This is a genomic window from Aromatoleum buckelii, from assembly GCF_012910785.2.
In the GTDB taxonomy this organism is placed as follows: Bacteria; Pseudomonadota; Gammaproteobacteria; order Burkholderiales; family Rhodocyclaceae; genus Aromatoleum; species Aromatoleum buckelii.
Genome location: NZ_WTVH02000010.1, coordinates 1,364,591 through 1,819,530, shown reverse-complemented (window position 1 = coordinate 1,819,530; position 454,940 = coordinate 1,364,591). Strand labels below are relative to the sequence as shown.

At 64.1% G+C, this 454,940-nt stretch carries 429 protein-coding genes, 9 pseudogenes and 1 riboswitch (2 of these 439 running past the window's edge); of the genes and pseudogenes, 256 read left to right on the top strand and 182 right to left on the bottom strand.

Going from position 1 to position 454,940, the window contains the following annotated elements; genetic code table 11:
- The 5 genes from traD to pilL2 form a co-directional block, all read right to left on the bottom strand.
- On the bottom strand, positions 1–841 hold the start of the coding sequence (traD, locus tag GO608_RS19260; RefSeq protein WP_169200439.1) for a type IV conjugative transfer system coupling protein TraD. It extends 1,289 nt beyond the left edge of the window; 841 of the gene's 2,130 nt are visible here — the first part of the coding sequence; its start codon is at positions 839–841; the stop codon falls past the left edge of the window.
- A 270-nt stretch (positions 842–1,111) separates the two neighbouring features.
- Positions 1,112–1,687 carry a transglycosylase SLT domain-containing protein gene (locus GO608_RS19255; RefSeq protein ID WP_169200438.1) on the bottom strand — a complete coding sequence of 192 codons (576 nt, stop codon included), beginning with the start codon at positions 1,685–1,687 and terminating at the stop codon, positions 1,112–1,114.
- On the bottom strand, positions 1,684–2,169 hold the full coding sequence (locus GO608_RS19250; RefSeq protein WP_169200437.1) for a hypothetical protein: 486 nt from the start codon (positions 2,167–2,169) through the stop codon (positions 1,684–1,686). The genes GO608_RS19255 and GO608_RS19250 overlap by 4 nt, the downstream gene beginning before the upstream one ends.
- Before the next feature lie 10 nt (positions 2,170–2,179).
- Positions 2,180–2,839: a hypothetical protein gene (locus GO608_RS19245; RefSeq protein WP_169200436.1), complete on the bottom strand. Its 660-nt coding sequence runs from the start codon at positions 2,837–2,839 to the stop codon at positions 2,180–2,182.
- Positions 2,836–3,327, bottom strand: a complete 492-nt coding sequence (gene pilL2, locus GO608_RS19240) for a PFGI-1 class ICE element type IV pilus protein PilL2 (protein ID WP_169200435.1) — start codon at positions 3,325–3,327, stop codon at positions 2,836–2,838. Before pilL2 ends, GO608_RS19245 begins: the two co-directional genes overlap by 4 nt.
- Positions 3,328–3,906: 579 nt before the next feature.
- Between pilL2 and GO608_RS19235 the strand changes: the two genes are divergently transcribed.
- The 10 genes and pseudogenes from GO608_RS19235 (at position 3,907) to GO608_RS19195 (ending at position 12,362) form a co-directional block, all read left to right on the top strand.
- A complete protein-coding gene (locus tag GO608_RS19235; RefSeq protein ID WP_247003339.1) occupies positions 3,907–4,407 on the top strand; it encodes a hypothetical protein in 501 nt (166 codons plus the stop codon).
- 5 nt (positions 4,408–4,412) lie between these two features.
- A pseudogene (gene mobH, locus GO608_RS19755) lies at positions 4,413–5,627 on the top strand (MobH family relaxase); the annotation flags it as partial.
- 515 nt (positions 5,628–6,142) lie between these two features.
- Positions 6,143–6,559 (top strand): conjugal transfer nickase/helicase domain-containing protein, encoded by a 417-nt coding sequence (locus GO608_RS19750; protein WP_425532313.1) that lies wholly within the window; start codon positions 6,143–6,145, stop codon positions 6,557–6,559.
- Positions 6,560–6,806: 247 nt separating this feature from the next.
- Positions 6,807–7,712, top strand: coding sequence for a ParA family protein (locus tag GO608_RS19225; RefSeq protein WP_169198920.1), 906 nt, complete (start codon positions 6,807–6,809; stop codon positions 7,710–7,712).
- On the top strand, positions 7,681–9,147 hold the full coding sequence (locus GO608_RS19220; protein WP_247003335.1) for a hypothetical protein: 1,467 nt from the start codon (positions 7,681–7,683) through the stop codon (positions 9,145–9,147). The genes GO608_RS19225 and GO608_RS19220 overlap by 32 nt, the downstream gene beginning before the upstream one ends.
- 10 nt (positions 9,148–9,157) lie before the next feature.
- Positions 9,158–9,751, top strand: coding sequence for an STY4526/YPO1902 family pathogenicity island replication protein (locus tag GO608_RS19215; RefSeq protein WP_169198921.1), 594 nt, complete (start codon positions 9,158–9,160; stop codon positions 9,749–9,751).
- Positions 9,752–9,856: 105 nt separating this feature from the next.
- The gene (locus tag GO608_RS19210) at positions 9,857–10,255 is read left to right on the top strand and encodes a hypothetical protein (protein WP_169198922.1); all 399 of its coding nucleotides are present in this window, start codon (positions 9,857–9,859) and stop codon (positions 10,253–10,255) included.
- A gap of 11 nt (positions 10,256–10,266) precedes the next feature.
- Positions 10,267–11,412, top strand: coding sequence for a PFL_4669 family integrating conjugative element protein (locus GO608_RS19205; protein ID WP_169198923.1), 1,146 nt, complete (start codon positions 10,267–10,269; stop codon positions 11,410–11,412).
- A 9-nt stretch (positions 11,413–11,421) separates the two neighbouring features.
- The gene (locus GO608_RS19200) at positions 11,422–11,877 is read left to right on the top strand and encodes a hypothetical protein (RefSeq protein ID WP_169198924.1); all 456 of its coding nucleotides are present in this window, start codon (positions 11,422–11,424) and stop codon (positions 11,875–11,877) included.
- A 68-nt stretch (positions 11,878–11,945) separates the two neighbouring features.
- Positions 11,946–12,362 carry a single-stranded DNA-binding protein gene (locus GO608_RS19195; RefSeq protein WP_169198925.1) on the top strand — a complete coding sequence of 139 codons (417 nt, stop codon included), beginning with the start codon at positions 11,946–11,948 and terminating at the stop codon, positions 12,360–12,362.
- A 258-nt stretch (positions 12,363–12,620) separates the two neighbouring features.
- Here GO608_RS19195 and GO608_RS19190 read toward each other — a convergent pair.
- From GO608_RS19190 to GO608_RS19175, 4 genes and pseudogenes are all read right to left on the bottom strand, one after another.
- A pseudogene (locus GO608_RS19190) lies at positions 12,621–12,961 on the bottom strand (transposase); the annotation flags it as partial.
- A 256-nt stretch (positions 12,962–13,217) separates the two neighbouring features.
- Positions 13,218–14,294: an XdhC family protein gene (locus GO608_RS19185; protein ID WP_169198926.1), complete on the bottom strand. Its 1,077-nt coding sequence runs from the start codon at positions 14,292–14,294 to the stop codon at positions 13,218–13,220.
- A gap of 266 nt (positions 14,295–14,560) precedes the next feature.
- On the bottom strand, positions 14,561–15,223 hold the full coding sequence (locus tag GO608_RS19180) for a TetR/AcrR family transcriptional regulator (protein WP_169198927.1): 663 nt from the start codon (positions 15,221–15,223) through the stop codon (positions 14,561–14,563).
- Between the two features lie 291 nt (positions 15,224–15,514).
- Positions 15,515–16,117 (bottom strand): (Fe-S)-binding protein, encoded by a 603-nt coding sequence (locus tag GO608_RS19175; protein ID WP_247003333.1) that lies wholly within the window; start codon positions 16,115–16,117, stop codon positions 15,515–15,517.
- 599 nt (positions 16,118–16,716) lie between these two features.
- Here GO608_RS19175 and GO608_RS19170 point away from each other — a divergent pair.
- The 24 genes and pseudogenes from GO608_RS19170 to GO608_RS19055 form a co-directional block, all read left to right on the top strand.
- Positions 16,717–18,054 carry a 2-hydroxyacyl-CoA dehydratase subunit D gene (locus GO608_RS19170; protein ID WP_169198928.1) on the top strand — a complete coding sequence of 446 codons (1,338 nt, stop codon included), beginning with the start codon at positions 16,717–16,719 and terminating at the stop codon, positions 18,052–18,054.
- Positions 18,055–18,074: 20 nt separating this feature from the next.
- A complete protein-coding gene (locus GO608_RS19165) occupies positions 18,075–19,241 on the top strand; it encodes a 2-hydroxyacyl-CoA dehydratase subunit D (protein WP_169198929.1) in 1,167 nt (388 codons plus the stop codon).
- 21 nt (positions 19,242–19,262) lie between these two features.
- A complete protein-coding gene (locus GO608_RS19160; RefSeq protein WP_169198930.1) occupies positions 19,263–20,072 on the top strand; it encodes an acyl-CoA dehydratase activase in 810 nt (269 codons plus the stop codon).
- Between the two features lie 3 nt (positions 20,073–20,075).
- The gene (locus GO608_RS19155; protein WP_169198931.1) at positions 20,076–20,897 is read left to right on the top strand and encodes an acyl-CoA dehydratase activase; all 822 of its coding nucleotides are present in this window, start codon (positions 20,076–20,078) and stop codon (positions 20,895–20,897) included.
- Between the two features lie 758 nt (positions 20,898–21,655).
- Positions 21,656–22,498, top strand: a complete 843-nt coding sequence (locus GO608_RS19150) for an amidohydrolase family protein (protein WP_169198932.1) — start codon at positions 21,656–21,658, stop codon at positions 22,496–22,498.
- Between the two features lie 13 nt (positions 22,499–22,511).
- The gene (locus GO608_RS19145; RefSeq protein WP_169198933.1) at positions 22,512–23,708 is read left to right on the top strand and encodes a thiolase family protein; all 1,197 of its coding nucleotides are present in this window, start codon (positions 22,512–22,514) and stop codon (positions 23,706–23,708) included.
- A 10-nt stretch (positions 23,709–23,718) separates the two neighbouring features.
- Positions 23,719–24,489, top strand: coding sequence for an enoyl-CoA hydratase/isomerase family protein (locus GO608_RS19140; protein WP_169198934.1), 771 nt, complete (start codon positions 23,719–23,721; stop codon positions 24,487–24,489).
- Between the two features lie 12 nt (positions 24,490–24,501).
- Positions 24,502–25,365: a 3-hydroxyacyl-CoA dehydrogenase family protein gene (locus GO608_RS19135; RefSeq protein WP_211159431.1), complete on the top strand. Its 864-nt coding sequence runs from the start codon at positions 24,502–24,504 to the stop codon at positions 25,363–25,365.
- A gap of 84 nt (positions 25,366–25,449) precedes the next feature.
- The gene (had, locus tag GO608_RS19130) at positions 25,450–26,517 is read left to right on the top strand and encodes a 6-hydroxycyclohex-1-ene-1-carbonyl-CoA dehydrogenase (RefSeq protein ID WP_169198936.1); all 1,068 of its coding nucleotides are present in this window, start codon (positions 25,450–25,452) and stop codon (positions 26,515–26,517) included.
- A gap of 24 nt (positions 26,518–26,541) precedes the next feature.
- Positions 26,542–27,678: a 6-oxocyclohex-1-ene-1-carbonyl-CoA hydratase gene (gene oah / locus GO608_RS19125; RefSeq protein ID WP_169198937.1), complete on the top strand. Its 1,137-nt coding sequence runs from the start codon at positions 26,542–26,544 to the stop codon at positions 27,676–27,678.
- 13 nt (positions 27,679–27,691) lie between these two features.
- Positions 27,692–28,462 (top strand): cyclohexa-1,5-dienecarbonyl-CoA hydratase, encoded by a 771-nt coding sequence (locus GO608_RS19120; protein ID WP_169198938.1) that lies wholly within the window; start codon positions 27,692–27,694, stop codon positions 28,460–28,462.
- A gap of 257 nt (positions 28,463–28,719) precedes the next feature.
- Positions 28,720–28,959, top strand: coding sequence for a YfhL family 4Fe-4S dicluster ferredoxin (locus GO608_RS19115; RefSeq protein WP_169198939.1), 240 nt, complete (start codon positions 28,720–28,722; stop codon positions 28,957–28,959).
- 1,117 nt (positions 28,960–30,076) lie between these two features.
- On the top strand, positions 30,077–31,165 hold the full coding sequence (locus GO608_RS19110) for a PEP/pyruvate-binding domain-containing protein (protein WP_169198940.1): 1,089 nt from the start codon (positions 30,077–30,079) through the stop codon (positions 31,163–31,165).
- Between the two features lie 34 nt (positions 31,166–31,199).
- Positions 31,200–31,886 carry a CBS domain-containing protein gene (locus GO608_RS19105; RefSeq protein ID WP_169198941.1) on the top strand — a complete coding sequence of 229 codons (687 nt, stop codon included), beginning with the start codon at positions 31,200–31,202 and terminating at the stop codon, positions 31,884–31,886.
- Positions 31,887–31,918: 32 nt separating this feature from the next.
- Positions 31,919–33,337 carry a phenylphosphate carboxylase subunit beta gene (gene ppcB, locus GO608_RS19100; RefSeq protein WP_169198942.1) on the top strand — a complete coding sequence of 473 codons (1,419 nt, stop codon included), beginning with the start codon at positions 31,919–31,921 and terminating at the stop codon, positions 33,335–33,337.
- Between the two features lie 90 nt (positions 33,338–33,427).
- A complete protein-coding gene (gene ppcA, locus GO608_RS19095) occupies positions 33,428–34,888 on the top strand; it encodes a phenylphosphate carboxylase subunit alpha (RefSeq protein WP_247003331.1) in 1,461 nt (486 codons plus the stop codon).
- 158 nt (positions 34,889–35,046) lie between these two features.
- Positions 35,047–35,301, top strand: a complete 255-nt coding sequence (gene ppcG, locus GO608_RS19090) for a phenylphosphate carboxylase subunit gamma (RefSeq protein WP_169198944.1) — start codon at positions 35,047–35,049, stop codon at positions 35,299–35,301.
- A 187-nt stretch (positions 35,302–35,488) separates the two neighbouring features.
- Positions 35,489–35,896 carry a DUF120 domain-containing protein gene (locus GO608_RS19085; protein WP_169198945.1) on the top strand — a complete coding sequence of 136 codons (408 nt, stop codon included), beginning with the start codon at positions 35,489–35,491 and terminating at the stop codon, positions 35,894–35,896.
- A gap of 221 nt (positions 35,897–36,117) precedes the next feature.
- Positions 36,118–37,425 carry a phenylacetate--CoA ligase family protein gene (locus GO608_RS19080; RefSeq protein WP_169198946.1) on the top strand — a complete coding sequence of 436 codons (1,308 nt, stop codon included), beginning with the start codon at positions 36,118–36,120 and terminating at the stop codon, positions 37,423–37,425.
- A 45-nt stretch (positions 37,426–37,470) separates the two neighbouring features.
- Positions 37,471–38,169: a CBS domain-containing protein gene (locus tag GO608_RS19075; protein ID WP_169198947.1), complete on the top strand. Its 699-nt coding sequence runs from the start codon at positions 37,471–37,473 to the stop codon at positions 38,167–38,169.
- A gap of 305 nt (positions 38,170–38,474) precedes the next feature.
- Positions 38,475–40,382 (top strand): 2-oxoacid:acceptor oxidoreductase subunit alpha, encoded by a 1,908-nt coding sequence (locus GO608_RS19070; protein WP_247003329.1) that lies wholly within the window; start codon positions 38,475–38,477, stop codon positions 40,380–40,382.
- 50 nt (positions 40,383–40,432) lie between these two features.
- Complete coding sequence (locus GO608_RS19065; RefSeq protein ID WP_169198948.1) at positions 40,433–41,458, top strand: 2-oxoacid:ferredoxin oxidoreductase subunit beta; 1,026 nt, start codon at positions 40,433–40,435, stop codon at positions 41,456–41,458.
- A gap of 544 nt (positions 41,459–42,002) precedes the next feature.
- A complete protein-coding gene (locus tag GO608_RS19060) occupies positions 42,003–42,512 on the top strand; it encodes an IS5 family transposase (RefSeq protein WP_169198986.1) in 510 nt (169 codons plus the stop codon).
- Positions 42,467–42,637 (top strand): annotated as a pseudogene (locus GO608_RS19055) (integrase core domain-containing protein); the annotation flags it as partial. The gene GO608_RS19060 and the pseudogene GO608_RS19055, both read left to right, overlap by 46 nt.
- Before the next feature lie 391 nt (positions 42,638–43,028).
- On the opposite strand, the gene GO608_RS19050 reads toward GO608_RS19055, so the two are convergent.
- The 5 genes from GO608_RS19050 to GO608_RS19030 form a co-directional block, all read right to left on the bottom strand.
- On the bottom strand, positions 43,029–43,958 hold the full coding sequence (locus tag GO608_RS19050) for a SphA family protein (RefSeq protein WP_169198949.1): 930 nt from the start codon (positions 43,956–43,958) through the stop codon (positions 43,029–43,031).
- 278 nt (positions 43,959–44,236) lie between these two features.
- A complete protein-coding gene (locus tag GO608_RS19045; RefSeq protein ID WP_169198950.1) occupies positions 44,237–44,785 on the bottom strand; it encodes an NUDIX hydrolase in 549 nt (182 codons plus the stop codon).
- Positions 44,782–45,354 carry a CTP-dependent riboflavin kinase gene (locus tag GO608_RS19040; protein ID WP_247003327.1) on the bottom strand — a complete coding sequence of 191 codons (573 nt, stop codon included), beginning with the start codon at positions 45,352–45,354 and terminating at the stop codon, positions 44,782–44,784. Before GO608_RS19040 ends, GO608_RS19045 begins: the two co-directional genes overlap by 4 nt.
- Positions 45,355–45,359: 5 nt before the next feature.
- Positions 45,360–45,944, bottom strand: a complete 585-nt coding sequence (locus tag GO608_RS19035; protein ID WP_169198951.1) for a UbiX family flavin prenyltransferase — start codon at positions 45,942–45,944, stop codon at positions 45,360–45,362.
- Positions 45,945–45,958: 14 nt separating this feature from the next.
- On the bottom strand, positions 45,959–47,308 hold the full coding sequence (locus tag GO608_RS19030) for a UbiD family decarboxylase (protein WP_169198952.1): 1,350 nt from the start codon (positions 47,306–47,308) through the stop codon (positions 45,959–45,961).
- A 395-nt stretch (positions 47,309–47,703) separates the two neighbouring features.
- On the opposite strand from GO608_RS19030, the gene GO608_RS19025 reads away from it, so the two are divergent.
- The 4 genes from GO608_RS19025 (at position 47,704) to hcrB (ending at position 51,816) form a co-directional block, all read left to right on the top strand.
- Positions 47,704–47,847, top strand: coding sequence for a hypothetical protein (locus GO608_RS19025; RefSeq protein ID WP_169198953.1), 144 nt, complete (start codon positions 47,704–47,706; stop codon positions 47,845–47,847).
- Positions 47,848–48,052: 205 nt separating this feature from the next.
- Positions 48,053–48,523, top strand: a complete 471-nt coding sequence (hcrC, locus tag GO608_RS19020; RefSeq protein WP_169198954.1) for a 4-hydroxybenzoyl-CoA reductase subunit gamma — start codon at positions 48,053–48,055, stop codon at positions 48,521–48,523.
- On the top strand, positions 48,520–50,817 hold the full coding sequence (gene hcrA, locus GO608_RS19015) for a 4-hydroxybenzoyl-CoA reductase subunit alpha (RefSeq protein WP_169198955.1): 2,298 nt from the start codon (positions 48,520–48,522) through the stop codon (positions 50,815–50,817). Before hcrC ends, hcrA begins: the two co-directional genes overlap by 4 nt.
- 3 nt (positions 50,818–50,820) lie before the next feature.
- Positions 50,821–51,816 (top strand): 4-hydroxybenzoyl-CoA reductase subunit beta, encoded by a 996-nt coding sequence (gene hcrB / locus GO608_RS19010; protein ID WP_169198956.1) that lies wholly within the window; start codon positions 50,821–50,823, stop codon positions 51,814–51,816.
- Between the two features lie 120 nt (positions 51,817–51,936).
- On the opposite strand, the gene GO608_RS19005 is transcribed toward hcrB, so the two are convergent.
- A complete protein-coding gene (locus GO608_RS19005) occupies positions 51,937–52,257 on the bottom strand; it encodes a hypothetical protein (protein ID WP_169198957.1) in 321 nt (106 codons plus the stop codon).
- A gap of 454 nt (positions 52,258–52,711) precedes the next feature.
- On the opposite strand from GO608_RS19005, the pseudogene GO608_RS19000 reads away from it, so the two are divergent.
- The 24 genes and pseudogenes from GO608_RS19000 to GO608_RS18890 all read left to right on the top strand — a co-directional run.
- Positions 52,712–53,833: pseudogene (locus tag GO608_RS19000) on the top strand (sigma 54-interacting transcriptional regulator); the annotation flags it as partial.
- Positions 53,834–53,890: 57 nt separating this feature from the next.
- On the top strand, positions 53,891–54,388 hold the full coding sequence (locus GO608_RS19745) for an AAA-type ATPase lid domain-containing protein (RefSeq protein WP_486187843.1): 498 nt from the start codon (positions 53,891–53,893) through the stop codon (positions 54,386–54,388).
- Between the two features lie 99 nt (positions 54,389–54,487).
- Positions 54,488–54,646 (top strand): hypothetical protein, encoded by a 159-nt coding sequence (locus GO608_RS18995; protein WP_169198958.1) that lies wholly within the window; start codon positions 54,488–54,490, stop codon positions 54,644–54,646.
- A gap of 814 nt (positions 54,647–55,460) precedes the next feature.
- Positions 55,461–55,778, top strand: a complete 318-nt coding sequence (locus GO608_RS18990; protein ID WP_169198989.1) for a hypothetical protein — start codon at positions 55,461–55,463, stop codon at positions 55,776–55,778.
- A gap of 878 nt (positions 55,779–56,656) precedes the next feature.
- Entirely contained in the window at positions 56,657–58,501 is a 1,845-nt protein-coding gene (locus GO608_RS18985) for a PEP-utilizing enzyme (RefSeq protein ID WP_343316874.1), read from the top strand.
- Positions 58,502–58,539: 38 nt separating this feature from the next.
- Positions 58,540–59,049 carry a KdsC family phosphatase gene (locus GO608_RS18980; RefSeq protein ID WP_169198960.1) on the top strand — a complete coding sequence of 170 codons (510 nt, stop codon included), beginning with the start codon at positions 58,540–58,542 and terminating at the stop codon, positions 59,047–59,049.
- 273 nt (positions 59,050–59,322) lie between these two features.
- Entirely contained in the window at positions 59,323–60,036 is a 714-nt protein-coding gene (locus GO608_RS18975; protein WP_169198961.1) for a metallophosphoesterase, read from the top strand.
- Positions 60,037–61,003: 967 nt separating this feature from the next.
- Positions 61,004–62,140, top strand: coding sequence for an acyl-CoA dehydrogenase family protein (locus GO608_RS18970; protein WP_169198962.1), 1,137 nt, complete (start codon positions 61,004–61,006; stop codon positions 62,138–62,140).
- Positions 62,141–62,184: 44 nt separating this feature from the next.
- Entirely contained in the window at positions 62,185–62,589 is a 405-nt protein-coding gene (locus tag GO608_RS18965; RefSeq protein ID WP_083945270.1) for a 3-hydroxyacyl-CoA dehydrogenase family protein, read from the top strand.
- A gap of 33 nt (positions 62,590–62,622) precedes the next feature.
- The gene (locus GO608_RS18960; RefSeq protein ID WP_281505763.1) at positions 62,623–63,927 is read left to right on the top strand and encodes an acetyl-CoA hydrolase/transferase family protein; all 1,305 of its coding nucleotides are present in this window, start codon (positions 62,623–62,625) and stop codon (positions 63,925–63,927) included.
- Entirely contained in the window at positions 63,924–65,075 is a 1,152-nt protein-coding gene (locus GO608_RS18955; RefSeq protein ID WP_169198964.1) for an acyl-CoA dehydrogenase family protein, read from the top strand. The genes GO608_RS18960 and GO608_RS18955 overlap by 4 nt, the downstream gene beginning before the upstream one ends.
- Positions 65,076–65,087: 12 nt before the next feature.
- Positions 65,088–66,098: an acyl-CoA dehydrogenase family protein gene (locus tag GO608_RS18950; RefSeq protein ID WP_211159432.1), complete on the top strand. Its 1,011-nt coding sequence runs from the start codon at positions 65,088–65,090 to the stop codon at positions 66,096–66,098.
- A 35-nt stretch (positions 66,099–66,133) separates the two neighbouring features.
- Positions 66,134–66,925 (top strand): crotonase/enoyl-CoA hydratase family protein, encoded by a 792-nt coding sequence (locus tag GO608_RS18945; protein WP_169198965.1) that lies wholly within the window; start codon positions 66,134–66,136, stop codon positions 66,923–66,925.
- A gap of 118 nt (positions 66,926–67,043) precedes the next feature.
- On the top strand, positions 67,044–67,793 hold the full coding sequence (locus GO608_RS18940) for an electron transfer flavoprotein subunit beta/FixA family protein (RefSeq protein WP_169198992.1): 750 nt from the start codon (positions 67,044–67,046) through the stop codon (positions 67,791–67,793).
- A gap of 1 nt (position 67,794) precedes the next feature.
- The gene (locus tag GO608_RS18935) at positions 67,795–68,730 is read left to right on the top strand and encodes an electron transfer flavoprotein subunit alpha/FixB family protein (protein WP_169198966.1); all 936 of its coding nucleotides are present in this window, start codon (positions 67,795–67,797) and stop codon (positions 68,728–68,730) included.
- Positions 68,731–69,174: 444 nt separating this feature from the next.
- Complete coding sequence (locus GO608_RS18930; RefSeq protein ID WP_343316871.1) at positions 69,175–69,732, top strand: SoxR reducing system RseC family protein; 558 nt, start codon at positions 69,175–69,177, stop codon at positions 69,730–69,732.
- A 10-nt stretch (positions 69,733–69,742) separates the two neighbouring features.
- Positions 69,743–70,324, top strand: a complete 582-nt coding sequence (gene rsxA, locus GO608_RS18925) for an electron transport complex subunit RsxA (protein ID WP_169198967.1) — start codon at positions 69,743–69,745, stop codon at positions 70,322–70,324.
- Positions 70,325–70,340: 16 nt separating this feature from the next.
- Complete coding sequence (locus tag GO608_RS18920; RefSeq protein WP_169198968.1) at positions 70,341–70,871, top strand: RnfABCDGE type electron transport complex subunit B; 531 nt, start codon at positions 70,341–70,343, stop codon at positions 70,869–70,871.
- A gap of 15 nt (positions 70,872–70,886) precedes the next feature.
- Positions 70,887–72,350: an electron transport complex subunit RsxC gene (gene rsxC / locus GO608_RS18915; RefSeq protein ID WP_169198969.1), complete on the top strand. Its 1,464-nt coding sequence runs from the start codon at positions 70,887–70,889 to the stop codon at positions 72,348–72,350.
- Complete coding sequence (locus GO608_RS18910; protein WP_169198970.1) at positions 72,347–73,423, top strand: RnfABCDGE type electron transport complex subunit D; 1,077 nt, start codon at positions 72,347–72,349, stop codon at positions 73,421–73,423. The genes rsxC and GO608_RS18910 overlap by 4 nt, the downstream gene beginning before the upstream one ends.
- Positions 73,420–74,019: an electron transport complex subunit RsxG gene (gene rsxG / locus GO608_RS18905; RefSeq protein ID WP_169198971.1), complete on the top strand. Its 600-nt coding sequence runs from the start codon at positions 73,420–73,422 to the stop codon at positions 74,017–74,019. The genes GO608_RS18910 and rsxG overlap by 4 nt, the downstream gene beginning before the upstream one ends.
- Positions 74,019–74,693, top strand: coding sequence for an electron transport complex subunit E (locus GO608_RS18900; protein ID WP_169198972.1), 675 nt, complete (start codon positions 74,019–74,021; stop codon positions 74,691–74,693). Before rsxG ends, GO608_RS18900 begins: the two co-directional genes overlap by 1 nt.
- 11 nt (positions 74,694–74,704) lie before the next feature.
- Complete coding sequence (locus GO608_RS18895; RefSeq protein WP_169198973.1) at positions 74,705–74,983, top strand: RnfH family protein; 279 nt, start codon at positions 74,705–74,707, stop codon at positions 74,981–74,983.
- 218 nt (positions 74,984–75,201) lie between these two features.
- The gene (locus GO608_RS18890; RefSeq protein WP_169198994.1) at positions 75,202–75,507 is read left to right on the top strand and encodes an addiction module antidote protein; all 306 of its coding nucleotides are present in this window, start codon (positions 75,202–75,204) and stop codon (positions 75,505–75,507) included.
- A gap of 223 nt (positions 75,508–75,730) precedes the next feature.
- Here the strand turns inward: GO608_RS18890 and GO608_RS18885 are convergent, their stop codons facing one another.
- The 8 genes from GO608_RS18885 to had (GO608_RS18850) all read right to left on the bottom strand — a co-directional run bounded on the left by GO608_RS18885 (position 75,731) and on the right by had (GO608_RS18850) (position 82,539).
- On the bottom strand, positions 75,731–76,078 hold the full coding sequence (locus GO608_RS18885) for a hypothetical protein (RefSeq protein WP_247003320.1): 348 nt from the start codon (positions 76,076–76,078) through the stop codon (positions 75,731–75,733).
- 74 nt (positions 76,079–76,152) lie between these two features.
- Positions 76,153–76,545, bottom strand: coding sequence for a RidA family protein (locus GO608_RS18880; protein WP_169198974.1), 393 nt, complete (start codon positions 76,543–76,545; stop codon positions 76,153–76,155).
- 93 nt (positions 76,546–76,638) lie between these two features.
- A complete protein-coding gene (gene had / locus GO608_RS18875; protein WP_169198975.1) occupies positions 76,639–77,706 on the bottom strand; it encodes a 6-hydroxycyclohex-1-ene-1-carbonyl-CoA dehydrogenase in 1,068 nt (355 codons plus the stop codon).
- 26 nt (positions 77,707–77,732) lie between these two features.
- Positions 77,733–78,863: a 6-oxocyclohex-1-ene-1-carbonyl-CoA hydratase gene (oah, locus tag GO608_RS18870; RefSeq protein ID WP_169198976.1), complete on the bottom strand. Its 1,131-nt coding sequence runs from the start codon at positions 78,861–78,863 to the stop codon at positions 77,733–77,735.
- A gap of 41 nt (positions 78,864–78,904) precedes the next feature.
- On the bottom strand, positions 78,905–79,093 hold the full coding sequence (locus GO608_RS18865) for a cysteine protease (RefSeq protein WP_169198977.1): 189 nt from the start codon (positions 79,091–79,093) through the stop codon (positions 78,905–78,907).
- Positions 79,090–79,497: a hypothetical protein gene (locus GO608_RS18860; RefSeq protein WP_169198978.1), complete on the bottom strand. Its 408-nt coding sequence runs from the start codon at positions 79,495–79,497 to the stop codon at positions 79,090–79,092. The genes GO608_RS18865 and GO608_RS18860 overlap by 4 nt, the downstream gene beginning before the upstream one ends.
- The gene (locus tag GO608_RS18855) at positions 79,494–81,461 is read right to left on the bottom strand and encodes an oxidoreductase (RefSeq protein ID WP_169198979.1); all 1,968 of its coding nucleotides are present in this window, start codon (positions 81,459–81,461) and stop codon (positions 79,494–79,496) included. Before GO608_RS18855 ends, GO608_RS18860 begins: the two co-directional genes overlap by 4 nt.
- Before the next feature lie 10 nt (positions 81,462–81,471).
- The gene (gene had / locus GO608_RS18850; protein WP_169198980.1) at positions 81,472–82,539 is read right to left on the bottom strand and encodes a 6-hydroxycyclohex-1-ene-1-carbonyl-CoA dehydrogenase; all 1,068 of its coding nucleotides are present in this window, start codon (positions 82,537–82,539) and stop codon (positions 81,472–81,474) included.
- Positions 82,540–82,761: 222 nt separating this feature from the next.
- On the opposite strand from had (GO608_RS18850), the gene GO608_RS18845 reads away from it, so the two are divergent.
- From GO608_RS18845 to GO608_RS18835, 3 genes are all read left to right on the top strand, one after another.
- Positions 82,762–83,673 carry a LysR family transcriptional regulator gene (locus GO608_RS18845; protein WP_211159433.1) on the top strand — a complete coding sequence of 304 codons (912 nt, stop codon included), beginning with the start codon at positions 82,762–82,764 and terminating at the stop codon, positions 83,671–83,673.
- Between the two features lie 141 nt (positions 83,674–83,814).
- A complete protein-coding gene (locus tag GO608_RS18840) occupies positions 83,815–85,473 on the top strand; it encodes a (2,3-dihydroxybenzoyl)adenylate synthase (protein WP_169198981.1) in 1,659 nt (552 codons plus the stop codon).
- Positions 85,474–85,664: 191 nt separating this feature from the next.
- Positions 85,665–87,041, top strand: a complete 1,377-nt coding sequence (locus tag GO608_RS18835) for an MFS transporter (RefSeq protein WP_169198982.1) — start codon at positions 85,665–85,667, stop codon at positions 87,039–87,041.
- 142 nt (positions 87,042–87,183) lie between these two features.
- Here GO608_RS18835 and GO608_RS18830 read toward each other — a convergent pair whose 3' ends face one another.
- Both GO608_RS18830 and GO608_RS19740 read right to left on the bottom strand, forming a co-directional pair.
- Positions 87,184–88,215: an IS630-like element ISAzo33 family transposase gene (locus GO608_RS18830; protein ID WP_247002968.1), complete on the bottom strand. Its 1,032-nt coding sequence runs from the start codon at positions 88,213–88,215 to the stop codon at positions 87,184–87,186.
- Positions 88,216–88,223: 8 nt separating this feature from the next.
- Positions 88,224–88,772 (bottom strand): antibiotic biosynthesis monooxygenase, encoded by a 549-nt coding sequence (locus tag GO608_RS19740; protein ID WP_425532312.1) that lies wholly within the window; start codon positions 88,770–88,772, stop codon positions 88,224–88,226.
- A 125-nt stretch (positions 88,773–88,897) separates the two neighbouring features.
- Here GO608_RS19740 and GO608_RS18825 point away from each other — a divergent pair, with 125 nt between their 5' ends.
- Complete coding sequence (locus GO608_RS18825; RefSeq protein ID WP_169200617.1) at positions 88,898–89,848, top strand: LysR substrate-binding domain-containing protein; 951 nt, start codon at positions 88,898–88,900, stop codon at positions 89,846–89,848.
- Between the two features lie 307 nt (positions 89,849–90,155).
- Here the strand turns inward: GO608_RS18825 and GO608_RS18820 are convergent, their stop codons facing one another.
- Together GO608_RS18820 and GO608_RS18815 are read right to left on the bottom strand one after the other, a co-directional pair.
- A complete protein-coding gene (locus GO608_RS18820) occupies positions 90,156–91,139 on the bottom strand; it encodes an MBL fold metallo-hydrolase (protein WP_169200616.1) in 984 nt (327 codons plus the stop codon).
- Between the two features lie 313 nt (positions 91,140–91,452).
- Positions 91,453–91,713, bottom strand: a complete 261-nt coding sequence (locus GO608_RS18815) for a glutathione S-transferase C-terminal domain-containing protein (protein ID WP_247003318.1) — start codon at positions 91,711–91,713, stop codon at positions 91,453–91,455.
- Between the two features lie 117 nt (positions 91,714–91,830).
- Between GO608_RS18815 and tnpA the strand changes: the two genes are divergently transcribed.
- The 3 genes from tnpA (at position 91,831) to tnpC (ending at position 94,232) form a co-directional block, all read left to right on the top strand.
- A complete protein-coding gene (gene tnpA / locus GO608_RS18810) occupies positions 91,831–92,253 on the top strand; it encodes an IS66 family insertion sequence element accessory protein TnpA (RefSeq protein WP_169200637.1) in 423 nt (140 codons plus the stop codon).
- On the top strand, positions 92,250–92,597 hold the full coding sequence (gene tnpB / locus GO608_RS18805; RefSeq protein ID WP_011236007.1) for an IS66 family insertion sequence element accessory protein TnpB: 348 nt from the start codon (positions 92,250–92,252) through the stop codon (positions 92,595–92,597). Before tnpA ends, tnpB begins: the two co-directional genes overlap by 4 nt.
- Before the next feature lie 78 nt (positions 92,598–92,675).
- A complete protein-coding gene (gene tnpC / locus GO608_RS18800) occupies positions 92,676–94,232 on the top strand; it encodes an IS66 family transposase (protein ID WP_211159654.1) in 1,557 nt (518 codons plus the stop codon).
- On the opposite strand, the gene GO608_RS18795 is transcribed toward tnpC, so the two are convergent.
- The 14 genes and pseudogenes from GO608_RS18795 to GO608_RS18735 all read right to left on the bottom strand — a co-directional run bounded on the left by GO608_RS18795 (position 94,133) and on the right by GO608_RS18735 (position 105,437).
- Entirely contained in the window at positions 94,133–95,113 is a 981-nt protein-coding gene (locus tag GO608_RS18795; RefSeq protein ID WP_247003316.1) for a glutathione S-transferase N-terminal domain-containing protein, read from the bottom strand. The genes tnpC and GO608_RS18795 overlap by 100 nt on opposite strands.
- Positions 95,114–95,183: 70 nt before the next feature.
- The gene (locus GO608_RS18790; RefSeq protein WP_169198428.1) at positions 95,184–95,894 is read right to left on the bottom strand and encodes a fumarylacetoacetate hydrolase family protein; all 711 of its coding nucleotides are present in this window, start codon (positions 95,892–95,894) and stop codon (positions 95,184–95,186) included.
- A 41-nt stretch (positions 95,895–95,935) separates the two neighbouring features.
- Positions 95,936–96,985, bottom strand: a complete 1,050-nt coding sequence (locus tag GO608_RS18785) for a cupin domain-containing protein (RefSeq protein ID WP_247003313.1) — start codon at positions 96,983–96,985, stop codon at positions 95,936–95,938.
- A 49-nt stretch (positions 96,986–97,034) separates the two neighbouring features.
- Positions 97,035–97,634 (bottom strand): hemerythrin domain-containing protein, encoded by a 600-nt coding sequence (locus tag GO608_RS18780; protein WP_169198429.1) that lies wholly within the window; start codon positions 97,632–97,634, stop codon positions 97,035–97,037.
- A 45-nt stretch (positions 97,635–97,679) separates the two neighbouring features.
- On the bottom strand, positions 97,680–98,273 hold the full coding sequence (locus GO608_RS18775) for an ABC transporter ATP-binding protein (protein ID WP_247003311.1): 594 nt from the start codon (positions 98,271–98,273) through the stop codon (positions 97,680–97,682).
- A gap of 115 nt (positions 98,274–98,388) precedes the next feature.
- Positions 98,389–98,532 carry an ABC transporter ATP-binding protein C-terminal domain-containing protein gene (locus tag GO608_RS19735; RefSeq protein WP_425532316.1) on the bottom strand — a complete coding sequence of 48 codons (144 nt, stop codon included), beginning with the start codon at positions 98,530–98,532 and terminating at the stop codon, positions 98,389–98,391.
- A gap of 99 nt (positions 98,533–98,631) precedes the next feature.
- Positions 98,632–99,078 (bottom strand): annotated as a pseudogene (locus GO608_RS19730) (ATP-binding cassette domain-containing protein); the annotation flags it as partial.
- A 65-nt stretch (positions 99,079–99,143) separates the two neighbouring features.
- On the bottom strand, positions 99,144–100,148 hold the full coding sequence (locus GO608_RS18765) for a branched-chain amino acid ABC transporter permease (protein WP_169198431.1): 1,005 nt from the start codon (positions 100,146–100,148) through the stop codon (positions 99,144–99,146).
- A gap of 3 nt (positions 100,149–100,151) precedes the next feature.
- Positions 100,152–101,072, bottom strand: a complete 921-nt coding sequence (locus tag GO608_RS18760; RefSeq protein ID WP_169198432.1) for a branched-chain amino acid ABC transporter permease — start codon at positions 101,070–101,072, stop codon at positions 100,152–100,154.
- A 5-nt stretch (positions 101,073–101,077) separates the two neighbouring features.
- Positions 101,078–102,247, bottom strand: a complete 1,170-nt coding sequence (locus GO608_RS18755; protein ID WP_169198433.1) for an ABC transporter substrate-binding protein — start codon at positions 102,245–102,247, stop codon at positions 101,078–101,080.
- Between the two features lie 51 nt (positions 102,248–102,298).
- Entirely contained in the window at positions 102,299–102,613 is a 315-nt protein-coding gene (locus GO608_RS18750) for a non-heme iron oxygenase ferredoxin subunit (RefSeq protein ID WP_169198434.1), read from the bottom strand.
- Between the two features lie 11 nt (positions 102,614–102,624).
- Positions 102,625–103,119 (bottom strand): aromatic-ring-hydroxylating dioxygenase subunit beta, encoded by a 495-nt coding sequence (locus GO608_RS18745; RefSeq protein ID WP_211159370.1) that lies wholly within the window; start codon positions 103,117–103,119, stop codon positions 102,625–102,627.
- Entirely contained in the window at positions 103,116–104,378 is a 1,263-nt protein-coding gene (locus GO608_RS18740) for an aromatic ring-hydroxylating dioxygenase subunit alpha (protein WP_169198436.1), read from the bottom strand. The genes GO608_RS18745 and GO608_RS18740 overlap by 4 nt, the downstream gene beginning before the upstream one ends.
- Before the next feature lie 72 nt (positions 104,379–104,450).
- The gene (locus GO608_RS18735) at positions 104,451–105,437 is read right to left on the bottom strand and encodes a 2Fe-2S iron-sulfur cluster-binding protein (RefSeq protein WP_169198437.1); all 987 of its coding nucleotides are present in this window, start codon (positions 105,435–105,437) and stop codon (positions 104,451–104,453) included.
- A gap of 114 nt (positions 105,438–105,551) precedes the next feature.
- Here GO608_RS18735 and GO608_RS18730 point away from each other — a divergent pair, with 114 nt between their 5' ends.
- From GO608_RS18730 to GO608_RS18715, 4 genes are all read left to right on the top strand, one after another.
- Positions 105,552–106,487 carry a LysR family transcriptional regulator gene (locus GO608_RS18730; protein WP_169198438.1) on the top strand — a complete coding sequence of 312 codons (936 nt, stop codon included), beginning with the start codon at positions 105,552–105,554 and terminating at the stop codon, positions 106,485–106,487.
- A 93-nt stretch (positions 106,488–106,580) separates the two neighbouring features.
- Positions 106,581–107,618 carry an IS5 family transposase gene (locus GO608_RS18725; protein WP_169198439.1) on the top strand — a complete coding sequence of 346 codons (1,038 nt, stop codon included), beginning with the start codon at positions 106,581–106,583 and terminating at the stop codon, positions 107,616–107,618.
- Positions 107,619–108,298: 680 nt separating this feature from the next.
- A complete protein-coding gene (gene vapB, locus GO608_RS18720; RefSeq protein ID WP_053421869.1) occupies positions 108,299–108,535 on the top strand; it encodes a type II toxin-antitoxin system VapB family antitoxin in 237 nt (78 codons plus the stop codon).
- Positions 108,535–108,951, top strand: a complete 417-nt coding sequence (locus tag GO608_RS18715) for a type II toxin-antitoxin system VapC family toxin (RefSeq protein WP_169198440.1) — start codon at positions 108,535–108,537, stop codon at positions 108,949–108,951. Before vapB ends, GO608_RS18715 begins: the two co-directional genes overlap by 1 nt.
- Before the next feature lie 291 nt (positions 108,952–109,242).
- Here GO608_RS18715 and GO608_RS18710 read toward each other — a convergent pair whose 3' ends face one another.
- Complete coding sequence (locus tag GO608_RS18710) at positions 109,243–109,815, bottom strand: YIP1 family protein (RefSeq protein WP_169198441.1); 573 nt, start codon at positions 109,813–109,815, stop codon at positions 109,243–109,245.
- A 322-nt stretch (positions 109,816–110,137) separates the two neighbouring features.
- On the opposite strand from GO608_RS18710, the gene GO608_RS18705 reads away from it, so the two are divergent.
- The 3 genes from GO608_RS18705 (at position 110,138) to GO608_RS18695 (ending at position 113,031) form a co-directional block, all read left to right on the top strand.
- Complete coding sequence (locus tag GO608_RS18705; protein ID WP_169198442.1) at positions 110,138–111,289, top strand: glycosyltransferase family 9 protein; 1,152 nt, start codon at positions 110,138–110,140, stop codon at positions 111,287–111,289.
- Positions 111,290–111,379: 90 nt separating this feature from the next.
- Positions 111,380–112,282, top strand: coding sequence for a fructosamine kinase family protein (locus GO608_RS18700; protein WP_169198443.1), 903 nt, complete (start codon positions 111,380–111,382; stop codon positions 112,280–112,282).
- 113 nt (positions 112,283–112,395) lie between these two features.
- Positions 112,396–113,031, top strand: a complete 636-nt coding sequence (locus GO608_RS18695) for a LysE family translocator (protein WP_169198444.1) — start codon at positions 112,396–112,398, stop codon at positions 113,029–113,031.
- Between the two features lie 131 nt (positions 113,032–113,162).
- Here the strand turns inward: GO608_RS18695 and GO608_RS18690 are convergent, their stop codons facing one another.
- From GO608_RS18690 to GO608_RS18650, 9 genes and pseudogenes are all read right to left on the bottom strand, one after another.
- Entirely contained in the window at positions 113,163–113,516 is a 354-nt protein-coding gene (locus tag GO608_RS18690; protein WP_169198445.1) for a DUF3147 family protein, read from the bottom strand.
- 96 nt (positions 113,517–113,612) lie between these two features.
- Complete coding sequence (locus GO608_RS18685; RefSeq protein WP_169198446.1) at positions 113,613–114,068, bottom strand: pyrimidine dimer DNA glycosylase/endonuclease V; 456 nt, start codon at positions 114,066–114,068, stop codon at positions 113,613–113,615.
- Between the two features lie 40 nt (positions 114,069–114,108).
- Positions 114,109–114,567, bottom strand: a complete 459-nt coding sequence (locus GO608_RS18680) for a nuclear transport factor 2 family protein (protein WP_169198447.1) — start codon at positions 114,565–114,567, stop codon at positions 114,109–114,111.
- Between the two features lie 188 nt (positions 114,568–114,755).
- Complete coding sequence (gene mfd / locus GO608_RS18675; protein ID WP_169198448.1) at positions 114,756–118,217, bottom strand: transcription-repair coupling factor; 3,462 nt, start codon at positions 118,215–118,217, stop codon at positions 114,756–114,758.
- 45 nt (positions 118,218–118,262) lie between these two features.
- The gene (locus tag GO608_RS18670) at positions 118,263–118,994 is read right to left on the bottom strand and encodes a dienelactone hydrolase family protein (protein ID WP_169198449.1); all 732 of its coding nucleotides are present in this window, start codon (positions 118,992–118,994) and stop codon (positions 118,263–118,265) included.
- Between the two features lie 83 nt (positions 118,995–119,077).
- The gene (gene amrS / locus GO608_RS18665) at positions 119,078–120,151 is read right to left on the bottom strand and encodes an AmmeMemoRadiSam system radical SAM enzyme (RefSeq protein ID WP_169198450.1); all 1,074 of its coding nucleotides are present in this window, start codon (positions 120,149–120,151) and stop codon (positions 119,078–119,080) included.
- 98 nt (positions 120,152–120,249) lie between these two features.
- On the bottom strand, positions 120,250–120,804 hold the full coding sequence (gene amrA, locus GO608_RS18660) for an AmmeMemoRadiSam system protein A (protein ID WP_211159371.1): 555 nt from the start codon (positions 120,802–120,804) through the stop codon (positions 120,250–120,252).
- A complete protein-coding gene (gene amrB, locus GO608_RS18655; protein WP_169198451.1) occupies positions 120,782–121,609 on the bottom strand; it encodes an AmmeMemoRadiSam system protein B in 828 nt (275 codons plus the stop codon). The genes amrA and amrB overlap by 23 nt, the downstream gene beginning before the upstream one ends.
- Positions 121,610–121,648: 39 nt before the next feature.
- Positions 121,649–122,919 (bottom strand): annotated as a pseudogene (locus tag GO608_RS18650) (MgtC/SapB family protein).
- Positions 122,920–123,160: 241 nt separating this feature from the next.
- Here GO608_RS18650 and GO608_RS18645 point away from each other — a divergent pair.
- The 5 genes from GO608_RS18645 to thpR all read left to right on the top strand — a co-directional run bounded on the left by GO608_RS18645 (position 123,161) and on the right by thpR (position 127,783).
- Entirely contained in the window at positions 123,161–124,189 is a 1,029-nt protein-coding gene (locus GO608_RS18645; protein ID WP_169198452.1) for a type I glyceraldehyde-3-phosphate dehydrogenase, read from the top strand.
- A gap of 112 nt (positions 124,190–124,301) precedes the next feature.
- Positions 124,302–125,924: an indolepyruvate/phenylpyruvate decarboxylase gene (gene ipdC, locus GO608_RS18640; protein WP_169198453.1), complete on the top strand. Its 1,623-nt coding sequence runs from the start codon at positions 124,302–124,304 to the stop codon at positions 125,922–125,924.
- A gap of 66 nt (positions 125,925–125,990) precedes the next feature.
- Entirely contained in the window at positions 125,991–126,692 is a 702-nt protein-coding gene (gene ispD / locus GO608_RS18635) for a 2-C-methyl-D-erythritol 4-phosphate cytidylyltransferase (RefSeq protein WP_211159372.1), read from the top strand.
- A 1-nt stretch (position 126,693) separates the two neighbouring features.
- Positions 126,694–127,191 (top strand): 2-C-methyl-D-erythritol 2,4-cyclodiphosphate synthase, encoded by a 498-nt coding sequence (gene ispF / locus GO608_RS18630; RefSeq protein ID WP_169198454.1) that lies wholly within the window; start codon positions 126,694–126,696, stop codon positions 127,189–127,191.
- The gene (thpR, locus tag GO608_RS18625) at positions 127,181–127,783 is read left to right on the top strand and encodes an RNA 2',3'-cyclic phosphodiesterase (RefSeq protein ID WP_169198455.1); all 603 of its coding nucleotides are present in this window, start codon (positions 127,181–127,183) and stop codon (positions 127,781–127,783) included. Before ispF ends, thpR begins: the two co-directional genes overlap by 11 nt.
- Before the next feature lie 19 nt (positions 127,784–127,802).
- On the opposite strand, the gene GO608_RS18620 is transcribed toward thpR, so the two are convergent.
- Positions 127,803–128,444, bottom strand: a complete 642-nt coding sequence (locus GO608_RS18620) for a glutathione S-transferase family protein (protein ID WP_169198456.1) — start codon at positions 128,442–128,444, stop codon at positions 127,803–127,805.
- A 197-nt stretch (positions 128,445–128,641) separates the two neighbouring features.
- On the opposite strand from GO608_RS18620, the gene GO608_RS18615 reads away from it, so the two are divergent.
- Complete coding sequence (locus GO608_RS18615; protein WP_169198457.1) at positions 128,642–129,121, top strand: aminoacyl-tRNA deacylase; 480 nt, start codon at positions 128,642–128,644, stop codon at positions 129,119–129,121.
- Positions 129,122–129,253: 132 nt separating this feature from the next.
- Here GO608_RS18615 and GO608_RS18610 read toward each other — a convergent pair whose 3' ends face one another.
- The 3 genes from GO608_RS18610 to GO608_RS18600 form a co-directional block, all read right to left on the bottom strand.
- The gene (locus GO608_RS18610; protein WP_169198458.1) at positions 129,254–129,694 is read right to left on the bottom strand and encodes a host attachment protein; all 441 of its coding nucleotides are present in this window, start codon (positions 129,692–129,694) and stop codon (positions 129,254–129,256) included.
- Between the two features lie 275 nt (positions 129,695–129,969).
- Positions 129,970–130,788 carry a M90 family metallopeptidase gene (locus GO608_RS18605; RefSeq protein WP_169198459.1) on the bottom strand — a complete coding sequence of 273 codons (819 nt, stop codon included), beginning with the start codon at positions 130,786–130,788 and terminating at the stop codon, positions 129,970–129,972.
- 5 nt (positions 130,789–130,793) lie between these two features.
- Positions 130,794–131,687 carry a DMT family transporter gene (locus GO608_RS18600; protein WP_169198460.1) on the bottom strand — a complete coding sequence of 298 codons (894 nt, stop codon included), beginning with the start codon at positions 131,685–131,687 and terminating at the stop codon, positions 130,794–130,796.
- A gap of 95 nt (positions 131,688–131,782) precedes the next feature.
- On the opposite strand from GO608_RS18600, the gene GO608_RS18595 reads away from it, so the two are divergent.
- A complete protein-coding gene (locus GO608_RS18595) occupies positions 131,783–133,984 on the top strand; it encodes a RelA/SpoT family protein (protein WP_169198461.1) in 2,202 nt (733 codons plus the stop codon).
- 72 nt (positions 133,985–134,056) lie between these two features.
- Here the strand turns inward: GO608_RS18595 and ppk1 are convergent, their stop codons facing one another.
- Positions 134,057–136,138, bottom strand: coding sequence for a polyphosphate kinase 1 (gene ppk1 / locus GO608_RS18590; RefSeq protein ID WP_169198462.1), 2,082 nt, complete (start codon positions 136,136–136,138; stop codon positions 134,057–134,059).
- Positions 136,139–136,331: 193 nt separating this feature from the next.
- Here ppk1 and ppx point away from each other — a divergent pair, with 193 nt between their 5' ends.
- The 8 genes from ppx to GO608_RS18550 are packed head-to-tail and all read left to right on the top strand — an operon-like array spanning position 136,332 to position 144,659.
- Entirely contained in the window at positions 136,332–137,834 is a 1,503-nt protein-coding gene (gene ppx, locus GO608_RS18585; RefSeq protein ID WP_169198463.1) for an exopolyphosphatase, read from the top strand.
- A gap of 9 nt (positions 137,835–137,843) precedes the next feature.
- Positions 137,844–138,968 (top strand): MlaE family ABC transporter permease, encoded by a 1,125-nt coding sequence (locus GO608_RS18580; RefSeq protein ID WP_169198464.1) that lies wholly within the window; start codon positions 137,844–137,846, stop codon positions 138,966–138,968.
- Positions 138,965–139,744: an ABC transporter ATP-binding protein gene (locus GO608_RS18575; protein WP_169198465.1), complete on the top strand. Its 780-nt coding sequence runs from the start codon at positions 138,965–138,967 to the stop codon at positions 139,742–139,744. The genes GO608_RS18580 and GO608_RS18575 overlap by 4 nt, the downstream gene beginning before the upstream one ends.
- Complete coding sequence (locus GO608_RS18570) at positions 139,744–140,679, top strand: MlaD family protein (protein WP_169198466.1); 936 nt, start codon at positions 139,744–139,746, stop codon at positions 140,677–140,679. Before GO608_RS18575 ends, GO608_RS18570 begins: the two co-directional genes overlap by 1 nt.
- 19 nt (positions 140,680–140,698) lie before the next feature.
- A complete protein-coding gene (locus GO608_RS18565; protein ID WP_169198467.1) occupies positions 140,699–141,331 on the top strand; it encodes an ABC-type transport auxiliary lipoprotein family protein in 633 nt (210 codons plus the stop codon).
- A 46-nt stretch (positions 141,332–141,377) separates the two neighbouring features.
- A complete protein-coding gene (locus GO608_RS18560; protein ID WP_169198468.1) occupies positions 141,378–143,030 on the top strand; it encodes an acyl-CoA synthetase in 1,653 nt (550 codons plus the stop codon).
- A gap of 17 nt (positions 143,031–143,047) precedes the next feature.
- Positions 143,048–143,848 carry an enoyl-CoA hydratase gene (locus GO608_RS18555; RefSeq protein ID WP_169198469.1) on the top strand — a complete coding sequence of 267 codons (801 nt, stop codon included), beginning with the start codon at positions 143,048–143,050 and terminating at the stop codon, positions 143,846–143,848.
- Positions 143,849–143,891: 43 nt separating this feature from the next.
- Positions 143,892–144,659: a TatD family hydrolase gene (locus GO608_RS18550; protein ID WP_169198470.1), complete on the top strand. Its 768-nt coding sequence runs from the start codon at positions 143,892–143,894 to the stop codon at positions 144,657–144,659.
- On the opposite strand, the gene GO608_RS18545 is transcribed toward GO608_RS18550, so the two are convergent.
- Complete coding sequence (locus GO608_RS18545; RefSeq protein WP_169198471.1) at positions 144,656–145,258, bottom strand: TetR/AcrR family transcriptional regulator; 603 nt, start codon at positions 145,256–145,258, stop codon at positions 144,656–144,658. The two genes, GO608_RS18550 and GO608_RS18545, sit on opposite strands and share 4 nt — an antisense overlap.
- 167 nt (positions 145,259–145,425) lie before the next feature.
- On the opposite strand from GO608_RS18545, the gene GO608_RS18540 reads away from it, so the two are divergent.
- Genes GO608_RS18540 through GO608_RS18525 form a run of 4 tightly spaced genes read left to right on the top strand, consistent with a single transcriptional unit; the run spans position 145,426 to position 149,695 of the window.
- Positions 145,426–146,175 carry an electron transfer flavoprotein subunit beta/FixA family protein gene (locus GO608_RS18540; protein ID WP_169198472.1) on the top strand — a complete coding sequence of 250 codons (750 nt, stop codon included), beginning with the start codon at positions 145,426–145,428 and terminating at the stop codon, positions 146,173–146,175.
- Positions 146,176–146,177: 2 nt separating this feature from the next.
- The gene (locus GO608_RS18535) at positions 146,178–147,128 is read left to right on the top strand and encodes an electron transfer flavoprotein subunit alpha/FixB family protein (RefSeq protein ID WP_169198473.1); all 951 of its coding nucleotides are present in this window, start codon (positions 146,178–146,180) and stop codon (positions 147,126–147,128) included.
- Positions 147,129–147,177: 49 nt separating this feature from the next.
- Positions 147,178–147,843 carry an energy-coupling factor ABC transporter permease gene (locus GO608_RS18530; protein WP_169198474.1) on the top strand — a complete coding sequence of 222 codons (666 nt, stop codon included), beginning with the start codon at positions 147,178–147,180 and terminating at the stop codon, positions 147,841–147,843.
- A gap of 58 nt (positions 147,844–147,901) precedes the next feature.
- The gene (locus GO608_RS18525) at positions 147,902–149,695 is read left to right on the top strand and encodes an acyl-CoA dehydrogenase (protein WP_169198475.1); all 1,794 of its coding nucleotides are present in this window, start codon (positions 147,902–147,904) and stop codon (positions 149,693–149,695) included.
- A gap of 99 nt (positions 149,696–149,794) precedes the next feature.
- Here GO608_RS18525 and GO608_RS18520 read toward each other — a convergent pair whose 3' ends face one another.
- The 6 genes from GO608_RS18520 to ompR form a co-directional block, all read right to left on the bottom strand.
- Positions 149,795–150,577: a peptidylprolyl isomerase gene (locus GO608_RS18520; protein ID WP_169198476.1), complete on the bottom strand. Its 783-nt coding sequence runs from the start codon at positions 150,575–150,577 to the stop codon at positions 149,795–149,797.
- Between the two features lie 26 nt (positions 150,578–150,603).
- Positions 150,604–150,867, bottom strand: coding sequence for a BolA family protein (locus GO608_RS18515; protein ID WP_169198477.1), 264 nt, complete (start codon positions 150,865–150,867; stop codon positions 150,604–150,606).
- On the bottom strand, positions 150,864–151,163 hold the full coding sequence (locus GO608_RS18510) for a YciI family protein (protein ID WP_169198478.1): 300 nt from the start codon (positions 151,161–151,163) through the stop codon (positions 150,864–150,866). Before GO608_RS18510 ends, GO608_RS18515 begins: the two co-directional genes overlap by 4 nt.
- Positions 151,163–151,771, bottom strand: coding sequence for a septation protein A (locus GO608_RS18505; RefSeq protein ID WP_169198479.1), 609 nt, complete (start codon positions 151,769–151,771; stop codon positions 151,163–151,165). Before GO608_RS18505 ends, GO608_RS18510 begins: the two co-directional genes overlap by 1 nt.
- 147 nt (positions 151,772–151,918) lie before the next feature.
- Positions 151,919–153,388 (bottom strand): ATP-binding protein, encoded by a 1,470-nt coding sequence (locus GO608_RS18500; RefSeq protein WP_247003309.1) that lies wholly within the window; start codon positions 153,386–153,388, stop codon positions 151,919–151,921.
- Complete coding sequence (gene ompR / locus GO608_RS18495; RefSeq protein WP_281503920.1) at positions 153,345–154,058, bottom strand: osmolarity response regulator transcription factor OmpR; 714 nt, start codon at positions 154,056–154,058, stop codon at positions 153,345–153,347. Before ompR ends, GO608_RS18500 begins: the two co-directional genes overlap by 44 nt.
- Before the next feature lie 748 nt (positions 154,059–154,806).
- Between ompR and tsaB the strand changes: the two genes are divergently transcribed.
- The 3 genes from tsaB to GO608_RS18480 are packed head-to-tail and all read left to right on the top strand — an operon-like array spanning position 154,807 to position 156,784.
- A complete protein-coding gene (gene tsaB / locus GO608_RS18490) occupies positions 154,807–155,499 on the top strand; it encodes a tRNA (adenosine(37)-N6)-threonylcarbamoyltransferase complex dimerization subunit type 1 TsaB (protein ID WP_169198480.1) in 693 nt (230 codons plus the stop codon).
- The gene (rimI, locus tag GO608_RS18485; RefSeq protein ID WP_247003307.1) at positions 155,496–155,951 is read left to right on the top strand and encodes a ribosomal protein S18-alanine N-acetyltransferase; all 456 of its coding nucleotides are present in this window, start codon (positions 155,496–155,498) and stop codon (positions 155,949–155,951) included. The genes tsaB and rimI overlap by 4 nt, the downstream gene beginning before the upstream one ends.
- Positions 155,948–156,784 (top strand): uracil-DNA glycosylase, encoded by an 837-nt coding sequence (locus GO608_RS18480; RefSeq protein ID WP_169198481.1) that lies wholly within the window; start codon positions 155,948–155,950, stop codon positions 156,782–156,784. Before rimI ends, GO608_RS18480 begins: the two co-directional genes overlap by 4 nt.
- A gap of 36 nt (positions 156,785–156,820) precedes the next feature.
- Here GO608_RS18480 and lplT read toward each other — a convergent pair whose 3' ends face one another.
- Positions 156,821–158,071 carry a lysophospholipid transporter LplT gene (lplT, locus tag GO608_RS18475; protein ID WP_169198482.1) on the bottom strand — a complete coding sequence of 417 codons (1,251 nt, stop codon included), beginning with the start codon at positions 158,069–158,071 and terminating at the stop codon, positions 156,821–156,823.
- Positions 158,072–158,249: 178 nt separating this feature from the next.
- Between lplT and GO608_RS18470 the strand changes: the two genes are divergently transcribed.
- The 5 genes from GO608_RS18470 to GO608_RS18450 all read left to right on the top strand — a co-directional run bounded on the left by GO608_RS18470 (position 158,250) and on the right by GO608_RS18450 (position 165,966).
- Positions 158,250–159,170, top strand: a complete 921-nt coding sequence (locus tag GO608_RS18470; protein ID WP_169198483.1) for a LysR family transcriptional regulator — start codon at positions 158,250–158,252, stop codon at positions 159,168–159,170.
- On the top strand, positions 159,170–160,537 hold the full coding sequence (gene radA, locus GO608_RS18465; protein WP_169198484.1) for a DNA repair protein RadA: 1,368 nt from the start codon (positions 159,170–159,172) through the stop codon (positions 160,535–160,537). The genes GO608_RS18470 and radA overlap by 1 nt, the downstream gene beginning before the upstream one ends.
- Before the next feature lie 156 nt (positions 160,538–160,693).
- A complete protein-coding gene (locus tag GO608_RS18460) occupies positions 160,694–162,172 on the top strand; it encodes a PAS domain-containing sensor histidine kinase (protein ID WP_169198485.1) in 1,479 nt (492 codons plus the stop codon).
- A gap of 3 nt (positions 162,173–162,175) precedes the next feature.
- Positions 162,176–162,571 (top strand): response regulator, encoded by a 396-nt coding sequence (locus GO608_RS18455; RefSeq protein WP_169198486.1) that lies wholly within the window; start codon positions 162,176–162,178, stop codon positions 162,569–162,571.
- 20 nt (positions 162,572–162,591) lie between these two features.
- Positions 162,592–165,966 carry an EAL domain-containing protein gene (locus tag GO608_RS18450; RefSeq protein WP_169198487.1) on the top strand — a complete coding sequence of 1,125 codons (3,375 nt, stop codon included), beginning with the start codon at positions 162,592–162,594 and terminating at the stop codon, positions 165,964–165,966.
- Positions 165,967–166,110: 144 nt separating this feature from the next.
- Here the strand turns inward: GO608_RS18450 and GO608_RS18445 are convergent, their stop codons facing one another.
- Positions 166,111–166,968 (bottom strand): class I SAM-dependent methyltransferase, encoded by an 858-nt coding sequence (locus GO608_RS18445; RefSeq protein WP_169198488.1) that lies wholly within the window; start codon positions 166,966–166,968, stop codon positions 166,111–166,113.
- Positions 166,969–167,174: 206 nt separating this feature from the next.
- Between GO608_RS18445 and GO608_RS18440 the strand changes: the two genes are divergently transcribed.
- The 4 genes from GO608_RS18440 to GO608_RS18425 all read left to right on the top strand — a co-directional run bounded on the left by GO608_RS18440 (position 167,175) and on the right by GO608_RS18425 (position 171,357).
- Positions 167,175–168,170 (top strand): AraC family transcriptional regulator, encoded by a 996-nt coding sequence (locus GO608_RS18440; protein ID WP_169198489.1) that lies wholly within the window; start codon positions 167,175–167,177, stop codon positions 168,168–168,170.
- A gap of 90 nt (positions 168,171–168,260) precedes the next feature.
- The gene (locus GO608_RS18435) at positions 168,261–168,770 is read left to right on the top strand and encodes a peroxiredoxin (RefSeq protein WP_169198490.1); all 510 of its coding nucleotides are present in this window, start codon (positions 168,261–168,263) and stop codon (positions 168,768–168,770) included.
- On the top strand, positions 168,730–169,215 hold the full coding sequence (locus tag GO608_RS18430; RefSeq protein ID WP_169198491.1) for an FKBP-type peptidyl-prolyl cis-trans isomerase: 486 nt from the start codon (positions 168,730–168,732) through the stop codon (positions 169,213–169,215). The genes GO608_RS18435 and GO608_RS18430 overlap by 41 nt, the downstream gene beginning before the upstream one ends.
- A gap of 72 nt (positions 169,216–169,287) precedes the next feature.
- Positions 169,288–171,357 carry an ABC transporter ATP-binding protein gene (locus tag GO608_RS18425; RefSeq protein ID WP_169198492.1) on the top strand — a complete coding sequence of 690 codons (2,070 nt, stop codon included), beginning with the start codon at positions 169,288–169,290 and terminating at the stop codon, positions 171,355–171,357.
- A 98-nt stretch (positions 171,358–171,455) separates the two neighbouring features.
- Here the strand turns inward: GO608_RS18425 and GO608_RS18420 are convergent, their stop codons facing one another.
- A complete protein-coding gene (locus tag GO608_RS18420; RefSeq protein ID WP_169198493.1) occupies positions 171,456–172,940 on the bottom strand; it encodes a transglycosylase SLT domain-containing protein in 1,485 nt (494 codons plus the stop codon).
- 105 nt (positions 172,941–173,045) lie between these two features.
- Positions 173,046–173,837 carry a hydroxyacylglutathione hydrolase gene (gloB, locus tag GO608_RS18415; RefSeq protein WP_211159373.1) on the bottom strand — a complete coding sequence of 264 codons (792 nt, stop codon included), beginning with the start codon at positions 173,835–173,837 and terminating at the stop codon, positions 173,046–173,048.
- On the opposite strand from gloB, the gene GO608_RS18410 reads away from it, so the two are divergent.
- From GO608_RS18410 to dnaQ, 3 genes are read left to right on the top strand one after another with little or no spacing between them, the layout of a single operon-like run.
- The gene (locus GO608_RS18410; protein WP_169198494.1) at positions 173,836–174,576 is read left to right on the top strand and encodes a class I SAM-dependent methyltransferase; all 741 of its coding nucleotides are present in this window, start codon (positions 173,836–173,838) and stop codon (positions 174,574–174,576) included. The genes gloB and GO608_RS18410 overlap by 2 nt on opposite strands.
- Positions 174,573–175,034, top strand: coding sequence for a ribonuclease HI (gene rnhA, locus GO608_RS18405; protein ID WP_169198495.1), 462 nt, complete (start codon positions 174,573–174,575; stop codon positions 175,032–175,034). The genes GO608_RS18410 and rnhA overlap by 4 nt, the downstream gene beginning before the upstream one ends.
- Positions 175,035–175,072: 38 nt before the next feature.
- Positions 175,073–175,792 carry a DNA polymerase III subunit epsilon gene (dnaQ, locus tag GO608_RS18400; protein ID WP_169198496.1) on the top strand — a complete coding sequence of 240 codons (720 nt, stop codon included), beginning with the start codon at positions 175,073–175,075 and terminating at the stop codon, positions 175,790–175,792.
- A gap of 42 nt (positions 175,793–175,834) precedes the next feature.
- Here dnaQ and GO608_RS18395 read toward each other — a convergent pair whose 3' ends face one another.
- Positions 175,835–176,590 carry a fused MFS/spermidine synthase gene (locus tag GO608_RS18395; RefSeq protein WP_169198497.1) on the bottom strand — a complete coding sequence of 252 codons (756 nt, stop codon included), beginning with the start codon at positions 176,588–176,590 and terminating at the stop codon, positions 175,835–175,837.
- Between the two features lie 73 nt (positions 176,591–176,663).
- Positions 176,664–179,276: a DNA mismatch repair protein MutS gene (gene mutS / locus GO608_RS18390; protein WP_169198498.1), complete on the bottom strand. Its 2,613-nt coding sequence runs from the start codon at positions 179,274–179,276 to the stop codon at positions 176,664–176,666.
- Between the two features lie 456 nt (positions 179,277–179,732).
- Here mutS and GO608_RS18385 point away from each other — a divergent pair, with 456 nt between their 5' ends.
- The 17 genes from GO608_RS18385 (at position 179,733) to GO608_RS18300 (ending at position 196,365) form a co-directional block, all read left to right on the top strand.
- Positions 179,733–179,966 (top strand): hypothetical protein, encoded by a 234-nt coding sequence (locus GO608_RS18385; protein ID WP_169198499.1) that lies wholly within the window; start codon positions 179,733–179,735, stop codon positions 179,964–179,966.
- A gap of 165 nt (positions 179,967–180,131) precedes the next feature.
- The gene (locus tag GO608_RS18380; RefSeq protein ID WP_247003305.1) at positions 180,132–181,208 is read left to right on the top strand and encodes a PAS domain-containing sensor histidine kinase; all 1,077 of its coding nucleotides are present in this window, start codon (positions 180,132–180,134) and stop codon (positions 181,206–181,208) included.
- Positions 181,186–181,818 carry a response regulator gene (locus tag GO608_RS18375; protein WP_169198501.1) on the top strand — a complete coding sequence of 211 codons (633 nt, stop codon included), beginning with the start codon at positions 181,186–181,188 and terminating at the stop codon, positions 181,816–181,818. The genes GO608_RS18380 and GO608_RS18375 overlap by 23 nt, the downstream gene beginning before the upstream one ends.
- Before the next feature lie 361 nt (positions 181,819–182,179).
- Complete coding sequence (gene paaA, locus GO608_RS18370; RefSeq protein WP_169198502.1) at positions 182,180–183,181, top strand: 1,2-phenylacetyl-CoA epoxidase subunit PaaA; 1,002 nt, start codon at positions 182,180–182,182, stop codon at positions 183,179–183,181.
- 25 nt (positions 183,182–183,206) lie between these two features.
- The gene (gene paaB / locus GO608_RS18365) at positions 183,207–183,488 is read left to right on the top strand and encodes a 1,2-phenylacetyl-CoA epoxidase subunit PaaB (RefSeq protein ID WP_011239038.1); all 282 of its coding nucleotides are present in this window, start codon (positions 183,207–183,209) and stop codon (positions 183,486–183,488) included.
- 21 nt (positions 183,489–183,509) lie between these two features.
- Positions 183,510–184,265 (top strand): 1,2-phenylacetyl-CoA epoxidase subunit PaaC, encoded by a 756-nt coding sequence (gene paaC, locus GO608_RS18360; protein WP_169198503.1) that lies wholly within the window; start codon positions 183,510–183,512, stop codon positions 184,263–184,265.
- A 22-nt stretch (positions 184,266–184,287) separates the two neighbouring features.
- On the top strand, positions 184,288–184,821 hold the full coding sequence (gene paaD / locus GO608_RS18355; RefSeq protein ID WP_169198504.1) for a 1,2-phenylacetyl-CoA epoxidase subunit PaaD: 534 nt from the start codon (positions 184,288–184,290) through the stop codon (positions 184,819–184,821).
- Positions 184,822–184,849: 28 nt separating this feature from the next.
- On the top strand, positions 184,850–185,926 hold the full coding sequence (paaE, locus tag GO608_RS18350) for a 1,2-phenylacetyl-CoA epoxidase subunit PaaE (RefSeq protein ID WP_169198505.1): 1,077 nt from the start codon (positions 184,850–184,852) through the stop codon (positions 185,924–185,926).
- An 82-nt stretch (positions 185,927–186,008) separates the two neighbouring features.
- A complete protein-coding gene (gene paaN / locus GO608_RS18345) occupies positions 186,009–187,670 on the top strand; it encodes a phenylacetic acid degradation protein PaaN (RefSeq protein WP_169198506.1) in 1,662 nt (553 codons plus the stop codon).
- A gap of 107 nt (positions 187,671–187,777) precedes the next feature.
- A complete protein-coding gene (gene paaK / locus GO608_RS18340) occupies positions 187,778–189,097 on the top strand; it encodes a phenylacetate--CoA ligase PaaK (RefSeq protein ID WP_169198507.1) in 1,320 nt (439 codons plus the stop codon).
- Positions 189,098–189,110: 13 nt separating this feature from the next.
- Positions 189,111–190,316, top strand: a complete 1,206-nt coding sequence (pcaF, locus tag GO608_RS18335) for a 3-oxoadipyl-CoA thiolase (protein WP_169198508.1) — start codon at positions 189,111–189,113, stop codon at positions 190,314–190,316.
- A gap of 55 nt (positions 190,317–190,371) precedes the next feature.
- Positions 190,372–191,520 (top strand): ABC transporter substrate-binding protein, encoded by a 1,149-nt coding sequence (locus GO608_RS18330; protein WP_169198509.1) that lies wholly within the window; start codon positions 190,372–190,374, stop codon positions 191,518–191,520.
- 86 nt (positions 191,521–191,606) lie between these two features.
- Positions 191,607–192,482 (top strand): branched-chain amino acid ABC transporter permease, encoded by an 876-nt coding sequence (locus GO608_RS18325; protein ID WP_169198510.1) that lies wholly within the window; start codon positions 191,607–191,609, stop codon positions 192,480–192,482.
- A 2-nt stretch (positions 192,483–192,484) separates the two neighbouring features.
- Entirely contained in the window at positions 192,485–193,417 is a 933-nt protein-coding gene (locus tag GO608_RS18320) for a branched-chain amino acid ABC transporter permease (protein WP_169198511.1), read from the top strand.
- Positions 193,417–194,172, top strand: a complete 756-nt coding sequence (locus GO608_RS18315; protein WP_169198520.1) for an ABC transporter ATP-binding protein — start codon at positions 193,417–193,419, stop codon at positions 194,170–194,172. The genes GO608_RS18320 and GO608_RS18315 overlap by 1 nt, the downstream gene beginning before the upstream one ends.
- Before the next feature lie 11 nt (positions 194,173–194,183).
- Positions 194,184–195,530 (top strand): ATP-binding cassette domain-containing protein, encoded by a 1,347-nt coding sequence (locus tag GO608_RS19725; protein WP_425532311.1) that lies wholly within the window; start codon positions 194,184–194,186, stop codon positions 195,528–195,530.
- A gap of 28 nt (positions 195,531–195,558) precedes the next feature.
- Positions 195,559–196,365 carry an enoyl-CoA hydratase gene (locus tag GO608_RS18300; protein ID WP_281505762.1) on the top strand — a complete coding sequence of 269 codons (807 nt, stop codon included), beginning with the start codon at positions 195,559–195,561 and terminating at the stop codon, positions 196,363–196,365.
- Positions 196,366–196,821: 456 nt separating this feature from the next.
- On the opposite strand, the pseudogene GO608_RS18295 reads toward GO608_RS18300, so the two are convergent.
- Positions 196,822–198,270 (bottom strand): annotated as a pseudogene (locus GO608_RS18295) (IS1182 family transposase).
- 305 nt (positions 198,271–198,575) lie between these two features.
- Complete coding sequence (locus GO608_RS18290; protein WP_169198606.1) at positions 198,576–199,397, bottom strand: IclR family transcriptional regulator; 822 nt, start codon at positions 199,395–199,397, stop codon at positions 198,576–198,578.
- Between the two features lie 341 nt (positions 199,398–199,738).
- Here GO608_RS18290 and pta point away from each other — a divergent pair, with 341 nt between their 5' ends.
- Positions 199,739–200,803 carry a phosphate acetyltransferase gene (pta, locus tag GO608_RS18285; protein ID WP_169198605.1) on the top strand — a complete coding sequence of 355 codons (1,065 nt, stop codon included), beginning with the start codon at positions 199,739–199,741 and terminating at the stop codon, positions 200,801–200,803.
- Positions 200,804–200,897: 94 nt separating this feature from the next.
- On the top strand, positions 200,898–201,659 hold the full coding sequence (locus tag GO608_RS18280) for a sulfite exporter TauE/SafE family protein (RefSeq protein WP_169198604.1): 762 nt from the start codon (positions 200,898–200,900) through the stop codon (positions 201,657–201,659).
- A 10-nt stretch (positions 201,660–201,669) separates the two neighbouring features.
- On the opposite strand, the gene GO608_RS18275 is transcribed toward GO608_RS18280, so the two are convergent.
- Complete coding sequence (locus GO608_RS18275) at positions 201,670–202,524, bottom strand: IclR family transcriptional regulator (protein ID WP_169198603.1); 855 nt, start codon at positions 202,522–202,524, stop codon at positions 201,670–201,672.
- A 154-nt stretch (positions 202,525–202,678) separates the two neighbouring features.
- On the opposite strand from GO608_RS18275, the gene GO608_RS18270 reads away from it, so the two are divergent.
- The 3 genes from GO608_RS18270 (at position 202,679) to GO608_RS18260 (ending at position 206,394) form a co-directional block, all read left to right on the top strand.
- The gene (locus tag GO608_RS18270) at positions 202,679–204,319 is read left to right on the top strand and encodes a GMC family oxidoreductase (protein ID WP_169198602.1); all 1,641 of its coding nucleotides are present in this window, start codon (positions 202,679–202,681) and stop codon (positions 204,317–204,319) included.
- 48 nt (positions 204,320–204,367) lie between these two features.
- The gene (locus GO608_RS18265; RefSeq protein WP_169198601.1) at positions 204,368–205,693 is read left to right on the top strand and encodes an MFS transporter; all 1,326 of its coding nucleotides are present in this window, start codon (positions 204,368–204,370) and stop codon (positions 205,691–205,693) included.
- 326 nt (positions 205,694–206,019) lie between these two features.
- Positions 206,020–206,394 carry a hypothetical protein gene (locus GO608_RS18260; RefSeq protein WP_169198600.1) on the top strand — a complete coding sequence of 125 codons (375 nt, stop codon included), beginning with the start codon at positions 206,020–206,022 and terminating at the stop codon, positions 206,392–206,394.
- A gap of 81 nt (positions 206,395–206,475) precedes the next feature.
- Here GO608_RS18260 and GO608_RS18255 read toward each other — a convergent pair whose 3' ends face one another.
- Both GO608_RS18255 and GO608_RS18250 read right to left on the bottom strand, forming a co-directional pair.
- Positions 206,476–208,233, bottom strand: coding sequence for a cobaltochelatase CobT-related protein (locus GO608_RS18255; protein ID WP_247003301.1), 1,758 nt, complete (start codon positions 208,231–208,233; stop codon positions 206,476–206,478).
- Positions 208,206–209,183: an AAA family ATPase gene (locus GO608_RS18250; RefSeq protein ID WP_169198599.1), complete on the bottom strand. Its 978-nt coding sequence runs from the start codon at positions 209,181–209,183 to the stop codon at positions 208,206–208,208. Before GO608_RS18250 ends, GO608_RS18255 begins: the two co-directional genes overlap by 28 nt.
- Before the next feature lie 257 nt (positions 209,184–209,440).
- On the opposite strand from GO608_RS18250, the gene GO608_RS18245 reads away from it, so the two are divergent.
- The 11 genes from GO608_RS18245 to GO608_RS18195 all read left to right on the top strand — a co-directional run bounded on the left by GO608_RS18245 (position 209,441) and on the right by GO608_RS18195 (position 221,533).
- Positions 209,441–210,868 (top strand): amino acid permease, encoded by a 1,428-nt coding sequence (locus tag GO608_RS18245; protein ID WP_169198598.1) that lies wholly within the window; start codon positions 209,441–209,443, stop codon positions 210,866–210,868.
- Between the two features lie 336 nt (positions 210,869–211,204).
- Entirely contained in the window at positions 211,205–213,016 is a 1,812-nt protein-coding gene (gene xsc, locus GO608_RS18240; protein WP_169198597.1) for a sulfoacetaldehyde acetyltransferase, read from the top strand.
- A 113-nt stretch (positions 213,017–213,129) separates the two neighbouring features.
- A complete protein-coding gene (locus GO608_RS18235; RefSeq protein ID WP_169198611.1) occupies positions 213,130–214,134 on the top strand; it encodes a YeiH family protein in 1,005 nt (334 codons plus the stop codon).
- Positions 214,135–214,245: 111 nt separating this feature from the next.
- Entirely contained in the window at positions 214,246–214,455 is a 210-nt protein-coding gene (gene thiS, locus GO608_RS18230; RefSeq protein WP_281505761.1) for a sulfur carrier protein ThiS, read from the top strand.
- 26 nt (positions 214,456–214,481) lie between these two features.
- A complete protein-coding gene (locus tag GO608_RS18225) occupies positions 214,482–215,309 on the top strand; it encodes a thiazole synthase (RefSeq protein ID WP_169198596.1) in 828 nt (275 codons plus the stop codon).
- Between the two features lie 167 nt (positions 215,310–215,476).
- The gene (locus tag GO608_RS18220; protein WP_169198595.1) at positions 215,477–215,893 is read left to right on the top strand and encodes a nuclear transport factor 2 family protein; all 417 of its coding nucleotides are present in this window, start codon (positions 215,477–215,479) and stop codon (positions 215,891–215,893) included.
- 29 nt (positions 215,894–215,922) lie between these two features.
- On the top strand, positions 215,923–217,359 hold the full coding sequence (locus tag GO608_RS18215) for an NAD(P)/FAD-dependent oxidoreductase (protein WP_169198594.1): 1,437 nt from the start codon (positions 215,923–215,925) through the stop codon (positions 217,357–217,359).
- Between the two features lie 169 nt (positions 217,360–217,528).
- Positions 217,529–218,527 carry a TRAP transporter substrate-binding protein gene (locus tag GO608_RS18210; RefSeq protein WP_169198593.1) on the top strand — a complete coding sequence of 333 codons (999 nt, stop codon included), beginning with the start codon at positions 217,529–217,531 and terminating at the stop codon, positions 218,525–218,527.
- Positions 218,528–218,715: 188 nt separating this feature from the next.
- Positions 218,716–219,261, top strand: a complete 546-nt coding sequence (locus GO608_RS18205) for a TRAP transporter small permease (RefSeq protein WP_169198592.1) — start codon at positions 218,716–218,718, stop codon at positions 219,259–219,261.
- Positions 219,262–219,276: 15 nt separating this feature from the next.
- On the top strand, positions 219,277–220,617 hold the full coding sequence (locus GO608_RS18200) for a TRAP transporter large permease (protein WP_169198591.1): 1,341 nt from the start codon (positions 219,277–219,279) through the stop codon (positions 220,615–220,617).
- 31 nt (positions 220,618–220,648) lie between these two features.
- Positions 220,649–221,533, top strand: coding sequence for a cache domain-containing protein (locus GO608_RS18195; protein WP_169198590.1), 885 nt, complete (start codon positions 220,649–220,651; stop codon positions 221,531–221,533).
- Between the two features lie 355 nt (positions 221,534–221,888).
- Here the strand turns inward: GO608_RS18195 and senA are convergent, their stop codons facing one another.
- Positions 221,889–223,043, bottom strand: coding sequence for a selenoneine synthase SenA (gene senA / locus GO608_RS18190; protein ID WP_169198589.1), 1,155 nt, complete (start codon positions 223,041–223,043; stop codon positions 221,889–221,891).
- A gap of 17 nt (positions 223,044–223,060) precedes the next feature.
- Here senA and senB point away from each other — a divergent pair, with 17 nt between their 5' ends.
- From senB to phnE, 5 genes are all read left to right on the top strand, one after another.
- The gene (gene senB / locus GO608_RS18185) at positions 223,061–224,071 is read left to right on the top strand and encodes a selenoneine biosynthesis selenosugar synthase SenB (RefSeq protein WP_169198588.1); all 1,011 of its coding nucleotides are present in this window, start codon (positions 223,061–223,063) and stop codon (positions 224,069–224,071) included.
- Between the two features lie 170 nt (positions 224,072–224,241).
- Entirely contained in the window at positions 224,242–225,105 is an 864-nt protein-coding gene (locus GO608_RS18180) for a putative selenate ABC transporter substrate-binding protein (protein WP_169198587.1), read from the top strand.
- A 19-nt stretch (positions 225,106–225,124) separates the two neighbouring features.
- Positions 225,125–225,967: a phosphonate ABC transporter ATP-binding protein gene (locus GO608_RS18175; protein WP_169198586.1), complete on the top strand. Its 843-nt coding sequence runs from the start codon at positions 225,125–225,127 to the stop codon at positions 225,965–225,967.
- A gap of 2 nt (positions 225,968–225,969) precedes the next feature.
- On the top strand, positions 225,970–226,812 hold the full coding sequence (locus GO608_RS18170; protein ID WP_169198585.1) for a PhnE/PtxC family ABC transporter permease: 843 nt from the start codon (positions 225,970–225,972) through the stop codon (positions 226,810–226,812).
- Entirely contained in the window at positions 226,809–227,618 is an 810-nt protein-coding gene (phnE, locus tag GO608_RS18165) for a phosphonate ABC transporter, permease protein PhnE (RefSeq protein ID WP_169198584.1), read from the top strand. The genes GO608_RS18170 and phnE overlap by 4 nt, the downstream gene beginning before the upstream one ends.
- Positions 227,619–227,705: 87 nt before the next feature.
- Here phnE and GO608_RS18160 read toward each other — a convergent pair whose 3' ends face one another.
- The 4 genes from GO608_RS18160 to GO608_RS18145 form a co-directional block, all read right to left on the bottom strand.
- Positions 227,706–229,655 (bottom strand): multicopper oxidase family protein, encoded by a 1,950-nt coding sequence (locus GO608_RS18160; protein WP_169198583.1) that lies wholly within the window; start codon positions 229,653–229,655, stop codon positions 227,706–227,708.
- Between the two features lie 463 nt (positions 229,656–230,118).
- Entirely contained in the window at positions 230,119–231,471 is a 1,353-nt protein-coding gene (locus GO608_RS18155; RefSeq protein WP_169198582.1) for a sigma-54-dependent transcriptional regulator, read from the bottom strand.
- Positions 231,458–232,903: a sensor histidine kinase gene (locus GO608_RS18150; protein ID WP_169198581.1), complete on the bottom strand. Its 1,446-nt coding sequence runs from the start codon at positions 232,901–232,903 to the stop codon at positions 231,458–231,460. Before GO608_RS18150 ends, GO608_RS18155 begins: the two co-directional genes overlap by 14 nt.
- Complete coding sequence (locus tag GO608_RS18145) at positions 232,900–233,772, bottom strand: substrate-binding domain-containing protein (RefSeq protein WP_169198580.1); 873 nt, start codon at positions 233,770–233,772, stop codon at positions 232,900–232,902. Before GO608_RS18145 ends, GO608_RS18150 begins: the two co-directional genes overlap by 4 nt.
- 320 nt (positions 233,773–234,092) lie before the next feature.
- Here GO608_RS18145 and GO608_RS18140 point away from each other — a divergent pair, with 320 nt between their 5' ends.
- From GO608_RS18140 to GO608_RS18100, 9 genes are read left to right on the top strand one after another with little or no spacing between them, the layout of a single operon-like run.
- Positions 234,093–234,803, top strand: coding sequence for a 4Fe-4S dicluster domain-containing protein (locus tag GO608_RS18140; RefSeq protein ID WP_169198579.1), 711 nt, complete (start codon positions 234,093–234,095; stop codon positions 234,801–234,803).
- Positions 234,804–234,813: 10 nt separating this feature from the next.
- The gene (gene nrfD / locus GO608_RS18135; RefSeq protein WP_169198578.1) at positions 234,814–235,668 is read left to right on the top strand and encodes an NrfD/PsrC family molybdoenzyme membrane anchor subunit; all 855 of its coding nucleotides are present in this window, start codon (positions 234,814–234,816) and stop codon (positions 235,666–235,668) included.
- 24 nt (positions 235,669–235,692) lie between these two features.
- Entirely contained in the window at positions 235,693–238,326 is a 2,634-nt protein-coding gene (locus tag GO608_RS18130; RefSeq protein WP_169198577.1) for a molybdopterin-dependent oxidoreductase, read from the top strand.
- Between the two features lie 12 nt (positions 238,327–238,338).
- Positions 238,339–239,175: a TorD/DmsD family molecular chaperone gene (locus tag GO608_RS18125; protein ID WP_169198576.1), complete on the top strand. Its 837-nt coding sequence runs from the start codon at positions 238,339–238,341 to the stop codon at positions 239,173–239,175.
- Positions 239,176–239,192: 17 nt separating this feature from the next.
- Positions 239,193–239,645 (top strand): DUF309 domain-containing protein, encoded by a 453-nt coding sequence (locus GO608_RS18120; protein WP_169198575.1) that lies wholly within the window; start codon positions 239,193–239,195, stop codon positions 239,643–239,645.
- Positions 239,642–240,331 (top strand): HisA/HisF-related TIM barrel protein, encoded by a 690-nt coding sequence (locus GO608_RS18115; RefSeq protein WP_169198574.1) that lies wholly within the window; start codon positions 239,642–239,644, stop codon positions 240,329–240,331. Before GO608_RS18120 ends, GO608_RS18115 begins: the two co-directional genes overlap by 4 nt.
- A 2-nt stretch (positions 240,332–240,333) precedes the next feature.
- The gene (locus GO608_RS18110; RefSeq protein ID WP_169198573.1) at positions 240,334–240,798 is read left to right on the top strand and encodes a hypothetical protein; all 465 of its coding nucleotides are present in this window, start codon (positions 240,334–240,336) and stop codon (positions 240,796–240,798) included.
- Positions 240,795–241,910 (top strand): NADH-quinone oxidoreductase subunit I, encoded by a 1,116-nt coding sequence (locus GO608_RS18105; RefSeq protein WP_169198572.1) that lies wholly within the window; start codon positions 240,795–240,797, stop codon positions 241,908–241,910. The genes GO608_RS18110 and GO608_RS18105 overlap by 4 nt, the downstream gene beginning before the upstream one ends.
- 23 nt (positions 241,911–241,933) lie before the next feature.
- The gene (locus GO608_RS18100; RefSeq protein WP_169198571.1) at positions 241,934–242,326 is read left to right on the top strand and encodes a hypothetical protein; all 393 of its coding nucleotides are present in this window, start codon (positions 241,934–241,936) and stop codon (positions 242,324–242,326) included.
- 38 nt (positions 242,327–242,364) lie between these two features.
- Here the strand turns inward: GO608_RS18100 and GO608_RS18095 are convergent, their stop codons facing one another.
- The 3 genes and pseudogenes from GO608_RS18095 to GO608_RS18085 form a co-directional block, all read right to left on the bottom strand.
- The gene (locus tag GO608_RS18095; RefSeq protein ID WP_169198570.1) at positions 242,365–243,351 is read right to left on the bottom strand and encodes a tyrosine-type recombinase/integrase; all 987 of its coding nucleotides are present in this window, start codon (positions 243,349–243,351) and stop codon (positions 242,365–242,367) included.
- Between the two features lie 386 nt (positions 243,352–243,737).
- Positions 243,738–244,020 (bottom strand): annotated as a pseudogene (locus GO608_RS18090) (STAS domain-containing protein); the annotation flags it as partial.
- 297 nt (positions 244,021–244,317) lie between these two features.
- Positions 244,318–245,124 carry an inositol monophosphatase family protein gene (locus GO608_RS18085; RefSeq protein ID WP_169198568.1) on the bottom strand — a complete coding sequence of 269 codons (807 nt, stop codon included), beginning with the start codon at positions 245,122–245,124 and terminating at the stop codon, positions 244,318–244,320.
- 78 nt (positions 245,125–245,202) lie between these two features.
- Here GO608_RS18085 and GO608_RS18080 point away from each other — a divergent pair, with 78 nt between their 5' ends.
- From GO608_RS18080 to GO608_RS18025, 12 genes are all read left to right on the top strand, one after another.
- On the top strand, positions 245,203–245,931 hold the full coding sequence (locus GO608_RS18080; protein ID WP_169198567.1) for an RNA methyltransferase: 729 nt from the start codon (positions 245,203–245,205) through the stop codon (positions 245,929–245,931).
- Between the two features lie 50 nt (positions 245,932–245,981).
- The gene (gene cysE / locus GO608_RS18075; protein WP_169198566.1) at positions 245,982–246,749 is read left to right on the top strand and encodes a serine O-acetyltransferase; all 768 of its coding nucleotides are present in this window, start codon (positions 245,982–245,984) and stop codon (positions 246,747–246,749) included.
- A 114-nt stretch (positions 246,750–246,863) separates the two neighbouring features.
- On the top strand, positions 246,864–247,346 hold the full coding sequence (gene iscR / locus GO608_RS18070; protein WP_169198565.1) for a Fe-S cluster assembly transcriptional regulator IscR: 483 nt from the start codon (positions 246,864–246,866) through the stop codon (positions 247,344–247,346).
- Between the two features lie 16 nt (positions 247,347–247,362).
- On the top strand, positions 247,363–248,517 hold the full coding sequence (locus GO608_RS18065; protein WP_169198564.1) for a cysteine desulfurase family protein: 1,155 nt from the start codon (positions 247,363–247,365) through the stop codon (positions 248,515–248,517).
- A 23-nt stretch (positions 248,518–248,540) separates the two neighbouring features.
- Positions 248,541–249,752 (top strand): IscS subfamily cysteine desulfurase, encoded by a 1,212-nt coding sequence (locus tag GO608_RS18060; RefSeq protein ID WP_169198563.1) that lies wholly within the window; start codon positions 248,541–248,543, stop codon positions 249,750–249,752.
- A 25-nt stretch (positions 249,753–249,777) separates the two neighbouring features.
- Positions 249,778–250,158, top strand: coding sequence for a Fe-S cluster assembly scaffold IscU (iscU, locus tag GO608_RS18055; protein WP_053421769.1), 381 nt, complete (start codon positions 249,778–249,780; stop codon positions 250,156–250,158).
- A gap of 16 nt (positions 250,159–250,174) precedes the next feature.
- Positions 250,175–250,498 (top strand): iron-sulfur cluster assembly protein IscA, encoded by a 324-nt coding sequence (gene iscA, locus GO608_RS18050; RefSeq protein ID WP_169117149.1) that lies wholly within the window; start codon positions 250,175–250,177, stop codon positions 250,496–250,498.
- A gap of 16 nt (positions 250,499–250,514) precedes the next feature.
- Positions 250,515–251,048, top strand: coding sequence for a Fe-S protein assembly co-chaperone HscB (hscB, locus tag GO608_RS18045; RefSeq protein ID WP_169198562.1), 534 nt, complete (start codon positions 250,515–250,517; stop codon positions 251,046–251,048).
- Positions 251,048–252,916: a Fe-S protein assembly chaperone HscA gene (hscA, locus tag GO608_RS18040; RefSeq protein ID WP_169198561.1), complete on the top strand. Its 1,869-nt coding sequence runs from the start codon at positions 251,048–251,050 to the stop codon at positions 252,914–252,916. Before hscB ends, hscA begins: the two co-directional genes overlap by 1 nt.
- On the top strand, positions 252,913–253,254 hold the full coding sequence (gene fdx, locus GO608_RS18035; RefSeq protein WP_169198560.1) for an ISC system 2Fe-2S type ferredoxin: 342 nt from the start codon (positions 252,913–252,915) through the stop codon (positions 253,252–253,254). Before hscA ends, fdx begins: the two co-directional genes overlap by 4 nt.
- Positions 253,254–253,448 carry a Fe-S cluster assembly protein IscX gene (iscX, locus tag GO608_RS18030; protein ID WP_053421764.1) on the top strand — a complete coding sequence of 65 codons (195 nt, stop codon included), beginning with the start codon at positions 253,254–253,256 and terminating at the stop codon, positions 253,446–253,448. Before fdx ends, iscX begins: the two co-directional genes overlap by 1 nt.
- A 1-nt stretch (position 253,449) precedes the next feature.
- Positions 253,450–253,938 (top strand): glutathione peroxidase, encoded by a 489-nt coding sequence (locus GO608_RS18025; RefSeq protein WP_169198559.1) that lies wholly within the window; start codon positions 253,450–253,452, stop codon positions 253,936–253,938.
- 93 nt (positions 253,939–254,031) lie between these two features.
- On the opposite strand, the gene GO608_RS18020 is transcribed toward GO608_RS18025, so the two are convergent.
- The 6 genes from GO608_RS18020 to dapC all read right to left on the bottom strand — a co-directional run bounded on the left by GO608_RS18020 (position 254,032) and on the right by dapC (position 259,925).
- Entirely contained in the window at positions 254,032–254,490 is a 459-nt protein-coding gene (locus GO608_RS18020) for a response regulator (protein WP_169198558.1), read from the bottom strand.
- A gap of 3 nt (positions 254,491–254,493) precedes the next feature.
- Positions 254,494–255,429: a 50S ribosomal protein L3 N(5)-glutamine methyltransferase gene (gene prmB / locus GO608_RS18015; RefSeq protein ID WP_169198557.1), complete on the bottom strand. Its 936-nt coding sequence runs from the start codon at positions 255,427–255,429 to the stop codon at positions 254,494–254,496.
- A gap of 2 nt (positions 255,430–255,431) precedes the next feature.
- Positions 255,432–256,586, bottom strand: coding sequence for a succinyl-diaminopimelate desuccinylase (dapE, locus tag GO608_RS18010; RefSeq protein ID WP_169198556.1), 1,155 nt, complete (start codon positions 256,584–256,586; stop codon positions 255,432–255,434).
- Between the two features lie 25 nt (positions 256,587–256,611).
- On the bottom strand, positions 256,612–257,796 hold the full coding sequence (locus tag GO608_RS18005) for a PilT/PilU family type 4a pilus ATPase (protein ID WP_169198555.1): 1,185 nt from the start codon (positions 257,794–257,796) through the stop codon (positions 256,612–256,614).
- Positions 257,797–257,893: 97 nt separating this feature from the next.
- Positions 257,894–258,715 carry a 2,3,4,5-tetrahydropyridine-2,6-dicarboxylate N-succinyltransferase gene (dapD, locus tag GO608_RS18000; RefSeq protein ID WP_169198554.1) on the bottom strand — a complete coding sequence of 274 codons (822 nt, stop codon included), beginning with the start codon at positions 258,713–258,715 and terminating at the stop codon, positions 257,894–257,896.
- Positions 258,716–258,728: 13 nt separating this feature from the next.
- Entirely contained in the window at positions 258,729–259,925 is a 1,197-nt protein-coding gene (gene dapC, locus GO608_RS17995; RefSeq protein ID WP_169198553.1) for a succinyldiaminopimelate transaminase, read from the bottom strand.
- Positions 259,926–260,037: 112 nt separating this feature from the next.
- Here dapC and smc point away from each other — a divergent pair, with 112 nt between their 5' ends.
- The 4 genes from smc (at position 260,038) to galU (ending at position 267,769) form a co-directional block, all read left to right on the top strand.
- Positions 260,038–263,565 (top strand): chromosome segregation protein SMC, encoded by a 3,528-nt coding sequence (gene smc, locus GO608_RS17990; RefSeq protein ID WP_169198552.1) that lies wholly within the window; start codon positions 260,038–260,040, stop codon positions 263,563–263,565.
- Between the two features lie 115 nt (positions 263,566–263,680).
- The gene (locus GO608_RS17985; RefSeq protein WP_169198551.1) at positions 263,681–264,793 is read left to right on the top strand and encodes a cell division protein ZipA; all 1,113 of its coding nucleotides are present in this window, start codon (positions 263,681–263,683) and stop codon (positions 264,791–264,793) included.
- Entirely contained in the window at positions 264,793–266,850 is a 2,058-nt protein-coding gene (gene ligA, locus GO608_RS17980) for an NAD-dependent DNA ligase LigA (RefSeq protein ID WP_169198550.1), read from the top strand. Before GO608_RS17985 ends, ligA begins: the two co-directional genes overlap by 1 nt.
- Positions 266,851–266,896: 46 nt before the next feature.
- Entirely contained in the window at positions 266,897–267,769 is an 873-nt protein-coding gene (galU, locus tag GO608_RS17975) for a UTP--glucose-1-phosphate uridylyltransferase GalU (RefSeq protein ID WP_169198549.1), read from the top strand.
- Positions 267,770–267,822: 53 nt separating this feature from the next.
- On the opposite strand, the gene GO608_RS17970 is transcribed toward galU, so the two are convergent.
- The 16 genes from GO608_RS17970 to epsL form a co-directional block, all read right to left on the bottom strand.
- The gene (locus GO608_RS17970) at positions 267,823–268,893 is read right to left on the bottom strand and encodes a polysaccharide pyruvyl transferase family protein (protein ID WP_169198548.1); all 1,071 of its coding nucleotides are present in this window, start codon (positions 268,891–268,893) and stop codon (positions 267,823–267,825) included.
- Positions 268,890–270,350, bottom strand: coding sequence for a lipopolysaccharide biosynthesis protein (locus GO608_RS17965; RefSeq protein WP_169198547.1), 1,461 nt, complete (start codon positions 270,348–270,350; stop codon positions 268,890–268,892). Before GO608_RS17965 ends, GO608_RS17970 begins: the two co-directional genes overlap by 4 nt.
- Entirely contained in the window at positions 270,347–271,357 is a 1,011-nt protein-coding gene (locus GO608_RS17960) for a glycosyltransferase family 2 protein (protein WP_281505766.1), read from the bottom strand. The genes GO608_RS17965 and GO608_RS17960 overlap by 4 nt, the downstream gene beginning before the upstream one ends.
- Before the next feature lie 142 nt (positions 271,358–271,499).
- The gene (locus GO608_RS17955; RefSeq protein WP_169198545.1) at positions 271,500–272,288 is read right to left on the bottom strand and encodes a WecB/TagA/CpsF family glycosyltransferase; all 789 of its coding nucleotides are present in this window, start codon (positions 272,286–272,288) and stop codon (positions 271,500–271,502) included.
- On the bottom strand, positions 272,285–273,430 hold the full coding sequence (locus GO608_RS17950) for a GumK N-terminal domain-containing glycosyltransferase (RefSeq protein ID WP_169198544.1): 1,146 nt from the start codon (positions 273,428–273,430) through the stop codon (positions 272,285–272,287). Before GO608_RS17950 ends, GO608_RS17955 begins: the two co-directional genes overlap by 4 nt.
- Before the next feature lie 11 nt (positions 273,431–273,441).
- Positions 273,442–274,701, bottom strand: a complete 1,260-nt coding sequence (locus GO608_RS17945) for a glycosyltransferase (RefSeq protein ID WP_169198543.1) — start codon at positions 274,699–274,701, stop codon at positions 273,442–273,444.
- A complete protein-coding gene (locus GO608_RS17940) occupies positions 274,698–274,835 on the bottom strand; it encodes a hypothetical protein (RefSeq protein WP_169198542.1) in 138 nt (45 codons plus the stop codon). The genes GO608_RS17945 and GO608_RS17940 overlap by 4 nt, the downstream gene beginning before the upstream one ends.
- Before the next feature lie 9 nt (positions 274,836–274,844).
- Complete coding sequence (locus GO608_RS17935; protein ID WP_247003294.1) at positions 274,845–275,786, bottom strand: glycoside hydrolase family 5 protein; 942 nt, start codon at positions 275,784–275,786, stop codon at positions 274,845–274,847.
- Between the two features lie 71 nt (positions 275,787–275,857).
- Positions 275,858–276,976, bottom strand: a complete 1,119-nt coding sequence (locus tag GO608_RS17930; RefSeq protein WP_169198540.1) for a glycosyltransferase family 4 protein — start codon at positions 276,974–276,976, stop codon at positions 275,858–275,860.
- Positions 276,977–276,978: 2 nt separating this feature from the next.
- Positions 276,979–278,280: a polysaccharide polymerase gene (locus tag GO608_RS17925; protein ID WP_169198539.1), complete on the bottom strand. Its 1,302-nt coding sequence runs from the start codon at positions 278,278–278,280 to the stop codon at positions 276,979–276,981.
- Positions 278,281–278,323: 43 nt separating this feature from the next.
- Positions 278,324–279,196 carry a chain length determinant protein tyrosine kinase EpsG gene (gene epsG, locus GO608_RS17920; protein ID WP_169198538.1) on the bottom strand — a complete coding sequence of 291 codons (873 nt, stop codon included), beginning with the start codon at positions 279,194–279,196 and terminating at the stop codon, positions 278,324–278,326.
- Between the two features lie 41 nt (positions 279,197–279,237).
- Positions 279,238–280,599 (bottom strand): chain length determinant protein EpsF, encoded by a 1,362-nt coding sequence (gene epsF, locus GO608_RS17915; RefSeq protein WP_169198537.1) that lies wholly within the window; start codon positions 280,597–280,599, stop codon positions 279,238–279,240.
- An 11-nt stretch (positions 280,600–280,610) separates the two neighbouring features.
- Positions 280,611–281,402, bottom strand: coding sequence for a polysaccharide export protein EpsE (epsE, locus tag GO608_RS17910; protein WP_169198536.1), 792 nt, complete (start codon positions 281,400–281,402; stop codon positions 280,611–280,613).
- Between the two features lie 46 nt (positions 281,403–281,448).
- Positions 281,449–282,309, bottom strand: coding sequence for an EpsD family peptidyl-prolyl cis-trans isomerase (locus GO608_RS17905; RefSeq protein ID WP_169198535.1), 861 nt, complete (start codon positions 282,307–282,309; stop codon positions 281,449–281,451).
- Between the two features lie 38 nt (positions 282,310–282,347).
- The gene (locus GO608_RS17900) at positions 282,348–282,779 is read right to left on the bottom strand and encodes a hypothetical protein (RefSeq protein WP_169198534.1); all 432 of its coding nucleotides are present in this window, start codon (positions 282,777–282,779) and stop codon (positions 282,348–282,350) included.
- A gap of 187 nt (positions 282,780–282,966) precedes the next feature.
- Complete coding sequence (gene epsL / locus GO608_RS17895) at positions 282,967–284,133, bottom strand: XrtB/PEP-CTERM-associated polysaccharide biosynthesis outer membrane protein EpsL (RefSeq protein ID WP_247003292.1); 1,167 nt, start codon at positions 284,131–284,133, stop codon at positions 282,967–282,969.
- 179 nt (positions 284,134–284,312) lie between these two features.
- Between epsL and GO608_RS17890 the strand changes: the two genes are divergently transcribed.
- On the top strand, positions 284,313–285,743 hold the full coding sequence (locus GO608_RS17890; protein WP_247003290.1) for an undecaprenyl-phosphate glucose phosphotransferase: 1,431 nt from the start codon (positions 284,313–284,315) through the stop codon (positions 285,741–285,743).
- 108 nt (positions 285,744–285,851) lie between these two features.
- Here the strand turns inward: GO608_RS17890 and typA are convergent, their stop codons facing one another.
- Positions 285,852–287,669, bottom strand: coding sequence for a translational GTPase TypA (gene typA / locus GO608_RS17885; protein WP_169198532.1), 1,818 nt, complete (start codon positions 287,667–287,669; stop codon positions 285,852–285,854).
- A 150-nt stretch (positions 287,670–287,819) separates the two neighbouring features.
- Between typA and GO608_RS17880 the strand changes: the two genes are divergently transcribed.
- Positions 287,820–288,557, top strand: coding sequence for an S-methyl-5'-thioinosine phosphorylase (locus tag GO608_RS17880; protein ID WP_169198531.1), 738 nt, complete (start codon positions 287,820–287,822; stop codon positions 288,555–288,557).
- 41 nt (positions 288,558–288,598) lie between these two features.
- Here the strand turns inward: GO608_RS17880 and GO608_RS17875 are convergent, their stop codons facing one another.
- Both GO608_RS17875 and GO608_RS17870 read right to left on the bottom strand, forming a co-directional pair.
- Positions 288,599–289,015 carry a carboxypeptidase regulatory-like domain-containing protein gene (locus GO608_RS17875; protein ID WP_169198530.1) on the bottom strand — a complete coding sequence of 139 codons (417 nt, stop codon included), beginning with the start codon at positions 289,013–289,015 and terminating at the stop codon, positions 288,599–288,601.
- A gap of 114 nt (positions 289,016–289,129) precedes the next feature.
- Complete coding sequence (locus GO608_RS17870; RefSeq protein ID WP_169198529.1) at positions 289,130–289,603, bottom strand: YbhB/YbcL family Raf kinase inhibitor-like protein; 474 nt, start codon at positions 289,601–289,603, stop codon at positions 289,130–289,132.
- Positions 289,604–289,976: 373 nt separating this feature from the next.
- Between GO608_RS17870 and GO608_RS17865 the strand changes: the two genes are divergently transcribed.
- On the top strand, positions 289,977–291,263 hold the full coding sequence (locus GO608_RS17865) for a cysteine desulfurase (protein WP_247003288.1): 1,287 nt from the start codon (positions 289,977–289,979) through the stop codon (positions 291,261–291,263).
- Between the two features lie 273 nt (positions 291,264–291,536).
- Entirely contained in the window at positions 291,537–292,664 is a 1,128-nt protein-coding gene (locus tag GO608_RS17860) for an aminotransferase class V-fold PLP-dependent enzyme (protein WP_169198528.1), read from the top strand.
- Between the two features lie 53 nt (positions 292,665–292,717).
- On the opposite strand, the gene GO608_RS17855 is transcribed toward GO608_RS17860, so the two are convergent.
- Both GO608_RS17855 and GO608_RS17850 read right to left on the bottom strand, forming a co-directional pair.
- The gene (locus GO608_RS17855; protein WP_169198527.1) at positions 292,718–293,008 is read right to left on the bottom strand and encodes a cytochrome C oxidase subunit IV family protein; all 291 of its coding nucleotides are present in this window, start codon (positions 293,006–293,008) and stop codon (positions 292,718–292,720) included.
- Between the two features lie 15 nt (positions 293,009–293,023).
- Positions 293,024–293,551, bottom strand: a complete 528-nt coding sequence (locus GO608_RS17850) for a cytochrome c oxidase subunit 3 family protein (protein WP_169198607.1) — start codon at positions 293,549–293,551, stop codon at positions 293,024–293,026.
- Between the two features lie 332 nt (positions 293,552–293,883).
- Between GO608_RS17850 and nosR the strand changes: the two genes are divergently transcribed.
- From nosR to GO608_RS17835, 3 genes are all read left to right on the top strand, one after another.
- Positions 293,884–295,194 carry a response regulator c-di-GMP phosphodiesterase, NosR family gene (gene nosR / locus GO608_RS17845; RefSeq protein WP_169198526.1) on the top strand — a complete coding sequence of 437 codons (1,311 nt, stop codon included), beginning with the start codon at positions 293,884–293,886 and terminating at the stop codon, positions 295,192–295,194.
- Positions 295,195–295,282: 88 nt separating this feature from the next.
- Positions 295,283–296,416, top strand: coding sequence for an ATP-binding protein (locus tag GO608_RS17840; RefSeq protein ID WP_169198525.1), 1,134 nt, complete (start codon positions 295,283–295,285; stop codon positions 296,414–296,416).
- 133 nt (positions 296,417–296,549) lie between these two features.
- Complete coding sequence (locus tag GO608_RS17835; protein WP_169198524.1) at positions 296,550–296,996, top strand: oxidoreductase; 447 nt, start codon at positions 296,550–296,552, stop codon at positions 296,994–296,996.
- Between the two features lie 26 nt (positions 296,997–297,022).
- Here the strand turns inward: GO608_RS17835 and GO608_RS17830 are convergent, their stop codons facing one another.
- Positions 297,023–300,757, bottom strand: coding sequence for an EAL domain-containing protein (locus tag GO608_RS17830; protein WP_169198523.1), 3,735 nt, complete (start codon positions 300,755–300,757; stop codon positions 297,023–297,025).
- 193 nt (positions 300,758–300,950) lie between these two features.
- On the opposite strand from GO608_RS17830, the gene GO608_RS17825 reads away from it, so the two are divergent.
- The 3 genes from GO608_RS17825 to GO608_RS17815 all read left to right on the top strand — a co-directional run bounded on the left by GO608_RS17825 (position 300,951) and on the right by GO608_RS17815 (position 306,409).
- Positions 300,951–302,216, top strand: a complete 1,266-nt coding sequence (locus tag GO608_RS17825) for an IS256-like element ISAzo34 family transposase (RefSeq protein ID WP_169200659.1) — start codon at positions 300,951–300,953, stop codon at positions 302,214–302,216.
- A 511-nt stretch (positions 302,217–302,727) separates the two neighbouring features.
- Complete coding sequence (locus GO608_RS17820) at positions 302,728–303,681, top strand: ABC transporter substrate-binding protein (RefSeq protein WP_247003286.1); 954 nt, start codon at positions 302,728–302,730, stop codon at positions 303,679–303,681.
- Between the two features lie 4 nt (positions 303,682–303,685).
- Entirely contained in the window at positions 303,686–306,409 is a 2,724-nt protein-coding gene (locus tag GO608_RS17815) for a PhnD/SsuA/transferrin family substrate-binding protein (RefSeq protein ID WP_169197533.1), read from the top strand.
- Here GO608_RS17815 and GO608_RS17810 read toward each other — a convergent pair.
- Positions 306,358–307,557, bottom strand: coding sequence for an HD-GYP domain-containing protein (locus tag GO608_RS17810; RefSeq protein ID WP_169197534.1), 1,200 nt, complete (start codon positions 307,555–307,557; stop codon positions 306,358–306,360). The genes GO608_RS17815 and GO608_RS17810 overlap by 52 nt on opposite strands.
- A 243-nt stretch (positions 307,558–307,800) precedes the next feature.
- Positions 307,801–308,679, bottom strand: a complete 879-nt coding sequence (locus tag GO608_RS17805) for a site-specific integrase (RefSeq protein WP_247003284.1) — start codon at positions 308,677–308,679, stop codon at positions 307,801–307,803.
- A gap of 336 nt (positions 308,680–309,015) precedes the next feature.
- On the opposite strand from GO608_RS17805, the gene GO608_RS17800 reads away from it, so the two are divergent.
- On the top strand, positions 309,016–310,107 hold the full coding sequence (locus tag GO608_RS17800) for a DNA-binding protein (RefSeq protein ID WP_169197536.1): 1,092 nt from the start codon (positions 309,016–309,018) through the stop codon (positions 310,105–310,107).
- Positions 310,108–310,248: 141 nt separating this feature from the next.
- Positions 310,249–311,652 (top strand): MATE family efflux transporter, encoded by a 1,404-nt coding sequence (locus tag GO608_RS17795; protein ID WP_169197537.1) that lies wholly within the window; start codon positions 310,249–310,251, stop codon positions 311,650–311,652.
- 4 nt (positions 311,653–311,656) lie between these two features.
- Here GO608_RS17795 and GO608_RS17790 read toward each other — a convergent pair whose 3' ends face one another.
- From GO608_RS17790 to GO608_RS17780, 3 genes are all read right to left on the bottom strand, one after another.
- Positions 311,657–313,468, bottom strand: coding sequence for a M61 family metallopeptidase (locus GO608_RS17790; protein WP_169197538.1), 1,812 nt, complete (start codon positions 313,466–313,468; stop codon positions 311,657–311,659).
- A gap of 228 nt (positions 313,469–313,696) precedes the next feature.
- The gene (locus GO608_RS17785; protein ID WP_169197539.1) at positions 313,697–314,149 is read right to left on the bottom strand and encodes a YaiI/YqxD family protein; all 453 of its coding nucleotides are present in this window, start codon (positions 314,147–314,149) and stop codon (positions 313,697–313,699) included.
- 122 nt (positions 314,150–314,271) lie between these two features.
- Positions 314,272–314,640, bottom strand: coding sequence for a hypothetical protein (locus GO608_RS17780; protein WP_169197540.1), 369 nt, complete (start codon positions 314,638–314,640; stop codon positions 314,272–314,274).
- 290 nt (positions 314,641–314,930) lie between these two features.
- Between GO608_RS17780 and GO608_RS17775 the strand changes: the two genes are divergently transcribed.
- The gene (locus GO608_RS17775; protein WP_169197541.1) at positions 314,931–316,145 is read left to right on the top strand and encodes an MFS transporter; all 1,215 of its coding nucleotides are present in this window, start codon (positions 314,931–314,933) and stop codon (positions 316,143–316,145) included.
- 67 nt (positions 316,146–316,212) lie between these two features.
- On the top strand, positions 316,213–317,484 hold the full coding sequence (locus tag GO608_RS17770) for an O-acetylhomoserine aminocarboxypropyltransferase/cysteine synthase family protein (protein ID WP_169197542.1): 1,272 nt from the start codon (positions 316,213–316,215) through the stop codon (positions 317,482–317,484).
- A gap of 80 nt (positions 317,485–317,564) precedes the next feature.
- Here the strand turns inward: GO608_RS17770 and GO608_RS17765 are convergent, their stop codons facing one another.
- Positions 317,565–321,251 carry a DUF748 domain-containing protein gene (locus tag GO608_RS17765; protein ID WP_169197543.1) on the bottom strand — a complete coding sequence of 1,229 codons (3,687 nt, stop codon included), beginning with the start codon at positions 321,249–321,251 and terminating at the stop codon, positions 317,565–317,567.
- A 153-nt stretch (positions 321,252–321,404) separates the two neighbouring features.
- On the opposite strand from GO608_RS17765, the gene GO608_RS17760 reads away from it, so the two are divergent.
- The 22 genes from GO608_RS17760 to GO608_RS17655 all read left to right on the top strand — a co-directional run bounded on the left by GO608_RS17760 (position 321,405) and on the right by GO608_RS17655 (position 347,326).
- Positions 321,405–322,613: a BaiN/RdsA family NAD(P)/FAD-dependent oxidoreductase gene (locus GO608_RS17760; protein WP_169197544.1), complete on the top strand. Its 1,209-nt coding sequence runs from the start codon at positions 321,405–321,407 to the stop codon at positions 322,611–322,613.
- A 151-nt stretch (positions 322,614–322,764) separates the two neighbouring features.
- Positions 322,765–323,214, top strand: coding sequence for a hemerythrin domain-containing protein (locus GO608_RS17755; protein WP_169197545.1), 450 nt, complete (start codon positions 322,765–322,767; stop codon positions 323,212–323,214).
- On the top strand, positions 323,211–323,426 hold the full coding sequence (locus tag GO608_RS17750; RefSeq protein WP_011239382.1) for a DUF2249 domain-containing protein: 216 nt from the start codon (positions 323,211–323,213) through the stop codon (positions 323,424–323,426). Before GO608_RS17755 ends, GO608_RS17750 begins: the two co-directional genes overlap by 4 nt.
- Complete coding sequence (locus GO608_RS17745) at positions 323,423–324,688, top strand: hypothetical protein (protein ID WP_169197546.1); 1,266 nt, start codon at positions 323,423–323,425, stop codon at positions 324,686–324,688. Before GO608_RS17750 ends, GO608_RS17745 begins: the two co-directional genes overlap by 4 nt.
- A gap of 274 nt (positions 324,689–324,962) precedes the next feature.
- Entirely contained in the window at positions 324,963–326,246 is a 1,284-nt protein-coding gene (locus tag GO608_RS17740; protein ID WP_169197547.1) for an MFS transporter, read from the top strand.
- 27 nt (positions 326,247–326,273) lie between these two features.
- Positions 326,274–327,965, top strand: coding sequence for an MFS transporter (locus tag GO608_RS17735; protein ID WP_169197548.1), 1,692 nt, complete (start codon positions 326,274–326,276; stop codon positions 327,963–327,965).
- Between the two features lie 57 nt (positions 327,966–328,022).
- On the top strand, positions 328,023–331,778 hold the full coding sequence (locus GO608_RS17730; protein WP_169197549.1) for a nitrate reductase subunit alpha: 3,756 nt from the start codon (positions 328,023–328,025) through the stop codon (positions 331,776–331,778).
- Positions 331,779–331,948: 170 nt separating this feature from the next.
- Positions 331,949–333,499 (top strand): nitrate reductase subunit beta, encoded by a 1,551-nt coding sequence (gene narH, locus GO608_RS17725; RefSeq protein WP_169197550.1) that lies wholly within the window; start codon positions 331,949–331,951, stop codon positions 333,497–333,499.
- An 8-nt stretch (positions 333,500–333,507) separates the two neighbouring features.
- The gene (gene narJ, locus GO608_RS17720; RefSeq protein ID WP_247003282.1) at positions 333,508–334,053 is read left to right on the top strand and encodes a nitrate reductase molybdenum cofactor assembly chaperone; all 546 of its coding nucleotides are present in this window, start codon (positions 333,508–333,510) and stop codon (positions 334,051–334,053) included.
- A 9-nt stretch (positions 334,054–334,062) separates the two neighbouring features.
- Entirely contained in the window at positions 334,063–334,761 is a 699-nt protein-coding gene (narI, locus tag GO608_RS17715) for a respiratory nitrate reductase subunit gamma (protein ID WP_169197552.1), read from the top strand.
- A gap of 106 nt (positions 334,762–334,867) precedes the next feature.
- Positions 334,868–336,823: a type IV pili methyl-accepting chemotaxis transducer N-terminal domain-containing protein gene (locus GO608_RS17710; protein ID WP_169197553.1), complete on the top strand. Its 1,956-nt coding sequence runs from the start codon at positions 334,868–334,870 to the stop codon at positions 336,821–336,823.
- Complete coding sequence (locus GO608_RS17705) at positions 336,816–337,496, top strand: response regulator (protein ID WP_169197554.1); 681 nt, start codon at positions 336,816–336,818, stop codon at positions 337,494–337,496. Before GO608_RS17710 ends, GO608_RS17705 begins: the two co-directional genes overlap by 8 nt.
- 22 nt (positions 337,497–337,518) lie before the next feature.
- Entirely contained in the window at positions 337,519–338,034 is a 516-nt protein-coding gene (locus GO608_RS17700; RefSeq protein WP_169197555.1) for a hypothetical protein, read from the top strand.
- 246 nt (positions 338,035–338,280) lie between these two features.
- Positions 338,281–340,242 (top strand): TAT-dependent nitrous-oxide reductase, encoded by a 1,962-nt coding sequence (gene nosZ, locus GO608_RS17695; RefSeq protein ID WP_169197556.1) that lies wholly within the window; start codon positions 338,281–338,283, stop codon positions 340,240–340,242.
- 219 nt (positions 340,243–340,461) lie between these two features.
- Positions 340,462–342,636, top strand: a complete 2,175-nt coding sequence (locus GO608_RS17690; protein WP_169197557.1) for a NosR/NirI family protein — start codon at positions 340,462–340,464, stop codon at positions 342,634–342,636.
- A 25-nt stretch (positions 342,637–342,661) separates the two neighbouring features.
- Positions 342,662–343,090 carry a transcription regulator gene (locus GO608_RS17685; RefSeq protein WP_169197558.1) on the top strand — a complete coding sequence of 143 codons (429 nt, stop codon included), beginning with the start codon at positions 342,662–342,664 and terminating at the stop codon, positions 343,088–343,090.
- A gap of 16 nt (positions 343,091–343,106) precedes the next feature.
- Positions 343,107–344,393 carry a nitrous oxide reductase family maturation protein NosD gene (locus GO608_RS17680; protein WP_169197559.1) on the top strand — a complete coding sequence of 429 codons (1,287 nt, stop codon included), beginning with the start codon at positions 343,107–343,109 and terminating at the stop codon, positions 344,391–344,393.
- Positions 344,365–345,315 carry an ABC transporter ATP-binding protein gene (locus GO608_RS17675; RefSeq protein WP_425532310.1) on the top strand — a complete coding sequence of 317 codons (951 nt, stop codon included), beginning with the start codon at positions 344,365–344,367 and terminating at the stop codon, positions 345,313–345,315. Before GO608_RS17680 ends, GO608_RS17675 begins: the two co-directional genes overlap by 29 nt.
- Positions 345,316–345,319: 4 nt before the next feature.
- Complete coding sequence (locus GO608_RS17670) at positions 345,320–346,135, top strand: ABC transporter permease (protein WP_169197560.1); 816 nt, start codon at positions 345,320–345,322, stop codon at positions 346,133–346,135.
- Positions 346,132–346,689: a nitrous oxide reductase accessory protein NosL gene (locus tag GO608_RS17665; RefSeq protein ID WP_211159262.1), complete on the top strand. Its 558-nt coding sequence runs from the start codon at positions 346,132–346,134 to the stop codon at positions 346,687–346,689. The genes GO608_RS17670 and GO608_RS17665 overlap by 4 nt, the downstream gene beginning before the upstream one ends.
- A 2-nt stretch (positions 346,690–346,691) precedes the next feature.
- Complete coding sequence (locus tag GO608_RS17660) at positions 346,692–346,964, top strand: hypothetical protein (RefSeq protein ID WP_169197561.1); 273 nt, start codon at positions 346,692–346,694, stop codon at positions 346,962–346,964.
- Positions 346,961–347,326: a toxin-antitoxin system TumE family protein gene (locus GO608_RS17655; RefSeq protein WP_169197562.1), complete on the top strand. Its 366-nt coding sequence runs from the start codon at positions 346,961–346,963 to the stop codon at positions 347,324–347,326. The genes GO608_RS17660 and GO608_RS17655 overlap by 4 nt, the downstream gene beginning before the upstream one ends.
- 127 nt (positions 347,327–347,453) lie before the next feature.
- Here GO608_RS17655 and GO608_RS17650 read toward each other — a convergent pair whose 3' ends face one another.
- Positions 347,454–347,933, bottom strand: coding sequence for a c-type cytochrome (locus tag GO608_RS17650; protein ID WP_169197563.1), 480 nt, complete (start codon positions 347,931–347,933; stop codon positions 347,454–347,456).
- Between the two features lie 279 nt (positions 347,934–348,212).
- On the opposite strand from GO608_RS17650, the gene GO608_RS17645 reads away from it, so the two are divergent.
- Entirely contained in the window at positions 348,213–348,929 is a 717-nt protein-coding gene (locus GO608_RS17645) for a DUF2189 domain-containing protein (RefSeq protein WP_247003279.1), read from the top strand.
- An 87-nt stretch (positions 348,930–349,016) separates the two neighbouring features.
- Here the strand turns inward: GO608_RS17645 and GO608_RS17640 are convergent, their stop codons facing one another.
- The 7 genes from GO608_RS17640 to GO608_RS17610 all read right to left on the bottom strand — a co-directional run bounded on the left by GO608_RS17640 (position 349,017) and on the right by GO608_RS17610 (position 354,796).
- The gene (locus GO608_RS17640) at positions 349,017–350,102 is read right to left on the bottom strand and encodes a hypothetical protein (protein ID WP_169197655.1); all 1,086 of its coding nucleotides are present in this window, start codon (positions 350,100–350,102) and stop codon (positions 349,017–349,019) included.
- Positions 350,103–350,231: 129 nt separating this feature from the next.
- On the bottom strand, positions 350,232–350,555 hold the full coding sequence (locus GO608_RS17635; RefSeq protein ID WP_169197565.1) for a metal-sulfur cluster assembly factor: 324 nt from the start codon (positions 350,553–350,555) through the stop codon (positions 350,232–350,234).
- A 123-nt stretch (positions 350,556–350,678) separates the two neighbouring features.
- On the bottom strand, positions 350,679–351,389 hold the full coding sequence (locus GO608_RS17630) for an ABC transporter ATP-binding protein (RefSeq protein WP_169197566.1): 711 nt from the start codon (positions 351,387–351,389) through the stop codon (positions 350,679–350,681).
- Between the two features lies 1 nt (position 351,390).
- Complete coding sequence (locus GO608_RS17625; protein ID WP_169197567.1) at positions 351,391–352,593, bottom strand: ABC transporter permease; 1,203 nt, start codon at positions 352,591–352,593, stop codon at positions 351,391–351,393.
- Positions 352,590–353,741 (bottom strand): efflux RND transporter periplasmic adaptor subunit, encoded by a 1,152-nt coding sequence (locus GO608_RS17620; protein ID WP_169197568.1) that lies wholly within the window; start codon positions 353,739–353,741, stop codon positions 352,590–352,592. The genes GO608_RS17625 and GO608_RS17620 overlap by 4 nt, the downstream gene beginning before the upstream one ends.
- Positions 353,738–354,346 (bottom strand): TetR/AcrR family transcriptional regulator, encoded by a 609-nt coding sequence (locus GO608_RS17615; protein WP_169197569.1) that lies wholly within the window; start codon positions 354,344–354,346, stop codon positions 353,738–353,740. Before GO608_RS17615 ends, GO608_RS17620 begins: the two co-directional genes overlap by 4 nt.
- 165 nt (positions 354,347–354,511) lie before the next feature.
- Positions 354,512–354,796, bottom strand: coding sequence for a PepSY domain-containing protein (locus tag GO608_RS17610; protein WP_169197570.1), 285 nt, complete (start codon positions 354,794–354,796; stop codon positions 354,512–354,514).
- Between the two features lie 230 nt (positions 354,797–355,026).
- Here GO608_RS17610 and GO608_RS17605 point away from each other — a divergent pair, with 230 nt between their 5' ends.
- The 8 genes from GO608_RS17605 to glgP all read left to right on the top strand — a co-directional run bounded on the left by GO608_RS17605 (position 355,027) and on the right by glgP (position 363,258).
- Positions 355,027–355,719: a thermostable hemolysin gene (locus tag GO608_RS17605; RefSeq protein WP_169197571.1), complete on the top strand. Its 693-nt coding sequence runs from the start codon at positions 355,027–355,029 to the stop codon at positions 355,717–355,719.
- Complete coding sequence (locus tag GO608_RS17600; RefSeq protein WP_247003275.1) at positions 355,685–357,163, top strand: AMP-binding protein; 1,479 nt, start codon at positions 355,685–355,687, stop codon at positions 357,161–357,163. The genes GO608_RS17605 and GO608_RS17600 overlap by 35 nt, the downstream gene beginning before the upstream one ends.
- Positions 357,164–357,174: 11 nt before the next feature.
- The gene (locus GO608_RS17595; protein ID WP_169197572.1) at positions 357,175–357,828 is read left to right on the top strand and encodes an iron-containing redox enzyme family protein; all 654 of its coding nucleotides are present in this window, start codon (positions 357,175–357,177) and stop codon (positions 357,826–357,828) included.
- A gap of 9 nt (positions 357,829–357,837) precedes the next feature.
- Positions 357,838–358,629, top strand: coding sequence for an SDR family oxidoreductase (locus GO608_RS17590; protein WP_169197573.1), 792 nt, complete (start codon positions 357,838–357,840; stop codon positions 358,627–358,629).
- Between the two features lie 15 nt (positions 358,630–358,644).
- Positions 358,645–359,310 carry a tetratricopeptide repeat protein gene (locus tag GO608_RS17585; RefSeq protein ID WP_169197574.1) on the top strand — a complete coding sequence of 222 codons (666 nt, stop codon included), beginning with the start codon at positions 358,645–358,647 and terminating at the stop codon, positions 359,308–359,310.
- A 35-nt stretch (positions 359,311–359,345) separates the two neighbouring features.
- Positions 359,346–360,005: a response regulator gene (locus GO608_RS17580; RefSeq protein WP_169197575.1), complete on the top strand. Its 660-nt coding sequence runs from the start codon at positions 359,346–359,348 to the stop codon at positions 360,003–360,005.
- The gene (locus GO608_RS17575) at positions 360,005–361,465 is read left to right on the top strand and encodes an ATP-binding protein (protein ID WP_169197576.1); all 1,461 of its coding nucleotides are present in this window, start codon (positions 360,005–360,007) and stop codon (positions 361,463–361,465) included. The genes GO608_RS17580 and GO608_RS17575 overlap by 1 nt, the downstream gene beginning before the upstream one ends.
- Before the next feature lie 98 nt (positions 361,466–361,563).
- Complete coding sequence (gene glgP, locus GO608_RS17570) at positions 361,564–363,258, top strand: alpha-glucan family phosphorylase (protein WP_169197577.1); 1,695 nt, start codon at positions 361,564–361,566, stop codon at positions 363,256–363,258.
- Between the two features lie 5 nt (positions 363,259–363,263).
- Here glgP and GO608_RS17565 read toward each other — a convergent pair whose 3' ends face one another.
- The 9 genes from GO608_RS17565 to GO608_RS19595 all read right to left on the bottom strand — a co-directional run bounded on the left by GO608_RS17565 (position 363,264) and on the right by GO608_RS19595 (position 370,349).
- Entirely contained in the window at positions 363,264–364,025 is a 762-nt protein-coding gene (locus GO608_RS17565) for an ABC transporter permease (RefSeq protein ID WP_169197578.1), read from the bottom strand.
- The gene (locus GO608_RS17560) at positions 364,022–364,957 is read right to left on the bottom strand and encodes an ABC transporter ATP-binding protein (protein ID WP_169197579.1); all 936 of its coding nucleotides are present in this window, start codon (positions 364,955–364,957) and stop codon (positions 364,022–364,024) included. The genes GO608_RS17565 and GO608_RS17560 overlap by 4 nt, the downstream gene beginning before the upstream one ends.
- 104 nt (positions 364,958–365,061) lie before the next feature.
- Positions 365,062–366,288 (bottom strand): hypothetical protein, encoded by a 1,227-nt coding sequence (locus GO608_RS17555; protein ID WP_169197580.1) that lies wholly within the window; start codon positions 366,286–366,288, stop codon positions 365,062–365,064.
- A gap of 39 nt (positions 366,289–366,327) precedes the next feature.
- On the bottom strand, positions 366,328–367,098 hold the full coding sequence (locus tag GO608_RS17550) for a hypothetical protein (RefSeq protein WP_169197581.1): 771 nt from the start codon (positions 367,096–367,098) through the stop codon (positions 366,328–366,330).
- A gap of 10 nt (positions 367,099–367,108) precedes the next feature.
- On the bottom strand, positions 367,109–367,618 hold the full coding sequence (locus tag GO608_RS17545; RefSeq protein ID WP_169197582.1) for a hypothetical protein: 510 nt from the start codon (positions 367,616–367,618) through the stop codon (positions 367,109–367,111).
- Positions 367,615–367,893, bottom strand: a complete 279-nt coding sequence (locus tag GO608_RS17540) for a DnaJ domain-containing protein (protein ID WP_169197583.1) — start codon at positions 367,891–367,893, stop codon at positions 367,615–367,617. Before GO608_RS17540 ends, GO608_RS17545 begins: the two co-directional genes overlap by 4 nt.
- A 91-nt stretch (positions 367,894–367,984) precedes the next feature.
- The gene (locus GO608_RS17535) at positions 367,985–369,061 is read right to left on the bottom strand and encodes a putative Na+/H+ antiporter (protein ID WP_169197584.1); all 1,077 of its coding nucleotides are present in this window, start codon (positions 369,059–369,061) and stop codon (positions 367,985–367,987) included.
- Between the two features lie 6 nt (positions 369,062–369,067).
- Positions 369,068–370,141, bottom strand: coding sequence for an IS630-like element ISAzo30 family transposase (locus GO608_RS17530; protein ID WP_169197585.1), 1,074 nt, complete (start codon positions 370,139–370,141; stop codon positions 369,068–369,070).
- Positions 370,050–370,349, bottom strand: a complete 300-nt coding sequence (locus tag GO608_RS19595) for a putative Na+/H+ antiporter (protein WP_211159264.1) — start codon at positions 370,347–370,349, stop codon at positions 370,050–370,052. Before GO608_RS19595 ends, GO608_RS17530 begins: the two co-directional genes overlap by 92 nt.
- Before the next feature lie 269 nt (positions 370,350–370,618).
- Here GO608_RS19595 and GO608_RS17520 point away from each other — a divergent pair, with 269 nt between their 5' ends.
- From GO608_RS17520 to GO608_RS17510, 3 genes are all read left to right on the top strand, one after another.
- Positions 370,619–370,912, top strand: coding sequence for a hypothetical protein (locus tag GO608_RS17520; protein WP_169197586.1), 294 nt, complete (start codon positions 370,619–370,621; stop codon positions 370,910–370,912).
- Positions 370,913–371,136: 224 nt separating this feature from the next.
- On the top strand, positions 371,137–372,249 hold the full coding sequence (locus GO608_RS17515; protein ID WP_169197587.1) for an alpha/beta fold hydrolase: 1,113 nt from the start codon (positions 371,137–371,139) through the stop codon (positions 372,247–372,249).
- A 54-nt stretch (positions 372,250–372,303) separates the two neighbouring features.
- Positions 372,304–372,528 carry a hypothetical protein gene (locus GO608_RS17510; RefSeq protein ID WP_169197588.1) on the top strand — a complete coding sequence of 75 codons (225 nt, stop codon included), beginning with the start codon at positions 372,304–372,306 and terminating at the stop codon, positions 372,526–372,528.
- Positions 372,529–372,676: 148 nt separating this feature from the next.
- Here the strand turns inward: GO608_RS17510 and GO608_RS17505 are convergent, their stop codons facing one another.
- Positions 372,677–374,788, bottom strand: coding sequence for a catalase (locus GO608_RS17505; protein WP_169197589.1), 2,112 nt, complete (start codon positions 374,786–374,788; stop codon positions 372,677–372,679).
- 177 nt (positions 374,789–374,965) lie between these two features.
- Here GO608_RS17505 and GO608_RS17500 point away from each other — a divergent pair, with 177 nt between their 5' ends.
- The gene (locus GO608_RS17500; RefSeq protein WP_247003273.1) at positions 374,966–375,526 is read left to right on the top strand and encodes a GNAT family N-acetyltransferase; all 561 of its coding nucleotides are present in this window, start codon (positions 374,966–374,968) and stop codon (positions 375,524–375,526) included.
- A gap of 100 nt (positions 375,527–375,626) precedes the next feature.
- Here GO608_RS17500 and GO608_RS17495 read toward each other — a convergent pair whose 3' ends face one another.
- The 4 genes from GO608_RS17495 to GO608_RS17480 form a co-directional block, all read right to left on the bottom strand.
- Positions 375,627–376,697, bottom strand: a complete 1,071-nt coding sequence (locus tag GO608_RS17495) for a sulfate/molybdate ABC transporter ATP-binding protein (RefSeq protein ID WP_169197590.1) — start codon at positions 376,695–376,697, stop codon at positions 375,627–375,629.
- Complete coding sequence (cysW, locus tag GO608_RS17490) at positions 376,694–377,590, bottom strand: sulfate ABC transporter permease subunit CysW (protein WP_169197591.1); 897 nt, start codon at positions 377,588–377,590, stop codon at positions 376,694–376,696. Before cysW ends, GO608_RS17495 begins: the two co-directional genes overlap by 4 nt.
- On the bottom strand, positions 377,587–378,486 hold the full coding sequence (gene cysT / locus GO608_RS17485; RefSeq protein WP_169197592.1) for a sulfate ABC transporter permease subunit CysT: 900 nt from the start codon (positions 378,484–378,486) through the stop codon (positions 377,587–377,589). The genes cysW and cysT overlap by 4 nt, the downstream gene beginning before the upstream one ends.
- 73 nt (positions 378,487–378,559) lie before the next feature.
- On the bottom strand, positions 378,560–379,558 hold the full coding sequence (locus GO608_RS17480; protein WP_169197593.1) for a sulfate ABC transporter substrate-binding protein: 999 nt from the start codon (positions 379,556–379,558) through the stop codon (positions 378,560–378,562).
- 387 nt (positions 379,559–379,945) lie between these two features.
- On the opposite strand from GO608_RS17480, the gene GO608_RS17475 reads away from it, so the two are divergent.
- Positions 379,946–380,653, top strand: coding sequence for a tetratricopeptide repeat protein (locus GO608_RS17475; protein WP_247003271.1), 708 nt, complete (start codon positions 379,946–379,948; stop codon positions 380,651–380,653).
- A gap of 9 nt (positions 380,654–380,662) precedes the next feature.
- Here GO608_RS17475 and ylqF read toward each other — a convergent pair whose 3' ends face one another.
- Positions 380,663–381,577 (bottom strand): ribosome biogenesis GTPase YlqF, encoded by a 915-nt coding sequence (gene ylqF / locus GO608_RS17470; RefSeq protein ID WP_169197595.1) that lies wholly within the window; start codon positions 381,575–381,577, stop codon positions 380,663–380,665.
- Between the two features lie 88 nt (positions 381,578–381,665).
- Here ylqF and GO608_RS17465 point away from each other — a divergent pair, with 88 nt between their 5' ends.
- From GO608_RS17465 to amaB, 4 genes are all read left to right on the top strand, one after another.
- Entirely contained in the window at positions 381,666–382,229 is a 564-nt protein-coding gene (locus GO608_RS17465) for a DUF1415 domain-containing protein (protein ID WP_169197596.1), read from the top strand.
- Positions 382,230–382,345: 116 nt separating this feature from the next.
- Positions 382,346–383,149 (top strand): class I SAM-dependent methyltransferase, encoded by an 804-nt coding sequence (locus GO608_RS17460; protein ID WP_169197658.1) that lies wholly within the window; start codon positions 382,346–382,348, stop codon positions 383,147–383,149.
- A gap of 113 nt (positions 383,150–383,262) precedes the next feature.
- Positions 383,263–383,544 (top strand): hypothetical protein, encoded by a 282-nt coding sequence (locus GO608_RS17455; protein ID WP_169197597.1) that lies wholly within the window; start codon positions 383,263–383,265, stop codon positions 383,542–383,544.
- Between the two features lie 72 nt (positions 383,545–383,616).
- Positions 383,617–385,125, top strand: coding sequence for an L-piperidine-6-carboxylate dehydrogenase (gene amaB / locus GO608_RS17450; protein ID WP_169197598.1), 1,509 nt, complete (start codon positions 383,617–383,619; stop codon positions 385,123–385,125).
- Positions 385,126–385,151: 26 nt separating this feature from the next.
- Here amaB and paeA read toward each other — a convergent pair whose 3' ends face one another.
- The 4 genes from paeA to GO608_RS17430 all read right to left on the bottom strand — a co-directional run bounded on the left by paeA (position 385,152) and on the right by GO608_RS17430 (position 389,130).
- Positions 385,152–386,450: a polyamine export protein PaeA gene (gene paeA / locus GO608_RS17445; RefSeq protein ID WP_169197599.1), complete on the bottom strand. Its 1,299-nt coding sequence runs from the start codon at positions 386,448–386,450 to the stop codon at positions 385,152–385,154.
- A gap of 183 nt (positions 386,451–386,633) precedes the next feature.
- Positions 386,634–387,650, bottom strand: coding sequence for a hypothetical protein (locus GO608_RS17440; protein WP_169197600.1), 1,017 nt, complete (start codon positions 387,648–387,650; stop codon positions 386,634–386,636).
- Between the two features lie 137 nt (positions 387,651–387,787).
- A complete protein-coding gene (locus tag GO608_RS17435) occupies positions 387,788–388,327 on the bottom strand; it encodes a YaeQ family protein (RefSeq protein WP_169197601.1) in 540 nt (179 codons plus the stop codon).
- A gap of 14 nt (positions 388,328–388,341) precedes the next feature.
- On the bottom strand, positions 388,342–389,130 hold the full coding sequence (locus tag GO608_RS17430) for a hypothetical protein (RefSeq protein WP_169197602.1): 789 nt from the start codon (positions 389,128–389,130) through the stop codon (positions 388,342–388,344).
- A gap of 169 nt (positions 389,131–389,299) precedes the next feature.
- On the opposite strand from GO608_RS17430, the gene GO608_RS17425 reads away from it, so the two are divergent.
- Positions 389,300–390,292 (top strand): serine/threonine protein kinase, encoded by a 993-nt coding sequence (locus tag GO608_RS17425; protein ID WP_169197603.1) that lies wholly within the window; start codon positions 389,300–389,302, stop codon positions 390,290–390,292.
- Between the two features lie 37 nt (positions 390,293–390,329).
- Here the strand turns inward: GO608_RS17425 and GO608_RS17420 are convergent, their stop codons facing one another.
- A complete protein-coding gene (locus tag GO608_RS17420) occupies positions 390,330–390,830 on the bottom strand; it encodes an HAD domain-containing protein (protein ID WP_169197604.1) in 501 nt (166 codons plus the stop codon).
- Between the two features lie 152 nt (positions 390,831–390,982).
- Between GO608_RS17420 and fabI the strand changes: the two genes are divergently transcribed.
- The 3 genes from fabI (at position 390,983) to folE (ending at position 393,074) form a co-directional block, all read left to right on the top strand.
- Positions 390,983–391,762 carry an enoyl-ACP reductase FabI gene (gene fabI, locus GO608_RS17415; RefSeq protein ID WP_169197605.1) on the top strand — a complete coding sequence of 260 codons (780 nt, stop codon included), beginning with the start codon at positions 390,983–390,985 and terminating at the stop codon, positions 391,760–391,762.
- Between the two features lie 16 nt (positions 391,763–391,778).
- Positions 391,779–392,354, top strand: a complete 576-nt coding sequence (locus GO608_RS17410; protein ID WP_169197606.1) for a hypothetical protein — start codon at positions 391,779–391,781, stop codon at positions 392,352–392,354.
- A 69-nt stretch (positions 392,355–392,423) separates the two neighbouring features.
- Entirely contained in the window at positions 392,424–393,074 is a 651-nt protein-coding gene (gene folE, locus GO608_RS17405) for a GTP cyclohydrolase I FolE (RefSeq protein WP_169197607.1), read from the top strand.
- 24 nt (positions 393,075–393,098) lie between these two features.
- Here folE and GO608_RS17400 read toward each other — a convergent pair whose 3' ends face one another.
- The 4 genes from GO608_RS17400 to GO608_RS17385 all read right to left on the bottom strand — a co-directional run bounded on the left by GO608_RS17400 (position 393,099) and on the right by GO608_RS17385 (position 396,342).
- Complete coding sequence (locus GO608_RS17400) at positions 393,099–393,428, bottom strand: DUF3301 domain-containing protein (RefSeq protein WP_169197608.1); 330 nt, start codon at positions 393,426–393,428, stop codon at positions 393,099–393,101.
- 42 nt (positions 393,429–393,470) lie between these two features.
- The gene (locus tag GO608_RS17395; protein ID WP_169197609.1) at positions 393,471–395,054 is read right to left on the bottom strand and encodes an inorganic phosphate transporter; all 1,584 of its coding nucleotides are present in this window, start codon (positions 395,052–395,054) and stop codon (positions 393,471–393,473) included.
- Between the two features lie 89 nt (positions 395,055–395,143).
- Positions 395,144–395,500, bottom strand: coding sequence for a nucleotide pyrophosphohydrolase (locus GO608_RS17390; protein WP_169197610.1), 357 nt, complete (start codon positions 395,498–395,500; stop codon positions 395,144–395,146).
- Positions 395,497–396,342 carry a 23S rRNA (adenine(2030)-N(6))-methyltransferase RlmJ gene (locus GO608_RS17385; protein ID WP_169197611.1) on the bottom strand — a complete coding sequence of 282 codons (846 nt, stop codon included), beginning with the start codon at positions 396,340–396,342 and terminating at the stop codon, positions 395,497–395,499. The genes GO608_RS17390 and GO608_RS17385 overlap by 4 nt, the downstream gene beginning before the upstream one ends.
- Before the next feature lie 99 nt (positions 396,343–396,441).
- Here GO608_RS17385 and GO608_RS17380 point away from each other — a divergent pair, with 99 nt between their 5' ends.
- The 4 genes from GO608_RS17380 (at position 396,442) to GO608_RS17365 (ending at position 398,956) form a co-directional block, all read left to right on the top strand.
- The gene (locus tag GO608_RS17380) at positions 396,442–396,984 is read left to right on the top strand and encodes a gamma carbonic anhydrase family protein (RefSeq protein ID WP_169197612.1); all 543 of its coding nucleotides are present in this window, start codon (positions 396,442–396,444) and stop codon (positions 396,982–396,984) included.
- A 260-nt stretch (positions 396,985–397,244) separates the two neighbouring features.
- Entirely contained in the window at positions 397,245–397,952 is a 708-nt protein-coding gene (locus tag GO608_RS17375) for an SIMPL domain-containing protein (protein WP_169197613.1), read from the top strand.
- 10 nt (positions 397,953–397,962) lie between these two features.
- Positions 397,963–398,316 (top strand): MliC family protein, encoded by a 354-nt coding sequence (locus tag GO608_RS17370; protein ID WP_169197614.1) that lies wholly within the window; start codon positions 397,963–397,965, stop codon positions 398,314–398,316.
- Positions 398,317–398,416: 100 nt separating this feature from the next.
- On the top strand, positions 398,417–398,956 hold the full coding sequence (locus GO608_RS17365; RefSeq protein ID WP_169197615.1) for a C40 family peptidase: 540 nt from the start codon (positions 398,417–398,419) through the stop codon (positions 398,954–398,956).
- Positions 398,957–399,058: 102 nt separating this feature from the next.
- Here the strand turns inward: GO608_RS17365 and ftsB are convergent, their stop codons facing one another.
- The 6 genes from ftsB to GO608_RS17335 all read right to left on the bottom strand — a co-directional run bounded on the left by ftsB (position 399,059) and on the right by GO608_RS17335 (position 404,454).
- Positions 399,059–399,334, bottom strand: a complete 276-nt coding sequence (ftsB, locus tag GO608_RS17360; RefSeq protein WP_169197616.1) for a cell division protein FtsB — start codon at positions 399,332–399,334, stop codon at positions 399,059–399,061.
- Positions 399,335–399,489: 155 nt separating this feature from the next.
- Complete coding sequence (gene eno / locus GO608_RS17355; RefSeq protein WP_169197617.1) at positions 399,490–400,779, bottom strand: phosphopyruvate hydratase; 1,290 nt, start codon at positions 400,777–400,779, stop codon at positions 399,490–399,492.
- Positions 400,780–400,844: 65 nt separating this feature from the next.
- Entirely contained in the window at positions 400,845–401,684 is an 840-nt protein-coding gene (gene kdsA / locus GO608_RS17350; protein WP_169197618.1) for a 3-deoxy-8-phosphooctulonate synthase, read from the bottom strand.
- 10 nt (positions 401,685–401,694) lie between these two features.
- The gene (pyrG, locus tag GO608_RS17345) at positions 401,695–403,332 is read right to left on the bottom strand and encodes a CTP synthase (protein ID WP_169197619.1); all 1,638 of its coding nucleotides are present in this window, start codon (positions 403,330–403,332) and stop codon (positions 401,695–401,697) included.
- 105 nt (positions 403,333–403,437) lie between these two features.
- Positions 403,438–403,980, bottom strand: a complete 543-nt coding sequence (locus tag GO608_RS17340; protein WP_169197620.1) for an isochorismatase family protein — start codon at positions 403,978–403,980, stop codon at positions 403,438–403,440.
- 69 nt (positions 403,981–404,049) lie between these two features.
- Positions 404,050–404,454: an acyl-CoA thioesterase gene (locus GO608_RS17335; RefSeq protein WP_169197621.1), complete on the bottom strand. Its 405-nt coding sequence runs from the start codon at positions 404,452–404,454 to the stop codon at positions 404,050–404,052.
- Between the two features lie 167 nt (positions 404,455–404,621).
- Here GO608_RS17335 and GO608_RS17330 point away from each other — a divergent pair, with 167 nt between their 5' ends.
- A complete protein-coding gene (locus GO608_RS17330; RefSeq protein ID WP_169197622.1) occupies positions 404,622–406,265 on the top strand; it encodes an electron transfer flavoprotein-ubiquinone oxidoreductase in 1,644 nt (547 codons plus the stop codon).
- 137 nt (positions 406,266–406,402) lie between these two features.
- On the opposite strand, the gene GO608_RS17325 is transcribed toward GO608_RS17330, so the two are convergent.
- The 16 genes from GO608_RS17325 to GO608_RS17250 all read right to left on the bottom strand — a co-directional run bounded on the left by GO608_RS17325 (position 406,403) and on the right by GO608_RS17250 (position 423,637).
- The gene (locus GO608_RS17325; RefSeq protein ID WP_169197623.1) at positions 406,403–406,873 is read right to left on the bottom strand and encodes a TlpA family protein disulfide reductase; all 471 of its coding nucleotides are present in this window, start codon (positions 406,871–406,873) and stop codon (positions 406,403–406,405) included.
- Entirely contained in the window at positions 406,870–408,078 is a 1,209-nt protein-coding gene (locus GO608_RS17320; protein ID WP_247003269.1) for a sialidase family protein, read from the bottom strand. The genes GO608_RS17325 and GO608_RS17320 overlap by 4 nt, the downstream gene beginning before the upstream one ends.
- A gap of 65 nt (positions 408,079–408,143) precedes the next feature.
- Positions 408,144–410,255 (bottom strand): TonB-dependent receptor, encoded by a 2,112-nt coding sequence (locus GO608_RS17315; protein ID WP_169197625.1) that lies wholly within the window; start codon positions 410,253–410,255, stop codon positions 408,144–408,146.
- Positions 410,245–410,703, bottom strand: a complete 459-nt coding sequence (locus GO608_RS17310) for a copper chaperone PCu(A)C (RefSeq protein ID WP_425532309.1) — start codon at positions 410,701–410,703, stop codon at positions 410,245–410,247. Before GO608_RS17310 ends, GO608_RS17315 begins: the two co-directional genes overlap by 11 nt.
- 191 nt (positions 410,704–410,894) lie before the next feature.
- A complete protein-coding gene (locus GO608_RS17305; RefSeq protein WP_169197626.1) occupies positions 410,895–411,281 on the bottom strand; it encodes a DUF2946 domain-containing protein in 387 nt (128 codons plus the stop codon).
- 121 nt (positions 411,282–411,402) lie between these two features.
- Positions 411,403–415,335, bottom strand: a complete 3,933-nt coding sequence (gene purL / locus GO608_RS17300; RefSeq protein WP_169197627.1) for a phosphoribosylformylglycinamidine synthase — start codon at positions 415,333–415,335, stop codon at positions 411,403–411,405.
- 196 nt (positions 415,336–415,531) lie between these two features.
- On the bottom strand, positions 415,532–415,969 hold the full coding sequence (locus GO608_RS17295) for a bactofilin family protein (RefSeq protein WP_169197628.1): 438 nt from the start codon (positions 415,967–415,969) through the stop codon (positions 415,532–415,534).
- A gap of 44 nt (positions 415,970–416,013) precedes the next feature.
- The gene (locus tag GO608_RS17290; protein ID WP_169197629.1) at positions 416,014–416,388 is read right to left on the bottom strand and encodes a hypothetical protein; all 375 of its coding nucleotides are present in this window, start codon (positions 416,386–416,388) and stop codon (positions 416,014–416,016) included.
- 12 nt (positions 416,389–416,400) lie between these two features.
- A complete protein-coding gene (locus GO608_RS17285) occupies positions 416,401–417,393 on the bottom strand; it encodes a M23 family metallopeptidase (protein WP_169197630.1) in 993 nt (330 codons plus the stop codon).
- A 285-nt stretch (positions 417,394–417,678) separates the two neighbouring features.
- The gene (gene rluB, locus GO608_RS17280) at positions 417,679–418,692 is read right to left on the bottom strand and encodes a 23S rRNA pseudouridine(2605) synthase RluB (protein WP_169197631.1); all 1,014 of its coding nucleotides are present in this window, start codon (positions 418,690–418,692) and stop codon (positions 417,679–417,681) included.
- Positions 418,634–419,227, bottom strand: a complete 594-nt coding sequence (scpB, locus tag GO608_RS17275) for an SMC-Scp complex subunit ScpB (protein WP_169197632.1) — start codon at positions 419,225–419,227, stop codon at positions 418,634–418,636. Before scpB ends, rluB begins: the two co-directional genes overlap by 59 nt.
- The gene (locus GO608_RS17270) at positions 419,208–420,038 is read right to left on the bottom strand and encodes a segregation and condensation protein A (RefSeq protein WP_169197633.1); all 831 of its coding nucleotides are present in this window, start codon (positions 420,036–420,038) and stop codon (positions 419,208–419,210) included. Before GO608_RS17270 ends, scpB begins: the two co-directional genes overlap by 20 nt.
- Before the next feature lie 74 nt (positions 420,039–420,112).
- Positions 420,113–421,315 (bottom strand): tryptophan--tRNA ligase, encoded by a 1,203-nt coding sequence (locus GO608_RS17265; protein WP_169197634.1) that lies wholly within the window; start codon positions 421,313–421,315, stop codon positions 420,113–420,115.
- Between the two features lie 9 nt (positions 421,316–421,324).
- Positions 421,325–421,984 (bottom strand): site-2 protease family protein, encoded by a 660-nt coding sequence (locus GO608_RS17260; RefSeq protein WP_169197635.1) that lies wholly within the window; start codon positions 421,982–421,984, stop codon positions 421,325–421,327.
- Between the two features lie 107 nt (positions 421,985–422,091).
- A complete protein-coding gene (locus tag GO608_RS17255; protein ID WP_169197636.1) occupies positions 422,092–422,721 on the bottom strand; it encodes an L-threonylcarbamoyladenylate synthase in 630 nt (209 codons plus the stop codon).
- A gap of 73 nt (positions 422,722–422,794) precedes the next feature.
- Positions 422,795–423,637 carry a 3',5'-nucleoside bisphosphate phosphatase gene (locus tag GO608_RS17250; RefSeq protein WP_211159265.1) on the bottom strand — a complete coding sequence of 281 codons (843 nt, stop codon included), beginning with the start codon at positions 423,635–423,637 and terminating at the stop codon, positions 422,795–422,797.
- Between the two features lie 117 nt (positions 423,638–423,754).
- Positions 423,755–423,843, top strand: a riboswitch (glycine riboswitch).
- A gap of 197 nt (positions 423,844–424,040) precedes the next feature.
- Between GO608_RS17250 and gcvT the strand changes: the two genes are divergently transcribed.
- From gcvT to GO608_RS17230, 4 genes are all read left to right on the top strand, one after another.
- Complete coding sequence (gene gcvT / locus GO608_RS17245) at positions 424,041–425,123, top strand: glycine cleavage system aminomethyltransferase GcvT (RefSeq protein WP_169197638.1); 1,083 nt, start codon at positions 424,041–424,043, stop codon at positions 425,121–425,123.
- A gap of 94 nt (positions 425,124–425,217) precedes the next feature.
- The gene (gene gcvH, locus GO608_RS17240; RefSeq protein WP_169197639.1) at positions 425,218–425,604 is read left to right on the top strand and encodes a glycine cleavage system protein GcvH; all 387 of its coding nucleotides are present in this window, start codon (positions 425,218–425,220) and stop codon (positions 425,602–425,604) included.
- A gap of 68 nt (positions 425,605–425,672) precedes the next feature.
- The gene (gene gcvP / locus GO608_RS17235; RefSeq protein ID WP_169197640.1) at positions 425,673–428,591 is read left to right on the top strand and encodes an aminomethyl-transferring glycine dehydrogenase; all 2,919 of its coding nucleotides are present in this window, start codon (positions 425,673–425,675) and stop codon (positions 428,589–428,591) included.
- An 80-nt stretch (positions 428,592–428,671) separates the two neighbouring features.
- Positions 428,672–430,297 carry a glycoside hydrolase family 17 protein gene (locus GO608_RS17230; RefSeq protein ID WP_169197641.1) on the top strand — a complete coding sequence of 542 codons (1,626 nt, stop codon included), beginning with the start codon at positions 428,672–428,674 and terminating at the stop codon, positions 430,295–430,297.
- Here GO608_RS17230 and GO608_RS17225 read toward each other — a convergent pair.
- Positions 430,199–430,633: a hypothetical protein gene (locus tag GO608_RS17225; RefSeq protein WP_247003267.1), complete on the bottom strand. Its 435-nt coding sequence runs from the start codon at positions 430,631–430,633 to the stop codon at positions 430,199–430,201. The two genes, GO608_RS17230 and GO608_RS17225, sit on opposite strands and share 99 nt — an antisense overlap.
- 270 nt (positions 430,634–430,903) lie before the next feature.
- On the opposite strand from GO608_RS17225, the gene GO608_RS17220 reads away from it, so the two are divergent.
- Positions 430,904–433,621: a glycosyltransferase gene (locus GO608_RS17220; protein ID WP_169197642.1), complete on the top strand. Its 2,718-nt coding sequence runs from the start codon at positions 430,904–430,906 to the stop codon at positions 433,619–433,621.
- A gap of 94 nt (positions 433,622–433,715) precedes the next feature.
- Here GO608_RS17220 and GO608_RS17215 read toward each other — a convergent pair whose 3' ends face one another.
- Both GO608_RS17215 and GO608_RS17210 read right to left on the bottom strand, forming a co-directional pair.
- On the bottom strand, positions 433,716–434,585 hold the full coding sequence (locus tag GO608_RS17215; protein ID WP_247003265.1) for a ChaN family lipoprotein: 870 nt from the start codon (positions 434,583–434,585) through the stop codon (positions 433,716–433,718).
- A gap of 284 nt (positions 434,586–434,869) precedes the next feature.
- A complete protein-coding gene (locus GO608_RS17210) occupies positions 434,870–435,796 on the bottom strand; it encodes a LysR family transcriptional regulator (RefSeq protein ID WP_169197644.1) in 927 nt (308 codons plus the stop codon).
- 113 nt (positions 435,797–435,909) lie between these two features.
- On the opposite strand from GO608_RS17210, the gene GO608_RS17205 reads away from it, so the two are divergent.
- The 3 genes from GO608_RS17205 to GO608_RS17195 all read left to right on the top strand — a co-directional run bounded on the left by GO608_RS17205 (position 435,910) and on the right by GO608_RS17195 (position 437,816).
- Positions 435,910–436,686: a ferredoxin--NADP reductase gene (locus tag GO608_RS17205; RefSeq protein WP_169197645.1), complete on the top strand. Its 777-nt coding sequence runs from the start codon at positions 435,910–435,912 to the stop codon at positions 436,684–436,686.
- A gap of 207 nt (positions 436,687–436,893) precedes the next feature.
- Entirely contained in the window at positions 436,894–437,139 is a 246-nt protein-coding gene (locus tag GO608_RS17200; RefSeq protein WP_247003263.1) for a biotin/lipoyl-containing protein, read from the top strand.
- A 149-nt stretch (positions 437,140–437,288) separates the two neighbouring features.
- Positions 437,289–437,816, top strand: coding sequence for a glycine cleavage system transcriptional repressor (locus GO608_RS17195; RefSeq protein WP_169197647.1), 528 nt, complete (start codon positions 437,289–437,291; stop codon positions 437,814–437,816).
- 11 nt (positions 437,817–437,827) lie between these two features.
- Here the strand turns inward: GO608_RS17195 and GO608_RS17190 are convergent, their stop codons facing one another.
- Entirely contained in the window at positions 437,828–439,768 is a 1,941-nt protein-coding gene (locus GO608_RS17190) for a CHASE domain-containing protein (protein WP_169197648.1), read from the bottom strand.
- Positions 439,769–439,939: 171 nt separating this feature from the next.
- Here GO608_RS17190 and ettA point away from each other — a divergent pair, with 171 nt between their 5' ends.
- From ettA to GO608_RS17170, 4 genes are read left to right on the top strand one after another with little or no spacing between them, the layout of a single operon-like run.
- Positions 439,940–441,604 (top strand): energy-dependent translational throttle protein EttA, encoded by a 1,665-nt coding sequence (gene ettA / locus GO608_RS17185; RefSeq protein ID WP_169197649.1) that lies wholly within the window; start codon positions 439,940–439,942, stop codon positions 441,602–441,604.
- Between the two features lie 27 nt (positions 441,605–441,631).
- Positions 441,632–442,612: an MBL fold metallo-hydrolase gene (locus tag GO608_RS17180; protein ID WP_169197650.1), complete on the top strand. Its 981-nt coding sequence runs from the start codon at positions 441,632–441,634 to the stop codon at positions 442,610–442,612.
- A gap of 25 nt (positions 442,613–442,637) precedes the next feature.
- Positions 442,638–442,835 carry a hypothetical protein gene (locus GO608_RS17175; RefSeq protein ID WP_169197651.1) on the top strand — a complete coding sequence of 66 codons (198 nt, stop codon included), beginning with the start codon at positions 442,638–442,640 and terminating at the stop codon, positions 442,833–442,835.
- Positions 442,836–442,851: 16 nt separating this feature from the next.
- Positions 442,852–443,496 carry a class I SAM-dependent methyltransferase gene (locus GO608_RS17170; RefSeq protein WP_169197652.1) on the top strand — a complete coding sequence of 215 codons (645 nt, stop codon included), beginning with the start codon at positions 442,852–442,854 and terminating at the stop codon, positions 443,494–443,496.
- Positions 443,497–443,520: 24 nt separating this feature from the next.
- On the opposite strand, the gene GO608_RS17165 is transcribed toward GO608_RS17170, so the two are convergent.
- The gene (locus GO608_RS17165; RefSeq protein ID WP_211159266.1) at positions 443,521–444,864 is read right to left on the bottom strand and encodes a cation:proton antiporter; all 1,344 of its coding nucleotides are present in this window, start codon (positions 444,862–444,864) and stop codon (positions 443,521–443,523) included.
- 221 nt (positions 444,865–445,085) lie between these two features.
- Here GO608_RS17165 and GO608_RS17160 point away from each other — a divergent pair, with 221 nt between their 5' ends.
- The 3 genes from GO608_RS17160 to GO608_RS17150 all read left to right on the top strand — a co-directional run bounded on the left by GO608_RS17160 (position 445,086) and on the right by GO608_RS17150 (position 448,815).
- Positions 445,086–447,230: a TonB-dependent receptor family protein gene (locus GO608_RS17160; RefSeq protein WP_247003261.1), complete on the top strand. Its 2,145-nt coding sequence runs from the start codon at positions 445,086–445,088 to the stop codon at positions 447,228–447,230.
- A gap of 186 nt (positions 447,231–447,416) precedes the next feature.
- Positions 447,417–447,686: a MoaD/ThiS family protein gene (locus GO608_RS17155; RefSeq protein WP_169200582.1), complete on the top strand. Its 270-nt coding sequence runs from the start codon at positions 447,417–447,419 to the stop codon at positions 447,684–447,686.
- 22 nt (positions 447,687–447,708) lie between these two features.
- Positions 447,709–448,815 (top strand): WD40/YVTN/BNR-like repeat-containing protein, encoded by a 1,107-nt coding sequence (locus tag GO608_RS17150; RefSeq protein WP_169200583.1) that lies wholly within the window; start codon positions 447,709–447,711, stop codon positions 448,813–448,815.
- Between the two features lie 86 nt (positions 448,816–448,901).
- Here GO608_RS17150 and GO608_RS19555 read toward each other — a convergent pair whose 3' ends face one another.
- The 4 genes from GO608_RS19555 to GO608_RS19720 form a co-directional block, all read right to left on the bottom strand.
- On the bottom strand, positions 448,902–449,024 hold the full coding sequence (locus GO608_RS19555; protein WP_280516166.1) for a hypothetical protein: 123 nt from the start codon (positions 449,022–449,024) through the stop codon (positions 448,902–448,904).
- A gap of 143 nt (positions 449,025–449,167) precedes the next feature.
- Entirely contained in the window at positions 449,168–449,398 is a 231-nt protein-coding gene (locus GO608_RS17145; protein ID WP_169200584.1) for a VF530 family protein, read from the bottom strand.
- On the bottom strand, positions 449,395–449,880 hold the full coding sequence (locus GO608_RS17140; RefSeq protein WP_169200585.1) for an acyl-CoA thioesterase: 486 nt from the start codon (positions 449,878–449,880) through the stop codon (positions 449,395–449,397). Before GO608_RS17140 ends, GO608_RS17145 begins: the two co-directional genes overlap by 4 nt.
- A gap of 242 nt (positions 449,881–450,122) precedes the next feature.
- A complete protein-coding gene (locus GO608_RS19720) occupies positions 450,123–450,341 on the bottom strand; it encodes a site-specific integrase (protein WP_425532315.1) in 219 nt (72 codons plus the stop codon).
- Between GO608_RS19720 and GO608_RS17135 the strand changes: the two genes are divergently transcribed.
- The 3 genes from GO608_RS17135 to GO608_RS19715 all read left to right on the top strand — a co-directional run bounded on the left by GO608_RS17135 (position 450,285) and on the right by GO608_RS19715 (position 450,868).
- On the top strand, positions 450,285–450,458 hold the full coding sequence (locus GO608_RS17135; protein ID WP_247003259.1) for a hypothetical protein: 174 nt from the start codon (positions 450,285–450,287) through the stop codon (positions 450,456–450,458). The two genes, GO608_RS19720 and GO608_RS17135, sit on opposite strands and share 57 nt — an antisense overlap.
- A gap of 136 nt (positions 450,459–450,594) precedes the next feature.
- Positions 450,595–450,723, top strand: coding sequence for a DUF2158 domain-containing protein (locus GO608_RS17130; RefSeq protein WP_169200587.1), 129 nt, complete (start codon positions 450,595–450,597; stop codon positions 450,721–450,723).
- A 28-nt stretch (positions 450,724–450,751) separates the two neighbouring features.
- Positions 450,752–450,868: a DUF6953 family protein gene (locus tag GO608_RS19715; RefSeq protein WP_425532308.1), complete on the top strand. Its 117-nt coding sequence runs from the start codon at positions 450,752–450,754 to the stop codon at positions 450,866–450,868.
- A 133-nt stretch (positions 450,869–451,001) separates the two neighbouring features.
- Here GO608_RS19715 and GO608_RS17125 read toward each other — a convergent pair whose 3' ends face one another.
- Entirely contained in the window at positions 451,002–452,039 is a 1,038-nt protein-coding gene (locus tag GO608_RS17125) for an IS5 family transposase (protein ID WP_247002679.1), read from the bottom strand.
- Positions 452,040–452,113: 74 nt separating this feature from the next.
- A pseudogene (locus GO608_RS17120) lies at positions 452,114–452,974 on the bottom strand (IS5 family transposase); the annotation flags it as partial.
- Between GO608_RS17120 and GO608_RS17115 the strand changes: the two are divergent.
- Both GO608_RS17115 and GO608_RS17110 read left to right on the top strand, forming a co-directional pair.
- Entirely contained in the window at positions 452,955–454,139 is a 1,185-nt protein-coding gene (locus GO608_RS17115) for a DarT ssDNA thymidine ADP-ribosyltransferase family protein (protein ID WP_247003257.1), read from the top strand. The pseudogene GO608_RS17120 and the gene GO608_RS17115 overlap by 20 nt on opposite strands.
- On the top strand, positions 454,093–454,833 hold the full coding sequence (locus tag GO608_RS17110) for a DarT1-associated NADAR antitoxin family protein (protein ID WP_425532307.1): 741 nt from the start codon (positions 454,093–454,095) through the stop codon (positions 454,831–454,833). The genes GO608_RS17115 and GO608_RS17110 overlap by 47 nt, the downstream gene beginning before the upstream one ends.
- A gap of 69 nt (positions 454,834–454,902) precedes the next feature.
- Here GO608_RS17110 and GO608_RS19550 read toward each other — a convergent pair whose 3' ends face one another.
- Positions 454,903–454,940, bottom strand: the end of a protein-coding gene (locus GO608_RS19550) for a hypothetical protein (RefSeq protein ID WP_281505759.1). The gene runs 91 nt beyond the window's last position; the window shows 38 of its 129 coding nt (coding positions 92–129); the start codon falls outside the window, past its right edge — the gene reads right to left on this strand; the stop codon is at positions 454,903–454,905.

The window sequence follows — 454,940 nt, the reverse complement described above, 5'->3', positions numbered from 1 at the left end:
AGGGCAGCGGATTCGTCGTGCGGTTCGCGACCTCGGTGATGCGGGCGAAGTTGCCGATGCCGTTGTAACGGGCGGAGATGTCGGGGTAGCCCAGGTGGAAGAGGTAGAGCTGGTCCAGGCGCCCGGCGCGAGCGGCCTCGGCATGGACGCGCAGCATGAGGTCTGCGTCGCCCTTCGGGTCGATGACGATGACGACCTTCCCATCGCGGATGTCCTGAGTGACGAAGAGTTCCATCGCACGAGTCTTGCCGACGCGGGTCGTGCCGAGGACGGCGAGGTGACCGGGACGATGCTTCTGCCCGAGCGCGACGTGGACCTCGTCCGGCTCGACCCCATGCAGTACCGGCGTCCCGCCGAGATCGGGAGGTTCGGAGAGCGGGTTCCACCAACGCGGGAGGAGGAGCGCCGCGGACAGCGGCTTGAGCGGGGTCGGACCCATCGCGCGGAGTAGCGCGCGCATCGCGCGAAAGCTTGCGCCCTCGACCAGATAGGGGTGGGCCTGTGGCCGCGTGGCGTCGATGCGGCGCTGGGTGTGTTGTTGCCCCCACGCGAAGCCTTCGCCCAGGTACAGCTTTCCCGGAACGCGCGGCAGTTTGTGCGGCGCGATGGTCGTCACCTTGTACCGGGTGAGCCCGTACTGATAACGGCCTACGCGCCATGCCTGGCGGGCGCGCAGGCCGGAGAAGCCGAAGGCGAGGCCGGCGGTGCCAAGGCCAAGGTCAGGCGGCATCATCAGTGCCCACGGGGCGACGAGTGCGACGAGCCCGCAACTCGCCGCGGTCAGGGCACTCCAGATTTCGATTGGGGGGCGCAGCCACGCCTCGATGGTGCCCTGGCTCATGTGCGATTCCGCAAGAAGAGCGCACAACCATGATCCATAGCCCGAGAGGAGGCCATTGAAGCGGACCATGGTTGTGCTAAAACCGCCGTTGCAGCGGTGGAGGAGTCGAAAAAACCGCGGCGGTAAGGAGAAAGATCGAAGCGAATGGGATAGGGCGCCCGAGTCGTCCCGGCGCGATCATCTCCGACAAGAGCAGTGGAAAACGCAGCGGAGAGCCGCGCGCAATCGGCTCCGATGGGGGATGCAGCGAGAGCTGTCCAATGCAGCAGCTCAGGCATGATCGGGAATCCTCTCCAATCGGGCGAAGACGGAATGCGCGTAACGGTTGCCTCGCGCGAGGTCGGCGGGGTTGTGATAGGCGCCGGTGGCGTCGAACCAATTGGATGCGGAGCGACGGCGGTCGAGAAGGATCGCGCCGGCCACCCGCAGGTTGTGCCAGGGGTCGAGCGCGAGCTCGGGGGTACGCAATTTGTCGGCGTGGTAGTGCCAGTTCACCTGCATCGGGCCGCAATCCACATTGCGTACGCCCTGCGCGAGCACGCGCTTGAGCTCGCTGACGGCTTCCGGATAACGTTGGTAGCGACGGGGGCTACGGCGGACGTTGAGCGTCCATGGCCAGGGCAACGCCAGCGCCCCCCACTGCATGACGGATTCCTGGATCGCGATCGCAAAAAGGAGTTTGGGCGGAAGCGTGAGCGACCGGGCCACGCTGAGGTAGGCGGGCGGGACCGGCGGATAGACCGTCTGTCGGCGCTCGCTGCCGAAGGCGAGCGCCGGCGCTGCCACGAGCAGCCCGCCCTGACAGAGGCGGGCGAGGAAGGCGCGACGTGCGCCGGACACGCTCATGGCGCCGCCCCTCCCGGCGCGAAGTACCAGTTGGGGAGGGAGGGAGTGTTCGGGGCGCGTCCAAAGTCGATCGCCTTGTCGTGCGGGAAGAGACGTCGCATCGCCGCATCACCGGCTCGCTGCCACGCGAGGACACGCTGAGCATCGTCGTGCAACAGCTTGGTGAAGAGCTCCGCATACCGATCCCGCTCCGCGTCGGAGCGGGCGTGGATGCCAAGCACTTCGACCGGGCTGATGTTGGATACGCTGAAGGCGCCACGTGGGCCGTGCATCAGGTGTCGCGCGCGTTGCAGCTCCTCGACGGTGATGGCCCAGTAGCCAGCCTCGACGCGATCGACGGCGGCAACTTCGGTGGCCTCGGCGGCGGAGGGGTTGGTGGCGGTGGTACCGGGTTGGACGCCGCGCAGCCGCGTGTGGCCGGTTTCAACTGCCGCGGCCGGGTGCAGCGCGGCGACGAGGAGGAAGAGGACGGTCTTGCGCATGCGCAGCCCCTCAGTGCTGTACACCGATGGCGGTCAGGGTGCCATCGGACGATCGGAGGTGGACCCGACGGGCCTGTGGGTCGATGCGCTCGATGCGTGCAACGCCCACGACATCGCCCTCGCGATAGAACGTCATCTCGCCGTGCAGGCCGCGAATCGCGACAGAGGGCTCACTGCCCCAGGTGTCGATCGACAGGACCGTGGGCATTTGCGGCTTGGGTGGCTTGGTGGCCACGGTCCGACGCGCCGGGACCGGCGCCGGCCGGGGCGGATTGGCGAGCGCTTCCAGCTGCGCACGGAGGTCGTCGTTGTGCTCGTCAGACGCGACAAGGCGGGTTTCGATGGTGGAAAACCGGGCCTCGAGAGCGTCGAAGGAGCGGGAGAGTTCGACGATGCGCTCGTCAAGCCGGTCAATACGCGGCGACTCAGGAGGTGCCGGCGGGGGCTCGGGCGCCGCGATCGGCGGGAGTGGCTGCCGCTCCGGCTCGGTACGCTCCGGTTCCGGAACCGGTTCCGACGATCGTGAGCCGAGGAGAAGGAAGACTGTGCCAGCGACGAGCAGGGCAGTGATCAGGTACAGCACGAGCGTGCGGTGGCCCGGCGAGCGCAGCGAAAATCGCGGAGTGGGGCGGGAGGATGCACCGACGGGCGGGGTTTGCGGCGCGTTCATTGGATCGCCTCCAGTGGCGTGGCGGGGGCGACGGGACGGATGACGACCTCTTCAACCGTCGCCACCGCGCCGGGGGGCGCGGAGCCAGGATCACGCAAGGCGATCGCCAGAGTGCGATCGACGGGCGACGCCTTCACGTCGTAGGCGTTTCCGAGGAGAACCTGAAGAATGGCGCGGGCAGGGTAGGGCCCCAGGACGCGATGCGATTCGGGCAAGGGCAAGGCCAGGAGGGTTGTGGCAGCGGGGTCGGCGGATGCCACGCGGTAGCCGGTCCGCAGGAGGAGATAGTCGACCGCATCGCCTACGGTTCGCACCTGCTCGCGAGGGAAGTGGACGGTCGCGACGACGGTGAGAGGATCGACGACGGCTGCAGCAGGGACAGGCTCGGCGTCGGTGTAACGGGCAAGGCGGACGTGGTCGGGCGGGGGCGGGGTAGCCGACGCACCGGTGACAACCAGCAGTAGCGCAAGCGCAAGAAGGCGAGACATGGCGGTCTGCTCCGTGATGGAAGGCGTCCCCACCGGGAGGCGGTGAGGACGCCGGGCTGCTGGGGTCAGCGGCCAGTCACGGGGCGCAGTGTGGCGAGCGCGTCGCCGGCTTGCAGCCCGAAATTCAAAAAAGATTTTTTGAGTTTCGCCTTGCAACGAGATGAAGAAAATGGCGGGCGAAAGGATTGAAGGGTGGGCGGCCCGCGGCGGTCCGCCTTCTACCGGGCTACGGGCCCAACCCGAAAGGGCGCCCAGCGCAAATTCCGCTGGGCGAAGGATTTACTGGTACGGGGTGCCTTGCGGCAAAGGCCGACGGGAGACGGGGCCTTCAGGCCGCCTGGAGCAGCCTGAAGGCAAATGCGCCAAAGGGGCCGGCACTGCCGCTGCGGCATGTCAAGCGGAAAGTCGAAAAACCTGGCGCGAATTTGGTGCTGACGGAAAGGGCGAAATGCGGCACGCTCTCGTCGCGATCCGGCAATCGTGGGTGCCATCGACTCCTCACCAAGTCCTCTGTCCTATGCCGAAAGTAAGACGGGCCATGCGCGGCCGCGGGCGGCCGTCCAAGGCTCGGGCCACGATGTGAAGAAGAACAACTCGCACCTTTCCGGACGTGTCTTCGTGATGAACGACCTACCCCCGCCGATTTCCCCCCTCCAGCAGGAGGCCCGTACCCAGGCCGTTGTGACCATCGGTCATTTCCTCGAGGGCCTCGGCGAGCCGGGATGGCGCAGCGTGCTGCTGGGCTGGCTCGGGCGATACGACGGCCTGGAGGTGTACCTCTACCCGGAGGACGATCCGGTGCTGACGGTCCGGGGTCTGCTGGCGCGCTACGTGGAGGCGCTGCGACCGGCCGATCCGGTCCGGCTGGCCACGGATCTGGCCGCGTTGCCGTTCTGTCGGTACCGCGCCCAACGTGGCGATGAGAAGTGGAGGCCTCTGGCGGAGACCTTCTCCTCGTTCTGTAGAGGTACGACCGTCGAAGTGTGGGAGTCCGAGCGGCCGGCGCCACCACCGCAAGTCCTGGAGAACTGGCTGCTGGCGCAGTTCTGTGCAGCCCAGATCTACAATCGCCGGAGCTGATCCACATGATCGAGCTGGCTGGCGCATGTTTCCTGGCTGCGGCAGCGCTGGGCGGCTGGCTCGGCTGGTCTATCCGCCGCGAACGGGTCGTGCAGCAACGTCGGGCCGATATCGACGCAAAGCCGGCGAACGCGGGGACTCCGGCCACCGGTGCCGCCCCTGGACTGGCGGCAAACCGAACGGGCTGGCTCAGGGTCCTCGACGCGCCGGTGCTGGTCCATGTGTGCAAGCTTTCGAACGCGCTGCAACAAATCCATCGTGAATCGAAACTGAGCCAAGCCATGTGGGATCGCGACGTCGGGCCCGCGATCCTCGGCTACCTGCAGTTCGTCCAGCTTCTGCCGGCGAGCGAGGCGCACCACCACGCGCACGTTGGCGGCCTGGCCGCCCACACGATCGAAGTCATCCGTGCGGCGGTCGCCTTGCGCAATGGATACCTGCTGCCGAAAGGCGGCGCTGCCGAGGCGATCGACGCCCAGCGCGATCACTGGACTTACGCAGTCATCCTCGCCGCGCTGCTCCACGACATCGGCAAGACGATGACCGACTTGCGGGTAAGCATCGCCGAACGGCCAGATGGTCCGGGACGCCCCTGGCTGCCGGTATGCGGCGACATGCCGACCGCCGACGCGGTCGAATATGAGGTGCGATTCGCGCCGAAAGCCGAACGCAACTACGGTGCGCACCGTCGCCTGCCGCTGGTGCTGGCACCAAGGATCGTCCCTGCAACAGCCCTGGCCTTTGTGGCGCGCGAACCGTCAGTCATGCGCGAGCTCGAGGCGGCTTGGTCGGGGGATGATGCGACCGGGGTGCTGGCCGAGATCGTGCGCCAAGCGGATCGCCACTCGGCCGCGAGCAACTTGCAGCTGGGGCCACGCAACCAGTTCGCGACTGCGACAGCCATCCCGCTGGTCGATCAGCTGATGAATGCCATGCGCCGGCTGCTGCGCCAAGGTGCATTGCCGCTCAACCGGGATGGTGCGGCAGGCTGGATCGGTGCTGGCGCAGCCTGGTTCGTGGCGAAGCGGCTCGCGGACACCGTACGGGAAGAGATCGCGCGCGCCGATCCAACCGACGGCGCGAGCATCCCGGGGCCGGCGAAGAACGACCGGCTATTCGACAGCTGGCAGGACTACGGCCTACTTGAGCGCAACCCCGATACCGGACAGGCGATCTGGTACGTGGAGGTCCGCGGCGAGGGGTATACGCACGAGTTCGCGATGCTGAAGTTCCCCTTGGCGAAGCTTTTTGACTCGGTGGACGATTACCCCTCCGACTTCGACGGCGAGCTCTTCGTCATACCACCCCGCAAGACACGGGGCACGCGACCCGACGAGCCGCCGGGCGATCGCTTGGGCGGCGCACCAAAGACGTGTGATGCCCACCCCGAGCGGCAACGCGCCTCGGGTCTCCTGACCCCGCCATCCCCCGTTCCTCCCCGAAACCCGCCCATGCAGCCGTCAAGCGATCCTCGAGTGATGAGCAGCCGACGAGCGGGGCGAAGAACAGTGAGGCCGAGGAATATGAGGTGCCAGGCGCGACCGCAGGGCTCGGCCGAAACCACGAATTCCTCTCGAATGACGATTCGGCGACGGCTGCCAGTGCCGCGTCCGGAACACGCGGCCGCCTGCCTCCGGCTACCCGGCCCGTCACCCCGTTCGTGTCCGTGCCTAAGACGGACGCCGACGGCGGCAAGTCGGATCATGAGGCGCCCGGCGAGGCAGCCTGCCGCTTCATGGCGTGGCTGCAACAGGGCATCGCAGATGGTTCCATCCCCTACAACGAAGCGGGCGCGCCGGTCCATTTCGTACCCGAGGGGATGGCGCTGGTCTCCCCGCGGACTTTCCGCGAGTTTGCAGCGCTCTACGGCGACGACGGCAATGGGTTGGACCCTGGCACAAGCCCATCCGACAAGCAGGGTATCGGCATCCAGCGCCAGGTCATCAAGGCGCACTGGCACCTGGTCGGCCCCGGAAACTCGAACGTTCATCACTTCGGCGTAATCGGCCGCGGCGGCAAACGCGTAGGAAAGCTCGCCGCGGTCGTGATCCAGCACCCCGAGCGCTGGTTCAATCCTGTTCCGCCGTCGAATCCGAGCGTGGTGCCGTTCGTCGATCCCAAGTCGTCCGAGCCGCCTGGAGCGTGCTCGTGATCCACCCGCCCGCGGTCGCGAGACCGACTCAACCGGGCATCCAGTCCCCATGCAGGTGGCGTGTTTCAGTATGTTTCCGCGTTGACAAGCTGCGAATGATGTTCGATTCTGGATACGAACAAGCTCCATTCTATCAGGGACGCCCTCGTCGCTTCATGCGCCTGTGTCGCAGCCTCACCTCGCCGACACTCAAGCTTTCCCCTCGCTTTCGTCCCCCGCTCGCCGTTAATTCACCGGAGGAGATCGGATGATCGTCTACAGCACCGTATCGACCAAAGGAGGTGTCGGGAAGTCCACCCTGACCGCTAACCTCGGCGCGCTGCTCGCCGACATCGGCATGCGTGTCCTGCTCATCGATGCCGATGTGCAGCCGAGCCTCAGTCGCTATTACCCCATTGCCAAGCGGGCGCGGCATGGATTGACGCAAATGATCAAGCAGGGTGCGCTCACCGACGACTGCATTTCAACCATCGACTTCGCGCTCGCGCCCGTGCCATTGCGTCGACAGCCGCAGCTCAACCCGAACGGCTGCCTGGACATCGTCATTTCCGATGCGCCGCAGGGGACGCTCCAGGACTGGCTGGCGCCGCGCATGGACAGCGCGTTGCGCATCAAACTAGCCTTGCGCAGTCCGCTGCTGCATGAGCACTACGATGTCGTGCTCATCGATACCCAGGGTGCGGTGGGCCACCTTCAGGATGCCGCAGTTCTGGCAGCCGATGTGCTCCTTTCGCCGATCTCGCCCGATATCCTCTCGGCGCGCGAGTTCCTGTCGGGCACACAGGAACTGCTGAACCGTGTGGAAACGGCTGTTGCATTCGGCATCTCCGTGCCGCAAATGCTGGCGATCATCTACCGCCACGAAAACACCCGCGACGCACGCGAGATCGGCCTGGCGATTCGCGAGAGCTATCAGCAACTCAAGTGCAAGGTCCTGCTCCTGAAAACGGTCATACCGCACGCCGTTGCGTACCGCAATGCCGCCACCGCTCAGGTCCCGGTGCACTGGATCGACCCGGTCAAGGCGAGTCCTGCAATGCACGCGCTCCTGTGGGAGCTCATTCCGAGCCTCGATGGCACCCACGCTGGTGTGCCGCCGGAAGCTTTCAGCGAGGTCGTCGATGGCCATGATGTCCAGAACGCGATTGCCTGACTCCCTCTCCATTAAGGAACTGGCACAGCACATGGAAAAGCGAGGAAAGCTCCAGGCGTCCCCGGCCAATGCCACAACCGGCGAGCGTCGTGCGCGGCTCGTTCAACACAGCTTGGCCGTCAAGGAAGCGGCTAACGCCGCGGCTGACCTCCAGCCCGGCGAGGACGTCGATGGCTGGATGCTCGTGCGGTGCATGGACATCGATTGCTACGACCGTAACCCCCGCGTGCGAACCAACAAGCGGTATGCCGATATCCGCGCCTCCATCGAAGCTCGGGGTGGTCTGAAGGATGCGCTGAGCGTGACTCGCAGGCCGGGCGCCAACCGCTACATGTGCTATTTCGGCGGCAATACGCGCCTGCAAATCGTCCAGGAGCTATGGCTCGAGACGCACGACGCCCGTTATGAGTGGATTCGCGTCGTCGTGCATCGGTGGCTGAGCGAGGCCGATGTCATCGCGGCCCACTTGGCCGAGAATGAGAATCGCGCGGAGACCCTCTTCTGGGAGAAGGCCCGCGGCACCGCACTGCTCAAGAGCGAGCTCGAATCCGAGCTCCAGCGACCACTGAGCCTACGCGAATTGTCCGAGCACGCCCAACGCTGCGGCCTGAAGCTCCACAGCGTTACCGCCTCCAACTACCTCTTCGCCATCGATTACTTGGCCCCGATCGGGTTGCACCTCACACACGAGAGCACGGCCGCCATTCGCTCCCGCTTCGGGTGCCTCGACAAGCTCGCAAACGCACTCAATTTGGATCCCCTGGTGCGTCAGACCGCATTCGAGGAACTCGTGGCCGACCTCGCCACGGAGATCAACGCGGTCCGAGAGATAGACGATCCGCCACGACTCGGCAAGGACGAGGTGGAGATGATCCTCTCCCGCATGACCTCGCAGTTCGCGACCCTCGCAAAATGCACGCCGTCGGCCGCGGAGCGCGCCGCACAAGCGGTCGCCGGTGCCGACCGGCAGTTGCCTGATTCGGAGATCCGCCGTCTCCTGTGCGAGCCGCAGCCATGGGACGCGGCGTCGGATGCGACAGACGCGGTGGGGCATAGGGCGGCAGCGGCCCCGCTGCCGACGCGAAAGGGCTGGCACGCGCGGACAGGGGCACGGTTTTCGAAGCGGATCGCGGACTTCGTCCGTGTGTTCCGGTTGTCCGACTGCGTCCGCCTGGACCCCGGTCGACCACAAGGATTCAGTGTTGAGCCTTTGCCGGCGGCGCCCGGCGACCCGGAAGAGACGGGGCAGCTCGGGCGCGCGGCCGCTCACCGGCTCCTGGCGCAGCTGTCGATCCGCGCCGGTGGGCGCGAGACGGAGGCCGACCCCATCATGGCCTTGCTGCGTGACCCATCCTCCTGGGCGGCAACACGATCGCTCCTCGACGCGTACCACGGCGCATGTGCGGCGAAGCCGCCCAGCGTCGAGAAGGAGTAGGAGGCGCGAGATGATCCCCATAAGAAGCGAGCAACTGCGGTACGCCCTGCTGTCGCATCTCATTCATCTGCTCGACACCGGCGAGCTGCAGACGCTGCTCGAGGCCGGGCTCACCCCCGACATCCTCGACACCTTGCGTGCCGCGTCCGCCCGCGACCTCGCATCCATCGCCGGCATGCCTCAGCTCGATGTCCGCATTCATTTCGATCCCGCAACCCTCGAGGCCGCCTATCGACGGCATTGCGCGATCGCCGAAATGCGGCAGCTGATGGAATATCACGTCATGCACGGCGCCCAGCCCCCGCTGCTGGTTCACCTCTTCAAGATGACCTTGGCGGAGATTCAGCAGCAACGCGCACTACTTTGCCCCGATCCGCCGCCGCGTGGCCGGCCGGCTCTTCCCGATCCGAGTGTTCGCGAGGCGGTCCATAACGCCTGGTCCACCATTCGATGCATGTGCCCGCCGCAGCGTCAGTTCGTGGAACTGCATCGCGCATTCCCTGACCATTCGATCGCCACGCTGTGGCACGTCGTGCACGAGTTCGATGCGGACGCCGAGGGCATCGAGCATCTGGATTCTTCCAACCCAACGTCCACGCCGTAAACGCTGGATTCATTCAACCCAGCGCACACGCAATAGCCGCTGGATTCAATCGACCCAGTGCAATGCGCTTCTGGCGGGGACTTCCTCAACCAGCCGTGCTTCCCTATGTCCGTACACAGCCCTTCCGAACCGCAGATCACCATTGAGGTGCTCGTTCGCCTGAACGGTGATTACGCTGCGACTGCGGTGCTCCTCGCCCTGCTGTGGCGGGGCGCAGACCGTGCCCCGGTCCGCGTATCCAGCCGCGCGTTGGCCGGCTACATGCTGCTGGGCCATCAGGTTGTCCAGCGCGCCTTGCTGCGCTTGGAAGAGCGCCGCCTGATCCGTAGTCGCAAGGTCAGCCGCGCGACCGGCGCTTATACCGTCGACATGACGGCGCTGCGGCAGCTCTTGAGGAGCCCGCTTCCCGAATGCGACTTCCTGCCCGGCTTCACGCCCATCCCGGCGCTGGTCCAATTGCAGCCGGTCGAGCCGCCCGCCGAAGACCTCTCCCACGCCACCTAGAGGAAGAACCGATGTCATCCCACCCGATCGCCCCACCGCTTCCTCGATCCTCTCCGGCTCCTGCCGACGATCAGCCCGGGCTCCTCGATCCCGTCTTTTCGGGTGGTACCCCGGTCGCCTTCGAGACTGACGATCGCTCCCCGTTTCCCGATCGCTACAGCATTGCCAGGGAGCGTGAGAAGCTTGCCGATCTCATCGAGGCTGACGACCCCGATCCCCACGATCCGCGCTGGGCGCGCTACGAGCTCTACCTCCAGCGCAGCGACGCGCTGAAGCAGATGGAGGCGGAATACCGCGTCACCGCGGGCGCCGACGCCACGGTCGAACCTGCGGTCGCGACTCAGCTGCGCGATCTTGGCTCGCTGGTCGACGAGGGTGCGGACACCATGACGCTGCATACCAAAGAGGGCTTTCGGATGTTCATGGGCCGCCGACGCGACCCGGCCGGGCACTACAACGCGATTCCCGGCGGCAAGCGGGTTGCGTCGAGTCTGAAAGCGCTGTGGGCGCTCACGCGTAACAACAACCCGTACGCCGACTGGGCGCTTCTTCGCGCCGATCACCGCATCCCGGAGCTCAGGCGCGCGCTCGACCGCCAGGCACAGCTGTTCAGTGCTGAGCTCAAGAAGCGCGCCGACAAGGGACTCGGTTTCGGCATCCTCAAGTCGCGCGACCCGAAGGTTCTGGAGCTCGGCTTCCGCAGCCCCTACGGCTATGTCATCGCTGAGCTGATCGTGGAATTCGACTACTACGTCCGGGTAGTCAAGACGCTCGGCCGCAAGGCCTTGTTCTCCGACAAGGAGGCGCATGACGCCATCCGCCAATTCACTCGGCCAATGCGTGCCGCATTCGAGGAGTTCATCCGTTTCGAGACCTGGCTCACCAAGCCGGACCTGCTGGCGCTCAGCCGCGCCGACTTCCTGCCCGGCGCGGACGCCAATGCGCAAAAACGTGTCGCAGCCGTTTCCGGGATCTTCGGTGCTGTGCCAGCCGGCATCTATGCAGGCCACCCGATCTCGCGCCACTCCCAGCGCCGCATCGCGATTTCGGACACCGAGAAGGCCATGCTCGAGCGCGTGGCCGCCGACATCGCGGCCATCGATTCGGAGCGTGGCGCAGCTCGGGATGAGGCAACGGACGATGGGCTGGTCGACTGAGGTGCGCTGGTGAGCGAGCTGGCGCAACCCGAACCGCCGGGTGCTGCCGACGTCGTCGACCCGCGCTGCGGCAGTAGGCCTTGTCAACAGGATGCTGACACAAAGGCCTTTACGGGTAGGGGAGGGGCTCCGGCTGATGTGCGACAGGCGCAGGTCCGTGTTGCAAGCATTCACCGCCAACAGGAGGAGCTGTCGCGGCTGACTCGGCGGGTGCGGGGGCGGACCTTCTATCTTGCGGTGCATCGGCGCAAGGACACAGGCCAGGTCCACCTGCGCTGGCGGGCGGCAGGCGCCGGGGTCCGCGCCGGCCACATCCCATGGGGCGCGATCCACGCCCAGTTCGCCCAGCTCCCCGGGGCGCTGCGAGAGTGGTACGAGCGGATCCATCGGCACGCGATCGAGCTTAACCGGCGCGAGATCGAGGCGCGGCTCGCGCAGCGGCACGCCTGCGAGCGCAATCCATAGAGTTTCACGCGGTCGCGGCACCGGCGTCGGCCGCCGCCGTGTTCGTCCCCGACGCCATGGAGAGCATCATGCCGAACGTATTTCGCGGGAAAGGCAATCTTGGCGATACACCGATCCTCAAGCACGTGCCCGTCAACGGCGCAGACGAGGTGGTCGCCGAGATGCGCGTGTTTTTCGACGACTACGCCTACGACCAGGCCAATGACGAGTACCAGCAGGTCGGCGGATTCTGGATGAGCGTGTCGCTGTGGGGCCAGCGCGGCGAGGACGCGGCGCGCGTGTTGCGGCGGGGCGCGCGGGTCCAGGTCGAAGGTGTCCTCAAGCAGTTCCTGTACTCGCCCGACGGCGCCTCCGATAAGGTGCCGGGCTTCCAAGTCACTGCCGACGACGTTACGCTTTGCCTGGGCCGGGTTGCGGGTGTCGAGTACAAGCCCAAGCGGGAGCTTGCGGGATCCTCGAGCGAGGCGGTTGCCGACGCCACCTAGACTATTCCCGCTGTCTCCCCTTTGCGCTGAGGTCGGCCAGTCACAGCCAACAGCACGCAAGCTCAGTCGTGCCCCATTGTTGGTACCGATGGCATATGCGTTCCGTGAGCACCCCTTTGTATGTGTAGCGCCAAGGAAGGGAATTGGACCTTTCTTCCCTTGAACCGTCGCCCCGCTACCCACCAACTCCCCGACTGCGAATCTTGTTCGACGTCATGCTACTCATGGTGACGCAGCGAGGGATCCACCGCGAGGCTTGCCTTTCTTCGTCTGATGCATCTCCGGATCGCGCTTCTTGTCCTCGTTCTTCGTCGAGGGCGGGGCGTGGATAATGGTCGCATCGACTCGATCTCGTAGAGCGCGGCTTCCGTCGCCGGATCCGACAGCGCGTACCACTACTGCATGAAGTAGATCCGCAGCATCGTCGCCAGCGGCATCGGCGGGCGGCCACGGCGCCCCGTCGTCGGGTAGTGCGGCTCTATCACCGCCAGCAGCGCTGCCCAAGGCACCACCGTCTCCATCTCTGCGAGGAAACGCTCCCGGCGAGTCTGTTTCTTCTTCCTGTCGAAGGCCAGCGAGGCGAAGGTTGTTTGCTTCATGGCGGCAGTGCGATTTATGACTTGAGGATTTTACCGGTTCTGAATAGATCAGAGCTTCCTTAAGGAGACGGTGATGCGTGCCAGCGATGTGGTCCCCATCGGCGAGGCTCGTGCTCGGCTGACAGAGCTTGCCGAAGAGGTGGTTGGCGGCGGGGCGGAAAAGGTCTTGGCAGCGTGGTGGCCATCGATGGCAAGACGTTGGAAGACGAAATTCGTGGGGCAGCTCACAGGACGCCGTCCACTGAGGTTGCGGTGGTCAGCCCGCTCCACGCTGCGCGGACACCCCGCACACGATGCCGTCCGGATCGTTCGCGCGCAGTGCGAGTTGGTTTTTCGCCTCGGCCACTTCCATGTCGCGCGGCAAGGCCACCCCGTTCTTTACGGCCAGGATTTCGGCCATGATGCTCACCGCGATCTCCGGGAGCGTCTTGCTGCCAATGTAAACGCCTATGGGGCCGCGTAAGCGCTCCAGGTCGGCCGGCTTCAGGTCAAAGTACTCGCGCATGCGTTGGTGACGAGCCTCGTTGTTGCGGCGGCTGCCGATGGCGCCGACGTAAAAGGCCTTCGTGTTCACCGCCTCCAGCAGCGCCAAGTCGTCTAGTTTGGGATCATGCGTGAGGGCCACCACACAGCTGCGCCCGTCGGGCTTGAAGACCAGTACCACATCGTCGGGCATATCGCTCACCACCGTGGCCCCGGCTACGCTCCAAGCGCCGCGATACTCCTCGCGCGGGTCACACACCGTCACGGAAAAACCACTGAACAGCGCCATGGTCGCGAGGCATTCCGCGAGTTGGCCCGCGCCAATTAGCAGCATGCGGTATTCGGGTCCGAAGGTGTTAACCAGTTCGGTGGCATCGACCGTCAATGCCTCGGGTGCTTCCGCCTCGGCCTGCGTGACCGCGCCATCGCTCAAGCGCACTGAGCGCCGCATCAGCCGCCCGGTCTCGAGTGCTTCTACCAGCTGCGCCAAACTGCCAGCGTCGGGGTCGTACTCCAACAGAAGTTCCAGCGTGCCGCCGCAGGGCAGGCCAAAACGATGCGCCTCATCGGCTGTCATGCCGTATTTTACGAAGCCGGGCGGACCAATGGGAATCTCATGCCCCGGCTGCTTGCCGGAATAGGCCCGGGTGAAGCGGTAAATCAGGTCGTCCTCAATGCAGCCGCTCGACACCGAGCCGACCACAGCACCGTCCTCGCACAACGTCATGATCGAGCCGGCGGGCCGCGGCGACGAGCCCCAAGTACGTACCACCGTCGCGAGCAGCGCACGCTTGCCCGCCGTGCGCCAGTTGCGCAGCGCACGCAGCACCAGAATATCGAGGTTCTCCATCGCAGACTCCTTCCGTTCCGTAGCTGTCGCTGACCAGGCTGGGGGACTTCAGCACCTCGGTGTCGTTGCGCATAGTCCAAGCCCGCTGCCGGCACACCGACCTGGCGATCCGGGCGCTGTTGCCTTGCATGGAGCTTCGCAATAGTCTCTTATTAGGGAAGCGCTGATTTATTCCGTTCGCCCTGAGCTTGTCGAAGGGCATTCCCTGCAACAACAAGGGCTTCGACAGGCTCAGCCCGAACGGTTTTGATTTAATCAGCGCTTCCTTAGAGCGCTTTCTCGCGAGCCGTTTCGATCGTGAGGATATCTTTATTCTCCACAATCAAGCCATTGAGAAGTACCGATCTCAATGCTTTAGTGAGGGTCTTTCCCGTTAGTTCGTTCGGTCTCCGATACCATTCAATGAGCACTCCGTCGTGGGCCGCCATCACGATTGACGCCAGTTCATCGCTACCGGAATCGGACCGAAATACCCCTTCGGTTTGGCCTTGTGCGATCAACTGTTCGACGTGCCCATACATCCGACGGTAGATCGCCTTAGCCATTTTCTCAATGTCATCTCCGGCGCCGGAAAAATCGATGGACACAAGAATAAGCAATAGGACATGCTGCGGCTTAGTCACCCCAAGGAGTGCTTGCGTGTTGATGAATTTCACCAGCTTGGCGTCGGCGCGCGGACCCGCGTTCGCCATGTACTCCTCGATCGGATCGACAATATATTTTTCTGCTTCCTCAAGGAGCGTCAGTATGATTGCCTCTTTGGTCTTGAAATAGAAATAGATCGCGCCCTTGGTCAATCCTGCTCTTGCCGCGATCATATCAATCGTGGTCGCACGGTAACCATTTTTGACGAAAAGATCGAGTGCGCAGGCCAGTATATTCTCGGTACTGGCCTTCCTCTGCTCTTCCTTCTTGTTCAGCTTTCTCATGATGTCTGGAGATGTTCCAATGGAGTTGCCCCTCGTCACTGCGGAGACGGTTGGCAATCTTAAGTGAGAACGCCGCATTCTGAAAATTTTCGACGGGAGCATTTTAAGGGAGCAATACGAATTCACATCGTCGTGATGGGTGGGCTATGTCGTTATACCTAACTCAGGCTGCTTCACGGTGGAGAGCCTGCAAGGTCGCGGCGGCCTCCATTTGTGCCGGCTCGGTCGGCTATCGGCGCGCCGTGATGCAGATGGCCGACACGATGCGCCAGCAGGTGTGCGTCCAACGGGTCAGTCTCCCACGGGCGCGAAGGCTCGTCCCTCTTCTTGTCTCCACGTTGCGGGCATCGGCGCAGGCTTGCGCTCCAGTCGATCCGGCCAACCTCCGACCCTGCAGCAACCTCTGATGCAGGGCTTTTCAATATCACTAGAATGCCAAGTGCGTAGACGTCGGTAGCAGGCAATGCCCGTACCGTAGCCAAGTCCGGCCCGGCTGCAATCGAAAACGAGTCGAAGTCGCGCGGCGATCGCTGCGGCAACAGCCTTCCCGCCATGCGAGCAACGGGTCAGAAATGCACTGCCATCGACGAGCGCGGCCGCTGCGCCGGCGCAGCCTAGGAAGCCGCATTGCCCGAAGTTCGAGCCGGGCATCATCGCCTCCATCGCGGCGACGACCACACTGACATCGATGCGGAAAGAAGGGTGCGCGAAGCCAAGTACCGCATCGAGCGCGGCTCGACGCTCGAGTTTCCACGCCAAGCGGCGTACGAGTGCGAGGCCGATCACGCTGGCGGCCGGCGTTGCAACACTTACACCGTCCGCGGCCTCCGCTGTGCAACCGGCCCAGAGCATTGTCTCGAGCAGCAGCGCATAAGCGCTGAGCGCCGTTTTCACGACTGCGTCCCGCGCCGTCCGACGACGATCCGCTCGCCGGAGTGGAGCCGCGCTGCGTCGGGCCCCAGGACAATGGGAAAGCGCTGGGTTTGGAGCCGGCTCGTGATGGCACCGATGCCGCCGCCCGACAGCGTCGTCACCGCCACAGCGCGACGCGGCGAAGTAAGTGACGATTCCTGGCGCGGGCTCCGGGTCGAGCCGCGCAGTCGCCCCTTCGGTGGCGACTGCGCGTGCCGTGCGCTCAAGCAGAAGGGACTTACGGTGGCCGACGCGGCCTTGCCGACGTTTGCATGATGTCGAAGGTCCTGATTGCGATGACTAACCAACTCATTTTCCTTGTCGGCAGTGCGGCCCAATACACATACTAGCTGACTAGTAATCACTGGTCAACAGCGAGCCGATGCAGGCAATGCACCCGCAAGAAACGGTTGACAACAGCAAGATCATGCTGTCTGATACTAGTCAGCCAGTATGTTAAACGGAGTTGAAGAGTCGCGGGAACATGCGGCTCTCGACGCTCTGACGGTATCAGAGCGGAAGTGAGCGCGAATAGCTGTCGCAGCGCGTTTCCATTAAACAAGTGAGGAGGAGAACGTCAAATGACTTTAGCGACCCAGACGACCGGCGAAGGAAAAGTCCTTGTCGGACGAGGAGTGTACGACGGTGCGCGTTTGTTCCGAGAATGGTTCGACAGTTTGACCGAGGTTGCCAAGCGAGGAGAGGGAGCTGCCTACTGCTTTATCGCGGGCAATGTGATCGAAATTCTTCGGACATTCGATATTCCCGCGACTTTTCCGGAAATCAATTCGTTGCAGACCGCGTTTCGGAATGTTTCCCGCGACTATATCGATGACGCGGAAGATTACGGCTATTCGCCTGATATCTGCGGCTACGTGAAAATCGGTGTTGCACTTCAGCGCAGAAATGGCGAGCATCCGATGGGAAAAATCCCGAAACCAAAACTCGGGATGATCAATAATTACTGCAATACATTTATAAAATGGGGTGAGATCTGGGAGCGGACCTATGACTGCCCGACGATTAACCTCGATTATCCAATGACGCGCTCAGCCGGAGAAAAACCGAAACGCGGAACGCAGAAATTCGAGTACGAAAAAGCCTATCTTAAGGGGCAGATCGAGGAAGCTATTAGCGTTTGCGAGAGGATTACAGGTAAGAAATTCGACATCGACAAGTTTAGGCAAATTCTTGCGTTCTCGAATGATGTAAACGCTGGATTGAAGCGGGTTCTCGAACTCAACAGAAATAAACCTGCGGTATTCAATGCGTTGACGGATGGGAATATTTACATGGGTGTTGCCAACGCTTTGCGTGGAACCGAGGTTGCCAGTAAGTACTTCAAGGATCTTGTCGAAGAACTCGAATATCGCGTCGCGCATGGTATTGGCGCGCTGGATAAGGGCACCGAAGGTACCGTGCCTATGAAGCAGACCTTCCGTCTCGCTCTCGTCGGCACACCTTGTTATCCAATCTATCGGCAATTCAATGAGATGTTCTCCAGGTGGGGAGGCATATTCGTATATTCGTCGTACCTCGATTTTGCCTCGACAGGTGCCTTGACCGGTTATCAGTACGACCTCAACGACCCGATCGACAGCTACGCGGAAGGGCAACTGATCATGCATGCATCCGGTTCCGATAGCGTGTTTCACGAGTCCGATAACCTAAAGAAACTGGCTCCGGAGCTCGGGCTTGACGGCGTTGTCTTTCATCCGGTCAAGAGTTGTCGCACCGTCTCCACCGGGCAGGCCGACATGCGCCGCGTTGTTGCGAACGAAATGGGACTGCCGACGCTATTTATCGAGTCGGATCTGGTTGATCCCGATGTCGTGGCGGAAGCGCCGATGAGAAATCGCGTTGATGCCTTTTTCGAAGGTCTCATTTCCCGTCGCCAGCAACAGGCAGCGTCCGCCTAACCAGAGAAATGGAGTAGTCAATGGCCAAGAAATACTTCACCGGTTGGGAGGGTAAGCCTCTCAAAGAAATCTTCGACCTCTGCCGTGAGTTGCTCGAGGATCCCGCATATCCCACGGTCAAAGCTTGGCGTGCAGACGGCGGCCGTGTCATCGGTCACTTTCAAGTGTATTTCCCGGAAGAGATCGCGCACGCTGCTGGATTATTACCCGTACGTATCCGCGGTGCGCAGACAGACGGTAATGAATCCGAGTCTCATTTTGGTTCATATCTCTGCTCTATCATCAAGACTTCCCTCGATATTGCCCTTACAAAGGACATCGAGCTCGATCTGTTTGTTACCCACCCGATCTGCGATGCGGCACGCAACCTCGCACCGATTTGGGGGCGAAATTTCGACTACAAATGCCAGATTTTGTACTTGCCGCAGAACCCGAACTCAAAGCATTCAAAGAGCTATCTCGCGAATGAATACCGACGGTTGCTTGGAGATATCGAGTCGGTCGCTGGGCGCAAGGTTACGGAACAGGAACTGCGCACATCGATCAATCTCTATAACCATTCGCGCCGTCTCATGCGCGACCTCTACGTCATTCGCAAGAATCAACCCTGGCTCTTGGGGGCGGATGAGTCGATGGCGCTGGTCGGCCTGGCAGGTGTTCTGCCGCGGTCTGAATTTGTCGAATTTTTGGAAGTGGTTATTCCGATGATTCAAGATCGGCCGGCGAGTCGGCAGGACAAAATGCGGGTCGTGCTTGAGGGGGGATTTTGCGAAACCCCGCCGTTCGATCTGCTTCAAACAATCACGCGCTCATGCTATGTCGTGGACGACGACGTCTTTATCGGGCTTCGTTTCATTGTCGAAGATGTGGTCGACTCTGGCGATGCTCTTGCCGACTTGGCCGATGCATATATCGATCGCTCGTCCTATAGTCCGGTACAGCACGACCAGCGCAAGCCGAAGGAGCACATGCTTCTAGAACGCGTGCGCAACGCTGATGCTGAAACGGTGATCCTTGCTTCGGCCAAGATGTGCGAGCCGGGTCTAGAGGAGCAGGTCGCCTATTCGAAGGCGTTGGAGGAGGCCAAGATCCCTTATTTTATTTCAGAATTCGAGGAGAATCAGAATACCTTCGACCAGTTGGCGATCCAACTAGAGACCTTCGTTGAAAACATCATGTTCGATTGATCGCAGACGGGAGAAACAAGCATGAAATACACAGGTGGCGTGGACGTCGGTTCCACCCAGACCAAGGCGGTTATCCTAAACGAGAATCAGGAAATTGTTGGCCGGGCCCTGATCTTTACAGGTGCCGATGTCATCCAGGCTGCACATAACGCCTTTGATCAGGCGCTTGCCAGTGCGAAGCTCAAGCGGTCGCACGTGGGGTATGTGATCGGGACCGGGTATGGCCGCTACAAGGTAACCTTCGGTGATCGCCAGGTGACCGAAATCTCGTGCCACGGACGCGGTGCGTCCCACATGTTCCCGGGTACGCAGACGGTGATTGACATGGGGGGGCAGGACACCAAGGCGATCCGGGTGGCCCCCAATGGCGAGATTACTGATTTCTGCATGAACGACAAATGTGCGGCTGGTACCGGGCGATTTCTGGGTGCCGCGGCCGATGCGTTGCGCATTCCGCTTGGAGAACTGGGGGAGGTTTCGCTCAAGTCCGAGAAGCCTGTCCGCATCTCCACCACGTGTACCGTTTTTGCCGAAGCCGAGGTCTTGTCATGGCTCGGAAAAGGCAAGAAGGTGGAAGACATTCTGTGGGGTGTGCATCAGTCAATCGCCGCACGTGCCATCGGCTTGCTGCGCCGCGTAGGCATTGCCTCCGAGATCACCTTCACTGGTGGGGTGGCCAAGAACGTCGGCATGATCAAAGCGCTGGAGGAAAAGCTCGACATGAAACTTAATGTCAGCGACGACAGCCATTTCATGGGGGCACTGGGGGCCGCGCTCTTTGCCCTCGGCAGTTTGCAGGCCGGCGAGATGTCGGCGACACAGGAGGCTTGAACTATGGTCTATACAATTGGTGTGGATATCGGATCCACGTATATAAAAGGGCTCGTGCTGGACAAAGACTCTAATGTTGTAGCCCATCATATGCGGCCGACAGGCGCCGATCTGCAGGGAACTGCGGAACTGGTGGTCAACGAGACGGCCGAGCAAGCAAAGATCAATAAGCGCGATCTGGCCTATTGCATTACCACTGGTTATGGTCGCTACCAGTACTCCGGTCGGGACTTACAGGTTACAGATTTGACCGCCACGGCCCGGGGCGCGGTTTTTCTGTTTCCTGAGACGCGTACAGTGCTTGACATTGGTGGCCAGACCATGAAGGCGAGTCGCCTTGACGGTTTTCACAAGGTTAGAACCTTTCGCCTTAACGACAAGTGCGCGTCGGGTACCGGCATGTTTCTTGAAAAGACCGTGCGTTACATGGGCTATGACACGGCCGGCATCGACGGACTATTGAACAGCGCCAAGGAAGCTGCCTCCATTTCCGGGGTTTGTACCGTGTTTGCCGAGTCGGAGGTTATCAATCACTTGAGCAACAGCGTGCCGCCCGAAGACATCATGTACGGCGCAGGCATGTCGCTGACCAAGCGGAGTGTGCAGTTGCTCAAGCGTATCAATGTTGAGCCTCAAATTACCTTGGTCGGTGGAATTATGCGCTGGGGCGTGATGGCCAAGGCGATTCGCGATGAACTCAATTTGGATGCGAACGTCGCGACAGGTGACATGCCGCAGTTCACCGCCGCACTGGGTTGCGCCATCCTTGGTCACATTCGTGTGAAGAAGCTGAGAGGTTCCGGTGGCGATCGCAGAGCGGCGTAAAAACGTGCTGGTTGTCCGTCACGCGGACGACGGGAGCCGGCTTGCTGGGTGCCGCGCACCCACAGGCAATGTTCTCGGCTGTCGCTTGCCTGTAGACGTTGGGCTCAAGGAGCAGGGCTGGGAATGGCGTTGTAACGCTAATGGACCCAAGCTGCGTCAGATCACCGAAACTTACCTGGAACTGGGTTTCGAGGTTCGAACGGAACCGCTCGATCTTCGCTCATTAAGCGAAAACTGTGCGGGATGCAAAGAAGTGCTCGGAGATTCTGTTGCTGTGTTCGTTAAGCAGTCGAGGTGACGCGCAGCTTCGTTGTCCCTGGGTTCGTTCATGGCGGTCTGAAGTCGACGAATCCGACCTTAGTCGGCCGCCGTAGCGGGCTCGAGCCCGCTACGGCGAGCAGTTCCGACGGGTAACGACACGAGGTTGAGCGCAGGGTTATGTGTTGCAATAGAAGCGGTACCGTACGTTGACAAAACAAACCGACTGTATAGTATACAAAAAAGACATTTGCGGCGTGCGCGTTATCACTGTGCATGCGCGGGATGAGATTGGCCTGCCGCTGCCGCTGGCAGATAAGCACGTCCACTAGGTGCCTGAGGGTGGGGACCGGAGTACGAGTGAAGTCAAGAGTTCATGGAGTGTGCGTGCGTGCGTTCGTCGTCCTCGAGGCGAACTGATGCATGAAGACAGTGACCCGCCGAGCGGACGGGCGTGTCCTCCGATAACGAAATTGTTGGTGGTTACCAAGGGAGGAAACATGGCAATCGATTTTCACTGCAATCTGTTCACGCCGGAAGCCATCGACAAGTGGTGGTATGGACAGCCGGAAATGCTACGGCTTATTAAGTGGTGGAAGATGGAAGAGCGCATCCAGGGCGAGTCCGTCGGTGAGTTCATTGCCATGATGGATGAGGCAGGTCTCGACAAGGCGTTCATACCCGCGATCCGCATGATGTCTTATCAGAAAAAGACCATGGTCTGGGACATCACTGAGGAGGAAGTGCATGCCGTCGTCAGTCAATATCCGGATCGCCTGGTAGGCCTGTGTGGGTTCAATCCTCTGCAGAAAATGGAAAGCGTACGCAGGGTAGAGCAGGCCGTGAAGGAGTTCGGGTTCAAGGGCGTTTACATTCATACGTACGGCTTTGGCATTCCTCTAAACGATCGCCTCTACTACCCCTTGTACGCCAAATGCGTTGAGCTGGGTATTCCGGTGTCTATGCAGGTAGGCCATTCGGCGGAGCATATGCCTAATGAACTGGGTCGTCCGATCCACTTGGACGTCGTCGCGCTTGACTTTCCCGAGCTGAAGCTGATCGGCGCCCATACGGGATGGCCCTGGACGGAGGAGATGATTTCGCTCGCTTGGAAGCACGAGAACGTCTATCTGGGCATCGATGCACACCATCCCAAATATCTCGAGCCCACCCTGATCCAGTTCATGAAGACCCGCGGCCAGAACAAGGTCATCTACGGGACGAATTACCCGGCCGTCCTGCATGGCGAGTCCATTGCATGCATCAAGAACGAACTCGGCCTGAGCGAAAAGGTGGCGCAGAAGATCCTGCACGGGAACGCTGCGGCCGTGTATGGGCTGTAGCGGGAAACCAGAAATGACGACCAGCGAAAACGATATTGTTGCAATCAGCGCCGCTCGCACGCCGCTTGGCAGTTTTGGCGGCAGCTTGCGCGAAGTTCCTGTATGGGAGCTGGGTGCGATCGCTATTAGGGCGGCTCTCGAGCGTGCCGCACTGCCCGGCGATCAGATCGACCAGATGATCTTTGCCAACTGTCGGCAGGCGGGAAATGGTCCCAACCCTGCGCGCACTGCGGCGGTGAAGGGTGGCATCCGGGTTGAAGCGCCTTCCTTCACAGTTAATATGGCCTGCCCCTCGGGCATGAAATCCGTGATGCTCGCCGCCCAGGAGCTTGCCGGCGGTAATGCTCGATTCATTGTTGCCGGGGGCATGGAGTCGATGAGTACCATGCCGTACCTGCTGAAGAACGTGCGCTGGGAAGGGTTCAAGCTCGGTGACAAGACCCTGCTTGACGGCTGGGCGGATACGTTCGATCCATTGTGCGGCTTTGGCATGGGCATGACGGCGGAGAATCTTGTGGCCAAGTACGGCATCACCCGCGAGGAAATGGACGAGTTTGCGCTCGCCTCGCACGATGGAGCGGCCAAGGCGCAGCGCGGCGGGTTCACCGCGAGCGAGATCGTTCCTGTGACGTTGCCGGCGACACGAACCCAGGACGAAGTGACCCTTTCGCTTGACGAGGCGATTCGGCCAGACACCCGCTTGGAGAGCTTGGCGAAGCTCAAACCGGTCTTCAAGAAGGATGGCAGCGTGACGGCAGGCAACGCCTGCAGCATGGGCGATGGCGCTTGCGCAATCGTGCTGACCACGCGCGCTATCGCCAAATCCCTGGGACGCCCGCCCATGTTTTCCCTGGTGGCGTCGGCGCAGACTGCAGTAGAGCCTGCCTACATGGGCGAAGGGCCCGGTCGTGCGATTCCCATGGCATTGAAGAAGGCAGGCGTGACGCTGAGCGACATTGACTTCATTGAAGTCAACGAGGCATTCGCTGCACAGGTGCTGGCGAACGAGCGCGCGCTCCGCTGGGACCGAGCCAAGGTCAACGTGTACGGGGGGGCGATTGCACTCAGCCACCCGACTGGTATGTCCGGTGCACGGTTGTTAATGACGCTCGGCAACATATTGCAGCGCGAGAACGGCGAACTGGGCATAGCGTCGATCTGCGGTGGCGGCGGGGTCACCACCGCCATCGTGATCCGCCGCGAATCTTGATGGGACGGCCATGGCAAACGAAATCGTGCTGGAAAAGCGGAGCGACGGAATCGCGATCCTGACGCTCAATCGCCCTGAGGCCATGAACGCCATCAATCGCGCGATGGTGCGCAAGCTGCGCGTTGCGATTCGGGACGTGGAGAGCGACGAGGCAGTCGATGTGGTCATCGTCGCTGGCTCGGGCGGCAAGGCTTTTTGTGTCGGCATCGACCTCAAGGAGCGCCAGACCCTGAGCGACGAGGATGCCGCCGTCTTGCGCCTTGAAGAGATGTTTCCGATGTACAGCGAGCTTGAGGCCAGGCGCAAACCGTCCATCGCCGCAGTCGACGGCCATTGCTTGGCCGGGGGCTTCGAAATCGCACTGGCCTGCGACCTAATATTCGCCACGCCGCGCTCGACCTTCGGCCTGCCTGAGGTGAAATGGGGTTTGATCCCGGCGGCGGGGGGGTGCCGCAAGCTGCCCAAGTTAATCGGCGCTGCACGAGCCAAGGAATTTATTCTGGGTGCATCCACCTTCGACGCGGTCGCGGCGGAGCGAATGGGGGTGATTAACCGTATCGTCTCCGGCGAGGAACTGATGCCGCAGGCGCTGGAAATGGCGCAACGCATCCGGGGTAACGTCCAAGTGGCCGTCCGGGGTGCCAAGCGCTGCATGGATCATGCGCTCGATATGGAGCATTCCGAATCGTTCGATATCGACATATCCAATGGTTGCTACGCAGCGAAGGAACGCAAGGAAGGCGTCTCCCAATTTGCCGGGCGTAAGCCGGCGCACTCTTGAGAGAATATGGTCATGGAAAAGATCGCGGTCATCGGGGCAGGGGCCATGGGGCGGCAGATCGCGCTCCAGTGCGCACTCAACGGCCTGAAAACGGTACTCAACGACAGCCGCAAGGAAGGTCTGGAGCAGGCGGCGGACTTCGTTCGAGAGCATTTGGACAAGCGCGTCGCCAAGGGGCGCATCAGCAGCGAGCAGAGGGCTACGGCGCTCGGCAATATCGAGTTGGCGCCGGACTTGGCCGCTGCCGCCGATGCTGATCTGATCATTGAAGCCATCGTCGAAAAATTCGAACCGAAGGCTGAACTGTTCCGCACACTCGATCGACTTTGTCCGCCGCAGACGATTTTCGGCACCAACAGCTCGAATATCCGGGGCTCACGCTTGGCCGAAGTCACTGCGCGACCGCAGCGAGTGCTAAACATACATTTCTTCAACCCGGCACTCGTGATGGAACTGGTGGAGGTCGTAGTGCATCCCGCCGTGCCGGCAGAGATCATTGAAGAGGTGCAAGCGTTTTGCCGCAGCATCGGCAAAACCCCGGTGGTGCTGCGCAAGGAAATCCCGGGATTCATCGTCAACCGCATCTTCCGGGCGCTGACACGTGAGGCGGTTAGCCTCTACGAGGAGGGTTACGCCTCGGCCGAGGACATCGATCTTGCCGTGACCAAGGGGCTTGGGCACCCGATGGGGCCCCTGCGCCTGCTCGATACGACTGGAATCGACGTGTCGTATCTTGCACGTGTGGATGAATATGAAGAGACCAGCGTCGAATCGGCCAAACCTAACCGCCTTCTGAAGGACATGTACGAGCGTGGCGAGTGGGGGAAGAAGTCCGGGAAGGGTTTCTACATCTACGGGGACGACAAAGCCAAGTAATCGCGGCGTGCCCGGCAGGGGAAGCGGGCTGTGTTTTTTTGGGCAGTTAACATCCTATACAACTAGTATCTCTGGAGGTCTTTCATGTCGATTCAAGCATATCGCTGGGTGATGAAGGCGGTCGGCCAGCCTATGGAAAGGGAAATGTTCGATCCGGGCGCTCCAGGACCGGGCGAGGTCGTTGTCGAAGTGGCGGGCTGCGGCGTCTGTCACACCGATCTCGGTTTCTACTACGACGGGGTACGCACAAATCATCCGCTGCCGTTGACTCTTGGCCATGAAATCAGCGGCCATGTGGTGGCGGCCGGCAAGGGCGCCGGCGAGTGGATGCGTCGCGCGGTCATCGTGCCGGCGATGTTTCAATGCGGCGAGTGCGATCCTTGCAAACGTGGCAAGGGCACTCTCTGTAGCAACGAAAGGATGCCTGGCAACGATATCGATGGAGGCTTCGCCACGCATATCCGGGTGCCAGCTCGAGGTCTCGTGGCGGTCGACGAGTCGCGATTGCGCGATGTCGGGCTGTCGCTGGCATCGGTGGCCGTGGTCGCGGATGCCGTGACTACGCCGTACCAGGCAGTGCTGCAATCTGGCCTGGGGCCGGGCGACATTGCGATCGTCAACGGCGTCGGTGGGGTAGGGGGTTATTGTGTGCAGATTGCCCGCGCGATGGGTGCGACAGTCGTCGCGATCGATGTCGATCCGGCCAAGCTGAAAATGATTGCCGATTACGGTGCCGCCCTAACCCTGAACGCGCGGGAAGTGGACAGCCGCGAACAGAAGAAGCGCATCGCGGCGTTTGCGCGGGAGCGCGGATTGCGCCCCATCGAATGGACCATCTTCGAGTGCTCGGGCACCCGCGTCGGCCAGGAAAGCGCCTTCAGCCTGCTGGTGCGCGGCGGCACCCTCTGCGTGGTTGGCTTCACCTTGGACAAGGTCGAAGTGCGGCTTTCCAATTTCATGGCACTGCACGCCCGCGCGCTCGGCAACTGGGGATGCCTGCTCAAGAACTACGTGCCTGCCCTCGACCTTGTGCTGGAGGGTAAGGTGAAGATCGCGCCGTTCGTGGAAGAGTTGCCCCTGGACCAGATCAACGAGGTCTTCCAGGCGGCACACGACCGCCGCTTGGTGCGCCGGGCAGTGCTGGTTCCCTAGATGAATGCTATTCGAGAATCGACCATGAGAAGCGTTACTGACCAGATTGCGCGCCACACGGCACCCAGGCAGTTGACCGATCACGGCGTGGCTCCCGACGTCGTAGTGCCGGGCGTCGTCTATGAAAAGCGCCCCGCGAGAACGCCGCGCGGCGACCTGGCCCCCGGTATCTACCACGCCTGGATCACCATCGACAATCAGGCGCAGTTCAACTCCTACAGCGTCGACATGCTCAAGGGCATCCAGTGGGCGCTGAAGACAGCTAGCAACGCTCGGGATGTCGTCAGCGTCGTCCTGACAGGCGCCGGCAGCAAAGCGTTCTGCACCGGCGGCAACGCGACGGATTTTGCCCGCTACTACGCCCGCAACCCGCAGGAATTCCGCCAATTCATGCGCCTGTTCAATGATACGGTGTCGGCGGTCATGGTGTGCGAGAAACCTGTGATTTGCCGGGTGAACGGCATGCGCACCGGCGGCGCTCAGGAACTGGGATTGGCCTGCGACTTCACCATCGCCCAGGACTTGGCCTTGTTCGGGCTCGCCGGTCCGAAGCACGGGGGAGCGATGATCGGCGGGGCGACGGACTTCCTGCCGGTGATGATCGGTGCGGAAGCCGCACTCGCGGTAGGCACGCTATGCGAGTCCCTCTCGGCCCACAAGGCGCGCCGCCTCGGCATGATCACTGCCGTGGTGCCGGCCCTCAAGGTGGACGGCAAGTTCGTACCCAATCCGTTGGTGGTCACCGACCGTTGCGTCGACGAGTTCGGCGAACTGGTTCTGGGCGAGCCCAAGACTGGCGAAACGCTCCTGCAGGGAAAGGCGCTTCTCGCTCGCGGCGAGGTCGACCTGAGCCTGCTCGATGCCAAGGTCGAAGAACTGTGCGCCAAGTTCGTAACCATGTTCCCGGATAGCCTGACCAAGAGCCTCGAAGCCCTGCGCAAACCCAAGATCGAGGCCTGGAACCGCAACAAGGAAGACAACCGCGCCTGGCTTGCTTTGAACATGATGACCGAAGCCTGCGCCGGTTTTCGCGCTTTTGCCGAAGGTAGCAAGGAAGCGGGGCGCGAAATCGATTTCGTGGCTCTGCGGCAGGCCCTTGCCAAGGGCGCCCCGTGGACGCCTGATCTGATCGACAACTTGATGCCCCACGCTAGAAACTGAGGAGACCCCAGAGATGACCGACACACCGCTTGAAGTCCGGCTCGACCGCGGCGCGAAGCTGCTGCGGCTTCGGCTCAACCGTCCTAAAGCCAATATTGTCGATGCTCAAATGATCGCAGCGCTCAGTCAGGGGCTCGACGCGCATGCCGAGGACCGCAATCTGTCGGCGGTGCTGCTCGAGCATGCTGGACCGCACTTCAGCTTCGGCGCGAGCATCGAGGAGCATTTCCCCGATCAAATGACAGGAATGCTGGCGGTACTTCACGGCCTAATCAAGCGAATGCTCGATTTCCCGCGCCCGATACTGGTCGCGGTGCGCGGCCAGTGTCTGGGTGGGGGAATGGAGGTCGCCCTTGCGGGCAGTCTGATCTTCGCGGCAGAGGATGCAAGATTCGGTCAGCCCGAAATCAAGTTGGGTTTCTTTGCACCTGCCGCCAGTTGTCTTCTCCCCGAGCGCATCGGCCAGGGTGCTGCCGACGACTTGCTGTTCTCCGGGCGCAGCGTTTCAGCGCCAGAGGCGATGCGGCTCGGCCTTGTCAACAGCGTGGCAGAAGACCCAGTGGCCGCCGCGCTCGCCTATTTCGATGAACACCTGGCCACGCACAGCACCAACGCACTTCGTTTCGCCGTCAAGGCGGCGCGCGGGGCTATGACCCGGCGTGTGATGGAACGCCTCGACGAACTTGAAAAGGTATGTGGGCAAGACCTCATCAATAGCGATGATGCGCTCGAAGGTTTGCTCGCCTTTCAGGAAAAGCGGCCTCCGCGCTGGAAGAACCGCTAACACCTGTTACACGAAAACGACGACCCGCGCAGCGCGGAAATTGGGCTCGACTTTATCACGGAAATATGACGGGTGGCAGTACCAGATCTGAGTATCTATTTCGTGTACGACAAAAGTCGAATTACTCATTCACCCATTAATGCAATCGGCTTTAAGGGATGCTAGGCGGAAGAAGTCGATCTAAACCGCTACGCCCCCGAGTCGGTTGTTTTTTGCAAGAAGCCGCAACACGCGGCACCTTTTTGAGAGAGGGACACATGGCCTTGTTGATTACGGAAGAGTGCACTAGTTGCGGTGCCTGCCAGACGGAATGCCCAAACGAGGCGATTACTCAAGGAAATGATATCTATGTGATCGCCCCAAATTTGTGCACCGAATGTGTAGGTCATTTTGACGAGTCGCAATGCGTCCAGGTCTGTCCGGTAGAGTCGATTGTTGCGGACCCCGATCACGTCGAAACGCAGGCTGAACTGCGTGCGAAAGCGGCTCGATTGTAAGCAATGGGATCGACGCTCCCATCGACAACGGCATCAAGTGCCGGAGTGGCAGTGTCGTCCACCACTCGAATCGGAAGGAGTGTCCCCCATGACCATCAGGTCGAAGTGTCGCAACTCCCGCCTTACCGAAGTTCTCCGATGACGCACCGGTCGCGCCCGCCGCGGCGGCCTGCAGGGCCGCCACGGCGAACCATCATCCCCTTAAGTTCTTACACCGCTTCCCGTGGCACGCCCTGACCGTGCCTCGGCGTTTCCCTCAATGCGACGATTTCTGCGCAACTCACCGCAGCGCTACTTGAACACCTAGGCGCTGGCTCGGCAAGTCGCGCATTACAGCCATATGCAACGCGTACGCACGCGCAGGCGGCGATTCGCGAAAACGTCGCAATCTTCGACGACCCCCAACGGCATCACTCGCGCCGTCGCTACCTGGTGCCGGCCGTGTTTGCTCAACATCAGCAGACTGTCCACCCCGCCTGGGTTGAGTTCCATTACTGGTCGAATCGCTAGGCTTGGCGGTCAGGCTGCCTCAACCGGCAGGTAATGCTGACTTCCTCTTTTCACCCGCCGCATTCCCACTCAGGGCTGTCGCAGCTACACACATGGCATGAATTGCTGTTCTGCCGCCTACCCAAGGCAATACCGGTTTGCACAAAACTTGCGCAGCCTGCGGCAGCTTTTCAGCGGGGAAACGGCTTCCATAGCCCGCGTCACTGACAATCGTGGAATACGGAATGGGTAGCTGCGGTAGCCCTGCATTCCCACTCGGCGAGTTTACCAAGGGGGCGCGCTTTCGTCAGGCTACCCCGAGAGGGTCAACTGCAGCTTCACAGAGCAAATGCATCACTTCCGGCTGCACCGCGGGCGAGTGAATCAAATGATCTAGTTTTCATGCTTCGGACGTTACTTGCTCCAGTGGATATAGAAGACGGTGTGGATGTATTTTGTTTCAATCATTCAATGGCTTGCATGCGTTATTGCTTGTTTTGCGTGCTTTCGAAAGTCTCTGGCACGCCTCTCGCTATTCCCCTTGTTGTCGTGCCCGGTAATTGCGCCGGGAAGATCGGTGAAACCACAAGGCAAGGCCGCCCGTACTGAGCGGCGAGAGGAGAGACACATGACAAGTCGAAAACCCCTGGTGTGCTGGTTTCAGGAGTGCAACAAGGATTCGGTCGAAGAGGTGGGTGGCAAGTGCTCGTCGCTGGGCGAGTTGATTAATGCCGGTCTGCGGGTGCCGCCAGGCTTCGCAATTACGACTTCGGGCTACCGACAGTTCATGCAGGAAGGGGGGATTACCCGCTCCGTGCATTCGTTGCTGGAAGGCTTGGACGAGAGGGACTTGGAAGCCCTGGAGACTGCGAGCAAGCGCATTCGCGAGCTGATCGAGAACACGCCGTTTTCAGTCCAATTGGAAGACGCCATTGCCGAGTACTACAGGCGCCTGTCAGTGCAGTGCTGTGTACCCGCGGTGCCGGTGGCGGTGCGCTCCAGTGCTACTGCCGAGGACCTGCCCGGGGCGAGCTTCGCGGGGCAGCAGGACACGTATCTCTGGATCCGTGGCGTGGATAGTTTGCTTACCCATGTGCGCAAGTGCATCTCCAGCCTCTTTACGGCCAGGGCCATCGCCTATCGCGTGAAGATGGGGTTTGATCACGACAAGGTGGCCATCAGCATGGGCGTGCAGAAGATGGCGAACGCTTTCACGGCGGGAGTCATGTTCACCCTGAATCCTACAAACGGCGACCGCTCTGTGATCATGATCGATGCGAGCTTCGGCTTCGGTGAGTCGGTCGTTTCGGGCGAGGTGACCCCGGATCAGTTCCTGGTCAACAAGGTCGCCCTGGAGATCCTGAAGCGGACCATCTCCACCAAGGAGATCTGCTACACGGTCGACCCTATTACCCAGACCTCCCAACGTTACGAAGTCCCGCCAGAACGTCAGAACGTTCAATGCGTGACAGACAAGGAAGTGGCTGACCTCTCGCAGATGGGCAAGCTCATCGAGAAGCATTATGGCCGGCCGATGGACATCGAATGGGCAATCGACAAGGACATGCCTCCGGGTGGCAACGTCTTCATTCTCCAGGCGCGGCCTGAGACGGTGTGGAGCAGTAAGAAGGTCCAGGCGATCACTGAGGCATCCCCGAACAAGTCGGCAATGGATTTCATTCTGGCTAGCATGATGGAAGGCAGGACAATGTCATGAAAGCCGCGATCGCATACCACCAGGAGGAACGGCAATGAAAGTGCGCAACTGGATGCAGGAAAACCCGGTGGTGGTCACCGGGGACACGTTGCTCTCCGAAGCCAAGCGCCTGCTTGCCGACCACAACGCGCAAGCGCTCCCCGTTGTGGACGACGGTCGCCTGCGGGGTCTCATTACCCGTTCGGCTTGCCTGCGGGCGTCCCACTTCGTCTCGCGGACCGATAATCCGAGCGAATTCGCATTCTTCGCTAACCGCCTCAAGGTGAAGGATCTCATGGTGCGCAACCCAGCCACCGTGGATGCAGCCGATACCATGGAACACTGCCTGGAAAAGGGGCGCGAGCTCAAGGTCGGGCAATTTCCGGTGATGGAGAACGGGCAGGTCATCGGAATCGTCTCCGCCAACGAGGTCCTCTCACTCGCGGCCCACTTCCTTGCCGCATGGGAGCGCCGCAGCGGCGTCACCCTTGCCCCCATCAAGCTGAATCCCGGGGTGATCGGCAAGATCGCCGAACTCGTGGAAGCCGCCGGTGCGGAAGTTCGGGCGATTTATCCCATCGGCCGCGCGGAGCCGCCGGAATACAAAGAAGGCCCGGAAAAGAAGGTAATCGTGCGTTTCCACGCGCAGGACGCGTCGGCCGTGGTTGCTGCACTGGAAGGGGGCGGATTCCGCGTTCTGGAATCCGTCGAAGGGCATGCGCAAGCACCGACTCAACACTGACGACCAAAATCACTACCGCGAGGAGCATCGGGATGGACCTCAGATATTTCATCAATTCCTGCGCCGAAGCTAACGAGTTGAAGCGCATCACGACCGAAGTCGACTGGAATCTGGAGATCTCGCATGTCTCCAAGTTGGCCGAGGAGAAAAAGGGCCCGGCACTGCTGTTCGAGAGCGTCAAGGGCTACGACACGCCGGTATTCACCGGCGCCTTCGCGACGACCAAGCGTCTCGCGATCATGCTGGGCCTGCCGCACGACCTGACGCTGTGCCAGTCGGCGCAGCAGTGGATGAAGAAGACGATCACTTCCGAAGGCCTGATCAAGGCGAAGGAAGTGAAGGACGGCCCCGTGCTGGAAAACGTGCTGACCGGCAACAAGGTCGATCTGAACATGTTCCCGGTGCCGAAGTTCTTCCCGCTCGACGGCGGGCGCTACATCGGCACGATGGTGTCGGTGGTACTGCGTGACCCCGAGACCGGCGAAGTTAACCTCGGCACCTACCGCATGCAGATGCTCGACGACAAGCGCTGCGGCGTGCAGATCCTGCCCGGAAAGCGCGGTGAACGGATCATGAAGAAGTACGCCAAGATGGGCAAGAAGATGCCTGCGGCGGCGATCATCGGCTGCGATCCGCTGATCTTCATGGCCGGCACGCTGATGCACAAGGGCGCGTCCGACTATGACATCACCGGCACGGTGCGCGGTCAGCAGTCCGAGTTCTTGATGGCGCCGCTGACCGGCCTGCCGGTGCCGGCGGGCGCCGAGATCGTCCTCGAAGGCGAGATCGACCCGAACGCCTTCCTGCCGGAAGGCCCGTTCGCCGAATACACCGGGTACTACTCCGACGAGTTGCACAAGCAGATCCCGAAGCCGGTGCTGGAAGTGCAGCAGATCCTGCATCGCAACAATCCGATTCTGTGGGCAACCGGCCAGGGCCGCCCGGTGACCGACGTGCATATGCTGCTCGCCTTCACTCGCACCGCAACGCTGTGGTCCGAGCTTGAGCAGATGCGCATCCCCGGCATCCAGTCGGTATGCGTGCCGCCGGAATCGGCGGGCCGCTTCTGGGCCGTGGTGTCGGTCAAGCAAGCCTATGCGGGGCACTCGCGCCAGATCGCCGACGCAGTGATCGCGAGCAATACCGGCTCCTACGGTATCAAGGGCGTCATCACGGTGGACGAGGACATCATGGCCGACGACCTGCAGCGCGTGTTCTGGGCACTGTCGTGCCGCTACGACCCGATGCGTGGCACTGAACTAATCAAACGGGGCCGTTCGACGGTGCTCGACCCGGCGCTCGATCCCCGGTCCGACAAGCTCACCACCTCGCGCATCCTGATGGATGCCTGTATTCCCTACGAGTGGAAAGAAAAGCCGGTCGAGGCGCGCTTCGATGAAGCAATGCTCGCCAAGGTCAAGTCTCGCTGGGGCGAGTACGGCATTGATTGAAGGTTTACTGATGCTGGAGCTCGTGGCGGTAAAAGGAGCGCCAGCTTTTTCGACAGCTGTCTGAACGCAACTACGATGGGGAGACCGAACATGGCTTCGATTCCGAAGGACAACCGCGAATACATCGCGGCGTTGGAAAAATCTGGCGATTGCGTCCGCATTAAGCAGGAAGTGGACTGGGACAACGAGGCGGGCGCGATCGTGCGGCGCGTTTGCGAACTGGGCGCACCGGCGCCGTTCATGGAAAAGATCAAGGACTATCCGGGTTTTTCATTCTTCGGCGCGCCGCTGGCGACCTATCGGCGAATGGCCATCTCGCTTGGCATGGACCCGAACTCGACTTTGCCGGAGATAGGCAAGGAATATCTCGCGCGTACCAACGGAGAAGTCGTCCAACCGATCACTGTGGATCGGCGAGACGCGCCGTGCAAGGAGAACATCTTGCTCGGCAGCGATGTGGATCTGTGCAAGCTGCCCGTGCCGCTCGTGCACGACGGCGACGGGGGCCGTTACGTCGGGACCTGGCACGCGGTCGTCACGAAGCACCCGGTGCGCGGCGACGTGAACTGGGGCATGTACCGGCAGATGATGTATGACTCGCGGACCATGGCGGGAGCGGTATTCCCCTTCTCCGACCTGGGCAAGACGCTGACCGAGTACTACCTGCCGCGAGGTGAGGCTTGCCCGTTCGCCACTGCCATCGGTCTGTCGCCGCTTGCCGCGATGGCCGCTTGTGCGCCCTCGCCGATCCCCGAGCCCGAGCTCACGGGCATGCTGATGAAATCGCCCGTGCGCCTCGTGAAGTGCGAGACCAACGATCTGGAAGTGCCCGCGGACGCTGAGATCATCATCGAAGGCGTAATCCTGCCCGACTACAAGGTCGAGGAAGGCCCGTTCGGCGAATACACCGGTTACCGGACCTCCGGCCGCGATTTCCGCGTGACCTTCCGCGTCGATGCGATCACGTACCGCAACAACGCGACCATGACCATCTCCAACATGGGCGTACCCACGGACGAGGGGCAGCTGCTGCGCTCGTTCTCTCTGGGTCTCGAGCTGGAGAAGCTGCTGCGCAGTCAGGGCATTCCCGTGACTGGCGTGTACATGCATCCGGGCTCCACCCACCACATGATGATCGTGGGAGTGAAACCGACGTACTCCGGCGTGGCAATGCAGATCGCGCAGCTCGCGTTCGGCTCCAAGCTCGGCCCCTGGTTCCACATGGTGATGGTCGTCGACGACCAAACCGACATCTACAACTGGAACGAGGTCTATCACGCATTCTGCACCCGCTGCAATCCGGAGCGCGGTATCCATGTGTTCAAGAACACAACCGGCACGGCGCTGTACCCGCACGCCACCCCGCACGACCGCAAGTACTCGATCGGCTCGCAGGTGCTGTTCGACTGCCTGTGGCCGGTCGATTGGGACAAGACGAACGACGTGCCGACGCTCGTCAGCTTCAAGAACGTCTATCCCAAGGACGTCCAGGAGAAGGTCGTCAACAACTGGGCCGATTACGGCTTTCCTTCGGGGAAAGCAACTGATTAGGACAGGCCTTCAGACCTGTCGCATCAGCAAATTTGGAAGGGTTTGCATCCCTCCCCAATTGCTACGGCTGAAACCTCATGGGATGTTCAACGTCCGCACCGCACCGAGGTGCGGGGTTTGAAAGCGGAGTCATTTTTGCGAATAGAGAGGAACGGAAAATGAACCAATGGGAAGTTTTCGTCAACGACTTGGGCGAGCTGAGTGAAGGCAAGGACTTGGAGCTGACGGTGCGCACGCTCAACCCCGGCATGCACATGTACACATACAAACGCGTGAAGTGCAAGGTGTCCTCCGAGCTGGAGCAGTTTGAAGACCGGCTGCAGGTGCGCTTGGGGCGAGGGCAGCTCTCGGATAAGAAGTTCTCGATCCGGGTGGTGGAGGAAATTCAGCGGATGCCGCAGAAGTACCTGTGACATAAATCAGGAGGGTAAGGGGTTCCTCTGGGAACTCCTCACCAAGGGTACATGCATACAGCGATTGGCTGAGCTTCCTGGCCGAACTGAAGGGCTCTACTCACGGCACCCGCTTCCGGTTCGACGAGATTTGGCCGCCATCGGCGGCGGAAGCAAATGCCCGCGCGGTGTCGATGGAGTTGCTTGGATGAGCGCAGAGATTCTGGAACTGAAAGGTCTGGTTTGCTCAGGACTCGATAAGGCAGCCGGCTTTACGCAGATGGAGTGGGTGATGCGAGAGTTTCGCGACAAGCTTGGTTTCGCTCCCTATCCGGGCACCCTCAATCTGCAGATGCAAGGCGCCAGTTGGGAGCGGGCGCGTCGGCGCCTGCTCGCCGGGAAGGGCATCGTCATCACGCCTGAATCGGGGGCCTGCGGAGCCAAATGTTTTCTGCTCTCGCTCGGGGACGAAGTGCGGGGGGCTGCAGTATTTCCCGAGATCGACACTTACCCAGTCGACAAACTCGAGGTGGTCGCGCCTGCGCACTTGCGCAGTGCGCTTCGAATATATGACGGCGACCAGATCAGCGTACGGATTGATGTTAGCGATTATTAGGGAAACTGAACCATGACGCCGATATTTTTCCCCGAGGAGATACCGGTAAATGGCTCCGCTGTGGATTATTGGTTTTACAACGTCATCCAGGAGTTTACGGCGGTATAGCGCCGAGGTGCAGCGATATCTGTCGGTGCGCACTGCTTGGCCCCGCAGATCCGTCCGAGGTGCGCGTCAAAGTCGAGTAGGGGTTTTTCAGAACTTTTGGGAGGAGTGAGTCAATGGCGTACTTTAATCAAGAATTGGAAACCATGCCGCGCGAAAAGCTCGAGGCGCTGCAGCTGCAAAAATTGCAGGCCATGATGGGTGAGCTTTGGGGCAAGAATGCGTTTTACACGAAAAAGTGGAAAGCGGCTGGCGTGCACCCTGGAGATATCAAGTCCCTAGCCGATTTGGCCCGCTTGCCGATGACCAAGAAAAGCGAACTCATGGAGGATCAGGCCCGAAACCGCCCCTTCGGCACCAACTGTACCTATCCCCTCGAAGCCTACGTGCGAGTACACCAGACTTCCGGGACGACCGGGCTGCCGCTCAAGGTGCTCGACACCAATGAGAGCTGGGACTGGATGGGTACCTGTTGGGGCTATGTGTTGTCCGGTGCGGGAGTGACCGCCGCAGATCGGCTGTTCGTAGCGTTTACTTTCGGTCCCTTCATCGGTTTTTGGGGGGCAGTGGAAGGGGCTCGCAAGATCGGCGCGACGCTTATCCCTGGCGGTGGGCGGGACTCGCAGCAGCGGCTGGAACTGATGCGCGACATGGGTGCGACCGTGCTTGCCTGCACCCCGACTTACGCATTGCGTCTTGCCGAAGTGGGCCGTGAGATCAACTTCGATCCGCGCTCCATTCCCTTGCGCACGACCGTTCACGCGGGCGAGCCGGGCGCCAGCATTCCGTCCACCAAGATGCGCATCGAGGAAGCTTGGAACGCCAAGTGTTTCGACCACGCAGGAGCTTCGGAAGTGGGCCCGCACTCTTTTGAATGCGAGTGCCAGCCCGGGGGCACGCACCTGATCGAAAGCGAGTACATCGCTGAAGTGCTCGACCCGAAGACGGGTCAATCCGTGCCTCCGGGCAACCGCGGTGAACTAGTCATTACCAACCTAGGCCGCTGGGGGTTCCCGATCGTTCGCTATCGTACCGGCGACGTGGTGCAGGTAAACCTTGATCAATGCGAATGCGGTCGGACTTTTCTGCGCTTCGAGGGCGGCATCGTCGGGCGCGCTGACGACATGATTACGGTTCGGGGCGTCAACGTCTTTCCGGCCGGGGTGGAGAACATCATCCGAAAGTTCACAGAGGTGGACGAGTTTCGCATCGTGGTGCGCACGGTGAAGTTCATGGATGAGATGGAAGTGGAGGTGGAGCTCGCGAACGGTGCTGATGCCAGCTTGGCTCAAGCCATCGCCGAGAAATTGGACACGCTGCTTTCATTCCGACCCCGGGTGCGCGTCGTGCCGCGCGACACGCTGCCGCGTTTCGAGATGAAGTCCAAGCGCTTCTTTGTCGAGCGGGATGCCTTGACCGCGTGATAGGGCGAGGGAGCGAAAACGCCGCTGGGAAGATGAGGAGGGGATATGCTGGTTCGTAACTGGATGCAGAAGAACCCCATTACCGTCACCAGCGGTACGCTCGTGTCGGAGGCGAAGCGCATTCTTGCGGAGAAGAACTTGCATGCGTTGCCGGTCGTGGACAACGGTCGGCTGCGGGGGCTTGTTACCCGTGCGAGCTGTTTGCGGGCGTCGGATCACGTCGCACGTACCCAGGATCCGAATGAGTTCGACTATTTTGTTAACCGGCTGCGCGTGCGTGACGTGATGGTGCGAAACCCCGTGACGGTGTCGCCTGACGACACCATCGAGCACTGCTTACTCATCGGACAAGAGCTGGGCCATGCCCAGCTACCTGTGGTCGATGAGGAAGAGGTGGTCGGGCGCGTGGTCGGCGTAATCAGCGCGAATGAGGTTTTTAAACTCTCGGCTCAGTTCCTCGGAGCATTCGAGCGCTGGGCGGGAGTTACCTTGGCGCCGATCGAAATCGGGCACGGAACGCTTGGAAGGATTACAGCGGTCGCCGAACAGGCCGGAGCGGTGGTCTATGCCGTCTATCCTATCGCCGACATTTGCCTGACACAGGGGAATTCCGACCGTGAAAAGCGTGTGGTTCTTCGATTCCAGCACGACGACATGGTTCAGGTGGTTCTTGCTCTCCGGTCCGCCGGATATCGCGTCTCCGAAGAGAGCCAAGAGGTCCAGTCGAAGAAAAGGAAGAAATGAATTGGAGAACTCCTGGAGACCGCTGAACAAATTTGTTTCAGTGCGCGCTGGCTCGATCTTCCGAACGGGTGTTTCGAGGAGCGCGCGGCTCTTGGCGCTGCGCTGGTTCAACTGGGACCCGATTCTCCGTACGCAACGGTCGCTGCGCGACAGAGGCGCCGGCGTCGCCGGCGCGGCGTTTTTCGCTTCGCTTGGTCAAGATCAAGACAGGTGTACTTCAAACAGTTGATAGGCAATCACAGTGGCCGACGGGACGCCGCGAGTGCGCGGTGACACAGGCCGTCGGTTTGCCCGAGGAGGAATGTATGTCCGAGCTGGAGCTAGTATTCGTAAGAGAACGGGAAAATAAGGCGGTGCGCGGCGACGCCATGTCGGGGACGGAACGACTGCGCGAGCGTGTCGTCGAGGCGCTCGACAGCGTCGTGATCCGTTTCGTCGGCGACTCCGGCGACGGCATGCAGCTCACCGGTTCAGAATTCTCGAAAGCCGTCGCGAAGGCCGGGCACGGTTTCGCGACTCACCCCGACTACCCCTCTGAAATTCGCGCGCCGACCGGCACGCTGTTCGGCGTGTCCGGCTACCAGATCCAGTACGGGTCGCGTCAGGTATTCACGTCCGGCGACGCGCCCGACGCGCTCGTCGCGATGAACCCGGCGGCGCTGAAGACGAACCTCGCCGACGTCAAGCACGGCGGCATCATCATCGCGAACACCGGCGCGTTCGCCGACACGAACCTGGCGAAAGCCGGCTACACGAGCAATCCGCTCGAGGACGGCAGCCTCGACGGCTACCGGCTCTTCAAGATCGACATCTCGGCGCTGACCGCGGCGGCGCTGCGCGAGTCCGGCCTGTCGAAGAAGGAAGTCGGCCGCTGCAAGAACTACTTCGCGCTCGGCCTGATGCTGTGCCTGTACGGCCGGCCGATCGAGGACGAGATCGCCGACATTTACGAGAAATTCTCGAAGAAGCCTGAATTCGCCGACGCCAACGTCAATGCGCTGCGCGCCGGCTTCGCGTATGCCGACGCCGCCGAGATCTTCGCCGCGACCTACCAGGTGCGCGAAGCGGCGGCGAAACCCGGCGTCTATCGCAGCATCACCGGCAACCATGCCGCGGCGCTCGGCTTCGTCGCCGCGTCCGAGTCGTCCGGCGTCGGGCTTTTCCTCGGTTCGTACCCGATCACGCCGGCGACCGACATCCTGCACGAGCTGTCCGCGCTGAAGCATTTCGACGTCACGACCTATCAGGCCGAGGACGAGATCGCCGGCATCTGCTCGACGATCGGCGCGGCCTACGGCGGCGCGCTCGGGCTGACGACGACGTCCGGCCCCGGCATGGCGCTGAAGACCGAAGCGATGGGCCTCGCGGTGATGCTGGAGCTGCCGCTGGTGATCGTGAACGTGCAGCGCGGCGGCCCGTCGACCGGCCTGCCGACGAAGATCGAGCAGTCCGACCTGCTGCAGGCGATCTACGGGCGCAACGGCGAATGCCCGATCCCGGTCATCGCCGCGCGCTCGCCCTCCGACTGCTTCGACTGCGCGATCGAGGCGTTTCGCATCGCGGTCAAGTACATGACGCCGGTGATCCTCCTGACCGACGGGGGCATCGCGAACGCTGCCGAGCCGTGGCGGATTCCCGACGTCGCGAGCCTGCCGAAAGTCGAGGTGAGCTACCGCACCGATCCTGAAGGCTTCCAGCCGTATGCGCGCGACGAAAACCTCGCGCGCCCTTGGGTGCGCCCCGGCACGCCGGGCATGGAGCACCGCGTCGGCGGCCTGGAAAAGGACTTCCTCAGCGGCAACATCTCGCACGATCCGCTGAACCACCAGCGCATGGTCGAAGTGCGCGCCGCGAAAGTGGCTGGCACCGCGCAGGACATCCCGCCGACGACGATCGAGGGGCCGGCGTCCGGCGACCTGCTCGTCATCGGCTGGGGCAGCACCTACGGCACGATCGCGCAGGCGCGCGAAAAGGCGGAGGCTGACGGTCGCTCGGTCGCGCACGTGCATCTGCGTCACCTGAATCCGCTGCCGCCGGACCTCGGCGAGCTGCTCGGGCGCTACAAGACCGTGCTGGTGCCGGAACTCAACATGGGGCAACTCTCGAAGCTGCTGTGCGAACGCTACCTGCGCGAGGTCGTGCCGATGAACAAGGTGCAGGGCAAGCCCTTCAAGGTCAGCGAAGTCCATGACCGCATCCTCGAACTGAGCTGACGCGCGCGCTGCACCGCGTCCACGAGCCCCACCGTTACAGGAAGATCATCATGAACGACATGTCCGCACCCGTCGCGCTGACGAAAAAAGACTTCGAATCGAACCAGGACGTGCGCTGGTGTCCCGGTTGCGGCGACTACGCCGTCCTCGCGCAGATCCAGAAGCTCCTGCCCACGCTCGGCATCCCGCGCGAGAACTTCGCCTTCATCTCCGGCATCGGCTGTTCGAGCCGATTCCCGTACTACATGGACACGTACGGGATGCACAGCATCCACGGGCGGGCGCCGGCGATCGCGAGCGGGCTGAAGCTCGCTCGGCCCGAGCTGTCGGTGTGGGTCGTCACCGGGGACGGCGATGCGCTGGCGATCGGCGGCAACCACTTCATCCACGCGATGCGCCGCAACGTCGACCTGAAGGTGATCCTGCTCAACAACCGCATCTACGGCCTGACGAAAGGCCAGTATTCGCCGACTTCAGAAATGGGCAAGAAGACCAAGAGCACGCCGCTCGGCAGCATCGACCGGCCGTTCTCGCCGGTCGCGCTCGCGCTCGGCGCCGGTGCGACTTTCGTCGCCCGCTCGGTCGACACCGACCTGCCGCATCTCGCGTCCGTGCTCGCACGCGCGGCAGCGCACAAGGGCACGGCGTTCGTCGAGATCCTGCAGAACTGCATCGTGTTCAACGACGGTGCGCACAACGCGCTGACCGAGAAGGCCACGCGCGACGACGCGCGGCTCATGCTTGAGCACGGCAAGCCGCTCGTGTTCGGGAAAAACCCCGACCAGGGTATCCGGCTCGCCGGCATGGAGCCGGAGGTCGTTACGCTCGGCGACGGCGTGGCGAGCGAAGCGGAGCTCGTCGTGCATGACGAGCATGCGATGCACAGCGGGCTCGCGTTCTTCCTGTCGCAGTTCGAGTCTCCGGAGCTCCCAGTGCCGCTCGGCGTGTTCCGCGCGGTGCGCCAACCGACCTGCGACGAGCTGAACGCGCAGCTGCATGAAAATACGCGCGAAGCGAAGGGGCGCGGGCGGCTCGCGGATCTGCTGCACGGCGGCGACATATGGACGATCGGCTGATCGAGTTCCAGCAAGTAGGGGTAGCCGTGATGAAGCGTAGGTCGGATTGAGAGCAGCGATGCTCGACGTCCGCCGCTTCGATGCCTAGCGGTGCGGGTTGCTCGCCTGCATCTGCGCCAAACCGTGGGGCCGACGCGCGTCCGATCGATGTCAATCGCATCGACCGCTTCGCGCTGGCGGCCCCGGGTAGGGAGGATGAAAGAGAGCGCGGCAAAGAATGCTGAGCAGATCCCCCCCGCGGCCCACACGTCCCCTGCGCGCACGTATGGGGCAAGCCGGAATGCTGGGCGTCCGCGCTCTGATGTCGGTGGCGGGAGGTGGCCCCGGTTTTCGACAAAAGAACCGGCTGCTTAGGGGCTGTTCAGGGCTGTTCACATTCACTGATTTGTGCTTACATCCTGATCTCTGGGCGGAGATCAGGATGCGTCGGATGGTGCTGACGGATGAACGACGGAAGAAGATCGAGCAACTGTTGCCAGGCAAGGCAAGCGATCCTGGTCGCACCGCCAAGGACAACCGCTTATTCGTCGAGGCGGTCCTTTGAATCGCACGGACCGGTAGTCCGTGGCGCGATCTGCCGCGCGAGTTCTGCGACTGGCATTCCACGTACGTCCGATTTGCGCGCTGGCGCGATGCCGGCGTATGGGATCGAGTGTCACAAGCGCTGGTTGGCGATTTCGAGCTGGAGCGGGTCTTCATCGACGCCACCATCGTTCGCGCACCCGCACGCCGCAGGCGCCCAAAAAAAGTAGATCCGCAAGCATTCGGACGTTCGCGAGGCGGACTGAGCACCAAACTGCATTTCGCCGTCGACGCGCTTGGCAACCCGCTGCGCCTGATGCTTACCGCAGGGCAGATCGCCGACATCGATTGCGCTCAGGATCTGGTCGCCAATTCGCGCTGCGGTGCTCTGATTGCCGACAAGGGCTACGATGCAAATGCACTGGTCGAAGCGATCGAAGCAAGCGCGCAGACGGCCATCCCGCTGCGCTCCAACCGCATTACGCCTTGTCGATGGAATGGTTTCGGAACCGCTTCGAGGCCAAGGTCGTGATTGAGGAATGGCGCCGACATTACAATGACCTTCGACCGCACTCGAACCTCGGCCGGAGAACTCCCACAGAGTTCAAGCGCTTGTGTATTCCAACCACCAACCCGGAAGCCGTTCTCCAGGAATGAGTGGTCCGAAGAAATCAGGCAGCTCAAGGGCGTGTTCCGGGAAGCGGTGTAAGAACTTGAGGGGGGATGTGTTCGCCGTGGCGGCCCTGCGGGCCGCCACGGCGCGCGCGACCGGTGCGTGATCGGAGAACGTCGGTAAGGTGAGAGTTGCGACACTTCGACCTGACCATGAGGAAGTGCCGATGACCGCGCCGTCGCGTGCATTTCAGGCGCAACCGCCTCGTGCATGCCCCGGCCGGCCAACGGCGCGTCGTCGCCGACCAGCGGCACGCCTACACCGCTGGTGCCGGGGCCGGAGCCTGACCCGGTAACGGAGCCCGGCCCGTACCGGAGCCGAGCAAGGACCAGGATCCGGAAACGGACGGCGATACCGCGCAAGTGAGCCGCGGATTCAGAAGGGCGTCACGAGCTTGAACCAGGCCTTGTCGCCGCGGAAGCGGTTCTCGGCTTCGGTTTCGTGCTGCCACTGCGCGACCAGCAGCGTGCCGCCTTTCGTCGTGTAGCTGACGCTCGGGCCGATCGCGAACACCTCGCCGCGGCGCCCCGCGGACCACGGGCCGATCGCCGCCGGGATCTTGCGGCCGTCGAGCTCGTCGTCGGTCGTCTGCTTCACGTAGTAGCCCGACAGGCCCGCCCCCCAGGGCCCGAAGCGCTTGCCGACGAGGTAGTCGATGTGGAGTTCGTCGCCGGACTCGTAGTCCATCTTCGGCGCGCCCGGCGCGGGGCGGAAATCCTTGTTCTTCGCCTTGATGTTGTACATGAACTTGGCCGACACTTCCCAGCCGCTCTCCGACAGCCAGGTCGCCGCGAACACCGGTTCTACGCTCCAGTAGTGCGCGCCGATGCTCTTTCGCGGCTCGCCCGACTTGTACTTGCCGGTCGGCGCGTAGAAGTCGAGCGCAGCGACCCAGTGCCAGTTGCCGGAATGCCACGCGACGACGAACGGTGAAAACACGAGGTCGCCGAGCCCGCTGACCGTCTTGCCGCCGGCGCCAAGCTCCAGTTCCTGGTGCACGACCGGCAGGATCGCGTGCATCGCCCAGTTGCCGCCGAGGATCTGCTGGTTCGTGACCTTGACCCAGCGCAGCGCGTCGAACCACGCGGTGACGGAAGCGCCAGGCACCTTGTCGCCGTCGCCGTCGCGCAGGTCGCCGTCGTAATAGCCGAAGTAGTTCAGAAAATAATCGCCCGGCGGCGGCAGTGCGCCAGCGAGCCAGTTCTCGCTGCCGTTCGGATATTGGTCGCCGCCTTCCTTCGCGACTGCTCCGCTTATCGTCAACCCCGACAGCGCTACCGCCAGGCAGATCCGATTGAGTTTCATGTCTCCTCCTTGATGTTTTCTGTAGTGGTGATGCGTTGCTTTGCTGCTTGAAAATCGGGGCTGACGTCACCCCGCGGTGATGCAGGCCCGTCCGGAACAGGCGCAGTGAATCGATCTTCTCGGTTTCAGTGGCTTCTTCGAAAAATGACGGAACCGTATTCAAGATGGCTGTATAGAACAATATCAGGGCCGGCGTGGCGCTTTGCCGATCACTCAGGGGGTGACGGATGAGGGCTGCAGCGCCTAAGCTGGTGGGCCTGCGATGAGAGCGTTTTTGACTATCTCCCAGTCATCGTTCTGGTACTGGGACGGCGCCCCCACTGCCACGGGGTCGTTACGTCGCGGATGACGGCGAAGAACCAGTGGTCGAGCGGCTCGCCACCCGTGGGCGGGCGCTGCATTGGCAACTGGCCCGGCGCGACCAAACACAGTTCGCCGGCGTCGTCGCCAGGAGCCGGCTCGCCGCCGGTCGAGTGGGCGCGGTAGGCGAGGATCATCGCCCGCACGCCGGCCTGCGAATACACCCCGAGCAGCCCATCGACCGCGACTTCGAGCGCGGTTTCCTCGCGCGCCTCGCGCACCACCGCGTCCTCGAGCGACTCGCCGAGTTCGACGTAGCCGCCCGGCGGCGCCCAGTAGCCGGCGAGGGGGGCCAGCTTGCGGCGGATCAGAACCAGGCGCTCGGCATGTTCGATGATCGCGAGCACAACCGGCGCCGGCTTGTGGAACGCGACATAGTCACAGGCGGGACAGCTTTCACGGTCCCGGCCATGCACCGGGGCGATGACGAGCGGCGTGCTGCATTGCGGACAGAACTGCAGGGTCATGACCGTTCTCCTCGTGTGAGCCACGCGATTTCACGCTGCGGCGCTGTGCGGGCGTCCAGGCCGGCGCCGATTCGCAGCGCGGCGCCCTGCGGGCCGATATCGATCTGCAACGCGACGCTGTCGCCGTTCGCGACGGCGAGTACCCGGCGCACCGGCACCGGCGCGACGATCTCGAACTTGTCGGCCGGATAGTCGTGCACATACGGCAGCACGAGTGCCCCGGTGATCCGCCCGGCGACCCGCACCGGGAAGCATTTCGCGGCGCAGAAGCCCGCCGCCGGCGTGATCGCGATGCCGGTCGCCGCAGCCAACTTCTTGCGCGCGGCGTGCCAGCGTTCTCCGCCGACGTCCAGGTTGAACGTCCCCGGGTGCGGCACGAAGCCGAGCTTGCGGCGGAATTCGTCGGCGACCCAGTCGAGCGACGTGAAGAAACTGCCTTCGCCTAGGCCGGAGGCGACGACGCCTCCAAGTTCGATTCTCGTGTCGGTTCGGTGCATCGTCGTCGTCCTGTCGTGAAGCGCGCTGATCCGGATCAGGCGGCCGGCTCGCGTGGCGGTGGCGATGATCATGGCCGTCACCGCGACTTCGCGAGTTCGCGTTCTTCGTTGCCGGTCCAGCGACTGAACAGATCGGCGTCGATGTCGAACTGGTCGAGCACTTTCGTCACCGACTGGTTGATGATCTCGTCGATCGTCTTCGGGCGGTGATAGAAGGCCGGTAGCGGCGGCACCAGCACTGCGCCGGTCTCGGTGACTTGTGTCATCAGCCGCAGGTGGCCGAGGTGCAGCGGCGTCTCGCGCAGCATCAGCACGAGGCGGCGGCGCTCCTTCAGCGTCACGTCGGCGGCGCGGATCAAGAGGTTCGTGTTGAACGAGTTAGCGACCGCCGACAGCGTCTTGATCGAGCACGGCGCGATGATCATGCCGGCATGCTTGAACGACCCGCTCGCGATCGACGCGCCGACGTCGTTGTTGTCGTGGACGCAGGCGGCGAGGCGCTTGACGTCGTTGATCGAGTAATCGGTCTCGTAGACGATCGTGCGCTTGGCCGAATCCGACATCACGAGATCGGCTTCGATGCCGATCTTCTTCAGCACCGCGAGGATGCGGATGCCGTAGATCGCGCCGCTGGCGCCGGAAATGCCGACGACAATTCTCATTTTGCGTTTCTCCGTTAGCGCAGGATTTCTGCGATAAGCTGTCGCGCGCGGGCCTGCGCCGCCGCCGGCAGCGTGACCTTGTCGAATTGCGGCCCCGGCCCGCGGGTCGCGACGAAGCCCGCCTTGGAGCCGGCGCTGCTGCCGGCCGAGCTCGGGTCGATGACGTAACCTTCGGCGCCACCGATGATCACGGTGTCGCGCTCGGGTAGGTAGCGTGTCGCTATCGCCCAAGCGACTTCGCGCGGGTCGCGGATATCGATGTCGTCGTCGACAACGGTGACAGTCTTCAGCCGCCGGTCGAGGTTCAGCGCGAGCATCACGAGCCGCCGCACTTCGTGGCGCGGGCAGGCTTTTACCGCGACCACCGCCGAGAACCCCGCCGTGCCGCCGGTCATCTCCAGATCGACGACGCCGGCGACCATGTCCTGCAGCTGGCCGAGGAGTTCCGTGCCGGCTGCAAGCGACAGCAGCATGTCGACGTCGGCCGACCACGGGCACAGGCCGGGGTAGATGAAGTTGTCGCGGTGCGTGACGGCCGTGACTTCGATGACCGGGCTGAGGTTCGAGAAGTAGTAGCCGGTGTTCTCGCCGAACGGACCTTCGGTTTCGCGCACGCCCGGCAGCACGCGGCCCTCGATGACGATCTCGGCGCGGGCCGGGACTTCGACATCCACCGTTAGCGCGCGCGCGAGCTCGACTGGGGCGCCCCGTAGCCCGCCTGCGACGGCCATCTTGTCCGGGCCCTGGGGGCCGCTGCGCACCACCGACGCCAACAGTGTTGCCGGCTCCAGCCCGAGCGCGATCGCGACGTCGAGCGGCCGCCCGGCGGCTTCCGAATTCGCGTGGAACTGCGACAGCGGCGGGTTCGCGAGCAGGATTCCGAGCCGCCCGCCGCCCTTGACCATCATGCGGTGGATGCCCATGCCGCGCCGCCCGGTCGCGGGGTCGGTGCACAGCACCATGCCGATCGTGATGAACGGCGCAGCATCCTTCTCGTGATGGGTCAGGATCGGCAGCAGCGACAGCAGATCGTCGGGTGCGCGATGCACGACTTCCTGCGCCGGGGCGGCCCCTTGCGCGGCGACCGGGGCGATCACGTGCGCCTTGTTGTCGAGATACGTCTGCGCGAGCCGTTCTTCGCTCGTGCCGAAGGCTTTTGCCATGCGGCGGCGGCTCGCGATCAGGTTGCCGGCGACGCGTGCGCCGGGGTAGCCGGTGACCTTGTCGAACATCACCGCCGGCGCTTCCGCCGGCAACCCGCGCAGTACTGCGGCCATCTCGAAGCGCGGGTCGAACGTCTCGCCCACGTGCTTGAGGTCGTCGCCGAGGTCGGCGAGAAAGCCGCGCAAATCGGAATACGCCATCGTCTTGGAAGTCCCAGTGTGGTTTGACTGCCGGCCGCGAGGAGTCTCGACAGCCCCGCCCGAAAGAAACGGGTAATCCTTAATCTACTTGTATTCCATGAACGGCCCTGGCTTCGCCGCGCTCGCAGATGCGCGCATACTCGCGGTGGCCTCGTGGTTCCAGTTCACTTCGTGCTCCATCACGCACCTTGTCCAGTCAGTCCTTTTTGCACTTCTGAAACAGGTACACCAGGGTTTTAGACTTGTCGTGTGTTTCTCGTCTCGCCGCTCAGTTCAGTCGGCCTTGCCTTGTGGTTTCTCCGATCCTCCCGGCGCAATTACCGGGCACGACAACAAGGGGAATAGCGAGAGGCGTGCCAGAGACTTTCGAAAGCACGAAAAACAAGCAATAAAGCATGCAAGCCATTGAGTCCTTGGACAACCCGCCCGTATATGCTTCTTCTTTGTCTGCCGAGGCGCGTAAATTCGGAAGCATGAAACTAGATCATTTGATTCACCCGACCGCCCTTCAGGCGGGCGGTGAAGCATTTGCTCTGTGACCTGAAGTTGGGTACTCGTCCAACCGTTCCCCCTTGGCGAGGTTGGATGAGCGAGCTTGGTGCCCAGATATGAGCACGCACACATTGACATGGACAAACCGACTGCCTAGTATTTGTGCGGGAGCATGCGAAGGAGGCCGCGTTCGTCCGCAACGGGATGGTCCGATTCGACATGAAACGAACTTATAGCTGGGAGGGAAGAACGTTGAAGACCATCTTGTCCCTGACTTTAAACCGCCGTGTCCGGGATGATCTCGTTCCGGACAACATGTTGCTAGTGGACTATCTACGCGAGGTCGCGGGTCTGACAGGCACGAAGAAAGGTTGCGACGGAGGCGAATGCGGTGCCTGTACCGTACTCGTGGACAACCGACCCCGCCTGGCTTGCGTAACGCTTGCGCACCAGGTTGCTGGCCGCCACGTCGAAACCATAGAGGGACTTGCCAATAACGGCGGGATGAGTCGCCTACAAAAGGCCTTTCATGAAAAGCTGGGCACGCAGTGCGGCTTTTGCACTCCTGGCATGATCATGGCTGCAGAAGCGCTGCTGCGCAGCAATCCGGATCCCTCTCGCGAGGAGATCAAGGCCGCCTTGGCGGGAAATCTCTGCCGCTGCACTGGCTACGTGAAAATCATCGAGTCGGTTGAGGATGCTTCGCGGGAGTTGGCGCAATGACAGCGCATGTGCCCAAGAACGGGAAGATTGGCATCCCGACGCCACTGATCGATGGTATCGAAAAGGTGACGGGAAAGGCCAAATACGTTGCCGATTTGCCGGCTGCCGGCGCGTTAGTCGGAAGAATCTTGCGAAGCCCGGTAGCGCACGGCCGAATTATATCAATTGATGTTGCTGCGGCGGCTGCCCTGGACGGCGTTATCGCCATTGCGACGGGCGAGGACTGTCCAGTCCCCTCTGGCGTTTTGCCGATCTGCGAGGATGAATATCCTCTTGCCCGGGAAAAGGTCCGCTATCGCGGCGAACCCGTGGCGGCAGTGGCGGCGATCGACGAGGAGACGGCCGAGCGGGCCTTGAGGCTGATTCACATCGAGTACGAAATACTGCCGGCATACTTTGATGCGCGCAAAGCGATGATGCCTGGCGCCGTGGCGATTCATGACTACAAGCCGAACAATGTGCTCCGCGAGTGTCACAGCGAATTCGGCGATACGGCCGCAGGGTTCTCGAGGGCAGACCTGGTCCGCGAGAAGACATTTCGGTTCGCCGAGATCCATCACGCTCAAATCGAGCCGAATGTGACGCTTGCAGAGTACGACGCGGTGCGAGATGCACTCACGCTCTACGCTGCAACACAAACGCCTTATTACCTGCATCTCGCAGTCGCGCAATGCTTGCAGATCGATACCTCGCGCGTGCGTGTAGTAAAGCCGTTCTTGGGCGGTGGCTTCGGGGCGCGCACGGAAGCTTTGCCCCACGATCTCATTGCCGCCCTATTGGCGCGCAAAGCGAAACACAGCGTGCGGCTTTGCCAAACGCGCGAGGAAACATTTATCTCGCACCGCGGACGCCCGGAAACCGAAATTACGTTGAAGCTTGGCATGACTCGCGAGGGAAAACTGACGGCCTGCCACGCCGAGGTGATTATGCGGGGCGGCGCCTACGCCAGCTACGGCATCATTACCATTCTCTACACGGGCGCGTTATTGCACGGTATCTATCATATTCCGGCTATCAAGCACGATGGTTGGCGCGTATTCACCAATACTGCCCCGTCCGGTCCCCAGCGGGGACACGGCACGGTAGATCCTCGCGCCGCATTTGAAGCCCTGATGAATGAGATGGCGGCGGAACTGAGACTGGACGAATTCGAAGTCCGACGGGCGAATCTGCTCTCGGCCCCGTGCACTACGATGTACGCCCAGAAAGTTCTGAGTTACGGCTTGCCCGAGTGCCTGGATAAGGTGATGAAGGCTTCGGGATGGGCAGAACGGCGTGGCCGCATGCCCAAGGGACGGGGACTGGGTTTAGGCTGCTCGCATTTCGTCTCAGGCACCTCCACCCCCAAGCATTGGACCGGTGAACCGCATGCCACAGTCAATCTCAAGCTCGATTTCGATGGCGGGATCACTATCCTTACCGGCGCTGCCGACTGCGGCCAAGGTTCCAATACGATGGTGGCCCAGGTGGTGGGCGAGGTGCTGGGAATCGAGGAGAAGCGGATGCGCGTTGTTTCCGCCGACAGCGCATTGACGCCGAAGGATAACGGCAGCTACTCCTCGCGGGTTACATTCATGGTCGGCAATGCCGCTTTGCAGGCGGCTCAACTGTTGAAGAAAATGCTGGTGGAGGCGGCTGCGAAGAAACTGGAGGCGCCTGTCGAGGAATTCGAACTGAGCCATGAATGCTTGTGGCTGCCGGACGGGCGCAGTATGCCGTTCAACGAAGCGGTACAGCTGGCCCTGGTGGATACCGGAACGATCACCGTTCGGGGCACTTTTACTTGCCCGCCCGAATTCAGGGGGGACAAGAATATCAGGGGGAGCGCCATCGGCGCCAGCATGGGTTTCTCGTATGCGGCGCAGGTGGTGGAGGCCTCTGTGGACGAGATCACCGGGAAGGTCACCCCGCACAAGGTGTGGGTAGCGGTCGACGTCGGGCGGGCTTTGAATCCGCTTGCCGTCGAGGGGCAGATTCAAGGCGGGGTCTGGATGGGGATGGGGCAGGCGATGACCGAGGAGACTGCGTACGACGAAGGTCGGATGCTGCACGCAAACCTTCTCGAGTATCGCGTGCCGACAATGCTCGACAGCCCCGATATAGAGGTATTCATCGTGGAGAGCATCGATCCGAACGGTCCGTTCGGCGCCAAGGAGGCGAGCGAATGCATGCTCGCAGGATTCCTTCCAGCGCTGATGAGCGCTGTCCACGAAGCGGTTGGCGTCCGTCCCGATGAACTTCCTCTTACCCCCGACCGCCTGGTGCAGTTGCTTGCCGCTCGAACTGGAGCCTGAAACATGGAATTGATGCCTTCGTTTCGCTTCCATCGGCCCACCTCGCTCGCCGAGGCCGTTGGCGCACTGACCCTCGACCCACACGCACGTCTAATGGCCGGGGGCACCGATTTGCTTCCCAATCTCAGGCGTTTTCTGGCTCGTCCAGGCCTCCTAGTCGATCTGACCGCTGTGGAGGGATTCGGCTCGATTCAGAAGATGGCGGATGGTGGTATGCGTATAGGCGCAGGACTTACCTTGGATGCGTTGATTGAGAACGATTATGTGGCCGCCGATTGGCCGGTGCTGCGGGAGGCTGCTCTGACCGTCGCCGGCCCGACGCATCGGGTTGCGGCCACGGTTGGAGGAAACCTGTGCCAGGACACGCGGTGCATGTTTTTCAATCAAAGCGAATGGTGGCGTGCGAGCAATGGCTACTGCCTCAAACATGATGGCGATCGTTGCCACGTGGTGGTAAAAAGCGATCGCTGTTTCGCAACATACCGCGGCGACCTCGCGCCTGCGCTGATGGTGCTCGACGCCGAGGCCGAGGTTATCGGGCCAGAAGGTGTGCGCAGATTGAAGGTCGCGGAGTTGTTCTGCGACAGCGGTGCAAATCATCTCAATCTGCATGCCGGGGAAATACTGGTCGCGGTAATCGTGCCCGCAGCCGAAGGCTGGTGCGCGGGCTACGACAAGGTTCGTGTACGCGCCGCCATAGATTTTCCCATTGCTGGCGTGGCGGCGGCTATTTGCCGCCGCGGATCAAGATTGTGTGCACTTCGCGTCGCCATAACCGGATGCAATTCGGCTCCGGTTCAGATTTCCACCGCCGAGTTCGATAAAACCGACTGGGATACTGCAACGGCGGAGGCTGTGGCGACAGCGGTGCGCAAATCGGCGGAATTCCGCCGAACGTCGAATGTTAGCGCAAAGTATCGTCGCCACGTCCTTCACGCTATTACGGTACGGCTAGTTGAGCGTTTATGGATGCAGGGGAGCTCGTTGACTGTACGCTAGCGGATTGTGCAAACTTGAGCCGCTGCTCAGTCGGGCGAGTGGCTGGTTTATTTTTCATCGCGACTCGCTCCCGGGAATTGGACTATCTGTGCATTTCAGGTTGCTAAAGAGGGGGCGGATTCAGTGTTCGCGCAGGTGGGAGAGGAAATCTTCAACGTTGCCGCCCTTTTCGGTCACGAGCGCGTTGGAATGAATGCGCCGCGTGCCCGGGCGAGCGTCGATTGCGCGGTACCGTCGCCCGATCCGCGCCGACGCGGCAACGATCCCTTCCAGCACAGGACGGAAGGCGCCCGTGAAGGTTCGCAGATCGACAATGCGGAATACCAAGTTAAAGGTATGCTGCGCCGAGATGCCGCCTTCGAGCTTCAGAAGACGTTGAGCCAGGCCGTCTCCTTGTGCTCTGCCATAAATGTCGTTTTTCCGAAGCGTTTCATGGCACATTACACCTCCGGCCGTGATCCCCAGGACCTGCTGAAGTTCATGGCGAGGTGCGTAGCCCGCTCTGGGAGGGTCTTCGTTTTTGAGTAAGACAACTGTCAAACTCATCGGCGAACGCGGCTCCATCCTCGTTGTCAAATTTAAAATATAAAGGCGTTTTGGGCGAAGACCACGGGGGCGCTGCAAATACTTTAGCGAGCTTTGCGTCGAGTGAATACTAGGACAGTCTAGATAATTAAATGTGGGCAGTCCGCGGCCTCTGCCCGCCGTGAGAACGGTGCCTGTATGCTATTTTCTCGGGCTCCAAATAAGGCTATAGGTACGTCGAGTCTACAGAGCAAGACAACTCAGGGATCCAGTGACGAAAGAAGATCCCGCGCTATTTGGGCGCTTTAGTCTGTTGAAGGACGGAGGCGCACGAGGAGGAGGGCATTTGAAAGCAACCTCGTTAATCCCAATGAGGGACGATCTGCGTTCTAGGTTTAGGTTTTGTGAAGAGACGGGCGAGATCTGGCTTGATGAGCACCGAATGCTGTTGGTGCATGCCGCGGTTCAGGGGGCTCTGCGCAAAGATTTGATCGATACGCTCGGTGTGGGACGTGCACGCGGGCTCCTGACCCGTATGGGGTACGCGGCGGGGGCACGGGATGCGGAGTCGGTCAAGACAAAGCGGAAGCACCTCGGCGACGTCGACGCTTTCATGACGGGGCCGAAGCTCCACACGCTCGAGGGCATCGGTGTGGTTCGTCCAATCGCGCTGGAAATCGACGTCGCCAAGGGCAAGTTCGCCGGCGAATTCGTCTGGGAAAATTCATGGGAAGGGCAGACTCACCGTCACGAGTTCGGCATCCAAGATTCGCCTGCGTGCTGGACGCAGTTAGGGTATGCCTGCGGCTATACGAGCACCTATATGGGACGCTTCATACTCTACAAAGAGGTCGAATGCGTCGCCTGCGGCGCCCCCCACTGTAGAGTGGTCGGCAAGCCAGTCGAAGAGTGGGATAATTCGGAAGAGGACCTGCGCTACTTCCAGCCTGATTCGGTGGTCCACGAGTTGCTTGACCTGCGATCCCAGGTGGAGGACCTGAGATCGCAGATCAGCAAGGACCGAATCCCTAATGACATGGTCGGCAGGTCGAGTGGCTTCTTGGCCGCTTACGATCTGGTCCGAACAGCAGCAAAGTGCAATATTGCGGTTCTGCTGTTAGGTGAAACAGGTGTCGGTAAAGAGATGTTCGCGCGGTGCTTGCATAAATTGAGTTCGCGCTCCGATGGACCTTTTGTCGCTGTCAACTGTGCGGCTATACCCCATGATCTGATCGAATCGGAGCTGTTTGGGGTGGAGAAAGGAGCCTACACCGGGGCAAACCAATCACGGCCCGGACGGTTCGAACGGGCAAATGGGGGAGTCCTTTTTCTCGACGAGTTGGGTGACTTGTGTGCCTCGGCTCAGGCAAAACTTCTGCGAGTATTGCAGGAGGGGGAGGTTGAACGGCTGGGTGACGATCGGCCCCGCAAGGTGGATGTCCGGCTAGTGGCTGCAACGAATGTTAATCTGAAATTAGCGGTGAAAGAAGGTCGTTTTCGCGTAGACCTGTATTACCGTCTTAGCGCATTCCCTGTTCTCATACCGCCGTTGCGAGAGCGCCAAACCGACATCCCGATACTTGTGGAGCGTTTTATAGAGAAAACGTCCCTAATTCTCGGAAAACGGGTAAAAGGCGTTACGGACAAGGCGATGGCTGCGCTTCAGAATTACGCTTGGCCGGGGAATATTCGCGAGATGGAAAACATGATCGAGCGGGGCATTCTGTTGGCGCCAGTAGACGGGTACATCGAAGTCGAGCACCTGTTCGCCCTGATCGACGAGGATGAGTTGTCCTCCATCAGTTCGCGCGGAGAACCTTGCTTCCCCGCGGTATCGGAGAGAGACGCCGATGATATCTACATGTCGGTGTTGGCAAGTGGAATCGGCTTGGATGAGCTTGAGGAACGACTGATTGATATTGCACTGAGAGAGGCCGGCGGGATTGTTGCACAGGCTGCGCGCATTCTGAAGCTCACGCGGCCTCAATTGGTATATCGGCTAAAGCGGCGAAATGCTGAGGCAGGATTGGAAGATGCGATTGAATAGGCTGCACGTATTGTCTGCTCGCGGCCTCAATTGGAGTCGCATAGCTCACGCCATGAGTTGTGGTAGACCGGGCTTCTCAACTTCGTGAAGGCACGCCGAGTGGCGCAGAGCATGAGCCGGAGCGGCGACGGTCAGGACAGCGCGGTGGTCGAGAGCGTCTTTCAGCTGCTCAAGCGCGAGGGGATCAAGCGAAAGGCTCCTTCGGTCCGGGCGCGGCGCGACCGGATGCGTTCGATCGATTACAGCGATCTTTTCTAAGCCCCCCGGCGACGTTACGGTTTCAGCAATCAGCCGTGGCAAAGGCGGTTCGACCGGCAGAATCGCTTGAAGGGCGGCGCGATCTAGAAGGCGCGGGTCGATTTAGGCCCGCCGCCGACACCGACCGCATCGTGCGAAAACCCCGCTCTACGTCAATATGACGGTCTCGGCCCGTAATTCGGCATCTAATGCCGACACCTTCTTTTCATCTGCTTGCCACAGACTCGCGGCTCGCGGCTCGCCGCACGCCTGAACGACCGCCTGCCTGAACTGCGCGCTGTGCTGCCGCTTCTGGCGTTGCGGTTTTGCAAATCTCCATGATGGTGTCAACGATCGTTGATGGTGGACACCATCCTCCTCACTCAATCGCGGTGTTCCATCACAGACGACTTCGCCGGGTGCTTACTGACGATCATCCATCGTGACACCCCAAAGTGGATCAAATGGTTGATTCACCGGTGGCACGCCAACCAAGTAAACCAAATCATCCATTATCTCGCCGCTATTTTCTTGACTGAGTGGCGAATAAGTTGGGATGCCGCTATTGTCAGGTCCGGTCAAACAATAAAAAACCGGGGTTGTCGTAACCTTTCGCTGCTTTTTTGCTGAATGTTCTTTCTGGCACGCCGCTCGCTAGTAGTTCGTTACGTTGAGTCCTCCCATGTGAGAACGGCCAACAGGCGAAGGAGGCGAGACGCTGGGTAGGCATGTCTCCACCAGCGAATTGCCTCCCCCGAACAGCATTAGGGAAAACTTAACTAGTGCCAGTGGCAATTGCATAACCGTGCTTGGGGGTGAGCAAGTGGATCAGGTCATGACGGAGCGGGCTCTGGAGCGCGAAAATGTGCGCTTCCTCGGAACTGGGGGCATCAGTGCGGAGAATCGTTGCAGGGGTTTTCGCCCGGCATTCCGGGATGCGCAGACCAACATCGTTTACCCCTCCTGTTTTGCGGACGGGCGGCGGGCTCCCTGTCACCTCCTGGACGGTCTGCCCGACGAAGTCGTCGTGGCGCGAGATGCCGCGGGGCGGGTGGCCGCTGTGAAGGCCAGTGTCACGTCGGGTTTCGTGTGCGACGGACGCTTCTATACCCGCGAAGAGGCAGCGCAGCAACTCAGGCAGGAATCTGCATGAGCCGGATGCGTGTGATACCGGTGGAACATCCGACCGTCGATCGTGCGCGATGCACTACCGCAGCTCTTCGAAGCAGAGCCCGAGATGGAGGTGGTGGGAGAGGCGCCGAAGACGTGCAGCACTGCGCACGTGGATGGATCGGCCAGATCTGGGGGAAGGCTTATGGCGGCGCGTTCGCCGCGCGCGCGAATTGTACGTCGTGATGGACGAGATGATTTCCGCTGCTGGGCGATGTGGTCGCGGCCAGATGCAAGAACGCGGGCGGCAAATTCGGTCGCTCGTCAGACTCGATCTTGCGTAAGGGCGGCTGCCTCGTGCGACAGTCCTCGCTCCAATATCAATTGGACCGGGTCGGTCGGAAATTGCGGCGTGTAATGACGCCCTCTTCTCTTCATCTGCTTGGCGCTTCTTCCGATTGACGACAGTCGTCCGTCGTGACGCTCCGCGGTGGACCAAATGGTTGATTCACCAGTAGCACGCTACTCAAGTGAACCAAATCATCCATTATCTCGCCCTTAATTTTTTACGACCGACTGCCGCCGAATTTCGGTACTTGTTAATGTCAGGACCAGTTAAACAGGAAACCCACGGTGTTATTGAGACATGTCGCCCCCTTCTTCCTGTTTTTATCTTCTGGCACGCATCTCGCTAATAGTGCTTCACGTTAAGTCCTCCTCTGTGGTTTTCAGGCGCGGGGACGAGGCGAACTTGCAGGCGAGCATCAAGGAGAAGGGGGCGAAACAATGGGCAGCAAAGTGTCCGCTCAAGAGAGGGGCTCCCCGGAGTCGGCCTCCGTTGAAACGAAGTTGTTCAGCAGTGCATTAGTGCAAGTACGAGCATCATAAGAAGACGTTGTAAGACTATCCAGAAAAGGAGGAATGATGGCGATACCAGCTAAGTTTCAGAGTCCTCACGCGGTCGGGACGATTCCGGGGACTGAAGGATGGGAACGGATGTATCCCGACTACTATCAATTTACGACCGATGATCCGACTCGCCGCGACTACGAGGATGGGATGTTCTGGTTCTACGACGGGCTGCATTATCCAGAACCCGTGTACCCGTTTGATCTGATTACTGACGAGGGGTGGTATCTAGCTTTATCTCAGTACAATACCCGTATCTTCTCATTGCCTCCTGTTTACGGTGTCGATCACAGAATCATCAATGGTTACGTTTACATCTCACCAGTGTCGGTGAAAAACCTAGAAGAAGTTCAGGAACGCGCGAAACACTTTATGGAGCGGGCCGGTTATTACTATGACAATTGGTCCGAGCTGCAACCGCAGTGGGTGGCCAAAATGGAGAACCTCATCGCCAGACTCGAGGCGGTGAAGGTCCCGAAGCTTCCGGCGCTGGAGGATATCTCGATAGTGAAGTCTGCGATCGGTGAATCAACGGGTTACCGACTGCTCCAAGCCTATGACGAAATAATCGATCTCTGCATTCGTTCGTGGCAGTACCATTTCGAGTTTTTGAATTTGGGATACGCAGCATATGTGACCTTTCTCGACTTCTGCCAAAAGCTATTCCCCACTATTCCAATGCAGAGCGTGTCGCAGATGGTCTCTGGGCTTGATTCCATCATGTATCGACCCGACGAAGAATTAAAAAAACTCGCGCGGAAAGCGATCGATCTCGAGGTACACAGTTCGCTTCGGGCGAGCATTGATTTCGATACTGTAAAATCGGATCTAGAGAAATCTAGCAACGGCAGAAAATGGCTCGAAGAGCTGGAGACGGCTCGTCATCCGTGGTTCAATATCACGACTGGCAATGGTTTGCGCCACCAGGATCGATCCTGGAATGACAACTTGAACGTACCTCTTGCAGGGATCGTCACCTACGTCAATAAACTTTTGCAGGGCGAGTCGATTGAGCGGCCGCACGAGGCTATCCGTGCGGAACGCGACCGAGTGACCGAGGAATATCGCAGTCTAATCGAGACTGACACGGACCGCGAAACGTTTGATCGCCTGCTCGATACGGCAAAAATGGTTTTCCCATATGTGGAAGATCATCAGTTCTACGTCGAAAACTGGTTCCACTCGGTATTCTGGAACAAGATTCGGGACGTGGCAGCTGTATTGCAAGAACATGGCATGATCTATGTGGGAGAAGATATTTGGTATCTGAAGCGGGGTGAGGTCAAGGATGCGATCTGGGACCTCGTTACCGCTTGGGCAACAGGCACGCGGCCTCGCGGTTGCTTCACGCTGCCCAAGGAAATCGAGTGGCGCAAGAGCGTCCGGAACAAATTTCTGGAATGGAGTCCACCGGCGGCCGTTGGCAAGGCACCCGAAGTGATCCAGGAGCCATTCACGATCATGCTTTGGGGCGTGACCAGTGAGTCGCTCTCAGACTGGTCGAAGATCCAGGGCACCGAGGATCTGGACAGTATTACGGAAATCAAAGGATTCGCAGGCAGCCCGGGAATTGTGGAGGGGCGCGTCAGAGTATGCCGCAATGTAGAAGAGGTCAATGAGTTGCAGGACGGGGAGATCCTCGTCGCGCCAACTACCTCGCCCTCCTGGGCACCTGTTTTTACCAAAATCAAGGCATGCGTGACGGACGTCGGGGGCGTGATGTGCCATGCCGCAATTGTGTGTCGTGAATATGGTATGCCCGCCGTGGTTGGAACGGGTCTAGGTACCAAAATTCTAAAAAACGGCATGCATATCAAGGTAAACGGCAGCACTGGTGAAATCAGTATCGTCCGATAGCTTGCCCGGATATATCGGTAAACAAAGGAGATTATAAAATGGAAGCGGCCAACAATGTAAGGCTGGTAATTTTGGACATCGATGGAGTAATGACCGATGGACGGGTTATTCATCACGATGATGGCAGCGAATCTCGTAACTTTGACATAAAGGACGGCTTGGGGGTGGTAGCTTTGCAGATGACTGGAATTGAAGTTGGAGTCATTACGAAGGGGAAATCCGCCGCCGTCCGGAATCGCGCGGAGGAGCTGAAAATCAAGCACTATTACGAGGGAGCCAAGAAGAAAACAGACGTTTACGACACGCTGCTCGAGAAGCTGAATATCGACGACTCACAAGTGGCTTACGTGGGCGACGACCTCGTGGACCTTGGTATGATGAAACGAGTGGGCTTTTCCTGTGCAGTGGCCGATGCGGTTGAGGAGGTCAAACAGGTTGCAGGTTATGTCACCAAAGCGCGCGGCGGATACGGCGCCGTGCGCGAAGTGGCGGAACTGATCCTAAAGGCGCAGGGCAAGTGGGATCTTCTCTTGGAGAAGATCGGGTAACGAGCAGGACTCTCCGCTTAACCGGCATCAGAGGCTATAGCGCGTACTGTGTCAAACAGCGCTTCGAACGTATCCGTTACCCGCCCGACGTCCTTGCATTTTTTTACCTGATTGCATGAAAATTGGAGCGTAGCGCAATATCGGAGAAGCGCTGTTTCCAAAATGACCTGGAAATAGAAATGGCGGTTTTCGTTCACCTTTTCTCTGTATTAGAAAGAGTTCGCGGCTCTGCTTTTTGATTTCATGTTAGCCTGTGTCCCATCCAATACGGTTGTGTATGCCATTGGCGACATTCATGGTCGTCTTGACCTACTGATTCTCCTTCAGGAGAGAATTGTCGCTGACGCATGCTTGCGCGCGGCGAAACGCCGCGTTCTTGTTTATCTCGGCGATTATCTCTGTCGCGGCGAGCACTCATGCGGCGTGATCGAGCGCGTACGCACCTGGCGCCCTGAGGGTTTCGAGATCGTTGCCCTGCGGGGCAACCACGAGGACCTCATGCTCGCCTACCTCGCCGGAGCGCTTGACTGCGGCGCCTACTGGTTCGACTACGACGGCATGGATGCGCTCGCCAGTTATGGCGTAATCATTCCAGATCGCGACGCGCGCGACGCCGCGTCGCTGGAGGCTCTACGTCGGGATTTTGCTGCACGCTTGCCGGACGACCAGCTCGCCTTCATCCGCAGCCTGAAACCTTATCACGACGAGGGCGGCTATCGCTTCGTCCATGCTGGCGTCCGACCGGGCGTGCCACTCGCCGCTCAAACCGACCACGATCATCTCTGGATTCGTCAGACCTTTCTCGATTCCTGCGCGGAGCATGGCGCTGTCATCGTTCACGGGCATTCAATTTCCCCGGAGCCTGTGGTCCAACCCAACCGTATAGGCATTGACACTGGTGCATATCGCAGCGGCGTCCTTACCGCGGTGGCCCTTGAAAACGAAGATGTCGTGGTGATTCAGGCGCACGGAGCTCGCAGGGCTTAAGGACGGCCAACAGGGCCAAAAGCTACGACCGCAGTACCAAGTACGGACGCTTTTCTTGACGCATACCGGCTGGCTAGTATACAGTGAATATTGCCGTTGCAGAGAAAGGAAACCGTGAGCGATAACACGATGCGTTGCACTGCGCGGAAATTTTTGAAGGACTTTATGCTGACTGCTTCTACCCAGCACACACGAAAGCGTTCAGGGAGACAGTGATGAGGAACATAGAACTTATCGAGACAGAAAATCGTCCGGAATTGCAGTTCCCGCCCGCCCTCAACGTGGCAACCGCGCTGGGCGACCGTCACCTTGACGAAGACCGAGGCAACAAGGCTGCAATCCTGACAGTTGATGAGATTGTCGATTACAAAACCATCGTGGCGAAGGTCAGCCGCTATGGGAATGCATTCACGATGCGTGGCCTGAAGCGAGGGAGACCCTCGCCCCCGAAAAGTATCCCCGCTAGGTCCGTTTCGTGGAAACGCTGCCAAAAACCGCCACGGGTTAGATTCAGTGCTTAAAGCTCAGGAGCGCAGTGCCTGGCAATTACCTAAACGACGCAGGAGACGCCCGATGCAGTTTAGCTTTGACCCAATGGCCTGCCGCCGGACGCTGAATTTCTGCGCCAGTCGGTACGCGAGTTTTTCGATGAGGCGCTATTCGATTTCAGTACGGAGCGGCGCTTGGTCACGTGGGACGGCTTCGATGCGGATCTCAGCCGCCGTGTCGGTGCTCGCGGATTGATCGGTATGACATCGCCTAAATTTTGTTGCGGCGGGAGCGGAGCGCCCTGGAACGACGTCGGGGTCGGTGAAATGTTTGCTGCCGGTGCCCCAGCTGAGGCGGACCGGTTCTCCGACCGGCAAGACGGACCGCTTGCGGCCCTTGGACAATATGTATTTCGGCGAGCGGTGACTTCGCTTTGTATCCGGGGCGAACCGACGGCCACAGCAGTGGAGGTGTTGAAATGATTCTCAACGAGGAGCAATCGTTCATCCGTGAAACAGCTCGAAAAGTTGCGCGCGAACGCCTGGCGCCCACTGCGGCTATGCGCGACCGTGATTGCCGTTTCCCTGCTGAGGAACTCGCCGAGCTAGGTACATTGGGCTTCATGGGCATGGTGGTGCCACGGGAATGGGACGGTGCGGAAACCGATTATGTCTCTTATGTGGCGGCAATCATGGAAATTGCTGCCGGCGACGGTCCGATTTCGACCATCATGGGCGAACACACATCGGTGTGCTGCCTGCCGGTGCTCACCTATGGTACGGAGGAGCAGAAGAACCGCTTCCTTCGTCCTATGGCGCGTGGGGAGATGATTGGCTGTTTCTGCCTGACGGAGCCGGAAGCAGGATCCGACCCGGCCTCCATAAAGACGATAGCGCGCAAGGATGGCCGTTCGGGGTATGTCATCTCGGGTACTAAGCAATTCATCACGTCGGGGCGGAATGGGAGCGTGGGCATTGTCTTCGCCGTTACCGATCCAAACGCCGGCAAGAAGGGAATTTCAGCCTTCGTTGTGCCCACCAATACCCCGGGGTGGACCGTGACCCGCGTTGAGGAAAAGATGGGCCAGCGCTCGTCCGATACCTGCGCCCTTTCATTCGATGACATGTGGGTCCCCGCCGATAGCCTCTTGGGCAGAGAAGGCGAGGGGCTGCGAGTTGCGCTCTCCCACCTTGACGGCGGGCGCCTTGGCATCGCGGCCCAGTCGGTGGGTATGGGACGCGCCGCCTTTGAGCACGCATTGGGTTACGCCAAGGAACGTCGGCAGTTCGGCAAACTCCTCATCGAGCATCAGGCAGTCGCATTCCGCCTCGCCGATATGGCCACGCGGCTTGAAGCGGCCGAGCAGTTGGTGCTACACGTCGCGGCCATGCGTGATGCCGGATTACCCTGCTTCAAAGAAGCATCCATGGCGAAGGTGCTCGCGAGCGAAACGGCGGAGCGGGTCTGCTCGGATGCGATCCAGACTCTGGGAGGATACGGCTACCTGGCTGATTTTCCACTGGAGCGGATCTACCGGGATGTACGGGTCTGTCAGATATACGAGGGCACTGGAGACATGCAGCGATTGGTCATCGCACGTGCACTAACGGGATAAAGAGCGAGGATGCAACTGTGGTCCGTCTCCCGGGATAAAGCAATTTGCGTTTCTCATGCCCGGCATCGGTTATCGAATTGGTGGAGGTTGTCTTTCATTCGACAGTTTCTGATGCCGTTGAACGCGTAGTGGAGTTCTGCAATGCGATCGGGAAAGCACCGGTGATCCTGCGCAAGGAAATATTAGGTTTCATTGTGAATCGCATCTTTCGTGCTCCGATCCGCGAGTCCGTGACTCTCTATGAGGATGCGTACGCATCGGCCGAGGATGTCGATCTCGACGTGGTCAAGAGACTAGGTTGTCCGATATGCGCGCAGGATACAACAGAAATTGACGTTTTCTACCTGGCGCGAACGGATGAATACAACGAAACCGGTCTGGCTTCGGCCAAGCCCAACCGCATCGGCAAGGAGATGTACGCGGGGCAGCTGGGGCAAGAAGGCTGGTAAAGGATTCTGTACGTAAGAGGGAGGCAAGAAGTAATGATTACTCCGCGCGGCAAGAGACTCCAACTGTCGCATCTCCGAGACCTACGTTCGGCTTTGCCCGATGCGCCATGCATAGTACTCCACTCCGCGTGTGCCGAGCCTCCGCGCTTGGCTCAGCAACTGAGTGAAGCAGCCGAGGTGTTCCGCGGGGCGACCGTGTATGGGCTCATGCCGATGGGCGAAGCGCCCTATGCTGGCGTAGAGGCAACCGAGCATCTTTCGGTCCAGGCGCTGTTTCCGGGAAAGGGATTGCGTGAGCCGATCAATTCAGGCCGCGCTTCTTTTCGACGCTGCACGCTGTCGGAAATTCCGGCCCTTTTCGTAAGCGGTGAGATCAGGGCCGATCTCCTGCTACTACAGGTCTCTGCGCCAGACGAAAATGGGAGGATGTCTCTCGGGGTATCGGTCGACTATATGCGGGCGGTCCTCGCTCAGGATCCAATCGTCGTTGCGGAAGTGAACCCGCAGATGCCTTTTACCTGCGGAGACACGGCCTTGCTGCCCGAGGAGGTCGACTTCGTCATTAATGCGAATCGCGGCCCGCAGGTCGTGTGCCCAGCCGACACTGACGACATTGACCTGACAATCGCAGGACATATAGCAGGTCTCATCTCTTCTGGAGCTGTGTTGCAGACTGGCATCGGAGCCTTGCCGGACCTGGTGTTCACGGAACTGGGCCACCTATACGATTTGGGGATCCATAGCGGTGTCATCAGCGATGGCGTTCGGCCGCTGATCGAGCGCGGTGTTGTGACTAACGCAACGAAAAAGGTGTTGCCGGGTAAGACGGTTACAACGATGGCTGCAGGTACCCGATCCTTCTATGACTTCCTTGACCGTAACCCGTTGGTCGAATTTCATCCCTGCTCGTTTACACACGCACTTGATGTCCTCGCGGCCATCGATGGGCTCGTTGCGATCAACAGCGTTCTGCAGGTCGACATAAATGGCAGTGCCAATGCCGAGCAGGTCGGCGATCGCGTGATCTCAACGCCCGGAGGATTGCCGGACTTTGCAAGGGGCGCATCAGCAGCGAAGGGCGGTATGAGCGTCATCGCACTCCGCGCCGCAACCAAAGGGGACGCGTTCAGCAACATTGTCACTGCGTTCGGCCGGGGAGTGCCTAGGACAGTAGGTGCGCAAGACATCGATTACGTGGTGACCGAGTATGGGGTTGCTCGACTGCGAAATAAATCGCCAGCACAGCGGGCACTGGAACTCAGTGCCGTGGCACATCCGGATTTCCGAGCCGCGCTGCGGCGCGGCGAGACATTCAATAGAACGATGGAGCATTCATGATCGAGTCGCTTGAGCTTACATCCATCCCCGCCGAGGACGAGGCTCTGCGAGCCTCTGTGCGTGCATTTCTTGACGAAGCGCTGGACGGGGTGCCGGCCGATGTCCGTGCCCGGTCCTGGATGGGCTACGACGCCGACTTTAGTCGCCGGCTTGCCGCGAAAGGGTGGCTCGGTTTGACCCTGCCGAAGGAATACGGCGGCGGCGGGCGAAGTTCGTTCGCGCGCTTTGTCGTCGTGGAGGAACTGCTCTCTGCCGGGGCTCCCGTCACCGCTCACTGGATTGCCGACCGCCAGAGCGGGCCCTTGATCCACAAATATGGGTCCGAAGTGCAGAAGAAATTCTATCTGCCCCGGATCTGCCGAGGGGAAGCTTTTTTTTGCATCGGCATGAGTGAGCCTAACTCAGGTTCGGATCTCGCCAGCGTGACAACTCGGGCGGTCAGGACGGATAGCGGCTGGAAGCTGAACGGACGCAAGATCTGGACGACGAACGCCTACCGTTCCCACTACATGATTGCACTTGTGCGCACATCAGGGGAGCCCGCGGATCGGTACAAGGGCTTGTCCCAGATGATCGTAGATCTCTCCTTTCAGGGCGTGACTGTGCGGCCGATCCATGACATCACGGGGGACGCTCATTTCTGTGAAGTCTTTTTCGACGACGTGATGCTCGGTGACGATGCGCTGATCGGCGCAGAGGGGTCCGGTTGGGAACAAGTGACGGCGGAACTTGCGTTCGAACGCAGTGGGCCGGAGCGCATATATTCCACGCTGGTTCTCCTTGACGAGTGGCTTGTTTTCCTCGGTCGTGATATGCCTGTCGATGATGGGCGCGTCGCGTTACTCGGGCGCATGGCCAGCCAGCTATGCGTGCTGCGTGCGATGGCCATTTCGGTCACGGAAAAGCTGGCGCGGGGTGAGAGTCCAGTGGTTGAGGCCGCGCTGGTCAAGGACTTGGGGACGGAATTCGAGCAGCAGATGCCGCTCCTGATTGCTGACAGTCTGGGGGACGATCCGGATCGTCCGGCGCCATCCGTCCTGTTGAAAACCCTGGCATACGTGACACAAATTTCTCCTTCATTTTCTCTGCGAGGCGGCACGCGGGAAATCCTGCGCGGGATGATCGCCCGTGGGCTCGGACTTCGGTAGAGGACAGCGGTCATGCGAGAGATCATATTCGACGCGATGGAGCAACTGCTCGGTGATTGCTGTTCGCCGAATCATGTGCGCCGTATCGAGAGGGGGGAGGGAGGCCCGAAGGAACGTGCCGTACTTTGGCGGGCATTACAGGAGTCCGGCTTTACCGACGCCCTGGTGGCTGAAGCGAGAGGGGGGTCAGGATTGAGTCTGTCCGATGCATATCCGATCGCGTTTGTTGCTGGTCGCCATGCCTTGCCGCTACCGTTGATGCAGACCATATTGGTTCGAGGAATCATGTCCGAGACCAATGCCGAACTTCCAGAAGGGTCGATAACGATTGCTGGAGACGTCTCGGTGACTCCGGACGGAACAGTCGTATCGAATTACGTACCGTTTGGTGAAGTGGCTGACTGGGTCTTGGTGGATTTCGGCGATCGGGCGCAGCTATTGCCTGCGACCGGTGCCCAAAGGCACATTGCCGGGGGGTACGGGAGCGTCAATGCCCGAATGCGATGGACCAACCCGTCGATTTCTGGCAACGAACTTCCCGGATCTCACTGGCGCGCCTATGGAGCGTGTCTGATTTCGGCAATGCTCGCCGGAGCCATGGAGCGGACGTTGAATATGACATTGGGCTATGCCAATGATCGAGTGCAATTCGGGAGGCCGATTGCAAAACTGCAAATCATCCAGCAGCAGGTCAGTGTCATGGCAGAGCAGGTTTTCGCGGCCAGAATGGCGGCCCAGGTCGGTTTTAGTACCGCGGGGACACGTCCCAAATTGATGGCTGCCGCTGTGGCAAAGCAACGCACCAGCGAGGCGGTCGGTACGGTGTCGTCAATTGCGCATTCCGTTCACGGCGCAATGGGGTTTACCGAGGAATATGATTTGCAACTTTTCACACGCCGGATGCACGAGTGGCGCCTCGCGTATGGAACCGAAGTCTATTGGTCAAAGATCATCGGGCGCGAACTGCTTGCCGCCGGTGAGTCACGAACTCTGGATTTCGTACGTCAGAGTCTTGCCGGTTGAGCTGTCCCATCCAACTTGATATTGAGAGACGAATAATGGGTAGTTTCCTGCTGTTCGAAAAGAGCGGGCCTGTGGTCACGCTGACCATGAATCAGCCCGAACTCCGGAATGTGCTGACAGGCAATTTGGCTGTCGAAGACTTCGTCGATGCATGTTCCCGTATCGCCCGTGATCCGACCGTTCGTGCCGTCATCCTCACTGCTGCGGGAACGGTGTTTTGCGCGGGCGGAAATTTGAAGGATATGCGGCGCTATTCGGAGGAGAAAGTGGATCCGATTACGATCAGCGACGAATATCGACGGGGAATTCAGCGGCTCACGCTGGCACTCTACAATCTTGAGGTGCCCGTGATCGCGGCAGTAAATGGGGGGGCGATCGGCGCAGGATGCGACCTGGCGTGCATGTGCGATATCCGGATCGCCGCTTCGTCGGCATATTTCGCGGAGTCCTTTGTAAAGGTCGGGATTGTTCCGGGCGATGGGGGGGCTTGGTTACTGCCGCGTGTGGTAGGTCAATCGCGGGCGGCGGAAATGTCCTTCACGGGCGATCCAATTTCCGCGCAAGAGGCTCTCGACTGCGGTCTGGTGTCCCGTGTAGTGCCTGGCGAGGAGTTGCTGGAGGTGGCTAACAAGTTGGCACAGCGCATTGTTTCCAACCCTGGCCCTGCACTGCGTATGACGAAACGACTTCTTCGGGAGGGGCAATACTTGCGCTTGGAGTCCCTGTTGGAGCTTTCTGCAACCTACCAGGCGCTAGCGCACAAGACTTCCGAGCATGAGGAGGCTGTCGCGGCATTCCTGGAAAAACGCTCGCCGCGTTTCGAGTAGGGAACCCTTCGATAAAGAAGCGGCGGCGCAGCTCAATGAAGCGCGCAAGCCCAAAACGGACCACGAGCGCTTGAAGCTGGAGTTCGATTTGTTTCTACCGGACAGCGGAGCTAACGCTATGAAGATCCTGGTACCCGTGAAACGTGTCGTCGATTTTAACGTCAAGGTGCGCGTCAAGAGTGATGGCACGGGCGTGGATATCGCGAACTTGAAGATGTCGATGAACCCGTTCGACGAGATCGCTATCGAGGAGGCCGTGCGCCTAAAGGAAGCCGACGGGGCGAGCGAGGTGGTGGCGGTTAGCTGCGGGAGCGCGGCATGTCAGGAGACGCTGCGCGCGGCGCTGGCAATCGGGGCGGACCGCGGCATCCTCATCGAGACTGACGGCGAGCTGCAGCCGCTGGCGGTGGCGAAGCTCCTCAAGGCCTTGTGTGTCAAGGAAACCCCGCAGCTCGTGATCTGCGGCAAGCAGGCGGTCGACGACGACGCGAACCAGACCGGCCAGATGCTGGCGGCGCTGATGGGCTGGTCGCAGGCGACGTTCGCATCGAAGCTCGTCGTCGGCGACGGCCGGGCGACGGTCACGCGCGAAATCGACGGCGGCCTCGAGACCCTCGACATCAATCTGCCCGGGGTCGTGACGACCGACCTGCGTCTGAACGAGCCGCGGTACGCGACGCTCCCGAACATCATGAAGGCGAAGAAGAAGCCGCTCGAGATCGTGAAACCCTCTGACCTCGGGGTGGACGTAGCACCGCGTCTAACGACGCTGAAGGTCGCCGAGCCAATCAAGAGAAGCGCCGGCGTGCGTGTTGCCGACGTCGCGCAGCTCGTCGACAAGCTCAAAAACGAAGCGAAGGTGATCTGACATGGCGATTCTGGTTATTGCTGAACACAACAATCAGTCGATCAAGGCTGCCACGCTGAACGCCGTGACGGCGGCTACGAAGCTCGGCGGCGACGTACATGTGCTGGTCGCGGGCGCAGGCTGCGACTCGGCAGCCGAAGCTGCCGCGAAAGTCGCCGGCGTGGCGAAAGTGTGCGTGGCGGATGCAGCGCACTACGACGCGCAGACCGCCGAGAACGTCGCCGCGCTTGTCATGCAGGTCGCCACCGACTACTCGCACATCGTCGCGTCGGGCACCACGTTTGGCACGAACGTGCTGCCGCGCCTCGCCGCGCTGCTCGACGTCGCGCAGATCTCGGACGTCGTCGCGGTCGAGTCGGCCGATACCTTCGTGCGCCCGATCTACGCGGGCAATGCGATCGCGACCGTCAAGAGCGCCGACAAGGTGAAAGTGCTGACGATCCGCATGACGGCGTTCGAAGCGGCGGGGCAGGGCGGTAATGCGGCTGTCGAAGCGCTCGCCCCCGGCCCCGACCTGGGCCTCACCGCGTTGGTCGGCCGCGAACTTACAAAGAGCGCGCGCCCCGAACTCGGCGCGGCGAAGATCATCGTGTCGGGCGGTCGGGGGCTGGGTAGCCGCGAGAATTACCGTGGTCTTCTCGAGCCCCTCGCCGACAAGCTTGGGGCGGCGCTCGGCGCCTCGCGCGCCGCGGTCGATGCGGGCTTCGCGCCGAATGACTACCAAGTCGGCCAGACTGGCAAGATCGTCGCGCCGCAGCTCTACATTGCGGTCGGAGTATCGGGCGCAATTCAGCATCTTGCTGGCATGAAGGACTCGAAGGTCATCGTCGCGATCAACAAGGACCCTGAGGCGCCGATTTTCCAGATCGCCGACTACGGGCTTGTCGGCGATCTCATCGACGCGGTTCCGGATCTCACCGGCGTGCTCGCCGTCTGACGGCGCGCGTTCCTGTCGACTGGCTTCAGCGGCGCCAACTCCCTCTCTCCCTCCGTGCCATCGGAGTTGGTCCGGCTCGCCACCCACAATCGCGAGCCGGACTTTTTTCCTCGTTTCCGCCGAGCACCGCAACGACGGGTAGCCCAAGTTCCGCAGTACACGAGCGAGTATTCTGCGCAGTGCCGGCAAACTCGTGTTGCCGAGATGTGCATAGGATGTGTTCTCGTCTTTCGACAACAGCTGCCATTTTCTCTAACGCATCCCGTCGCCGCGACAGTGACGGCGGAGTAAATCAGTGGTTCATTAAGTGGGGCAGAAGGTTGCTCTTGAAGTTGTAGGCCTGATTGTTGACACGAAAGAAACCGGACGTATAGTATGTAAAAAGAGTGCTACGGCGTAAGATTTGCCGCCGTACCTCAAACAAACCCTAAGCGACCAACTTCGATGATGAATACAGCTAGGTATGCCCGCGGATGTTGCTCTGGCGGTGGACGTCTGAGCACTACGGACATCGCTATCCACTGCCCGCAAGACGACGCTACGCTGATCGAAGGTATCGCGCACGTAGTCGCTCTAGAACGGGGCGTCGCTTGGCTGGAGCCCGAACAGACCGACAGTTGTGGCGGCTGCGCAGGGACTGCGAAATGTGGCACTAAGGGGATCGGGACGCTGGCAAGCCGCCTCGAGGCGCGCCGTTTCCCTCTGGCGGACGGTGGTGAACTTCGCATCGGCGAACGCGTGGTCGTCGGTGTGCGTGAGGATGCACTCGTAAAGGCGAGTATGACCGCCTATGCGATGCCATTGGTAACGACATTCGCCGCTGGGGCTGCTGCCCAAGCGAGTGCGCAAAACGACGGCATCACCGTCGCTGCCTGTGCGCTCGGCCTTGCGATTGGTCTTGGCATTGCCCGCCTCATCGCCCAGCGCCTCAATGCTCACGGGGAAATCGCCCCGCGCCTGCTGCGCCGTGCCGGCCCCCCGCCGGACTTTCGTCCCGAGTGAGGTAGAAACCATGCAGGAATACGCTCTTCTGTTTGTCAGCGCAGCACTTGTTAATAACGTCATTCTCGCCCGATTCCTCGGTTTGTGCTCGTTCATGGGCGTCACGACCCGCGTCGATACGGCGGTCGGCATGGGAATGGCAACGACTTTCGTCATCACTGTGTCGTCGATGATCGACTGGGCGGTGGAGGTCTGGCTGCTGCAGCCCTACGGCCTCGGCTACTTGCGCACCGTGACCTTTATCCTTGTCATTGCGGCTGCGGTGCAATTCACCGAGATGACGGTGCGCAAGGTGTCGCCCCCGCTGTTCCAGATGCTGGGCATCTACCTGCCGCTGATCACGACGAACTGCGCGGTCCTCGGCGTCGCGTTGCTACTGGTCGAAGGGCGCATGAATTTCCTGTCCAGTGCCCTATTCGCCTTTGCGTCGTCACTTGGCTACAGCCTTGTCATGGTCATCTTCGCGGGGCTACGCGAACGTCTTGCGCTGGCGGAGGTGCCGCGCCTGTTCGCAGGCCCGCCGGTAGGCTTCATCGCCGCGAGCCTGCTGGCGCTGGCCTTCATGGGCTTCTCTGGCATGAGCACGAACTAAGGAATGGAGAACGACCATGTTGATCGACGTCGGCAGTCTCACGATTATGGGAGTCGCCCTCGGCGGCCTGCTTGGAACGGCTGCGCGTTTTCTCGCTGTCGAAGAAGACCCGCTCGAAGAGGAGCTCAAAGCCATGCTTCCCGGCTCACAGTGCGGCCAATGCGGACACGTCGGCTGTGCCCAAGCAGCTGCGGCACTGGCCCGCGGCGAAGCGCCAGTAACCCTGTGCCCGCCGGGCGGCAAGGCAGTCGCCGAGGCGCTGGCGAAAAAGCTCGGCATCAGTGCCGACCTTTCGGAGCATACGGAAAAAGCAGCCGAGTTTGCCTACATTGACGAAGACTTGTGCATCGGCTGCACACGTTGCTTGAAGGAATGCTCGGTAGACGCAATCCTCGGCGCCAACAAGCTGATGCATACCGTGATCGCTGAGGCCTGCCATGGCTGCGGCAAATGTGCGCTGGTCTGCCCCACAGAAGGCATCGTGATGCGCCCGCTGCCGCAAACGATCGCCCTCTGGCACTGGCCGAAACCCGACATCTCCCACTAGCCGGAGCCCTCAGCCATGAAATTCTACTCAATCCGCGGCGGCGTCCACCCAAATTACCGCAAGGACCTCACGAGCGAGCGTCCGATCGTCGCCATGCCCTTGCCGGAGCGGCTCTTCATTCCACTCCAACAGCACATCGGTGCCCCGGCCGAAGCGCTCGTTGAGGCCGGCGACCGGGTCAGGAAAGGCCAATTGATCGCCCGCAGCCAAGGCGTAGTCTCGGCGCCAAAGCACGCCCCGACTTCAGGCGTCATCGAAGCGGTGAGTCCGCTCACGGCGCCGCATCCATCAGGCCTCGCCCAAGCGACGATTATCCTCGTCCCCGACGGCAAGGACGAATGGGCGAGCCTGCCCGATCCGATCGCCGAGCCCTTCGACGCCCTACCGGCGGCAATCTGCGAGCGCGTCGCGCAAGCCGGAATCGTCGGTTTGGGCGGCGCAGCCTTTCCCTCAGCGGTCAAGCTCGGCCTCGGTCGCCAGCACCGGCTCGAGATCCTGCTGATCAACGGCGCTGAATGCGAGCCCTACCTGACTTGCGACGACCGGCTGATGCGCGAGCGTGCCAAAGAGATCATCGACGGCGCACGCCTGATGGCTCATGCGCTTGGCGTGCCGCGAGTCATCGTCGCCGTCGAGGCCAACAAGCCGCAAGCCATAGAAAGCATGACCCGCGCCGCCGAGCACTTTGCTGAAGTTTCTGTCATCGCCGTTCCGGTGCAATACCCGACAGGCTCAGCGCATCACTTGGTGCTGGCGCTCACCGGCCGCGAGACACCTGCGGCGAAGCGCACCGCCGACGTAGGCGTCGTTGTCCATAACGTCGCTACCGCCCGCGCCGTGCAGCAGGCGATCCGCCATGGCCGACCACTCACCCATCGGGTGGTGACGGTGAGTGGTGGTGCTATGCGTGCGCCGAATAATATCGAGGCACCGATCGGCGCCCCGGTTGGCTCGCTAGTCGACTTTTGCGGCGGTTTTTCCACCCCGCCGCGGCGCCTGGTCAATGGCGGACCGATGATGGGCGAACCGCTGGCGAGCCTCGACGTGCCAGTCGTAAAGGGCACCACCGGAATCCTCGCACTCACTGCCGAGGAGGTCGGCGAACAGCCGGCAAGTCCCTGCATCCGCTGCGGCAGCTGCATCAGCGTTTGCCCCTGCGGGCTTTCACCGGTCGAGTTAGCCGCCCTTATACGGAGGGACCGGATCGATGTCGCTGGCAAGCTCGGCGTCATGGACTGCATGGCTTGCGGCAGCTGCGCTTGGGCCTGCCCATCGCACCTGCCACTGGTCCAGTATTTCAACTACGCCAAAGGCCGACTCAATGCCGAAGCGCTCGCCCAGCGCAAGATCGAGCGTACGCGTACTCTGGTCGAGGCGCACAACCTCCGCCAGGAAAAGGCCGTAGCAGCCAGTCAGGCAGTAGCAGCTGCACGCAAGACATCGCAGCCCCGACTTCAGGCCACGGAGGTCGTCGAATGAATCCGCCGCTCCCTGACAAAAGTGGGCCGTTCACCCACGCGCCGAACAGCGTCCAGCAGACGATGCTGACAGTGTTGCTGGCGCTCTCGCCGGCCACACTGTTCAATGCGTATCTCTTCGGTTGGCCGGCGATCCTGCTGTTCGTCGTCACCGTCGCCAGCTGCATTACCATCGAGGCGGTCTGCCTCGTGCTCGCCGGGCGCAAGGTTCAGGCTGGACTCGCCGACGGCTCGGGAGTGCTTACCGGATGGTTACTGGCAATGAGCCTGCCACCCTGGGCGCCATGGTGGATCGGCGTACTCGGCGCGGTCTTCGCAATCGCGCTGGCCAAGCACGCCTTTGGCGGCCTCGGCCAGAACGTGTTCAACCCGGCAATGGTTGCTCGCGTCGCGCTGCTGGTATCCTTCCCTGTTGTGATGACGGCATGGGTCAGCCCACAGCCGCTGTTCTCCGCCGGCGCGCCGGGCTTGGCCGAGGCAGCGGCGATTACTTTCGGCGAATACAGCGTAGACGCAGTTAGCGCTGCCACGGCGTTGGGCCACGTCAAGACCGAATTGTCGCGGGGCATCTCGGTGACGCAGTCGATGCCCCAAGTGCCGGGCCTCATTGACATGGCCTTGGGCCTGCGCGCCGGCAGCTTCGGCGAAACCTCGGCCGTCCTGATTCTGCTGGGTGGCATGTATCTGATGGCGCGACGCGTCATCTCCTGGCATATCCCGGCCACCGTGCTCGGCAGCTTGTTCCTGCTGGGAACGCTATTCCACGCCGTGAACCCGGCGCGCTTCGCCGACGGCAGTTTCCACATGTTCTCGGGCGCGAGCTTTCTCGGCGCCTTCTTCATCGCCACCGATTACGTCACCTCCCCCGTCTCTAAGACCGGCCAGCTCATCTTCGGCATTGGTTGCGGCGTCCTCGCCTGGGTCATTCGGACCTTCGCCGGCTATCCCGAAGGTATGGCTTTCGCCGTATTGCTAATGAATGCACTGGCCCCGATCATCGACCAGTACACCCGGCCGCGCCTGTTCGGCCGCGGCCGCGATGGCCAGCCGCTACCGCTGAAGGAGGATGCATGAAACCGCGCACCTACGTTCATGCGCTGATCCTCGGCACATTCTGCCTCGGCTTCGGGTTTGTCCTCGCGGTCACCGACCGCGTCACCACCGAACCGATTGCCGATCGCGCCCTGGAAGACAAACTGAATTCGCTCGCGCAGGTGCTGCCCGAAGGCCTCCATGACAATAATCCGATCGAGGACGCAGTAACCCTGCCGGGCCCGCACGACAAGGAGATCACCGTCTATCGCGCACTCCGGGACGGCCAGGTGACTGGCGTCGCCTACGAGATTCGCGGCTCGGGCTACGCGGGTGAAATCCGCCTGATGCTGGGCGTCGACGCGAACGGCCAGATCCTTGGCGTGCGCGCCATCGCTCACAAGGAAACGCCAGGCCTCGGAGACAAGATCGAGGTCAAGAAGGGCGACTGGATCCTGCATTTCGCCGGCCGTGCGCTGGGTAACCCCGCAGCGGACGGGTGGAAGGTGAAGAAGGATGGCGGCAGCTTCGACCAGTTTGCCGGCGCAACCATCACCCCGCGCGGCGTTGTCGCTGCGGTGCGGGGGGGACTGGAGTTCTTTGCCACCCACAAGACGCGGCTCATGGAGGTGAACTGATGGCCCACTCGTACCGACAAATCGCCCGCGACGGCCTGTGGGACAACAACGGCGTGCTGTGCATGCTGCTCGGCATGTGCCCCGCCATGGCCATGACAACCAGCGCCACCAATGGCCTCGGCATGGGCCTAGCGACAGCGGCGGTGATGGCGGCGTCCAACCTGCTCGTCGCACTCTTTCGCGAGCGTATCACCCAGGAGGTGCGCATCCCGGTTTACATCCTGATCGTCGCCGCCATGGTGACCATCGTTGATCTCACAATGAACGCTTGGCTGCACGAGCTCTACAAGGTGCTCGGCCTGTTCATCCCCTTGATCGTCTCCAACTGCCTGCCGCTTGCCCGGCTCGAAGCCTTCGCCGCCAAAGAGCCAATTCTCCCCTCGCTACTTGACGGCATCTTTATGGGTTTAGGCTTCACCCTCGCGCTTACCGCCATCGGCGCCGTGCGCGAGATCATCGGCTCGGGCACGCTGTTTGCTGACGCATCGCTGCTGCTCGGACCGGCCTTTCACTTCATGGAACTGCGACTGCTGCCCGCCAACACCGGCGTCCTGATGATGATCCTGCCCCCGGGGGGATTTCTTACTGCCGGATTGATGGTGGTCGTCAAACGCATGCTCGACGTTCGCGCCGGCAAGGGCATTCAGATGACCGGCGCACACAGCGTTGCTTGAGGAGACTACCAATGAAAATCGGTATCGCCTACGCCATCCCCGTTCGCCAAGTCTGGCTGACGCTCGACCTGCCCGAAGGCATCACCGTCGGCGAGGCAATCCTGAGCTCTGGAATCACCGGCCAGTTCCCCGAAATCGACCTCGCGCGGCAGAAAGTTGGAATCTTCGGCAAGCTCGTTGCCCTCGACAGGGTGCTAGAAGACGGTGACCGCGTCGAAATCTACCGCCCAGTCACCCGCGACCCGAAAACAGTGCGCAAGCGCGCCAAACCCGCGGTTCTCACGAGCTGAGCCGTTAGCATTTAAGGTGAAGCTGTCGGCGCGCATCCGAGAATCTCCACTCGACAGCGCGGCGGGTCAGTCGGACGCCCTCGGCCATTTCCCGCGGGCGATCGGTCATCCAGCCGTTGAATTTCCGCCAGCAGTGGGACCACGCTGCCATCGCGTAGGCCGACGCGAATTCGGGATCGCACTCGATGGCCCTGTGAAAGAGCGGCAGCGCCAGGTCGATTGTTGCACTCAAACTGCGCAAATGGGACACAGCCGAGCACCTCAATACCGAGGAGGAAATGGCGCTCTACCTCGAGGCTTGCCTGGAAGAGGCCGGAGACGATGCGGCTTTCATCGCCAATGCGCTGGGCGATATTGCTCGTTCCAAAGGCATGACCCAGCTGGCCAAGGACACCGGCCTGGGGCGGGAGAGCTTGTACAAGGCCCTTTCCGGCGAGGGCAATCCGAGTTTTGCCACCATCCTCAAGGTGACACGCGCGTTGGGCCTGCAAGTGCACGTGGCACGGCGGCACGCGCCGGTGTGATCGCCCGGCGCGCGATGCCGCGAACTGCTCGCAACGTTTCGCGCGGCGCTGGAGTGCCTGTTGGGGCCGGTTGGACTAGGCCCCTGGCATCGGTCGGGTTACGCCCAATGAACTTTCAAAAGTCCGGCGTAGTCCCGCGCCGTTAGTGGGTTTGGCGAGACTGCTCGGTGACGCACCGCATTTGCCTGGCGGGCACCGCAAGTCACGGTGCGCGGGTAACTTTTTAGTGCCGAGGAAACACTAACCCCAAAGCCTCGACTAGATCGGACAGGCCTGCATCCTCGAGGTTGTCGAGTGACATCAACATGTATGGATGCAGCCGTCCGCTGCGCGCCAACTGGGGAGCCCGTGCAAGCCCGGCTGCGACAAGTTCGTGCAGCGCTTCGAGTTCGACGACGAGCAATATCGCAAGGTCTGGATCGAACGTTCCAGAATAGGCGCGCAGCGAAACGCTTGTACCGTCGTCGGCGCCGCGCCAAACGAGCAAGATGCCGTCACGTGCAGCGAAATCCTCCTTCGTCAGCACGCCGACCGATGCGTTGGCCGTGCGCAGCCTCTCGCGGTCGAGCATCTCCTTTCATGCAGTGCAGTCGAGAATGCGATCGTTCATCGGCCTGCCATCCTCCTCTGCTTCACACTGCGAAGTCACGCGGGCAGAACCGCAGTAACTTCGATCTCGACCTTCGCGCCTTTTTCCACGAACCCGGCGACCTGCACTGCGGTCATCGCGGGGAAGTGTCGCCCGATCAGCTCACGATAGACCGCACCAATCTCGGTTTGCCGTGCGTTGTACTCCGCGCCGTCGGCGAGGTACCAGTTTATCCGAACGATGTTGGTCGGGTGCGCCTCGGCCTCGGCTAGAACCGCTACAACGTTGGTGAGCGCCTGGCGCACTTGGCCGACGAGGTCATCGGTTCGGAACTGTTCCTGTTCATCCCACCCGACTTGCCCCGCCACGAAAATTATCCGGCCGTTGGCGACGATCCCGTTCGAATAGCCCTTGGGGCGTCGCCAGCCGGGCGGCTGCAGAAATTGCATGACTCTCTCCTTAGCTTGTGCCGTGGCCATCTGCCGTCAAGGGCAAGAACGAGTGCGGTGCGGGACTTCTGGCCACCGAGCGCGACCCCAGTCCTAGAAGTCTGGAACAAGGATGACGCGCCTTCTAAGGTCTCCGCGATGCGCCTGCTCGAAGACTTGAGCGATTTCGCTCATCGGTCGTTCTTCGACGAAGGGTTCTAGCGAAACCCGTCCGTCGATGCACATTTCGAGTACTTCCGGGTACTTTTCCGGAGGGCAGCCCCACGTGCCGATGATTTCGGCATCGAACGCCATCAGGCGGGACAGCATGTAGGTCGTCTTGTCCGTGCCGTAGCCGAGCACCACCAGCGTGCCCGTATAGGAAAGCAGCGATAGGGCCAGATCCTGTCCGTCCTTCGTGCCAGTGGCTTCGAAGATCTTCCACCCGTGCGTCGAGCTCAGTCCGTTGTCGTTGCAGAATTGTCTGAGCTGGTCTTTGACATCCTTGGGGCTCAAACCACTGAGATTGATCGTGAAATCCGCACCGTACTTTCGGATCTTCGCCAACTTCTCTTCGTTGCGGCCGATGGCGATTACCGCACGACACCCCATCGCTTTGGCGACCTGTGTCATGAAAGATCCGATTCCGCCCGTTGCACCGATGACGATGGCCAGGTCGCCTGGCGCCAATCCGGCGCGCAGGGCTGCCTGATACGGGGTGGTCACGGCATCCGCCACGGCGCAAAGGTGTGACAGGGGGATATCTCCCCGGTTATCGGCAGGGCACAGGAACTTTGCCGGGACTACGATGTGACTCGAGAATCCGCCGTAGATCCCCATCGAGTAGCCGGGCATCTGCTGCGACAGGCAACGGTTGCTGCGGCCGCTCGAACAAAGCTCGCATTCACCACAAGGAATCACGGCTGGAACGATCACTTCCTTGCCGATCATGGATGGTTCGCCACCAATCACGATACCGCTGACCTCATGGCCCAACGAGAGGGGCGGCTCCTGGATGGTCGGCACACCCAGGTAGAAGTAGGACAGATCAGTGTGGCAGACTCCGCAGCCGCTGATCTTGACCACGGCGTCGCCCGATCGAAGCTCGGGCATCGGAATTTGAGTGCGAAGCAGTTCCCCGGGGCGGGTCATCTGCCATGTATCGATGTGCGTCGGGATCATTCGGCGGGTCCTGTCGATGAAAGCTTTCAAGCTTTAGGGGGCCTCAACACCTGTGCTGCAAAGGCGTCGTCGAACACTGCGCCCTGAGCGATGAGCTGGCGGTACTTGATGAAGTCGATGGTGTCGGTGCCGGTGATCTTCTTGGAGTCCATGGCGCTGAACCCTAACCAGGCGTCGCTGTTCATGTTCGCCGCCAGCCAGTGGCGGTTGACTGATTTCATCTGGTCCCAGAAAAATTTCTTCTTGCCGCGGATGCCATCGATCGACTTCATCAGGCAATGCGGAAACAGATTGGTGAACTTCCAGAGCAATTCATCGACCGCGGCGTCGAGCCTGGAGAAGTCGGTCGTGCATTGGGCGAGCAGTTCCTTTGCTGACTTCAATTCATCAGGTGGCACCGATTCACCGTACACAATTTCGCCGTTGTCGATGTAGGTGTCGGTGCGAATCAAGGGATTCCTCACCCATTGCCCGTCGTTCCTGAGCACCGGTACGACCTTGGTGACCAGGTTCTTCGCCTTCATTTTGTAGGCGCTCCATGTCTCACACGAAACGCAGTTGTAGGTGGCGTCTTCGATCGACAGGAACCATGGCAAGAAATCGGTCGTTCCGCCCAGCGGGGCGGATCCGTGGCGCGGGCTCGCCTGTCCGAAGACGGCAAGATCGGACGTGACGGTGAGATCGCAGGCGAGACCGACCTCCTGGCCACCGGCCACACGGGCCCCATTCACGCGGCAAATCACCGGCTTCTGGCAATTGAGCACGTTGTCGACCATGGCGTTGAAGAGGTCCATGTAGGCGCCGAACTCCTGCGGGCGGCGAGAGTAGTAGGCGGCGAAATCCCCGACATTGCCGCCGGTGAAGAAGGCCTTTTCGCCAACTCCCGTGAACACGACTGCCACCACCGAGCGGTCTGCGGAGGCCTGCTGAAAGCCAGCAATCACCCCCTTGAGCATGTCCGTCGTGCAGGCGTTGAAGCGCTCGGGATTGTTGATGGATACCCACGCCGAGTACAGTCCATCGACCGGTCTGCCGGCCGCGTCCTTGATCGGCTTTTTCTCGTAAAGCACGGAAGGGGCGGAGCTGCCGAAATATCGGTCATCCGACAGACGGTGGTCCTTGAGTTCGTTGTCCCTGCGAAGGTATTGGAGGGGCATGTTCTATGACCCCATGGGTTCGCCTGCGCGGCTTCGGGTGCTCATGTGTTCTCCTGCGCCAGCTTCCGCCTGGCGTTAAATGCGGCCAAGGCACGCACAAATTCGGCCTGCGCCTCGGCAGGCACCGGCGCGCCGCACTCGTAGCAAGTGCCCTTGACGCGGTCGACCCAGCGGCAGCCGCAGTGGTCGCACGCGAGTTCGGGGGCGCCTCTCGGATTGGTGAAGATCATCGACAGGCCCCCATGAACGCAAACCCGAGGGCTTCGAGCAATTCGTCGTAACCTCGGGCTTCGAGGTCGCAGCGCCGGCGCAGGATGTAACAGACAACGGCGCCGGACCGGATCCCGGCCCGCAACACTTCGAACAGCGGGCCCTCAGTAGCTTCGACGATCTCAGGCATCGCCTCGTCGTTGGCCGTCAGCAGGATGTCGACGCCCGAGTTGCCATAGCCGGGAAACGGCGCGAGCTGCACGTCGGTACCGCTTGCGCCGGCTTCCCACACCAGCATCTGAGCCGGTGCCGAGCGCGCAATGAGGCCGATGCGGGAACCGGGGTCGAGCGCCTGGAAGAGCTCGACCCGATTCGCCGCAGCCGCCCGCCACGCCAGCTGATCGGGAAGCGCGGCGCCGTTCATATCCGCACGCCCAGCCGGAACCCTTCCTGGATCGCCTGTTCCAGTCCCCGCGGGATCACCGCGTCACCGACGCCGTGCAATTCGTCGATCATCCACTCGAACTCGTGGAACAGCTCATGGGCGGGCTTGCGCGGCGCCGCCAGCAGCACCGTGTCGGCCGGTACGAACGTCTCCTCGCCCTTGTCGTTGACCACCGTCACGCCCTCGGCAGTAATACGCTTGGGTCGGCTGCTCGTCAGGCAGCGGATGCCGAGTTCTTCCACCCAGGACGCGTGGCGCCACTTGAACGACGGCTTGATGTCGCCGGCGATGCGCTTTTCCCGCTCGACGACCGTGACCTCGGCGCCGTTCTTGCGGAGGAACTCGCCCACGGTCAGTCCGACCTTGCCGCCACCGATCACCACGACTTGTTTCCCGGTCGCCACGCGACCATGGGCGACGTCGAGCGCATCGACCATCAGTTCGTGCCCTTCGATTGCGCGGAAGGCGTCCCGATCCATCTTCGCCCCGGCAGCGACGACACAGGCGTCGTACTGGTGCAAGACGCTGCGCATGAACTTGGCGTGCACTTCGGTGTTGAGGCGGATTTCGATGCCGAGCCGCTTCGCCACCGCCCCATAGTGGCCGATGATCGAGTGCAGGTCGTCCGGTCGCGCGAGATCGTTATTGGCGTAGGCGTAGAGATTGCCACCGATGCGATCGGACTTCTCGAACACCGTGACCTCGTGCCCTCGCTTGGCCGCGGTGATCGCGCACTCCATGCCGGCCGGCCCGGACCCGATCACCATGATCTTCTTCTTCACCGTGGCCGGCGTAACGTGGTACTCCGGCTCGACTTCGTGCCCCAGCGCCGGGTTCATGGTGCAGGTGTAGGGCAGGTCGCGGAAAAGGCGCGACAGGCAGTTGAGCGAGCCGACACAGCGGCGCACCTCGTCCAGCCGGTCTTCCGCAGCCTTGTGGATCATCTCCGGGTCGGCAAGGAGCGGGCGGCAGACTTCCCAGAAGTCGAAAATGCCGTCGCGGATGCAGTCGTTGGCCATGCGCGGGTCGGGCAGGCGGTTGCCGAACGTGATCAGCGTGTCCGGGAATAACTTTTTCGCCCGCTCCGAGAGGTAGTTCCAGTACCCCGGAGGAATATCACGACCGATGGAGGATTCTGGCGCTTCCTGCCAGCCGACAGTGACGCTGATCATGTCGACGCCGCAGTCGACCGCCTGCTGCATCAGTTCGAAGCATTCGTCCTCGGTGTTGCCGCCCCACTTGTCCATGAGCTCGGCGCCGTTGAGGCGCACGATCAGCGGATTGTCGGGAGTCGCCTGCTTGATCCCGTCGATTAGCTCGCGCATGAAACGGCCGCGGTTCTCGATCGAGCCGCCGTATTCGTCGGTGCGCTGGTTCGTGAAGCGCGAGTTGAAGTTCGCCAGCAGGTATCCCATGAAACTGGTGATCTCGGTGCCGTCGAAGCCCGCGCGGATGCAGCGTTTTGCTGCGTCGGCATGCTGGCGCACGCAGTCGCGGATCTCCTCTTTGGTCATGATCTTGGGCGGCCGGAAGTGCGGCAGCGTCTGCGGCACATCCGACGGTTGGACGCAGTAACCCAGGTCGATGCCGCCGTAGCGCCCAGCATGCAGAATCTGCTGGATCGCCATCGCGCCCTGCTCCTTGATGTAGCCGGCGATCTTCTCGAACTGCGGCAGGAACTTATCGTCGTAAATCGCGACCTGCCGGAAGTACGCCTTGCCCTCGCCGAGGGGATCGGGATAGGCGCCCTGGTTGGTGATGATGCCGCAGCCGGTGTTCGCGATCACTTTGACGCGAGCCAACTCCCGCTCCGTGATGAAGCCGTCGCGCGTGTTGTAGTTCGATACGCAGCACGCGCCGTACTTGATGCGATTCTTGATCTTGAATCGACCGAACTGGCCGGGCTGGAAAAGGTACGGAAGTTTTTGTTCGCCGGGTTTCATATCTCTTCTCCTAAAAATCGGGTGTCAGAATGACGCGCTTGCTGAGTTCGCCGTGATGCGCCTGTTCGAATACATGGGCGATTTCACTCATCGGCCGCTCTTCGACGAAGGGGGCGAGCGAAATGCGTCCATCGAGACACATCTTGAGCACGTCGGGATATCTCTCCGGCGGACAGCCCCAAGTGCCGATGATCTCGGCGTCGAAAGCCATGAGGCGGGAGAGCATGTACGTCGTCTGATCGGTGCCGTAGCCGACCACGACCAGCGTGCCGGTGAAGGAGAGGAGTGCTAACGCTAGTTCCTGGCCTGCCTTGGTCCCCGTTACTTCGAAGATCTTCCAGCCATGTGCTGACGGTAGGCCCTGCTTCTTGCAATAGTCGTGGAGCAATCCCTTTACGTCTTTGGGGCTGAGGCCTCTTGGATTGATGGTGAAGTCCGCACCGTAGCCCTTCATCATCTCCAGCTTTTCGTCATTGATGTCGATCCCTACGACAGCCGCGCAGCCCATGCCCTTGGCGACCTGCGTCATAAAGGACCCGACTCCTCCGGCCGCGCCGATCACGATTACCCGGTCGCCCGGCTGCAATCGGGCGCGCAGCGCCGCTTGATAGGGTGTGGTGACGGCATCCGCAACGACCGCCAAGTGCTCCAGGGGAATATCGCCGCGGTTATCGACTGCGCAGAGGTACCGGGCGGGGATCACGATGTGGCTCGAGAACCCGCCGTAAATCCCCATCGAGTAGCCCGGCATGCGTTGCGACAGACAGCGATTTCCTCTGCCACTTCGGCAAAGTTCGCATTCGCCGCAGGGAATCACCGCCGGGACAACCACTTCCCGGCCGATCATGGATGGCTCCCCGGCAATGACGACCCCGCTGATCTCGTGCCCGAGCGACAGGGGCGGTTCCTGGATGGTAGGCACGCCCATGTAGAAGTACGACAGGTCCGTATGGCAGACCCCGCAGCCCGCAATCTTTACGACCGCATCACCGGGATTGAGCTCGGGGATGGGAACTTGTGTGCGTTTGAGATGGCCGGGCGTGGTCATCTGCCAGGTGTCAATGTGCGTCGGGAACAACGGTAGTCTCCTTATCAAAATGCGTGAGTACTGTAGGCGCCAGACGCCTTGGTACTTGATGCGCTCAACGGCTTTCTGTCCCTTTGTGTACGATTAGTTATTGTTTTTTAAAACTTATTTTTTGTTTACGGTGGACCTGTACGTTTCTGTGACGCATCATTGCATTGCCAGCAAAATTACAAAATATAGAGCTGTTAATAAGCCATATTACTGGAGGCAATAATGCGAGGAATCGAACTGAAAGATCTCGATCTCAATCTGCTTGTAGTCTTTCTGCAGCTGTTGCGAGATCGACGCGTCACCACAGCCGCTGAAGCTCTGGACCTTTCGCAGCCTGGTGTCAGCAGTGCGCTCAATCGCTTGCGGAAACTCTTGGGGGATGATCTGTTCTACCGCACTGGCGGGGGAATGAAGCCCACGCCTTATGCTGAGGAACTGGCCGAGCCGATAGGGGAAGCGCTGGCGCTGATCCAGCAGACTGTGAACCAGCGTTCCAGTTTCGATCCCCTCGCCAGTTCCCGACGATTTGTCATCGCCATGACTGATGTGGGCGAGATCTACTTCCTCCCGTCCCTCATGCGGATCCTTCGCAGGGTGGCACCTGGAGTGACAATCAGTACTGTGCGAAACAACAGGGTGACGCTCAAGGAAGACATGGAGGAGGGGAAGGTGGATCTTGCGATCGGTTTGCTGCCTGACCTCAAAACCGACTTCTATCAACGTCGCCTTTTTCGCCAGGGACATTGCTGTCTGTTTCGTATCGGGCACCCGCTTGACGATGCTCCATTCGGCGTCGAGGAATTTGCCGCGGCTGAGCACGTAGTGGTGGTTTCCGCCGGCACAGGACATGGCAAGACGGACGACCTGATCGAGCGTTCCGCTATCCGGCACAACGTGCGATTGCGGGTACCGCACTTCGTGGCACTTCCGTACATCCTGGAGGAGACTGATCTCGTGGCTACCGTCGCGGAACGGATCGGGACGCGGCTGGCTTCGTCATTTCCGCTGCGCTCAGTGCCTCATCCGCTCAACCTGCCCGAGATCCAGATCAATCTCTTCTGGCACGCCAAGTTCCATCGGGAGGCGGGAAATCAGTGGCTGCGCACGCTGATGTGCGAGACATTCAGCGAATAATTCTCCATGAATCCTCACGAGATATTCACCGCAGTAATACGAGGAATAGGCCTGACGCGTTGAGTCACACCGGAGAGCGCCTTACGGTACGAGCCGGAGGAAACCAACCGGTTCCTCCGTACCGAGAGGAGACAAACAACTATGCTTTCCGGTTATACGCCGTGGCCTGAGGATGTCGCGCAAAAATATCGCGCCAAGGGCTACTGGGAAAACATCGGGATTGCCGACATGGTCAAGCGCACCATGGGGCAGCACCCAGAGAAGCTGGCGTTGGTGGCAGGTACCCAGCGCATCACGTATCGGCAGTTGGTAGAAACGGTCGAGCGTCTGGCCTGTCGCCTGATCGAGGCAGGGTTAAGGCAGCACGATCGGGTAGTTCTCCAATTGCCCAATATCCCGGAGTTCGTTTACACCTATCTTGCACTCACCCGCATCGGCGCAGTTCCCGTGATGGCCTTGCGTGCGCACCGCGAGACCGAAGTGCATCACTTTGTCGACGCGTCCGGCGCGGTGGCTTACGTGATTCAGGATGTGGTCAATCGATTTGACTATCGGCCGATGGCAGAGACCCTTCGCGCCGAATGTTCCAGCCTGAAGTCGGTGCTGGTCGTTGGAGAACCCGCGGAAGGACAGCACTCGCTCAGTCATATGATCGAGGAGGACCTCGATCCGGAGCGAATTTCTGCCACCCTTCAAGAGATTCGGATTAACCCGGCCGACGTGGCGACCATGCTCCTTTCCGGAGGAACTACGTCTCTCTCAAAACTGATTCCGCGATCTCACGATGACTACATCCTGAATGCACGTCTGTGTGGACGGGCTGCTGGGTTCGATGAGAAGACCGTTTTCATGGCGATATTGCCTCTCGGCCACAACTACAACCTCGCCTCCCCGGGCATCCTCGGCGTCTTCTACCATGGAGGCACGGTAGTGCTTGCATCTTCAGGCGATGCAGACGAGGTGTTCGGGTTGGTTGAACGAGAGCGCGTAAGTGTGATTGCGTCCGTTGTGCCTCTGATTACCAACTGGCTGAATTCAGATGCTCCGGAGAAATACGACCTGTCGTCGCTCAAGGTGGTGCAGAACGGCGGCGCTCGCTTGGCACCCGAACTGCGCAAGCGGATCTTGCAGCGACTGAAATGCTTTCCGCAGGAAATCTATGGGACGGCCGAGGGTCTCATCAACATGACGCGTATGGATGATCCGGAACGCGCAGCACTGGAAAGTTCGGGAGCGCCTGTATGCGAGGACGACGAAATCAAGGTGCTCGATGAATTCGGGGAAGAGGTGCCTGATGGGGTGCCTGGTGAACTCGCGACACGCGGGCCCTACACCATCCGAAGCTACTTCAACGCGCCGGAAGTCGACCGTACCGCATTTACGGCGGATGGCTTCTATCTCATGGGCGATATCGTACGGAAGGAGGGGCGATATGTCTTTGCGGAAGGGCGCAAGAAGGATTTCATTAACCGCGGTGGCGAAAAGATCAGCTGTGAGGAGGTTGAAAATATGATCCTGCAGCACCCCAAGGTGTTTCAGGTGTCGCTGGTGGCTATGCCGGACGAGACCTTTGGAGAGAAGGCCTGCGCCTTTGTGCGTACCAAGTCCAGAGTTCCTCTAACCTTCGACGAACTGATTGATTTTCTGCGTGCCAAGAAAATCGCAAGCTTCAAGTTACCCGAGCGACTTGAAGTTATTGCCGCATTTCCGGTAAGCCCGGTCGGGAAGATATTGAAGCGCGAACTCCGCGAGACGATAGCGGCAAAGCTTGCTGCGGAAAGCGCGAGTTTGGTCGACTGACACCCAACGGGATCGGCGGAGTGCAGCGGAAATTGTCTGGCTCGCATGCCGAGACCGCCGGAAGCGTTCTATCGATTTCGTGCGTTTTACCTATCCAGCATGAGTTAACTAGAGGGCTTAACCCGCGGGCGGGTTGCATTGGCTCGCCCCACTCTAGCCCTGCAGCACATCCATTGATGGAGGAGACATAAATGCGTCAGCTCAACGCTCACGTAATAGCCGACCAGGCCAAGTTCAATCGCTTTCACGGCCTGATACTTTTTTGGTGTGCACTTATTATCGTGTTCGACGGCTACGACCTGGCGGTGGCCGGTGTCACGATGCCCTCGATCATGAAGGACTTGGGCGTCAATCCGACGCAGGCCGGCTTCATGGCAAGCTCTGCATTGTTCGGCATGATGTTTGGTGCAATCTTGCTGGGGACGCTTGCTGACCGAATCGGTCGCCGGTGGGCGATTTCGATCAGCATTGTCTTGTTCAGCGTCTTCACGGCGGCAGCCGGCCTGGCTTCTGATCCGATGACGTTCAGTGTCATGCGCTTTATTGCTGGGCTCGGGATCGGGGGCGTGATGCCCAACGTGGTTGCCCAAATGACCGAATACGCGCCACGCCGCATACGTTCCACGCTGGTTACGCTGATGTTCAGCGGCTATGCGGTTGGCGGGATGCTCGCCGCGCTGCTAGGCAAGAGCATCATGGAGAGCTGGGGCTGGCAGTCGGTTTACTTTGTGGCCGCAGCGCCGTTATTGCTCATCCCCTTTATTTTCCGGTCGCTCCCGGAGTCGATGCCTTTCCTCTTGAAGCAGGGCAGGTATGAGGAACTGAAGTCCATCGTAGCGCGATTGGATCCGGGCTATCTTCCGACGAGTACCGACCGCTTTACGCTGCCCGATGTGGATAAATCGGACAATGCCCCGATTCATCATCTATTCTCCGAAGGACGCGGCCGCAGCACGGTTATGTTTTGGGTGGCCATGTTCATGTCCCTATTCATGGTCTACGCGCTGAGCACCTGGCTGACCAAACTAATGGCGAATGCAGGCTATAGCCTCGGCTCTGCCTTGACCTTCGTTTTGGTACTAAACTTTGGCGCGATGATCGGGGCAGTGGGCGGCGGCTGGCTTGCCGACCGCTTCAATATCAAGCACGTCTTGATCGCCATGTACCTGCTTGCAGCTGTCTCGATTGTCCTGCTCGGGCAGAGGTTGCCGACGGAGGTTCTATTCTTGACCGTCGGTTTGGCTGGCGCCTCGACGATCGGTACCCAGATTGTAACCAATGCGTACGCAGGCCAATTCTATCCGATGGCGGTTCGCTCCACCGGCCTCGGTTGGGCGCTCGCAGTTGGTCGTGGTGGCGCGATTCTGGCGCCGATTCTTATCGGAGTCCTGGTAAGTATGGCGCTGCCGCTGGAGATGAACTTCACTGCAATTGCCATTCCTGCCGTCATTGCAGCGGTTGCTATCTCAATGATCAATCACGAGCGTTCTGCGTCTGAGCATCCCCATGTTGTGATACCGGAAGAGGCAATTGGGCCGCAAATCAAGGAGTTCCCTGTACGGGCGTGAGCCGTCGTCTGCTGCAAATAGCATCTGACGATCCAGCAGAAAGCCGGCTTGCCGCCGGCTTTCATTTCTCCGTTGCACGCGTGGCGAAGGCGAGGAATCTTTGGGGATTACCTTCTTACTAACTTTTCAATAAGTAGTGTCACTATAGAGTGTATTGACACTCTGGTTGCCGGAAGAATGACTTCACGAGCTCGGGGAGTTTCTGAATGCTGCGCAGGGCCCCGAGTGCGAGGCGCTTCATGTCCTCCTTGCTCTCGACCACCTGGCGCGAAACCTTGCGCTTCACATGCGCCCAGACCGTTTCGTCCGGGTTCAGGTGCGGCGAATACGGCGGCAGGTAGAACAGCTTCAGCCGGCCGCCGAGGCTGTCGACATAGGTCTTGATCAACTTTGCCTTGTGGATCGGATGACCATCGACGATGACGAACACCGGCTTCTGAGCGCCGATCATCAAGCGCTTGAGGAACTCCAGAAAGACCTTCGCACCGACCGAGCCTTCATGCAGCATGAACCGAAACTCGCCCTGCGCGCTCACCGCCGAGATCATGTTCAGCGAAAAGCGCCGGCCGGTGGCCGTCACCACCGGCGTCTGGCCCTGCGGCGCCCAGGTGGTGCCGGTGTGGTAGTCGGAACGGATTCCCGACTCGTCGGCGAAGTAGATCGTCGCGCCCGTCGCACGCGCTTCGGCGCGAATGGCGGGATAGGTCTCGGTCTCCCAGGTCCGCACCAGCACGGGATCCTGCTGCCAGGCCTGATAGAGCGGTTTCTGGGCGCTGAAGCCCAGGATCTTCATGAGCCGGTGGACCGAGGAAACCGACAGTTCCTTCTTGAGCTGACGATTGATCAGGTGACGGATCAGCGTCAGCGTCCACAGCCCGAACTCGAACTTGAACTGCTGCGGGGTGTGGTCGCGGACCGCGCGGGCGAGCCAGGCCATCTCCTCGGCGCTGAGCCTGGGCGGACGTCCCGGGATCGGCTTGGCGAGCAGGGCGTTCTGGCCGCCGTTGGCGAAGTCGGCCAGCCAGCGGAAGACGCTGCGAGGATTCACGCCGAACGAGGCGGCGACGCTCTGCACGGTCTGCCCCTCACGCACCGCTTTGATGGCCTGCTGCCGCATCACCTGCAAGGTGTGATGATCGTGGGCGCGACCGTCGGAAGTTCGCTTGCATTTCATGCCGCATATTATCGCCTATATGGCATTACTTTCGGGAAAGTTAGTAGCCACCAAGCCATCCATAGAGAAAGGCGTGGCATGATCGCATACGACATTAATGCCGCGACGACCGCAGTAATCAGAGCCGTCCTTGCAAGAAATGGCCATGTCGCGAGGAGTGGTGAAATGAATCCAAGGCAAATAGCTACGGTCGGGAAAATTCCCAGCCAGCTGACCGTGGTCATTTTCCAGCGGGGTGGAGCAGTCGTTGCAGGGGGCAATTGCGACGAGAACCAGACCTTCAGACCGGGAACTAGAAGATAGGCTGGGGGGCTCTCTGCTACGTGCCGTATGCGCTCGTGCCACGTTGCGCGTTCCTGGGACTCGTCCCAGCGCGTAAGATCTTTCTGCGTCGCGAAGCGCTGGACGATCTGGTACTCGCCTTGATCTGCAGGGGCGTGCGGCGGGATAACCGTCGTAGACAGATAGCCCGGAAAGTGGCTCGACGCTTCCACCATGCTCCTGAGGAAGGCCTCGTAATCCTTCTCGTACCCAAGCTTTGCCTTTTGACGGACCATTCGCGATACAGGCCCATTTTTTTCCGTCACGCTGACCCCCGAAATACTTGTTGATTGATTGTAAGCGTGATGGCAATCAATCGTAAGATGGCAAAATTGCTTATCACTAGTGCACTGGTGCAACAATGTATGCCCACGATCTGAACGATTTGTTCTACTTCGTCGCGGTGGTTCGCAATCGCGGCTTTTCTGCAGCGTCACGTGAGACGGGTATCGAGAAGACACGACTGAGCCGGCGCGTTGCAGGCCTGGAGAAGAGGCTTGGGGTCAGGCTGTTGCAGCGATCAACTCGAAGCATCGGTCTAACTGAAGCTGGTGAGCGGTTCTACGAGCGGTGCCAAGCAACAGTCGAGGAAGCAGAGGCTGCCTATGAGAGCGTTGCCAACCTGCGCGGAGAGCCGGTCGGTAACGTCAGGATGAGCTGTCCCCTGATTCTGGCGCAGACCTACCTTGCGCCGATCTTGCCGGGATACCTCGCGTCCCACCCCAAGGTGAATCTTGTCATTGAGCCGACGGACCGCGAGGTAGATCTGATCGAGGAGCGATTCGACCTTGCGCTTCTCGCCCGTCCTGACGCAAGTGGAATGTCGGGAGTAGTGCTGAAGAACCTTGGCAGCGCCCAGAGAATACTTGTCGCCAGTCCGTATTTTCTCGATCACGCTGGAAGGCCTGCCAGCCTTGAGGAACTACCTCGGTTCGCTACCTTGGGACGGTCGGCCGACGTTCGGGATGGCCGGGTGCGATGGGATTTGACCGGCCCAAGCGGTGAGGCGTGCGTATTGAATCACCTCCCGAGGTTGCAGACGAACGACCTCCGGTTGCAGTTCGAAACGGCCATCAGCGGACTAGGCATCGCCTTGTTGCCAGAACCCATTGTGGCTGCGAGCATAGCGTCCGGTTCGCTTGAGCATGTCCTGCCCGGATGGTCCGCTACGCCCAATGCGCTTTGTCTTGCCTATCCGAGCCCACGCGGGGTCTTGCCCTCGGTCAGGAGTGTTCTGGACTATTTTTCAGAGCACCTACCGGCGGTTATTCGTGATCGCAGCGTCGTCGCTGACGCGCTACGAAGTGCATGATCAATCATGCTTCAGCCCCCGTGCCAATATGACCTGCGTCACCTACCCCTGATAATTTAGTGAGTAACGAGGTAGGCATGACGATCAACCATCAATCCTAGGCATCGATACACGTCCTGAATACGCCTGCCGATCCGGACGTCTTGCAACGAGCCCGTAGGGCGACTGAAGAGACGCCCGGACCAGCGGCGCGGACTACGCGGCCAAGAGCCGAAACGGAGGTCGTGGCGCGTGCCCGGTGGCGGAAATTTTCCAACGCCGACAAACGCCGCATGGCAGACGTATTCCTGAGCGCTGTGTAAACTCATCACTTTTCGCTACTTTGTGATGTGTCTGCTCCTCGCAGCGGCAATTTGATGCGGTACAAAGGATTGCCGATCGCCGTGCGTCCAGCGAATGCCTTGACCGCCTTTAACCATTCCTCGTCCGAAATTGTGGGCGGGGCCAGATGTGACAGGACCAGGAGTTTCACTCCGGCCTCATGGGCTATTGGGCCGACTTCTGAGATCGGGGTGTGCGACTTGATAAGGTGATCGAGTTTTGCCTCCTGCGCAGCCGTCCGTGGCGTCGGGAACAGGTTCTCCGCCCAGTGTGTGCTGATTACCTCATGCACTAGCACGTCGGCCCCCTTAGCTAGTTCGATGAGATTCTCGCTTCTGTTCGTGTCCCCCGAGAAAACGACCGAGCCGTCAGATGTGTCGAACCTGAAGGCAAAGCTCGGATACATTGGCGGATGGCTGACTAGCGTCGCGGTCACCTTCACGTTTTCGTCCTGATACACGTTGATGGGTGCCATGCGAGGGGACGTGTTTGTCTTGCTGGCACCGATAGCCGGCGGTATCTGAATGTCGTGGACCTTGATGTACGCGTTCGGATTAGGCATGCCACTGTCGTGAATGTTATCATTCAGGTCGGTAGCGAATGCCCGATACAGGTACTCGGTCAGTTCGGCGGTACCAGGTGTCGGATTCTCTGGGTTAATCGTATCTACGGATTCGGTCAGCTTTCCCGACGTAGGCGGTAAGCCGCCCCTGTTGCCGGGGCCAAAGATCTGGATTGGCGCCTTTCTTTTTCGCAGCCCCTCGGTAGCACCGAAGAGCAACAGTCGTGGATAGTCGATCACGTGGTCCGCGTGGAGGTGTGTAATGAAGCCCGCTCGCAGATTCTCCAATCCACCGAAACCGGTCGGCGCGGCCGGTGTGCCTAGCCCCGCCTCGTAGTAGCGCTCATGCCAGCCGCGGCCGAAGTCGACGATATAACGATCTTTTCCGACGGCAATGGCCGCGGACATCCCGCCGGCACTGTATCCTCCCCAGGAGGTCCTACCGGCAGCCGAGCCCAATATAACGAGTTCGGTGCCGCTTCCGGGTGAGGTGGGGGCTCTTTGAGCTTCAGCAGTAGCTGCGGCATTTGCGGAGACTGCTAAGCAGATGGCGCCCGTGGCAAGGACGGCTGAGTATATTTTTTTTAGGGTCACTGTTGCTCTCCTTCATAGGTCGTTGAAGCGCCCGTAGTGTTGTATTGGTGGATTACGCTAGTAGTCCATGCGCCGTTTCGAGTCGGGGGTGAGTCCTTCACCGGAAAACACCTTTTCCAGACGCAGTTCAAGCGTCAGGCTGCAATGACGGTGCCGCATCGTGGAAGGCATCCAGCTCGCCACAGGCGCGGTCGATCGCGACGATGTGGGGATAGGGCGTCAGATCCACGTTGAAGCGGCGTGCGCTCTCGACCTGCGGGATCAGGTACACGTCGGCGAGCGTCGGCGCATTGCCGAAGCAGAACGGCCCGCGCGACTTGTCGGCCGCGAGCAGCGCTTCCAGCGCGTCGAAACCAGTCTCGATCCAGGTGCAGCACCACACAAGCACCGCCGCTTCGTCACAGCCCAGCGTCTTCCGCAGGTATCCGTCCGGTAACCCCCGTTCTTCCGTTCCTGCCCGCGTTGTTGGATCGTTGTCGCTCCTTGAATAGCGGAGCAGGCGACGATGGAAGGACAGTTGGGTTCGGATGGCGACAGCGGTATGGGTGCGGCGGGCGGTCGGATCGACTGGCGCACGGGCAAGCGGATGATGGCCCGCGGCGACGCGTTCTGGCAGCAGCATGAAGCGCTGCGTCGCGAGCAGGGGCTGAGCATCCCGCAGTACTGCGAGGCGAACGGGTTGGCGCTGTCGACGTTTCGGCGTCGGGTCGGGCGTCTGGTGCGCGCCGAGACCGACGTCGAGCCCGCGTCGCGGGCAAAGTCGAAGTCGGCCGATGCGCGGGGCCAGTTCATCGCACTCCCTCATGGTGCGGATGCGTCCTCCCGCAGCGCGGAAATCGAAGTGCGCCTGCCCGGCACGATGACGCTGCGTCTGCAAGGGGCGGCCGCGCAGCAGGTGCTCGATCGCATCCTGGCGCAGTTGCTGTGATCCTGTCCTCGGCGGTCAGGGCCTATGTGTATAGCGAGGCGGTCGACATGAGGAAATCGATCGACGCGCTGGCGCAGCTGGTCGCCTCCTGCATGGGCATGGATCCGCTGTCGGGGCAGGTGTTCGTGTTCATCGGCCGGCGCCGCGACAAGGTGAAGCTCCTGGTGTGGGACCGCCACGGCTTCTGGGTGCTGTACAAGCGCCTGGAACGGGGCCGCTTCGCCGATCCGGCACGCCTTGCGGCCGGCGCTCTGGCGATGAGCGAACTGGTGGCGTGGCTCGAGGGTATCGATCTGGCCCGCGTGCGGCGCCTCCCGGCGGTGGCCGCGTCCCGCGTGAGCTGAGTGCGAGGCCGCGCTCTGCCATGCAATTGGGGTTTGACCGACTGCCCCGAGGCGGCGCCCGCTGGCAAGATGGGCGCCATGAATCGCCCTGCCGTCATCGATCGCGCGACCCTGCCCACCGCCGTGGAGCCGCTCCAGGATATGGTGCTGGAGATGGCCGCGCAGCTCGACGGGTTGCGGACGCAGTTCGACGCACAGATGGAGAGCCTGCGCCACCAACTGGCCGAACTGCGCCGGCGGCTGTTCGGTCCGCGCAGCGAAGCGATCCACGCGGGGCAAGGCGAATTGTGGAGCGAGACGGTCGAAGTACCGGTGCCGCCGGAAGCGTTTCGCGAGGTCGAGGCGCACCGCCGGCGCCAACCGGGGCGTGCCGCGATCGGTGAACACTTGCCGCGGCGACGCGTCGAGCACGATCTGTCCGCGGACGAGAAAGCCGCCTTCGCCGTGGTCGAGCGCATCGGCGAGGAAGTCTCCGAGATGCTCGAGTACATCCCGGCGCGCCTCGAAGTCATCCAGAACGTGCGTCTGAAGTACCGCTGCGAGCGCGCCGACGGCAGCAGCACGATCCGCACCGCCACCGCCCAGGGTTCGCCGCTCGCCAAGAGCAACGCCGGGCCGGGGCTGCTCGCGCACGTGATGGTGTCGAAATACCTCGATCATTGCCCGCTCGCCCGTCAGCAGCGCATCCTCGCCCGCGACGGCGTCGTGATCGCGCGCCAGACGCTGTGCGACTGGGTACTCGACGGGGCCGAGCTCTTGAGCGTGCTGATGCCGGCGCTGCATCGGCACGTGCTCGCGAGCCCGGTGATCTTCACCGACGACACGACGCTCGCGCTGCAGGCGCCGGGCAAGACCGTCACGGCGCGGATGTGGGCATATCTGGCCGGAGGCCATCACAAGGACGAGCACGGCCGCTGGCAGGCGGTGGCGCCGGCGGCACTGTACGACTTCACGCTGGATCGCAGCGGCACGCACCCACGCCGTATCCTCGGGGACTGGCGCGGCTATCTGCAAGCCGACGACTACAGTGGTTACCACGCAAGCTTCCGTGAAGGGGTGACTCACGTTGCGTGCTGGGCCCATGCAAGGAGGAAGTACTTCGACGTGGTCAAGGCCATGCCCAAGGGGGCCCGGCCGGGACTTGCGCATCATGCGCTGCGCTTCATCGGGCTGATCTACCGCATCGAAAGCCAAATTGCCCAGGCCGATCCCGACGTCCGACGGCAACAGCGACAACGACGCACGACACGCGTGCTCGCCTGGTTCCATCGCTGGCTCACCGCACACGCCCCGACCCTGCTGCCGAAGTCGCCGCTGGCGAAAGCCTTCGCCTATACGCTGTCGAACTGGACGGCGCTCACCGTGTTCGTCAATGACGGCAGTCTCGCCGCGGACAACAATCTGAGCGAACGCGCCATGCGCCCGGTGGCCCTGTCGCGCAAGAATTGGCTCTTCGCCGGCAGCCCACGCGGCGGGCGGGCCGCTGCGGTACTCTTCAGCCTGATCGAGACGGCGCGCCTGAACGGTGTCGAGCCCTATGCCTGGCTGAAGGACGTGCTCGCACGGATCAACACCCACCGCGTCGATCGCCTCGAAGAACTGCTGCCGATGAACTGGACGCCCGCCGCCGCATGAACGCTGCCCTGATCGAAGCCCTCAACCGCGCCACCAGCCTCGAACTCTTCCACCTCTCGACGATTCTCGAACGCCTGATGTCGGAGCCGGCCCGGATCATCGAAATCCGTCGCCATCTGCATCTTGGGCAGTCGGTGCGTTTCCTCGACGGGCAACAGGCCGGCGCCCAGATGTCGCTGCGCACGGGACAGATCATCGCGATGAAGGACACGCAACTCACCGTGCAGGACGAGCGCTCCCGGCGCGAATGGAAGTTGCCCTATGCGGCCATCGAAATCCCGGACACCGGCTCGATCCCGGCACAATCGGCGCCCGAGCCGCCGTCTCCGACCCGCGCAGACTTCCGAGTCGGCGACCAAGTGAGCTTCGAAGACCGTCACCTGCAGACCCGCATCGGAACCATCATGCGCATCAATCAGCGCACCGCCACCCTCGACTGCGACGGTCAAAGCTGGCGCGTCTCCTTCCCGCTGTTGCGGCACCTCGTCGATCTCTGATCCGTGCCCCTGACGGGGATTGCCGGACAGATACTTCCGCAGGTATTCGAGGATGCGGCCGTTGTTGATCGGGTGGATGTCGCAGCCAACGATCGCCGCCAGTGCGCGCACGCGGGCGCGGTCTTCGGCGTTCGCGGGCAGCAGCGCCGGGGTCGGGTAGCGGTCTTCGAGCCACTCGATGATCGCCGGTGACTGGATCAGCGTCAGGTCGCCTTCGGTCAACGCCGGCACCAGCGCCTGCGGATTGACCGCCTTGAAGGCGGCACCGAGGTGCTCCTCGGTGCGCAGGTCGACGGGCACGTATTCGTACTCGATGCCCTTCAGGTTCAGCGCGATGCGCAGGCGATGCGATGTGCCGCTGCGAAAAAAGTTGTAGAGCTTCAAGGTATGGGCTCCGGGTTGAATACGATGGCCAGCGCCCGACTGGGTCGGGCGCTGGCTGCGACGTGACGGACTATTCCGCTGCGCCGATGGTCAGCGCGACTTCGCCGACGCGATCGATGTGGCCGGAGATCCTGTCGCCGGACTTCACCGCACCGACGCCTTCGGGCGTGCCTGTGTAGATGAGGTCGCCGGGTTCAAGGTGATAGAACTGGGACAGGTCAGCGATGATTTCCCTGATGTTCCAGATGAGTAGTTGCAGGTCGGAACTCTGCTTGATCTGACCATTGACTTCGAGCTGGATAGCACCGGCGTCGAGCACGCCCAACGCGTCTGCGGGCACGATCTCCGAGCAAACCGCTGACTTCTCAAAGTTCTTGCCCAGGTCCCACGGGCGGCCCTGCTCGCGTGCGACGAGTTGAAGGTCGCGACGGGTCATGTCGAGGCCTGCGGCATAGCCGTAGATCAGGGTGTGCGCTTCATCGGCCGGCACACGGAAACCGGGAATGCCGATTGCCACCACCAGCTCCATCTCATAGTGATAGTTCGTGGTGCCGGTGGGGTAGGGCACGGAGGCTCCTGACTCCACCAGGGTGGAGGGATCCTTCAGGAAGTAGAAGGGGCGCATCGTCGCCTTGTCGACGGGGCGATCCATCTCGATCGCGTGGGCGTGGTAGTTGCGGCCGACGCAGAAGATGCGCTTGACGGGAAGGCGGGCGTCGCTGCCGCGCACCGGAAGCGAGTACACCGGTGCCGGGTTCCACAGATATTCTTTCTGGCTCATGTTCAGTCTCTCAGGAAGGGGAGGTCGATGGCGGTTCCGACTCAGGCGCGGGTTTCGTAGACGCCAAGCTTCTTGTGTAGCGGTGTCTCATCCGCAATGAAGAGGAAGGCGGGCGTGCTGGCGGAGCGGTTCGTCAGCGTCACCGGGGTGTAACCAGGTGCGCAGCACGTGTCGGCCTGTGTGAGGGCGAAGGGGGTTTCGCCAACAACGATCTCCGCGCCGCCCTCAATCAGATGGAACACCATCGCGGGCGAGCGTGCAGGCAAGCGCAGCGTTTCGCCCGGACGCAGCATCAGGGCTGAGTAGCCCAGAATGTTCTGGCAGTCGGCGCCTGTCTCGGGATTGACGTAGGCGACCTGCACGGCCTCGATCTGCGGTTCGGCAGCGGCTAGACTCAGCAAGGCCGCATGGGTATCCGACCAGGCATAGCGCAGCATCGGATTGCGTCGAGCGGCGTCGCGGGCGAACACCGGCGAGGGTACGACGCCGCCGCGCGCGTACCGACGTTCGCGCTCGGTGGCAGTAACGTGCTGCTCCTTGCCTTCGATTGCGTAGGAGGTCTCGGTGTAATAGACGAGCGGCAGATCGAGCACGTCGAGCCAGATCACCGGGGCCGTGCCGTCGTGCCCGTGCTCGTGCCACAGGCCGGTCGGGGTGAGGATCAGGTCGCCGCGGCTCATCGGGCATTTCTCGCCCTCGACCGTGGTATACGCCCCTTCGCCCTCGACGATCATGCGTACGGCGTTGGGGGTGTGGCGGTGCGCCGGGGCCCACTCGCCGGGCAGCAGAAGCTGCATGCCGAGATAGATGCTCGAGCTCGCTTGCATCTTTTCCAACCCGTGGCCAGGATTGGCCAGCACCAGTACGCGGCGCTCCGCCTTTTCGACCGGGGTGAGTTCACCGGCCTGCAGCAGCAGGGGGCGCAGTGAGGAGTAGGGCCAGTGTGTCGGTCGTGTGCGCAATGCTGGCTTGCCCGGCGGTAGCACCGAACGCAGACTGGGCCACAAGGGGACGAGGTTTTGTGCGCTGAGGGCTTCGCGATAGCTGAGGGGGAGGTCCTCAAGAGTTCCGAGTGCGTGCATGTCATTCATTCCTGTTCGGGAGTGTCTCGACTGGGTGTAGGGATGTTCGCGGCGGTGGTCAGGACGCCTGTCGTGTGCCCAGCCCCATCGGTGCGGGGGTTCGTTCGACGATCTGTCGGAAGAGCGCCAGGAATTGCGCGCCCTCCTGCTGCCCGGTCAGGGGGTCGCAGTTCTCTTGGAAGGCGTGGGCGATCTCCTCCCAATCCGCTGCAGTCAGGCAGGCTTCGCCGATCGGCAGGATCTCTCGCTCTTCGGTCGCCATGTGGTGCCAAGTGAACTCCGCATAGCGCTGCATGGCCGCTTCCAGACTTTCGAGCGCACCAGCGACACCGGCCTCGCAGTTCCCTAGCGCCTTTCGCAGGTGGTGCAACTCGGCTTCGCACGCTGCGTGCTGACTGGACAACTCTTCAATCAGGCCATCCGCCGCCTGGGTCCGTTGCCGGATGCGTGCGAACAGCCAGTCGTCCTCTTTCGGATGGTGAAGTTGGTCGGGAAATGCATCGATGTAGTGGATCATCGACCAGAACAGCCGATAGTCCGCAGTGAGTCGGCCGGCGCGAATCTCCGCCACCAGGGACTTCATGCTGTTGATGACGGCTGCCAGCGCCCGGTGCTCGGCGCGGATGATTCCCGTCGCAATGGATTTCGGGTCGTTCATGGATTCACCTCGTGGATGTCTCATCTTCGTGGTCGGTAGGTGGGGTCACACGCCGAGGTACTCGTGCACAACTCTCGGCTCGGAGCGCAATGCCGACGAATCTCCGGACCAAACGACCTGACCCTTCTCGATGACGAAGTGGCGATCGGCCAGATCGAGGAGTGGACCAAGGTTCTTGTCGATGACGATGAGGGACAGCCCCTCCGCCTTGAGTTCGCCTAGCGCGTGCCAGATTTCGGCGCGGATGAGCGGGGCGAGGCCTTCGGTGGCCTCGTCGAGCACCATGAGTCGCGGGTTGGTGAGGAGCGCCCGGCCGATCGCGAGCATCTGTTGTTCTCCGCCCGAGAGTTGCGAGCCGAGATTGCTCCGGCGTTCGCGCAGGCGGGGAAAGAAGCCGTAGACCCGGTCGAGCGTCCATGGCTGCAAGTCGTGATTGGTCCGTGCCCGGGCGGTCGCGACAAGGTTTTCCTCCACCGTCAGGTTGGGGAAGATCTGCCGACCTTCTGGAACCAGGCCGAGCCCGCGTTTTGCGATCTGATAGGACGGCAGGCCTCCGATCTGTTCGCCCGCAAACTCGATCGACCCGTCTGACGCGGTCAGCAGGCCGAATAGACACTTGATGGCCGTCGAGCGCCCCATTCCGTTCCGGCCGAGGAGTGTAACGACCTCGCCTTCAGCGACCGAAAAGTCGACCCCGAAAAGGACCTGGGCTGTCCATAGCCGGCACGAAGGCCGGCGACCTTGAGCAGTGAGTTCATGAATGGCCCACCTCTTCTTCGCCAAGATAGATCGCCCGAACTTCGGCGTTATTGCGGATTTCGTCGGGGGTGCCTGACACCAGGAGCTTTCCGTACACGAGCACGCTGATTCGGTCGGCGAGGGCGAACACAGCGTTCATGTCGTGCTCCACCAGCAGAATCGTGTACTTGCGCTTGAGTGACTGAAGGAGCGCCACGACCGCAGCCGATTCCTGCACGCTCATGCCAGCCATCGGCTCATCGAGAAGGAGGAAGCGCGGACGGGCAGCCAGAGCCATTGCCAGCTCCAGTTGGCGTCGCTCGCCATATCCGAGATCCGACGCATGGACGTCCGCGAGCGCGGCAAGGCCGGCGGCCGCGATGCCCTCGTCGGCGGCTTCGAGCGCCTTCTGGTCGTTGAGCAGGCTCGTCCAGAACGAAAAGGCGTGCCGTTGCGTCCCGAGGGCTGCGAGCGTTGCGTTCTCGCGAACGGTAAATTCGTCGAACACCGATGTGATCTGGTACGAACGCAGCAGACCTTGGCGCGCGCGTCTGTCGATACCCGCGGCGGTGACGTTCTTGCCAGCAAAGCGCACGGCGCCGCCATTCGGAGCCAACTCCCCGGAGAGCTGATTGATCAGGGTTGTCTTGCCCGCCCCGTTGGGGCCGATGATCGCGTGGAGCTCACCCTCTTCAACAGTCAGGGATACGTCGTCCGTTACCACCAGCGCGCCGTAACGCTTGGTAAGGTTTTCCGTTTGCAGCAGGGCGCTCATGGCTGTACTCCCGATTCTGCGAGCAGCGGACCCTTGGCACCCTTGCGCGCGGGGCTGTTGGAGCGGCCGGAGCGGGCGAGGAGACCAGCGATGCCCGCCTTGCCCAGCAGGGCGACGGCGAGGATCAGGATTCCGAATACGGCCATCCAGTGTTCCGTGACGGCCTTCAACATTTCTTCGATACCAAGGAAGGCGACTGTTCCAAGGAAGGGGCCGAACACCGAGCCCATGCCGCCGAGGACCACCATCACGATGAGTTCGCCCGAGACCATCCAGGACATGCTGCTCGGTGAAGCGTACGCATTGAGGTTTGCCAGCAGCATCCCTGCGAGCCCGCACAGGATTGCAGACAGAACGTATGCGGTGAGCTGATAGCGCGAGAGTGAGAGGCCTACCGATGCGACCCGGCGGGCGTTCTGGCGTCCAGCCCGCAGCGTCATCCCGAACGGCGCCGAGCGCAATCGAGCGATCCATACCGTGAGTGCCACGAGGAGACAGAACGCTACCCCATATACGGAATCGGGCGAGCCGAGGCTGAAACCGAAGAACTCGCTCGCGACCGGGATCGCCATCCCGTCGTCACCCCCGAACTGCTTCAGGCTCACGATGAGGAAATATCCCATCTGTGCAAACGCGAGCGTGATCATGATGAAGGCGATACCGGAGGTTCGCAGGCTCACATAGCCGGTCAGGATCCCAACCACCCCGCACGAGGCGACGCATGCGGCGACATGGATCCAGCCGTTCGCGATACCGAAGTGCGCAGGCAGGGCCACGCTGTACATGCCAAGTCCAAGGAACAGTGCGTGACCGAGGCTCACCAATCCGCCAAGACCGAGTGCCACATTGAGCGCGGTAGCCGCGATCGCGTAGATCAGCACGCGGGCGAAAAATGCGGTGAAGAAGGGCTCATCGGCGGCGGCTGCGGCAAAGGGCAGCAGCGCGAGACCGGCGAGCAGGGCCACCGGCAGTGCGTTGCCGGTACTTAAGGACATTCTCATGATTTACCCCTTGTGCGCGGGAAAGAGTCCCTGCGGGCGAACGGCAAGAACCACCGCCATGAGCAGATACACCAGCATCGAGGCGAGCGCCGGGCCGGCCGCATTAGCAACGTCGCGGCTCGCGAACTCACGCATCAGAAGTGGCAGGTAGGTTCGTCCTAGCGTGTCGGTCAGACCGACGATGAGTGCTGCATAGAACGCGCCGCTTACCGAACCGATGCCGCCGATGACGATGACAACCAGGGTTGTGATCAGCACCGGCTCACCCATGCCGCTCTGCACCGACAGGATGGGGGCTGCCATCGCGCCGGCGAGTGCCGCCAAGGCGGCGCCGAGGGCGAACAGCATCGCGTTGAGGAGCCGGATGTTCACCCCGAGGGCACCCACCATCTGCGGATTAACGGAACCTGCGCGTACCAGCATGCCGACCCGGGCCTTGTGGATCAGCCAGCTGCTACCAATGGCGACCGCCAGGCCCACGGCGATGATAAGGAAGCGGTATGCGGGATAGCTGAACCCGAAGATATCGATCGTCCCCGACAGGGATTCAGGCAATGCCACGAAGAGTGGTTGCGGCCCCCAGATCATGCGTGTCATCTCGTTGAAGAACAGCACCAAGCCGAAGGTCGCGAGCACGTGGTCGAGGTGGTCACGTCGATACAGGCGCGAGACGGCCGCCGATTCGAGCAGCATGCCCACTACAGTTCCGGTTGCGAGCGCGGCGAAAACGCCCAGCGCGAAGGAGTCAGTTGCGCCGGTCACCACCGCTGCTGCGTACGCCCCCAGCATGTAGAGCGAACCATGAGCGAGGTTTACGAAGCTCATGATGCCGAACACCAGGGTGAGTCCCGCCGCAAGCAGGAACAGCAGCACACCGTATTGCAGTCCATTGAGAAGCTGCGCGAGCAAGAGCGAGAACGTCATGACGATTACCTCTGCTTGCACTCTACGGCGTAGGTGTCCTGATGTTCAGGGAGTGGTGTCCCCACCATCTTCGCGGTGACGCGGCCGCCCTCGCTCACGGTTTGGAAAGCGTAGTAGTTTTGAATGGGCAGATTGTTGTGATTGAAACGGAACGGCCCTCGCAATGATTTCAGTTCCGCACCGGCCGATTTGACCGCTGCCGTGAACGCGGCCTTGTCGCTTGTGTTCCCGCCCACCTTGCGGACGGCGATGTCCAGCAGGTTCGCCGCGTCGTAGCCGACTGCTGCATAGGCACTCGGCGTGCGCCCGTACTTCTTCGTGAAGCTGTCGATGAACTCACGGTTTCCTTGAGTGCTGAGCGCGACGTCCCACACGGCCCCCGACACGGTGCCGACGGCGGCGTCGCGCAAGGAAGGAAGCGTCGTGCCGTCGACAGTAAAGGCGGACAGGAGCGGCAGTTTCTTCGTCAGCCCGGCCTGGCTGAACTGTTTGACGAAATTCACCCCCATCCCGCCGGGGTAGAACACGAACACTGCATCCGGCGCCGCGGCCTGCAACTGGGCGATCTCCGCCGAATAATCCGGCTGGTTGACCTGGGTGTACACCTCGTCGACGATCTCGCCCTTGTAGAAGCGCTTGAAGCCGCCGATGAAATCCTTGCCTGCCTGGTAGTTGGGCGCCATCAAGTAGACGCGCTTGTAGCCCTTGTCCTGAGCGTACTTGCCCATCGCCTCGGCCGAGCCGTCGTTCTGCCAGGCGACCGAGAAGACGTTGGGGACGCAGCCCTTGCCTGCGAGCACTGACGGCCCGGCGTTGGTGGCGATCGCGACCGTGCCGGATTCGACGATGCGCGGCAGGCTGGCCATCAGGACGTTGGAGAAGCCCAGACCGACGATGGCGTCCACCTTGTCGCGGTCGACAAACTTGCGCGCGATCTGGTTGCCCAGCTCCGGCTTCAACTGGTCATCCTCGCGCAGCACATTCACCGTCTGCCCGCCCAGCTTGCCGCCGCGCGCCTCCAGTGCCAGCATGAAACCGTCGTACTGGTCTTGGCCCACTGCGGCAACGGGGCCGGAGAGGGGGGCGGAAAAGCCGATCTTGATGTCCGCGTGCGCCATGCCGGTCACAGCAACCAGGGCCAGCGCCGACAAGGTTCCTTTGTTGCGCGTGTTCATGTCTCTCTCACTCTCTAATGCTTGGGGATGGGGGTGGCCGGGGACCATTTATTAGTCGAGCGCGACGTAGATGCGCCCGTTTTCGATCTTCACCGGATGGGTTGGTATGTCTTCAGTCAGGGGAGCGCAGAGGGCCTTGCCGGTGCACACGTCGAACTTCCCCTGGTGCAGCGGGCATTCGATCTCGCGACCGTCCAGGAAGCCGTCGCTCATCCTCGCGCGGCCGTGGGTGCAGATGTTCGAGGTGGCGAAGATTTGGCCCTCCACCTCATAGAGGGCGATGTCCTTGCCGGCCACCGCGACGCCGATTACGTCGCCGGCGGGCACCGCATCGCGTGCGGCCGCATCAATCCAGTTCAGCTGCATTTCGGGGTTCCTCAGATGGGGTAGATGATCGAGTTCGGGATCATCTCCGTGTCATAGATACAGAGGCGCGACTTGAGGCGGAGCCCATCGGGCGTGCGCACGATGACGTCACGGTAGTGGCCGCTGTTGAAAACGGTGGATTCGCCGTCGTATTTCGTGCGCACCACGAGGTAGTTGGCCTCGCTGTGGATCGTGTCCGCATCGCGACCGCCTTCGACCGAGATCACCCGGGGCGTGCCCACGATGTGACGCTGGTAGTAGGGGTCGTGGTACATCGTCTCCTTCACCCCATAGACGCGGTCCTTGATCATGGCGCGGCTCTCCAGCGCCAGCAGGCACAGCGGCAGGCCCTGCTCGAAGTTCTCACGCGGCTGCAGGCGATAGGTGCCGTCCTCGACGAAGAAGTCGGGCCACTTCTCCCATTCGGCGGAATCCACTGCCATGGCGTAATCGCTATATAGGTTCAGCAGTTCGAAGTAGGTCTGAAAGTCGATTGTCATTTTCATTGCCCCATCACTTTGCGCCAGTAGGCGTACATGCCCCGGATCAGGGTTTCGGTCACCATGTGCTCGGAGTCGGCGATGTCGTAACCACCCATCTCAACAACGGTGCGGTGAGCCGGGTTCTGCTCGAACCCCTCTTGCGACCACTCGATGACTTCACCGTCGTCAGCGGAGACGAAACCGGCAGGCCCAAAGAGGTTGGCCTGGATAAGGCGCCGTTGCGTCATCTCCTCGGAGTCGTCCTCGAAGCCGAAATGCGTCCACACGAAGTCGAAGGAGCCGTGTCCGTTGGGCTGGATATGCCGTGTCGAGACACTGTTCACCTGCTGCTGAATGATCACGCTGGGAAACACGGTGGTCATGACGGCCGTCGGCCCGTTCCACCAGGGTTCCGGAACGATGTCGAGCAGGCGCGGATCGTTAACCTTCATCTGATCCTTGAAGCTGTCGACGCCGCTCACGACCTCGTCGTTTTTTCCACCTTGACCGCGGGTCGAGATCATTGCGGCGTGGCGGAAGTGCTCGTCCATCCGCAACTGGGACTTGTTATCGGCGCGCCACAGGCCGAAGGTGGAGAACCAGGTGTGGAGCAGTCCCGGGTGATACGGATCCTTGATGTTCTCCTGCATCAGCTTCCAGTTGCCCGGGATGCGCTGCCTGCGATAGCCGAGCACCTTGAGCTTGCGGCCGTTGAACACTCGGTCGAAGTACTGCAGGATGGTCGGGCCAAGGAATTCCTCCAGGGGCTCGACGTCGTGGTCGAAGGATGCAAAGACAACGCCGCCACGCGTGGCCACCTTCAGCTTTGTCAGGCCGTGCTCTTCCAGTTTGAATTCGGGCGGCATGCCGCCATTGATCTTGCCGTCCTGCTTGACCCCCCGCCGGAACGGCACGCCCTGCAGATTGCCCTCAAGGCTGTAGTTCCACTGGTGGTACGGGCAGAAGAAGTCCTTGCGGTTGCCGTGGCGCTCGCGGCAGAAGCGCATGCCGCGATGGGCACAGACGTTTTCCACGACGTTGATCGCGCCGTTCGTGTCGCGAACCATGATCACCGAGCGCTCGCCGATGACGGTACGACGGAAGTCACCGGGATTGGGGATCTCGGCCTCGAGGCCGACGTAGCACCAGTGGCCCGAGTAGAAGAAGCGCTCGAGTTCCTGCTTGTACAGATCGTCGCGGGTATAGGCCCAGAATGGGATTCGGCTCGAGCCTTCGCCTGGCCAGACGGGGTCTTTGGGAAATACCGTGGGATTGCCGCTCATGTTGGTGTCTCCGTGGTGTTATGGGTTGGGTGAAGCGTCCCCGGCGCAGTCCGGTCGGGGCAGGGGAAGCTGTCAGGTTCCGCTGGGATAGAAGGCGTCGGCATGCACGTGGGCCGGATTCATGCCGAGGCGCGCGACCAGCAGACTGAGCGCCTCGACCATCGCCGGTGCGCCGCACAGGTAGGCGCGCCAGCCGGCGAGGTTTGGCAGATCGCTCTCGATCGCATCGGTCACGAGGCCAGCGCGCTGCCCAGGGACTGGATGGCCGGTGGCGATCACGACATGTACGATCAGGTTCGGGTGGCGCTCGGCGAGCGCCTGGAGGCGTTCGGCGTCGTAGAGATCCTGCGGGCTGCGCACGCCGAAATAGAGATGGATGGGGTTCGACATGCCCGCCGCGAGCGCGCCCCGAACAATCGACAGCACTGGTGCGAGTCCGGTCCCTCCACCCACGCACAGCATCGGTCCGGTGTGGGCCTGGCGCAGATAGGCTGTGCCAAGGGGACCGCTCAACTTGATGCTTGCCCCTTCGCGGACGTGCTCGAAGACATACTCCGTGACGCGTCCACCCGGCACCTTGCGTATGTGGAACTCCATCTCGTCGTCTTGTGGCAGCCCTGCCATCGAATAGGGACGTACGTGCTCGGGGCTGAACTGCAGTGTCGCGTACTGTCCGGGCGAGAACTCGAGGGGCTTAGCGAGGCGGACGCGGAGGCGACGGATGTCGTGAGTGGGCGACTCGACGGCGACCACCGTTCCCTTGATGATGCGCGCCGGGTGAGTGACGATTTCGTCGGCTTCCAGAATTTCGATCGCGCAATTGCCGGAGAGCACCGACTGGCAGGCGAGCACATGACGCTCGCCGATGAGGTTCGGGCGTCCGGCTTCTGGCCCTGAATCAACGACGTCACCGTCGATGACCCGGCAGCGACAGGTTCCGCAACGCCCGGACATGCAGCTGTATGAAACGGGAACGCCGTTCTCGCGAAGTACCTCGAGAAGGTTGGCGCCGCTGTTGAAGGACAGGCGGCGATTGGTCGGTTGTACAAGGAGTTCCATGGTCTGCGTCCGATGCAAGATGATGCGTTGAGCGGATCATGGAGAAGGTGGTCTTATAAGTCGATAAAGCAGTTATGATTGTCGCCATCACTGATGTGAATATTGCGAGGAGCCATGCAGCTGCGTGACATCGATCTGAACCTCCTGGTCGTCTTCAATCAGCTACTCATAGACGGACGGGTTTCGACCGTTGCGGAAACCTTGGGCATCACGCAGCCGGCCGTGAGCAATGCATTGAAGCGTCTGCGCACGCTCCTGAAGGACGAACTCTTTCTGCGTACGGCGCGTGGCATGGAGCCCACGCCCTTCGCGCTGCAACTTGCGGAGCCGGTCGCATACGCGCTGGGGACACTTCACAGCGCCTTGAACCAGAACGTGATCTACGATCCCGCTACCAGCGCAAGAACCTTCACGCTGGCGATTACCGATATTGGTGAGATCTACTTTCTGCCCGAGCTGATGGAAGTCGTCACACGGCTTGCCCCTAAGGTCCGGATCAGTACTGTCCGCAATACCGCGGCCAGTCTCAAGGAGGACATGGAGGCAGGGAAGGTGGATCTGGCGATCGGATTAATCCCACAACTACAGGCAGGATTCTTTCAGCGGCGACTGTTCAAGCAGCGCTACGTGTGCATGTTCCGCCGCGGTCATCCCGCAGCCGATCGACCGATGAGGCTGGAGCTATTTCAGTCGCTAGAGCACGTCCTGGTCGTGTCGGCCGGTACAGGGCACGGTGAGGTCGACACCATGCTTGATCGTGCAGGAGTGCGTCGCAACGTCCGCTTGGTAGTGCCGCACTTTGTCGCGGTCGGACACATCCTGCACTCGACCAACCTTATTGCAACTGTCCCCGAGCGCTTGGCCATGCGTTGCGTGGAGCCGTTTGATCTCGTCGCCGTCCCGCATCCGGCCAACCTACCCGAGATTGCCATCAAACTCTTCTGGCACGCGCGGTATCACCGCGATCCGGCAAACAGATGGCTTCGACAGTTAATTTTTGATCACTTTAGCGAAGTAGTCTCCGACCCGGCGCTACGCGATCAAGGTTAGATTGCGGCGGTACTGACGGGCGCCTCGAAAAACCTCGACTCGCCCGCCCTTGGTAAAATTACAGCGCCCTCAATCTCGCCATAGCCGACATCGATGAAACCGCGTAGCGCCCTCAAGACCGACCTGTTCGCTGACGAACGGCACCGCAAGAAAATCGACTCGCTGGGCGATCCGCTGGCCGAGATCGAGTCGCACATCGACTTTGCGGCGCTGGCGGCCGAGGTCGATCGGGTCGCGCCGCGACCGGTCAGCGCGCAGGGCGGGCGTCCGCCGTACCCGACCGAGACGATGGTTCGGATTCTGGTGTTGAAGCGCCTGTACAACCTCTCGGATGAGCAGATGGAATACCCGTTGCTCGACCGCATGAGCTATAAACGCTTCTGCAGCCTGGCGAACGCGACGAACGTCCCCGACCGCACCACGGTGTGGACCTTCGAGAACCGCATCGGCGCAGCGGGCGCGCAGGCGCTGTTCGACGGCGTCTCTGCACAACTGCTCAAGAAAGGCTTCATCGCCCGCGGCGGCCAGATCATCGACGCCACCCTGGTACCGGCGCCCAAGCAGCACAACAACCGAGGCGAGAAAGAGCTGATCGAGCAAGGTGCGATGCCCGCCTCGTGGCGCCCGGCGAAGCGGCGCCAGAAGGATCTGGATGCGACCTGGACCAAGAAGCACGGCAAGAGCCACTTCGGCTACAAGCTGTCGATCAACGTCGACAAGAAGTACAAGATCATCCGCCGGATCGAGACCGATACTGCCAGCACGCACGACAGCCAGCACTTCGACAACGTCTTCGACACGAGCAACACGAGCCGCGACGTCTATGCCGATCGGGGCTACCCGTCCGAGGGGCGTGAAGCCAGGCTGAAGGAGAACGGCTTTCGCAACCAGATCCAGCGGAAGGGCAAGCGCAACAAGCCGCTGTCCGAGTGCCAGCAGCGACGCAACAAACGCATCGCCAAGACACGCGCGCGGGTCGAGCATCCGTTTGCCGCCATCGCGCAGATGGGCGGCAAGCTGATCCGCACGATCGGCCAGGCGCGGGCGAGCTTTGCGATGACGACGATGGCCGCCTGCTACAACCTGAAGCGGTTGGTCTATTTCCAGGAAGCCGGAATCGAGGCCTTCTGACGCCCGAAATGGGCCGAATCGCCGGTTCCCGAGGCGATTCGAGGCAAAAACGGGGCGACATCGCGGGAAGAAGCGATGATTTGCCGAAGGAACTGAACCGAACTCGGTCGCGATCATGGTTGCGCGGCGGGATTTACAGAAAACCTCGGGTTATTCGAGGTGCCCTATTGATATTAAAGATTTGTAAGCCGGATCGTGGCTCCAGGTGTCACCGGTTCGATCCCGGACGCGCTGTGTGATGGGTACCTGAACGGCGAGATGGCGGTCCAGATCGCTTGGCAGTTCGGCAGCCGGCAGAAGAATTGCACCGGGGAGAACGTGGGGGCGCCTGACCACAGTCCTCGATGTATGGTCCAGAGAAGCGCCCTGGCCGCCTAACATTGGCGCTTGAAGGGGGCGGCGACGGTATTGCCAGTGCGCGGGAGCGCGGCTGGCGACGAGGCGGCACCGGAGCGGCCGCGACAGGCGCGGCGGGGGCTCAACGAAGAGCAAGGGAGTGAGCGCAGGACAAGGCGGTCGGGGATGCGGCCCGAGGCCGGCTGGTGAACTCGAATCGGTTCGGTAGGGGATCAGGGCGACACCAGCGATCTTTCGTTCCACGCATGTACATCCATGTATTTACAAAAATGGCTCGCTTGTTCTAGTGTACACACACCGTACATCCACTGCAGGAGCTCGCCATGCACACCACGCGTGCATTCAAAAACGGCAATTCACAAGCCGTGCGCATTCCATCGGACCTGGCTTTCGAACGCACCGACATCGAGCTGGAAATCGAACGCGTTGGCGACGAGTTACGCATTCGTCCCGCTCGTCGGTCTCTCGCGGGTGTAATGGCCAAGTTCGCGAGGTTCTCCCCGGACTTCATGGCTGAAGGTCGCGGCGATCAGGAGCAAGCCGAAAGGGATTCACTGTGATGGCGCGCTACATGCTCGACACCAACATGTGCATCTACCTGATGAAGAACCATCCGGAGGAGGTCGCTCGACGATTTGCTCAGTGCTATGTGGGTGATGTCGTGATGTCCGCTATCACCTTTGCCGAACTTCAATACGGCGTAGCGGTATCGGCCGATCCGGGGTGCGAGCGGGCGAATCTTGACGACCTCATTCAGGATATTCCGGTCATGCCGTTCGATGCCGAAGCGGCAATCGCGTATGGTCCGATCCGACTGGCCTCGCGCGAGAGCAGGAAGGATCATCTGGACAAGTTGATTGCAGCCCATGCGGCGGCGCTCGGCGTTACGGTCGTCACCAACAACACGAAGGACTTCGCAAGATACCCTGACGTCATGACAGAGAACTGGCTGACTACAATTGAGCCGGAGCATTGACTGCCGCCAGTAGAGGTTCAACGAAGGAGGCTCCCCGTGCGCGGTGCGGTCAGGATGAGCGGCTGCGACTTGACGGTAAACGTGACGGTAAACTCGATGGATGGACTGGAAGAGCCGATGTTTTACGCGGGCTGCAGGCCGTAGGAAATAATCGAGTGGGAATGATTCGCTCCGGGTTTGAGGGGAGCTCCCGCTCCTGAAAGGGGGAGTTCCTCACCCGTGTTTTCCCGCAAGCCGGCTTTGCGGTCGGATGCGACGCAACGACTCGGCCGGCACCGAGGCCGGATTCCACTACGACAGCAGCAGCGGCGCAGCTGCGACCAGCACCAGCGCGCCCCACGCGAGCACGCCGAGGCTGATGACCTGGACCGCGACGTCGCTCGCATTCACTTCCTCCTCGACGCCGAGCAGCCGTTCGACGCCGTGGTGGATCAGGACACCTGACGCGAGAAGCGCTGCGAATGCAAGCAGCACGACAACCCAGATTTGACCGGCGAGCAGCGCGAGCGATGAAAGCCACAGCGGCACCGGTGCGATCCCCGCGACCGCATATGCACCGGCCAGATCCCCGCTTGCCCCCTTGGCGACGCACCCCCTGCGGATCACTCCGGCCATCAGCGGAACGCTGATCTGCTCGGCGATGAAGAACAGCAGCGCACCCAGCATCCAGGCGCCGTACGGCGCGCCTGGAAAGACCTGAGCGCCCACGCCTGACGCCGCCTGCAAAATCATCACCGGCGGAAGGATCGACAACGGCAACACGAGCATCAGGAACAGCTTCCTCTGGCTCGGGTGCCTGCGCTGCACGTCGTCCCAGCCGCCGTGAGTCGAAAAAAGCATCATCGGATATTGCATCAGGTTCATGGTTCTCCACTCCTTATGCCGTTCGGATCATCCAGCGCGCGGCTCTCCCAGTGATGCGTATTCCAGCAGGTGCAATTGGAATACTACTCGGCGCTTGCGGAATCGCAAGGAACGCACGCGGGACAAACGCGGAGTCGAATTTTTCCACCGCATGCGGAACATGCGGCCCGGCGTTTGCTTAAGTGGCGCCACAGGTCTGCAGCATCGTTCTCCCCGAATGGGCCAGCTCCGGGCGGCGATCGTGCCCGAAACGGTGCGGGCTCGGCCCTCGTGATGCCAGCAGGAGAAGAATCGACAACGCATCGGAAAAAGGGATGAATCCATGACGAATTTCGGCAAGGTTCGCAAGATCGCCGTGCTTCGTGCCAACGGCATCGGCGACTACATCTTCTGTCTTCCGGCTCTCGACGCGCTTCGCGCGACCTTTCCTGGCGCTGAAATCGTGCTGCTGGGAAAAGCCTGGCACCGGACTTATCTGACCGGGCGACCAGGGGCCATCGACCGGGTCGTCGAGTTGCCCGCAGCCCGGGGAGTTGGTGCCCCGGAAGACACTCGGGAAGATACGGCGGCGCTCGATTCGTTCTTCCACGCCATGCGCGCAGAACGCTTCGACCTGGCGTTCCAGTTGCACGGCGGGGGGCGATGGTCCAACCCGTTCATCAAGCAGCTGGGAGCACGACACACTTTCGGTTTGTGCGCCGCCGACGCGGAGCCCCTGGAATTTTCAGTCCCCTATATCTATTACCAGCCCGAAGTTTTCCGCTATCTCGAGGTCGTGGCGTTGGCCGGTGCGCGTCCTGCCGGCTGGGAGCCGCGGATGAGCGTCACGGATGAGGATCTCGCCGCCGCCCGTGCCGTCCTGCCGGCTGGCAAGACTATTGCCGTGCTTCACCTCGGAGCTTCCGATCCGCGGCGTCGCTGGCCAGCCGCCAGTTTCGCGGCGGTCGGCGATGCGCTCGGGGACGCTGGTGCGATGATCGTTGTGAACGCCACGGGCGACGAACGGCCGCAACTGGACGAGTTGGCTGAAAACATGCGTCACCCGTTCATCGACCTGGGCCCCGACTCAACGCTCTCCCTCCTCACCGGGGTTCTCGCCCAGGCTGCACTCATCGTCGCGAACGACTCGGGCCCCCTGCACCTTGCCCGTGCCGTCGGGACTGCATCGGTCGGCATCTACTGGTGCGGCAATCTCATAAACGCCGGCCCCACCAGCCGCACCCAACACCGCCCCTTGCTCTCCTGGCGCCTCGCATGCCCGGAGTGCGGCGCCAACACGATCGAGCAGCGCTGCGAACATACGGCGTCCTTCGTCGCGGACATCCCTCCCGAAGACGCGATCGGGCAGGCGCTCGATCTGCTTGCCGCTGAGACGCAGCCGGCTGCGGCCAGCCTGCCTCGCGTCACGACGCAACAACCGCTCCATCCTGCGCTCACTGCCTTGCCTATTCCGTTCGTGCGAGCGGATTATTAGGCCGACCAGTCGAACTTCACTGTCGCATCCGGGATTCATTGTGCTTGCCGATTTCAGAGAGCCTTGCGTCCACAAACCGGGAGTTCTGCGGTGGAAGACCATCAAAACCTGAGCGCCGAACTCGAGCAAGCCCTCAAGGCTGCCACCGGCATCAACTTTTCCGGCGCCGAAGTGCAGACAACAGGCAGCGGCTCCATCAGTCGTGCGTTCGAGGTCCGTGCCGGCGGGCAGCGTTATTTTCTCAAGCTGAACGACGCGTCCGCGCTGCCGATGTTCGAGGCAGAAGTCGACGGTCTGGCCGCACTGGCTGCCTGCGGGGCTTTCCGGGTCCCGCGCGTCCTGGCGAGCGGCGCGACCACCGGCGAAGCTTTCCTGCTACTGGAATGGCTGCAGTTGCGCCCGCTCGCGAGCGCCGAAGACGGCCAGCGCTTCGCCGAAGCCCTGGCGAAGCTGCACCACGATACCGGCGAGCGCTTTGGCTGGACAAGCGACAACTTCATCGGCACCAATCCCCAGATCAATATGCAACACGACGGATGGGCGCGATTTTTCGTGCGATGTCGACTGACCCCGCAACTGCAGCTGGCGCGCTCGAGGGGTCATGGGGACGTTCTTGGGCGCGAAGCCGAACAGCTGCTCGAGCGCGTGCCGGCGTTGTTCCTCGATTACCGCCCGCGGCCAAGCCTGCTTCATGGCGACCTTTGGAGCGGCAATGCAGCAATCGATGACGACGGCAGGCCGGTGATTTTCGATCCCGCGGTATATCGCGGAGACCGCGAGGCGGACCTCGCGATGAGCGAGCTATTCGGCGGGTTTCCGACGGCCTTTTACGCTGCCTACCGCACTGTGTGGCCGCTGAACGAAGGCTACGAGCAAAGAAAGACCCTCTACAACCTGTATCACGTCCTGAACCACCTCAACCTCTTCGGCCGCTCCTACCTCGGCCAAGCCGAACGCATGATTCGCGCGCTGGTGTTCGAATTGCGCCGCTGACGGTGCCCGCTGACCGCTGCTGCGCCACTTTTCGCTTTGGCGCCCGCGGCTCGCACGGTTGCAGCCGCAGGAAGGGCTCCTGCGGTATCCTCCGCGCGACGCGGAGAAAACTGATGAATGAAATCCTCTCACTTGCCGGCATCGTCGGCGTCCTGATCGTTGGAACCGTAAGTCCCGGGCCGAGCTTCGTCATGGTCGCGCGGACGGCAGTTTCTTCCGGTCGAGGCAATGGGCTGGCCGCTGCGGTGGGCATGGGCATCGGCGGCGTCCTTTTCACGGTTGCGGCCCTCGTCGGGCTGCAGGCTTTGCTGCTCTCCGTGCCCGCTCTGTACCTTGCTTTCAAGCTTGCCGGCGGAATCTACCTCGCGTACCTCGGCATCATGATCTGGCGCGCATCTCGACAGCCGTTGCCGGGGCAAGCCGTGGCACCGGGGGCGAACAGTGACAGCGTGGCCCGATCGCTCCTTTTCGGCCTCGGTACCCAGCTCAGCAACCCCAAAGCGGCCATTGTGTACGCGAGTATCTTTGCTGCGTTCCTGCCGAACGGCGCAGGGCTCGCCGTCGGCAGCGTGATCGCGGGACTGGTGTTCATCATCGAGACCGCCTGGTACGCCTTGGTTGCGGTGACCCTTTCGGCCGAAAAGCCTCGCCGCACGTACCTGCGCTTCAAGTCGTCGATCGATCGGGTGGCGGGAGCGGTAATGGTGGCCCTGGGCCTGAAGCTTGCGTCCTCGGCACCTTCTCTGTGACGCATCCGCACCGTCGTCCCGCTTGCGCGCAGCGGACCGTCTTTTCGGCCCTCGTTTCCACGATTTCCTTCCGGGCGGGCTAATACAGCCACTGGAAAGAGGGCCGGCCGCAACGGAAGGCAGAAACCCCTTCACGGCAGCAACTGAATGCCGAACGGACGGAGCACCACCGCGAACAAGCCAAAGCACAGCACCGTGATGCCGACACTGGCGAGCATGGTCAGCCAGAACCCGAGGCGGGGTAACAGCAAGGGGAACGCGAGGAACATCGGCAACGTAGGCAGCACGTACCAGAACGTGTACCACGCATGGTTGGAAATCCTGGCCTGAGGCTGCTTCTCGACGTAGAGCCAGATGAGCGCGAGGAATGTGACCAAGGGAAGGGCGGCGATGAACCCTCCGAGCTTGTCACTGCGCTTCGCCGCCTCGGAAACGATGACCACGACAGTTGCGGTGAGCAGGTACTTGGTGATGAGCCAGGCCATGGGGATCTCCCGAACGGGCACAACGACGGAGGCGAGCGGCAGGCGAGCAGCGCAGCTCGCTGCTTGACGGCTGAACCGGATCGTCAAGCGCATGTTTCATCTAGCATTCGTTCCCACAGACCCGGACTGCCGTTCCCAAGGCTCGATCTGCCCCTGACGAACGACAAAGATAGGGTGACATTCCGGCTTATCGCAACTGCGCCACTGTTCGTGGAGTGCGGGACTGCGGCTGGACAGCTTCTGCAGCAGGTGCCGCCACTCGTACGAGATCTGCCCATCCGTGACGGGCAGCTGCGCGCATGTTTGCACGCTGTCGATCTTCCCGCTATCGAACGAGTAGCCGCGAGCGACAGCCTCACCATACACCCCGACGAGATACGTGTTGATCGCAGAGACGGGAGCCGCATGACTGCGGAAGCGATCGAGCTGGGGGTGATTGCGGTAGCCCTTCGTCTCGCCCCGCAGCACGGCACGAGCGAGAAGCGCTTCCCGCCACAGCGCGACCAGACCTTGCGGGTCGAGATACCTTGGATGCAATGACCAGAGTCGCATTCTTGCTTTCAGATTCCATCAAGCCGGCATCTATTCTGACTCAGCGCGACACCGTGAAGGGCGTGTTGTGATGTTCGCCGTCCATCGGCATGCTATGCCACCAGATCCGGCAGCAGCTGCAGTGCGCGCCGTCGAACTCCGCCTGCAGGACGCCGTCGAGGACCATGCGCGGCAGCGGATCGCCCGGGCGTCGCGCGACAAGATTGGTGCCGGTCGACTTCGCCCAGATCTCGAACAACTCCTCGGACGCCACCTGATACGTGACGTGCCAATGCGCGAAACCGCCGCGCGCGGTCGAGGCGAGCACCTCGTAGGCGACCTGCACATCCTGCTGAAGCTTCACACGGCGCCAGTATTCGGCGAGCTGCGCGTGGCCCCGCTGCACCGCGAAAGGCGTGTTGTGGTATTCGCCGTCGGGAGCGAAGAGCGCGCAGAACTTCGCTTCGTCACGCTGCTCCCACGCGGTCTTGTAGCCCTGCATGAATCGGTTGATGTCCATCCGTCCGTCCCTACTCGTCGATGACAGCCGAAAATCTCAGGAAAGCTCGGTGGCGTCAAGTCGGCAGCTGATCGGTTTCCGCTCGGTGGTGCTCACGCGGGGAGCAGCGCCCGCGGGGTGGTCAGTCCGCTCGATCCGGCGGGATGAAGGGCAGGCGAATAAGCGCGAATACCGGGCAGGTTCTGCGATCAGGCCTTCACCGCCTCCAGCAATTCCTTCACCCCCTGCACGCGCTGCTTCAAATTCGGCAGGCTCGCCTTGCGGATCAGGCGGTCGGGGCCGGACATCTTCGTGTTGCGGTCCTTCTGAATCAGGAAGATGACTTTTGCCGGGTCGATCGGCGCGTCGGAGTCGAACTGGACGCTGATCTGCGCCTCAGACGCGTCGAGCTTCGCAACGCCGAACGGTTTGACGAGCAGGCGCAGGCGGTGGGTTTCGATCAGTGCCTGGGTCTGCAGCGGCAGCTCGCCGAAGCGGTCGATGAGTTCTTCCTGAAGATTGCGCAGGTCGTCGTCTGATTCGCAGTTCGCGAGGCGCTTGTAGAGCGTCAGGCGTTCCTGCACGTCGGGGCAGTAGTCGTTCGGCAACAGCGCCGGGGTGTGCAGGTTGATCTCGGAGACGACGTCGAGCGGCTGCGTCAGGTCCGGCTCCTTGCCGGCCTGCAGGTCGCGCACCGCGCGCTTGAGCATTTCGGTGTACAGGCTGAAGCCGACCTGCTGAATTTCGCCGGACTGGTTCTCGCCGAGCACTTCGCCGGCGCCGCGGATTTCGAGATCGTGCATCGCGAGATAGAAGCCGGAGCCGAGATCTTCCATCATCGTGATCGCTTCGAGGCGCTTCTGCGCGAGCGCGCTCGGTTTCGCGTGCGCGTCGGTCAGCAGATACGCGTAGGCCTGGTGGTGGCTGCGGCCGACACGCCCGCGCAGCTGGTGCAGCTGGGCGAGGCCGAAGCGGTCGGCGCGGTTGATGATGATCGTGTTGGCGGTCGGGATGTCGATGCCGGTCTCGATGATCGTCGTGCACAGCAGCAGGTTCGCGCGCTGTTGCGTGAAGGTGCGCATCACGCGTTCGAGCTCGCGTTCCGGCAGCTGGCCGTGGCCGATGACGATGCGCGCTTCGGGCAGCAGCTCGGCGAGCTCGTTGCGCACGTTGTCGATCGTGTCGACCTCGTTGTGCAGGAAATACACCTGCCCGCCGCGCTTGAATTCGCGCAGCACCGCTTCACGGATGATTCCCTTGCTGTGACGGTGGACGAAAGTCTTGATCGCGAGGCGCCTCGAAGGCGCGGTCGCGATCACCGAGAACTCCCGCAGGCCTTCGAGCGCGAGGCCGAGCGTGCGTGGGATCGGCGTCGCAGTCAGCGTCAGGATGTCGATTTCGCTGCGCAATGTTTTCAGCATTTCTTTCTGACGCACGCCGAAGCGGTGTTCCTCGTCGATGATGACGAGCCCGAGGCGCTTGAACTTGACGTCCTTCTGCAGCAGGCGATGCGTGCCGATGATGATGTCGACCTTGCCTTCGGCGAGCTGTTTCAGTGCCTCGGCCTGTTCCTTGGCGCTCTTGAAGCGCGACAGTTCGGCGATGCGGATCGCAAAGTCGGCGAAGCGGTCGGCGAAAGTCTGGTAGTGCTGTTCGGCGAGCAGTGTCGTCGGCGTCAGCACGACGACCTGCTTGCCGTCGGCGACCGCGACAAACGCGGCGCGCAGCGCGACTTCGGTCTTGCCGAAGCCGACGTCGCCGCACACCAGCCGGTCCATCGGCTGGCCGGATTTCATGTCGGCGACGACGGCGTCGATCGCCGCCTGCTGGTCGGGCGTCGTCTCGAAACCAAAGCCTTCGGCGAACGCGTCGAGGTCGTGCTGCTTGAAGTCGAAGCGGTGGCCGGGGCGGGCGGCGCGCTGCGCGTACAGCGCGAGGAGTTCGGCCGCGGTGTCGCGCACCTGCAGCGCGGCTTTCTTCTTCGCCTTTTCCCATTGGCCGGAGCCGAGGCGGTGCAGGTCGACGGCTTCGGGGTCGGCGCCGGCGTAGCGGGTGATGACGTGCAGCTGCGACACCGGCACGTAGAGCTTGTCGCCGTTGGCGTATTCGAGATGCAGGAACTCCGTTTCGCCTTCGCCCAGATCCATGTGGATCAGCCCGAGGTAGCGGCCGATGCCGTGCGACACGTGCACCACCGGGTCGCCCGGCTTCAGTTCGGACAGGTCGCGCAGCCACCCTTCCATCGTCGCGGCCTTGCGCGCATCGCGTCGCACGCGGGTGCGGGCGGTAGTCGCATAAAGCTCGGACTCGGTGACAATCGCGATCTTCGCGCCCGGCAGCAGGAAGCCGTTCGCAAGCGGCCCGACGCCGAGCGCGAGCGGTTCGCCGGAGACGAGGAAGCCGGCGAAATCCGCGCTGGCTGCCGGCCTGAGGCCGTATTCGCCGAAAAACTCGGAAATCGTCTCGCGCCGTCCCGGGGCGTCGGCGAGCACGAGGACGCGGCCGCCGTTGCGCGCCCAGTCGCCCGCAAGGAGCTCCTTCAGGCGATGCAGCGGGTCAGTCGCCTTGCGTTCGACGGAAACGTCGGGGAGGGGAATGGCGGGCGGCGGCACTTCGCCGACGGCGTCGCCGGCTGAAACCTGGATTCGCGGGCGATCCTTCAGTGCGGCGAAGAAGCTTTCCTGGCCGAGGAACAACGCTTCGGGCGGCAGCACCGGGCGGGTGCGGTCGCCTTTGAGGAAATCGTGGCGCGAGCGGGTGTCACGCCAGAATTCGTCGATTGCAGTCGGCACGTCGCGGTGCAGCACGACTGCCGCGTCGGCCGGCAGGTAGTCGAACAGCGTCGCCGTCTGGTCGAAGAACAGCGGCAGGTAGTACTCGATGCCGGCCGGCGCGATGCCGTTCGACACGTCCTTGTACAGCGACACGCGCGACGGATCGCCTTCGAACGCTTCGCGAAAGCGGCTGCGAAAGCGCGTGCGCCCGGCGTCGTCCATCGGGAACTCCCGCGCCGGGAGCATGCGGATCTCCGGCACCGGGTAGACGGTGCGCTGCGTGTCCGGGTCGAAGGTCTTGATGCTCTCGACTTCGTCGTCGAAGAGGTCGATGCGAAACGGCAGCGGCGCGCCCATCGGGAACAGGTCGATCAGGCCGCCGCGCACCGAGAACTCGCCCGGGCTGACGACCTGCGTCACGTGCGTGTACCCGGCGACCGCCATCTGGTTGCGCAGGCCGTCGACGTCGAGCTTCGCGCCCTGCTTCAGGAAGAACGTGTAGGCGGCGAGAAAGGCCGGCGGGGCCATGCGGTACAGCGCGGTCGAAGCGGGCACGAGCACGACGTCGGCCTCGCCGCCGCTCACCGCGTAGAGCGTCGACAGTCGTTCCGAGATCAGGTCCTGGTGCGGCGAGAAGCTGTCGTAAGGCAGCGTTTCCCAGTCGGGCAACAGGTGCGTGCGCAGGGCGGGGGCGAACCACGCGATCTCGTCCTGCAGGCGCTGCGCGTCGAGCGGGTTCGCGGTCACCAGCAGCAGGCACGGGCCGCGCGCCGCGAGCTGGGCGATCGCCAGCGCGTCGGACGAACCGGCGAGCGCGGGCAGGTCGAGCCGCATGCCGGGCTTCGGAAGGGAAAGCGCCGTGAGCTGGGGCAGCAGGGGGTCGAGCGGTCGGGACATCGGACGGGCGCGGCGAGACCGCGGAAGAGAGGGGTGAGGACAGAATTATAGGGGATGGGACGAAGGGGGCTTGTCAGACTGGCCGGATCGCTCGACCCCGTCGGCAACGGGCAGCGGCAACTGCGCGCGCAGCCACTCCGCCGCGAGCAGCGCGAAGCGGTCGAGCGCCCCGGGTTCGACAAAATCTTCGCCGGCCCCGTCGACGAGTTTCCAGTCGCGCGGGGCGCGCAGGTGCTCCCAGGCGCGCAGGATCATGGCGAGGTGGGGGTCTTCGCTGCCGATAATCATGCGCACAGGCACCGTCAGCGTGCCGAGCGGCGTCGCGCCGGCGAGGTCCGGACGGCCGGCGCGACACACGATCGCCGCGAAGCGTCCGGGTGTTTTCCATGCCGCCCGGATCGCCGCGCCGCTGCCCGTGCCGGAGGCGACCAGCCCGATCGCGAGGCCGGTGAGCGGCGGCTGGTGGCTGATCCAGTCGGCCACGGCGAGGATGCGGTTTGCGAGCTTCGGGACATTGAAGCGCGTATCGGCGTCCCGCGTTTCTTCGTAGCGCGTCAGCAGGTTGATGATCAGCGTCGCGAAACCGGCGTCCTGCAGCGCAGCGGCGACTTTCGTTTCGCACGACTGGGTCGGCATGCTCCCCGACGGACGAAGAATCACCGCCAGACTCCGCACGGTCGGCGCATGCGACAGCTCGCCGTCGAGCCAGACACGCTCGGCGGGAATGCTGATGGTGGTGTGGCGCAGCTTCACTTCGGGCCTGGGAAATACCGTCAATAAGACTGTCAATACGGCTGTCGATACGTCGGAGCGCAGGCGACGAGCATGGCACGGTGCGGGTATCGCGGCAACATCGGCTATCAGGCCACGCGGTGGATCGGGACCGGAATCCGGCGCGAGCCGAACGGTTGCTCGAACCGGGCGAAGCGGCCGGCCAGCGGCGTCCCACAGGCCAGGCAGGCGCCGCTGTCGTCGAGCGCATAGCCGAGAATTTCGTACCAGTCGCGTTCGATGACCGCTTTGCCGCATCCGGTGCAGCGTGTCGTGCCGCCCTCGGTGTCATGCACGTTCCCGGTATAGACGTGCCGCAGGCCCTCACTGAGCGCAATGCGGCGCGCGCGCGTCAGCGTCGCGGGCGGGGTCGGCGGCGTGTCGGTGAGCTTGAAATCCGGGTGGAAGGCGGTGAAATGCAGTGGCACTTCGGTCCCGAGTTCCTTCGCCACCCAGCTCGAGAGCGCCTGCAATTCGGCGTCCGAATCGTTCTCGCCGGGGATCAGCAGCGTCGTGATCTCGACCCACACGTCGGTTTCATGGACGAGCCATTTCAACGTGTCGAGCACCGGCTGCAAGTGTGCGCCGCACAGCTTGACGTAGAACTCGTCAGTGAAACCCTTGAGGTCGACGTTGGCCGCGTCCATGTGCGAGAAAAGGTCGCCACGCGCGACTTCGGTGACGTAACCGGCCGTGACGGCGACGGTCTTGAGGCCGAGCGCGTGCGCCGCATTGGCGACGTCCACCGCGTACTCGGCGAAGATCACCGGGTCGTTGTACGTGAAGGCGATGCTGCGGCAGCCCCACTCGGCTGCAGTCCGTGCGATCTCGTCGGGGGAGGCCTGGTCCATCAGCCGGTCCATGTCGCGCGACTTCGAGATGTCCCAGTTCTGGCAGAACTTGCACGCGAGATTGCAGCCCGCGGTGCCGAACGAAAACACGCTGGTGCCGGGATAGAAGTGATTGAGCGGCTTCTTCTCGATCGGGTCGATGCAGAAGCCGGAGCTGCGGCCGTAAGTGGTCAATACGATCGCGTCGGACTCGCGCATGCGCACGAAGCACGCGCCGCGCTGGCCTTCATGGAGCTTGCAGTAGCGCGGGCATACGTCGCACTGGATGCGGTCGTCATCGAGCTTGTGCCAATGGCGTCCTGGGTGGTTCATCGCTGTCCTCACCGCCGCGACCGGCCAAGGCCGCCGAGCGCGACATCAAGGGGTGAAAGTTTGCCGCCGAGCCTCGAGTTGCGGCCGGACCGAACGGCTCACTCACGCCACTTGCATACAGTGTAGGTCGCGGCCAGAAGGGTGCCGATGGGGTGATCCGGCGTCAATCCCGCCTTGCGTTTGAGCGCCGCGACGAACTCGCGCGGTTCCGGCAGCTGTTCCCAGACCTGCGGCAGGAAAGTCGCGCTGCGGCAGCTACCGGAAAGAATCAGGCCGTCGATGCCCGGGCGCAACTGGCGCAGCAGATCGACTTCGTCGGCGAACTCGAGGAACTGCGGTTCCGATAGCAGAGACACTTCGATCCGGATCGCGTTCAATTCGTCCGCGGCAACCGGCAGGAAGCGCGTGTCTCGCGTCGCGGCGGCAACTGCGTTGAGGGCGACATCTTCGCCGAGGGCGCGTTGCGGACGCAGGCTGCCGATGCAGCCGCGCAACTCGTCGTAGAGCTTGAGAGTAACGAACGTGGCGGCGCGTTGCGCGAGGCGCTCGTCATCCGCGAAGGGCTCGTCGGTGAGCCGGAGGTGGCGTTCGAGCGCGCGGCGCGCGTGGGCGAGCAGCGTCAGGCCAAGCTCAGTGTCGGGCAGTGTGGGCATGGGTGCGAGACTCCGAGAATGCAATGCTGGCGTAGCCGACGACGCGGGAACGGTCGCCTGCGGTATCGCCCGAGTTGCGCAGGTCGAGCAGGTGCGGCTCCAGACCGTGGTGTACCGCGGCGCGCAGCAATCCGTTGACGGGCGTCGCGCCGCACGCCTCATCGTGGTCGATGCCGCTGCGAAGCCTCAGGATCCGACCCACCGTCGCGCGGTCGCAGCTCTGTGCCTGGCCGTACGGCTGGTAATGCGACAGGTCGGAGCTGATCACGATCAGCGTCTCCGGGCCGCCCCACAGCGTTTCGAGGATGTCCGCGACCGCTTCGGCGTCGGCGTTCCCGACGAGCAGTGGAACCAGTTCGAAAGTATCGAGCACCGTCTGCAGGAAAGGCAGCTGGACTTCGAGACTGTGTTCGGCCGCATGCGGGCGATCGTCGACGACGACGTCGGGCCGGGCCTGAAGCGTTTCCCAGTCGCTGCGACTCACGGGAATGTGTCCGAGCGGCGTCGAGAAGAATTGCGCGGCCGGCAGCGCGAACGCCCGGACCGCCATGCGATGCGCCGGGCCGAGGAGCACGACGCGCCGCACTACGTCGCGCAACCCGGCCAGATTCGCGTATGCGGACGCCGCGACAGGGCCGGAATAGACGTAGCCCGCGTGCGGCACGATGAGGGCTTTCGGTGCGGACACCGTTTCGAGCGGTACTGCAGCCGCCAGCATTTCTCCGATCTGCGCGCGCAGCGCGTGCGGATCCTCGGGATAAAAGTAGCCGGCAACCGCGGCCGGCCGAATCGAAGCAGTGGCCATGGAATTCCTCGTTGGAGTGCGAGCAGGAGCCTGTTCCAATTATAGGCCGGTGCCGGATAGCGCGAGCCAGGCGGTGCCGGCGGCGAGGCCGAAGCCGATTGCACTCATGCCGCGGAAAATCCTCTTGCCGAGCTCCCGTCCGCCGAGGACGACGGCGAGTACCGTCTTGAAGCCCAGATTGGCGATCATCGCCACGCCGATCGCGATCACTGCCGCGTCGGCGGCGAGTCTCTCGAGGGAAAACAGGCGCATGCTCGACAACGCGATCGCGTCCATGTCGGCGAGGCCCGACACGGCGGCAAGCGCATACAAGCCGTGGGTGCCGACGATGTCGGACAGCCACGCCGAAACGAACAGGATGACCGCGTACAGCACGCCGAACCCGAGCGCCGCGCGCAACTCGGTGGGGTTGCGCGTCTGCGGGAGCACTGCCTCGCTGCCGGCCGGAATCCGCCAATACCAGATCAGCGTTCCCAGGCCGAGCACCAGCGCCGGCAGGACCACGATCGCGAGCTTGGCAAGGAGCCCGGGCGCGACGACGGCGGCGATCACCGCGATCCGGATCATCATGACGACGTTCGCGAGGATGATCACCAGCGCCGCCACCGGAGTCGAGGCCGGCGTGACGCGGCTGTCGCGGGCATGGATCAGCGTTGTCGCGGTGCTCGACGCGAGGCCGCCGGCGATGCCGACCAGCGCTGCGCCATAGCGCGCGCCGACAAGCCGCAGGACCGCGTAGCCGGCGAAGCTGAGTCCCGATATCAGCACGACCATCCACCACACCTGCGAGGGCTGACCGCGCCCTGGGGATCGATCGGGCGGTCCGGGAGGATCGGCAGGATCACGAGCGAGAGCACGCTGAACTGGATGATCGAGATCCAGTCCTTCGATTCGAGCCGGGTCGCGATGCCGCGCAGCTCGGTCTTGAAATACAGCAGGATGGTCGTCGCCACCGCGAGCATCACCGCGATCGTCGCGTGGCCGAGCCACACCGCCGTGCCGAGGCAGTAGCACAGCAGCAGGGCCGCGACCGACGTGGTGCCCGGATCGGTCGCGTCCGGATGGCGAAGATAGGCGGCAATGATCATGACGCCGAGGATCGCGAGGCCGAACACGAAAGGCGCGACGCTGTCGAAATGCTCGCCGAGCAGGCCGATCAGTGCGCCGAGCAGGCCGACCAGCCCGAACGTGCGCAGGCCGGCGCGAGCCGACGCGACACGCTCGCGCTCCAGGCCGATCAGCAACCCGATCCCGATCGCGATCAGGAAAGCCTGAATCTGTCCCGCGTCGAAAGGCTTCGAGAAAGGCATGCCGTCACTCCCGGTTCTTCGTGCAGGTCTTCGTCGTATTGCATGCCGACTGGTTCGTTACTCTATTCGATTCGTGCGCACGGTGAAACGGCGCGCCGTGCGGCACCGTCGGCGGCGTGTCGTGGCCGAATCGTTCCGTGTATTCTCGCGGTTTGCGCACCGGCCTCGTCGGTTCGCCGTAATTCAGCAGACATAATGGAGCAGCGGTGGATTCATTTTCTTGGCAGGCGAGAGACGCCAGATGAGCAGTTCGCTGCGGATCGCCATCAACGGTTATGGCCGCATCGGCCGTTGCTTCCTGCGCGCGCTGTACGAGTCGCCGCTGAAGGACACGCTGCAGATCGTGTCGATCAACGAGCCGGCCGACCTCGCGACCATTGCCTACCTGTCGCGCTTCGATTCCACCCACGGCGTTTTCCCCGGAAAAATCGGGACCGGCGCCGAATGCCTGATCGTCGATGGGCGCGAAATCGGCGTCACGCATGCGTGCGTGCCCGAGGAGGTCGACTGGAAGGGGCTCGGCGTCGATCTGCTGATCGAATGCTCCGGGTGCTACACGCAACGCCATGATTTCGATCGCTTCCTCGAAGCGGGGTGCGAACGGCTCCTGATCTCGCAGCCCGGACGCAGCGCCCAGGACGTCGATCTCACCGTCGTCTATGGCATCAACCACGGCGAGCTCGGCAGAGATCAGCGCATCGTGTCGAACGCCTCGTGCACGACGAACGCGGTCGTACCCGTCCTCGACCAGCTGCACCGCGCGTTCGGCATCGGCCATGTTTTCCTGACGACGCTGCATTCGGTGATGAACGACCAGCCGCTCATCGACGGTTATCACCATTCGGATCTGCGGCGCACGCGTTCGGCGATGCAGTCGATGATCCCGGTCGGGACGGGACTCGCGCAAGGCGTCGAGCGCTTCCTGCCGCAACTGGCAGGACGCGTGCAGGCCAAGGCGATCCGCGTGCCGATCCTCAACGTTTCGGCGATCGACGTCGTCGTCGAACTCGGCTGCGACGCGTCAGCGCGGGAAATCAACCTGCTTCTTTTGGAAGCCGCAGCGGCGCAGCCAGGCCTTATCGCGTATTCCGTCGACCCGCACGCCTCGATCGACTTCAGCCACAACCCGCACTCGGTCATCGTCGACGGCAGCCAGACGCGCATCAACGGTCCGCGCCTCGCGAACCTGCTGCTGTGGTTCGACAACGAATGGGGCTACGCGAACCGGATGCTGGACGTCGCGAACTACTGGAGCAAGCGGTTCAGCTGACGAGCGTTGCGTAATGCTCCGCACGAAGTTGCGCAAAAGCCGAGAAAAACGAAATTTCCTGCTTGGCAAGCACGCGTATTCTGGCGTCTCCAACCCGATATGGATGACTGCCATGAACCTGTCCCAGGCCCTGCTCACCGCGCTGCGCGATCATGGCGCACGCGAGATATTCGGCATTCCCGGCGATTTCGCGCTGCCGTTCTTCAAGGTAATCGAAGAGTCGGGCATCCTGCCGCTGCATACGCTCAGTCATGAGCCGGGCGTGGGATTCGCCGCGGATGCGACGGCGCGTTATCGTTGTTGCCTCGGCGTCGCGGCGGTGACCTACGGCGCGGGTGCGCTGAACATGGTGAACCCGGTCGCCGGTGCGTACGCGGAAAAGTCCCCGGTCGTCGTCATCTCCGGCGCGCCCGGCGCGGGCGAGTCGCGTTCCGGGCTGCTGCTTCATCATCAGGCGAAGACGCTGGATTCGCAGTTCGAGATCTATCGCGAGATCACCTGCGACCAGGCGCGACTCACCGATGCGCGCAGCGCTCCGCGCGAAATCGCACGCGTGCTGGCGAGCTGCCTGCGCGAATCGCGGCCGGTCTATATCGAGCTGCCCCGCGACATGGTCGGCGTGCCGTGCGAACCGGTGGTCCCGCTCGTGCCTCCCGCGCCCGACCGTGAAGTGCTGTCGGCATGCGTGGACGAGATTCTCGTGCGCCTGCGCAGCGCCGCGTCGCCGGTGCTGATGGTGGGGGTCGAAGTGCGTCGCTTCGGCCTCGAAGCGAAGGCGGCGGAGCTCGCCCGACGACTCGGAGTGCCGGTCGTGACCAGCATCCTCGGCCGCGGGCTGCTCGCCGGCACGGATGCGCCGCTCGTCGGCACCTACCTCGGCGTTGCCGGACAGCAGCAAGTGACCGATCTCGTCGAGCAGTCGGACGCGCTGCTGCTGCTCGGCGTCATCATCTCGGACACGAACTTCGGCGTGTCGTCGAAGCAGATCGACCTGCGCAAGACGATCCAGGCGCTCGATCGTCGAGTCACGCTCGGATACCACACCTATCCGGAGGTGCCGCTCGCGGCGCTCGTCGACGCGCTGCTCGAGCGCCTCGACGAGAAGATTGCCCCCGCGATGCGTTTCGATCCGCCGCACTACCCGCGCGGGCTGCAGGCCGACGACGCGTCGATCACGCCGAACGACATCGCGCTGGCGATCAACGACCTGATGGACACCCACGGCCGGATGCCGATTGCAGCGGACGTCGGAGACTGCCTGTTCACGGCGATGGACATCGAGCCGACCGCGCTCGTCGCGCCGGGCTATTACGCGACGATGGGATTCGGTGTGCCCGCCGGCCTCGGGCTGCAGACGGCCTCCGGTGAGCGGCCGCTGATCCTCGTCGGCGACGGCGCGTTCCAGATGACCGGCTGGGAGCTCGGCAACTGCCGCCGCTACGGCTGGGATCCGATCGTGATCGTGTTCAACAATTCGTCCTGGGAAATGCTGCGCACTTTCCAGCCGGAATCGGCGTTCAACAATCTCGACGACTGGGGCTTCGCTGCGATGGCCGAGGGGCTCGGCGGCGACGGGGTGCGAGTCGGCACGCGCGCCGAACTGAAGGCGGCGCTCGACCATGCGCTGGCGACGCGCGGACGTTTCCAGTTGATCGAGGCGATCATCCCGCGCGGCGTGCTTTCGGATACGTTGTCGCGCTTTGTCGCTGGCGTGAAGCGGCTGTCGCAGAAATGAAGACGGCGGTGTCGGGCGAGCGGTTGCCTTGGCGGGAGTCGGTGTCGCGCGGGTAGAATCCGCGCCATGCAGACTTTTCAGCCTCGTCATTTCGCAATCGTCCCGGCGGCCGGCAGCGGCAGCCGCATGGCCGCGTCCCGACCGAAGCAGTATCTTCCGCTGCTCGGTAAGCCGTTGATCTTCCATTCGCTCGCCGTGCTGTGCGCGGCGCCCGAAGTCGACAAGGTGTTCGTCGTGCTTTCGGTCGACGACGCCGAGTGGCGTCGTCACGACTGGTCCTTGCTCGGCCCGAAGCTGGTGCCGCTTTTTTGCGGCGGCGCGACGCGGGCCGACAGCGTGCTCGCAGGGCTGCGCGCGGTCGCCAACGAGGTCGAACCTGCGGATTGGGTGCTGGTGCACGACGCCGCGCGCCCGTGCCTTGCCCCGTGGCACATTGAGAAGCTGATCCGGGAGCTCGCGCGCGATGAAGTCGGCGGCCTGCTCGCCGTGCCGGTTGCCGATACGCTGAAGCGCGCCGGCGAGCAGCGGCAGGTGCTCGCCACCGTGCCGCGCGAAAACCTGTGGCAGGCGCAGACGCCGCAGATGTTCCGCCATGTGATGCTGCGCCGCGCGCTGGAAGCCGCGGCGCACGTCACCGACGAGGCCAGCGCGATCGAGGCGGCAGGCTTGCATCCGCGACTCGTCGAAGGCGACGCGACGAACCTCAAAGTCACTTATCCGCTCGACCTGCACCTCGCCGAGTGGATCCTCACGAACCGGGAAAACTGAAGTGAACGCTCCATTCCGTATCGGCCAGGGGTTCGACGTGCATGCGCTGGTGCCGGGGCGGGCGTTGATCGTCGGCGGCGTGCACATCCCGTTCGAGCGCGGCCTGCTCGGGCATTCGGACGCCGACGTCCTGCTGCACGCGCTGACCGACGCGCTGCTTGGCGCCGCCGGCCTCGGCGACATCGGGCGACTCTTTCCCGACACCGACGCAGCCCACGCGGGCGCCGACAGCCGCGTACTGCTGCGCGAAGCATTTGCGGCCGTGCGGGCGGCGGGCTTCGGCGTCGTGAACATCGATGCGACGGTGATCTGCCGGGCGCCCCGGATCCTCCCGCATGCGCCGGCGATGGTCGCGAACATCGCTGCCGACTTGGGCATCGACCCGGCGGCGGTCAATATCAAGGGTAAGACGACCGAAAAGCTCGGTTTCACTGGCCGTGGCGAGGGCATCGCGGCCCAGGTCGTCGCGCTGCTGATGCGACATGGCAATGAAACCTGATCCCGCGGCGCCGGGCAAACCTTCGCGCGTGTTCTTCGCGCTGTGGCCGGACGCCCGCGTCGCGAAGCGCCTGGATGAACTCGGCGCCGAAGCGCACGCGGAATGCGCCGGACGGCCGACGCGACGCGAGACGCTGCACCTGACGCTCGCGTTCATCGGCGACGTGTCGCCGCAGCGGCTCGCCGAGCTGATCGCGGTCGGGAACGAGGTCGGGAACGACGTCGAGGCGACCTCGTTCACGCTGCGCCTGGACCTCCTCGGGAGCTGGCGCCACAACCGCATCGTCTGGGCGGGCGCGCAGAGTTGTCCCGCGCCGCTGGCCGGACTCGTCGAGCGACTCAACGGCGCGCTCGAAGCCGCCGGTTTTGCCGTCGAGCGGCGCCCGTTCGCACCGCACGTGACGCTGTTGCGCAAGGCGCAGATGCAGGTTTCGACACGCTGCGTGGACCCGATCGACTGGCCTGTCGACGGCTTCGCGCTCGTCGAGTCCGTGCAGAGCAGCGCCGGGGCGCATTATCGGACGCTCAGGGAATGGCGAGCAGGGAAGGGCGGCGAAGGCGCAGACCGCCGGTACGCCGGGAAAAGCGGCTGACGCCGCTCCCGCGACCGCTTCAGGTCCAGTGGGCCGGCCAAGTGCGAGCGAAGTAGGGCAGCGCTTCGATCCGCTTCATCCACGCTGCCAGGCGGGGGCCGATGCGTGCGCCAATTTCCACGTCGTGCTTCCTCTTCTCGATGCGCAGCGCCAGTGCAATCAACGGGTAGAGCGTGAAGTCGGCCGCGGAGAGTTCGCCTGCCAGCGTGTCGCCCGCGATCAACGTTTCCCACAGGCCGAGTTCGCGCGTGAAGGCGTCGCGCGAGCGCGCGATCGTTTCCTGCTGCCATTCCGTTTTCGGCGTGTAGAGCACGTTTGCGACGAGTTCTTCCAGCGGGCTCGCCAGATACTGGTCGGCCTCGCGGACCATGCGGCGGATCAGCGCGCGTTGCCGGATGTCGCCCGGGAACAACAGCGGCGTTTCGTCGTAGCGTTCGTCGAGGTATTCGAGGATCGCCGCCGATTCATAGAGAGCGAGCCCGTCATCGACGATTGCCGGCACTTTCTGGCGCGGGTTGATCGCCGTGTACTCCGGTTTTTTCAGGTCTCCCGCATCGAATGACAGCGCCTTGAGTTCGTACCGCAGGTGCTTGTGTTCGAGTGCCAGCCAGACGCGCCAGGCATAAGGCGAACCGGCGCCGTAGTAGAAACAAAGAGCCATTTCCGAACCTCCCACGCGTTGAAAACCTGCAAACGTCCTGAATCCCGACTCTGCCGCGGGCGACGCCGCCGGGCCACTGCACGGGGCGGCTTGGCTGGAGTGCAGGATGCCGTGTTGCGTCCTAAAATGAAATGTCGGAATGAAAGGTCGAGGGGCGGGTGGACCGGCTGCCCGGATCCCGATCGAGGAGGACCATCATGGCAATCGCATCAAAACTCCAGGAGTACATGAGCGAACACGGCTTGCGGTACGACGTCCTGACGCATCCGCATTCCCACAACAGCATGGAGACCGCGCAGCTGGCGCGGGTGCCCGGCAATTGTCTGGCCAAATCGGTCGTGCTTGAAGACGATGACGGCTTCCTGATGGCGGTGTTGCCCTCCACCCAGCACGTCCAACTCGGCTGGCTCAGCAAGGCGATGCAGCGCAACTTGCGCCTCGCGTCCGAGGACGAGCTGTCCGCCCTGTTTGCCGATTGCGAGCCCGGCGCAGTCCCGCCTGTCGGCAGCGCGTACGGCATGCGGATGGTCGTCGACGACACCCTGGCCGAGCAGCCGGAGATCTACTTCGAGGGCGGCGACCACGAGAAGCTGATACAGATGAGCAGCGAGGATTTCATGACGATGATGGAAGAGGCGAAGCACATCCGGTTCGGCGAGCATTACTGGCGGCATTGAGCGTTCTGCCGTCGATCCGAATGAATGCGGGGCGCCTGGCGCCCCGCGGCCCTTCGAGGTCATGCGTGCTGCGACCTCATCGTCTCCTGGACAGAGACGTTCGAAAAATCAGGTTTTCGAGAAGTCACGAATTCAAAGGAACAGGCATGAGCCTAGTCGCTCGCGCAGCACGGGCTCGGGTTCCTTCGTGTAATCCTTTTCGAAACGATCGGTGATCAGTTGCGCTGTCGGCGTATCCAGCACCGCGTTGAGCATGCCCATGAATGCAGGTGGGGCGAATACGATTGCGCGGCTGAATTCGTTCTTGGCCCGTCCAAGATAGAGTTCCTGCGCGATCTGTTGCGCGAACACCTTTGCTTCGTGGGTTTTGGGGAGAGTCTGAGGCTGCGCTGAACCTTGCCCGTTGCCTACCGACGCCATGGTGCCGGGCCGGTCGGTTACAAGTTCGGAATTTTTCCGTCTGCTTTCCGGATGGATCAGTTCCTTCACCAGTGTGAGTCCCTTGTTCGGACCGAGGTTTGCATAGAGCTTCGCCAGGCTGGCATTGGCAACCAGTATCCAGGTTATAACCATGAATCGTCCTCCGAGAGATAGATCGGGTGGTCTGCCGGTTGTGGCTCTTGCAGCTTAGACGGACGCCCCATACGTGGCAAACTCATTTTGCCGTGAACGTCAACCGATCCCTCCCGGCCCCCCAATGAACTCCGCTCCGGACGAGCATTATTCCATGCGAGTTATTTATTCAGCATCCTGCGTGTTTCCGGAACCCGGTAGGTCGGAATGTTCCCGTCGCCCCGCCGGCCGCCCGACCGGGGGACGATAGACGACGAGCATGGGCTTGCCGGCTTTCACGATCCGAAGGGGCGTGGTGGGACGCCGCAACGGCGCTGCCGTTCATCGCGGATGCGGCGTTCGCCGGCCGCGAGGTCCAGCCCGTAGAAGCACGACAGCTGCTCGTACACTTGGGGAAGTTCCTGTTCGAGCAGGCAGGGCGTCTCGAAGAACGCTTCGGAAGCGACCGCGAAAAACTCGCCCGGACTCTCGGCGCCGTACGGGTCGAGCAGCGTTTCCTCGCCCGCGTCGACCTGCTCGCAAAAACGCCGGTAGGCGTCGGTGAACACCTTCGCCCAGGCCGCTCTGCTCATGCCCTGCGGCAGCCGCGGCAAGCCATCGACGTCGCCGTTCTGCATGTCCAGTTTGTGTGCGAACTCGTGGATGACGACATTTACGCCTTCCGGCCCTTCGCCCTCGCGATGCCACGACACCAGCACCGGGCCACCTTCCCACGCTTCTCCGAGGACTTCGTCGTCGTATTCGTGCACGACGCCGGTGTCGTCCGTTTCGTGTCGCGGAACCACGAAGTCTCCGGGGTAGACGACGACACCGACCCAGCCGCGATAGGCGTCCAGCCCGACGCGCAGGATCGGCAAGCAGGCCTGGAGGGCGATCGCGAGCATCACCTGGTCGGTGAGGGCCATGCCGTGCGCGCCGTGGAACTCTTTTTCGGCGAGAAACTCGCGCGCGAATTCCCGCAGGCGCTCGCGGTCGGGCGGTTCGAGATAGTCGAGAAACGGCAGCTTCTGCTCGACGCTGGTCCACAGCGCGTCCGGCACCCGTATCGCGGCCAGCCGGCGTGCCTTTCGCCATTTGCGCAGGAAATTCAGCATCGCGTTCAGCCGGCAGGTTTGCGCGTCGTCAGGAAAATGCCGGCGAAAACCAGCGCGATTCCGGCGAAGTGGAACGGCTGCGGGCGTTCGCCGAGAAAGATCGCCGCGAGCAGCGCGGTGAACACCGGCATCAGGTGGATGAACAGGGACGCGCGGCTCGGCCCGACCGCCGCAACGCCGGCGTTGAAGAACACGTAGCCGAGAAAGCCGGGGAAGATGCCGATGTAGAGGATGCCCGCGAACGTCGCCGGTGACGGATCGATGAGCCTCTCACTGGCGATCTCCCACGCGTACAGCGGCGCGAGCCCGACGACACCGACGGCGGTGAAGGCAGCGAGCAACAGCATCGGGTCGATGCCGGCCGGTCGCCATTGCAGGCCGACCGTGTAGATGCCCCAAGTCAGCACCGCGAGCAGCATCCACAGGTCGCCGGTGTTGAGGCTGAAGCCGAGCAGTGTCGCCAGGCTGCCGCGCGCGACGATGATCATCACGCCGACGAGCGACACGACGACGCCGGCCGTTTCGAGACTCGTCAGCCGCTTGCCGAGCAGCAGGAACGCGAGCGCGATCGTCGCCACCGGCGTGAAGGAATTGAGCAGCGTCGCGCTGGTTGCGGTCGTGTATTGCAGCGCGATGTACGCGAAGGTGTTGTAGCAGCCAACGCCGATGAAACCGAGCACGACGACCGCGCGCCAGTGTGCCCTGATGCGGGGCCACTGCACGCGCAGATGGGGCAGCGCGAACGGCAGCGTCAGCGCGAATGCGATGGCCCACCGCCAGAATGCGAGCGTCATCGGCGGCACGGCTTCGCGCAGCCCGCGACCGATCACCATGTTGCCTGCCCAGAACAGCGAGGTCAGCGTCAACAGCACGTAGGGATTGGCGAAGCGCTTTTTCATTGGTCTTGTTTTGGTGGCAGGCCGGTGATGATGGCACAGCGCGGAATCGTCTGCAGCGCGGGGAGATGACAGCCCGGGTATGGGATAATCCGCCCATGGTCTCCGTCACGCATGCCATTTCACAGAACGACGCCGTTCCGCCGGTCGAGCTGCTCGCCGACGGACTGGGCGTCGACGATCGCGCACTGATCGAAAAAGCCCTCGAACTGGCCCGGGGCGCCTACGAAAATCACCTCCTCGGCACTGGGGAGTCGGTGTGGACCCACGCGATGGGAACGGCGCTGATCGCCGCGTCGCTGCGGCTCGACGCCGAAACGCGCGTGGCTGCATTGCTGTTCGCGGTCGGCGACTACATCGAGGACCCGATCGAGACGGTGACGGCGCGCTTCGGCGACGGGGTCGCGCGCTTGGTCGAGGGCCTGCGCAGGCTCAACGGCCTGCGCCTGCTCACGCGCATGACGGCGACCGCGACGGCGCCGGAAATCCGCGCCCAGACCGAAGTGCTGCGCAAGATGCTGCTGGCGATGGTCGAGGACATCCGCGTCGTGTTGCTGCGGCTCGCATCGCGCACGCAGACGCTGCGTTATTTCACCGAACAGAAAGGCGAAATCCGCACCGACGTCGCGCGCGAGAGCCTCGACATCTATGCTCCGCTGGCGAACCGGCTCGGCGTGTGGCAGTTGAAGTGGGAACTCGAAGACCTGTCGTTCCGTTTCCTCGAGCCGGAGACTTACAAACGCATCGCGAAGATGCTCGACGAGCGCCGCGTCGAGCGCGAGAGCTTCATCGAGGAGGCGATCGAACGGCTCAAGCGCGAGATTGCCGCGGTCGGCATCAAGGCCGAAGTGTATGGCCGGCCCAAGCACATCTACAGCATCTACAACAAGATGCGCGCGAAGCGGCTCGACTTCTCGCAGGTGTATGACATCCGCGCGCTGCGCGTGCTCGTCGACAGCGTGCGCGATTGCTACACGGTGCTGGGGATCGTGAACCAGATCTGGCAGCCGATCGGCCAGGAGTTCGACGACTACATCACGAAGCCGAAGGGCAACAACTACCAGTCGCTGCACACTGCGGTGCTCGCCGGCGATGGCCGCGCGGTCGAAGTGCAGATCCGCACGCACGACATGCACAAGCACGCCGAACTCGGGGTTGCGGCGCACTGGCGCTACAAGGAAGGCAAGGGGCACGGCGGCGATTACGACGAGAAGATCGCGCTGCTGCGCAGCCTGCTGTCGTGGCGCGACGAGATCGCCGATTCGGCCGACTGGGTCGAGAAGTTCAAGCGCGCGTCGCTCGACGACGCGATCTACGTGCTGACGCCGCAGGGCAAAGTGGTCGATCTGCCGCGCGGGGCGACGCCGATCGATTTCGCGTACCGCCTGCACACCGACCTCGGCCATCACTGTCGCGGCGCGAAGATCGACGGGCACCTGGTGCCGCTCAACACGCAGCTGCAGAACGGCCAGACGGTCGAGATCACCGCGGCGAAGGAGGGCGGGCCGTCGCGCGACTGGCTCAACTCCGCGCAGGGCTATGTCGCGACGGGCCGGGCGCGCACCAAGATCAAGCAGTACTTCAATCAGCTCGAAGAGAACGAACTGCTCGCGCGCGGGCGCGCCGTCATCACGAAGGAGATGCAGCGCGAAGGGCAATCCCAGGCCAACATCGACGAGATCGCCGGCAAGCTCGGCTTCAAGAACGCCGAGTCGATGTTCGTCGCGGCCGGCCGGGGCGAAGTCGGGCCGCGCGCGGTCCATGTCGCGCTGCGCGACACCGGGGAACCTGCGCCGGAGGCGGCCGATTCCGGAATGGTGATCGGTCAGAGCCGCGCCGGCGATTCGAGCGACAAGATCCTGATCGTCGGTGTCGGCAAACTCCTGACGTCGCTCGGACGCTGCTGCAAGCCGGCGCCGCCGGACGCGATCGAAGGGTTCGTCACGCGCGGCCGTGGCATTTCGATCCATCGCGTCGATTGCCGCGATTTCCAGCGCCTCGCGAAGAGCCACCCGGAGCGGGTGATCAAGGCGGACTGGGGCGAGCAGGCGTACAACAACCGCCAGTCGGTGTTTCCGGTCGACATCGCCGTGCAGGCGGCGGACCGCCAGGGCTTGCTGCGCGACATCTCCGAAGTGCTGTCGCGCGAAAAGCTCAACGTCATCGCGGTCAATACGCTGACGAAGAAGGGGACCGCGTACATGCGCTTCACGATGGAGGTCGGGGGCGTCGCGCAGGTACAGCGCGCGATCACACTGATCCGCGAAGTGCCCGACGTCATCGACGCGCAGCGCAAGTAGGCCCGGGGGCTTCGGGGCAGCCCGCCGAAGGCAGGCAGGACTTTCGAGCGCCGCCGGGCTGCCGCCAGCCTTTCAGCGGCTCGCCGACAGTTCCGTGAGCAGGACCATCTGCGCGGCCCGGCGCACGCCGCGCGGCGTCTTGCGGCGATAACGCCCGTCTTCGAGCATCTCCCAGGCCTGGCAGTTGTCGCCGAGGTAGGCGCGCAGGCCTTCCTTGATCACGCGCCGTTTCAGGCGCTGGTCGAGCACCGGAAACGCGATCTCGATGCGGCCGAAGAAATTGCGGTCCATCCAGTCGGCGCTCGACAGGTAAACCTGGTCGTCGCCGTCGGCGCGGAAATAGAAGATCCGATGGTGTTCGAGGAAGCGGCCGATGACCGAGCGCACGCGGATGTTGTCCGACAGCCCGGCGACACCCGGGCGCAGCGCGCACGGCCCGCGCACGATCAGGTCGATATCGACGCCGGCCTGCGAGGCGGCATAGAGCGCTTCGATCGTTTCCGGTTCGAGCAGCGCGTTCATCTTCGCGATGATATGGGCGCGCCGACCGGCACGCGCGAACTCTGCCTCGGCGTTGATCGCCGCGACGACGTTCGACTGCAGCGCGAACGGCGCCTGCCACAGATGCTTCAGCGTGCTCGCCTTGCCCAGCCCGGTGAGCTGCTTGAAGACTTCCGCGACGTCCTGGCCGATTTCCTCGTTGCACGTGAGCAGGCCGAAGTCGGTGTAGAAGCGTGTCGTGCGCGGATGGTAATTGCCGGTGCCCATGTGCACGTAGCGGCGCAGCCCGTCTTCTTCCCGGCGCACCAGCATCAGCAGTTTCGCGTGGGTCTTGTAGCCGAAAACCCCATAGACGACATGTGCGCCGACTTCCTCGAGACGGTTTGCCCAGTTGATGTTCGCCTCTTCGTCGAAGCGTGCCATCAGTTCGAGCACGACGGTCACTTCCTTGCCTTTCTGCGCGGCGCGCACGAGATGTTCCATCAGCACCGAATCGGTCCCGGTGCGATACACCGTCATCTTGATCGCCAGCACCTGTGGATCATCGGCCGCTGCCCGCAGCAGGTCGATGACCGGCGTGAAGCTCTGGAACGGGTGGTGCAGCAGTACGTCCTGCTTGCGGATCGCGTCGAAGATCTCGCGGCCTTTTTCGAGCGTTTTCGGCAGGCCCGGGAGGAAAGGCGGGTAATTCAGGTCGGGACGGTTCACCCAGTCCGTCACCTGCATCAGGCGCACCAGGTTGACGATGCCCGGCATGCTGTAGAGATCCTTGGGGCCGAGCCGGAAGTGCTGCAGCAGGAACGCCGCCATTTTTTCCGAGCAGTTGTCGGCAACCTCGAGTCGCACCGCGTCGCCGAAGTGACGTTGCTGCAGTTCGCCTTTCAGCGATACGCGCAAATCCTTGACTTCTTCTTCGTCGACGAAGAGGTCCGAGTTGCGCGTCACGCGGAACTGGTAACAGCCCAGCACACGCATCCCGGAGAACAGCTCGCCAACGTGTGCGTGCAGCACCGACGACAGAAAGACGAAGCTGTATTCGTGCTCGCAGATTTCGCGCGGCAGCCGGATCACGCGTGGCAACGCGCGTGGCGCCTGGACGATCGCCGCGCCCGAATCGCGGCCGAAGGCGTCGAGCCCTTCGAGCTCGACGGCGAAATTCAGGCTCTTGTTGAGCACGCGCGGAAACGGATGCGCCGGATCGAGGCCGATCGGAGTGAGGACCGGGATCACTTCGCGCAGGAAATAATCGCGCACCCATGCACGCTGGGCGTCGGTCCACAGGGGCCGGCGCGGAAACACGATGCTTTCGGCTGCGAGCGCCGGCAGGATGTCATCGTTGAGCAGTTCGTACTGCTGGGCGATGATGCTGTGGACTTCGAGGCTGACGCGGTCGAGCAACTCGGTCGGCAGCAGGCCGTCATAGCCTGCGGTACGGCTGCCGAGACGGATCTGTTCCTTGATGCCCGACACCCGGATTTCGAAGAATTCGTCGAGATTGCTCGAGACGATGCACAGGAAGCGCAAGCGCTCGAGCAGCGGAACGGTGCGGTCGGCCGCCTGGGCCAGCACCCGGCGCTGGAACTGGAGAAGAGACAGCTCCCGATTGATGAAATGCTCGGTGGGGAAAACCTGGCTTAGCGGGGGCCTGTGCATGGGTCTCATTATGGCTGCGGGTGTGCCTGCGGGGATTATGTGACAAATGTGTTGCAAATGCATGAACGTGCGCCGACAGCGATGACAAGCGTGAATCCGGGGCGGAACCCGTCCGCATCCGGCGCAGCTTGTGTCGTAGGGCCGGGTGGTAGAATGTCGGCCACTTCGACCTGCGCGATTGCGTGCCTACACGATGATGCAAGAACTGATCGCAGCGATCGACCTCGGTTCCAACAGTTTCCGGCTCCAGGTGGGGCGGATCGTCAATGATCAGATCTATCCGCTCGACGGACTCAAGGAAGCGGTCCGCCTTGCCGCCGGCCTGTCGGCCGACAAGCTGCTCGATGTCGCGGCGCAGCAGCGCGCGCTGATCGCGCTGCAACGCTTCAACGAACGCTTGCGCGGCTTTCCGCCCGATTCAGTACGGGCGGTGGCCACGAACACGCTGCGAGTGGCGAAGAACTCCCCCCAGTTCCTCGCTCGTGCCGAAGCGGCGCTTGGCGTGCCGATCGAGGTGATCGCGGGGCGGGAGGAAGCACGCCTGATCTATGTCGGCGTCGCGCATACGCTGCCCGATCCGCACCGCCAGCAGCTCGTCGTCGATATCGGCGGCGGGTCGACCGAATTCATCATCGGCAAGAGCTTCGAGCCGATCCAGCTCGAGTCCCTCTACATGGGCTGCGTGAGCTTCAGCCTGCAGTATTTTCCGGGGGGGAGGATCGACAAGCGCGGCTTGCGCGAAGCCGAACTGGCGGCGCGGCGCGAGCTCCAGGCGATCGCCCATTCGTACCGCGAAACCGGCTGGGAAGTGGCGGTCGGGTCGAGCGGATCAGCCAAGGCGCTCGTCGAGATTCTCGTGCAGAACGGGTTCTCGGAAAGCGGCATCACGCGCGACGGGCTGGAACGCCTGAAAGCGGCGATGCTGCGAGCCGGCAGCATCGATCGCGCCGATCTCGCGGGCCTCAAGGGCGACCGCCTGCCGGTGCTGCTCGGCGGGCTGTCGATCATGTCGGCAGTGTTCAAGGAGTTCGACCTCGAGCACATGGTGTTTTCGGAAGGGGCGTTGCGACTGGGCGTGCTCTACGATCTGCTCGGCCGCTACCACCACCATGACTTGCGCGATGCAACCGTCAACGCGTTCATCGCGCGTTATGCAACGGATCGCAAGCAGGGCGCCAGCGTTGCCGACACCGCTTCCCACCTGCTGGCGCGCCTGGTTCCCGAAGCTGCCGAAAGCGACCACCCGGACCGCCGCTTCCTGCGCTGGGCGGCGATGCTCCACGAAGTCGGCGTTTCGGTCGCACACTCGAGCTACCACAAGCACAGCGCCTACATCCTCGCCAATGCCGACATGCCGGGCTTCTCGCGCATGGACCAGGGGCGCCTGGCGCGCATCGTGCTGGCGCATCGCGGAAAGCTGGAACGGGTCGCGGCGATCGATCCGGAAAGCCGCGACTGGCTGCTGATCGTGTGCCTGCGCCTCGCCGTGATCGTCCATCGCGCCCGCGACGGACGCGGCATCCCGCCGATCGACATCGAACGCGACGGGCGCGGCTTCGTCGTCACCGCCCTCGACGGCTGGCTGCAGAAGCTGCCGCTGACTGCGGCTGCGATCGAGGAAGAGCAGCGACAGTGGCTGTCGGTCGGACGCAGCCTCGTGCTGCGCACGCCGCCCGGCCGGGCGCTGGTCGCCTGACGCCGGATCGTGGGCGCGCCCACCGCAAGCTGCGGGCCGTCGGCCGGAAAGGGTGCGAGGCCCGAATGCCGGCTCGAAGGTGACTGGACGCTGCGTGCGCTCGCGCCGCGCGCCGACGAATACCGGCGCCTGCTTGCGCGTGCCGGGCATGACGCGAGCTGGAAACTCGACGGCATAACGCGGCTCGACAGTTTCGGTGCGACGCTGTTGTGGCACGCGTGGCGCGAACAGTGGCCGCAGGACCTGAGTGCGGACGACGAACTGCGGACGGTGATCGGCCGCATCGAGGCGACGGCCGCCGAACCGTTGCCCGAACGCGGGTCTTTCACGCTGGCTGACGCCGTCGTCGTGCTCGGCGCGGGGCTCCTCGGCTTCGCCAATCATCTCGCCGGTTTCGTGCGGCTGGCAGGACAGCTGTGCCTGGACATCGCATATCTGCTGCACCACCCGCGCGACTGGCCGCTGCGCGAGATTTCCGCCAATCTCTACAAGGTCGGCGCCAAGGCCACTCCGGTCGCGGCCCTCGTCGGCTTCCTGATCGGCGTGGTCTTGTCCTATCTTTCGGCGCTGCAACTGCAGGCTTTCGGCGCGGACATTTACATCGTCAATATTCTCGGCCTCGGAATCGTTCGGGAGCTCGGACCGGTCCTCGTTTCGGTGCTGGTGGCCGGGCGATCGGGTTCGGCGATGACTGCCCAGCTCGGTGTGATGCGCGTGACCGAGGAACTCGATGCACTGTCGGCGATGGGCATTTCGCGCACGCTGCGCCTGGTCCTGCCGAAAGTGGTCGCCCTGACGGTCGCAATGCCTTTGCTCGTGCTGTGGACTTCGGCCGTCGCGCTGTTCGGCGGCATGGTGTCCGCATGGGTGCAACTCGATCTCGGATTCGGTTTTTTCCTCGACACGCTGCCGCGCGTCGTGCCGGTTGCGAACCTCTACATCGGAATCGCGAAGGGCGCGGTGTTCGGCTTGTCCATCGCGCTCGTCGCCTGTCATTTCGGCCTGCGCGTGCGACCGAATACCGAGAGCCTGTCGGCCAACACGACTGCGTCGGTGGTCTCGGCGATCACCGTCGTGATCCTCATCGACGCGGTGTTCGCGATTGCGACGCGTTCGATCGGAGTGCCCGGATGAGCGACGCATCGATCATCGAGCTGCGTGGCATCGTCACCCGCTTCGGCAGCAATCTCGTGCACGACGGAATCGACCTGTCAGTGGCCCGCGGTGAAGTCGTGGCTCTCGTCGGCGGGTCCGGCAGCGGCAAGACGACGCTCTTGCGGCACATGATCGGGCTGACGCGCCCGGCGCACGGCGAGGTTTCGCTGTTCGGCGAGCAGCTGTTCTCGGGCAGCCTTCGCGAGCAGCGGGCACGGCGGCGGCGCTTCGGCGTGCTGTTCCAGCATGGGGCGCTGTTCTCGGCGTTGAACGTCGCCGAGAACATCGGGTTTCCGCTGCGCGAACTCCGTGTCGTGACGCCCAAGGAGATCCGCGATCTGGTTGCGTTGAAGCTGGCGATGGTCGAGCTCGAGCCATCGACCGCGCTATTGATGCCCGCCGAGCTGTCGGGCGGCATGGTGAAGCGCGTCGCGCTCGCACGGGCGCTGGCGCTGGAACCCGAATTGCTGTTGCTTGACGAGCCGACGGCCGGGCTCGATCCCGACCGCAGCGCAGCGTTCGTCGAACTCGTGCGCTCGCTGCAGGCCCAACTCGGGCTGACGGTGGTGCTGGTGACGCACGACATCGACACTCTGGCGGCACTGTCGTCGAAAGTGGCGATCCTCGCGGAACGGCGGATTATCAGCTACGCCCCACTGGAGGAAACAATGAAACTCGATCATCCTTTCGTCACGAGCTTTTTCCGCGGCGAGCTCGGCAGGCGGGCAATCGCACGGAGCAGGGAGAAAAGCTGATGGAAAACCGCGCTCACGCGCTCGCCGCCGGATTGTTCGCGCTGCTGCTCGGTGCTGCACTGGTCCTCGCGCTGTGGTGGTTCTCGGATGAACGGCAGCCGACGCGGGATTACGTCCTCGAATCGCACGGCAGCGTCACCGGCCTGAACGTCGAAGGGCAGGTGCGCTATCGCGGCATGTCGGCAGGCAAGGTGACCGATATCCGGCTCGATCCTCAGGACCCGTCAAAGATCCTCGTCGACATCCGCATCCGCGAAGACCTGCCGATCACGCGCAGCACGCGTGCGCGCCTGGGCTACCAGGGTGTCACCGGGATCGCATACGTGCAGCTCGACGACAGCGAGGAGAACCCTGTGCCGTTGACCGGCGATCCACCCCGGCTGGTGCTCGAGCCGGGTCTGATGGAACAGCTGACCGACAGCACGCTCGATGCGATGAAGCGGGTGACGATGATCGCGGACCAACTCGCACAATTTCTCAGCGACGACAACCTCGAGAGGCTGCGCAACACCTTGCAGCATCTGGATGCGGCTGCGGCCGGGATCGACCGCACTTTTGCCGACGCGCCCGCGACGCTCGAGGCGATCCGGTCCGCGCTGAACCAGGACAATCTGAAGAAATTCGCCACGACGCTCGCGAACCTCGAGCAGGCAAGCGGCGACGTCGTGCCGGCGGTCGCCGAAATGCGCGCGCTGATGGCGCGCCTGCAGTCGACGGCGGAGAATCTCGACGCGGCGACGGCCGCGACCGGCGAAGGGCTGCTCGACAACACGCTCCCCCAGCTCAATGCATTGCTGAAAGAGCTGACCGGAACCTCGCGCCGGCTCGGAAGCCTGATCGAAGAGGTTCAGGCGTCGCCGCAGATGCTGTTGAGCGGCCGCTCGCGCCGCCCTCCGGGCCCGGGCGAGGACGGGTTCGAAGCGGACCGGAAATGATCGGACAGGAAACTGCGCAATGTTGATGTCGGTGAAGGCAGGGCGAGCGGGACTCCTCGTGCTGGCGCTCGCGGCGGCCGTGGGAGGATGCGGCAACCTCGGGGTGCCAGCCGAACGCTTCACTTTTTTCGACCTGGGGCTCGTGGAGCCGGTCGAGCCGGCGCTGGAATTCCCGCCGGAGCGCGTTGAAGTGCGGGCGCCGTCATGGTTGTCGACCGGCGCGATGCAGTACCGGCTCGATTATCGACAGCCGGCGCAGCGGGAAGCGTATTCCGAGACGCGCTGGGTTGCGGAGCCAGGTGAAATGCTGCGCGTGGCGCTCGACCGCGCGCTGACAGGGAACCGGACTGCCGACGGAGAATGCCGCCTGCGTGTCGAGCTGGACGAATTCGTGCAGGTGTTCGACAGTCGACAAAGCAGCCATGCGAAGATCGTCGCCCGCGCTGCGCTCCTCGCCCCGCGCAGCGACGCCGAACTGTCGCATCGCACGCTCGTCGTCAGCGAGCCGGCGCCGACCCCGGACGCGGCCGGCGGCGTGATCGCTTTCCGGCGGGCCGTGCAGCGGCTAGCGCATGATGTTTCGCTGTGGCTGGCGAGCCTTGACCCGGCAGCGGTCGAGGGATTGAATACTTCGGGACGCTGCGAACGTTAGCGCCCAGCGTCCTCCTCACTGCAATAATCATGACAGCGGAGCAGAAATGACCGAACGCGAATCGTCACCCTACGAGATTGGCCTGGAGAAGAATGCCGCCAATTACGTCCCGCTCACGCCGCTGACGTTCATCGAGCGCAGTGCCTACGTTTATCCGGACCGGATCGCCGTCATTCACGGGACACGCCGGTACACGTGGCTGGAAAGCTATATGCGCAGCCGTCGTCTGGCATCGGCGCTGAAGCAGTTGGGCGTCGGGAAGAACGATACTGTCGCGGTCGTCCTCAACAACACGCCGGAAATGTTCGAGTGCCATTTCGGTGTCCCGGCGACGGGTGCGGTGCTCAACACGATCAACACGCGCCTCGAGCCCGAAACCGTTGCGTTCATGCTCAACCATGCCGAAGCGAAGGTGCTGATCACGGACCGCGAGTTCGCGCGGGTCGTGGCCAAGGCGATCGAACTCGCGAACCGCCCGGACCTGATCGTCATCGATGTCGATGACCCGGAATACAGCGGGCCAGGGGACCGCGTCGGCACGCTCGAATACGAGGCGCTGCTCGAGACGGGCAGCCCGGACTTCGCCTTCGAACAGCCCGCCGACGAATGGGATGCGATTTCGCTGAACTATACGTCCGGCACGACCGGCAATCCGAAAGGCGTCGTCTATCATCACCGCGGTGCGTACCTCAACGCGATGAGCAACATCGTCAGCTGGGGCATGCCGCCGCATTCGGTGTATCTGTGGACGTTGCCGATGTTCCACTGCAACGGCTGGTGCTTCGCGTGGACGATGGCGGCCAACGCCGGCACCAACGTCTGCCTGCGCCGCGTCGATCCGCGCCTGATCTTCGAGGCGATCCGCGAGCATGGCGTCACGCACTATTGCGGCGCGCCGATCGTCCATTCGCTGCTCGCGAACGCGCCCGAATCCTGGCGAGAAGGCATCGACCACGAGGTGTACGGCCTCGTCGCGGCCGCGCCGCCGCCTGCTGCGGTCATCGAAGGGATGGCGAAGATCGGCATCGACCTGACTCACGTGTACGGCCTCACCGAAACCTACGGTCCCGCAGCCGTCTGCGCGAAGCACAACGAGTGGAAGGATCTCCCGCTTGCCGAGCAGGTCGCGCTGAACGGGCGCCAGGGCGTGCGCTACCACGCGCAGGAGGGCATCACGGTGCTCGACCCGCAGACGATGGAGCCGGTGCCCTGGGACAACCAGACAATGGGCGAGATCATGTTCCGCGGCAATCTCGTGATGAAGGGGTACCTGAAGAACCCCGACGCGACCGAAGAGTCGTTCCGTGGCGGGTGGTACCACACCGGTGACCTGGCGGTGATGCAGGCCGACGGCTACGTCAAAATCAAGGACCGCTCGAAGGACGTGATCATCTCCGGTGGCGAGAACATCTCGTCGATCGAAGTCGAGGACGCGCTGTACAAGCACCCGGCCGTGATGGCGGCGGCAGTCGTCGCGCTGCCCGATCCGAAGTGGGGCGAAGTGCCGGCAGCTTTCGTCGAACTGCGCGACGGGGCGACGGTGACCGAAGCGGAGCTGATCGCGCACTGCCGAGAGCATCTCGCCGGCTTCAAGTCGCCGAAGAAAATCATCTTCGGGCCGTTGCCGAAAACGTCGACCGGCAAGATCCAGAAGTTCGTGCTGCGCGAGCAGGTGAAATCGACCCAATCCTTCGAATAACCCCGGGAGGAACAGAAATGAGCGCAGTCCCGCAATCCGATGCCGAAACCCTGCTGCTGCGCCGCGACGAAGGCGGCGTGGCGTACCTTGCACTGAACCGGCCCGGCCAGTTCAATTCACTGTCGCAGGCGATGCTCGAAGCGCTGATCGCCGAGATCGACGCCATTGCAGCAGACGCCAGCGTGCGCGTGGTCGTGCTGTCCGGCGAAGGTAAGGCGTTTTGCGCCGGCCATGACCTCAAGGAGATGCGCGGCAACCCTGCGCTCGAGTTCCAGCAGGCGCTGTTTCGCCTGTGTGGCCGGTTCATGGTGAAGCTGACCGAGATGCCGCAGCCGGTGATCGCGCGGGTGCACGGCATCGCGACCGCAGCCGGCTGCCAGCTGGTGTCGATGTGCGACCTCGCGGTCGCGGCCGACGTCGCCCGGTTCGCCGTGTCGGGCATCAACGTCGGCCTGTTCTGCGCGACCCCCAGCGTGGGTTTGTCGCGCAACATGGGGCGCAAGGAGGCGTTCGAGATGCTCGTCACCGGCGACTTCATCGATGCGCATGAAGCGCAGCGCCGCGGGCTGGTCAATCGCGTCGTGCCGCTCGAGCAACTCGATGACGAGGTCGCGAAACTCACCGCGTCGATCTGCGCGAAGTCACCGATCGCCGTGCAGATGGGCAAGCAGATGTTCTACCGCCAGCTCGAGATGGGAATGGAGGCGGCTTACCAGATGGCCGCCGAGACAATGGCTTGCAACATGATGACCGAGGACGCCGCGGAGGGCATCGACGCCTTCGTCGCCAAGCGCAAGCCGCAGTGGCGAGGCCGCTGAGCCCCCCTTGACGGGGGCTGTGCGCGTGTCTGTCGACACCCCAATGCTTGTCGACACCCATATTCACCTCGACGCGGACGAGTTCGAGCACGACCGCGAAGCCGTGCTCGCGTCGGCCCGCTCGGCCGGCATAGCGCGTTTCGTCGTCCCGGGCGTCGAAGTTGCAAACTTCGATCGCGTCGCGGCGCTCGCCGCGGCGCATTCCGACATCCGCCACGCCTACGGCATTCATCCGCTATACGTGGACGCTGCGGGGCCTGACGATCTGGCGATTCTCGAGGATCACCTGAGCAACGGCGACGCCATCGCCGTGGGTGAGATCGGTCTCGATTTCTTCGTTGATGGCGGGCGCAACAGGGACCGGCAGGAGCAGTTCTACGTCGCGCAGCTGAAGCTCGCGCGCCGCTTCGATCTGCCGGTGATCCTGCATGTGCGACGCGCGGTCGACGCGATCCTCAAGCATTTGCGACGCGTGCGGGTGCGCGGCGGCATCGCCCATGCGTTCAACGGCAGCCGGCAGCAGGCCGACGTGTTCATCGCGATGGGCTTCAAGCTCGGTTTCGGCGGGGCGATGAGTTTTGACGGATCGCGTCGCATCCGTGCACTCGCCGCGACCCTGCCGCTGGATGCGGTCGTTCTCGAGACGGACGCGCCGGACATGCCTCCCGCGTGGGCGCAGGGGAGGCGCAACGAGCCGTGCAACTTGTCGCACTATGCCCGGATTCTCGCGGACCTGAGGGGGATTTCGGTCGATGAGGCGAGCGCGGCGACGGGCCGCAACGCGATTTCCGTATTCGCCGGAAAGCTTTAGGCCGACTGCCTTTTCTTCATGTTCGCGGACTGGGCGATGAGATCGGCGATGTCGCGCTTGACGCGTCCCACGTCGCTGTCGAACTTGTCATAGATCATCAGCGAAATCCCGAATACGTATGCATAGAGCAGCATGCAGCGGCTCGATGCTTCTTCCATCGGCACGCCGCACGCGAGAAACAGGTCGCGTGCGCAGCGCAAGCGGATGTCGTCGACTTCGGCGACGATCGCCGCAGCTTCCGGGTCGCGTCGCGCCCAGTCCCGCACCGCCAGTTCGATCATCGCCCCGCGGCGGCTGCGGCTCGTGCTGTAGATGTCGATGACGTGGTAGATCTGCTCCAGCTCGTGCCCCGGGTTCGCCCGGGTCTGCTTGACGATGTCGCGGATCCGGCCGTCGCGCCAGGTTTGCAACACGGCCATCAGCAGGTCGCGCCGATCCTGGAAATGCCAGTAGAAGCTTCCTTTCGTGACTTTCAGTCGCTTGGCCAGCACCTCGACGCGCAGGCCGGCGAGACCTTCGTCGGCGAGCACGTCGGTAGCGGCGACGATCCATGCATCGCGGTCAAGTTGAACCCGGGGTTTGTTCACGACGTTTTCCATACGGGATAGTATTGACGAATCCTGGACCATACGCTACCGTACGCATCCATACCGATGCGTATGGAACGATTTTTTTGGGCGGCGGTCAAGGTGTCATTCGATTTCGGGCAGTGACATAATGCCCGGACCCATAAAAACACTGACCAGACTGATTAAGGAGCGCGGCATTGAAGATCCTGGTACCCGTTAAGCGCGTGGTCGATTACAACGTCAAGGTGCGTGTCAAGAGCGACGGCACCGGCGTGGATATCGCCAACGTGAAGATGTCGATGAATCCGTTCGACGAGATTGCAATCGAAGAAGCGGTGCGGCTGAAGGAAGCCGGCATTGCGACCGAAGTGGTGGCGGTGAGCTGCGGCCTCGCTGCGTGCCAGGAGACGCTGCGTGCGGCGATGGCGATCGGCGCGGACCGCGGCATTCTCGTCGAAACCGACGTCGAACTGCAGCCGCTCGCCGTCGCGAAGCTCCTGAAGGCGCTGTGCGGCAAGGAAGCTCCGCAAGTGGTGATCTGCGGCAAGCAGGCGATCGACGACGACTCGAACCAGACCGGCCAGATGCTGGCCGCGTTGATGGGCTGGCCGCAAGCCACTTTCGCGTCGAAGCTCGTCATTGCCGACGGTGCTGCGACCGTCACGCGCGAGATCGACGGCGGCCTCGAAACCCTCGAAATCAAGCTGCCGGCAGTCGTCACGACCGACCTGCGCCTGAACGAGCCGCGCTACGCGACGCTGCCGAACATCATGAAAGCGAAGAAGAAGCCGCTCGAGACGGTCAAGCCCGCCGACCTCGGCGTCGATGTCGCACCGCGCCTGGCGACGCTGAAAGTCGTCGAACCGGCGAAGCGCAGCGCCGGCGTGCGCGTTGCCGACGTCGCGCAGCTCGTCGACAAGCTCAAGAACGAAGCGAAGGTGATCTGACCATGGCGATTCTGGTTATTGCTGAACACGACAACGCGAGCCTGAAGGCCGCGACCCTGAACGCCGTGGCTGCAGCCGCCGAGCTCGGCAAGGCGGGCGGAGGCGAAGTGCATATCCTCGTCGCGGGCGCGAACTGCGCCGCGGCCGCGGCAGAAGCCGCGAAGCTCGCTGGCGTGGCCAAGGTGCGCGTCGCCGATGCCGCGCACTACGAGGCGCAGACCGCCGAGAACGTCGCGGCGCTCGTCGTCGCCGCGGCCGGCGACTACTCGCACGTCGTCGCACCGGGCACTTCGTACGGCAAGAACGTGACCCCGCGCGTGGCGGCACTCCTCGATGTGGCACAAATCTCCGACGTCGTCGCGATCGAATCGGCCGACACTTTCCAGCGTCCGATTTACGCCGGCAACGCGCTCGCGACTGTCAAGAGCGCCGATCGCGTGAAGGTGCTGACGGTGCGCACGACCGCGTTCGAAGCGGCCGCAGTGGCCAATGAAGGCGGGGCCGCCGTCGAAGCGCTCGCCGCGGGGCCCGACCTCGGCGTGGCGAAGCTCGTCGGGCGCGAACTCACGAAGAGCGCGCGCCCCGAACTCGGCGCGGCGAAGATCATCGTCTCTGGGGGCCGCGGGCTCGGCAGCGGCGAGAACTACCACAAGCTGCTCGAGCCGCTCGCCGACAAGCTCGGTGCCGCGCTCGGCGCTTCGCGCGCCGCGGTCGACGCCGGTTTCGCCCCGAACGACTACCAGGTCGGCCAGACCGGCAAGATCGTCGCGCCGCAGCTCTACATCGCGGTCGGCGTCTCGGGCGCGATCCAGCACTTGGCGGGCATGAAGGACTCGAAGGTCATCGTCGCGATCAACAAGGATCCGGAAGCGCCGATCTTCCAGGTCGCGGACTACGGGCTCGTCGGCGATCTGTTCGAGCTCGTCCCCGAGCTGACGAACGCGGTAGGCTGACGCCGCGCGAGCGAAACCGGAACCCGGACCGGCACGGGGAGCAGCGAGATTGGACCTCCCTGTCTCGCTGTTCCCCGCCTCCTGGCACTGGATTTCGCTCATCCTTTCGCTGTTCGTGTTCCATCACCTCGCAATGACAATCCGATGGAAGCACGTTGCAGCGCCGGCGCAGCTGAACCTGCTGCTCGGCTTCGTCGTAAGCCTGATCCTGTTGTGGAGCCTGAGGGCCGGCGTCAAGCCCGGCCTGAACCTCCATTTGCTCGGCGCGATGGTCGCCACCCTCGCGCTGGGTCCCCGGCTGGCGATCGTCGCGCTGGGGTTGGCGCTCGCCGGGATCACGCTGAACGGGGCGCTCGAGTGGCAGGCCTGGCCGCTCAATTTCCTGCTGATGGGTGTCCTTCCGGTGCTCGCTGCGCAACTGTGGCTGCGCACGGTGGAACGTCGCCTGCCGGCGCATTTGTTCGTGTTCATCTTCGTCGTGGCATTCATCGGCTCCGCAGTCACGGCGATGCTGCAGGGTGCTCTTGCCGCCGCGGCGATGGTGGCGGGCAGTGCCTACTCGTTTGCGTTTCTGGCCAGCGATTATCTTCCTTACCTCCTGTTGCTCGGTTTTGCCGAGGCATGGATGAGCGGGGCGGCGATCACGCTGATGGTGGTGTACCGGCCCGACTGGGTGGTGGCGTTCGATGATCGCCGCTACCTGATCAACAAGTAACCCGATGCGGCAGCAAGAGCCGCAAATTACAACAAAGTACTACTGGAGAGGTTAGAAAATGAGCCAATACACTGCACCCGTTCGCGACATGCAGTTCGTCATGCACGAACTGGCCGGCCTGGAGGAAGTTGCAAAGCTTCCCGGCTGCGAAGAGGTGTCGAGCGACCTGGTCGATGCGATCCTCGACGAAGCGAACAAGTTCGCCAGCGGCGTTCTGGCGCCCCTGAACCGGGTCGGGGACGAGGAGGGTGCGAAGTGGGAGCATGGCAAGGTGACGACGGCCCCCGGCTGGAAGGAGGCCTATCGCCAGTTCTCCGAGGCCGGATGGACTGCGGTGGCAGGCGATCCGGAATACGGCGGACAGGGGTTGCCGAAGCTGCTCTCGACGGCGGTCATGGAAATGTGGAAGGCGGCGAACATGGCCTTCTCGCTGTGCCCGATGCTGACGAACGGTGCGATCGAGGCGATCGCGCTGCGCGGCAGCGACGAGCAGAAGGCCGCTTACCTGCCGAAGATGATCAGCGGCGAGTGGACCGGTACGATGAACCTCACCGAGCCGCAGGCGGGTTCCGACCTGGCGGCGGTGCGCACGCGCGCCGAACCCCAGGGCGACGGCACGTACCGCGTCTTCGGACAGAAGATCTTCATCACCTATGGTGAGCACGACTTGACCGACAACATCGTTCACCTGGTGCTTGCACGCCTTCCGGATGCTCCGGAAGGCGTGAAGGGGATTTCGCTTTTCGTCGTGCCGAAGTTCCTGCTCAATGCCGACGGCACGCCCGGCGCGCGCAACGACGTGCAGTGCGTCTCGATCGAGCACAAGCTCGGCATCCACGCGAGCCCGACCTGCGTGCTCGCGTTCGGCGACAACGGCGGTGCCATCGGCACGCTGGTCGGCGAAGCGAACCGCGGTCTCGAATACATGTTCATCATGATGAACGAGGCGCGCTTTGCAGTCGGCCTGGAAGGCCTGGCGTTGTCCGAGCGCGCCTACCAGCATGCCCTGGGCTATGCGAAGGATCGTGTCCAGGGCACCGAAGCCGGGGTGCGCGGCGGACCGAAAGTATCGATCATCCATCACCCCGACGTGCGCCGCATGCTGATGTCGATGAAGTCGCAGACCGAGGCGATGCGGGCGCTGGCGTATGTTGTCGGTGCGGCGACCGACCAGGCACATCGGCACCCGGACGCCGAAGTGCGGGCGCGCCAGCAGGCTTTCGTCGACCTGATGATTCCGGTCGTCAAGGGATGGTGCACCGAGAATTCGATCGACATCGCCTCGACAGGTGTGCAGGTGCATGGCGGCATGGGCTTCATCGAAGAAGCCGGAGCGGCGCAGCATCTGCGCGACGCTCGGATCACGACGATCTACGAAGGCACGACGGCGATCCAGGCGAACGACCTGATCGGGCGGAAGATCGCACGTGAGGACGGCGTCACGGTCAGAGCGCTGATCGGCGAGATGCGCGTCGTCCAGGCGCAACTTGCCGAGCAGCAGGGTGACGCGTTTGCGGCGATCCGCAAATCGCTCGATGCCGGCATCGCGGCGGTCGAAGCGGCGGTGGACTACATCGTCGCGACGTACAACAACGACATCAAGGCGGCCTCGGTCGGCTCGGTGCCGTTCCTGAAGCTGCTCGGCATCGTCGGCGGCGGATGGCAAATGGCGCGCGCGGCGCTGGCCTCGCAGGCTCGCATCACGGCGGGGTCCGACGACGTGTTCTACCCGACGAAGATCGTGACGGCGCGTTTCTACGCCGATCACGTCCTGTCGCTCGCTCCGGCGCTGGCCTACGCGGTGGTGAACGGAGCGGCCGGTGCGCTGGCGCTCGACGAGGCGCAATTCTGAATGTGACTTGATGGCGGCGCCGGCGGTGCCGCGCCCGCCTTGAAACGAAAGGGCCGGCCTGCCTGCGCAGAAACCGGCCCTTGTCGCGCTGGATCGCAGTTACTCGACTTTCGCCTTGGCCCTCAGGTCGGCGACGTGCTTCTCGATTTTCTTCTGCTGCAGCCGCTGTTCGAGTTGCGGCTTGACCTCTTCGAAAGCAGGCGCTTTCAGGTCGCGGACGTCGTCGAGCTGGATCACGTGGTAGCCGAAATCGCTCTTGACCGGCGTCGCGCTGTATTGACCCTTCTCGAGTTTGACCATCGCTTCCGAGAACGGCTTGACGAACATCCCGGGGTTGCTCCAGCCCAGTTCGCCGCCCTTGTCCTTCGAGCCCGGGTCCTTGGACGCGGTGGCAAGCGCCTCGAACTTCTCGCCGGCACGCAGCTTGCCGATGATCGCTTTTGCTTCCTCTTCGGTTTCGACGAGGATGTGGCGCGGCTTGTATTCTTTCGAACCCATCTGGCCCTTGATGCTTTCGTATTCTTTCCGCAGATCGGCATCGGTGGCGGGATTGGTCTTGATGAAGTCCTGCATGTACGCGCGGATCAGCACGCCTTGGCGGGCGAGGTCCATCTGGGCCTGGATTTCCGGCTTCTTGTCGAGGCCTTTCTTTGCTGCTTCCTGTGCCAGCACTTCGAGGCGCACGAGTTGCTCGCGAGCGGCCTCGCGCAGTTCGGCGCCATCGGGGGCACCTTGCGCACGCTGCTCATTGACCATGACGTCCATGCGGGACGAAGGAATCGGGGCGCCGTTTACGGTCGCGACCGGGGTAGCCGCGCCCGCTGCGTGGACCAGCAGGGCGGCCGTGAGACCGAGGGCGAGGCGGCTGGGAAAACGTTTCATCAAGGTTCCTTCCGGGTGGGTTGAATTCATGCTTCATCGGCCGTCAGGGCGCGGACGGCGAGCGCGTGCACGCGCGTGCGCATCAGATCGCCGAGCGCGTCATAGACAAGGCGGTGACGGGCGACAGTGTTCTTGCCCTTGAAACAGTCGGCGACGATGGTCAGACGATAATGGCCGCCGCCACTTCTCGCTCCCGCGTGGCCGGCGTGCAATGCACTGTCATCGTCGATCTCGATCGATACGGGATCGAGCACGGCGAGGCGTTCGCGGATTTCGTCGATCGTCGTCAAGGCAGCACCTTCTTGAAGGGTTTCACGGTGATGCGCGCGAACACGCCCTGTTTAACATAGGGATCTTCGGCCAGCCAGCGCTCGGCGTCCCCTTGGGACGCGAACTCGGCAACGACGAGGCTGCCGAAGAAAGCCGCCGGGCCGGGGTCCGGAGAGTCTATTGCCGGCATCGGGCCTGCCATCAGCAGGCGTCCTTCATCGCGCAATCCCTCCAGTCGGGAGAGATGGGCTGGACGCGCGCTGATGCGCGCCTCAAGCGAACCCGGCGCATCTTCGCCGAGCAGTACGTAAAGCATCAGGTGGTTTCCTCCTGCATGTGTCGGGACAGATAGAAGCCCTGGCCAAGTACGAACAGCAACATCAGGCCCATGCCGCCGAAAAGTTTGAAATTGACCCAGGTCTCTTCAGAAAAGTTGTATGCAACGTACAGGTTCAGAAAACCCATGAGGATGAAAAACCCGGCCCAGGCGAAGTTGAGGCGTCCCCAGATGGGGTCCGGCAACCGCACCTGAGCTTCGAGCATCTTCCGGATGAGATTGCGGCGGAATATCACGGCCGATACCGTCAAGGTCGCGCCGAACAGCCAGTACAGCGCGGTCGGCTTCCACTTGATGAACGTCGGATTGTGAAAAAACAGGGTCGCGCCCCCGAACACCACGATGATGCCTAGGCTGATCCAAAGCATCGTGTCGACCTTGCGATGCCGCATCCATACCCAGGCGATCTGGGCTACCGTGGCCAGGATCGCCACCGCGGTCGCCAGCAGGATCGGGGCCTGCGTGACGGCAATGCCCTCGCCGAGCCAGCGCGACGCGAGCTCGTGTGCGAAAGCCTGGTTTCCGCCGGCGATCTTGTAGGCGACGAAGAAGAGGATGACCGGCAGCAGATCGAAGAGAATTTTCATGCGACAGAATTATAGCGACTTGTCCGTTGTACCCGGCTGAGCTTTGAGGTGACGGAATCTGGCCGAATCAGCGCTGATCGCCGGACAGGACGATGGTGCCGTGGCGACAGCCGGTATCGTGGGCGCCTGCCGGACGCGGGACCAGCTTCAAGCGGGGGGGTCATCCTGCTCCGGCCCGCGCATTCTCGTGCCGAGACGGCGCTTTTCCAGCGGCAGACGCACCACCGCGAGCAGTCCGCCTCCCATGCGGCGCCCCAGGTCCAGTCGCCCGTTGTGCGAACGGATGATGCGTTCGACGATCGCGAGGCCGAGGCCGGCGCCCTTGGTGTTCGAGCGCGCGTTCTCGAGCCGCGTGAAGGGATGGCGCATCCTCTCGATTTCGCTTTCCGGAATGCCCGGCCCGCGGTCCGCGACTTCGATCGTCGCCTCTTCTTCGGTGCTGTTCACTTTGATATCTATGGGATGGTTCTCGCCCGCATAGCGGATGGCGTTGTCGATGAGGTTGGCAAGCGCCCGCCGCAGGGACAGGCTGCGGGCGGGCAGCACCAGCTTCTCGGGCAGGTCTGCGCGTATATCGATGCCGCGTAGCCGGTAAGGTTCCACGAGATCGCGCACGAGGCCCGGCAAGTTGAGCGCCTCCATCGGCTCCTGCGGTTCTCCGCGCCCGAAATCGAGGAACTGGCCGATGATCCGGTCCATCTCCTCGACGTCGCTTACCATCGCGGCGACCTCGGTTTCCGGTGCCCCCGACATTTCCACGCCAAGGCGCAAGCGCGCCAGCGGCGTACGCAGATCGTGGGAGACGCCGGCGAGAATCAGCGCGCGATCCGCGTCGGTGCGGGCCAGATCTCCTGCCATCTGGTTGAAGGCTTTCGCCACCGCTGCAATTTCCTGCGGGCCGGTTTCGGGCAGGTGCGGCGGGGTGCGACCGCTGCCGACGACCCGCGCGGAGCGGGCGAGGTTGCGCAGCGGCACGCTGATCCGGGACACGATCAGATAGGCGCCGAGCAGCGCGACGAGGAGCGCGCCGCCTCCCCACGTCAGCCACTCGATCGCCTCGGTCTGTTGCAGCCGCTCGGACGGCAGCATGACCCAGAAATCTTCCTTGTCTTCCGGGTGGAGCCTGAAGCTGATCCAGAAACCGTCGAGCGTTTTCCAGCGCGAGGCAAACCGCGTGTGAGCGCCGAGCTGACGGCGAATCTCTTCGGTCAGCAGACGCATGGCGCGACTGTCCGGCAGCGGAAGAAGTTCGTCGGAAGGTTCGGCCGGATAGATCCGGATCCCCTCGAGCGCTGCCAAGTCGATGAGCAATTCGGTTCGGCGCTCGACGTCCGCGTTGATCAGCGCGGTGCGCGTCAGGTTCACGACGCTCGTCGCCATCTGCGCCAGATCGCGTGCGCGCACCGGGTCCTCGAAATGGCGAAAAATCTGCGACCAGGCCACCAGCGCGAGCGTCAGCAGGAGGGCAATGAGCAGAAAGGTCTGCCACAGCAGCGTGCGCGGCGGAAGATCGTTCACTGCCTGGCTGATGGTCTCACGAATGCCGGTCCACCCGGCGGGACGCGGAGGATGGTCAGCTCTCGCTTGCAGCTTTTGTATCATCGGGAACGAATACATAGCCGAAACCCCAGACCGTCTGGATGTAACGAGGTTTCGCCGGATCGTCCTCGACGAGCTTGCGCAGCCGGCTCACCTGGACGTCGATCGCCCGATCGAAAACACCGTATTCCCGCCCACGCGCGAGTTCCATCAGCTTGTCGCGCGACAGGGGTTGCCGCGGATGCTGGAGGAGTACCTTCAGCAGCGAGAATTCGCCCGTCGTGAGTGCGATCTCGTCATCGTCGCGCGTCAACGAGCGCACGCCGAGATTGACGCGCACGCGCCCGAAGCTGACGATTTCATCCTCGCTCGTCGGCGCCCCGGGCAGGCTCGGAGGCTGACGGCGCATGACGGCGTGGATCCGGGCCACCAACTCGCGCGGATTGAAAGGCTTGGCGAGGTAGTCGTCGGCGCCCATTTCGAGCCCGATGATGCGATCGACATCGTCTCCCTTTGCCGTGAGCATGATGATCGGCATCGCGTTTTCGTCGGCTCGCAGGCGCCGGCAGATCGCCAGGCCATCCTCGCCGGGAAGCATCAGGTCGAGCACCATCAGGTCGAAATGCTCGCGATGCAGTGCCCGATCCATCGACGGCGCGTCGACCACCGCCTTGACCGTAAAACCCTGCTCCTGCAGGTATCTCGACAACAAGTCGCGCAGCCGCGCGTCGTCGTCGACGAGTAACACTCTATATCGGATTTTAGCGTTCATAAGTCGCATCCTATCCTTTGAACATTTGGCATGCTAGCGCTTCAGCAGCCCATGCCGGGTACCCGAGTAACGCTTCGTAAGGTGGTGTGGAATAGGCAACACCCCGTTACAGCATGGTCCGAAACGCGCACGGACATCTCCCACGGCACGGGTAATTCCTAGTATTTTTCGGGTATGCGAAATTCGCCCCCGTGAAGAGGCTGGAGATCATCATCATGACACATTCGAGATTGACATCAGATCCCCCGACGTCCGCTTGTCGAACTGGTGCTCCGGTTCACGTGCACGCGTGGGGGCGTGGACAAGGACTGCTGGTCCTGGCCCTGGTCGTGGCGTTCGCCACGTGGAGTCCCGTATTTGCGCAGGCGGTGCCCGGGGTTCTCGCGGAGGAGCCGTTGACTACGCTGCAAAGCCCCCAGGATCTGCGTCGCGCCGAACTCAGGCGTGCGTTGATCAGCGGGGCCGATCTCCCGGTCGCAGCGAACGAACGGTCGTCCTTGTCCCGGAATGAGCGCGAGGCGTTGAACCGCGAATTGCGCGAGGCGATGCGCGGTGTCTATGAGAGCCGGAGGGCTGCTGCCCGCTAGACACGGAGGTCCGCTGCCCGCCACAGACTTTCCGGCGCCGTTTTTCCGCGGACGCGTGCCGCGGGCTGATCGGAGCGCCGTTTCCGTTCCACGCGCATTTCACTTGTCGGGCGCCGCTGCCGGTAAAATGGCGGCCTATGAAAATCCTCGCCATCGAGACCTCGTGTGAACACGCGAGCGTCGCCTTGCTGGTCGACGACGTCGTCGTCGACCGTCGCCTTGAAGGGCATGCCAATCATTCCGAGCACCTGCTGGCGACGCTTCGGACACTGCTCCGGGACGCCGAGTTGTCGATCGCCACACTCGATGCGATCGCGTTCGGCGCGGGACCCGGTGCGTTCACGGGGCTGAGGCTGGCGTGCGGGGTCGCTCAGGGTCTCGGGATGGGCGCCGGGATCGGGGTGGTGCCGATATGCAGCCTCGCCGCGCTGGCGTTGCAGGGCGAAGGGAGCACGGTTTTCGCCGCTACCGATGCCCGCATGGGCGAAGTGTATTCGGCGGCATATCGCGTAGAGGGCGAACGGGCGATCCAAGTGCAGGTTCCCGCCTGCTCGCCGCCGCAGCATCTGGCTTTGCCTGCCGGCGAACGGTGGTTCGGCGTCGGCTCGGCGTTCCGCGTTCATGAAGCCGGGATCCCGGCGTCTGTCGTCGCGCGCTTGTCGGGCCGCAATTCGACGGCCGTTCCCCGCGCTGCCGATGTTGCCCGGCTGGCGGCTGGCGAGGTCCGCGAAGGGCGGATGCTGGCGCCCGAATACGCCGTCCCCCTGTATGTGCGCGACAAGGTCGCGCTGACGACGGCGGAACGTCTCGCCCGGGGAGGGCGCGCTTGAACGCCGCAGCACCCGATTTCTCCCCGATGAGCGATGGCGACCTCGACTGGGTCGTCCACCAAGAAGGGGTACTTCATGCTTTCCCGTGGTCCCGGGGAAACTTCGCAGACTCGCTGGCGGCCGGCCACAGCGCATGGGTGATGCGTGTCGGCGGATCCCTTGTTGCATATGCCGTCATGTTGATGGTGCTGGACGAAGCGCATCTGCTCAACATCAGCGTGGCGCGCGAGTCCCAGCGCGCGAAGCTCGGCACGGCTCTCCTGCGCCATCTTTTGGCCGAAGCGCGGCGATGCGGTGCGTCGCAGTTCTTTCTCGAAGTCCGTCCCTCGAATTCCGCGGCTCTGGCGCTGTATCGCTCGCACGGCCTCCAGCCGATCGGACGGCGCAAGGGCTACTACGCGCTGCGCGAAGGCGGTCGCGAGGACGCGATCGTGATGCGGGTCGAATTATGAACCAGCGTCGGGATGCGGTTCTGCGCGAAATGGGCCTCGCCCCGCTGTGGCGGTTGCGTGGAACACCGCAGGCGCTGCAGGCGGACGCGCCGGAGGCAGTGCCGGAAGAACCGGCTGCCGTGGCCCCGTCCGCGAGGGAAGCCGGCATCGTCTCTGCCCAAGAACGGCAAGCCTCCCACCGGTCGCAGTCCGTCCCTGCGCCACAGCCGGGGCCCGTTGCACTCGCCCCTGCGGCCGACTACCCTGACGAGCGCGCGGGGCGGATCGAAACCCTCGACTGGGACGCACTCGACGCCGATATTCGTGCCTGCACAGCATGCCGCCTGTGCGAGCGGCGTCGCCAGGCAGTGCCGGGGGTCGGCGATCGGCAGGCGCGCTGGATGTTCGTCGGCGAGGGGCCCGGAGCGGAAGAAGACCAGCGCGGCGAACCGTTCGTCGGCGTCGCCGGCAAGCTCCTCGACGCGATGCTGGCAGCGATCGGGTTGAAGCGGGACGAAGGGGTATATATCGCGAATGCGGTCAAGTGCCGACCGCCGCACAACCGCACGCCGGAAAACGACGAGATCGAGGCCTGCCAACCCTATCTCGCCCGGCAGATCGCGCTGGTGCAGCCGCGCCTGCTGGTTGCGCTCGGCCGTCCGGCAGCGCGCGCGCTGCTCGGCGTCGATGTGGCGATCGGCGCTGCGCGCGGACAGGTGTTCAGGTATCGCGGAACGCCGGTCATCGTGACCTACCATCCGGCCTACCTGCTGCGTAATCAGCGGGACAAGGCGAAAGTCTGGGAAGACCTGTGTTTTGCCCGGCAACTCATGGAAAAATCGACCCCGGGATGACGCAAGACAGGCGCGGCGGCCTCGCTGAGGACCTGCTCAGTGCTTGTGTTCATCGAGCAGCGCGACTGAATCGAATTCGCGCTGGTTCCGTTCGTGGTGGCACTTGACCATCAGCATCATTCCCGCGACGAACAGCCCGAACATCACGATGACGATGTGGATCGACAGGCCCGACATGATCAGCAGCGCGTAAAGGCCGGTCATCACCAGGATCGACAGGTTCTCGTTGAAGTTCTGCACCGCGATCGAGTGCCCGGCGCCCATCAGGATATGGCCGCGGTGCTGCAGCAGCGCATTCATCGGCACGACGAAAAATCCGGCGAGAGCGCCGACGAGCACCATCAGCAGCATCGCGAGCGTCGCGTGGGTGACGGTGACCATCGCCGTCACCACGAGTCCCATCGCGATTCCGAGCGGAATCACGTGGACGGAACGACGCAGGCTGATCATCTTCGCCGCCATCACCGCCCCCAGCGCCACGCCGATCGCGACCACACCCTGCAGCATCGACGCCTGCGAGAGATTGAATCCCAGATTGTGTTCGGCCCACTTGATGACAATGAATTGAAGCGTCGCCCCGGCGCCCCAGAACAGCGTCGTGACGGCGAGCGAGATCTGGCCGAGCTTGTCGCGCCACAGGAGCTTCAGGCAATGGTTGAAATCATGGATCAGGTAGACCGGGTTGTTCTTGAGCGGCTTGTGATCGACGCCGGTGTCGGGAATGTAGAAATTGAAGATTCCGCCGATCACGTAAAACAGGCCGATCACCGCGATCGTGGCGCTGAAGGTGCCGTCGACCAGCGGCAGCCCCAAGCTCGTGAGCCAGGCCGATGCATCGGGGCGAATGAGGAGACCGCCGAGCACGGTGCCGAGGATGATCGCGCCGACGGTCAGGCCTTCGATCCAGCCGTTGGCAACGACCAGCAGCCGGTGCGGGAGATATTCGGTAAGAATGCCGTATTTCGCCGGCGAGTAGGCGGCTGCGCCGAGACCGATCACCGCGTACGCGAGCAGCGGATGCGCGCCCAGGAACAGCATCAGGCACCCGCCGATCTTGATCGTGTTGCTGATCAGCATCACACGCCACTTCGGCATCGAATCCGCAAAGGCGCCGACGAACGCGGCGAGGGCGACGTAGGAAACCGTGAAGAACAGTTTCAGCAGCGGCTCGAATTGTTCCGGGGCCGCCATTTCACGGAGAAGCGCGATTGCAACGATCAGCAAGGCATTGTCGGCCAGCGCGGAAAAAAACTGCGCTGCCATGATGATGTAGAAGCCGAGCGGCATCGGAGGGAAGCGCCGTCACGTGAGTAAAGGGCGGTTTATATCACGCCAGGGCTGAAATGTTTTGATTCGAAACAAGGCTCCGCCTGTTCCGGGATCGGACCGTACCAATCAGGTGGCGACCGCAGCGACGGCATGTGGTTTAATACAGCGTATAAACACGATTTATGGAGAGGTGGGGATGGCAGATCGCAGGCTGCAGGTATTCAGCGCGGTGGCCAAGCACGGTTCCTTTACCCGCGCCGCCGAACATCTTTTCATGACCCAGCCGGCGGTCACGTTCCAGATCAAGCAGCTCGAGGAACACTTCAACACGCGACTGCTCGAGCGCGGGCACGGCAAGGTCACCCTTACGACGGCCGGCGAAGTCGTGCTCGCCTATGCCGACCGGATCCTGGACCTCTCGGAGGAGCTCGAGTCGCGCGTGTCGGAACTGACCGACGAGCTGGGCGGAACGCTGAGCATCGGCACCAGCACGACGATCGCCGCGTACTGGCTGCCGAAACTGCTCGAGCGCTTCAAGCATAAATATCCGCGGGTGATTCCACGAGTCGTGGTGGGCAATTCGCAGCTCACCGAGGACCGGGTCGCGGCGCGGGAGCTCGATCTAGGGCTGATCGAGATCGTGTCCGAACAGCCGGCGATCGAACGCTTCACCGCCGCGCGCGACGAATTGTTCGTGATCTGCCGCCCGGGCCACCCGCTCGCGTCGAAGACGCGGCTCACCGCGCACGATCTGCTCGAACACGCTTTCATTACGCGCGATCCGGGCAACGCGATCCGCGAACTGGCCGAGCAGTTCTTTGCCGCGGCCGGAATCGGCATCGACGAAGTGAACGTCTGCGCCGAGCTCGGCAGCCTCGCGACCGTCAAATATCTGGCTGGCGAAGGCATCGGCTTTGCGATCGCGTCGTCCGCCGCGATCCAGCGCGACATCCGGGAGGGACGCCTGGTTTCGGTGCCGCTTGAACCGAAGCAGTACACGCCGCTCGAAGTGATCATCCCGAAGGACAAGTTCCGCTCGGCCCTCATCACGACGTTTGCGGAACACGCCGTCGCGGAGCTCTCCGCGATGGCCGCAGCCTTGCCCGGACGCGAGTGATGGCGAAAGCGAAGACGGTCTTCAGCTGCACTGAATGCGGCGCGCAGGCGCCGCGTTGGCAGGGGCAGTGCCCGCAGTGCAAGGCGTGGAACACGCTCGTCGAAGCCGTGGCCGAAGCTGGCGGCGGCAGCCGGTTCGCGGCGCTGGCAGGCAGCACTGCGCAACTGCAGACGCTGGCCGAACTCGAGCCGCGCGAAGAGCCCCGCACCCCGACCGGGATCGACGAGTTCGACCGGGTGCTGGGCGGCGGGCTGGTGGCGGGCGGCGTCGTGCTGATCGGCGGCGACCCTGGCATCGGCAAATCGACGCTGCTGCTGCAGGCACTGTCGGTGCTGGCTGCGCGGCACAAGGCGATCTACGTCAGCGGCGAGGAGTCGGGCGAACAGGTGGCGCTGCGGGCGCAGCGCCTGCAGCTCGATCCCGCCGGCCTGCAACTGCTCGCGGAGATCAACCTGGAGCGGATCCTCGCGATGCTCCGCGACGAACGCCCGCGCATCGTCGTGATCGACTCGATCCAGACGGTGTATTCTGAAGTGCTGCAGTCGGCGCCCGGCTCGGTCGCGCAAGTGCGCGAATGCGCCGCGCAGCTGACACGCCACGCGAAGCAGAGCGGCACCTGCATGATCATGGTCGGCCACGTGACGAAGGACGGCACGCTGGCCGGCCCGCGCGTGCTCGAGCACATGGTCGACACCGTCCTGTACTTCGAAGGCGACACCCATTCGAGCTTCCGCCTGGTGCGTGCGTTCAAGAACCGCTTCGGCGCGGTCAATGAACTGGGCGTGTTCGCGATGACCGAGCGCGGTCTGCGCGGCGTCAGCAATCCGTCGGCGCTTTTCCTGTCGCAGCACAGCCAGCAGGTGTCGGGCAGCTGCGTGCTGGTCACGCAGGAAGGCACGCGTCCGCTGCTCGTCGAGATCCAGGCGCTCGTCGACGGTGCGCACAGCCCGAATCCGCGACGGCTGTCGGTGGGACTCGAACAGAACCGACTGGCGATGCTCCTGGCCGTGCTGCACCGGCACGCCGGAGTCGTGTGCTTCGACCAGGACGTGTTCGTCAATGCCGTCGGGGGGGTGAAAATCGCCGAGCCCGCCGCCGACCTCGCAGTGTTGCTGGCGATCGTGTCGTCGCTGCGCAACCGCCCGCTGCCACGTGAGCTGGTGGTGTTTGGTGAAGTCGGGCTGGCGGGCGAAATCCGCCCGGCGCCGCGCGGCCAGGAGCGGCTTCGGGAAGCGGCGAAGCTCGGCTTTACCACTGCGATCATCCCCAAGGCGAACGCTCCCCGACAGGCGGTCGGCGAGATGCGGGTGATCGCGGTCGATCGCATCGAGGAGGCGATCGACCGCGCTCGCGAGCTCGAAGGCTGAGGGGCGCGCGCGCATCGGCTCGTTCGCCGGGCGCGATTTGTTACGGTCCGGCGTCCCGTTTCTAGCGGTTATTGAATAAGCTGTGCACCGTAGCCGCGGTTCGCTTTCGAGCAGGGGATCCCCGCGCGGCCGGCGTGCCACCTTCCGGAGCGAGCGATGCCCGACCAGGTCGATTACAGATGGATCGCGGATGACCCCGATGCGTTGATGATGCTCGATCACGCGGGCAAGGTGCTGGAGTGGAACGACGGCGCCGAGCGGATGTTCGGCTACTCGCGCACGGAGGCCGTCGGCACGAGGATCCACGAGCTCGTGACGGTGCCGGGCAGCGAAGCGGAGCAGGACCATTTCATCGCCGAAACGATCGAACTCGGGCGCGGCACTTTCGAGGCCTTGCGCCGGCGCAGCGACGGCACGCTGATTTACGTCGTCATTTCAGGCAAGGTCGGGCAGGGCGGGCCGGGGGAGCTGTTTCTGCTGTTTTCGGAAAAGGACGTCACGCAGCTGAAAGTGCAGCGCGACAGCAAGTCGCTCGAATCGAAGTTCCGGGAACTGCTCGATTCGATGCCGGACGGCATCGTCATCGTCAATCCCACGGGTCACATCCTGATCGCGAACAGGCAGGCCGAGTGGCTGTTCGGCTACGAGCGCGACGAACTGCGCGCCCGCCCGATCGAGGACCTGCTGCCGCAGCGTTTCCGCGGCGCGCACAAGGGGCATCGGTCGCATTACTTCTCGGCTCCCCGTACTCGGGCGATGGGTGCCGGGCTCGAACTGTACGGCTTGCGCAAGGACGGAACGGAGTTTCCCGTCGAGATCAGCCTGAGTCCGTTGAAGACCGAGGAAACGCCGGTCGTCATGAGCGCGATCCGGGACGTCAGCGAGCGCCGGGGTTTCGAGCAGACGTTGCAGGAAAAGAATCTCGAACTGCTCGCCGCCAACCGCGCGAAAGACCACTTCCTTGCCAGCATGAGCCATGAGCTGCGCACGCCGCTCAACGCAGTCATCGGCTTCACCGGCACGCTGCTGATGAAGCTGCCGGGCGAGCTCAATCCCGAGCAGACCCGCCAGCTGGAGATCGTCCGCAACAACGCGCGCCATCTGCTCGCGCTGATCAACGACCTGTTGAATCTCGCCAAGATCGAGGCCGGCAAGATCGAACTCAATTTCGAGCTGATCGACTGCGGCGCGCTGGTCGGTGAAATCGCTGCCTCGCTGCGTCCGCAGGCGCTGTCGAAGGGGCTCGAACTGATCGTGGCTATGCGCTCGGACCCGATCGTCGTCGAAACCGATCGGCGCGCCCTGAGTCAGATCATCATCAACCTCGTCGGCAACGCCATAAAGTTCACCGTGCACGGCAGCGTCCGGATCGACCTGGCACTCGACAAGGCGGGCAAAAAGCGCGAACTCGTGCTGTCGGTCAGCGACACCGGACCGGGAATCGGGGAACAGGAGCTTTCCTCGTTGTTCGAAGCTTTCGTCCAGGGACAGGCGTCGCGGACGAAGGGAGTGGAAGGCACCGGTCTCGGGCTGCATCTGAGCCGCAAGCTCGCCGTGTTGCTAGGAGGCGAGCTGAGTTGTACGAGCACGCTGGGTACAGGCAGCGTCTTCACCCTGACTTTGCCGGAGCCCTGAAAAGTGGCCGCACGAATACTCATCGCGGAAGATCATCCTGCCAGCCTCGAACTGCTGCGCTACCTTCTCTCGGCAAACGGTTACGACATTCTTTCGGCCGAAGACGGGGAGGCAGCGCTCGAGCTGGCGCGCCGCCACCCGCCGGATCTGATTATCTGCGACCTACAGATGCCCAAGAAGAACGGCTACGAAGTGGTGGGGGAGCTCAAGAGCGACCCCGCCCTGGCGCAGATCCCGGTTGTCGCAGTCACCGCGTTTTCGATGATCGGAGACCGGGAGCAGGTGCTCGCCGCAGGGTTCGACGGTTATCTGTCGAAACCGATCGAACCGGAAGAGTTTGTCTCACTGATCGAACAGTATCTGCCGCTGTCGCTGCGCCAGCAGCACGGCGGCCGGTGATTGGGGGACGGTACCCGAGCATGGCTACTATCGCCGTCGTCGATGACATGCCTGACAACCGCGAGTTGCTGGCGACGATTCTCAAGGCCTTGAATCATCGCGTCATCGAGGCGGCCGATGGTGCCGAGGCGCTTCGGCTGGTGCGCGAGGAAAAGCCGGCGCTGGTGATTTGCGACATCCTGATGCCGCAGGTCGATGGCTACGAATTCGTGCGGCAGCTGCGTGCCGATGCGGCGATCAGCGAGACGCCGGTGATCTTCTACACCGCCTACTATCTAGAGGACGACGCGCAACGGCTCGCCAACGCATGCGGAGTTGTCGATATTCTGATCAAGCCGTCCGATCCCGAAGAGATCATCCGGGTGGTGACGAAGGCGCTCGAGCAATCGGCGAGCGCGCCGGTCGCGACCCTCCCGGAGCCCGAGTTCGACCGCCGGCACCTGCAACTGATGACCGGCAAGCTCGCCGAGAAAGTCGCGGAACTGCAGGCGGCAAGCGACAAGCTCGAGGCGCTGATCGAGCTCAATCTGCAACTTGCGTCGCAGCGTGATCTGGCCCAACTGCTCGACCACGTCTGCAAGCGGGCGCGGCAGCTCATCGGCGCGGACTATGGCAGCCTCGTCGCACGCTGTACGGACAGCGAGGCGCTGGCATACACCGTCCATTGCGGCATTCCACCGGAAGTTGTCGCGACGATGGGAGCGGTGCAACTTGAGGAGGGCCTGCTCGGCAGGGTCTATCGCGAGCAACAGGCGGAGCGTTACGAGTTTCCCGGCGAGCGCGGCGTCGAAACCGGCTTGCCGGCAGGGTATCCGCCACTGCGTTCCATCGTCGCCGCACCGCTCACGTCCCTGACCAAGGTTTATGGCTGGCTGTGCCTCGGCAACAAGCAGGGGGAGGGCGGTTTTACCGCGGACGACGAGAAATTGCTGCGCATCCTCGCGGCGCAGGTCGGACGGATCTACGAGAACGGCAGCCTGTACCGGCAGGTAAGCGGGCACGCCCTCGAACTCGAAGTCGAGATCGTCGCCCGCGAACGGGCACAGCGGCATTTGAGCTCGCAATACGAGGTGGCGCGCATCCTCGGGGAAGCAGTGAGCTTTGACGAAGTCGCGCTGAAGGTATTGCAGGCGATCTGCGCAAAGCTCGATTTCGCGGCGGGGGCGTTGTGGAAGGTGGATGAGCCCGGAGGGGTGCTGCGCTGCCTCGGAGCGTGGTGCCAGCCGACGGAACTGTGCGGCGAATGGGTGGCGAAGACATGCCGGATGGTGCTCGAACCCGACCGAGGGGCTCCCGGCAACGTCTGGTCGTCGCGCCGGCCGCTGTGGCGTTCGCGAATCGAACCGAATCCGGGTTGCTCCTGGACCCTAGAGGCACTCGACGCAGGGCTGCACTCTGGAGGCGCGTTTCCAATCGTCGTGCGCGGGGAGGTCGCGGGCGTGCTCGAGGTCTTCAGTCGCGAATATCAGGATGAAGATTCGCGACTGACCGATACCCTGGCTTCGCTGGGCGGCCAGATCGGGCAGTTTCTCGAACGCAGCGAGCAGCAACAGCGCATTCGCCGCCTCACGCGCGTGTATGCCGTTCTGAGCGGCATCAACTCCGCGATCGTGCGCATTCACAGTCGTGACGCGCTGTTCGACGAGGCTTGCCGCATCGCGGTCGAGGAGGGGGAGTTCGGCATCGCGTGGATCGGCGAACTCGATCCGGCGACGATGCAGGTTGCGGCGGTGGCGTGGGCCGGAACCGACGATGCGGTTGCGGCCCGGGAACTCGCCGCTTCCACCGCGGGAGAAACCGGCGATCCGGTCGGAGAGGCGGTGCGCAGCGGAGTTCCGGTGTTCATCAACGACATACCGGCATCAGGGGCGAGCATGGCAGGATTGTCCGAAGCGCAGCGCTACGGATACCGCTCGAAAATCGCGCTGCCGCTTTTCTCCGAAGGGAAGGTCGCGGCGGTACTGGTGCTCTATGCCGCGGAGCCCGGTTTTTTTGCCGGCGACGAACTGCAACTTCTTGGTGAACTGGCCGGCGACGTGTCGTTCGCGCTCGAATTCATCGCCAAGAAGGACCGCCTCGCGTTCGTCGCGTACCACGATCTCCTCACCGGCATGCCGAATCGCGCCCATCTGCTCGAACACTTGGCCCAAGCGCTGCAAAGCGTTCGGCAGCATCCGGGCGAGCGTCTGGCGGTCGTGGTATGGAATATCCACCGCTTCCGCAACATCAATGAAACCTTCGGCCGCCAGGTCGGCGACGCGGTGCTGCGCGAGGTCGGGCAGCGGCTGAGCGCAGCGTGGCCCAATCCGCTCGATGTCGCCCGCATCGCCGTCGACCACTTCGCCGGCATCGTCAGCGACAACCGGCAAGTCACCGAAATCGCACACCTGATCGAGCAGTTCGCTGTCGACGTCTTCGGCAGATCGATCCTGGTCGGCGACAACGAACTGCGCGTGGCCGCGTCGGCGGGGATCGCGGTCTCGACTGGCGAAGACCAGGACGCCGACACCGTGCTCAGGAATGCCGAGGCGGCGTTGCGCAAGGCCAAGGGCTCGGGGGTGAACTACCTGTTCTACGGGCCGGAAATGAATGCCCGCGTCGCCGAGTCGCTGATGCTCGAGAATCGCCTGCGCCAAGCCCTCGAGCGCGACGAATTCGTGCTCTATTACCAGCCGAAAGTGTCCGGGGCGACCGGCCTCGTCACCGGACTCGAAGCCCTGATGCGATGGAACGACCCGACGGTCGGCCTGGTGCAGCCGGACAAGTTCATTCCGATCCTGGAAGAGACCGGGATGATCCTGCAGGTGGGATTATGGGCGATCCGACGGGCGCTCGCCGACGCCCATGATTGGCGGGAAACGGGGATCGATCCGCCGCGCATTGCCGTCAACGTGTCCGCGATCCAGCTGCAGCAGAAGAACTTCGTCGAATCCGTGCGCTGCGCGGTCGAGGACGCCAATGGCGATGCGCGGCATGTGGATCTCGAGATCACCGAGAGCATGGTGATGACGGAGATGCAGGAAAACATCGCGAAGCTGACCGAGATCCGGCTCATGGGCGGAGACATCGCGATCGACGATTTCGGCACCGGGTACTCGTCGCTGGGCTACCTCGCGAAGCTGCCGGTGGGCGCGCTGAAGATCGACAAGTCGTTCATCGAGACCATGGCGACGACGCCCGAGAGCATGACGATCGTCGCGACGATCATCTCGCTCGCCCATTCGCTGGATCTGAAGGTGATCGCCGAGGGCGTCGAGGAGGAAGAGCAGGCGAAATTCCTGCGCCTGTTCAAGTGCAACGAGCTGCAGGGCTACCTGATCAGCCGGCCGCTGCCTCCCGACCAGGTTGTGGACTTCCTGCGCAGCCGGAAAAGGCTCGATCACAAGAGCCATTGAATCCGTTGCGTTTTCCGCTCGTTGCCGTCTCGCCTGCTTCGGCCCCGTTTTCGACCCGTCCGTTGTCGCGGCTAGGATGCCCGGCGCGCATCGTGCCGGGCACCGGGCAAAAAACGTGGGACGGGTGTGTTTTACGCCGCTGCGCTACTGCCGCATGACTACTACTTCGAGATATTCACCTGGAATCACCAGCGAATCCGGCCCCGCCGTATTGCGGGATTCGAGCAGTTGCAGCAGGTCGGCGTGAAGCCGCGCCTGCCCGTCGCCGTCCAGCGCTACGAAGGCCTTGTGCGTCGGGCCGTAGTAGGTGCGGAAGACCTCGATCCAGTGCGCGGGGGAGCGGAAGCGGAAGTTGAACGACCGGCGCGCGCAGCGGATGTCGGCGGCGTGGGAACCGAACAACTCGACGAGATACGGTTCATCGCCCCACCGCAACGGCGAGCGGACGCCGGCCGGAGGCGGAACGTGGGTGCCGATGACGCGGAACAGTTCGCCGATGAATCCGGCCGGAGTCCAGGCAGCAAGGCCGATGCGCCCGCCGGGGCGAACCATGCGCAGCAATTCGCCGGCACTGCGGTCGTGGTCGGGGGTAAACATCACGCCGAACGTTGACAGCGCGACGTCGAAGCTGCTGTCGGCAAAGGGCAGCGCTTCGGCGTCGGCGACGCGGAAGTCCACCGCCAGGCCATCGGCGCGTGCACGCCCGGCGGCCTGGTCGAGGAGGTGCGGCACGTAATCGATCGCGGTCACTTCGGCGAAGCGCCGTGCCGCGGCCAGCGTTGCATTGCCGTTGCCGGCGGCCACATCGATCACGCGTTCGCCCGCCCGCAGGTCGACGGCTTCGGCCAGCAATTCGCCGACGATCTGCAGGCGCGTGCCGATGAATCCGTAATCTCCGCTTGCCCAGGTCGCTTGCTGACGCAGCTTGATCGCTTCGAGGTCGGGTGGCGGTGGAACCGCAATGGACTGGCTGGAGGGGCACAGGGCGGTGGGTGCGTTCATGATGATCTCCTGTCGAGGGGGAAAACCGGTCCTCTCCGGGCCCGGGTCGGCGCGGCGAGCATCACCTTCCGACGCAGTCATTCTTTCGCCGCGCTGCGTTTGATGCTTCACTGAAAGTCGGGCAAATTTGCTCGTGCGTCCGCAGTTGACTGCCGGTCGATCCGAAGGCACTGCGCAGCCCGGGCATTGCCGACCGGAACAACACCATGAGCCGAGATCCGCTGTCCGATCTGTTGCGTGCCGTTCGCCTGCGGGGCGCGGTCTTCTACTACGTCAGCTGCTGGGAGGACTGGGCCGCCGAAGCGCCTCCCGCGCGTGAAATTGCGGCGGCAGTGCTGCCCGGCGCGGAGCAGGTCATGGAGTTCCACATGGTCGCGAAGGGCGCCGGCTGGGCCGCTGTCAGCGGGTTGACGCCGGTGTGGCTCGGGGTCGGCGACATTGTCATGTTTCCCCACGGCGACGCCCACGTCATGTCCAGCGCTCCGGACGTGGAACCTGTACGGCTGGACGCCGACTGGGTTTTCGCCATGCGGCACGAACCCCGGCCGATGCCCGTCGCCTATCATCGGGGCGTCAGGGAACCCGGCTCGGCGGCACCGGTCGCCGACGCCGACACGATCCTGGTGTGCGGATTCCTCGGCTGCGACCTGCGGCCGTTCAATCCGCTGTTAGCTGCCTTGCCACGCCTGCTGCACCTGCCGGCGGCGCGCGCCGGAGGGGCCATCGCAGGCGTCATCGACCAGGCGGCGCAGGAGTCGACGCAGCGCCGTCCCGGCGCTGACGCGGTGCTCGAACGCCTGGCCGAGATGATGTTCGTCGACACCGCGCGGCGCTATCTCGACGGCCTGCCGGAAGACGCGACCGGCTGGCTGGCCGGTTTGCGCGACTGCTACGTCGGCCACGCCCTTGCTCTCCTGCATGAATACCCCCAGCGTCCGTGGACGATCGATGAACTCGGCCAGCAGGTCGGGCTGTCCCGCTCCGCGCTGCATGAGCGGTTCGTGCAGTTCCTCGGCGAACCGCTGATGCACTATCTGGCGAACTGGCGCATCCAGGTCGGTTCGCGCCTGCTGCGCGAAACCGGCCGCAACGTCGCCTCGATCGCGCTCGATGTCGGCTACGAATCGGAAGCTGCGTTCTCGCGCGCCTTCAAGCGTCTGGTCGGCCTGCCGCCCGCGACCTGGCGTCGCCGCGCCCGTTGAAGACTTTTCAGGGCGCTGCGGCCCGCTCCGGTTACCGGTAGAGTTCGCTCCGGCTCTCCGTTAGAATCTTTCGCACGTCAGGGGGATCACATGCTGCAGATCGGTGAGATGGCGCCAGCGTTTTCATTGCCGGATGCGGAGATGGAGGTTTTCGACCTCGCCGCGGAACGCGGCAGGCATCATGTGGTCCTCTACTTTTATCCGCGCGACAACACCCCGGGATGCACGCGCCAGGCGGCCGACTTCAGCGATCACGAAGACGACTTTGCCCGTCATGACTGCATCGTGGTCGGTGTGAGTCCCGACGATTGCCTGACCCACGCCGAGTTTCGCGACCAGCACGGGTTGTCGGTACGTCTGCTCTCTGACGTCGAGAGGGAGGTCTGCCGGCTCTACCACGTGTGGCAGCCGAGGGAAGTCGACGGTGTGAAGAAGATGGGGGTGGTGCGGACGACTTTCGTCATCGACAAGGAAGGCGTCATCCGCCACAAGCTCCAGGACGTTTCCGCCCGCGGCCACGTGGCGGGGGTTTTCGAACTGGTCAGGAAACTAACAGAGAATGCACATGGAAATCGTCAAGAACAGCGTGGTAACGCTTAACTACACCGTCGTCGATCCGGACGGCAACATGATCGACGACGGTCAGCAACCGCTGGTCTACCTCCACGGCGGCTACGACGGCATCTTCCCGGCGCTGGAAGAAGCGCTGCACGGCAAGAAGGTCGGCGACCAGGTCAAGATCAAGCTGCAGCCCGAAGACGCTTTTGGCGACTACGACGAAGAGCTGGTGCTGGTCGAGGAAGTCGGCCAGTTCCCCGACAACATCGAAGTCGGCATGTCGTTCGAACGCGTCAGTGACGACGGCGAAGAGGAGATGATTTACCGCATCACCGACATTGCCGAAGGCAAGGTCGTCGTCGACGGCAATCACCCGCTCGCCGGCACGGCCCTCGTGTTCGATGTCACCGTCGCAGAGGTGCGTCCGGCAACTGCCGAAGAACTCTCGCACGGTCACGTTCACGGGGCCGGCGGACACCACCACTGATGATTCGCTGATCCCGCACGAAGGGGGCCGCGCAAGCGGCCCTTTTCCTGTCTGCTCCGTTATCCTGTGACGATGACCGCAACGATCGAGAAAACCGGAAGCCCTGCTGCCGAACCCCCGCGCGAGCTGCACGGGCCGTTGCTGGAGGTGAGCGAGCTGCGTGTGCTGATCGGGCCGGATGAAAGTCCGGTGCGTCCGGTCGACGGCGTGGGGTTCTCGATCGCGGGCGGCGAGACCTTCGCGCTGCTGGGCGAATCGGGCTGCGGTAAATCGATGACGGCGCTGGCGCTGCTGCGCCTGCTGCCCGACGGCGGCCGCATCGCGAGCGGCGAGGTGCGCTTCGCCGGGCGGGACCTGCTGCGCCTGACCGAGGCACGCATGCGCCAAGTGCGCGGCGGGCAGATCGCGATGATCTTCCAGGAGCCTTCGACGAGCCTCAACCCCGTGATGACGGTGATGAGCCAGATCGGCGAAGTGCTCGTGCGCCATCGCGGCCTCGAAGGTGCTGCAGCCCGTGCCGAAGCGCGTCGACTGCTCGAATCGGTCGGGATTCCGGACGCCGGGCGGCGCCTCGACGACTACCCTTTCCAGTTTTCCGGCGGCATGAAGCAGCGGGTCATGATCGCGATCGCGCTCGCCGGCGAGCCGGAGCTCCTCGTCGCCGACGAGCCGACGACTGCGCTCGACGTCACGATCCAGGCGCAAGTGCTCGATCTCCTCGCCCGCCTGCAGGCCGAGCGCGGCATGGGAATGCTGTTGATCACGCACGATCTCGGCGTGGTGGCACGGATGGCGCAGCGAGTCGGCGTGATGTATGCGGGTGAACTGGTCGAAACGGGAAATCGCACCGATTTTTTCCGCCGCCCGCTGCACCCGTATTCGCGCAAGCTGTTCGCGGCGCTGCCGACCGACGTGCAGCGCCAGCGTCCGCTCGCGGCGCTTGGCGGCAACGTCCCGGCGCTCGACCGCGACTTCGTCGGCTGCCGTTTTGCCGACCGCTGTCCCGAAGCCTTCGACGTGTGCCGCCGCGAAGCGCCCGTCTGGGAGCAGCGGGACGGGCAGGCGGTGCGCTGTCATCTTTATTCGGCTGGCCGGAGCGCGGCCGCGATAGCGGCAGCGACAGCGACACCAGCAGCAGCCGCATTCACCCACACTGCGCGTCGCCAGACGCCCGCGCCGCTGCTCGACGTGCGCGACCTGAAAGTGCATTTTCCGGTGCGAAAAGGCCTTTTGCGACGCGAGGTCGGAAGCGTCAAGGCGGTCGACGGGGTTAGCCTGACGCTGGCCCCGGGCCGGACGCTGGCGCTGGTCGGCGAGTCCGGCTGCGGCAAGACGACGGCCGGCAAGGCGATCCTGCAGCTCGTCGCGCCGAGCGCCGGCGAGGTTTTTCTCGACGGCGTGCCGATCACCGGACTGTCGCGCGCGGCGCTGCGGCCATTGCGCCGCTCGTTCCAGATGGTGTTCCAGGATCCGTTCGCGTCGCTGAACCCGCGCATGCGCGTCGGCCAGATCATCGAAGAAGGCATGCTCGCGCTCGACGTCGAGCCTGACCGACAGGCGCGTACGCGGCGCATCGACGACCTGCTGCAGCGGGTCGGACTCACCCCGGCGATGAAGTTGCGCTACCCGCACGAGTTTTCCGGCGGCCAGCGCCAGCGCATCGCCATCGCCCGTGCGCTCGCGGTATCACCGCGGCTGCTCGTCTGCGACGAGCCGACGAGCGCGCTGGATGTGTCGGTGCAGGCCCAGATCCTCAACCTGATGCACGAGCTGCAGGGCGAGTTCGGCCTCGCGTACCTGTTCATCACGCATAACCTCGGCGTCGTGAGCTGGCTCGCGCACGACGTCGCGGTGATGTATCTCGGCCGCATCGTCGAGCGCGGCCCGGTCGAACGCGTGCTCGCCGCGCCCGCGCATCCCTATACCCGCGCGTTGCTTGCGGCGGTGCTGCGCATCGACGACGAAGCCTCAGACGTCCGGTCAGCGCCTCCGGGCGACGACCTGCCGTCGCCGCTCGATCCGCCCGCCGGCTGTCACTTCCATCCCCGCTGCCCTCATGCGACGGACATTTGCCGCGCGCAGTATCCGGGCGAAACGGCTCGTGGCGCAGGCCAGGTCGTCCGCTGCCACTGGCCACGCTGAGCGCGACAGCAGTCGAAGTTTCGGGCTTCCGGCTGTTCCGCCACTTACCTTTGCCGCCGCAATGCATTGCGAGCGAACGATCGGCCCACGCTCTGTCCTCAGCGCTGGTTTTTTTGCGGCTGCTTCTTGCCCGACGTCGATTTCTCCGGTCCGCCGCTCATTTTTTTCGCTGCTGGCGCGGTTGGAGTTTTCCTCGTCGCAGTCCCCGCGTTTTTGCCAGCCGCGCGCTTGGCGCCGTTCTTCGCCGCGGGTTTCGTGCCTTTCGTCGCGGTCGACTTGTCCGTGCCCTTCGCATCCATCCTGACGGTCTTGCCGCCAGTCAACCGCGGGACGATCGAGTGCGCGGGGGAGCCGGCCTCTTCGAGCACATCGCCGGGCTGATTGCCTGGATCGACGCCGTCAGGGACGAGCAGCGAGTAGCCGGCGCTTACACGGCTGCGCGCATCGAGCCGGTTGATCTGGTAGAGCTGGTTCAGCGACAGGCCGAAAGCCCGCGCCACGGAGGCGAGCGTCTCGCCGCGCTGCAATTCATAGGTGCGCCACTGCGTCCCGTTGCGCTGATGTTCGGCGAGCCGCAGCTGGAACTGTTCGGCGCGATCGACGGGCACGACAAGCGCGCTGCCTTCGGTGACGGCCGGACGGTTGTGGCTGGGGTTCAGGGCGAGGAACTCGTCGAGCGGCATTCCGGCAAGGCGGGCCGCGGTCGCGAGTTCGATCGTCGCGGGAGCGTCGACGGTGACGAAGTGGGGGCTGTTCGGCACGTAGGGAAGTTCAAATCGGTACAGCTCGGGCTGTGCGACGATGTTCTTCAGCGCCTGCAGCTTGGGTACATAGTTGCGTGTTTCCCCGGGCATGCGCAGGTGGCTGTATTCGGCCGGAAGCCCCTCGTCGAGGTTGCGCTGAATCGCGCGGCCGACCGCACCTTCGCCCCAGTTGTACGAGGCGAGTGCCAGATGCCAGTCGCCGTGCATGTCGTAGATCGTCTGCAGGTAGTCGAGCGCCGCGGCGGTGGAGGCGATCACGTCGCGCCGCTCGTCGACCCATGTGTCCTGTGTGAGGTTGTAGTTCCGCCCTGTCGAGGGGATGAACTGCCACAGCCCGGACGCGTGCGAGCGCGAGTAGGCCATCGGGTTGTAGCTGCTTTCGACCATCGGCAGCAGCGCGAGCTCGGTCGGCATGCCGCGGCGTTCGAGCTCGTCGACGATGTGGTAGAGATAGCGCCCGCCACGCTCGAAAACCTTTTTCAGGAAACCCGGGCGGTTGATGTAGAAAAGCTGTTGTTCGGCAACCACCTCGCTGTCGAGGTCCGGCATGCCGAAACCGCGGCGAATGCGGTCCCAGATATCGTTGGCGTCACGCGTGAGGTCGAGCGTGAGCACGCGCAGCGGAGGGTCCGTCAGTTCGAGGACCGGCCCGCGAGGCATCTTAAGGCCATCCGGAGCGGCCTCATCACTGACGACGAAGCTGGTCGCGTCCGGCTCCGGCGAGAGACCCGGCGCCGTCGAATCGGCAGACGCCACGACAGCCCCCGAAGCGATGCCCAGGAACACGAGAAACAGGAGGCTTGCGAAACGAATCGCCATTGAGCCGGCGCCCCGGGAGAGGAAAAAAGAGGGTGGACTCTAGGGCAGGGGCGGGGGGGCGTCAAACCGGTGTCGACGCCGCCGCGCGGACCTCGGTTTTTCGCGTCAGAAAACGTCCTTCCAGGCCCTCAGCGCGGTGAAGCATTCGAGCGAGTCGCGCGGGCGCCAGCCGGTGCGGTCGGCGATCACGCCCATCACTGCCGGTTCGCCCGTGCGCAGGAAGGGGTTCACGCGCCGCTCGCGTTCGATGGTGGTCGGCAGCGTCGGCTGCCCGGCATCGCGCCGCGCCTCGCATTCGACGAGCCATTCGTCCCGCTCGGGATTCCCGGGGTCGGCGACACGCGCAAACGCGAGGTTGGCGAGCGTATACTCATGGGTGCAATACACGGCGGTGTCGCCGGGCAGCTCTGCAAGGCGGCGCAGCGAAGCATGAAGTTGCGCAGCGGTTCCGCCGAGCAGCCGTCCGCAGCCGGCGCTGAAGAGCGTGTCACCGGGAAACAGGAGGCCCGGCGCGAGATAGGCGATGTGGCTCGCGGTATGGCCGGGCACTTCGAGCACGCGAAAGCGGATGCCGAGCCGATCGAGATTGACTTCGTCGCCTTCGGCAACCGGATTGTTCACGCCTTCGATGTCTGCCGTAGCCGGGCCGAATACCGGGATGTCGCGGCTTGCGATCAGCTCGGCGACGCCACCGACGTGATCCGCGTGGTGATGGGTCAGCAGGATCGCGCAAAGGTCGAGTCCCTGCGCCGCGAGACCGTCTTCGACGACTGCCGCGTCACCCGGGTCGACGACTGCTGCAAGCTGGCCGCGACGCAGCAGCCACAGGTAGTTATCCCGGAACGCCGGGAGAGGGATAATTTCGATGCTGCCGATTTTTGAGTGCTGATCGTTCATGTCCATCCTCAGTCTGTCGGACTGGCTTGAAACCCCGCAGGGACAATACCTGCTGCAGTGGGAGTCGGCCAAGTTCGACGTCATGGTGGCCGATATTTTCGGCTACAACGCAGTTCAGATCGGGCTGCCCGAGCACGAGTTCCTGCGCGGCAACCGCATGCCGTTTCGCTTCCGTTGCGCGCGGCTGGGCGAGGCCGAAGTGATGTCCAACGCTGAAGCGCTGCCGTTCGCCACCGCCACTCTCGATCTGGTGCTGCTGCCGCACGTGCTCGAGTTTTCGCCGAACCCTCATCAGGTGCTGCGGGAGGTCGAACGCGTGCTGGTGCCCGAAGGCAACGTCATCATCAGCGGTTTCAACCCGCTCAGCCTGTGGGGCGTGCGCCGCCTGCTGGCACGCGGCAACGGGGCATTCCCGTGGCGCGGACAGTATCTGTCGGTGCGCCGCACGAAGGATTGGCTCGCGCTGCTGGGATTCGAAACCCAGTCGGGCAGTTTCGGCTGCTACGCGCCCGCGGTCACGAGCGGAAAATGGCTCGAACGCTGGCGATTCATCGACAAGGCCGGGGATCGCTGGTGGCCGATATTCGGCGGCGCCTACATCCTTCAGGGAATCAAGCGGGTGCAGGGAATGCGCCTGATCACCCCCAACTGGCGCGATCGTCGCGCCACAGCCAAACGGCTCTCGCCGGTGGCCCAGCGGGGGCGCCAGGTGACGGGCGGAGTACAAAAGACTAAATGACCGATCAAATCGAAATATTCACCGACGGCGCCTGCAGCGGCAATCCGGGACCAGGCGGCTGGGGCGCAATCCTGCGCTCGGGGGAGCACGAGAAGGAAATCTGGGGTGGTGAACCGCACACGACGAACAACCGCATGGAACTGCTCGCGGTGATCCGGGCGCTCGAACTGCTCAAGCGTCCAGTCGTCGCGCGCGTGCATACCGACAGCCAGTACGTGCAGAAAGGCATCTCCGAGTGGATCCATGGCTGGAAGGCGCGTGGCTGGAAGACCGCGGCAAAGACGCCGGTGAAAAACGAGGATCTGTGGCGCGCGCTCGACGAAGCCGCGAGCCGTCATCAGGTGCAGTGGGTGTGGGTCCGGGGGCATGCCGGCCATGTCGAGAACGAGCGCGCGGACGAACTCGCCCGTCGCGGCGTCGACGCGGTGCGCACGCAGGGCACGACTGTCGCAGGCTGAAGCTTCGGCGGCGCCTGGAACAATATTGGGGAAAACGCATGAGACAGATCGTCCTCGACACGGAAACCACCGGCCTCGACTGGCGCAACGGCGACCGCGTCATTGAAATCGGCTGCGTCGAGCTGCTGAACCGCAACCTGACGGGACGGCATTACCACGTCTATATCAACCCGGAGCGCGGCATCGATGCCGAGGCGATCGCGGTGCACGGCATCACCGAGGATTTCCTCGCCGACAAGCCGACGTTCAGCGCCATCGCGGCCGAGTTCGAGGATTTCATCCGCGACGCCGAACTGATCATCCATAACGCGAACTTCGACGTCGGCTTCCTGAACCACGAGCTGTCGCGGCTCGGGCGCGGAAAGCTCGACAGCCTTTGCGCGGGCGTCATCGATACGCTGAAGATGGCGAAGGAGCAGAACCCGGGCAAGAAGGCGTCGCTCGACGCGTTGTGCGACCGACACCAGATCGACAACGCGTCGCGGACGCTGCACGGCGCATTGCTCGACGCGGAGTTGCTCGCCGAAGTCTACCTGGCGATGACGCGCGGCCAGGAGAGCCTGATGATGGTGCTCGAAGAGCCCGTGCCGGGCAGCGCCGAAGCCGGCGGCGTGCTCGTCGATCGGCCTCCGCTGAAAGTGCTCTGCGCAAGCGGCGAGGAACTGGCCGAACACGAGCGGGTGCTGCAGGACATCGTGAAAGGGACGAAAGGCACCTGCCTGTGGATCCCGCCGGCGCATGAAGCGGCAGCCGCCTGACAGGGCGGGCAGAGCGAGGGCCTGAAGCGACCGCAGGCGCAGCTACAGGATCAGCCGGCCGCCCGGCAGACTGCCAGCCTGTTCGAGCCGGGCGACGGTCGGGCCGAGGTCGAGGCCGGTGCGGTCTTTCAATGCCCGGGCACGTTCGCGCAACTCCGTCACCGGCACTGCGATCTCTTCACCTTGCGCGCCGAATGCGACGACGTTGCCGCTGTCGCACGAGGGAAACGCGATCGCGCGGTTCTCGAACGCGTCGATGATCCGCTCGACGCTGGCGCGAAACCCGCGCGACCGGCCGAAGAGGTTCGTCGACATCAGTCCCGCGTCCGACAGGCGCGCACGCGCCGCGGCGTAGAACGGCGCAGTGTCGAGCGCGCCGGCGCGTGCGTGGCGGTCGAAGCCATCGACGAGAATCAGGTCGAAGCGGCGGTCGGTTTCGATCACGTAACGGGCGCCGTCGCCGATGTGGATCGAAAAGCGTGCGTCCTCGTCCGGCAGGCGGAAGAACTGGCGTGCAGCCGCGACGACCTGCCGTTCGATTTCGACGACCTGGATACGCGTCTGCGGGCAGTGGCGATGCACAAAGCGCACCAGCGAGGCAGCGCCGAGGCCGATCACCAGCGCGGTGCGCGGCCACGCCTCGGCATCACGCAGCAGCAGGCCCGCCATCATCTCGCGCGTGTAGGCGAGTTCGAGTGCATGCGGCCGGCGGATGCGCATCGCACCCTGGATCCATTCCGAGCCGAAATGAAGATAGCGGACGCCGCGGTCTTCGCTGATGTCGATCGGCGTGCTCACTGGAGCACCCTCGCGCTACGCGCGGTCCCGCCAGGCGGGACTGAGCGCTTCTTGGGGCGGGCCGGCGAAGTGCTCACGCAGTCATCCTTTTCAGCGCATACAGACGCTCGAGCGCCTCTCGCGGGCTCAGGGCGTCGGGGTCCAGTTCGGCGAGCGCGGTAAGCGCCGGGTGCGACGGCGTCGCGGGTTCACGATCCGGCAGCGCGGCAAAAAGGTCCGCCTGCGGCCCATTGCCGATTTCGCGGTTCTCGAGTGCACGCAGGCGCCGTTTCGCGTCGCGCACGACCGACCCCGGAATGCCGGCGAGCGCCGCGACTTCGATGCCGTAGCTTTGGCTCGCCGGCCCGTCCTCGACCGCATGCAGGAACACGATGCGGTGCGCGTGCTCGACGGCGTCGAGGTGCACGTTCGCGCATTCCGGGTAGTCGCCGTTGAGGCGGGTTAGCTCGAAGTAATGCGTCGCGAACAGCGTCAGGCAGCGGTTTTTCTTGAGCAGGTGGCGGGCGATCGCGAATGCCAGCGCGAGCCCGTCGAAAGTCGAGGTGCCGCGGCCAATCTCGTCCATCAGCACGAGGCTCTGTTCGGTTGCGCCGTGGAGGATTGCCGATGCCTCAGTCATCTCGACCATGAACGTCGAGCGGCCTGAGGCGAGATCGTCGGATGCGCCGATGCGCGTGAAGAGCGCGTCGAGCGGGCCGAGGCGCGCACTTTGCGCCGGCACGAACGCGCCGACGTGAGCAAGCAGCGCGATCAGCGCGACTTGGCGCATGAACGTCGATTTGCCGCCCATGTTCGGCCCGGTGATCAGCAGCATGCGGCGGGTCGGGGCGAGGCGGCAATCGTTGGAAATGAAATCTTCGACCTGTCGCTCGACGACCGGATGGCGCCCGCCGGTGATGTCGACGCCCGGCTGCTCCGAAAACTGCGGGCAGACGTAGCCGTGGCGCACCGCAGTTTCCGCGAACGCGCCGAGGCCATCGAGACATGCAAGCGCGCGGGCAATGCGCTGCAGCGCCGGGATATGTGCGGCGAGCGTTTCGAGCAGTGCTTCATAGAGCAGCTTCTCGCGGGCGAGTGCGCGCTCCTGCGCCGACAGAGCCTTGTCCTCGAACGCCTTCAGTTCCGGCGTGATGTAGCGCTCGGCGTTCTTCAGCGTCTGGCGGCGGCGGTAGTCGTCCGGCACTTTGCCGGTGTTCGCGTGGCTCACTTCGATGTAGAAGCCATGCACCTTGTTGAATTCGACCTTGAGGTTCACGATGCCGCTGCGTTCGCGTTCGCGCGCTTCGAGCGCCAGCAGGAATTCGCCGCAGTTCGACTGGATGCCACGCAGTTCGTCGAGCTCCGCGTCGAAGCCGGGAGCGATCACGCCGCCGTCGCGCACTGCAGCGGCCGGCTCGGCGGCGACGGCGCGCACGAGGAGATCGAGCGCGTCGTGCGGCACCGCGATCGCGGCGAGCAGGTCGCAAAGCAGCGGGGCCTGCGCGCGGCCGAGCGCGGCGTGCAGTTCCGGCAGGCGCGCAAGGCTGTCGCGCAGCGCGGCGAGATCGCGCGGCCTCGCACTGCGCAACGCGATTCGCGCGGTGATGCGATCGACGTCGGCCACGCCGCGCAGCGCAGAACGGACGTCGCCGAGCATTCGGGCGTCACCGGTGTCCGCGGGGGCGCCGGCGTCCGCTCCGGCGAGTTCCCCGACGGCACCGTGGCGCTGTGCAGCGACTCCACGATCGCGCAGCGGATGATGCAGCGCATGTCGTAGCCAGCGCGAGCCCATGCTGGTGATGCATGAGTCGAGCAGCGAAAACAGCGTCGGCGACGCCTCTCCGCGCAAGTTTTCGGTCAGTTCCAGGTTGCGCCGCGTCGCCGCATCGAGGCGCAGGTATTCGGCTTCGCGCTCGACGCGCATTCCGGTAACGTGCTCGAGGCTCTGGCGCTGCGTGCTGCGCGCGTACTCGAACAGCGCCGCCGCGGCCGCGAGGGCAACCGGCAGGCCTTCGGCGTCGAAGCCGGCCAGGTCCCGAGTGCCGAAATGAGCGCTCAGCAGGCGTTCCCCGTTGGCCGCGTCGAACTGCCAGTCGGCGAGCCGGCGCAGCACCGGCGACAGCGATTCGACCAGCGGCAGCGCCAGCCCGTCCGGCACCAGCACTTCAGCCGGGCGCAGCCGTTCGAACTGCGCCTGCAACTGCTCGGCCGGGCATTCCATCACTCGCAGGTCGCCATTGGCGAGATTGAGCCACGCGAGCCCGAGCACTCCGCGATGCAGCGTCGCCGCGAGCAGCAGCGAGTCGGCGCGATCGTCGAGCAGCGCCGCGTCGGTCAAGGTGCCGGGCGTCACGATGCGGCTCACCGCGCGCTCCATCGGCCCTTTGGTCGCTCCCGGCTCGCCGACCTGCTCGGCAATCACGACCGATTCGCCGAGCTTCACGAGCCGCGCGAGGTATTGTTCGACCGCGTGGAAAGGCACCCCGGCCATGCGGATCGGCGTGCCGGCCGACTGCCCGCGCGTCGTCAGCGTGATGTCGAGCAGGCGCGCGGCTTTCTCCGCGTCATCGAAGAACAGCTCGTAGAAGTCTCCCATGCGGTAGAACAGCAACGTGTCCGGATGCTGCGCCTTGATGCGGAGATACTGCTGCATCATTGCAGTGTGGGTAGGCGCAGCACCCTTCTGATGATTGAGCGGTTGTTCCATCGAGTCGAGATAGTGCCGAAAGGGTTGGTGTATGCGCAGCGTAACGTGTGAAAGGTAGCGTGTCCGGGCAACGCCCGTCGACGCTATCGGCGTCGGTGTAGCTTGATTGGCGCTCGGGCCGGAGCGAACCCGAACATCAAACCGATCGGTTTCCGGTCTCGCTGTCGGTTCGCTTCGAGACCGTCCGGCAGGGGCAGCATGGTACCAGCCCGACTGAACGAGGTCTCTGCCGTCACGTAGGCGAGCAAGTGAGGTGTCCTATCGACTTTTCACGCGCCCTCACTCTTGTTTGCAGGGCCTCGTCGCGCCGGCCGCGGGAAGCCGGGAAGGGCGATTGCAGGGGGACGTGCGGAGCGGGACTCTTCCGCACCCTCGTTATCCGGGCCCTGCGGGTCCATTCGCCGCGGCGCGGGTTTCCCGCCGCCGCATTCGTTGAGATTTCGTCAGGAGAGAGACATGGCGCGATGTGATGTATGCGGCAACGAGTACGACAAGGCGTTTCAGGTCACGATGGAAGGCCAGACCAAGACGTTCGACAGCTTCGAATGCGCGATCCATGCGTGCGCGCCGGCGTGCGCGCATTGCGGTTGCAAGATCGTCGGCCATGGCGTCGAAGGCGGGGGTAAGTACTTCTGCTGCGCCAACTGCGCGAAGAGCGCCGGAGTCGAGCAGCTTCGCGACCGCGCCTGAGCCCGGCCCGGATCCTCGTCGCGGTGCCGGTCGGCGTGCCGCAAGCCTGTACCGAACTCGCGGGTGAGGCCGCGCAACGATTGACGTCGATCGGGAGGAATGTTCCGATAAGCCATGGCCCAACGTGAACCTCCCGCCGACGTGCCGGACCGCCAGCCTGAACGCGTGGAAATCGACTTCCGCGAGATCCCTTTCCAGGGAATCGTCGAGCAGTCCTTGGCGGGCGTGTATCTGGTCTTCGGCGAGCGTTTCCAGTACGCGAACTCGACCTTTGCCGAGATGTTCGGCTACACGCAGGAGGAGTTCGTCGGTACGTCGATTCGGGACCTCGTTCTCCCGGAGTTCGTCGGGGAAGCGATGGAGTACTACCGCCTTCGCGTTTACGAGGGCGTGCCGTCGATTCGCTATTTCACGCGGTGTCGGCATCGGGATGGTCACACTGTTCATATCGAGGTGCACGGATCTCGGGTGGACTACCAGGGCGAGCCCGCGCTGGCGGGGGTCGTGATCGACGTCAGCGGACGTGTTCGCCGGGATCAGGATCTTCAGCGCTCGCGGCGGCGGTTGCGGGAACTCGCCTCATATCTGAACAGCTCGCGCGAGGAGTTGCGCAGCCAATTGGCCCGTGAGGTGCATGATGTGCTGGGCGGGATGCTCAGCTCGATCAAGCTCGACGTCTTCCGGATCCAGCGGCGGGCCTCCGATCCCGCCTTGGCCGAGATTCGCGGGATCACGGAAGAACTCCTCCCACTGATCCAGGACACGATCGATACCGCCCGGCAGATTTCGGACGAGCTGCGACCGCGGATGCTCGATACGCTCGGGCTTGTTGCCGCGATTCGCAGCGAGCTTGAGGCCTTCGGCCGGCGCAACGAAATTGTCGTCGGATGCACGGTAGAGGGGGCCGAACCCGAGCTGTCCGCGCAAGTGGCGACCCAGTGCTTCCGGGTGTTCCAGGAGGCATTGACGAATATCGGACGGCACGCGCAAGCGGAAACTGTGGAAGTGCGCGTGCGCAACCGGGATGGTCGCTTCGAGATGCAAGTGCGCGACGACGGGAAGGGAATCGATCGACCATCGATGAGGGAAGGGTCGATCGGGATGTTGAGCATGACCGAACGTGCGCGCAGCATCGGCGGGTCACTGTATGTTCATGCCCGCGCCGGCGGCGGAACGGCCGTGCTCCTCGCAGTACCGGGCTATATGGGGCGGCGAAGCAATGATCGACCTGCTGATCGTTGACGACCATACGATCTTCCGCTCCGGTTTGAGACGCATGCTCTCGGACGAAGCGGACATGCACGTCGCGGACGAAGCGAGCGACGGGGCGAGTGCGCTGGCGAAGATACGCGCGGGCAAGTTCGACGTCGTGATCATGGACATCAACATGGCCGGACGCAGCGGCCTCGACACCCTCGAGTCGATCCGTGCCGAGCGCCCGGATCTGCCGGTCATCATGTTGTCGATGTACCCGGAGGAGCAGTACGCGGTGCTCGCGCTGCGCGCCCGCGCGAATGCCTACCTTTCGAAGGATGTGGAGCCGCAGGAACTGCTGGCAGCGATCCGCCACGTCGTCGGCGGCGGACGCTACGTCTCTCCGCGCAGCGCGGCGAATCTCCTAATGCAGATGGACCGCGCGCGTGGAGGCGCGCCGCACGAGAAGCTCACGGTGCGCGAAATGCAGGTGATGATGAAGATCGTGCGTGGCATGTCGCTCACGGATGTGGGCGTGCAGATGTGCCTGTCGGTCAAGACGGTCAGCACCTACCGCGTGCGGATCCTCGAGAAGCTTGGTCTCTCGAGCAATGCCGAGCTCGTGCAATACGCGATGCGCAACGGCCTGCTGGACTGAATCGGGACCCGTCGGGAACCGTCTTCTTCGCTTTCTGCGCTCTCCGCGCAGGGCGAAGTGGAATACCCACGGATGTGATCCAAAAAACAGTGTGGCACGCCGAGCGGTGTGTGTCGCAAGCGCCAGCGGTTCGCTCTCGCTTGGTTGCGGCATAAGGCTTTCGCGGCCTACCAATTTCCCGCATTCCGCAATCGGAAAATTCCTACAAGAGGTCGAGAACACGCCGACATTCTGCCCCGGGGCACTCCCCTAAGATTCGTTCCAACGCGCGATTGTCATGAGTCAGCACGGACAATCGAATCGCGAGGATAAGTATCACGTCAGACGACAAATGCACGAACCCGGACAGAGGAGGAAGGCCATGTACGCCCAGATGGTGGACACAGGGGTGAAGCGGGTGCAGGGGCTCGACGAGATGTCGGCCGAAGAGCGCGCGTTTCAGGAGCGGATCGACGCCGGCATCAAGATCGAGGCGAAGGACTGGATGCCCGAGGGCTACCGTCGCACGCTGATCCGCCAGATCTCGCAGCATGCGCACTCCGAGATCGTCGGCCAGCTGCCCGAAGGCAACTGGGTCACTCGCGCGCCGTCGCTCAAGCGTAAGGCGATCCTGCTGGCCAAGATCCAGGACGAGGCCGGCCACGGGCTGTACCTCTACAGCGCGGCCGAGACGCTCGGCGTGACGCGCGACCAGGTCTACGCGGACCTGCTGTCGGGCAAGGTGAAATATTCCAGCATCTTCAACTACCCGACCACGAACTGGGCCGATATCGGCACGGTCGGCTGGCTGGTCGACGGCGCGGCGATCATGAACCAGATTCCGCTGTGCCGCTGCTCCTACGGCCCGTATTCGCGGGCGATGGTGCGCGTGTGCAAGGAAGAGTCCTTCCACCAGCGCCAGGGCTACGACCTCGTGATGACGATGGCGCGCGGCACGCCCGAACAGAAGCAGATGGCGCAGGACGCGCTGAACCGCTGGTGGTGGCCGGCGCTGATGATGTTCGGGCCGCCAGACAGCGACTCCGTGCATAGCGCGCAGTCGATGCAGTGGAAGATCAAGATCCTGTCGAACGACGAGCTGCGCCAGAAGTTCGTCGACCAGACCGTGCCGCAGGCCGAATACCTGGGCCTCACAGTGCCCGATCCCGAACTGAAATGGAACGAGGACACCGGACACTACGACTTCGGCGAAATCGACTGGGAGGAGTTCCGCCAGGTCGTCGCCGGCAACGGCCCGTGCAACCGCGACCGCCTGCGCACCCGCGTGAAGGCCTGGGACGACGGTGCGTGGTTCCGCGACGCGCTGCTCGCGCACGCCGAAAAGAAATCCGAAAGACAAGTCGCGGCAGCCAAGGCCGCCTGATAACGAGATCGAGAGGAGAAGACAAATGAAGGAATGGCCCCTTTGGGAAGTGTTCATCCGCAGCCAGCATGGCCTCGCGCACAAGCACGTCGGCAGCCTGCACGCGCCGGATGCCGAGATGGCGATCAACAACGCTCGCGACGTCTACACGCGCCGCAACGAAGGTCTGTCGATCTGGGTCGTGCCCGCATCCGAAGTGAGCGCGAGCAGCCCGGCCGACAAGGAAGCGCTGTTCGAGCCCGCGAACAACAAGATCTATCGTCACCCGACCTTCTTCCCGGTGCCGGAAGAAGTGAAGCACATGTGATGACGGGATTTGGAGACAGACATGCTGCTCGATGACAAATCCGTTTATCTGATGCGCCTCGGCGACAACGCGCTGGTGCTGTCGCAGCGCCTTTCCGAATGGTGCGGCAAGGGCCCGGCCTTCGAAGAGGACATGGCGCTGACCAACATCGCGCTCGACCTGATCGGCCAGGCGCGGATGTGGCTGTCCTACGCCGGCGAGGTCGAAGGACGCGGCCGCGACGAGGACGCGTTGGCCTTCCGCCGCGACTCGCACGAGTTCACCAACCTGCTGCTGGTCGAGCAGCCGAACGGCGATTACGCCCAGACGCTGGTGCGCCAGTTCTTCTTCGACGCGTGGCATCAGCTCGTGCTGGAGGCGCTGAGGCGCTCGTCCGACGACCGCATCGCCGACATCGCCGCGAAGGCGATCAAGGAAGTGGCCTACCACCTGCGCCGCAGCAGCGACTTGGTCGTGCGCCTGGGTGACGGCAGCGCGGAGAGTCGCCGCCGCATGCAGGACGCGGTGGACGAACTGTGGATGTTCACCGGCGAGATGTTCAACGCCGACGAGACCGAGGAACTGCTCGGCGCGCAGGGGCTGGCGTGCGATCCCTCGACGCTGATGGACGCGTGGCTGGCGATGGTGAGCGAAGTCTTCGCCGAGGCGACGCTCGAGCTTCCCGCGGGCGAATGGATGCAGAAGGGCGGCAAGCAGGGTCGGCACGGGGAACACCTCGGCCTGCTGCTCGCGGAGATGCAGTTCCTGCAGCGCGCCTATCCCGGCGCGACCTGGTGACAGCGTGGTAAGTGAGGCAGCGATGGGCGACTTGCGCGAACGCAACGAGAGAGTTTGGGGCTGGCTTGCCGATGTGCCCGATCCCGAAATTCCGGTCATTTCGATCGTCGATCTGGGGATCGTGAGGGAGGTGAACTGGCACGACGAGCCGGCCGGGGCGGTGTGCGAGGTGGTGATCACGCCGACCTATTCGGGATGTCCGGCGACGGAAGTCATCGGCCGCTCCATCGAGGAGGCGCTGCGCGAGCGGGGCGTGGAACGCGTGCGGCTGCAAAGCCGTATCGCGCCGGCCTGGACGACGGACTGGCTGACCAGCGAGGGGCGCCGGAAGCTGCAGGAATACGGCATCGCGCCGCCTGCCCGTCGTGCCGACGGCCGCCAGGTGATCGACATCAGCGGGCTGCGCCGGCATACGGCCGACGACGCGCCCGCTGCGTGCCCGCACTGCGGTTCGGCGAACACCGAGCCGATCAGCCGTCATGGTTCGACCCCGTGCAAGGCGCTCCATCGCTGCCTCGACTGCCTCGAGCCGTTCGACTACTTCAAGTGCCACTGAGAAAGGCACGCCAAGAGGAGCAAGAGAGATGAGCAAGTTCCACGATATGCGGGTCGCCAGCGTGCGCCCCGAGACCCGCGACGCGATCGTCGTCACCTTCGACGTGCCGCCGTCGCTCGCGGAGGCGTTCCACTACGCTCCCGGCCAGCACCTGACGCTGCGCACGGAGATCGGCGGCGAGGACGTGCGCCGGTCCTACTCGATCTGTTCGGGCGCCGACGAGCGCGCACTGCGCATTGCGATCAAGCGCGTGCATGGCGGCCTGTTCTCGAACTGGGCGAACGATTTCCTGAAGCCGGGCGTGAGCGTCGAAGTGATGCCGCCCTCGGGTCACTTCGGCATCGCGCCGGACGCGCACCAGCATCGCAGCTATGTCGCTTTTGCGGCGGGCAGCGGCATCACGCCGATCCTGTCGCTGATCACGACGATCCTCGCCGCCGAGCCGGGCAGCCGCTTCACGCTGGTGTACGGCAACCGCTCGTCGTCGAGCGTGATGTTCCGCGAAGAGCTGGCGGACCTGAAGGACCAGTACGGCGAGCGCCTGAACCTCGTGCATGTGCTGTCGCGTGAGCAGCAGGACATCGACCTCTTCAACGGCCGCATCGACCGCGAGCGCTGCGACGCGCTGCTCACGCGCTGGATCGATCCGAAGCGCATCGACGTGGCTTTCATCTGCGGCCCGATGGACATGATGGAAGCGGTATCGGCGTCGCTGCAGGCGCATGGCGTGGCGAAGTCGGCGATCAAGATGGAGCTCTTCGCGACCAGCCTGCCGAAAGGGCTGCGCCCGGTGCATTCGCATCCGGTCAAGGGGACCGAGGACTGCGAGGTCACGGTGATCCAGGACGGTCGCGTGCGCCAATTCACGATGCCGAAGAACCGTGACTCGGTGCTCGACGCGGGCCTCGCCCAGGGCATCGAGATGCCGTATTCGTGCAAGGGCGGCGTCTGTTCGACCTGCCGCTGCAAAGTCATCGACGGCGAGGTTGATCACGACACCAACTTCGCGCTCGAGGACTACGAAATCGCGCGCGGCTTCCGCCTGTCGTGTCAGAGCTATCCAGTCACTGACAAGCTGGTCCTAGATTTCGATCAGGAAACCTGACGAGCAGGACTGCAGCAATTCAGACAGCGGCCCGCGAGAGGCCGCGCCTGCCCGACCCCAATACCCTACAGAGAGAATCGAGATGACCCATCCCATGTTTGCTCGCCATCAGGCGATGCTGGACCGTGCAGTCCAGGCGGTCATCGACCGCGGCTACTGGAGCCCCTTCTCGGAGAACCCGAGCCCGAAAGTCTATGGCGAAACCGCGATGGCCGACGGCCGCGCCGCGTTCGACGCCTATTGCGGTACCGAATTCCAGCTCGACCAGCCCGGCTGCACCGGAACCGCGGGAAGCGAGCGTTCGCCGTACGGTGTGCCGATTAATATCCGCTATCCGCGTTGCAGCGGCGAAGCGCTGATCGAGGCGTCGCAAGCCGCCCGCGGCTCTTTGCAGGCGCTGGGCCCGCAGGGCCGCGTCGGTGCGCTGCTCGAAGCGCTCGTGCGTCTGAACCAGCGCAGCTTCGAGATCGCTCACGCGGTGATGTTCACGACGGGCCAGGGCTGGATGATGGCCTTCCAGGCGGGCGCTGCGCATGCGCAGGACCGCGCGCTCGAAGCCGTCGCTTACGCCTGGCGCGAAATGTCGGCGATTCCCGCCGAGGCGCACTGGGAAAAGCCGCAAGGCAAGAACCCGGCGCTGGTGCTGAAGAAGCGCTACGAGATTGTCGGCCGCGGCACTGCGCTGGTAATCGGCTGCGGCACCTTCCCGACCTGGAACACCTATCCGGGCCTCTTCGCGGCGCTCGCGACCGGCAACCCCGTTATCGTGAAGCCGCACCGCAACGCGATCCTCCCTGCGGCGATCACCGTGCGCGTGCTGCGCGAAGTGCTCGCGGAAGCGGGCGCGGACCCCAACGCCGTGCTGCTCGCGGTCGATGACTCGCGCGAACTCACGCGCTTCCTCGCGACGCACAAGGCGGTCAAATCGATCGACTTCACCGGCAGCAACACTTTCGGCAACTGGCTCGTCGAGAACTGCCGCCAGGCTCAGGTGTATGCCGAGCTCGCCGGGGTGAACAACGTCGTCATCGAATCGACCGACGACTACAAGGGCATGCTGCGCAACCTCGCCTTCACGCTGTCCCTGTATTCAGGGCAGATGTGCACGACGACCCAGGCGATCCTCGTTCCCGCCACTGGCATCGATACCGACCAGGGCCACAAGAGCTACGACGAGGTCGCAGCCGATCTGGGCCGTTCGATCGACAAGCTGCTTGCGGACCCCGCCGTCGCCAGCGCGGTGCTCGGCTGCATCCAGTCCTCCGACACGCTCGGACGCCTCGACGAAGCCTCACGCTGGGGTGACGTCGTGCTGGCATCGCAGCCCGTCGCGCACCCCGAGTATCCGGAAGCGACTGTGCGCACGCCGGTGCTGCTCAAGTGCGACGCCGCCGACGAGGCCGCCTACATGGAAGAGCGCTTCGGCCCGATCGCCTTCGTCGTGCGCACGCCCGACGCTGCCGCAGCCATTGCGCTGTCCGAACGCATCACGACCGAACACGGTGCATTGACGGTGGGCGCCTATACGGCAAAGCCCGAGTTCGCGCAGCAGGTCATCGCCGCGACGCAGCGCGCAGGCGTGGCGCTGTCGCTGAACCTGACCGCCGGCGTCTATGTGAACCAGTCGGCGGCATATTCGGATTACCACGGCACGGGTGCGAATCCGTCGGCCAACGCGAGCTATGCGGACAGTGCCTTCGTCGCGAACCGCTTCCGCGTGATCCAGCACCGCTTCGCCGTGTAAGCGGCCAGAAAAACCAAGAACGACATACCCAGCAGACAGGGCGGCGAAGCGGATCCGGACAGGAAGATCCGCCGCCGCTCCAACCCCACATAGAGAGGAGCAGGACAATGAACGCACGCATGGAAAATTCCATCGGGTTCGACCCGATCGAGAGCGCGAGCCGCGACGAACTGCGCGCACTGCAGCTCGAGCGCCTGAAGAAGACCGTCCAGCACGCCTACGACAACGTCCCGCACTATCGCCGCAGCTTCGAAGCGGCCGGCGTGCATCCGTCGGACCTGAAGACGCTGGAAGACTTGTCGAAATTCCCCTTCACGGTGAAGAAGGACTTCCGCGTCAACTACCCGTTCGGCCTCTTCGCCGTGCCGCGTGAGGAAGTCGTCCGCGTGCATGCTTCCAGCGGCACGACCGGCAAGCCGACGGTCGTCGGCTACACGCAGAACGACATCGACAACTGGGCGAACCTCGTCGCGCGCTCCATCTACGCCGCGGGCGTGCGCAAGGGCGATGTCGTGCATATCTCCTACGGCTACGGCCTTTTCACCGGCGGCATGGGCGCGCATTACGGCGCCGAGCGGCTGGGCTGCACCGTCGTGCCGATGTCGGGCGGCCAGACCGAGCGCCAGGTCCAGCTGATCCAGGACTTCAGACCGAAGGCCATCATGGTGACGCCGTCCTACATGCTCAACATCCTCGAGCAGTTCGTGCGCCAGGGCCTGGACCCGGCCGAGTCGTCGCTGAAGATCGGCATTTTCGGCGCCGAGCCCTGGACCGAGGCGATGCGCCACGAGATCGAGGCGCGTGCCGGCATCGATGCGGTCGACATCTACGGCCTGTCCGAAGTGATGGGGCCGGGCGTCGCCAGCGAGTGCATCGAAAGCAAGGACGGCCCGGTGATCTGGGAAGACCACTTCTACCCCGAAGTCATCGATCCGGAGACCGGCGAAGTGCTGCCCGACGGCGAGGAAGGTGAGCTGGTGTTCACGTCGCTGTCGAAGGAAGCGCTGCCGGTGATCCGCTACCGCACCCGGGACCTCACGCGGCTCCTGCCGCCGACTTCGCGCTCGATGCGCCGCATCGGCAAGATCACCGGCCGCTCGGACGACATGCTGATCATCCGCGGCGTGAACGTCTTCCCGAGCCAGATCGAGGAGCTGATCCTGAAGCAGAAGGAGCTCTCGCCGCACTACCAGATCGAGCTCACCCGCGACGGCCACATGGACAAGATGGAAGTCGTCGTCGAGCTCTCGACCGAAGCGGCCGACCTCGGCCCGCTGCGCCAGCAGGAAATCGGCAAGCTGCTGCAGCACAACATCAAGTCGTATATCGGCATCAGCACGAAGACGACGATGGCGCAGCCCGGTTCGCTGTTCCGCTCCGTCGGCAAGGCCAAGCGCCTGATCGACAAGCGCAACGTGACGGCCTGAGGAGGGAGGGACGATGAATAACGCATATATTTGCGACGCCATCCGCACGCCCTTCGGCCGCTACGGCGGCGCGCTCTCCGCGGTTCGTGCTGACGATCTCGCAGCGCTGCCGATCCGCGCGCTGATCGAGCGCAACCCCGGCGTCGACTGGGCGGTGGTGGATGACGTCATTTACGGCTGCGCGAACCAGGCCGGCGAAGACAACCGCAACATCGCGCGCATGGCCGCGCTGCTCGCGGGGCTGCCGCAGGACGTGCCTGGCACGACGGTCAACCGCCTGTGCGGCTCCAGCCTCGATGCGGTGGGTATGGCCGCGCGGGCGATCAAGTCCGGCGAAGCCGACCTGCTGATCGCGGGCGGCGTGGAGAGCATGAGCCGCGCCCCGTTCGTGATGGGCAAGGCCGACACGGCGTTCTCGCGCAGCGCGAAGATCGAGGACACGACGATCGGCTGGCGCTTCGTGAACCCGCTGATGAAGGCGAAGTACGGCATCGACTCGATGCCCGAAACCGCCGAGAACGTCGCGACCGACTTCAACATCAGCCGCGCCGACCAGGATGCGCTCGCGCTGCGCTCCCAGCAGCGCTGGGCGGCCGCGAACGAGGCCGGCCTCTTCGCGAACGAGATCGTGCCGGTGCCGATCCTGCAGAAGAAGGGCGATCCGAAGCTCTTCATGACCGACGAGCACCCGCGTCCGGAAACGACGCTCGAAACGCTCGCGAAGCTGAAGGGCGTTGTCCGCCCGGACGGCACGGTCACGGCGGGCAACGCGTCCGGCGTCAATGACGGCGCGTGCGCCGTGCTCCTCGCGTCCGAAGCGGCAGTCGAACGCTATCGCCTGAAACCGCGTGCCCGTGTCGTAGCGATGGCTGCTGCCGGGCTCGCGCCGCGAATCATGGGCTTCGGCCCGTCGCCGGCTTCGAAGAAGGTACTCGCGAAGGCCGGGCTGACGCTCGCCGACATGGACGTCATCGAGCTCAACGAGGCGTTCGCGACCCAGGCGCTCGCGGTGACGCGCGACCTCGGCCTTCCGGATGATGCCGCCCACGTAAATCCGAACGGTGGTGCGATCGCGATGGGGCATCCGCTCGGCGCTTCGGGCGCCCGACTGGTGACGGCTGCGCTCAACCAGCTCGAACGCACCGGCGGCCGCTACGCGCTGTGCACGATGTGCATCGGCGTGGGGCAGGGCATCGCACTCATCATCGAACGGGTCTGACACGGCTCCGCCGCGGCACGCACCGCATAAGAAAGATATCGAAGGAGACTCCCCAATGGAAAAGCGCACTTTCATCAAGTTCACCCTCGCCGCGGCCGCCTGCGCCGCGATTGGCACGGCTACGGCTGCGGACCCGATCCGCATCGGCGCGGTGCTTTCTGTCACCGGCCCGGCGGCCTACCTCGGCGACCCCGAGCTGAAGACGCTGCAGATGTACGTCGAAACGCTGAACAAGAGCGGCGGCGTGCTGGGCCGTCCGCTCGAGCTCGTGCATTACGACGACGGCAGCGAGGCGGGCAAGGCGAACGGCTTCGCGAAGCGGCTGATCGAGAACGACAAGGTCGATTTCATCATCGGCGGCACGACGAGCGGGGCGACGATGGCGATCGCGCCGCTGGTCGAACGCGCGCAGGTCCCGTTCATCTCGCTCGCCGGCGCGGTCGTCATCGTCGAGCCGGCGAAGAAGTGGGTGTTCAAGACGCCGCACACCGACCGCATGGCCGCCGAGCGCGTCTTCGACGACATGAAGAAGGCGGGCCTGACGAAGGTTGCGTTGCTGTCCGAGAACAGCGGCTTCGGGCAGTCCGGGCGCAAGGAAGCGCAGGCCGTGGCCGCCAAGTACGGCATCACGCTCGTCGCGGACGAGACCTACGGTCCCAAGGACACGGACATGACGGCCCAGCTCACCAAGATCAAGGGTGTGCCGGGGGTGCAGGCCGTCTTCGTGTTCGGTCTCGGCCAGGGGCCCGCGGTCGTGACGAAGAACTTCGCGCAGCTGGGCATCAAGCTGCCGCTGTATCAATCGCACGGGGTGGCCTCGGACGAGTACATCCGGCTCGCCGGTGCGGCGGCCGAAGGTGTGCGCCTGCCGTCGCCCGCATTGCCGGTCGCTGCGAAGCTGCCCGCGACCGATCCGCAGAAAAAGGTGGTCAGCGATTACGCCAAGCTATTTGCCGAGCGCTGGAAGGCGGAACCCTCGACCTTCGGCGGCTATGCCTACGACGGCCTGATGCTTGCGACCGACGCGATGCGCCGTGCGGGCTCGACCGACAAGGGGAAGGTGCGTGACGCGCTCGAAGCGACGACGAATTTCGTCGCGACGAGCGGGGCTTTCAACATGTCGGCCTCGGACCACATGGGACTGAGCCTCTCGGCTTTCCGCATGCTGGAAATACGCAACGGTGACTGGACGCTGCTGAACTAAGCCCCGCCCTCCTGTGCTCGACACGCTGCCCGGGTTCCCCCGGGCAGCGTAGCTCCGTTCGTCCCGAAATCCGAAGGAGGCATTCCGTGCTGTCCGAACTTCTGCAGTTCCTCTTCTCCGGCCTCACCGTCGGCGCGATGTATGCGCTGGCGGCGGTCGGTTTCTCACTCATCTACAGCGCGTCCGGCGTGATCAACTTCGCGCAGGGCGAGTTCATCATGCTGGGCGGCATGTCCGCGGCGCTGCTCGTGCAGGCGGGCGTCCCGCTGCCGCTCGCGATCGCGCTCGCGGTGCTGGTCGCCGCGGCAGCCGGGCTGATCGTCGAGAAGCTCGCGATCGAGCCGGCCGGCAATTCCGAAGTCGTCACGCTGGTCATCATCACGATCGGCGCCTCGCTCACGCTGCGCGGCCTTGCGGAAGTGTTCCTCGGCAAGGGCAACCACGCGCTGCCGGCTTTCTCCGGCGAGGACCCGCTCGTCATCTTCGGGGCGACCCTGATGCCGCAGAGCCTATGGGTCATGGGCGTGACGCTCGTCGTCGTGCTCGCGCTCGGGCTGTTCTTCGGCCGCACGACGCTCGGCAAGGGGGTGCTCGCGACCTCCTGCAACAAGCTTGCGGCACAGCTCGTCGGCATCAATACGCGCTTCATCCTGCTGCTGGCCTTCGGGCTGTCCGCGGCGCTCGGCGCCGTCGGCGGCATCCTCGTCGCGCCGATGACCTACACCAGCTACGACGTCGGGATCATGATGGGCCTCAAGGGCTTCGTCGCGGCGGCGCTGGGCGGTCTGGGCAGCGGCTTCGGCGCGATCGTCGGCGGGCTGCTGCTGGGCATCGTCGAGGCGATGACTGCCGGCTACATCTCGTCCGCGTACAAGGACGCGATGCCCTTCGTGCTGATCCTCCTCATCCTCTTCTTCCTGCCGCAGGGCCTGTTCGGGAAGAAGGCCACCGACCGGGTATGACCATGAAGCCGACCACACGCGGATTCCTGTTTCTCGCGTTCGTGCTGGCGGTGCTGCCGCTGGCGCTGACGAACGGGTACTACTACGACCTCGCGATCCGGATGGCGATCAACGCCACGATCGCCGTCGGGCTCAACCTCCTGATCGGCTACACCGGTCAGATCAGCCTTGGCCACGCCGGCTTCTTCGGCATCGGCGCCTACGCGTCGGCGATCCTTACCAGCCGCTACGGCCTGCCGTCCGGCCTCGCGCTGATCATCGGGGCGGTCGCCACCGCAGGCCTCGCCTTCGCGGTCGCGCGCCCGATCCTGAAGCTGAAGGGGCATTACCTTGCGATGGCGACGCTCGGCCTCGGCATCATCCTGTCGATGGTGGTCGTCAACGAGACCGATCTTACCGGCGGACCCGACGGCATGCCGGTCGACGCGTTCAGCCTGTTCGGGATGCAGATCGTGGGCGAGCAGGCGTGGTACGTCGTCGTTGTGCTCATCCTTCTGCTCGTCACCCGCGCGGCGCTGAACCTCATCGACGCGCCCGCCGGTCGCGCGCTGCAGGCCATCCACGGCGCCGAGATCGCGGCCCGCGTCGCGGGCGTGGATACGACCTCGTTCAAGGTGAGAGTTTTCGTGCTCTCGGCCGTCGTCGCCAGCGTCATGGGCAGTGTCACCGCCCACTACGTCGGCTTCCTCACGCCGGGCGTCGCGGGCTTCTTCCATTCGATCGAGCTCGTGACCATGGTCGTGCTCGGCGGCATGGCGTCGGTGTTCGGCTCGATCCTCGGCGCCGTCGTGCTGACGCTGCTGCCGCAGCTGCTGTCGGCGTTCGAGGGCTGGGAGACGGTCGTCTTCGGCCTGATCCTGATGCTGACGATGATCTTCCTGCCGCGCGGCATCTTGCCGACGCTGCGCCTGAAATTCGCCGGGAGGGCCGCGTGATGCTCGAAGTCCGCAACCTCTCGAAGACGTTCGGCGGCGTGAAGGCGGTGCAGGATGTGTCCTTCACGGTGCGGGCGGGGACGATCCACGCCGTGATCGGCCCGAACGGCGCCGGCAAGACGACGCTTTTCAACCTCATCACGGGCATCTACACGCCGACCAGCGGGGAAATCCTGTTCGACGACGCATCTGCGGGGGGCGAGAGCCCCGACCGACTCGCGCGGCGCGGCATGAGCCGCACGTTCCAGAACCTGCAGGTGTGCATGAACATGAGCGCGATCGAGAACGTCATGGTCGGCGCCCACCTGCGCCTCGGCACCAGCTTGCTCGCGGGGCTGTTCCGGCTGCCGGGGCTGGCGAAGGCGGATGCCGAGTGCCGCGACGAGGCCGCGCGGCTGATGGAGTTCGTCGGCGTCGGCCGGTACCGTGACGCGCACGCGAGCCAGATGTCCTACGGGGCGCTGAAGCGCCTCGAAATCGCGCGCGCCCTCGCGGCCAAGCCCAAGCTTTTGCTGCTCGACGAGCCGGCCGCCGGCCTCAACCACACGGAGACGGCCGAGATCGAGGCGCTGATCCGCAAGGTCGCGGATTCTGGCGTCACGGTCGTCCTCGTGGAGCACGACATGAAGCTCGTCATGAACCTGTCGGACCACATCCTCGTGCTCGACTACGGCCGCAAGCTTGCCGAAGGCAGCGCCGCCGAGATCCGCGAGAACCCCGACGTCATCGCCGCCTATCTCGGCGCATCTGCCTGAAGGAGCCCTCCATGGAAGTTCTTGAATCACGGATGCTGGCGATCGACGTCATCCAGGCGGAGCACCGCGGGATGTGGCGCGTCGCGACGGCCCTCGACGCGCTGGGCGAAGCCATTGCCGCCGACCGCGACGCGCGGGCCGCGGCCGCGACGACGTTGGAGCTGCTGGAATACCTGGACGCGTACATCGACCGCATCCATCACCGCAAGGAAGACGAGTTTCTGTTCCCGGCCCTGCGGCGCAGGGATCCGGCTGCGGCGGAAGCCATCGCCCGGCTCGAAGCAGAGCACCGCGACGGCCCGGCCCACCGCGACCGCGTCCATGCACTGGCGGTGACGTTCCGCGAGGGCCGACGCGGCGACCAGCAGGTCTTCCTCGACGCCTTGCGCGAGTTCGCCGAGCACCTGCGCCAGCACATGCGCTTCGAGGAAACGACGGTCATTCCCTCCGCACGCCGCGCGCTGACGGCCGAGGACTGGGAGCGCATCGACGAAGCCTTCGCGGCCGACGAAGATCCGCTGTTCGGCAGCCGCGCCCGGGGTGAGCTCGACATGCTCAAGGCCCGCATCATCGCGCTCGCGCCCGAGCCCGTCGGTCTCGGCGGCCGGCGCGAGACGCCGTCCTTCCTCGCCCCCGCCCAGCCGGTGCGCGAAACCGTCCTCGAGATCCGCTGCTTGACCTCGCACTACGGCCGCATCCAGGCGCTGCACGGTATCGACCTCGACGTGAAGCAGGGCCAGCTCGTCGCGCTGGTGGGGGCGAACGGCGCCGGCAAGACGACGCTGCTGCGCACGATCTCCGGCGTGCAGCCCGCTTCGAGCGGGGCGGTGCGCTTCCGGGGCGAGGACATCACGCGTCTCGTCCCGGAAAAACGCGTGCGCGCCGGCATCTGCCAAGTGCCCGAAGGGCGGCAGGTGTTCAGCCCGATGAGCATCGAGGACAACCTGCGCCTGGGTGCCTACGTCCGCCGTGATCGCGAGATCGAGCAGGACCTCGAGCGCATGTACGGCATCTTCCCGATCCTGAAGGAGAAGCGCGCGCTGCCCGCGGGGACGCTCTCCGGCGGGCAGCAGCAGATGCTCGCGATGGCGCGCGCGTTGATGGGACGGCCGAAGCTGCTGCTGCTCGACGAGCCTTCGATGGGCCTCGCGCCGTTGCTTGTCGAGGAGATCTTTCGCGTCATCAGGCGCCTCAAGGCCGAGGGCATCACGATCTTCCTCGTCGAGCAGAACGCGCACGCGGCGTTGGCGATCGCCGACATCGGTTATGTCATCGAGACCGGCCACACGATCCTGAGCGGTCCTGGGCCGGAGCTGCTGCACGACGAACAGGTGAAGAAGGCTTATCTGGGCATGTGATGCCCGTCACGAATACAGGGAGAAAGCCGTGACCGACCTCCACGATTCAATCGGCAAGCTCGCCGAACCGCTGGTCCTGGCCGAGCGCCGAGGCCGCGTCGGCCTGCTCACGCTGAACCGGCCCGACCGGCTCAACGCGTTGAGCGACGCCCTCATTGACCAGCTCGGCGACGAACTCGAGGCGATGGACGCCGACGACGGCATCGGCGCCATCGTCATCGCCGGCGCCGGAAAGGCCTTCGCCGCCGGCGCCGACATCGGCGCGACGGCGGAATGGAGTTTCATGGATGTCTACAAGACGAACTACGTGTCGCGCAATTGGGACCGGCTCGCCCGCGTCCGCAAGCCCGTCGTCGCAGCGGTTCGGGGCTTCGCGCTCGGCGGCGGCTGCGAGCTGGCGATGACGTGCGACTTCGTCATCGCCGCCGAGGACGCCCGGTTCGGCCAGCCCGAGATCCGGCTCGGCGTGCTGCCGGGCGCGGGCGGCACGCAACGGCTGCCGCGCGCGGTCGGCAAGGCGAAGGCGATGGACATGTGCCTGACTGGCCGGATGATGGATGCGCAGGAAGCCGAGCGTGTCGGACTCGTATCGCGCATCGTCCCCCCCGAGCGCCTGCTCGACGAAGCGCTCGAAGCAGCCGCGCGGATCGCTGCCTTTTCGCTCCCGGTCGCGATGATGATCAAAGAGTCGGTGAACCGCGCCTTCGAATCGGGCCTGTCGGAAGGCCTGCTGTTCGAGCGACGGAGTTTCCACGCGACCTTCGGGCTGCAGGACCAAAAGGAAGGCATGGCGGCCTTCGTCGCCAAACGCAGCGCGATCTACACCCATCGCTGAGCCGAATGCCACTGTTCGTGCGCCTCGTCGACGGTGTCGTCCTCGACGCGGCGCTGGAGGCGAAGATTGCGTCCCGCCTGCGGACCGACTGCAGCCCGCGCCAGTGCCGCACGCGATCCACAGCGTCCACGCCGTTCCGTACACATTGACCGGCAAGAAGATGGAGATTCCGGTCCGGAAGATCCTGATGGGCGTGCCTCCGAAAAGGCGGCCAGTCGCGATGCGATGATGAACCCGGCTTGATGTGATTGGCATTATCGGGCCGGCCGCTGCGTTAGCTTTCGGCTAATGACAGCAACGGGTCGAGGCTGTGTGGAAACGCAATTGCAATGAACGCAGGCAGGTAGAGTTCAGTCGAGTGCGATAGGCGCGTGGTTTTCCGGCCGAATGGGCGTGATCAGAGCCTGCACCGCGTCCAGCAGGGCAATTCGGGCAGGGAATTGGGTCGGTTTTACATCAAGCTGCGGCCCACCGCAGCGCATTCATTGCGCCTTTTGGGCCGTACAGGCTGATGATCCGGCGTAGGTTGTACGCCATCACATGCAAGCTCATCTCCGTCTGCACACGTGGTCGGGTTTTCGTAAGGAAGTGCGTGGCGCCCATCCAGGACTTCAGGGTCCCGAACACATGCTCAACCGTGCTGCGCCGCTGTCGCATCTTGCCGGGGCAGGCATCGAGGCGACGCTGCATGGACTCCAATACGGCCTCATGCTCCCAGCGCCGAACTCGGCGCTCTTTCTCCGCGGTCGTGCACCGCGCCTTGATGGGGCATTGCATGCATGCACCCAGGTTGTAATAGGTGTGGATGACCAACCCCTGCTCGACAGACTGATGATGACGTGACAATAACTGATCGCTGGGGCAGCGGTACGCATCCTGATCGGGTTAGACGAAGTCGCGCTTGTCGAACAGGCCACGCGCCTTGTTGTCGCTGGTCATCGTCATGGGCACGAAGGGCGTAATGCCTGACTGCTCACAGGCCAGAATTTCCGGCCCCTTGTAGTAGCCACGATCAGCAAGCACCTCCAGGGTTTCTTCATCTATCGCCACCTTGGCCTGCATGGCCATCGAGGCGAGTTGCGTACGATCATGACCGAGATTCACGACATCGTGCGCGACGATCAGGTGATGCTCGGTATCGACCGCGACCTGCACGTTGTAACCGACCATCCCGGTGCCACGACCGCTGGTCGCCATGGAGCGGGCGTCCGGATCGGTCAGCGAGACCTGCTCATCGGGGGCCTGGCGCAGGCGCTCGCCCATCTCCTGCAGGTAACGCATCTGCTTTCTGAGCCGGACGAGTTTCTCTTTCAGGTTCTTCGTCTTGGCTTCCACCTCCGCAGGCTGCGTGCGATCGGCGGTATCCAAGGCGTGCAGGTAGCGCTCGATGCTTTCCTCGATCTGCTTGATGCGCTGCTCCAGTTTGTGCGGCGTGAAGTTCTTATCCCGGTTGTTCACGGCCTTGAACTTGGCTCCATCGATGGCCACCACCGCATGGCTGAACAGGTCCAGCTCGCGGCACAACGCGATGAACTGCTTGCAGGCGTTGCGAATGCCGATGCCATTGTCTCGACGGAAATCGGCAATGGTCTTGAAGTCGGGCGTCAAGTGCCCCGTGAGCCACATGACTTCAACGTTGCGCTGGGCCTCCCGCTCAAGTCGGCGGCTGGACTGAACCCGATTCAGATAGCCGTAGATGTAAAGCTTGAGCAGCAAGCCCGGGTGGTAGCCCGGCCGTCCCGTGACGGCAGGCTGCGCAGACGCGAACCCCAGACCTTGCAAATCCAGTTCATCGACAAACAGGTCGATCACCCGCACCGGATTGTCTTCACCAATGAAGTCATCCAGTGATTCGGGCATCAACACCATCTGCGCCCGACTCTTCCCTTCGATGTATCGCTTCATCGCCCACCTCAAACCATGCTTTATGCATAGACAGAACCCTGGCGGGATGGTTCACGGTGTTTTCACACAGCCTCGGTCGGGACGTGTCGCTCAGGAGCAGGAAACGCGGCGTTTCAGAGGTAATTGTGATGAACGGCAGCAGTTGGGCGCCGGCTTACGAATGCCGTCCAGCGGGCAGGAGCCGGACGGTGTTTTCGGCTGAACAGGACGCAGATGCAAACGCCCTGATGCAGCAGCCCCTGTGGAGCGTCCGAACGCCTGTAGCCCGCCCGTATTACCGCAAGTGAGAGCAGCATTGTCTTCGACTACGCTTCGTGGCGTCGCCGCTCTGCTGCGCCACTGCGCTCGATGCTCGCCAAAGCCTCAGCCGCCCGCTCGAGGGCGGGCAGGAAGCTAAGCGCCTTCTCCCGCGGAAAGCGCATGATCGGGGCCTGAATCGCAAGGCCCATGTTGCAGTGACGGCCCTCCGACGGAACCAGCACTCCGATGCACTGCAAACCCGGCAGGAATTCCTCGTTGTCGAGCGCGTATCCGTTGCGCTTGACCTCCTCGATTTCGCGTTCGAGCGCGTCGAAATCCGTGATCGTGTTGGCGGTGAATTTCTCGAGCGGAACATGTGCGAGCAGGCGGCGCCGTTGTGCGGGCGTCATCTGTGCAAGGAACAACTTGCCGGTCGCGGAGCAGTGCACCGGCACACGTGAACCGGGCTGGAGGTAGAAGCGCAACGGCGCCGGCGATTCCAGTCGGTCGAGGTACATGACTTCGCTGCCGGAGAACGCGGTGATGTTGCAGCTCTCGCCGACTTCCTCGACGAGCTGGCGCAGCACGACGTGGCGCGCGCCGTGCGTCGTGCTGTTGAGGAGGAGATTCTCGGCGAGGCGCCGCAGCCGCACGCCGGTGCTGTAGTGGCGGCCGTCGCCTTCGCGTTGGAGCATGCCTTCCGATTCGAGCTGCTGCAGCATCCGGTGCAGTGTCGGCTTCGGCAGCCCCGTCTCCTCGACGAGACTCTGCAGCGAGAACGTCTCATCCTTCTCGGCGATCACTTCGAGCAGGCTGAAAAGCCGCATCGTCGGGGTGTCGCCGTCGAGCCGGCCGGGTTCGGCGCGCAAGCTTGCCGTGTTCTTCATGATGTGGAGCCTCCTGGCTTCGGTATTTCACTAAATAATACTCCCCGTACCGGTTTATGGAAATAACAGTTGACGATCGCTACGAGGCCGCCTAGATTCGCAACATGTTTAAAAAAACGGAACATTAAGTATCGCAAATTGAAAAATAAGCAAAATAAAGCTTGGCGGTTGCAGCGCAGTCGAACGCGTCCGCCGACCTCGACTACGGTTTTGCGCGCGTCCCCAACGAGGCGGCGGACGCGTGAATCCAAGCCTCCCTCCTCTGCCCCGGCACGGGGCAGGGATTTTGGCCGGAACGGCCACGTTTCAGCCGTTCCGGCGATTTTTTGAGGATGAAACGAATGAAAGCAATCCACCGGATCGTCGATGAGGCTCGCGCCCGGCCCGGACGGGTCGTGCTCAGCGAAGGCGACGATCCGCGCATCCTCCGCGCGGCTGAGCGGGCCGTTTGCGCCGGCATCGCGCATATCGTCGTCGTGGGCGACCGTGCTGCGATACGGAAATGCGCCGAAGCGGAAGGCATCGATCTCGAGGGCGCCGAGCTGGTCGACCCGACCGACTCCGCACTCGCCGCCGGTTTCGCCGACGAGCTTCACGCGTTGCGGCGGAACAAGGGCATGAGCCTTGAAGAGGCGCGGCGCGCGGTGCTCGATCCGCTGTGCTTCGCGAACCTGATGCTGCGGCTCGGCCACGTCGACGGTTCGGTCGCGGGCGCAGTGCGCACGAGCGCCGACGTCGTCCGCACCGCGATCCAGGTCGTCGGTCCGGACCCGTCGTTCAAGCTCGTGTCGAGCTTCTTCCTGATGATGCTGTGCGAGTCGTTCCACAGTCTCAAGGGCGGCCTGATCTTCTCGGACTGCGGCCTGGTCATCGATCCGGATGCCGAAGCGCTGTCGGAGATCGCGATGGCGGCGGCCGACAGTGCGCGCAGCCTGCTGATGGAAGAGCCGCGCGTCGCGATGCTGTCGTTTTCGACCGGCGGCAGCGCAAAGCACGCCGCCGTCGACAAGGTCGCGGATGCTGCGCGACGGGTCCGCGCGCAGCGCCCGGACCTCGCGATCGACGGCGACGTGCAGCTCGATGCGGCGATCGTCGCCGAGATCGCGAGCCGGAAGATTCCGGATTCGCAGGTCGGCGGCCGCGCGAACGTGCTCGTGTTCCCGAACCTCGAGGCGGGCAACATCGGCTACAAGCTCGCCGAACGCGTCGGCGGGGCAGTCGCGATCGGCCCGCTGCTGCAGGGGCTCGCGAAGCCGGCGAACGACCTGTCGCGCGGCTGTAGCGTCGACGACGTCTTCCACGTCATCGCCGTCACGGTCATGCAGGGGCACGCGGCGGCGCAGCGGCGGCGCATCGCCGAATTGGCGCTGTCGGGCGCGCCGGCGGTGGTTCGCGAGACGGCATGAACCGGCTGCTGCTTTCCTCGGCGGCCTGCATCGTGCCGGGCGCCACGGCGCAGCGCGGGCGGATCGCCGGTCGCCACCGATCGGGCGTCCGGCGATGAACCTCGAGACGCTGCTCCCGCTGCTCGCGGTCATCGCGCTCGCGACCTATTTCCAGACCGTCACCGGCTTCGGGCTCGGAATGATCGTGATGGGAGCGACCAGCGGCTTCGGCCTCGCGTCGATCGCGACGGTCGCGACTGTCGTCAGCCTGATCTCGGTCGCGAACAGCGCGTGCGCATTGCCGGGCCGGCTGCACCATATCGACTGGCGCGCGGCCGGTGCCGCGTCGCTCGGAATCCTGCCGGCGATTCTCGCCGGCGTGCTGCTGCTCGACTTCCTCAGCGGCACGGCGTCGAACCTGCTGCAACTCCTGCTCGGCGTCGTGATCCTGCACGGCAGCATCACGTTCTCGCTGCGTCCGGCGACGCTCGCCACGCGCTCGTCCGAGCGCAGCTTCTTCGCGAGCGGCTTCCTGTCCGGGCTCAGCGGCGGACTCTTCGGCATCGCCGGACCGCCGTTGATTTTCCAGTTCTACCGCCAGCCGATGGAGCCGGCCGTGGTGCGCAACATGCTGCTACTGCTGTTTGCCGTGACGGCCGGCACGCGCTCGCTGTTCATCGCCGCGCAGGGCGGCTTCGATGCCGAGATCCTGACACTCGCCGCCTTCACGCTTCCGCTGGTCGCGCTCGCGACGCTCGCGGGCAGGCGGTATCCGCCGGCGCTTGCGCCGCGCACGATGCGCCGCATCGCGTCGCTCACGCTCGTCGCGATCGGCGTGAGCCTCGTCGTCTCGGCGCTCAGGAGTTTCACGGCCTGACGGCCATCCGTCACGCCGACGTCACCGCCGGCGACAGCACCGACGTCATCTCGTCCGCAGCTGTGCGCAGATGAGGCACGCAGGTCAGAAGCTCGTCGAGCGACAACCGCGCGGTCGGCGCGTGGCACGCAACCGCCGCGACGACCTTGCGGTCCTTGTCGAACACCGGCACGGCGACCGCGATCATGCCGCGCACGAACTCCTCGTTATCGACGCCGATGCCGAGCCGGACAAGGCGGTCGAGCTCGGTGTCGAGCGCGTCGCGGTCGACGAGGGTGCGCGGCGCCGCCCGCGTCAGTGGCAGATGCGCGAGCGTGCGCCTGCGCTCGAGCAGCGACATCGACGCGAGGAAGAGCTTGCCGCTCGCGGTGCAGTGCAGCGGCACCCAGCTTCCGGGCGTCAGGTGCAGGCGCAGCGGCTCGCTCGTTTCGACGCGCTCGACGTACAGCACACGCGCGCCGTCCGGGACGGTCAGGTTGCAGGTCTCGCCAAGGCGGTTGACCAGCCGCCGCAGGATCGAGCGGCAGTGACGGCGCAGGTCCGGACCGCGCAGGGTGCGCAGCGCAAGCGCGGCGGCTCGCGGCCCGGCGACGAAACCGCTGGCAGCCGGCCCGCGCAGCACATAGCCGGCGATTTCCATCGCGCGCAGCAGCCGCATCAACGTGGGCTTCGGCACCCGCAGACGGTGCGCGAGCACCGCGAGAGTCACCGGGTTCGCGGACGCGGAAAGCTGTTCCAGCACGTTCAACGCACGCAGCACCCGCACGTCCTCGCCGCCGACGTCGGGCGATTCGTCGTCGTCGAACTCGTCGTTCGGCCATGTTGCACTGCGATTTTGAAACGGATCGGACGAGGCTTGTTTCACTTGGCGTCCCCCATGCAGTTCGCTGTTGTCTCCGCCTTGCACTGTGCGGAATAGTTGAAACGTCCGCAAGTGAAACGCGGCGTTCCATAAATTCTAAATTCCGATACGCGAAGGAGCCATCCCCTGCGGTCGGTACAACCAGGAGACAACAACCATGCGGGACACCGTCGACTACGTCGTCGTGGGTGCAGGCTCAGCGGGATGCGTGCTCGCGAACCGGCTCTCCGCCGACCCCAGCGTACGCGTGCTGCTGCTCGAGGCCGGAGGGCCCGACAGCAATCCATGGATCCACATTCCAGTGGGCTATTTCAAGACGATGCACGACCCGAAGTTCGACTGGTGCTTCGTCACCGAGCCGGACGAAGGCATCGCCGGGCGCAAGCTGCAGTGGCCGCGCGGCAAGGTGCTCGGCGGATCGAGCTCGCTGAACGGCTTGCTGTACGTGCGTGGCCAGCGCGAGGACTACGACCGCTGGGCCGCGCTCGGCAACAAGGGCTGGAGCTACGACGAGGTTCTGCCGTATTTCCGGAAATCCGAGGACCAGGAACGCGGCGCGTCCGAGTTCCACGGCGCCGGCGGGCCGCTGAAGGTGTCCGACCTGCGGCTGCGCCGACCGATCGCGGACTATTTCATCGCCGGCGCGCGCGACCTCGGCATCCCGTTCAACCCCGACTTCAACGGTGCGAGCCAGGAAGGCGTCGGCTATTTCCAGCAGACCGCACACAAGGGCTTTCGCTGCAGTACGGCGAAGGCTTTCCTGCGCCCGGCGCGCAAGCGTGCGAACCTCCTGGTCGAGACCCATGCACAGACGACGCGGGTGCTGTTCGAAGGCAAGCGCGCGGTCGGGGTCGAGTTCCGCCAGGGCGGGCAACTGCGTCAGGTCCGAGCGCAGCGCGAAGTGATCCTCGCTGCGGGCGCGATCGGCTCGCCGCAGATCCTGCAGTGCTCCGGCGTCGGCCCGCTGAATCTCCTTGCGGGCGTCGGCGTGCCGGTCGTGCATCACCTGCCGGGCGTCGGCGAAAACCTGCAGGATCACCTGCAGGTCCGCCTCGTTTTCAAGACGCGTCAGCGCACGCTCAACGACGAGGTCAACAGCCCGATCCACAAGCTGTGGATCGGGCTGCAGTACATGGTGTCGCGCAGCGGGCCGCTGACGCTCGCGGCGAGCCAAGTCGCGATCTTCACGCGCTCGGCGCCCGGCGTCGAGCGGCCCGACATCCAGTTCCACATGCAGCCGCTGAGCGCCGACAAGCCGGGCGAGGGCGCGCATCCGTTCTCGGCTTTCACCGCGTCGGTGTGCCAGCTGCGTCCCTACAGCCGGGGACGTGTCGAAATCCGCTCGGCCGACCCGTTGCGTTACCCGGCGATCCACCCGAACTACCTTGCCGACGAGCGCGACCATCCGATCATCATCGGCGGCATCAAGGTCGCCCGGCGGATCGCCACATCGCCGTCGATGAGCCCGCACATCATTTCGGAGTTCGTGCCGGGCGCGGGCTATCGCAGCGACGACGAGCTTCTCGACGCCGCGCGCCGCTTCAGCCAGTCGATCTACCACCCGGCGGGCACTTGCAAGATGGGCGCGGACGCGATGGCCGTCGTCGATGACCGCCTGCGCGTGCGCGGGCTCGTCGGGCTGCGCGTCGTCGATGCCTCAATCATGCCGGAGATCGTGTCCGGCAACACCAATGCGCCGACGATCATGATCGCGGAAAAGGCCGCCGACATGATTCTCGCCGACGCGCGGGCACGGCCTGCGTCGATCGTCACGGGGGGAGAGCCCGCACTGATCTGAAAACGACTGCCACACCCCCCTATAAAAGGAAGTACAGAGGAGACAAACATGAGCCGTTCTGCAACCAGGGATTCGAAGGAAGTACGCAGGGTCGTCACCGCGAGCCTGATCGGTGCGACGATCGAGTGGTACGACTTCTTTCTGTACGGCGTCGTCGCCGGGATCGTATTCAACAAGCTCTATTTTCCGGCGTCGGACCCGCTCGTCTCGACGATGCTCGCGTACGGGACTTTCGCGGTCGGCTTTCTCAGCCGGCCGCTCGGCGGCGTGATCTTCGGCCACTTCGGCGACAAGCTCGGCCGCAAGAGCATGCTCGTGATGACGCTGATGATCATGGGGGTGTCGACGGTGCTGATCGGGCTCGTCCCAACTTACGATCAGATCGGCATCTGGGCGCCGCTGATCCTGCTCGTGCTGCGCATCGCGCAAGGCATCGGCCTCGGGGGAGAGTGGGGTGGCGCAGTGTTGATGGCGTTCGAATACGCGCCGAAGGAAAAGCGCGGTTTCTACGCCAGCATCCCGCAAATCGGCCTTGCGCTCGGCCTGTGCCTGGCGTCGGGCGTCGTGGCCGGGTTGTCGTGGGCGTTGAGCGAGGAGCAGTTCCTGTCGTGGGGCTGGCGCGCCGCTTTCGTGCTGTCCTTCCTGCTCGTTGCGGTTGGCATGTACATCCGCCTGAACGTGATGGAGACGCCGGAGTTCAAGAAAGTGAAGGAGGGCGGCGAGGAGATCAAGCTGCCGATCAAGGAGGTGATCACGAAGTATCCGGGCAACGTGCTGGCGGGGATGGGCGCCCGCTACATCGATGGCGTGTTCTTCAACGTGTTCGGCGTGTTCTCGATCGCGTACCTCACGCAGACGCTGAACCTCAGCCGCACCGACGCACTGCTCGGCGTGATGGCGGCCGCGTTCGTGATGATCTTCACGATTCCGCTGTTCGGAGGGCTGTCGGACAAGATCGGACGCACGCGAATCTACTTTTGGGGTTCGCTGCTGACCGGCCTGTCCGCGTTCGCCGGCTTCTGGTTCATGAAGCACAGCAACGCCGACATGCTGACGGTGTGGCTGGCGATCATCATCCCGTTCGGCGTGTTCTACGCGTCAGTCTATGGGCCGGAAGCCGCGCTGTTCTCCGAGCTCTTCGACGCGAAGGTGCGCTATTCCGGCATTTCGTTCGTCTATCAGTTCTCGGGCATCTTCGCCAGCGGGATCACGCCGATCATCGCGACCTACCTACTGCAGAAAGGCGGCGGCGAGCCGTGGCTGGTGTGCGCGTACGTGCTGTTCGCGGGGCTCGTGAGCGCACTCTCGGCTGCGTGGATCGGCCGAAGGAAGCGGGCAGTCGCGCAGCTGAAACCGGCGGTCGACATGCGCTGACGGAGCGCGCGGCCGCGTCCTTCGCCGGTTTCAGCGGGGTCGTTCATGCCGGGGGGCTCGCGCCTCCCGGCGTTTTCGTCTGCGCGCAGCGACAGGGGCAACAGGAACGCGAGCGCGACGACGTCCGCGCTCCGGCTCGTTTCACGACGGGTCGCAATTACGCACGATTGCGCGGCACGTCCGCACGGGCGCCGTGGGGTCCATATGAAAAGAGGCGCTAAGGATATACGCTCCTTATAACCGCATCCGGTCTTATTCTCCGTTCCGTGGTTGCGATGCCCGCTCCCTTGCCGGGTATGGCAAGTCATTTGCGAAAGGAGAATCCGATGCTCGAACTGATCCTCGCCGCTGCTGCGGTCATCGTCGCACTGACGCTTGCATGGGTGGCCGGGCGGCGGCGCAAGCACGAAGGGCTCGCGTGGGTCGAAGCGCAGCCGGACAATGTCGCGCGGCTTTATCTTCGCGCTGCAGCCGAGGCCGACGGCTACTGGCTGCACGTGCAGATGCGGAGCGGGAGGAAACGCATGATCGCGGCGCCGTGGGAGCTCGACGACACGCTGCGTCGCCTCGGGGCCCTCGGCCTCGCGTTGTCGCCCGACGATCGCGCGGCGCTTGACGCGTCGCTCGCGCGCCGCGCCGACCAGCGGGACGACGGCGGGCGGCAGTCGAGAAGGGGCGCGGCCGGCGGCGCGGCGGCTTGAGCTTCAGCCTCGCCCGGCGGTCCGCTCAGGCGGCACTCCAGTCTTCGTCCTTCGCTTTGATTGCTCGGGCGAGGCCGGCGCTCAGCGCCGTCGCGACCCGCCGATGAGTTGCACGATGTCGGCAAAGAGCGCGTTGTCGAGCCCCTGCGTCATGTCGGTCGCGAGGCTGCGGCGATAGAACGGGCTCAGGTCGAGCCCGACGCCGATGCCGACGATCTCGACCTGGCCTTCGCGTTCGCGCCGTGCGACAACATCTTTCAAGTGGTTGTCGAGGTAGAACGGGTCGTTCGCGAGGCCGGTCGCGCTGTCGGACGGGCAGCCGTCGGAGATCACGACCAGGATGCGGCGCGACGCACTCCTCGCGAGCAGCCGGTTGCATGCCCAGTCGACCGCCTCGCCGTCGATGCCTTCGCGGAACAGGTCGCCCTTGAACAGCGCGGCGATGTCGGCGCGTGCGCGGCGCCAGCCGCGATCGGCCTCCTTGAACACCAGGTGGCAGACCTCGTTGAGTCGCCCGGGATGGCGAGGGCGACCGCGGTTCATCCAGTCGCGATATGCGCGGCCGCCGTTCCAGGCGCCGGTCGTGAACCCGAGCAGCTCGGTCGCGACGTCGATCATCCCTAGCGCGCGGATCAGCACGTCGAGCATCACCGCAACCGGCTCGATGTACGTCTTCATCGACCCGGAGCAGTCGAGCAGGAAGCTCACGACGCAGTCGGCCTGCGGGACGTGGCGCTCGCGGCGGAACACGCGGCGCTCGCCCGGCGAGCTGATGAGCTGGGCGAGGCGCCGCCCGTCGATGTGGCCTTCCTCCTCGCCGAAGCGCCAGCCCTCCTGTGCCGGACGCGCGAGCACCGCGGCGAGTCCGCGCGCGAGGCGGGCGAGATTGACGCCCTGTTCGGCGACACGCCGGTCGAGTTGCTCGCGGTATTCCGCGAGCAACGCGCGGCGCACGAGCGTGGCGGTGGCGATCTCGGTGTCGAAGCGCGTCGTATGCACGCGGTACGCGAGCGCGGCGTCCTCGAACACTTTGCTCGCGCCGGTCGTCGCCGCGGCGATGCCGTCGCCGGCGGCGTCGCCATCGTCGAAGTCGAGCAGCAGCGCGAAACCGCGCTTCACGTCATCCTTGTCCTGCGTTTCGGCGTCGCCGTCCTGCGCCGCCGCCCGCTCGGCGCACACGCGCTCGCCGACGACGCGTGCAATCTCGAGCGCGTGGGTCGCATAGGCGCGCTGCTCGCGCCGCTCGCGGCGGATGCCCGCGAGCGAGGTGCCGAGCGCCGCGACGAGCGACATCCGCGTGCTCTCGATGTAATCCTCGGTCTCTTCGAGCACGCGGCGCGAGTTCAGCCGCGACCAGCACATCTGCGTGACGGTGTAGAGCAGGATGCCGACGCTGCCTTCGGTGAGACCGGAGCGGTGGAACGCGCGCGACCAGTTGGCGAAGCGCGCATGCAGGTTCGCCGCGAGGCCCGGCATCTGCGCAGGCGCAAGCGTCTCGACGCGCAACTGCTCGACGAGCTCGAACACGAGGCGCTCGACGGGATCGGCAGGGCACAGGCTCGCGTGCAGCGTCGCATCCGAATGCAGCAGGCGCAGCGCAACGCCGTCGGCGGCCGCGCGGCAGTCCGTGAAACCGTCGGCGCCGGGATCGACCGCGAGGTGCGGCGCGTGCACCGGCACCCGCCGCTCGCCCGCGTACAGGCGCCGCCCGCGGTAATGCAGTGCCGGCTTGCCGGTCAGCGCGCGCAACATCGCGGCGCACAGCGCCTCGACTTTCTGCTGGCGCCGAGCCGACTCCTGAACGCTCGGCATCACTGCGCCGCCGGGTCGAGCATCCACGATTCGGCGAGCTCCTCACCGAAGCAGCGCTGGTAGTACTCGGCGACGATCGGCCGCTCGACCTCGTCGCACTTGTTGAGGAAGGACAGCCGGAATGCGAGCGCCGGGTTGCGGAAGATCTCGCAGTTCTCGGCCCACGTGATCACCGTGCGCGGCGACATCAGCGTCGACAGGTCGCCGGCGGCGAAGCCTTTGCGCGTCAGATCGGCAACCGCGACCATCGCGGCGACGAGCTTGCGGCCGCTCTCGCAGTTCTTCGCCGGCACGCGCGCGAGCACGATCGCGACTTCTTCAGCGGGCGGCAGGTAGTTCAGCGTCGCGACGATGTTCCAGCGGTCGATCTGCGCGTGGTTGAGCACCTGCGTGCCGTGATAGAGGCCCGACAGGTTGCCGAGACCGACAGTGTTCGACGTCGCGAACAGGCGGAAGTACGGATGCGGGCGGATCACGCGGTTCTGGTCGAGCAGCGTGAACTTGCCGTCGCGCTCGAGGATGCGCTGGATCACGAACATCACGTCGGGCCGGCCGGCGTCGTACTCGTCGAAGATCAGCGCGATCGGCCGCTGCAGCGCCCACGGGACGATGCCTTCCTGGAATTCGGTGACCTGCTTGCCGTCGCGGACAACGATCGTGTCCTTGCCGACGAGGTCCAGCCGGCTGATGTGGCCGTCGAGGTTCACGCGCACGCATGGCCAGTTCAGCCGCGCGGCCACCTGCTCGATATGCGTCGACTTTCCCGTTCCATGCAGGCCCTGAACCATTACGCGCCGGTCGCGGGTGAAGCCCGCGAGGATCGCGAGCGTCACGTCGGGGTTGAAGCGGTAGGCCGGGTCGATCTCCGGCACGTGGTCGTCGCGCATCGCGAAGGCCGGGACTTCGAGGTCCGAATCGATACCGAACACCGAGCGCACGCACACGTGGCAGTTAGGTTGGTCGAGCGCGAGTTCCATCACGGCGGTCTCCTGGGTTTTCTATTCGGCTCATGATAAGGACGTTCCGATTAAAGATACAAGGGGTTCCGAAAATAGAAATAAGATATTGACGAACTCACCGACCCGTCCTAGATTTCGATAAAAGCGCTGGATGAACAGATAAGGCGCAGCACAGGGCCGGCGTCGCGCCGGCCGCATGATGGGCCGTCACGACCGCGCCGCACCTGGCACTTCGGAGCGTGGCCTCGAAGCCCGCAGCCAACGAGGAGAGAGACATGGAATCGAAAGCGGTAAATTCGGGCGGGCTGCAGCACGGCCTCAAGCAGCGGCACATGACGATGATTGCGCTCGGCGGCGTCATCGGTGCGGGACTCTTCGTCGGCAGCGGCGTCGTGATCAAGTCCGCGGGGCCGGCCGCGGTGCTGTCCTTCCTGCTCACCGGCGGACTCGTCGTGCTCGTGATGCGCATGCTCGGCGAGATGGCCACGGCGATGCCCGCCACCGGGGCCTTCTACGAATTCGCGCGCGCCGCGTGGTCGGATCGACCCGTCGTCGGCAATCTCGCCGGTTTCCTCACCGGCTGGATGTACTGGTACTTCTGGGTCATCGTCGTCGCGCTCGAAGCGGTCGCCGGGGCCGAGCTGGTGCGCTACTGGTTGCCGGACGTGCCGGCGTGGATCATCAGCCTCGTGCTGCTCGTCACGCTGACGATGACGAACCTCGTGTCGGTGAAGTCGTTCGGCGAGTTCGAGTTCTGGTTCGCGTCGATCAAGGTCGCGGCGATCGTCGTGTTCCTGTTCCTCGGCGGACTCTACGTGTTCGGCATGTGGCCCGACGTGTCAGCGAACGTGTCGAACCTCACCGCGCACGGCGGCTTCATGCCGAACGGCATCGTGCCGGTGCTGACCGGAGCGGTCGCCGCGACTGCCTTTTACTTCGGCGCCGAAATCGTCACCGTTGCTGCGGCCGAAACCTCGGAGCCGCAACGCGCGGTCGCGAAGGCGACGAACTCGGTGATCACGCGGGTGCTGTGCTTCTACGTCGGATCGGTATTGCTCGTCGTCTGCCTCATCCCGTGGAATTCGGCCGGCATCGCGACGCCCTACGTCAGCGCGCTCGACGCAATGGGCATTCCGGCGGCCGCCCACATCATGAACGCGATCGTGCTGATCGCGGTGCTGTCGGCGCTGAACTCCGGTCTCTATGCATCGTCGCGGATGCTGTTTGCGCTGACGCAGCGCGGCGACGCCCCGAAAACGCTCGCGAAAGTCAGCCGCAACGGTGTGCCGGTGCCGGCGATCCTCGCCGCGACGCTGTTCGGTTACGGCGCAGTCGTGATGTCCTACGTGTCGCCCGACACCGTCTTCGCGTTCCTCGTCAACTCGTACGGCACCGTCGCGATCTTCGTCTATGTGTCGATCGCCGTATCGCAGCTGCGCCTGCGTGCCCGCCTCGAAAAGGAAGATCCGGCGCGGCTGCGCGTGAAAATGTGGTGCTACCCGTACCTCACGTGGGTCGCGATCGTCGGCATGCTTTCGATCGTCGTCGCGATGGCCTTCATTCCCGAGCAACGCACGCCGCTGCTGCTCGGCGTCGTGAGCCTCGGCATCCTGCTCGCTGCGTACGCGGCGAAATGCCTCTGGGGGTCGAAACCGCAGTTCGAACCGGTCGTGATGGAAATGCAGGTATTCGAGAAGCGGTAACGCGTCGCGCACCCGGGCGGATTCCGGGCCGCGATTCGCGTTCGTCCGATCGCTTGTTTGGCGGCACCCGTTTCGGGTGCCGTTTTCATTCTTCGCCCATCCGCCAGTGCTGCTCGGGGCGGGCGAGATCCTCGGGCGCACGGCGAACTCGTCGCGGGAGAGCCTCCAATTTGCTCATGATGATTTCGAATAAAGAGACAATAAGTTCTAAAAATTGAAATAACGTATTGACGCCGCCCTGGCCTCCAGCTACATTGTGATCAAGTATCGAAAAACGGAACGAAGAGTGCCGGAATCGATAACTTCCCCACCACCCTGTGAGCAGGAGACAGCAAGATGAGCGAAAAAGACCCCCGCCAAGTCGTGAGCGGCCCGCAGAAGATGACCCCCTCGGAGGCTTTCGTCGAAACGATGGTTGCCAATGGCGTGACCGACATGTTCGGCATCATGGGATCGGCGTTCATGGATGCGATGGACATCTTCGCGCCGGCCGGCATCCGCCTGATTCCGGTGGTGCATGAGCAGGGCGCGGGGCACATGGCTGACGGCTACTCACGCGTGTCGGGTCGCCACGGCGTCGTGATCGGCCAGAACGGCCCCGGCATCAGCAACTGCGTGACGTCGATCGCCGCGGCGTACTGGGCGCACAGCCCCGTCGTGATCGTCACGCCCGAGACCGGCACCATGACGATGGGCCTCGGCGGCTTCCAGGAGTGCAAGCAGTTGCCGATGTTCCAAGAGTTCACGAAGTACCAGGGCCACGTGACGAACCCGGCGCGGATAGCCGAATTCACCGGGCGCTGCTTCGATCGCGCGATGAGTGAGATGGGGCCGACCCAGCTCAATATTCCGCGCGATTACTTCTACGGCGAGATCACGTGCGAGATTCCGCAGCCCTCGCGTCTCGATCGCGGCGCCGGCGGCGAGCAGAGCCTCAACGAAGCGGCGGAGATCCTCGCGACCGCGAAGTTCCCGGTGATCATCTCCGGCGGCGGCGTCGTGATGGCCGACGCGATCGAGGAGTGCAAGGCGCTCGCCGAGTGGCTCGGGGCTCCGGTCGTCAATAGCTACCTGCACAACGACTCGTTTCCGGCGAGCCACCCGCTGTGGTGCGGTCCGCTCGGCTACCAAGGCTCGAAGGCGGCGATGAAGCTGATGAGCCAGGCGGATGTCGTGATCGCGCTCGGCTCGCGCCTCGGACCTTTCGGCACGCTGCCGCAGCACGGCATGGACTACTGGCCGAAGAACGCGAAGATCATCCAGATCGACGCCGACAACAAGATGCTCGGCCTCGTGAAGAAGATCTCCGTCGGCATCTGCGGCGACGCGAAGGCAGCGGCCGTCGCGCTCACGCAGCGTCTGGCGGACCGTGCCCTCGAATGCGACGCCACGAAGGCGCAGCGCGCCGGCAAGATCGCCGCCGAGAAGGCGGCGTGGGAGCGCGAGCTCGACGAATGGACGCACGAGCGCGACCCGTTCAGCCTCGACATGATCGAGGAGAACGCGAACGAGCGTCCGTTCTCCGGCGGCGAGTACCTGCATCCGCGCCAAGTGCTGCGCGAGCTGGAAAAGGCGATGCCTCCCGACGTGATGGTGTCGACCGACATCGGCAACATCAACTCGGTTGCGAACAGCTACCTGCGCTTCGAGAAGCCGCGGAGCTTCTTCGCTGCGATGAGCTTCGGCAACTGCGGCTATGCGTTCCCGACGATCATTGGCGCGAAGGTCGCCGCGCCGCACCGTCCGGCGGTGTCGTACGCCGGCGACGGCGCGTGGGGCATGAGCCTGATGGAGACGATGACTTGCGTGCGCCACAACATTCCGGTGACCGCGGTCGTGTTCCATAACCGGCAGTGGGGCGCGGAGAAGAAGAACCAGGTGGACTTCTACAACCGCCGCTTCGTCGCCGGCGAGCTCGACAACCAGAGCTTCGCGGCGATCGCCCGTGCGATGGGCGCGGAGGGCATCACTGTGGATCGGCTCGAGGATGTCGGCCCCGCGCTTCAGCGCGCGATCGACCTGCAGATGACTCAGGGCAAGACCTGCATCATCGAGATCATGTGCACACGCGAACTCGGGGATCCATTCCGCCGTGACGCGCTGTCCAAGCCTGTGCGCCTCCTCGATAAGTACAAGGACTACGTCTGACCGGTTCTGACTGCCGGGACGCCGACGGCACTTCGCGCGCCGGCGTCCCTACCCGACATCCCACTTCGGAGCTCGATCCCATGACCACTCACACCACCTTCGCGCCACCGGCGATGTTCCACGGGGTGCGCGTGCTGATGCCGGGTTTCATGCTCTGCACCGTGATCGCGATCACCGCGACTTTCGTGTCCGATCACTACGGCGGACCCCAGTTTCTCTATGCGCTGCTGATCGGCATCGCATTCCATTTCCTCGCCGACAGCGAGAAGTGCATCCCGGGCATCGAGGCTTCCGCGAAAAAGCTCGTGCGCTTCGGCGTCGCGCTGCTCGGCGCCCGCATCGTCGCGACCGACGTCAGCGATCTCGGTCTCGTCGGCGTCGGCGCGCTCGTCGGCGCGGTCGTGCTGACGATCACGTTCGGCCTGCTGTTCGCACGGCTCCTCGGCCTGCCGCCGATGCTCGGCCTGCTGTCGGGCGGCGGCACCGGGATCTGCGGGATCTCGGCGACGCTCGCGATCTCCTCGACGCTGCCGGCGACGCGCGACAACGAGCGCTACACGCTATTGACCGCGATCGGCGTCGCGATCTTCTCGACCGTCGCGATGGTGCTCTATCCGCTCGTCGTCAAGGCGGCGGGGCTGTCCGTCAGCGAGGCCGGCCTCTTCCTCGGCGGCTCGATCCATGACGTCGCGCAGGTCGTCGGTGCGGGCCTGATCATTTCGCCCGAAGTCGGCGACGCGGCGACGCTCGCGAAGATGTTCCGCGTCGCGATGCTGATGCCGGTCGTCGTCGTGCTCGCGATGATGTTCCACGCCGAGCGCAAGCGCGAGCACGGCGCGAACGGCAAGAAGACCCCTGTGCTGCCGCTCTTCCTCGTCGCGTTCGCCGCGCTTGCGACGCTGAACAGTCTCGGCTGGATTCCCGAACCGGTCGTCGCACTCAGCTCGGACGTCTCGCGCTGGTGCTTAGTGATCTCGATCGCCGCGCTCGGCGTGAAAACTTCGCTCGAAAAGCTCGCCGAGCTCGGCTGGAAGCCGATCGCGCTGCTGTCCGGCGAAGCGCTGTTCGTCGCCGCCTACATGCTCGCGATGGTCTTCGTCAGCCGCGCGCTCGCGTAAGACTCGTTCGATCCGCAACGACTCCCTCAACAGGAACCGCATGAACGCCCCCGAAAAGTCATCACGAACGCGCCCATCGACGCGGCGCCAAGTTTTACCGGAGGTCCCGAAGTGGAATCCCTGACGATCGAACTCAATGGCGCCGCATACCAGCTCGGCGCGGGCGCGACGCTGCACGACCTGATCGCAAGCCTCGAGCTCGTCGGCAAGCGCGTCGCGGTCGCGGTGAACCGCGAAGTCGTGCCGGCGCCTCGCTGGGGCAAGCGCGCGCTATGCGTCGCCGACCGCGTCGAGATTGTCGTCGCCATTGGCGGCGGCTAGGAATCAATCAGAAAAGGAGCGAGAACATGAAGCCGAACGACACGCCGGACGACTCCTTGCGGGCCGCGCCGCAGGCGGACGAAGGATTCACGATCGCCGGCAGGAGCTACGCGTCGCGCCTCCTGGTCGGCACCGGCAAGTACCGCGATTTCGACGAAACGCGCGCGGCGGTCGATGAGAGCGGCACCGGGATCGTCACCGTGACGATCCGCCGCGTGAACATCGGCCAGCACGCGAACGAGCCGAGCCTGCTCGACGCGGTGCCACCGGACCGGTTCACGATCCTGCCGAACACCGGCGGCTGCTACACCGCGGCGGATGCCGTCTACACGCTGCAGCTCGCGCGCGAGCTTCTCGACGGTCACCCGCTGTGCAAGCTCGAAGTGCTCGGCGACGACAGGACGCTGTTCCCGAACATGCCCGAGACGCTGAAGGCGGCGGAGGCGCTCGTGAAGGACGGCTTCGACGTGATGGTGTATTGCAGCGACGACCCGATCCAGGCGCGCATCCTCGAGGACCTCGGCTGTGTCGCGGTGATGCCGCTCGCGAGCCTGATCGGCTCGGGCATGGGCATCCTCAACCCGTGGAACCTGTCGCTGATCATCGAGCAGGCGAAAGTGCCGGTGATCGTCGATGCCGGAGTCGGCACCGCGTCGGACGCGGCGATCGCGATGGAGCTGGGTTGCGACGGCGTGCTGATGAACACGGCGATCGCGGGCGCACGCGATCCGATCCGGATGGCGCGGGCGATGCGCTTCGCTGTCGAAGCGGGGCGCGATGCCTACCTCGCCGGCCGCATTCCACGCCGCTTCGCCGCGGCGCCGTCGTCGCCGATGGCCGGCCGGATCGTGTGAACCGCAAGGGTCCATCGGGCTAAATTTCAGAAAGAGAATCGTAACGTACCGGAAAACGAAATATGTATTGACAACGTTTGGTGTCCAGCCTAATGTTGATCAAGTTCCGAAAAACGGTACAAGAAGTTTCGTATAAACGATAAAACGAGTGAAAGGAGACCGAACTCATGAATACCGCAACCGCCATCGAGCCCCGCAGCGAAGCCACCGCCGAGACCCTCGCAGCCTTCTCGGACGCCTGGAACCGGCATGACCTCGACGCGCTGATGAGTTTCATGACGGACGACTGCGTGTTCCACGCGGTAGCCGGCCCCGACCTGTTCGGCAAGACCTTCGAAGGCCGCGAGGCAGTGCGCGCGGGCTTCCAGCTCGCGTGGCAGACCTTCCCCGACGCCGCGTGGCGCGACGGCGAGCACTTCGTCTGCGGCGACCGCGGCGTCTCGGAATCGACGTTCAGCGGCACGAAGGCCGACGGCACGCGCATCGAGGCGCGCATGGTCGATGTCTTCACGTTCCGCGACGGCAGGATCGCGGTGAAGAACGCGTACCGCAAGGACCGTCCGCCGGTCGCGAAGGCGGCCTGAACGCGGAAGGAACCCTCAGGAGTCGGGACATGGAAGCCATAGCAGAAAAGCGGATCGTCACGAACGCGCGCGCGACTGCCGCCGCCCAACCGTACGACCCCGCCTACGATCCGCTGGTATCGGCGACGCCGGGGCAGGGCCGCGACTACGCGCCGACGTACTGGATCGGCACCGCCGGCGAGCCGCCGGCCGACGACGGGCCGGTCACGCACGACATCGACGTCGACGTCGCGATCATCGGCTCCGGCTTCACCGGGCTGACGGCGGCGATCTTCCTCGCCGAGAAGCACGGCATCAAGGCGACGGTGCTCGAAGCGAACCGCAGCGCGTGGGGCTGCAGCACGCGCAACGGCGGCCAGGCGCAGTGTGCGTCGGGGCGGCTCAAGCGCTCGCAGTGGATCGAGCGCTACGGCCTCGACACCGCGCTGCGCCTGCACGAGGAAATCTGCGACGCGATGCAGACCTTCAAGGGCTTGATCCGCGACATCGACTGCGAGCCGCAGCCGGGCGGTCACCTTTACATCGCGCACAAGCCGCGCGTGATGCCGACGCTCGAGAAGGAGGCGAAACTCCTGCGCGACGTCTTCAAGTACGACGCCCGCATCCTCGACGCTGCCACCGTCAAACGCGACTACGTCGACGACAAGGAAGCGGCGGGCGCGATGCACGAGCCCGAAGGCATCGGCATTCACGCGGGCAAGCTCGCGTTCGGCTACCTGCGTAAAGCGCGCGCGCTCGGCGTGAAGGTACACCCGGCGAGCCCCGTGATGGGCTGGGAAACGAAGAACGGCGTGCATTACCTGAAGACGCCGGGCGGCATCGTCCGCGCCCGCGCCGTCGGCGTCGCGACCGGCGGCTACACGTCGAACAGCCTGCACCGTGAATTCAGGAATCGGCTGCTGCCGATCCTGTCGAACTCGATCGTCACGCGGCCGCTGACGCCGGCCGAGATCGATGCATGCAACTTCCGCACGACGCAGGTCATCACCGATACGCGCATTCTTCGCCACTATTACCGGCTCCTGCCCGACAACCGGGTGCAGATCGGCAGCCGCAGCGCGATCACGGGCCGCGACGCGCCGCAGGACAAATACAGGCAGTTCCTGATCCGCGATCTGCACCGCAAGTTTCCGGCGCTCGCGGGCATCCCGATCGACTACTCGTGGTGGGGCTGGGTGGATGTCAGCCACGACATGATGCCGCGCATCGTGCAGCCGGACCCGAAGACTTCGATCTACTACGCGCTCGGCTATGGCGGCAACGGCGTGATGTATTCGGCGCAGGCCGGCCGCCGGCTCGCCGAGAACATCGCCGGGGTGCGCACGCCGGAGCTGCCGATCTTCCGCTCGCGTCTGCCGTTCCCGAACGTGCGCGAAATGGTCGAAGCGGAACTCTTCGCGCCGTTCCGCCGCTTCGGCCAGTGGTGGCTGTACCGCTGGTACACCTTCAAGGATGAAGTGCTTTGACCGTCCGGCCGTTTGGCGGCGGCGGAGCACGGACCGGTAAAGAGCCGACCGCCAGACCCGTAGCCTGATACCCGTAGCACCCGGTCCGTCCCCCGCACGATCCCAAGGGGTGCGGGCCGTAGCGCAGCAAAGCCGCAACACCCATTAGAAAGAGATCGAGGAGACAAAGATGAAATTCCGCAAGAACGTACTGCTTTCGTTCGTCGCCGCCGCAAGCCTGATCGCCGCCGCCCCGGCCGCGCTCGCGACGACTTTCAAGATGGCGATCGGGGATGCCGCCGGTGGCACGCAGTGGGAGCTCGGCAGCTCGTTCGCGAAGAACCTCGAGCAGAAGACCGGCGGCAAGCACAAGGTCGACCTGTTCCCGAACGGGCAGCTCGGTAGTGAGGAAGACACGGTCAACAACGCGGCGATGGGCGTGCTCGATTTCTCGATCCTCGCGGTGAACAACATCACGCCGTTCTCGCCGACCGTCGGCCTCTTGACGATGCCGTACGTGATCCAGAGCGCCGATGACGCGAAGAAGCTCACGCAGGGCGAGGTCGGCAAGGAGCTGACCGAGAACACGATCCGCGACGCCGGGGTGCGCATCGTCGGCTGGGCGTATTCCGGGTTCCGGGTGCTGACGAACTCGAAGAAGCCGGTGACGACGCTCGACGACCTGAAGGGCCTCGTGATTCGCGTGCCGAAGAACGAGATCATGATCGCGTCGTACCAGGCGTGGGGCGTCAATCCGACGCCGATGTCGTGGTCGGAAACCTTCACCGGGCTGCAGCAGCGCGTCGTCGACGGCCAGGACAACCCGTACATCACCGTTTCGGCGATGAAGTTCTACGAGGTGCAGAAGTACGTCACGAACCTGCGCTACATCTTCTCGCTCGAGCCGCTCGTCGTCAGCGAGTCGGTGTTCAAGGACCAGAAGCCCGAGGTGCAGAAGGCAATCCTCGATGCCGGCCATGAAGCGACCGAGCACAGCTTCAAGTATCTGCTCGAGACCGAAGAGAAGATCAAGAAGGATCTCGTCGCACGGGGCCTGCAGATCACCGAGCCTGCCGACGGCGAAAAGGAGTGGATCGCGAAGGCGACGACCACCGTGTGGCCGAAGTTCTACAAGAGCATCGGCGGCAAGGAGAAGCTCGACCGCGCGCTGCAGACGCTCGGCCGCTAATCGTCCGTAGCGCTTCGCGATGCGGAGGCGGCGCGCAGGCAGTGCGCGCCGCCCGCCGAAACGCGTCCGCGAATCGCCGAAAGCTCCGAGCAAATCATCCGCTCACGCCACTTCAGTTCCGCGCCCGCTGCGCCCGCCCGAGCGCCGCGCGAGCGGAACCGCCCCGCCCCCGAATTCTGGAGTCGCTCATGTCCGTATCGCGCGTTCTCGTCAAATTCGTTTCCAATATCGAGGAGTACCTGTGCGAGGCGCTGCTCGCGTTCTTCGTGCTCCTGCTCTTCGTGCAGATCCTTCTGCGCCAGTTCTTCCAGTACTCGCTGCCGTGGGGCGAAGAGCTCGCGACTTACCTCTTCGTGTGGTTCGCCTACCTCGGCTCGGTCGTCGCGGCGAAGATGTCCGCGCACAATCGCGTGTCCTTCCATTTCCGCTTCTTCCCGCCGATCGTGAAGAAAGTCAGCGAAGCGACTGCGGACCTGATCTGGGTCGCGTTCAACCTGTATTTCGTCTGGCTCAGCTACGACTTCGTGTTCAACCGTATGAACGTCTTCTGGAAGTCGCAGACGATCGGCCTGCCGATGAAGTACTTCTACATGATCCTGCCGGCCGCGTTCCTGCTGATGTCGGTGCGCATCCTGTGGAACAACTACCTCTCGCTGTTCAAGGGTGTCGAGATCGTCGATCCCGAGGCCGAGGAAATCGAGAACCTCAAGCGCGTCGCTGCCGCGCATGCCTGACCCGGAGTCGCGAAAATGGATGCCTACATTCTCGAAATCCTGTTCGGTGGCTTCTTCGTGCTGCTGCTGCTGGGTGCGCCGATCACGGTGTCGCTCGCCGGCGCAGCGATGGGCGCCTTCATCGTGCTCGACAAAAACCCGATCGCGTTCGTGCAGATCGCGTTCACGTCGGTCGGCAGCTTCCCGCTGATGGCGCTGCCCGCGTTCGTGCTCGCCGGGGCGCTGATGGAAGCGGCCGGCATCTCGAAGCGGCTCGTCGACATCGCCGAATCGCTCGCCGGCCCGATCACCGGCGGGCTCGGCGCGGCGACGGTGCTTGCGTGTCTCTTCTTCGGCGCGATTTCGGGCTCCGGCCCGGCGACGACCGCCGCAGTCGGCATGCTGATGATCCCGGCGATGACGCAGCGCAAGTACGAGCGCAGCTACGCGTCGGCGGTCACCGCCGCGTCGGGCGGCCTCGGCATCATCATTCCGCCGTCCATCCCGATGGTGATCTTCGGCATCTCGGCGCTCGGCATGAACCCGCCGGCCGAGGCGATCGAGAAGTTCGGGGCGTTCGAGTCGCTGTCGATCCCGAAGCTCTTCGTCGCCGGCGTCATCCCCGGCCTGATCATGGCCGGCAGCCTGCTGGTGGTGAACTACATGATCTCGGGCAAGCGCGGCTATCGCGGCCTGACCGAGAAGTGGTCGACGGACGAAATCAAGACAGCGCTGCGACGCGGCGTGTGGTCGATCCTCGCGCCGGTTATCATCCTCGGCGGCATCTACACGGGGCTTTTCACGCCGACCGAATCGGCAATCGTCGCGATCTTCTACACGCTGTTTGTCGGCCTCGTGCTGCATCGCGAGCTCAAGTTCGAGGCGCTGTTCAACTCGCTGAAAACGACGACCTGGATCACCGGCCGCGTGCTGCTGATCCTGTTCGCGGCGACGGTGTTCGGGCGCCTGCTCGTCGAACAGCGCATTCCGGCGACGATCGCCGAGTCGCTGCTGAACCTCACCGACAATTTGTACCTGATCTGGGCGCTGATCATCATGTTCCTGCTGTTCGTCGGCATGTTCATGGAAACGCTCGCGGCGATCATGATCCTGGTGCCGGTCCTGCTCCCGGTCATGTACATGATGGGCGCCGACCCGACGCACGTCGGCATCGTCGTGATCTGCGCGCTGTCCATCGGCTTCCAGACGCCGCCGCTCGGCGAGAACCTGTTCGTTGCGTCCGGCATAGGCGGCTCGACCGTCGAGGAGATCGTCGCGCGCATCCACCCGTTCGTGATTGCTTCGACGATCGCGTTGTTCCTCATCGCGTTCATGCCGGATCTGTCACTGTGGCTGCCGCGGATGATGGGCTACTGAGCGGCATTCGCCGCAAAGGAGAGATCGAGCCATGTTTACCAGAATCCGTATCGTTCGCGCCCTCGTGCTCGGTGGTTTCGCGCTGTGGGCCGGGACCGCATTGCCGCAGGACGTGGGCCGGGCCCGTGCGGATGGGCCGCGCATCGTGACCGCTGCCGAAAAACGCGCGGCTGTGCTCCTCGAGCGGGCCGTGCGCCACGTCCAGGCGCACGGCGAAGCCGGCGTCCAGGCCTTCGCTCGCGAGGAGCAGTTCGTCGACCGCGACCTCTACGCGTATGCGCTGCGCACCGACGGGCGCTTCCTCGCGAGCTGCGGTTTTTCCGCCGCTCTCGTCGGGACCAACGTGCTCGACTACACCGACGCGGAGGGTAAGCCGTTCTTCCACGAGATCGTTCGGCTCGCGAAAGAGCAGGGCGGCGGACGGGTCGAATATAAATGGTTCAACCCCGCCGACAGCCGCGGCGAGCCGAAGGTGACGCTGTTCCGCAAAGTGGGCGGCCTGATTGTCGCCGTCGGCTACTTTTCTCCCCGCGCGACGCCGGCCGACGCAAAGGCGATGGTCGATGCGGCGGCGAAAGCGGTGAAAGCCGATGAGGCCATCGCGTTCGCCGCATTCCAGCGGATCGACGGGCGCTTCGTGCGCGACGACTTGTACGTGTTCGCGGTCGACCTGCGCAGCCGGCGTTTCGTCGCCTACGCCGCTCAACCGGGTCTCGTCGGCACCGATTCACACCGACTCGTCGATCCGACCCGGCGGCACATCGTCAGCGAGATGATCGCCCAACTGGGCCAGAGCACGAGTGGCAAGCTCGACTACAAGTGGCTGAATCCCGTTTCGGGAAAGATCGAGTCGAAACGCAGCTATATCCGACGCGTAGGTGAAACGATGGTCGGCGTCGGCTACTACAAGCGGTAACGCTCGCAGCAGTCTCGTCGCCGTTGGATAGAGCGCATGCTCGCATGCCTCGGCGACATCTTCGCTGTCACCCGCATCGAGAGTGTGGCGGTGTCGCAGTCATCGCATTCTATGACCCGAGCGGTCTGTACTGAGCGCCGCGTTCAGCGCGACGTGGAGGGCAGACCGGTCCCGCACGATAGCGACATTGGGGAGGCGGTTAGCGGAACGGGCAAGCTCGAGGGAGTCCAGGGCAGGGATGCTCCACATCGAGCACGTCTCTCAAACTGCCCTCAATTTCATTGCGGAAGGCGAATTGGCATCCAACGCGTGGTGTTCGTCGCCCGGCCCCGAACTCGTGGCGCAATCGCCGGCCCTAGCATGCGCAACTGCGAAAGCCGTTGTGCAGGTCATTGCGCTCGGGAGTGAAGTAGTTGCGGTAGCGCGGATGCGCGATGCGCGGGCTTGTCGCCCGACTCGCGCCGCGCAGCACGTAGCGGTCGCCGAACCACGGCGCCGAGTAGTCTCGGTACGGGTGGGGGACGAAACCGGGGTAGGGCGCGAAGCGGCTGTCGGTCCATTCCCAGACCTCGCCCCAGCGGAATGCCGGATGCGTCAGCGCGGCGACTTCCCATTCGGCTTCGCGGGGGAGGCGCCGCCCTGCCCAGCGGCACCACGCGTCGGCTTCGTCCCAGCGCAGATGCACGGCCGGAGCATCCAGCGGCAGCGCCTCCCAGCGGCCAAAAACGCAGCGCTGCCAGCCGCCGTCGTCCCGGCGCAGATAGCGCGGGGGCGCGGCGCCGGTCTGCTCGACGAAAGGCAGGTAGCGGCGCCAGCTCACCACCTCGGAATCGATCTCGAAGGCCGGCACCGCGACCTCGTGGGCCGTCACTTCGTTATCGAAGGCGAAGCCGTCACCGTGCCAGCCGAGCGTCGAGCTCTGCGCCGCGACCCGCAGTGCGCGAGCCTCCGACATGTTACTCTCCGGCCCGAGCAGCGGCTCGGGCAGCGGGATATCGAGCGCTTGCGCCATGTAGATCCCGGCCTCGCCGTGCATGTCCTCGTGAAACAATACCAAGCGGAAAAAATACAGGTCCGCGTCGGTCTCGGGCGTCGCGGCGAGCAGCGCCAGCGTCTCCGCCAGGCTCTCGGCCAGATAGGCGCGGGTCGCGGCGAGGTCGGGCAGGTCGAGCTGCCAGCGGGTCGAATGCGGTACCTTGCTCGAGTCGTACAGCGCGTCGGCCTGCGCGAAGCGCCCGGCGAGGCGCTGATGGTCGGGGTCGCAGGCGACGCCCATCGCGCGCTGCCGGTTGCGCGCGATCCAGTAGTCCTGGAACCAGCCGATATGCCCGGCTTCCCAGCGCGGCGGGTTGAGCTGCGGCGAACAGGGAACCGCCAGCGACTCGCCGAGCGCGGCGGCGTAAGCATCGAGCAGCGCCAGCGTGCGCGCGCGGCCGTCGGCAAGCGCGGCGGCGAGGACCTGGCGGCCGCCACGACGGGCGGCTTCGGAGCGGGCGGCGTCGACGTTCATGGAAGGGGCGACGTGTAATGACCGGTGCCACGAGTATGCCGCAACTGGTGATCGTCAGTCCGGCGCTGCGCGATGCGAACAACGGCAACTGGCAGACGGCGCGGCGCTGGCAGCGGCACCTCGCGGGCCACTGCCATGTGCGCATCGTCAAGGCTTGGCCAGATGCGCTGGCCACCGGCGACGCCGCGATGATCGCCCTGCATGCGCGTCGGTCGGCGCAATCGATCGCGGCCTGGGCCAGCGCGCGCCCGGGCAAGGGCCTGGCGGTGGTGCTCACCGGGACCGACCTGTATCGCGACGTCATTACCGACGCTGCGGCGCGGCGCTCGCTGGATCTCGCGCAGGCGCTCGTCGTGCTGCAGGAATGCGCGCCGCACGCGCTGCCGGAAGCGGTGCGCGCGAAGGCGCATGTGATTTTCCAGTCCACCACTGCGCGAAAGGCGCTCGCGAAGTCGTCGCTTCATCTGCGGGCGGTGATGGTCGGCCACCTGCGCGAGGAAAAGTCGCCGCAGACGCTGTTCGCCGCCGCACGGCTGCTCGCCAAGCGGCGCGACATCTTCATCGACCACATCGGCGATCCGCTCGATCCGGCGCTCGGCAAGGCCGCGCGAGCGACAATGGCTGCGGCACCGAACTACCGCTGGCTCGGCGGGCAACCGCACGAGGCGGTGCGCCGCCACATCCAGCGCGCGCATCTGCTCATCCACGCGAGTCGCATGGAAGGCGGCGCGCACGTCGTGATGGAAGCGGTCGCGAGCGGCACGCCAGTGCTCGCATCGCGCATCGACGGAAACGTCGGGATGCTCGGTGCCGATTATGCCGGCTACTTTCCGTGGGGCGACGCCGAGGCGCTGGCGGCGCTGCTGTTACGCTGTCGGGAATCGCTCGTGGGAGAGGGCGACAGGCTGATCGCACGGCTGGCCGAACAGTGCCGGCAGCGTGCACCGCTGTTCGCACCGGAATGCGAGCGTGCGGCGCTGCGCCGGCTGGTCGGCGATCTGCTGTCGCGACCCGCGGGAACGAGCTGAATGCGGACGCTGATGAAGACGATCGGGCACGACCCCGCCTCCTTTGCCGCCCCCGACGCTGCCCTCGAAGCGGCCCTCGAAGCGGCCCGGCTTCTGATATAACAGCCCTCCCGGCGGCTCCGTGCCGCATCGTGCCGCCCGCGAAGCGTCACTGGAGAGTGGAGAACCCGATGATTCCGATATCCAACCTGATTTCCCGCTGCGCGCTAGCGTTTACGTTGATGCTCGGTGCGGCCGCGGCCCACGCGCAGGTCTTGCGCGTATCGGCGATTCCCGACGAGGCGCCGACCGAGCTGCAGCGCAAGTTCAAGCCGCTCGGGGAGTATCTTGAAAAGGAGACCGGCCTCGAAGTGGTGTTCACCCCCGTCAGCGACTACGCGGCCGTGGTCGAAGGCCTGGCGGCGAAGAAGATCGATCTCGCCTGGCTTGGCGGATTCACTTTCGTGCAGGCCAGACTGCGCACCCACGGCGAGGCGCTGCCGATCGTCCAGCGCGTCGAAGACGAAGTCTTCACCAGCAAGTTCATCGTGCCGGCCGACAGCCCAGTCAAATCGCTTTCCGAGCTGAAGGGCAAGACTTTCGCCTTCGGTTCGCCCTCGTCGACCTCGGGACACTTGATGCCGCGCTTCTTCCTGCTCGAGGACGGCATCGACCCCGACAAGGACTTCACGCGCATCGCCTTCTCCGGGGCGCACGACGCGACCGTCGCGTTCGTCGCCTCCGGTCGCGCCGAAGCGGGCGTGCTCAGCGCCTCGGTGCTGGACAAGCTGCTCGAGAAGGGCGACGCCAACGCCGGCCGCGTCAGGGTCATCGCCACGACGCCGCCTTACTACGATTACAACTGGACGGTGCGCCCCGGCCTCGACGCGGCGCTGCGCGAAAAGATCGCCGATGCGTTCCTGAAGCTCGATCCGTCTGATCCTGTCCACAAGGAACTGATGACGCTGCAGCGAGCCTCGAAATACGTGCCCACCACCAGCGCCAATTACGACGCCATCGAGCGTGCGGCGCGCAGTGCCGGGCTGATCAAGTAAGCCCCCGCGGAGCGCGCGAATGGGATTTGAACTGGAAAGCGCCGGGCTGACCCACGGCAACGGCTTTCGCGCGCTGCAGCGCGTATCGCTGCGCGTAGGCCGAGGCGAGCGGGTCGCGGTGATCGGCCCGTCGGGCGCCGGCAAGACCAGCCTGATCCGGCTCCTCGGCACCGCGCTGCGCCCGACCGAAGGGCGGCTCGACGTTCTCGGCGCCAACCCTTGGCGGTTGTCGGCGGGCGCGCTGCGGCGCCTGCGGGCGCGCATCGGCACGATCCACCAGAGCCCGCCGATCCCGCCGCGCCTGCGCGTGGTCACCGCGATCCACGCCGGACGGCTCGGCCGCTGGCCGGCGTGGAAAGGCCTGCTGTCGCTGCTCTATCCGGTCGACGTCGCCGGAGCGCACGCGGCGCTCGCGCGCTTCGACCTCGCCGACCGCCTGTTCGAGCGCTGCGACCGGCTCTCGGGCGGGCAGTTGCAGCGCGTCGGCATCGCCCGCGTGCTCTATCAGCAGCCCGACCTGATCCTCGCCGACGAGCCGGTTTCCGCGCTCGACCCCGCGCTCGCCGATGCGGCGCTCGGCGAGCTGGTCGCCGAATCGGCGCGCAGCGGCGCCAGCCTGTTCGCGTCGTTGCACGCGGTCGACCTGGCGCTCAAGTGGTTTCCGCGCATCATCGGCCTGCGCGGCGGCGAAGTGGTGTTCGACCTGCCAACCGCCCGCCTCACGGATTCGATGCTGCACGAACTCTATGCCGCCGAGGGCGCCATGCTGCCGGTGCAAGCCCGGGACGCCGCGGCCGGCGCGACGACCGATCCCGAGGCGGACGCGAAGGTCATTCGCCTCGACACCTCCCGCGGACGCTGAACATGAGCGCATCGACCCAAGCGCTCTCGCCGCCCCATCGCGACCCGGACACCCGTGCGCGGCTGGGCTGGACGCTCGTGGCGCTGGTGCTGCTGTGGCCGCTGCTGGTGCTGGCCGAGTTCCGCCCCTGGGCGTTGTTCGACGCCGGCAATCTGCGGGTCATGGGCAGCTTTCTCGGCGGCTTTCTGCCGCCGGCCACCTCGACCGAGTTTCTCGGTTACCTCCTCGATGCGACGCTGGAAACGATGGCGATCGCCACCGCCGGCATCGCGCTCGCGCTGCTGCTGGCGGTGCCCCTCTCGATCCTGAGCACGCGCGCGCTGGCGGTGTCGAAGATCGGCCCGGGGCCGGGGCGCCTGGGCGACAGGATGGCGCGCGCCGCAGGACGAGCGCTACTGACTTTCCTGCGCGCAATTCCGGAGATCGTCTGGGCGCTGATGTTCGTGCGCGTGCTCGGCCTCGGCCCTGCGGCCGGCGTGCTGGCGCTCGCGATCACCTACGGCGGAATGCTCGGCAAGGTCTACACCGAGATCCTCGAATCGATCGACACGCGCCCCGCGCGCGCGATCCTCGAAGCCGGCGGCGGGCGCTTCGCCGCCCTCGCTTACGGGCTGCTGCCCAACGCCGCGCAGGAGCTGACCTCGTACACGGTCTATCGCTGGGAATGCGCGGTGCGCGCCTCGGTGATCATGGGTTTTGTCGGTGCGGGCGGGCTCGGACAATTGATGGACCAGTCGATGAAGATGCTCAACGGCGGTGAAGCGGCGACGATTCTCTTCGTCTTCCTCGTGCTGGTGTTGTTCGCCGACTCACTGAGCGCGACCCTGCGCAGGGCGCTCGCATGAACGAGACCCGCGAGCCCTGCGCCCCGCGAGGCGCGGCCGACTTCTGTCTGAGTTGCGTGCTGACCTGCGCGCTGGTCGCCGCCGCGGTAGCGGGGAGCTTTGTCTATCTCGGAATCGACTTCGGAACGCTCTTCTCGGTCGGCGCAGGGGCTGACATGGCGCGCTTCGCAGCGTCGTTCTTCCCGCCCGATCTCGAACCCGACTTCCTGCGCAAGACCGCCTACGGAGCCTTGCAGACGTTCGCGGTGGCGATGATCGGTACGCTGCTCGCCGCGGCCGCCGGGTTGCTGCTCGCGCTGCCGGCGGCAGGGCGCCACGGCGCCGCGGCCGAACGCCTGTCGCGTTTCCTGCTCAACCTGTTGCGCAGCGTGCCCGAACTGGTGTGGGCGACGCTGATGGTGCTGGCCGCCGGGCTCGGCCCGTTTGCCGGGGTGCTGGCGCTGGCGCTGCACACCACGGGCGTGCTCGGCCGGCTGTTCGCCGAAGCGATCGAGAACGCCCCGCCGCAGCCCGAGCAAAGCCTTCTGGAAACCGGCAGCGGCGGAGTGCCGGCCTTCCTCTATGGAACCCTGCCGCTGGTGTGGGCCCAATCCGTGGCGTACGGGCTCTACCGACTGGAGATGAATATCCGCATGGCCGCAGTGCTGGGCTTCGTCGGCGCCGGTGGCCTCGGGCAGATGCTGTACTTCCACCTGTCGATCTTCCAGCAGGCACAGGCAGCCACGGTGCTGATCGCGATGTTCGTGCTGGTGCTCGCCGTCGACGCGCTGAGCGACCGCCTACGGGCATGGATGGGGCACAGTTGATTCAAGACTTGGACGCGTTTTACTGCATGCTAGCGCGCTCGACCGAGAGGACCGCCGGCAACTCCCGGTCAGCGGCGAAGCTGTCGGCTAGCGGTGACCGGCATCGCCCGCGCTCATCGGCCCGATGACGTACCGCCGCATCATCTCGTTGTCCTCGTGCTCGACGATGTGGCAGTGCCAGACGTATAGCCCCGGACGATCGAACAACGCCTTCACCCGGGTGATCTCGCCCGGATAGGCGATGACCGTGTCCTTGGGGCCAGTCTCGCCGGGCTCCGGCCCGTACGGGGCGCCGTCGAACGGCTGCCGATCGACCACCTCGAACTGCACTTCGTGGATATGGATCGGGTGCGCGTCCTCGGTGAAGTTGTGGATCTCCCAGGTCTCGATCGACTCGAGCGCGGGGTTCTCGGTGACCTCGTTCTGCCAGTCGAGGGGGATGTTCACGCCGTTCTCGTCGATGATCCCGAGCTTCGCCTCGACGGGTCCGTCGAAATCCGGCGATCCGGCCGTCTTCTCGTTCAGCGCCACCTTCCGCGTGAAAGTTGCCAGTCCGAGCGGCCTCAACGCCGGCAGCAGGAGTTCGGCGGGCGGCGTGCTCGGATCCGCAGCGGTGAGGGGAACGATCCGGAACTGCATCACTTGGCCGGTGGTGCCAGCATCGGCGGCCGCGAAGTCGTCGTCCGGCACGCCGCCGCCGAACGGCTCGTCCGGCCCGAGGTTCCGCAAGGTGATCTCTACGCCGACCGTCCGCCCCGTGAAGTCGACGATCACGTCGGCCCGCTCGGCGGGCGCCAGCAGCAAGCGGCGGAGTTGCACTGCGGCAGGCAGGAAGCCGCCGTCCCCGCCGATCTGCCAGAAGGCGAGAGCGGGGTCGTCGAACTCGAGGATGAGGAAACGCGAGTTGCAGCCGTTCAGAAGCCGGAAGCGATATCGGCGCGGCTCGACTTCCAGGTAGGGCCAGGTGCGGCCATTGACGACGATGGTGTTGCCGAAGAATTCCGGGTTCCAGATCGGCGGCACCTCGGTGTGAGGGAAGTACGGCCCCTCGTAGCCGTCGAAAAACGTGCGGCTGTCCGGGTAGAACAGCGAGCCGTCGGCGTTGAACGAGCGGTCCTGGATCGCGAGAGGAATCTCGTAATGCCGTCCGAAGGGATCGGCGCCCATACCGGCGGCCGGTCCGGGGAGCACGGCGTCCGGCACGTCGCGGTCGCCGCCGCGGATCAGATAGAAGCCCGCCGGTCCCGCATAGACGTTGAGCCGGGTCATGCCGAGCGTGTGGTCGTGGTACCACAGCGTCGCCGCATCCTGGTCGTTCTCGTACTCGAATACCGCCGAGCCGGTCGTCCATGCCTGTCCCATGCGCGCTTGGGCCTTCGCGCGGAACCGCTGGTATTCGGAGCCGAAGCGGGCGAAACCGCCGGGAATGTTGCTCGCGTGCGGTAGATACCACGCCTCCGGGAATCCGTCGCTGTCGTCATGGGTGTGCCCGCCGTGGAGATGAGTGACGATGGGAACCGGGCCGGTGTAGGGTCCGGGTGTCGCGTCGACGACCGGATGCGCATCGCGCCCCGTAGGGCCCCCGGCAGGATTCGCCCAGTGCAGGCTCGCATCGACTGGTAGCAGGTGCTGCAGGTACCGGCCGTGCTCGTCCACCAGGCCGTTGATCCACTTCACCCGAACCGGCGCACCGTACCGGGCCTCGATCGTGAAGGCGGGGTAGTGGAACGTGTCGGAATGGTTGACGGAGCCGTAGCTCCACACCGTCGTCATCGGCATGCCCCTCGGCAGGATCTGCTGCTGGAACTGGCGGACGGCGATTTCGTAGTAGTCGACGTCGACCGTAGGCGTGGGCGGCGGGGTCTGCGGCATCGCCGGCGGGATGACCAGCGGCATCCGGTACTTGGAGATCGTCGTCGGATCGAGGGTGCCGCCGGGAATAGGGGCGGCAGATGCATGCCGGCTGCCCCATTTCCATGGCAGCAGCAGGGCACCCATCCATACAGTCGCTTTCAGGAACAACCGTCGGGTGATCATGGCCCCTCCTTGGCTGCTGCCGGCGAAGACTGCTCAGGGAAAATTACATGCTGCAAGAACAGAGCCAAAGGGCGGCGTCAAGCAAGATCAAGAGCTTATGAGGATGTCGAGGTGGGGGATGTAAAGGATTCCGACAGCGCGTGCAAACCGCCGTCCTGCAGGGCGCGGATCACGGGCGCTGCTCTCGCTCACACCTGCGGCTTCGTCGACGCTAACCCGCAATCGCTGACTCAAAGCGTGCGAGGAAAGCCTTGCCCAGGATTAGGGGCCGCGCTTACTCAGCGATGGTCGCGTCACGCCTGCAGGAGTTTCGGCCGCAATTGCCGCCTGATTGCAGGACCGCCCAACTGATCCATGCGAAAGCATCCCTTGAGGAAATTTCTGAGGCGGCAGAGTCGGAAGGCCTGCATTCGCTTGCCGCCATGCTGGCGGAGGTAGAGCAGGAAAGGGGGGGCGACTGATTTCAGAGGTCTTCGCGCGCCTGCAGCCCAAGGCGGCGCAGCTTTTCCCACAGCGTCTTGCGCGTGATGCCGAGCGCTTCGGCGCTGCGGGTCATGTGACCGCCATGCTGCTCGAGGACCATGCGCAAGTAATCGCGTTCGCAATCCATCAGGTAGTCGGCCAGCGGACGTGAAGGCGGGGGTTGGTCAGGACCTGCGTCCAGTCCTTCGCCGAAGAACGCGTCGGCCCCGAGGAGCGGGCCAGGGGACAGGATGCAGGCGCGCTCGACCGCATGCTTCAGCTCGCGGACGTTTCCCGGCCACGCATAGCGGGTGAGTGCTTCCTCGGTGCGGGGGTCGATGCGCCGCTTTTCCTCGGGGTGGGCGCGATTGAACGCGTCGACGAAGTGATGCACGAACCAGGGAATGTCCTCTCTGCGTTCGCGCAGCGGCGGGATGCGCAGGTGAATCACATGAATGCGATAGTAGAGATCGTCGCGAAAGCGGCCTTCGTCGACCATTGCCCTGAGGTCGCAATGCGTCGCGCAGACCAGGTGGAACTCGATGGCGATCGGGGCTTCGCCACCCAGGCGCTGCAGCCTGTGTTCCTGCAGCACGCGCAACAGCTTGGCCTGCATCGACAGAGGCATGTCGCCGATTTCGTCGAGGAACACCGTGCCGCCGCCCGCCTGCTCGAAATAGCCCCGCCTCGCCTTGGTCGCGCCGGTGAAGGCGCCCTTCTCGTAGCCGAACAATTCCGCCTCGAGGAGGGTGTCCGGAATCGCGGCGCAGTTAACCGCGACGAACGGCGCCTGCGGACCGGCAGCGTAGCGGTGGAACAGGCGCGCCACGTGTTCCTTGCCGACGCCCGACTCGCCGGTGATGAGCAGACTGTCGGCATGGCGGGCGAGGCGGGGCAGCGATTCGGCGATCCGTCGCATCGCGGGTGACACTCCCAGGACTTCTGCACCCGCCAGGATCTGTCCGGCCCCGTAGCCCTCGGCCAGCGCACGCACTTTGGCGACCAGCGCATCCGGGTCGAACGGCTTGGTGATGTAGTCTGCGGCACCGGCCTTGATCAGTTCGACAGCGCGATCGATGCTGCCGAAGGCGGTCATGAACAGGAAGGGTGGCAGCATAGGCACCGATGCGAGCAGATCGAGGAACAGCTCGCCCCCGTTGCAGTCGGGCAGCCGGATATCGCTGACGACCACTGCATGGCGGTGCGTTGCGAGCGCAGCCCTGGCTTCGATGCCGGTACGGCACCAATCGACATCGAAGCCTTCGAGCCGAAAGCGGTCGGTGAGGGATTCGCCGATGATCTCGTCGTCCTCGATCAGACAGAGCCTCGACCGCGTCTCGCTAGGATTTGCCATAGGGAATCTCGATGGTGAAAGTCGTGGCGCCGGGCTCGCTTTCGACCGCGATCTCGCCGTTGAGCTGTCGGGTGATCTGGTACACGATCCACAGCCCCAGACCGTGTCCGGTCTCTCGCCCGGTCGCGAAGGGCTCGAACAGGTAGGCCATGTCCCGCTGCTCGATATGCGCGCCATCGTTGAAGACGGCGAGCATCAGCTGTTGCGGCGAAGTGTATGCGTTGAGGCGCACCGTGCCGCCTTCGCCCGCCGCCACCGCGTTGAGCAGCAGATTGAGCACGATCTGCCGCAGCAGGGTCGCCGGGAGCGGAACTGGTTCGGCAATGCGCCCGTCGACGACGATGCGCACGGCCTGCGCATGGGCTTCGGCTTCGACCAGAATCACCAGGTCGTCGATATCCTCGGGGGCGAAAAAGCGGTCTTCGACTTTCGCTTCCACCAGCAGCGCGCTGACGGTGTTGCGGATCTGCGTCAGCCCGCGCTGCAGCAGCGATAGCGTGCGCTCGGTGCGCTGCGGATCCCCCCCGTGGCGCTGGAAAGTGTTGATCGCCGTGAGCATGCCGGTGAGGGGATTGTTGATCTCGTGTGCGATGCCGGCGGTCAGTCGACCGATCGCGGCGAGCCGCTCCGAGCTGAGCATCTGTCGCTCCATCTCCGGTTTGACCTGCATCTCGGCCACCATGCGGCGAAAGGCTTCTCCAAGCTGGCCGATTTCGTCGTCGCTGCGCGGAAGGTCCGCGAGCCGGGCCGCCTCGAGCTCGAGCGGGATCTGCTTCATCGCTCCGGCCAAGCGCAGCAGGGGCTGGGCGGTGCGGCGGGCCCACACCCAGGACACGGGGAGGAGGATGAGAAGCACCACCAGGGTGACCCAGGCTGCCCGTCCGACCTGGCCGAGGAAACGGGGAAGCAGCGCCGGCCTGGCGTAGGCGAGGATGACATGGCCGAGTGCGATGCCGTCGGCGATCAGCGGTGTCATGATGAAGAACAGCGGGCTGTCGCCAGGCTCGAGGATGCGCTGATCGGCGGGGCTGCCGCGCGAGAGTTCAGCGCGCAACAAGCCGTAGGCGCCCCCTGGCGCAGCGGCGCTGGTGCCGATGGGAAACGCGCGCGGCCGGGTCGATACGAAGACGCGGTAATCCGCATCCGTCACCAGCACGACCAGCGCCTGCAGTTCCGGTGCGGCGGGGTTGGGCTCATGAGCCGACTGCAGGATCTCGTAGGCACGCCAGATGTCGTCATGCAGCACAGGCATGACGAGCGTATGCGCCAGCACTCGTCCCATGCTGCGCGCGTGGCCTTCGAGGTTCTGGCGCACGATGTCGTAGTCGCGGGCGACCAGTGCGACCGTGACCGCGAGCGCCGTGCCCAGGACTGCCGCCACGACGCGCAGCGGAATCTTCCAGCGCAGTGACAGATCGGCGAGCGTCCTCATGGATTTCTCACGCGCGCGGCCATGCGTGCAATTTCGTCGAACAGCTCCGATTTGCCCGGGATGAAGCCGTCCAGACGCAGGAGCAGGTCCATGCCTTCGGGGTCCGCCGCCATGTCGAGCAGAACGCCACGAAAGCCTGCCAGTTCGACTGCCGGAATATCCGACCGGGCGACGAAAGGCGGGTAAGCGAGCGGCGGCGAGCGCTCGATCACTCGCGTGGCCCGGGTAAGGTCCGGGTGCAATTCGGCGAGCGTCTCCCAGACATAGCCGTCGACCGCCCCGCCGTCGGCCAGCGCAATGCCGACTGCCTCGACCACCTTGCGGTGCGCCCAAGTGAAGAAACTGCGCGAGAAGAAGTTGTCGGGATTCTCACCTTGCGTGGTGAGCAGGTAGCGGGGGTAGAGATAGCCGGAATTCGAGTCGGGATCGGAGTAGGCGAATACCTTGCCGCGCAGCTCGGCGAGCGTCCCCGTTCGGGGGTCGTCGGCCGGCACGATGAAGTAGGACTGGTAGCACGGCTCACCCCGCCACAGCGGCACAGCCACCAGCTTCAGTTCCTGGCGGTGGCGCACATAGGGATAACCGCACACCCAGGCAAAATCGAGCTTGCCCGCGCGGAGCAGATCCATGATTTCGCGATAGCTGCCGCGCTGGACAAACACGACGGTGCGCCCGAGCTTCACCTCCAGCCAGCGTCTCCACTGGCTCAGGAAACCCATCTGGTCGTCGAGAAAGACCGGTGTCAGGCCGATGCGCACCGGGATGTCTGCGGCATGGGAAGGCAGCACCGTCAGTGCTGCCAAAGCCCCGACGCCGCGCAGGAATGCGCGCCGGCCGCAGGCTTCAAGAAGGGCAACGTCCCTGTCCATGCCGAGGATGATAGGCGCCGAACCTGCGTCCTGTCAGCAGAGGTGCGAGAGGGCGCCGTTACGCAACGGTAACGGCTTGCAGCGCAGCAATCGCTAGCGATGTTACGACTTCGTAACGCCGGTCACGAGGGTATCTGGGCTGCGGTTTTCGCAATCCCTTGCCCGCCAGGACCTTTCGCCTATTTCCCTGTTCATGGCCCGGTTATTGCACCTGTCCGGGTGTGAAGGGAGGCGCTATGCGCTCGCGGCAAGGTGACCGCGAGCCGTGAATCGCCATCTCGAATGCGGAGCACGCCGCGGCATTCAACGGAGGTGAAAGCATGAGTGAAGAACTCAGGGTCTCGCCCATCGAGACCAGGGAGGCGCCGGGCAAGCGTCGATTTGCGATGGTGGTCGATACCCGTCGCTGCATCGGCTGCATGGCCTGCCAGGTGGCGTGCAAGGCGGAGTACGACACACCGCTCGGAGTCAATCGCACCTGGGTGCCGTACAAGGTCGTCGGCAAGTATCCCAACGTAAAAAAGCAGTTCCTGCCGCGACTGTGCAATCACTGCGACGATCCCCCGTGCGTGCGCAACTGCCCCGTCGAAGCCACCTACAAGGTCGAGGACGGGGGCTTCGTGCTGCAGCGCTACGAGCGTTGCATCGGTTGCCGCAGCTGCATGGCGGCCTGCCCGTACAACGCGCGCTTCATGCTGCCTTCGCACCGCACCTACACGCCGATCACGAATGTCGTCGACAAGTGCACCTTCTGCTTCCACCGCGTCACGCAGAACCTGGTGCCGGCTTGCGTGCAGACCTGCATCGGCCGATCGCGTGTCTTCGGCGACCTCAATGATCCAAACAGCGAGGTTTCCTATCTGGTCGCGACCAATGCCACGCAGGTGCTGCGTCCGGAGGAAGGCACGAAGCCGCACGTGTTCTACATCGGCGCCGATCGCAACCAGACCGAGTTCGGTCGCGATGCCTACCGCAAGCCCGACGTGATGGAACTCCAACGCTCGGCGTTCAAGCGCCACTTCGACATCTGAGGAGACAAACATGGGCGATTTCGTCTGGTTCCACGATGTGTCGTGGCACGCGACCTACGCGATCTACTTCTTCATCATCGGCATCGTTGCAGGCCTGACCTTCCTGTCCTTTCTGTCGTGGCACAACGAGGCGCTGAGGCCGATCCGGGCGAGTTCGGCCTGGGGGGCGTTCGTGCTGCTGGCGATCGGCGGCTTGCTGTTGATCGCGGACCTGTCCCAGCCTCTGCGCTTTTTCAACATCCTCAATCCGTTCTATCTCAATTTCGGCTCGCCGCTGGCTTGGGGGGCGCTGAATATCGTCAGCTTCGGCATCGTGCTGGTGGTCTATTTGTTCATGTTGCGCAAGGGCGGCGGAGGCGGCAGGTGGATGGCGGGGATTGCAGCGCTGCTGGCGCTCGGCCTGCCGATCTACACCGGCTTCGACCTCACCGTGCATCAGTCGCGGCCGGTATGGAACACGCCGATCATTCCGGTGCTGTTCGTTGCGATGGCAATCGCATCGGGCTCCGCAGCGGCGTCCCTGCTGGCCGGCAGCAACGCTGAAACCCGCGCCACGCTGCGCCAGTACCTGCTGTGGTCGACCGGCGCGGTCGGCGTGATGCTGGTGTCCATCCTCGGCACGACCCACCACGGCGGCTCGGCGCAGGAGCTGACTTACCTGATCCTCACGACGGGCACGATGGGACTGATCTTCGTCGGGATCGGCATCGTCGCCGGCACCGCAGCGCCGATCGCGCTGCTGCTCGCGCCTTTCGGCCGCCAGCAGCTCGGTGTGGTGCTCGCCGGGATGCTCGTGCTCGCAGGCGGGGCGGCGCTGCGCTACGCGCTGCTGATGGGCCCGCAACAGTTGCAGACCCTGTACTGACCGGTCAGGCAAGGAGATCTCGAAATGGACTTCCCGAAAATCACCCGCCGCACCTTCCTGCAGGTCAGTGCCGGCACCACGGCCGCAGTAGCAGTCGCCCCCAGATTGCTGCACGCGATGGAAAACGAACTGGGAGGCAAGGATTTCAGCCCGGAAAACGCCGCCGAGCGCAAGGCGATCCCGGTGAACTGCCATGTCTGCAACATCCAGGACGGCGCCATCGCCTACGTCGAAAACGATCGTGTGGTGAAACTCGAAGGCAATCCGGAACACGTGTCGACGCGTGGCCGCCTGTGCGCGAAGGGCAATTCCGGCATGTGGTACAGCTACGACCCCGACCGCATCCTTTATCCGCTCAAGCGAGTCGGTGCACGGGGCGAGGGTAAGTGGAAGCGCATCACCTGGGACGAGGCGTTGACCGAGGTGGCCGGGAAGCTCGATGCCGCGCTGAAGGAGGATCCCAACACGATCATGCTGAAGTACGGGCGCAACCGCACCGGCGGTACGCTCGAACGCTTCATGAAGACGCTCGGCTCGGCGACCGTGCTCAACCACACTTCGGTGTGCGAGTCGTCGAAGAAGGTCGGGCAGGAGCCGACTTGGGGGCCGGACATCGAAACGCCCGACTTCGCCAACGCCAAGTACGTGCTGAACTTCGGCTCCAACATCCTCGAGGCGGCCTACTTCCACAATCCGCTGTCGCAGCGCGTGACCGAAGGCCGGGTGGACAACCACATGAAGATCGTCACTTTCGATGTGCGCCTGTCGAACACTGCCGGCTTCTCGGACGAGTGGATCCCGGTGTTCCCCGCGACCGATGGCGCAGTGGCGCTGGCGATCGGCCACGTGATCCTGCGCGAGGACCTGCAGGACAGCGAATTCATCGACACCTGGACGAACGTTACGGTCGATGAGCTGAAGGCGCACTACGCGCAATACACGCCGGAATGGGCGGCCAAGATCTCCGGCGTGTCGGTGCAAACGATCGAGCGCATCGCGCGCGAGTTCGCAACCACCAAGCCGGCGACGCTATTCACCTACCGCGGCCCGGCCAAGCACCTGTACGGCTCGTACAACGAGAAGGCGTGCATGATGCTGCCGATCATGACCGGCAACGTGGAAAAGCGTGGCGGGTACTGTCTGCCGCGCGGCATGGGGTGGCCGCAGCCGATGCCGCAGCCGTCGGGGCCGAAGCAGGATTCGGTGCTCGCGCACCCGCCGGAGTATCCGCTCGCCGCGCACAAGGTCAGCCACCTGGTGCCATTCTGGATCGCGGAGGGGCGGCAGAAGATCAACGTCGCCTTCACCTACCAGGACAACCCGGTCTACACCAACCCGGGCGCTCAAGCGGTGTGGGGCAAGCTTTACCGCGACGAGAAGCTGATCCCCTATTTCATCTCGATGAGCTCACACATGGGCGAGGAGACCGCGCTCGCCGACATCATCCTGCCCGACTGCCCCTACCTCGAGCGCTGGGAACCGGAGTCGATGCCGAACTCGCTGTGGCCATGGTTGGGCATTCGCCAGCCGGTGCACAAGTCGCTCGGCGAATCGCGCGAGAACCGCGTGCTGCTGCGCGACATCATCTGGAAGCTCGACCCGGACGGCTCTCGCGGCATGAAACAGTTCTGGGAGTTCAAGGATGGCGAGGACTACATGCGCCACCACTTCGACAACGTGCCCGGACTGAAGGAGGCGGGCGGGCTCGACTTCCTGAAGAAGCACGGCGTGTGGCCGATCTACGGCACGCTCGACCCCAGGACCGGCAAGGTCACCGACAAGACCGGGCGCGAGATCCAAGCCGAGTACGGCCTGTACAAGAAGGAATTGTCGGGCGCCGACATCGAAGGCGCGATGGTGGACGCGCACGGGCTGATCACGAAGAACGGCAAGGCGATCGGCATCCGCCGCGATGGTCACGACTACGTGGGCTTCCCGACGGGCAATCGGCTGATCAACGTACGTGTCGATGAGTGGGCGGAGTACGGCTTCAATCCGATGCCGACTTTCAAGCGCATCCCGTGGCACGAAACCATGAAGGACGACGAGATGATCCTGTCGACCTTCAAGCTGAACGTGCACAAGCAGTCGCGCACGGCGGCGGTGAAGTGGCTGGCCGAGATCGCGCACAGCAACCCGGCGTGGATGAACCCGGAGACGGCGAAGAAGCTCGGCGTGAAGACCGGCGACCTGGTGCGGGTCGAGAGCCCGGTCGGCTATCTCGTCACCAAGGCCTACGTCACTGAAGGCATTCATCCGAAAGTCATTTCGATCGCGACCGGGTTCGGGCACTGGGAATACGGGCGGCTCGCGACGCTGAAGCTGAAGGACAAGCCGGCTTTCGGTGGCACCGAGGATCCCGACCTCGACAACGTGTGGTGGGACGACCGCGGCGTGCATCCGAACGCGATCATCCCGGTGGTCGCCGATCCGATCGGCGGCTCGCAGGGCTGGTACGACACCGTCGTGAAGGTCAGCAAGGCGGGGCCGGACGACAAGTACGGCGACATCCATGGCGACTGGGACAGGCATTACGCGGCCTACAAGGAAACTATGCGCTACGCGTACACCGGGGATATGCACCGCAAGATGCACCCCGAGATGGCGTCGTGGGCGGGGCCGGAGAGCGTGAAGCCCAAGGCATCCGGCGGACACTGAACAGGAGCCACCATGCTAAAAACCTTTCTTGCCCTCGAAGACGACGGCGTCTCGGTGGACCCCGCCGGTCCCCGCCTTTCGTCCGCCGAACTGGGCGCCGAGTGCGCCGCTCGCGCGGACGTATATCGGCTGCTGTCGGGCGCTTTCGTCGAGGAGCCGGGGCCGTCGTTCGTGCAGGCGATGCGTCGGCCGGATGTGCTGCAAAGCCTTGCCGATGCGGGGGTGCGATTCGATACGGATTTCACCTTGCCGGACACCGAGTCCCTGGTCGAGCGTCTGGCGTGCGAGTACGCGACGCTGTTCGCGGCGACCGGCGGCTTTCCGCCGGTCGAGTCGGTGCGGCTGACCGGACGCTACAAGCAGGACCCGCATTTCAAGGTCCGGCAGACCTACGCGAAGTGGGGCTTCGCGTTGCACAAGGGCCGCTTCGAGGTGTTTCCGGACCAGCTCGGAGTCGAGCTCATGTTCGTTGCCGAGTTGCTGGAGCGCTGCAGCCTGGCCCTCGCGCGCGGCGATGAGGCCGATTACCGGCGTTTGGAACGCGAGGTGAAGCGATTCTGGACGCAGCACCTGGGGCGCTGGGTGCGCGGCTATGCGCGCTTGATCGAACAGGCCGCGGAGCACTCGTTCTATCGCGAGATGGCGCGTTTCCTGGGTGGGTTCGCGGACGAGGAAATCGTGGCGATGGGGTTGCGCATCGACGATCTCGACCACGGCCGGGCAGTCGTGCCGAAGGCCGAGATCCGCGTGGAGTTCAACCCCGACGAGCCCGTCTGCAACAGTTGCGAAGGGGTTCCAGCGGGCCCGAGACGTGCGACCGGCGTGCATACGCTTCACGACCTGCGCTGACCGCGAGGAAACCGACCATGCTGCTCGATCTTCAAACCCGGCCTATTTTTCCCCCCGATCGTCAGGTGCTGTCGGAAATCGACTGGACGCAAGTCGCCGCGCTGTGGAACGGCAACGAACTCGGCGCGCTGCACGACCTGCTCAATGAGCGCTGGTCGAGGTTGATCCGCAACAGCGTGTTGGGCACGCGTGACCCCGAGGCCGAGTTCCTGCAGGGGCTTGCGTTTGCCACGCTAGCGCTGTTCTTCACGCAGAACCGCAACCAGGAGGGCGCGCTGCTGTTGCTGGACGACGCGCTCGTGGTGCTCGGCAAGTACCGGCCGCACTTTCTGGGTGTGCAGATCGATCCGATCATCGGCTCGCTCCAGGAACTGCGCCCGCTGATCGCATCGCTGCCGGCGGGCGGCGAGAACCCTATGATTCCCTTTGTTTACGCGAAGTTCGAGCACAGCGGAGCGCTGCCGTCATGATCCGATGCGCATGTCTTGCCGGCGCCTCTGAGGCTCCGGCTGATGTCGATGCAGAGCTGTTCGTCATCGATGGAGATGCCGTTGACACGCGGCTCGCCTCGGCCGCTGCGATCATCCTGCCCGCTGAAGGCGAGGCCCGGGCCAGTGAGCTGCTCGCCGCCGGCGCTGCACGGGTGTTGCTCGGAGAGGCCGCACTGCGCGACTCGGACCTGATTCCGAGGCTCGTTGCGCGGTTTGGCGCCGAGCGGATCGGTGTTTTCGTTCCCGCGCGTCGCATCGAGGTTACGTGGTCATTCGACACGGTATCGAATGCCGATTTTCGCGTCGTGACGCCATCGCTGTGCGAAGCGGGCTGGGAGATCCTGCGCGCAGACGGCAGTGCAACTGGTGTCCGGGTGAACTGGTGGCTCGGCGAGATAAAGAAGCGGGGCGTCTCGATCGCGCTCGTGCAGGTCGACATCGTCGACGACACCGATCTCAACCTGTGCGCAGGCCTAGTAGAGGATCTTGGCGAACGTCTGTGGATTGCCCCGCGTCGGCAGTCCGTCCCGGCGCTCGCCGACTGGGCGGCATACGGCAAGGCAGCGCAGATCGCGCTGTCGCCGGGCCTCTTTGCGCGACGTACCGAGTTGCTGCCAGCCTTGTCGCCATCCGACGCGGTCTCACCTGCTGTCGAGGATGCATGATCATGCGGGCGAAATTCATCGTTCATGCCCTGATCGTCGCCACTTTCATCGGCGTTACCGCGCACGCTCAGGCGGCGGCAAGCCTGCGCAACGAGACCCAGCTCAAGCTGGCATTGCGTGCCAGTCCCCCGTGTTGCGTGATCGATGCGCGCAGTAACACGCAGCGACAATCCCGCGCGATCGCGGAGGCGCTGGTCTACCGCGAAGGCATCCGGATCGACCCCACCGCCTCGGTCGTGGTGGTTGCCGACGATGATGACAGGGCTTTGAGCGTGGCCGAAAAAATTGCGGCTGCGCACCTTGGCAAAACCGTCTTCGCGGTCGAGGGGGGTGTCGACGCCTGGGAGCGTGTCCTCAGTGACCTCAGCGCAGAGCCGCCCGGGGGGAGGGCGGTCCAGTTCGTCATACCGAAGAACACCTGCGAGCAGGGGCCGGCCTTGCAGCAACTGCGGACGGCACCGAAGTGAGCATCGCCTACCCGGAGTTTCGCGCCAGCCGCTGCACCCGCTACCGCTTTCGGTACAGCGAATGCCGGCGTTGTGCGGAGGCCTGTCCGCACGACGCGATTGCCCTGTCCGACGAGGGCGTCGCCATCGACTCCGCTCGTTGCCAGAACTGCGCGCTGTGCGTGACGGCGTGCCCTACCGATGCTTTGGCAAGTGGCGGTTTCAAACCGGTGGACATGTTGCGGCAGGCGATTCGACAGGACCATTTCACCATCGCCTGTGCGCCTTCCGGCGCCGTCGCCGATGCGGTCGTACCCTGCCTTGGTGCGGTCGACGCGGCCAGCCTCGCGTATCTGGCGAAGCGCCGAATTCCCATGACAATACGCGGCGCTACCCATTGCAGCGAGTGCGCGCATGGTGCCCGGGGGGCTACGCAACTCGCACTCAATCTGGAGGCCTGCGAAGTTCTGGCAAAAGCCGCCGGAACAGCAGATGTCCGCGTCGACTGGGTCGCCCCGGAGGTGGAGTCTCGAAGTCCATCGCTGCCGACCATTGAGGGAGGCGGCGGCTTCGCAGCGAGCCGCCGGCAATGGTTCCGCCGCCTCGTCGGTCGCCGGGCCGATGAGCTGGCTCAGGCGACCGAACCCGCCTCATCTTCGCTGCCTACACCCGACAAGGCGATACGGCCGGGAGCGTACGCGCTGCCCGAGCGCCGCGAACTGTTGCAGATCGTGTGCAAGCGCCGCGATGATCAGCCGTTTTCGATCCCCCTTCACGAAGCGCTGCCACTGATGGCATTGTCGCTGCAGCCCGGCTGCACTGCCTGCGAAGCCTGTTTTCGGGTTTGTCCGACCGGTGCAATCGGGATCGAGGAGTCGCCTGCCGACTGGCAACTCAAGTTCGACCTCGACCGGTGCGTCGGTTGCGCCGTCTGTCTGGAAGTCTGCCAGCCCGGCGTGCTTGCTGCCGATGCGATCTTCGACGCTCGACCGGAACAGCCTGCCCGCGTATTGCTGGCGATGTCGAAGCAGCGCTGCGCGCGTTGCGACCGGCACTTCGTTTCACATACACCGCAGGAAGCGTGTCCGATCTGTCGCGACGACGAGGATGCGTTCACGTCCATCTTTGGCTGAGACCCGGCAAAGGAGAAGTCGTCATGGAATGGGAATTCACCGCAGAAGATGTCGTCAAGGCGAAGGTGGGCTACGTGCTGGCGGATTTTCGGCGTGACCTTGGCGAGGAAATTCGCATAAACGTGGGCGACAGCGACGAGCTGCAGTTTCAGCGTACGTTCAACCTGATCTACGACATGTGCTATGCGCTCGCCACTGGTCGGATGCTTGAAGAGTTTCTCGCATCGTGCGCTTACGACCCGCCTGCATGTGAATTTCTGCGCGAGGTCGAACCGCTCATGGCTGCCAACGTCGAGATGCTGGGGGCCATCCTGCAACGGATGATCATGGATGGAGTGGAGCAGGGGATGCCCCTCGAACAAGCAGTTGACGAAGCTGCGTCGCGGCATCGGGAGCTGGTTGCGACAGCTCCTTAAGTGTTCGTCCAACCACCGGCGGCTCCTGTGCGCGGGGTTTATTTTCCACGCAAGGGAGAAGGCTTGCGTACCAGCGCTGTGTAGTACCTGGTCGAGCGAGCTGCCCGATGGCCGAGGTATTCGCCCACCAGCTCCGGCGGCTTGCCCTCCTCGAGCTCATTGATCGCGAACGTGTTCCGTAAGGTCCTCGCTCCGCGACGCTTGATAAGGGTCGGGTCGATCCTGGCCTCAGCCAGCACCGCGGCGACTTGGCGATACACTGTCGCCGGATGCAGCACTCCGCCCGCCAGCTTGGCCGGGAACAGCAGCTCGCTCGGGATGGTCAGCTGCTTCCTGGTCGTCATCCATTCCAACAGGATAGCCGCGGCGAAGACCGCGACTCGGGTTCGGTGCCGGCGCCCGGCCCCGGCCGGATAGACGTCGATGTAGAGACTGCCGTCCTCCTGACGCGGGCCGACACAACCGTTGGTCAGTTTGATGACCTCGCTTACCTTCAGGCCGCCCCCGAGAACCGTGGCGATCAGGGCCCGGTTCCGCGCGTCCTTCCATCCTTCAGCTTGTGGCAGGGCGGCCACAAGGGCTTCCTGCTGGGCCTCGGTCAGCCACTGCGTCTTGTCGTGATACTGGTTGGATTTCGAGGGTTCTTTGATCGCCAACCCTCTGGCCGGGTTGGCCGAAACGATGCCCTTTGCCATCAAATGGTCGAAGAGGCGCTCGAGGAGACGCACATACCTGTTGCGGATGCCGCGCTTCAGTTCGTTCTTGGCGAGGAAAGCGTGGATGTCTTCAGCGTCGATGTCACGCCAGGTTTTCCGCAGGCCTCCGTCCTCGCCGAGCAGGACCTCGCGGACGAATTTGTTCCCCATCGCTCGATATACGACCACCGAGGACGTTCGCAGCGGCTGCTCGGCCCCGGACTTCGTTACCACGAAGTCCGGGGCCATCAGCCACGCGACAAACGCTTCCTGCGGGGTCGTCAGCCAAGCCTGGTCGGAATCGAAGAGGGAGGTATTCGGGGCAGTCATGGGCAATCACGTCAACTCGGGCCGAAGTTGCCGCCGTCCGCGAGGTCGTGGTTGGCGACGAAGTGCCTGATACAGGCTCCGCGTGTCACTCAGGCTGTTTCAGCAGGGCTTAACTTCCGAGGTCCTATTCTAGGCCGTGCGAACGACCCGTAGGGTTTGGTGAGACCAGATGCATCGAGCAAGAAAATGCTATTAACCGTCCAACTATTTAGGATACACCTCGATTTGTCCGCTGAGTGCAGCTGATAATCAAGGAGGGAGAAGCAGTAGTCTTATCCATTTACAGACGGTTAATTGCATATTGGTTTGGAAACGAACTGGAACATCGCCATGCTGCTTCCTGGAAACGATTCAGCCGGACGAAGCCCGGCGCACGGCACCCCGACGTGCACGGCAAAGCGATCGGCCATCGTCGCGCTCGCCTCGTTGAGCCCTATGCCCTCGACTTCGGCGCGTTCGTGGCGGAACTTGACGACCACCTTGCCGAGCGCGGGTACGCCCGTGATGTCCCAGAAATGCGCGCGTGAAATGTCGGTGAACAACTTATCGATGGCGTCCCGGAAGTCGAACGACGCGACGAAGCGGTCCGCCGAAGCGAAGAACATCTGGCTGGTGATTCGGTAAGTGCGCGCGGCCTTCGTCTTCGGCCTTCAAACGGACGTGCAGCATTGGGGAAAACAGGTCGATCACGGCTGGCCTGTCGCTGTCGGTGCCGACAGGAAAAGGAAAACGCAAGCGTTCTGAGGCGGTGAAAACGAAGGAAAACGCCGCCGATCGGAATGTAGTCTCGCGCGAGTGACTGGGAATGTGGCTGACTCGCAGGGAGGAAAGAAATCTACGCCGGTAAAAGCTCCGATTCGCGTGTAAACACGAATGTTCGGACAGGTGTACTCGGCCATGCTGCACAGTCGCAAACGGGGCGAGCCCTCTCGCCCCGTCGGTCACGTACGATTTTTCCCGTTTTCTTCAGGCCCGGGTCGATGCCGTGCGATGCGGCTGGATCACCTGCAGCAGCTGGCCGAACACTTTGGGCGTTCCAGCCACGACATTGCCGGTTTCCATATAGGCAGCTTCGCCCGCAAGGTCGCTGACGAGGCCTCCGGCTTCCTGGATCATCAACGCGCCCGCTGCCATATCCCAGGGCTGCAGGCCCATTTCCCAGAAACCGTCGAGCCGGCCGCACGCGACGTAAGAGAGATCGAGCGCCGCGGCGCCGGGGCGGCGGATGCCGGCGGTCTTCTGCGTCAGGTCTTTGAACATTCCTAGGTACGCGTCGATGTTGTCGAATTCGCGATACGGGAAGCCGGTGCCAATGAGTGCGTCGTTCAGCCGCGTGCGCTTGGAAACGCGGATGCGGCGATCGTTGAGGAAGGCGCCGCGACCTTTCGTCGCAGTGAAAAGCTCGTTGCGCGTCGGGTCATAGACGACCGCTTGCTCGAGCACTCCGTTCTTCGCCAGCGCGATCGAAATTGCGTACTGCGGAAAGCCGTGGATGAAGTTCGTCGTGCCGTCGAGCGGATCGATGATCCACTGGTATTCGCTGTTCGCGGACTCGGCGGACTCTCCGGACTCCTCTGCTAGAATGCCGTGCTCCGGGTAGGCGTCGCGCAGCACTTCGATGATGGCCGCCTCGGCGGCCTGGTCCACTTCGGTGACGAAATCGTTCGGCGACTTGGTCTGGACGGTCAGGATGTCCAGCTGCATCGAGGCCCGGTTGATGACGGTACCCGCACGGCGGGCGGCTTTCACTGCGATGGTCAGGGTGGGATGCATGCGCGTCGGTCTCGCTTGCGAAGGTTGCCCGGAAGGGGCCTCCGCTTAAGAAAATTCGAAAAAACACAAGATTTTAATATGAACGGCGCCATCGCGCTTGACCGTATCCGTATCGTGCTTTCACGCACGAGCCATCCTGGCAATATCGGCGCCGCCGCGCGTGCGATGAAGACGATGGGACTCTCCCGTCTGTATCTCGTCGCGCCGTCTGCGTTCCCGGACCCCGTCGCGGATGCGCGCGCCTCGGGCGCGACCGACGTGCTCGAGAGCGCCTGCGTCGTCGATTCGCTCGACGAGGCGCTGCACGGCACGATCCTGTCGGCGGCGATCACCGCGCGGCGGCGCGAGCGGTCCGTGTCGGTTCGCAGCGCGCGCGAAGCGGCACCCGAACTCGTCGCGTTTGCCGAAAAGGGCGACGTGGCCTTGGTGTTCGGCACCGAGATGAGCGGCCTGACGAACGACGAAGTCGAACGCTGCTCGATGCCGGTGTCGATCCCGGCCAATCCGGCGTTTTCATCGCTGAATCTCGGCGCAGCCGTGCAGCTGCTGTGCTACGAACTGCGGATGGCGGCACTGTCGCCGACCCCGCCGGCCGAGCCCTTGCCCGATCTCGCGACCTTCGAGGAAATCGAGGGCTTTCACCGTCATCTCGAGCGCGCGATGACCGCGAGCGGCTTCTACGATCCGGCCAATCCCAAGCGCTTGCTGCAGCGCCTCAGGCGCCTGTTCGGGCGCGTGCGGCTCGAAAAAGAGGAAGTGAATATCCTCCGCGGCATCGTGGGTGCACTCGAACGCAAACCCGACTAAACTAGTCGGGAATTCACTACTGCAATGAAGTTTCCTGGAGCAAATCACCCATGTTCAGCCGCCTGCGCGAAGACCTGGCCAGCGTTCGCGAACGCGACCCCGCCGCCCGCTCGACCTGGGAAGTGCTGACCTGCTATCCCGGCGTGCACGCGCTCCTGTTCCACCGCCTCGCGCACGCGGCGTGGACCCGCGAGCTGTTCTGGATCGGCCGTTTCGTCAGCCACATCTCGCGTTTCCTGACCGGCATCGAGATCCATCCAGGGGCGACGATAGGCCGACGTGTGTTCATCGATCACGGCATGGGCGTGGTCATCGGCGAGACCGCGGAGATCGGCGACGATTGCACGATCTACCAGGCGGTGACGCTCGGCGGAACCTCGCTGTACCGCGGCACCAAGCGCCACCCGACGCTCGGCAATGGCGTCGTCGTCGGCGCTGGCGCGAAAGTGCTCGGTGGCTTTACCGTCGGCGATGGCGCACGCATCGGCTCCAATGCCGTCGTCGTCAAGCCGGTGCCGGCTGGAACTACCGCTGTCGGCAATCCTGCCCGCATCATCGACCCGGAGCGCACCGATGCGCGTGACAAGGCGCGCGAGCAGAAGGCCGAGCAGATGGGCTTCTCGGCATATGGCGTCACGAGGCAGATGGACGATCCGATCGCTAAGGCGATGCACGGTCTGCTGGATCACGCAGTCGAAACCGATCGTCGTATTCAGATGCTCGTCGAACAGCTCGAAAAGGCCGGCGTGAGGCTGGATTCGAAGGTCGAGCAGAGCGACGAATTCGATGCCCAGCGCCTGTCGAAGATGGTTGATTGAACGCGCCGCGATCCGCCCCCGGAGTAGTTGACCGATTTTGTCGGGTTACGTATAGTCGAGTGAAACGTTCGGGTATTTACCCGGGCGGCAATCTCCGCAATGCGAGGAGCTAACATGAGACTCACCACCAAGGGACGATTTGCGGTAACCGCCATGATCGATCTGGCATCGCGCCAGACCGAAGGCCCCGTAACACTGGCAGGAATCGCCGAGCGTCAGAAGATTTCGTTGTCCTACCTCGAACAGCTGTTCGGAAAGCTGCGCCGCCACAAGCTGGTGTCGAGCGTGCGCGGCCCGGGAGGCGGTTATCGCCTTGCCCGTGACATGAGCCGGATCACCGTCGCGGACGTCATCGTCGCGGTCGACGAACCGCTCGACGCCACCCAATGCGGCGGCCGACAGAATTGCCACGACGAACAACGTTGCCTGACCCACGACCTGTGGGCGAACCTGAACAAGCGGATGTACGAGTACCTCGATTCGGTCACGCTCGCTGCGCTGGTGATGCGCGAAGTCAAGGCCGAAGCGGACACGAGCGTGCTGAAGGACGTGCGGCGGCGCGCGATGATTTCGGTGCGCGAAGTGGCGGCCGCGTAAAGCGGAAGCACAAGCGATGTTCGCGCCCGTCTACCTCGACTGGAACGCCACGACCCCGCTCGACCCTCTCGTGCGCGCGGCAATGCTGCCGTGGCTCGATGCACGTTTCGGCAACGCGTCGAGCCGGCACGAGTACGGGCGGCAGGCGAGGGCGGCGATCGACGAGGCGCGTGCTCGGGTGGCGGCGGCAGTTGGTGCGCATCCGACCGAAGTGATTTTCACGAGTTGCGGTTCCGAAGCGAACAACCTCTTCATCAAGGGTGCAGCGGCGCTGATGAAGCCAGGCCTGGTGGCGATCAGCGCGATCGAGCATCCCTGCGTGCGCGAGCCGGCAAAACAGCTGCGGCGCGGAGGCTGGTCGCTACGCGAAATCGCCGTCGATGCCGCCGGGCGGATCGATGGCGACGACTGGAAAGCGGTGCTCGAGGCGAAGCCGTCGCTGGTTTCGGTGATGCTGGCGAACAACGAGACCGGGGTGCTGCAGGATGTGGCTGCCTTGGCGCGCGATGCACGAACGGCCGGGGCGTGGTTTCATAGCGATGCAGTGCAGGCGCTCGGCAAGATTCCCGTCGACTTCCGTGCGCTCGGCGTGCACGCGATGACGTTTTCCGGACACAAGATCGGCGGTCCGCTCGGTGTCGGCGCGTTGGTGATCGACAAGCGGATCGAACTGGCGCCGCTGATCGCCGGAGGCGGTCAGGAGCGCGGCCTGCGATCCGGAACCGAGAACGTCGCGGCGATCGTCGGTTTCGGCGCCGCATGCGAACATGCGACGGCGCGGCTCGAAGACGAGGCACGACGGCTGGCCGGTCTGCGGGATCGGCTCGAAGCGGGCCTAATCGCGAGCGGCATGAGAATTTTCTCGGTTGATACGCCGCGACTGCCGAACACGACGTTTTTCGCTGCTGACGGTTTCGACGGCGAAACGTTGGTCGCGAAGCTCGACCGCGCGGGTTTCGCATGCGCGAGCGGGTCGGCGTGCTCGAGCGCCAATCCCGAGCCGTCGCATACGCTGCTCGCGATGGGCGTCGAACACGAGGCCGCACGGGGTGCGGTGCGCGTGAGCCTCGGCCGCGACACGACCCTGACCGACGTTGAAGGCTTCCTCGCAGCCTTCGAACGCCTGACGAACCAATTGAATAATCTGACCGCAATGGCGGTCCAATCTTGAACGCAGATCGACGGAGGAACCCGATGCTCAAGTTTCCGATTTACCTGGACTACTCCGCCACGACGCCGGTCGATCCGCGCGTGGCGCAGGCGATGATCCCGTGGCTCACCGAGCATTTCGGCAACCCCGCCAGTCGCTCCCACGCTTATGGATGGGAAGCCGAGAAGGCCGTCGAAGACGCGCGCGAGCAGGTGGCCCGGCTGGTCAATGCCGACGCCAAGGAAATCGTGTGGACGTCGGGGGCGACCGAGTCGAACAACCTCGCGATCAAGGGGGCGGCCCAGTTCTACAAGGGCAAGGGCAAGCACATCATCACACTGAAGACCGAGCACAAGGCAGTGCTCGACACGTTCCGCGAACTCGAACGCCAGGGTTTCGAAGCGACGTATCTCGATGTGCAGGAGAACGGCCTTGTCGACCTGTCGGCACTGAAGGATGCGATCCGGCCCGATACCATCCTGGTGTCGGTGATGTTCGTCAATAACGAGATCGGCGTGGTCCAGCCCATCGCGCAGATCGGCGAGATCTGCCGCGAGAAGGGCATCGTCTTCCACGTCGATGCCGCGCAGGCGACGGGCAAGGTCGAGATCGACCTGCAGACGCTGAAGGTGGACCTGATGTCCTTCTCGGCGCACAAGACCTACGGCCCGAAAGGCATCGGCGCGCTGTACGTTCGGCGCAAGCCGCGCGCCCGCCTCGAAGCGCAGATGCACGGCGGCGGCCACGAGCGCGGGCTGCGTTCCGGCACGCTTGCGACGCACCAGATCGTCGGCATGGGCGAAGCCTTCCGCATCGCGCGCGAGGAAATGAAGACCGAGAACGAACGCGTCGGCGCGCTGCGCGACCGTCTGATGAAAGGCCTGCAGGACATCGACGCGACCTACATCAACGGCGACGTCGAACACCGCGTGCCGCACAACCTGAACATCTCCTTCGCATACGTCGAAGGCGAATCGCTGATCATGGCGATCAAGGATGTGGCCGTGTCGAGCGGTTCGGCCTGTACGTCGGCGAGCCTCGAACCGTCCTACGTGCTGCGCGCGCTGGGCCGCAATGACGAACTCGCACACAGCTCGATCCGGTTTACGATCGGGCGTTTCACCACCGAAGAAGAAGTCGACTACACGATCGACCTGCTGCACAAGAAGATCGGCAAGCTGCGCGAACTGTCCCCGCTGTGGGAAATGGTGCAGGACGGCGTCGATCTGGACAGCGTGCAGTGGGCTGCACACTGAACGAAATCCCCCAGGAGAAGACAACATGGCATATAGCGAAAAAGTGTTGGATCACTACGAGAATCCTCGCAACGTCGGCGCTTTCGGCAAGGAAGACGAAGGAGTTGGGACCGGCATGGTCGGCGCGCCTGCGTGCGGCGACGTCATGAAGCTGCAGATCAAGGTCGGCAAGGACGGAGTCATCGAGGACGCGAAATTCAAGACTTACGGTTGCGGTTCCGCGATCGCGTCGAGCTCGCTGGTGACCGAATGGGTCAAGGGCAAGACCGTCGAGCAGGCGCTGGAGATCAAGAATACGCAGATTGCCGAGGAACTCGCGCTGCCGCCGGTCAAGATCCATTGCTCGATCCTTGCGGAAGACGCGATCAAGGCGGCAGTGGCGGACTACAAGAAGAAGCAAGGCTGATTCGGGAGACTGAACGATGAGCGTCACACTGAGCACCAACGCGGCCAAGCACGTGTCGGAATTCATGGCCAAGCGCGGCAAGGGTGTCGGCATCCGCCTTGGGGTCAAGACCTCGGGCTGTTCGGGCATGGCCTACCGGCTCGAGTTCGTCGATGAGATGCATGACGAGGACCTGATCTTCGAAAGTCATGGCGTCAAAGTCATCGTCGACCCGCAAAGCCTCGCCTACCTCGACGGCACCGAACTCGATTTCGTCCGCGAAGGCCTGAACGAAGGCTTCAAGTTCAACAACCCGAACGTCAAGGACGCTTGCGGTTGCGGCGAAAGCTTCAACGTCTGAGCTGCGAGCAAAGCCCATGAGCGTCGACCTGCAACAGGATTTCTTCGCCCTTTTCGGCCTGCCGCGACGTTTCCGCGTTGACGAAGCGGCGCTGGAGATGGCTTATCACGATCTGCAGGGGCGGGTTCATCCCGACCGTTTCGCGCACCTGCCGGACGTGGAGAAACGCCTGTCGATGCAATGGGCGACACGGGTGAACGAAGGTTTTCGGACACTGCGCAAGCCGCTTCCACGCGCGCAATACCTGCTCGAGCTCGCCGGCGTTGACGCCGGCCTGCACACCAACACCGCGATGTCCTCCGCGTTCCTGATGGAGCAGATGGAGTGGCGCGAAGCGGTCGAGGAGGCGCGCACGGCCGGCGAGGGGCACGAGCTCACGCAACTGCATCACCGGCTGCGTCATCACGCGCGGGAAGTGTTCGACGAACTCGAACGCACCATCGACGAGCGCCATGACTTCGCGGCCGCTGCCGAAATCGTCCGCCGGCTGATGTTCATGGAAAAAATCCAACACGAGATCGACGACGCCCTCGAGGCGCTGGAGACCTGATGGCCCTTCTGCAAATCGCTGAACCCGGCCAGTCCGCCGAGCCGCACAAGCACCGGCTCGCGGTTGGAATAGACCTGGGTACGACCAATTCTCTCGTTGCGACAGTCCGCAACGGCATCGCCGTGTGTCTCGCCGACGAGGCGGGCCGCTCGATGCTGCCTTCGATCGTGCGCTACCATGCCGATGGGCGGGTCGAAGTCGGCCACACTGCGGCCGCTGCCCACGCCACCGACCCAAAGAACACGATCATGTCGGTAAAGCGTTTCATGGGGCGCGGCCTGAAAGACGTATCGCACGTCGAATCGACGCCGTACGACTTCGTCGACGCCGGCGGCATGGTGCGGCTGCGCACCGTGCAGGGCGTGAAGACGCCGGTCGAGATCTCTGCCGAAATCCTGAAGGTGCTCGGCGCCCGCGCCGAGGCGAGCCTCGGCGGCCCGCTGACCGGCGCGGTCATCACCGTGCCGGCCTATTTCGACGATGCCCAGCGGCAGGCGACGAAGGACGCAGCGAAACTCGCCGGCCTGAACGTGCTGCGTCTCCTCAACGAACCGACGGCGGCCGCAGTTGCGTACGGGCTCGACAATGCTTCCGAGGGCGTCTATGCGATCTACGACCTGGGCGGCGGCACGTTCGACCTGTCGATCCTGAAACTGTCGCGCGGCATTTTCGAAGTGCTCGCGACCAACGGCGACGCCGCGCTCGGCGGCGACGATTTCGATCACCGCCTGTTCTGCTGGGTTCTCGACAAAGCCGCGATCGAGCCGCCGACGAGCGACGACTCCCGCCGTTTGCTGATGAAGGCGCGCGAAGCGAAGGAACTCCTGACCGCGAGCGAGGAAGCTCCGATCCGGGCCAAGCTGTCGTCCGGCGAGGAGGTCAATCTGGTCGTCACGCGCGAGGAGTTCGCGGCGATGACGCAGCACCTGATCGCCAAGACCATGACGCCGATGCGCAAGGTTCTGCGCGATGCGGACCTCGACCCCGAAGACATCAAGGGGGTCGTGATGGTCGGCGGCGCGACTCGCATGCCGCATGTGCAGCGTGCGGTCGCCGAATTCTTCGGCCAGGAGCCGCTGACGAACCTCGACCCCGACAAGGTCGTTGCGCTCGGCGCGGCGATCCAGGCCAACGTGCTCGCCGGCAACCGCAAGGACGACGACGAGTGGCTGCTGCTTGACGTGATTCCGCTGTCGCTCGGCTTGGAGACGATGGGCGGGCTGACCGAAAAAGTCGTGCCGCGCAACTCGACGCTCCCGATCGCGCGGGCGCAGGAGTTCACGACGTTCAAGGACGGGCAGACCGCAATGGCTTTCCATGTCGTGCAGGGCGAGCGCGAGCTGGTCAAGGATTGCCGCTCGCTCGCACGTTTCGAACTGCGCGGCATTCCCCCAATGGTCGCAGGAGCCGCGCGCATCCGCGTCGCGTTCCAGGTCGATGCCGACGGGCTGCTGTCGGTGTCGGCGCGCGAGATGTCCTCGGGAGTCGAGGCCAGCGTCTTGGTCAAGCCTTCGTACGGCCTGACCGACGACGAGATCGCTGGCATGCTGAAGGAAGGCGTCGAGCACGTCGGGGACGACATGCATGCGCGAGCGCTGCGCGAACAGCAGGTCGAGGCTGAACGCGTCATCGAGGCGACGACCCACGCGCTGGAGCAGGACGGTGCGCTCCTCGATGCCGACGAGCGCGCCGCCATCGAAGCGGCGATCGCCGCGCTGAAGCAGCTCGTGACGGGCGATGATCCGCGTGCGGTCAAGAAAGGCATCGAGGCGCTCGCCCGTGCCACCGATGAATTCGCTGCCCGCCGCATGGACAACAGCATCCGTTCGGCGCTGGCCGGTCACAAGGTTGATGAGATCCAGGTATGACCCAGATCATCGTGCTACCCCACGTCGAGCTCTGTCCCGAAGGCAGTGTCATCGAGGCCGAGCCCGGCAAATCGATCTGCAGCAGCCTGCTCGAGCACGGCATCGAGATCGAACACGCATGCGAACAATCTTGCGCCTGCACGACTTGCCACGTCATCGTCCGCGAAGGCTTCGACAGCTTGCCCGAGGCCGAGGAAACCGAGGAAGATCTCCTCGACATGGCATGGGGACTCGAGCCGCAGTCGCGCCTGTCGTGCCAGGCAATCGTCGGCGAGACGGCGCTGGTGATCGAGATTCCCCGCTACACGATCAATATGGCCCGGGAGGGCAAACACTGATGAAGTGGACCGAAGTGCAGGAGATCGCGATCCAGCTCTCCGAACGCCATCCCGAAACGGATCCGACGAAAGTCAATTTCGTCGATCTGATGCAGTGGACGATCGCGCTGCCGGAATTCGACGACGACCCGAAGCATTGCGGCGAGCGCGTGCTCGAAGCCATCCAGCAGGCCTGGATCGACGAGGTCGCCTGAAATGAGCGCCCCGGCGAGCGTGTTCGATTTCGAAACGAGGCGGCTCGACGGCGCGCCGATGCCGCTCGCGGAGTTTCGCGGCAGAGTGCTGCTGATCGTCAATACTGCGAGCGAATGCGGCTTCACGCCGCAGTACGCGGCGCTGCAGGAACTGCACGACAGGTTCGCGCCGCGGGGGTTTTCGGTGATCGGTTTTCCGTGCAACCAGTTCGGTACGCAGGAGCCGGGTAGTGCGGAAGAAATCGCGGCGTTTTGCGCAAAGAACTACGGCGTCAGCTTTCCGCTCGGCGAAAAGATCGACGTGAACGGCGACAATGCGCATCCGCTGTACCGGCATCTCACGTCGGTCGCGCCCGGAATTCTCGGCACCGAAGCGATCAAGTGGAACTTCACGAAGTTCCTGGTCGATCGCAACGGCCAGATCGTCGGGCGTTTCGCCCCGGCGACGAAACCGGAAAGCATCGCACGCGAGATCGAAGCGCTGCTGTAGTTTGCGCGGGCTCCGTTCCCGCGCCCTGGGCTGTTGCCCCGCTGTCTCTCGAAACCAGCCGGGTGACAGGGAGCTAACGACGCGAGTCAGCAGTCAGTAAAGGCCGTTGCCGGAAGGATCCGCGGTTTCGTTCAGCGCCAGCCAGTACGTGACGATCTGCCCGACCGCGTGGATGAAACGCTCGAAATCCACGGGCTTCCGGATGTAGCTGTTCGCACCGAGCCGGTAGGCTTCGTGGATGTCCTGCCTTTCGCGTGAGGTGGTGAGGATGACCACCGGCAACAAGCCGGTGTGTTCGTCCGCCCGCATCCGGCGCAGCACTTCGAGGCCGTCGATCCGCGGCAGCTTCAGGTCGAGCAGCACCACGGACGGCATCAGCGAAAGGTCGCGGCCCTCGTAGCTGCCGGTACCGAACAGATAGTCGATCGCTTCGACCCCGTCGCGCGCGACGACGACCGGATTCCGGATGCCGTTCTTGCTGAAGGCCCGCAACATCAGGGCTTCGTCATCCGGGTTGTCTTCAACGAGCAGGATCGGGCGTTCAGCGGGCATTTTTTACTCCGGTAATTCGTCGGCGCGCAGCACGAAAACCATGTCGTCCCCTCCCTTGGCCGAAAGCCAGACCGGCGAAAGGTCGGGGAACGCTTCTTCGACGAGGTGGCGGTTGTGGCCGACCTCGACCGCCAGCACGCCCCCCGGATTGAGATGCGCTTTCGCGCCTGCGACCAAGCGGCGGACGATGTCCAGCCCGTCCTCGCCGGCAGCAAGCGCCATGCGCGGCTCGTGCAGGTATTCCGGCGGCAGCGTAGCCATCGCGTCTGTGGTGACGTACGGCGGATTGCTGATGATGAGATCGAAGGTACGGCCGGCAAGCCTGTCGAACACGTCGCTTTTCAGCAGCTCGATGCGGCCGTCGAGATCGTAGTCGGACACGTTCGCGCGCGCGACCTGCAGCGCGTCGTCGGAAAGATCGGCACCGACGATTTGCGCATTCGGGAACGCATGCGCCATCAGGATTGCGAGACACCCCGAGCCCGTGCACAAGTCGAGCGCCGAAGTGAGCTCTTCGGCATCGTCGATCCACGGGGCGAAACCGTCCTCGAGCAGTTCGGCGAAAAAGGAGCGGGGAACGATCACCCGCTCATCGACCTGGAAACGAAAGTCCCCCAGCCAGGCTTCCCCGGTGATGTACGCAGCCGGCACGCGCTCCGCGGCGCGGCGTTCGATGACCGTGAACAGCGACTCCCGCTCGTCGGCCGTGATGCAGGCGTCGAGGAACGGCTCGAGCCGGTCGAGCGGCAGCGACAGCGTGTGCAGCAGCAGCCACACCGCTTCGTCATAGGCATCGCCGCAGCCATGGCCGAAGAACAGGCCGGCGCGATTGAAGCGCGTGACCGCGTAGCGCAGCCAGTCGCGCAGCGTGACCAGTTCGCCGAGGGGGCCATGCTCGTGTTCGTGTTCGTGTTCGGTGTCGTCGTGGAGGTCGGACATCTTCAGTCTCGGTTGGGCGGCAGCAACGCGTTCAGCGTGCGCTCGTAGATGGCGGAAAGGGGTTCGATCGCGTCGAGGACGACGCTCTCATTGACCTTGTGGATGGTTGCATTGACCGGGCCGAACTCGACCACCTCGCTGCAGATGTCGGCGATGAAGCGGCCGTCGGAAGTGCCGCCGCTCGTCGACAGTTCGGTTTCGACCCCGGCCGTGTCGCGGATCGCGTCGGACAGCGCCTCGACAAGCTTGCCGCGGGCTGTCACGAACGGTTTTCCGGACAAGTGCCAGTCGAGTTCATAGTCGAGTCCATGGCGGTCCAGCACGGCATGGGTGCGCTGCCGGAGCTCGTCGGCGCTGCTGACCGAGGCGAAGCGGAAATTGAACAGCACTTCGCACGTGCCGGGGATGACGTTGTTCGCGCCGGTGCCGGCGTGAATGTTCGACACTTGCCAGGTCGTCGGCGGAAAGAACTCGTTGCCTTCGTCCCAGCGAATGCTCGCCAGTTCGGCGAGCGCCGGAGCGAACTCGTGGATCGGATTGCGCGCGAGCTGCGGATAGGCGACATGTCCCTGCACGCCCTTGACCCGCAGCGTGCCCGACAGCGAGCCGCGCCGCCCGTTCTTGATCGTGTCGCCGAGCGTATTGACCGAAGTCGGCTCGCCGACGACGCAATAGTCGAGGCGCTCGCCACGCGCCGCGAGCGCTTCGACGACCTTGACCGTGCCGTGCCTCGCGATGCCTTCCTCGTCGGAAGTCAGCAGCAACGCGATCGAACCGGCGTGGTGGGGGTGTGCTGCGACGAAGCGTTCGATCCCCGTGACGAAAGCGGCGAGCGAAGTCTTCATGTCCGCCGCGCCGCGACCGAACAGCTGACCACCGCGGACCGTCGGCTCGAACGGCGGCGAATCCCAGCCTTCGAGCGGACCGGCCGGCACGACGTCGGTATGCCCGGCAAAACACAGCACCGGCTCAGTCTCGCCGCGCCGCGCCCACAGGTTGCAGACTCCGCCGCCGTCGATGCGCTCGAAGCGGAAACCCAGCGGCGTCAGCCGGGCCGCGATCAGGTCGAGGCAGCCGCAGTCGTCCGGCGTGACGGACGGGCGCGAGATGAGTTCGCAGGCGAGCCGGAAAGTGTCGCCGGATGAAGCAGGAGTCATTGTTTTCGGTAATTCGTGGTGTTGTTCAAAGCTTCACGCTGTCGTCGAGGTGCAGCGCGAAGTCACTGAAAGGCCGGTTTTCCGGCTCTTTCCGCGCGAAATAGAGGGTTGGCGAATCGTCGCTGCCGTCCTGCGCCTCCGGCCCGTTGCCGAATTGCGCATTGTTGATCAGCCACGACAGGTTCGTCGGCGAGTCCGCGTTCGCGAGCGCTTCCTCGAACGTCACCGTGCCTTCGTGGTAGAGCCGGTACAGGTCCTGCTCGAAGGTCTGTGATCCCGGCGCGAGGCTCTGCTGCATCGCCTCCTTGACTTCGTTGAGTTCGCCACGCTCGATCAGTTCGGCGACGTGCCGCGTGTTCATGAGGATTTCGACCGCCGGAACGCGTACGCCGTCGGGCTTGCGCACGAGCCGCTGCGAGACGATGCACTTGAGCGCCACCGCGAGGTCGAGGAACAGCAGCGAGCGGTTCTCGAGCGGGAAGAAGTTCACGATGCGGTTGAGCGCATGGTAGGCGTTGTTCGCATGCAGCGTCGCGAGGCACAGGTGGCCGGTCTGGGAATAGGCGAGCGCTGCCTGCATCGTCTCGCGGTCGCGGATTTCACCGATCAGGATGCAGTCGGGCGCCTGGCGCATCGCGTTGCGCAGCGCATCGTGCCAACTGTGGGTGTCGATGCCGACTTCCCGCTGGTTGACGATCGACTTGCGGTGCTTGAAGAGGTACTCGATCGGGTCTTCGACGGTGAGGATGTGGCCGGAACGGTTCAGGTTGCGATGGTCGATCATCGACGCGAGCGTCGTCGACTTGCCCGAGCCGGTCGCGCCGACGACGAGCACCAGCCCGCGTTTTTCGGTGACCACCTCGGCGAGCACCGGGGGCAGGCCGAGCGAATCGAGAGTCGGGATGTCGCCCTGGATGTAGCGCACGACGATGCCGATGCTGTGCCGCTGCCAGAACAGGTTGACGCGGAAGTTGCCCAGCTCGCGGCGCCCGAACGAGAGATTGAGCTCCCTCACGCGTTCGAACGTGTCGATCTGCTCCGGCGTCATCATCTCGTAGATCATCCGCTTGATCATGGGCGGCTCCATGACCTGCTGGTTGATCGGCATCGTGACGCCCTGGATCTTGATATGGATCGGGGCGCCGGCCGAGATGAAAATGTCCGACGCGAGCTTTTCCGCCATCAACTGAAACAGCTTGTCGAAAATCATCGCCGCGGGTCTCCGGAACGGAAAAGGGGAGGGGCGGACAGCTGAACCGGCCGGACCGCCCGTCCGCCCGGCTCAGCGACAGCCCAATGTGCGGGGATCAGGCGCCGCGCAGCAGTTCGTTGATGCCGGTCTTCGCGCGCGTCTGCGCATCGACGCGCTTGACGATCACTGCGCAATACAGGCTGTACTTGCCGTCGGCCGACGGCAGGCTGCCCGGCACGACGACGGCACCGGACGGAACGCGGCCATAGGTGATCTCGCCGGTGGCCCGGTCGTAGATCTTCGTGCTCTGGCCGATATATACGCCCATCGACAGCACCGCGTTCTCCTCGATGATCACGCCTTCGACGACTTCCGAGCGTGCGCCGACGAACACGTTGTCCTCGATGATGACGGGGCCGGCCTGCACCGGTTCGAGCACGCCGCCGATGCCGACGCCGCCCGAAAGATGGACGTTCTTGCCGATCTGCGCGCACGAGCCGACCGTCGCCCAAGTGTCGACCATCGTGCCTTCATCAACGTAGGCGCCGATGTTCACGTACGACGGCATCAGCACGACGTTCCGGCCGATGAAGCTGCCCCGACGCGCGACCGCGGGCGGCACGACGCGAAAGCCCCCTTCGCGGAACTGCTCCGGCGTGTAGTCGCCGAACTTCGTCGGCACCTTGTCGAAATACTGGTTCGTGCCGCCCGCCATGACTTCGTTGTCGGCGAGGCGGAACGAGATCAGCACGGCCTTCTTGATCCACTGGTTGACGGTCCAGTTGCCGTCGATCTTCTCGGCGACGCGCAGGCTCCCGGCGTCGAGGCCGGCGATGACCGCTGCGACTGCGTCGCGCACGGCCGCCGGCGCTGCGGAAGGCGAGAGGTTCGCGCGGTTCTCGAACGCGTCGTCGATGATCTTTTGCAGGTCTTGCATGGGGAGTTTTCCGTTATGGGAGAGATTGGCAGAAAGCGGCGATGCGCTCGGCCGCCTCGACGCATTCGGCAGTCGGGGCGACGAGGGCGATGCGCACGAAGCCGGCGCCCGGATTAACGCCGTTCGCCTCGCGGGCGAGGAAGCTGCCCGGCAGTACCGTGACATTATATTCACCCTGCAGGCGGCGGGCGAACTCGGTATCCGGGATCGGCGTCTGCGCCCACAGGTAGAAACCGGCGTCGGGCCGCTCGACTTTCAGGTGGCGCGCGACGAGCGGCGTGACGCGATCGAATTTCTCGCGGTACAGCCGGCGGTTGTCGACGACGTGCGCTTCGTCGTTCCAGGCCGCGACCGAAGCGGCCTGCACGGCCGGATTCATCGCGCAGCCGTGGTAAGTGCGATAGCGCAGGAAAGCCTTCAGCACGGCGGCGTCGCCGGCGACGAACCCGGAACGCATCCCCGGCACATTCGAGCGTTTCGACAGGCTCGAGAACGTCACGAGATTGCGGAAATCGCCGCGACCGAGCTCGCGCGCGGCCTGCAGCGCGCCGACCGGGGGCGCGTTCTCGTCGAAATAGATCTCCGAATAGCACTCGTCCGCGGCGATCACGAAGCCATGGCGGTCGGAAAGCTCGAACAGGCGAGCCCACTCCTGCAGCGACAGCACGCGTCCAGTCGGATTGCCCGGCGAGCAGACGAACGCCAGCTGGACGTCGCGCCACACCGATTCCGGCAGCGAATCGAAGTCCGAGCCGAAACGGTTTTCAGGCAGATTGTTGAGGAACACCGGTTCGGCGCCGGCCAGGAGCGCCGCGCCTTCATAGATCTGGTAGAACGGGTTCGGGCACAGCACTTTCGCTGCGCCGCCGCGGCTGTCGACGACGCACTGCGCGAACGCGAACAGCGCTTCGCGCGATCCATTGACCGGCAGCACCTGGGTCGCGACGTCGACCGCGGGCAGCCCGTAGCGCCGCTCGAGCCAGCCGGCGATCGCGCCGCGCAGCGCGTCGCTGCCCTGGGTCGCGGGATAGGCCGAGAGGCCGTCGAGATTGTCGATCAGCGCCTGCGTGATGAAAGGGGGCGTCGCGTGCCGGGGCTCGCCGATCGACAGCCGGATCGTGGCCAGGCCCGGGGGCGGGATGAGTCCTTCGAACAGCTTGCGCAACTTTTCGAAAGGGTAGGACTGCAGTCGGTCGAGGTTCGGATTCACGTCAATTGTGTCGGCATATTTCGGGACGCCGGCCGCGGGGGCCGTGGATCGGGGATGTTATCATGGCGCGCTTTCGACAGCCCTGAACCCGACCGTTCACCCTCGTTCCGACGTGCGTCTTTCCAAGCTCAAACTCGCCGGTTTCAAGACCTTCGTCGACCCGACCACCGTCCTCACTCCCGGCAACCTCGTCGGTGTCGTCGGGCCGAACGGCTGCGGCAAGTCGAACATCATCGACGCGGTGCGTTGGGTGCTCGGCGAAACGCGGGCGAGCGCGCTGCGCGGCGAGTCGATGCAGGACGTGATCTTCAACGGCTCGACGACGAGAAAACCGGTGTCGCGGGCGAGCGTCGAGCTGGTGTTCGACAACGCCGAAGGGCGCGCAGCGGGGCAGTGGTCGCGCTATGCGGAAATCTCGGTCAAGCGGGTGCTCGACCGCAGCGGCGAATCGACGTATTACCTCAACAACGTCCATGTGCGCCGCAAGGACGTCATCGACCTGTTCCTCGGCACCGGACTCGGGCCGCGCGCTTACGCGATCATCGAACAGGGCATGATCTCGCGCATCATCGAAGCACGGCCCGAGGAAATCCGCGGCTTTCTCGAAGAGGCCGCCGGCGTCACCAAATACCGCGAGCGGCGCCGCGAGACCGAAGGCCGGCTGTCCGATGCACGCGACAACCTCACCCGGCTCGACGACATCCGCATGGAGCTCGGCGAGCGCATCGGCCACCTCGACGCGCAGGCCGCGATCGCAGCCCGTTTCCGTGCGCTGAGCGCTGCGCATGCCGAGCGCCAGCAGCTGTTGTGGCTGCTCAAGCGCAACGACGCGCGCGGCGAGCAGGTGCGGCTGCAAAGCGAACTCCACCAGCTGTCGGCGAAGATGGAAGCCGACAGCGCTCGCCTGCAGGAACTCGAAAACGCGGTCGAATCGGGCCGCGCAGCGCATTTTTCCGCATCCGAAGCGACGCACGCGGCACAGAGCGAGTTGGCCGCGATTTGCGCCGAAGTCAGCCGCCTCGAAGCCGAGCTTCGGCACGCCGAGGATGCGCGCAAGCGCCTCGAAGCCCGTCTCGCCCAGCTCGCGATCGACGAAGCGCACTGGCGCGCGCGCAGTGAAGCGCTCGGCAGCGACCGCGAGCGCTGGAGCGCGCTGCTGGAAAACGCCACGCTGCGGGCCGAGCAGGCCGAAGCACGCCATGCCGAAGTCGCCGAGCGCCTGCCCGAGGCCGAGTCGGCGCGCCAGGCAGCGGAGGCGACCGTCGCGGCCGCACGCCGCGAACTCGGCCAAACCGAGCAACAGCTGCGCGTCGGCGAAGCGAACCGCACAAACGCCGTGCGCGCGCTCGATGCGCTCGCGCAACGGCGGGCGCGGCTGCTCGGCGACAGCGGCGCGATCGACGGGCCGGATGAGGCGGCGCTCGCACAGCAGGAAGCCCGGCTCGACACTCTGCGCGACGAGCACGACGCCCGCCAGCAGGATCTCGTGCAGACGCAGTCGCGCCTGCCGCAAGCCCAGGCGACGCTGAAAACCGCGCTCGATGGCGAACGTCAGGTGCAGCGCCGGCTGACCGAACTGCGCGCGCGACGCGACGCGCTGGTACAACTGCAGGCGAAAGTGCAGTCGCAGGGGCAGCTCGGCGACTGGCTGAAGCGCCACCGCCTCGCCGAGCTGGCGCCGCTGTGGCGTGCGCTGCGGGTCGACGCAGGCTGGGAAACCGCGGTCGAGGCGGTGCTGCGCGAACGCCTCGCCGCGCTCACCGGCGCCGTCGACGACGCTGCCCGCGCGATGTTCGACGAGGCCCCGCCGGCCGCGTTCGCGGTCGCGTTCGCCGGCGCGGACACGCAGCTCCCGCCGGTCGCCCCCCCTTCGGGCGCGACGGCGCTGATCGACCGCGTGCACCTGCCGGAAGCGGCGCTGCGTCCCGCGCTGGCCGAGGGGTTGCGCGGCTGTTTTGCCGTCGACGCACTCGAACCGTGGCTCGCCCGGCGCGCCGAACTCGCGCCCGGCACCTGCCTCGTCAGTCCGCGCGGGCAGATCCTGACGCGCCATGCGCTCGTCCATTACGCGCCGGACAGCCGCACCCACGGCGTCATCGAACGCCAGCGCGAAATCGACACCCTTGCGGATCGCCAGCGCGAGCTGGAAGCCGAGGCGCAGCAGGCGCACGACGCGCTGCTCGAAGCCGAAGCGATCGCGGCGGACCTGCAGGAGCGCGGCAACGCGCTGCGGCGCGAGCTGCAATCGATGCAGCAGCAGATCCACGCCGAACAGGTCGGGCTGCTGAAGCTGACGCAGGCACGCCAGCGCGCCGAAGAGCGCCGCGCGCAGCTCACGCGTGACCTCGACGACCTTGTGCACCTCGAAGCCGCCGAGCGCCAACAGCTCGCGCGAGCCGAAACCGAACAGGCGCGTTCAGCCGAGCTGGCCGAACTGCAGCGCGAGCGGCTCGACGCCGCGATGGAAGTGCTCGCCGAGCGCGACAACCTGCTGCGCGAGACGCGCGCGCTCGATCAGGCGACGGCCCGGGATCTGCAGGAAGCGCGTTTCTCCGAGCGCGAATGCGCCGGCAAGCTCGATGACATCGCCCGCAACACCACCCTTGCGGCCGGGCAGCTCGACCGCATCACCACTGAGCTCGACGCCTGTCGGGATGAACTCGGCGCGATCGACTGCAGCCACAGCCGCGACGCCCTGCAGGAAGCGCTGACGCTGCGCCAGAGCCGCGAGACGGCGCTTTCCGCGCGGCGCGACGCGCTGGAACAGGCTGCTTCCCTGCTCAAGCAGACCGAGGAGCTGCGCCTGCGAACCGAGCGCGAGGCTGCGCCTGCGCGCACTCGCATCGCCGAGCTGCGGCTGGGCGTCCAGGCGGCGGAACTTGCCGTGGCGCAGTTCGACGAGCGCCTCGTCGAAGCCCAGGCCGACGAAGCGGCGCTGCAGCCGCTGCTGACCGGCGACTTGCGCGAGAGCGCGCTGGTGCGCGAAGTGGCACGGCTCGCGCGCGAGATCGCCGAACTCGGACAGGTCAACCTCGCGGCCCTCGACGAACTGCGCAGCGCGCAGGAGCGCAAAGGTTATCTCGACGCGCAGAACGAGGACCTGAGCCAGGCGATCGTCACGCTCGAGGACGCGATCCGCCGCATCGACCGCGAAACGCGCGAGCAGCTGCAGGACACCTACAATGCCGTCACGCAGCATTTCGGCACGCTGTTCCCGCAGCTCTTCGGCGGTGGCCAGGCCCGGCTGGTGCTGACCGGCGACGAGATTCTCGACGCCGGCATCCAGATCGTCGCCCAGCCGCCCGGCAAGAAAAACACCTCGATACATCTCCTTTCCGGTGGCGAAAAGGCGCTGACGGCGATTGCGTTGGTATTCTCGATGTTCCAGCTCAACCCGGCGCCCTTCTGCATGCTTGACGAGGTCGATGCACCACTGGACGATACCAACACCGAACGCTATTGCCAGATGGTAAAACGCATGTCATCGCAAACACAGTTCGTTTTCATCAGCCACAGCAAGATCACGATGGAAATCGCGCAACAGCTGGTCGGCGTGACGATGCAGGAGCAGGGCGTTTCACGGGTCGTTGAAGTGGATATCGAAGAGGCGCTGCGCCTGGCCGAGCCGGCGGCAGCCTGACGCACGAACGGGTCCCGGTCTGCCGCACTGGCGGCGGACCGATTCTTTTGTTTACAGGATCAACTGGTGACGCTTCCTGCCCTGCGGCGGCGAAGCGTTCACAACGGGAATGAAGATGGATAGCGAATTGCAGATCGGATTGGCCGCGCTCGGCATGACGGCCGTCGTGGGCATCATCGCGTACAACAAGTGGCAGGAACGCAAGCATCGGCGGCAGGCGGAGCAGGCCTTCAAGTCCGAGCACCGCGACGTGCTGCTCGAACCGCACGACGCCTCGCCGCAGGGCGAACGCGTCGAACCCTGGATGACCGAGTCTCCCTCCCCGGATGCGCATCCCGCTCCGGCTGCGAGCTCCCATCCGGCAGCGCATGCCCCGGTAGGGCGGGTGACGCCCGGGTTGCCGCCCGCGATCGATCCGCGCATCGACTGCGTGATCCGCATCGAATCGATCGAACTGCTCCACGCTCCGCGCCTGTGGGCGGCACAAAGCGAACAGTTGGAGGGGATTTCGAAGCCGGTGCGGTGGTTCGCCTTCGACGATGCCGAGAACCTGTGGCGCCCGCTGACCGCCCATTCCGCCGGCTCGTTCCACTGGTTCTGCGCCGCGATGCAGCTCGTCGACCGGCACGGGCCGATCGGCGAAAACGACTTCATGCATTTTTCGGGCGGCGTGCAGCGTGTCGCGGAGCAGTTCCTCGCGGTGCCCACCGATCTGCCGACGCGCGCCGAAGCGCTGCGCAATGCTGCCGACCTGGACCAGTTCTGCGCCGGCGTCGATGTGCAGATCGGCGTCAACATCGTCAGCCACAACCAGCCTTTCGCCGGCACGAAGATCCGCGCGCTGGCCGAAGCGAGCGGCATGACGATCGGTGACGACGGCGCGTTCCACGCCCGCGACGAAAGCGGCCATACGCTGTTCACGCTGTGCAACATGGAACCCGCGCTCTTTGCCGCCGACGAGATGCGCAACCTGATGACGAACGGCCTGACGTTCGTCATCGACGTGCCGCGCGTCGCCAACGGCGTCGTCGTGTTCGACCACATGATGCAGCAGGCGAGCCGTATGGCCGACGCGCTACAAGGCAGCGTCGTCGATGACAATCGCGCCCCGTTCGGACCGGACGCGGCACTGCTGATCCGTTCGCAAATCCAGCAATTCCAGGCGCAGATGGCCGATTCCGAAGTCCCTGCGGGCAGCCCCCTGGCATTGCGCCTGTTCTCCGCCTGATGTCCGCTTCGCCTGAAGACTTCGAGCGCGCCGCGCAGCTGCGGCGGGAGCTCGAAGTGCACGAACACGCGTACTACGTCCTCGACGCGCCGACGGTTCCCGATGCGGAATACGACCGCCTGTTCCGCGAACTCGATGCGCTCGAACGCCGGCACCCCGAGCTGCTCGTGCCCGATTCGCCGACCCGGCGCGTCGGCGGGGCGCCGGTGCCGGGGCTCGTGCCGGTGCGCCACGCGGTGCCGATGCTGTCCATTCGTAGCGAAACTCGCACCGAGACCGACACCGCCAGCGGCGGCGTGATCGCGTTCGACACGCGCGTGCGCAACGCGCTCGAACTCGGCCCGGATGCGCCGCCGGTCGAATACCTCGGCGAGCTCAAGTTCGACGGCCTGGCGATCAGCCTGCGCTACGAAAACGGCATGCTGGTGCGCGCGGCCACCCGCGGCGACGGCTACACCGGCGAGGACGTCACGCACAGCGTGCGCACGATCCGGCAGATCCCGCTGCGGCTCGCCGGGCGACCGCCGGCGCTGATCGAGGTGCGCGGCGAGATCTACATGCGGCGCGACGCGTTCGAACGGCTCAACGCGCGGCAGAGCAAAACCGGTGGCAAGGTGTTCGTCAACCCGCGCAACGCGGCGGCCGGCGCCGTGCGCCAGCTCGACGCGCGCATCGCCGCGCAGCGCCCGCTGTCGTTCTTCGCGTACGGGTTCGGCGAGATTGGCGAGAGCGGCGGCTGGAACATGCCAGCAACGCAGGGCCAGATGCTCGACGCGCTCGATGCGTTCGGCATTCCGGTATGCGAGCATCGCGTCGTATCGTCCGGGCCGGAGGGGCTGATCGCGTTCCACGACCGCATCGCCGCTATGCGCGACAGCCTGCCCTACGACATCGATGGCGTCGTCTACAAGGTCAATCGCTTCGACCTGCAGCGCCGTCTCGGTTTCGTCACGCGCGAACCGCGCTGGGCGGTCGCGCACAAGTATCCGGCGCAGGAAGAGATCACCGAGCTCGTCGATATCGAGATCCAAGTCGGGCGCACCGGCGCGCTGACGCCGGTCGCGCGGCTGAAGCCGGTCTTTGTCGGCGGCGTGACGGTGACGAACGCGACGCTGCACAACGAAGAGGAAATCCAGCGCAAGGGGCTGCTGATCGGCGACCAGGTCATCGTGCGCCGCGCGGGGGACGTCATTCCGCAGATCGTCGCGCCGGTCGTCGAGCGCCGCAACGGCAGCGAACGCCCGTTCGTGATGCCGCACACCTGCCCGGTGTGCGGCTCGCACGCCGAAAAGCAGCCCGACGAGGCGGTGACGCGCTGCTCGGGGGGGCTTTTCTGCGCGGCGCAACGCAAGCAGGCGCTGCTGCATTTTGCCGGCCGCCGCGCAATGGACATCGAGGGGCTCGGCGACAAGCTCGTCGACCAGCTCGTCGACGGCGGCATCGTCAAAACACCGGCCGACCTGTATCGGCTCGGGCTGGTGAAGCTGGCGAATCTGCCACGGATGGCGGACAAGTCGGCAGCGAACCTGCTCGCGGCGATCGAGAAAAGCCGCCATACGACGCTGGCACGATTCATCTTCGCGCTCGGCATCCGCAACGTCGGCGAGGCGACGGCGAAAGAGCTCGCGCGGCACTTCGGTTCGCTCGACGCGCTGATCGACGCCGATGTCGAGCGGCTGCAGCAGGTCCCGGATGTCGGGCCGATCGTCGCACACAGCATCGCCGGATTCTTCGCTGAAATGCACAACCGTGAAGTCATCGAGCAGCTGCGCGCGGCCGGCGTGCACTGGGACGAGGGCGCGCCGGCAGTCGCCGCAGACGGCGCCGCCAGCGGCAAGACATTCGTGCTCACCGGAGCGCTGCCGACAATGAGCCGCGACGACGCGAAAGCGCTGATCGAGTCGCATGGCGGAAAAGTCAGCGGATCGGTGTCGAAGAAGACCGATTACGTGGTCGCCGGCGCCGAAGCCGGCTCGAAGCTCGCGAAGGCGCAGGAACTCGGCGTGGCGATCCTCGACGAAGACGGCCTGCGCCGCCTGCTCGAACAGCCCGCCTGACCTGCCGGACGCCTGCACCGAATCATTCAAAAGGGAGAGTCACGACATGAAGAAAGTCACGAAAGCGGTATTTCCGGTGGCCGGCATGGGCACGCGCTTTTTGCCGGCCACCAAGGCGAGCCCGAAGGAGATGCTGCCGATCGTCGACAAGCCGCTGATCCAGTACGCGGTCGAGGAAGCCGTCGCGGCCGGGATCACGGACATGATCTTCATCACCGGGCGCACCAAGCGTTCGATCGAGGATCACTTCGACAAGGCCTACGAGCTCGAAACCGAGCTTGAAGCCCGCGGCAAGAAGGAAATGCTCGCGCTGGTGCAGCGCACCGTGCCGAAGGGTGTGAACTGCATCTACATTCGCCAATCGGAAGCGCTCGGCCTCGGCCACGCGGTGCTGTGCGCTGCACCGGTCATCGGTGACGAAGCGTTCGCGGTGATCCTAGCCGACGACCTGCTCGACAACCCGGGCTCGGCCTCGATCATGGAGCAGATGGTCGGCGTCTATAACTACAACCGCTGTTCGGTGCTCGGCACGATGAACGTGCCGCGCGAAGAGACGCGCCAGTACGGCATCGTCAGCACCGAAGCGCAGCTGGGCGACGTGCAGCGGGTGACCGGGATCATCGAGAAACCCAAGCCCGAAGAGGCGCCGACGACGCAAGCGGTCGTCGGTCGCTACATCCTGACGCCGCGCATCTTCGACCACATCCGCGCGCTGCAGCCGGGCGCGGGAGGCGAGTACCAGCTGACCGATGCCATCGCCGCGTTGCTGAAGGACGAGGCAGTGCTGTCGTACCAGTTCAAGGGCGTGCGCTACGACTGCGGCTCGAAGCTCGGCTACCTGAAAGCGACCATCGAACTCGGCCTGCGACATCCCGAGATCGGCGAAGAGTTCGCCGCCTATCTTGCCAGCCGGAGCTGAAACCGCGCACGACAGCCGGCGCCCCGATGGCACCGGCTCGGCAGGCAACAGGTTCATCGTCCGTTCTGCAAGACCTGCGGCGCTGGGTTCATCGCTCGTCCCGGGTGGTCTGGAGGCCGCGACGCGGAGAACGCTCCCGCGCTCCAATCCTCGTGAAACGATTCGATCCGCCTCATGAGCTCGGTTTGCCTGTCGCGCAGCACACCGTCGGCGCTGAGCCGCGGCGGGAGCTTGCTGATCCGGGTCAGCATCCGCGCTCCCCGATCCGCGAGCATGGAATGACCCGCGCGATCGAGCAGGCGGCCAATGCGGGCCTTGGCGCGCGCTCCAGCTCCGGGCCGGACGGCTGCCGCGGGCCGTAAGGAACGTTCCACGAAGCTGCTGACCGCCGCATCGACGCCCGACGTGTACTCCTGCGCACTCATCTCGGCCCGGACCGAAGATACCTCTCGACGGCCGCCGCGGACCATCGGGATCACGCTCAGCGGTCCCACCTCGTAAGGCCGATATTCCATGTCCAGCGCCAACGCCCAGTCGTGCCACTTCAAAGGCGTGTCGCGGCCGCTGACGATCGCGATCCACGGAACGCGAAATGCGTCGGCCACGATCGCCCCATGCATGGACTCGGCAATCACCAGCTGCGCCGAGGCGATCTGCCGAATCACGCGCTTGGCTTCGTGCCGCGGATCGATGAAATCGAAACCGGCGCGAGCGCAGGCGGTTTGCCAGATGCCTTCCTCGGCCGTCGTCCAATGTGGCACGAAGGCGACACCGTCTCGCGAGGCCGACACGAAGTCCGGCAGTAGCGGCAGAAGAATCGCCGGATCGGCCACCGCGAGCTCCGGATCCGCCTTGATCGCTCGGGCAGTGAGCGGGCCGCGCACGGCATAGATGTGCCAGCTGCCGTCGCCGAGATCGGCGGGCAAGCGTCCGTAACCGGTACCGCTGCCCATCACGATACGGTGACGCGCCTTGGGAATATCGGCGGACAGGATCGTACCGATGCCGATGAAGAGCGCATCGTCATTCCTGTCGAACACGCCGGGCAGGAAATGTTCCCAGAGGAACAGGTTCATGTCGTCGCCGAAATTGCCGTCGCTCGACGCCCAGTGGAACAGCTTCATTTCGGCACGCTCGCTTGGCCCAGCTTGTGGCTGAACAAGGACCACAGATTCATCAGCAATTCTCGCTGCAACTGGAACAGGGCTGCGCCGTAGATCACCACCGCGGCAATGCCGCTAACGATGAGGGTCAGCAGTACCGGGTGGAACTGCGGCGCGAAATTTTTGGCCGCCGCGATGACCAGCATCGTCAGGGTTGCGGCGATGACGGGCGCCGCCAGCGCGCGCCCGATATCCCGCCCGCGGACGTCGGCGCTGCGCTTGAGGAAGACGAACCCCAGCGGTGTCGTGATCAGCGCGCGAAGTACGAAGGCGATGGCAATCCCGGTCATACCCCAATGCACGGCGACGACGGCGAACAGCACGCTGAGTGCGGATTGCACCGCCGAGAGCGTCGAGACGCGGTCCGGCTGTCCCACGGCGTTGAGCAGCACGGCGATCAGGTAATTCGGCGTCGCGGGGAACACCACGAAGCAAATGATGGACAGCACTTCGCCGGCGCCCGCCCAGCGGGCGCCATAAGCGAACGTACCCACCTCCGGTCCCATGACCGCCATCCATCCGAACACCAGGAAGGTCACCACGGCACAGTGCTGACATACCTTGATGAAAGCTTCGCCGAGGCGTTTGCGGTCGGCCTGCATCCGCGCGAATAACGGCTGCGCCACCTGCGCGAACGGGCGGATCGTCAGCTGGATGCACAGGTCCAGGCCGGTCCATGCGAGACGGAACACACCGGCCGCCTCGGTGCTGACGAAAAACCCGATGGCCAGGCCATAGATGGTGTTGTTCAGCGACGAGAACAGTTGCGCGGCGGTGTATTTGCAGCCGCCGGCGACCACGGTGCGCAAGGTCGCCGTGACGCCGGCGAAGCGCGGCCACCAGCGATAGGAGAGGCACAACACGACGCTCGACACCAAGGCGTTCACCAGTTGCTGGATCACGAGGCTGTAGACGCCCCATCCAGAATAGGCGAGGGCGATCGCGATCACGCCGGCGACGAACACGGCACTCACCGTTCTCAGGGCGAGGAATTTGAACCCGAACTGCTTCGCCAGCAAGGCCTCGTGCACGCAGCTGAGCGAGCGCAGCAGGAACACGGGGCTCAAGGCGCGGAGCACGGGAGCCAGCTGCGCATCGGAGAATGCCAGGGCTATCGGCCCGGCGAGCGCGAACAGCAGGATCGAAGCCGACAGCCCAAACCCGACCGAGGTCAGCCAAGCGGCGCCTTTGACCGACTCGTCGGCTTCTTCGCGAAAGATCAGGTAATCGTAAAGGCCGAAGCGGCTGACCGGTTGCAGCAGCTGGATGATCATCAACGCCGTCGCCGCCGTGCCGAATTCCTGCGGCGTGAGCAGTCGCACCAGGATCAGCAATACCAGGAACGAGAACGCCCGCTGGCCGATATCTGCGGCCGAACTCCAGGCGATGCTCGAAAAGAAGATCCGGGCGGTCGTCATGTCGAGTCCAGCAATCTGACTGCGACGGCCGCGATGAGCGCGCCCTGCATGCTCGAAGCGAACGTGGTCCGGTGCAACCGGCCCGCGAGCTTGCGTACGAGCACCGCGCCGATCCGCCAGTCCATCAGGCAAGCGCGCAGCAGCCCGGGAACGTCACGACTCTGCAGCAAGCCCCCTAAAACCGTGCGGCTCTTGTGCCAGCGGATCGCATCGGCTCGGGCGCGCAACAAATCCTCGCGTACCGCGTTCCCGCGAACAGCCGGATGGGACAGCAGCGCGAGCGTCGCGTTGCGCATCCCGTCGTAGTTGGCAATGGTGCGGGAGAACCCCGACGGCTTGGCGCTGACCGTTCCGATGCGCTGCGTGAACAGGTAATACGATTTGCCGACCAACACGAATCTGCCGCCTGCCAGCAACAGCCGCGCGTACAGATCGAAATCCTCGCCGTGGCGCAGATCGTCCGCATAGCGCAGCGCGTGCTCGCGCAGGAAGTCCCGCCGCATCAACCCTTTCAACTGTCCGAGGTCGAAGGGCGAACGGCCGGTGATGCAGTTGCGTAAGAAGTCTTCGACGCTGATGATCTCGACCGCATCTTCGCTCCGGTCCTCCAGCCCGACGCCGGTGCGCAATCCGGCAGCCGCGTCGTAGAGAACGAGGTTGTCCGCCACCAGGGCCGCCTGCTTGGCCTCGCCGATGGCGCACAGGGCTGCGAGCCGGTCCGGCTCATAGGCATCGTCCGCATCGAGTATCGCAACCCACTCGGAGCGGGCAGCCGCAATGCCACGATTGCGTGCGACGGACGGCCCGGCGTTCACCGGGTTTTGCAGCAAATGTATCCGCGAATCCTCGGCAGCACGCCGCCGCACGAGCTCCGCCGTCGTATCGCTCGAAGCGTCGTCAACGACGATGATCTCGAAGTCCGCGATCGTCTGTGCGAGCACCGAATCGATCGCGCGGTTCAGACATCCGGCGACATTGAACGCCGGAATGATGACTGACACCAACATGCATGCTCCGTCTGTCCGAAGTGGGCGTGGGCTTGCGAGCGTTCCATCTGCTGATCGGGACTCGAACGATGCGCTCGATGCCGACCAGCGATGGAGCGGCGGGGGCGACCACAGGTTACTGCGGCGGGTTTTCAAACTTGGGTTATATGCCCCGCCCGGTCTGACCGGACTTGAAGTTCTCCGACGCGCTGGCGGTTTCCTTGTCGGCAGCGAGGCACAACACGAGGAAACGCGCGATGTCGATCGTGTAGCGCCGCGCCAGCCGGCGCGGCTCCCGGCCGAGGCGATACAGCCATTCGAGCCGCAGACGCCGGACGATGTCGGGCGCGCGTGCCTTGTCGCCGGCGAGGAAATCGAACAGCGCACCGACCCCGATCAACAGGCGCGCATCGAGACGTCCGCGATGCCGCAGGATCCATTCCTCCTGCAGCGGATTGCCGAAGGCGACGAGGACGACCTCGGCACCCGAGTCGTTGATCCATCGGATCAGACGTTCCGGGTCGGCCGTTCCTGCATAGCCGTCGCACACTCCGAGGACCGTGACCCCGTGCTCCTTGCGCAACCGGTCCGCGGCCCGCCGCGCCACGCCCGGACGCGCGCCGAGAAGAAACACCGGACGCTTCGCCCGCTCGAGCAGCGGCGGGATGAAATCGGTGCCGTTGAGATTCTCGACGAAGCGGTGACGGTGGATCATCCGTGCAGCGATGTCGAGGCCGACGCCATCGTTCGCGATCAGGATGTCCGGTGCGTGCATACGCTTGCGCAGCTGCGCGCACTGGACAATGAAGTTGGTGTTGGCGAAGAAAAGCGCCGTCTGCTCGCCGCCGTCGAGCACCGCCAGCATGCGTTCCCTCAGCGCCGATGCGCTGCTGTGCAGGACAGGGAAGCCGGCAATCGACAGGGTCTCGACGGGTTGTGTCGTGGAGTTCATGTGCGTATCCGGGTGTCTGAATAGCGGGTCGGCTGGAGGACGCGATCGGCGACGTCCGACCAGCTCGGGTGCGCGCGGCTCGGTTCGCGGGGCGCTTCGAGAGCGGCCTTGATCGCTGCGACGATCGACTCCTCGTCGCTGGGCCGGTAGCCGAAGCGGCTGCGGTAGTCGCCCACGACCTCGCGGGGGCAGACCGCGGGCAGGCCGAGAAAGTCGTACTGGATCAACTTCATTGAGGTGTCGGCGAGATAGTCGGGCAGCTGCGCCGTGCGGTAGGGCGCGATGCCGAAGTGCGCATGCTTGATGAAGCGCACGGTGTCGGCGTGCGGCATCTCGTCATGGACGATGACGTTGCTGCCGTAGTCCGCGCACCGTGGCCGGCCTGAGCCGATGACATGGAAACTGATGTGCGGAAAGCGGCGTGAAGCGCAGGCGAAGAACTCCGCGTCGAACAGCATCGAACCCACCGACACCGCGTGGATACCGGGGCCGTACGGGGAGGGATCGCCCTGTGACGCGAGCCCTGGATCGATGCCGTGCGGGATGAAATAAAGGTTGCCGCTGCTCGGGATCGTCCGCGCGAGCGCACGGGACGGCAGGCGGATGATGTCGATCGACGGCGCGATGCGGAGGAAAGTGCGCTTGACGTAGTCGGCCGAGTTGATCGTGTCGAGGTCGTCGGAGGCGATATAAACCGTCTTCGCCGCAGGATTCATCCGCCTCGCGAGCTCGAAAAACACCGGCGCGGTGCCGCTCTCGAAGAGGATCACGCTCGCCTCGGCGATCCAGCGCAACAGCACCGGGCTGGCTGCCCGTAGATACCAGCCGAACATCAGCGCTTCGACCGGGCGCAGCAGCGGGCGCCGCGTGTTGAACGGATGAACCTGCGTTTTCCACAGGAAGCAATCGACGCCGCGATGCCGTTCGATGCGGTTCGCGCACCCATCGATCGGCAGGCGCGGATCTGCCGTGTAGCGCGACAGCAGGCTGTAACGCAGCGAAAAGAAACGCGTCGGCCCGCGCTTGGCGAGCTGCTCGGTGATGAAGTGAATGTTCGCCTTGCGCGGCGAGCGGTAATCGTGCGCAGAGAGGACGAGGAAGCTTTCCGGGCCACGCATTGCGTCCTGTAGGTCTCGATTCATGTCGGGCTCCTTCATGCCTTGGCCGCCACGCATTGATCATCGGGCTTCGCGGACACGCAGCCGAGTTCGGCGCAGTGTCGCGCGAGCTCTTTATCGAGCAGGGCATTGTTGAATTCGCGCGCGACCTTGCACCGCGCCGCAGTGCGCATCGCGACGACATCGACGGCTCCTGCAGCGATGCGCTCGACCCAGGTGCTGATCGCTCCGGCGTCGCGCTCGTCGACGAGCAGACCCGAGACGCCATGCTCGACGAGCTCGGGGATGGCGCTGTGGCGCGTCGTCAGTACCAGCGTTCCGCTCGCCATCGCTTCCATCAGCGCGACCGGGATGCCCTCCATGTCCCCGTCGGCAGCGGTCACTGACGGCAACAGAAAGACGTCCGCGCGTGCGAGCGCGGCGAACACCACCTGCTGCGGCTGCTCGCCGAGAAAAACGATGCGCTCGCCGGCCGGCGCGGCGAGCGCGCGCAGTTCGGCTGCCAGCGGGCCGCCGCCGATGATCTCGAGGCGAACATCGGCCCGCGCGCCGATGACCCCGCGAATGGCATAGTCCAGCCCCTTCTTTTCGGTGAAGCGCGCGACGCTGAGCACGCGCAGCGGGCGTCCGAGCGGGCGCTCGGGCGCCAGCGTGGGCAGCGCATCGACATCGACGCCCATGCGCAGCACTTTGATGCAGGACGGCGGGCAGCCCCACTTCTGCAGTTGCTGTCCCCACAGGGCGCTGATTGGCAACATGCGCTCGGTGTCGGCGAACAACCGCCGGTAATTGCCGAGGTGGCGCGCGACCGTGTTCCGGTCGCTCATGTCGTGGCCGTGGAAGATCGTTGCGATCGGCCCTTCAACGAGCCCGGCCTCGCGCAAATACATCGCGCGCACGCCCATCGGCCCGAAGTGCGCAACGATGGCGTCGAAACGGCCGATCGAACCGTGCGAAGTCTGGGCGGCGATATCCAGCAGAGCAGCGGAGCTGCCGGTCAGCGCGGCGCGCAGAGCGACGCCGAGCCGGCGCAGCCCCGCTGTGCTGACCAGGCTCCGGACGAGAAAGCGGGCAAGCGTCAGCATCCGCCAGCGCGAACCGTGGACCATTCGAAGCGCGCGCACATGCTTGCCCAACTCGTTGTCGCAATAGATCGCGTGCGCGAGCCCCGGGTCGCCCCATTCGGCGGTGATGACGGTGACGTCATGGCCGAGTCGCTTCAGCCCCGCGACCTGACGAATCACGAAGGTCTCGGACAAGACCGGAAAGCGGGCGGTGAAAAAGGCAATGTTCACGGGGATACGGGCCTCCCCAGTTCCGTGCCGGTGCCCTCGATATGGCGTCCGGCGGAAGGCAGGCCGAAGCGTGCCAGGTGGACCACCACGGCGATGGCGGTGGTAACGCCGACGGTCATGGCGAGCATCATCATCTCGACTGCTCATTTTCCGAGGTATGGCGACACGACGCTCATCTGCGGCGCGTCGACGCCATCCTTCGGGTGGATGCTCAAGGGATAGCTCCCCCACCAGCGCCCGGCCGCCCATACGGCCCAGCCGCGCCAGACGTCGCGGTTGCTCACCAGCGTCAGCAGGTGGTCGAGGGTCGCGAGGCACTCGGGGGTGCCGGGCGTTCCGAATTCGCCGAGGAAGAGTTTGTGTCCGTTCGCGCGCGCCCAGTCGGAAATCGACGCGAACATGCGGTCGAAATGCGACGGTGCGAGGCAGTCGGTCGTCGTGCCGGAATAACCGGGATTCGCGTACTGGTGGACTTCGATGAGCGTGCGGCCGAGCGGGTCCGACAAGTCGACGAACGCCTGCGCATTCGATATTCCGGAAAACTCCTTGAACCACTCGTGGACGCCGCTCCACCGCCCGCCCCCGACCAGGAGCAGGTTGTCCGCACCGGCCTCGCGCAACGCCGCGACGGTTCCTCGTGCGACCTCCGCCCACTGCGGGATCGGCATTGCCTTCGGCTCGTTCATCAGGCCGAAGGCGACCTGCGAGGCATCCGGAAAGCGCTGGGCCATCTTGGTCCAGAAATCGTGGAATGCTGCCTTGGGCACGTCCGCGGACCCTATCGCCTTGCCGTGATAGGTGCCGTAATTGTGTGCATCGAGAATCACGCACAGCCCGAGCGGGGCCGCAGCGGCGACGACCTTGGTGATCGCGTTCATCTGCGCCGCGTCGAGTGCTCCCATGAGGTTGAGCTGGGCCCGTTCCCAGCGAAACGGCAGCCGGATCACGGTCGCGCCTTTCGAAGCGAAATAGCCCAGATCCTGCGCAGTCGGATATACATAGTCCTTGTACATCGTGCCGGGCAGGCGTTTCGAGTTGAATTCCGCGCCGGCCATATTGACGCCGGTCAGAGGGCTGCCATCCACACATCCTGCCCACGAGGCGGACGCTGCCAGAAGGCTCCCTGCGATTGCGGCCCTTCTCAGCCATCGCATGCTCATGTCGCTCTCTCCACTTCGCGATAGACGCGCAGGTAGCAGCCCGCGACGCGCCGCCAGTCGTACGGTTCGGCAAACGCGATCGCCTGCTCGCGTCGTCTGCGGTGGCGGTGGTGGGGCAAGTGGTATTCCCGGTTCAGCGACGCGACCGCCTCGTCCTCCCGGCCGCTTTCGACGAGCACGCCGATCTGCGAGCGCTCGACGAGCGAGCGGAACGGCGGAATGTCGCTCAGAACCGGCACCAGCCCGGCACTCATCGCCTCGATCGCGGCGAGCCCGAAGCCTTCGTGGCGTGACAGGCAGATGAAGTAGCTCGCGCGTCCGATCAGCGCCGCCAGCTCGGCGTCGCCCGGATTCGGCACGACCTCGACTGCCGTCTCGAGATTGCGCGCGGCAATCAGCGCATGCAGCGCAGCGGCGCAGTAGTCGTACTCGCGCCCTGCTACGATCAGCCGCCAGGCCGCGTCGGTGCGGCGCAGTCGCGCGAGCAGATCGAGCGCCGCAGGGAGGCCCTTGTTTTCCGACCAGCGGCCAAAGTAGATCAGCGTCGGCACCTGGTCGGCGGCACTGCGAGCGCGGAACTTGTCGACGTTGACGCCGTTTTCGATAACTTGCAGCCGACCGTTGCCCACGATCGGCGCGAAAATCCGCCCGTCACTGTCGCTCGTCGCGATGATGCGGTCGTAGCCTCGCACGCTGCCCCGCGTCACGGTGTGGAAAAAGACTTTCTTCAGCGACGCCGCGAAACGCGTATGGAAGAAGCCGCCATGAGTCGAGGCGACCAGCGGGCGATGATGCAGCCAGCGCGTCGCTGCGAGGTAATCGAAGAAGAAGTCCACGCCATGCACATGGATCACGTCGGCGTCGCCGAGCAGCCGCAGCACCTGCGGACACAGCGGATAGCGGGACGATCCGGCGTAGGACAGGCGCCGCACCGGCACCCGATCCACTTCGTCCTGCGCAGGCAGCGGCTGCTGACGGTCGCGAAACAACCGGTCGAGCGTGACGATGACCGGCCGAAACCCCGACTCGAGCTGGTGCTTGGCGATATTGCGCACGACGTCCTCCATGCCGCCGACGGACGGGTGGTACTGACGGACGACGTGCGCGATCCGCATGTTCATCCTCCGGGCCGGTCAAGGCCGCGTCGACCAGCCGACGCCAGCGCCTCCCCGGATTCGCGGAGCGCAGTTTCACTGCCGACGACGAGGCTGCCGAGCAGGTACCACAGCACGGCGGAGGTCTTGAACGCGAACGCCGAACTGCCGCTGACGGACAGGATCAGCACCAGGTAGACGGCGACATACGCATGAAAGCGGCGCGTGGTGGCGGTGCCTTGCGCCGGCAGCAGCCAGAAGGCGGCCCACAGCAGCAGACATGCGAAGAGGCCGAAATTGGCGAGGACGTAAGGGTATCCCATGTCGAAATAGCGCTGTGCCGGCCCGTCGAACCCGAACAGCTCACCGCCGCCCATCGTCATCAGCGTGCTGCCGGTCAGCGCGAGGCGCCCAGCAAGGGAGTCGGAATACTCACCGCCGGTCGCGAAGGCGATAAGCGCCAGCGCGCCGACACACAGGAACGGGAGCGGCATCAGGAGCGTTTCGGCGCCACGCAGCGGCACCAGCCGCAGCACGAGCAGCACGCCGATCGTCAGCGTGGCGAAACGCGAGTCGCTCAGCACCGTCATCACGGCCGCAGCGGCGACGAAGAAAGCTGCCTCCTGCCACTGTTCGCGTGCTTTCGCCAGGCCCCAGGCTGCGCAGATCACCGCGAAATTGCCGAGCGACACCGGCTCGATGAAGATCGATGAGACCCGGTGTGGGCCGAGGAACGCAGCCAGCGTGCGCCCGATCGCATCCGGACGCATGCCGCTGGCAACGAGCTTGTCCGGCCGGTAGAGGCCCATCTCGGGGTCGCCGACGCCGCGTGCGAGGTAGTACGACTGGATGTCGAAGAAGCGCGTGAATACGTCCAGTGCCAGGAATTCGAACATCGCGAACGCGAGGACCAGCCACACGACGCGCTTGAGCAGGCGGTCGGCGTTGTCTTCGCCGCCCACGCTCATGCCGACGCCCAGAAAAACCAGCGGAACGAGGAGATCGCGCAGCGGCTTCGGGTCGAGCGAGTCGCGCAGCAGCGCGAGCGTGATCGCGTTGGCAACGAGCAGTGCGGCAGCCAGGTAGAACCCCAGCGGCAGACGCTTCAACAGCAGCGGCAGGGCAGCTGCGAGCATGACGATCTCGGCGATCATTACGGTGCTCTTCCCGCCGATGCCGAACTGCGTGTACAGCAGGCACAGCCACAACTGGTGGCTGACGGCAACCAGCACCAGCGCATTCACGTAGCCAAGCGTGAACTCGCCAAAGCGGGCTTGTGGCACTGCCGAGGACGGCAGCTTTCCGGGATAGAGCGCGGTCAGCATCGAACGCCGTTTCGCCTGCGACCGAAAACGTGCCGGTGCAACGTCATTCGTTCACCACGGCGCCGAGTATCCGGCTACCGCTCGCTTCGAGCGACACCCGAAGTTCGTGCAGCTCCTTCATCGATGTCTTGTTCTTGCGCGCCACCAGCATCGTATTGCCGCCTGCGGCGGCGACGATCTGCGCGTCCGCGCCGACGCGGGCTGCCGACGTGTCCTGTATCACGACATCGAACAGATCCTCGAGCGCCCGCAGGCGCTTGGCGAGCAGCGGCCGGGCGAGCAGCTCCTGCGGGTTCGGCGGCGTCGGACCAGCGGGCAGCACGAACAGGTGGCGCAGTGCCCCGATCCGCACGATCGCTTCGCTGCCGACGCGCCCCGCGAGCATGTTCGACAGCCCGAAGCGGTTGTCGAGGTGGAACAGCGTGTGCTGCGACGGATGCCTCAGGTCGGCGTCGACGAGGAGTGTGCGCAGGCCCATCTGCGCGAACACCACTGCGAGGTTCGCGGCGACGAAGCTGCGCCCTTCGCCGCGATTGACACTGGTGAGCGCGAGCGCCCGCGCGCCGTAGCGGCTGTTCGCCCAGCGTAGCGACACTTGGCTGCGCAACTGGCGCAGGCTCTCCGCGACCGGCCCGAACGGGGCATAGGCAGCGACAACCTCGCGCGCGACGATGCCGCTGCGCGCCGGCAGGTACGGATAGTCGAACTGGCGCGCGAGCGCAAAATCGACGTCCGCCTGGCTGATCAGCCCGAGCTCGATCGCCGCCACGCCGAACGGAACGCCTTTCGCCTTCTGCTCGCGCAGCACGACCTGGGTGTTTTCGGGCGTGAGACGGCCGGTTTCGACGAGAATCGCCCCGATCGACTGCTCTTCGGTGGCGGGCCTCATGTCCATGATGTTCGGTGTCGCGTCCATGACAGCTCCCGGTTCAGGTCGAAGGTGGTGCGCTCGACGTGCTAGCGCAGCAGCAGGGTGTTTTTGGCGCGCGGCAATGCGCCCAGCACCGGAATTCCGAGCACATCGACGACGTCCGCCTCGGAGCGCACGCGGCGCCGGATCATCTCGAGGCCGAGGGCAAGGCTCACGCCGAGCAGCACACCGAGCACGGACGCCAAAGCGACGATCAGGGCCCGCCGCGGCGACGACGGGAGGCGCGGCGGTGTCGCGGACGCGAGCACGAAGACGTTCGTCTGCTGTGCCTGGCTTTCCAGGTTCGTTTCGGCGAGGCGCCCATTGACGACGTCGTAGGCCTGCTGGGCGCTGTCGAGGTCTTTCTGCAGCACCGCGATCTGGTCGCGTTGCGCCTTGAGCTTCAGCACCTTCCCTTTCTGTTCGTCCACCGCCTCGCGCATTTCGGCGACGCGGTCCGCGTTCACGCGATCGGTCGTGTCGATCGATCCGACGATTCGGCTCGTCTCGAGCGCGATGCGCCCCTGCAGCGACGCGATCTCGCGATCGGCCCGCACGATCTCGGGGTGTCGGCGCCCCAGCCGCGCGGTAGCCTGCTCACGCTGCGCTTCCAGGCGCGCCAGTTCGCCTTTCAGGCTGCCGAGCAGCGAACTTTGCACGACCTCGGGAAGCATCTCGCCGCTACCGGACTGATTGCGCCGCGAACGGCTGTCGGTGCGCTCGGACTGCGCTGTGACGAGCTGGCGGGAAAGTTCGTCGAGGCGTGCGGTTTCGACGTCGAGCCGCTCGTCGGTCGTGACGATGCCGTGTTCGCGCTGATAGTCCGACAGCCTGCGGCGCGCCGCTTCGACGGTCTCGCGCAGGCTCGAGTTGCGCGATTCGAACCACTGCGCGTATTGCCGCGCCGGCTGCACCTTCATTTCGAGATTGGTGGCGATGTACGCGTTGGCCACCGCGTTGGCGACGTTTGCGCATTGCTCCGCGACCGCGCACGTGTAGGCGATCTGCACGACATTGCTGTCGCGCGAAGGCTTGACGTCGAGATTGCTCTCGATTTCGTCGGCGAGCCACAGCGGGAAGGCGACTTCCTCCCCGGTCTCCGCTCGCCAAGCGGCGCGCAACGCCTCGTCGTTGGCCACTTCCGGTGTGGCTGCGGCACGTTCGACGACCCGCCGGCTGGCGATGATGTCGACCTGCGTGGCCATATAGCCACCCAGCATCTGCGACGACAGCATCTGTCCGAGCAGCGCATTGGCGGATTTTGCGTCGATGACGAGCGCCACGTTCGCGGTGTAGTTGCGCGGCAGGATCACCGCCACGACGGCGCTGACCGCAGCCACGACGATGAACACCGAGAAGATCAGCCGGCTGCGTGCCCGCAAAATCACGAAAATCTGGCGGATCGTCATGGCCGCGTCCCTCAGAAGAGGCTCTGCTTCACGTAGATCACGTCGTCGGCGCGCAGCGGAGCGTTGCGGTCGATCGACAACACGTCGACTTGGCCCGACGCATCGCGGCGATGGACCTGCATGCCGCGTTCCGTGCCGCGGTTCGTCAGGCCGCCGCCGGTTGCGAGCGCCTGGATCAGCGTCATGCCGGGCTCGATGCGGTAGGCGCCTGGCTTCTGGACTTCGCCATAGACATAGAAAATCGGTGCCCGGTCCACAAACAGGATGTCTCCGCCGGCCAGTTCGACATTGGCGGCCGGATCGCGCGAGAAAAGCTGCGCCAGCGGAATTTCCTGGCGCATCGGCTGCCCGTCTCGCATTCCAGTCAGGACCACGACGTCGGCGCCATCCGGAGTGACCCCGCCCGCGAGCGCGAGCAGGTCGGCGACGCGCATGTTCGACGTCTCCAGCGGAAAGCGGCCGGCGCGATTGACGCGGCCGAGCACCGATACCTGATTGCCGCGGATCTCGAGCGGAAAAATGATCACCTGCGGCTCAAGCACGTAACCGCCTTCCTTGAGCCCGCCCGCGATCCGTTTTTCGGCCGCGGCGACGCTCATGCCGCCGACCTGCGTCGCGCCCACCAGCGGAAACGATACCTGGCCGGATTCGGAGACGCGCGCCTCCGTCGTCAGGTCCGGATTTTCGAAGACGGTGATACGGATCACGTCCCCGGGGGAAAGCAGGTACTCGCCCCCGGCCGACGCACAGACCGCCCATCCCGTCACGGCGCAGATCGCCACTGTTTTCGCCAGCCCTCGCATTGCTCTGTCTCCTTCGCCAGTTGTCGAACCTTCGCTGTGCCTGCGCTTACGGGAGCGAAAGCGCTGGCGCCAGCACTGCCGCTGCTCCCGGGGACAGCCCCGGAATGCCGCCGGCGTCCTTGCGGCCGGTGCCGTCGAGTATCGAGATCGCCGCCATCCGGCTCAGGCGGCGGACCTCCGCGTCGACTGCCGCGACCCGTTTCTCGGTCCACAGGCGGCGCTCGATCAGCGGCCGTGCGGCGTTCTCGTCGAGTGGGGAGGCGCTCGCCCGGACGACCTCGATCACGCGCAGGCCGGCGGGGCCGGACAGCAGTGCAACCTCGCGTTCCTTCAGGACCGCCAGTTGCGCCGCGACCTCCGCTGGAAGCTCCTCCGCTCCGCGTTCGGCTTCGGTGATGACAAAAGGCAGCTCCTCGCGGCGCAGCCAGTCGGCAAACTCTTCGAGCGAGTGCGCCGCGCGGAGATGCTGGCGCAGTTCCGTTTCCCTTGATGCCGGCGCAGAGATTTCGAACTCCCGCAGGGCAAATATCCGCCGCTGCGCGAACATCGCCGGATTGTCCCGGTAAAACGCCTCGATCTCGGCGTCCTGCGGGGGCGGAATGCCGTTGACGAGGTCCATGATGTAGCGCCGCGCAAGGATCTCGCGCCGCGCCGCGCTCACCGCCGATTCCTCCACCCGGACGCTCCCGGGAGTGCTGCGCAGGAACTGCTGCGCCAGCAGTTCCTCGATGACGAGCTTCTCCAGCTGGCGTCGACGGACCTCCTGGTCGTGTTGCGCCACGCCGCTGTGCTGCAGTGTGAGATCGAGTTCCGCGGCCGAAATTACCGTCCCGTTGACGCGCGCCGCGACATCTTCGGGGAGCGCCGGGGAACACGCCGCGAGCACGATCGCCAAGACTGGGGCCATGCCCGCGAATCTCCGCTTTGGCAGCATGCCCTTGCGCCTCAATGCCGACCCAGCCGACGGCGCGCCACGAGTGCCCCGACTGCGAGCGCGGCAACCGCTTCCGCGACCCAGCCCTCAACGCGGCGTGAGCGGTACGGGCCGCTGGCAAGCTGCGAGTCGTCGAGGATTTCCGGCACGTCGACGACATCCGGATCATCGCGGGGCCAAACATCGACCGCCGAGCGCCGCATCACGACAGGTTTCGCCTGCTCCGGCTCGAGTAAAGCGAAAGAGACGCTGACGTCCCCCGGGCTGCCCGAAAGCGGCCCCAGCACCGACGGTGACGCGTCGATCCACGCGGCTCCCCCGGTCACGAGAGCCAGCTCCTCATCGGAAACGAGCTCAACCGTCCGGACTGCCTCGGCCGGATACGAAATCCAGATGAAGATCACCGCTACCAGGAGCTGGAATTCTCTGCACAGGTTCGCCATAGGAATACCTCACCCAGCTAAGAGTAGTATTCCGTCGCGGCTTCCCAACCTCCGGAAAGCGATAAAACGTAAATGGTTTTTACTTGGATTTGGCTGAAGAGCGGCCCGCAACAATCCGAAACATTTTATTGCGAGAGGGGCGGGCCGGGCTGCTAGTCGAAGCGCGGGCGAGCCCGAAACGGGTGGGTCAAAAGTCGAGCCTTACGTCGACCCCGTGGAGTTTCGCCGTGTAGTCGAACCGCTCCCCGGCGGCCGAGCGTTTTGCGCGCTGGACCGACGCGGTGATCGTCAGGTCGCGCACCGGTTCGTAGCCGACGCTCAGGCTCTGAACCCGCGTCCGGTCGTCGTCGAGCGCCGGCAGCTCGACGTCCCCTCGGTCCCTGCGATACTGCTCGCCGCGCGCGCGGACGGTGATCTTGTCAGTGGCCTTCCAGATCCCCTCGACGCCGAGTCCGCGGGTGACGACGTAGTTGTCGATGACTTCGTATTCGGAGCCGATCTCCCGTCGCGCCACGACCTGGAACGACAGCTTGCCGGTCGGCTCCCAGTCGAACGTGATGCGCCCGGTGGGGCCGCTGAAGTCGAGGCTGCTGACGTGTTCGTATTCCCGCCGGGTGTAGCCGGCGTAGCCGGAAAAACTGCTGATTCCCGACAACACCCAGTTCCCCCGCAGCCGCACGTCGCGCTGTTCGTAGCCGGAATCGATGCGTGCGGAAGGGGTGCGGTTCGGATAGTCGCCGTCGGCCTGGCGAGCCACGAGCGACAGCCGGTTGCCGGACTTCGGGCGGTACCCGATCCCGGCCTCGACTGCGCTCTCGTCATACTCCGAAGCATCCGAACGCTCGTCCGAATAGCGGCTGCGCGTGTGTTCCGCACCAACCAGAAACGACCAGTCTGGATGCCACCAGTAGTCCGCGTCGGCCCCGATCCTGCGCAGCGTGTTGATGCTGCGGATACGGCGGTCTGTATCGGCGAAGCTTCGTGGCGCTTGGCGCTGCAGCAGCGTTGCCGTCCCCGTCCATTGCCGTCCGGCGGCCCAGTCCCAGTGCAGCGCGCCGCTGGTGGTCGTCCGGTCGAGCTGATTGTGTCGATCGTAGTTGCGGTGCGTCACCTCCACCCCTGCGACGACGCGTTGCAGGCTGTAGGTATGTTCGAATCTCAGCGCGGCCGTTGTGCGGCTGATGCGATCGCTCCTCGATCCCCCCTCCGGCGGCCGGACGTCGTCAGGCAGCCGGAAGAGATTGTCTTCCCGATAGACGGAGTGCCCGAGCCCCACCGTGAAACCTTCCTCCGGCACCACCTCGGTCGCCGCCGAGGCAGCGAAACCTTGGAGCGCACACGTCGCGGCGAGCACGTGCAGGACATGACGTGCACTCCGGCGGTGCGAGCAGTGACCCCGGCAGGAAGTCCATCCCCGGGCACGATAAAGTATTGTTACATTCGTCATGACTGGCAAGCTCCCCTGGCTGTTGGGTGATGCTATGAATATCTACTCGGAGGCGCGTCCGCCTCGGCCTGTGTCAGGAGCATGCCGTGCCGAACTCGTCGATTTTCACTCATCCTCCCGATTCGGCTCCCGTTGCCGAGACGAATGCCGCGTTTTTCTACGGCAGCTTTTCGACGGCAAGCATAATCGAATCGGTCGTCGACCCGTTCATCGCGGTCGGTCTGCTATTTGCTTCGGCATATTTCTACGAGGTCGTTCCCGACAGCCATTATGTGATTCTCGCGCTGCTGACGTTTTCACTGACGTTTCCGGGAGATAGCCACCTGTGTGACGGAAGGGGGACGATGGTGCGCCGGACAGCGCTCAACTGGCTGCTGATTGCAGGCGCGCTGGTGCTGTTCGGGTATGTCACCGGCTATATCCATTATTTCGCGCTGCCGGTGCTGGCAGTGTGGCTCGTGGGGACACCGCTTGCCCTCATCGCAGCGCACGCGGTATCGCGCGTCGCATTGCCACGGCTCATGTCGAGGGCCGGGACGCAACGCCGCGCAGTGATCGTCGGCTCGAACGACATCGCGATGCAGCTCGCGCGCGGTATCGAGAAAAACCCTTTCCTCGGGGTGCATCTGCTCGGATTCTTCGACGACCGGACTCCCCAGCGCACGTCCGGGACGACTACCGGCGTGTGCCTCGGCTGTCTTCGCGATCTGGCTGCCTACACGAAGGAGCAGGCCGTCGACCACATCTACATCGCGCTGCCGATGGTGAGCCAGCCGCGCATTCTGCGCATCCTCGACGACATGAAGGACACCACCGCGTCGATTTTCTTCGTCCCCGACATGTTCGTGACCGACCTGATCCAGGGACGCGTCGATCATGTTGCCGGCACTCCGGTCGTCGCGGTCTGCGAAACGCCTTTCACTGGCGTCAACCGCCTCGTCAAGCGGCTGTCCGACATCGTCCTCGCGAGCGCGATCCTGATCCTCATCGCACCGCTGATGGTACTGATCGCGATCGGCGTGAAGCTCGGTTCGCCGGGCCCGGTCATCTTCAAGCAGAACCGTTACGGGCTCGACGGGCGCAAGATCCTGGTCTACAAGTTCCGCTCGATGACGGTCTGCGAGGACGGTCCGCAAATCGTCCAGGCCGTCAGGGAAGACCCTCGCGTAACGCGTTTCGGCGCTTGGCTGCGGCGCACCTCGCTGGACGAGCTGCCGCAGTTCATCAACGTGCTGCAGGGCCGCATGAGCATCGTCGGGCCGCGCCCGCACGCGGTGGCGCACAACGAGACCTACCGGCAGGTCATCAAAGGCTACATGATCCGCCACAAGGTCAAACCGGGCATCACCGGCTGGGCACAAGTGAACGGCTGCAGGGGAGAAACCGACACCGTCGAAAAAATGGCGCGGCGGATCGAATACGACCTCGATTACCTTCGTCACTGGTCGCTGTCGCTGGACCTGAAGATCATCCTGATGACGATCCGGCTCGTGATTCGCGACGCGCACGCGTATTAGCCCGTACTGCACGATGCGAGATACGCAAATACGCGACGTAGACGAGAAAAGCGCTGCCGAAGCAGCGCTTTTCCGTCGCTCGACGGTATCCCGTTCGCGGGATACGCGTCAGGCGTTTTCGGCTTTTGCCGCGCGTTTGCGCTCGTTCTCGGTCAGGTAGCGCTTGCGCAGCCGGATCGACTTCGGCGTGATTTCGACGAGCTCGTCGTCGGCGATGAATTCGATCGCGGATTCGAGCGTCAGCTGGATCGGCGGGATCAGCCGCACCGCTTCATCGGTGCCCGACGAGCGCACGTTGGTGAGCTGCTTGCCCTTGATCGGGTTGACGACGAGATCGTTGTCGCGCGAATGGATGCCGATGATGATGCCTTCGTACACCGGGTCGTTGTGCGTGAGGAACATCCGGCCGCGATCCTGCAGCTTCCACAGCGCGTAGGCGACCGCGTGGCCGTTGTCCTGCGAGATCAGCACGCCGTTGCGGCGCTCGCCCATCGGCCCCGCCATCGGACCATAGTCGTCGAACACGTGGCTCGCCAGACCGGTGCCACGCGTCAGCGTCAGGAATTCGCCCTGGAAGCCGATCAGGCCGCGGGCAGGGATGCGGTATTCGAGGCGGGCGCGGCCCTTGCCGTCGGACTGCATGTCCTGCAGCTCGCCGCGACGCCGGCCGAGTTCTTCCATCACGCCGCCCTGGTGGTCTTCCTCGACGTCGACGGTGAGCAGTTCGTACGGCTCGCACTTGACGCCGTCGATCTCGCGGAACACCACGCGCGGCCGGCCGACCGCGAGTTCGAAGCCTTCGCGGCGCATGTTTTCGAGCAGGATCGTCAGATGCAGTTCGCCACGGCCCGAAACCAGGAACACGTCGGAGTCGTTGGTGTATTCGACGCGCAGCGCGACGTTCTTCAGCAGCTCGCGTTCGAGCCGCTCGCGGATCTGGCGGCTCGTGACGAACTTGCCTTCGCGCCCGGCCAGGGGCGACGAGTTGACCATGAAGTTCATCGTCAGCGTCGGTTCATCGACCGCGATCGGCTTCATGCCTTCGAGTTTCTCGGGATCGCACAGCGTGACGCCGATATTGACCTGATCGACGCCCGACACCAGCACGATGTCGCCAGCTTCGGCCGATTCCGCCTGCGTGCGCTCGAGGCCCTTGAACGTCAGCACCTGGCCGATCTTGGCCTTGCCGCGGTTCTCCTCGCCATACATCACGACGACTTCCTGGTTCGGGCGGATGCGGCCGCGCTTGATGCGGCCGATGCCGAGCTGACCGATGTACGTCGAATAGTCGAGCGAGCAGACCTGCAGCTGCAGCGGGCCGTCGGAATCGACTTCGGGCTGGGGCACGTGCTCGAGGATCGCTTCGTACAGCGGCGTCATGTCGGTGCCCGGTTGGCTCGCGTCGAGCATCGCGTAGCCGTTGAGCGCCGAGGCGTACACCACCGGAAAATCGAGCTGCTCTTCGGTCGCGCCGAGCTTGTCGAACAGGTCGAAAGTGTGGTTGATGACCCAGTCCGGGCGGCTCCCCGGGCGGTCGATCTTGTTGATCACGACGATCGGCTTCAGGCCGAGCGCGAGCGCCTTGCGCGTCACGAAGCGCGTCTGCGGCATCGGGCCCTCGACCGCGTCGACGAGCAGCAGCACACCATCGACCATCGACAGCACACGCTCGACTTCGCCGCCGAAGTCGGCGTGGCCCGGCGTGTCGACGATGTTGATGTGGGTGTCGCCGTACTGGATTGCGCAGTTCTTCGACAGGATCGTGATGCCGCGCTCTTTCTCCAGATCGTTCGAATCCATCACCCGTTCGGAAACCTGCTGGTTCTCGCGGAAGGTGCCGGACTGGCGCAGGAGCTGGTCGACCAGCGTGGTCTTGCCGTGGTCGACGTGGGCGATGATGGCGATGTTACGGATGGAGCGGGACATTTGGGTCCAGAAGTCTTTGAAAAGTTTTTAATTTTAGCACGGCCACCGCATTGCAGCATCGCGCGCTTCACCCTTTTCGTGCGAACCGCGAGCGAGAGCGCGGCGAGGCCCCATGCTAGAATCGGCGCCGTTTTTCTGGAGACCGACCCAATGCTCGCAATCATTGGCGGTAGCGGACTCACGCAGCTTTCGACGCTCGAGATCGCCCGCCGCGAAGTGGTACGCACCCCTTACGGAGAACCGTCCGGCGCGCTGACGTTCGGCCGCCTGCGCGAACGCCCGGTGGTCTTTCTCGCGCGCCACGGCTATGGACACACGATCCCGCCGCATCTGGTCAATTACCGCGCAAACCTGTGGGCGCTCAAGCATGCCAAGGCGACCGGCGTCATCTCGGTGGCCTCTGTCGGCGGCATCCGCGACGATTTCGGCCCCGGCGCGCTGGTCGTGCCTCACCAGATCATCGACTACACGTGGGGACGCAAGAGCACCTTCTTCGAAGGTGGCGACGAGGGCGTGCATCACATCGATTTCACTCATCCGTACGACGAACCGTTGCGCCAGCGGATTCTCGCGGCGGGCGTGGCGGCCGGCGAACATATCTGCAATGGCGGGGTGTATGCCGCGACGCAGGGGCCGCGCCTCGAGACAGCCGCCGAGGTCAACCGGCTCGAGCGCGATGGCGCCGAACTCGTCGGTATGACCGGGATGCCCGAAGCCGCGCTCGCCCGCGAAATCGGTCTGCCCTATGCCGCGGTCAACGTCATCGCGAACTACGCCGCCGGGCGTGGCGCGAGCGAGAAAGGCATCCTCTTCGACAGCATCGAAGTGGTGCTGCAGGATGCGATGGTGCGCGTGCGACGGGTCCTCGAGGAAGTCTGCAAGTCCTGACGACGGCGAGTGCCCGTTTGGCCGTGTCGACATCGCCCGGGCTACCAGTAGAAGGTCAGCGACCGCTGTCCGGTGCGTCCAACGCTGGCGTTCCGGGTTTGCTCGCGCCCGTTCGCCATCGCGGTGACGCGGTAGTTGCCGGGGGGCAGTTTTGCCAGCATGAGCGGACCGTCCGCTCTCGCTTCGAGAACCTTGCGGCCCGTGGAATCGGCGATTGCGACGTTGACGTCGGCAAGATAATCGCCTGACTTTTCGGCGAAAACGAGTTTGAGGTTGAAGTTCTGCGCGGAGGCGAGGAGTTGGTTGCGCTCTTCCTCGCCGACACCGCCGGTGATGTAGCGCACGCCCTCGAACTCCCGCACGTCGAGTGCCGGAGCCGCTTCCTGCGCCATGGCGGCGCCGCCCCACAACCCGGAGGCGAGAACCAGCAGACCGGCGGCGATGTTGTGTTTGTTCATCGGGATACCTCCTGTGGTGGAAACCGCCCTCCATGCGACTGGCCGACCGAAAGCGAGTTCCGGTTGCCTCGCATTCGACGTCGCACGCACGGCGTGGTCCGCGGCTTTCCACGCTCAAGATCGCTGGTAGGTGCCGACAAGTTCCGCCTGGGCAAGAATGTGGTCCTGCATCGCCTGTTCCAATTCAGCCTTCGTCGGAGCGCCAAGAGGGGCGAGGACGATGTCGAGGGCATAGAGCTTGTGGAAGTAGCGGTGCCGGCCGATCGGGGGGCAAGGGCCGCCGTAGCCGGTGCGCTTCCAGTCGTTCGTTCCTTCGCGCGTGCCGGGCGGCAGGTCCGCCATGGCGACGGCTTCGGGCAGACCCGCCGTCGTCGGCGGGATGTTGTACAGCACCCAGTGCACCCATGTTCGCTGGGGAGCCGCCGGATCGGGCGCATCGGGGTCATCGACGATCAGCGCCAGGCTGCGAGTGTTGTCCGGGATGCCGGACCAGCCCAGGGGAGGGGACACGTCACGGCCGTCGCACGTGTAGCTTGCGGGAATCGCGCCGCCGTGGGCAAACGCCGTGGAACTCAGAGTCAGGCTCATGTTCGTTGCTCCGGTTGTCGATTACGGGGACCGGCTTTGCGCCTCGCTTGCCAGGGTTGATCGGATACTTCGGGAGAAGGTTGGTGCCGATCGCTGTTGCCCACGGCGGCCCGGCATCACTACCTTCCCGGAAAGAACCTGCGGTTCGCCGATGCTCTTACTGTAGACCGTGGCCCGAGTCCCGCTTGCGCCAGCGGACATTGCCCTTGTGCCGCGACTGCCGGCATCGAGTTCTTCGCGCGGAAGTGTGTTCCGCCGAACTTTGCCCCGTTGGGCGGGCGCTCCGGATTCGTGATATTACTCACGCCGGGCTGCAGGCGTGGCTGTCCCCGCTGCTGCCCGGACAACTGCTCGAGGACGTGGGGAAACGGGAATGGGAACTGCTGCGAATGAGTTGAACGCGCTGGGTATCGCGACACCCGCTGCGGGCGCGGACATCCCGCCGCTCGACGTCGCCCGGCTCCGCGACGACTTCCCGATCCTCGCCCGCGAAGTCAATGGCAGGCCGCTCGTCTATCTCGACAACGCGGCAACGAGCCAGAAACCGCGTTGCGTGATCGACGCGCAAGCGCATTACTATGCCGTGCTCAACGCGAACGTGCATCGCGGCGTGCATCGCCTGAGCCAGGAGGCGACCGACGCTTTCGAGGCCGCTCGCGACACGGTCCAGCGGTTCGTGAACGCCGCGCGACGCGAGGAGATCGTCTTCGTGCGCGGCACGACCGAAGCGATCAACCTCGTCGCGAACAGTTTCGGCGGACGTTTCCGCCCGGGTGACGAGATCCTCATCACGGCCATGGAGCACCACTCGAACATCGTGCCGTGGCAACTCGCTTGCGAGCGGACGGGGGCGGTGCTGAAAGTCGCCCCGGTCAATGACGACGGTGAGCTGCTCGTCGCGGAGTTCGAGCGCCTGCTCGGGAACCGCACGCGGATCGTCGCGCTGGCGCATGTGTCGAACGCCCTCGGCACGATCAACCCGGTGCGGGAACTCATCGACATGGCGCACGCGCGCGGCGTGCCGGTGCTGCTTGACGGCGCGCAGGCGGTGCCGCACGTTGCGGTCGACGTGCAGGCGCTCGACTGCGACTTCTACGCGTTCTCGGCGCACAAGCTCTATGGGCCGACCGGCATCGGCGTGCTGTACGGCAAGGCTGCGCTGCTCGACGCGATGCCGCCGTGGCAGGGCGGGGGCGACATGATCCGGCAGGTGAGCTTTGCCGGGACGACATACAACGAGCTGCCGTACAAGTTCGAAGCGGGCACACCGGACATCGCCGGCGCGATTGCGCTGGGCGCAGCGATCCGCTACGTCGAGGAAACGGGAATCGCCGCGATCGCCGCGCACGAGGACGCGCTGCTCGAGCACGCCACTCGGCAGGCGCGCGCGATGCCGGGCCTGCGCCTCGTCGGAACCGCGCGCAACAAGGCGGCGATCCTGTCGTTCGTGTTCGACGACATCCACGCACACGATGTCGGCACTATCCTCGACCATGAAGGGGTGGCGGTCCGCACCGGCCACCACTGCGCGATGCCGCTGATGGAACGCTTCGGCCTGCCGTCGACGGTGCGCGCGTCGTTCGCGATGTACAACACGCACGACGAGGTCGACGCGCTGTTTGCCGCATTGCGCCGCGTGCGGGAGGTGTTCGATGGGTGAGCTGCGCGACCGGTACAGGGAAGCGATCCTCGATCGTGGGCGGCGTCCGCATAATTTCGGTCGGCTGCCGGACGCGGACCGGCACGGCGAAGGCTTCAACCCCTGTCCGGCAACCGTATCAGGGTGCAACTGAAAACACGCGCTCGCCGCGGAACTTCCCGCCGCGCATCGCCCAGACCCGTGCCCCTCCCGCCCCCCCGGCAGGGGATGGCCCGCGGCAGTTAGTCCGGGTATCCTCGCCCCGTCCTTCCGTTTTCCTTGCAGGAGATCACAGTGCCAGGCTTGTTGCGCCATCCCGACCCGGACGGGTTGCTCGAATATTCGGTGGTCTATACCGACCGCTCGCTCAATCACATGTCGCGGGCCTTCCAGGGTGTAATGAACGACATCTCGCGAATGCTCAAGGAAGTCTACAACGCGAAATCCGCGATCGTCGTCCCCGGCAGCGGCACGTTCGGCATGGAAGCCGTCGCCCGCCAGTTCGCCACCGGCCGCAAGTGCCTTGTCATCCGCAACGGCTGGTTCAGCTATCGCTGGACGCAGATCTTCGACATGGGCAACATCCCGGCCGAATCGACCGTCCTGAAGGCGCGCCCGGTCGATGACGGGCCGCAGGCCGCGTTTGCACCGGCTCCGATCGAGGAAGTCGTCCGGACGATACGCGAGCAAAAGCCCGACGTCGTCTTCGCTCCGCACGTCGAGACCTCCAGCGGCATGATGCTGCCCGACGCCTACCTGCGCGCGGTCGCCGACGCGGTGCATTCGGTCGGCGGCCTGTTCGTGCTCGACTGCATCGCGTCCGGCACGATCTGGGTCGACATGCAGGCTCTGGGCATCGACATCCTGATCAGCGCGCCGCAAAAAGGCTGGAGCGGTTCGCCGTGCTGTGCGCTCGTGATGCTGGGCGAAGGCGCCCGCGCGAAAATCGAGTCCACGACGAGCACGAGCTTTGCCTGTGACCTGCGCAAGTGGCTGCAGATCATGGAGGCGTACGAGAACGGCGGCCACATGTACCACGCGACGATGCCGACCGACGCGCTGACGACGCTGCGCGACGTAATGAAGGAGACCCGCGACTACGGCTTCGACAAGGTGCGCGGCGAACAGCAGGAACTGGGCGACAGCGTGCGGGCGCTGCTGACCCGCAAAGGTTTCAAAAGTGTCGCCGCCGAAGGGTTCCAGGCGCCGGGCGTGGTCGTCAGCTACACCAGCGACCCCGAAATCCAGTCCGGCCGTGCATTGTCCGCCCAGGGCCTGCAGATCGCCGCGGGCGTGCCGCTGCAGTGCGACGAACCGGCGGACTTCCGCACGTTCCGCATCGGTCTCTTCGGTCTGGACAAGCTGCACGACGTCGAGCGCACCGTCCGCTACCTCGATGAGGCGCTGAACCGGGCCGGCTGACCGGCCCGCAGCCGTCGTCCGGCGTAATGAACGACGCCAGGCCGGACGCGGCGCTACATAAGCACCGCAGTGAGTCGTGCGATGACGTCGCCGAACACGCTCGTCAGCACGACCACTGTCGGCATGCCGTAGCAGAACGCATACATCGACCGGCGAATCCGCCGCGACGCGGTGTCCAGTTCCATGAAATACGTGCAGACGATGCGCACCTTGACGCCCATCACCAGCGCGATGATCGCCGTCACACCGAGATCGGGGTCTGCCGTCCCGCCGACGCCGGCGCTGCCGATGCTGAGCAGGACCAGCGTGATCCAGGCGAGATCGAGTTTCCGCGTTTCAATCATCGTTCGCTCCCTCGCTCAGCGCAGCATGTAGAACAGCGGGAAGATCATCAGCCAGATGATGTCGGTCGTGTGCCAGTAGCACGCGAAAGCCTCGAGCCCGTCGTGTTCCTCGGCGGTATAGCTGCCGGCGCCGGTACGCACCATGACCCACAGCAACCCGAGCAGTCCCCAGAACACGTGGACGAGGTGGTTGAAAGTCAGGTAGTAGTAGGTGACGAAGAACACCCCTGCATCGCCGTCGAGCCCGTTCGCGAGGTTCCAGCGCACTTCGAAAAACTTGACGACCGGATAGATCGCGCCGATGACGAAAGCCGCTGCCAGCCAGCGTAGGCAAGCCTGCCTGCGCGCCCTGCGCATCGCCACGAGGCCACGCGCGACGCAGTAGCCGCTGCTCAGCAGCGCGACGGTATAGGCGGTGCCAGCAAGCAGCGACAACTGCGCGTGGCCGCCACTGAAGCTGACGGGATGGTGCGCGCGGGCGATGAAATACACCAGGAACATCAGGGCGAACTCGGTGACTTCGCAGTAGATGCCTACCCAGATGGCCTTGTTGCCGGGGATTCGGCCCAGCACGGGTGCATGCAGCGGAAACGTTGCGGCGGAATTCACGATCCGGACCTCGGTGACGAATGGGACAGGCGAAGACGTTTTTTGGAACATCCTGCGCCGGATAACGGTGGATTGTCCCGCGATCTGCGATTCGCATACAGCTACAGACGACAACTTGTTCGACCGGCACAGCCCCAAACGCTCGCCGTACGCTACCGGCAAAAGCGTGACAGCGGCCCGGGTTCGGGCGCTTGACGGCAGGGTATAATCACGCCCCAGCCCAGCCTCCGCATGCCTTCGCGGCGAGGCACGACCCCACCAAGCCGATGACCGAGATCACTGACAGCGCACCGAGCCTGCTGCTCGTCGACGACGAGGCAAGCATCCTTTCTTCGCTCCGGCGATTGCTGCGGCCGGCCGGCTACAAATTGCATCTTGCCGAGAGCGGCAAGGCGGGGCTCGAGATTCTCGAGCGGGAACGCGTCGACCTCGTGATCTCCGACATGCGCATGCCCGAAATGGACGGTGCCGAGTTCCTCGAACATGTGCGCAACCGCTGGCCACAGGTGACGCGCGTGCTGCTCACCGGCTATGCCGATGTCACTTCGACGATCGACGCGATCAACCGCGGCGAGATCTACCGTTACATTGCCAAGCCGTGGGACGACAACGATCTCACGCTGATCATTCGCGATGCGCTCGACCGTCAGCGGCTGCAGGCAGAAAACACGCGGCTGCAGACACTGACGCAGCAGCAGAACGACGAACTGAAGGAACTCAACACCGACCTCGAGCGCAAGGTCCAGGAACGCACGGCCGCCCTCGAACAGACGAACGACTCGCTCAAGCAGGCAAACGAGCGGCTCAAGCAGAACTTCCTGGTCTCGATCAAGACCTTCTCCGGCCTGATGGAATTGCGCGGAGGCGGAGTTGCGGGCCATTCACGGCGCGTCGCCGATCTCGCCCGCAAGCTTGCCGCCCGCCTCGACATCGACGCCAAGAGCCAGCAGGACATCTTCCTTGCCGGACTGTTGCACGACATCGGCAAGATCGGTTTCTCCGACACGCTGCTCGCAAAGCCTGTCTCGAAAATGAATGGCGACGAAATGGGGCAGTATCGCAAGCATGCAATCGCTGGCGAATCCGCGCTGATGCCGCTCGACGAGCTGAAGGAAGCCGCGCGCATTGTGCGCTCGCACCATGAACGTTTCGACGGACAGGGTTTCCCCGACGGTCTGCAAGGGCTCGCGATTCCGCTGGGTGCGCGCATCCTGTCGGCCGTCAATGACTTCGATGGGTTGCAGGCCGGCACGCTGGCGGAGAATCGCCTGAGCGCGGACGAGGCGAAAGCGATGCTCGTGCAGTCGCGCAACCGGCGCTACGATCCACAGGTGGTGGACGCGCTCGTCGAGATGCTCGGCGGAGTTGCGCAGGAACCGCCTGCACGGGATGTCGCTGTGTCGGCGCTCAACCTCCAGGTGGGGATGGTCCTCGCACGTGACCTCGTCGGGCGCGACGGCACACTGCTGCTCGCTGCGGAGTATGTCCTCGACGCCTCTCTGGTGCGGCAGATCCAGGACTATGCGCGTCGCGAAGGCATCGCCCTGACGCTGCACGTCCGCCGCGACAAACTGTGATGTCGCCGCAGAATGCGACCGGCGCCGCACGAACTGACGCTGGAGGGGCAATCCTGATGCTGGAATCCGGGCTGCAGGAGCAGGGCCAATGACCGCAGGTGCATGGGGTGAAGAGCTGCGCGCAATTGCCCGGGCGGACGAGCGGATCAGCGAGGCGGTCGGCCGGATCAATGCCCTCGCACTGCAGCACGCCCGGCGCGCAGGCAATCCCCAAGGCAAAGACCCGGCCGAAACCGAAATCGAAGCGCATTTGACCGGACTCGTCGGCCTGCTCGCCGAGCGATGCCAAGCCCTCGCCGTGGCCAACGAGCAGCTCGACGCGCAGCTGGCGGAGCAGGCGAGCGAACGTGAGCGCGGGCGCCGGGTACTGGCGGAAGCGGCGGCACGCGTCGAACGGACGCAGAACCAGCTGCTGCAGTCGGAGAAGTTGGCTGCGGTGGGACAGCTGGCTGCAGGAGTTGCCCACGAGATCAACAATCCAGTCGGATTCGTGAGTTCCAATCTGGGTTCGCTGACCTCGTACGTGGAGCGCCTGTTCAGCCTCATCGATGCGTACGAGCGCCTCGAAAGCGAACTGCCTGCCGATCACTCGGCGCGCGCGGCAGTGCAAAAAGCGCGCACGATCGCCGAGATCGACTACTTGCGCGCGGACATCCCCGATCTGCTGCGTGAATCGCTCGATGGGCTTGCCCGGATCAGGCATATCGTCGCCGACCTCAAGGACTTTTCGCACGCCGACGAAGGCGAGTGGCAGGACGCGGATCTCAACCGCGGCCTCGAGAGCACGCTCAATATCGTGTGGAACGAAATCAAGTACAAGGCGGAGGTGGTGCGGGAGTTGGACGACTTGCCCCCGGTGCGCTGCATTCCCGCACAGATGAACCAGGTATTCATGAATCTGCTGGTCAACGCCGCGCAGGCCATCGAAACCTCCGGGACGATCAGATTGCGCAGCGGAACGATCGACGGACATGCGTGGGTGGAGATTGCGGATACCGGCAAAGGGATGCCGCCCGAAGTGCAGCAGCGCATTTTCGAACCGTTCTTCACGACCAAGCCGGTCGGCAAGGGGACCGGGCTCGGCCTGTCGATTTCTGCCGATATCATCAGGCGTCATGACGGCCGCATCGAAATTCGCAGTCAGCCCGGTCGGGGGACCACGTTCCGCATCCTGTTGCCGCTGCACGTTCGTGACGCTGGCGCCGCAAGCAGCAAGAGCTGAGCAATGCGGGCAGTTTTTGCCCACCGGGATATTTCCGCACGGTCCGCCCGGTGCGCAGCCGATTCGCTCTTGCGAAGAATGGCCCATTCTTCATAACATGCCGCCGAAAACAACCACTGCGTTCGGGGCAGACATGACCAAACAAGCGGGTCCGGGCGATGTTGTCGCTGTCGATGCCGAACTTTATGCCGGTCTGCAGGCGATCGCCGCAGGCACTTTTCCGAAGCACTGTGCGCTGTGCGGCCGAAGCTATCGGGACGTTGACGATTACGTCGCCCAAACGCAGCGTATCGGCTCCGGGCGGAGCGGTCTCAAGCAGACGACGGACGACGACGGGCAGGTGGTGCTGGAGCTCTTCCGCAATTGTGTCTGCGGCTCGACGCTGATGGACTGCTTCAACAATCGCCGCGACACGAGCGAGGCGGGGCTGCGGCGCCGCGCGCGTTTCGGCGAGCTGGTCGACTCGCTGGTCGCCAGGGGGCTCGAACACACGCGGGCGCGTGCGGAATTGCTCAACGTCCTGCGCGGCAAACCGAGCCGCATTCTCCGCCCCGTGGCACGCCCTGCGGAGAAATCGTAGCCGGATTCGGCTCTAGGCGTTGCCGCTCAAACGGCGGACGTATTCTTGCGGCGGTCGAAACGCTCGAACGCGTCGCGCACCGACTGCAGCAGTTCACGGTCGTCCCAAGGTTTGTGCAGGAATCGGAAAATCGAGCCGCGGTTGATCGCGTTGGTGATGGTGCCGATATCGGAATAGCCGGAGAGGACCAGGCGCACGGTATCCGGATAAAGGGTTTTCACCCTGTCGAGCAGCTGGATGCCATCCATGCCGGGTATGCGGAAGTCCGACATCACGACCCCGACGGCGTGCTTTGCAAGCAGATCGAGCGCTTCGGCGGCGTTTCCGGCGAACAGCAGGATGTAGCCTTCGCTGCGCAGGACGCGGCGTAGCGCCGACTGAATCGACGGTTCGTCATCGACCAGCAGCAACGTGCGGTCGGGCCGGTCGATCTGCATTGGGAAAACCAGTTGCTGGCGGTCGCGGATCAGCGTGGCCAACGCCTCCGGGGCGACCGGGGGGGAAAAATGGTAACCCTGCATCTCGTCGCACCCGCGGCCGCGCAGGTAGAGCACTTGCCCTTCCGTTTCGACCCCTTCGGCGATCACGCGCAAGTTGAGGCTGTGGGCGAGGGAGATGATCGACACGGCGATTGCCGCATCGCTCGCATTGGTCGTGATGTCGGTGACGAAGGCGCGGTCGATTTTCAGGTAATCAATGGGGAAGCGCTTGAGTGCACTGAGCGACGAATAGCCGGTGCCGAAATCGTCGATCGCCAGCTTCACACCGATCGCCTTCAGCTGCTGCATCATCAGGATCGCCCGCGCCGGGTTGCCCATCAGCGCGCTTTCGGTGATTTCGAGCATCAGCGACGCGGGCTCGAGGCGGTAGCGGGACAGCAATGCCGCGACGTCGGCGACGAGATCGTCGCGGAAGAACTGCAACGGCGAGACGTTCACCGCGATGCGGCGGTAGTCGATGCCGTCGTCGATCCATTGGCGCGCCTGAGCGCAGGCGGTTTCCAGCACCCAGCGGCCGATCGGCAGGATGAGTCCGCTTTCCTCCGCGATCGGAATGAATTCGCCCGGGGAAACCAACCCCAGTTCAGGATGGCGCCAGCGGCACAGCGCCTCGCTGCCCACCACTTCGCCGGTCAGCAGATCGACTTTCGGCTGGTAGGCCAGAAACAGTTCGTCCTGCTCGATGCTGCGTCGCAGCGCGAGCTCGAGGCGCAGTCGCGGGGCGGTTCGCACGTTCAGGTCCGTCTCGTAGAAGCAGAACGTGTCGCGCCCCATTTCCTTTGCGCGGAACAGGGCCACATTGGCGTTGCGCAGCAGCGTGTCGACGTCATCGGTGCTGGTTATCGCGGCGACGCCGATGCTGCCGGTGAGCCACAGCTCCTCGCCGCCGGCCGGAATCGGCGCCCGCAAGGCGTCGAGAAGCCGGGTGGCGAGCGACACCACCGCCTGCTGGCTCGGCAGCTCGTCCGTGATCAGGACGAATTCATCGCTGGCGACTCGCGCAACGATGCTGCAACCCTCCGCGGCAGCGACAAGTCGCTCGCTGATGACGACCAGCGTGTCGTTGGCGATTTCGTTGCCGAAGCTGTCATGGACGACCTGGAAGCGGTCGATATCGACCCACAGCACGAAACACGCGCTTTGGTTGCGTGTCGCGAGCGCGAGCGACTGCTGCAGGCGATCGCCGAGCAGGTTGCGGTTTGGCAATCCAGTCAGCGAATCGTGGTTGGCCTGGTAAGCCAGCTGTTCCTGGTAGCGGTGTCTTTCCGTGACATCGCGAAATTCGATGACCGCGTGGTCGATGCCGGCAACGTCGTCCCCGACCAGCGTCACGCTGGTGTCGAGCCAGCACACGTCGCCCGATGCACGGACGAGGCTCAGCGGCACTTCACCGGCTTGCCGGGCAGTGACCAGCGCGTCGAGCTGCTCCCAGCCGTCTGCATCGAAACCCTGTCGTGCGAGCGTCGGCAGGTCCATGGCGATGAGCTGGTCTTCGTCCATCCCCAGCAACCGAAGGAGCGCCGGGTTGGCGCTGACGATGCCGGCCGGCTGGGCATAGCGGTAGATGACCAGGCCGTTGTGGCTCGCCTCAATCGCGCGGTTGCGCAGTTGCACCGCGGCTTCGGCCTTCTCATGCGCGGCGCGCCTGCGCAGCGCGACAATGCCGAACGCGAGTTCGCGCGCGGCATTCTCCAGCAGGCGCGTTTCCTCGGCGTCGAATGCCCCCGCTTCGCCGGTCAGCACCGTGAGCACGCCGAACACCCGGTCGGCCACCAGCGGAACGCTGATTATGGAGACGTACCCTCGCCGCAGCGCGTGATCGCGCCAGGCGTCGAAGCGACCGTCGTTCGCGATGTCCCTGACGATGCAGGTCCGGCGGTCGCCGAGGGCGATCGACGACGGACACACGGCACTTCCGGTGTCGTTCAGGGTTTCGTTCACGACGTCGAGAAAACCCGCTTCATGCCCCGCCCAGGCTACCGGTCGCACGAATTTTTCGACATCCTGCGTGGCGATTCCGACCCAAGTCATGCGATAACCACCCGCATCCACGGCCGCGCTGCAGATCAGCTCCATCAGCTGTACTTCGTCGTCGGCTTGGGCCACCGCGCGGGTGACTTCATTGAGCACCCGTAACGCGCGGTTGCTGCGGCGCAGTTCTCGCTCTGCGGTCTCGATCCGTGCCACCGACTGTCCGATCCCCTCCGCCATCTGGTCCAGCGTCCGGGCGAGGTCCCCCAGTTCGCCGCTTCCGGGAGGCACGCGGGTGCGAGCCTGCAGGTCTCCCTCTCCCAAGCGTCTTGCAGTTTCGGTGAGATCCTGCAGCGGCCGCAACACGAGCCGCTGCGCGACGAACCAGCCGAGCAGCAGCAGCGGCACCGCGGCGCCGGCGAGCAGCAGGAGGTTGCGCTGAGCGACAACGGCCCCTGCGTTCTCGACGATCGCCGAGGGAATGCCGACACGCACGTAGAGGTCGCCGAACCTGGTCAGCACGGGTGCGATCGCCATGATGCGCGACACCCCATCGAGCCATACCGATTTCATCAGCAGGTCGCCGGTGCCGGTGAGCGCCGCCTTGAACTGGCTCAGTTCGGGAATCGTGCTCCCCGCCAGACCGGTCGGATCGGGGAGGCGAGCGAGGATGACGCCCTGCTTGTCGACGATCGTCACCACCGAGCCGTCGGGCAGGGTGGTTTCGCGCAGCAGCGAGCCGAACGCGCTCGGGGTTACGCCGACCCCGACTACCGCCGTGATCTCGTCGTTGTCATCGAACACCGGATGCGCCGAGATGACGACCGGTTGGCCATCGAAACGGCTGTTCTGGTAATCGCCCATGGCGAAATCCTGCCGCTCCAGGACGCGGCGGAAATAGCTGCGATCGGAGATATCGACCGTATGGCTGAAGGACTGCGAGCGGCAGGTGATCTTGCCGTCGAGTCCGGCGACGAAGACTTCCGCATACAGCTCGTGGAGCCTGGCCAGTTTCGCCAGCCACGCGTTGCATTCTTCGGTGGAATGGAGCTGCCGCACTTCCGGAGACTGCGCGAGCCCTTCGAGCAACCGGTGGAGATGGCTCACCATGTCCCGCTGACGGGTCGCGATCTGTCGCGCCGTGAGCAGCGCCGTTTTCTCGGCGGCTGCACTCGCCTCCCTGCGTTGCTCGAGACCGGTATTGACGATGATCGCCAAGGCAGGGAGCGCCGTGACCAGGATCAGCAGCAGCAGGCGGACGTGCATTCTGGAAAGCCACTTACCGATCATGTTCTTTCCACGTCCTTTGCATTTCGGTTCAGGGTAGCGGCTCCATTTCAAAGGGGTGCCGGTTAGCGCGACAGGAGATATAGTCAAGACTGGTGTATGACCAGATCCTGATAGAAGGGCTTGATGAGGCGGCGTGCCTCTGCTGAGAATTGAGTTGTCGAGACCAAATTTTCAGCAACCACGGAGGCGCGCCTTGAAGAAGGATACGAGTGAGCAGTCGGTTGAGCAATCGGAAGTGGGGCTGTCGCTGGAGGAGCTGATCCGGCGCGGCGCGCGGGATCTCATCGAGCGGGCGATTGAAGTGGAGGTGCAGCAGTTGTTGGCCGAGTACGAGAACGTGCGGATGCTGGGCGGGAGCCGAGCGGTGGTCAGAAATGGCTACCTGCCGGCACGCGAGGTGCTCACGGCGGTCGGCAACGTCGAGGTGCGGGTACCCAAGGTGCGTGACCGCTCGGGCGCTGGGGTGAAGTTCAATTCCGCCTTGGTGCCGCCGTATGTTCGCCGCTCGGCGCGGGTGTCGGCGGCGTTGCCGTGGCTGTACCTGAAGGGCATCTCGACGGGCGACATGCGCGAGGCGCTCACCGTGCTGCTCGGCGATGAGGCCAAGGGCCTCTCCCCCAACGTGGTGAGCCGCCTGAAGGCCGAGTGGGCGAGCGACTACGCCGGCTGGATGAAGCGGGATTTGTCCGGCAGCCGCTACGTCTATTGGTGGGCCGACGGCGTGCACACCAGCCTGCGCGGCGAGGACGATGCCCGCCAGTGTCTGCTGGTCGTCATCGGCGTGCGGCTCGACGGCACCAAGGAACTGGTCACGATCGGCGACGGGCACCGCGAATCGAAGGCGTCCTGGCTCGAGTTGCTGCGCGACCTCAAGGCTCGTGGCCTCGAAGTCGGTCCGCGCCTGGCAGTAGGCGACGGGGCGCTGGGCTTCTGGGGGGCGCTCGACGAGCTCTACCCCGAAACCCGCCGGCAGCGCTGCTGGGTGCACAAGAGCGCCAACGTGCTCAACGCGCTGCCCAAGAGCCTGCAGGCCAAGGCGAAGGCGCAGCTCCACGAGATCTGGATGGCCCCGACGCGCGCCGCGGCCGTGAGCGCCTTCGAGCGCTTCGTCGAGAGCTACCAGGCGAAGTACCCGAAGGCGGCCGACAAGCTCGTCAGGGATCGCGACGCGCTGCTCGCCTTCTACGACTTCCCGGCCGAGCACTGGATTCACCTGCGCACGACCAACCCGATCGAGTCGACTTTCGCCACCGTGCGTCACCGCACTACCCGCACGAAGAACTGCGTGTCGCGCTCGAGCTTCCTCGGTCTCGCCTTCAAGCTCGTGCAGGAAGCCGAGAAATCCTGGCGGCGGATTCGCGGCGTTGAGCGCATTGCCGAACTGATGGGCGGCGTCGTCTTCAAGGACGGCGAACCCGTGAAAGACGAAGAGCACGAACAGCAGCGGCTCGCCGCCTGATCAGCCATGCCGGACGGGTCCATACACCAGAATTGACTTTAGCTCCGCGCGACAGGGCAGGGAGCTCCAGCAAGCATGCGTTACGCATGGAGCGGGTTAGTACTCGTATGTCCCGCTTGCGAGGACGCCAATATACCGGTACTGCCTTGATGGGAATCGTGAAGTCCTGCACGTCACGCCCGACAATTCCCCCTACATGAACTTCGGCTCCGCTACGATTGTCCGCGTCGATCAATCCTGGAAGCTCCGCAAAGAGCCGTCCCCCCGGTCGGCGCGACCGGCGGTTTGACGTCCGCAAACACACCCGCAATTATCCATTTTGATTATTTTGGTGGGGAGACGTAGCATGTGCGCCCCACCATTGAAAAACCTCACTCCACTCCTTCATTGACCAAGAGTTGGTCCAAAACCGTTATCAGCGACAGCAGATTTTTTAACGATGTCCTTTCAGTACCCCCGCTTTGTGCCAGACGGTGCCCGGCCTGTTGTTCTAGACCCGCGGCGGCGCCGATTGATTTCCGGCCTGGCTGCATTGTCCGCGCTGGCAACACTCCCCGTCCTCGGAGCGTGCGCCGCACTTCGACGTGCACCGGTCATCGCCATCCACCACTGGATCGGCTACGAGACCCTCTATCTCGCCCGCGATTTCAACCGCCTTCCTCCCGAGGTCGCGCTCCGTGAAGGGCTCACGGCGGTTGACTCGCTGCAGGCACTCAAGACCGGGGAGGCCGACGCGGCCTGCCTGACGCTCGATGAAGTCCTGCATGCGCGAGCGGCCGGCGTTGCGCTGACCGTCGTGCTGGTGTTCAACGTTTCTGCCGGCGCCGATGTCGTGCTTGCCCGCCCCGGTACCGAGAACCTCGCCGACCTGTCGGGGAAGCGGATCGGCGTTGAAAAAGGTGCGGTCGGCGCGCTGATGCTCGCCAAGATGCAGGAAGAGGCGGGGCTCGACGCTTCTGCCCTCACTGTTATCCACGTACCCGTGAATCTTCAGCATGCAGCCTGGGAAGCTGGTGAAATCGACGCTGTCGTCACCTATGAGCCGACGGCCACGCGCCTGATGAGGGCAGGGGGGCAGCGCCTGTTCGACAGCCGGCAGATTCCGGAGACGATCTTCGACGTGCTGGCTGTGCGCAGCGATCGGCTCGATCGTCAGGAAAACGCGCTACGCCGGATCGCCACGAGTCATTTCGATGCGCTCGAGCATATCCGCAGCAATCGCCAGGACGCGCTTTATCGCATTGCTGCGCGTCACGACGTGAGCGCGGAAGAGGCGAACCGGGCGCTCGCAGGAATCGTCCTCCCATCGCTCTCGGCGAATCGTGCCTTTCTTGCATCGTCCGGCTCAGGACTGTCGCGCGCGGCCGGTGTGCTTTCCGCGCTCATGACCGAACAAGGACTCCTCGCGAACGCGGATGCCGGCCATAACCTTTTCTCCGACTGCTGCCTGCCAGGATCTGTTTAAGCGGATGAAATATCTCCTTGCCGCCCTCCTGCTCGTGATTTCGGCACTGCCTGCCGCAGCAGGCGAAACCCTGACACTCGGCGTTTTGGCCTATCGCCCCAAGCCCCTGGTCGAAGCGAGCTACCAGCCGTTGGCCGAATATCTGAGCACCGAGTTGCGGGACACCCGGGTTGTCCTCGCCGTGCTCGACGAACACGAGATGAAAGCGGCGATGGCCAGCAATCGTCTCGACCTGGCTTTCACCACTCCGGGCCACTATCTCGTCCTGCGAGCGCAGAACGCCCTCGCCGGCGCATTGGCCACCCTGGTCAGCCGCAGGGAGGGCGAAGCGACGGATTCCCTCGGAGGTGTGATCATTACCGCATCCGGGCGGAAAGACATCCAGGGGCTCGACGATCTTAAAGGCCGCAAGATCGCCATTCCCAGCCAGGAATACTTGGCAGGCTACCAGGCGCAAGCTTACGAGCTCCTGCAACGCAGCATTCGCCTGCCGAGCGACGCCGAAATTCTCGAAGTCGGCAACCACGACGCGGTGGTCGACGCGGTACTGGCGGGCACGGCCGAAGTCGGTTTCGTCCGCTCCGGCATTCTCGAATCGCTCGTTGCAGCGGGCAGAATCGATTCCGCCGATTTCAAGGTCATCAACCGCCAGCATCTGCCGGGTTTTCCCTACCAAGTCTCGACCCGCCTGTATCCGGAATGGCCATTGCTCGCGCTGCCTCATGTCGACGCCCACGCAAGTCGGCGCATCGCCGGCGCGCTGCTCGCCCTCGAGCACGATCATCCCGCCGCACGTGCCGCCGGCATCGCAGGTTTCACGATCGCTGCCGATTACCTGCCGGTCGAGAAGCTCGCCAAGGCGCTGTATTTGCCTCCTTTCGACGCCACCCCGGAGATCAGGGTCATAGACCTGTGGCAAAACTACCGAGGGTGGATCCTCGCGCTGTCCGCGCTCCTGCTGCTGCTGACGGCGATGACGATCCGCATGGCTCGCGGCGAGCGCAGGTTGCGCGAACAGAGCCAGCGTCTCGCAGAAGTGATCTGGGGCACAAATATCGGCACCTGGGAATGGGAGGTCCAGACCGGCCTCGCCACGTTCAACGCGCGCTGGGCGGAAATCAGCGGGTACTCGCTCGGCGAAATCTCCCCGACCGATATCAACACCGCCAGGAGTCTTTCGCACCCCGACGATCTCGAACGCTCGAACGATCTGCTGGAGCGCTGCTTCAAGCGTGAAAGCGAAACCTACGAGTGCGAAATTCGCACACGTCACAAGAACGGCAGCTGGGTCTGGGTGCTCGATCGAGGTCGCGTCGTGGCGTGGACGCACGACGGCCAGCCGCGCCGGATGTCGGGAACGCGCCAGGACATCACCGCGCAGAAAAAGGCCGCCGCGCTCGTCGCCGACGACAAGGAGCGGCTGCACACGATCTTCGAGATCATGCCCGTCGGCATCGTGCTGACCGATCGCGAAGGGCGGATCGTCGAGTGCAACTCCGCCTCCGAACGGATGCTCGGAATCGGCAAGTCGCAATTGCTGACCCAGTCTGTCGGCGACGCCGGATGGGAGGTTTTCAGTGCGGATGGCAGCCCGATGGTGCCGGCCGAGTATGCCGGTGCGCGCGCGCTTGCCGAGCAGCGCCCGATTCATTACAGCAGCATGGAAGTGCGCACGCCCGGCAGCAGCACCTGGCTGCGCGTCAGCGCGACGCCGCTGGACCACCCCCTCTACGGAGTGGTCGTCGCGCACATCGACGTCACCGACAAGCGCAACACCGAAGCCCGCCTGCGCCTCGCCGCAAGCGTATTCACGCATGTCCGGGAGGGGATTGTCATCACCGACGCCCACGCCACGATCATCGAGGTCAACGACGCCTTCACCGCCGTCACGGGCTATCGACGCGACGAGGTGACAGGCCAGTCGCTGCAGGTCCTCCAGTCCGGGCTCCACCCGGACGAGTATTACAAAGCGATATGGCGTGCGCTCCGCGACAGCGGCCACTGGCACGGCGAGATGTGGAACCGGCGCAAGAATGGCGAGGTGTATGCGGAAATGCTGGACATCAGCGCAGTCCGCGATTCCCACGGGCGAACCCAGAACTACGTCGCGCTATTCACCGACATCACGCCGCTGAAGGACCACCAGAAGCAGCTGGAGCGCATCGCCTACCATGACCCGCTGACGAACCTGCCCAATCGCGCGCTGTACGCCGATCGCCTACAACAGGCGATGTCCCAGTGCAGCCGGCGCGGCCAGCACGTGGCAATAGCGTATATCGACCTCGATGGCTTCAAGGCAGTGAACGATAACCACGGCCATCACGTCGGCGATCAGCTGCTGGTCAGCATCGCCCTGCGCCTGAGGGAAGTGCTGCGGGAAGGGGACACGCTGGCCCGCCTCGGCGGGGATGAGTTCGCCGCGGTGCTCGTCGACCTCAACAGTCCTGCCGACTGCAAGCCGGTGCTCGAGCGTCTGCTCCACGCAGCGTCTGCTCCGGTTCCATTGGGCACGCTCACGCTGGGCGTTTCCGCCAGCGTCGGGGTGACGCTTTTCCCGCAGGACAAGGTCGATGCGGACCAGCTTGTACGCCACGCTGACACGGCGATGTACCGGGCGAAGAGGGCGGGCAAGAACACTTACCGGTTCTTCGACGGGCAGTCCCCTCCGGACTCCTCTCAAGCGGCGCGCAGCAACACGACAAGTTCCTCCACTGCACTTCGCGACTGAACATCCAGCGCTGTGGTCCGGCGCTCGATCTCGTTCGCGATATCGGCCATCAGCCAGTCCAGCTCATCGAGCGTCGCCCGCAGTTCGTTCAGCACGACGCTGTCTTCACGCGCGAGCTCGAGCAGGACTTCGAGATCGTCGGGATTGATGCCCGACTGCAGCACCAATGAGCGCAGCATCGCCATCCGCTCCTTCAGGAACGCGAGTTCCGGGGACGCGGCCTGCGCGTCGAGGCGGTCGCACAGTGCGGGCCAGCTCCCGAGGACTTCGGCGACGCGGGTCAACTGCACGGTCGCGTCGTGGTCGGAGGGCGTATCTTGAGAGGCGTTCGGGTCGGTACGCAGCAATTGACGCAGCGCCCCGACAGCCGCCGGTTCGAACCGGCGTTGATTCAGCCGCAGCAGGACGTCCAGTCGTTGCATCTCGGAGCGGCGTACCAGAGCTTCCGTCACTTCGGCGACACACAGCAGGCCGGCAAGCGGGTGAATCTGCCCGGCGCGCAAGCCATATGGATAACCGCTGCCGTCGAGGCGCTCGTGATGGTGCAGCACTGCCTGCATCGCGGGCGATGAAACGCCGGGGAGATCGCGCAGCACGACGTAGCTCGTGATCGGATGGACGTGGATGAAGCGCCGCTGCTCGGGCGTCACCTGGTGACCGGACGCGAGCAGCGCCGGATCGGTGTGCATTTCACCAATGTCGTGACAAAGCGCCGCCAGCAGCAAGTCCTGCTTGTCCCGATTGGACAGCCCCAGCCGAGAAGCGATCGAGTGGGTGATCAATGCCGTACGCAGGGAATGGTGGAAAAGGCCGCTGCGTTTTTCCCGCATCACTGTCAGCCGGAAAGCCAGCGGCCGCGGCAATGCAAGCGCTGCCAATCCTTGTCGGAAACCCAGCGGATCACCGGTGCGCTGCGCCAGCCGGGCCATTGCCATGTCTGCCGCGAGCATCTTGCTGGCGTCGTTCGCCAGTTGGGCCGCATTCACGGGGTTTTCGGTCGCCAGCACCCGATCGAGCGGGACGCGCAGCTTGTGGAGATTCAGCCGCTCGCATTGACTGCGGTTTATGCGCGTGCCCTTGGCAATGAGCTTCATGCCGTTTGCGGCGAAGACATGCTCGTGGGCGACGACCTCGCGTTCTTCGCCCATCTCCGTCAACGATCGTACGTAATGAGGCCTTTCCCCCGGAAGTTCGGCCAGATCGATCAACGGACAGGGCGGTTGTTGCATGGCGGTCGAAAGACGATTCAGGGGTGCCCATGTTAATACACTTCATGCATATCATGAGTCATTCCAATGACTTATTCCCACGCGGTGACGCACCGGCAGAGGATGCGTACGGGCTCGTGCCTGACCGCCACGACCATCCGAAACGCGGGCAAAATCCCCGAGCTACTCGGTCTTGTCACCTTTGTCGAAAAGCTTGGCCGCCTTGCTTGCGGTGACCGACCCGGCGCGGAAGTAGCGCATCACGGACGGGATGCTGCGGTGCCCGGTCAGCGCCATGGTTTCTCCCAGGGGAATCAGCTGTTTCGCAGCCTCTGTCACGAACCCGGAGCGCAGAGAGTGAGCGCTGAAATCCCCGTCGAGGCCGGCAAGCAGGCACCGCTCCCGGACGATCGTGCGCACTGCCGAAGCGGACAGAGCCCCGCGCAAGCTCCCACTCTTGTCGATCTGGCGGAACAACGGCCCGGACGCCAGGCCCGTCGCCGCAAGCCAGTCCGCCAAGGCGCGGCCGGCAGCGCCGACGACAGGCTTGAGGTCGTCTGCCTTGACGGTTCCCGACTGGTTCGTTTTCGATGCGCCGAGTTCAAAGATGAATTCATCGGGGCCGACCCTTTTCAGGTCTTCCACCCGAAGGCTCACGATCTCGGACCGGCGACGCCCGCCGGAAGCCCATCCCAGCAGCAGGATCGCCCGATCCCGCAAGCCCTTGAGCGAGTCGTCGCACGTTCCGACCAGTTGCTCGAGCAGTTCCCGAGTGAGGGCAGCCTTGCCTTTGGGGCGTTCGCCCCGTTTTGCGTAGGAACGTCGGGTTCGAGCAATGAGATCGCGCACTGCAGGGCTTCGGCATGGGTTCTCGAGTTCGGGACTGCGCTTGTGCAGCGATGACAGGACCGACACCCGGTGATTGAGCGTGGAAAGCGCCATCGGACCGATTTTCGCCTTGTATCCCTTTTTCACGAGGATCACGTCGAGCGAATCGGGAAGATCGCAGCGCAGCCCGCCGGGCGTCGATCGCTGCGCATGATCGACGATGAACTGGATCACCGCAGGTACCGGCACCGGAAACTTGAGCGGCTTTCGATAGCGCAGCGCAAACCACGCCGCCCAATAGCGCAGTGCGGCGCGGTAGCTGGCGTCGGTGTTCGCCGATGTTCCCTCGGCGAGGATTTCATCGACCGCCTGTTGCGTCAGCGGGTCCAAAGCGTCCGGATCCATTACTGCAACGTTGCTTGCCAATGCCGGCAGAGTATCGTCAAGGTTCATGTCGTATTTGTATGCTGTATTGTGTAGTGTATTTTACATTAACCTAGTTATTACATCCGATAACTTTCGATTATCGAATGTAATAATTAATGCAAGAAAGAGGGGAGGTCAAGCGAAATGCTCGAGATCGGGAAGCGTGGCGGCGTCGGCCAACGGGACGTTTGGGAAGCCGCGGACGCGTTGTTGCTGACGGGATTCCGGCCCACGGTCGAACGCATCCGCGGGCAAATCGGACGAGGTTCGCCGAACACGGTCGGACCGCATCTGGATTCGTGGTTCAAGGCGCTCGGCAGCCGAATCCAGGATCCTGCAGCCTTTTGTGCGTCGCCGGGGGCGCCCGACGCAGTCACTCAGGCCGCCCGGACGTTTTGGGAGGCGGCGTTGACCGCAGCGCGCCAGGCATGCACGGATGAACTGACTCAGGATCGCGAAGCTCTTGCGCAGGAAGCCGCCAGCATCGAGAAGGAACGTGCAGATTTGGCGGGACAGCGGATTCGCCTGGCCGACGCAGCCGAAACCCAACAGACGCTTATCGACACGCTGAAGACGCAAGTGGAGGACGCCAGAGCAAGCCTCAACGCCACTGCCGCGGAACGCGTGTCGCTGATTGCAAGCCATGAACGCCAGATTGTGCAACTCCATGTCGAACGGGAAACGCTTGAAGGCAGGCTCGGGGCAGCCGACGAAAAGCTGGTCGCCCTGCAAAACGAGCTCAGCGCCGTCAAGTCGGGTTGCGACCGCGACATCAAGGAGGCGCTCCTTCGCTTCGATCAGGCGCGTAGCGAAGCCCGAGTTGCACAAAACGCGCTTGCGGAACTCCGTCAGCATGCTTCTGCGCAAGAGACCGCCCTCGCTTCCCTGACGAAGCAGCTGGCGGCGGCCGAGGCCGAGCAGAAAATCGCCATCAAGGCAAAAGTCTCGCTGGAGAACGCTGTTGCAGCCGAAAAGGCCGAGGCTCTGGAAGTCAAAAGCAAGGTGCAAACCCTAGAGACCGACCTCCGCCAGGCCGAGGCAGTTGAGGCGACCCTGCAGGCTGCACTGGATGCCGAGCGCTCACGTGCCGGTGAACTCGCCCTCCTCCTTGGCAACAGCCAAGGTGAAATCGTTCAGGCTCTGCGTTCGCTGGAGCAGTCGAACAAAGACTCCCCGGCAGGACTTGACCCTCGTCGCCGAACCACCAAAAGAAAGCGGGGAATCCCGATGCGATGAGCGGAGATTAGTCTCCCGGGGCAGCGCCATAGAGATCCGCGCGCAGCACCCGGAACTGGAGCCCCCGGGGCGGCTGGTATGTACATGGTTTTTTTGGCTAAACTCCGCGTTCTTCCGCAACCGACCGGGAACCCCCGCTCGATGTCCGCCCCGGTCCCTCCTTTTCCACCTTTACCATTGAGCGCTCCCGAGTCCTCGCTCACCATCGCCCAGCGCCTGTTTCATCACGCCTGGCCGGTGCTCGTTGCCCAGCTGCTGTCGATGAGCATGCTGATCGCCGACACCCTCATCACCGGACGCTACGGTACCCTCGACCTGGCCGCGGTCGCGGTCGGCAGCGGCGTCTACATTTCGATCGCGATGCTGCTCGTCGGCGTGCTGCAGGCGGTCGCTCCGACTGTCGCCCATCATTTCGGCGCCCGCCGCGTCGACGCGATCGGCCCGGCGCTGCAGCAGGGATTCTGGCTGGCGCTGATGCTTGCGCTGCCCGGCATTGCGCTGCTCGCCTTCCCCGGTTTCCTGCTCGAACTCAGCAGCGTGCCTGCCGACGTGGCCGGGAAGACCCGGGATTATTTGCTCGCGACCGCGTTCGGCCTGCCCGCAGTCCTGCTGTACCGCACTTTCTACGCTTTCAACAACGCGCTCGGCCGTCCCCGCGCGCTGATGTTGATCAGCTTCATCGTCACCGCGACGCATGTTCCGCTCGCCTGGACATTGGTGCACGGCGGCTTCGGCTTGCCCCCCCTCGGCGTGGTCGGCTGCGGCATCTCGACTGCAATCGTGAACTGGATCGCGTTCGCGTGCGGCGCGGGCTATCTCGCCCGCAACCGCGATTACCGTCCCTACCGACTGTTTGCCAACTGGCAGCCGCCGCGCCGGCGCGATCTCCTTGCCCTGCTGAAACTGGGCATCCCGATGGGGCTGTCGACGTTCATCGAAGTGTCGTCGTTCACGCTGATCGCGCTGTTCGCCGCCCGGCTCGGTGCCGAGGCGGTGGCGGGACACCGCGTCGTCGCAAACCTGGCCGCGCTGATCTACATGCTTCCGCTGGCGATATCGATCGCGATCCTGGTGCTCGTCGGGCAGGCTGCGGGCGCCCGTGAGCCGGCGCGCGCACGGACGACGGTCCGCGTCGGGATGGGCCTGACGGTCGCGCTCGTTGCCTTGATCGGCGTGCTGCTGTGGGTCGGACGCGAGCCGGTCGTTGCGCTGTTTTCCGCAGACCCGGCAGTGCGCGCAGTGGCGCTCGGACTGGTGTTCTACATCTGCATCTACCAGATTTTCGACGCCGTGCAGACGGTCGCGGCCCACGCGCTGCGCGGCTACAAGGTGACGTTCATGCCGATGCTGCTGCACGCGTTGTGTTTCTGGGGGATCGCGCTGGCCGGAGGTTACTGGCTCGCGTTCCACGCCCCGGGGCGCGAGCAGTCGCCTACCGTCGCCGGCTTCTGGGAAGCGAGCGTCGTCGCGACGGTCCTCGCGTCGGCGCTGTTCGGCTGGCTGCTGCACGTCGTGATGCGGCGCCCGCAAAACGTGCAGACCTGAACGGTCAGCCGCCCAGCCAGCCTTTGCGCAGCGCGAGCGCCGCCGCCGGGGGCTTGGCGGCGAGCGTGAGTTTTGCCGTATCGGCCGGCGCTGCCGCCAGTTCGACATCGAAGCTCATCAGCTCGTCGCGACGAAACGCGTGGATCTCGACTCGCTCGCCCGCCTTGCGCCGCGCCAGCTGCGCTTCGAGCGAGCTTCCCGTCACTTTCAAACCATCCATCGCGACGAGCACGTCACCGGCCGACAGTCCTGCCGCCTGCGCCGGTCCGTCGTCATAGACGCTGGCGAGCTTCGCTTCGCCCGAATTCGGGGCGAGCTTCGCGCCAAGCGTCGGGCCTTTCGATGCCCCTTCGACCTCGCACGCGACACCGAAAGGCTTCAGCAGGCGTGCGAGCGGCAGGTCTTCGGTCCCGTGCACGGCTTTCGCGAGCCAGCGAGCGAGTCGTCGCCCTGCACCTTTCCCGCCGCGTTCGCCAACTTCCTCGACGAGCGCGAACAGCCCGTCCTCCTCGACCCCGACGCCTGTGCGGCCATGCCGCTGCCACAGCAGGCGCATCACGTCGTCGAGGCTCACGCTGCCGGCGCTCGCCGCTCGCAACTGCAGGTCCAGCGCCAGCGCGATCAAAGCGCCTTTGGCGTAATAGCTGACGATCGCGTTAGGGGCGTTCTCGTCCTGCCGGTAGTACTTGATCCACGCATCGAACGACGACTCGGCGACGCTCTGCTTGAGCCGGCCGCCGCCGCGCAACACGTTCGAGACCGTCTTGCCGAGCAGGCCGAGATAGTCCTCGATCGGGATCACACCCGAACGGACGAGCGCGAGGTCGTCGTAATACGACGTGAAGCCTTCGAAAGCCCACAGCAGGCGCGTGTAGTTCTCGCTCTGCAGGTCATACGGCGTGAACGCGGCCGGCCTGATCCGCTTCACGTTCCAGGTGTGGAAATACTCGTGGCTGCACAGCCCGAGAAAAGTCTTGTAGCCGTCGGGCACACCGTTCATACCGGGGTACGGCAGGTCGTTGCGGCTCGCCAGCAACGCGGTCGATGCGCGGTGTTCGAGACCGCCGTAGCCGTCCCCGACGACCATCGTCAGGAACAGGTAGCGATCGACCGGCGCCGGCAAGCCGAAGAGTTCGATCTGCCAGGCGCAGATGCGCGCGAGGTCCGCGCACAGACGCCGCGTGTCGCAGTCGTGGCGGCCGGTGAGTGCGATTTCGTGTGGCACCCCCGCCGCCTCGAACACCTCGTGGGTGAAGGTTCCCATCTCGACGGGATGATCGACGAGTTCGTCGTAGCTGTCGGTGCGGTAGCACCCGAACCCCATCGGCATCGCCGCGCCGATCTCGCCGACCGCGCGCGGCAACGTCGTCGCAACCTTCCAGCGCCGGGAAGTGGTTGGTGGTGGTGGAAGGATCTCGACGAGACAGCGCCGCTCCGCATGCCCTTCGACGGCGAGGAACATGCTTGTGCCGTTGAAGAATCCGTGGGTCGGATCGAGGTGCGCGGCTCGCACTGACAGATCCCACGCGTAGACGTCATACACCAGCGTCAGGGCACGCCCGGGCGCAACGCGCGCCGCCCGCCAGGTGTGCTTGTCGAGCTTGTCGACCACGACCGCCCTGCCCTCGCACTCGGCCCGCAAGGTGACAATGTTGCGGGCAAATTCCCGAATCATGTAGCTGCCCGGAATCCACGCCGGCAGGCGGAACACCTGTCCGCCAGGGGCCGGGTCGCTGACCGTGCACGTGACTTCGAACAAGTGCGAGGCAGGCCGGATCGGCGCGATGGTGTAACGGACGGGCGGCAGACCGGTCATGTGCGATTCCGCGGAAAAAAGGTGGCCCGGGATTCTAGCGCGGAGTGCGCCAGGACCGCCTGCCTTGCTCCGCCGGGGAATTGTGGCGCGAATGCCTCATTTTTGTGCAGGCGCAACATTCCCTTTGTGTTCAACGCCCTGCCCGGCATCCCCACAAGTTGTCCACATACCTGCCCACGGTGCGTGGGGATAAGGGACGGCCGGAAAAACCGACCGGGACCCCACCATTCAGCCCGAACCGATCCGGGCGAGAAACTGGTCGAGACGGTTCGCGAACACCTGCCGGTCAGCCTGGGTGAGCGCTGCCGGGCCGCCGGTCTGTACGCCCGACGAGCGCAAGGTGTCCATGAAATCACGCAAGTTCAACAGCTCACGGATGTTCTCGGTCGAGTAGAACTCGCCCCGCGGGTTCAGCGCGTGGCCGCCGCACGCGATGACTTCGGCGGCCAGCGGGATGTCCGCAGTGACCACGAGGTCGCCCGTGGCGAGCCGCCTGACAATTTCATTGTCGGCGACGTCGAAGCCAGGCGGCACCTGCAAGCTCTTGATCCACAGGGAGCGTGGCGGGAACAGCGGTTGGTTAGCGACCAGCGTCAACAGCACCCCGGTCCGTTCGGCCGCACGGTAGAGGATTTCCTTGATCACTTTCGGACAAGCATCGGCATCCACCCAGATCTGCATGTGCGTACTCCCGTCAGGACTGCCAGCGCGCACGATACATCGCATTCGGCAGCGATCGTGCACGGGGCTGCTGCATCAGAGCTTTGGTGCCGATCCGACCATCTCCCCGTTTCCGGGACGAATCAGAATCCGGAGCTGATCCAGGTGTCGGGGAAGGACTCGACGGCGATTTTACAATCCGGGTACTGGTCCGGTTGCTTTTTGATCTGCACACACTGGTCGCAGTACGTGATGAGGCCCTGCTCCCTGAAGCCGAGCGTGCCGCACCCGGCGACCTCGACCCGATACATCGAGCCATCCTTCACCCACGTTCCCGGCACGGACATCGACGTGCGGTCGGGGCGGATGATGCGCACTTCAGCTTTCCCATTTCCGGTGTTGATCACATAGGCTCCCGGCTCACTCGGCCCGGTAGATTCGGTGGGACCAGAACATGCTGCCAGGACGACCGCGGAGAAAGATGCGAGCAGCGCAGGGAGAGTCGATTTCACGGATGTGTTCCTTCAAGGCCATGCTGTACAGCCCACCGGGAAGCCGGCGGGAGGAAATGCTGCACAGTGCAGGAACGGCACGAACGGTTCATTGAGCTTACGCAATTCGGGACTGTTTCAGAAATTGAAAAAAACGAACGAGCAGCCCAACCGAGGGCGGCTCGCCCCTGTCCGGTTCCGTCAACGACAAGGAGTGGCCCATTGGAACAGAACGTGTCTGTTCAGGCGCCGCCCGCAGGTTACTGTGCTACGTTGGCGTCGCCCGCGGCAACTTCATTGGAATTTTCTTCATGCTTCGTTCTCTCGCAAAACGCGACGTGCTGATCGTCACCCTGTCTGCGGCCGGCATCCTGATGGTGACAATGGGCGCCCGGCAGTCGATGGGCCTGTTCGTGTCGCCGCTCAACACTTCGACGGGACTCGGCATCGCAACGATCAGTCTCGCGCTCGCGATCGGCCAATTCATGTGGGGCGCGATCCAGCCTCTCGCGGGCGCAGCCGCCGACCGCTACGGCCCGGCGAAAGTGCTGGTCGCCGGGCTGCTGGTGCTGGCGCTGGGCAGTGCGGTGACGCCCTTCATGACTTCGGGAGTGGGCCTGATCGTCTCGCTCGGCCTGCTGTCGGCGATCGGCTCGGGTGCCGGCAGCTTCTCGGTGCTGATCGGCGCGGCCGCCCAGCGGCTGCCGCTCGAAGCGCGCGGTTCAGCTTCCGGAGTCATCAACGCCGGCGGCTCGTTCGGGCAGTTCGTGTTCGCGCCGGTCCTGCAGAAATTGATTCAGGGCGTCGGCTGGATGGGGGCGATGTGGGCGCTCGCGCTGATGACGCTCGCCGCACTGCCGCTCGTCGGCAGGCTGACGACGTCCGGCAAGGCGCCGGTCCGGCACGCTCACGACGATACCGGCCTGTGGAACAGCGTTTGCACCGCGATGGGCGACCGCAGCTACCTGCTGCTGCACGCCGGTTTTTTCACCTGCGGCTTCCACATCGCCTTTCTCGTCACCCACCTGCCGGGCGAAGTCGACCTGTGCGGCCTGCCGCCGTCGGTGGCCAGCTGGTCGCTCGCGATCATCGGCCTGGCCAACATCGTCGGCAGCCTTTATGCGGGCGCATGGGTGTCGCGCTATCGCAGCAAATACGTGCTCGCGGCGATGTACGGTTCGCGCGCGCTCCTGGTCGGTGCCTACCTGCTGATGCCGAAAACCGACCTGACGTTCTACTTGTTCGCCGCCGGCCTGGGCTTCACCTGGCTCGCGACCGTACCGCCGACGGCCGCGCTCGTCGGCAAGCTGTTCGGCATTCGCTACCTGGGGACCCTGTTCGGCCTGACGCTGCTGTCGCACCAGATCGGCGGCTTCCTCGGCGCGTACCTCGGCGGCCTGGCGATCACGCAGCGCGGCGATTTCACGTGGATGTGGTACGCCGACATGGCGCTCGCGGCCGCGGCGGCGCTGGTGAACCTGCCGATCCGCGAAGCGCGGATGCACGCCGCTGCGGCAACGGCCTGAATAGTTGTTCCGGGTTCGAAACCGCGCTGGTTATACTTTTTCCGTCAACCACCCGAGGAACTCCCGAATGAAGCTCGAAACGCTCGCCGTCCATGGCGGCTACAGTCCGGACCCGACCACCAAGGCGGTCGCCGTGCCGATCTACCAGACCACCTCGTACGCGTTCGACGACACCCAGCACGGCGCGGACCTGTTCGACCTCAAGGTGCAAGGCAACATCTACACGCGCATCATGAACCCGACCCAGGACGTGCTCGAAAAGCGCGTCGCGGCGCTCGAAGGGGGGATCGCCGGCCTGGCGATGGCCTCCGGCATGGCGGCGATCACCGCGGCGATCCAGACGATCGCCGAAGCCGGCGACAACATCGTCACGTCGAGCACGCTGTACGGCGGCACCTACAACCTGTTCGCACACACGCTGCCGCAATACGGCGTCGAAGTGCGCTTTGCCGATTACCGCGACCCGGAAGCGTTCGAGCGCCTGATCGACGGACGCACGAAAGCGGTGTTCTGCGAATCGGTCGGCAATCCGCTCGGCAACATCACCGACTTCGAGAAGCTCGCTGAAGTCGCGCACCGCAACGGCGTGCCTCTGATCGTCGACAACACCGTCCCGTCGCCGTACCTGTGCCGCCCGTTCGAGCACGGCGCCGACATCGTCGTTCATGCGCTGACGAAATATCTCGGCGGGCACGGCAACTCGCTCGGCGGCATCATCGTCGATTCGGGCAAGTTCCCGTGGGCGGAGCACAAGGAGAGGTTCAGGCGGCTCAACGAGCCGGACGTCTCGTACCACGGGGTCGTGTATACCGAAGCGCTCGGCCCGGCAGCCTACATCGCGCGTGCCCGTGTCGTGCCGCTGCGCAACATGGGCGCGGCGATTTCGCCGTTCAACGCGTTCCTGATCTTGCAGGGCATCGAGACGCTCGCGCTGCGGATGGACCGCATCTGCGAAAACAGCGTCAGGATCGCGAGCTTCCTGAAGAACCATCCGAAAGTGAGCTGGGTGAACTACGCCGGCCTGCCGGATCACGAGGATCACGGGTTGGTGCAGCGCTACATGGGCGGGCGCGCCTCGGGCATCCTCACGTTCGGCGTGCAGGGCGGGAGCGCCGCCGGCGCCCACTTCCAGGATGCGTTGAAACTGGTCACCCGCCTCGTCAATATCGGTGACTGCAAGACGCTCGCGTGCCATCCGGCATCGACGACGCATCGCCAGCTGTCGGCGGACGAGATGGCGACGGCCGGCGTTTCCGAAGACATGATCCGGCTGTCGGTCGGCATCGAGCACATCGACGACCTGATCGCCGACCTCGACGGCGCGCTCGCGGCCGCCTGACGGGCGCACATCCGGCACTCCGGTGCCGGGACCCCGTGCACCGCGCGCGCTGTGCAGTTCGAACCGGGGCGGAAAATCCTTCAGCGCAGCGAGAAAGTCGCGCTGCGCCCGCCGCCCTCCGCATCCTGCGCCGCTTCGACTTTCGGCGCCAGCAGGAAAACCCGGTTCGCGGCGATCTCGTCCTTTTCGAGCAGGCGACTCTTGACCGACTGCGCCCGCTCCTGCGCGAGATGGCGCAGCGCTTCGTCATCGACGGCGATATTGGCGAGCATCAGCGCTTCCATCTCGGCTTCCGGCAGATCCTTGAGCAGCCCGATCGCGTTGCGCGGCCGCTTGAAATCCGCGTCCCGATACACGCGCTCGAGCCATTTCGGATACTCCTCGGCGGTGATGACGACGTCTTCAAGCGGAGGCGCCTCGTCGCTGCGCCGGACCGATTCTTTGAGCTTCGCCGCTTTCATCATCCGCAACAGCATCACTTTCTTCAGCCCGGCCGTGTCGGTGGCGCGATCGGCCTGCCCTGTGATTTCGAGCCGCAGCGCCGGCCGTTCGGTCAGCGCCTTCGCCAGCGTCTCGATCTTCCGTTCCGCCGCGGTGTCGAAGTTGCTGCGCCCGGGCGCGAAATCGAGCTGCGACAGCTCTTCCCCGCCACCGAACATCGATCCCAGCAACGCGAACGGTGCGGTGATGGCCTTGCCGATCAAGTTCAGGATCGCCTTGACGACGAGACCGCCGATGCTGAACTGGGGGTCGTCGAGCGAACCGCTGATCGGCAGGTTGAGGTCGATCTCGCCAGCCCGGTTCTTGAGCAGCGACACGGCAAGTTGCACCGGCAGGTTCGGCGCATCCGGGCTGTCCGCGCGGTCGCCGAACGTGAGCTGGTCGAGAAAGAGGCGATTCGTCGCAGTCAGTTTGCGGTCCTCGATCTTGTAAGTCAGGTCGGCCGACAGCTTGCCTTTCTGGATCCCGTAGCCGACGTACTTGCTCGAATAGGGCGAAACGCCGGTCAGCTCGAAATCCTTCACCGACGCGGCAATATCGAGGTAGCGGTCTTCCCTGAACGGATTGAATTCACCGCCGATCGTGACGGGCGCCGTGTCATCGACCTTGCCCTGCAGGTCGAGCCGCGCCAGCGTCGCCGGGTCGGACGACAGCCCAACCACCTCGCCTTCCATTCCGGTCAGGTTCGCGTCGTAGTTCGGACGGATGAAGCGGTCGCTGAACGCGATGTTGCCTTGCTTGATCAGTATTTTGCCGATCGAGATCGGCGGCGGAGGAGTCGCCGGAGGCGGGACTTCGACGCTTGTCGTACGGCCGGAGGATTCGGGCGCAAGTTTCGTTGCCTCGGCGGCAGGAGCTGCGTCGGGTTGCTGGCGGATTTCGCGCAGATTGAGCTGGCCGGTCTCGTCGAGGATCAGGCGGGTATAGAAATCCGTCAGCGCGACTTCGCCGATCGAAACCGCCAGCGGCGCGGTCCGTACATCCACGTCGGCAAGCGCGAGGCTGCGCCAGCGCAGGAAATCGGTCGCGTGGTTCTTGTCGATCGACGAGAAGTCCGCGACGGCCAGATTGCCGCGGAAGCGCCCTTTCACGTCGCCGTCGCGCGCGGACTCGAAAGCCAGTGTGCCGCGCGTGGTCACGGTGCCGCGCGAGATGGCGACATTGAGCTGTTCGACAACGTAGGGCTGCAGCGGCAACAGGTCGACGCTGCGCAGATCGACCCGAAGGTTTCCTTTCAACGGATCGAGCGCGATCGTTCCATTGACAGCCGCCCGTCCCCTTTTGTTGATGCGCGCATCGAGCTCGAATTTCGTCGTCGCGCCCTTGGCGGTGCTGAGCCCGTCCGCCTTCAGCTTGATCGCGGCGGCCTGCAGCACGATCGGCGCAGCCTGGGTGCGATCCTCGAAGCGGACCGCCCAGTCGTCGAGCGCGAGCCGTTCGAGCGCGAGCGACCACGGTTTTTCGGGCGCGGCTGCTTTCGCGTTCGCGTTCGCCGGACGGCCGCCGGCCTGTCGTTTTGCCCCGGCCGGCTCGTCGAGCAGCCCGAGCGCGTCGAGCTTGCCGTTGCGAGCCTTCACCAGCGCGAACGCCGCACCTTTCGATTCGACCCCACCGATCGTCACTGTCCGCTGCGCCGGCGACACGGCAACTGTCTGGAGCGCGAGCCGCGGCAGCGTGACGACCGGCTGCTTCCGGCCTTTCAACGCGAGCTCGAACTGGCGCAGCACGACCGACTCGGCGAGGACATCGATCGCCGCTTCCTTCTTCTCGTCGAGCCGCACCTTGTAGCCGACCGTCGCGTCGAGGCGTCCGTCGCGGACCTCGCCGCCCGGCAGGGCCGCGGCGTAGTAAGGCGCATAGCGGCTGACCTGGAAGTTCTCCGCGACGACCCGGCCGTCGAGCTCGAACGGGGTCAGGCGCAGGCGATCGCGGTGGCTACTCTTCTCGCCCGCGTCGGTGACGAAATCCAGCGCGACTTCGGCAACCGCGTCCGGCGCGGAGCCGACATTCTTCGCTTCGAGGACGAGCTCCTTCAGCTCGGTGCGAAATGGCGCGGCGGCGCGGTCCTCGAAACGCACGGTCGCCCCGGAGATCTTCGCTTCGTCGAGCAGGAACACGGGAGGCGACTCCGCGTCGGCGTCCGTGGCCGTCTCGCCCGGCGACGGAGGTGTCGCATCGCTCTGGGCCGGCTGCTCGACTGCCACGGCGGCATCCGGACGGGGAATGATCTGCTGGAAGTTGATCTGGCCGTCGGCGAGGCGCACCACATCGACTTCGGGCTGCGAGATTTCGAGGCGCCCGAAATGCCACTTGCCCACGAGCGGCTGGACGTCGGCGAGGCTCAGCGCGAGCGCCGGAACACTCAGCATCGGCTCCCCTTTTGCTCCCTGCAGCCGCAAGTTCGCGAGCTCGACCGAACCCGTGAGGGCGACTTCCGGCGCGGCCTCGGGCGGCTGTGAGAAAGCCAGCTGCAGGCGCGTCGTGAGCTGCCCTTCGGGCACCTTGAACGCAGCGTCGAACGGCAGATAGGCGAGATACGGCGTGAAATCGAAACCATCCAGCACGATGTCGAGCGCGGTCTCGCGGTCCTTCGCGAACGGTCGGGACTGCCCGCCGACATGCAGTGGCCGGCCATTGACGAGCGCCGACAGGTCCGGCTCGACGAACAGCTCAACTTTCGACGGCAGGTTCGACAGGAACGGCAGGCCGATATTGATTGCCGACAGTTCGTGTTCGAGCCCGACCGGCCGATCCTCGACCAGCAGCTTCCCGTCGATAACGCGGATGTTGTTGAGCGAGAAGCGGGCGTCGCCTTTTTTCTCCTCCTCCTGCTGCGGCTTCGCGGCGAAGCGTTCGAGCACGTCGGACCAGTTGTTGCGCCCGGATTCGAGCCGCACGAAATGCCCCTGCGGGCGCTCGAGCCGCAGCTCGCGCAATACCGGGCCGCCCCTGAAAAGCGACTCGGCTTGGAGATTCGCGTACAGCGTGCCGAACGAGAAGGCGCTGCCCTGTCCGTCGGCTTCGGCGATGTTGAAGCCGCCGACCGTCATAGACAGCGCAAAAGGATTGATGCGGATCTTCTCGATCGTGACGGTGCGCCCGATCGAGTCGCCCACGAAGCGGGCGCCGAAGTGGCGCACGGCCGGCGGCAGGACCAGGAACCCGAGGATCGCGATGGCCACGACGATGCCGGCGATCCACTTGACGGGCCGCACGAGCTTTGCCACCACGTTGTTCAGCCGTCCAGTCTCTCGCGCTTTCGCCACAGCCTACCCCCATTGTCATGCCGGACCCGGGCCGTCAATGACGGCAATCTAGCAGGCACAGCGTGGCCTGGGAATGCGGCGTGCTGGCGGCGAATTGCCGCACCCGGCGCGGCGGCGTATGCTGCGCCGCTTTCCACGTGTCGAGCAACTCCGTTGGCCGAGCTGAATTTCGATGTGATCGTGATCGGTGCAGGGGCGGCCGGCATGATGTGCGCGGCGCAGGCGGGCCGGCGCGGCCGCAAGGTGCTGATCATCGATCACGCCGAAAAACTCGCGAAAAAGATCCGCATCTCGGGCGGCGGCCGCTGCAACTTCACGAACCGCCGCGTCGGGCCGGAAAACTTCCTGTCGCGCAATCCGCATTTCGCCCGTTCCGCGCTGGCGCGTTACGGCTCCGCCCAGTTCATCGAACTCGTCGAGCGCCACGGCATCCGCTATCACGAGCGCAATCTCGGGCAACTCTTCTGCGACGAATCGGGGCAGCAGATCATCGACATGCTGCGGGGCGAGTGCGAAGACGCCGGCGTGCGCTTCGCGATGCCGCTGCGGGTCGAGGCGGTCGCGCGCCAGGAAGACGCCCTCGCCCGCTTTGCAGTCCAGACGATCCGGGAACGATATACGTGCACCAGCCTGGTGATCGCGTCCGGCGGGCTGTCGATTCCGAAGATCGGCGCCACGCCGTTCGGGTACCGCATCGCCGAACAGTTCGGCATTCCGGTCGTGCCGCCGCGCCCGGCGCTGGTGCCGCTGACGCTGCCGCTCGAGACGCTGCAGCGCTTCGCCTCGCTTGCCGGCTCTTCGCTGGAGATCGAAGCGCAGTGCAACGGCGGACGCTTTCGCGAAGCCGCGCTGATCACCCACCGCGGGCTGTCGGGCCCGGTCGTGCTTCAAGTGTCGAGCTACTGGCAGGCGCAGGCGTACGACGACGAGGACTGGGCGCCGGTGTGTTTCAACCTGCTGCCCGGAATCGACGTGCAAGCCTGGCTCGAGCAACACTCGGGCGAGCGCGGGCTGCTCGCGAACCTCCTCGCCGAACGCCTGCCGCGGCGCTTCGCGCACGCGTGGTGCGCCTTGCACGGCTGGGAACGACCACTCAACCAGTTCCGCGCCGCCGAGCTGAAAGTCGTCGCCGCCGCCTTGTCGGCCTGGGAGATCACGCCGTCCGGCACGCAGGGTTACGCGAAAGCGGAAGTGACGCTGGGTGGTGTCGACACCCGGGCGTTGTCCTCGAAGACGATGGAAGCGACCGCGTGCAAGGGTCTCCATTTCGTCGGCGAAGTGATGGACATCACCGGCCATCTCGGCGGCTTCAATTTCCAGTGGGCGTGGTCTTCCGGGCACGCGGCCGGCCAGTTCGTGTGACCCCCCCCGGCACCCATCAGACAATCGCATCGGCATTGCCCGCGGACTGCCGATATACGAATTAAAGTTGGCTTCCTGACCATTTGACTCTAATCAAGGTTCGCAGTGTGTGAATTCGGAGAATGGGGTCACCTTAAAGGAGACGCCCACCATGAACGACATCACCACCCTTATGAGCCACGACCACCGCAGCTGCGACGAATCCTTCGCTCGGGCTGAAACCGCCATCTCGCGCGGCAAGTGGGATGAGGGAACTGCCGAGCTGGAAAAATTCATCGCCGAACTCGAGACGCATTTCACCGCCGAGGAATCGATCCTGTTCCCGCGTTTCGAATCCGTCACCGGCATGACCGAAGGCCCGACCAAAGTGATGCGTGGTGAGCACGCGGACATGCGCGAAGCGGTCGAGCGCATGCGCGACGCGGTTAGCCGCCGCGACAAGGACGACTACGCGGGCGAAGCCGAAACACTGCTGATCCTGATGCAACAGCACAACATGAAGGAAGAAAACGTTCTCTACCCGATGTGCGACGCGCAGCTTGCCGGGGAAAACCTCCCGCCCACGCTTGCGAAGCAGCTGGGCCGCGAACAGGCCGCATGAAGCAGGTCATCGATGCGCGGGGGCTCGAGCCCCCACAGCCTTTCGAACTCGTCATGGAGGCGATCGCCGACCTGCGTCCCGGGGAAGGCGTGAAGCTGCTCCTCGACCGCATGCCCTATCCACTGTTCCGCATCCTCGACCGCGACCGCTATCGCTATGAGAGCCGGGTTCGCGACGACGGTGTGGTCGAAATCGACATCGTCGCCCCATGACTACTACCGCCGACCTCAGCCTCAGCTACGAAGCTGCGCCCACGTTTTCGACGCCGCTCAGGTTTTTCCTCACGGCGCCGCTGTTCGGAGCGCTTGCAGGAGTGGTGCTCCTTTTCGTTCCCGACCTGCTCGGGTCGCGGTGGACTCCCGGGGCGCTCGCGCTGACCCATCTGATCGCCGTGGGGTTCATGCTGAACATCATGTTCGGCGCCCTGTTCCAGATCCTGCCAGTGGTGGCCGGAGCGGCGATTCCGAATGCGCGCATCGTCGCGGGAATCGTTCATGTGGGTCTCGCGACGGGCGTCGCAAGCCTGACGTGGGGGCTCGGAGCCGGCTCGCCGCCGTTCCTGAACGCCGCGGTCGTGCTGCTGGGGATCACGTTCGGGGTGTTTCTGGTGGCCGCAGGGTATGGATTGCGTCGCACGCCAATCGCGCAGGCCACGCCCCGCGACCTGCGCTTCGCGTTGCTCGGCTTCGGCATCGCAGCCACGCTCGGGATGGCGCTGGCGATGATTCTGTCGGGCGGCCTGTCCCTGCCGCTGGCGACCGTCGTCAAACTGCATGTCGGCTGGGCGTGGCTCGGCGGGTCAGGTTTGCTGCTGGCGGCGACGAGCTGGGTCGTCGTGCCGATGTTCCAGATCACGCCGAATTATCCGGCCCGGCTCACACGTTACTGGGCGCTGCTGACATGCGCGGCGCTCGTCGCATGGAGCGCGGCCGTGCTCGCCGGGTTTTCGTTGCTCGAATTCATTCTGGCGATCGCGCTGGCCGCCTTGTCCGGCGCGTTTGCGATCACGACGCTGCGCCTGCAGACCCGCTCCCGCCGCTCGGTTCCGGACAACACAACGCGCGCGTTCCAGCTCGCGATGTCGTGCATGATCGCCGGGCTTCTGTGCATCGTCGCCGCACACCGGTTCGATCATGACGTCTGGCCTGTGCTGGCCGGCATCCTGATCCTGCACGGCGGTTTCGTCACCGCGATCGTCGGCATGCTCTACAAGATCGTCCCGTTCCTCGCGTGGCTGCACCTCTCGCAGGCGGGGATGAAGGCGCCGAACATGAAAAAGCTGCAACCGGACGGGCCGATCCGCAAGCATCTCATCGCCCACGCGGTGGCTCTCGCGGTGCTCCTGATCGCGGCACTCAGCGGCAGCACGCTGGTCGTGCGGACCGCAGGAGTGTTGGTGATGCTCGAGTTCGGCCTGCTGTTCGCCAACCTGATGCGCGTCCTCGGCGCCTACCGGATCGCCCGCAGCGCCTGAAGCGCAGCGTCGCACGGGACACCGGAATCCTCGAAGGCCGCCGTCCTGGCGGCCTTCGTCATTTCGACGCTCGGACCGCCGCCCGGCAGGTTTTACCCGGATCAGTCGCCTCGCGCTGCGGGGCACCTCGATGACTAGTTCCAAATGACTAGTTCTCGCGGCGGCGGACTACCCCCTTCCCATGCTTTTGGCGAATGGCGGGTAGCTCCTGCAAGGCATACGCTTCCTCCTGCCTTGGAGCGACATCCGCTCCGCATTCGAGGATGGAAGGAACATGCCCTCACAACGTCAAAAGCAGTTCTCTGTTCTGGTGATGAGCACCACGGCATTCACGATGTGCTTTGCCGCGTGGATGCTGTTCGCCGTGATCGGCATCCCGATCAAGGCGCAGTTGGGCCTCAATGAAACCCAGTTCGGCCTGCTTGCGGCGACCCCCGTGCTGACCGGATCGCTGGTGCGTCTGCCGTTGGGACTGCTGACGGACAAGTTCGGCGGACGAGTGGTGTTCTTCCTGCTGATGCTCGCGACGGTCGTGCCGATCTACATGATCGGCGAGGCAACGCAATACTGGCAGTTCCTGGTCGCCGGCCTCTTCGTCGGGCTCATCGGCGGTTCGTTCTCGGTCGGCATCGCGTACTGCGCGCGCTGGTTCGAACGCAAGAACCAGGGCTTTGCAATGGGCGTGTTCGGCGCCGGCAACTCGGGCGCCGCGCTGACGAAGTTCGTCGCCCCGGCGCTGGTCGTCGCGTACGGCTGGCAGTTCGTGCCGAAAGCGTTCGCCACGGCGATGCTGATCATCGCGATCGCGTTCTGGTTCTTCACCTACGACGACCCGAAGCACCGCGTCTCGTCGAGCGTGAAGTTCTCCGACCAGTTGCGCGTGCTGAAGAATCCCCGGGTGTGGAAATACTGCCAGTACTACTCGATCGTTTTCGGCGGCTATGTCGCGCTGGCGCTGTGGATGACGAAGTATTACGTCGGGGAATTCGGCCTCGGCCTCGAGACCGCAGCGCTGCTCGCAGCCTGTTTCTCGTTGCCTGGCGGCGTGCTGCGCGCGGTCGGCGGCTGGTTCTCGGACCGCTTCGGTGCGCACAAGGTCACCTGGTGGGTGATGTGGGTGTCCTGGGTGTGCCTGTTCCTGCTGTCCTACCCGCACACCGAATTCACGATCATGACGGTCGCCGGCCCGAAGACGTTCGCGATTCATCACAACATCTGGTTCTTCACCGTGCTGATGTTCACCGTCGGCGTCGCTTGGGCGTTCGGCAAGGCATCGGTGTTCAAGTACATCTCGGACGAGTTCCCGCACGACATCGGCGCGGTGTCGGGAATCGTCGGCCTCGTCGGCGGGCTGGGCGGCTTCCTGCTGCCGATCATGTTCGGCGCGCTGCTCGACCTGACCGGCGTGCGCTCGAGCGCATTCATGCTGCTCTACGGCGTCACCTGGGTCTCCCTGATCTGGATGTACTGGACCGAAGTGCGCCGCACCGACGTGATGCACGGCGGCGAGGCGGATGTGCTGCACGGTGGCACCGCGCCCGTGGCCGCAACGAAGTGAACGAACCCCTGAAACAGGAGTAATTCCATGGCACCTGCAAAACTGCGTCCGATCCCCGCGACTCCGGGAGCCGCCGGCGTAAGTCCGGGAGAACGTCCACGCGGCCCGGACATCGCCGAATGGCATCCCGAGGATGCGCAGTTCTGGGCGCGCGAAGGCAGCCGCATTGCGAACCGCAACTTGTGGATCTCGATCCCCAGCCTGCTCTGCGGCTTCGCCGTGTGGCTGATGTGGGGCATCATCACGGTGCAGATGGCGAACGCAGGCTTCCCCTTCACGCCCGACCAGCTGTTCTCGATAGCGGCAATCTCGGGCCTGTCCGGCGCGACGCTGCGCATCCCGGCCTCCTTTTTCATCCGCCTGTGCGGCGGCCGCAACACGGTGTGGCTGACGACCACGCTGCTGCTCATCCCGGCCCTTGGCACGGGCATCGCGCTGCAGGACAAGAGCACGCCGCTGTGGGTCTTCCAGCTGATGGCGCTGCTGTCGGGCATCGGCGGCGGCAACTTCGCCTGCTCGATGGCGAACATCAGCACGTTCTTCCCGAAGCGCCTGCAGGGCACGGCGCTGGGGCTGAACGCCGGCCTCGGCAATTTCGGCGTGACGACCTCGCAGATCCTGATCCCCGCAGTGATGACGCTGGGCCTGTTCGGCGCGCTCGGCGGCGACGCGATTCCGCTCGCGAAGGATTCGGCGACGCTGATCGGCAAGATCGCCGCCGGCACTCCGACCTATGTGCAGAACGCCGGCTTCGTGTGGCTGCTGCTGCTCGTGCCGCTCGCGGTGATCGGCTGGTTCGGCCTGAACAACCTCAAGGTGGTGTCGCCGAACATCGGCTCGACCGGCGCGGCAATGGGTCGCATCCTGCTGATGTACGGCATCGCGCTCGCCATCTCCGGTATCGGCCTGTACCTCTATCTGCCGGCCCCCAACGGCTCGGGCCTGCTCGCCGGCAACGGCATGTGGATCGTGCTGCCGCTGGTGATCTTCGGCACGCTGTTCGCGCTGAAAGCGGTCGCGACCGGCGAGATGAAGACGAACCTGAACAAGCAGTTCGCGATCTTCGGCAACAAGCACACGTGGTCGATGACCGCGCTCTACGTCGTGACTTTCGGCTCGTTCATCGGCTTCTCGATGGCGCTGCCGCTGTCGATCACGGTGATCTTCGGCAACACGCACGTGTTCGATCCGGCCGCGAATGTCTGGGTGCATGCGAAGAACCCGAACGCGCCCTCCGCCCTGATGTACGCATGGATCGGCCCCTTCGTCGGCGCGCTGATCCGCCCGGTCGGCGGCTGGATCTCCGACAAGCTCGGCGGCTCGATCGTCACTCAGGTGATCTCGGTCGTGCTGGTCGGCGCATCGGCGGTGACCGGCTACGTGATGCATCTCGCCTACCAGTCGGCGACGCCCGAGAGCTACTTCCTCGCCTTCATGCTGCTGTTCATCCTGCTGTTCGCCGCCTCGGGCATCGGCAACGGCTCGACCTTCCGCACCGTCGGCTTCGTTTTCGACCAGGACCAGCGCGGACCGGTGCTCGGCTGGACCTCGGCGGTCGCGGCCTACGGTTCCTTCATCGCGCCGGTCGTCATCGGCGGGCAGATCAAGGCCGGCACGCCGGAAAACGCGATGTACGGCTTCGCGGTGTTCTACGCGGCGTGCCTCATCCTCAACTGGTGGTTCTACCTGCGCAAGAACGCCTACATCCGCAACCCCTGACCCCTTTCCTTCCAGAAAACCGACCGATTACGAATCGCAGAATCACAGGAGCAAGCAATGAGTCATTTTCTCGACCGACTGAAGTTCTTCGACAAGGTGAAGGACACCTTCGCCGGCGGCCACGGCATCGTCACGAACGAAGATCGCAACTGGGAAGACGCCTACCGCAACCGGTGGCGTCACGACAAGGTCGTGCGCTCGACGCACGGCGTGAACTGCACCGGCGGCTGTTCGTGGAAGATCTTCGTCAAGAACGGCCTGGTGTCGTTCGAGATGCAGCAGACCGACTACCCGCGCACGCGTGAAGACCTGCCGAACCACGAACCCCGCGGTTGCCAGCGCGGCGCATCGTTCTCGTGGTACCTCTATTCGCCGCATCGCATCAAGCACCCGATGATCCGCGGGCGCCTCCTCGAGTTGTATCGCGCCGAGCGCAAGACGGGCAAGGATCCGGTCGAAGCTTGGGCAGCGATCCAGGCCGACAACGCCAAGCGCGACAAGTACATCACCGTGCGCGGCCTCGGCGGCTTCGTGCGCACCGACTGGCAGGAAGTCAACGAGATCATCGCCGCGGCGAACATCTACACGATCAAGAAGTGGGGTCCGGACCGCATCTACGGTTTCTCCCCGATCCCGGCGATGTCGATGATCTCGTACGCGGCAGGCGCCCGTTACCTGTCGCTGATCGGCGCCGCCTGCGGCTCGTTCTACGACTGGTACTGCGACCTTCCGGCAGCGAGCCCGCAGACCTGGGGCGAGCAGACCGACGTGCCCGAAGCGGCCGACTGGTACAACTCGACCTATATCATCATCACCGGCGCGAACCTGCCGATGACGCGCACCCCCGACGCACACTTCGCGACCGAAGTGCGCTACAAGGGCACGAAGATCGTGTCGATGGCGCCGGACTACGCGGAATACGTGAAGTTCGCCGACCTGTGGATGCCGGTCAAGCAGGGCACCGACGCAGCCGCGTTCCTCGCGATGGGCCACGTCGCGCTGAAAGAATATTTCATCGACCGCCAGGACCCCTACTTCGCCGAATACGCGCGCAAGTACACCGACCTGCCGATGCAAGTGATCCTGCGTCCGTTCGGCGACGGCTACGTGTCGGACCGCAACCTGCGCGCGATCGACTTCGAAGGCAGCCTCGGCGAAGCGAACAACCCCGACTGGAAGACGATCGTCTACGACGCGCGTACCAAGGCGTATGTCGCGCCGAACGGCTCGATCGGCTTCCGCTGGGGCGAGGAAGGCAAGTGGAACCTGCTGCCGAAGAACGCCGCGACGCAGGACGAGATCGAAGCCGAGCTGTCGTGCATCGAGGCCAGCGACGAAGTCGTGCCGGTCGGTTTCCCGCACTTCCAGCCGGGCGAACCGGGCCTGCTGTACCGTAACGTGCCGGTGCGCAAGCTGACGCTCGCGTCGGGCGAAACCGTTTATGTCACCTCGGTGTTCGACATGCAGGTGGCGCAGTACGGCATCGACCGCGGCCTCGGCGGCGACAACGTCGCCCGCTCGTACGACGACTCGTCGGTTGCCTACACTCCCGCCTGGGCGGCGAAGGTCACCGGCGTCAAGGCCGCCGACATCGAGCGCACCGGTCGCGAGTTCGCCAGCAACGCGTCGAAGACGCGCGGCAAGTCCATGATCATCATGGGCGCGGCGATCAACCACTGGTACCACAACGACATGCAGTACCGGTCGATCATGAACCTGCTGCACATGTGCGGCTGCGTCGGTCAGAGCGGCGGTGGCTGGGCGCACTACGTCGGCCAGGAAAAGCTGCGCCCGCAGGCCGGCTGGGCGCCGATCGCGTTCGCGACCGACTGGCAGCGTCCGCCGCGCCACCAGAACTCGACGTCGTACTGGTACTTCCACACCGACCAGTGGCGCTACGAGGCGGTCGACGCCGACGAGTTGCTGCAGCCGGCTGCGAAGGGCAAGTACAAGGGCTACAAGCTCGCCGACTACAACGTCGTCGCCACCCGCCTCGGCTGGCTGCCGTCGGCGCCGCACTTCAACCGCAACCCGCTCGAACTCGTCGCCTCGGCCGAGAAGGCCGGCGCGACGGATGAGGCCGGTGTGGCGCAGTACATCGTCGATGAGCTCAAGTCGGGCAAGCTGGACGTCGCGTTCGCCGATCCGGATGCACCGGAGAACTGGCCGCGCAACCTCTTCGTCTGGCGCGCGAACCTCATCGGCTCGTCGGCGAAAGGTCACGAGTACTTCCTCAAGCACCTCCTCGGCGCGCAGAACGGCGTGCTGCAGGAAGGCGGCGACGGCGCCGGCACGAAGGAAGTGAAGTGGCACGGCGAGGCTCCGGTCGGCAAGCTCGACCTGATGGTGGATATCAACTTCCGCCTCAACTCCACCGGTGCCTACTCGGACATCATCCTGCCGACGGCCACGTGGTACGAGAAGAACGACCTCAACACCACCGACATGCATCCGTTCATCCACCCGTTGTCGGAAGCAGTGACGCCGGGCTGGGAGTCGAAGTCGGACTGGCAGATCTTCAGGACGATCGCGAAGACCTTCTCGGACCTCGCCGAGAAGCACCTCGGCGTCGTCAAGGACATCGTCGCACTGCCGATGCAGCACGACTCGCCGTTCGAACTGGCGCAGCCGATGGGCGGCATCAAGGACTGGAAGCGCGGCGAATGCGAACCGGTGCCGGGCAAGACGCTGCCGCTGCTCAAGCTCGTCGAACGCGATTTCGCGAACACCTACCGCAAGTACATCGCGCTCGGCCCGCTGATGACCAAGCTCGGCAACAACGTCAAGGGCATCGACTGGAACACCGACCAGGAATACGAAGAGCTCAAGAAGTGCAACTACACGGTGAAGCTGCCGGGGATCTCGTTCGGCATGCCGTCGCTCGAGGAAGACATCTCGGTGTGCGACGCGGTGATGCGCATGGCGCCGGAGACCAACGGTGAAGTCGCGCACAAGTCGTGGTCGGCGCTGTCGAAGAAGACGGGCATCGACCACCATCACCTGTACGCGGGACGTCACGAGGACAAGATCACGTTCCGCGACATCCAGGCCCAGCCGAGGAAGATCATCACCGCGCCGACGTGGTCCGGGATCGAATCGGAGACGGTCAGCTACACCGCCGGCTACACGAACATCCACGAGCACATCCCGTTCCGCACGCTGACCGGCCGCGCGCACTTCTATCAGGATCACGAGTGGTTCCTCGACTTCGGCGAAGGCTTCTGCGCGTATCGCCCGCCGGTCGACATGAAGGCGCAGAACGTGATCCCCGATTCGGTGCGCCGCAAGCCGCACCTGACGCTGTCGTGGATCACGCCGCACTCCAAGTGGGGCATCCACTCGTCGTACCAGGACAACCTGCGCATGCTGTCGCTGTTCCGTGGCGGCCCGTACGTGTGGGTGTCGGAAGACGACGCGAAGGAAATCGGCCTGAAGGACAACGACTGGGTCGAGGCGATCAACGCGAACGGCGCGACGATGGCCCGCGCAGTGGTGTCGCAGCGCGTGCCGCGCGGCATGGCGCTGATGTACCACGCACAGGAAAAGACGGTGAATGTCCCGGGCTCGCCTTCGACCGGCAAGCGCGGCGGCATCCTGAACTCCGTGACGCGCGTGATCGTCAAGCCGACGAACATGGTCGGCGGCTACGCCCAGCTCGCGTACAGCTTCAACTACTACGGCACGGTGGGCTGCCAGCGTGACGAGATGGTGGTGCTGCACAAGGTCGCGGACCAGGACATCGACTGGCTGGAACGCCCGCTGACCGCCGAGCGGGAAGCGCAGCGCAATCCGGTCGGGGTCGGACCGCGGTAATTGAGGAAGCCGATAGGACGTATTTACGGAGGGTGGGGTGTTTGCGGAGCGGGCGAGGACTGTCTGAGCGAGCACAGCGAGCGAGTTCCGCAGCCCGCGGAGCAAATACCCCACCCGGAGCGAAGCGGCACCACGCCTTCGCTCCAAGGATCAAGGATTAGGAGAAACGCATGAAAATCCGCGCGCAATTCGCGATGGTGTTCAACCTGGACAAGTGCATCGGTTGCCATACCTGCTCGGTGACCTGCAAGAACGTCTGGTCGAACCGCAAGGGCATCGAATACGCCTGGTTCAACAACGTTGAATCGAAGCCCGGCATCGGCTATCCGAAGCAGTGGGAAAACCAGGAAAAGTGGAAAGGCGGCTGGGAAAAGGTTAACGGCAAGCTCGAACTGAAAGCCGGCGGCCGGCTGAAGAAGATCGTGCAGATTTTCGCCAACCCGAACATGCCGGAGATCGACGACTACTACGAGCCGTTCACGTACGACTACGCCCGGCTGCAGAACGCGCCGCTGTCGGAAGCCACGCCGACCGCGCGCCCGGTGTCGCAGATCACCGGCCAGAAGATGGACAAGATCACGTGGGGGCCGAACTGGGAAGACGACCTCGCGGGCGAATTCGCCGCCCGCGCGCAGGACGCCAACTTCGCCAACATGCAGAAGGAGATGTACAAGCAGTTCGAGAACACCTTCCATCTGTATCTGCCGCGCATCTGCAACCACTGCATCAACCCCGCCTGTGTCGCCTCCTGCCCATCCGGCGCCCTGTACAAGCGCGAGGAAGACGGCATCGTGCTCGCCGACCAAGACCGCTGCCGCGGCTGGCGGATGTGCATCTCCGGCTGCCCGTACAAGAAAGTGTTCTTCAATTGGGAATCGTCGAAGGCCGAGAAGTGCATCGGCTGCTATCCCCGCGTCGAGTCTGGCCTGCCGACCGTGTGCTCGGAATCCTGCGTCGGCCGCATCCGCTACAACGGCATCATCCTCTATGACGCCGACAAGCTGCTGGATGCCGCTTCGACCGACAACGAGCAGGATCTGTACAAGGCGCACCTCGACCTCTTCGTCGACCCGTATGATCCCGTCATCATCGCGCAGGCGCTGAAGGACGGCGTGCCGCAGACCTGGATCGACGCCGCGCAGAAGTCGCCGATCTACAAGATGGCGGTCGAGTGGAAGATCGCGTTCCCGCTGCACCCCGAGTTCCGCACGCTGCCGATGATCTGGTACGTGCCGCCGCTCTCCCCGGTGCAGTCGCAGATCGACCAGAAGACGCTGCCGACCGAAGCCGACGGCGTCATCCCGAAAGCCGAGGCGATGCGCCTGCCGGTGCAGTATCTGGCGAACCTGCTGACCGCGGGCAAAACGGAATACATCACGGGCGCACTCAACCGCCTGCTCGCGATGCGCTCGTACATGCGCTCGATCCACGTCGAAGGCAAGCCGGACGTCGGGCCGCTGACGCGCGCCGGCATCGACGAGAACATCGCGAAGGAGATGTACCGCTATCTGGCGATCGCGAACTACGAAGACCGCTTCGTCGTGCCGACCGCGCACGAGGAAATCCGTCTCGACGACTACCACGCCTTCCAGGGCCAGAACGGCTTCACGTTCGGTAACGATTCGTCGACCGGCATAACGCGCAACTCGCTGTTCCCCGAACGCCGCAAGGAGAGCGCCGAGCCGCGCGAACCCGCACCGCTCGCCGGCCCGCGCGAATAAAGGAGACGATGATGAAAATTTTCCGACTGCTTTCCGCCCTTCTCGATTACCCGAACGACGAGTTTCTTGCGGCGCTGCGCGAAATGGCTGGCAATGACGTGCGCGCCTTCGTTGTCGGCCTCGATGAAGAGAATGTCCTCAGCGCCGACGAGGCGAGCCAGGTCGCGGAATTCATCACCGCGATGCTCGCCGCCGAGCCGCTCGAACTGCAGGGCAACTACGTCCAGTGCTTCGACCTCACCGCCGAGCACAGCCTGCACCTGACGCACCACCTGTTCGGCGAGGAGAAGACGCGCGGACCGGCGCTGATCGATCTCGGCGAGTTCTACCGCAGCTACGGGCTGAAGGTCGACGAGAAGGAACTGCCCGACTACCTGCCGGTGATGCTCGAGTTCGTTTCGACGATCGAGCTCGACGAAGCGCGGGTGTTCCTCGCCGACGTCGCAAAGGTGCTCAAAGTGCTCGCCGACAACCTGGAAAAATCCGGCAGCGATCACGCGAAGCTGGTCCGGATCATCGAGAAACAGGGCAGCCTCGCTCGCCTGGCTGCCTGAGGAGACATCATGAACCTGCAAAACTTCTTTTTCGGGGTGTACCCCTACATCGCGCTGACGGTGTTCATTGTCGGCAGCTGGATCCGCTACGACAACGAGCAGTACACGTGGAAGACCGACTCGTCGCTGCTGCTGTCCAAGCGCTACATGTGGGTCGCGAGCAACCTGTTCCACGTCGGCATCCTGGCGATCTTCGGCGGCCATTTCGCCGGCCTGGTGCTGCCCCATGCGTTCTGGATCGCGCTCGGCGTGTCCGACCTCGACCACCAGTGGCTCGCGATCGTCGCCGGGAGCGTGTTCGGCACGATGTGCCTGATCGGCGGCGGCATCCTGTGGCTGCGTCGCATGTTCAACGCGCGCGTGCGCGCGGCGAGCCGCACGATGGACGTCTTCATCATCACTTGGCTGATGATCACGCTGCTGCTGGGCTTGTCGACGCTGCCAGTCTCGATCGGCCATGCGAACCATGGCGACCCGGGCGTGATGCTGGCGCTGTCGGGCTGGGTGCAGAGCATACTGACGCTCAATCCGCAGCCGGCGCTGCTCGATGCGGTCGAGCCGGTGTTCCGCCTGCACATGTTCTTCGGCATGACGGTCTTCCTGCTGTTCCCGTTCTCGCGTCTCGTCCATATCTGGACCGCGCCGATCAGCTATCTGGGTCGTGCCTACCAGATCGTGCGGACCAAGCGTCAGGTCAAGGCAGCCTGAACCTGAGTCGGTAGTAGTATCGGGCAGCACATTTTTTGTGCTGCCCGCTCTTGCTCGAGGAGGACTTGCGTCGTAGTCTGCAGGCCTTCTTCAGCAATGAGCGTTCATGCTGCGTCTGCGCAACAGTCTGGCCACCAAAATCACCGGCATTCTGCTGGTGTTTTTCCTTGTTGCGCTCACCGCGATCGGCCTGACGCTGTTCATCTCCTGGCAACTCGAAGGTGCCGCCGCAGCGATCAATGATGCCGGAAGCTTGCGGATGCGCGCCTACCGCATCGATCACTTGCTGGCGCGCGGCCCGGCTGCGACGTCGAACGATCAGGCAGCCTTCACTGCGTCTCTGAAGTCGGAACTCGACGACTTCGAACGGGTGCTCGGCGAACTTCGTCGCGGTGACCCGCACCGCCCGCTTTTCATCCCGCGCGACAACGGCATTCCCGCGGATCTCGACAAGATGGCCGAGTTCTGGTCGTTGCACATCCGTCCCGTGCTCGCCGACCTGATCGCCACGCCCGACCCCGTGCGCCGTCGCGCCGGCCTGTCCGACTTCGATCGCACCGTCAAAAGCTTCGTCTCGGGGATCAACGAAGTCGTGCTCAAGATGGAGCGCAGCTACGCCCGCAACACCGATATCCTGCGCGCGTCGCAGGTGTCGCTGATCGCGCTGGCGATCATCGGCACACTGGTGCTGATCCGTTTCTTCTTCGTCCTCGTGATCCAGCCGGTGTGCGAACTGCAGGACGGCATGAAGCGGATGGAGCAGGAGGACTTCAACGCCCGCGTCCCGGTGCTCGCGAGCGATGAATTCGGCGAATTGTCGGAAGGTTTCAACCGCATGGCGGTCCACCTGCAAGGCCTCTACGCCACGCTCGAAGAGCGGGTCGCGGCGAAGACCCGCAGTCTCGAGGAAAAAAACCGCGAACTCGAAATCCTCTACGATATCGGCGCTTTCTTGCGTGAGCCCAATGACGTGGACAGCCTCTGCAGAGGCTTTCTGCAGCGCGTCGAGGCGACGTTCGGCGCCGGGGCGAGTTCGGCGCGATTGCTCGACAGCGGTTCCGAGAATCTCTGCCTGACCGTGCACAACGGGCTCGACCAGGAGTTCATCGATCGCGAGGCGGTGCTCCAATGCGGCGAATGCCTGTGCGGCGAAGCGGTGCGGCGCGGGACATCGCTGGTGTCGGAGTTGAGCACCCCGGATCCGGCCCTGACGCTGTGGGTATGCCGGCGCGCAGGTTTCCAGGTCATCACTGCGACGGCGATCACCGCGAACAAACAGACGCTCGGCATCTACAACCTGTATTTCGTCGACGCCCGCCCCCTTTCCGACTCCGACCGCCTGTTGCTCGAAACGCTCGGCCAGCAGCTGGGGATCGCGATCGAGAACCAGCGCCTGCAGGCGAGCGGGCGCGAACTGGCCGTGTCGGAGGAACGCAACCTGCTCGCACGCGAACTGCACGATTCGATTGCGCAGGGACTCGCCTTCATGAACCTGCAGGTGCAGATGCTCGAGAGCGCGCTCGACCGCAACGAGGCCGGCGAAGCGCGCGACACGCTGGCGATGCTGCGCCAAGGCGTGCAGGAGAGCTATGACGACGTGCGTGAGCTGCTGGTGCATTTCCGCACGCGTGTCGAAAAACAGGACCTGGGCCTGGCGATCACCGCGACTCTGCGGCGCCTGGCCGAGCAAACCGGGATCGCCACCGACCTCGACGTGCTCGGCGATGCGGCCCCGCTCGACGCGGAAGCCGAGACGCAGGTTCTGTATATCGTGCAGGAGGCGCTGTCGAACGTGCGCAAGCACGCGAACGCCCGGTCTGTGAAAGTCGTGATCCGCCGCGGCATCGACGGACTTTCGGTGGTCGTCCGCGACGACGGTGTCGGTTTCGAGGAAGCCGACCGCAGTGCCGCGGCGCAGGAAGCCCACATCGGGCTCCAGATCATGAGGGAGCGGACGCTGCGTATCGGCGGACGATTCTCGATACGTTCCGCGCGCGGCAAGGGCACCGAAATCCGTGTAGAACTTTCCCGCATCAACAAGGAAAACCTCATCGATGCCTGACCCGATCCGCGTCCTCCTGGTCGACGACCACGCCCTTTTCCGCAGCGGCATCAAATCGCTGCTGCAGCGCCATGCGGAGTTCGACATCGTCGGCGAGGCCGGCGACGGGATGGAGGGCGTCAAGCGCGCCGGGCAGCTCAAACCCGATGTCGTGCTGCTCGACCTGCACATGCCCGGGCTCTCGGGGCGCGACGCCGCGGCGATGATGGCCGAAGAGTCGCCGAACTCGCATGTCCTGATGCTCACGGTGTCGGAAGACGCCGAGGATCTCATCGAGACGTTGCGTGCGGGAGCCTGCGGCTATCTTCTCAAGAACATCGAGGCCGATGCGCTGATCGCAGCCATCAACAGGGCAGCCGAGGGTGAATCCGTGATCTCGCCGCAGATGATGGGGAAACTCCTGAAAGGCGTGCGCGGCGAGCTTCCGCCGAAAACCGTGGCACAAACGGTGGTCGCATCGGAACTCAACAAACTGTCCCCGCGCGAACGCGAAATCCTCACTTTTCTTGCACGCGGGCAGAGCAACAAGGAAATCGCGCGCAAGCTCGAATTGGCTGAAAGCACCGTGAAGATCCACGTACAGAACGTCCTGCGCAAACTCAACTTGACGAGTCGCGTGCAGGCGGCCGTGTTTGCCGTCGAACAGGGAATCGTGCAGGATTCCGAGGCCTGATGCGAGGCTGACGGAGACTGTCTTGGAAATATCAGGCCCTTCACGCGGCGCCACATTCGGCCGCGTAGTGCTCCCCTTTGCGTTGATTCCGCCGTTCATGATCGTCTTCGCGATGCGCGATCATCCGGAGATCTATCGCATGAATCCGGCATCGACGAACTGGGAATGGATTGCGCTGCTGATTTTTGCCGCCGAAATCGCCTCGGTCCACCTCTTCGCCGCAATGTTGCGTCTCACGACCCCTGTCGACAGACAACGCCCGACTCATGAACAGGCTTATCTGATCGCGGCCCGCGCCGCGTCCCCGCTCTGGGGATCGGCAATCGTTCTTGCGATTCCAAGCCTCGCCGCACTGATCGTGGTGCATCTGCTCGCGCACTTCGTCGCACTGCGCACCCTTTACCGTGATATCCGCATGGAGCTGCAAATCAGGGGCGATCTCGAGGCGCTGCACGTCACATACATGGTATACAGCGTCGCCGTGGTCCTGTGGATACCGCTCATGGTGATGATCTTCGTCTCCGTCGCACAAGCGTGAATCCCTGTTGGAAGACTCGTCGGGCGCAGCAGCGGCGCCCCCCCTGCCCTGCCAGGGGCCCACAGATTCCGCATCGCCCAAGTCCTTGTCCTCGGTCAAGGAAACTTTCAGCCGCATCCACTAACATGCGGCCCCGAAGAATATGACAATTGTTGTAACAGCATGTTACTGTGCGCTCTGCCGCTCTTCCGGCAAGAGAGCAGGCGTCAGCGAAGATTGATCACCTTGTAGAACGGAGTCGCCCACATGAGCCAGGACCAGAACCAGGATCAAAAGCTTCACGGCCAGCCGGACCCCAGCCGTCGGAAGTTCCTCAATACCGCAGCATTTGCCGGTCTTGCCGGCGCCGGGCTATCGGTCGGGCTGTCGGCTTGCAAACAGGAGCAGGCGCCGTCCGCCGCACCTGCCGCACCCGCTGCTGCCGCCCAGGCCGAAGCCGTGCCTGCCGAGCATGTCGGCAAGTATGAAGTCGCGCCCGGCCAGCTCGATACCTATTATTCGTTCTCGAGTGGCGGTCACTCGGGCGACGTGCGCATCTACGGCCTGCCCTCCGGGCGCGAGCTGAAGAGCATCCCGGTGTTCAACATGGACTGCATGGTCGGCTGGGGGATCACGAACGAATCGAAGGCGATCATCGGCACCAAGCCCGACGGCAGCGTGAAGTATAAGACCGGCGACACCCACCACGTGCACCCGTCGTATACCGATGGCACCTACGACGGCAAGTACCTGTGGGTGAACGACAAGATCCACGGTCGGCTCGCCCGCGTGCGCCTGGACACGATGGAATGCGACAAGATCACCGAACTGCCGAACGTCCAGGGTTTTCACGGCACGTTCCCTGACAAGCGCGATCCGGTCGATCCCGCGATCAACCACACCACGCGCGTCTTCTGCGGCACGGAATTCTCGATTCCGCTGCCGAACGACGGGCACGGCCTCGACGACGTCGCCGCGTACCGCTCGGTGTTCTCCTGCGTCGACGCCGAATCGATGGAAGTGCGCTGGCAGGTGCTGATCGACGGCAACTGCGATCTGGTCGCCAGTTCGTACGACGGCAAGCTTGCTTGCACGAACCAGTACAACATCGAAATGGGTGTCCACTACGAAGAAACGATGGCTTCGGAGTGGGACGCCTGCCTGTTCTTCAACATCGCGCGCATCGAGGAAGCAGTCAAGGCAGGGAAAGTCACTTATATCGGCGACTCCAAAGTCCCCGTCGTCGACGGCCTGAGGGCATCGAACGCCGATCCGAAGACTGCGCTGACCTGCTACGTGCCGATTCCGAAGAACCCGCATGGCGTCAACGTCAGCCCGGATGGAAAATACTACGCCTGCTCGGGCAAGCTTTCTCCGACTGCGACCGTGATCTCGCATGAGCAGGTCCTGAAATGGTTTGACGGTGGCGTGAAGGAGGCGCGCGAATGCGTCGTCGCCGAGCCGGAAATCGGCCTTGGCCCGCTGCACACCGGTTTCGACAACAAGGGCAATGCGTACACCACGCTGTTCCTCGACAGCCAGATCGTCAAGTGGAACGTCGAAGCGGCGATCAAGTCGTATCAAGGCGACAAGACCGCCACTCCCGTTGTCGATCGGCTCGACGTGCATTACCAGCCGGGCCACGGCTTCACGTCGATGGGCGAAACCAAAGAGGCGGACGGCAAGTACTTCATCTCGGACAACAAGTTCTCGAAAGACCGCTTCCTGCCGGTCGGCCCGCTGCACCCGGAAACGGCGCAGATGATCGACATCAGCGGCGACAAGATGATGCTGGTCGCCGACCACTCGGTGACGTCCGAACCGCACGATTCGATCGTCATCCGGCGCGACATCATCAAGACGCGTCAGGTGTACAACCTCGATGATTTCCCGCATGCGGTGAAGGACCCGAAGGAATCCGGCGTGTTCCGCGAAGGCAAGAAAGTCACGGTCAAGCTGACGAGCCAGGCGCCCGCTTACAGCCTGCGCGAATTCAGGGTCAAGAAGGGTGACGAAGTGACGATCATCCTGACCAACCACGACAAGGTCGAGGACTTGACCCACGGCTTCGCCATCCCGAAGCACGATATCAATTTCGCCGTCAGCCCGCAGGAAACGAAGTCGGTCACGTTCATCGCCGACAAGCCCGGGGTGTACTGGTGCTACTGCACCCACTTCTGCCACGCACTGCATCTGGAAATGCGCAGCCGCATGATCGTCGAAGCGTAAGCTTTCCGACCTCGCATGACCTGCCGGAGACTCGCCGTCTCCGACAGGCTCGACACTCCCGTCTGGCTGGACCGTAAGCTCGCCGGTGCTCGAAACCAATGCCGAGCGTTGTTTCTCCTGGTATTTCAGCAGTCGTTAATTTATTAATTGACCGGGAACAATTACACCGGCAACAGGGTTATTTACACTGACTTCACACCCCTCCAAACGGTACGCCTCATGAAATTCCCCGCTGTCTTTCGCAATATCCTGCTGTCCCTCGCCCTGATCCTTTCCGCATCCGTCGCCCTCGCGGACGCGTACGAGGCGAAGCTTCCCGACGAACTCACCACTTCGCCCAAGATGTGCGATTACGTGGCCTGTGCCGAAGTCCTGCCGGGAGCGACCTCCTTCTCGGAGCGCAAGGGGCAGCCGCCGTACGTCGAAGGTTACATCGAAGAAAACGGCCAGAAGCGCAAGATCGGCTACGTGATGCTGTCGACCGACATCACCGATACCCCGGCCTATTCCGGCAAACCGGTCGTCACCCTGATCGGCATGGACACCGCAGGCCGCTTTACCGGCGTCAAAGTGCTGAAGCATTCCGAACCGATCCTCCTGCTCGGGATTCCGGAATCGGCGCTGATCGGCTTCAACCAGCAATACCTCGGCAAGTTCGTCGGCGACAACATCGAGATCGGCCAGTCCCGTCCGGAAGAGAACATCATCGGCCTCGACGCGATTTCCGGTGCGACGGTCACCGTGATCGCCCAGAACCAGGTGATGATGACTTCCGGCACGAACGTAGCGCGTCAGGTCGGCATCCTCAAGCCGACCGTGCGCGAACCGGCGAAGTTCGTCGAAACCGGAGTCAAGCCCGACTGGGCCACACTCGTGGATGAAGGCAGCGTCCAGCGCCTCGTCGTGACCCCGGAACAGGTCGGGCTGCCGCGCAGTGGCAAGCCTTTCATCGATCTGTGGTTCGGCTATCTCAACCAGCCGGACGTCGGCCGCGCCGTTCTCGGTGATGGTCCGTGGCGCAGCCTGATGAGCCGCCTGAAAGAAGGCGAGCACGCGCTGTTCGTGATCCGCACCGGCGGTGTCGAATCCTTCAAGGGCTCGGGTTTCGTCCGGGGCGGGATCTACGACCGTGTTCAGGTCCGCCAAGGCGCGGATTCCTTCACGTTCCGCGACCTCGACGCGGTCAATCTTTATGGTCTCGAAGCGGCCGGCGCACCGACATTCAACGAATCGTCCATTTTCATCATCCGGTCGAAAGCTTTCTCCGCAGCCTATCCGTGGAAATTCGTGTTTCTCGGCAACCGCGTCGATCGCGCAACGGGGACGCGCAGCTTCGTGAACTTCGACTCCGAATACTGGCTGCCGGAAACCTACCTCGAAGGCGGACGCCCCGAAATCGTCAAACCCGATGCTCCCTGGGTCCGGGTGTGGAAGACGCGTGCCGTCGAAATCGGCCTGTTTGCGGCGCTGCTGGTTACCGTCGGCATACTCTACGGGTTCCGTGACCGCCTCACGCGCCGTGCCAGCCGCAACAACAAGTGGCCGGTCAACATCTTCAAATACAGCGCCTGGCTCATCAGTATCGGCTTTGTCGGATTCGGCCTGCTTGCCCAGCCGTCGATCACGCAGGTGCTCACCTGGTTCCACGCCCTGCTGTTCCAATGGACATGGGAACTGTTCCTCACCGATCCGTTCATCTTCCTGTTCTGGATCTTCATCATCGTGACCGTGTTCCTCTGGGGACGGGGCTTGTTCTGTGGCTGGCTGTGCCCGTTCGGTTCGCTGTCCGAACTGTTGTACAAGATCGGCAGCGTGGTGGGACTCAAGCGCTTCCAGTTCCAGCTGTCACGGAAATGGCATGACCGCCTGAAGTGGGTGAAATACGGAGTGTTCTTCGGCCTGCTCGCCGTGTCCTTCCTCTCGATGGGGCTCGCCGAGAAGCTCGCCGAAATCGAACCGTTCAAGACCACTTTCCTCGTCGGAATGTTCAACCGCAGCTGGCCATACACGCTCTTCGCGGCGGGCCTGCTCGGGCTGTCGATCTTCATCGAGCGCCCTTTCTGCAAGTATCTGTGCCCGCTCGGCGCATCGCTCGCGATGCCATCGACGTTCCGCTGGTTCGGCCTCGACCGCAAGCAGGAATGCAGCAGCTGCAAGGCGTGCGCGGTGGGTTGCGGTGCGCAGGCGATCGACGCGAACGGACGCATCGATCACCGTGAATGCCTGCACTGCCTCGACTGCATGGTGCTCTATACGGATTGCCAGGCGTGTCCGCCGCTGTCGCAGGAGCGCAAACGCCGTACCAAGGCCGGCTTGCCGCTGACTCCGATCGGCGCCGACGGCTACTATATTCCGATCAAGCCGATGTCCACCGACAACGCGCAAGCGGCCTGATCGCTGCAGGATTTGGAGAGTCGAAATGATTAATCCGACAATGCCCACGGATCCCGCCAAGCCGCGTTACGCGGACCACGAAGGCGTGATCGGTCACCTTGCCGCAGAAATATGGGATCACCTCTGGCCGTGGAGCCGTGCCGGCTTCCAGCAGCAGCGCGCGATCCACGCCGCCGGACTGGCCATTGCAGTTGCCGCGACCCTCGTTTGGGTACTCGCGGCGATGGGCGAGCTTCACGCCGGCGCGGTCATCGGCTGGTGGTTCGGCTGGAGCGTGTTCGAAGTCCTCGTGCGCCTCGGCTCGAAGCCGTACGTCAAGGAAGGGCCGTGGTGGGGGCGGCGCTATCGCGTCGCGAACACGATGGACATGATCTGCTACGTCGGCTTCAAGAACCTCCTGATCGGCGCGGCTCTGTTCATTGCGCTGAAGTCGCTCGGCCTGCTGGTACTGTGACACGGCCAAGGGTGCAATGAAGCTGTTTTTCGGAGCACGCGCCGCGGCGTGGCTGGCACTGCTCGCGCTGTGCCTCGGCGGCTCGGCGCATGCGGCAACTTGGAACCTGACGCCGGGAGACCCGGTGCAGCCGGCGATCGACCGCGCGGCCGCGGGCGACACGATCACGCTCGCCCGCGGCCGTTACCCAGGCGGACTGCGCATCGACAAACCGCTCACGCTGCGCGGTATCGACCGCCCCACGCTCGACGCGGGCGGTGTCGGCGATGTGATCCGCATCACCGCGCCGGACGTGACGATCGAAGGCCTCATCCTGTCGAACTCCGGGGACAAGCTGGGCGAACAGAACGCGGGCATTTATATGAAAGCGGGCGCGGCGCGCGCGGTGGTGCGTAACTGCGACCTCACATACAACCTGTTCGGGGTGTGGATCGAGGGCGTCAAGGACGTCGTGATCGACGGGAACGTGATCACCGGCAAGCGCGATTACCGGTCCGCGAGTCGCGGCAACGGCATCCAGCTGTACAACACGACCGGGGCAAAAATCCGCAACAACCACGTCAGCTTCGTCCGCGACGGCATTTACGTCGACGTCTCCCACCACGCGGAATTCATCGGCAATCGCATCCACGACGTGCGCTACGGCACGCATTACATGAATTCGAACGACAACCGCTGGGAGGACAACGAGTCCTACCACAACCGCGGTGGACTCGCGCTGATGATGGCGCGCCGACAGATCGTCCGGAATAACCGCGCGTGGGGCAATTCCGACCACGGCATCATGCTGCGCACGCTGCAGGACTCGGTCGTCGAAGGCAACGTGGTCGCGGGCAACCAGCGCGGTTTCTTCATCTACGACGCCGAATTCAATGTGCTGCGCAACAACCTCGTCGTCGACAACATCGTCGGCACGCACCTGTGGGCGGGATCGAAACACAACCAGGTCGAGGGCAACGATTTCATCACGAATCGCGAGCAGGTCCGCTACGTCGCGGCGCGCGACGAATTGTGGGGCGTCAAGGACGGCAATTACTGGAGCAATTATCTTGGCTGGGACCGCAACGGCGACGGCCACGGGGACGTTCCGTACGAAGCCAACGATCTGGTCGACCGCTTGTCGTGGCAACACCCGATGATGAAACTTCTGCTCGCGAGCCCCGCAGTTCAGACGCTGCGGCTCGTCGGCCAGCAGTTCCCGCTGCTGCGCGCCCCAAGCATCATCGACCCGAAGCCGCACATGCGGCCAGCACACGAGAACTGGAGCAAATGGCGTGACAAGCACCACCCCGCAGCACGCTGAGCGCGGCGTCGATCCGGCCGCGATCGTCGCCGTGCGTGGCGCGACCAGGCATTACGGTGCCGTTCATGCCGTCGACGGCGTCGACCTCGACGTCGGACGCGGCGAGCTGTTCGGGCTGATCGGCCACAATGGCGCGGGCAAGAGCACGCTGTTCAAGATGATGCTCGGACTGGTCCCGCTGACCGCCGGCGACATTCGCATCGATGGTGCGCCAGTAAGCGGCGGCGGCTTTCGCGCCGTGCGGCGCAAGATCGGCTATCTGCCGGAAAACGTCGTGCTCTACGACAACCTCACCGGCCTCGAGACGCTGCAGTTCTTCGCCCGCCTCAAGCGCGTGCCGGCGAAAGAGTGCGCGCCGGTCCTCGAGCGTGTCGGCCTCACCCACGCGGCCCAGCGGCGCGTCCGGGAATACTCGAAAGGGATGCGGCAGCGGCTCGGCTTCGCGCAGGCGCTGCTCGGCCGCCCCCAGCTCCTGTTCCTCGACGAGCCGACCAACGGCCTCGATCCCGAAGCAATCCGGGAGTTCTACCTGATCCTGCGCGGCCTCAAGGCTGACGGCGTGACGATGATCCTGACTTCGCACATCCTCGCCGAGATTCAGGAGCGGGTCGATCGGCTGGCGATCATGGCGGCCGGCAAGGTGCAGGCGATCGGCACGGTGCAGATGCTGCGCGAGCGGATGGACCTGCCGCTGTGGTTCCACGTGCGGCTGCCGCGGGCCGATTTCGAGCGCGTCCGCACGGTGCTGGGCCATTTGCCGGTCACCGCAGTCGAAGCTCGCGACGATCACGTCGCGGTGCAGTGCCGGCGTGACGCGAAGATGCTCGTGCTGCAGGCGCTCGCGTCGCTCGGCGACAAGGTGCTCGATCTTCACGTCCACGAACCGTCGCTCGAAGACGTGTTCTTCGGTTTTTCGGATTGATCATATGGAATTGCGACAGGTCGGCACGATCGCCGGCAAGGAATTCTGGGACCGCATCCGCAACCGCTGGGTGCTCGCGGTGGCGCTCGTGTTCACGGTGTTCGCGCTGGTGATCGCATATTTCGGCGGCGCGCAGCAGGGCGCGGTCGGGTTTCGTTCGATCGGCGTGACGATCGCGAGCCTCGTGAGCCTCGTGATCTACCTGATCCCGCTGATCGCACTGGTGCTCGGCTTCGATGCGATCGTCGGCGAGCGCGAGCGCGGTTCGCTCGACTTGCTGCTGTCGATGCCGATTACCCGCTTCGAGCTGCTGCTCGGCAAATATCTCGGCCTCGCGGCGGCGCTCGCTTTCTCGACAATTGCCGGCTTCGGTCTCGTCGCCGTCGTGCTGGCGGCGCAACTCGACCTCCCCGCACTGTTCCACTACTTCGGCTTCATGGCGAGTTCCGTGCTGCTCGGAATGGCTTTCCTGAGCATCGCGGTGATGCTGTCGGTGTTCGCCGCCGACCGTACCCGCGCCTCCGGCCTCGCGATCGCGGCATGGTTCTTCTTCGTGCTGGTGTTCGACCTGCTGCTGCTCGGTGCGCTGGTCGTCACCGGCGGCAGCTACGGCGGCGAGATTTTTCCCTACCTGCTGCTGCTCAACCCCGCCGACGTGTTCCGCATCCTCAACATTTTCACGCTCGACGACGTCCGCACGCTGTATGGGCTCGCCACCGTTTTCCCCCGCACGCTCGCAGAGCCCTGGCTGCTCGGCCTGGTGATGCTGGCATGGATCGTGACACCGCTCGCTGTCGCCACCTGGAGATTTCGCAAATGAACGCGCAAAGACGCCCGTCCGCCAATCCGCTACGCAGCTCGCTCGTACGCCACCTCCTCGTGGTGTGTTTCGCCGCGACGCTGCTCGCCGCGTGCGGGAAAACCGACGGGTCTGCGCCGCTCGTCCCGGTGGAGATCGACCGCAGCACCTCATGCACGCTCGACGGCATGTTGCTCGCCGACTACCCGGGCCCGAAAGCGCAGATTCACTACGCCGACCGCGCCGAACCCGATTTCTTCTGCGACACCGTGGAAATGTTCGCGATCTACTTCAAGCCCGAGCAGGTGAGGCAGGTGCGCGCGCTGTTCGTGCAAGACATGGGCAAGGCCGACTGGACCGAACCGCGCGACAACTGGATTGACGCGAAAGCCGCCTGGTATGTCCACGGCAGCTCGCGTCACGGTTCGATGGGGCCGACGATCGCTTCGTTCGCACTCGAAGGGGACGCGCAGAAATTCGCCACGGAGCATGGCGGCAAGGTCGTCGCATTTGCCGACGTCACGCCTGCCATGGCAGTGCTGGACGGCGGCGTACTCCATGATCAAGGTATGTGACCATGGCCAATTTCTACAACGACTTCGAGCCTGAAGATGCAATCCAGCTCGAACAGCTCTCCCGCCTGATTTACGAACTGCGCGAGAACCGCGGCGCCATCCTCGAAGGCTACGGCGTGGCGGACGAGATCGCGCTGCTCGAGCAGATCTACACCGGCGCGGTTCCCGAACATCCCGCCTACGAACATTACCTCAGTGCGCGCATCCTGTCCGACACCCGGGAGACCGTACGCGCGATGCTTGCCGAATGCCTGAAGGAGATCGGTCGCAAATGAGCTTGCACATCGAACTTGGGGCAGCCATCGAAAAGGACTTCGGGGAACGGCTTGCAGTGCCTATCGAGCAGAAACAGGACGCCTTGATCGCGACGCTCGAAAACGGCGTCACGCTGACCATCCGTTATGCCGCGCCCGACGCCTATTCGCTGCGCTGGACACACGGCGACGCCGAAGCCGGTATCGACACGGCGCCGCTGCACCGCGATCTGGCAACTTTTCCCAACCACCTTCACGACGTCGACGGTCGGGTGCATGCCGATCCGGTGACCCGTCCCGACCAGGCTCCTGCCCACAACGTCGCACAACTGATTCGTGCTCTGCTCGAAAACCCGATGCTGGGGATCGACAGCGAAGCCTGACCGCAGGGCTGGCAGCGGGAGCAGGCGCATGCCGCTGCTGCAGGCAAAAAAAAAGGGGCGATTGGATCGCCCCTTTTTTGTTGCCGGTCGCCTCCGAGGAGGCGACGAGCGTGAGTCCTGGTCGAAATCAGCTCGACTTTCCAACCATGTAATCGACTGCCGCCTTGACTTCCTCGTCGGTCAGCGAAGCACCGCCGCCACGCGGGGGCATCATGCCTTTCGCGCCGGTGAAGCCTTCGATCGCATGCTTGTAAAGGAGGTCCTTGCCTTGGGCGATACGCGGGCCCCAGTCGGCCTTGTCGCCCGGCTTCGGTGCGCCGGCGACGCCTGCTGCATGGCACAGCGAACACGTCTTGTTATAGACGCTGGCTCCGTTTGCTGCGGACGCGGCCGGTGCAGCCGGTGCGGCCGGCGCTGCTGCGGGCGCTTCGGAAGCGGCCGGGGCTGCCGGAGCTTCCGACGCGGGCGGGGTCGCCGGGGCCTCGGGTGCTGCCGGAGCGGGTGCGGGGGTCGTCGCGGGGGCTGCAGGAACGTCGCTTTCCTTTTCTCCGCAGGCGGACAAAAGGGCGGCGAGGGAGGCTGCAAGAATCATTGTGGATTTTTTCATTATAATCTCCTGTTATATGGGGATGAATATTTGCATTGCCCCGAATTAAAACCACCGATCATATCGTTTACATACGCCATCCAATTTGACGTAAATCAAGTCAAAAATCTTGATTCAACCGCTCCGCCGGGGCCTCGTAAACCCTACAACTTTTCCATTCCGCTCGCCCAATTGATGTGTATCGTGGAGTGAAAGGTGCGTCAAACCGAATTGCTCCCGAACCCGTTGTGAGCCTCCCGGATGAATGCCAGCCGCCCGCAACCGCAGCATATCCGTCCCGTGCAAATTGCGACGGCCGTGGGCGAAGGTGTGCGCGTATTCCTGTCGGCGCCGCTGGTCAGCATTATGTACGCCGGAACTTTCATGCTTGCGGGCGTCGGGCTGCTGGGCGCGCTGGTGAGTCTCGGGTTCAGTCCGATGGGACTGCCGCTTATCGGCGGGTTCATGCTCATCGCACCAGGCCTGCTGGCCGGATTTTTCGCGATTTCAAGAGTGCGCCGCAGGGGCGGCAAACCGGGGATTCGAGACGTCGCCGCCGGCTTCGTGAACACGCCGCGGGACCTCTGGGGCTTGATGCTGGTTTGCGGTTTCGTGTTCGTGATCTGGATGACCGACGCCGGCATCCTGTTCAGTTTCATGGTCGGTGATAGCAGTTCCGACTGGAGCCTGCTGCTTCCGCTGTCGGGTACCGTGCTGCGGTTTCATGTCGGGGTGTCGATTGCGGGAGGGTTTTTCGCGCTGATCGTGTTTTTCGTCACCGCCTACGCGGTGCCACTGCTGATCGAGCGCCGTGCCGGTCTCGTCGTCGCGGTCAACGCCAGCGTTCGTGCGGTTTTCCACAGCTTTTTTACCAACATGCTGTGGGCGTTGGTCCTCGCAGCGACGATCATGCTGTCGATCGCGATACCCCTGCTCCTGCCGGTAACCCTTCCCGTGATGGCTTACGCCAGCGAGTCGATCTACCGCAAGGTCTTCCCGGCTCCGACGCCCAGCTGACCGGCCGGCCGCTCGGTTTCTCCGTTGCGGGAGACCGGCCCCGAAGGAACCCGTGGGCTCATCCCCTCACCCCCCGGACCGGACGCCTCACGCCCTGCCCCGCTTTCGTCCCCGGAGCACACTCGTGATCATCGTCACGATGAACAGCAGCAACGCCAGGCCATTCAGCACCGCTCCCAGTTGCCGCAGCGCGAACCACTCCTCTGCGCTGCCAGCGATGCGCGCCGCGAGCGACACGTGCAGCGCGACGAGCGGCAAGTAAAACACCGGGTGATACGGCAGCTTCACTCTCGCAATCGCGGGAAAAATGATCGGTGCGTGGCCGAACACCATTGCGAAGACGAAGCCGAGCGCGATCGCATGGAGTGCGGCGTCGCGCATCGCGGCACCCGGCGCGAAACCGTTCCCCAGACCCAACAGCGCCCCGGCCGCGAGCCACGCGTAACCCGACAGCAGACAGATCGCGATGAAACGTGTGAGCCCCTTCTGGCGGGCGTTGTGACGCGCGATGTCGTAGCGCAGCAACCACGCGGCCAGGAAAAGCAGTCCGCCGGCAAAGATCGCCAAACCGGCCTCCTCGCGCCACAGCGAGGTCGCGGCGCCGCCCAAAATCACTGCCACTGCGACGCTGAAAAGCGGAGCCGCCGCAGGTCGCGACGGCAGGAAACGTGTCAGCTCCAGGCGTTCGCCGGCGATCGTCAGCACGAGGAATCCCAGCCACCACGGCACTGCGGCCTGAACATTGTTTTCGATCAGCCACGCCAGATTGCCGACCAACCAGCACAGCGCTCCCACCGCCAGCACCACGGTAAACAACACCGTCTGGCGCCGCATCACCTGAACGCTGCCAAGGACGAGGATCAGCGCAGCCGCAATGAAAAACCCCTGCGCAAGCGGCGCGGGCGCCCCAGCGAGAAGGACGAGTCCCCCCGCCCCCGCGCAAGCAGGTGCGAGGTACGCCCACATCCTTGCCAGGGCGACCGCGCGCTCGAGACTGATCACGGTACCGAAGAACGCGCCGATCATCAGCGCACCATGCAGCCCGGCTTGGTTCGCGGCAAAAACCGGCATGTCGAGCGCCAGCCGCGACAACCCCGCCAGGACGCCTCCAACCAGCGAAAGCATTCCGAGCACGAGTAATGGAAGACGCGCCGGGGGGCGTAAATCCTGCATCATCAGGGACCTGGGTGATTGTTTTCTCGGGCGAGGCCGGGAGCGTGCCGGCGTGCCGGGCCGGGAAGGCAAGCCTGCGCTTCGCCTTCCGCGTGCAAAATCTCTGCTACAGAATGCTTCGGGAAATGCTCACTTTTCCCAGCCGAAATGTTCGCGTGCTTCAGCATTCATCATTCCCGGATTCCACGGCGGGTCCCACACCATTTTCACGACCACTCGCAAATTTTCCGGCAACGCCCCATCGAGAACGGCATCGATGTCGTCCATGATCATATCTCCCATCGGACACGCGGGCGAAGTCATCGTCATCTCGATGAGCACTTCTTCGGCCGTCACGTCGATGCGGTAGACGAGCCCGAGATCGACGATATTGACCCCGACTTCAGGATCGATGACACGGCGCAACAGGGTGCGTACGGATTCGACATCGGGAAGGGACGCAGGAGCTGTCATCGTCATCACGCCAACATTTCAAGGTGCACCATTAGCGCATGTTTCGACGCGCGGCGCCAGCGAGCGCGCCGCTGCGGAAGGCCGGCAGAACCCGGCGGCCATCCGGGGCGACAGGTCGTTCGCTCAATCGAATCCCCTGCCTTCGCCCGCTTCCTCATGGGTCACACCATCGCGGATGTGATAGATGCGCTTGAACGTGGGGATGATTTTTTCGTCGTGGGTGACGACGATGACGGCCGTCTCGAACTTGCGCGCCATGTCGTTGAGGATGCGGATGACGGCCATCGCTCGCTCGCTGTCGAGCGGTGCCGTCGGCTCGTCGGCCAGGATCACGGGCGGACGGTTGACCAGCCCGCGGGCGATCGCGACCCGCTGCTGCTCGCCCCCGGAAAGCTGCGATGGCATCGCGCGTGCACGGTGGTGCACATCCAGCGCCGTGAGCAGTTCGAGCGCCTGCTCGCGAGCCTCGGCGTTCGGCACGCCGGCCAGCATCGGCAGCAGCGCGACGTTGTCGATGACATCGAGAAACGGGATCAGGTAAGGCGCCTGGAAGACGAAGCCGATCCTGTCCCGCCGCAGTGCGCGCAGGTCGCGCACTTTCCAGCCGTCGTCGTAGATCACTTCATCGCCCAGCGTCATGCGACCGGCAGTGGGATCGATCACCGCGCCGAGGCACTTCAGCAGCGTGCTTTTGCCGGAGCCCGACGGTCCGATGAGACCGACGACCTCTCCCGGCGCCACGTCCATCGCCACGTCCTTAAGCGCATGGACGGCAGTGTCGCCCCCGCCGTAGCGCTTTTTCAGGCCTTCGATACGGATACCCTTGCTGCTCACGTCACCCTCCGATCGCTTCGGCCGGATCGATCCTGAGCGCCATGCGGATCGCGACGACGCTCGCCAGCACACAGATCGCGAGCACGGCGAAAAAGCCTGCGATCGAGTCGAACGGGACGAGCAGCACGTATTTGGGAAACAGCGGTGCCGCGAACGTCGCGGTGATCTTGCCGACGACGAATCCGATCAGACCCAGCGCCAGCGCCTGCTGCATGATCATCGCGGCGATCGTGCGGTTGCGCGTGCCGATCAGCTTCAGCACCGCGATCTCGCGGATCTTGTCCATCGTCAGCGTGTAGATGATGAAGGCGACGATGGCGGCGCTGACGACGGCGAGGATGACGAGGAACATGCCGATCTGCCGCGCGGAAGTCGCAATCAGCTTGCCGACGAGGATCTCTTCCATCTGCGGCCGGGTATAGGCGGTCAGGCGCTTCCAGCGGCCGACGGACCGCGCGATCTCTTCGGGAGCATGGCCGGGTTCGAGCGTCACGAGGACCGCATTGACGAAAGCGTTGGTGCTTTGCGAAGCGATCACTGCGTCCAGCAGGTCCGGCACGCCGGGACGATTGAAGGCCGGATTCGCGCCGGTGCGCCGGCGGCTTTGCCAGATCGCGTCGTTATCCTTGAGGAACTGCGCTTCCTGGGCGTCCTTGAGCGGGATGAACACCATCGGGTCGCCGCTCGACGACACCATGCGCCGGGTCAGCCCCACCACGACGTAATGATTGCGACGGATCGCGACGCGGTCGCCCAGCCTGAAGCCGCTCGCGATGTCGGCGACCGCCTCGTAGTGCCCACGCGTGATCTGGCGACCGGCGACGAGATAAGGCGGCCAGCCAGGAATCCCCGGTCTGCCGGGCGCGATGCCGACGACCATCGCCCGTACGTCGAGGTCTCCCCTGCGGACCTGCATCGTCAGGTACGTGACGTTTACGGCCTGCGCGATTCCGGGCATCGCGAGAAGGGTGCGGTACGCGTCGTCATTGACGCTGGACGACTCCGCATAAGGGCCCAGCGTGTCCTTTTGCACGACCCACAGGTCGGCACCGCTGTTGTCGAGCAGCGCCCTGCCGTCGTCGACCATGCCGCGGTAAACGCCGGCCATCGTCAGCGTCACACCGATCAGCAACCCCAAGCCGATGCCGGTAAAAACGAATTTTCCCCACGCATGGAGGATGTCGCGGCCGGCGAGGCTGATCATCGCGGCACTCCGGGGATGTCGTCGACGACGTCGATCCGGCTGCCCGCCGTGAGCGCCTTTTCGCTATACACGACGACCTGCTCGCCGTCCCGGACTCCCTCGAGCACCTGCACGTGGCCGTCGAGGTCGCCGACACCGAGCTTCACCGGGGTGAAGCGTGCGTCGCCGTCGACGATTTTCCACACACCGACCTGCCCCGCTTCGCGGCGAATCGCGGCGTTCGGGATCACCGGCGCTGCGGGGAGCGCCGGCAGCTCGATCGTCACCTCGGCGAGCTCGCCGATCGGCGGCAGCGGCTCCGGCCGCGAATCGAACGCGACTTTCGCGAGCGTCTCCTCGGTTACTGCGTCGGCCATCGGTTCGACCCTCAGCACGCGACCTGTCAACGCCTGTCCGTTGCGCGAGCGCAGCACGACGCTTGCCGGGAGTCCGGCGCCGAGCCCGGACGCGCTGACCTGGTCGAAGCGGGCGTTGATCCACAGGCTTTCGGGCGCAATCACTTCGACGACCGGCTGCCCTGCGACGATGGTCGTGCCGGGGTCGACATCACGAACCGCGACCAACCCGTCGACCGGCGCGACCAGGCGCAAATTGTTCCGCTGCGCGACAAGGGCTTCACCGTCGGAACGGGCCCGGATCAGCTCTTCCTGGGCGCCGGACAACGCCGCGTCGGCGATCTGCAGTTCCTGGTGTTTCGTCGTCGCCAGTTCCTCGCTGATCGTGCGCACAGCGAAGAGCTGCTCGTAGCGACGAGCCTGGCTTCGGGCGAAATTCTGACGCGCCGCCGCTTCGCGCAGCGCCGCCTCGGCCCGCTTGAGCGCCGCGCCCTGCGCGCGGATACGCTGATCGAGATCCACCGGATCCATCTCGCCGAGCACCTGACCCGCCTTCACCCGGTCGCCGACGTGGACGTCGAGCCGTTTCACGCGTCCGGCAAAAGTGGGGCCGATGCGGTACGTGTAACGCGTCTGCACCGTGCCGATGCCGAACAGCGCCGGCGTGATCGCCCGGGTCTCGACGCTTGCGACCGTCACGGACACCGGCGCCAGCGGGCCGGAGCGCAGCGCGACGTAAACGAACAATGCGAGCAGTGGAACAATCACCGCCACGAGAGCCAAGGTGCGCCCCTGGAAAGGCAGGCGTCTCATTGCGCAGCCCCGATTCCGCGCTCGTAGATCGCGAACACCCTCGGCGCTTCCCGACGGATGCGGGCCACGTCGCCGGCCAGCAGCGACTGCATCACGAGTCCCTGGATCGTGCCGATGAACAGGGTGACTGCGGCCTCGCTGTCGAGCGTCGCCGACAGCTCTCCGCACGCCTTGCCGTTCTCGATGAGCCGGTGCAGACGCTCACCGTAACGCTGGATCAAGGTCTGCACCATGCGCTTGGCCGGCGTCGATTCGGCCCGCTGAAGCTCGCCGAACATCATCCGCGGCACACCGGGATGCTCGACGACGAACTCGACATGGCTCATGAACATCGCCTGCATTGCCGCCAGCGGCGACTCGATCCCGTGCGCCGCACGGTCGATCCGCGCCAGGAGACGTTCGGCGACCCATTCCATGACCGCCTGCCAGATCGCGTCCTTCGTCGGAAAATGCCGAAACAATGCTCCCTGGGTCAGGTTCATGTGTTTCGCAATCGCCGAAGTCGTGATTTCGCTGGGATTTTGCGACCCTGCCAGCTCGACCACGGCTTCGACTGTCACGGCCCGCCGTTCGTCGGCAGGAAGATGCTTGCCATGGAGGCTCATGTGCGCTCCGGGACTAAGTGAGTAATTGATTACTATCCTAGTCCGAGGGAACGCAACATGCAAGGGAGCGTGCGGACGTCGAGTCCGGGTCGCGACAAGGGAACAAAATCCGCGCAATTATCAACATGACCTGCTGCCGGCGTGGCAGGGGCCACGCCAAGCGCATCAAGCCCGCTTCGCCTTCACCTTCGATTCGACGATGCTGCCGTCGACAGGGTTGTGATAGATCTCGACCTTGTTGCCGTCCTTGTCGGTGCCGTACAACTCATAGCAGTTGCCTTTCGTGACCTTGAACTTCTCGAGCGTGTAGCCGGCGTCGACGAGCTTTCGCAGCATCGTCGTCTGCGGCATCCAGCTCGTTTCCGGGGCGTCGGTGCAGGTCGGTCCGGCGATGGCGGCGGTGCCGGCCAGCAGGGTGGTCACGGCGACGATGAGATGGCTGGTTTTCATGGCTGTTCTCCTTCGGTGTCTTTTCATGCCGAGGTGGCATGGGAGGCATTCTGCGCAAACACACATGAATCGAAGCTGAACGCACCGGGGCGGGAATACCGCTGTGCGCCGGATGCCCTTCCCATGTCCCTTGTCATCGTTTCCCTCGGAGCCGCGCATGGTGTCCGCTTAAGGCTCGCTTAAGACAGCACGGCAACAATGAGCTTCGAATCTTCGACTGCGATGCTCAAATGAACTCTCGGAACGGCTGCTGTTACAAGGCGATAGCGCGAATCGGTTGCGCTCCGTCGCTGACGCTGCGCGCCGTCGACGGACGGGAGCCGGAAGGTCCCTGCACCGCCGCGCAAGCGTTCATCCGCGAACGTTTCGCCGCTCGTTATGGCGCCCGGGTGCGTCACTTCATGCCCACCCTGCTCCAGCTCGAGGACGATGCCGGACAGCTGCGCGGGGTTGTCGGCGTGCGCAGCGCCGCCGATGACAAACTGTTCCTCGAGCGTTATCTCGATCGTCCGATCGAGACCGAGATCGCCCGCCTGTCCGGCCTTCGTCCGGCGCGAGAACGCATCGTCGAAGTCGGCAACCTCGCCGCTCGCGGCCCGGGACACGCCCGGCTGCTGATCGTCGCCCTCGCCGATCTGCTGGTCGCACACGGCTTCGACTGGGTGGTGTTCACCGGCACGACCGAAGTTTTGAACAGCGTCCGTCGCCTGCACCTGTCCCCGCTGTCGCTAGGTGATGCCGATCCGCTGCGCATGGGCGACGAAGTTGCCGACTGGGGCAGCTACTACGCGACGCACCCGAAGTTGATGGCCGGCGACCTTCGCAGGGGCCACGAGCGCCTGACGAGCAAGGGCGTCTATCACCGCCTCGGGCATCAGAGGATTTTCCATGACGCGGGAACTCACGATGCTGCCGTCGCCTGAAATGCTGTTCGCGGAGATGCAGGTGCAGGGCGAGCGGCCCGCACTGCGACAGGGCGGCCGTCGCCTGAGCTATCGTGAGGCGCTGCACGAAGTCGCGCTGCGCGCCAAGCGCTTTCGCAGTGCCGGCTGCCGCCGCGTCGCGATCGCGCTCGACAACGGCGTCGACTGGGCCCTTTGGGATCTTGCCGCGCTGCAGGCGGGGCTCGTGTGCGTGCCGCTCCCGGGTTTCTTCTCGGCCCCGCAGCAGGCGCACGTGCTCGACAGCGCGGGCGTCGACACGCTGATCATCGACGACAGCACCGCCTTCGACCACGCCGGCTTCGGCGCGACCGAAGGGCAGATTGCGCAACGCCACGTCGACCGCCCGCCCGCGCTGCCCGCCGGCACCGTGAAGATCACCTATACGTCCGGCAGCACCGGCCAGCCCAAAGGCGTCTGCCTCGACGCCGCGGCGCAGATGGCAGTCGCCTCCAGCCTGTGGCAGGCAAGCCGCTCGTGCGCAATCGAGCGCCACCTGTGCGTGCTGCCGCTCGCGACGCTGCTGGAGAACATTGCCGGCCTCTACACACCGCTGCTTTCGGGCGCGGCAGTCGACCTGATGCCGATGGGCGACATCGGCCTCTCCGGCGCCACCGGGTTCGATGTCCAGCGTTTTCTTGCCGCGCTGCAACGCGGCCAGCCGAACAGCCTGATCCTGTTGCCGCAGCTGTTGCTGATGCTCGTCGCGGCGGTTGAGCGGGGCGCAGCGCTGCCGGCGTCGCTGCGCTTCATCGCCGTCGGCGGGGGACGCGTCTCGCCAGGGCTGCTGCAGCGCGCCGACGCGCTCGGCCTGCCGGTGTTCGAAGGCTACGGTTTATCCGAATGCGCGTCGGTGGTCTGCCTCAATACGCCGGAGCAGCGGCGCATCGGCACGGTCGGGCGGCCACTGCCGCACGCCGACGTGCGCCTCGGCCCCGGCGGCGAAGTGCTGGTTCGCGGCGCGCGGATGCTCGGCTACCTCGGTGAAGACGGGGCTGCGGATGACTGGCTCGACAGCGGCGACCTAGGTCATTTCGAAGACGGTTTTCTCGTGCTGCATGGGCGCAGCAAGCACCAGTTCGTCACCGCCTACGGGCGCAACGTGAATCCGGAATGGGTCGAAGCCGAGCTCGTGCAGCAGCTGCCGATCGCGCAGGCGTGGCTGCACGGCGAAGCCCTGCCCGCCAACGTCGCGGTGCTGGTGCCGCGCGGGGCCGGGTTTTCCGACGACACGCTGGCCGCTGCGGTGGCGGCGGTAAACCGCGAACTGCCCGATTACGCGCGCGTGCACCACTGGCTGCGAGCCCACGAGCCTTTCAGCGCGGCAAACGGCCTCGCGACTCCGAACGGCCGGCTGCGCCGTGCCGCGCTGCTGGACCGCTACCGGGAAGCCATCGACCGGCACATCGCCGCCGCAACCCTCTGAGGATATCCCTGATGTCATTCTACGAATCCCTGCTCGAGCAAACTGCCGCCGAACGCGATCACATGCTGAGCGCCCCAATCATCCGGCAGGCGATGAGCGGCGACGTGAAGCTGGAAAGCTACGTCGCCTTCCTCGGCCAGGCCTACCACCACGTCAAGCACACGGTACCGCTGCTGATGGCGTGCGGCGCCCGTCTGCCGGACCGGCTGGAATGGCTGCGCTCGGCGGTCGCCGAATACATTGAGGAGGAAAACGGCCATGAAAAGTGGATCCTCGACGACATCCGGGTCTGCGGCGGTGACCCCGACGCGGTTCGCCATGCAGCGCCGAGCCTGCCGACCGAGCTGATGGTCGCCTACGTTTACGACCGGATTGCCCGCGACAATCCGGTGAGCTTCTTCGGCATGGTGAATGTGCTCGAAGGCACCAGCGTCGCACTCGCGAGCCGCGCCGCCGGCATCATCCAGGACCGGCTCGGCCTGCCGGCGCAGGCGTTCAGCTACCTCAACTCGCATGGCAGCCTGGACCTCGAACATATCGAGCTGTTCAAGAACCTGATGAACCGCCTCGACGACGCAGCCGACAAGGCTGCCGTGGTGCACACCGCGCGCGTCGTCTATCGCCTGTACGGCGACATGTTCCGCAGCCTGCCTGCACCGGCCTGAGGAAGAGCGATGAAAATCGAAGATTGCCGAGTCCTCATCACCGGGGCGAGCGGCGGAATCGGCCAGGCGGTGGCGGACGAACTGTGCCGCCAGGGCGCGCACCTGCTCGTCGCCGGGCGCCGCCCGGAACCGCTCGAGGCGTTGTCCCGGCGCTTTCCCGGCCAAGTCGAGCTCGTCCAGACCGACATCCACACCACTGCCGGGCGCGACGCAGTGCAGGCCGCAGTGCGGCGCTTTGGCGGTATGAACTGCCTCATCAACGCGGCCGGGACGAACCGCTTCAGCCTTCTCGAACACCACGACGAAGAAGCGATCGCCGAGCTGATCGGGCTCAACGTCACCAGCACGCTGCAACTCACCCACCGCCTGCTACGCGAGTTGTGCCAGCGCGAAAAATCACTCGTGCTCAATCTCGGCTCGACTTTCGGCTCGATCGGTTATCCCGGCTTCAGTGTGTACTGCGCGAGCAAATTTGCGCTGCGCGGATTCTCGGAGGCGCTGCGCCGGGAACTCGCCGACACCCGCGTCAAGGTGCTGTACGTCGCGCCGCGCGCCACGCGTACGCCGATGAACAGCACCGAGATCGTCGCGATGAACGCGGAACTCGGCGTCACGATGGACGAGGCGTCGGTCGTCGCTGCGGCCGTCGTGAAGGCGCTGCGCGACGAACGCGAGGAGCTTTTTCTCGGCTGGCCGGAAAAGCTCTTCGTGCGTCTGAACAACCTCCTCCCGCGCCAGGTGGATCAGGCACTGCGCAAGCAGTTGCCCGTCATCAAGCGTTTTGCCCGCACCCGAACCTGAATGGAGAAAACATCAATGCACATCCTGCGCCTTCAAACCCTGCGCAATCTCGTCCTGACCTTCGCCTGCCTGTGCAGTCTGCCAGCCTTCGCCCTCAGCGACGAAGGCCGCCAACACCTCGTCGAGCTGCAGTCGCGCTGGGCCGAAATCAACTACCAGCTGCCGCAGGTCGAGCGCGAAGCCGCCTTCCAGAAGCTCGGCGAGGCGGCGGATCAGGCGGTGAAAGCGGAGCCGAACGCGGCCGAGCTGCTGATCTGGCGCGGCATCATCCTGAGCACCTGGGCCGGCGCCAAAGGCGGGCTCGGTGCGCTGGACCTGGTCAAAAAGGCCCGGTCGAACCTCGAAGCGGCGGTCGCGATCGATCCGCAGGCGCTCAACGGCTCGGCCTACACCAGCCTCGGTTCGCTGTACTACCAGGTGCCCGGCTGGCCGATCGGTTTCGGCGATAAGAAACAGGCCGAAGCGCTGCTGCAAAAAGCGCTCGAGATCAACCCGGACGGCATCGATCCGAATTATTTCTACGGGGATTACCTGTACCGCCAGAAACGTTATGCTGAAGCCCGGGAAGCGCTGGTGCGTGCGCAGGCGGCCCCGGATCGCCCGGGACGGAAGCTGGCCGATGCAGGACGGCGGGCCGAGATCCGCACGCTGCTGAGCAAAGTCGAGGCCGAACTCGACTGATTCGGCACGATACGAACAGGAAGGAAAAACGCTCGATGCGGGTTTTGCTGGTGGAAGACGACGCGAGCCTCGGCGAAGGAATCCTCACCTCGCTCAAGCCCGAAGGCTACACGGTTGACTGGGTGCGGGATGGCAGCAGCGCGCTGCACGCCCTGACCCACGAGAGTTTCGGGCTGGCAGTGCTCGATCTGGGCCTGCCCCGGCTCGACGGGCTCGAAGTGCTGCGCCAGCTGCGGGCTGCCGAAAATCCGACACCGGTGCTGGTGCTGACCGCGCGCTACACGATCACCGACCGCATCGCCGGGCTCGATGCCGGCGCGGACGACTATCTCGTCAAGCCTTTCGACGTCGCCGAGCTCAAGGCCAGGCTGCGGGCGCTGCTGCGGCGCAGCTTCAATCGTCCGCAGCCGGCGCTCGAATATCGCGGCATCACGCTCGACCCGGCCAGCCAGTCCGTGACATGGAACGGACAGACGGTAAGCCTGCAGCGCAAGGAATTCATCCTGCTCCACGAACTGATCGCGCAACCCGGTCGCGTGCTGACCCGCGACAAGCTGCAGCAGGTGCTCTACGGTTGGGGCGAGGAAGCCGAGAGCAACGCGCTCGAGGTGCACATCCATCACCTGAGGAAGAAGTTCTTCCCGGAACTGATCCGCACCGTGCGCGGCGTCGGCTATCTCGTCGACAAGATCTGATGGGTTCGATCCGCACACGCACGCTGGTCCTCGTGTTGGGGCTGCTCGCGACATCGATGGCGACGATCTCGTGGAAAAGCCACTCCGACGCGCAGCACGAGATCGAGGAACTGTTCGATGCCCAGCTGGCCCAGACCGCGCGGCTGCTCGAAGGCATGGTCGACCGCGACATGACGCCGTCCGCACGCGAATCCCTGCAACAGACGCTGAACCAGGCTTCCAGTGCACGGGAGGCGAAGCGGCCCGGCCATCCGTATGAAAGCAAGCTGGCATTCCAGGTGCTCGACGACAGGGCGCGCATCGTGCTGCAGTCGGCGAGCGCGCCGGCCGACTTGTTCGCCCGTCTCGTCTCCACGCTCGCCGTCGACGTGCCGCCGCAAGTCGCGCAGCCCGTCGGTGCGCTGCCCACGGGGGCAGCGAGTCGGCTCGTCGGTTACCACAACGTGCCGATCGACATTCATCGATGGCGCGTGTTCGTGTTGCAGGATGTACGCGACGCGTCATGGATCATCGTTGGCGAACGCGAGGACGTGCGCGGCGAGCTGGTCGGCAAGATCGCGTGGCGCACCCTGCTGCCGGACGTGGTCGGGCTGCCGCTGCTCGCCGTCCTGATGTGGGTCGCGATCGGCTGGAGTCTGCGCCCGCTCAAGCAGATGGCGGCGCTGATCAAGGCCCGCAACCCGGACAACCTCGCCCCGCTCGTCATCGCCCGGTTGCCGCAGGAACTCGAGCCGATGGTCGCTGCGCTGAACCGGCTTCTGCAGCAGCTCAATGCGCTGCTCGAACGGGAAAAACGCTTCCTCGCCGACGCTGCGCACGAACTGCGCACGCCGCTGGCGGTGCTGCGCATTCACGCGCAGAACGCGCTCGACGCCCCCGATCCGGCCGACCGCGCCGAGTCCTTGCGCCAGCTCGTGCGCGGCGTGGACCGCTCCACCCGCCTCGTCGCGCAACTGCTGACGCTGGCGCGCCTGGAACCCGGCACGATCGAGCCGGCTGTCGAGACGCTCGACCTGCACGTCTTCATCCGCAACGAACTGGCCGCGATCATCCCGTTGGCGCTCGAACGCGGGCAGGAACTGACTTTCGTCACCGACGAAACCGCCGATTACCGCATCGAAGCCGACCGCACGAGCTTCGCCGTGCTGCTGCAGAATCTCGTCGGCAACGCGATTCAGTACACCCCCGAGCACGGCCGCGTGCGCGTGACCCTGCAAGCTGCGCCGCAAAGCCTGACGCTGCACGTGCAGGACAGCGGTCCGGGCGTGCCGGACGCAATGAAAGCGAGACTCTTCGAGCGTTTCCTGCGTGGTGACACCGGCACCGGCGCCGGGCTCGGCCTGTCGATCGTGCAGCGCGTCGTCGAACTGCATCGCGGCACGATCACGCTCGGCGATGCGCAGCTCGGCGGTCTCGATGTCCGCGTCGACCTGCCCCGCCACCGCGCCCCTCAGGCTTAGAATGAAGCCGATCGATACTGCCGGTTTGGGAGGCGTACACGCCGGATAGTCGCTCGGCAAGCCGATCCTTCACCTGGCGCCACCCACGGAGACGCACGATGCACGAATCCTTCATCGACCGGTCGCGCATCGCGTACTTCTCGATGGAGATCGCGTTACGCAACGACATCTCCACGTATAGCGGCGGCCTCGGGGTGCTCGCCGGCGACACGATCCGCGCCGCTGCCGACCTCGAACTGCCGCTCGTCGCCGTCAGCCTCGTAAGCCGCAAAGGCTACTTCCGCCAGGAGTTCGACGAGGGCGGCCGGCAGATCGAATTTGACGATCCATGGGACCCCGCCCAGCACGCGACGCCGCTCGAAGCGAAAGTCACAGTGCCGATCGAGGGCCGCGACGTATGGGTCGGCGGCTGGCTCCATGTGCTGGTAGGACATATGGGCGGAAGGCAACCGGTCATCCTGCTCGACACCGACCTGCCCGAAAACCTCGGCGCGGACCGCGAGCTGACGCATTACCTGTACGGCGGCGATGCAAGCTACCGGTTCAAGCAGGAGATCGTGCTGGGAATTGGCGGCACGCGGATGCTGCGCGCGCTCGGCTACCGGCTGCGCCAGTACCACATGAACGAGGGGCATTCGGCATTGCTGACGCTGGAGCTGCTGCGCCGTCATGCGTACGCCGCTGAAAACCTGCGCCCCGGCGAACAGCGCTACGACATCCCGCGAGTGCGCACGCTGTGCAATTTCACGACGCATACGCCCGTCGAGGCTGGCCACGACCAGTTCTCGTACGAACTCGTGCAGCGCGTGCTCGGGGATTTCATCGACATCGCGACGCTCCAGTCCCTCGCCGGACCCGAGCGCCTGAACATGACCCACCTCGCGCTGAACCTCAGCGAATACGTCAACGGCGTCGCCAAGCGTCATGCCGAAGTGTCGCGGCTGATGTTTCCGGGTTATCACGTCCGCTCGATCACCAACGGCGTGCATCCGGCGAGCTGGACGAGCGCTGGCTTCGCCAAGCTCTATGACGCGCACCTGCCGGGATGGTGCTGCGAGCCAGAGCTTCTCGCCCGCGCCGACCGGATCGCCGACGCCGCGATCCGGGATGTCCACCAGCAGGCCAAAGAGCGGCTGATCGAGCGGGTGCGCGCGGCGTGCGGCGTCGCGCTGCAGCCGCACCGGCCGATCCTCGGATTCGCGCGGCGCATGACCGCGTACAAACGCCCGGACCTGCTTTTCTCCGACCTCGACCGGCTGAAGGCGATCGCGCGTCGGCATCCGTTCCAGATCGTCCTCGCCGGCAAGGCGCACCCGCGCGACGACGAAGGCAAACGCCTCATCGAAACGCTACACGCGCATAGGCGCGAGCTGCACGACGTCATCCCGATCGCATTCCTGCCGAACTACGACCTGGACACCGCGCTGACGCTCGTGTCGGGCGTCGACGTCTGGCTCAACACCCCGCTGTGCCCGCTCGAGGCGTCGGGCACGAGCGGCATGAAAGCCGCGTTCAACGGCGTGCCGAGCCTGAGCGTGCTCGACGGCTGGTGGATCGAGGGCTGCATCGAGGGCGTAACCGGCTGGGCAGTCGGCAATTGCGGAGCAAGCGAGGACGACGCCCAGTCGCTGTACGAGAAGCTCGAGAACGTCGTGCTGCCGCTATATGACGGCAACGGCGACGACCGCAGCGGCTGGATCGCCGTGATGAAGGGCGCGATCAGCAAGAACGCCGCGTACTTCAACAGCCACCGCATGATGCGCCGCTACGTCGCCGAGGCCTACATGCGCTAGCCGCTTCAGGCCTTGAGACGGTACCCAGTCTTGAAGATCCAGGCGACGACCGCGACGCAGACCGCGAGGAACAGCATCGTCATGCCCAGGCTGACGCCGACCGCGACATCCGCGATGCCGTAAAAGCTCCAGCGAAAGCCGCTGATCAGGTACACCACGGGGTTGAAGAGGCTGACCTGCTGCCAGAACGGCGGCAGCATATCGAGCGAATAGAAGCTGCCGCCCAGGAATGTCAGCGGAGTGATGATCAGCAGCGGCACGAGCTGCAGCTTCTCGAAATTGTCGGCCCAGATGCCGATGATGAAGCCGAGCAGGCTGAAGGTCACAGCGGTGAGCAGCAGGAACAGGATCATCCAGAACGGGTGCTCGATGTGCAGCGGCACGAACAGGCCGGCCGTCGCAAGGATGATCGCGCCGAGGAGGATCGACTTCGTCGCGGCCGCGCCGACGTAACTCAGTATGATTTCGACATAGGACACGGGCGCCGACAATAGCTCGTAGATCGTGCCGGTGAACTTCGGGAAGTAGATGCCGAAAGACGCGTTCGACAGGCTTTGCGTCAGCAGCGACAGCATCACCAGGCCCGGCACGATGAAACTGCCGTAGCCGATGCCGTCGATCTGCGGAATGCGCGAACCGATCGCGGCGCCGAACACGACGAAATAGAGCGACGTGGAGATCACCGGCGAGACGATGCTCTGCAGCAGTGTGCGTTTCGTGCGGGCCATTTCGAACAGGTAGATCGCACGGATCGCGTGAATGTTCATCGGCCGCTCCTCAGCAGGCCGACGAAAATGTCCTCGAGCGAGCTTTGCGTGGTATGCAGATCCTTGAACCCGATGCCGGCGGCGGTGAGATCGTCGAGCAGCGCGACGATGCCGTCGTGCTCGCCGTGCGCGGCCCGCGAGTCGTAGGTGTAGATCAGCTCGCTCCCGTCGTTCGCGAGTTCGAGCCGATGCCGCTGCAACGCGGGCGGGATTTCCCCGAGCGGTTGCCGAAGCTGCAGCGTCAGCTGCTTCCTGCCGAGCTTGCGCATCAGTTCGGCCTTGTCCTCGACGACAATGATTTCACCGTTGTTGATGACGCCGACCCGGTCGGCCATTTCCTCGGCCTCCTCGATGTAATGGGTGGTCAGGATGATCGTCACCCCGCTGCTTCTGAGGCGGCGCACCAGCGCCCACATCTCGCGGCGCAGTTCGACATCCACTCCGGCCGTGGGCTCGTCGAGGAACAGGATCTGCGGCTCGTGCGAGAGCGCCTTCGCGATCAGGAGGCGCCGTTTCATGCCGCCCGAAAGAGTGATGATCCGGTTGTTCTTTTTGTCCCATAGCGACAGCTCCCGCAACACCTTCTCGAGGTGGGCCGGGTTCGGCGCCTTTCCGAACAGCCCGCGGCTCAGCGACACCGTCGTCCACACCGATTCGAAAGCGTCGGTCGTCAACTCCTGAGGCACCAGTCCGATCAGGGAACGCGCCGCGCGGTAATCGCGGATGATGTCGTGCCCGGCCACCGTGACTTTGCCTTCGCTCGGCCGCACGATGCCGCAGATGATGCTGATCAGCGTCGTCTTGCCCGCCCCGTTCGGCCCCAGCAGCGCGAAGATTTCGCCCTGCCGGATCTCGAGGTTGACCGCGCGCAGCGCCCGGAAGCCGCTGGCATAGGTCTTGGAAAGATTGGCAACATTGATGATGACGGACATGAGCGGGACGATAGCAGACCCGCGTCGTACCGGGGCATGTGTCGCAGGCGGGATCGAGGCACTATCGACCGAAAAGGAGCCCCGCCCGGCTCGAGCGATTGCGGCTAGGACAGCTTGTAAGTCGCCCTGCACGTCTCGTGCAGGTAAGCCAGGACATGATCCTCGTCCTCGTCGTTCAGCTCGACCCGAGCTTCCGGACCGAGGTCTTCGGCCCACAGGTGCCGGACGTCGGACTGGTACTGGAACGGAACCACGCGATGGATGAATTCGGCGACGGCGGCCTCGTCGAAGCCGGTGCTGCGAAAGTTTTCCCGGATGCTGGTCGCATCCTTCTTGCGCAGCGCGGGACGGGGCTCCAGGCCCGTGGCGACCATCAGCAGGACGGTACACATCACGTCCGGGTGTTCCCCCTTGCCGCCGGTAATCTTCCGCCACGCGTCTTCCGTCTCCTGGTCGTGGTGGGTCAGTTCGTCGAGGCCGCTGTTGTTGAAGAAGAAAACGCCTGCCAGCGCCCCGACCTCCTCCCGGGGAATGAAATCCGCAGCGGCGTGCTTCCTTAGAGTCGGCAGGATGTTGTCGAGGAAGTTTTCCTGCGCTTCGCGGAGCGCGCTCAGGATTGCCGCAGGAGCTTGTTTGCTCCATTCGTCCAGAGCCGGGAAGTCGTGTTTCCTTTTCCTGCACGCCAGTGCATGGAGTTCCATGAACTGGCGCGCGGAAAACAGCTTTTTGGGCTTCTTCTCGACGAAGAGCACCAGCAATGCGCTGTTGATGACCGCTTCGCAGGACTCGTTCATCTGGAGTTCCTTGCGCGCCACGCCCAGCTTTCCGGCGAGCCAATAGCTCAACTCATGCTGCGCCAGGAGGCTCTCGCGGCGGTTCCGTTCCTCCTGGTAACGGGCATGAGTCATCGGCTCGTCGAGCGTCCATAAGGACAGCATCTGCTTTTCGACCTGCGGGAGCGCGTGCGGGGGCTCGAGGATCATGTCTTCCGGCAGGCGCAGCAGGACACGCAGCGCATCGGCGCCGGCCTTCGACAGCGAGAGCAGGCTTTTCTGGCGCAGCAGATCGGCAGCCGGCCCGAGTTTTCCGCACGACGCTGACTCGAGCGCCAGGCTGACCAGCGTCACCAGGCGAGTACGCGCGGCTTCGAGTTCGGGGCGAAGGTTGGCGGTGCCGAAAAAGCCGGCCAGCTGGACGACTCCTTTCGCGCCTTCCCGCCGAATGGCGGCGAGCCGCTCGCTGTCGATGAGGCGCTGGCTCAAGCCATACCGGAGCACCTGTTCGAAATAGGGTCGGGTATCGACGGTTGCGAGATCGGTATTGCTGGACATCGTGTCTGGCGCGAAGCGCGACGGCTCCGCGCTTCCCTGTCAAATGGCGGACTCTTCTTCGTCTTCCGGAATCTTCGGTACGCCCGGCTCCCCGGTGGGGAGCGGCACCTGGGCGGCTTCGAGTTCGCGCCGGCTACGATCCTGGATTTCGATGATCAGCAATTCGAAGCTGTCCTGGAACTCGTGGCGAAGAACCCACGCCGTTTCCATCCAGTCGCCATCGGCCACTTCGGAGCGCGACATCGCCGGACGTGCGAGCTCCATCGAGTCGCCGGCTTCGAGCCCCTGCTCCATGTCGTCGAACTGCTGCTCCGCGTCGAAAGTGTGCGTCCGTTTCGGCGCCATCGCCTTCTCGAGATCGAAGTCTTCTTCGAAACGGCCGTGGAAAGCGAAGTTCTGCAGCAGATCGTGGTAATCGGTGAAGTAGTCGGCCAGCAGGCGAATGCCTTCATCGCGCTCGGTAAGGCATTCGAGGATCTCGGCGCATGATGCGGGCGTGCGGTGCATCACGGCGTTCATCGTGTTGCGCAGGCGCGGCACGTATTTTTCGATCGGTTCGCCATATTTGCGTTCCAGCAGGATGGCGTCGACAAACTGTTCCGCACTGACGACGAGATTGATCACCGATTCCTTGCTGGAGTCGAACTCGCGCATGATCGCCAGCAGATCCTTCGGCTGCATCTCATCGAGGACGCTCACCAGCGCCTGGTCGCCACGCGCTTCGGCGATGGCGACCAGTTGGGATTCCGCCTCGGCGATTTCGCCGGCGAGGATCAGGGCTTGAGTCTCGAGGACAACGGGGTGGGTCATGGTTCAGGGCTCAACGGTCAGGGGTATCGAAGCCTTGTTCGGTCATCCAGCTTTCGCCGGCCTCGCCAAGGTCTTCCATATCGTCTTCATCTTCTTCGTCGACGTGAAAAGTCGAATCGGGCCTGCGGATGTCTTCGGTCAGCATCCACTCGAGCACCGCGGTCGTGGTGAGGAACGCTTCGCCATCAGCGTTGCGCAGGCACATTTCGATGAGCGGACGCGCCCAGGGTTCAATATCCAGAGTCTTTTCCACTTCCGCCCAGCGCGGAAAGCGGCCGAGCCCTGGAGTGGCGTTGGCGGCACGGTCAAGAATCTTGCGGTCGTTGAACGTATAGGCTCCGTGCAGCGCCGGTGCGACCATTTCCGGCGCCTCGTCGATCAGCGGCAACAGATCCTTCAAACACTGGCGCTTTTCCTGCAGGCGCCTGGCGAGCACGTTCCTGTTTTCCGAATCGGTACGCAGATCATCGAGCTCGCTGTTGTAGCGCTCGGAAAGATCTTTGAAATAAAACGACGTCATGTAATCACTTTCTCGATGTATGCGTTCCACAGCGAAGCCGCTTCCTGCAGTGGGTCGTCGATCAGATTGCGGCGCCGCAACACATCGTATTCGCGACGCCTGGCCTCGTCCCCCAGCAACTCGTAAGCCGTCTGCACTTCGCGAAAACGCGCCGACGCGTCGGCCGAGGGGTTTTTGTCGGGATGATACAGACGGGCAGCCTTCCGGTAGGCCGATTTGATTTCATCAAGAGATGCAACAGGCGAAATATCAAGGACTTCGTAAGGGTCTCTCATTTACGATTATTGATCAGCCAATTTTATGGTCGCCAGTATAACAACGAACTATCGTGTTTTTGCGGCTCGAGGGCCGTGGCATGAGACGCTCCTAGAGAACGCTAAAACTCAGCATCGCAATCAAAGTCGGCGGCAACGCCGCGAGCAGCAGACTGAGCGGGTTTACCGCTTCGTCGTCGAGGTATCCCTTGAGAATCGCGACGCCGGCCGGATTGGGGGCGTTGGCGATGACAGTGAGCCCGCCCCCCGATACTGCGCCCGCAACCAGGGCGTACTTGAACTCCTCGGACAAGCCTTCGACCAGGGAGCCGAGGTACGTCAGCGCCGCGTTGTCGGTGAATGCCGTCAGCGCGGTTGCGCCGAAGAATACTGCTTCGCTGCTCATGCTCATCAGCACCGGCTGCAGCCACCACTGCTGCTGCCCGCCCAACACCACCAAACCGGCGAGGAAGAACGCGACCAGCAGTCCTTCGCGCAGGATCAGGGGATTCTGATGATGCTGGTAGGCGCTGGCGACTCCGAGAAAGAACAGGAACAGGCCCATGAAGATCGCGGGATGGTGGGCGAATACGACGACCCCGGCCAGGAAACCCAGATGAACGACGACCAGTGCCGGCGGTACCGGAACGATGCTCTTGCTGCCGTCCGCCAAGGGTAGATTGGCCAGCTCCTTGCGAAACAGCACGGCGACGCCGATGGCGTTGACCACGACGGCGATCGCGGCTTTCCAGCCGAACGTCGCCAGCATGAAACTGATATCCCAGCCCCATTTTCCCGCGACCATCAGCACCGGCGGCGCGGCGAAAGGCGTCAGGGTGCCCCCGATCGAGACATTCACGAACAGCACGCCCAGCGTGGCGTATTTCAGGCGCGACGAGATGCCTCGCGAAAAGAAGGCGTTGACCAGGATCAGGGCGGCCAGGGTCATCGCAGCCGGCTCGGTGATGAACGAGCCGAGCAGCGGCACCACGGCCATCACCGTCAAGTAATAGCCCAGGCTGTCTGGCAACGGCAGTGCGCGTGCGATCAGGCTCGTCGCGCTCATCGCCGTCTGCAGGATCGGGCGTGTCGCTGCAATCACCATGATGGCGAACACGAACAACGGTTCGGTGAAGTTGCGCGAGTCGACGTACTCGATGGCGATCGACGAGCCTTCGATCGCGAACATGCTTACTCATGAGGCGGAAATATAGGCGACACTGGGATGCTTGAAGAAAGAGCGCACCAAGGCGGGATGCTTGCCGATATCGGCCAACTGGTCATGCACACGTTCTTGCAGGGTCTCGCCTTTTTGCAGGGGCCGGCGGGCGTTGCCGGTACGCTTGGCGTGGCTCCACACCAGTTCATCCGGATTCAGGTCGGGAGCATAGCCCGGCAGGAAATGCAGCGTCAGCTTGCCTTGCGTGCTGGCGACATACGTCTTGACCACCGCCTTCTTGTGGGCGGGCAGTCCGTCGAGCACCAGGTGCAAGGGCTTCCTGCGGCGGTGCATCAGCTTCCTGAGCAAGTCCACAAACCGTTCGCCGTTCAATGCCCCGGGGTAGATGGCGAACCAGAAGCCGCCCTTCATGCTGACGGCCGAGGCCGCACTGATACTTTGCCGCTGCCCGGGTACCGCGACCACCGGTGTGCGACCCTTGGCGCCCCAAGTCCTGCCCTGCACGGCGTCGGCGCGAAAGCCGGATTCGTCCCAAAAGAGAATCTCGGCTTTCTCTTCCCTGGCACGCTGCATCAGCGCCGGATAGGTCTCGTGCTGCCAGCGCTCAATCGCCGCCGGATCACGCTGGTAAGCGCGCTGCAGCGGCTTTTGCACCGTCAGGCCCAGTCGCGCCAGCAGCGCACCAATCGAGGACAGGCTCAGGGTGATGCCAAATTTGCTCTGCACCAAGTCCCGCACCAGACCCCGTGTCCACAGCCCGGTGTCGAAGCCATGTTCCATCGGCGAGTGCCCGTCGATCCAGCGCAATACCTGCCGCGCCTGCTGCGCGGTGAGTTTCGGGGGCCGTCCAGTGATCGGATGCGACGCCAGCGCCCGCAGCCCATGGCCGCGGCCCGCCGCCGCTTTCAGCCAGCGATAGATCACGCTGCGATGAAATCCGTAGCTGGCGATCACCTGGCTCGGCGCTTCGCCTTCCCGCACCCGCTCAATGGCCATCCTACGAATCGTTTCCAGCGTCCCGTGATCCAGTTTTCGTCCGTCTCGTTTCATCCTCATCGGATCGCCAGGACGGCGAAAGTTCCCCTCCATGTCGCCTTACTTCCCGCCTTCTGAGTAAAACCAGAATCAGCGCCCAGAAGCCGAATACCACTTCGATCTCGCCCAACAAATGCCAGATACCCGCATGGGTCGGCCGGGTGTGGGCGAGGCGCTCGAAGATTCGGGTTGAGAAGGTGTGCAGGATTGCCACTGCGAACAAGGCGGTGGCGACGAACTGAATGAGCGTGGGTGCGTTCATGGGCCGTAGAAAAACCGCGAGGCGGCCCGACCATCGCATCAACCTGCCACGCTTGATTGCGTGAGCACCCGGGCCGAGTCTAACGCAAACTTGCTGAGCTCGAAACGGTAACCGTATCCATTCCGGCATGGCCGGACAGCGAGCTATCGAAACGTCATCGCCCCCGGCTGTCCACCGCTGTTACACGGGCGCCCCCGGCTTCATTGATTAATATGGAGGTCATATTCCTCCCGTAGGGTCGCGAGACCGAGACTTCCTGCGAGCCAGCCATGATCCGTCACATTCCCGAGAAACTTGTACCCCGGGCCCCGCGCTTCCATTCGACCCGCGACGATGGCCTGTACCAGCCCATTCCCTTCGCGTTTGTCACCGACCGGATGCGTCGGTGCATCGAGCATGAACGACAGGTCCTGCTCGATGCACTTTCGCCCACGGCGCGCGCCCGGCAGGAGGAAGTGTTCCACTGCTACGACCCGCATGCGAGCCACCGTACCTACCAGAATATCCTGAGGCGCTTTCGCCTGCCGGAGAAGCAGGAGAGCCTGCGTCGGGTGAGAGGCTGAATGGGCTGACGTCGGGAAAACTGCCAGCCCTGTTCCCTCTGCGCATCGGCGCGCCCGGGACGTTGTCGTCGTGCCCGACATTGAAGTTCTGCCCGTCCGACGATGACGCCGCGCCGTGGCCTGAACTCGCACGTGCCACATCCCGTCCAATGGAAGCATTTTCCTTCGCGCGAGGCCGGTCGCGTGGCAGCGCACCCGGCACGAGCATCAAAAGGCGGTACCCTATGCCCGAGTCCACGGTGCACCTCGACACCCCCGAAGTTCATCCCGGCGTTCCCCCCGCGCTCCGGGGATGGTTCGAATCGCTCGACGAAATGCGAAGGCGCACCGGCAGAATGCTCGATCGCATCAACCTCGGTCGGCAGGAAACCGAATTCGAGGTTGTGTTTTCGCGGCCGGCTGTCCGTCTGCGCGTCTATGGAAAGTCCCGGCAAGGGTCGCCCGTGCTGCTGATCGTGCCGGCGCCGATCAAACGTGGGTATATCTGGGATCTGTCGCCGGAACGAAGCGTGGTGCGCAAGGCGATCGACCGCGGTTTCGACGTCTACCTGGTCGAATGGACCGAAGCGCAGGACGACGAGGCCCGCTTCGGTCTCGAGGAATATGCGCTGGTCGCAATCGAGGAGTGCATCGACGCAATCCGCTCTCGGTCGCAGTCCGGGCCGATCTTCGTTGCGGGGCATTCGCTCGGCGGCACGTTCGCCGGCCTCTACAGCGCTTGCCATCCCGAACACGTCAAGGGCCTCGTGCTGATCGAGGCGCCGCTCCATTTTGCCGAGGCCTCCAGGGCATTCAAACGCATGCTCGACGCCGGGGGGCCTGGGCAGGCCCTGCTTCAGTCGTCGCGCCCTGTTCCGGGTTCGCTGATCAATCTGATGAGCCTGTGCGTATCGCCGAAGACGTTTTCGCACGAGCGCTATCTCGACTTCGTCGCGAGCCTGGGTTCACGCGCGAACCTCGAAACCCACGTGCGCGTCGAACGCTGGACGCTGGACGAACTCCCGATGCCGCGCAGGCTGTTCGACGACGTCCTGGAGCAGCTCTATCGCAACAACCGGTTCATGCGCGGCGAACTGGCGATCGGAAACCGGCGCATTCACCCTCGTGACGTCACGTCGCCGGTGTTTGCGGTTTTCGACCCGAACAGCCACATCATTCCGCCCGCCTCGCTCCTCGCGTTCTACGAGCAGGTCGGCAGCCAGGACAAGCAGTCGATGCCCTACCCCGGAGACACCGGCGTCGCGTTGCAGCACGTCGGCGCGCTGGTCGGCGAAAACGCCCACCGCCTGATCTGGCCGCGGATTTTCGACTGGCTCGGGCGGCTTGCCGGCGACTGATCGCCGACTTCCCTCCCACCTTGTGCTGCCCGACGACTGGCAACAAAGACCGACATGCAGCCCTACAGGAATTTGAGCGGAAAATCGGGAGTAGCCGCGTTCGAGATCGGCGACGATTTCGTGAAGGTGCTGTTCCGCGACAATCCCCGCGTCTACGTCTATTCGACTCCCCCTATCGCAGCCGCAAAGATCGAGCAGATGAAAGGGCTCGCGCTTGTCGGGCGCGGCCTTGCGACCTTTATCAGCCAGAACCCGGACGTCAGAGCCGGGTTTTCGTGAGGCGTTTCACCCTCGTTTTCTTCGGACATGCTGTTTTTGCGGGTGCGCCGAGTCGCCGATCTTGTCCGGGCCCTTGGCGGCGGCTCTGGGGGCCGCCGAGCAGGACGAAGATTCCTCTGGCCGGCCCGATGCCGGCCGGTGTGGTTTCTTATGGCAGCATCCGGACCGACGGTTCGCGCGACCATTGCCGTGTTTTTGCAGCAGCGATGAAGCCGTTCATGTCCGAGGCAGCGAAAATGCCGCTGTCCGCGGGGATGTTCGCCTTCTGCAGCAGCCCTCGTCCCCCGTCATCGACAGCGATCGCTTTCAGATGGCCGAACGCGTCGTGCACGAAATCGATCGCGGCAGATTCGCCGCTCAGCAACTGCGCACCGGCGTCGGACAGGACGACCGCGATCGCATCGAACATCACCGAAGGCATCCCGCCAAGCTGGCCATTCGCGCTGAGCCGCGTACCGTCGGCCAGCTTCGCGCCGCCAATCTTCGGCGCGACGATCTTGACCATCGCTCCGGCTGCGAGCGCGGCCTTGCGCACCGCCTCGATCTGCGCGCCATCCGAGCCATCCGCGACCAGCACGCCGACAACGCGACCTTCGAGCGTGTCCTTCATCTTGCCGATGATCTGCAAGGACGGCGACGGCGGCAGGTCCTGAACCGGGACGGCCGGCGCTGGGGCGTCCGGCAGCTGGTCGAGCGCGAGGCCGTCGGCGACGCGACGAGCGAGATCCTCATCGATATTGCGCAGTTGGGCGACCATCGCCTGCCGCACGTGGAGGTGTTCGACTTTCGCGAGTTCAAACACCAGCGTATAGGCAATGTGAGCCTGTTCGGGGGAAGTCTGGCTGCGGTAGAACTGACGCGCCTGGCTGTAATGGTCAGCGAAGCTCTCCGCGCGGATGCGCCCCTTTTCTCCGCTTTCGCTTGTGCGCGCATGGCGAAAGCCGACGCTCGGCGTCTCCCGGGGCGAGTCTTCGGCAAGCGAATTCGGCTCGTAATTGACGCGGCCTTTCGGCTGCATCATTTGCATCTTGCCGTCCCGCTGGTTGTTCGCGAACGGACATTTCGGCGCGTTGATTGGAATCTGGTGAAAATTCGGCGATCCGAGACGCAGCAGCTGGGTATCCAGATAGGAAAAAAGCCGGCCCTGCAGCAGCGGATCGTTCGAAAAATCAATGCCGGGAACGATATTGGCCGGACAATAAGCCACCTGCTCCGTCTCGGCGAAGAAATTGTCCGGCCAGCGGTCGAGCACCATCCGTCCGACGACTCGGAGGGGCACGAGTTCTTCGGGAATCAGTTTTGTCGCGTCCAGGTGATCGAACGGAAATTTTTCCGCCTCGGCCTCGGTGAACAGCTGGACCGCGAACTCCCATTCGGGGAAATTGCCTTCGCGGATCGACTCGTACAGGTCGCGGCGATGAAAGTCGGGGTCGGCGCCCGCGATCTTGACCGCTTCGTCCCACACCGTCGATTGCAGCCCGAGCTTGGGCCGCCAGTGAAACTTGACGAACGTCGATTCGCCGGCTTCGTTCACGAGCCGGAAACTGTGCACGCCGAAGCCTTCGATCATGCGCAGCGAGCGCGGTATCGTCCGGTCGGACATGATCCACATGATCATGTGCATCGACTCCGGCGTCAGCGAAATGAAATCCCAGAAATTGTCGTGCGCGCTCGAACTCTGAGGAAAGCCGCGGTCCGGTTCCATCTTGACTGAATGGACGACGTCCGGAAATTTCATTGCATCCTGGATGAAAAACACCGGGATGTTGTTGCCGACGAGATCCCAGTTGCCTTCCTTCGTGTAGAACTTGACCGCGAAACCGCGCACGTCGCGTGGCGTATCGACCGATCCGGCCCCGCCTGCAACAGTTGAGAAACGGGTGAACACCGGCGTCTTCTCCCCGACTTCGGTTAGTATCCGCGCCGTGGTGAATTGCGCGAGCGACTGCGTCAGTTCGAAATATCCGTGAGCCGCGGTGCCACGCCCGTGCACGATGCGCTCGGGAATCCGCTCGTGATCGAAATGCGTGATCTTTTCACGCAGGATGAAATCCTCGAGGAGCGTCGGACCACGCGGATTGCTTCGTAGCGAGTTCTGGTTGTCCGGGATCGGAATGCCCTGGTTCGTCGTGAGCTCGGGATGCGTCCCGCCCGCAAGCTGATGCATTTCACCTGCATTGCCCGGTCCGGCATCGCTGCCGGCAGCTTCCGGTTCAGATTGCGGTTTGCCAGTTGCGGGGACCGGCTCGTTGTTCTTCATCGTCACTCTCCTTGAGGATCCTGGTCGAAGGCACGTCGAGGCTTGCGTTGGCTCGAGCCGGCCCTGGCGAATGGGAGCGGGCACACCGCATGCAAAACTTTATGCAGGCTGGCCACGCCGAGCAGCACATAGCAATCGGCGTTCCCGATTCTTGCTAATATCTGCGCGAGCTGGCTCATGCGGGAGCTGTGCTGTTTGAAAGACACTAGACCGATGCCGACTATCTCGCCCTTCCTCGTACCCGATCGAATCGAATCCGAGCGCCTCGTGTTGCGCACGTTCCGCGCGGATGACTGGCCCTTCCTCCACGAGCACTACTCCGACGCCGAAAGCACCCGCTTCACCTTCCGCCGCGCACTTTCCGAAGGCGACAGCTGGTATGCGATGGCGAACATGGTCGGGCATTGGCAGCTCAGAGGGTACGGCCCGTATGCCGTCGAGGAAAAAGCGACGGGCAACGTGCTGGGAGCGGTCGGGCTTTGGTACCCGAAGGACTGGCCGGAACCCGAAATCAAATGGGCGCTGACGCGGCGGTACTGGGGCAAGGGTTATGCCAGCGAGGCGGCGCGCGCCGTACAGGCGATGGCCAAAGAGCACCTTCCGGACGTCTCGCTGATCAGCTTCATCCACGCTGAGAACGCTGCATCGATCGCGCTCGCCCTCGCGGTCGGCGCGACGTTCGAAAAGGAAATGCCGTTTCGCGGTGCGACCTGGCACATCTACCGCCACCCGCGCTGACCGGTGCCGGTGTTTCCAGCAGCGCGGTTAGCGAACCGTATCTGCCCCGTCGAGTAGCGCTGCCGCGAGCGCGCCGCTCGGGCTCGAGCGCATGGCGGGATCAGAACAGGAATGGCTGCTTTGGCGCGGGCGCGGGCGCAGCACCGACGGCAAAGACTTTCGCCTGCCGTGGTTTGAACCAAACCGTGCGGCCAGCCGACAGTTCGAGATTCGCGGCGCGCTCGCGCGTCAGTTCGACTTCGATCGTCTCCGCCTCGTGCTCGAGTTCGACGCGCACGAGCGGTCCGATGCGATGCACGTGGCTGACGACCGCCTTCATTCCGCCCGAAATCGGTGCGGCGTCGAGGTCGATGTCGTGCGGGCGCACGAACGCGATCGAACCTGCTCCGGGCGCATCCCCTTCCCGCTCGACTTCCGCCCAGCCGCCATGCATGCGATTGTGGAAGACGTTCACGTTGCCGAGGAACTGGTAAACAAACGGCGACGCGGGGCTCGAATACACTTCGTCCGGCGAACCGATCTGCTCGATACGGCCGCGGTTCATGACGACGACGCGGTCGGCGACTTCCAGCGCTTCTTCCTGGTCGTGCGTGACGAACACCGAGGAGATGTGCATCTCGTCGTGGAGACGCCGCAGCCAGCGGCGCAGTTCCTTCCTCACCTTCGTGTCGAGCGCGCCGAACGGCTCGTCGAGCAGCAGCACTTTCGGTTCGACCGCAAGCGCGCGCGCGAGCGCGATGCGCTGCCGCTGGCCGCCCGAGAGCTGCGACGGATAGCGGTTCGCGAGCCAGTCGAGCTGCACGAGCTTCAGCAGGTTCATGACCCGCTCGCGGATCTCGGCCTCGGACGGTCGCGCTTTGCGGGGGCGCACGCGCAGGCCGAACGCGACGTTCTCGAACACCGACATGTGGCGGAACAGCGCGTAATGCTGGAACACGAAGCCGACCTGGCGCTCGCGCGCATGCACGTGCGTCGCTTCCTCGCCGCCGAACAGCACGTTGCCGCCGTCGGGAGATTCCATGCCCGCGATGATGCGCAAAAGCGTCGTCTTGCCGCAGCCGGAGGGCCCGAGCAGCGCGACCAGCTCACCGGTCGGAATGTCGAGCGACAGGTTGTCGAGCGCGACGAAGTTGCCGAAGCGCTTGCTGATGTTGCGGATTTCGATGCTCATGGGCGTTCCGTGGCGACAGACGGGGGCAGTTCGGTTTTCTCGGGCGGCAGTTCGGCGGTCAGCATCTCGGTTTCCTTGCGCATGCGCCATTCGACAATGGTCTTCGCCACCAGCGTGACGAGGCCGAGGAAGGCGAGCACCGTCGCCGCGGCGAACGCGCCGATCTGGTTGTACTCGTTGTAGAGGATCTCGACGTGCAGCGGCAGCGTGTTCGTTTCGCCGCGGATGTGGCCGGAGACGACGCTGACCGCGCCGAACTCGCCCATCGCCCGCGCGTTCGCGAGGATCACGCCGTACATCAAGCCCCACTTGATGTTCGGCAGCGTCACGCGCCAGAACATCTGCCAGCCGGACGCCCCAAGCGACACTGCGGCTTCCTCCTCGTCGCGGCCCTGCGCCTGCATCAGCGGGATCAGCTCGCGCGCGACGAACGGGAAAGTCACGAACAGCGTCGCGAGGATCATGCCGGGCAGCGCGAAGATGATCTTGATGTCGTGCGCGGCGAGCCACGGGCCGAGATAGCCCTGCGCACCGAACAGGATGATGAAGATCAGGCCGGCGACGACTGGCGACACCGCGAACGGCAGGTCGATCAATGTGGTCAGCAGGCTTTTGCCGCGAAACTCGAATTTCGCGATCGCCCAGGCGGCCGCCACGCCGAACGCGATGTTGAACGGCAGCACGAGCGCCGCGATCATCAGCGTCAGCAGCATCGCCGAGCGCGCCTCGCCTTCCTGCAGCGCGTCCCAGTACACTTGCGCCCCCTGTGCAAACGCTTCCCAGAACACCGCGATCAGCGGCAGCACGAGGAACAGGAACAGGAAACCGAGCGCGACCGCGGTCAGCAGCAGGCGAACCCAGCGCGGCTCCGCGGTGGCACGACGCGTCGTCATGGCCGCCCTCCGGCAATCGCGAGGGCGTCCGCGGCATCGGCCGGCGCGTCCCCGTCCCGGCTCTTCGCGTGGCGGCTGGCCGCCCACCACTGCAGCAGGTTGATCACCAGCAGCATGACGAACGAGATCACGAGCATCACGACCGCGAGGGCGGTCGCCCCGAGAATGTCGTATTGTTCGAGCTTGGAGATAATCAGGAGCGGCGTGATTTCCGAGATCAGCGGCATGTTGCCGGCGATGAAGATCACCGAACCGAACTCGCCGATCGCACGCGAAAACGCGAGCGTGAAGCCGGTCAGCCACGCGGGAAAGATTCCCGGCAACAACACCCGCGTAAAAGTCTGCCAGCGGGTCGCCCCGAGAGTCGCCGCGGCTTCCTCGACCTCCGCCTCGATGTCCTCGATGACCGGCTGCAGCGTGCGCACGACGAACGGCAGCGTGACGAAGATCAGCGCAACGACGATGCCCAGCGGCGTGAACGCGACCTGGATGCCGAGCTTCGCGAGATGCTGCCCGATCCAGCCGTTTTCGGCGTACAGCGTCGCGAGCGTGATGCCCGCCACCGCGGTCGGCAGCGCGAACGGCAGGTCGACGAGCGCGTCGACGAAGCGCTTGCCGGGAAATGGGTAACGCACCAACACCCACGCGACGATCAGGCCGAACAGCGCGTTGATCGCGGCGGCCCCCAGGGACGCGCCGAAGGTCACGCGGTAGGACGCAAGCGCACGCTCGCTACTCGCGGTCGCCCAGAAGTCGCCCCACGACATCTGGCCCGTGAATAAAATCATGCCGGCAAGCGGGATCAGCACCAGCAGAGTCAGATACGTGAGCGTATAACCCAGTCCGAGACGGAAACCGGGCAAGACACCATCGCGTTTGGCAGCGGCAGGAAACATGGAGGGGCAGAGTAAAGGCTGAAAGCGCCGCGGCCCGCCTAAGCGGGCCACCGGACGCTCGAAACGGCGGATTTTACTTCTGAGCGTAGATCTGGTCGAAGGTGCCGCCGTCCTTGAAATGGGTCGCGGCCGCCTTGCTCCACCCGCCGAACATTTCATCGATGGTGAAGGTCTTGATCGGCGGGAACGCCGAAGCGTATTTCTTCAGCACCTCCGGGTCACGCGGGCGCAGGTAGTTCTTCGCGGCATTCTCCTGGCCTTCCTTCGACCACAGATATTCGAGGTAGGCCCGGGCGAGCTCGCGTGTGCCCTTCTTGTCGACGACTTTCTCAACGATCGCGACCGGGAATTCGGCGAGGATCGACAGGCTCGGATACACGACCTCGAAGCCGCCGCGGCCGAACTCCTTCGCGATCAGTTCGGCCTCGGATTCGAACGTCACAAGCACGTCACCGATCCTGCGCTGCATGAAAGTCGTCGTCGCGTCGCGCCCGCCGGAGCCGAACAGCGGCGCATTCTTCAGCCAGTTGCCGACGAACTCCTGTGCCGTCTGGTCGTTGCCGCCCGGCTGCTTCAGTGCGTAGCCCCACGCAGCGAGATACGAATAGCGGCCGTTGCCGGTGTTCTTCGGGTGCGGGATGATCAGCTGCACGGCACCGGGCTTCGCGATGTCGTTCCAGTCCTTGATCCCTTTCGGATTGCCCTTGCGCACGATGAACACCATCGTCGAGGTGTACGGCGACGCATTGTCCGGGAAGCGCTTTGCGTAGTCGGTCGCGACGAGCCCCTTCTCGGCGAGGAAATCGACGTCCGTCGCCTGGTTCATCGTCACCACATCGGCCTCCAGTCCGTCCGCGACCGCGCGCGCCTGCTTCGACGAGCCAGCATGCGACTGGCGGATTTCGACGGTCTCCCCCGTTTTCTCCTTCCAATGCTTCTCGAAGAGCGGGTTGTAATCCTTATAAACGTCGCGCGCGACGTCGTACGACACGTTGAGCAGGTTCGACTGAGCGTGCGCGCCGGTCGCGAGCGCAAGCCCGGCCGCGAGCAGCAGGGAGGAAAATTTGTTCATGAAAACTCCGGTTGCAGAACGGCAAGGTCAGCGGCATGAACGATAGCCGAAGCCAACCATAGATGTCATGTATGAAATCCCCTTTCCTTATTACGAATGGAACTATGGGGAACACCCGCTGCGGCGAGCCGGCTTGTGGATATCCAGTGGCGCCGTAGTTACCCGTTGTTACAACGAATTTTTCCGCCTCGAAGAGCCCCGCAGCGGGAATCTTGGAGACGAGTAACGCATAATTTGTTCAAATGGAAAAATGACAGTCCGGGCAACTGCTGAACGCCATTTCGAGGTTGGGAAGTCACGATGTCACTTCATGCCGCTGTTACCTGCCCAAGTTGCGGAAGCACCGATTGTCGCAAGTCGAAATGGCAGTCCGAAGGCGAAAAGCAGGTGCAGACGGGCAAGCGCCCGTATCGGTGCCGCGCCTGCACGCATCGCTTCCATGCGCCGGAGCGCAAGCGGTCCCCCTGGTGGGACAAAGCCTCTTTCGCCGTGCCGGTGTTGCTGATGGTGGCCGCGATCGCCGTGGTGATCGTCGTCGGCGCCAGAACCAGTGACGAAACTCCGGCCGAGCACCTTCCGGGCGTGCCGATTCCGATCGATCCCTACACGCTACGCGCGGCCAAGGAAGGGGATGCGGCGGCACAGCTCCGGATTGCGAAAACGCTGTTGCTCGATGCCACGAGCGACCGCGCGCAGTCGCTGGAGGCCGTTCGCTGGCTGCGGGTGGCGGCAGACAGCGAACATCCGGGAGCGATGGTGGAACTCGGAAAACTCTACCGCAGCGGCTTCGGCGTGTTGCAGGACTACGACCAGGCAGCCAAATGGATCCGCACCGCCGCGGCGCGCGGCGACGCGGAAGGCATGCTCGAGCTGGGCCGGCTGTACCGCGACGGCATCGGTTTCGCGCGCGACCCGGTGCTCGCCTACGTGTGGTTCAACCGCGCCGCCGCGGCCCTGAACATCGACGCCGTGCGCGACCGCGACGAGATCGCGCGCAGCCTCGACGCGGACGAGCTGAAGCAGGCACAGGCGCAGTCGTCGAGAATGGAATCCGGCGAGATCGAAGCCATCGCCGTCAAGGAACGCAAGGGCTAGGCGCTCGCCCTAGGCGTCCGGCCCGACTGTCCCATCGGCCCTGGAGGCACCGGATGTCGCTGCCGACAGCATCTTCCGCCGGCTTTCGGGCGTTTCCAGGCTGATTCGTCCCAGCACCCCGCTGCGATAATCGTTGAGGAAGATTTGCGAGGCTTTCTCGAGATCCGGCGCGCCGCCCTTGAGCCGGCAGCCGCGCCGGGCCGCGATCGTTTCGATGACGCCGACCCCGTCCAGCGCCTCGAGGCGTTCGGGCGCGATGCCGTAGCGCGCCGCGAGCAGCGCCGGGTAACGTTCCAGCAGCAGGTCGCCGAGGAAAGTCGCGACCTCCTCGTCAATGACGGCGTTGCGCCCGATCGCGTGGCTCGCGGCGAGCATTAACCCGTCGGAATCGTGGGCGATCTTCGGCCACATCAGGCCGGGCGTGTCGGTGATCGTCATGTGCGAGCCGAGGTCGAAAGTCTGCTGCGACTTCGTCACCGCCGGCTCGTCGCCGACTTTCGCTACGCGGCGCTTGAGCAGCGCGTTCATCAGCGTCGATTTGCCGACGTTCGGGATGCCCATGATCATGATGCGCAGCAGCTTGGTGCCGTCGTTGCGGTGGGGCGCAAGCGCTTGGCACAGGCCGGGCACGCGCGCGACATCCCCCGGTTTTTTGCACGACAGCGCGACCGCCTTGACCCCTTCTTGGCTGTTGAAGAAATCGAGCCAGGCGCGCGTCGCGGCAGGATCGGCCAAGTCGGCCTTGTTGAGCACCTTGAGGCACACGCGCTGACGGTGTCGGCGCAACTCGTGGATCATCGGATTGCTGCTCGCCTCCGGGATGCGGGCATCGAGCACCTCGATGACGACGTCGGTCAGCGCCATCGTTTCGGCCGCTTTCTTGCGCGCCGAAGTCATGTGACCGGGAAACCACTGGATCGACATCTGGAATCAAAGCCTTGGAGAAGGGGCGCATTATCGCCTCCTTCGTCGGCGGCTTGGGGCAAAATGGCGAACTTTCGAGGGAATGCGGATGAATCGTGACAAGGTGCTCGCGGCGACGCGACAGTGGCTGGAGAAGGCGGTGATCGGACTCAACCTGTGTCCGTTCGCGAAGTCGGTGTATGTGAAGAACCAGGTACGCATCGTCGTCAGCGACGCCCGCCACGTCGATGCGTTCCTCGAAGAGCTCGACCGCGAACTCGATTTCCTCGCTGCCGTCGATCCTGAGGAAGTCGATACGACGCTGCTCGTGCATCCGACGCTGTTCCCCGATTTCCTCGATTTCAACGAGATCGTCGGCATCGCCGAGGAAGCCGTCGCCGAGCACGAGCTCGAAGGCGTCCTGCAGGTCGCGAGCTTTCATCCGCGCTTCCGCTTCGAAGGCACTGGCGAGGACGACATCGAGAACTACACCAACCGCTCGCCGTACCCGACGCTGCACCTGCTGCGCGAAGACAGCATCGAGCGCGCGGTCGCCGCGTACCCGGATGCCGACACGATCCCCGAGCGCAACATCGAGACGATGAACCGCCTCGGCCATGAAGGCTGGAAAGCGCTCGGCATTGCCGACGGCAGCGAGGACGACGCGTCGTGAGCGCGGCACACGCCAAGGGCCGGCATCCGGCGGGTCGCGGGCGCACAGGAAAGCCACAGCCTTCCTCGGCACCGGCAGCTGCACCTTCACCGCCACCTGCTGCGCAGCTTCCCGACATCCGGCCGGGCCAGTCGATCGAACTGCTGAAGGAACTCCACATCCTGACGCGCGACGGCAAGCTCAACCAGGACAGCCGGCGCAAGCTCAAGCAGGTCTATCACCTGTACAACTTCATCGAGCCGCTGCTCGAAGAAGTGGTGAGCGCGCGCGGCGATCTGACGCTCGTCGACCTCGGTGCGGGCAAGTCGTATCTCGGCTTCATCCTCTACGACCTGTTCCTGAAGACGCGCGAAGGCGGTCACATCTACGGAATCGAGACTCGCGACGAACTGGTCGCCAAGTCGCGCGAACTCGCGGCGCGACTTGGCTTCGCCCGCATGAGTTTCCTGAACCTGTCGGTCGAGGACTCGATCGAGTCGCCCGAACTGCCGGAACATATCGACATCGTGACTGCGCTGCACGCGTGCAACACCGCGACCGACGACGCCATCCGCTTCGCGTTGCACAAGCGCGCCCGCTTCATCGTGCTCGTGCCGTGCTGCCAGGCCGAAGTCGCCGCCGCGCTGCGCCGGCACAAGAATGAATCATTCGCCAAAACGCCGCTGTCCGAGATCTGGCGGCATCCGCTCCACACGCGCGAATTCGGCAGCCAGCTGACGAACGTGCTGCGCTGCCTGCTGCTCGAATCGCACGGCTACCAGCTCACGGTGACCGAACTTGTCGGCTGGGAGCATTCGATGAAGAACGAGCTGATCATTGCGCGGGCGACGAATCAGCCGCGGGGCAACGCCCAGCAGCGGCTGGCGCAGATCCTCGCGGAACTCAATCTCGAAGAGCTTCGCGGCCGTTTTGCGTACTGAAGAGCGCCGGCAAGGCCGGGCAGCGTGCACAATTGCGCCGGCGCGCTTGATCTGGGCAAAGTACCGCAGCCCCACAATGCGTTAATCTGCAGTTCCCCCACCGGCCACCCCACATGTCCAACTTTCCGTATCCGATCCTTGTCGCCGCGATTTTCCTGTTCGGCTGCCTTGCGGTCCTGCATATCCACCGACGCCAGCAGGACGCCCAGCGCGACTTGCCGCAGCGCGACGAATACCTTGCCGCACACCACCAGCAGACTCCCGCGTGCCTGCGCTGCACGTCGACCGACACGCGCGAATTCGGGCTCCACGAAGGCGACGATGTGCAGCGCATCGTCGCCTGCAAGAAATGCGACCAGCTGATGTACCGCTACCGGCGTACAGCAGCTGCGTAGAATCCCGAACGGATAGAACATTCCGGCCCACCGGGCGGTCCACTCCACATATCCAGCGTGGAGGCATCGGCCATGGACGTCACCCCCTTGCTCGCGCGACTCGGCGTCGCGACGGACGAGCTCGAATCCGGCGAGCTGCCGGTGCGCAGCCCGATCGATGCAGAAGTCATCGCGCGGCTCGCGCCGCACAGTTGCGCATACGCCGGCGTCGCGCTCGATCGCGCGCAAGAGGCTTTTTTCGCCTGGCGCGAGGTCCCGCCGCCGCGGCGCGGCGACATGGTGCGTCAGTATGGCAACCTGTTGCGCCGGCACAAGGCCGATCTCGGCGAACTCGTGTCGATCGAAGCCGGCAAGATCCGTCAGGAAGGTCTCGGCGAAGTGCAGGAGATGATCGACATCTGCGACTTCGCCGTCGGCCTGTCGCGCCAACTCCACGGATTGACGATCGCAAGCGAACGCCCGGGCCACCGAATGATGGAGCAGTGGCACCCGGCGGGCGTCGTCGGCGTCGTCTCGGCATTCAACTTCCCCGTCGCGGTGTGGGCGTGGAACGCGGCGCTGGCATGGGTGTGCGGCGACAGCGTGGTGTGGAAACCGTCGCCCCGGACTCCGCTCACGGCACTCGCGTGCGCGGCGCTGTTCGATTCGCTGCGCGCGGAATTCGACGAGCTGCCGCAAGGTCTGCTCGAAGTGCTGATCGGTGGCAATGAGCTCGCGACCCTGCTTGCCGACGACCGGCGCGTCGCGGTCCTCTCGGCGACCGGTTCGACCGCAATGGGCAAGGCGCTTGCGCCGCGCGTCGCGGCCCGGCTCGGCCGCTCGATCCTCGAACTGGGCGGCAACAATGCTGCAATCGTCTGCCCGAGCGCCGACCTGACGCTCACCGAACGCGCGATCCTGTTCGCCGCCGCCGGCACCGCCGGCCAGCGCTGCACGAGCCTGCGCCGGCTGATTGTGCAGGAATCGATCGCCGACGGGCTGGTGGAGCGCCTGCGCGGCGCCTGGGGACGGATCACAGTCGGCAATCCGCTCGATCCGGCGACGCTCGTCGGGCCACTGATCGATGCGGCCGCGGGTGCAAAAATGGACCAGGCGCTCGCCGAAGCGCGGGCAGCGGGCGGCACGGTGTGGGGCGGCGAGACGGTCCGGGTGCCGGGATGCGAGGACGCGTGCTATCGCCGCCCGGCTCTGGTCGAGATGCCGGAGCAGACTGCGCTCGTGAAAAAGGAGACTTTCGCACCGATCCTCTATGTGCTGCGCTATCGCACCTTGGGCGAGGCGCTCACGCTGCACAACGACGTGCCGCAAGGCCTTGCGTCATCGATTTTCACGCGGGACCTGACGGAATCCGAACGCTTCCTGTCCACGACCGGCAGCGACTGCGGCATCGCGAACGTCAATATCGGGCCGTCCGGCGCCGAAATCGGCGGCGCGTTCGGCGGCGAAAAAGACACCGGTGGCGGCCGGGAATCCGGTTCGGATGCCTGGAAGGCCTACATGCGGCGAGCGACCTGCACGATCAACTACTCGGGCGCGCTGCCCCTCGCCCAGGGGATCCGCTTCGGTCTCGCCGACGAGTGACCGACGCTGATGCCTTCGCCGTACAGTCAGTCCCTGGGCGACGCTGCGCGCGTGACCAGCAGCTGGTCGATGCGGTAATTGTCGATGTCGACGACCTCGAACTTGTAGTCGCGATAGCTCACCGAATCGGTCCGCTTCGGCACCTTGCGCAGCATGTACATCATGAAACCGGCGATCGTCTCGTAATTCTCGTGGCCGACGAATTCATTGATGTCGAGGGCCTGCATCACGTCCTCGATCGGCGTGATGCCGTCGATCAGCCACGAATCCTCGTCGCGCTTGACGATCAGTTCCTCCTGGAACGCGCTGCCGAGTTCGCCCATGACCGTGTTCATGATGTCCTGCAGCGTCAGCAGGCCGACGATCAGCGCATATTCGTTGACGATCATCGCGAAGTCCTCGCGCGCGGCGCGAAAACGCTCCAGCGCCTCGAACAGCGTCAGGGTATCGGGGATCACCAGGGCGTTGCGCACGACCGGGTCGGCGCGCAGGGACAGCTTCTGGCCGGAGAGGATGCGCGCGAAAATGTCCTTCGAATCCACGTAGCCGACGACCGTGTCGATCGTGCTGTCGCACACCGGGAATTTCGCATGCGTCTGCGCGACGAGCTTGCCGCGGATGCTGTCCTCGGTCTCGTTCAGCGTGAAATAGACGATGCTTTCACGGTTCGTCATTGCCGACGGCACGGTGCGCGAGTCGAGCTCGAAGACGTTCACGATCAGCTGGCGCTCCTGCTTGAGCAGCGCGCCCGTCTGCGCACCGACGTCGACCATCGCGACGATCTCGGCGGACGTGATGTTCTCGGTGCGCACGTTCGGCAGCTTGAACAAGCGAAACAGCGCATTCGCGAGGCCGTCGAAGAACCACACCAGCGGGGCGAACGCGAGCACGCAGAAACGCATCGGCGCGACAACGGCGATCGCGACGCGTTCGGGCGAAGTCATGCCGAGGCGCTTCGGCACGAGATCCGAGAACAGCACGAAGAGCGAAGTGACGATGACGAACGACAAAACAAAGCTCACCGATTCGAGCATCGGCCCATCGTAGACCACGCCGATCAGTTGCGCGACCGCCGGCGACAGCGTCGATTCGCCGACGATACCGCCGAGGATCGCCACCGCGTTCTGCCCGATCTGCACCACAGTGAAAAAATGGCCCGGGTTCTCCTGCAGCGCGAGCACGCGCTCGGCGACCGGATTGCCCTGCTGCGCCATCAGGCGCAACTTGATCTTGCGCGACGCGGCGAGCGAAATTTCCGCGATCGAAAAGAACGCGCTGATTCCGATCAACAGCGCAATGACAAGAATCTGGTTCGTGACACTCACCTACTGCCCCCTCGAAGCCGCCCCCGTCACCGACCCTGTTCCACAGTGCCGCTACGGCCCCCTTCGGCCCTTTCGGCCCCCACAGCGTCGCGGAAATGTCGCCTCTCAAGAAAACGCCGGCCGCCCCAAGTTTTCTTGTCGCCCTCCGGGGGCGGAAACGGCAAAGCCGTTTCCCCGCGGCGGTCAGAACAACGCTTCGACCATAAGTCCCGCTGCCCAGCTGCGCCTGCGCTCGGGATCGTCGTCGTCCTGCGGCCAGAAGTGGCCGGCGCTCAGCTCGATGAACGTCCAGTCGCGGTAGATAGGCTGTCGCCAGGTCGCGCGGATGCCATATTCGCCGACGCCCACTCGCCGGCCCGTTTCGCCGTTGACGAGCAGCTCGAGTGCAGATTCGCGCAGATTAGGGTAGGCCTTGAACATCCCTAAGCTGTTCCCCCACCTCAGCCCGGACGTCTCCTCCGAGATCGTGCCGACGGCCTGCCAGCGGAAAGACCAGGATGGCGAATAGGCATGGTCGTAATTGAGGGCGAGCGTCGAGCCGAAGCCATCGTCCGATCGCCAGAAGATCGTCTCACGCAGACCGAACACATCCCGGTCGGAGAAACGCCACAACTTCTTGTAGCGCGCCTGCGCATACACGTCGTCGACGCCGCCACGAAAACCCGCGCGGAACTCGAGGAACTCACGCAGCGCATAGCCCACGCCAGCGAAGAAAGCCTGGTCGTCGCGGCGGCTTTCGGCCAGCAACTGGTGCTGGCGCCTGAACGTTTCCGGCTGGTCAGTGACCTCCTCCTGCTCGTTGTCCTGGCCGACGAACAGATAGCCGAGCCGCTTGACGTTCGGCAGGTCCACGCGGACACGAAAACGGAAGTTGTTGCGCAGTCCTTCGTCCTGTCGCGCCAGAAAATTGAAGCGGACGCTGCCGGACACCTTGCCGCCCTCCTCGAACGGGATGTCGCCGAACCAGCCATCGACAGTGCGCGCGACGCCTTCCGTGAACGCGCGCACGCCTCGCCGCCCCTGCTCCATGACGCCTTCGTCATCGAGCGGCATTCCGGCCGCCGGGGGGCGGGCGTACTGCGTATCGACAGCCAGAGGCGGCGCGGCGGTATCGGGAGACAGGGCAGGATCGCCGGGGCCGGCGGCCGGCACCAGGGCGGCATATCCAATGAGCGGGAGCAGCAGGAAGCAGGGCCTCATGACGATTCTCCTTCGCATGCATTCAAAATACCACGAAGGAACGTCGAAGGTGGAGCCCTGGTGACTCCGGGCAGCAGGCGGAACCCTTCCGTTTCAGCCGGACAGAGGTCGCCGCGATCCCTGCGCAGCGGCCATCCTCACGCGCCCATCCTGCGCTCGGGCTCGACGAGCACCGTCTGCCGTCCATCGGTGATCCACACCTGGCCGTCCTGCAGCGTGCATTGCAGCCGCATGCTGCGCGCGGTCAGCGCGGCAAGCGCGGGCGCGACCTCGGGGGGAAGATTCCACACTGTCAGATTCGACTGCCGCGCGAGCTTGTCGCGCACCCCGTTCCACCAGATGTCCGCCGCCCGGCCGTAGCTGACGACGACAGTTTCGCGCGCCCGTCCGCAGGCTTTCCGGATCCATTTTTCGTCGGGCTGGCCGACGTCGATCCAGCGCTCGATCGCGCCGGTAAGATCTCGCTGCCACAGATCCGGCTCGTCATCGACGCACAGCCCCTTGCCGAATGTGAGCGCGGGATCGGCATACAACGCGAACGCCAGGATGCGCACCATCATCCGCTCGTCGGTTTCCGACGGATGGCGGGCGATCGTGAAACCGTGATCGGCGTAGTAGTTGCGGTCCATGTCCGCAATCGTCAATTCGACCTTGAAAATCGTTGCCTTCAGCGCCATCGTCCCGACCCCGGTCAGTGCACCGTGCCGGCGGGCGGAGTGCGCCGCGCCTGTTGCCAGGCGAGCACCGCCTGCGTCGAGTGGGCCATGATCCGGTCGTGCTGCGGCGCCGGCAATCCGGCGGAAAGCGCGGCGAACAGCGCCTCGTTCATTTCCCGCGCCAACCCGTCCGCGGCGAGGCCTTCGGCGAGGCAGCGGATCTGGATATGCGCGAGCGCGTCCGCAACGAGTCGCCAGCCGAGCTCCGGCATCGCCCGGATCAACGCGAAAATCATGCCTGCGAGGTGGGCGAGAATGGCTTTCGCCTGCTCCCGCTCGTCGCCGGCGATCATCGCGTGCCACAGCGCGAGATGGATGCTGCGGCGCAATTCGATCTTGAAGTCGATCGCGTTGCCCTCGGCCGCGTCGATCGCGGCGAACTGCTGGTGAAAACGCGCCTCCTGCTGCGGATCGAGACCGGTGCGCACCGCGCCGACGAGCTCGGACAGGCCGGGGATCGCCCCCAGCCCGAAAGCCTGGCTGTATGCGACGCCCCACTGGTCGAGACCTGCGACGATCAGCGCGAGGCGCAGGGCGCAGGCGTCCGCGCTCTCCCCCGCGGCGCCCCAGTTGCGCAGCGCCGCCGCGAGCGCTTCGACGCCGCGCACGCGCCCCTCGTCATCTTCGTCCAGCGTCAGCCGGAAGGCCTGCGAGAATCCGTCCTGCGCCATCCGCGCGGCCAGTTTTTGCACTTCCGGCCGGGCGAGCGCCGCGAGCGTGTCGAGCGGAATGGGCGAGGGAGAAGCGGATGGGTCGGGAGTCATGCGCGAGATCCGGAAAAAGGGCGCCATTGTGAGGCCCGCGACTGCGTCCGGCAAATGCCCGGGGGCAAGGATGGCGCGCAGGCGGACACCGGGAAACGCCTTCGCCCTTGTGCGCTGCCCGATTCCTGCGAAAATGGTCAGCCGTCCCTCGTCCGAAGGCCTGCCGCCCATGGCTACACCGCCGTTCGAAAATCTCACTCCGGACCGGATCCTCGACGCGCTCGACAGGGTCGGGCTGATGCCCGACGGGCGTCTGCTCACGCTGAACAGCTACGAGAATCGGGTCTATCAGGTCGGCATCGAGGACGGCCCGATGGTGATCGTCAAGTTCTACCGGCCGGGGCGCTGGCCGGACGAGGCGATCGGCGAGGAACACCGCTTCGTCGCCGAACTGGCCGAGCGCGAGATCCCTGCCGTCGCCCCCCTCGTGCTGCGCAACGCGACACTGCATCATCACGCGGACCTGCGCTTCGCCGTGTTTCCGCGGGTCGGCGGGCGCGCACCGGAGCTGTCCGATGCAGCAACCCTCGAATGGATGGGCCGCTTCCTCGGCCGCATCCACGCCGTCGGCGCGTTGGCGCCGTACCATGCGCGGCCGACGCTCGACATCGCGAGTTTCGGCGAAGAACCGCGCGACTGGCTGCTCGCCCACGGTTTCATTCCCGACGACCTGCTGCCGGCGTGGCGCAGCACCGTCGAGCAGGCGCTCGACGGCGTGCGACGCTGCTTCGACCGCGCCGGAGCGTTCACCCCGATCCGGCTGCACGGCGACTGCCATGGCGGCAACGTGCTGTGGAGCGAGTCGCCGCCGACACCCGGCCCGCAGTTCGTCGACTTCGACGACAGCCGCATGGGTCCGGCGGTACAGGACCTGTGGATGCTGCTGTCGGGCACGCGCGAGGACATGAGCAGACAGCTCGGCGACGTGCTCGCCGGGTACGAAGACTTTCACGATTTTTCGCTGCGCGAACTGCATCTGATCGAGGCGCTGCGCACGCTGCGACTGATCCACTATTCGGCGTGGATCGCCCGCCGCTGGGACGATCCCGCGTTTCCTGCGGCCTTCCCCTGGTTCAACACGCAGCGCTACTGGCAGGACCGCATCCTGGAACTGCGCGAGCAGATCCCGCTGATGGGCGAGCGACCGCTCTGGTCCACATGAGAGCGACCTGAAGTCGCCCGTCGAGCCGCAACAAACCTCACGCGCGGCGCAAAAATGAAGACGGCCGGAATGCCGGAAGCGAGCGGCCCGCGCGAAAGCCGTCGAGCATGCGGCGCAGCGCAGCGGCATCCTCTGCGGTGAATCCGCTCTTGAAGTCGGTCAGCAACAGCCGCGAGCGCGTCAGCCAGTTGCCGGGCGCGTCGTCCAGCGCGCACCACGCCGTCCGCGCCACGTCCGCGTCGTGTTGCGCCAGCCACGCCATCGCTTCGCGCTCGCGTAAGCCATGCAGTTCGGCGCCATGTTTCGGAATCATCTGCGGCGTCGCGCCGATGACGCGCGGACGGATGTCCTCGGCGAAGCGGCCGACGAGTTTCGACAGTGAAAACAGCATGCGCCAGTCCGAGGCGATGACCACGCGCGCCTCGTCGTACTCACGCAGCACGGCTTCGATCAGCGGCAGGCAGCGAAAATCCTCGACTTCGCCCCATGGATGGGTCACGCCGTCGAAGTCGAGGAAAATGTAGGATGTCTCGGTCATTTCTTGTCCGCTTCGGGAGATGGCTGCAGTGGTAGCATGCTGCGTTGCGTCATTTATCGCAAGCGTATGAATAGAAACCTGCAAGAACACCTCGGAAATCATTCGCGGTTGTCTTGCCGCAGTGCACCAACCTGCTTCAACACGGAGTTTTCATGAAATCACTGGTCAATCTCGCGGGCAAGGTGGGCCTGATCACCGGCATCGCCAACGAGAAATCCATCTCCACGGGAGTGGCTGAAGCATGCGTCGAGGCGGGTGCGAAGCTCGTCGTGACTTATCAGAACGACAAGACCCGCGCATTCATCGAGCCGGTCCTCCACCGCCTCGGGATCACCGACGCGTACCTGATGGACGTCACGCGCCCGGAAACGCTGGGCGAAGTGTACGAACGCATCGCTGCGACCCACGGCAAGCTCGATTTCGCCATTCACAGCATGGCCTTCGCGAAACGTGACGATCTGCACGGGCGCGTCGTCGATGCGTCGGCCGACGGTTTCGCGATGGCGATGGACGTATCGACCCATTCGTTCATCCGCCTCGCGAAAATGGTCGAACCTTTGCTGGAAAAATCCGGCGGCGGCTCGCTCGTGACGATGACTTACCTGGGCAGCGAAAAGGTCATCGCCAACTACGGGGTCATGGGGCTGTGCAAGGCGGCGCTCGAGGCGGCGACGCGTTACATGGCGTACGAACTCGGGCCGAAAAGCATCCGCGTCAATGCGATCTCCCCCGGCCCGCTGATGACACGCGCGGCCTCCGGCATCGCCGGCTTCGACGGCCTGATGGCGGCAGCCGTCGAGCGCTCGCCGATGCACAGCCTTGTCACCCCTGAGGACATCGGCGCCTTGACGGCGTTTCTCGTCTCCGACGCCGCCAGGCTCATCACCGGCGGCGTGCATTTCGTCGACGCCGGCTACAACATCGTGGCCTGAGGCAGGACGGCGAGCCATGATCGATCCCGCGCGACCGCGGATCATGCTGCCCGATCCGGTCCCGCAGCATCCGCTGCTTGTCGGCCGGGCGGAAATCGGCCGCGGCGAATACAGCATCGTGCTCGATCACGAGGACGGCGAACGTGTGTACAAGATCGCCAGCTCGCCTGCGGACGTCTTCCTGCTCACTGCCGTCGACCGGCCGCGCGGCGTCCATTTTCCGCTCGTCTTCGCCGACCACGGGGTGATCGGTCGCGCCGGCTCCGGTTTTCCGCTGCACCTGTTCGAAATGGAGCGCCTTTATCCGCTGCGCGGCAACACGCCTGCCGCATCCCTCGCTGGCCGGCTGACCGGACTCTACCGCGCCGCGTGCGTGCAACGAAGCGAGCTCGGCGCGGACATGGGCAGGCTCGCGCTCTACCACTTGGCAATCGAAGAATCGGCGCTCGGCGCCAGCCTGACCCGAGCGCTGGTGGCCCTGTCGGACTTCGTCGAGGCCTACGGGGTGCTGCCCGACCTTCTGAATGACGACAACCTGATGATGCGCAAGGACGGGACGCTGGTGTTTGCCGACCCGGTGTTCATCGCCTGACCGCGGGCTTGGCGCTGCGATCATCGACGGGCGTATCATGTCTAGCCCAGCCGCCGGGGTATTTTCCACATGTCGGACTTTCACGACCAGAACCAGCATTCTCAGCTGCCCTCCGCCGCCGGGGTCGGCATCCCCCGTACCGGGAGCTTCGATCCGGCCGCGTTCGAACGCGCCGTCAATGACCTGCTGCGCGCGTGCGGCGTCGCCGCGGACGCCGTGCATACCGGAAAAACCGCGACCCGCGTACGCGAACTGTGGCAGCGCCGGCTGCTCGGTGGCTACGACATGGACCCCGCCGAGGCGCTCGGCGACGGTTTCGACGACGATCGGACCGACATGGTGGTGATACGCGGCATCGCCGTGCATGGCGTGTGCCCGCACCATCTCGTCCCGTTTCGCGGCGTCGCGCACGTCGCCTACCTGCCCGGCGGCCGGCTGCACGGCTTCGGACGTATTGCCCGCCTCGTCGACGCGATCGGGCACCGCTTCACTTACCAGGAATGGATGACGCGGGACATCGCGGACGCGCTGCTGCGGCACGGCCATGCGCGGGGAGCAGCCTGCATCGTCGAGGCCGAGCAGCTGTGCCTGCTGCTCGGCGAAGACCGCCGCGGCGACGAACGGGTCGTGACACAGGCGTTCGCCGGCGAATTCGAGACGCGCGAGCACCTGCGCGGCGAATTCCTGCACGCGATCTCGGGCCTGACCCCCGGCCGCTGAGGCGGCGAGCGTTGCCCGGGCGGGTCAGTGCAGGGTGAATTCCGAGGCGCGTCGGGGGCCGATATCGAGCATCGTGACTTCGTTGCCGAGCAGCATCACTGAACCGCATTGCCGGTCGTCGCCGGAGGCGGAAAACTCGAAGTCATAGACGCGGCGCAGGCGCAGGCGACCATCCGCATCGCGGGCGAGCCGGAGCGTGCTGATCGACACCGTCTCGTCGAGGAACTGCACCCCTTCGCGCCGGCACGCGTTGCGCGCCGCCTGTATGCCCAGCTCGCGCACCTTGATGCTGTCGAGCCAGAACCAGCCGAGCAGGCACAGCAGAATCAGCGCGGCAAGTTCGAAGGAGAACATGGCGGGATAGGGCGACGGCGGCAACGAGGCGCGGCGCGGCGCTCAGTCGAGCATCATGCCGCGCATCATGAAGAACAGGATCGCCGCCATCAGCGCCGACGCGGGAACGGTGATCACCCAGGCGGCAGCGATGCGCATCAGCTGCGAGCGCTTGACCAGTTCCTTGCGATACACCTTGCGCAGGCCCTTGCGCTCCATCTTCGAGAAGTGGGCCGGATCGAGCTGCTGCTTGGCCTTGGCTTTCAGTTCACGCAGCATCTGGCCCTTCTCGTCGATCGGCGCGACTTCGAATCTGGCAAGGAACGCATCGATGGCGGCCTGGTCGCCTTCCGGGTGATGCGCCTTGATGTCGGCGACCATGCGCGCGTAGTTGCTCTTCAGGTACTCGCGCAAGAATCCGACGCCGAACACGCCGCCCACCGCGATGTGCGTCGAACTTACCGGCAGCCCGAGCTGACTGGCGATGATCACCGTGATCGTCGCCGACATAGCGATGCAGTACGCGCGCATCTGGTCGAGCTCGGTGATCTCCGAGCCCACGGTCTTGATGACTTTCGGACCGAACAGCGCGAGGCCGACCGAGATCCCGAGCGCCCCCATCAACATCACCCACAGCGGAATCGGCGCCGAGCGCGAAATCTCGGTCGCACCGGCGGAGAGGACGTCGACGATCGCCGCGAGCGGGCCGACCGCGTTCGCCACGTCGTTCGAGCCATGGGCGAAGCTCAACAGCGCAGCGGCAAAGATCAGTGGCGCAGTGAAAAGCCGGTTCACACTCTGCTTCGAGTTGGCAATCGACTGCGCGCGGCGGGCGACCATCGGCCGGACCAGAAACAGCACTGCAACGGCAAAGCCGAAGCCGATCAGCACGGCGGTCAGGAAATCCACCTCCCAGACCTGCTTCAATCCTTTCAGCAGCAGATAGGTGCCGAACGTCCACGCCATCAATGCGACCAGGTACGGCACCATGCGGGTGGCGGCCGTGACCATGTCGTGCTGGTACGTGATACTGCGCTTGATCAGGTAGAGAAACGCCGCCGCAACGATTCCGCCCATCAGCGGCGAGACCACCCAACTGACGACGATCCGGCCCACCTCGTCCCAGTTGGCGATCCCCATCCCGCTCGCCGCGATGCCGGCGCCGAGCACCGCGCCGACGATCGAATGTGTCGTCGACACCGGCGCGCCGACCGCGGTCGCGATGTTGAGCCACAACGCGCCGGCGAGCAGCGCCGACATCATGACCCAGACGAAAGTGTCCGGATCCGGAATCCTGGCCGGGTCGATGATTCCGCTGCGTATCGTATTGACCACTTCGCCACCGGCGATCAGCGCGCCAGCCGCCTCGAAGATCGCCGCGATCACGAGCGCACCGCCGAGCGTCAGCGCCTTCGATCCGACTGCCGGCCCGACGTTGTTCGCGACGTCGTTGGCGCCGATGTTCATCGCCATGTAGCAGCCGACCGCGGCTGCCGCAGCGAGCATGACTCCGCCCTCGCCCTGTCCGATCATCGCGGCGTACAACATCCCGCCGACGATGAAAATCAGGCCTGTTCCGAGACGAAACAGCTCCGCCCGGCCTTTCCGGGTCGCCCGCTCGATCTCGCTGATGTGCTGAAGCTCCACGTGCTGAATTCCGTAATCAAAAAGACGGCTATTGTTTCAGAAATGATTCCATGCCCCAATTGCGACGCACGGAATTTGCATCGCAAAGGTCACAGCCTGTCGTATTTATCCGAACGTCCGCGCGCCTTGTCGGCAGGATAGCGCACCGCGTTGAGCGCGAGCTTGCGTTGTGCCGCCTCGCCGAGGTCGATGTCGAAGACGTCCGCGAGCCGAACGAGATACAGCAGAACGTCCGCCAGCTCGAGCGCCACTTCAGCGCGCCGCTCTTCGGGCAGGTTCGCCGACTCATCGGCACTGAGCCACTGGAAATGCTCGATCACCTCCCCGGCCTCGCCCGCCAGCGCCATCGCGAGGTTTTTTGGCGTATGGAAACGCTCCCAGTCGCGCTCGGCCGCAAAAGCCCGTAGCGCGTCGCGCAGCGCAAGCAGCTTGTCGTGTTCGCTCATTCGATGTGATGCTCCAGATCGAATCCCCCCTCGCCGTCCTCTCCCATCACGCCCGCGAGCCATGGCATCACTGCCTCCAGCGTCTGCGGCAGCACCCAGGGAGGATTGACGATATACAGTCCGCTGCCGAACATGCCGAAGCCATCGCGCGGCGGTTTTTTCACCGCGAGGCGCACGTCGAGCCAGTTTTCGGCACCGAGGTCCGCGAGGCGTTCGGGCAACTGGCGTGCCTCGGTACGCGCGAGCAGCGGATACCAGACGACGTAGGTTCCGGCCGGGAAGCGCTTGATCGCGTCGGCCACGGTGTCGACGGCGCGGCGGTAATCCTCCTTGACCTCGTATGGCGGGTCGATCAACACGACGACGCGGCGCGACGGCGGCGGCAGCAGGCCGCGCAACGCCGAAAAACCGTCGGCCTTGCGCACCTGGACGCGCTGGACGTCGCGCGCGAACGTCTGCCCGAGCAACGCGACATCGGCCGGATGCAACTCGAACAGCCGCATGCGGTCCTGTTCGCGCAACTGCGTCATTGCCAGCGCCGGCGAACCGGGATAGAAGGTCAGCCGGCCGTGCGGGTTGAACTGGGCCAGCGCGTCGAGATATGGACGCATCGCGTCCGGCAGGTCGTCCCGCTGCCACAGCCGGCCGATTCCGCCCGAGAATTCAGCGTTTTTCCCCGCCTGCTCGCTGTCCAGCGCATAGCAGCCGGCGCCCGCGTGCGTATCGACGTACCACCACGGTTTTTCCTTGCGGTTGAAGTAGCGCAGGAGTTCGATCAGCACGAAGTGCTTGAGAACGTCGGCGTGATTGCCGGCATGAAAGGCGTGACGGTAGCTGAGCATGAAGGCGGCGCTATCTGACTGAGCGGCGAATGCTAACACCACCTGTTATCATTGCGGGCTGCCGGCGCTTGGACGCCCGGCCCCGATGGAGAGTGAAGAATGGCGATATACGCCCTCGGCGAACGCGTTCCCGATTTTGGCGAAGGCTGCTGGGTTGCAGACAACGCAACGGTAATCGGCCAGGTGCACGCCGGCCGCAATGTGAGCATCTGGTACAACGTCGTGATCCGCGGCGACAACGACCCGATCGTGATCGGCGACAACACGAACATCCAGGACGGCTCGATCCTGCACAACGACGACGGCGTGCCGCTGACGATCGGCTCGAACGTCACTGTCGGCCACATGGCGATGCTGCACGGCTGCACGGTCGGCGACGGTTCGCTGATCGGCATCAACGCGGTCGTGCTGAACCATGCCGTGATCGGCAAGAATTGCATCGTCGGCGCAAATGCGCTGATCCCGGAAGGCAAGGTGATTCCCGACCGCTCGCTCGTCGTCGGCTCGCCGGGACGCATCATCCGCGAACTGTCGGACGAGGACATCGCCGGGCTGCACACGAACGCGGCGAACTACGTTGCCAATGCAAAGATGTATGCGGCGGAGTCGCGCCATATCAACCCGTTGAAATCGGTGAAGTAACTTTCCCGTTGCAACACCCGTCGCGTGCGTTGGTCCGCGGATACTCGCACGCGGGCCGCACTCTGTGTCCGGGCGCTGGCGAGTTGCCGACCGAGCGAAAAAGCACGCTGTTCTCCCGTATCCGCGGATACTGATACTTACACGGAATTACATCTCCGCTCGCGAAGGGTGGAGAATGGTCTATACACTGCGCGCCTGAGCGCTTCCGCCGCGGCGCAAAATCGACGCCACCTCCATTCCATCCGATTGCGGCTACGTCCATGGCACATCGCGCAACCCGACACTTCCTCGCCCTGCCGCTCGCGCTCGTCATGTTCGCCGCTTCACCCTCCGCCACCGCCCACGCCGAACGAGTCGTCCCGACAGTTGACCTCTCGGCCGATGCGAGCCGGCCGGCGCCGAACGACCTGGCGATCGCGAGCCTGTATTTCGAAGCGGACGGCGCGGATCCCGCACCGCTGGCGACGCAGGTCAACGCGGTGATCGCCTCGGCTCTCGAACAGGTGCGCCTTTACCCGGCGGTCAAGGCCAGGAGTTCCGGCACGAGCACTTTTCCGGTCTATGGCAAGGAAGGCCGAAGGATCGAAGGCTGGAGGATGCGCTCCGAGATCCAGCTCGAGAGCCGCGACCTGCCGGCGCTATCGGAGCTGCTCGGCAAGCTCCAGGGCAAGCTCGCACTGTCCGGTCTCGCGATGCAACCGGCGCCCGAAACACGCAGGAGCGTCGCGGACCTGGCGGCAGGCGACGCGATCCGGGCTTTCCAGGCGCGGGCCGAAGCGGTCGCCGGGACGCTCGGCAAGCCGTATCGCATCCGCCACCTGTCGATCGGCTATGGCGGAGAGTCCCCGCCGGTCCGGCCGATGATGAAAACCACCGCCTTCGCCGCAGAGGCCGCCCCCGTCGCGATCGAAGCGGGCGAAAGCGAAATTGCCGTGACGGTCAGCGGCACGATAGAACTGAGCGAGTAAGCGGAATTCCATGACGAACATCCCGCGCCCCGGCGCAGCAAACCTGAAAATCCGCATCGCATTGCTGGTCGCATTGAGCGGTGCCACCGGCATGCTCGCGAGCACCGCCTACACCCGCGACGCCTCGCGCGTCGTCGGCTATGCCTGTCCCGGCGGCGAGCGCTTTACCGTCGAATACCTGCGCGACCACATTCGCCTGCGCACGGGAGCCGGCATCTTCGCACTGGCCGTTCAGCCGGCGGGGTCGGGCGAAAAATATTCCGACGGCCACACGGTATTTCGCCTGCAGGGCGCGGAAGCGCAACTCGAACGCCCGGGCTGGGGAACCAGCGTCGATTGCAGGGCACAGGATCAGCGCCTCTGAGCCCCCCAGGAAACGACTGCTCCCCCCAAATCGTCGTTTTCTGTAGACGCGCAGGCGACGCGTCGAATATCTTTCGCCAAACCGATCAGGGATTCCCGTCGTGCCCGCTCGCCCACCCGCTTCGGCTGGACTCCTCGCCGTCCTCGCGACCGCACTGCTCGCCGCATGCAGCAGCCTCCCCACGGACGGCCCGGCCACGGCGACCGGCGCGGCATCTCGCCGCGAAGAAGGCAGCTATTTCTCGCTCGACGATCCCCTTCATTCGCAGGAGATGGTGATCTTCGCCCTCGGCCTGCTCGACACCGGCTACCGCTTCGGCCGCCGCAACCCGGAAGCCGGGCTCGATTGCAGCGGCATGGTGAGCTACATCGTCGAGCAGATCAGTGGCCGCCGCCTGCCCCACAACGCGGCGCAGATCGCGCAACTGACCCGCCCGATCCCCATTCCCGCGTTGCAGGCCGGAGACCTCGTCTTCTTCAATACGCGCAACCAGCGGCATTCGCACATGGGAATCTATCTCGGCGACGGCCGGTTCGTTCATGCCCCGTCGAGCCGCGGGCGGGTCCGCGTCGAACTGCTGGACAACCCGTATTTCAGGAGCCGGATCGACGGCGCGCGCAGGCTCGTCGCGGCCAATTGACTGAACGCCTCGCGACGCAACAGCCAAGCGTCAGTCAGATCGGGCGATAAAACGCAGGTCCGGACGCGAGAAATCGGGGCGGGAAGCGGCCTCCCGGATCGATCACGGCTTGCGCGGAGTGTGGACGAAGATCTCGTCCGGCTTCGTCAGGCCGAGCTCGAAGCGCGCGCGCTCCTCGACCGCTTCGTTGCCCGACTTCAGGTCGCGCACTTCCGCCTCGAGTCCCGCGTTGCGCTGCTCGAGGCGCTGGTTGGTTTCACGCTGCGCCTGCAACTGGCGATCCACGTCCCACACGCGCAGCCAGCCGCCTTTACCCAGCCAAAGCGGATACTGCAGGACGATCACCAGCACGGCGAGAACGATCACGGGCCAACGCATATTCGAAGGTCTTGCCGAAAAGCCCGCCAACGGATCCGTGGAGGCGGAGCAGCGTTATTCATCGGAGTGGAAAAAACGGGGCCGGCGGATGAGCGCCAGCCCCAGTCATGTCATGCTGCAGCGACCGCCAAAACGCCAGCCGCGCGAGTTTGCGCTCAGCGCACCCGCAAGTTGTAGAACGCGCGGCGCCCCGGATAGCTGACGGTGTCGCCGAGATCTTCCTCGATGCGCAGCAGCTGGTTGTACTTCGAGATGCGGTCCGAGCGCGACAGCGAACCAGTCTTGATCTGCATCGCGTTCAGGCCAACCGCGATGTCGGCAATCGTCGAATCTTCGGTTTCGCCCGAGCGGTGCGAGATCACTGCGGTATAGCCGGCGCGCTTGGCCATCTCGACAGCGGCGAAGGTTTCCGACAGCGTGCCGATCTGGTTGATCTTGATGAGGATCGAGTTCGCGACGCCCTGGTCGATGCCCTGCTCGAGGATCCGGGTGTTCGTCACGAAGAGATCGTCGCCGACAAGCTGCAGGCGGCGGCCGAGCTTGTCGGTCAGCGTCTTCCAGCCGGCCCAGTCGTTCTCGGCCATGCCGTCCTCGATCGAGACGATCGGGAAGCGGTCGGCGAGCGTCGCCAGGTAGTCGGCGAAGCCTTCGGAGGAGAGCGTCAGCCCTTCGCCGGCGAGCACGTACTGGCCGTCCTTGTAGAACTCGGACGCGGCGCAGTCGAGCGCGAGCAGCACGTCGCGACCCGGCTCGTAGCCGGCGGCGGCGATCGCGTCCTGGATCAAATTCAGCGCTTCCTCGGTGCTGCCGACGTTCGGCGCGAAGCCGCCTTCGTCGCCGACCGTCGTCGGATAGCCTTTCTTGTCGGTGAGCTTCTTCAGGTGATGGAAGATTTCGGCGCCGCAGCGCAGCGCTTCGCGGAAGCTCGTCATCGACACCGGCATGATCATGCATTCCTGGATGTCGAGGCTGTTGTTCGCGTGCGCGCCGCCGTTGATGACGTTCATCATCGGCACCGGCATCGCCATCGGGCCGGAGCCGCCGAAATAGCGGTACAGCGGCAGGCCGGCCTCTTCCGCGGCGGCCTTCGCGATGGCCATCGACACCGCGAGCGTCGCGTTCGCGCCAAGGCGCGACTTGTTCTCGGTGCCGTCGAGTTCGATCAGCGTGCGGTCGATGAAAGCCTGCTCTTCGGCGTCGAGGCCGATCAGCGTTTCGGAAATCTCGGTGTTGACGTTCTCGACCGCCTGCAACACACCCTTGCCGAGATAGCGCGCGGCATCGCCGTCGCGCAGTTCGATCGCCTCGCGCGATCCGGTCGAGGCGCCCGACGGCACCGCGGCCCGGCCCATGACGCCCGATTCGAGCAGGACATCGGCTTCCACCGTGGGGTTGCCGCGGGAATCAAGAATTTCGCGGGCAATGATATCGACAATTGCACTCATGGTTTTTCCTCTCGTTCTTGGGAATCGAAAACTTTGGCACCGCAGTCTGCGGTGCGCGGCGAAGCTCAGCCGGCCATCTCCATGAAACCGTGCGCTTTCACCAGCGCGTCGATTTCCTTGAGCGTCGCGAGCAGCGCTTTCATCTTCGGCAGCGGCCACGCGTTCGGGCCGTCCGACAGCGCTTTCGCCGGATCGGGGTGGCTTTCCATGAAGAGGCCGGCGATGCCGACCGCGACGGCCGCGCGCGCCAGCACCGGCACGAATTCGCGCTGGCCGCCGGAAGCCGTGCCCTGCCCGCCGGGCAATTGCACCGAATGCGTCGCGTCGAACACGACCGGGCAGCCGGTCTCGCGCATGATCGCGAGGCTGCGCATGTCGGACACGAGGTTGTTGTAGCCGAACGACGCGCCGCGCTCGCAGACCATGATCGTGTCCGCGCCGCCGTTGGCTTCGCGCGCCTTGTCGACGACGTTCTTCATGTCGCCGGGCGCGAGGAACTGGCCTTTCTTGATGTTCACCGGACGACCGGAAGCCGCGACGGCGTGGATGAAATCGGTCTGGCGGCACAGGAACGCCGGCGTCTGCAGCACGTCGACGGCGGCCGCGACTGCCGGGATCTCGTCGATCGCGTGCACATCGGTGAGCACCGGAACGCCGAGCTGCTTCTTCACGTCGGCGAGAATCTCCAGGCCTTTTTCCATCCCCGTGCCGCGGTACGATTTGCCGGAGCTGCGGTTGGCCTTGTCGTACGACGACTTGTAGATGAACGGGATGCCGAGCTCGGCGCAGATTTCCTTTAGCGCTCCGGCGGTCTCGAAAGCCATGTCGCGCGATTCGATGACGCACGGCCCGGCGATCAGGAAAAACGGCTTGTCGAGGCCGACCTCGAATCCGCAAAGTTTCATTGCCACTCCTTCAGGCCGACGTCGCGGCCGCCTTGCGCGCGAGCGCCGCCTTCACGTAGGCCGTGAACAGCGGATGCCCCTTGCGCGGGTTCGACGTGAATTCCGGATGGAACTGGCAACCGACGAACCACGGATGGTCCGGCAGCTCGATCATTTCGCACAGGTCGGTGCCCGGCGCGCGGCCCGACACCCGCAGGCCCTTCTCTTCGAGCCGGGCGAGGAGCGTGTTGTTGACTTCGTAGCGGTGGCGATGGCGTTCGACGATATCGGCAGCGCCATACACTTCGCGGGCGAGCGAGCCTTCGACGAGATGGCAGACCTGCGCGCCGAGGCGCATCGTGCCGCCGAGATCCGACGCTTCGCTACGCTTTTCGACCTTGCCGCTGCGATCCTGCCATTCGGTGATGAGACCGATCACGGGATACGGCGTGTCGCGCTCGAATTCGGTCGAATGCGCGCCGACCATGCCGACGACGTCGCGGGCGAATTCGATCACCGCGAGCTGCATGCCGAGGCAGATGCCCAGATACGGCACCTTGTTCTCGCGCGCAAAGCGGATCGCGGCCATCTTGCCTTCGGTGCCGCGCTTGCCGAAGCCGCCCGGCACGAGGACCGCGTCCATCTTCTCCAGCACCGCGCAGCCGTCGCGCTCGATGTCCTCGGAGTCGATGTAGTGGATCTTGACCTTGCTTTCGGTGTGCATACCGGCGTGGGACACGGCTTCGATCAGCGATTTGTACGACTCGGTGAGGTCGACGTATTTGCCAACGAACGCGATATCGACGGTGTGCTTCGGGTTTTCGAGCGCGCGAAGGAGGTTCTCCCACACCGAAAGGTCGGCTGCGCGCGCGAGGATGTTCAGCTTGTGACAGACGATCTCGTCGAGCATCTGGTCGTGCAGCTGGCCCGGGATCTTGTAGATCGAGTTCGCGTCGAGGCACTCGATGACCGCTTCAGGCATGACGTTGCAGAACAGCGCGATCTTGCGCCGCTCGTCGGCAGGCACCGGGCGATCCGCGCGGCACAGCAGGATGTCGGGCTGGATGCCGATTTCACGCAGCTCCTTCACCGAGTGCTGGGTCGGCTTGGTCTTCAGCTCGCCGGCAGTCGGGATGTAAGGGATCAGCGTCAGATGGATGAAACAGGTGCTGTTGCGTCCTTCCTCGATGCCCATCTGGCGGATCGCTTCGAGGAACGGCAGCGACTCGATGTCGCCGACCGTGCCGCCGATCTCGACGATCGCGACTTCGGCGCCTTCCGCGCCCCGCTTGATGTACTGCTTGATCTCGTCGGTGATGTGCGGGATCACCTGCACCGTCTTGCCGAGATACTCGCCGCGCCGTTCCTTCTTGATCACCGCCTCGTAGATCTGCCCGGTCGTGAAGTTGTTGCGCTTGCCCATCCGGGCACTCGTGAAGCGCTCGTAGTGGCCCAGATCGAGGTCGGTTTCGGCACCATCTTCGGTAACGAAAACTTCGCCGTGCTGAAACGGACTCATCGTGCCCGGATCGACGTTGATGTACGGATCGAGCTTGAGGTGGGTAACCTTGATGCTGCGCGATTCGAGAATGGCCCCGAGCGAGGCCGCTGCGATGCCTTTGCCCAATGAGGACACGACACCGCCGGTTACGAAGACGTATTTGGTCATGGGAACGCTGCTGCGGGAAAGCGCGATGATAACCGAAGAGGCCGCCGGTCCGGAAGCCAACCTGAGCGGCCCTTCCTTACCCGGCGCCCCGCCGCCGCGCTGGCGTCAGCGGATGAAGTCGCGGTTGATCTCGCGGAACAGTTCCGTGCCCCCGCGCTGCAGCCACTCGAACGCGACCATCTCGCGTGACACGATCTCGATGCCATGGGCGCGCATACGCGCAAAAGCGAGCTCGCGGTCGGCAGGATTGCGCGAACCGCACGCGTCCGCGACGACGAACACCTGCTTGCCCGCCCAGCGCAGCTCGAGCGCGGTCTGCTGCACGCACACGTGCGCCTCGGTGCCGCAGACGATGACCTGCCGCCGGGCGTCCGCGGCGGTCCTGCCGAGGCAGCCGTCCGCTTGCGCCGAGAAGCATTCCTTCGTGACGAACTCGGCGCCCGCCGCGGCAGTGGCGACCGCCGGCAGCGTGGCGCCGATCTTTGCCGGGAAATGCTCGGTCACCACGACAGGCACGCCGACGCGCGCCGCAAGGCCGGCGAGCCACGCACAGTTGCGGGCAACGTGCTCGCCGTCGTGGATCGCCGGAGCGAGGCGCTCCTGGACGTCGATGACGAGGAGCGCGGAGGTGGCGGGATTCATGAGCATTCGATGTTCCTCAAAGGGGTCCGCCCGGGTACGCCAAGCGTGAGCGTGCAGCAGGCGAAGAACGACGCATTACAACCCTTCGCGCAGCTTTGGCGGCAGCGGGAGGGATTTGCCGGTACGGTTGTCGATCCACACGAGCTTCGCCGAACCGGTCGCGAAAAGCCGATCGTCGCCTTCGACATACAGTTCGTACCAGTTCATCACGCTGCTGCGTCCCGGCTCGCCCGCGAACACCTTGACGACCGCCGTCGCCGGATAATTCACCGGGATCAGGAACGTGCAGTCGGCATGAACGATGACCACGCCTTCGGCTTCGTCGGGATCGACACGGAAGTCCTTCTGCTCGATCCATTCGATCCGCGCTTGCTCGAAATAGCGGAAATACAGCGTGTTGTTCAGGTGACCGTACCGGTCGAGGTCGCCCCAGCGTACCGGAATCTTCGTCGTGAGCTGAAGGTTGCGAGTATCTTCCATGAAAACAGTGTCCTGTTGGTTGGAACCGGCAGCTAATGTAACATACGGCTCCGTATGTTTTCGACGGCTGCGCAGCGATCCCGCGTCTGCGTCGTGCCTCGAGCGTGTATTACACTGCCGTTCGCTCGACTACAGACCAACAATCGCGGACACAAATGGAGAATAGGATGGAACGCGAATCAATGGAATTCGATGTCCTGATCGTAGGCGGCGGCCCGGCAGGGCTGGCGGCGGCGATCCGGCTCAAGCAGCTCGCCAGCGAGAAAGGCACGGAGCTGGCGGTATGCCTGATCGAGAAGGCTTCCGAGATCGGCGCCCACATCCTGTCGGGCGCAGTGATGGACCCGCGCGCGCTCACCGAACTGATTCCCGACTGGAAAGCGCAGGGCGCGCCGGTCAATACCCAGGTATCCGAAGACCGCGTGATCTTCCTGAGCGAGACCGGCGGGCGCAAAGTGCCCAACAACCTGCTGCCGGCCTGTTTCCTGAACCAGGGCAATTACATCGTGCGGCTGGGCAACGTCGTCAAGTGGCTCGGCGAACAGGCCGAAGCGATGGGCGTCGAAGTCTATCCGGGCTTTGCCGGCGCGGAAGTTCTTTACGACGAGCGCGGCGCGGTTAAGGGCGTGGCGACCGGCGACATGGGCGTCACGCGCGACGGTGAGCCCGGCCCGGCCTACCAGCCCGGCATGGAGCTGCACGCCAAATACACGCTGTTCGCCGAAGGCTGTCGCGGCCATCTGGGCAAGCAGCTCGAGGAAAAGTACCGCCTGCGCGACGGCATCGACCCGCAGACCTACGGTATCGGCCTGAAAGAGCTGTGGGAAGTGCCGGCCGACCGGCACGTGCCCGGCCTGGTCGTGCACACCGCCGGCTGGCCGATGGACAGCGCCACGTACGGCGGCGGCTTCGCGTATCACCTCGAAGACAACCTCGTCGCCGTCGGCTATGTCGTCGGGCTCAACTACACGAACCCGCATCTGGCGCCGTTTGAGGAGTTCCAGCGCTACAAGACGCACCCCGAGATCCGCAAGTTCCTCGAAGGCGGCAAGCGTCTGGCCTATGGCGCGCGCGCGCTCACGGCCGGTGGGCTGCAGAGCCAGCCGAAGCTGGTGTTCCCGGGCGGCGCGCTCGTCGGCGATGACGCAGGTTTCCTCAACGCGGCGCGCATCAAGGGCAGCCACGCTGCGATCAAGTCCGGCGCGCTCGCCGCCGAAGCGGCTTTCGGCGCCTTGGCCGCCGGGCGCAGCCGCGACGAACTGGCCGCGTTCCCCGAAGCGTTCCGCGCGAGCTGGCTGTACGAGGAACTGCACCAGACGCGCAACTTCAAGCCCTACATGAAAAAAGGCCTGTGGATGGGCTCCTTGCTGTTCGGCATCGACCAGCAGGTGTTTCGCGGCAAGGCGCCGTGGACGCTGCACAACACGGCCGACCACACGGCGCTCAAGCCCGCGTCCGAGTGCTACAAGATCGCCTATCCGAAGCCCGACGGCGTGCTGACTTTCGACAAGCTGTCGTCCGTGTTCCTGTCGAACACGAACCACGAGGAAGACCAGCCCTGCCACCTGCAGCTGAAGGATGCGTCGATCCCGATCGCGGTGAACCTCGCGAAGTACGATGCGCCCGAACAGCGCTACTGTCCGGCCGGCGTGTACGAGATCGTGCGCGATCCGGACGGCACCCACCCGCGGCTGCAGATCAACGCGCAGAACTGCGTGCACTGCAAGACCTGCGACATCAAGGACCCGACGCAAAACATCAACTGGGTCGTGCCGCAGGGCGGTGAAGGACCGATCTATCAGGGGATGTGATCGAGTGCACTTCCGTCACGATTGTCGGTGACGGAAGCGATGTAACACGTCGTTCCCGGCGTGCCGCACCGTGTGCGCAGGACTTCCGCGCCCTGTCGTGCGCCACGCATCGCACAGTCCCCGCCTCCCGACTGGCGCTATTTCTGCAAGCCGAGCGCGCGAAGCACTACCGCCTCCGCGACGACGCCCGACACCGCCTCCCTTGCCCCGCGTCCGTCAAAAAGAAGCGTCCGCGGCAGTTCGCCGCGCCATTTCGCGTCGAGCGCATAGGCGAGTGCTTCGGGCGACTCGTCTCCGTAGGCAAAACGCTTCCCCGTGACTCCGGCGCGGTCGAGCGGCGCGGCGAGTCCTTCGTCGGCCGGCTCGACTGCGACCGTGATCAGCTGGAGGCGCGGATGCGCTTTCGCCATCTCCGCGAAAAGCTTCAGGTTTTTCTTGCAGTGCACACACTCGGACGACCACAGCGCGACGATCGTCGGCCGGGCGTGGCTGGCCGGATCGGCGACCGCCGTGGCAGCCGCCCGGTGGAGCGGCACGAAGTCGTTCGCCGAACACGTCGCGGCGCTCATCCAGAGGATTGCCGCCAGCAGGTTTTTCAGTCGTTTCATCGCAGCCAGTACCCTTTCATGCCTTCATTCCGAGTGCGCCAGAACGCAAGCAGCTCGGCGCCGCGCCGGATCACCCGCGGCTGGTCCGACGCACCCTCGGTCGCGGCGAGCGACAGGCTGCGGAACTGCCCGCCGTTGTCGTCGGACACCTCCGCACGCAGCTGCGTCCGTTCGCCATCGAACTCCTTCCACACGATCGCGACGCGCTCCCCGCCGACAGCGATGTCGGCGTGCGCGGCGCGTTCGCCGCCGACCGTGCGCTGTCCCTCGACGCGCCCCTCTTTCAGGCGGCCGTAGAACACCCGCCCCTCGCCGTCCTTCTCGTTGAACCACACTGCGTGACGCGTGCCGTCACCGAAAACCGCGAGCGACGGACCGTGGTGCGGGCAGGCGTCGACGCGCCAGTGGTCGAATGTTGCGCGCGCGACCGGACCGGGCGTCCCGTCATGGCCGAGCTTCGCCAGCGCATGGTCGCGCTCGTTCGGCTCGAACACGTGCCGCCACAGCATCAATGGCAAGCCGTCCACATCGTTCGCGATCGCGATGCGGCAGCACTCGCAGGAATGGTCGCCGACCTTCACTTCGGGCCGGAACGTCCGCCCGCCGTCGTCGGACACTGCCGCATAGATCGCCGCGCCGCGGTAATCCCGCTTCGCGCCCTGCGCGGCTTCCAGGTCGCGCTTGTCGATCCACGCGAGCACGACCTGCCCGCTGCCGCTGACCGTCATCGTCTCGAAGCGGTGGGTGATCTCCTGGCGGTCGCGGTGAACGGTGATCGGAGCGCCGAAGCCTTGCCCGGTATCCGCGCGCGCAAAACGGATCTCCCCGGTGAAAGGCTTCGCCAGCGGTCGCGTCCACGACACCAGCACGCTGCCGTCCGGCGCGAACGCGATCTTCGGGCGATTCTCGCCGTCGGCGGAAATCGCTTCCGGCTCGGCATTGACGGTCACGGGCGCGTCCCAGCTCGCCCCGGCGTCGGCGCTGCGCTGGAGGACGACGTGCTGGCCATCCTTCGAAACCGCGTACAGCACGCCGTCCGGGCCGAATGCCGCGCTCGTGCCGAGCTCCGGCTTCGCCGGCCGAACCGCAGCGGTTTTCCCGGCCGCGTGATCGGCATGCTGCGCGAAAGCTCCCGTCGCGCATCCCAGCGCGAGCAGCATCATGGCGACAAACCGGCCCACTCTGCCCTTTCGTTTCATCGTCATTGCCGCACCCTCCCCGTTGCCGGCGCCCATGCGCGCAGGCTCTCGCGCGGTCACCGTCCCGACGGTCACCATTTCGCCTCGACTCCCGCGATCATCGTGCGCGGCGAGCCTGGCGAGTAGGCCGGCGTGCTGCCCGTAGACAGCTGCGCGCTGTCCGCGTAACGCCGGTCGGTGAGGTTGTTGACGCTGCCGAACAGCGAAACGGCCGACGTCAGCGCGAAGTTACCGCGCAGGTTCAGAAGATCGTGTCCGCCGTACTTCACGGTGTTGCTGTCGTCGAGCCAGTACGAGCCGATCCTCGTCCACTCGAGCTGGGCACGGAACGCATCGGTCGGCGTCCACGTCAGCCGCGCATTCGACATCAGCCGCGGCGCGCTTTGCTGTTCCTTGCCGCCGAAGTCACCCTGCGCGGTCACCCAGTCGACAAACTCGTGCCGTGCGTACGACAACGCGAGATCCAGCCGCAGCTGCCTCGCGAGCGGCGCACCGAGCCCGAGCTCGACGCCGCGGTGGCGCGTCTCGCCGGCGTTCGTCGTGATCGTCTGCGTCGTGACCGGGTCGCGCTGGCTGACGATGTCGTCGCGCTTGGTCAGCTCGTACGCGACGAGGTCGTACGACAGGCCGGCCACGACGCCGCGCACGCCGAGCTCGTACTGCTCGGCCTTGATCGCGTCGAGCTCGAGCGCCGACTGCGTCAGGGCGCGGGCGGCTTCGAGGCTCCCGGCGCGCGACGGGCGGAAGATCTGCGATTCGGACGGAGCGCGGAAAGCTTGGTTGTACGACGCGAAAAAATGCGTGTTCTCGCCGAGCGCGTACGTCGCGCCAAGTTTCGGCGTCGCGCGGCGATAGCTGACGCGGGTGTTCCCCGCCTGGCCGTAGAAGTTGCTCCCGACCTGCACGACCTCGCCGGCGCCGAGTTTGTTGTCGAGCTCGTAGCGCATGTCGTCGTAGCGCAGGCCGGCGGTCAGCCGCAGCTTGTCGGTCGGCGAGATTTCGCCATGGACGTACGGCGAAATGCCGCGATATTCGACGTCGTAGTCGTAGATGCGCGGACCGACCGTGTAGGCGATGAACTCCCGGCTCGCGCCGCTACCGCGCGTCGTGGCGTCGATGCGGTTCTCGCGCCGCTCGCCCGGGCTCAGGTCGAAATCGACGCCGACGATCAGGCGCGCGCGCAGCGGCGCGAAGTCCCGGCGCCACTTCGCCATCAGCCCGTACGAACGGTTGCCGGTTTCGGCGATCGTCGGGTCGAAGCGCAGCGCGAAGCTCGCGAGGAGATCCATGCTGTTGTCGCGCACGTACGGCGTGATCGACAGCAGCGAGTCGGCCGTCTCATGTTCATAGTTCGTCGACAGGCGCAGCGCGCTGACCTTGCGGAACGCGATCGGCAGGTAGTTCTTCGTCGGATCGTGCCGGTAGTCATCACGCACGAGCGGCGAGTTCGCGCCGGTGTCCTGGTCGATCTCGGAGAAACCCAGCACAGTCTTCAGCGAGGTGCTGTCGCCGATGAAGTGATCCCAGCGCAGCGTGCCGCTCGTGCGGTCGTAGCCGGTGTCGTCGCGCCAGCCCTCCGTCCGGGTCAGGTTCAGGTCGGCCCGCCAGCCGCCGTCGGCATAGCCGCTGCCGCCACCAAGCAACGCCCGCCGCCAGCCATGCTCGCCGGCTTCAATCGAGCCGTTCGCTTCCGTCTTCGTCGGCGGCGTGCGCGTCAGCACGTTGACGACGCCACCGATCGCATCCGACCCGTAAAGCGCCGACGACGGGCCGCGATTGACTTCGATGCCGCCGGCCTGCGGGATGTTGATCTCGTACAGGCCGTTGTGGTTGAAGAAACCGGTCGAACGTGACGGGATGCCGTCCTCGAGGAACAGATAGACCGGGCTCGTCGTGAACGGCTGGCGGATGGCCGTCGTGTGGCCTTCCCCGTTCGTCACCGCGACCGCGACGCCCGGTGTCTGGCTCATCACCTGCGCCGGGTGGGCGGGCTTGTCCAGCGCGATGTCCTCCCCCTTGACAACGCCGACCGAGGCCGGGGTTTCGACGAGTCGCGCCTCTTCGCGTGTCGCGGTGACCGTCACCTGTTCGAGAACGGTGGCAGCGTCATCGGACGCAGCGGCGCCACTCGCCGCGCCGATGCATGACAGCACCAGCGCATTGCGCCAAGTATCAATGCCCATGAGTCCCCCGGCCCGCCGGGTTCAACGGCCGCACGGGTGCCGCCACCTCGATCGACTCACGCTTGCCCTCCCCGCTCTCGACGACCAGCGTCAGCGGCACCGTGTCGCCCACGCGGACGGGTTGCTTCAGGTCGAACAGCATCACGTGATGCCCGCCGGGTTCGAGCTCGACGGCCTGCCCGGCCGGCAGCTCGACCGCGGGCACTCGACGCATCTTCATGACGTCGTTGTCCATCACCATCTCATGTATCTCGACTTTTCCCGCGACGGGCGAGTCCGCCGAGACGAGCCGCGCGTCCTGTGCCGCGGTGAGGCGCATGAAGGCGCCAGTGACTTTCTGCTGGGCGACCGTCGCCCGCACCCAGGGGTCTTCGACCTGTACCTGGGCGAGTACGGGGCCCGCCAGCACGGCAGAAAAGAGGCTGACTACAAGGGTCTTCTTCATCATGTTCACTCCATCGATTCGCAAATCGGCGCGCAAGCCGCCCTGACAGGCTCGCGCGGCCGATGCGAGACGACGCGATCGGGGCGAGCGAATGTATTGAGAGCGGATGCCGCGGAAGGGTTTCGGCAGGAATGCCTCATCAGGCCGTGCCCCGTCTCCTGGATGCGAGGAGACGGGGACGCCCAGGACGGCACTCAGGCGCGCCGGAGCGGTGGAGCGCGCGGCTGCGCCGCTGCCCAAGCGAAGAGCGGGCGCGGCGAGTGGAGGTAAAGCGGGGGAAGGTGATCGGAACGGCCTTTCAGTGCGAAAGGTGCGGACGGCATCGCGGGAAGCGTCGGCACATCGCAGTGCGTCGCGCAGAAAGCACAACGTTCGGCGGGAAACACGTGGGCCTCGCCCTTGTCGCGCGAATCATCGACCGCGACCATCTTCATGCCGGCGACCGTGCACACCTGGATCAGGCGCTTCTCGCCGTCGGCGCGTGACAGCGCGTGGCTCAGCGCCGGCGCAAGCGCACCCAGCAGGACCGCGAACAGCGCGATCCAGGCGGTGAAACTGCGAGCCGTACGCTTGAAATACATCGGCGAAAACCGGAGCGACCAAGGTTGACCAAAACGGTGCGGCGATTCTAACAGCTGAACCGCACGCGCCATTGACTGCAGTCAAGCCCGGCGGCTGGCCGCGACCGGCCGCCGGACGTGTTCACCCCAGCCAGCGCCGCGCGTTGCGGAACATCCGCATCCACGGCGAATCCTCGCCGAGTCCGGCCGGATACCAGCTCATCTGCACCGTCCGCACCGTGCGCTCCGGGTGCGGCATCATGATCGTGAAGCGGCCGTCCGCAGTGGTAAAACCGGTCGATCCTTGCGGAGAACCGTTCGGGTTGAACGGATAGGTCGCGGGCGGCACGCCGTGGTTGTCGACATGGCGCAGCGCTGTCAAAACGCGTTCGGGGTCGGCAGCGTCGCGGAACATGGCCCGCCCTTCGCCGTGGCTGACGACGATCGGCATGCGGCTTCCGGCCATGCCGGCGAACAGGATCGACGGGCTGTCGAGCACTTCGGCCATCACGAAACGCGCCTCGAACTGCTCGCTGCGGTTGCGCTGGAAAGTCGGCCAGTGCCCGGCGCCCGGGATGATCGACGCGAGGTGCGCCATCATCTGGCAACCGTTGCACACGCCGAGCGCGAACGTGTCGGGACGAGCGAAGAAGGCTTCGAATTGCCCGCGCAGCGCCGGGTTGAACAGGATCGACTTCGCCCACCCCTGACCCGCGCCAAGCACGTCGCCGTACGAGAAACCGCCGCACGCGGCGAAGCCGTGGAAATCACTCAGCTGGTGGCGTCCGGCCTGCAGATCCGACATATGCACGTCGTACGGGGCGAAACCGGCGCGCTCGAACGCTGCTGCCATCTCGGCCTGCGAATTGACGCCCTGCTCGCGCAGGATCGCGATCTTCGGCCGCGCGCCGGTCGCCATCAGCGGCGCGGCGACATCGTCGGCCGGATCGAAAGTCAGAGCCACGCTCAGCCCCGGGTTCGTCGCGTCGGCGAGTGCGTCGAATTCCTCGCGCGCGCAATCGGCATCGTCGCGCAGGCGCGCGATGCGGTAGCCGGTTTCGGACCACGCTTGCAGCAGTTCGGCGCGCGGTGCGTTGAACACGAGCTTCGCGTTGCGCCAGAAGCGGATCTCATCCTTGCCGTTCGGCTCGCCGAGGAAGTGGTAGGCGATGCCGGCTTCGCGCAGCGGCGTCGTGATGCGCGCCCGATCCGCGCGGCGGATCTGCACCACCGCGCCCAGCTCCTCGGCGAACAGCCCGGCGAACAGGCGGTCGTTGAGGCGGCCCTTGATCGTGTCCGGCTTCTTGTCGAGGCCGTCGACGTCGTTCATGTACTGGTCGTAGCAGACGGTGTCGAGCACCACCGACAGGCCGCACTTCGACGCGAACGCCATCTCGCACAGCGTCGCGAACAGGCCGCCGTCACCACGGTCGTGGTACGCGAGCAGCAGACCGTCGCGGCGGAACTGCTGGATCAGGCCGAAGAACCTTGCGAGCTGTGCCGCATCGACGTCGGGAGCGTGTTCCGCGACCGAGCCGAAGACTTGGGCGAGCGCCGAACCGCCGAGGCGATTGCGGTCGTTGCCGAGGTCGATCAGCAGCAGCTCGGTGTCGACGCCTTCAGGGAACTGCAGCTGGGGCGTGAGCGTACGACGGATATCCGCGACCGGCGCGAACGCCGTGACGACGAGCGACAGCGGCGAGACGACCTGGCGGCTCTCGCCGTCGTCCTGCCACGTCGTCTTCATCGACAGCGAATCCTTGCCGACCGGGATCGCGAGGCCGGCCTGCTGGCAGAACTGCGACACGGCGCTGACGGTGTCGAACAGCTTCGCGTCCTCGCCGCGATGCCCGGCCGCGGCCATCCAGTTCGCCGACAGCTTGACTTGGGCGATGTCGGCGATGTCCGCGGCAGCGATGTTCGTCACCGCCTCGCCGATCGCCATGCGCCCGGAAGCGGGCGCGTCGAGACATGCGACTGTCGTGCGCTCGCCCATCGCGAACGCTTCCCCCTGATAGCCGTGAAAGCTCATCGCGGTGACCGCGACGTCGGCGACCGGAACCTGCCACGGGCCGACCATCTGGTCGCGCGCCGTCAGACCGCCGACCGAGCGGTCGCCGATCGTGATGAGGAAATTCTTGCTCGCGACCGCCGGCAGGCGCAGCACGCGCAGGCAAGCGTCCTTCAGGTCGATGTCGGTGACGTCGAACGGCGGCACATGCACCGCGCGGCGCGACACGTTGCGGGTCATCTTCGGCGGCTTGCCGAGCAGCACCTGCATTTCCATGTCGACGGGCTTGTTGCCGAAGTGGCGGTCCGCGACGGTCAGGTGGCCGTCCGCGGTCGCTTCGCCGAGCACCGCGAACGGGCAGCGCTCGCGCTCGCAGATCGCGCGGAATTCGGCGAGGCTCTCGGGCGCGATCGCGAGCACGTAGCGCTCCTGCGACTCGTTGCTCCAGATCTCGCGCGGGCTCATGCCCGGCTCCTCGATATGGATTTCGCGCAGCTCGAAATGCGCGCCCAGCCCGGCCGATTCCGCCAATTCCGGCATCGCATTCGACAGCCCGCCCGCGCCGACGTCGTGGATCGCGAGGATCGGGTTCGCGTCGCCGCGCTGCCAGCAGCAGTCGATGACTTCCTGGCAGCGGCGCTCGATCTCGGGGTTGCCGCGCTGCACCGACGCGAAGTCGAGGTCGGCGGTGTTCGTGCCGGTCGCCATGCTCGAAGCCGCGCCGCCGCCCAGCCCGATCAGCATGCCGGGGCCGCCGAGCTGGATCAGCAGCGTGCCGGGCGCGAACTTCACCTTGTGCGACTGCTGCGCCTGGATGCTGCCGAGACCGCCCGCGATCATGATCGGCTTGTGGTAGCCGCGCACTTCGCCCTGCACTTCCTGCTCGAACGTGCGGAAGTAGCCGGCGAGGTTCGGCCGGCCGAATTCGTTGTTGAACGCGGCGCCGCCGATCGGGCCTTCGATCATGATGTCGAGCGCCGAGGCGATGCGGTCGGGCTTGCCATAGGGTTTTTCCCACGGCTGCCCGAATTCCGGAATGTTCAGGTTGGATACCGAAAAACCGGTCAGGCCGGCTTTCGGCTTCGAACCGCGGCCGGTCGCCCCTTCGTCGCGGATCTCGCCGCCGGCGCCGGTCGCGGCGCCGGGGAACGGCGAGATCGCCGTCGGGTGGTTGTGCGTCTCCACTTTCGCCAGGATGTGCGTCTCTTCGGCGCGGAAGTGCCACTGGCCGTCGGCGTCCGCGTAGAAGCGGTCGATCGTCGCGCCCTCGATCACCGACGCGTTGTCCGAATACGCGACGACGGTGCCTTCAGGGTGCGCCTTGTGCGTGTCGCGGATCATGCCGAACAGCGTTTTCTCCATCGGCCGCGCGTCGATGACCCAGTCGGCGTTGAAGATCTTGTGGCGGCAATGTTCGGAGTTGGCCTGCGCGAACATCATCAGCTCGACGTCGGTCGGATTGCGCGCGATGCGGGTGAAGTTGTCGACGAGATAGTCGATCTCGTCGTCGGACAGCGCGAGGCCGAGTTCGGCGTTCGCCATGACGAGGGCGTCGCGCCCGCCGGCGAGCACATCCACCGACATCAGCGGCTTCGGCTCGTAGTGATGGAACAGCGCTTCGGCCACGTCGAGGCTCGCCAGCACCGACTCGGTCATGCGATCGTGCAGCAGCGGCAGCACCGCCGCGTACTGGCGGTCGTCGAGTCCGTTGCGCATGTCGAGCGAATACGACACGCCGCGCTCGATGCGCATCACCTTGTCGAAGCCGCACTGGCGCGCGATGTCCGTCGCCTTCGACGACCACGGCGAGATCGTCCCGAGCCGCGGCACGACGAGCAACTGCATGCCGGGAGGCACTTGCGGCGACGCGGGGACAGCCGCGAGCAGGTCGACGAGCCGGTCGCGTTCGTCCGTCGCCAGCGGCGCGGCGAGCTCGACGAAATACCAGTACTCCGCAGCCAGCCCCTTGAGCTTCGGCAGCGCGTCGGCTGCGGAACGGGAAAGGCGCGCGAGGCGGGAGGAAGAAAGCGCCGCAGCGCCGCGCAGCTTGAGGATTTCGGCCATTTCTATCGTTGCGAAGGGGAAAGTGGACGCGAACAGGGTTCGCCGGTCGGAAGGGCGAAATTATACCCGACGCCCACGGGTTCGCCCGCTGCCCGTTCCCGCACCCTGCGGTGCGGCACGTGCGGTGCCGGGGGCGACGCTGCGTGGCTGCTATTCCCTGTTTGGCATGGAAACCGGCGGACGATCGCGGTGCCGGTTATTGTTCGGTCGCGCGTGCCGGGAGCGAAGCTGCGACCGAGATGTCGACGACCTTCTTGTCCACGGCGGCCTCTTCGACCTTTTCGAGGCGCCCGTCGACGACGGCGCCACAGTCCATTTGCAGCTGCCGGTAGATGATGTGTCCGGAAACGTGCGCACCCGCCTGCAGCTCGAGGAAATGCTCGACTTCCAGGTCGCCGTCAATCCGGCCATTGACGACTGCGTCGTGAACACGCACTCGCCCGGTGATCGCCCCGCGGTTGCTGACGACCAGGAGACTGCGTTCACCTTCCTTGCCGAGGACGTTGCCTTCGATTTTTCCGTCGACCCGCAAGCCCCCGGAAAACACCACGTCGCCGACGATTTCGAGATTGTCTGCGACCAGGCTGGAGAGCTTGGTGACCTGGATAGCCTTGTTGCGCTTGCGTCCGAACATCGGTTTCGTCCCTCGAATGGCGCCTCACCGGCTGCGCAGGAGGCTCAACGGGCCGGTAGCGCGCCCTTCGTTGCCGACTTGATGAACGCCAGCTCTTCCCTGATCTCCTTGAGCTCGTCGTTCAGGCTGACCACCTGGCGTTCGAGCTCACCCCGCGTCGCCAGTTCCACCTCGAGATCGAAGCGCGCCTTGCTCAGCGCTTCCTGCAGCTCGCGGTTCTGCTGCCGCATTGCCGACACTGACGATTCCGACGCCAGCCGGTCCTCGAAATACCGGACACCGAGCCCGAGCATCACCAGGACGACGATGACGAGCCCCCACAGGAACACGATGCGCTTGAGCCCGTACGTCGGATCCGAGGTCAGGACATACGAGTCCTGCGTCAGGTTGCGGTTGCTGTAACGACGGCGTGCCGGCATCGCCCGAATTGTTTAAAACTGCGCGAGGTACGACGTCGGATCGACGATCAGACCGTCCTTAAGGACTTCGAAATGCAGGTGGGCGCCCGTCGATCGCCCGGTTGAACCGATAGACGCGATCCTGTCTCCCGGCAGCACGACCTGGCCGACTTTCACGTGGAGCTTCGACGCGTGTGCGTAGCGCGTCGCGAGGCCGGCGCCGTGATCGATTTCGACAGTCAGCCCGTAATCCGGACGGCGCCCGGCGAAGATCACCCGCCCGCCTGCGCTGGCGGAAATCTGCGTGCCCGTCGGCGCCGGAAAATCGACTCCGCTGTGGAAGGCGAGACGACGCCGGAACGGATCGCTGCGGTTGCCGAACCCGGACGAGATCCCGAAGCCGGCGACCGGGGAGCGGCCGGGGAAAGACATGTGAGCGAGGCTGTAGCCGGTGGCGAGCCGGTCGAGTCCGGCGAGCGTCTGGGCAAGGCGCTCGATGTCGCGCTCCATTTCGGCGACTTCCCCGGCCAGCAGCCCTTCCGGCTTGCCGTCGAGTACCCCCGCAGCAGACGGCAACTGCGGCAGCATCAGGCGGGACTGCGGCAACTCTGGCGCACGGGTAGGGACCGGCTGCAGCAGCGGTCCGCCGGCCGGGGAACCGAGCGGCGTTTTTGCGATGCGCCCCGGTGTCGAATCGGCGGCGACGTTTTCGGTGATCCGTGCCTCGAAATCCTTGATCGCGCCGATCCGCTCCGTCAGCGCGGCCGCCTCGGCCTGCAACTGGACCATGCGACCGGCCAGCTCGCCGAAACGGCCGATCAGCAGGTCGCTTTGCGACTCGACGGGCACCGCCGGCGCGGCCTGGGGAGGATTCCGGACCTTGCCGTCAACCATGTAGCCAACTGCGAAACCACCGACAAGCGCCGCGAACACGATCGCCACGATGACGCCGGCAAAAACCCGGGCGCTGATAGTGTGCATGCGCGATTGTGTCAGCGTCCCGGCGGAAAGAATGACGAAAGCCATCCTTGTCCTCCTGTTCTGTCCGGTCGCCGGCGCTGTTCGCACCGCGTCGCGGACGGGCTGAAAAACGAGCCCCGGCGCTTTGCATTTGCGCAAACTTTTATCGCCGGAACAAAGTTTTCGGAGTCTAGCACCAAAGCGCGGCGCAAAGGTAACCTGCCCGACGCCCGCCCGTTCGTCGCCGGCCTGCAGTCAGGGCCGACGCAAAAAATTCTTCCGCCGATCTTCGCCCCCCGCAGCCTGCAGCCACCGCGTCATTGGTCCGCCGCGCCCGCTATCGGCTGCGCATCACCTCGGGGTGGTGCGGTGCAGGCGGGTCTTGCGCACCTGCTCGCCGGGGCGTGCGGCCTGGCCCGGCGGCTTCGGCAAGCCGGCCAAAGCACACACTTCGGCTTCCGGCATCTCCATCCACATGCCGCGCTTGAGCCGCGACGACAGCGTCACCGGACCGTAGCGCACCCGCATCAGCCGGCTGACGGTGAGGCCTACCGCTTCGAACATGCGCCGGACTTCCCGGTTTCGGCCTTCGGAAAGCGTCACCCGGTACCAGTGGTTCGCGCCCTCGCCGCCTTCGTCCGAGATCGACGTGAATCGCGCGAGCCCGTCCTCGAGCTGGATGCCGATCTTCAGCGATTCGATCTGTTCGTCGTTGAGCTGCCCGAGCAGGCGCACGGCGTATTCACGCTCGAGTTCGTAGCGCGGGTGCATCAGGCGATTGGCCAGCGTGCCATCGTTCGTGAAGAGGAGCAGGCCCGAGGTATTGAAATCGAGCCGCCCGACCGCGATCCAGCGTCCCTTGCGCAGGATCGGCAGCCGCTCGAACACCGTCGGGCGCCCTTCCGGGTCCTCGCGCGAGACGATTTCGCCTTCGGGCTTGTGATAGATCAGCACACGCGGCGTGCGCACCGTGAAACGCAGCGGAATCAGCTTGCCATTGTATTTGACGCGGTCTCCCGGGCCGATTTTCTGGCCCAGTTCGGCAGGCAGGCCATTGACCGAGATTCTCCCGGCAACCACCCATTCCTCGATTTCGCGGCGCGAGCCGATGCCGATCTGCGCCAGCACTTTCTGCAGCCGCTCGGGTTCGGCAAGCACGGTGTTTTCCTGGTCGCCGCGTCCGCCGCCCGCGGGCGCGCCAGCGCGCGGCGGACGTGCGAGCCGCGCGCCTTCCCCGGCGGCCGTCGACGAGCGCCCGCCGGCACGCGGCGGAGGCCCCGACGGATGCCTGCCCGGCTCCGCCGTCTCAGCGTTCTTCTTCGTCGGGGGCCGCAGCGGCCGCTTCGATTTCTTTGGTGTCGACAAGGTCCATGATCCTTTCAATTTCGGTTAGCGCGGGCAATTCGGTCAGGCTGCGCAGCCCGAGGTCGTCGAGAAAGCGCCGCGTGGTCGCAAACAGCGCGGGGCGGCCGGGGGTGTCGCGGTGACCGACGACGTCGATCCAGCCGCGCGATTCCAGCGTCTTGAGCACGTTCGGCGAAACGGCGACGCCGCGGATGTCCTCGATGTCGCCGCGCGTCACCGGTTGACGGTAGGCGATGATCGCCAGTGTCTCCAGTACTGCACGTGAATATCGCGGCGGCTTTTCCTGCTTCAGCCGGTCGAGGAAGATCTGATATTCCGGCCGCGTCTGGAATCGCCAGCCGGAAGCGACCTGCACCAGTTCCGCGCCGCGATCCGACCAGTCGGCGCGCAGGTCCTCGAGCACGCGCCGGATGAAGTCCGCTCCCGGGTCTGCGTCGAACAGCTGCCGCAGGTCGCCGACCGTCAGAGGTTCCGATGCCGCGAGCAGGGCCGCCTCGACGACGCGCTTGCAGTCTTCAGGCGTCGTCGGCTGCATTGGCGAGCTTCACGTAGATCGGCGCGAAAGGCTCGTTCTGCGCCACTTCCACGAGCCTTTCCTTGACGAGTTCGAGCACCGCGAGAAAACTCACGACGAGTCCCGCGGGTCCGCGCGCGGGTTCGAACAGCGTATCGAACACGACGAAAACGCCCCCGCCGAGCTTGCGCAGGATCGCGCTCATGTGCTCGCGCACCGACAGCTCGTCCCGTCTCACCTGGTGATGCTGCGTCAGCCGCGCCTTCTTCATGATCTTCAGCCACGCGAGCTGAAGGTCGTGCAGGCTCACTTCCGGCAGCCGCTCGACGACCTTCTCGGCGACGAAGATGCTCACCCGCTCGTAGTCGCGCTCGGCGCGCGGCAGCAGTTCGAGCCTGGCCCCCGCCAACTTCATCTGTTCGTAATCGAGCAGCCGGCGAACGAGTTCCGCGCGCGGGTCGCTGTCGTCGCCGGCGCCTTCGCGCTGCGGACGCGGCAACAGCATGCGCGACTTGATCTCGAGCAGCGTCGCGGCCATCAGCAGGTAGTCCGCCGCGAGTTCGAGATTGTGGCTGCGCATCGCCTCCACGTAAACGAGATATTGCGCGGTCAGCGCTGCCATCGGGATGTCGAGGACGTTCAGATTCGCTTTGCGGATCAGGTACAGCAGCAGATCGAGCGGGCCCTCGAACGCCTCGAGGAACACCTCGAGCGCGTCCGGCGGGATGTATAGGTCCTTCGGCATTTCGAGCAGCGGCTCGCCGTAAAGGCGTGCGACGGCCTCGATCTGGGTGACCGTCTCCGCGGGAAGGCGCTCGAGGGGAAGATTCATTGCGGAAGACGTCCGAAGCCGGGGCGGTTCACCGTCGCGCGGCGGCGGCAGGGCCGCCTCGCTGACGGGGCGATTCAGGAGTACGAAAGCCCCATTGCCGCGCGCACGTCGCGCATCGTCTCCTCGGCAAGCTCGCTCGCACGCTCGCAGCCCTCGGCCATGATCCGGCGCAGCAGGGCGGGATCCTCGACGTAGGGCTGGGCGCGCTCGCGCATCACGGCCTGCTCCTTCAGGATCGCGTCGATGACCGGCTGCTTGCACTCGAGGCAGCCGATGCCCGCGCTGCGACAGCCCTCCTGCACCCACGCCCGCACGCCGTCGTCCGAATAGATCAGATGGAACTGCCACACCGGGCACTTGTCCGGATCGCCCGGGTCGGTTCGGCGCACGCGCGCCGGATCGGTCTGCATCGTGCGGATTTTCTTCGAGATCGAGTCGGCCTCCTCGCGCAGGAAAATCGTGTTGCCATAGCTCTTCGACATTTTCTGGCCGTCGAGGCCGGGCATGCGCGCGGCCTCCGTCAGCAGGGCGCCGGGTTCGACGAGGATCATCTTGCCGGTGCCTTCGAGATAACCATGCAGGCGCTCCTGATCCGCGAGCGCGAGGCTCTTCGCCTGTTCGACGATCCCCTTGGCCTGCTCGCGCGCCGCATCGTCGCCTTCCTGTTGGAAACGCGTGCGCAATTCGGCGTACAGGCGGGCGTTCTTCGAACCGAGCTTCTTCATCGCCTCCTTCGCGTTGTCCTCGAACCCCGGCTCGCGCCCGTACAGGTGATTGAAGCGCCGCGCGATCTCGCGCGTGAACTCGACGTGCGGCAGCTGGTCCTCGCCCACTGGCACCTTGTCGGCGCGGTAGAGCAGGATGTCGGCCGACATCAGCAGCGGATAGCCGAGGAAGCCGTAAGTCGACAAGTCCTTGTGCTCGAGCTTTTCCTGCTGATCCTTGTACGTCGGCACGCGCTCGAGCCAGCCGAGCGGGCAGAACATCGACATCAGCAGGTGAAGTTCCGCGTGCGCCGGCACTTTCGACTGGATGAAGAACGTCGCCTTCTGCGGATCGACACCGGCCGCGAGCCAGTCGACCAGCATGTCCCAGACGCTGTCGGCGATGATCTGCGGGCTGTCATAGGCGGTCGTCAGCGCGTGCCAGTCGGCGACGAAGAACAGGCAGGGGTATTCGGCCTGCAGCTCGACCCAGTTCTTGAGCACGCCGTGGTAATGGCCGAGATGGAGTCGCCCGGTCGGGCGCATGCCTGAAAGAACACGTTGTGCGTACATGATCGGTAATCAAAATCCAAAAAGCGTCGCAAGCAGGACCCGGAAAGCGGCCATCATCGGCCACAGCAACTGTCCGAGCACCCCGGTGAACAGCAGCACGAGAAGAATCGGAAAGCCGTACGGCTCGATCCGCGAATATTTCCACGCGAGCCGGTGCGGCAGGAGGCTTACCGCGATCCGGCCCCCGTCGAGCGGCGGAATCGGCAACAGGTTCAGCAACATCAGCACGGCGTTGATCTGCATGCCCGCGTCGGCCATCTTCATCATCGGAATCGTATAGAGGCTGTGCGGCGTGCTCACCGCAATCTTGAACAGCACTGCCCAGCCGATCGCCATCATGAAGTTCACGAACGGCCCGGCCGCTGCCACCCACAGCATGTCCGCCTTGGGCTGGCGCAGCCGGCTGAAATCCACGGGCACCGGCTTGGCCCAGCCGAACAGCACGCCTCCGCCGCCGAACAGGCTGCTGAGCGTCAGGATCGCGCCGGGGACGAGGATCGTGCCGACCGGATCGATATGCTTGAACGGGTTCAGCGTGATGCGACCGGCCAGATGCGCAGTGGGATCGCCGAAATGTCTCGCCACGTATCCGTGCGCCGCCTCGTGGAGCGTGATCGCAAGCAGCACCGGCAGCGCCCAGATGGCAATGGTGGAGATCAGCGAATCCATGACGTCACGGTGTAAAACGGTGCATTCTAGCAGAGCACGGTCGCGCCCCCTTCATCGCCGTGCCCGACTCTGGGCGAAGCCCGGAACTTCGGGGGCAGGACCGGACACTATGCTTCGAGACCGAACGGTGACGAATCGCCTTTCCCCGCCCGGACGAGCACCGGAACGCCGGAAGTCAGATCGATGATCGTCGTTACTTCCGGCCCGCAGAAACCGGCTTCGATGACAAGTTCAACCTGTTTTTCCATGCGGTCGCGGATTTCCTCCGCGTCGGTCAACGGCAGATCCTCGCCGGGCAGCAGCAGCGTCGAAGTCAGGATCGGCTCGTCCAGTTCGGCGAGCAGCGCGGCGACCACCGGATGGTCGGGGACTCTCAGGCCGATCGTCTTGCGCTTCGGGTGCAGGACCCGCCGCGGCAGCTCCTTCGTGCCCTCTAGGATGAACGTGTAGGGCCCGGGAGTCGTGGCCTTCAGCAAGCGGTACTGCATGTTATCGACCCGCGCATAGGTTGCGATTTCCGAGAGGTCGCGGCACATCAGCGTGAAATGGTGCCGCTCGTCCACTGCGCGGATCTTGCGGATGCGCAGCAGCACGCTCGCGTCACCGGTCAGGCCGCCCAACGCGTATGCGGAGTCGGTCGGAAACGCCACCAGGCCGCCCGAACGCATGATTTCGGCAGCCTGGCGAATCAGCCGGAGTTGAGGCTGCTCGGGATGAAGTACGAAATATTGAGCCATTCGGATTTTTATTGATCTTGATTTTTTCGATTTTGATTGTCGGGGACCGGGTGCAACCCGGCCCGGCCGGATTTCATCCCGGCCTTGATTCCAGTCGCGACCACACCGGCACGAGATCCGGCGGCAGCGGCGAACAGCGCCCGAGATCGACAGGGCTTTCCTTTTCGCCGTGGAAATCGGAAGCGCGCGACGCGAGCAGCTTGCGGCGACGGGCGACACTCGCGAACCTGAGCACTTCCGCGTCGCTATGCGCTCCGGACACCACTTCGACCGCTTCGCCGCCGCACGCGGCAAAGCGGTCGAACAGGGTTTCGAGTTCGGCCTCGGAAAAGCGGTAGCGCGCCGGGTGGGCGATGACCGCGATGCCGCCCGCGGCGTGGATCCAGCCCACCGCGTCTTCGAGCGTTGCCCATTCGTGCTCGACGTACCCCGGCTTGCCGCGCGCGAGATAGTGGCGGAACACCGTGCCGACATCGGGCATCAGGCCGCTCGCGACGAGGTGGCGGGCGAAATGCGCGCGGCTCACGAGCGCCGGGTTGCGGGCGAATTTTCGCGCACCTTCGAGCGCTCCGTGAATGCCTGCCGCTTCCAGCGCCGCGCCGATGCGCACCGCCCGTCCGTCCCGGCCGGCCCGCACTTCGGCGAGCCCCGCGAGCAGTCGTGGATGATGGTGATCGATGCCCAGGCCGACCACGTGCACCGTCTCGCCGCTGAAGGAAACGGATATCTCGACGCCCGGCACCAGCCTTATCCCGACTTCGGCCGCAGTCGCGATCGCCTCGTCGAGACCGCCGACCTCATCGTGATCGGTCAGCGCCAGCAGCGTCACCCCATTGGCCGCTGCGCGCCGCACCACCTCCGCGGGCGCGAGCCAACCATCGGACATCGTGGAATGGCAGTGCAGATCGGCGTTCATCGCTATCCTTTCGGGGCAGGTTCTGCTCATCGGACAGCGGCAAGTCCGCGAGGATCCGCGATGATAGCAAACGCCCTGCTGCCCGTTGCCAGTTCCGGTCCCCGAATGCTATCGTCCGCCGGTCGCGCGGGAGAGCACTCTCCCCCGAGAGTCGCCGAAGGCGTAACCCCCCAGGAATCGCTCAGGCAAAAGGACCGCCGACAGAACACAATTCTGGAGAGCGATGCGGGCCGGGAAACGTCGAAGCGTTCCCGGCCGGCGCATCCACCGAAGGGGCACCCGGCGTCGGCCGGAATCTCTCAGGTACAAGGGACAGATGGGGCGACGCTCGCTTGGACGGGTCTCGCCCCGTTTTGCATTTCGACCTTCGTAACCGAACCGGTGTCACCCCAAGGAGCCTCCCGTGGCAAAACACACCCCTCTTCACGCCGTTCATGTCGCCGCCGGCGCCCGCATCGTCGATTTCGCCGGCTGGGACATGCCGGTGAACTACGGCTCGCAGATCGAGGAACACCACGCCGTGCGCCGCGACGCGGGAATGTTCGATGTCTCGCACATGCTCGGCCTCGACCTCGGCGGCCCGGACGCGACGACGTGGCTGCGCGGCCTGCTCGCGAACGACGTGGCCAAGCTGCACGAGCCGGGCAAGGCGCTTTACAGCTGCATGCTCAATCCCGACGGCGGCGTCATCGACGACCTGATCGTCTATTACTTCTCCCCGACGTCGTACCGCATCGTCGTCAATGCCGGCACCGCGGACAAGGACGTCGCGTGGATGCGCCAGCGCATCGCGGCGACCGGCGCGAACGTCACGCTCGAGAGCCGCCGCGACCTGGCGATGATCGCCGTGCAAGGGCCGAACGCGCGCGACAAGACCTGGGCGGCGCTGCCCGACACGCGCGCCGCGAGCGAAAGCCTGAAGCCGTTTTCGGCGGCCGCGGTCGGCGACCTGCTGATCGCGCGCACCGGCTATACCGGCGAGGACGGTTTCGAAATCACGCTACCGGCCACGCGTGCCGAAGCGGTGTGGAACGCGCTGGTCGCGGCCGGCGTCACGCCGTGCGGACTCGGCGCGCGCGACACGCTGCGTCTCGAAGCCGGCATGAACCTGTACGGGCAGGACATGGACGAGACGGTTTCGCCGCTCGATGCCGGCCTCGCCTGGACTGTCGACCTGAAAGATGAATCGCGCGATTTCGTCGGTCGCGCCGCGCTCGTCGCAAACCCCGCCCGCCGCAAGGTGCTTGGGCTGATCCTCGAGGACAAAGGCGTGCTGCGCGCGCACATGACGGTATTCACCGCCGCCGGCGAAGGCGAGACGACCAGCGGCACTTTCTCGCCGTCACTCGAAAAATCGATCGCCTTCGCCCGCCTGCCGTTCGGCGTCGAGCCGGGCGAGGCGGTCGAAGTCGACATCCGCGGTCGCCGCCTGAAGGCGCGCACGGTCAAGCTGCCGTTCGTGCGCAACGGCAAGACGCTGGTCTGAGCCCGTTCCCTCAAGGCACGCCATTTTCTCACGCCCTGCAAACGGCGTCGGACACTCTGTCCTGCGCCTGAAACCCTCACCCGTGGAGCCTCCCATGAGCAACGTTCCCACCAATCTGAAATACACCCCGTCTCACGAGTGGATCAGCGTCGACGCCGACGGCATCGTAGTGGTCGGCGTCACCGATCACGCCCAGGAAGCCCTCGGCGACGTGGTGTTCCTCGAGCTGCCCGAGGTCGGCCGCACCCTCGCTGCCAGCGAGGCCTGCGCGGTGATCGAGTCCGTCAAGGCCGCCTCCGACATCTACGCGCCAATTTCCGGGGAAGTCGTCGAATCGAACCAGGACGCGGTCGACGCGCCGGAATCGGTGAATGCCGACGCCTATGCGACCTGGCTGTTCAAGATCAAGCCGGACGGCGTGTCCGACCTCAGCAAGCTGCTCGACGCCGCCGGCTACGAAGCCGTCATCGCCAACGCCTGATCCCGCCTCAGCCGCATTCCCTCCGGGCCGCTGCGGCGGTCCCGGAACATCCAGTCGAGTCACCTGCCATGCCGAACGCCTCCCCCGACGCCGCGCTGAACGCGCCGCTCTCGCAGCTTGAACAACGCGACGCCTTCGTCGGCCGTCACGTCGGTCCCAACGCGACCGAAATCGCCACGATGCTTGCCGCCGTCGGCGCGCCCGACCTCGATACGCTGATCGGCCAGACCGTGCCACCGGCGATCCGGCTCGCCGCGCCGCTGCCGCTCGAAGGGCCGAAGCCCGAGCACGAAGCGCTCGCCGAACTGCGCGCGATCGCGGCGAAGAACGTCATCAGGAAATCGCTGATCGGCATGGGCTACTACGGCACGCACACGCCGGCGGTGATCCTGCGCAACGTCATGGAAAACCCGGGCTGGTACACCGCTTACACGCCGTACCAGGCCGAGATCGCGCAGGGCCGGCTCGAAGCGCTGCTGAACTACCAGCAGATGGTCATCGACCTGACCGGGCTGGAGCTCGCGAACGCGTCGCTGCTCGACGAAGCGACAGCGGCGGCGGAGGCGATGACGATGGCGCGGCGCGTAGCCAAGTCGAAATCGAACGTCTTCTACGTCGATGAAGCGTGCTTTCCGCAGACGATCGACGTGGTGCGCACGCGGGCCGGGCTGTTCGGCTTCGAGCTGAAGTTCGGCCCGGCGCAGGACGCGGCGAATGCAGACGCTTTCGGCGCGCTGCTGCAGTACCCGAACGAGCGCGGCGAGATCATCGACCTCAGCGGCACGATCGCCGCCCTGAAGGCGAAAGGGGCTGTCGTCGCGGTCGCTTCCGACCTGATGGCGCTGGTGTTGCTGAAGTCGCCCGGCGCGATGGGCGCGGACATCGCGCTCGGCTCGGCGCAGCGCTTCGGCGTGCCGATGGGCTTCGGCGGCCCGCACGCGGCGTTCTTCGCGACGCGCGAAGCGAACGTGCGCGCGATGCCGGGGCGCATCATCGGCGTGTCGAAGGACGCGCGCGGCAAGACGGCGCTGCGCATGACGCTGCAGACGCGCGAACAGCACATCCGCCGCGAGAAGGCGAATTCCAACATCTGCACGTCGCAGGTGCTGCTCGCGAACATGTCGGGCTTCTACGCCGTCTATCACGGCCCCGAGGGACTCCGCACCATAGCCGCGCGCATTCACCGCCTTGCGGCGATCCTCGCCGAAGGCCTGCGGAGCGCGGGATTCCGCGTCCTCTCGAATGCGTTCTTCGACACCTTGCAAGTCGAGACCGGCGGGCGGACCGCCGATCTGCTTGCGGCGTGCGAAGCGGCGGGTTATAACCTGCGGCACGCATCCGGTACCGTCCTCGGCCTGTCGGTCGATGAGACAACGACCGGCGCCGAGGTCGCGCGGTTGCTGTCGCTCTTCGGCGCCAGCACCGATGTCGTCGCGCTCGACGCGCGCGTCGCCGACGCGGGCGGCGCGATCCCCGCTGCGCTGCTACGCGACGACGCGATCCTCGCGCATCCGGTGTTCAACACGCACCACACCGAGCACGAGATGCTGCGCTACCTGAAGAAACTGCAGAATCGCGATCTCGCGCTCGACCATTCGATGATCTCGCTCGGCTCGTGCACGATGAAGCTCAACGCGACGAGCGAAATGATCCCGGTCACGTGGCCGGAGTTCGCGAACCTGCATCCGTTCGCGCCGCACGAACAGGCGCAAGGCTATCTCGAGATGATCGACGGCCTCGCCGATTTTCTGAAAGCGGTTACCGGTTTCGCCGCGATCTCGATGCAGCCGAACTCCGGCGCACAGGGCGAATACGCGGGCCTCGTCGCGATCCGGCGCTACCACGACAGCCGCGGCGACACGCACCGGCGCGTGTGCCTGATCCCGAAGTCGGCGCACGGCACTAACCCCGCGACTGCGCAAATGTGCGGCATGGACGTGGTCGTCGTCGGGTGCGACGAACGCGGCAACGTCGACCTCGCAGATCTCGAGGTGAAAGTCGCCCAGCACGCCGACCGGCTCGCGGCGCTGATGATCACGTACCCCTCGACGCACGGCGTGTTCGAGGAATCGATCCGCGAGATTTGCGCCGGCGTGCATCGCCACGGCGGCCAGGTGTACATGGATGGCGCGAACCTCAACGCACAGGTGGGCCTGACGTCGCCCGCGACGATCGGCGCCGACGTCAGTCACATGAACCTGCACAAGACGTTCTGCATTCCGCACGGCGGCGGCGGACCGGGCATGGGGCCGATCGGGCTCGCTGCGCACCTCGCACCGTTCATGGCCGACCACGTCGTCGCGGCGACCGGCGATGAAACGCGCCCGAACAAGGGCCAGGGTGCGGTGAGCGCGGCACCGTTCGGCTCGGCAAGCATTCTGCCGATCTCGTGGATGTATATCGCGATGATGGGCGCTGAAGGCCTGAAGCGCGCGACCGAAGTCGCGATCCTCAACGCGAACTACGTCGCGAACCGCCTCGCCGAGCACTACCCGGTGCTCTACACCGGTTCGCAGGGCCGCGTCGCGCACGAGTGCATCCTCGACATCCGCCCGATCAAGGCGAATACCGGCATCAGCGAGGTCGACATCGCCAAGCGGCTGATGGATTACGGCTTCCACGCGCCGACGATGTCGTTCCCGGTCGCCGGCACGATCATGATCGAACCGACCGAATCCGAGGATCTCGGCGAGCTCGATCGTTTCATCGCGGCGTTGATCGCGATCCGCAACGAAATCCGCGAAGTCGAGAACGGCGCGTGGCCGGCGGACGACAACCCGCTGAAGAACGCCCCGCACACGCAGGCCGATTTCATCGCTGCCAACGGTGCGGAATGGAACCGCCCGTACAGTCGCGAACAGGCGGTTTTCCCGCTGCCGTGGGTCGCCGAAAACAAGTTCTGGCCGAGCGTCAATCGCATCGACGACGTCTATGGCGACCGCAATCTTTTCTGCGCGTGCGTGCCGGTAGAGGACTACGCGAGCTAGAATCGCCCCCCTTCGCCGGGAAGCCACGCCAAGCCAGGCGTGGCTTTTTTCATGTATCGGCCCGACGTTTCACCCTCGACATGCCCTACTTTCGCCCGCCACGCTGGTCCTTCATTCCCTGGCTCGCCCTGCTGCTCGTTCACGTCGTGGCGCTGGCAGGCCTCGGCATGGTGATCGCGCGCCAGATGCAGCCCGTCCCGATGCATGACCTGCAGCTGGCCGACGACGAGCGGATGAAGTGCGTGTCCTATGCGCCCTATCGCCTTCCCGGTCAGACGCCATACGACGAGACGTTGGTGATTTCGCGCGAGCAGATCGTCGCCGATCTGACCGCGCTGTCGCGCATGACCGAGTGCGTGCGCCTCTATTCGGTCACTCAAGGGCTGGAGCAGGTGCCGGATGTCGCGCGGGAACTCGGGCTCGGGGTGCTGCTCGGCGCGTGGATCAGCGCCGACCGCAAGCGCAGCGCGATCGAGCTCGACCGTGCGATCCGCATCGCCAACGACAACGCCGACGTCGTGCGCATGCTGATCGTCGGCAACGAGGTGCTGCTGCGCCGCGAGCGCACCGAAGACGAGTTGCGGGAGCTGATCGCGTATGCCGCTGCCCGCACCGAAGTGCCGGTGACGTATGCGGACGTGTGGGAATTCTGGCTCAAGCATCGGAGTCTGGCGGGCGCCGTTGACCGGGTCACCGTGCACATCCTGCCCTTCTGGGAGGACGATCCGGTGGGGATCGAACACGCGGTCGCGCATGTCGCGACGGTTTTCGAAAGTGTCCGCGAACACTTCGACAAACCGGTGATGATCGGCGAAACCGGCTGGCCGAGCGCCGGGCGGCAGCGCGAAGCGTCGCTGCCGTCACCCGTCAATCAGGCTCGCTACATCCGTGAATTCATCCACCGCGCGCATGACAAGGGCTGGGACTACAACCTCATCGAGGCCATCGACCAGCCGTGGAAGCGCCGCCTCGAAGGCACTGTCGGCGGCTACTGGGGCGTGCTCGATGTCGACCTGGCACCGAAGTTTCCGCTCGCCGGCCCGGTCGCCGCACGCGACACCTTCGTCGCGCCAGCGCTCGGCGCCGCGCTCGGCGTCCTGGTGTGCCTCGCCGTGGCCGCCGGAGGGCGCTCGAAGAGGCGCACGCCGCTGCAACTCGGTGCCCTCGCCGCGATGGGGGCGGTGGCAGGGGCAGTCGCCGTCCTGCACTGGGAACACGCCCAACTTGCGTATCGGAACGGGCTCGAATGGGTGTTGCTCGGCTTCGTCTTCGCCGTCGGCATGCTCGTGCCCCTGACCCTCGCCCGCTGGTCTCCGGAAAGCGGGATACGGTCGGGCGTGTCGGCATGGACCGCGTGGCAGCGCGGTCGCCTTGCGTCGCTCGATGCGTCGACGTGCCTCGGGCTGCTGCGCGTCGTGCTGCTGTTCGCCGCCGCGGTCGGCGCCTTGCTGCTGTTCGTCGATCCGCGCTACCGCGACTTCCCGTCGCTGCTGTTCATCGTGCCGGCCCTGACTCTCGGGGTCATCGGGTGGTTCGCGAACAGCCGCCACGCGGCCGAGGAGCGGCTGTGCGCAGCCGTGATCGCAGTGTCCGTCGTCGGCCGCTGGCTATCCGAGCCGCTGAACCCGCAGGCCGCCGTCTGGCTCTTCACCGGCCTCCTCCTTGCCGCGCCGACGCTGCGGGCGGCCGCGGGCGAGGACCAATAGCGACAGCAGCGCACCGACGGCCGACGGGTCGAAGCTGTACAGCACCAGCCCGGCGAGCCCGCTGAACCACCCTCCCCACGCGAGCGGGCGATGGCGCAGCACGAAGGCCGCAACGCCGCACGCGAGGCTCAGCCAGCCCAGGCGCTGGTCGAGGAAGGACTGCACCAGCAGCCATTTTGTCGCGCACCGCGCTCCGAACCCTTCGCCAAGCGCCCCACTGCAGTCGAGCGGGAACGCGCCCGCTTCGAGCAATCCGTAGCGCACACCGAGCACTGTCGCGAGAAGCACGGCGCTCGCGGCGACCAGCGAAATACGGCTTCGATCGTATTGACGCAAATTATTTTTCCTCAACTCCCTTTTCCCTTACAAATCAAGCATCCGCCTGCGGACCTACTTCCTGTTGCAAATTGCACACAGGGAAACTTTGCTAAGCAACTGAAAAAACGAATAAACTTCGCGCCGCATCAGTTGCGGTCGAGCTGGTGAATTGTGTCACAAGCCCGGCCAGGATTGATTTTTGCGCTGCGTCATACCGCAATTCCGAAGCATGGCGAGGAATGACGGGCCGCGGCGATCGATCAACCCCCTGTGGGGATCCCGATTTTAATGAAATACGCCGCTTCGCTGATTTACCGTCTGATCGTAGCGTTGATTCTTGCCGGCCTGGTTGCCGGCGCCCAATACCTCATCGCGGAGCGGTGGAACCGCGGCACCGAGTTCATCGGTGCCGGCAACAGCATTCGCGGCTATGCCTACAGCCCTTTCCAGCGTGACCAGAGCCCGCTGAAGGGGACTTATCCGAACGAAGCCGAAATTGGCGCCGACCTCGACCTGCTCGCGCAGACGGGTGAGCGCATTCGCACCTACGGCAGCATTGAAGTTCCGGCGATCGCGCGGCTGGCGGGCGAGCGCCGGCTGACCGTTACGGCGGGCGCATGGCTGTCGCCGGACCCCGAAGCCAACGAGCGCGAAATCGCCGCGCTGATCGAGTCCGCTCGCGAGATGCGGCACATCGAGCGCGTAATCGTCGGCAACGAAGTACTGCTGCGCGGCGACCTCAGCGTCGCAGAGCTTTCCGCCTATCTCGACAAGACACGCAAGGCCCTGCGACGACTCAAGGTGCCGGTGTCGACGGCCGAGCCATGGCATGTCTGGCTGAAGAACCCGGAACTGGCGAAAAGCGTCGATTTCATCACCGTCCACCTGCTGCCCTACCACGAAGGGGTGCCGGTCGAATCCGCCGTCGATTACGTGATGATGCGCTACGACGAGTTGGTGAAAGCGTTCCCGAGAAAGAAGATCGTTATCGGTGAAGTCGGCTGGCCGAGCCGCGGTCCGGTCATGAACAGTTTCGGCGAGGAGGAAACGACTTCCGTGCCGTCGGTGGAAAACGAGGCTCGTTTCATCCGCGAGTTCCTCGCCCATCCACGCAGCTCGACGCTCGACTACTTCATCATGGAAGCGATCGACCAGCCGTGGAAAATCCAGCTGGAAGGCTGGGCTGGGGCCTACTGGGGCATGTTCAACGCCGAGCGTCAGGCGAAGTTCCCGCTCGAAGGCCTCGTCGTGCAGGATATCCGCTGGCACGAGAAGGCCCGAATGGCTGCGTTGATTGCGCTCGTGCCGATGTTCCTGATCTGCTTCCTGCTGCGCGACTGGAGCATCCTCGGACGGCTGTGGCTCTCGGCGCTGATCCAGGCCTGTGCGGTGACGCTGGTGATCGGCGCGAACGTCCCGGCCGATTACTACCTGACGCAGCGCGACCTGGTCGGTCTGACCATGCTGATCGGCGCCACGGTGCTGACGATCGCAGTGCTGCTGTCGCACGGTTTCGAATTCGGCGAGGTGCTCTTCAAGCGACGCTGGAAGCGCCGCTTCCTGCCGCTCACGCCGCTCGCCACCGAACGCGAACCGTTCGTGTCGATCCATCTGGCCTGCTGCAACGAGCCGCCGGAGATGGTGATCGCGACAATCGACAGTCTGGCGGCGATGAACTACGGCAATTTCGAAGTGCTGGTGCTCGACAACAACACGAAGGACGAGGCGCTGTGGAAGCCGCTTGAAGCACGCTGCGAGGAACTCGGCCCGCGCTTCCGCTTCTTCCACCTCGAGAACTGGCCGGGATTCAAAGCCGGGGCGCTTAACTTCGGCCTCAAGCAAACCGACCCGCGCGCCGAAGTCGTCGGCGTTGTCGACGCGGATTATGTCGTCTCGCCCGACTGGCTGTCCTGCCTGATCCCGCACTTCGATGCCGCCGACGTCGCCGTCGTGCAAGCGCCGCAAGCGCACCGCGACTGGGAAACGCAGCCGTTCCGCCGCATGTGCAACTGGGAGTTCGATGGCTTCTTCCGTATCGGCATGCATCACCGCAACGAGCGCAACGCGCTGATCCAGCACGGCACGATGACGCTGGTGCGGCGACTCGCGCTCGAGGAGGTCGGCGGCTGGTCCGAATGGTGCATCTGCGAGGACACGGAACTCGGGCTGCGCCTGATCGAAAAAGGCTACGACACGCGCTACGTCGATCACATCCTGGGCCGCGGCCTGACGCCGTCCGACTTCGCCGCGATCAAGAGCCAGCGCTTCCGCTGGGCGTTCGGCGCGATGCAGATCCTCAAGCATCACCTGCCCGCGATGCTCGGCCCGAGCCGGCTGAACATCGCTCAACGCTACCATTTCCTTACCGGATGGTTCGCGTGGCTGGGTGACGCGCTGCAACTCGTGTTCGTGTTCGCGAGCCTGGCGTGGACGATCGGCATGCTGTACATGCCTCAGGAGTTCGGCCTGCCGGTATCGGCGCTCGCGCTGCCGATCCTCGCCTTCATGGCGTTCAAGGGCGGCCTCGGGCCGATCCTGTACCGGCGGACGATGGACGCGCCGTGGAAGGACATCCTCGGTGCGTCGATCCTGTCGGTCGGCATGGCGCATGCGATCGCCCGCGGGGTGTTCGCCGGCCTGATCAAGAGGCACGGGGAATTCGTCCGCACGCCGAAGGGGTGGAAGGATAAAGGCACGCTCGCATTCTTCTCGCCGATCCGCGAGGAAATCGGACTGCTCGTCGCGCTGATTCTCGGCTCGGTGGTGCTGGTCTGGTTGCGCGGCGCGCAGGATCTCGAAGCGCAGCTATGGGTCGGCATTCTCGCGCTGCAGTGCATCCCCTACCTCGCCGCGATCGCTTGTCAGGTCGCTTCGTACATGCCCGAACGCCCTGCGGCAACGATCGAGCCGGCGCCCGAAACCAGGCCTTCAGCGAGCGTCACCCCGATCACGGAGGCGAGCGCGGCGCCGATCGTCGAAGTCGAGGCAATGCGTGCGCGCGGCTGACCTGCGCCGGAGTCCCCATCACACGTTCTCGGCAAAGCGGGGGTAAGACGCCGAAGCGGTCGATTTCCGGTATCGAGGGGAGCGATGCCGGAAATCACTTCTCCATTTTCTTCATGCGCCGCTCAAGCCCCTCGCAAGGCGTACCCTGCTGCATGGCCACCGGCGGCGTCACCCACAGGATCTCATGCGCCGCCGCGAACTGTTTGCCGAAGCGGTCGAGCGGCGCGAGTTCATCCGCAATGCGCAGCTCCGGAGAGCGGGCGCGGAAGCCGATATTGAGCTGGCGCAGGTTCGGCGCACGCTGCGCGACCCGTTCATAGACCCCCATGTTGTTCTCGACATGGCCCAGGCCGAGAATCACGACCACCGGTTCAAGGGGCCGTTCGGCTGCGAGCGCGGTCACCGCCATCGTCATCGTGTCGTTGCGGGCCAGCCAGGTCGCGTACAGGCGCGCCACGAGCTCGGCCGAGGCGAAGCCGCAATGCGCTGCGTTCAGCCGCTCGTACATCAGCTGTTGATACGCTGGATCGACCAGCCCGCTGTCGGGAAACTGGGTCCGCTCGACGGCGTTGAGCCCGTCGATGCCGACCCGGCTGATGCGGCGTCGCAGGCTCTGCGGAAGATCGATCCCGGCGACACGCAACCGATGGGTGCGCGCGAATTCAAGCAGTGGCCCGTAGTCGCGCCACTCGGTGCCTGTCTGCCAGCCGAGTTCGTCCCGCAATCGCAGCACTGCGGCGTTGTCGTGCGCGGGAACCTGGGGCATCGACACGAAGCTCATCAAGTCGCTGGTTTGCGGGACGGTTACGAACTCGAACGCAATTGCCGGACGGCGGCCGGCAGCGACGAGGTCGGTCACGATTTTCAGCTGGGCGGCATGATGATGCGGGTTGCCGTGCTGTTCCCCGAGATAGATGACATCCGCGGCAGCGATCCGCCGGGCGAGCACTTCGGAATCGAGCACTGCGCCATCACCGGCCGCATGGAGTGTTTCGCCGGACGGACCGGCAGGTGCGGCAACGCCGGACGGAATGCTCGTGACAAGCGCCACCGCAAGGACGGCCGCCCGGGAGGCCGGCCGAATAAGATCCCGAATCATCATCATCCCTCCGGATGAGTTGCCTGTCGCGCCGGCATCCTTGGTCCACGGACCAGTCCGGATTGTCGCGCTCCTTGTCGCGCGGCCGACACGCTTCACGCTGCTGCGAGTTCCGGTTTCACCTTGGCACGGCGTCCCATGCACGACGGTCAGCGAATGTAACTCAGCGCGATCTCGTCGCTGCGCCGGGCACCCGCAGTCATCTCGCGACACAGTTCGAGAAAAGCCTGCATACCCGGGGTGCGGAACTTCTGCCGGTGCCACAGGAAATGGAAGCGCCGTCGTAGGTCCAGCCATGGCGTCTCGACGGGCACCAAGCTGCCGCGCCGGAACGCTTCGCGCAGCGCCAGCCGCGAAATGCAGCCGACGCCGAGGCCGGATTCGACGGCACGCTTGATCGCCTCGGTGTGCTCGAGCTCGAGCCGCACGTCGAATCGCCCTTCGACGTGGCGCATCGCCTGGTCGAAGGTCTCGCGCGTGCCTGACCCGATCTCGCGCAGAATCCAGGGCTGCTCCAGGAGGTCTTCCTCGTCGGCGATGGCGCGCGTGGCAAGCGGATGCGCCGGCGCGCAGAACACCACCAGTTCGTCTTCGAGCCACGGCACGACCTCGAGTTCGGCATGCTGGCATTTGCCTTCTATCAGTCCCAGGTCGAGTTCGAAGCTCGCCACCTGCTGGATGATCGTCGCCGTGTTGTGAACGCCGAGACGGATGCGGCTGTCGCTGTGCCGCTGAAGGAATTCGGCGACGATCAGCGTCGCGAGGTAATTGCCGATCGTCAGCGTCGCGCCGATGTCCAATGTCCCGTAGCCGGTTTGCCCCCGCAGCAGGGCCTCGATGTCCTCAGCACGATCGAGGAACTCCACCGCGCGCGGCAGCAGCCGTTCGCCCAGCTCGTTCAGCCGGACGGACTTTCCGACGCGGTCGAACAGCTGCACGTCGAACTGGCGCTCGAGCTCGGCGAGCCCGCTGCTCGCCGCCGACTGCGACATCGAAAGTGCCTCGGCAGCACGGGAAATGCTGCCATGGCGAGCGACGGCGACAAAGATCGCGAGCTGCCGAAGCGTGTAGCGCATATCGGAAATGTCTCTAACGAATATCTGAATTACCCGTTCAGTAGATATTACGCCCATCCTAGAATTGCAATCGACGAACCTACCCGGCTTTCAACTCATTCAAAGGCAAGGCCATGAGCAATCTCGCTGTCGAACGTGTCCTGAGCGTCCACCACTGGAACGACTCGCTGTTCAGCTTCCGCACGACGCGTGACCGCGGCCTGCGCTTCGAGAACGGCCAGTTCGTAATGATAGGCCTCGAAGTGGATGGCCGCCCGCTGACGCGCGCCTACAGCATCGCAAGCCCGAACTACGAGGAGCATCTCGAGTTCTTCAGCATCAAGGTGCCGAACGGGCCGCTCACGTCGCGGCTCCAGCACCTCAAGGAAGGCGATCCGATCGTCGTCAGCAAGAAACCGACCGGCACGCTCGTGCTGCATGACCTGAAGCCGGGCAAGCGCTTGTACATGCTCGCGACCGGCACCGGCCTCGCCCCGTTCCTGAGCTTGATGCAGGACCCGCATACGTACGAGCGCTTTGAGCATGTCGTGCTGATCCACGGCGTGCGCACCGTGTCGGAACTCGCCTACCGCGACTTCATCACCCGGGAACTCGCGGACAACGAGTTCTTCGGCGAAGACGCGCGCAACAAGCTGATCTATTACCCGACGGTCACCCGCGAGCCGTTCGTCAACCAGGGACGCCTGACGGAGCTCATCGAGACCGGCAAGCTGTTCGAGGACATCGGCCTGCCGCCGCTCGACCGGGAGCATGATCGGGCGATGATTTGCGGCAGCCCGGCGATGCTCAAGGACAGCTGCGCGATGCTCGACGCGCGCGGTTTCAAGATCTCGCGCCATATCGGACAGCCAGGCGACTACGTGATCGAGCGCGCCTTCGTCGAGAAGTGAGGCCGGGAGGAGTAGACTTCTCCGCTTTCTCTCCCCGGAATTTCCGATGATGCCTTGCAGACCGGCAGTTGCCGCACGGGTTGCGCGCGACAGCTGCACCATGTTCGTGGAGGGCGGCGTCGCAATCCGTACCACGCAGTGCCCGCTGGCCGCACGGTCATCCTGCGAAAAGGGGGAACGACGTTGGGCCGCATAGTGGAAATCCGCATGCCGAAATATCCGGAGTGCTGGGACAGCTGCGGGTCGTGCCGAACCGGCGAAGTGTTCGTCCAGAGCGTACTGGTCCGCAACGGCGAAAAAATCGGCACCGACGAAACGCTGATCGTGCTCGAAACGGGCAAGGTCGCGCTCGACATTCCCAGCCCGTATGCCGGAATCCTTGTCGATGTGCGCGTCGAGGAAGGCGATCCGATCGACGAAGGCGAAGTCATCGCGACGGTCGAAGTGGACTGAGCGCGTACGGCGATTGCTGGCACGGAGCCACTTCGGACCGCGGCATGAGCGCACCGGGCGCCCGGAAGGATAGAATTCCCGGATGCGGCTCCCGCACAGCGCAGAGCCCCTTCCCATTCCCCTTCCCACGACCCGACGGAGGTGCATGCGTGTCCAGACTACTCGTTCTCACGGTGATCGGCGACGATCGCCCCGGGCTCGTCGAAGAGCTTTCGTCGGTCATCACCGCCCATCACGGCAACTGGCTCGAATCGTCGATGGCGCAGCTCGCCGGCAAGTTCGCCGGCCTGCTCAAGATCAGCGTGCCGCCCGAACACGTGCAGGCGCTGGAGACCGCGCTGGCGAAACTCTCGGCGCTGCGCGTCATGGTGGAATGCTCGATGGACAGTGCCGCCGAGACAGCCCATCGCCATCGCCGGCTGTCGTTCAGCCTCGTCGGACACGACCGCATCGGCATCGTTCGCGAAGTCTCTCAGGTGTTCGCGCGCCACGGCGTCAACGTCGAAAAACTCGTCACCCGCACGTCGACCGCGCCGATGTCGTCCGAGACGCTGTTCCACGCCGAAGCGGAGCTGAAGGCCGGCGAGCATGTCGATGCCGACGCGCTCAAAGCCGATCTCGAGCGTCTTTCGAACGACCTGATCGCCGACATCAACCTCGACGAGCTGGTCGGCTGACTTCACCGGGGTCAGTAGCAGACGCGGTTGCGCCCATCTTCCTTCGCGCGGTACATCGCCTCGTCGGCACGCCGCATCAACGCATCCTCGTCGGTGCCGTGGTCGGGATACAGCGCGATGCCGATGCTCGACGAGATGCTGGCCTCTTCACCGTCGATGACGAAAGGCCGCTCGAGCGCCAGGCGGATCTTCTCGGCGACCACCTCCGCGTCGTGGCCGGACTCGATCTCCGGCAGCAGCACGACGAATTCGTCGCCGCCGCGCCGCCCGAGCATGTCGCTCGAGCGGACCGCATGCTGCATCCGCCTGACCGCTTCGCGCAGCAGCTGATCGCCGGCGTGGTGCCCGAGCTCGTCGTTGACGCGCTTGAAGCGATCGAGATCCACGAACAGCAGCGCGAAGCGGTGCCCATAGCGCTTCGCCTGGTCCACCGCATGCGTCAGCTGCTCGCTGAACATCAGCCGGTTCGGAATGCCGGTCAGCACGTCGTGCGTCGCCAGGTGGGCGATGCGGCGCTCGACGTCCTTGCGCTCGGTAATGTCCAGCAGCACGACGATCGCCCCCCTCAACCCGCCTTCGGCGTGCGTGAGCGGAGCGTCGGACACCAGCGCGGTCAGGAGCTGTCCGTCGCCGCGCACGAGATCCGTCTCGTAGCGTCTGCCCTGCCCCCTGGCCAGCCGCGCGAGGATCTGTACGCGCGTCTCGGCCTTGCCGCCTTGCCATAACTCGTCGAGCGGCCGGCCGAGCAATTCCGCTTCGCTGCGTCCGAGGATCTCCGCCAGGCTGGGGTTCACGAAAGTCAGGCGGAATTCCTCGTCGGTGGCCGCAATTCCCTCCTGCGCCACATTCACGAGCGTGCTGTAGCGGCGTTCGCTGTGCTGCAGCGACGCCGTCGTCCGCGCGAGCGCCCTCGCCCGCTCGCGCGTCAGCGCGAAAAACCATGTCGCCATGACGAACAGCAGCCCGACCATGCCGATCGCGGCCAGCTCGGCGCGCTGCACATCGAACTGGGGCGCATACCCGGGCAGCGCGTCGAGCCTCACCAGCCATGTTCGACCGGCCAGCGTGAGGCGCTTGACGCTCACGAAGTCGGGCTGCTCGTCGGCAACGCGCTCGGGATGGCTGTCATAGAGCAGGGCTTGCGAGTTTTCCACTTCGTCGAAAACCCTCAACCGCACGCCTTCCGAATAGAGCCCCAGCATGCCCCGCATCAGGTCGGTCATGCGGAACGGCATATATACCCAGCCGTGCAGCGCCCGCCACCGCTCGTCTTCGGTCGCGAGCGGCATGCCTTCGACGAACACGGGAGTGTAGATCAGCACCCCCGCCTGGACGTCGGCAGTCGTTTCCTGGACCAGGACAGTCCTGCCCGACATCGCGGCGCCGCCGGTACGCAGCGCGCGCTCCATCGCCTCGCGCCGCACCGGTTCGGAGTACATGTCGTAGCCCAGTGCGCGCTGGTTGCGCCAGTCGAACGGCTCGAGCATGACGATGCTCGAATAGCCGTCGCGCACCCCCTCCGGCCACACGCGATAGGCGTCGAACCCTTCGGCGCGCAGCGCGTCGACGTGGGAAGGGAGCTCTCCGGGCTCGAGCCAGAGCGTGAAGCCGAGACCCTGAACACCGGGAATGTCCTCTCCCAGCTTCAGCGTACGGACGTACTCACGCCATGTTCGACGATCGACCCTGTCCATCACCTCGAACAGGCCCCGCCCACCCTGCAACACGAGGCGGTACGCAAGAAACCGTTCGTCGATGCGCACCGCAATCTCAGCAGCTTCCGACTCGAACTGGCCAGCGATATCGCGCTGATATTCCTCGGATTGCTGTTTCCACACGACCCACGTGGCGAGCGCCGCCAAGGCCGCGGCGAGCAGCGTCATCGTCAGAATGCGGCCGGGGCGGCGCCCCCGCCAGCTTCCGGCACTCCCGATGCTACGGTCGTCGGCCATGCTTGCGCCTCTTGTGTTCGTCACGCCTGGGCAGAAAGGACCGAGAGTTGGACGGAGCCACTTCTGCTTCGTCGCGAGGTCGGGCACGGCGGCTCCGGAAGAGCAACGCGGTACAGCCTTGCGGTATCCTTCGCGGTCTTACCATTCCTGTTACCCGGACTCCCACTGCCCATGGCCCAATATGTAATGTCGATGCTCCGTGTGAGCAAGATCGTGCCGCCGAAACGGCAGATCATCAAGGATATCTCCCTCTCGTTCTTTCCCGGCGCAAAAATCGGCCTGCTCGGCCTGAACGGTTCCGGCAAGTCCACGGTGCTGCGCATCATGGCGGGCGTCGACAAGGAATACGACGGCGAGGTGCAACACCTGCCGGGCATCCGCCTCGGCTACCTGGCGCAGGAGCCGCAGCTCGACGCGGCGAAGACGGTGAAGGAAGAAGTCGAATCCGGCCTCGGCGAAATCCTCGAAGCGCGCCAGAAGCTCGACGCGATCTACGCCGCGTACGCCGAGCCGGACGCCGACTTCGACAAGCTCGCCGAAGAACAGGCCAAGTACGAGAACATCCTGGCGACCGCGGGCGCCGACATCGAGACGCAGATGGAAATTGCCGCCGACGCGCTGCGCCTGCCGCCTTGGGATGCCGTCATCGGCAAGCTCTCCGGCGGCGAAAAGCGCCGCGTCGCGCTGTGCAAGCTGCTGCTGTCGCGGCCCGACATGCTGCTGCTCGACGAGCCGACGAACCACCTCGACGCCGAATCGGTCGAGTGGCTCGAGCAATTCCTCACGCGCTTCCCCGGCACCGTCGTTGCCGTCACGCACGACCGCTACTTCCTCGATAACGCGGCCGAATGGATCCTCGAACTCGACCGCGGCCACGGCATCCCGTGGAAAGGCAACTACTCGAGCTGGCTCGAGCAAAAAGGCGAGCGCCTCGCGCAGGAAAGCAAGCAGGAAGCTGCCCACCAGAAGGCGATGAAGACCGAACTGGAATGGGCGCGCTCGAACCCGAAGGCGCGCCAGGCCAAATCGAAGGCACGGCTCGCGCGCTACGAGGAAATGACGACCGTCGAATACCAGAAACGCAACGAGACCCAGGAAATCTTCATTCCGCCCGGCGAGCGCCTGGGCAGCAAAGTCATCGAATTCAACGGCGTATCGAAAGCGTTCGGCGACAAGCTGCTGATGGACAACGTCAGCTTCAGCATCCCGCCCGGCGCGATCGTCGGCGTCATCGGCCCGAACGGCGCCGGCAAGTCGACGCTGTTCAAGATGATCGAAGGCCGCGACAAGCCGGACGCCGGCGAAGTCGTCGTCGGGCCGACGGTCAAGATCGCCGCCGTCGACCAGACCCGCGAAGGCCTCGCGAACGACAAGACGGTGTTCGAGGCGGTCTCGGACGGCGCCGACGTGCTCACCGTCGGCCGCTTCGAAATGCCGAGCCGCGCTTATATCGGTCGCTTCAACTTCAAGGGCGGCGACCAGCAGAAGATCGTCGGCAACCTGTCCGGCGGCGAGCGCGGGCGGCTGCATCTGGCCAAGACGCTGATTGCCGGCGGCAACGTGCTGCTGCTGGACGAACCGTCCAACGACCTCGACGTCGAGACCCTGCGCGCCCTCGAAGACGCGCTGCTCGAATTCGCCGGCTGCGCGCTCGTCATTTCCCACGACCGCTGGTTCCTCGACCGCATCTGCACGCACATCCTGTCGGCCGAAGGCGACTCGCAATGGACGTTCTTCGCCGGCAACTATCAGGAATACGAAGACGACAAGAAGAAACGCCTCGGCGAGGAAGGCGCGAAGCCCAAGCGCATCCGCTACAAGCCGATCAGCCGCTGAACGATTTATCACCGGGAGCCCTACAAGATGAAAAAAACCTTCAAGTGGATGCTTGCTTTTTGCGGCACCCTCGCCGTCCTCGCGCCGGTCGCGCCCGCGCACGCCGAAGCACCGATGGTCAAGACCCAGGTGCCGGGCTACTACCGCACGATGCTCGGGCAGTTCGAGATCACCGCGCTTTATGACGGCGCGATCGAACTCGACCCGCAACTGCTGAAGAACGTGAAGGAACAGGAACTCGAGCGGCTGCTGTCACGGATGTTCGTCGAGGGGCCGAAAATGCAGACTGCGGTGAATGCCTACCTGATCAACACCGGCAGCAATCTCGTGCTCGTCGATGCCGGCGCCGCGAAGCTGTTCGGGCCGGGGCTGGGGCACATCGTCGGCAACATGCGTGCGGCCGGCTACGATCCGGCGCAGGTCGACACCGTGATCGTCACGCACCTGCATGGCGACCACATCGGCGGCCTCGGGGATTCCGCCGGCCAGATGATGTTTCCGAACGCGACGATCCTTGTCGCGCAGACCGACAACGATTTCTGGCTGTCGCCGCAAACGGCCGCCGAGGCGCCTGCCGAGATACAGCCGTTCTTCAAGATGGCCGTCGATGCCGCCGCACCGTACCAGGCCCGCGGACAATGGAAAACCTTCGCCGAAGGCAGCGACGTGGTCCCCGGCATCCGCGCCGTGAAAGCATATGGCCACACGCCGGGGCACACCGCGTACTCGGTCGAGTCCAATGGCGAGAAGCTGCTGATCTGGGGCGACGTCGTGCATTCGCATGCGGTGCAGTTCGCCCGGCCCGAAGTCGCATTCGAGTTCGACGTCGACAAGGCGCAGGCGGTGGCGACGAGGAAGAGCCTGATGTATTCGCTGGCGGCGACGAAGACGCTGGTCGCGGGCATGCACCTGCCGTTCCCGGGCATCGGCCATGTGCGTGCCGACGGCAAAGGGATCTACAGCTGGGTTCCCGCGGAATTCGCGCCGTTGCCGCCGGCCGCGCAGTGATGCCGCCCGATTGGGGAAACGCGAAATGACCTACGAAGAACACCTGGACGAAGTCACGACGCTGATCACCGAGAAATACGACGTCGAAGACGACGAGGCGATCCGCATGACGATGCGCGCGCAAGCCGACGATTTCTTCAGCGGGCACGACGACGATCCGTCGCTGTGCACGCTGGATCGCGCGCACCAGGACGCCGTGGCGGTGTACCGGAAGTATCGTTGAAGCGGGAGCGGCGGCAATGAGCGACCCGGAGAAGCCTTTTGGCGGCGCGCCCGCGCTGCCCGAGGCGGCGGCACGAACGCTCGCGCATTACGAGCGCAATGCCGCGGCGTACTGGTCGGGCACGCGCGATCACGACGTCAGCCAGAACCTCGCGGCGCTGCTGAACGCGATCGAAGGCGAGCCGCCGTATTCGATCCTCGATTTCGGCTGCGGACCGGGGCGTGACCTGCTGCGCCTGCGTCGGCTCGGCCACGAGGCCGTCGGCCTCGACGGCACGAAGGAGTTCGTGGCGATGGCGCGGGCCTATTCAGGATGCGAAGTCCTGCATCAGGATTTCCTCGCGCTGGATCTGCCCGCGGACCGCTTCGACGGCGTGTTCGCGAACGCCTCGCTGTTCCACGTCCCCAGCGCCGCGCTGCCGGAGGTGCTGCGCAAGCTGCACGCCACGCTCAAGCCGCGTGGCGTGCTGTTCTCGTCGAATCCGCGCGGCAACAACGAGGAAGGCTTCAACGGCGAGCGCTACGGCTGCTTCCACGACCTCGAAGCCTGGCGCACTCATGTCGGCGCCGCCGGCTTCACCGAGATCGAGCATTACTACCGGCCGCCCGGCCTGCCGCGCGACCAGCAGCCGTGGCTCGCGACCGTGTGGCGCAAGTCCTAAATCACCTGCTGAATCACCCCTGAATCACCCGGCCCCGGCGCCACGCCGGTGCGTGCCGAGCGCTGCCGGCCGTCCCGCCGGCCAGAAACGCTCCATCAACGGCTTGACGCTGGTGCCGTGGAAGATCACCGACAGCGTCACGACGATCAGCGTCATGTGGATCAGCTCCAGCGCGACATCTTTCGGCAGGCCGTGCTGGATCGCATACATCAGGTAATACAGCGAACCGATGCCGCGCACGCCGAACCAGCCGGCCAGCCCGCGGATGCGCCACGGCGTGCGCGTGCCGATCAGGCCGATCATCACGCTCACCGGCCGCGCGACGAGGAACAGGAACAGCGCCATGCCGACGGCGCGCCAGCTCCACGAGTCGACGAACAGCGTCCCGCCGATGAGCAGGATCAGCAGCAGTTCGGAGAGGCGCTCGAGATGCTCCTTGAAGATCAGCGACCCCTCGCTGAGCGTCGGCGCCTCATGAACCCGCGCCGCATGCGCACCGCCGTCTGCCGTCTGCAGGCGGTCCGCCTTGTCGGGCGCGGCGCCCGCGAGCTTGCGTTCGGTCTGCCGCAACGCGACGGCGGCGAAGAACACTGCGAGGAAGCCCCACGCGCTCGCCATGACGCTCAAGCCATACACGATTCCGATGAGCCCGAGGCCGAGAAAATCGTCGAGCAACCCGTGGGCTGCGCCAGCGCGGCGCAGGCGAGCCACCACATGGGCCATCGTCACGCCGCAGGCGACGCCGATCGCGAGCCCCGCGACGGTCGCCCACACCACGTCGACGAGCGCCCAGCGCAGCCCGAAGTCACCCAGCTCGTGCAGGCCGAGCAGGCCGAGGCCGAGCATAACGAACGGAAACGCGCTGCCGTCGTTCATCCCCGCCTCGCAGGTCAGCGTGAAGCGCAGCCGGTCCCGGTCGCCCGGATGGCGCGTCTGCACATCGGTTGCGAGCACCGGATCGGTCGGAGCGAGGATCGCGCCGAGCAGCACTGCGGCGCCCAGCGGCAGCCCGAGTGCGTAATGTCCGAACGCCGCGACCAGGCCCACGGTCACGGCCATCGACGCGAATGCCAGCAGGATCGGCGCTCGCCAGCGCGCGAGGCTCACCGGCACCGGCATCTTTACGCCCGCCGCATAGAGCGAGATCAGCACTGCCGCTTCGGTCAGCACTTCGAGCAGCGCCGATTCCTTGAGCGGATTGAAGTGGAACAGGTTCAGCACCGTCGGGCCCACGATCAGGCCGACGGCGAGATAGATGATCGCCGCGGTCACCGGCAGGCGCCGGATCATCGACGAGGTGAGGCCCCTGACGAGCAGCAGCCCGCCGACCAGCAGGAACCATTGCGCATTGGTCAGTCCGTTATCCATTGCAGATGCTCTTCCCTTCTCGTTGAGCCAATCGCCCTGCGCTTGCGCCCGGTCGATCGGCATTTATTTTGGAAGGCGAAAGTATCTACGAATAAGCGGGTAGCCGCGCTACCGTTTCCTGCTGTTACGGGGGGAAACGACCTGCAACGCGCGCCCGAACGGAAAATCCCGTCCGAAATTCCCGTACAGTGCCCGTGCGATGCCCCTGAGGACACCGACCGATGAATCACCGTTCGACGCCCCACGACAAGCCTCCCCGCCCCCGCCCCCGCCTGCGTCGCGTCGCGCTGGCGCTGCTCGCCGGCTTGTGCGCAGCGCCGATTTTCGCTGCCGACCCGGCGCCGGTCCTGAATCCGGTCGTCGTCACCGGCAGCCGCGTCGAGGCCGAGAGCTTCGACCTGCCGTTTTCCGTCGATGTCGTCGACATGGCCAGGGTCCGGGCAGGAAACCTCGGCGTCAACGCCTCCGAAGCACTGGCCGGCATTCCCGGACTCGTTGTGCAAAACCGCCAGAACTACGCCCAGGACCTGCAGATCTCGATCCGCGGCTTCGGCGCCCGCTCCGCTTTCGGCGTGCGCGGCGTGAAGCTCATCGCCGACGGCATCCCGGCGAGCAATCCCGACGGGCAGGGCCAGGCCGCAACTTTCAATCTCGACGTCGCGGAGCGCATCGAAGTGCTGCGCGGCCCGTTCTCGACGATCTACGGCAACCACGCGGGCGGTGTGATCCAGCTCTTTTCGCGTGACCCGAAAGGCGCGCCGAGCTTGCGCGGCGGCGCGCTTGCCGGCTCCTGGGGCACGACGCGGATCGGAGTGGGCAGCGAAGGCGAGAAGGACAGCGTCGGCTACCTGCTCGATGCGTCGCGCTTCGACACCGACGGCTATCGCGACCACAGCGCGGCGACGCGCGAGCAGGCGTTCGCGAAGCTGAACTTCGCGCCGGATGCCGACAGCCGGCTGACGCTGACCGCGAGCGGCCTGCGCCAGCACGATACCGAGGACCCGCTGGGCCTGACGTGGGCGACTTACCGGCGCGACCCGCGCGCAGCCGAACCGGTCGCCGAAACATTCGACACACGCAAGAGCATCGACCACCTCCAGGGCGGCGCGACTTACGAGCGGCGCTTCGGCGACGACCGCCTGCAGCTTGTCGCCTATGCCGGGCAGCGCAGCGTCACGCAGTACCAGTCGATCCCGGCCGGCCCGCAGGCCAATCCGCGGCATTCCGGCGGCGTCATCGATTTCGACCGCAGCTTCCACGGCGTCGGCGCACGCTGGATCGGCCGGCGCGAGCTCGGACCGGGCAAGCTGACTGTCACCGCAGGCATCGACGTCGACCGCTCCGAGGACGACCGCCAGGGTTTCGAGAACTTCATCGGCACGACCCTCGGGGTCAAAGGCCGGCTACGCCGCGACGAGATGGACACCGTCACGAGCATCGACCCGTACGTGCAGACCGCGTGGGAACAGGGGGCGTGGCAATGGACCGCGGGGCTGCGCCACAGCCGCGTGAAATTCGACATCGATGACGACTACCTCGCGAACGGCGACGACAGCGGCGCGCTTACCTTCCGCGAGACGACTCCGGCGCTCGGCGTTGTCTACAAGCTGAGCCCGGCGCTCAATTTTTACGGCAGCGCGGCGCGTGGCTTCGAGACCCCGACGATGACCGAACTCGCGTATTCGGGTGCGGGTGGCGCCGCGGGCTTCAATTTCGGCCTCGAGCCCGCAACCAGCACGCAGCTCGAACTGGGCGTGAAGGCTTTCGTCGGCGACAACACGCGGCTCAACGCCGCGATGTTTCAGGTGCGCACCGACGACGAACTGGTCGTCGAGAGCAGTTCCGGCGGACGCACCGTGTTCAAGAACGCCGGCACGACGCTGCGCCGGGGCGTCGAGCTCGCGCTCGACAGCGAATTTTCCCCGGACTGGCGCGGCCGGCTCAGCGTGACACGGCTGCGGGCGATCTACGACGAAACTTTCGTGACCGGCAGCGGCGCCGCGGCGAAGACGATTGCCGACGGCAGGCGCCTGCCCGGAATTCCTGCGTTGTCGGCTTACGCCGAACTCAAATGGACTCCCGTCGACGGAGTCGCCACGGCACTCGAGGCGCTCTATCGCAGCAAGGTATACGTCGAGGACACCAACACCGAGCGCGCCGCACCGGCCCACGCGCTGGTGAACCTGCGCTTCACCGCGGAACAGAAATCCGGCTCGTGGACGTTCAACGAGATGCTGCGGCTCGACAACCTGTTCGATCGCGAGCACGTCGCCTCGGTGATCGTCGGCGACGGCAACGGCCGGTTCTACGAACCCGGCCCGGAGCGCAGCTGGTACGCCGGCGTGCGGGCCAGCTATCGGTTCTGAAGGATCAGCTCATCCGTCTGAGCTTGCGATACAGCGTGTTGCGGCTGACGCCAGACGCCGTGCCGTGGCCGAGACGTTCCCGCCCATCCCGGGCAGGACGTCATGCGACGCACGGATTGCTGGTCTAGACTGGGGAAGGCCATGACATGCCATTCGCTGCCCGGCCGCCGTTCCGAGTGATGAATCATGCCGCGAATCGTCTTCGCTCCCGCGATCCAGCGTCACCAGCCCTGCCCGCCGCTGCACGTCGCCGGCAGCACGGTCAACGGCGCGCTCGCGGCCGCGTTCGCCGAAAAGCCGCAGATGCGTGACTACATTCTCGACGAGCAGGGAACGCTGCGTCGCCATGTTGCGATCTTCGTCGATGGCCGAGTCGTGAAGGACCGCCTGCACCTCACCGATCCTGCCGGTGAGAACGCGGAAATCTACGTCGTGCAGGCGCTGTCGGGCGGCTGAAAGGCCGCAAAAGGAGGCATCGATGACCGACCGACTGTTCGTCGCCACACGCAAGGGGCTGTTCGTGTTCGACCGCCATCCGCATGCGAGCCCGCACTGGCTGCCCGAAGCGCACGTCCATTTCCTCGGCGACCCGGTCACGATGGTGCTCGCCGACCCGCGCGACGGCACCTGGCATGCGGCACTGAACCTCGGGCACTTCGGCGTCAAGATGCGCCGCTCGCATGACGCCGGGCGCAGCTGGGATGAAAGCCCGGTGCCCGCCTACCCGCCCAAACCCGCGACAGCCGCCGACGAGGCCGACGCCGCCTGGTCGCTCGCCCAGGTGTGGGCGCTCGAAGCGGCCGGCGCCGACCAGCCCGGCGTGCTGTGGGCCGGAACGATCCCCGGCGGGCTGTTTCACTCGGCCGACGGCGGCGATTCCTGGACGCTGGTGCGGTCGTTGTGGGATCGCCCGGAACGCCGCGAATGGTTCGGCGGCGGCTACGACCACCCCGGCATCCACTCGATCTGCATCGACCCGCGCGACAGCCGCGTCGTGACGATCGCCGTCTCGTGCGGCGGCGTGTGGCAGACGCGCGACGGTGGCGACAGCTGGGAGTGCCGCGCGAGCGGCATGGTCGCCGACTACATGCCGGACGAACGCGGCGGTGACCCGAACATCCAGGACGTGCACCGCATGGTGCAATGCCCGTCGAATCCGGACGTGTTGTGGGCGCAGCAGCACTCTGGCATCTATCGTTCGACCGACGCCGCGGCGAGCTGGCAGCCGCTCGCGGCGCAGCCGTCGTCGTTCGGTTTCACCGTCGCGGCCCATCCGCTGGACGCCAATACCGCGTGGTTCGTGCCGGCGGAGAAAGATGCGTGCCGCGTGCCGGTCGGGGCGCACCTCGTCGTCACCCGCAGCCGCGACGGCGGCGCAAGCTTCGAGCCGCTCGACCACGGACTGCCGCGGGCGCCGACGTACGACCTCGTGTATCGCCACGGGCTCGACGTCGACAACAGCGGCAGGCGGCTCGCGATGGGTTCGACGACCGGAGCACTGTGGGTGTCGGAAGACGGCGGCGAGACCTGGACGTGCCTGTCCGCGCACCTTCCGCCGATCTATTGCGTGCGCTTCGCACACTGAACCCTTCGACAGACGCGCGATCCGGGGGCAACAAAAAACCGGCTTGACGCCGGTTTTTTCGTGGTTTGCCGAAGCAAGCCGAGAGGCTATTTCTTTCCGGACTTGTCCGTCTTCGGCGCCATGATTCCGCCCGCCGCCGGCGGTTCCGGTTTTTTCGGCTGTTTCGGCTTCTTGGCCTCTTTGTTTCCGCGTACCTGACCTTTGGCCATTGTGTTTCTCCTTGCAATGCGTGCGCCGTGAAAGGCGCCGTCACCGCCTTGTTGCCGTTACTGGGTGGCCCCGCCGGCGATACTTGCGAACAACCGGGAACAGGGCACGGTCATCATAGACCGTTGTGGACGCCCGCACCGGCTTATCTTCGGCGCAAGCGCAGCACGTAGAGATACAGCGACTCGACCCGCTCGCGCGCCCACGGAGTGCGGCGCAGGAACTTGAGGCTCGACGCGACGCTCGGCTCGTGCTGGAAGCAACGGATCGGGATTTCCTGCCCGAGCTCGTCCCAGCCGTAATGCGCCACCAGCTCGGTCAGCATGCGTTCGAGCGTGACGCCGTGCAGCGGATTGTTCGCTTGGGTGCCGCTCATGCTGCTGCCGGCCTCAACGCGCGCTGGCGCAGGTCGAATTCATGGCGCAATTCGCGGCGGATCTGCGCGGCGGCGTGACGCCGCAGCTCGTCGGGCGTCGTCGGGACGAGCGGCGGGACCGGGATCGAGCGGCCCTCATCGTCGACCGCGACCATCGTAAAGAAGCAGCTGTTCGCGTGGCGCACGACCTTTTCGCGGATGTTCTCGGCCAGCACCTTGATGCCGACTTCCATCGACGTCTTGCCGGTGTAATTGACCGACGCGAGAAAGCTCACGAGCTCCCCGACGTGGATCGGCTGGCGGAACATCACCTGATCCACCGACAGCGTCACGACATAGTGGCCGGCGTAGCGGCTCGCACACGCATAGGCGACCTGGTCGAGCAGCTTGAGGATCGTGCCGCCATGGACGTTACCGGAAAAATTGGCCATGTCCGGCGTCATCAGCACGGTCATCGCGAGTTGGTGGTTGGGCAGATGCATCGACTCTCCTGCAGGGTTCAAAGGCGGTGGAGTACGCGCCGCCCGAGGACCGCGGACGGAAACGGAAGGTTTCGGCGGGACAAAATCGGCTGGACGCGCGAACGATCCGCGTTCGCGGCAGTTTCTCATATCCGGCGGCGCGATGATCAGCCCCTGCGAAGGGCCATCCACCCCCGCGATCAGCCGCTGCACTTCCTCGCGCGACCTCACCGAAGATAAGCGCACCGGCCTCTTCGTCCGCGTCACCTCATCCAGCCATGGCAAGAGGCGCTCCAGCACCTCCCGGTAAACGGAATCGCCGACAAAACCTGTCCCTGTGTCGCCGCCCTCACGTCGCGCTCAGCCGCGAGCGAGGTCTGGAAAGCCCCCCTCTCCTGCTTTCCCATGTCGTTTGGATGGCGCCGATGGTGATGAATGATGTATCTTTTGACCCAGACGACATACGCCTGCTCGGTGCGCAGGCTGTAGTGCTTCAGCCGCAGCCGATCCCCGAAAAGACCGAGCAGCCATGGCGCAGTCGTACCGAGAAACCGGATGGCTTGTTCCAAGTTATTGGGCAAAATGCTTTATCGATATAAACGGCACACCTGCCAGAACAAAGGCTTGCCAGTCAGTCCCGGCTTATCCGACATGTCCAATAACATTTTTACGCCGACACTTGGCGTCGACCATACGTTGTGCCTTTCAATAATCAACTCTCAGAAGGAGATAGCAATGGCAGAGAAATTCAAAATCGGCGATATCGTTCAATTGAATTCCGGCGGACCGAAAATGTTGTTCATACAGGTTGGTTTGCTGGAAGCAAAAAGGAAGCGGGAGCGTTTCCGTTTGATGCTGTGGTGATGTATCAGGAAGAAAAGAAACCCTAATCATGACAACCACTCCTGATGATGTTGCCGAGTGGATGTTGAGCGAACTCCAACGGATGAAATACCTATACCAAGAAACCGTTGTCTGGGCACCTCGAATAACCCGAGGTTTTCAATGAACCCCGGTGCGACACGATGACCGCGACCGAATTCGGTTCAGTTCCTTCGGCAAATCACCGCTTCTTCCCGCGGTGTCGCTCAGTTTTTGCCTCGAATCGCCTCGGACATCGGCGATGCGGCCCATTTCGGGCGTCAGAAGGCCTCGATTCCGGCCTTCCTGAAATAGACCAGCCGCTTCAGGTTGTAGCAGGCAGCCATCATCGTCATCGCAAAGTTCGCCCGCGCCTGACCGATGGTGCGCAGCAGCTTGCCGCCCATCTGCTCGATGGCCCCGAACACGTGCTCGACCCGCGCACGCGTCTTGGCGATGCGTTTGTTGCGTCGCTGCTGGCACTCGGACAGCGGCTTGTTGCGCTTGCCCTTCCGCTGGATCTGGTTGCGAAAGCCGTTCTCCTTGAGCCTGGCTTCACGCTGCTCGGACGGGTAGCCCCGATCGGCATAGACATCGCGGCTCGTGTTGCGCGTGTCGAAGACGTTGTCAAAGTGCTGGCTGTCGTGCGTGCTGGCAGTATCGGTCTCGATTCGGCGGATGATCTTGTACTTCTTGTCGATGTTGATCGACAGCTTGTAGCCGAAGTAGCTCTTGCCGTGCTTCCTGGTCCAGGTCGCCTCAGTATCCTTCTGGCGCCGCTTCGCCGGGCGCCACGAGGCGGGCATTGCGCCTTGCTCGATCAGTTCCTTCTCGCCGCGGCGGTTGTGCTGCTTGGGCGCCGGCACCAGCGTCGCGTCGATGATCTGACCGCCGCGCGCGATGAACCCCTTCTTGAGCAGCTGCGTCGAGACCCCGTCGAACAAGGCCTTCGCCCCCGCTTCACCAATCCGGTTCTCGAAGGTCCACACCGTGGTGCGATCCGGAACGTTCGTCGCATTCGCCAGTCCGCAGAAGCGCTTGTAGCTCATGCGGTCGAGCAACTGGTACTCCATCTGCTCATCGGACAGGTTGTACAGACGCTTCAACACCAGGATGCGCACCATCGTCTCGGTCGGGTATGGCGGGCGCCCGCCCTGCGCACTCACGAGTCGCGGCGCAATCATATCGACCTCGGCCGCCAGCGCGGGAAAATCGATATGCGATTCGATCTCGACCAGCGGGTCACCCAGCGTGTCGATCTTCTTGCAGTGGGCATCAAAGGCAAACAGGTCGGTCTTGATGGCGCTGCGCGGTTTCATCGATGTCGGCTGTGGCGAGATTGAGGACGCTGTAATTTTACCAAGGGTGGGCGAGTCGAGGTTTTTCGAGGCGCCCGTTTGTTGCGTCGCTGCTGGCACTCGGACAGCGGCTTGTTGCGCTTGCCCTTCCGCTGGATCTGGTTGCGAAAGCCGTTCTCCTTGAGCCTGGCTTCACGCTGCTCGGACGGGTAGCCCCGATCGGCATAGACATCGCGGCTCGTGTTGCGCGTGTCGAAGACGTTGTCAAAGTGCTGGCTGTCGTGCGTGCTGGCAGTATCGGTCTCGATTCGGCGGATGATCTTGTACTTCTTGTCGATGTTGATCGACAGCTTGTAGCCGAAGTAGCTCTTGCCGTGCTTCCTGGTCCAGGTCGCCTCAGTATCCTTCTGGCGCCGCTTCGCCGGGCGCCACGAGGCGGGCATTGCGCCTTGCTCGATCAGTTCCTTCTCGCCGCGGCGGTTGTGCTGCTTGGGCGCCGGCACCAGCGTCGCGTCGATGATCTGACCGCCGCGCGCGATGAACCCCTTCTTGAGCAGCTGCGTCGAGACCCCGTCGAACAAGGCCTTCGCCCCCGCTTCACCAATCCGGTTCTCGAAGGTCCACACCGTGGTGCGATCCGGAACGTTCGTCGCATTCGCCAGTCCGCAGAAGCGCTTGTAGCTCATGCGGTCGAGCAACTGGTACTCCATCTGCTCATCGGACAGGTTGTACAGACGCTTCAACACCAGGATGCGCACCATCGTCTCGGTCGGGTATGGCGGGCGCCCGCCCTGCGCACTCACGAGTCGCGGCGCAATCATATCGACCTCGGCCGCCAGCGCGGGAAAATCGATATGCGATTCGATCTCGACCAGCGGGTCACCCAGCGTGTCGATCTTCTTGCAGTGGGCATCAAAGGCAAACAGGTCGGTCTTGATGGCGCTGCGCGGTTTCATCGATGTCGGCTGTGGCGAGATTGAGGACGCTGTAATTTTACCAAGGGTGGGCGAGTCGAGGTTTTTCGAGGCGCCCATGACATATCAAGTCCATGAAAAAATAGTTATTGAAGGAAAAATGACCTCAATGGCGTTTTGCCCGCCATTACCAAACAATGATTCGCGCATTCTGGAAGTTCCCCCAAAATTCATTAGTTCGGCTTGCTGGCGCGGATATCAGGGCACTTGGGAAATCAAAAATAGGCGGTTATTTTTAATCGGGATCGACGGTCGATATCAGTTCCGCGAAAATACCCCGATTTTTGCAGAGTGGTTTTCTGGAACACTTATAGTTCCTGAGGGAAGTATACTTGAATATGTTCACGGCGGATTTTCCACCGTTTATGAACATGAGCTACATATCACGATTAAAGATGGGAAAGCTATTGCGTTTTCCAAGATCGACAATCGATCTAAATTCGAAGACACTGAATGCTTAACAGTTAAAGACTCATCCAAATGGTTAAGTTTTTCTATGCAGCGTTTTCTTGCTTCCAGGGGCGTTGAGCACGTTGTGCACTTTACTCGCGCTGAGAACTTACCCTCAATTCTTCAGCATGGGCTATATGGACGCAACTCATTGAAAACAGCAGGTATTCAAACGGCCGTCAACGACTACTACAGGTTTGATTATTTGCCTGATGCCATTTGTTGTTCCATATCTTTCCCGAACTACAAAATGTTCTATCGGCTTCGTCAAGAAAATCCTGGTACAGATTGGGTGGTCTTGCGTGTAAAACCACAAGTGCTCTGGGAAAAGAACTGCGTCTTTTGTGTCGAGAACGCCGCAACACGAGCGGTGGCGCAGACTCCTCTACAACAACGTATTGGGTTGGATGCGCTTCAGCGTTTGTTTTCGGATATCGACACCGCGCCGCCACGCTCAGAGCTACGGATACCTGATTTCTACCCCACGCACCCTCAGGCTGAGGTTCTAATTATGGACAAAATTGAGCCGGACATGATTTTGGACGTGCTAGTGGATCAAAAGGAACGTATCCGGGATCACAAACGGTTGTCCAAAATCGTACACGATTGTGTTGGCGGCAAGGAATTCTGCTACGATAAGTCGTATTTCGATGCTCGAATGGATTACGTATATTGGCGAGGTACTCAAATTGGCTAAACGCCCAGTTTATATACCAAACAGCTCGGGAAAAATATTAGTACGAACTGAATCCGTCGAATTTAATTGGCATTCTGGCATGGCAGTGATGCAAAAGCAGAAATCAATTCGATCACTTCACGAAGCCGCTGTTGCCAAACATCTCTGTGGTAGTCCATTAGAAATTTCTAGTAAATCTGAGGTTGAGCTTGGTGTCGCGCTCAGCGCGTTCAACCTCAAGGTTACAACTCAAAAGCTGCAAAAAATTTTTACCGTTGAAACGGCGTATCAATCAAGTAAGGTGTTTGCCAATGGAGGACCTTATAAAGATCTTCTATATGGGACATCTAGGGCAGCAAAGAAAGATCCAAGAATTAGGGAATCAGGCTCTTTGAGGTATTTCGAATTTTTTGGCGAAACTTGGCCCCTAGAACCGCGCACTGCCTTCTATGATTGGCTCTATATTAATGCACTTCATAAGAACAAATGGGCGGTAGAGCAGTTGTCCGATTATGATGCATTTACAGATATTGAATTCAACCCCGAGAAGTCGATCAACTGCCAAGCCTATTCGGTTGCGCTCTATCGCTCACTTGAGGCACACAATCTTATTCGCGAGGCCACAGCAAACCGAGAGGCATATATGGACATTATTTCATCGGGGCCTGTCAATAATGCCTCTGAAAATACAGAGTTGCAGCCACGTCTGGTGTGAGAAACCTAACAAACGCTTGTAGCTGACCGTCAAACTGCTACGCTCTTTGCCGACGGCTGAAAATCCACGCTATACCGCCAGCATCGGCAGCCCGCCCGCGACGAGGA

Coding starts and splice junctions, on each gene's coding strand:
- GO608_RS19255 (WP_169200438.1), bottom strand. CDS start 1,687: ATGAGCGTGTCCGGCGCACGTCGCGCCTTCCTCGCCCGCCTCTGTCAG.
- GO608_RS19250 (WP_169200437.1), bottom strand. CDS start 2,169: ATGCGCAAGACCGTCCTCTTCCTCCTCGTCGCCGCGCTGCACCCGGCC.
- GO608_RS19245 (WP_169200436.1), bottom strand. CDS start 2,839: ATGAACGCGCCGCAAACCCCGCCCGTCGGTGCATCCTCCCGCCCCACT.
- pilL2 (WP_169200435.1), bottom strand. CDS start 3,327: ATGTCTCGCCTTCTTGCGCTTGCGCTACTGCTGGTTGTCACCGGTGCG.
- GO608_RS19750 (WP_425532313.1), top strand. CDS start 6,143: ATGGCGTGGCTGCAACAGGGCATCGCAGATGGTTCCATCCCCTACAAC.
- GO608_RS19225 (WP_169198920.1), top strand. CDS start 6,807: ATGATCGTCTACAGCACCGTATCGACCAAAGGAGGTGTCGGGAAGTCC.
- GO608_RS19220 (WP_247003335.1), top strand. CDS start 7,681: ATGGCCATGATGTCCAGAACGCGATTGCCTGACTCCCTCTCCATTAAG.
- GO608_RS19215 (WP_169198921.1), top strand. CDS start 9,158: ATGATCCCCATAAGAAGCGAGCAACTGCGGTACGCCCTGCTGTCGCAT.
- GO608_RS19210 (WP_169198922.1), top strand. CDS start 9,857: ATGTCCGTACACAGCCCTTCCGAACCGCAGATCACCATTGAGGTGCTC.
- GO608_RS19205 (WP_169198923.1), top strand. CDS start 10,267: ATGTCATCCCACCCGATCGCCCCACCGCTTCCTCGATCCTCTCCGGCT.
- GO608_RS19195 (WP_169198925.1), top strand. CDS start 11,946: ATGCCGAACGTATTTCGCGGGAAAGGCAATCTTGGCGATACACCGATC.
- GO608_RS19185 (WP_169198926.1), bottom strand. CDS start 14,294: ATGGAGAACCTCGATATTCTGGTGCTGCGTGCGCTGCGCAACTGGCGC.
- GO608_RS19180 (WP_169198927.1), bottom strand. CDS start 15,223: ATGAGAAAGCTGAACAAGAAGGAAGAGCAGAGGAAGGCCAGTACCGAG.
- GO608_RS19170 (WP_169198928.1), top strand. CDS start 16,717: ATGACTTTAGCGACCCAGACGACCGGCGAAGGAAAAGTCCTTGTCGGA.
- GO608_RS19165 (WP_169198929.1), top strand. CDS start 18,075: ATGGCCAAGAAATACTTCACCGGTTGGGAGGGTAAGCCTCTCAAAGAA.
- GO608_RS19160 (WP_169198930.1), top strand. CDS start 19,263: ATGAAATACACAGGTGGCGTGGACGTCGGTTCCACCCAGACCAAGGCG.
- GO608_RS19155 (WP_169198931.1), top strand. CDS start 20,076: ATGGTCTATACAATTGGTGTGGATATCGGATCCACGTATATAAAAGGG.
- GO608_RS19150 (WP_169198932.1), top strand. CDS start 21,656: ATGGCAATCGATTTTCACTGCAATCTGTTCACGCCGGAAGCCATCGAC.
- GO608_RS19145 (WP_169198933.1), top strand. CDS start 22,512: ATGACGACCAGCGAAAACGATATTGTTGCAATCAGCGCCGCTCGCACG.
- GO608_RS19140 (WP_169198934.1), top strand. CDS start 23,719: ATGGCAAACGAAATCGTGCTGGAAAAGCGGAGCGACGGAATCGCGATC.
- GO608_RS19135 (WP_211159431.1), top strand. CDS start 24,502: ATGGAAAAGATCGCGGTCATCGGGGCAGGGGCCATGGGGCGGCAGATC.
- had (WP_169198936.1), top strand. CDS start 25,450: ATGTCGATTCAAGCATATCGCTGGGTGATGAAGGCGGTCGGCCAGCCT.
- oah (WP_169198937.1), top strand. CDS start 26,542: ATGAGAAGCGTTACTGACCAGATTGCGCGCCACACGGCACCCAGGCAG.
- GO608_RS19120 (WP_169198938.1), top strand. CDS start 27,692: ATGACCGACACACCGCTTGAAGTCCGGCTCGACCGCGGCGCGAAGCTG.
- GO608_RS19115 (WP_169198939.1), top strand. CDS start 28,720: ATGGCCTTGTTGATTACGGAAGAGTGCACTAGTTGCGGTGCCTGCCAG.
- GO608_RS19110 (WP_169198940.1), top strand. CDS start 30,077: ATGACAAGTCGAAAACCCCTGGTGTGCTGGTTTCAGGAGTGCAACAAG.
- GO608_RS19105 (WP_169198941.1), top strand. CDS start 31,200: ATGAAAGTGCGCAACTGGATGCAGGAAAACCCGGTGGTGGTCACCGGG.
- ppcB (WP_169198942.1), top strand. CDS start 31,919: ATGGACCTCAGATATTTCATCAATTCCTGCGCCGAAGCTAACGAGTTG.
- ppcA (WP_247003331.1), top strand. CDS start 33,428: ATGGCTTCGATTCCGAAGGACAACCGCGAATACATCGCGGCGTTGGAA.
- ppcG (WP_169198944.1), top strand. CDS start 35,047: ATGAACCAATGGGAAGTTTTCGTCAACGACTTGGGCGAGCTGAGTGAA.
- GO608_RS19085 (WP_169198945.1), top strand. CDS start 35,489: ATGAGCGCAGAGATTCTGGAACTGAAAGGTCTGGTTTGCTCAGGACTC.
- GO608_RS19080 (WP_169198946.1), top strand. CDS start 36,118: ATGGCGTACTTTAATCAAGAATTGGAAACCATGCCGCGCGAAAAGCTC.
- GO608_RS19075 (WP_169198947.1), top strand. CDS start 37,471: ATGCTGGTTCGTAACTGGATGCAGAAGAACCCCATTACCGTCACCAGC.
- GO608_RS19070 (WP_247003329.1), top strand. CDS start 38,475: ATGTCCGAGCTGGAGCTAGTATTCGTAAGAGAACGGGAAAATAAGGCG.
- GO608_RS19065 (WP_169198948.1), top strand. CDS start 40,433: ATGAACGACATGTCCGCACCCGTCGCGCTGACGAAAAAAGACTTCGAA.
- GO608_RS19050 (WP_169198949.1), bottom strand. CDS start 43,958: ATGAAACTCAATCGGATCTGCCTGGCGGTAGCGCTGTCGGGGTTGACG.
- GO608_RS19045 (WP_169198950.1), bottom strand. CDS start 44,785: ATGACCCTGCAGTTCTGTCCGCAATGCAGCACGCCGCTCGTCATCGCC.
- GO608_RS19040 (WP_247003327.1), bottom strand. CDS start 45,354: ATGATCATCGCCACCGCCACGCGAGCCGGCCGCCTGATCCGGATCAGC.
- GO608_RS19035 (WP_169198951.1), bottom strand. CDS start 45,944: ATGAGAATTGTCGTCGGCATTTCCGGCGCCAGCGGCGCGATCTACGGC.
- GO608_RS19030 (WP_169198952.1), bottom strand. CDS start 47,308: ATGGCGTATTCCGATTTGCGCGGCTTTCTCGCCGACCTCGGCGACGAC.
- GO608_RS19025 (WP_169198953.1), top strand. CDS start 47,704: ATGCAAGCCATTGAGTCCTTGGACAACCCGCCCGTATATGCTTCTTCT.
- hcrA (WP_169198955.1), top strand. CDS start 48,520: ATGACAGCGCATGTGCCCAAGAACGGGAAGATTGGCATCCCGACGCCA.
- hcrB (WP_169198956.1), top strand. CDS start 50,821: ATGGAATTGATGCCTTCGTTTCGCTTCCATCGGCCCACCTCGCTCGCC.
- GO608_RS19005 (WP_169198957.1), bottom strand. CDS start 52,257: ATGTGCCATGAAACGCTTCGGAAAAACGACATTTATGGCAGAGCACAA.
- GO608_RS18990 (WP_169198989.1), top strand. CDS start 55,461: ATGACGGAGCGGGCTCTGGAGCGCGAAAATGTGCGCTTCCTCGGAACT.
- GO608_RS18985 (WP_343316874.1), top strand. CDS start 56,657: ATGATGGCGATACCAGCTAAGTTTCAGAGTCCTCACGCGGTCGGGACG.
- GO608_RS18980 (WP_169198960.1), top strand. CDS start 58,540: ATGGAAGCGGCCAACAATGTAAGGCTGGTAATTTTGGACATCGATGGA.
- GO608_RS18970 (WP_169198962.1), top strand. CDS start 61,004: ATGATTCTCAACGAGGAGCAATCGTTCATCCGTGAAACAGCTCGAAAA.
- GO608_RS18960 (WP_281505763.1), top strand. CDS start 62,623: ATGATTACTCCGCGCGGCAAGAGACTCCAACTGTCGCATCTCCGAGAC.
- GO608_RS18955 (WP_169198964.1), top strand. CDS start 63,924: ATGATCGAGTCGCTTGAGCTTACATCCATCCCCGCCGAGGACGAGGCT.
- GO608_RS18950 (WP_211159432.1), top strand. CDS start 65,088: ATGCGAGAGATCATATTCGACGCGATGGAGCAACTGCTCGGTGATTGC.
- GO608_RS18945 (WP_169198965.1), top strand. CDS start 66,134: ATGGGTAGTTTCCTGCTGTTCGAAAAGAGCGGGCCTGTGGTCACGCTG.
- GO608_RS18940 (WP_169198992.1), top strand. CDS start 67,044: ATGAAGATCCTGGTACCCGTGAAACGTGTCGTCGATTTTAACGTCAAG.
- GO608_RS18935 (WP_169198966.1), top strand. CDS start 67,795: ATGGCGATTCTGGTTATTGCTGAACACAACAATCAGTCGATCAAGGCT.
- GO608_RS18930 (WP_343316871.1), top strand. CDS start 69,175: ATGATGAATACAGCTAGGTATGCCCGCGGATGTTGCTCTGGCGGTGGA.
- rsxA (WP_169198967.1), top strand. CDS start 69,743: ATGCAGGAATACGCTCTTCTGTTTGTCAGCGCAGCACTTGTTAATAAC.
- GO608_RS18920 (WP_169198968.1), top strand. CDS start 70,341: ATGTTGATCGACGTCGGCAGTCTCACGATTATGGGAGTCGCCCTCGGC.
- rsxC (WP_169198969.1), top strand. CDS start 70,887: ATGAAATTCTACTCAATCCGCGGCGGCGTCCACCCAAATTACCGCAAG.
- GO608_RS18910 (WP_169198970.1), top strand. CDS start 72,347: ATGAATCCGCCGCTCCCTGACAAAAGTGGGCCGTTCACCCACGCGCCG.
- rsxG (WP_169198971.1), top strand. CDS start 73,420: ATGAAACCGCGCACCTACGTTCATGCGCTGATCCTCGGCACATTCTGC.
- GO608_RS18900 (WP_169198972.1), top strand. CDS start 74,019: ATGGCCCACTCGTACCGACAAATCGCCCGCGACGGCCTGTGGGACAAC.
- GO608_RS18895 (WP_169198973.1), top strand. CDS start 74,705: ATGAAAATCGGTATCGCCTACGCCATCCCCGTTCGCCAAGTCTGGCTG.
- GO608_RS18885 (WP_247003320.1), bottom strand. CDS start 76,078: ATGCTCGACCGCGAGAGGCTGCGCACGGCCAACGCATCGGTCGGCGTG.
- GO608_RS18880 (WP_169198974.1), bottom strand. CDS start 76,545: ATGCAATTTCTGCAGCCGCCCGGCTGGCGACGCCCCAAGGGCTATTCG.
- had (WP_169198975.1), bottom strand. CDS start 77,706: ATGATCCCGACGCACATCGATACATGGCAGATGACCCGCCCCGGGGAA.
- oah (WP_169198976.1), bottom strand. CDS start 78,863: ATGCCCCTCCAATACCTTCGCAGGGACAACGAACTCAAGGACCACCGT.
- GO608_RS18865 (WP_169198977.1), bottom strand. CDS start 79,093: ATGATCTTCACCAATCCGAGAGGCGCCCCCGAACTCGCGTGCGACCAC.
- GO608_RS18860 (WP_169198978.1), bottom strand. CDS start 79,497: ATGAACGGCGCCGCGCTTCCCGATCAGCTGGCGTGGCGGGCGGCTGCG.
- GO608_RS18855 (WP_169198979.1), bottom strand. CDS start 81,461: ATGAAACCCGGCGAACAAAAACTTCCGTACCTTTTCCAGCCCGGCCAG.
- GO608_RS18845 (WP_211159433.1), top strand. CDS start 82,762: ATGCGAGGAATCGAACTGAAAGATCTCGATCTCAATCTGCTTGTAGTC.
- GO608_RS18840 (WP_169198981.1), top strand. CDS start 83,815: ATGCTTTCCGGTTATACGCCGTGGCCTGAGGATGTCGCGCAAAAATAT.
- GO608_RS18835 (WP_169198982.1), top strand. CDS start 85,665: ATGCGTCAGCTCAACGCTCACGTAATAGCCGACCAGGCCAAGTTCAAT.
- GO608_RS18830 (WP_247002968.1), bottom strand. CDS start 88,215: ATGAAATGCAAGCGAACTTCCGACGGTCGCGCCCACGATCATCACACC.
- GO608_RS19740 (WP_425532312.1), bottom strand. CDS start 88,772: ATGGTCCGTCAAAAGGCAAAGCTTGGGTACGAGAAGGATTACGAGGCC.
- GO608_RS18825 (WP_169200617.1), top strand. CDS start 88,898: ATGTATGCCCACGATCTGAACGATTTGTTCTACTTCGTCGCGGTGGTT.
- GO608_RS18820 (WP_169200616.1), bottom strand. CDS start 91,139: ATGTCCGCGGCCATTGCCGTCGGAAAAGATCGTTATATCGTCGACTTC.
- tnpA (WP_169200637.1), top strand. CDS start 91,831: ATGGAAGGACAGTTGGGTTCGGATGGCGACAGCGGTATGGGTGCGGCG.
- tnpC (WP_211159654.1), top strand. CDS start 92,676: ATGAATCGCCCTGCCGTCATCGATCGCGCGACCCTGCCCACCGCCGTG.
- GO608_RS18790 (WP_169198428.1), bottom strand. CDS start 95,894: ATGAGCCAGAAAGAATATCTGTGGAACCCGGCACCGGTGTACTCGCTT.
- GO608_RS18785 (WP_247003313.1), bottom strand. CDS start 96,985: ATGAATGACATGCACGCACTCGGAACTCTTGAGGACCTCCCCCTCAGC.
- GO608_RS18780 (WP_169198429.1), bottom strand. CDS start 97,634: ATGAACGACCCGAAATCCATTGCGACGGGAATCATCCGCGCCGAGCAC.
- GO608_RS18775 (WP_247003311.1), bottom strand. CDS start 98,273: ATGGGGCGCTCGACGGCCATCAAGTGTCTATTCGGCCTGCTGACCGCG.
- GO608_RS19735 (WP_425532316.1), bottom strand. CDS start 98,532: ATGAACGCTGTGTTCGCCCTCGCCGACCGAATCAGCGTGCTCGTGTAC.
- GO608_RS18765 (WP_169198431.1), bottom strand. CDS start 100,148: ATGAGAATGTCCTTAAGTACCGGCAACGCACTGCCGGTGGCCCTGCTC.
- GO608_RS18760 (WP_169198432.1), bottom strand. CDS start 101,072: ATGACGTTCTCGCTCTTGCTCGCGCAGCTTCTCAATGGACTGCAATAC.
- GO608_RS18755 (WP_169198433.1), bottom strand. CDS start 102,247: ATGAACACGCGCAACAAAGGAACCTTGTCGGCGCTGGCCCTGGTTGCT.
- GO608_RS18750 (WP_169198434.1), bottom strand. CDS start 102,613: ATGCAGCTGAACTGGATTGATGCGGCCGCACGCGATGCGGTGCCCGCC.
- GO608_RS18745 (WP_211159370.1), bottom strand. CDS start 103,119: ATGAAAATGACAATCGACTTTCAGACCTACTTCGAACTGCTGAACCTA.
- GO608_RS18740 (WP_169198436.1), bottom strand. CDS start 104,378: ATGAGCGGCAATCCCACGGTATTTCCCAAAGACCCCGTCTGGCCAGGC.
- GO608_RS18735 (WP_169198437.1), bottom strand. CDS start 105,437: ATGGAACTCCTTGTACAACCGACCAATCGCCGCCTGTCCTTCAACAGC.
- GO608_RS18730 (WP_169198438.1), top strand. CDS start 105,552: ATGCAGCTGCGTGACATCGATCTGAACCTCCTGGTCGTCTTCAATCAG.
- GO608_RS18725 (WP_169198439.1), top strand. CDS start 106,581: ATGAAACCGCGTAGCGCCCTCAAGACCGACCTGTTCGCTGACGAACGG.
- vapB (WP_053421869.1), top strand. CDS start 108,299: ATGCACACCACGCGTGCATTCAAAAACGGCAATTCACAAGCCGTGCGC.
- GO608_RS18715 (WP_169198440.1), top strand. CDS start 108,535: ATGGCGCGCTACATGCTCGACACCAACATGTGCATCTACCTGATGAAG.
- GO608_RS18710 (WP_169198441.1), bottom strand. CDS start 109,815: ATGAACCTGATGCAATATCCGATGATGCTTTTTTCGACTCACGGCGGC.
- GO608_RS18705 (WP_169198442.1), top strand. CDS start 110,138: ATGACGAATTTCGGCAAGGTTCGCAAGATCGCCGTGCTTCGTGCCAAC.
- GO608_RS18695 (WP_169198444.1), top strand. CDS start 112,396: ATGAATGAAATCCTCTCACTTGCCGGCATCGTCGGCGTCCTGATCGTT.
- GO608_RS18690 (WP_169198445.1), bottom strand. CDS start 113,516: ATGGCCTGGCTCATCACCAAGTACCTGCTCACCGCAACTGTCGTGGTC.
- GO608_RS18685 (WP_169198446.1), bottom strand. CDS start 114,068: ATGCGACTCTGGTCATTGCATCCAAGGTATCTCGACCCGCAAGGTCTG.
- GO608_RS18680 (WP_169198447.1), bottom strand. CDS start 114,567: ATGGACATCAACCGATTCATGCAGGGCTACAAGACCGCGTGGGAGCAG.
- mfd (WP_169198448.1), bottom strand. CDS start 118,217: ATGTCCCGACCGCTCGACCCCCTGCTGCCCCAGCTCACGGCGCTTTCC.
- amrS (WP_169198450.1), bottom strand. CDS start 120,151: ATGAACCACCCAGGACGCCATTGGCACAAGCTCGATGACGACCGCATC.
- amrA (WP_211159371.1), bottom strand. CDS start 120,804: ATGCCCACACTGCCCGACACTGAGCTTGGCCTGACGCTGCTCGCCCAC.
- amrB (WP_169198451.1), bottom strand. CDS start 121,609: ATGGCCACTGCTTCGATTCGGCCGGCCGCGGTTGCCGGCTACTTTTAT.
- GO608_RS18645 (WP_169198452.1), top strand. CDS start 123,161: ATGAGCAGTTCGCTGCGGATCGCCATCAACGGTTATGGCCGCATCGGC.
- ipdC (WP_169198453.1), top strand. CDS start 124,302: ATGAACCTGTCCCAGGCCCTGCTCACCGCGCTGCGCGATCATGGCGCA.
- ispD (WP_211159372.1), top strand. CDS start 125,991: ATGCAGACTTTTCAGCCTCGTCATTTCGCAATCGTCCCGGCGGCCGGC.
- thpR (WP_169198455.1), top strand. CDS start 127,181: ATGAAACCTGATCCCGCGGCGCCGGGCAAACCTTCGCGCGTGTTCTTC.
- GO608_RS18620 (WP_169198456.1), bottom strand. CDS start 128,444: ATGGCTCTTTGTTTCTACTACGGCGCCGGTTCGCCTTATGCCTGGCGC.
- GO608_RS18615 (WP_169198457.1), top strand. CDS start 128,642: ATGGCAATCGCATCAAAACTCCAGGAGTACATGAGCGAACACGGCTTG.
- GO608_RS18610 (WP_169198458.1), bottom strand. CDS start 129,694: ATGGTTATAACCTGGATACTGGTTGCCAATGCCAGCCTGGCGAAGCTC.
- GO608_RS18605 (WP_169198459.1), bottom strand. CDS start 130,788: ATGCTGAATTTCCTGCGCAAATGGCGAAAGGCACGCCGGCTGGCCGCG.
- GO608_RS18600 (WP_169198460.1), bottom strand. CDS start 131,687: ATGAAAAAGCGCTTCGCCAATCCCTACGTGCTGTTGACGCTGACCTCG.
- GO608_RS18595 (WP_169198461.1), top strand. CDS start 131,783: ATGGTCTCCGTCACGCATGCCATTTCACAGAACGACGCCGTTCCGCCG.
- ppk1 (WP_169198462.1), bottom strand. CDS start 136,138: ATGCACAGGCCCCCGCTAAGCCAGGTTTTCCCCACCGAGCATTTCATC.
- ppx (WP_169198463.1), top strand. CDS start 136,332: ATGATGCAAGAACTGATCGCAGCGATCGACCTCGGTTCCAACAGTTTC.
- GO608_RS18575 (WP_169198465.1), top strand. CDS start 138,965: ATGAGCGACGCATCGATCATCGAGCTGCGTGGCATCGTCACCCGCTTC.
- GO608_RS18570 (WP_169198466.1), top strand. CDS start 139,744: ATGGAAAACCGCGCTCACGCGCTCGCCGCCGGATTGTTCGCGCTGCTG.
- GO608_RS18565 (WP_169198467.1), top strand. CDS start 140,699: ATGTTGATGTCGGTGAAGGCAGGGCGAGCGGGACTCCTCGTGCTGGCG.
- GO608_RS18560 (WP_169198468.1), top strand. CDS start 141,378: ATGACCGAACGCGAATCGTCACCCTACGAGATTGGCCTGGAGAAGAAT.
- GO608_RS18555 (WP_169198469.1), top strand. CDS start 143,048: ATGAGCGCAGTCCCGCAATCCGATGCCGAAACCCTGCTGCTGCGCCGC.
- GO608_RS18550 (WP_169198470.1), top strand. CDS start 143,892: ATGCTTGTCGACACCCATATTCACCTCGACGCGGACGAGTTCGAGCAC.
- GO608_RS18545 (WP_169198471.1), bottom strand. CDS start 145,258: ATGGAAAACGTCGTGAACAAACCCCGGGTTCAACTTGACCGCGATGCA.
- GO608_RS18535 (WP_169198473.1), top strand. CDS start 146,178: ATGGCGATTCTGGTTATTGCTGAACACGACAACGCGAGCCTGAAGGCC.
- GO608_RS18525 (WP_169198475.1), top strand. CDS start 147,902: ATGAGCCAATACACTGCACCCGTTCGCGACATGCAGTTCGTCATGCAC.
- GO608_RS18520 (WP_169198476.1), bottom strand. CDS start 150,577: ATGAAACGTTTTCCCAGCCGCCTCGCCCTCGGTCTCACGGCCGCCCTG.
- GO608_RS18510 (WP_169198478.1), bottom strand. CDS start 151,163: ATGCTTTACGTACTGCTCGGCGAAGATGCGCCGGGTTCGCTTGAGGCG.
- GO608_RS18505 (WP_169198479.1), bottom strand. CDS start 151,771: ATGAAAATTCTCTTCGATCTGCTGCCGGTCATCCTCTTCTTCGTCGCC.
- GO608_RS18500 (WP_247003309.1), bottom strand. CDS start 153,388: ATGTATTCGTTCCCGATGATACAAAAGCTGCAAGCGAGAGCTGACCAT.
- tsaB (WP_169198480.1), top strand. CDS start 154,807: ATGAAAATCCTCGCCATCGAGACCTCGTGTGAACACGCGAGCGTCGCC.
- GO608_RS18480 (WP_169198481.1), top strand. CDS start 155,948: ATGAACCAGCGTCGGGATGCGGTTCTGCGCGAAATGGGCCTCGCCCCG.
- lplT (WP_169198482.1), bottom strand. CDS start 158,071: ATGCCGCTCGGCTTCTACATCATCATGGCAGCGCAGTTTTTTTCCGCG.
- GO608_RS18470 (WP_169198483.1), top strand. CDS start 158,250: ATGGCAGATCGCAGGCTGCAGGTATTCAGCGCGGTGGCCAAGCACGGT.
- radA (WP_169198484.1), top strand. CDS start 159,170: ATGGCGAAAGCGAAGACGGTCTTCAGCTGCACTGAATGCGGCGCGCAG.
- GO608_RS18460 (WP_169198485.1), top strand. CDS start 160,694: ATGCCCGACCAGGTCGATTACAGATGGATCGCGGATGACCCCGATGCG.
- GO608_RS18450 (WP_169198487.1), top strand. CDS start 162,592: ATGGCTACTATCGCCGTCGTCGATGACATGCCTGACAACCGCGAGTTG.
- GO608_RS18445 (WP_169198488.1), bottom strand. CDS start 166,968: ATGAACGCACCCACCGCCCTGTGCCCCTCCAGCCAGTCCATTGCGGTT.
- GO608_RS18440 (WP_169198489.1), top strand. CDS start 167,175: ATGAGCCGAGATCCGCTGTCCGATCTGTTGCGTGCCGTTCGCCTGCGG.
- GO608_RS18435 (WP_169198490.1), top strand. CDS start 168,261: ATGCTGCAGATCGGTGAGATGGCGCCAGCGTTTTCATTGCCGGATGCG.
- GO608_RS18430 (WP_169198491.1), top strand. CDS start 168,730: ATGCACATGGAAATCGTCAAGAACAGCGTGGTAACGCTTAACTACACC.
- GO608_RS18425 (WP_169198492.1), top strand. CDS start 169,288: ATGACCGCAACGATCGAGAAAACCGGAAGCCCTGCTGCCGAACCCCCG.
- GO608_RS18420 (WP_169198493.1), bottom strand. CDS start 172,940: ATGGCGATTCGTTTCGCAAGCCTCCTGTTTCTCGTGTTCCTGGGCATC.
- GO608_RS18410 (WP_169198494.1), top strand. CDS start 173,836: ATGTCCATCCTCAGTCTGTCGGACTGGCTTGAAACCCCGCAGGGACAA.
- gloB (WP_211159373.1), bottom strand. CDS start 173,837: ATGAACGATCAGCACTCAAAAATCGGCAGCATCGAAATTATCCCTCTC.
- rnhA (WP_169198495.1), top strand. CDS start 174,573: ATGACCGATCAAATCGAAATATTCACCGACGGCGCCTGCAGCGGCAAT.
- dnaQ (WP_169198496.1), top strand. CDS start 175,073: ATGAGACAGATCGTCCTCGACACGGAAACCACCGGCCTCGACTGGCGC.
- mutS (WP_169198498.1), bottom strand. CDS start 179,276: ATGGAACAACCGCTCAATCATCAGAAGGGTGCTGCGCCTACCCACACT.
- GO608_RS18385 (WP_169198499.1), top strand. CDS start 179,733: ATGGCGCGATGTGATGTATGCGGCAACGAGTACGACAAGGCGTTTCAG.
- GO608_RS18375 (WP_169198501.1), top strand. CDS start 181,186: ATGATCGACCTGCTGATCGTTGACGACCATACGATCTTCCGCTCCGGT.
- paaA (WP_169198502.1), top strand. CDS start 182,180: ATGTACGCCCAGATGGTGGACACAGGGGTGAAGCGGGTGCAGGGGCTC.
- paaB (WP_011239038.1), top strand. CDS start 183,207: ATGAAGGAATGGCCCCTTTGGGAAGTGTTCATCCGCAGCCAGCATGGC.
- paaC (WP_169198503.1), top strand. CDS start 183,510: ATGCTGCTCGATGACAAATCCGTTTATCTGATGCGCCTCGGCGACAAC.
- paaD (WP_169198504.1), top strand. CDS start 184,288: ATGGGCGACTTGCGCGAACGCAACGAGAGAGTTTGGGGCTGGCTTGCC.
- paaE (WP_169198505.1), top strand. CDS start 184,850: ATGAGCAAGTTCCACGATATGCGGGTCGCCAGCGTGCGCCCCGAGACC.
- paaN (WP_169198506.1), top strand. CDS start 186,009: ATGACCCATCCCATGTTTGCTCGCCATCAGGCGATGCTGGACCGTGCA.
- paaK (WP_169198507.1), top strand. CDS start 187,778: ATGAACGCACGCATGGAAAATTCCATCGGGTTCGACCCGATCGAGAGC.
- pcaF (WP_169198508.1), top strand. CDS start 189,111: ATGAATAACGCATATATTTGCGACGCCATCCGCACGCCCTTCGGCCGC.
- GO608_RS18330 (WP_169198509.1), top strand. CDS start 190,372: ATGGAAAAGCGCACTTTCATCAAGTTCACCCTCGCCGCGGCCGCCTGC.
- GO608_RS18320 (WP_169198511.1), top strand. CDS start 192,485: ATGAAGCCGACCACACGCGGATTCCTGTTTCTCGCGTTCGTGCTGGCG.
- GO608_RS18315 (WP_169198520.1), top strand. CDS start 193,417: ATGCTCGAAGTCCGCAACCTCTCGAAGACGTTCGGCGGCGTGAAGGCG.
- GO608_RS19725 (WP_425532311.1), top strand. CDS start 194,184: ATGGAAGTTCTTGAATCACGGATGCTGGCGATCGACGTCATCCAGGCG.
- GO608_RS18290 (WP_169198606.1), bottom strand. CDS start 199,397: ATGAAGAACACGGCAAGCTTGCGCGCCGAACCCGGCCGGCTCGACGGC.
- pta (WP_169198605.1), top strand. CDS start 199,739: ATGAAAGCAATCCACCGGATCGTCGATGAGGCTCGCGCCCGGCCCGGA.
- GO608_RS18280 (WP_169198604.1), top strand. CDS start 200,898: ATGAACCTCGAGACGCTGCTCCCGCTGCTCGCGGTCATCGCGCTCGCG.
- GO608_RS18270 (WP_169198602.1), top strand. CDS start 202,679: ATGCGGGACACCGTCGACTACGTCGTCGTGGGTGCAGGCTCAGCGGGA.
- GO608_RS18265 (WP_169198601.1), top strand. CDS start 204,368: ATGAGCCGTTCTGCAACCAGGGATTCGAAGGAAGTACGCAGGGTCGTC.
- GO608_RS18260 (WP_169198600.1), top strand. CDS start 206,020: ATGCTCGAACTGATCCTCGCCGCTGCTGCGGTCATCGTCGCACTGACG.
- GO608_RS18250 (WP_169198599.1), bottom strand. CDS start 209,183: ATGGAACTCGCGCTCGACCAACCTAACTGCCACGTGTGCGTGCGCTCG.
- GO608_RS18245 (WP_169198598.1), top strand. CDS start 209,441: ATGGAATCGAAAGCGGTAAATTCGGGCGGGCTGCAGCACGGCCTCAAG.
- xsc (WP_169198597.1), top strand. CDS start 211,205: ATGAGCGAAAAAGACCCCCGCCAAGTCGTGAGCGGCCCGCAGAAGATG.
- GO608_RS18235 (WP_169198611.1), top strand. CDS start 213,130: ATGTTCCACGGGGTGCGCGTGCTGATGCCGGGTTTCATGCTCTGCACC.
- GO608_RS18225 (WP_169198596.1), top strand. CDS start 214,482: ATGAAGCCGAACGACACGCCGGACGACTCCTTGCGGGCCGCGCCGCAG.
- GO608_RS18220 (WP_169198595.1), top strand. CDS start 215,477: ATGAATACCGCAACCGCCATCGAGCCCCGCAGCGAAGCCACCGCCGAG.
- GO608_RS18215 (WP_169198594.1), top strand. CDS start 215,923: ATGGAAGCCATAGCAGAAAAGCGGATCGTCACGAACGCGCGCGCGACT.
- GO608_RS18210 (WP_169198593.1), top strand. CDS start 217,529: ATGAAATTCCGCAAGAACGTACTGCTTTCGTTCGTCGCCGCCGCAAGC.
- GO608_RS18205 (WP_169198592.1), top strand. CDS start 218,716: ATGTCCGTATCGCGCGTTCTCGTCAAATTCGTTTCCAATATCGAGGAG.
- GO608_RS18200 (WP_169198591.1), top strand. CDS start 219,277: ATGGATGCCTACATTCTCGAAATCCTGTTCGGTGGCTTCTTCGTGCTG.
- GO608_RS18195 (WP_169198590.1), top strand. CDS start 220,649: ATGTTTACCAGAATCCGTATCGTTCGCGCCCTCGTGCTCGGTGGTTTC.
- senA (WP_169198589.1), bottom strand. CDS start 223,043: ATGAACGTCGACGCCGCCCGCTCCGAAGCCGCCCGTCGTGGCGGCCGC.
- senB (WP_169198588.1), top strand. CDS start 223,061: ATGACCGGTGCCACGAGTATGCCGCAACTGGTGATCGTCAGTCCGGCG.
- GO608_RS18180 (WP_169198587.1), top strand. CDS start 224,242: ATGATTCCGATATCCAACCTGATTTCCCGCTGCGCGCTAGCGTTTACG.
- GO608_RS18175 (WP_169198586.1), top strand. CDS start 225,125: ATGGGATTTGAACTGGAAAGCGCCGGGCTGACCCACGGCAACGGCTTT.
- GO608_RS18170 (WP_169198585.1), top strand. CDS start 225,970: ATGAGCGCATCGACCCAAGCGCTCTCGCCGCCCCATCGCGACCCGGAC.
- phnE (WP_169198584.1), top strand. CDS start 226,809: ATGAACGAGACCCGCGAGCCCTGCGCCCCGCGAGGCGCGGCCGACTTC.
- GO608_RS18160 (WP_169198583.1), bottom strand. CDS start 229,655: ATGATCACCCGACGGTTGTTCCTGAAAGCGACTGTATGGATGGGTGCC.
- GO608_RS18155 (WP_169198582.1), bottom strand. CDS start 231,471: ATGGCAAATCCTAGCGAGACGCGGTCGAGGCTCTGTCTGATCGAGGAC.
- GO608_RS18150 (WP_169198581.1), bottom strand. CDS start 232,903: ATGAGGACGCTCGCCGATCTGTCACTGCGCTGGAAGATTCCGCTGCGC.
- GO608_RS18145 (WP_169198580.1), bottom strand. CDS start 233,772: ATGGACAGGGACGTTGCCCTTCTTGAAGCCTGCGGCCGGCGCGCATTC.
- GO608_RS18140 (WP_169198579.1), top strand. CDS start 234,093: ATGAGTGAAGAACTCAGGGTCTCGCCCATCGAGACCAGGGAGGCGCCG.
- nrfD (WP_169198578.1), top strand. CDS start 234,814: ATGGGCGATTTCGTCTGGTTCCACGATGTGTCGTGGCACGCGACCTAC.
- GO608_RS18130 (WP_169198577.1), top strand. CDS start 235,693: ATGGACTTCCCGAAAATCACCCGCCGCACCTTCCTGCAGGTCAGTGCC.
- GO608_RS18125 (WP_169198576.1), top strand. CDS start 238,339: ATGCTAAAAACCTTTCTTGCCCTCGAAGACGACGGCGTCTCGGTGGAC.
- GO608_RS18120 (WP_169198575.1), top strand. CDS start 239,193: ATGCTGCTCGATCTTCAAACCCGGCCTATTTTTCCCCCCGATCGTCAG.
- GO608_RS18115 (WP_169198574.1), top strand. CDS start 239,642: ATGATCCGATGCGCATGTCTTGCCGGCGCCTCTGAGGCTCCGGCTGAT.
- GO608_RS18110 (WP_169198573.1), top strand. CDS start 240,334: ATGCGGGCGAAATTCATCGTTCATGCCCTGATCGTCGCCACTTTCATC.
- GO608_RS18100 (WP_169198571.1), top strand. CDS start 241,934: ATGGAATGGGAATTCACCGCAGAAGATGTCGTCAAGGCGAAGGTGGGC.
- GO608_RS18095 (WP_169198570.1), bottom strand. CDS start 243,351: ATGACTGCCCCGAATACCTCCCTCTTCGATTCCGACCAGGCTTGGCTG.
- GO608_RS18085 (WP_169198568.1), bottom strand. CDS start 245,124: ATGCATCCCACCCTGACCATCGCAGTGAAAGCCGCCCGCCGTGCGGGT.
- GO608_RS18080 (WP_169198567.1), top strand. CDS start 245,203: ATGAACGGCGCCATCGCGCTTGACCGTATCCGTATCGTGCTTTCACGC.
- cysE (WP_169198566.1), top strand. CDS start 245,982: ATGTTCAGCCGCCTGCGCGAAGACCTGGCCAGCGTTCGCGAACGCGAC.
- iscR (WP_169198565.1), top strand. CDS start 246,864: ATGAGACTCACCACCAAGGGACGATTTGCGGTAACCGCCATGATCGAT.
- GO608_RS18065 (WP_169198564.1), top strand. CDS start 247,363: ATGTTCGCGCCCGTCTACCTCGACTGGAACGCCACGACCCCGCTCGAC.
- GO608_RS18060 (WP_169198563.1), top strand. CDS start 248,541: ATGCTCAAGTTTCCGATTTACCTGGACTACTCCGCCACGACGCCGGTC.
- iscU (WP_053421769.1), top strand. CDS start 249,778: ATGGCATATAGCGAAAAAGTGTTGGATCACTACGAGAATCCTCGCAAC.
- iscA (WP_169117149.1), top strand. CDS start 250,175: ATGAGCGTCACACTGAGCACCAACGCGGCCAAGCACGTGTCGGAATTC.
- hscB (WP_169198562.1), top strand. CDS start 250,515: ATGAGCGTCGACCTGCAACAGGATTTCTTCGCCCTTTTCGGCCTGCCG.
- hscA (WP_169198561.1), top strand. CDS start 251,048: ATGGCCCTTCTGCAAATCGCTGAACCCGGCCAGTCCGCCGAGCCGCAC.
- fdx (WP_169198560.1), top strand. CDS start 252,913: ATGACCCAGATCATCGTGCTACCCCACGTCGAGCTCTGTCCCGAAGGC.
- iscX (WP_053421764.1), top strand. CDS start 253,254: ATGAAGTGGACCGAAGTGCAGGAGATCGCGATCCAGCTCTCCGAACGC.
- GO608_RS18025 (WP_169198559.1), top strand. CDS start 253,450: ATGAGCGCCCCGGCGAGCGTGTTCGATTTCGAAACGAGGCGGCTCGAC.
- GO608_RS18020 (WP_169198558.1), bottom strand. CDS start 254,490: ATGCCCGCTGAACGCCCGATCCTGCTCGTTGAAGACAACCCGGATGAC.
- prmB (WP_169198557.1), bottom strand. CDS start 255,429: ATGTCCGACCTCCACGACGACACCGAACACGAACACGAACACGAGCAT.
- dapE (WP_169198556.1), bottom strand. CDS start 256,586: ATGACTCCTGCTTCATCCGGCGACACTTTCCGGCTCGCCTGCGAACTC.
- GO608_RS18005 (WP_169198555.1), bottom strand. CDS start 257,796: ATGATTTTCGACAAGCTGTTTCAGTTGATGGCGGAAAAGCTCGCGTCG.
- dapD (WP_169198554.1), bottom strand. CDS start 258,715: ATGCAAGACCTGCAAAAGATCATCGACGACGCGTTCGAGAACCGCGCG.
- GO608_RS17985 (WP_169198551.1), top strand. CDS start 263,681: ATGGATAGCGAATTGCAGATCGGATTGGCCGCGCTCGGCATGACGGCC.
- ligA (WP_169198550.1), top strand. CDS start 264,793: ATGTCCGCTTCGCCTGAAGACTTCGAGCGCGCCGCGCAGCTGCGGCGG.
- galU (WP_169198549.1), top strand. CDS start 266,897: ATGAAGAAAGTCACGAAAGCGGTATTTCCGGTGGCCGGCATGGGCACG.
- GO608_RS17970 (WP_169198548.1), bottom strand. CDS start 268,893: ATGAAGCTGTTCCACTGGGCGTCGAGCGACGGCAATTTCGGCGACGAC.
- GO608_RS17965 (WP_169198547.1), bottom strand. CDS start 270,350: ATGACGACCGCCCGGATCTTCTTTTCGAGCATCGCCTGGAGTTCGGCC.
- GO608_RS17960 (WP_281505766.1), bottom strand. CDS start 271,357: ATGTTGGTGTCAGTCATCATTCCGGCGTTCAATGTCGCCGGATGTCTG.
- GO608_RS17955 (WP_169198545.1), bottom strand. CDS start 272,288: ATGAACTCCACGACACAACCCGTCGAGACCCTGTCGATTGCCGGCTTC.
- GO608_RS17950 (WP_169198544.1), bottom strand. CDS start 273,430: ATGAATCGAGACCTACAGGACGCAATGCGTGGCCCGGAAAGCTTCCTC.
- GO608_RS17940 (WP_169198542.1), bottom strand. CDS start 274,835: ATGATGATGCTCGCCATGACCGTCGGCGTTACCACCGCCATCGCCGTG.
- GO608_RS17930 (WP_169198540.1), bottom strand. CDS start 276,976: ATGCGGATCGCGCACGTCGTCCGTCAGTACCACCCGTCCGTCGGCGGC.
- GO608_RS17925 (WP_169198539.1), bottom strand. CDS start 278,280: ATGCTGACCGCGCTCTATCCCGGAAAGCTGCCGTCCTCGGCAGTGCCA.
- epsG (WP_169198538.1), bottom strand. CDS start 279,196: ATGGACGCGACACCGAACATCATGGACATGAGGCCCGCCACCGAAGAG.
- epsF (WP_169198537.1), bottom strand. CDS start 280,599: ATGACGATCCGCCAGATTTTCGTGATTTTGCGGGCACGCAGCCGGCTG.
- epsE (WP_169198536.1), bottom strand. CDS start 281,402: ATGCGAGGGCTGGCGAAAACAGTGGCGATCTGCGCCGTGACGGGATGG.
- GO608_RS17905 (WP_169198535.1), bottom strand. CDS start 282,309: ATGGCCCCAGTCTTGGCGATCGTGCTCGCGGCGTGTTCCCCGGCGCTC.
- GO608_RS17900 (WP_169198534.1), bottom strand. CDS start 282,779: ATGGCGAACCTGTGCAGAGAATTCCAGCTCCTGGTAGCGGTGATCTTC.
- typA (WP_169198532.1), bottom strand. CDS start 287,669: ATGTCCCGCTCCATCCGTAACATCGCCATCATCGCCCACGTCGACCAC.
- GO608_RS17880 (WP_169198531.1), top strand. CDS start 287,820: ATGCTCGCAATCATTGGCGGTAGCGGACTCACGCAGCTTTCGACGCTC.
- GO608_RS17875 (WP_169198530.1), bottom strand. CDS start 289,015: ATGAACAAACACAACATCGCCGCCGGTCTGCTGGTTCTCGCCTCCGGG.
- GO608_RS17870 (WP_169198529.1), bottom strand. CDS start 289,603: ATGAGCCTGACTCTGAGTTCCACGGCGTTTGCCCACGGCGGCGCGATT.
- GO608_RS17865 (WP_247003288.1), top strand. CDS start 289,977: ATGGGAACTGCTGCGAATGAGTTGAACGCGCTGGGTATCGCGACACCC.
- GO608_RS17855 (WP_169198527.1), bottom strand. CDS start 293,008: ATGATTGAAACGCGGAAACTCGATCTCGCCTGGATCACGCTGGTCCTG.
- nosR (WP_169198526.1), top strand. CDS start 293,884: ATGACCGAGATCACTGACAGCGCACCGAGCCTGCTGCTCGTCGACGAC.
- GO608_RS17840 (WP_169198525.1), top strand. CDS start 295,283: ATGACCGCAGGTGCATGGGGTGAAGAGCTGCGCGCAATTGCCCGGGCG.
- GO608_RS17835 (WP_169198524.1), top strand. CDS start 296,550: ATGACCAAACAAGCGGGTCCGGGCGATGTTGTCGCTGTCGATGCCGAA.
- GO608_RS17830 (WP_169198523.1), bottom strand. CDS start 300,757: ATGATCGGTAAGTGGCTTTCCAGAATGCACGTCCGCCTGCTGCTGCTG.
- GO608_RS17815 (WP_169197533.1), top strand. CDS start 303,686: ATGAAATATCTCCTTGCCGCCCTCCTGCTCGTGATTTCGGCACTGCCT.
- GO608_RS17810 (WP_169197534.1), bottom strand. CDS start 307,557: ATGGGCGAAGAACGCGAGGTCGTCGCCCACGAGCATGTCTTCGCCGCA.
- GO608_RS17800 (WP_169197536.1), top strand. CDS start 309,016: ATGCTCGAGATCGGGAAGCGTGGCGGCGTCGGCCAACGGGACGTTTGG.
- GO608_RS17795 (WP_169197537.1), top strand. CDS start 310,249: ATGTCCGCCCCGGTCCCTCCTTTTCCACCTTTACCATTGAGCGCTCCC.
- GO608_RS17790 (WP_169197538.1), bottom strand. CDS start 313,468: ATGACCGGTCTGCCGCCCGTCCGTTACACCATCGCGCCGATCCGGCCT.
- GO608_RS17785 (WP_169197539.1), bottom strand. CDS start 314,149: ATGCAGATCTGGGTGGATGCCGATGCTTGTCCGAAAGTGATCAAGGAA.
- GO608_RS17775 (WP_169197541.1), top strand. CDS start 314,931: ATGCTTCGTTCTCTCGCAAAACGCGACGTGCTGATCGTCACCCTGTCT.
- GO608_RS17770 (WP_169197542.1), top strand. CDS start 316,213: ATGAAGCTCGAAACGCTCGCCGTCCATGGCGGCTACAGTCCGGACCCG.
- GO608_RS17755 (WP_169197545.1), top strand. CDS start 322,765: ATGAACGACATCACCACCCTTATGAGCCACGACCACCGCAGCTGCGAC.
- GO608_RS17750 (WP_011239382.1), top strand. CDS start 323,211: ATGAAGCAGGTCATCGATGCGCGGGGGCTCGAGCCCCCACAGCCTTTC.
- GO608_RS17745 (WP_169197546.1), top strand. CDS start 323,423: ATGACTACTACCGCCGACCTCAGCCTCAGCTACGAAGCTGCGCCCACG.
- GO608_RS17740 (WP_169197547.1), top strand. CDS start 324,963: ATGCCCTCACAACGTCAAAAGCAGTTCTCTGTTCTGGTGATGAGCACC.
- GO608_RS17735 (WP_169197548.1), top strand. CDS start 326,274: ATGGCACCTGCAAAACTGCGTCCGATCCCCGCGACTCCGGGAGCCGCC.
- GO608_RS17730 (WP_169197549.1), top strand. CDS start 328,023: ATGAGTCATTTTCTCGACCGACTGAAGTTCTTCGACAAGGTGAAGGAC.
- narH (WP_169197550.1), top strand. CDS start 331,949: ATGAAAATCCGCGCGCAATTCGCGATGGTGTTCAACCTGGACAAGTGC.
- narJ (WP_247003282.1), top strand. CDS start 333,508: ATGATGAAAATTTTCCGACTGCTTTCCGCCCTTCTCGATTACCCGAAC.
- narI (WP_169197552.1), top strand. CDS start 334,063: ATGAACCTGCAAAACTTCTTTTTCGGGGTGTACCCCTACATCGCGCTG.
- GO608_RS17710 (WP_169197553.1), top strand. CDS start 334,868: ATGCTGCGTCTGCGCAACAGTCTGGCCACCAAAATCACCGGCATTCTG.
- GO608_RS17705 (WP_169197554.1), top strand. CDS start 336,816: ATGCCTGACCCGATCCGCGTCCTCCTGGTCGACGACCACGCCCTTTTC.
- nosZ (WP_169197556.1), top strand. CDS start 338,281: ATGAGCCAGGACCAGAACCAGGATCAAAAGCTTCACGGCCAGCCGGAC.
- GO608_RS17690 (WP_169197557.1), top strand. CDS start 340,462: ATGAAATTCCCCGCTGTCTTTCGCAATATCCTGCTGTCCCTCGCCCTG.
- GO608_RS17685 (WP_169197558.1), top strand. CDS start 342,662: ATGATTAATCCGACAATGCCCACGGATCCCGCCAAGCCGCGTTACGCG.
- GO608_RS17680 (WP_169197559.1), top strand. CDS start 343,107: ATGAAGCTGTTTTTCGGAGCACGCGCCGCGGCGTGGCTGGCACTGCTC.
- GO608_RS17670 (WP_169197560.1), top strand. CDS start 345,320: ATGGAATTGCGACAGGTCGGCACGATCGCCGGCAAGGAATTCTGGGAC.
- GO608_RS17665 (WP_211159262.1), top strand. CDS start 346,132: ATGAACGCGCAAAGACGCCCGTCCGCCAATCCGCTACGCAGCTCGCTC.
- GO608_RS17660 (WP_169197561.1), top strand. CDS start 346,692: ATGGCCAATTTCTACAACGACTTCGAGCCTGAAGATGCAATCCAGCTC.
- GO608_RS17655 (WP_169197562.1), top strand. CDS start 346,961: ATGAGCTTGCACATCGAACTTGGGGCAGCCATCGAAAAGGACTTCGGG.
- GO608_RS17650 (WP_169197563.1), bottom strand. CDS start 347,933: ATGAAAAAATCCACAATGATTCTTGCAGCCTCCCTCGCCGCCCTTTTG.
- GO608_RS17640 (WP_169197655.1), bottom strand. CDS start 350,102: ATGCAGGATTTACGCCCCCCGGCGCGTCTTCCATTACTCGTGCTCGGA.
- GO608_RS17635 (WP_169197565.1), bottom strand. CDS start 350,555: ATGACAGCTCCTGCGTCCCTTCCCGATGTCGAATCCGTACGCACCCTG.
- GO608_RS17625 (WP_169197567.1), bottom strand. CDS start 352,593: ATGATCAGCCTCGCCGGCCGCGACATCCTCCATGCGTGGGGAAAATTC.
- GO608_RS17620 (WP_169197568.1), bottom strand. CDS start 353,741: ATGAGACGCCTGCCTTTCCAGGGGCGCACCTTGGCTCTCGTGGCGGTG.
- GO608_RS17615 (WP_169197569.1), bottom strand. CDS start 354,346: ATGAGCCTCCATGGCAAGCATCTTCCTGCCGACGAACGGCGGGCCGTG.
- GO608_RS17610 (WP_169197570.1), bottom strand. CDS start 354,796: ATGAAAACCAGCCATCTCATCGTCGCCGTGACCACCCTGCTGGCCGGC.
- GO608_RS17605 (WP_169197571.1), top strand. CDS start 355,027: ATGAACTCTCGGAACGGCTGCTGTTACAAGGCGATAGCGCGAATCGGT.
- GO608_RS17600 (WP_247003275.1), top strand. CDS start 355,685: ATGACGCGGGAACTCACGATGCTGCCGTCGCCTGAAATGCTGTTCGCG.
- GO608_RS17595 (WP_169197572.1), top strand. CDS start 357,175: ATGTCATTCTACGAATCCCTGCTCGAGCAAACTGCCGCCGAACGCGAT.
- GO608_RS17590 (WP_169197573.1), top strand. CDS start 357,838: ATGAAAATCGAAGATTGCCGAGTCCTCATCACCGGGGCGAGCGGCGGA.
- GO608_RS17585 (WP_169197574.1), top strand. CDS start 358,645: ATGCACATCCTGCGCCTTCAAACCCTGCGCAATCTCGTCCTGACCTTC.
- GO608_RS17580 (WP_169197575.1), top strand. CDS start 359,346: ATGCGGGTTTTGCTGGTGGAAGACGACGCGAGCCTCGGCGAAGGAATC.
- GO608_RS17575 (WP_169197576.1), top strand. CDS start 360,005: ATGGGTTCGATCCGCACACGCACGCTGGTCCTCGTGTTGGGGCTGCTC.
- glgP (WP_169197577.1), top strand. CDS start 361,564: ATGCACGAATCCTTCATCGACCGGTCGCGCATCGCGTACTTCTCGATG.
- GO608_RS17565 (WP_169197578.1), bottom strand. CDS start 364,025: ATGAACATTCACGCGATCCGTGCGATCTACCTGTTCGAAATGGCCCGC.
- GO608_RS17560 (WP_169197579.1), bottom strand. CDS start 364,957: ATGTCCGTCATCATCAATGTTGCCAATCTTTCCAAGACCTATGCCAGC.
- GO608_RS17555 (WP_169197580.1), bottom strand. CDS start 366,288: ATGTCCAGCAATACCGATCTCGCAACCGTCGATACCCGACCCTATTTC.
- GO608_RS17550 (WP_169197581.1), bottom strand. CDS start 367,098: ATGACCCACCCCGTTGTCCTCGAGACTCAAGCCCTGATCCTCGCCGGC.
- GO608_RS17545 (WP_169197582.1), bottom strand. CDS start 367,618: ATGACGTCGTTTTATTTCAAAGATCTTTCCGAGCGCTACAACAGCGAG.
- GO608_RS17540 (WP_169197583.1), bottom strand. CDS start 367,893: ATGAGAGACCCTTACGAAGTCCTTGATATTTCGCCTGTTGCATCTCTT.
- GO608_RS17535 (WP_169197584.1), bottom strand. CDS start 369,061: ATGTTCGCGATCGAAGGCTCGTCGATCGCCATCGAGTACGTCGACTCG.
- GO608_RS17530 (WP_169197585.1), bottom strand. CDS start 370,141: ATGGAGGGGAACTTTCGCCGTCCTGGCGATCCGATGAGGATGAAACGA.
- GO608_RS19595 (WP_211159264.1), bottom strand. CDS start 370,349: ATGAACGCACCCACGCTCATTCAGTTCGTCGCCACCGCCTTGTTCGCA.
- GO608_RS17520 (WP_169197586.1), top strand. CDS start 370,619: ATGATCCGTCACATTCCCGAGAAACTTGTACCCCGGGCCCCGCGCTTC.
- GO608_RS17515 (WP_169197587.1), top strand. CDS start 371,137: ATGCCCGAGTCCACGGTGCACCTCGACACCCCCGAAGTTCATCCCGGC.
- GO608_RS17510 (WP_169197588.1), top strand. CDS start 372,304: ATGCAGCCCTACAGGAATTTGAGCGGAAAATCGGGAGTAGCCGCGTTC.
- GO608_RS17505 (WP_169197589.1), bottom strand. CDS start 374,788: ATGAAGAACAACGAGCCGGTCCCCGCAACTGGCAAACCGCAATCTGAA.
- GO608_RS17500 (WP_247003273.1), top strand. CDS start 374,966: ATGCGGGAGCTGTGCTGTTTGAAAGACACTAGACCGATGCCGACTATC.
- GO608_RS17495 (WP_169197590.1), bottom strand. CDS start 376,697: ATGAGCATCGAAATCCGCAACATCAGCAAGCGCTTCGGCAACTTCGTC.
- cysW (WP_169197591.1), bottom strand. CDS start 377,590: ATGACGACGCGTCGTGCCACCGCGGAGCCGCGCTGGGTTCGCCTGCTG.
- cysT (WP_169197592.1), bottom strand. CDS start 378,486: ATGTTTCCTGCCGCTGCCAAACGCGATGGTGTCTTGCCCGGTTTCCGT.
- GO608_RS17480 (WP_169197593.1), bottom strand. CDS start 379,558: ATGAACAAATTTTCCTCCCTGCTGCTCGCGGCCGGGCTTGCGCTCGCG.
- ylqF (WP_169197595.1), bottom strand. CDS start 381,577: ATGTCGATCCAGTGGTTTCCCGGTCACATGACTTCGGCGCGCAAGAAA.
- GO608_RS17465 (WP_169197596.1), top strand. CDS start 381,666: ATGAATCGTGACAAGGTGCTCGCGGCGACGCGACAGTGGCTGGAGAAG.
- GO608_RS17455 (WP_169197597.1), top strand. CDS start 383,263: ATGTCCAACTTTCCGTATCCGATCCTTGTCGCCGCGATTTTCCTGTTC.
- amaB (WP_169197598.1), top strand. CDS start 383,617: ATGGACGTCACCCCCTTGCTCGCGCGACTCGGCGTCGCGACGGACGAG.
- GO608_RS17440 (WP_169197600.1), bottom strand. CDS start 387,650: ATGAGGCCCTGCTTCCTGCTGCTCCCGCTCATTGGATATGCCGCCCTG.
- GO608_RS17435 (WP_169197601.1), bottom strand. CDS start 388,327: ATGGCGCTGAAGGCAACGATTTTCAAGGTCGAATTGACGATTGCGGAC.
- GO608_RS17430 (WP_169197602.1), bottom strand. CDS start 389,130: ATGACTCCCGACCCATCCGCTTCTCCCTCGCCCATTCCGCTCGACACG.
- GO608_RS17425 (WP_169197603.1), top strand. CDS start 389,300: ATGGCTACACCGCCGTTCGAAAATCTCACTCCGGACCGGATCCTCGAC.
- GO608_RS17420 (WP_169197604.1), bottom strand. CDS start 390,830: ATGACCGAGACATCCTACATTTTCCTCGACTTCGACGGCGTGACCCAT.
- fabI (WP_169197605.1), top strand. CDS start 390,983: ATGAAATCACTGGTCAATCTCGCGGGCAAGGTGGGCCTGATCACCGGC.
- GO608_RS17410 (WP_169197606.1), top strand. CDS start 391,779: ATGATCGATCCCGCGCGACCGCGGATCATGCTGCCCGATCCGGTCCCG.
- folE (WP_169197607.1), top strand. CDS start 392,424: ATGTCGGACTTTCACGACCAGAACCAGCATTCTCAGCTGCCCTCCGCC.
- GO608_RS17400 (WP_169197608.1), bottom strand. CDS start 393,428: ATGTTCTCCTTCGAACTTGCCGCGCTGATTCTGCTGTGCCTGCTCGGC.
- GO608_RS17390 (WP_169197610.1), bottom strand. CDS start 395,500: ATGAGCGAACACGACAAGCTGCTTGCGCTGCGCGACGCGCTACGGGCT.
- GO608_RS17385 (WP_169197611.1), bottom strand. CDS start 396,342: ATGCTCAGCTACCGTCACGCCTTTCATGCCGGCAATCACGCCGACGTT.
- GO608_RS17380 (WP_169197612.1), top strand. CDS start 396,442: ATGGCGATATACGCCCTCGGCGAACGCGTTCCCGATTTTGGCGAAGGC.
- GO608_RS17375 (WP_169197613.1), top strand. CDS start 397,245: ATGGCACATCGCGCAACCCGACACTTCCTCGCCCTGCCGCTCGCGCTC.
- GO608_RS17370 (WP_169197614.1), top strand. CDS start 397,963: ATGACGAACATCCCGCGCCCCGGCGCAGCAAACCTGAAAATCCGCATC.
- ftsB (WP_169197616.1), bottom strand. CDS start 399,334: ATGCGTTGGCCCGTGATCGTTCTCGCCGTGCTGGTGATCGTCCTGCAG.
- eno (WP_169197617.1), bottom strand. CDS start 400,779: ATGAGTGCAATTGTCGATATCATTGCCCGCGAAATTCTTGATTCCCGC.
- kdsA (WP_169197618.1), bottom strand. CDS start 401,684: ATGAAACTTTGCGGATTCGAGGTCGGCCTCGACAAGCCGTTTTTCCTG.
- pyrG (WP_169197619.1), bottom strand. CDS start 403,332: ATGACCAAATACGTCTTCGTAACCGGCGGTGTCGTGTCCTCATTGGGC.
- GO608_RS17340 (WP_169197620.1), bottom strand. CDS start 403,980: ATGCTCATGAATCCCGCCACCTCCGCGCTCCTCGTCATCGACGTCCAG.
- GO608_RS17335 (WP_169197621.1), bottom strand. CDS start 404,454: ATGGAAGATACTCGCAACCTTCAGCTCACGACGAAGATTCCGGTACGC.
- GO608_RS17330 (WP_169197622.1), top strand. CDS start 404,622: ATGGAACGCGAATCAATGGAATTCGATGTCCTGATCGTAGGCGGCGGC.
- GO608_RS17325 (WP_169197623.1), bottom strand. CDS start 406,873: ATGAAACGACTGAAAAACCTGCTGGCGGCAATCCTCTGGATGAGCGCC.
- GO608_RS17320 (WP_247003269.1), bottom strand. CDS start 408,078: ATGACGATGAAACGAAAGGGCAGAGTGGGCCGGTTTGTCGCCATGATG.
- GO608_RS17315 (WP_169197625.1), bottom strand. CDS start 410,255: ATGGGCATTGATACTTGGCGCAATGCGCTGGTGCTGTCATGCATCGGC.
- GO608_RS17310 (WP_425532309.1), bottom strand. CDS start 410,703: ATGATGAAGAAGACCCTTGTAGTCAGCCTCTTTTCTGCCGTGCTGGCG.
- GO608_RS17305 (WP_169197626.1), bottom strand. CDS start 411,281: ATGTATTTCAAGCGTACGGCTCGCAGTTTCACCGCCTGGATCGCGCTG.
- purL (WP_169197627.1), bottom strand. CDS start 415,335: ATGGCCGAAATCCTCAAGCTGCGCGGCGCTGCGGCGCTTTCTTCCTCC.
- GO608_RS17295 (WP_169197628.1), bottom strand. CDS start 415,969: ATGTTCGGACGCAAGCGCAACAAGGCTATCCAGGTCACCAAGCTCTCC.
- GO608_RS17290 (WP_169197629.1), bottom strand. CDS start 416,388: ATGCCGGCACGCCGTCGTTACAGCAACCGCAACCTGACGCAGGACTCG.
- GO608_RS17285 (WP_169197630.1), bottom strand. CDS start 417,393: ATGGCTTTCGTCATTCTTTCCGCCGGGACGCTGACACAATCGCGCATG.
- scpB (WP_169197632.1), bottom strand. CDS start 419,227: ATGCAGCCGACGACGCCTGAAGACTGCAAGCGCGTCGTCGAGGCGGCC.
- GO608_RS17270 (WP_169197633.1), bottom strand. CDS start 420,038: ATGAATCTTCCCCTCGAGCGCCTTCCCGCGGAGACGGTCACCCAGATC.
- GO608_RS17265 (WP_169197634.1), bottom strand. CDS start 421,315: ATGTACGCACAACGTGTTCTTTCAGGCATGCGCCCGACCGGGCGACTC.
- GO608_RS17260 (WP_169197635.1), bottom strand. CDS start 421,984: ATGGATTCGCTGATCTCCACCATTGCCATCTGGGCGCTGCCGGTGCTG.
- GO608_RS17255 (WP_169197636.1), bottom strand. CDS start 422,721: ATGGCTCAATATTTCGTACTTCATCCCGAGCAGCCTCAACTCCGGCTG.
- GO608_RS17250 (WP_211159265.1), bottom strand. CDS start 423,637: ATGAACGCCGATCTGCACTGCCATTCCACGATGTCCGATGGTTGGCTC.
- gcvH (WP_169197639.1), top strand. CDS start 425,218: ATGAGCAACGTTCCCACCAATCTGAAATACACCCCGTCTCACGAGTGG.
- gcvP (WP_169197640.1), top strand. CDS start 425,673: ATGCCGAACGCCTCCCCCGACGCCGCGCTGAACGCGCCGCTCTCGCAG.
- GO608_RS17230 (WP_169197641.1), top strand. CDS start 428,672: ATGCCCTACTTTCGCCCGCCACGCTGGTCCTTCATTCCCTGGCTCGCC.
- GO608_RS17220 (WP_169197642.1), top strand. CDS start 430,904: ATGAAATACGCCGCTTCGCTGATTTACCGTCTGATCGTAGCGTTGATT.
- GO608_RS17210 (WP_169197644.1), bottom strand. CDS start 435,796: ATGCGCTACACGCTTCGGCAGCTCGCGATCTTTGTCGCCGTCGCTCGC.
- GO608_RS17205 (WP_169197645.1), top strand. CDS start 435,910: ATGAGCAATCTCGCTGTCGAACGTGTCCTGAGCGTCCACCACTGGAAC.
- GO608_RS17200 (WP_247003263.1), top strand. CDS start 436,894: ATGCCGAAATATCCGGAGTGCTGGGACAGCTGCGGGTCGTGCCGAACC.
- GO608_RS17190 (WP_169197648.1), bottom strand. CDS start 439,768: ATGGCCGACGACCGTAGCATCGGGAGTGCCGGAAGCTGGCGGGGGCGC.
- ettA (WP_169197649.1), top strand. CDS start 439,940: ATGGCCCAATATGTAATGTCGATGCTCCGTGTGAGCAAGATCGTGCCG.
- GO608_RS17180 (WP_169197650.1), top strand. CDS start 441,632: ATGAAAAAAACCTTCAAGTGGATGCTTGCTTTTTGCGGCACCCTCGCC.
- GO608_RS17175 (WP_169197651.1), top strand. CDS start 442,638: ATGACCTACGAAGAACACCTGGACGAAGTCACGACGCTGATCACCGAG.
- GO608_RS17170 (WP_169197652.1), top strand. CDS start 442,852: ATGAGCGACCCGGAGAAGCCTTTTGGCGGCGCGCCCGCGCTGCCCGAG.
- GO608_RS17165 (WP_211159266.1), bottom strand. CDS start 444,864: ATGGATAACGGACTGACCAATGCGCAATGGTTCCTGCTGGTCGGCGGG.
- GO608_RS17160 (WP_247003261.1), top strand. CDS start 445,086: ATGAATCACCGTTCGACGCCCCACGACAAGCCTCCCCGCCCCCGCCCC.
- GO608_RS17155 (WP_169200582.1), top strand. CDS start 447,417: ATGCCGCGAATCGTCTTCGCTCCCGCGATCCAGCGTCACCAGCCCTGC.
- GO608_RS17150 (WP_169200583.1), top strand. CDS start 447,709: ATGACCGACCGACTGTTCGTCGCCACACGCAAGGGGCTGTTCGTGTTC.
- GO608_RS19555 (WP_280516166.1), bottom strand. CDS start 449,024: ATGGCCAAAGGTCAGGTACGCGGAAACAAAGAGGCCAAGAAGCCGAAA.
- GO608_RS17145 (WP_169200584.1), bottom strand. CDS start 449,398: ATGAGCGGCACCCAAGCGAACAATCCGCTGCACGGCGTCACGCTCGAA.
- GO608_RS17140 (WP_169200585.1), bottom strand. CDS start 449,880: ATGCATCTGCCCAACCACCAACTCGCGATGACCGTGCTGATGACGCCG.
- GO608_RS17135 (WP_247003259.1), top strand. CDS start 450,285: ATGGTGATGAATGATGTATCTTTTGACCCAGACGACATACGCCTGCTC.
- GO608_RS17130 (WP_169200587.1), top strand. CDS start 450,595: ATGGCAGAGAAATTCAAAATCGGCGATATCGTTCAATTGAATTCCGGC.
- GO608_RS19715 (WP_425532308.1), top strand. CDS start 450,752: ATGACAACCACTCCTGATGATGTTGCCGAGTGGATGTTGAGCGAACTC.
- GO608_RS17125 (WP_247002679.1), bottom strand. CDS start 452,039: ATGAAACCGCGCAGCGCCATCAAGACCGACCTGTTTGCCTTTGATGCC.
- GO608_RS17115 (WP_247003257.1), top strand. CDS start 452,955: ATGGCGCTGCGCGGTTTCATCGATGTCGGCTGTGGCGAGATTGAGGAC.
- GO608_RS17110 (WP_425532307.1), top strand. CDS start 454,093: ATGCTCGAATGGATTACGTATATTGGCGAGGTACTCAAATTGGCTAAA.